This is a genomic window from Nocardia sp. NPDC052316 (assembly GCF_044547795.1).
GTDB lineage: Bacteria > Actinomycetota > Actinomycetes > Mycobacteriales > Mycobacteriaceae > Nocardia.
On the sequence record NZ_JBIUBB010000002.1, the window covers coordinates 834531 to 1287368 of the forward strand.

The following is a 452838-nucleotide window of genomic DNA, read 5'->3' on the forward strand; positions in this document are numbered from 1 at the left end:
ACCGAAGACGCCACGGCGGTGGTGCTGGCCGGCGGCGCGACCGAAAGCCCACGGCTGTGGTTCAACAGCGGCCTGCCCAACCCCAACGACTGGGTGGGCCGCGGCCACACCGACCACTTCCTCGACTGGGTCGTCGGCGCCTTCGACGAAGACACCGGCAACTCCAAAGGCGCCAACTCCGCCGCCCGCATCGAGTTCCCCGGCCACGGCGGCATCGAGAACGTCGGCTTGACCCCCGCCGTCCAAGCGTTCTCGATGTGCCTGTCCGACAGCGGAGTTCGCGGGGTCTACGACAACGGCCGCGGCCCGACCGGCCCGTGGGACGGGCGCGCGGGCCGCCTGGTCGGCACCGAATTGCTGGACCTGCTCGCCCGCGGCATCGACCATCTGCTCAACTTCCTGGTCATCACCGACGACCACGTCGAACCCGGCAACCGGATCACCCCGTCGCTGTTCCCCGCCGACGAGAACGGCGCCCCCGCCAAGATCGACGTCGCACGACGGCAACGCAAGCCGCGAACCCTGGCCAACCGGGAGTTCATGGCGTGGCGCGCCGCCGAGATCATGCGCGCCGCCGGTGCCGAACAGGTCTACCGAATGGATTGGGCGCCGCTGCTTCTGCACGTGCACTCCTCGATGCGCATGGGCGCCTCCGCCGCGAACTCGGTCCTCGACGCCAACGCCGAAGCCCGCTGGGTCAAACGCCTCTTCATCGCCGACAACTCCGCCCTGCCCAACTCCCTCGGCGGCCCCAACCCCACCCTGTCCACCCAAGCGCTCGCCACCCGCACCGCGGAGAAACTGTTCCAGCTCTACTTCGACGGCGACCCCTGGGTTGCGAGAGAAGACCCCATCATCACCACCGACCCCCGCATCACTACGCGCCTGGCACAACTGGGCTTGTAACCGATCCGCCGGGTGGTCCCACCATCAGCACTGCTCAACCCCTGACGGCAGGCTCGCGCGGTCACCGCCTGAGCCCGAGACTCCGCCGCGCGCAGGTCGACGCCGAAATCGAACTCCAGGACGTTCACCGACACGGTGGCGCCAGACGTGATGACCGACGGGACGCAGCGGCGGACACCTGGGCAGACGTTCGCGACACCGCCGCTCGACGCCGCCCGGTTCGCGAAGTATCCGCCGATGGCATACGGGGCGTGGACCGATCGTTCCGGCACCACGACGCCTGCCGTGCCCGGCCTACCGCACAGCCGGTCACGCGGCGCGAAAGTGCCGACGTGACCAGCTGGCTGTGGATGGGTGAGCCCTACGCCTCCTTGTACTTCCGGAGGTACTGCCCCGTCAGCGAGGTCGGGTGTTCGAGTAGCTCGGCGGGGGTGCCGGTGAACACCACTTCACCACCCGCCTTGCCGCCGTCGGGACCCAGGTCGATCACCCAGTCCGAGTGCGCGACCACATCGAGGTTGTGCTCGATCACGACCACCGTGTTGCCGCGGTCCACCAGGCCGTCGAGCAGCGCGAGCAAAGTGTCCACGTCGGACATGTGCAGTCCGGTGGTCGGCTCGTCGAGGACATAGATCGAGCCGGTGTTCTGCAGCTGGGTGGCGAGTTTGATCCGCTGACGTTCACCACCGGACAGGGTGCTCATGGCTTGGCCGAGACTCAGATAGTCCAGCCCGACCTCGTTCATGGTGCGCAACTTGGCATTCAGTGCCTTCTCCGGGAAGAACACCAGCGCCTCTTCCGCGGTCAGCTCCAGCACGTCGGCGATCGACTTGCCGCGCAAGGTGAGTGCGAGCACGTCCTCGGAGAAGCGGCGGCCGTCGCAGGCATCGCAGTGGGTGGTGACCGGATCCATGTAGGCGATCTCGGTGATGATCACCCCGCGGCCCTCGCACTGCTTGCACGCGCCCGCGGAGTTGAAACTGAACAGCCCCGGCGACTCCCCGGTCGCCTTGGCGAACAGTTTGCGGATCGGATCCATCAACCCCAGGTAGGTCGCGGGCGTCGACCGCGAGGACGCGGCGATGGCCGACTGGTCGACGAAGATCGCCTCGGGCTGCTCGACCACGAACACATCCCGGATCAGGCTGCTCTTGCCCGACCCGGCCACCCCGGTGATCGAGGTGAGAATGCCGGTGGGGATCCCGACGGTCACATCCTTGAGGTTGTGCAGGTCGGCGTGCTCGATCAGCAGCTCGCCGGTGGCCGCACGGAAGGTGTCCTTCACGCTGAACGGCCTGCGCAGCCCGGCACCGGTGGGGGTGTCGGCGGCCCGCAGCTCGGCGAAGCTGCCCTCGAACACCACCTGTCCGCCGTGCAGGCCCGCACGCGGCCCCACATCGACGACATGGTCGGCGATCTGGATGACGTCGGGGTCGTGCTCGACCACCAGCACCGTGTTGCCCTTGTCCCGCAACGCCTTCAGCAGATCGTTCAACCGGCCGACGTCGCGCGGGTGCAGCCCGACGCTCGGTTCGTCGAAGATGTAGGTCATCCCGATCAACGTGCTCGACAGATGCTTGATCATTTTCAGCCGCTGCCCCTCACCGCCGGACAGCGTCGAGGTCGGCCGGTCCAGGCTCAGATAGCCCAATCCGATGTCGGCGACCCGCTGCAGCGAGGTCCGGATCGCGGCGGCCAGCCCGATTGCGGCCGGGTCGGTGATCTCGTCGAGCACCACCATCAGGTCGGTGATCTGCAAGCCGGCCCAGTCGGCGATATTGCGGCCGTTGATCTTCGTGGCCAGCGCCGCCGCGTTGAGCCGGGCACCGTGACAGGTCGGGCAGATGCCCTCGGTGAGGAACTGGCGCATCTGCTCGCGGGTCTTCTCACTCAACGTGGAGGTGTCGCGTTGCAGCCTGGTTCGGGTGAACTTGGTGGCGATGCCCTCGTAGTTGGCCTTCCAGGTGCCCTTGGCGAAGGTCAGCTCGACCTTGCCGCCGGAGCCGTGCAGCAGATCCTCGAACTCCTCGGCGGTGTAGTCGGCGAGTTTCTTGTCCGGATCGAAGCGCCCCGACGTGCCGTAGAGCTGCCACTCCCCGCTGCCGACCCCGTAGCCGGGCAGCAAGATCGCACCCTCGTTGAGCGACTTGGTCCGATCCAGCAGCCGATCCGGATCGGCCCGCACCGTGATGCCGAGGCCGTCGCAGTCCGGGCACATGCCCTGGGGCACGTTGAACGAGTAGTTGTAGACGAAACCCGCTGAGGGCGAACCGAATCGGGCGAACATCGCCCGCACCATCGAGAAGATGTCGGTCATCGTGCCCACCGTCGAGCGCGGGCCACCGCCCACCGGCTGCTGATCGATGATCACCGGCGCGGTCAGGTTCTCCATCGCCTCGGCATGCGGGCGTTCATAGCGGGGCAAGAAGTTGAGGATGAACGCCGGGAAGGTGGCGTAGAGCTGGCGCTGCGACTCCACCGCGATCGTGTCGAACACGATCGAGGACTTGCCGGACCCGGACACTCCGGTGAACACGGTGATCTTGTTCTTGGGGATTTCCAGCGACACGTCGCGCAGATTGTGCTCGCTGGCTCCCACGACCCGGATGACATCGGCGGAAACAGCGGATTCGGCAAAAGGCATACCGATACCTTGCCATCGGATACCGACAATTTGTGCGGGCGATTGTGATGCAGATCACACAAGATTTTTACTTCGGCCCCTACCCTCATGGCGTGCAAGGCGATCCCTACTGGAACCACAACACCCACTACCACCCCTGGCTGCTCGCCCAGATCCCCGGCGACGCCCGCACCGCACTCGACATCGGTTGCGGCGACGGCCTTCTCGCCACCAAGCTCGCCCGCCGCGGCCTCACCGCGCACGGCGTCGATGTCGACCCCGCCATCCTCGCCACGGTGCCACCCACCCCGAACCTCACCCTCGACAAGGCCGACTTCCTCGACCTCCCAGGAACTTTCGACTTCGTCACCGCCGTCGCCAGCCTGCACCACGTCCCACTGAAGGACGGCCTCACCGCACTGCACCGGCTCGTCGCCCCCGGTGGCACCCTCGCCGTCGTCGGCCTCTGGAAGTTCGCTCTGCGCACCGACTTTCCCTACCTGGCGCTGCTCCCGGCCATCCTGGCCGTCGACACCCTGCACCGCCCGAGACTCGCCGACCCCGACGCCGCACTGCGCGACCCGGACGACACCTATCGCGAGATCCGCGCCGCCGCCACCGAGATCCTGCCCGGCGCCCGGATTCGCCGCCGGCCGTTGCTGCGCTACACCCTGCTCTGGCGCAAACCCGCGCAGGTGACCCCTCGCTAGCGATACCGCGCCGCGATACAGTCGTGGTATGCCATCGTCTCGGGAGCCGAAAACGCGAAAGGTCACCGTCACGCTGCCCGAAGAACTCGTCGCGACGCTCGAGAGCTGGCGCGCGGGTGGCCGGATCGAGTCGGTGTCGGCGTTCGTGTCCGAGGCGGTCCAGGGTCGGATCAGCCGAGCGCAGTCGCTGGCCAAACTCGAACAGGTCCTCGGCGGCCGCCCGCCCTTGGATCTGATCAATCGCGCCCGGGCCGTGCAAGGTCTACCGCCGTTATCCGAGGAGGAGGCTGGCAGTCCGCACGCCGGCGCCGCGTGATCTCCGCGGCCCTCGGCGGTGTCGTCTTCGACACCGCCGCCGTCATCGGGTTCGCCAACCAAGCCAACTACGCCCAAGCCGTCGTATGGGCGACCGTGAACGCGGGCAACACCATCGTCGTGCCCGCCACCGTCCTCGGCGTGGCTCGCGCCCACATCCCCGCCGACCGGCTCGACATCCTCGCGGCGCTGCTCGAACTGCCACACACCATCGTCCCGGTCTTCGATCGCGCCGCCGCCGAACTCCTCGGTGCCGCGCTCGCGGGCAGCACCAACGCCGAAGCCCTGCTGCCCGCGGGCCACGCCACCCACGAGGCCATCGCCCGCGACTGGCCATGTCTCACCGCCCGCCCGAAAAAGCTGCGCCAACTCGACTCCCGCGTGATCATCGACCCCCTGCCCTGACCACACGCGCCGGGAGTTGGGGCCGCCGAGGGGGTTGGGAGGGCGGAGCTGGCTCCGGGGGCACCCCTCGCGACCCGATCGCCACGTTATTCGACCGCGCACCGCGCGATCGCCCGCACGCCGCCCGGCAGCAGCGCGCCACCACTGCACCCGTGCTCGGCAACCGCCCGATCCGGCGGGCGCCACATCAAAGGTGTGTCGTGATGAACCGATTCAGCGCAACAGCTCGATCACCGGCGCGAACTGCTCCATGCTGTGCTCGAGCACAGTGATATAGCTGAATCCGTATCGATCACGGTGCGCGCGGACCCGCTCGGCGATCTCCTCGGGCGTACCGATCAACAACGTCGGCAGCTCTTCGGGATGGTCGGCCACATCATCGGGCAACGCGGGACCGAACAACTCCAGCACCGCGGCGCGTTCCTCCGGCGGCACCACCCGCTGAATCAGGATGTTGAACTCCACACTGTCGGCACGCGGACCGAGCAGACCCCGCACATACTCGACCTTCTCGCCCATCTCGCCGATCCCGGCCAGATGCAGCGGCCCGCCGTTCTCCGTCGCCGACGCGCCCGGGAACGCGATGATGTCGGCGTGCTCGGCGGCCAACCGCAACAGCCGATTACCCCAGCCCGCGAGCAACAGCGGCGGCCCGGACGGCTGAGCGGGGCGCGGCTGATATTCGGGATCGGAGAACAGGGTACGCAGCGTGGTCACCGTGCGCGCCAGATGCTCGACGCGTTTGCCGCCGCTCTCGAAAGGGATACCGGCGGCCTCGAATTCGGCCTGCACGTAGCCCGCGCCCAGGCCGATCTCCACCCGTCCGTCGGTCAGCTGGTCGGCGCCGGCGATGTCGCGGGCCAGCAGCACCGGATTGTAGAACGGGGCGTTGAGCACGAAGGTGTTCAACCGCACCCGTTCGGTCGCCTCGGCGGCCAGGATCATCGACGGGAACGGCGCGGGACACCCCAGATGATCGGCCACCCCGATCACGTCGTAGCCCAGTTCCTCGGCCCTGCGGCACTTTTCGATCCAGTAACCCCGGGAGTCCGGCGCCACCATGTTGACACCGAACCGGAATGCACGCTGTGCGGTCACATCGTCCTGTCTACCAGCAGGCGGCGCGGGGCACAGCACGCCTGCCATCCCGGCAGCCGTCCCCGATCTGCCCTACAGTGGACGCCAGAGATTTGCTGCTCTCCCGTCGATGCTCCGCCACCTGATCCGAGAGGGGTAACCAGATGACTGAGCTAGATCCCGCGGTGCAGGAATTCGTGGACGCGCTCAACGCCAACGACCAGGACCGGCTCTTCGCCGCGCTCACCGACGACGCGACCATGTCCGACGACGGCGTGGAACGCAATGTCGGCCAGTGGACCGACTCGGAAGTCTTCGGCAGCAACGGCCGCATGCAGGTCGAGTCCATCGGCGACGGCGGCACCGAACTCGTCGCCGACTACACCAACTCCCGCTGGGGCTCCATGCGCACCAGCTGGCGCTTCACCGTCCGCGCCGGCAAAGTAGCCCGCTTCGAAACCGGCCAAGCGTGACCGTGCGCCGAGATCCGCACCCCTTCCCGGGATCCGCACTGCTCAGGGGTGCCCGTAGGGGGTGCGGATCCCGAGACAGTGCGAAAGGTCCTCGGTGCGGCCTTGCCCGCGCGGCATTGATCTTGACATCCTGAGCCTCGTGTTCGACGCGCCCCGTTACGGAACGGGCTTCCTGGCTGATGTGTTCCCTTCGCTGCTCGCCGGATTCGGTGTTCCCGGCGAGACCGACCGGCTCGGCTTGGGCATTACCGCCGACCGGGTGTGCGTGCTGCTCATCGACGGGCTCGGCGCGCACGCACTGGCTGCCAACTCCGCAGTGGCGCCGTTCCTGTCCGGCCTGGCCTCGACCACGCTGACCGCAGGCTTCCCGAGCACCACCGCGACCAGTCTCAGCTCGCTCGGCGTCGGCGTGCCTCCCGGCGAGCACGGCATCGTCGGCTACCTGCTGCGGGTGCCCGGCCAGGACCGCCTCGTCAACGCACTGCGCTGGCAGCTGCACGGCGACGGCCGGCGAGCCGACCTGCTCAACGAGCTGGTGCCCGAGCAGTTCCAGCCCACCGCAACGGTATTCGAACGCGCCGCGGCCCACGGGATCACCGTCACCCAGGTCGCCCCGAGCTACCAGAACGGTTCCGGACTGACCCGGGCGTCGCTGCGCGGCTGCGAGTTCCGCCCCAACTTCTCCATCGGTGACCTCATCGACGGCATCGGCACCGCGATCCGCGCGGGCGACCGCTCACTGGTCTACGCCTACCACGCCGATCTCGACACCACCGGGCACGTGCGCGGACCGTCCTCGGACGCCTGGCTGCTCGAACTCGCCCACGTCGACCGCCTCGCCAGCGAGATCGCCGAACGGTTGCCGCCCGGTGCCGCGCTGCTGGTCACCGCCGACCACGGCATGGTCGAACTCGACGAACGCATCGACTTCGACCACCGCACCGAACTGCGGGCCGGCGTCGAGCAATTGGGCGGGGAACCCCGCGCACGCCACGTCTACACCGAGCCCGGCGCCTCCCCCGACGTCGCCGCCGCCTGGCACGACATCCTCGGCACCGACTTCGCCGTACTGTCGCGCGCCGAAGCCATCGACCGCGGTTGGTTCGGCCCCGTCGTCACCGCGCACATCGCCGAACGCATCGGTGACCTCGTGGTCGCCGCCCGCGGCACCGGCGGCATCATCCGCAGCGGCGCCGAACCCATCCAATCGATCATGCTCGGCCACCACGGCTCGCTCACCCCTGCCGAACTCGATGTACCGCTGCTCACCTTCCGCTCCTGAACGAGAGGTGACCAGTGCCGGGATCGCGCCGCCGGCCTTTTGCGCCTGAAGTCACGACCGACTGGTGCGGACATGCCGCCGCGGACCTTCCGCCCCCGCACGGCTAGCCACGGGAACCCGGCAGCACCCTGCCTAACCCGCAGCACCCCGCGGAACCGGCCCGCGACCCGCCGGACACCGGCCGGACAGGCAACCGGCTCGTGGAGCTCTAGGCTGGACGCGATCACGCGGACGGCCGCGCGACGAAGCATCCAGGAGGAGCACATGAACGCCACGCTGTCACGGACCGGACGGACCGGGCTCGCGATCGCGGCGGTCGCGCTGATGCTCGCCGGCTGCACCGACGTCCAGCGCGCCCTCAACCGCGGCGGCGACACCCCGTGCAACGAGTACGTCAAGCAGAACCAGGACGAAAAGCGCATGACGATCACCAAATTCGTCAAGCAGCAGACCAACGACGACCGCGAACCCGCAGGCACCGTGGTCGACGCGACCATGGTCTCGGTCGACCTGCTGTGCGGCGGCCAGCGCAACGCCGAAACCCCCATCAAGAACGCCGACGTCGCAGGCATTTTCATCAACAAGTAACCCATCCGGCAGTCGATGCAACCCCGCATCGACCGCCGCGCAAACCGCCGGTGGCGAGATCCGCACTGGTTCTCGGGATTCGCACTGCTCAGGGGCGCCGGTGTTCATGCGAGTTCCGAGAACCAGTGCGAATTCCCAGCGCTCGTGCGGGTACCGGGAACTGGTGCGGATGGCGATCAGGGGGCGGGGTGTGCGGCCAGCCAGTCGTTCGCGCGTTTGCGGGATGCGCGGGACAGCCACGCGTCTTGGATGATCTCGGACAACTCCCCATAGGTGAGTTCACCGATTCGGCTGCCGCGCACCAGCACCGACGGGTGACCGTCGAAATGTGCGGTGGTGAAGAACGGCGACCGCGGATCCTGCACCAGCGCCTGCTTGTCCGACTCCGAGGGCACCCAGAACACGATCACATCGGCGTAGCGCTGCCCGGTCTCAGGATCGACGGCATCCGGACGTGGCGTGCGAAAGAACACGAAGGACTTACTGCCGACCTGATATACGGCGTTGCCACTCGGACCGTCGACCCGGGTCACATACGGCATGCCCGACGCCAGTTCGTGCACGTCGGCGACCCGAGCCCGCCGCGAAACGGTAGCCATTCCAGCAGCATAACGACGCACCCGGCCGGCGCGGCGCGAACCGAGCCGCGCATACTGGCGCGGCACACGCGTCCGCCACGCCGAGCGCGACACGGCCTCAACCAATGGGGACCGTTCGGTTTGCCCTCAATCCCTCCCGTTCCGGTCGTGCGTACGCCAGAATGAGAGAGCGAATGTGAGCTCACACGACGATGGGGTTTCCCAAGGTGGCACAGTTCCGCACCCTGACCCAGCAGCGGGCCGAACTGGAGAAGGAATGGGAGCGCTGGGCTACGGCTCCGAGTATCGCGACGCCCCCGGCCCGAACGACCTTGCTACGCACCGACGTCGCCCGCTCCTGGCAGCGTTCGCTGCACAGCGTCGACCCGTCGGTCACCGTCGCGCCCGGCCTCGACGACATCAGCGACACCTGGGCGCGATCGCCGCTGCGCAACCCGATCACCGAACTGTCGAGTGACCTGCGCGGCATCACCGAGGACGCGGGCTATCTGGCCGTGGTGACCGACGCCGACGGCACCATCATGTGGTCCTGCGGCGACCGCACCCTGCGCAGGCAGGCCGAGAACGTGAACTTCGCCCCCGGCGGCTGCTGGGACGAATCCCATATGGGCACCAACGGACTCTCGCTCGCGCTGCACGACGACCGCGCCTGCTCGGTGTTCTCCGCCGAACACCTCGTCGCCGCCCTGCACGGCTGGGTCTGCTACTCCGCACCCATTCACGCCCCCGACGGCAGCCAGGTGGGCGTGCTGGATCTGTCCAGTTCCTGGGATCGCTCGCACCCTGCGGTGATGACCTCGGTGCGGGCGCTGGTGACCGCCGTGGAAACCATGCTGCGCGTCGCCGAACCCGCGCCGACGCCGGGCGTGCGACTCGAATGTCTCGGCACCGCACGGCTGATCCGCGACGGCCGCCCCGTCCCGCTGCCGCCGCGCCAGCTCGAGATCCTGGCGCTGCTCGCCCTGGAGCCCGACGGCTTCACCCCCGAACAACTGCACGCCGCCGTCTACGGCGACCGCGCCGTGTCCACCAGCACCCTCAAAGCCGATGTCTCACACCTGCGCCGCGCCACCGGCGGCGAGATCACCAACCGCCGCTACCTGTTGACCGGCCCGGTCGCCTGCGATGCGGTGGACTTGCTGGCCGCCGTCGCCGCCGGGGACACCACCTCGGCGGTATGGCTCTACCGCGGCCCGCTGCTGCCCGGCTCGGACACTCCCGGCGTGGTGCAGTGGCGCGCGTATCTCGATGTGGGCGTGCGCAATGCGGTGCTGGCCAGCGACCGCGCCGAACACGCGGTGGCCTTCGGGGAACGCGCGCCCGGCGATATCGAGGTGCACGAGCACGCCCTGCGGCTGCTGCCCCTCGACGACGTGCGCCGCGCCGTGGTCGCTGCGCGGTTGCACACCGCGCTGCACAGCTGAATCCCTCGTGCGCGAGGTTGACCTGCGCACACCAACCTCGTACCAACCTTCACCGGTCATAGTGGCCCTCTCAGAGTGATTCTGTGAGGAGCGAGTGCCATGATCTACGCAAGACCGGGGTCCGACTCCGGCATCGTCAGCTTCGCCACCCGCTATGACAACTTCATCGACGGCGACTGGGCCCCGCCCATCGAGGGCCGCTACTTCGACAACGTCTCCCCGGTGGACGGCGAAACCTTCTGCGCGGTGGCCCGATCCAGCGCCGCCGACATCGACCTGGCCCTCGAGGCCGCGCACGCCGCCACCGACGGATGGACCGCCACCTCGCCCGCCCAGCGGGCCGACATCCTCAACAAGATCGCCGACCGGATCGAGCGCAGTCTCGAGCCGCTCGCCGTCGCCGAAACCTGGGACAACGGCAAGCCGGTCCGCGAATCCCTCGCCGCGGACCTACCTTTGGCCGTCGACCACTTCCGCTACTTCGCCGCGGCCATTCGCGCGCAGGAGGGCAGCGTCGCCGAGATCGACCGCGACACCGTCGCCTACCATTTCCACGAGCCGTTGGGCGTGGTCGGCCAGATCATTCCGTGGAACTTCCCGATCCTGATGGCCGCGTGGAAGATCGCCCCGGCGCTGGCCGCGGGTAACTGTGTGGTGCTCAAGCCCGCCGAGCAGACCCCGGCCTCGATCCTGCTGGTCATCGAGCTCATCGCGGACCTGCTGCCGCCGGGCGTGCTCAACGTGGTCAACGGTTTCGGGTTCGAAGCCGGAAAACCCTTGGCGTGCAGCCCGCGGGTGGCGCAGCTCGGCTTCACCGGCGAGACCACCACCGGGCGGCTGATCATGCAGTACGCCAGCGAGAACATCGTCCCGATCAGTTTGGCGCTGGGCGGCAAGAGCCCCAATATCTTCCTGCCCGACATCATGGCCGCCGACGACGCGTTGCTGGACAAGGCGATCGAGGGTTTCGTGATGTTCGCGTTCAACCAGGGCGAGGTGTACGCGTGCCCGTCGCGCGCGCTGGTCCACTCCTCGATCTACGACGAGTTCCTGGACCGCTGCGTGGCCCGCACCGAGGCCATCACCGGCGGCGATCCGCTCGACGACACCACCATGATCGGCGCCCAGACCACCGCCGAGCAATGCGAGAAGATCCTGTCCTACATCGACATCGGCAGACAGGAGGGCGCCCGCGTGCTCACCGGCGGGGAGGCACGCAAGGTCGACGGACTGCCCGGCGGCTACTACATCCAGCCCACCGTCTTCGAGGGCAACAACACCATGCGGGTGTTCCGGGAGGAGATCTTCGGACCGGTGGTCGCGGTGACCCGGTTCGACACCGTCGAGGAAGCGGTGCGCATCGCCAACGACACCCTCTACGGTCTGAGCGCCGGGGTGTGGACCCGAGACGGCGGCACCGCCTATCGGATGGGCCGGGCCATCAAAGCGGGCCGGGTCTGGACCAACTGCTATCACACCCACCCGGCCCATGCCGCGTTCGGCGGATACAAGAAATCCGGCATCGGCCGCGAGAACCACAAGATAATGCTCGGCCACTATCAGCAGACCAAGAACCTACTGGTCAGCTACTCGCCGACGAAACTGGGGCTCTTCTGATGCAGCAACATCGAATCCACCGGATCGCCATCACCGAACGGGCCAGGACGGTGCTGCGGCAGTTGATCCAACACCACGGGGCCGTGCTGTTCCATCAATCCGACGACGACACCGCACCGATGTGTTTCCCGGTGCGCGAGTTCCGGATCTGCGGAGCCGACGTGCTGCTCGGTCACCTGCCCTGGCACACCGAATTCTGGATGAGCGCCGACCAGTACGAGGTGTGGAAGCACACCCACCTCACCGTGGACGTGGTGGACGGGCGCGGCAGCGGCCTGTCGCTGGAGGCCGCCGACGGTGTGCGCTTCGTCCTCCGATCACGGCTGCTCACCGATCAGGAAGCCGCCCTGCTGCCGCCGCCGCGCACCGGCGCCGATCGGCTGACCTGAGAGACCACCGGGATACTCCGAGCCCGCACTGTCGCACCGGACGATCGCGCGGGGCGGGCCAACCTCCGCACTCGCCGCGCGCGGGCGGACCGGCGCTCCTCGGAGGAGACCGGCGGCGGCGTCTGCCGGGTGGCGCACGACCACCCGGCGGACGTCGACATCAGCGACCGGGCAGGAACCGCAGACTGCGCGCGACGCTCATCAGGAACCGCTGCCACTTGTCCTGCGAAACCAGCGGCGGCGCATCCAGATTCAGGAAGCGGGTGACCACCACGGTCTGCGGTTCGGTGAACTTGAGCAGCCCGTCGGGGCCGTGCCTGCGCCCGACGCCGGAGATTCCCATGCCGCCCATCGGCGCGGCGGTGCTGCCCCATGCGGGGGCGTAGCCTTCGTCGACGCACACGGTGCCCGCGTGCAGTCGCGCGGCGATGCGTTCGCCCTCGGACTTGCTCGCCGCCCACACGCTGGCGTTGAGGCCGTATTCGGTGTCGTTGGCCAGGCGCACCGCCTCGTCGACGGTGTCGACCGGGTAGATCGAGACCAGCGGGCCGAAGGTCTCGTTGCGTCCGCATTCCATCTCGTCGGTCACCTCGGCGAGCACGGTCGGTTCGAAGAACAGCGGGCCCAGATCCGGGCGGGCCTTGCCGCCGGCGAGCACCTTGGCGCCCTTGGAGGTGGCGTCGGCGACGTGCTTGGTGACGGTCTCGAGCTGCGCCTCGGAGATCAGCGAGCCGATATCGGCCGAATAGTCGTAGGACGCACCGAGTTTCGCGGCGTCGACGGCGGCGACGAACTTCTCGGTGAACTCCTCGGCGATCGCGCGTTCGACGTAGAGCCGCTCGATCGAGATGCACAGCTGCCCGGCGTTGGAGAAGCACGCGCGCACCGCGGCTTTGGCCACCTTGTCGAGGTTCGCGCCCTTGGCCACGATCATCGGGTTCTTGCCGCCGAGCTCGGCGGAGAACCCGATCAGCCTGCGCCCGCACTGCTCGGCCAGCGTGCGCCCGGTCGCCGAGGAGCCGGTGAACATCAGGTAGTCACAGCCCTCGACGATGGCGGTGCCGACCACGGTGCCCGGGCCGGGCACGACCGCGAGCAGATCGCGGGGCAGGCCCGCGCGGTAGAGCAGTTCGGCGTTGGCCAGCGAGGAGAACGGGGTCTGGCTGTCGGGCTTGACGAGCACCGCGTTGCCCGCGATCAGCGCCGGGATCGAGTCGCCGATCGAGAGCAGCATCGGGTAGTTCCACGGGGCGACCACACCGACCACGCCCTTGGGCTGGGTGCGCACCGAGGTGCGGTTGAGCACCGGGAACGCGCCGGGCACGCTGTGCGGGCTCAGCAGCTTCGCGGCGTTCTTGGCGAAATAGCGGGCCGCGAAGATCAGGCCCATGATCTCTTCCTGCGCCGCCCAGCGCGCCTTGCCGGTCTCGGCCTGCACCACATCCATCAGGAACTCGCGGTGCTCCACGATCAGCGCCCGATAGCGTTCCAGCACCGCGGCGCGGTCGGCGACCGAGCGCGCCGCCCAGCGGGCCTGTGCGGTCCTGGCCTTCTCGAACGCCGCCGCTACGTCTTCGGCGGTGCCCACCGGCACGCTGCCGAGCGGGTGACCGGTGAAGGTCTCGGCGATGGTCTTACGCGAGCGGTCCTGCGGGCGGTCTATCGCGGCCAGCGCGCTCAGACGGTCGAAGACTGCGGCTTCGGGCGCGGGCATCGGTGCCTCCTACGTCAGTATTTCGATGCGATCTTGTGTAACCGAGAGATACACACAATCTACGCCGAACAGCGCCCGGTCAGAAGCCACTGCCCTGCACATCGTGCCCGATCGTCGCCCATCCGGCCCGAAATGTCGCTTATTCGCGGTCGGCGCGGCAAAGTCAATTCCAGTCCCACTCACCGGGACACAACGGACAGACGGTCCGTTTTGTGGTTTAGGTTGTCCCGATGTTCAGAGCGAGGCTCGGGGTTCGTACGCGGATCCTGGCAATCGCGCTCATTCCGAGCTTGACTCTGCTTGTAGTCGGCGTGGGCGCAGCGGGGTACCTGGTAGCAGAAGGCACAACGGCCCGAGAGTGGGCGGTGCAGAACCAGAAGGCGATCCCGCACACCAGGGAGTTGATGGAGGCGGTCCAGCAGGAACGCCGCCTGGCCCTGGCCCAGCTCGCCGGCGACGACACCGTGCCCCCCGCACTGGCCGCCGCGCGGATCCGCCTCGACGGCGCGATGCGCGGGCTGATCGAGATCTCGGCCGGGCTGCGCGCGGTCGACGACTCCAAGATCGGCGACGACGTCGCGGGCTTCAACACCCTGCTCAGCCAGATGACCCAGGTGCGGATGGCCACCGACGCGGGCCAGCTGCAACCCTCCGACGCCTACCTGTTCTACAACCGGCTGCTCGACGTCATCTCCGTCGGCACCGAGATCGCCGAGCAGACCGCACCCGACACCGAGATCGGCGTGGCGATCGCCGACGGCATGCGCTTCCTCAACGCCGCCGAGGCGATGGCCCGCAGCAACGCCCTGGGCGTCATGCTGGCCACCACCGACGGCCCCGCCGCCATCCCGATCGAGGAGTTCCTGCGCCAGGTCGGCTTCTACCACACCGAAATCGGGTACCTGGCCAGCGAACAAGGCGCCGCCAGCGCCCAGCACGACCGGCTGCAGAAGCTCACCGGCAGCAACGCCTGGCAGCAGCTGTCACTGATGGAAACCGCGCTCGCGCAACGCTATCTGGCCGCGCAGGCCAACGCCGCGAACAGCTCGTCGAGCAGTTCGTCCAGCAGCAACAGCTCCTCCTCGAGCAGTACCAAACAGCAGCCGCTGCCGATGACGACCACCGAGTGGCAGAACGCCGCCGCCGAAGTGAACCGCACCCTGATCGACGTCTGGATCTCGCAGAACAAGCACGCCCAGGAACTGGCCGAGGACAAGGCCAACACCTCCGCGGCGAACTCGCTCTACGCCGGCGGCGGCGTGCTCGTGGTCAGCATCGCCGCCTTCCTGATCGCGCTGGTGCTGGCCAACCGCGTCATCCGCAGGCTCAAGCGGCTGCGCAGGCAGACCTTCGCGATGGCCGACGAGCGACTGCCCGAGACCATGCGCAGGCTCAACGAGGGCGAAATCATCGACCCCGCAGCCGAAACGCCGGTCCTGGACTTCGGCCACGACGAGATCGGCCAGGTCGCCAGGGCGTTCCAGCACGCGCACGCCGCCGCCATCGGCGCCGCGGTCGCCGAGGCCCGTACCCGCGAGGGCGTCAAGGCGGTCTTCCTCAATATCGCCCACCGCAGCCAGATCGTGGTGCACCGCCAGCTCGAGATCCTCGACGAAGCCGAACGGCGCCAAGAGGATCCGGCGCTGCTCGACACCCTGTTCCGGCTCGACCATCTGGCCACCCGGGAACGCCGCAACGCCGAGAACCTCACCATCCTCGGCGGCGGCCAGCCGGGCAGGCAGTGGCGCAACCCGGTCCCGCTGATGGACCTGGTGCGCAGCTCGGTCGGGGAAACCCTGGACTACGCCAGGGTTCGGGTCGCGCGGCTGCCCGAGGTACACGTCGTCGGCACCGTCGTCGCCGACCTCATCCACCTGCTCGCCGAGCTCGTCGACAACGCCACCGCCTTCTCCCCGCCGCAGTCGCGTGTCGAGGTCAGCGGCAACGTGGTCGGCAAGGGCGTGGTCACCGAGATCAGCGACCAGGGCATGGGCATGTCCGAATCCGAGCTCACCCGCCTGAACGACATGCTGCGCACCCCACCGGATTTCGGGGTCGCGGCGCTGTCGGCGGACTCACGCCTCGGGCTGTTCGTGGTCGCCCAGCTCGCCGTGCGCCACGGGGTCACGGTGCGGCTGTCCGAATCCGACTACGGTGGCATCAAAGCGATCGTGCTCATCCCCTCGGCGCTGATCGTCACCGACTCGGTGCCCGCGCAGACCCCGGCCGAACTCACCGACCCCGGCCGGCGCAGGCGCATGACCGCACCCGCGCCCGCGCCCGTCGAATCCGCCGAGCCCGCACCAGGTGCGGTCGCGACACTGGCAATCGAATCCCCGCCGCCCTACGGTCCACGCCCACACCAGCCGCCCGCGCCGCACCCCGACAGCGACGGCCGCCCCGCCCTGCCCCGCCGGAGCAGGCAGACCAATCTGGCACCACAACTGGCCGAACCGGCCCCCGAGCAGCCCGCCGCCCCGGCGCCGCCCGCCCGGTCGGCCGAGCAAGCACGCGATCTGATGTCCGCCATCGAGAACGGGACCAGGCAGGGCCGTCGCGCCGCCGTCGTCCCGGACGAACAGGAAGGTTAGGAGTGTCCGCTTCTCCTACAGGTGATCTCAATTGGTTGCTCGACGATCTCGTCGACCGGCTGGCCGGGGTACGCCACGCGGTGGTGCTGTCCACCGACGGACTGTTACTCGGCCGCTCCAGCGCGATGACCCGCGAAGACGCCGAACACTTCGGCGCGATGTCCTCGGCGCTGTACGGGCTCGCGCGCAGCGCGGGCAACCGATTCGACGGCGGCGGGGTCCGCCAGGCCGTCATCGAACTCGACCGGGCCGTGCTGTTCGTCACCTCCGCCGGTGACAACGCATGCCTTGCGCTGCAAGCGATCGAGTCCGCGAACCTGGGCATGGTGGCCTACGAAATGAACCTCACCGTGCAACGCGTCGGCACCTATCTGTCCACCACGCCACGGCATGATCTCGTCGGACAGGGCGAGTCGAATCTGCCATGACGCACCCGCGTGAGCCCTGGTTCGACGAGGCGGCAGGCCCGCTGGTGCGCCCCTACGCGGTCACCCGCGGGCGCACCAGCGCGGCCGGTCCCGAACTGGACATGCTCACGTCGGTGGTCACCGACGAATCGGCGGGCCCGCTGCGCCGGATGGAACCCGAGTACACCGATATCCTTCGGCTGTGCCGGGTTTCGCAATCGGTGGCCGAAGTGTCGGCACAGTTGCGTTTACCGCTCGCGGTGACGAAGATCCTCGTCGGCGACCTCATCGGCGACGGGCAACTCATATTCCGTGCTCCCGTACCGACGGAAGCCGGGCCCGAAGACCTCAACATATTGCGAGCGGTACTGGATGGAATCCGAAAACTTTGACCCCAGCGGCACGCCGCACCTGGCCGCCTCGGTCAAGATCCTCGTCGCCGGTGGCTTCGGCGTCGGCAAGACGACCATGGTGTCGGCGATCAGCGAGGTCGCGCCGCTGCGCACCGAAGAACTGATCACCGAGGTCAGCACCGGCGTCGACGATCTGTCCGGCGTGGAATCCAAGACGACGACCACGGTCGCCCTGGACTTCGGCAGGCTCACCATCGACCGAGACCTGGTGCTGTATCTGTTCGGCACGCCGGGACAGGACCGCTTCTGGTTCCTCTGGGACGAACTGGCCCGCGGCGCCCTCGGCGCGGTCGTGCTGGCCGATACCCGCCGCCTCGGCAATTCCTTTGCCGCCGTTGACTTCTTCGAACGGCGCAGGCTGCCGTTCATCGTCGGCGTCAACTGCTTCGACGGCGCACCGGTCTACACCATCGACGAGGTGCGCGACGCGCTCGACCTCGACCCGAGCACGCCGGTGCTGCTGTGCGACGCTCGCGACCGCGGCTCGTGCAAACTGGTCCTGATGACGTTGGTGGAGCACCTGATCGAGCGGGTGCAGCCGTCGGCGGTCACCACCTGAGCGCCCGCCCCGGCCGTGGGAGTCGCCGGGGCGCAAGCCTTTTCCCGAGCTGGTCAGACCTGGTTCAGCCAGGCGAGGAACAGCAACACACCCAGTGCGCACAGCACTGTTGTCACCGGAATCGGCCAGCGGGAACCCGCTCGGCCGAGCACCGCGCGAGCCAGTCGCACCTGTAGCGCGCCGAGCGCGGTCAACAGCAGCAAACACACCGGCACCAAGCCCAGGCCCAGCAGGGCGTGCACGACCCACGCACCGGCTAATGTGGGCCCGCCCCAGGAGTTCTCGTAGTCGTCGGCGGCCACCAGGGGGTAGAGCACGCCACGCACCATGGCGAGCACGGCCAGGAACGCCAGGAACCAGGTCACCAATCCCAGTGCGCCACTGAGCACTCGGTGCACCGTGGCACGCACTGCCAAACGGTCACGCGGCGTGATGGGTTCGCCGAGCAGTCGCCGAGGGACGCGTAACCGCGGGGCCACCGGGCCGACCGCCAGCGGAAGCGCCCACAGGGCGTAAGCCGCCCCGCGCAGCCAGGCCGGGAACACACTCATACCGCCGACCGTAGCGGGTTGCGCCCGTGGCTCAGCGCAATCGGCCCGCATCCACCAGATCGTCGAACAGCAACTGATCCACCGGCGGCACCAGCGCGCGATCGGCGTAGCTGAACCACGCCATCTCCTCGATCTCGCTACTGGCGGCCAGGGTGCCGCGATAGTCGGCGGTGTAGCAGCTCATTCGCACCACCCGTCCTTGTGCGGGTGCGTGCACTGCCTCGTAGGTGCCGACGTGCGCGACTGTTTCGGGCAGTAACGCGACGGTGAGTTCTTCCTCGATCTCACGCACGAGGGTCTCCAGATCGGTCTCGGTGCCTTCGCGTTTGCCGCCGGGGATGTAGAACACATCCTTGCCGCGCGGGCGGGCACACAGGATCCGCCCGCCCTCGATCCGCACCCATGCGACCGTGTCGATCAGCTGCCCGTCCACCCCCGCACCCTAACCAGTGACGGACCGGGCACTCAGAGCGACACCAGCGAATCGCGTCAGGCGACACGGGGCCTGGCAGCGATGCGGGTTGCGGCAGTGCACCCCCAAGGCGGCGATGCGCACTCTCGCAGCGGTGCGGAAATTCGGTGTCGCCTCGGGGAGCGCGCCACTATGGTGAGCCGATGGCGTCGGTCAAACAGATCCAAGTCACTTTCGACTGCGCGGAACCCGAGCGCGTCGCGCGCTTCTGGTCCGAGGTGCTGGGGTACGAGCATCAGGGGACGGCAGCCGTCGATCCCACCGGTGTCGGCCCGCGCCTGTACTTCCAGCGCGTCCCCGAAGGCAAGGTGGTCAAGAACCGGGTGCACCTCGATGTGCGGGTCGGTACCGGGCTCGTCGGCCAGGAGCGCGTGGCCGCTCTGGAGGCCGAGTGCGCGCGACTGATCCCGCTCGGCGCGGTACGCCTGCACCTGCTGGAGGCCGATGACGACAACGAGTCCTGCCTGCTGATGCAGGACATCGAAGGCAACGAGTTCTGTCTGGACTGAACGGACCCGAGCGGTAACGGCGCGAACTCCCTATCTGTGTGCGCTGACCGCAGATCCGGCACGTCGGTGCCCGGCAGTGCGAACTGCCGGGCACCAACCGTTTTCTAGGTCAACGGCTCAGCCGCTGGAATCGCCGCACCGCAAGCGGCAGGAACACCGCCGTGAGGATAAACGGCCACACCGCGCCCATCAGCAGCGCGTGCTGCTCGATCCAGGAACCCCCGCTGCCCGACGGTGAGCCGAACAACTCGCGCGTGGCCGCGACCGTCGAGGAGATCGGATTCCACGAGGCGATCGCGCCCAGCCAGCTCGGCATCAGCTGCGGCGCAACGAAGATGCTCGAGATCATCGTCACCGGGAAGGCCACCGCGAACAGCCCGCCCGCCGCCTCCGGGTTCGGCACCATCAGCCCAAGCCACACCCCGACCCAGATCAGCGCGAACCGTAGCCACAGCAACAGCGCGAAAGCCGCAAGCCCGCCGAGGAATCCGCCGTCGGGGCGCCAGCCGATGGCCAGCGCGGTGAGCATCAGGATGGTCAGCTCCGCGCACGCCACGATCAAATCGGTGACACCGCGCCCGGCCACCACCGCCGACGGCGCCATCGGCATCGAACGGAACCGATCGATGACCCCCTTCGTGGCGTCGTGCACCATCACCGTCGCGGTGTTGATGAACCCGAAGGCCATCGTCATGGCGAACATGCCCGGCATCAGGAAGTCCCGGTAGTCACCGCCGCCGGGCACCGTCATCGCGCTGCCGAACACATACCCGTACAACAGCACCGACAGGATCGGGAAGCCGAGCTGCCAGGCGATGTTCACCGGCATCCGCTGATAGTGGGTCAGCCCGCGCCGCACCACATTCCAACTGTCCGCGACCGCCCAGTACGCCCGCGACCGCGACGTCGCCGGGGTGAGATCCATGGTTGTCATCAGGCCGCCGCCTCCGTGCTCGTGCGATGTCCGGTCAGGTGCAAGAAGACGTCATCGAGGCTCGGCCTGCGCAAACCGATGTCCTCGACCGTGATTCGTTCGTCCTGCAAAGTGCGCGCCACCTCGGTGAGCGCGCCGACGCGATCGGCGACGGGCGCGTGCACCCGGCGCAGTACCTCGTCGATATCGGGTTCGCCGTCACAGACCCGCGCCACCAGCTTGGCCACCGCGGGCAAGTCGAGCGTGTCGGCGGCGACCACCTCGATGAGATCGCCGCCGATGGTGTTCTTCAGTCCGTCCGGAGTGTCGTCGGCGATCGCGCGGCCCTGATCGATCACGGTGATCCGAGACGCCAGTTTGTCCGCCTCCTCCAGATACTGGGTGGTGAGCAGCACCGTGGTGCCGTCGGCGACCAACGCGCGCACCGACTCCCACACCTCACCGCGGCTGCGCGGGTCAAGCCCGGTCGTCGGCTCGTCGAGGAACAGCACCTGCGGCGCCAGGATCATCGAGGCCGCCAGATCCAGCCTGCGCCGCATGCCGCCGCTGTAGTCGCCGACCCCCTTGTCGGCCGCGTCGACGAGGCCGAACCGGTCCAGCAGTTCCTCGGCCCGCCGCCGGGCGCGCTTGCCGCCCAAATGGAAGAGCCTGCCGAACATTTCCAGGTTCTGCCGCCCGGTGAGCACCTCGTCCACCGCCGCATACTGACCGGTCAGCCCGATCCGGGCGCGGACCGCACGCGCTTGCCGCGCCACATCCAACCCCGCCACCGTGGCGTGGCCCGCGTCGAGCCGGATCAGCGTGGACAGGATGCGCACCGCCGTGGTCTTGCCCGCGCCGTTCGGCCCGAGTAGCCCGTGCACCGTGCCGCGGCGCACGGTCAGATCGAAACCGTCCAGGGCGCGTTTGTCCCCGTATCTCTTCCCCAGACCCTCGGCGAAGACTGCGTATTCGTTCACTCGATCCCTCCGATTCGTACCGCACCCGCGAAACTGGGTACGTTGTACCCGATTGAGAGTACAACGTACCCAGTTTCTTGCCAAGCCGCTATTGTTGCCACCATGACGAGCACGGAGACCAGCGGAAGCGGTGACCTCGCACGCACTCTCGATCTGCTGTGGGACGCCGGCCCGCGTCCGAGCCGCGGTCCGAAACCCGGTCTCACACTCGAACGGATCGTGGAGGCCGCTATCGAGGTGGCCGACAGCGAGGGGCTCGCCGCGGTGACCATGCGCCGGGTCGCCACCCAGCTCGGCACCGGCACCATGTCGCTGTACCGCTACCTGCCCGGCAAGGCCGAGTTACTCGACGTGATGCTCGACCGCGTCCAGGAGCCCGTCGCCGAGCCCGCCGCGGACGGCGACTGGCGCGCCGCGCTGGAAGCCATGGCGCACCGCGGTCTCGCGCTGTTCCGGAAGCATCCGTGGCTGGTCGAGGTGAACCAGACGCGGCCGGTGCTCGGGCCGAGTGCGGTCCAGGGCATGGAGATGTTCCTGACCGCGATCCGGCCGATGGGCTTGCCGGATCGGGAGCTGATCTCGGTGATCATCCTGATCGACGGCTACGTCGGCAGCGCCGCGCGCACCCAGCTGTTCGCGCAGGAGGCCGAGCGCACGACCGGCCTGACCAATCAGGAGTTCTGGGACGCGCAGGCCCCCCGGTTGGAGGTGGCCATGGCCAGTGGCCGCTATCCCGTCATGAGCTCGCTCGACGACGACGCCTTCGACGCCACCTTCGACCACTTCGACTTCGGCCTGCAACGCATTCTCGACGGGCTCGAACACCATGTGGCGCAACGCAAGAAGGCGCACCGAGGGAAGCATGGAGCGCGATAGGCGAGGTGCGTGCTGCGGACTACCCGGTGCGCACGGTCAGCGCGTCGCGGCCGAGGGCGCCGGCGAGACGCTCGAGCGCCACGTCGAATCCCTTGCCCGGCAGCGGCGCACCGTCGAACATCGCCACGGTCACCGCGTCGTCGGCGAGTTCCCACGTGCCCGCGATGCGGCCGCCGACGACCACGATCGGCGAGATCCAGCCCGCGGTGCGGCTGACCTTCGCGCGATGATCCCCCGGCAGCAGCACGGTGTCGGCGGTGCCCGGCCCGAGGACGTACTGATCGAACCCGCCGAGCAGGTGCACCGACGTCGTCGGCTTCGTCGCGGCGAGCTCATCGAGATGTTCGGTCAGCAGAAAGCCGGAGCGGCCCTCGATCTCGACCTCGGTGACGGTCTCCCCCAGCTCCGAAAACCAGCGGCGCAGCACGGGTTTGCGCACACTACCGCGGCTGAGCCAGGCGTCGAACGCCTCCGGCGTCGCCGGGCCGTGCGCGCCGAGGTAGGCGGTGATCGCCAGCGGCGCGGCGACATCGGGTTCCGGCAGGCCCGGCCACCCACTGATCAACTGAGCCGGATCGGCGAAGGTTATCTTGCTGCCCTGAGCCGGACCGTGGCAGATCGCCCCTTGCCAGGCGAGGGGTTTGAGCAACGCGCCCCAGCCCGAGCGCAGCTGCTCCCCGAGCCGATGGAACGCGGGATCGGCGATCACCGCCTCGACCAGTTCTTCACGGGTGAGCACCGCGCCGTCGAGCACTTGGCGCACCCGCTCGGTCAGGGCCGCGACCTCGGCGGGCGAGGCACCGAAGTTGCGCTGCCACACCGGGCGCTCCCAGGTGCGCGCCGAGGCGAGCAGGGACAGACAGGCCGCGGCGAGATCCGGGGTGAGCGCGTGCAGCGTGCCGCGCATCGCCCACGTTTTGATCAGGGTGCCGTCGTTGAGCGCACCGACCAGCGCGCCCGCCTGCGGGGCCGAACCACGCAGCGCCACCGCCAGTTCCGCGGCCGAGGTGACCTGCGCCTGCACCCCGCACAACCGGCCGACGATCTCCGATACCTCGGCCGCGGGTGCTGCGACGTACTGCCTGCGCAGCCGCCACGCGAAAACCTGATCCCAGGTGAGGCGCACGGGTACTCCTTCGATCTTCAGCCCAACACGGCGCTGCAGAAGGCTACCGTGGCCGCGGCGAACGCCAAGCCGGTCACCGTTGTCGCGATCACGCCGAGCAGCGCGGTGCGGGTGGTCGCGCGCCGAATCGGGCTCACCGGATCGACCAGGCGCTCGGCCCTGGCCAGCACCGCGGTGCCCGCGGCGGCCAGCGCGCCCGAGGGCACCGGCCCGGAGACGCCGAGGATCACCAGCAGCCCGCCGAGCAGCGGTGCCGAACCGTGCGTGCGCGCCGCCTTGTCGTCGGCGCACATCTCCAGCAGCCGGGCGATCTCGGCGGCGCCCGCGGTGACCAGCCGCAGGCCCGGCAGCGTGGTGGCGATCGCACGCAGTACCGCGGTCAGCGGCGCGTGCCTGCCTGCGAGATGCGCGTGTTCGTGGGCCAGGACCGCGGCGAGCTGATCGGGCGCCAATGCCGCGAGCGCGGCGCTGGTGACGACGACGGTGTCGGGCCGGCCAGGCACGCAATAGGCTTGGCGCTCCGGCGAATCCAGCACCAGCGCGGCCACTCCGGGCACCCGGCGCCCGACCAGCCGCAGCGCTTTCGCGTGTTCGCGCGTGCGCTTGCGCATCTCGCGCACCACCGTGACCGCTCGGGCCACCACCGCGATGGTGCAGGCGGCGACCAACGCGCCGACCGCGAACGTGGCGGCCTTGGTCGCGCCGGTGCCGTCCTCGTGGATCGGGGTCCACATGATCGCGAAGCAGGCGCGCAGCGCGTCGTGCGGATGTCCCCAGTAGGTGGCGAACTCGACGGTGAGCATGGTCGCCGCCGCGGCCCACGAGCCGAGCGCGCCCACGATCGCAACGACCCAGGCGATGATGCCCAGCCGCGGCGCGTTGCCGCGCCGGGTCAGCCTGCGCAGCACCGGCGGACCGAGCGTGGCGACCGTGCTGCCGTAGAGCATCAGGGCGATCGCCAAGGTCATGGCGCGGCGCTCTCGGTGCCCGGCGGCGCGTCCGGGGTCTTGCGGGTGGTGAGCCTGCGTAGCGCGGCGCGCAGCCCGGCCGACTCCTCGGCGCTGATCCGGTCCACGAAATGGCTGAGCACCAGATCGGAGCGCCCGCCCGCGCCGAGCGCCTCGAGCATGAGTCGGGCGCTGTGCTCCTCGCGGGTCAGCGTCGGCCAGTACCGGTAGGCCTTGCCCGCGCGCTCGCGCGCCAGCCAGCCCTTGCGGTGCAGGTTGTCCATGGTGGACATGACGGTGGTGTAGGCGATGTCGCGCTGCGCGGACAACTCGTCGAATATCTCGCGCACCGTGGTGTCCTCTGCGTCCCGATCCCAGATACGGTCCATGATCACCGCCTCCAGGTCTCCAAATCCGCGCACCGTACCGACTCCCTCATCCAAAACGTGCCGTGCCGTCGGGCCAGCGTACCGGTTCGTCCGAATTGCTACGTAGTCAAACCGTAGATTGCGCGCGTTCGACTCGAGCAGCCGGGTTCCGGATGTCGGTGGGCTATGCGAACATATGTTCGTGCCCGACGTACCCGCCTCCCGCCCGCGAATAGTGGCGCGGGCCGAGTCGTCGATCCTGCACGCCGATCTCGATTCGTTCTACGCGTCCGTCGAGCAGCGCGATAATCCGCGATTGCGCGGCAAGCCGGTCATCGTCGGCGGCGGGGTGGTGCTCGCGGCCAGCTACGAGGCGAAGGCGTTCGGGGTGCGCACACCGATGAACGGCGGGCAGGCGCGGCGGTTGTGCCCGCACGCGATCGTGGTGCCGCCGCGCATGTCGGCCTACGCGGCGGCGAGCAAGGCGGTGTTCGAGGTCTTCCACGACACCACACCCGTGGTCGAGGGCATCTCGATCGACGAGGCATTTCTCGATGTCGGCGGCCTGCGCCGGATCGCGGGTGCGCCGATCGATATCGCCGAACGGTTACGCGCGCGGGTGCGCGACGAGGTCGGGCTGCCGATCTCGGTGGGTATCGCCCGCACCAAATTCCTGGCCAAGGTCGCCAGCGCCGTCGCCAAACCCGACGGCCTGCGTTTCGTGCCACCCGACGGCGAGCTCGAATTCCTGCACCCGCTGCCGATCGAAAGACTCTGGGGCGTCGGCGAAGTCACCGCCCGCACCCTGCACGAGCACAACATCACCCGGGTCGGCCAGCTCGCCGACCTCGGCGAGAGCCCGCTGCGCGCCATCCTGGGCCCCGCCGCCGCCCGCCACCTCTACGCCCTGTCCTGGGCCCGCGACCCACGCCGCGTCGAGACCGGCGTCCGCCGCCGATCCATCGGCGCCCAGCGGGCCCTCGGCCGCGCACCCCATCCACCCGACGAGATCGAAGCCTATTTGCACGGCCTTACCGACCGCCTCGGCCGCCGTCTGCGCGCCGCGGACCGCATCTGCCGAACCGTGGTGCTACGCATGCGCTTCGACGATTTCGCCCGCGCCACCCGCTCGCACACCCTGCCCGAAGCCACCGACCACACCGACACCCTCTTACAAGCCGCCCGGTCCCTGCTGTCCGCTGCCATGCCGACGATCGAGGAACGCGGCCTCACCCTGATCGGCCTGTCCCTCACCAACCTCACCGACGCCGACCCGTTCCAACTCCCCCTCCCCTTCGACCCCCGCGCCACCAACACCCTCGACGCCACCCTCGACGACCTGCGCCACCGCTTCGGCTCCACCGCCATCACCCGCGCCGCACTGCTGCGCCGCGGCGAAGGGCTGTCGGTCCCCCTGCTGCCCGACTGAGTGGATCCCTACGGCGCACCGGCCGGGCGGTCTCCTCGAGACCGCCCGGCCGGTGCGCCGGCTAGTTCGCGAAGCCGGTCGGCAGCTCCGAGCGGCGATCGCGTATCGCGCCTACGAGGCGGACCGGGCCTGGGTGGCGGCCAGGGCTTCCTCTTGGATGCGGGGGAATTGGGCGGCCATCGCCTCGGCCATGGCCTGCGCGGCCGAGAGCGGGCGGATCATGACGGTGAGGCTGTCGATCAGACCGTCGTCGTCGTAGTGCAGGAAGTCGCAGCCGTTCACGGTTTTGCCGTTGACGGTCGCTTCGAAGAGCAGGGCGTGGTCGCGACCATTGGGGTCGGCGATCTCGCGCACGTAGCGGAAGTCCTCGAAGACGCGCAGCACCCCGCGCAGGATGGCGGCGGTGATCGCCTTACCCGGGTACGGCTTGAACGCCACCGGGCTGGTGAACACCACGTTCTCGGCGAGCGACGCCTCGAGCGCATCGGCATCCCTGGCCTCGACGGCTTCACGGAACGTAGTCATCCCTGCACCTCGCATATGCAACTCGTTGAATAGGGTTGATCGAGGATAACCCAGGACCGGCACCGCGCGACGAATACGGGTCGCGCGACCTACTCCATCTTCACCGGGATCCGCCGCGCGGAACTGGCGGACTCGTTCATCCGGATGCGCACGGTGAGGATCCCGTTGGCATAGGTCGCCGCGATGTCGTCGTCGCGGGCTCCGGCGGGCAGCGCGACGGTGCGCGTGAGTGACCCGTAGCGGAACTCCGAGTACCCACCGACCGAGCGCTCCTCGCTGCGTTCGGCTTTGATCGTCAAACGCCCGTCCTGCACGGTGACGTCGAGGTCGCGGTCCGGATCGATCCCGGGTATCTCGACGCGCACCAGGTGGTAGTTGTCCTTATCCGGTGCCTGTTCTACCCGCAGATCACCGCCCGAGCCGGACCCGACGAACGGCACGATCTTGCGCAGGAAATCGCCGACGCCGGCGAGGGGCGAGCGGGACTGCTGTGACTGAGGAAGCTGACTCATCATTTCCTCCTGAAGTCGGCTGCTGACCCCGCCAATTTTATCGCCGTTCAGCGAGATCGTTTGGGGCGCTTGTCCATCAACCGCAAAATCAACGGCGTGAAGATGAGCTGCATGGCCAGGTCCATCTTCCCGCCGGGCACCACGATGCAGTTCGGGCGCGACATGAACGAGTCGTGCAGCATCGACAGCAGGTAGGGGAAGTCGATCACCTTCGGGTCGGCGAAGCGGATGACGACGAAGCTCTCGTCGGCGGTCGGGATGCTGCGGGCAATGAACGGGTTGGAGGTGTCCACGGTCGGGACGCGCTGGAAGTTGACGTAGGTGTGGGAGAACTGCGGGCAGATGTACTTCACGTAGTCGGGCATGCGGCGCAGGATCGTGTCGATCACCGCCTCGCTGGAGTAACCCCGCTCGGTCTTGTCCCGGATCACCTTCTGGATCCATTCGAGGTTCACGATCGGCACCACACCGACCAGCAGATCCGCGTACTGCGCGACATTCACGGTGTCGGTGACGGCGGCACCGTGCAGCCCCTCGTAGAACAGCAGATCGCTGCCCGGTGCCAGATCCTCCCACGGTGTGAACGTCCCCGCGGGCTGCCCGTACGGCTTGGCCTCGGAATCGTCGTGCAGATACTTGCGGACCGAACCGACCCCGGTCGCACCGTAATCGCGGAACAACCGCTCCAGTTCCTTGAGCAGATTCGCGTCCTCCCCGAAATGCGAGAAGGTGAGATCGCGATGCTGTTCGGCCTCGGCCATCGCCAGCTTCATCTCGTTGCGGTCGTAGCGATGGAACGAATCACCCTCCACGATGACGGCATTGATGCCTTCTCTGCGGAATATCTCCTGAAAGGTTCGCGTGACGCTGGTCGTTCCCGCACCGGATGACCCGGTGATCGCGACGACGGGATGCTTGACCGACATGGCACCTCCTCGATTGCCGGACAACAGATTTCAGTGCGGTGCGGGCCGGAACAGCGAGCGCGTCCCGAACAACGAGCTGTCGAACACGTGCCCCTCGTCGGGCTCGCTGTGATAGCGCTCGATCCGCTCGACCTCGTTGCGCGACCCGAAGATCAGCGGCACCCGGTGATGCACCTGCTCCGGTGGCACCTCGAGCACCCGCTCGCCGCCCGTGGTCGCCCACCCACCGGCCTGTTCGACGATGAACGCGATCGGATTGGCGCCGTAGAGCAACGACACCCGGCCGGGCCGCGCGGGCGGGCGAGTGTCGTACGGGTACAGATAGACCCCGCCCCTGGTCAGAATGTGGAAGGTGTCCGCGACCAGCGACGCCACCCAGCGCATATTGAAATCGCGCCCGCGCGGACCCTCCACACCGTCGAGGCACTCGTGCACATATCGGCGCACCGGCCGCTCCCAGAACCGCTCGTTGGCGGCGTTGATCGCGAACCCGGAGGTGTCCTCGGGGATGCGCATCCGCGGATGGGTGAGCACGAACGCGCCGATCTCCCGGTCCAGGGTGAAACCGTCGACACCGCGCCCGGTGGTGATCACCAGCATGGTCGCGGGCCCGTAGAGCGTGAACCCGGCGCACACCTGGCGCACACCCGGTTGCAGGAAGTCGTCGGCGGTGGGTGCGCCGTTGTCCCGGTCCGGGGACCGCAGCACGCTGAAAATCGTTCCGACGGGCAGATTCACGTCGAGATTGGACGACCCGTCCAGCGGGTCGAAGGCCAGCAGATACTTGCCGCGCCGATGCTCGTCGGGCACCGGATGAATGGCCGGCATCTGTTCGGACAGCAGCGCCGCCAGGTGCCCCGTCCACTGGGTTTCGGCAACCATGATGTCGTTGGCGATGGCATCGAGTTTGCGGTGCGCCGTCGGCGGCAGATCGTCCGGCTCGCCCACCCCGTCGGCTACGCCTTCTGCCGTCCCCCAGTGCTCACCCACCCCGTCGGCTGCACCTCCTGCCGTCCCCCAGCGCGACCCGACAATAGCGCCCCTCGTCACCTGGTTGGCGATGATCTTCGTAGCGGTCGCAACGACATTCACCAACGCGGAGAACTCACCGGAGGAGCCGGGGTGCCGGTGCTCCTCCTCGATCGTGTAGCGGGTGAGCGTCTTCAGTCCCTCTGGCATGGGCGCCTCGATCTCGTCACGCTGGGGCCCGCGCGCTCGGCCCGTCCTGCGGTGCGGTGAACACGCTGCTGCCGTAGACATCCTGGTCGGTCAGCGTGATCAGCTCGGACTTGCGCAGCGGCCTGCGCAGCTCCACCAGCCGTTTGGCCTGGCGCAACCGGCAGCGATCCAGCGCGTTGCGCACGCTGCGGGCGTTCGAGAACCGGGGGCGGGTCATGCGCAGCGCCAGGTACTCGGCGAAGGCGGCGTGCGCGGGCTCGTCGAAGCGGAAGTTCTCCCGCGCCACCATGAGATCGGCGATACCGAGCAGCTCCGCGTGGGTGTAGTCGGCGAACTCCAGATGATGGGCCACCCGCGAGGACAACCCGGGATTGGCGGAGAAGAACCGCTCCATCCGATCCGGGTAGCCCGCGAAGATCACCACCAGGCTGGCGCGCTCGCTCTCCATCTCCTGCAGCAGGATCTCGATGACCTCCTGCCCGTAGTCCCGCTCGTTCTCCGGCCGGAACAGGTAGTAGGCCTCGTCGATGAACAGCACCCCACCTGCCGCCTTGGCCAGCGCCTCCTTCGTCTTCGGCGCGGTGTGGCCGATGAACTGGCCGACCAGGTCGTCGCGGGTGACGGTGTGCACCTTCGGTTTCCGGATATAACCCAGCGCGTGCAGCATCTCGGCCATGCGCAGTGCGACCGTGGTCTTGCCGGTGCCCGGCCCGCCGGTGAAGCTCATGTGCATGGTGGGCCGCGACGAGCTCAGCCCGAACCGCTGCCTGGCCCGCTCGATCAGCAGCAGCGCCGCGATCTCACGCACCCGCCGCTTGACGTTGGCCAGGCCGACGAGCTCGGCGTCGAGCCTGCGCAACGTGTCCTCGACATCGTCGCCCGCGATATCGGTCGACAGATCCAGTACCGCGTCGTCGTCCAGGATCTGCGGCTCGGCCGCCGCCGCGGCGGGTTCGGCCCGCACCGGCCTGCCGTCGCCGGTGCCGGGCCGGTGCAGCCGGAAACCGTTGGCCTCAGCCGCCATACCGCTGTCCCCGGCGCTCGTCGGTGGCGTAGGAGTGCAGGCCGTACTTCTGCTGTCGATCCGGCCCCTCCAGTCGGGTGAGCAGGAAACCCGGTTCGTCGGCCGGGCGCTGCACCAGGAAACTCAGCGCCGTCGTCTGCCTGCCGAAGCGGGCGTCGTAGGCGAGCACCCGGATGTAATGGTGCGGGAAAGTCGCCCGGCAGGCATTGATCTCGGCGAGCACGCCGTCGGGCTCGTCCAGATCGAACAGCGGCAGCCCCCACATCTCCCAGTAGGCATTGCGGGGATGCGGGTCGTCGGTGTATTCGATGGACACCGGCCAACTGTTGAGCAGTGCGTAGCGCACCTGGGCGGAGATCTCCGCGTCGGTGAACTCCGGCAGGTACGAAAACGTTCCGTGACGCAGGTACATGGTGTGGGCTCCAAGGGGTTTCAGCGCGTGGCCGTCGGCACCGCGTCGGGCGCGTCGGTGGAGGTGTAGTCGAAGGTGACATCGCCCCAGGTCGCCAGCGCGACGTCGAGCGGACGGCAGATCTCGGCCGCCTTGCGCAGCACGTCGGGGCCTTCCTTCAGCAGATCGCGACCCTCGTTGCGGGCCTTGACCACCGCCTCCAACGCCACCCGGTTCGCCTCGGCGCCCGCCGCGATACCCAGCGGATGCCCGATCGTGCCGCCACCGAACTGCAGGATCACGTCATCACCGAAGAGGTCGAGCAGCTGGTGCATCTGCCCGGCGTGGATGCCGCCGGAGGCCACCGGCAGCACGCCGGGCAGGCTCGCCCACTCCTGGTCGAAGAAGATCCCGTTGCCAGGGTTGGCCGGAATGTGGTTCTCCCGCAACGTGTCATAGAAACCGCGCGTCGTCGCCGGATCGCCCTCCAGCTTGCCGACCACCGTGCCCGCGTGCAGATGGTCGACGCCGATCAGCCTGCACCACTTGGCCAGCACCCGGAAGCTCACGCCGTGCGTCTTCTGCCGGGTGAAGGTGGAATGCCCGGCCCGGTGCAGGTGCAGCAGCAACCCGTTGCGCCGAGCCCAGTGCGACATCGACTGCATCGCCGTGTATCCGACGGTGAGGTCGATCATGATGACGACGCTGCCGAGGTCCTTGGCGAACTCGGCCCGCTCGTACATGTCCTCCATCGACGCCGCGGTCACATTGAGGTAGTGGCCTTTGAGCTCGCCCGTCTCGGCCATGGCGCGATTGACGCCTTCCATGGCGAACAGGTATCGGTCCCGCCACCGCATGAACGGCTGGGAGTTGATGTTCTCGTCGTCCTTGGTGAAATCCAGGCCGCCTTTGCACGCCTCATAGATCACCCGGCCGTAATTGCGTGCCGACAGACCGAGTTTCGGCTTCACCGTGGCACCGAGCAAGGGCCGACCGTATTTGTTCAGGTACTCCCGTTCCATCACCGTGCCGTGCGGTGGCCCCTGGAAGGTCTTCACATACGCCACCGGGATCCGCATGTCCTCCAGGCGCAGTGCCAGCAGTGGTTTGAAACCGAAGACATTGCCGATCACCGAGGACGTCAGGTTGGTGATCGAGCCTTCCTCGAAGAGGTCGAGATCGTATGCGACATAAGCGAAATACTCGCCAGGCCGCCCCGGCACCTCATCGACCCGGTAGCACTTGGCCTGGTACTTCGAGTGCGCCGTCAACCGGTCGGTCCACACCACCGTCCAAGTCGCCGTGGACGATTCGCCCGCGACCGCGGCGGCGGCCTCGATCGGATCGACCCCCTGCTGCGGTGTCACCCGGAAGACGGCAAGAACATCGGTGTCCGACGGCTGATAGTCCGGCGCGTAATACCCCATCGACGCATACGATTGAACGCCCGGATCCCACCGGTCCCGCTCGGTCGCTTCGGCCATCGTTCCTCCTGGCGGTCGGTACTGCGGGACGCTCGTACCCAGGGATCGGGTTGTGCGCCTTGCGAATTCCAGGATGACGGCCGGGTAGGCAACAAACAATTTGATTGTTCCTGCGAAAGCTCAACGAAATAGTCGGGTTTCGCGCGAACCCGAAAGGGTAAGGGCGACTGCGGACGTCGGAAAACTTCCGGAACCGCCGCGAGTACCCCGGGGCGCGCACCGTCCCGGGGTACTCGAGCGCGACGCGGAAGGGGAGTCACGCGCCACGGTCGGGTTGACCTCGACGACATCGATGTTTCCACACATCACCGCCCCCGCATCGACGTCAATTCCGGTGGCACCAGAGTCACTGCTACCGTCGGCGGATGGGAGCGGTCAGTGCGGCCAGGATGGAAACATTCCTGGTGGTCGCCCGGCTCAGCAGCATCCGCCGCGCCGCGACCCAGCTGCACATCACCGAGGCCGCCGTCTCCGCCGCCGTCGCCCACATCGAGAAGCAGCTCGGCGCCAAGCTGGTCGCCAAATCCGGGCGCGGCATCGCGCTCACCGAAGCGGGCCGCATCTACGCCGAGTACTGCCGCAGCATCCTCGGCCTGATGAAGGAGGCGCACGCCGCGGTCCAGCAGGCCGAGACCGGGCGACTACGCATCGGGGTGGTGGCCACCGCGGGCGAGTACGTCCTGCTGCGCCCCTTGGCGGCGTTCCGCAACCGCTACCCCGACATCGAACTGAGCCTGTCGGTGCACCCGCGCGATGTGCTGTTCCTCGAATTGCAGCACCACGAAACAGATCTCGTCATCGCGGGCCGACCGCCACGCAACACCGGGCTGGTCATCCGCGCCCGCAGGCCGAGCCACCTCATCGTGGTCGGGGCCGCCGATCAGGACCCGCTGCGCGCCACCTGGTTGCTGCGCGGGCGCGGCTCAGGCACCCGCGACGCCACCCTCACCCTGCTCGACCAACTCGACATCGGCCCGCCGACGCTCACCCTCGGCAGCCACGGCGCGGTGCTCGCCGCCGCCCGAGCAGGGTTGGGCGTCACCTTGATCCACAGTGACGCCGTCTCCCAGGACCTCGAATCCGGGGCTCTGCGCATACTGCCCGTCACCGGCACTCCCATGGACCGCCCGTGGCACGCCATCACCACCCGCACCCCCACACCGACCACACGATTGTTCCTCACCCACATCCTGGACCCCGACGAGGTCGGCGCCGACGCCTTCCATCCCGCGTAATAGCCTCTGGCGCAGCACTTCTGGGTCGACTTGCGACGTGATGTGCACCACAAGGCCGACTGGTCGGTGCTGTGTCAAACTGAGCCGCATGGTCGGCGGACAAGCACCAATCTCGAACGTGTCGGACACCGCCCGGTGGGTGGCCGCCTACCGGGCCCGCGAAACGGCACGCCCCGACGCGCTGTTCCACGACCCGCTGGCCGACCGGCTCGCCGGACCCCAGGGCTACGCCATCGCCGACGCCGCACCGAGCATCATGCGCAACGGCTGGCCGGTGATCGCCCGCACCAAACTCATCGACGACCTCATCACCAAGTCCATCGACGAGGGCTGCGACCGCATCCTGAACCTGGCCGCCGGCTTGGACACTCGCCCCTACCGCCTCGACCTGCCCGCCGAGTTCGTCTGGGTCGAAGCCGATCTCCCCGAGATCCTCGAGGAGAAGGAGACCAGTCTCGCCGGGGAAACCCCGCACTGCGTGCTGATCCGGCGGGCCGTCGACCTCGCCGATCCCGAAGCCCGCGAGAAGTTCCTCGACGAGGCGCTCGGCGCGATCGGGCCGGTCACCACCCGCGCGAGCAAGGCGCTGGTGCTCACCGAGGGGTTGCTGTTCTACCTCGATGTCGACACGGTCACCGACCTGGTCCGTGCACTGACCAGGCCGGAGGTCGCGTGGTGGATGGCCGACACCAACCTCGGCACGCTGCGGATGCGCTCGGACTCCCTGCTGGAGAACGCGCCGATGAAGTTCGAGCCGCCGGGCGGGCTCACCTTCTTCGAAGAACTCGGCTGGCAGCCGGTGGAGGTGGAAGAACTGCTGGTGCACGCGCGCAGATACCGCCGCGCCCCGTGGTTCCTGCGCCCGTTCACCTATCTGCCCGCGCCCGATCTGCGCAAGCCGATGCGCCGCCCATGGTCCGGGGTGATCCGGTTCCGCCAGGAGTAGGCGGCTACGCGGGCTTGCTGAACTCTTCGATCAGCACCGGGTACTGCTCGCCACCGTGTCCGGCCGCGATCGCTCGGTCTGCGATGACCTTGAACAGCTTCGGCAGTTCGGCATTGACGCCGAGCGCCTCGCTCTCCTCGATCAGATGGGTCATCGCCCGCACATCGGTCGCCAACGCCGAGGTCTCCGCGGTGAACGAACCCTTGTCGATCTGTTCGGCGTAGCCAGGCAGCCAGCCGGCCACCCCGACGGCCATCTGCTGGGCGAAGGGGGCATAGGTCGCGGCATCGACACCGGCTGTGCGCAGCATCGCCGTGCCCTGCAACCACGCGTTGAGCACACTCCACATCATCGTCAGGCCCGCCACGTCGTACAACGACGCCAGCCCGTGATCGGCACCGAGGTAGGAGAGCGTGCCCAGCGCTTCCAGCGTCGACCGGTGCGCCTCGAAATCCGACTCCGGACCGCTGTGCAGAATCACCGCCTCGGCGGTCCCGATCCCCGGCGGCAGGGACATGATGGCGCCGTCCAGGTAACGGGCACCACGCTTTTCGGCCCACAGCGCCGCTTCCCTGGCCTGGGTCGAGTCACCCGAGGTCAGGTTGACCAGCATCGTGCCGTCGAGGTCGCTGGCGTCTAGCAGCTCGCGCACGGCGTCGTAGTCGGTGAGGCAGATGATCGTCAGATCGCTCGCGAGCGCCGCGTCGACCGTCGGGGCCAGGCGTGCCCCTTCTGCCACCAACTTCTCGGCCTTGGCCGTCGTACGGTTCCACACGGTCGTCCGATGTCCGGCTTTCAGGAACGCCGCCGCGAGCGCCTGCCCCATCAGCCCGAGTCCGACGACTGCCACAGATGTTTCGGTTTTCTTGTCCATGGCAGCATCATCAACGTTGATACCGGTATGAAGGTCAAGTGAGGTCGCGATGCGCATCGGTGAACTGAGTCGTCGAACGGGCGTCAACGCCCACCAACTCCGCTACTACGGTGCCCAAGGCCTCCTCGAAGCCGACCGCAACCCCAACGGCTACCGGGACTACGACGAATCCGCCGTCCTGCGCGTCAAACAGATCCGCCACCTCCTCGGCGCCGGCCTGTCCTCCGAAGACATCGCCTACCTGCTCCCCTGCGCGGTAGGCGAAAACCCCGAACTCCCCGGCTGCCCCGAACTCCTCACCGCCATGCGCGCCCGCCTCCAACGCCTGGACGACCAAATGACCAAGCTCGCCCAAGCTCGCACCGCCCTGGCCGAATACATCACCGCTGCTGAAGAATCCGGCAGCGAAACCTATCCGCCGTTCGACGGGACCGAACTGGAATGCATCCCCGCCTGAACCGTCGGCCATCCAAGCATTCCGCGGCAACCCGATGAGCGCACCGAAAGACCAGTAACGGGCGTCTTGACGCACGGTGCACTCTGATGACGCACGTTGCAGCGTCAGTCAAGAGCACACAACCGACGTCAAGTCGGCGAGGGCCGACCCGCTGGCTGTGGTGGCCAGCGGGTCGGGGGCGACGGGGTGATTACTGGGCGGAGCGGGATTGGAGGGACTTGACGTTGTTGCCGAAGGTCCAATTGCGGGAGCCGTCCCAGTTGATGGACCAGGTCATCAGGCCTTTGAGGGCGTTGCTCGAGCCGGTGCCGTAGTGGTTCCAGGCTTGGGCCACCAGGGATGGGGACATGTAGCCGCCGCCTGCGCCCGGCTGGGCGGGCAGGCCGGGGGCTTGTTTGTCGTAGGGGACGGTGATGGTGGTGCCCTGGACGGTGAGACCTTTGGCCAGGCAGTCGGTTTGGGCGATGAAGCCTTGGACGGTGCCTGCCTGGTAGGAGTCGCCCGCGCAGCCGTACATGCTGCCGTTGTAGTACTGCATGTTGAGCCACCAGAGGCGGCCGTTGTCGGCGTACTTCTTGATGATCGGCAGGTAGGCGCCCCAGATGGAGCCGTAGGTGACGCTGCCGCCGGTGACATACGCGGTTTCCGGTGCCATGGTGAGGCCGAAACCGGCGGGCATCTGGGCGAGCACGCCGTCGATGATGCGGATCAGGTTGGCTTGAGAGGCGGAGAGGGTCTTGATGTTTCCGCTGCCGACCAGACCGGTTTCCAGGTCGATGTCGATGCCGTCGAAGTTGTATCGCTTCAGGATCGGCACGATGGTCGCGATGAACCGGTCGGCGACCGCGCTGGAGCTGAGGTCGATGCCCGCGGCCGCGCCGCCGATCGACATCAGGATGGTGGCGCCCGCGGCCTTGGCTTGGCACATCTCGGCGGGGGTCGCGACCTTGACGGTCGGTTCCATGCCGTCTTCCCAGCGCGCGGTGCCATTGGATTCGATGACCGGGAACGCCGTGTTGATGACGTTGTAGCCGTGCGCGGCGATCCGGGCGTCGGTGATCGGAATCCAGCCCATGCCCGGGTGCACACCGTTGGCCGCGCCGTCCCAGCTCTCCCAATAGCCCTGCAGCACTTTGCCACTCGGCTTCGGCTTGGTCGGACAGGTGTCCGCCGGGGCCGCGGCGGCACCCGGCGCGACCGCGACCACCATGGTGCCGATCACCGCCAATAGCGCCAGCAAATATCTGAGGATTACCGAGCGTTGGCCGAGTCCACGCGAGGCATAGGTGGAGTTCATAACCAAGTAGAAACACACCCCCGCTGATCAACTCCAATGGCGACAACTGGGGAGAGGTTGCCGCATGGCAACTGGTTAGCGGGGCCGCCGGAACGGCCGCCCGAGTTGCTACGCCGGTGCTACCGACGCTGAAGTCGACGCCGCTTCCGAAAAGGCCACTGCCGCCGCCGAGACATCCTGGTGTGCAGCCGCACACTGGCTAGGTTTCCCGCCCTCCGACTCGCCGCACCGACACTCATGCGGATGTCAGAACGCGTGCGGCGATGGAGTGCGCCGACAACGTAACCGACCTCGTCGACGATGCGGGGCTGGTCAGAGCTGACCGTGCTGGGAGTCGAAAGTGGCGACGCGGCCGCCGAGCTGGATCTGGGCGCCAGGGGTCAGCTTGACCGGGTGGCCGGGGATGGCGCGGGTCCAGTCCTGATGGCCGGGCTGGCGGATATGGGTGCCGTTGGTCGAGCCGCCGTCGACGACGGTGACGTCCCAGTCGATGAGGCGAATCTCGGCGTGCGCGCGCGACATACCACCCGAGTGGTCTTCCACACGGACCGGACGGGCACCGCGGGCGACCGCCTCCGCATGCTCGGGTTCGCGGCCGAGCACGCAGTCGTTGTCGAGGACGAACGAGGTCCCGTCGTCGAGCAGCAGCAGACCGAGCGGCGGACGGATCCCGTCGGTGAGAATGCACGTCAGCTGGTCCATCCGGATACCGCAGACCGCGCAGAACGAGACCCGCGGATCGTTGAGATGATCACGCGCGCACTTGAACCCCTTGACCACGACACCGCGCGACTCGGCCACGACGCCACCGCCACGGACGCGGGGCGCCAGCGCCTCACCGGGCACCACGGTCTCTTCCAGATCGGCATCGCGGGCCGCGGGATGGTCCGGAACAAGCGGGGCGCCAAAGGGTTCCGGTCGCACAATGCCGGGCTGCGCGCCGCTGTGTGCGACATCATCCGCCTGTTCCGCGCCAACCGGCTTGGGCAGCCGCGGCGTGCTCGGCCGCGACACCCCGTCGTGCGGCCGAGCCGGGCTGACCGACGGAGAACTTCCGCTCGACTGCTCGGCGATCGGAATCTGCGTGCGCGGTGGCGTCATCGAAGAGGGCGACGCATCAGACTCGCGCGACGCCGCTGACGCGCCGTACTGCTCGGTCGCGGCATCCGCGATATCGTCCCGTTTCCGCAGATCCGGAACCTGTTGCGGCGCAACACTATGTTGCTGCTGGACACCCCTCGGTCCGGAGGCTTCAGCCTCTCGCGACACCGGCGATGTGCTGTAGTACTCCGTGCCAGCATCCGCGACATCGTCCGGCTTCCGCAGATCCGGAACCTGTTGCGGCGCAACACCATGTTCCCGCGCACCACCCGCCGACCCGGAGGCTTCACCCTCTTGTGACACCGGTGAGGTGCTGTAATACTCCGTCCCGGCATCCGCGACATCGTCCCGTTTCCACCGGTCCGGGGCTCGTGGCGGCTCGCCTTCTGGTAGCTCGGCTCGTTGGGACCCGCCGTGTCGCTGTCCAGCCTCGTCCTGCTCCTCGAACCCATGTGGCGCTTGGCGTCCGGTCGGTGTCTCGGCGCTGGGCGGCTGAACCCCGTGCGGCTCCTTGAACCCGGACCGCGGCTGCACACCGAACTGCGCCTCCGCACCGGGCGGCTGTGCAACCTCGTGGTGTTGCTCGATCCCACGTTGCGGATGCCTGCCGGCCTGCGACTCAACCCCGCGCAACGGAACCCCCTGCGCGCCAGTGAAAAGACCGCCCGCACCAAACCACAGCACCACCCCACCTCCAGGTGCCGTACCTTCCCCCAACGCGAAAACCCCTCGCTCAGGCAACCTCTCAGCCACCTGACCAACCTCATCCACGAACAACCCCACCCCGACCCCCGGCGCGGGTGTCACCACCCGGTCGACAGTGAACCCTGCCTCCCGTCCCCGCAAGGTCTCCGACCGCTCCACCCCACTCAGCACCGCCGTCACCCCGCCGTGCAGAAACACCGCGACCCCACCGTCTCCCGGCGTGATCACCCCGAACTCGACCGCTTCCTCATCCCCGTTCTCCAACCCCATCAACCAGTTGGTGGCCAACCGCGCCACCGTCCGCCCGCTGCGCCGCGGCTCGTTGGAGCTCGCCTGCCGCACGATCCCGAGCAAGGCCGTCATCGCCCGCGCCGCCACCGAATCCGCGCGCACCGCACCCGCGTCCCGGTGCGCGACCAGCACGACCACACCCCCGCTACTCGCCACCAGGTGGTGGCCGGGAAGAACCTCGATCTGCCTGCTCACACGAACCTGCCGCCCTGGAATCGCCACCGATGGAACACCACGCGCATCGGCCCGTTCACGATCAGCCAGAACACGATCCAGGTGAGGATGAACTGGATCAGGAACGCGGTCAGCGACGGACGCAGCGACTCGGGCAGCACGATGGTCGTATACCGGACGAGCACCCACATGAGCGCCCCCTCGTTGACCATGGTGAGAAAACCGAACAGCGTCGGCCAGTCCTTTTCCCAGCGGAACTGTTGCAAGAAATGGTAGAGCAACTCCCACAGCACCCCGACCAGAACGGTGCCGAGCAGGATCGATAGCGTCACCCGGTAGGCGTGCCCGAGACTCAGCGATCCGGTAGGCAGTAGCGGGGTGATGATCAGCGCGACGAAAAACCCGATCACGCTCAGCGCGAGCACCCGGGTCTGGATTCGCCCGTTCAACGTCGGCAGCATCAGATCCTCTTGTTCATGACCCAGGCCCACCACTGGCTCGTGGAGCGCAGCGGACCCATTCGCTTGCAGAACCCGAGCGCCGCAAGATCGTCCGCGATCTCCTGCGCGGCGATCTGCAGGCCGAGGAAGGTGTCCACCCCGACGAACGGCCCACCGAGCGTCGCGCTACCGGAGGCATAGATGCGCCCGGTGCCACTGCGGGTGCCGATCAGTTCGAAGGTGGTGTCCACGTCCAGCCGCCCGACTGGATTACGCCCTGCGCCGGCGTGGTCCAGCAGGTCCGCCAGCAACCGATGCTCACGGATATCGGCCTCGAGTCCGGTGCAGTCGATGATGTAATCGACCGTCGTGTCGAACGGCTGCGTCGGCGGCGGCACCGGCAGCTCCGCGGTGGGGTCCGGAATGATCGTGGCGACCACACCCTGCCGTCCGACCGCGGGTCGTGGCGCGCGCATGGTCCCGGCCATCACCTGATACCACCCCTGCTTGCGCCCGCGGCGCAACTGCTCCCGCCACAGGTGCCGGATCGGCGTGTTCGTCCCCGAGATCTCCTGATACGCGGCCGCCCGCTGCTCACCTTGCAGGGTGCGCATCTTCTGCTTGAGCTGCCCGCCCCACACCGACTTCGGATAGTTGAACCCCTGATACGCCCAGCCGTCGGCGCCCTTGCGCCGGTTGAACACATTCTTGCCGTGCGACTTGGCGACATAGGTGCGGAAAAGATGCAGGATCTGCGTGTTCAGCCGCATCCGGTCCCGGTCGTCGATGAGCCGCTGCAACACCCGGCTGGCGACGATCCCGCTACCGCGAATCAGCACGGTCCCCGGCCTGCGCTGCAACGCCTGATAGACGTGCTCGTGCGGCTCGTACGCGTTCACCACCCGGGTCGGGTCGCGATGCGTTTCCCGATACTCCTGCAGATCCGGCAGCAATTTGAGCCCTGGATACCCCACGGCCACATGCACATACGTACTGCGAAACGCCACCCGCTTGGTCGGCGTGGAACCCGCGGCCGGGGTGAGGATCGTGAAGTAACCGCCACCGTGCCGCTTGCGCACCATGCGAACCTGCCCGCGGTGCAACGAGCTCGCATAGCCGATGCGGTGGAACTCCCGCTCCATCCCGACGAACGCCTGCCCCGCCCGCGGCGTGTAGTAGTTCGCGAAGATCGGTTCCACGAACACATTCCACAGCGGTTTGATCGACTTGTCCGCGATCGCCTCGCGCACCGCGTAGGACGGGAAGCCCCACATGTTGTCCGGCTCGGACGCCGAATCACTGCGCAACCGTTCGCCGCGCGGAATCTGCGACACCCGGGTCAGGTACTCATACGACGCCCACGGATGTTCCTGCGGCCCGAGCACCGCCATCGACCGCGCGGGCACCCCGAAGATCCGTAACGTGTCATAGGTGACGAAGGAGCCGATCCCACTGCCGATCGTCACGAACGGCACGTCCACCACCGGAATCCCGGCTCTGTCCAACATTTCATCGGCCCACACGTCGGTCTCGACGAGGTCCTGGGTGAGATCTCCCCGCATTTCGGGCACTCTACCGGCCCGTTCTTACCGATAGCTTGCGATCCACCCACCCCCGGACCGGTGAGTGACACAGCGCGCGAGGCCCGCACACCGGTTGTGCCGTGCACGCGCCGAACTCCGGCGCGCGCGACGCGCGGGATCGGATCTGACCGAACTTGCCACGGCGGCCTGGCTTTCGGAAGTAGCATGCGCTCGTGGCTGACTCACTGCGGGTCCTCGTGTACAGCAACGACGCCGATACCCGGCGCCAGGTGATCCTGGCACTGGGCAAACACCCGCACCCGGAACTACCCGAGTTCGACTACCTCGAAGTGGCCACCGGCCCCGTGGTGATCGAGCACATGGACGCGGGCGGCATCGACCTGGCCATCCTCGACGGGGAATCGGCGCCGACCGGCGGGCTCGGCATCGCCAAGCAACTCAAGGACGAGATCGAGCACTGCCCACCGGTACTCGTGCTCATCGGCCGCGCCGACGACGCCTGGCTGGCCAAGTGGTCGCGCGCGGAGGGCACGGTCGCACATCCCATCGACCCGATCCGGCTCACCGAGGCGGTCGTCGGCGTGCTGCGCAACCGCTCGGCAGCCTGAGCTCGTACCCCCTTTGCCGCAGACATTCATACGGACTGCACATTAATCACCCGCTGATGGACGTGGCCGCCGGAGCCGAGCGAGTTCCGGCGCTCAGACGGCGGTAAACCGGCGCGCATCGGCACGGCAATGTCGCGAAAGCCGACCGCCCGCAAGTGTGCATCGAGTGCCGAAATCCGCACGGGCAACGCCGTTTTCGCAGCACAGACTGACCGGTCAACCAACGTCACGTGACAAGACCCCGGATTACCCCCGTTTCAGTCATAAATCGGCGTCGCGAATTAGATCAAACGCAGCAGTCAAACCTCGAGCACTCAGAGCGATCAGTTGTAGGCTGTGCCCTAGCTCACAGGAGCGCGGGTACCAGCCCTACCCGCCTCGAGCAGGCCATGAGGCGCGTCTGGCCGAGGCGGACAACGACGTCAGCCCGCCTCGGAAGCTGCCGTCCGGCAACGGACGACCCATCCGCGGGCTCCAGCTGGCAAGGAGGGGAAGTGCAGTCGTGAATATCGAGATGCCCACTCTTGTATTAGGCGCGGTCGCTGCGGCGTTCGCGGTGTTCACCATCATCATGGCGGCCCTCGTCGGCCCGAAACGGTACAACCGAGCCAAGCTCGAGGCGTACGAGTGCGGTATCGAACCGACACCGCACGCCATCGCGGGCGGCCCGGGAAACGTGACCGGCCAACGCTTTCCGGTGAAGTACTACCTCACCGCCATGCTGTTCATCATCTTCGACATCGAGATCGTGTTCCTCTACCCGTGGGCAGTCCACTTCGATGCGCTCGGTCTCTTCGGTCTCGCCGCGATGGCGTTGTTCATCTTCAACGTCTCCGTGGCTTACGCCTACGAATGGCGGCGCGGTGGGCTCAGCTGGGAGTGATTGCCGCGCAACGTGTTCGGGCGACGAGTGGAAGTGAAGGTTAGTCGGATATGGGGTTAGAGGAAAAGCTGCCCAGCGGTTTCCTGCTGAGCACGGTAGAGGATTTCGCCGGTTATCTGCGTAAGGGCTCGCTGTGGCCCGCCACCTTCGGTCTGGCCTGCTGCGCCATCGAGATGATGGCCACCGGCGCAGGCCGTTTCGACATCGCCCGCTTCGGCATGGAGGCGTTCCGCGCCTCGCCGCGGCAGGCCGATCTGATGATCGTCGCGGGCCGGGTCAGCAACAAGATGGCGCCGGTGCTGCGCCAGGTCTACGACCAGATGACCGAGCCGAAATGGGTGCTCGCCATGGGTGTGTGCGCGTCCTCGGGCGGCATGTTCAACAACTACGCCATCGTGCAGGGCGTGGACCACGTGGTGCCGGTCGACATCTACCTGCCCGGCTGCCCGCCGCGCCCGGAGATGCTGCTGAACGCGATTCTGGCACTGCACGCCAAGATTCAGGAGATGCCGCTGGGGGTCAATCGCGAAGAGGCCGTGAAAGCCGCCGAGGCAGCCGCGCTCGCCTCCACCCCGACCATCCGGATGGAGGGTCTGCTGCGATGACATTCGACTCCCCCGACAACACCACCACCGCGCACGACGAAATCGACGCGGCGGCGACGGCAGGGCCGGAGGGCACGCTGCCCAGCGAGGACGATCAGCAAGCCGCTGGCGCCGAGGTGATCGGCGTGCGCCGCGGCATGTTCGGCGTCACCGGCACCGGCGACACCTCCGGCTACGGCGGACTGGTCCGCCCGGTCACCCTGCCAGGCAGCACACCGGCGCCCTACGGCGGCTACTTCGACGAGATCGTCGACGCCTTGCGCGGCGCACTCGACGCGGCGGGCACCCGGCTCGAGACCGTGCTGGAGAAGATCGTCGTCTTCCGCGGCGAACTCACCCTGCACGTGCACCGTGAGCACCTGGTGACCGTCGCCCAGGTGTTGCGTGACCATCCCGCACTGCGTTTCGAGCTGTGCCTCGGTGTCAGCGGCGTGCACTACCCCGAGGACGCGGGCCGCGAACTGCACGCGGTGTACCCGCTCATGTCGATCACGCACAACCGCAGGCTGCGCGTCGAGGTGTCCGCCCCCGACGCCGACCCGCACATTCCCTCGCTGTTCGGGGTGTACCCGACCACCGACTGGCACGAGCGGGAAACCTACGACTTCTTCGGCATTCTCTTCGACGGGCACCCCTCGCTCACTCGAATCCTGATGCCCGACGACTGGAACGGCCACCCCCAGCGCAAGGACTACCCGCTCGGCGGGATCCCGGTCGAGTACAAGGGCGCGCGGATACCGCCGCCCGACGAGCGGAGGGCTTACAACTAATGAGTGCATCGCGAAGCGATTCCGTGAGGGGTGGCGGCCGGGCGACGGGTGGGCTGAACGAGACAGACACCCGGCCCGACGTCGCAGGCGACGCTGGGCCGGAACCGACTGTGGTCACCGTCGCCGGCCAGGACTGGGAAGAGGTCGCCGACTCCCTGCGCGGCGCGGGCGAGGAACGCATCGTCGTCAACATGGGCCCGCAGCACCCGTCCACGCACGGCGTGCTGCGGCTCATCCTCGAGATCGAGGGCGAGACCGTCACCGAGGCGCGCTGCGGCATCGGCTACCTGCACACCGGCATCGAGAAGAACCTGGAGTTCCGCAACTGGACCCAGGGCGTCACCTTCGTCACCCGGATGGACTACCTGTCGCCGTTCTTCAACGAGACGGCGTACTGCCTGGCCGTGGAGAAGCTGCTCGACATCACCGACGCGATCCCGGAGCGGGTCAACATCATTCGGGTGATGCTGATGGAGCTGAACCGGATCTCCTCGCACCTGGTGGCGCTGGCCACCGGCGGCATGGAGCTCGGCGCGCTCACTCCGATGCTGTTCGGTTTCCGGGAACGCGAACTGATCCTCGACGTCTTCGAGACCATCACCGGTCTGCGGATGAACCACGCCTACATCCGGCCGGGCGGCCTGGCCCAGGACCTGCCCGACGACGGCGTCAGCAAAGTCCGGGAACTGCTGGATTTGATGCCGAAGCGGTTGCGCGACATGGAGCAGCTGCTCACCTCGAACCCGATCTGGAAGGCCCGCACCCAGGACATCGGCTACCTGAACCTGCAGGGCTGCATGGCCCTCGGGATCACCGGCCCGGTACTGCGCGCCACCGGCCTGCCGCACGACCTGCGCAAGTCGCAGCCGTACTGCGGTTACGAGAACTACGAGTTCGACATCCCCACCACCACGGGCTGTGACTGCTACGGCCGCTACGTGATCCGGGTGGACGAGATGAAGGAGTCGCTCAAGATCGTCGAGCAGTGCTTGGACAAGCTGCGCCCCGGCCCGGTGATGGTCGACGACAAGAAGATCGCCTGGCCCGCCGACCTGCAACTCGGCCCGGACGGACTCGGCAACTCCCCCAAGCACATCGGCAAGATCATGGGCACGTCCATGGAGGGCCTCATCCACCACTTCAAGCTGGTCACCGAGGGTATCCGGGTGCCGGCCGGTCAGGTGTACGCCGCCGTCGAGTCACCGCGCGGCGAGCTCGGCGTGCACATGGTCAGCGACGGCGGCACCCGGCCCTACCGGGTGCACTACCGCGATCCCTCCTTCACCAATCTGCAAGCGGTGGCGGCGACGTGCGAGGGCGGCATGGTCGCCGACGTGATCGCCGCGGTCGCCAGCATCGACCCGGTCATGGGCGGAGTGGACCGATGAGCGAGCGCGCCATCGCCAGCGAGGAGCAGTCATGAGTATCGACCGCATACCGGCGGACACCGGCACCGCAATCCTGCTGCGGCTCACCACCCGGCCCGAGCCGTATCAGCCGTTCGTGCGCGAACGGCTGGAGCTGGATGCCAAGGAGATCATCGCGCGCTACCCGGAGCCGCGGTCGGCGTTGCTGCCGCTGCTGCACCTGGTGCAGGCCGAGGAGGGCTGCGTCACCGGCACCGGCATCGACTTCTGCGCCGACCAACTTGGTTTGACCGGCGCCGAGGTCACTGCGGTGGCCACCTTCTACTCGATGTACCGGCGCACCCCGACCGGCGACTACCACGTCGGCGTGTGCACCAACACGCTGTGCGCGGTGATGGGCGGCGACGCCATCCTCGCCACGCTGGAGCGGCATCTCGGCATCGGCCACGGCGACACCACCGCCGACGGGAAGGTCACCCTCGAGCACATCGAATGCAACGCGGCCTGCGATTTCGCCCCGGTGGTCATGGTCAACTGGGAGTTCTTCGACAACCAGACCCCGGAATCGGCTCGGGCCCTGGTGGATTCGCTGCGCGCGGGTCAGCAGATGACGCCGACCCGCGGTGCGCCGCTGTGCACGTTCAAGGAGACCGCGCGCATCCTCGCCGGCTTCCCCGACGAGCGCCCCGGCGTGCTCGACGGCGCGGCGGGCGAGGCCACCCTGGCCGGACTCCGGGTCGCCAGGGAAAACGCTGAAAGCGCAGCGCCGCAACAGAATTCGGAGGGCGCCTGAGATGACACTGACTCCCGTACTCACCAGGTACTGGGATGACCCGCAGTCGTGGACGATGGACACCTACCGTCGCCACGACGGCTACCAGGCGCTGCGCAAGGCGCTGTCGATGGAGCCGGACCAGGTCATCCAGACCGTCAAGGACGCGGGGCTGCGCGGCCGCGGCGGCGCGGGCTTCCCGACGGGCATGAAGTGGAGCTTCATCCCGCAGGGCGCGGGCCCGGACGGCGTCAGCAAACCGCACTACATGGTGGTCAATGCCGACGAGTCCGAACCCGGTACCTGCAAAGACATTCCGTTGATGTTGTCGAGCCCGCACGCGCTGATCGAGGGCATCATCATCGGCTCCTACGCCATCCGCGCGGCACACGCGTTCATCTACCTGCGCGGTGAAGTGGTGCCGGTGCTGCGCAGGCTGCATGCCGCCGTCGCGCAGGCCTACGAGGCAGGCTTCCTCGGCCGCAACATCCTTGGCTCCGGCTACGACCTCGAACTCATCGTGCACGCAGGCGCGGGCGCCTACATCTGCGGTGAGGAGACCGCGCTGCTCGACTCGCTCGAGGGTCGTCGCGGGCAGCCCCGGCTGCGTCCGCCGTTCCCCGCCGTCGCGGGTCTCTACGCCTGCCCGACCGTGGTGAACAACGTGGAGTCCATCGCCAGCGTGCCGCCGATCATCCTCAACGGCACCGCCTGGTTCCGCTCGATGGGCACCGAGAAGTCCCCCGGCTTCACGCTGTACTCGCTGTCGGGGCACGTCAAGCGGCCCGGCCAGTACGAGGCGCCGCTCGGGGTCACCCTGCGGGAGCTGCTCGGCTACGCCGGCGGCGTTCGCGAGGGGCACACGGTGAAGTTCTGGACGCCCGGTGGCTCGTCCACCCCGCTGTTCACCGACGCCCACCTCGACGTGCCGCTCGACTACGAGGGCGTCGCCGCCGCCGGATCCATGTTGGGCACCAAGGCCTTACAGATCTTCGACGACACCACCTGCGTGGTACGCGCGGTGCTGCGCTGGACCGAGTTCTACATGCACGAATCCTGCGGCAAGTGCACGCCGTGCCGGGAAGGCACGTACTGGCTGGTCCAACTGTTGCAGCGGATCGAATCGGGGCGCGGCACCGAAGCCGACCTGGACAAGCTGCTCGACATCAGCGACACCATCAACGGCAAGTCGTTCTGCGCGCTCGGCGACGGTGCGGCGAGCCCGATTGTCTCGTCGCTGAAGTACTTCCGCGACGAGTACGTCGCTCACCTCGGGCAGGGGTGTCCGTTCGATCCGGCGCGCTGCACCGCGTGGGCCAGAGACGAAGGCGCGGATCTTCGAGAAACGGAAGGAGTGCGATGACCGCCACGGTGAACACGAACGCCAGCGGGGTCGTCCCCGCCGATCTGGTCAGCGTCACCATCGACGACACGACGGTGAGTGTGCCCGCGGGCACGCTGGTGATCCGGGCCGCCGAGCTGATCGGCATCCAGATTCCGCGCTTCTGCGACCACCCGCTGCTCGACCCGGTCGGGGCCTGCCGCCAGTGCATCGTCGAGGTCGAGGGCCAGCGCAAGCCGGTCGCGTCGTGCACCATGACCGTCACCGACGGCATGGTGGTGCGCACCCAGCTCACCTCCGCGGTGGCCGACAAGGCGCAAGAGGGTGTGATGGAGCTGCTGCTCATTAACCACCCGCTCGACTGCCCGGTCTGCGACAAGGGCGGTGAATGCCCGCTGCAGAACCAGGCGATGTCCACCGGCCGCGCCGAGTCCCGTTTCGAGGGCGAAAAGCGCACCTACCCCAAGCCGATTCCGCTGTCCACCGCGGTGCTGCTGGACCGGGAACGCTGCGTGCTGTGCGCGCGCTGCACCCGTTTCTCCCAGCAGGTCGCCGGTGACCCGTTCATCGAACTGCTGGAACGCGGTGCGCTGCAACAGGTCGGCACCGGACAGGCCGAGCCGCTGGATTCCTACTTCTCCGGCAACACCGTGCAGATCTGCCCGGTCGGCGCGCTGACCGGCACCAGCTACCGGTTCCGCGCCCGCCCGTTCGATCTGGTCTCCAGCCCGAATGTGTGTGAGCACTGCGCGTCCGGGTGCGCGCAGCGCACCGACCACCGCCGCGGCAAGGTGCTTCGCCGGTTGGCCGGCGACGATCCGCAGGTCAACGAGGAATGGAACTGCGACAAGGGACGCTGGGCCTTCGCCTACGCGACCGAACGCGACCGCCTCACCACGCCGCTGGTCCGCGGCTGGGACGGCAAGCTGGCGCCCGCCTCCTGGTCCGAGGCGCTCGCCGCGGCCGCGGAGGGGCTGGCGGCCGCGTTCGGCAGCGCGGGCGTGCTGGTGGGTGGGCGGGTCACCGAAGAGGACGCCTACACCTACGCCAAGTTCGCGCGAATCGCGTTGGGCACCAACGACGTCGACTTCCGGGCCAGGGAGCACTCGGCCGAGGAGGCCGACTTCCTCGCCGCGCGTGTCGCGGGCCAGGGCATGACCGTCAGCTACGAGAACCTGGAGACCGCGCCGATCGTCCTGCTCGTCGGGTTCGAGCCGGAGGAAGAGTCACCGATCGTGTATCTGCGGCTGCGCAAGACCGCGCGCAAGCGTCGCATGCCGATCTACTCCCTCGCGCCGTACTCCTCCCGTGGGCTGGATCGGATGTCGGGCAAGCTGATGCAAGCCATGCCGGGTGCCGAGCCGCATCTGCTCGACGCCATCCGCAGCGGCGACACCGCGACGCCCGGCGCCGATCCCACCCAGATCGCCGATGTCGGGCGCCTGCTGCGCGAACCGGGCGCGGTGATCATGGTCGGTGAGCGGATGGCGGGCATCGCCGGTGCGCTCTCGGCCGCGGTCCGGCTCGCCGACGAGACCGGTGCCGCGCTGGCCTGGGTGCCGCGCCGGGCCGGTGAGCGTGGCGCGGTCGAGGCCGGTGCGCTGCCCGGCCTGCTGCCGGGTGGTCGTCCGGTGGTGGATCCCTCGGCCCGCCAACAGGTTCGGACCGTGTGGAACGTGCCGGATCTGCCGGTCACGGCCGGGCGCGATACCGCAGCCATCCTGGAGGCCGCACCCGGTCTCGGCGCACTGGTGATCGGCGGCGTCGACGTCGCCGACCTGCCGGACCCGCGCGGCGCGCTGGCGGCCATCGATGCCGCCCGGTTCGTGGTCAGCCTGGAACAGCGGCACAGCGCGGTCACCGACCGGGCCGACGTCGTGTTCCCGGTCGCCACCGCGATGGAGAAGTCCGGCACCTTCCGCACCTGGGAGGGCAGGCCACGCCCGTTCGCCGCCGCACTCGGCGACGACATGGTGCGCCGCCAGCCCGCCCCGCTGTCGGATCAGCGCGTGCTGCAAGCGATCGCCGACGAGATGAAGGTGCGCCTCGGCCTGCCGAACACCGAAGCGGCCCGCGCCGAACTCGCCGAACTCGGCGCCTGGGACGGCGCCCCCGTCGCGGCGCCCGCGCACCGTCCGCACCCGCTGACCCAGCCGGGACCCGGCACCGCGGTGCTGGCCAGCTGGCGCATGCTGCTCGACCTGGGCCGCCTGCAAGAGGGCGAACCCAATCTGGCGGGCATCGCCCGTACCCCGGTGGCCCGGCTGTCCCCCGCGACGGCCGCCGAAATCGGCGCCGCCACCGACGATCACGTGACCGTCGCCAGCGAGCACGGCACCGTCACGCTGCCGCTGGTGATCACCGACCTGCCCGACCGGGTGGTCTGGCTGCCGCACCACTCACCGGGCAGCTCGATCGCCGAACAGTTGGCCACCCAGCCCGGCGGCATCGTGGCGCTGCGGCGCGCCGACGACAGGATGAAGGAGCACCGGCATGAGTGATCTCTCCTTGTTCGGCCACGACCCACTCTGGCTCGTGATCGGAAAGTCTCTCGCCATCTTCGTGTTCCTGTTGCTCACCCCGATGATCGCGGTGGTCGCGGAGCGAAAGATCGTGGCGCGCATGCAGATGCGCATCGGCCCGAACCGGATCGGCCCGTACGGCATGCTGCAGAGCATCGCCGACGGCGTGAAGATGGCGCTCAAGGAAGACATCATCCCGGCCATCGTGGACAAGCCGGTCTTCATCATGGCGCCGATCATCTCGCTGATCCCGGCCGTAATGGCGTTCGCGGTGATCCCGTTCGGCCCGGAGGTCTCGGTCTTCGGGCACCAGACCGCGTTGCAGCTCACCGATCTGCCGGTGGCGGTGCTCTACATTCTGGCGATCACCTCGATCGGCGTGTACGGGATCGTGCTCGCCGGGTGGTCGTCGGGTTCCACCTACCCGCTGCTCGGCGGACTGCGCTCGACCGCGCAGGTGATCTCCTATGAGATCGCGATGGCACTGTGCTTCGCCACCGTGTTCCTGCTCACCGGCACCATGTCCACCTCGGGCATCGTGGCCGCACAGGACGGCACCTGGTACGTCTTCCTGCTGCTGCCGTCGTTCCTGATCTACTGCGTGTCCATGGTCGGCGAGACCAACCGGGCTCCGTTCGACCTGCCCGAGGCCGAGGGTGAGCTGGTCGGCGGCTTCCACACCGAGTACTCCTCGCTGAAGTTCGCCATGTTCATGATGGCCGAATACATCAACATGGCAACGGTTTCCGCGCTGGCCACCACCCTGTTCCTGGGTGGCTGGCACGCGCCGTGGCCGTTGAACATGTGGGACGGCGCGAACAGCGGCTGGTGGCCGGTGCTGTGGTTCACCGCCAAGGTCTGGATGTTCCTGTTCGTGTTCATCTGGCTGCGCGGCACGCTGCCGCGCCTGCGCTACGACCAGTTCATGAACCTCGGCTGGAAGCTGCTCATTCCGGCTTCGCTGCTCTGGGTGATGCTGGTCGCCACCGCTCGCGTGCTGCAGGCGGAGGGCTACGAGATCCAGACGCCGGCGCTCGTCATCGGCGGCCTGCTGGTCTCCGGGCTGATGGTGTGGATGTTCCTGCGGGCCGGGCGCAAGGGTGGCGCCCCGCCGCCCGCCGAGCCGGTCCCGGCCGCCCCGACCGCGGATTCCGCGGTGTTCCTCGGCTTCCCGACACCGCCGCTGCCCGACCGTCCCCGCGAGGTGGCCAAGTCGGGACTCTTCGACCCGCTGGCCGGGTTCGCGGTGACCGCGGCGACCATGTTCAAGAAGCCGAACACCGAGTTCTATCCGGAGCAGAAGGTGCCGACCGCGCCGCGCTACCACGGGCGCCATCAGCTCAACCGGCACCCGGACGGGCTGGAGAAGTGCATCGGCTGCGAGCTGTGCGCCTGGGCCTGCCCCGCCGACGCGATCTACGTCGAAGGCGCGGACAACACCGAGACCGAACGCTTCTCGCCGGGTGAACGGTACGGGCAGGTCTACCAGATCAATTACCTGCGCTGCATCGGTTGCGGGCTGTGCATCGAGGCGTGCCCGACGCGCGCGTTGACCATGACCAACGACTACGAGATGACCGACGACAACCGCGCGGGCCTGATCTACGAGAAGGACCGGCTGCTGGTGCCGCTGCAGCCGGGCATGTCCGCCCCGCCGCACGCCATGTACCCCGGGGCCGACGAGGGCGACTACTACCGCGGCAATGTGCCCGGTAGTGCGCAGGAAACCAACGGCGGCAACGGATCAGCCGAGCCCGAGAGCCCGAAGGAGCCCGCCGCGGTGGGCGTGGAAGGAGGGTCGCGGTGAACGCACTGATTGTGGCCGCCGAGCCACTCACCCGGACCGGGACCGGCGAGGCGGTGAACTTCTGGGTGCTCGCGCCGCTGGCCGTGGTCGGCGCACTCGGCATGGTGTTCGCCCGCAAGGCCGTGCACTCGGCGATCTGCCTGGCCGCCACCATGATCGTGCTCGCCGTGTTCTACATGGCCCAGGACGCACTGTTTCTCGGCGTCGTGCAGATCGTCGTCTACACCGGCGCGGTCATGATGCTGTTCCTGTTCGTGCTGATGCTGGTCGGTGTCGACTCCGCCGAATCGCTGAAAGAGAACCTGCGCGGGCAGCAGCTCGCCGCGGCGGCGGTCGGCGTCGGCTTCGGCATGCTGTTGATCAGCGGTATCGCCCGCGGCATCCGGGAATCCGAGATCAGCTTCCCGGCAACCGGTTTCGCGGGCCGCGACGTGATCGGCGAACTGGCCGAACTGATCTTCGTGCGCTACGTGTGGGCCTTCGAGCTCACCGGCGCGCTGCTGATCACCGCGACCATCGGCGCGATGGTGCTCGCGCACCGCGAACAGTTCGGGCCGCGGATCGGGCAGCGCGAGATGTCGGTGCGCCGGTTCCGCGAGGCAGGCCACCGGGCCACCCCACTGCCGACGCCGGGCGTCTACGCCAGGCACAACGCGGTCGACATTCCGGCCAGGCTGCCCGACGGCTCCTTCGAGGAACTCTCGGTCAGCACCATCCTGCGGCACCGCCGGACCAGGGCGCTCGCCGAGGCGGCCGTCACGCCGGCCGCGTCGACGACCGCGGCACCCGGCAACGCGGTCGCGTCCGCGACCGAAGCACCCGCTACCTCGGTCGCGACCGAGAACCAGCGCGACGAGGAAGGCAACCGGTGAATCCCCAGAACTACCTGTTCCTGTCCGCCCTGCTGTTCACGATCGGCGCGGCCGGCGTGCTGCTGCGGCGCAACGCCATCGTGGTGTTCATGTGCATCGAGCTGATGCTCAACGCGGTGAACCTCGCGTTCGTCACCTTCGCCAGGTTGCACGCGAACCTGGACGGTCAGGTGTTCGCGTTCTTCACCATGGTGGTCGCTGCGGCCGAAGTCGTTGTCGGGCTTGCCATCATCATGACCATCTTCCGCGCCCGCCGCTCGACCTCGGTCGACGACGCCAACCTGTTGAAGTTCTGATATGGGTACAGCGACGCTCTGGCTCATGCCCGCCCTGCCGCTCGCAGGTGCGATATTCCTTCTGCTCACCGGCCGTTTCAGCGACAAATGGGGCCACCTGCTCGGCACCGCGCTGGCGCTGGCCGCCTTCGTGGTCGCCGGGATCGGCTTCTTCGACATGCTCGGCCGCGACACCGACCAGCGCGGCATCCACACCGACCTGTTCAGCTGGGTGCCGGTGGCCGGGCTGCAAGCCGACTTCAGCCTCCAACTCGACCAGCTGTCCATGTGTTTCGCGCTGCTGATCACCGGCGTCGGCTCGCTGATCCACCTCTACTCCATCGGCTACATGAGCCACGACCCGGGACGGCGCCGATTCTTCGGCTACCTCAACCTGTTCCTGGCGGCCATGCTGCTGCTGGTGCTGGCGAACAACTACCTGGTGCTCTACCTCGGCTGGGAAGGCGTCGGTTTGGCGTCCTACCTGCTGATCGGGTTCTGGCACCACAAGCCATCGGCGGCCACCGCGGCCAAGAAGGCGTTCGTGGTCAACCGGGTCGGTGACATGGGGCTGGCGATCGCCATGTTCGTCATGTTCTCCACGTTCGGGTCGATCAACTTCACCGACGTGTTCGCGGGCGCGCCGCAGGCCGGAGAGGGCACGCTCACCGCAATCGGGTTGCTGCTGCTGCTCGCCGCGTGCGGTAAGTCCGCGCAGGTGCCGCTGCAATCCTGGCTCGGGGACGCGATGGAGGGCCCGACCCCGGTGTCGGCGCTCATCCACGCGGCCACCATGGTCACCGCGGGTGTGTACCTGATCGCGCGGTCGGGTCCGATCTTCGACCTGGCACCGGACGCGCGGCTCGGCGTCGTGCTCGTCGGCGCGGTGACGCTGCTGTTCGGCGCGATCGTCGGCTGCGCCAAGGACGACATCAAGAAGGCCCTCGCCGCCTCGACCATGAGCCAGATCGGTTACATGGTGCTGGCCGCGGGCCTCGGCCCGGCAGGGTACGCCTTCGCCATCATGCATCTGCTCACGCACGGGTTCTTCAAGGCCGGGCTGTTCCTCGGGGCCGGTTCGGTGATGCACGCGATGGACGACGAGACCGACATGCGCCGCTACGGCGGACTGCGCAAACTACTGCCGATCACCTATGTCACCTTCGGGCTCGGCTACCTCGCCATCATCGGTGTGCCGCCGTTCGCCGGGTTCTTCTCCAAGGACAAGATCATCGAGGTGGCGTTCAACCAGGGCGGCGTCAGCGGTCTGGTGCTCGGCACGGTGACGTTGCTCGGTGCCGGGATCACCGCGTTCTACATGACGCGGGTGATGATCATGACGTTCTTCGGTGAACGCCGCTGGAAGCCCGACACCCATCCGCACGAAGCGCCCGCGGTGATGACCGGGCCGATGATCCTGCTCGCCATCGGATCGGTCGCCGCGGGTGCGCTGTTCGCGTTCGGTGCCTCGCTGCAGAACTGGCTCGCGCCGGTTGTCGGCGTGCATCACGGCGAGCATGTCGTGCCGGCGGCTGTCGTGACCGCGCTCGCGCTGACCGTGGTCGCGGTCGGTGTCGGCATCGCCTACTACCAGTACGCGCAGCGCGACATCCCCGAGCGCGCACCGGCCGCCGTCTCCGCATTGACCGTCGCGGCCCGCAAGGACCTCTACGGTGACGCGGTCAACGAGGCGGCCTTCATGCGTCCGGGCAGCTATCTGACCCGTGCGCTGGTGTTCCTCGACAACCGGGGCATCGACGGGATCGTCAACGGGACGGCCGCGCTGATCGGTGGTCTGTCCGCTCGAATCCGGCGGGTACAGACCGGATTCGTGCGGTCGTATGCCCTGTCCATGTTCACCGGCGCGGCCCTGGTGGCTGCCGCCCTGCTGGCGGTGAGGTTGTGGTGAAGGACTTTCCCTGGTTGACCACGTTGTGGTTGGCGCCTGTCATCGGCGCGGTCGTCGTACTGGCGCTGCCCGCCGCGCAACGACTGCTCGCGCGCTGGGTCGCGCTGGTGGTATCGATCGCGGTGCTGGCGTTCGCCGTCGTGCTCGCGGTGCGCTTCGAACCCGGTGGCGAGCAGTACCAGTTCGTCGAGGACCACGAGTGGATACCGGCCTTCGGCGCCGGATACACCGTCGGCGTCGACGGGATCGCGCTGGTGCTGGTGCTGCTCACCACCGCGCTGGTGCCGCTGCTGATGCTGGCGGGCTGGCACGACGAGCGCGAGGTCGGCAGCGGGCGGCGGGTGTCGCACACCTACGTCGCGCTGACGCTGCTGGTCGAGGCGATGGTGCTGATCTCCTTTGTCTCGCTCGACATTCTGCTGTTCTACGTGTTCTTCGAGGCCATGCTGATCCCGATGTACTTCCTCATCGGTGGCTTCGGACCGCGGTCGGCGAATGTGGAGTTGCGCCAGCAGCGCTCGCGCGCGGCGGTGAAGTTCCTGCTGTACAACCTGTTCGGCGGGCTGATCATGCTGGCCGCGGTGATCGGGTTGTACGTGGTCACCGCGCGCAACGGACTCGGCGCGGACTCGGCGGGCACCTTCGACTTCCGCACGGTGGTCGCCGCCGCCAACTCCGGACAGCTCGGCGCCGCACCCGCGGTGCTCAACGCGCTGTTCCTCGGCTTCATGTTCGCCTTCGCGGTGAAGGCGCCGCTGTGGCCGCTGCACACCTGGCTGCCCGACGCCGCCGTCGCCGCGACCCCGTCGAGCGCGGTGCTGATGATGGCGGTGGTCGACAAGGTCGGCACCTTCGGCATGCTGCGCTACTGCCTGATGCTGTTCCCCGACGCGTCGAGTACCTATGCGCCACTGGTGATCACCCTCGCGGTGATCGGCATCATCTACGGTGCGCTGCTTGCCATCGGGCAGACCGACGTGATGCGGTTGATCGCCTACACCTCGATCTCCCACTTCGGGTTCATCATCCTCGGCATCTTCGCGATGACCAGTCAGGGGCAGACCGGTGCGACGCTGTACATGATCAACCACGGCATCTCCACCGCCGCGCTGTTCCTGATCGCCGGATTTCTGGTGTCGCGCCGCGGTACTCGGCTCATCGCCGACTTCGGCGGCGTGCAGAAGGTGGCGCCGGTCATGGCGGGCAGCTTCTTCATCGCGGGTCTTGCCACCCTGTCGCTGCCCGGGCTCGCGCCGTTCATCAGCGAATTCCTGGTGCTGGTCGGCACCTTCAGCCGCTACCAGTTCGCCGCGATCGTCGCGACCGGTGCGCTGGTGCTCGCGGCGCTGTACGTGCTGTGGCTCTACCAGCGGATGATGACCGGCCCGGTCAAGGAGGGCAACGAACACATCCACGATCTGGTGCCCCGCGAACTCGCGGTGGTGGTGCCGTTGATCGCGGCGCTGCTGTTCTTCGGCGTCTATCCGAAACCGATCCTGGACTTCATCAATCCCGCGGTGAGCCAGACTTTGGTCACTATCGGCAAGCACGATCCCGCGCCCGCGGTGCCCACGCTGCCCGAGGCGGGTAAGGCCGAACATTCCGGAGGTGTCCACAAATGAGTCGCATCAGTGTTCGCGTCGCCATCGCTCTCGTCGTCGCGGGTCTGCTCGCCACGATGATCACCTTCTCGAGGACGGCCTAAGTGACTTCCTTGGACTACGGAACAACCCTCGCCGCGACGATTCCGGCTCCGAGCATCGAATACAGCCTGCTTTCACCGATGCTGATCATCCTCGGTGCCGGTGTGATCAGCGTGCTGGTCGAGGCGTTCATGGGTCGGCGGTTCCGGTTCGGCACGCAGCTGCTGCTGAGCCTCGCCGGTCTGGTGGCCGCGCTGGTCGCGGTGGTGCTGCTCGCCGGGCGCGAGGGCACCGCGATGGTCGGCGCGGTCGCCGTCGACGGGGTCACGCTGTTCCTGCAGGGCACCATCCTGGTGGTGGCGATCCTCGGGGTGCTGTTCATGGCCGAGCGCGGCGCCGAACCGCGGGTCGAGGCGCGCAGCGGCCCCGGCACCTGGAGTGTGGCCGCGGCGACGCTCGGACGCGGGGTCGATGCCTTTACCCCGCAGGCGTCTTCGGTGCCGGGGAGCGCGATGGAGCGGACCGCGCTGCGGGCCGGAATCGCGACCACCGAGGTGTTCCCGCTGACGCTGCTCGCGGTCGGCGGGCTGCTGCTGTTCCCCGCGTCGAATGATCTGCTCACCATGTTCGTCGCGCTCGAGGTGCTGTCGCTGCCGCTGTATCTGCTGTGCGGGCTGGCCCGGCGCAAGCGGCTGCTGTCCCAGGAAGCGGCGCTGAAGTACTTCCTGCTCGGCGCGTTCTCGTCGGCGTTCTTCCTCTACGGTGTCGCGCTGCTGTACGGGCAGGCGGGCACGGTGCAGTTGGCCGGGATCGCCGATGCCATCGCCGAGCACCCGGATAACGCGCTGCTCGCGCTGCTCGGCGTGGCGATGCTCGCGGTAGGGCTGCTGTTCAAGATCGGCACGGTGCCGTTCCAGTCGTGGGTGCCCGACGTGTATCAGGGTGCGCCGACACCGATTACCGCGTTCATGGCCGCCGCTACCAAGATCGCGGCAGTCGGTGCGTTGTTGCGGGTGCTGCAGATCGCGGTGCCCGGACTGCGCGACGACTGGCGCCCGGTGCTCGCCGCCATCGCCATCGCCACCATGGCCGTCGGCGCCGTCATGGCGATCACGCAGACCGACGTCAAGCGGATGCTCGCGTATTCGTCGGTGGCTCACGCCGGTTTCATCCTGACCGGTCTGGTCGCCGCCAACGACAAGGGCGTCTCGGCCATCCTGTTCTACCTGGTGGCCTACGGTCTCGGCACCGTCGGCGCGTTCGCCGTCGTCAGCCTCGTCCGGGACGCCGCGGGCGACGAAGCCACCACTCTGTCCCAATGGGCCGGTCTCGGCCGCCGCTCCCCCTGGCTCGCCAGCGTCTTCGCCCTGTTCCTGCTCTCCTTCGCCGGTCTGCCGTTGACCAGTGGATTCGTCAGCAAGTTCGCCGTTTTCGAAGCCGCGGCCGCAGGCGACGCCTCCTTCCTGGTGATCGTCGGCGTCATCTGCAGCGCCATCGCCGCTTTCTTCTACATCCGGGTCATCGTCCTGATGTTCTTCACCGACCCACCCACGGACGCGCCCGTCGTGGTCGCCCCGTTCCTCACCACCACGGTCGTCACCTTCGGTGCCGGCGCAACCGTCGTTCTCGGCATCTTCCCGCAGATGCTGCTCGATCTCGCCGACCGGGCGTCGACCTTCGTCCGCTGAGAGTTGTTCCGCGTCTGCCGCATACCCGTTTGTCGGGTGTGCGGCAGACGCATTCGACGCCACGCGCAGACCTGGACTTCGCTCACTCGATGCGCGCAAGAGCAGACGGACGGGTATGCGAAAACCGCTGCCGTATTTCCTCGCCGCACGGGCGCTGAGCATCCTCGGTGACCGTGTCACCGACGTTGTGCTGCCGCTGGCCGTGCTCGCGGCGTCCGGGTCCGCGGTCACGGCGGGGTTCGTCGGCGCGGCGGCGCAACTGCCGCAAGTCCTGGCCGCGCTGCACGTCGGTGCCGTGGTGGATCGCCGAGAACGCAAGAGCCTGATGGTGTCTGCGGACGTCGTCCGGGCCGTCGCGTTCGTCGCTATCGGTGCCGAGGTGCTGTTCGGCGGGGCTCGGTGGGTGCCGCTGGTGCTGCTCGCGCTGGTCACCGGGGTCGGCGACGCGGTATTCCACGCGGCGGCGAGCAGCTACCTACCCAGCCTTGTCGCAGATCGAGACCTGATGCGCGCCAACGGTTTGGTGGAAGGCTCGGACGCCGCGGCGACACTGACGGGACCGGCCGCGGGTGGCTGGCTGCTGCAGGCGCTCGGGCCGTTGGTGGCGTGCGTGGTCAACGCGGTGAGCTTCGTGGCGTCGGCCCTGCTGCTGGCCCGGTTGCCGAAGAACGTTCCAGGAGAGGAAGACTCCCACGGCGACTCCGTACTCGCCGGGCTGCGGCTGATACGGCGGGACCGGGCGCAAGCTGTGCTGCTGGCGAGCGCGTGCTACCTGCACCTGCTCGCGGCGGCGGCGTTGCTGCCGTTGCTGGTGCGTGCCGACGACGAGCTGCGCCTGACACCGCTCACAACGGGGCTCATCGTGTCAGCGGCGGGCGTCGGCGGTCTGGTGAGCAGCTTGGTGCTTGCGCGATTCTGCGACGCCGCCCCATGGCCGCTTCTGCTGGCAGCGGCGCTGTCGGTCAACGGTGGCGCGGTCGGCGCGCTCGCCCTGTTCGACGCTCCGCTGTGGCTGGCGGCGACGGTACTGGTGCTCGACGGTGCGTCAGCACTCGGATTCATAGTCGTGGCCACGACACGGCAGCGCCGCACCCCAGATGCTGTGCGCGGCCGCGTGATCGCCGCGAGCACGGCGGCGACGGCCACCGTCCGCATGCTCGCCCTCGCCTGCACCGGTGCGTTGATCGGACTGGCAGGCCCGCGTCCGGTGCTGTTCGGCGTGGCGGGCCTCGCACTGCCGTTCGTTGTCCTGCTCGTCCTGTCCGGGTTCGGCGGTCCGCCCGACCGAACCGCCCTCAGCTATGCGCCGCGCTCCAGTGCGCCGACGGCGTGCAGGCGGTGTGGCAAAGCCTCATAGGCGATGCCGAATGTTCGTCACCGTGCCCGTTTATCGGGTGTGCGGCAGCCTGCCACTCGGACATGGTCTGCGACGGGCAGAATGTGCACGGTGAGTGTGGATCTGGATGTCCTGCGCTGGTTGTCCGAGCATCGGACGCCGACGTTGACGTCGCTGGCGCGGTGGGCGATGGATATCGGGGCGAGTCCTGCGGTCATGGTCGCGGTCGGGGTGGTGGGGGTGATCGTGGTAGTCGTGAAACGTTGGTGGTGGCAAGGAGTTACGGTCGCTGTCGCGGGCGTGGGGGCGTTGCTGGTCGCCAGTGTGTTCAAGGAGATGGTGCAGCGAGAGCGCCCGTCCGGGGATCTGGTCGTAGTTCAGGTCGGCGGATTGTCCATGCCGTCGACCATCGCGGCGATGACGGCGGCCGTGGTGGTTGCTTGCTACCTGGTTCTGCCTTGGTCGGCAGGGCATCGGCGTTGGGCTGCCGCGCCGCTCGCGGTGGTTGTCCTGTTCATCGGTGTTGCGATGGTCTATCTCGGAGCGCATTGGCCAACCGATGTTCTGGTCGGATGGGCGGTAGGGGCCGGCGTGGGTTGGGCGGTTGCGCGCCTGACCCTTGCTACCCTCCGCGCGGAGACTGGAGAACTCTCCAGGTAACTGCCGGGCCGTACTCAGGCGTGCAAAGAGCGGCCGCCGTCGATGACGAGGCGCTGGCCGGTGACGAAAGAGGCTGCCAGCGAGGCGAAGAAGCTGACGGCGGCCGCGATGTCATCAGGGATTCCCATGCGGCCGACAGGGACGGTGGCGAGGTAGGCGGCTCGGGTGGCCGCGGCGACTTCGGCGTGGCGTTCGACCGGCACGAAACCGGGGGCGACGGTGTTGACGGTGATGCCGAAGGGGGCGAGTTCGCGGGCCCAGCTGCGGGTGAGGCCGATTTGGGCGTGTTTGGCGGTGACGTAAGCCGAGGCGCCGACGGGTGGGCGGTCGGCTACTTCGGAGTCTATGTGCACGATTCGGCCGTAGCGGCGTTCCTGCATACCCGGGATTATGTGGTGCGCGAGCAGGATCGGGCTTTTCACGAAGAAGTCCAGTTGTGCCAGATGGTCGGCCCAGGCGACGTCGGTCAACGGCGCCTCGGGCTGCGGTCCGGTCGCATTCAAGACCAGTACGTCGATCGGTCCGAGGCGGTCGGTGACCGCGGCGACGAGTTCGCGCACCTGATCTCCGTCGGTGACGTCGGCCGGGAATGCCTCGGCGACACCGCCGTTGTCGCGGATAGTCCGGACAACCGCCTGCGCCTTCTCCTCGCGCATACCGTTGACAGCGACAGCCAACCCGTCCGCGGCCAGCCGCTGCGCAATAGCGCTACCCAGCCCGCGTGAACTCCCGGTCACCAACGCCACCCGACCCGGCACTGTCATGCATGCGATCATTCCACGTCGCAATCCCCTTGGCGACAGGCCGTTTCGGTGTTCGAGCCCCAGGTGGCCCGGTCGGGTCAGTGCAAGTAGGAGGCTCCGTTGACGTTCAGGACGGAGCCGGAGGTCCAGGTGGCTTCGGGGGAGGCGAGATAGCGGACGGCTGAGGCTATTTCGGCGGGGGTGGCTACGCGGCCGAAGGGGCTTTGGGCGCGGACTTCGTCGGTGACGCGGTGGGCGACGCGTTCGGTTGCGACGAAACCGGGGGCGACCGAGGCTACTGCGATGCCGTGTGGGGCCAGTTCTACGGCGAGGGATTGGCCGAGGGCGTGGACAGCGGCTTTGCTGGCGCCGTAGCCGGTGTACTCGGGTTCGCCGCGGAATGCGCCGCGCGAGCCGATGTTCACTATCCGTCCGGCGATACCGTTGTCGATCATGTGCCGGGCTACGCAGTAGGACATGTTGGCCGTCCCGAACACGTTGACGTCCATGGTTTCTCGCCATGTCCGCTGCCACTCGGCATAGTCGGTGTCGGCCACGGGATGTGCGATATTGACGGCCGCATTGTTGACGAGCACATCGACCGTACCCAGTCCTGCGATTGCCGCGTCGACGATCCCGGCAACCGCATCCGGGGAGCCGATGTTCCCGCTGACGAGCACATGCCCCTCCCCTGGCAGACCACGCAAGGTTTCCGCACCATCGGCCTGGCTCGACGAGTAGTGCACTGCCACCCGATCGCCGATCTCCGCGAACGCCAAGGCAACCGCCCGTCCGATCCCCCGCGAGGCCCCGCTCACCAACACACCGCGACTCATCCTTCGATCACCATGCCGCCAGCTTGCCATTACGCCCCCGCGCTCGTCGTCCCATACCCGCCTGAACGGGTAGTGCCGCCTGACCGCCCGAGTACTGCTGCTTGCCGTAGCGGCCTCAGCTGCGCGATCCCGATCGTTGACGCCCAACAGCTTCGCGGCGACGACAACCATATGTAGCCCAAACCTATTCGGTGATCATCGCCCCGGTGTGCAGAGCGATCCCCGACTGGGCGGCAACGTCAGCGTGCAGTGATCCGGCGCCGTCGATCTCGTAGCTCGGCCCCGTGCAGGCTCCTCCCTGAACGGCACCGTGCAGAACGTCGCAGTACGTACCCGCAGGCAGCGAGGTCTGGTAGACACCCGCGTCGGCCAGAAAGTCCTCGCCGTTTAGCACGAGATACCCCGCGCTACCCCGCCCGAAGGCGATCCTGTTGCCACCGTTGTCGGACCAGTTCACCACCGGTTCCCCGTGAACCTGCTGGTGGAAGGCGACCATGCCGCCGATCCCCGGCCACGCGTGCTCACACAACCAATGCCCATCTCCGCACCGCGAATCCAGCGCACGGCCGAGCGGATCGGACGGCGGCGGCTCGTCGTAGCTGCTGAACGCGTATCCGCTGAGCACCTTCGGCCGCCCGTACGGCCAGGCGAGCATGAACGCGTTCGCCATCGTGTACCGCTCGCCGTCCGCGTAGGTCAGTGTGGAGCCGTTGTGTTCGGTGTCGTGGTTGGCCACGAAGACGACGGTGTTGTCGGAGGGCAGGGCCGAGCTGAAGGTGCGCAGCCAGGCCAGCCGCCCGTGCCGGAAGATCTGGCTCAGCGTTCCCGCGTAGCGCAGGTCCATCACGGCACCGGTGGCGAGATACTCCTCGGGTTGCACGCCTTCACCCCACCCATAGATGACCTCCTGGTAGACGTAGGCCGGTCGGCTCAGCCGCTGCTCGATCGCCGCAATGTCTTCGGGCGGAATGTATTTGGCCGAGTCGATCCGGAACCCGTCGACACCGAGGGACAGCAGATCGTTGAGGTAGCCGGCGATCCGATCCCGGACCGCGTCGTCACCGGTCGCCAGGTCTGCCCCGTTGAACGACTGGCAGTTGAACACCTGGGAGCGGTCGGCGAGGTTCTCGACGGCATCATTCGGTGTGCCGCAATGGTGGAAGTCGCGCTCGCTGTAGGGCACCGCCGGGTACCAGTAATGGCAGTACGGGGTGACCGCGCTGCCGATGCCGCAGTCGGTTGTCGCCGACATGTTGTTGATGACCGCGTCGATGTACACCTGTACACCCGCGTCGTGGCAACTGCGCACCATGGCCGCCAGTTCGTCGCGCGTACCGAAGCGACTGTCCAGCTTGTAGGACACCGCGGAGTAGCTCTGCCACCACGGAAACCCCTTGTCCGGCCAGAGGGAATGTTCCTCCGGTGGGGAGGTCTGCACGGCACTGTAACCCAGTTTGCCGAGGGTTGACTGGCATTCGTGACCGATGGATCGCCAGTTCCAGCCGAACATCTGCGCGATCACGTCACGCCCGGCGGGCTCCTCGGCCGTCGACCGGGCGGGCACCGTGACCCACGTCGTTGCCACCGCCGTGATCAGCGCATATATCCATACGCGGCCCATGGGCCGACTGTATCCGAGGGCGCATTCGACCAACCTTTTGTCGTGCCCTGACGCGCCGGATCAATGTCGGACGCGGAGGTAGCTCGCTGAACACGGATGCGTCCGGGACAGCGACAGACGCGCGAAGATCGCGACAGACACCATCGGGAAGATCGCCGTATCGACCACGGATAGCGCTCCGGCAACCGTCGCCGTCCGACGTCGTCGCCCCGCTCGACCAGCCGTTGTCACGGCGGCGAAATGGCCCCTGCCAATACGATTCGTACGGGACCGTCGATATCGACAGGCAGGGGTGGGGCATGAGCGAGCGCGAACCGACCAATTATCAATCCGGTCCCCTGCGACTGCTGTGGTGGCTGGTCGTCTGCCAGCGCGCCCGCGTCGCGACCGGCGCGGCCCTGGGCACGCTGTGGATGGTCGGCCTCGCGTTCCCGCCCTACCTGCTGTCCCGGGCGATCGATGACGGCCTACGCGCACACGACATGCGAGCACTGGCATGGTGGACGCTCGCGATCCTCGGGGCCGGCGTCGCGAACGCGGGACTGGCCGTCGCCCGGCATCGCACGATGACCAAGGTCAGGATGGACGCATCGTTCCGGATCGCCCGCACCACCGCGAACCAGGCCGCACACCTGGGCGCCACGCTGGCGCGGCGCACCACGGCCGGTGAGGTCGCGGCGATCGGCATGGGTGATGTGCGCGCGATCGCCTCCTCGCTGACGATCACCGGCCCGGGTGTCGGCGCGGTGATCGCCTACGTGACCGTGGCCGTGCTCCTGTTCTCGCTGTCGCCGCTGCTCGCCCTGGTGATCCTGACCGGCGTTCCGCTGCTCGTGGTCGCGGTCGGCCCGCTGCTCGGCAGGCTGTATCGGGTCGGCGCGGATTACCGTGAGCTCCAAGGCGTTTCGACCGCGCGACTGGTCGACATCCTCACGGGTCTGCGCATCCTCAACGGTCTCGGCGGCAAGCAGCACTACACCGACCGCTATCAGCGGGACTCACAGTCCTTGCGGCACAAGGGCTATCGGGTCGGCGCGGTGACGAGCTGGCTCGGCGCGCTCGGCACCGGGTTGCCCGCGCTGTTCCTCGCCGCCGTCACCTGGCTCGCGGCACGGATGGCCGTGGCCGGGACGATCTCGATCGGCGACTTGGTCGCCGTGTACGGCTATGTCGCGATGCTGGTGGTCCCGGTGTCGTTCTTCATCGAAGGCGCCAACATGCTGACCCACGGCATCATCGCCGCCCGCCGGGTGATCCGACTGCTCACGGTGACACCCGATCACGCGGATGCGCCGTCCGCGGCGGACGCACCGGAGCAACCCGAAACCCTGCGCGACCCGACATCGGGAGTCGAGGTCCGGCCCGGCTTGCTCACCGCGCTCGCGGGTGGACGCCACGGCGATGCCGTCGCCATCGTCGACCGGCTCGGCCGATTCGCGGAGTCGGCGGTCGAGTGGGGCGGGCGCAGGCTCGACGACATCGCGCTGGACCAAGTCCGCGCACGAATCGTGTTGGCGGACAACGATGCCGCGCTGTTCACCGGCACGGTGCGGGACGTCGTCGCGGGGCGACGCGAACCCGACGACGGGAAAATCACCGCGGCCGTCCATGCCGCCGCGGCGACAGATGTGCTGGAAGCGCTGCCGGCCGGCTTGGACTCGATGATCGCCGCGCAGGGCCGTAACCTCTCCGGCGGTCAGCGGCAACGCCTTCGGCTGGCTCGCGCCTTGTACGCCGAACCGCAGATCCTGCTCGCGGTGGAACCCACCTCGGCCGTCGACACACATACCGAGGCGGTTATCGCCGCCAGGCTGCGGCTCGCTCGCACCGGCCGGACCACCGTCGTCACGACGACCTCCCCGCTCCTGTTGGAGCAGGCCGACGTCGTCGACTACCTCGTCGACGGTCGGGTGGCCGCACGCGGCACGCATCACGAGTTGCTCGCCACCGAGCCGGGCTATCGTGCGCTGGTCTCCCGCGACGCGGACGAGAAGGCGCTGCGATGACCGCGAGCGAGGGCTCAGCCACCCTGCCCGTCGCGGACCGGGCCGCAGTGCGCCGCGCCGCCTGGCACGAGATCCGCGCGGACCGAACAGGTTTCGCCCTGATGCTGCTCCTCAACGCACTCGCCGCCGTGGCCGGGCTCGCGGCGCCGCGACTGCTCGGGGCGATCGTGGACACCGTCAAGGAATCGTCCGGTCCGGGCGCGGTGTCCAGAATCGACGAACTCGCACTGGCGATCGTCGCCTTCACCCTCATCCAGCTGGTGTTGACCAGGTTCGCGCTGTACGCGGGCGCGCGTTTCGGTGAGGGAGCCGCGGCCCGCATCCGCGAACGCTACCTCGACCGCACGCTCGCGCTGCCCGCCTCGACCGTCGAACACGTGCCCACCGGTGACCTCGTCACCCGCGGCACCAGCGACGTCGGCAGCGCCGCCACCGCGCTACGCGACGCCGCCCCAGAGGTTTTGGTGGCCACGGTGCAGGCCGTGTTCATCATCGCGGCGGTCATGGTGTTGCATCCGCTGCTCGGTGTGTGCGCGTTGACCAGCCTGCTCGGCATCGCCGTAGCGCTGCGCTGGTATCTGCGCCGGGCCCGCACCGACTATCTCACCGAGGGCGCCGCCACCGCAGCGCTGGCCGACATCCTCACGACAACCGCCCACGGTGCCCGGACCATCGAGGCGTTCGGGTTGCACCAGTGCCGCCGCACGCACACCGATGCCGCGATAGCGCATTCGCGCCGGACCCGGCTGCGCACCTTGTGGCTCCGGTCGGTGCTGCTGCCCTCGGTCGACGTGTCGCAGGTGGTCGCGCTGGCCGGCGTGCTGTTCCTCGGCGGCATGCTGGAGCGGGCCGGCGCGGTGAGTCTCGGCACCGTCATCGCCGCCACGCTGTACCTGCGGCAACTGTCCGGGCCGCTGGACACCATCATGCTGTGGGTCGAGCAGCTCCAGCAGAGCGGCGCGTCCTACGCCCGGGTCGAAGGGCTGGCGCAGGCGCCCAGCGACAAACCCCGGAGCACCGCCGAGCCCGCCGACGACCGAATCGAAGTCGCCGACTGCCATTTCGCCTACACCGATGAGCGGGACGTACTGCACGGCGTCACCCTCGACATCGCGGCCGGAGAGAAACTCGCGATCGTCGGACCGTCGGGCGCGGGCAAGACCACCCTCGGCAGACTGCTCGCCGGGCTGGCGGAGCCACGGTCGGGAACCGTCTCCGTCGGTGGTGTGCCGATCGCGGACCTCGCCCCGGAGTTGTTGCGGCGCCAGGTCGTTCTCGTGACGCAGGAACATCATGTCTTCCAGGACACCCTGCGCGGGAACCTGCGCATCGCGGACCCCGCCGCAACCGACGAGCGGATGCTCGACGCACTCACCACCGTCGACGCGGCCTGGGCGCTGGAACTTCCCGACGGCCTCGACACCGAACTCGGCGGCGCGGGACACGCACTCAGCGGCGCACAGGCCCAACAGCTCGCTCTGGCACGGGTCGCGCTGGCCGACCCGCACACGCTGATCCTCGACGAGGCGACGGCGCTACTCGATCCCGCCTCCGCCCGCGCCACCGAGCGTGCCCTCGCCGCGGTCCTCGCGGGACGCACGGTGATCGCCATCGCCCACCGGCTGCACACCGCGCACGACGCCGACCGCATCGTCGTGATGACAGACGGAACGATCATCGAGCTCGGCACACACGACGAACTCGTCGCGGCGGCGGGTGTCTACGCCGGACTGTGGCGGTCCTGGCACGGCGATTGAGTCGATAGCGGTGCCGTCGCCACAACCGATCGCCGCGCGCCCGCACAACCGAGGTCATGCGCAAGTCCGCGTCGTTCAGTCGTGTTTCGCCTCGTAGCGCAGCAGGACCGTGCCGCCAGGGAAGGTGCGGTTCTCCAACAGTCGCAGGGAGATCCAGGACGGCAGGGTTGGGAAGAACGGGGTGCCGCCGCCGACGGCGGTGGGCACGACCACTAGCCGGTACTCGTCCACCAGTCCGGCCTGCACGATCGGCGCGGCCAGCGTCGCGCCGGCCACCTCCAGCGTGCCGTCGGTTTCGGCCTTCAGCTTCGTCACCACCTCGACCGGGTCGCCGCGTTCCAGGCGGGAGTTCCAGTCGACGGACTCCAGGGTGCGGGAGAACACGACCTTGGGCATGTCGCGCCAGATGCGGGCGAAGTCGACGGTCAGCGGGGTGGCGTCCGGGGCCTCGTCGGCGGTCGGCCAGTACGCGGACATCAGCTCGTAGAGCCGCCGTCCATAGAACGACAGAGCGGTCTCCCGCTCGAAGTCGTTCCAGTACTGGTGCAGTTCGTCGCTCGGATCGCCCCAGTCGATGTTGCCTTGTGCGTCGGCGATGTAGCCGTCGACCGAGACGTTGAAGCCATAGATGAGTTTGCCCATAGAGATCAGACTGCACCAGCGGGCAAAACTCATCGCGACGCCCCGAACAAGGCGCGAAACGAGGGTGACCAGGCGCGGCGTTCACCGCGCGCCAGCGTGCCTCAGCGGCCTCAATCAGCTCGAATGCCATCGCGCCGGGCGAGACCGGACAGCTCTGTAGCTAATCCTGTTGAGCGACTGCTCAACCCGATGCGGATTCGGTGAACGTGCCACCGCAATTACCCGTGCGGCAGATCGTGGCCACGCAGTCGCGACCGTCTGAGCCGGGACTACCCCCGGCGAAATCGCTCGCCGTTGATCTTGGCGAACTGCATGAACCATCGACCGAACTCCTGACAAATCTCCCAGTGACGTGGGTCTCGGTCCGTGGCAACGTCACTGACCGTGGCAAATGCGGCGCGGCGTCTCGGACGGTCGGTACAGCAGGGTGGGCGGCGCGGCGAGCGCCGAACTGGTTGGGCGGCAACGGCGGTGATGACGGTGGTGGCCGCCGGTCTGGTCCCGCCGGGCCTCGCGGCGGCGGCCGAGGAACCGCCCGTGTCGGTGGCGACGGACCGCCAGGAACAACAGGTCGCCACGCGCGACGGAATCGCGGTGTCCTACGTGAGCTTCCGGCTGCCGCTGCCTGCCGGGGTGCCCCCGCATCCGGAGGCCTGCGATCGCGCGGGCTACCTGCGCTATCGGCCCGTCGACGGTCCGGAGCACTCGCGCGATGCCGACGCGGTGGTCGTGCAGCAGCAGGGATTGGGCGGTGGCGCAGTCAATTCCGAGGGTGTCGCGGGCAATACGGTGCGTTCGGCGAAAACCCTCGGCCGCACTATCGAGTTCTGGTCGCTGGCCCGGCGCGGCGCCTGCTTGGATGAGACAGCCGGCTTCGACTACGCCTTGCAGACCGGCAACTACCTGGACGCGGTCGACTACTACTTCAACGGCAAGCCGATCGACGGGCGCACCTTCCCTGGCTTCAAACACTCGCAGGACCTGGCCATCCTCGACGCGATCGGCGTGGAGCGGGTGATCAGGGACCAGTACGAGATCATGCTGCACGAGGTGCCGGATCAGGCCGAGCGGCAACGGAAATACATCTGCACCGGCATTTCGATGGGCGGGATGGTCACCGGGTTCTTCTCGGACTGGGATTTCGACGGCAACCCGGCCACCCAGGCCGATGCGGGCTACAACCAGTGCGCCGCGTTCGCCGCCCAGGACTCGATGGTCTCCTCGGATCCGGCGGCCATCCAGAACACGCCGTTCTTCAGCGATGTCACCAACGCGCTCATGGGCCCGACCAACACCGTGCTCAAGGCCGGATTCGACAGTGGGGTGCTGCCGATGCGCATCCTCGGCCCCGTCCCGGTGATCGGCACCAAGGCGATGATGCTCTACCGCCTCGCCGGGCTCGCCGCCCACCTCGCACCGGACGAGGAGAGCCAATTGCTGGCCCACCTGCACGATCCGGAGGTGGAGACGACGCTCACCACCATGTTCGGCCAGAGCTGGGCGGCGGTCGCGTCCGGTGGTTCGAACGGTGAGGGCACCATCCGTGACTACCGGTTCACCAATACCGCGCTGCTCGGCACGTTCATCGACAACAACTCCGGCAATTTCGCCCTGCTGCAACAGGGAGTCGGCGCACTCGCGGGCGGTCCGGTGCAGGAGAAGACCTTCCCCAATGGTGGTGGCGCGACCCAGGTTCCGGTGTTGGGCAACTATCTGCGGATGAGCGCGGGTCCGCAGACGCGGGTGGCACCGACCGACCGGAACGTGCTCTACACGTGGCGCAACTACAACGACGTCGTCGGAGTGCCGTGGACCGCGCCGAGCCGAGAGACCTCCGACATCCACGCCGTAGCACGGCAATTGGGCACCGGCGCGCCAACCGCCTACTGGGAGACCTACTTCCCGGCCCGTATGGTCATCGATCTCGGCGCGGGCTTCACCGGCGCCCGCAGCGGCAACATGGTGAATCTGCGCTACCACAACATGAGTCGCACCAAGCCGAACTTCATCGCCTACGCGGGCGACAGCGTCGTCCAGTACGGCGTGGGTACCTGGATCCCGACCGGAGCCACCGCCCAGGTGGAGACCCTGCCCGGCTACACGCACATCGATACGATCGGCGCGGCCGCGGTGCAGAACAACGGAAAGCCCGACTACAGCGGTCAGTACCTCGCCGAGTTCATCAGGGGTCTCACCTAGTAGACAGTGCCCGCGCTCCGGACCGTGCGGGTGGTGACGCCGGACGGCTTCGACCCTCATCAGGTCGTCCGGTGCATGTCCTGGGCGGCGGCGCGGGCAGAGCCGTCGCCCAGGACACCGGCTTCAGCCGAGCACGTCACGCAGGCGAGTGACGAAAGTGGCCGGGTCGTCGACGAATCCGATGTGGCCGCCGGGGAACAGGGTGGGCTCGATACCGATCCGTGCGGCCAGCGCCCGCGTGGTGTGATCACAGAACTGGTCCGTCGAGTCGGCGCCGATCCCGGCGATCAACCGGACCGGCGTCGCGCGCAGTACTTCGAAACCCGGCTCCCACCAGACGGTTCCGCCGATCTCGTGCAGGAACCAGAAGCGCTCGCTGGCCACCTGCGCCGGATCGCGGTCGCCGCCGAACATCTGCTCGAGGACCGGCTCCGGCATCTCCATGTTGGCGTCGACGAAGAACTTGCGCCAGGCGCCCAGTACGTCACCGCTCGCGTAGGTGGCGGCGAGATCTGCTGTGTTCGTCCGCGATTCATTGTCGAGCACGGCGTTCAGCGGCGGCTCGTGCGCGATCGCGGTGCCGACGAGTTCCGGGTGCGCCTGCACCAGCGCCAACGTGGTGACCGCGCCGCCGCTGGAACCGAAGACTACGGCGGGGCCTGCGTCGAGGTGGACGAGGATCCTGGCCAGGTCGTCGGCGCGCAGCGCGGGGGTGGAGTCCTGCTCGGGGTCGGCGAGCACGCTGCCCTTGTGTCCGCGCGGGTCCATGGTGAGCACCGTGTGATCGGTGGCCAGCAGGTCGGCCAGCGGGGCGAAGGCGGCGGCATCCATCGGGGCACCGACCAGTGCGATGAGCGGTCCGCCGCCGCGGACCTCGTAATACAGGCGGGCGCCAGGGACTTCGAGAGTATGGGTGGCGACTGACGAGGTCTGGGTCATGAGTTACTCCTCTACGGGTGCTACGTGCTCACGACTGACGACGGTGCGTGCGCGCGAAACTCATCGGCGACCGGCCGGTGCCCGTGGGCAGTTGCCTAAACTAGCCTCCCTAGGTTATAAACTAGGGGTACTAACTTAAAGGAGGTGCCCACATGATGGCACGAGCCGGGTTGACCGCCGACCGGATCACGCGCGCCGCGGCCGACCTCGCCGATGAGATCGGCTTCGAGAAGGTGACGATGTCGGCGTTGGCCAAACAGTTCGGCGTCAAGGACGCCAGCCTGTACTCCCACGTGAAGAACCTGCAGGAGCTGCGAGCCCGGGTCGCCATGCTCGCCGCGGCCGAGAAGACCGACCTCATCGCGACCGCCGTCGCGGGCCGCGCGGGCCGTGACGCACTCGCCGCCTTCGCACACACCTGGCGGGAGTACGCGCTGCGGTATCCGGGCCGCTACACCGCGACCCAAGCGCCGGTCTCGCCCGGACTGGTCGAGCCGACCCCCGGTGCGGTGCGCGGCATCGAGCTCACCTACGGCATGCTGCGCGCCTACGGCCTGACCGAACCCGACCTCACCGACGCGGTCCGGTTGCTGCGCAGCACTTTTCACGGCTACGCCGCTCTAGAGGCGACCGGCGGTTTCAGCCACTCCCGCGATACCGCCGCCTCCTGGGAACGCATTATCGACGCACTGCACGTCACGCTCGAGCAGTGGCCGTCCAGCGACGACAAGGACGAGAAATGAGAACCGGCACCCTGAAAGTCCCCGACGCCACCCTTTACTACGAGGTGCGCGGCGACGGCCCCGTGCTCCTTCTGCTGCCCGGCAGCGGAGGTGACGCGGCCGTGTTCGACCCGATCGCGGACACACTGGCCGAGCATTTCACGGTCGTCACCCTCGACCCGCGCGGTTACTCACGCAGCGTCCTCGACACCGCCGAGCCCGTCGGCGAGCTGGTCGCGACGCAACGCGACGACGCCTACCTACTCCTCGAAACCCTCACTCCCGCAGGCGAAGACGCCTACGTCTTCGGCGGAAGCGGCGGCGCGGTCATCGCCATGGACCTGCTCGTCCACCATCCCGAACGGCTGCGCCTCGTCATCGCCCACGAACCCCCGTGCTTCGCGGTACTGCCCGACGCCGCCGAACAGCAGGCTTTCATCGACGAGGTCTACGCCTTGTTCCGCACCGAAGGTGTCGCGGCCGCAGGCGCCCGCTTCCTCCAGGGGATCGGCGGCACCATGAAACCCATGCCCGATCCCGCCGACTTGCCGCCCCGCACTGCCGAAATGCTCCACCGCCTGCATGCCAACGCCGCCCCCATGATGGCCAACGAACTCCGCCCCATCACCTCCTACCAACCTGACGAGACTGCCCTCGCCACCCACACCGACCGGCTCATCCTCGCCGCGGGCCGAGAAACCCGAGGCCACCTCCCCCACCGCCCAGCCGCCACACTCGCCGCCCGGCTCAACCTCCCCCTCACCGAATTCCCCGGCGGGCACAGCGGTTTCACCGACGCCCCCCGCGAATTCGCCCACCAACTTCTGGACCTGCTCCTCACCGCCCGAGTGCCCTAGTACTCGTCTGGACTTCATGACCATGGCGTGCAGCGTCATAGATGAGTCGGGGACCGATGAGTTACCACGGCGGAAATGGTCTCTTCTTGCGGTGCCGGATAGCAGGCCGGACGAGGGGCGACCACCGCGTGACCACGTCGTCTTCACGTGTGACACCGTTGAATCAGTGGTGGCCCCCGGCCGCCGCCTTTAGTCCACCGGGTTGCCGTGCTGGTCGAACCATCGGCCGTTCACGACGGTCCAGCCCTCCCACTCGGTACCTTCCAGGTCATCGGAGAAGCGGCCGCCGAATCCCGCCGGTGTGGCCCCCTCCGGTGGCGGGGCCGCCGCTGCCCGCGCGGCACGGAACTGGTCGAGTATCGCCTGGTCGCGGGCGAACTCTTCTGGGGTCGGCAATTTCATTCCGGCCGCTTCGGCTTCTTCGCGGGTATAAAATACTTTCCCGCCAACTTCTCTAGGCATTACAACTCCCTATATTTCCGACATGGTCAAGGCGTTTGCATGCCGCCACCGCACTGGCAAGGTCTTGTCCGAACCGTCCGGGGGCATCCTGCTGCGACTGGGGGCGGGTGAACTAAGGGACGGCCAGGATGCGCCGCCGGATTACGGCCGTCGCACTTGGGTGCACCAAGCGCCTGCGCCGGAATCGATCCCGCCGCAGGCCAGCGACCCTGCCGTGGCCAAGCTTGCTGGGTAGCCGTCACGTTGCGGCTGAACCGTTTCCCTTCTGGCGCTAGCTCGTTTCCTGCTGCGGGTCGTCGCGGTTCTTGCGGGAGCCGTCCGGGTTGCGTGGGTCGTCGTCGTGGTTGTAGTCGTCATCTCCGAAACGGCTCGACAGGTGGATGCGTTTTTCAGGTGGGACGGCGGCGCGTTTGGCGTTGAACTCATCGAACCGCGCTTCTGCGGCATCTATCTGCTCCTGAGTGAGTGGCTCTAAGCCCAGTTCCTCAGGGGTCGCGATCAATCGTCCTTTGTAGTACTCGGCCATGATTCCCCTTTATCGCTCTATCATTTTTATGATCGTCCGACCGGTGGCCGGGTCTACAAAAGTTTTGGTGATCTCGAATGGCGTATTCGGCTTGAACAGCACCTCTAATTCTTCGGATTTTCGCGCGAATTGTTCGATTGATTTTCCGTGTACGGAATCGATCTGGAATTCCACCTGGCGATCGAATGCCGCTTCCGGGGAGCGTGAACTCGAAATGAATTGAGGCTCGACGATAATTTTACCCTGGTTGTTCGTGTAGACGGCGAGGTCTTCGGCGCTGAGGTTCACCCGACGCGTGACTGTGCCCTGATAGTCGGGGAGTTTTTCGAGCGCTCGCACGGTGTCGTCTATACGGAGTTGTTGCGCTCGGTTGATGTTTTCCGGCTCACGCCGCAGCATGTAGTTCAGCGCTTCGGCGTCGGGGCCGGTGTAATTCCAGAGTGCGGCCCGGTCGGTGTCATCGAGTAGTTGCGCCGGTGTCGGGTTGGGCTTGGGTTTGGGTTTCCCGCCGGGGGCGAGTTCTTCGAGTCGTTCGCATTCGCGTTTTGCCCGCGCGAGATCCTGATCGAATTTCACCCCCGCCTTGATGTTGCGTGCCCGCTGCCAGTTCTCGATGAGGGTGCGCATGGGCCGGGCGTAGCGGGCGCAAATAGCCGCAGTGGCGGCCAACCCGACTGCGGCACCAGCTCCGAAGGTGATGAACGAGGACGCGACCGAGATGGCCGCGGTGATGGCGAGCTCTTGAATGAGCGCGTCGCGGACCATCTCGAGTTGCTGGCGGAGCTGGTCGCGCAGTTCATCGAGGGCGGCGCGGTGATCGCGGCAGGACTGGGCCAGATCACCCATAGCCGTGAGCACCTGCTCGGCGGCGGCTTTGAGGGCGCGCAGGTCTTCATCGATGAATGCCGCTTCCGGTGCGATGACGTCTTGGAACGCGACGGCCGCGGCTTCGAGCACGGCCGGGAATGCGGCGGCTCCCTCGGAAGTCCGGGCGCTGTCCCAGGTCAGCCCCGCATTGGAGATGGTGGTGGCGTTGCCGTCCGGGATGGTAAGGCCGATCTTTTTGACCAGGCCGAGCCCCCCATCTACCAGTCCCTGGCCGGGGCCACCGGCCGACGGCAGCGGCTTACGGCAGGCCAGCACCGGCACTACCGGATTCGGCGGTTTGACGGGCGCAGGACCAGCACCGATGGTCGCGCCGTGCTCGTCGAGGGCGCGTTGGTAGCCCATCGCGTTGAGCACGACGGCGTAGGCGTGCGCGGCGTTGGCGACCTTCTCCACCATTTTGAGGAGCTCGGCCGCGCGCTGGTCATAGGACCGCGCCCACGCGAGAGCATCCCCGTAGCTGCCCGCCATGTCGGTCGCTTTTTCCAGTTCCGGCCAGCGCGCGTCGACCGCGGACCACCAGGCCGACGCGCTGGCCGCCACCTTGGCGGCGGTGTCGTAGTAGACCGTGGTGTCGACGTCGAGAACGGTTCCGGTCACTGCGCGACCTGACCGCCGCGGCCCAGCATCGCGAGGTTGGCGGCGGTTCCGCTTTCGTAGGAGTTGCGCGCGGCGGCCGCGGCGGCGCGCATCTTGTCGAGTCCTTCGGTCATGCGGGTCGCGGCGGCGACCCATTCGGCGTGCGCGGTGGCGTGCGCGTCGGCGGCGGCACCGTTCCAGCTCGACTGCACGGTGGCGATGCGTTGGTCCAGTTCGGTCAGGGAGTCGGTGACGAAAGAGGTGAGTGACGCCACCTTGGCTGTGACGGCGTCCAGGTGTGCGAGGTCGACGCGGTATCGGTCGGTCATGGAACGTTGTCCCCCAACGGGTCTCGGTGCGCGGTGACGGCTGTCAGGGCAGGTTGAGCGAACTGATCGTGGCGGCGTTGCCGGTGTCGGCGGCGGCGCTGCGGTCGACGACGACGCCGAGCAGATCGGCCATGTCGGCGAGAGCTTCGAAGACGTCAAGGGCGCCGCGGTGCACCTCGTCCCACGCGGTGGAGTACGCGGTGGCCGCGGTGCCACGCCAGGTCGACTCGAGCGCGTTGACGTCGGCGGAGGCCGAACGCAGACCGTTGATGAGGTTCTGGGCGGTGGTCTGCACGTAACGGCCGGCGTCGCTGACGTGGTCAGGCACCAGGTTGAAGGTGTTCGGTGCCGCGTTGGCGGCGCTCTCGGTCAACGGATGCTCCTAAGGGGTTCGAGGCACTCTATGCAAGCTTGGACGTGCCCGGGTCGCCGACGGTTCCCTCTGAATCTATCGGTTCGGCAATCCGCAGCACGGGCCACCGTTGCGCACCCCTGCGAATACCCCGTTGCTCGCGTTGTCGACGCTGCGTGCGCGCGCTCAACGCCGCGCGCCCGATAACAGCTTCGCCGAAGTGTGCCGCCGCTTCGTCCCGAGGTCGGCCGCCGACGGTGTGTGACACTCGTAGCTATGCGCCTGCAAACTCGAACTGCCGACATCTGGCTGCTTTGTTGCCGCATCAGCGTGGGCCTGATGTTCCTTATCGGTGCGGTCAAAAAGGTCACTGATCTGGACTGGTTCCGCGCCGAGTTCGTCGCGCTCGGCGCACCGTTTCCCGACGTCACCGCCCCGGTCACCGCCTGGATCGAACTCGTCGGCGGCGCCTTGCTGATCATCGGCGCCTGGACCCGACTCGCGGCCGGCGCGCTCGCTGCCACCATGGTCGGTGCGCTGTGGTTATCGGTTATCCCCGCGATAGGCAAGAACTTCCACACGTTCCCCGACCGCGTCAGCAACTTTTTCTACGCCCCCGAATGGCTGCTGCTTCTCGTCCTCGCGCTACTGGTCAGCACCGGCGCAGGGCGTGCTTCCGTCGACAGTCGGCGCCGCCCATAGCGGGACCCATCAATCCGCCTGTGCCGGAACCTGTTCCGGTCGCCGCCGCCATTGCGGAATCGACAGATACGTCGCGGCCCGCAGTACCCACTCCACCGGTCCGTACCGATGATCGCGCAACCACCAGGTGCTGAAGGCCAGTTGCGCGGCATAGGTAACCAAGGCAATCGCGACGACACCGAGCGGTGGAATCTTGTCGACCAACGCGAGCCCGTAACCGGTATAGATCACCATGAGCACGATGGATTGCCCGATGTAGTTGGAGGCCGCCATCCGTCCGGCGGGCGCGAGCCGCCCGATCACGCTCGCAGTGCGCGGCGACTGGGTGAGACAGATAATGCCCGCGATGTACGCGAACGTCATCAGTGGATTCACCAGCTGCTGAATGCCGGGCCACACGCTGGGCATCGTGACCCAGTTCATCGACCCCGCGAAGCTGCCCGCCGACACCGGCAAACCCACCGCCAGGCCGCCGACCAGCACCCGAGGCGCCCAGCGCCGCAACGCTTCCCGGTCGCTGAACAGCTGCCGCTTGCCTGCCGCCATACCGATCAGGAACATGCCGAGGCTGGTGATGCCCTGGGTGAACCAGATCAGGCCGATGAATATGGGCGCGAGCCACATCTGGGTGGCGAAGGTGTCACCGAAGGTGCCGGTATATCCCTCGTGAATCCGCTGCAGATCGAACAGGCCGCCCAGCGCTTCGAGCTTGTTGTCACTGCTCGGCAGGAAACTCCACCCGCACCACACCGCATACAGCACCGCCCCGGTGATCGCCGCGGTGCGCGGCTTCAGCTTCTTGAGCGGGATGAGGATCAGGCACAGGAACGCGTACAAGGTGAGAATCTCACCGATCCACAGGAAGAACACGTGCGCCAGTCCGATCACCATCAACGCAAGACAGCGACGCAACAGTCGCGCGTTGGCCGAGACTCCCGCGCGCTGGGCCGCCGCGATCTGCAGGGTGAACGAGTACCCGAACAAGAACGCGAACAGCAGATAGAACCGACCTGAGAACAGCGCCTCGACCACCGCGTGCACGGTGTGGTCGATCGGACCGTCGAAGCGCGATCGCGGGTTGTCGCGCGTCCCGGCGTACGACCACAGGGCGCTCGCGACGAGGACATTGGTGATGAGGATGCCGAACAGGGCGAATCCCCGGAGAATGTCGACCTCCGCGATCCGTCGACCCGAGACAGCAGCGGGGAGAACCGATTCGGACATATCAGTGAAGTTAGCCGTCCGAACCGCCACGGCGCGTCCGTCAACGGGCTGATACACGCGCCGATCTCCAGGGTGCCGCGACTGCGACCTGCGGCGTATTGACAATAGCCACTCGGCGGTCAGGCCAAATCGGCGACCTCCAGGTAGATCTGCCGTTCGACGGCGATCTCGGCCAGAAATCCTTGTGCGCCACCGGATGCCGCGGTCGCCGGGAACGCCGCCACGGCCAGCTCCCCGGCGCGCAATCGCATGCCGGTGAACTCGCGCTGCCCGAGAATGATCGGCTGTGCCTGCTCGAACGTCTTGCGGACCACCTCATCCGCGAGTGGCTCGCCCAACAGGTCGGTCACGGTTCCCGGCACGATCCAGGCCGAAACGATCTGATCAAAGCTCGGCTGACGGGCGATGTGATGCGCCAAGTACATCCGGCTCGGCCGACCGAAGCACAGATGAGTGAGCAGTCCGCGGCCGCGCTCGCGATCCGGATCGAGTGCGGCGAAGTGGACGACGCGTCGCACGGTGGCGAGTACGTCGCCGACGATCGTGATGCCGTCGCGTTCGCGTCTGCCCCGGATCAGCGTGCCGCGGAACGACTTACGCGGGTGCGCGCGCCCCGGATCGAGCTCCGCGATCGAGAAGTCCTCGGGATCGAAGGTGTGAATGCCGGTGTAGCCGGACCGCCGGTCCGCGCCGAGTGCCCGGCTGCCGCGTTCATCGAGTGCGACCTCGAGCAGCACCTGGTAGTTGTAGGGCGACTGGAACGTCGGACGGTACGACAGGTAGCAGTCGAGGCCGGTGCCGAAGGCGACCATGCCGTGCGTGCCCGCACCGCCTGCCAGTCCGGGCCGATGATGTCCGGAGGTTCGAATATGGATCGCGCTCATGACCCCGCCTCGCTCTCGCTCGTCGCCTCAGCGACTGCGTTGTCGATTCGCTCGCTCATGATCGGCTCCTTTCTCCGCACCTTCAGAGTGCCGCTATCTCGGCCCACTGCCACGAGTGCTCGACTACTCGAATCCGCTGGTAGGGGCTACTCGTTAGGGGTGAACAGGTCGTCCACTGTGCGGTCGCCGGCCACACAGTGGCATGCAGTGCCAGTACGCATGCTGCGCCAACCGGGGAACGAACCAGGCGGCCCGGTAGTCCTCCCGTGGGGCCGCCCTCACTTGGTACGGTCGCGACGTTGCTTTCGGGGGCGGTTCGCCTGGATAGGTTGGTCAGCATGCGGAAAGTGAAAGTCGCGTTACGCCATGTGGTTATCGGCGCTGCGCTGTCCGGACTCATCGTCGGCTGCGGTTCGGATCCGGAGCCACCGTCGAACCCGGGCCAGTCGCCCCGTTCGGAGCAGCCGCGCCGCTTGGAGAAGGTGGTGTTCGAGGACGGCTGGCAATCGGTCTTCGTCATGAATCCCGATGGCACCGACGTTGTTCGGATCGGCGCGGGCAACCACCCGAGCTTTGCCCGCGACGGATCGAAGATCGTGGTCGGCGGCGCCGCCATCTCGACGATGGATCCGGACGGCGGTAACGTGCGGCGACTGACCGACGGCGGCTACCACCCCAAGTTCTCCCCCGACGGCGCTCGGATCGCCTTCGCCCGCGGCGGTGCCATCTATGCGATCAACGCCGACGGCGGCGACCTGAAGCAGCTCACCGCGCTCCCGGATCCGACGGCCCCACCCGGCCCCGGCCAAGCCTCGTCGCAGAATCCCGCGTTCTCGCCGGACGGTTCGAAGATCTTGTTCACCAGGTCCGGTGCCATCTGGGTGATGGCCGCCGACGGCACGCACGCACGGCAGGTGCTGGCGGATCCGTTCTGGAACTCCGACCCGGTGTTCACGCCGGACGCCACGAAGATCGTCTTCACCAGTAACCGGGGTGGGAAGAACCGCTCCGAGATTTACGTGATGCATGCCAACGGCGCCGATGTCCGTCCCCTCACCGACGACGCGACGGTGCACCCGTCGTTCTCACCGGACGGCTCGAAGATCGTCTACACCCGCAACCCAGCACCCGAGCCGGGTGCTCAGATCTGGGTGATGAACAGCGACGGCAGCAACGCCCGCCAGCTCACCGATCCGAAACAAACTGCTCAGCATCCGAGTTGGGGCGCGGGTCACTGATCCCGATGGCTGGCACCGGACGTCGGTCAGTAGGGCGCGGCCATGGCTTTCAGGTCGGGCAGGTTGCCGATCCGCTGACTCGCCGGGCGTCCCGGTGCGCTGGTCTGAGGTGATCCGGTGGTCCGCAGCAGCGCGCGTATCTCGGCGGGAGTTTTGCGGGAGTCGGCGACCGCGCTGATGCCCTGGTAACTCGCGATCGCGCCGGTGACGATCGGCGAGGCACTGGACGTTCCGCTGAACACGTCGGTGTACCAGAGGTCTTCGTCGGATCCGCCCTGCAAATCGCCGTATCCGGTGGTGGTCACCTCCCTGCCCCAGCCCTGGGCGTCGACGCGGGAGCCGAAGTTGGAGAAGGCCAGTCGGGACCGGCCAGGACCGTGGTCGCGGCCGTGGAAGCCTTGCGGCGGCGCACCGGCTCCGACGACGATCGCACCCGAATCGGCCGCACCGCCGCGGAACGGGTTGCGCCACGAGGCGGGAAACTCGGCGGGGCGGCGGTCATAGAGTGCGGCGTCGAGGTCTTCGGCACCGTTTCCCGCCGCTTCCACCACGATGACGCCGCGGGCGCCGGCGTAGCGAATCGCCGCGAGATCGTCGGGCCACCACTCGATCGCGATGTAGCCCGCTTGGTCCGGCCGGCCCGCGTAGTCGAATCGCGGTCCTGGGCGGTGCAGTTCGAGCAAGATGACATCGCCTGCACCGAGTGCGTCGGCGGCGGTGCGGATCGCGGCGGCCGAGCCAGGCCCGAAGATCGACACCGCGCGGATGAGGGCGTCGGGTGCGATACCGGTGATGCCGTAGGCGTTCACGTCCCCGCTGATCTCGCCTGCGACCGCGGTGCCGTGGTCACGCCAGCCTCGGTCCGGCGAGGGGTTGCCGCCGATCACTCCGCCCTGGCCGATCAGCAGGTCTTCGTGGGTGAACCGCCACGCGCCTTCGATGTCGATCACGCGCACACCCTGACCTCGTCCGCCGGGCATGGTCCACGCCCACCGGGCATCGATGCCCTGCGGTGCGGGATCGAGGTAACCCTGGCGCGCTTGGAAATTCGGGGTGACCGGTGGCGCGTCGTCGGCGCGCGCGTCGGGGGCGCCGTCCGGGGCGATCGGCGGCTCGGCGGGCGGTTTGACGTAGGCGCCGTCGACCTCGTCGTCTTCGCGCAGTCGCGCGGCGACCGCGTCGAGATCCTCAATGACGCCGTGCACGGAGAAATACTGGAGATACGCCGCGGCGACGGGCTCGTGCGCGGTTCCGGCGACGCGAGGGGGGAGGCGGTTGACCGGGCCGAAGATCCGCGCGAGCCGACAACCTTCGGGAAGTAGCGCCGCCAACCGCGCCTCGGTGCTCTGACTCTCGCGTAAGACGGCCGAGGTGAGTGCGGTATCCGCACCGTGGGTGACCACGATCAGCTCGGCCGGCGATCGAAGCGGACGTTGCTGGAATGCCATGATATCCAGTCAACCACCATGTCCCGCTTACCGTCCGAGTCCGCGTCGGGCGGGACATGACGGCCCGCGCGTTCGCACTTCTTCGCCATCGTGTCCCCGTGGCGGTCCCGCCCTCTGCCGTGCGGGCACGGTGGCAGGCGAGGAAACTCGCGATCAGGGATCGAGGCGAACCGCGCGCATCCGCGATACTCCGGGCAGGTCCACCACACCGTGGCGTACCGCAGCCACGCTGAGCACCTCCATGGTCCCGATCAGGATGAGGAACAGTCCGACCACCAGGCCGAGCACGTCCACCGAGTCGAAGGGCAGCACGCCGACGACGATGCCGAGCGCCATGGTGGCCAGGCCGAACACTTCCTGCCTGCCGCCGCCGGTCAGATTGGTTGCCCAGACGGCGACCGTCGCATGGCAGATGCCGCGGATCGACCACGCGAGGGCGATCCAGAACGACAGCAGCAGTGCCGAATTGCCGCCGCTGAAGCACAGCACGGCGAGCAACAGCGACACCACTCCGCTGGCGAAGACGAGCACGCGCAGGGCGGGTGCGATTTTCGCACCGAACGCGACGACCATCTGCAGTCCGCCGTTGAGCAGCAGGTAGAGGCCGAAAAGCAGCTCCGCGGTCGGTAGCGATTTGTGCGGCCATATCGCTATGACCACACCCACGATCATCGAGCAGGCACCGGCCACCACTACGGCCTGCCGGGCACCGCCGGCCAGTGGTTCCGTACGCCCTCCGAGCTCGTTTTCGGGCATAGCTACATGATATGGCCGAGCCGTTGCGTTAGCCGCGTGTTTGCTTTCACTCGGTGCGCCGAGTGCCGATCATCGGGCGTAGTCGGCACTCTCGCGGGACCGCTGGACTCCTCGGTCGGTCGACTCGGCGACGATCGGCTGCGGTAGCCAGACTGTTGCCAGGCAAGCTCTTTGCGGCGGTCAGGCCTCTCCACCGCGCCAGCCGTCCCCGCGTCTGATCGCTCCGAGCGCTGCGGACCTACGGGGCCGATCGAGCCGAATCCGCCACCGGCGCGCGATCCAACCACGCCGTGAACGCGTCGAAGCCGAACGGCCGACCGAGGAAGTCGGCCACCAGGTCCGCTGCGTCCCGAGCACCACCGGGCGCGAGAATCCGATCGCGATACCGGTGCGCCACTGCGGGATCGAACAGGTCATCGGCGTCGAAAGCCGAGAACAGATCCTTCGCGATCACCAGACTCCACATATACGTGTAGTACGCGGACGAGTATCCGGCGAGATGGCCGAACGAAGCCTGAAAATGCGTGCCCGGCAACCCGGGGAGCATGCCGTAGCGTTCCATGGCCTGCATAACCGCTGCGGTGTGATCGGCGGGCCGGTCCCGGTGCAGCAGATACGACACGGCGGCGTAGCCCACCTGGGTCTTTATCGAAAGTCCCTTACCGAAGTCCTTCGCCGCCCGCATCCGTGTCACCAGGTCCGCGGGGATGCGCGTGCCGTTCTCATCGATGGCGAAGGTGCCCAGAACGGCCGCGTCCCATGCCCATTCCTCGAGCATCTGCGACGGCGCCTCGACGAAGTCCCACTCGGTGGCGACGCCGGAGAATCGCGCCCACTCCTGCCGTCCACCGAGCACATGATGAATCAGATGCCCGAATTCATGGAACAGCGTGACGACGTCTTGGTGTTCCATCAGCCCGCGAGGGAAGTTGCACACCAGTACGCCCTCGGGCAGCAGCCGGTCGGTGAGACCACCGACGAGATCGAACTGCGCCGCATGCTTGTATTTGCCCGCGCGTGGATGCAGGTCGAGGTAGATCCGGCCGCGCAGTGCACCGTCGGCATAGACGTCGTACGCGGTGACGTCCTCGTGCCAGCGCGGGACGTCGACCGGCCGGTACTCCAGGCCGAACAGCCGCCCGGTCACCTCGAGCAGGCCGGTGCGTACCCGGCTGAAATCGAAGTAGCGGCGTACCTCCCTGGCATCGACGTCGAATTGTTCGCGTTTGATCAGCTCGGTGTAGTAACCGATCTCGGAACGGTCGATCGTGTCGGTGGGGTCGTCCTCTCGTCGGCGCGCGAGCAGTGCGTCGAGGTCGCGTCGGCCCGCGGTATCAGCGGCGGTCGAGATCCGCTCGATGAACTCGGCGATCGCGTGTCCGGTACCGATCATCTTGACGTCGGCGTCGTAATCGGGCCAGCTGTCGTAGCCGAGGAGCCGGGCTTTCTCGTCACGCAGGTCGAACATCTCGTGCAGGACAGCGTCGTTGGCCGGCCAACCGCGGCTCTCGAACTCGATGGTGAGGGTGCGGCGGGCCTCGGCGTCGCGCGCGTAGGTTCGGAACGGGCGATAGTCCGGATAGTCGGTGGTGATCGTGACGAGTCCGTCGTCGGCGGGCGGATGCGCGGCGCGGAAATCGGCGGGCAGACCCTCGAGTTGCTCGGCGGCGAGCCGAACAGATCGCACGTCGTCTCGGATGGTCCGGCCGAAGTCCTGGTCCAGTACGGTGAGCCGCTCGGAGATCTCCCGCAACCTGGTGCGGGTCTGCTCGTCGCGGTCCACACCGCTGCGGCGGAAGTCGCGCAGCACGTGCTCGCGCATGCGCAGGGCTACCCGGTCCAGTCCGGCCGAGTCGGTGGCGGCGACCACGTCGTAGATCGCACGGTCGAGGTTGCGATCGGTCTTGACCCGATCGATCTGCTGCACGAGCTCCTCGGCAAGGGTGCGTACGTCCGACTCGGGGTGGACCTCGAGGAACAGTCCGGCGGCCGACTCGGCACCGCGCAACGCGATGTCCGCGTCGTTCCACAGGCTGAGCACCGTGGCGGTGCCGCGGGAAGTGCCGTCCTTCAGCTGCTTCAGCGTGTCCGACGCGGACTGCAATCGGTCACCGACGTAATCGGCGAGCCAGGAGGACCAGTCAGCGGATGGCAGAGCAAGCGGCTGCGGGTTCATTCCTCGACAGTAATCGCCGTCGTCTCGGTCGGGCAGAGGTGGCCACTGCCAGATCATTGGCGGCAGTCACGACCACCAGGGGTGCGTCGCAGTCGACGAGACGCTCGGCCCAACGCGGTGGGTATAGGGCGCGGCAAACACCCTGCTGGGTCGGTGGACGGCCTTGCGGCCCATCCTCTTTCTGCAGGTTTCGCTAACTCGCCACGTGACCGTCGAAAGACAGGAACACCCCTCGTACCGAAGTACCGTCCGGCAGCTGCCATGCGGCGGTGACGTGACCAGCGCCGGCCCGGTCGGACGACTCGTCACCGGGTTGCAGAACCCGATTCACCCGCACGATCGCGGTGCTGCCGGGTACCTGAGCACCGACCATGATGTCCGTGCGCGCCGATCCGTCTTCCACCACCGGCTCGGATTTCAGTGTGGGAACGGCGATGTCGGGTGTGGTCACCGTGACCGACTCGTCCACGGTAGCGCTGGCATGCTGCGCCTGCGGCCGTGCCGTTCCGCCGAGCAGAGCCAGAATCTGCGCCACCACCACCGGATCACGCGTCCCGTCGTAGAGCCACCGTTGCCCGAGCACACCGTGCATCGACGTGCCGATCAGCGCGTTCTCGGCGCCGTCGCGCGGTCCGCCACGATAGGCGAACGGCACCTGATAGGTGACCGGCTCTGCGCCCGAAGTATCGGTCACCGCCATGAATTCGATCCCGACCTCTCCGTCCGGATCGTCGAGCCGGAAACCCCCGGTCCGCTCCAGCACCGGGCGAGCGCTTCCGCGATACCACGACCTGGTCGGCAACCACGAGGCCAACAATTCGACTTTGGTCGGCACCATCGTGGTCTGGTGGATCACGGCCATGCTTCGAGTCCTCCTGCTCCGCCTCGCGGCGCTGTCGTGTGTCGAGTTTATGGGACCGCGTCGCTTCGACCGCCGTCTATGCCGTTGACTCTGCGACGATTTCAGGCCTCACCCGCGCAGCTTCATGTTGAGTCGTGCGGCTTGACGGGTCAGATGAACGCGCTCCGGGAGGCTGGTGGCCGACCCGGCAGCTTCGGTGTACAGCCGTGCCGCGGTCACCAAGTCACCAGCCTTTTCGTGCAGGTACGCCGCGACCGCGGTATGCCGGGGCAGGCCGGAGTCGAGCTCCGCCAACGCGGCGAGCCCGGCCCGCGGTCCGTCGGCCTCGCCCACCGCGACGGCTCGATTGAGGCGGGCCACCGGATTGTCGGTCAGCCGCACCAGCTCGTCGTACCATTCGACGATCTGCACCCAGTCGGTCTCCTCGGTGGTCTGGGCGTCGGCGTGCAGCGCCGCGATCGCGGCCTGAGCCTGGAACTCCCCCAATCGATCTCGGCTGAGGGCGGCTTGGAGGATGTCGACACCCTCGGCGATCATCCGGGTGTCCCACAGGCTTCGATCCTGTTCCGCGAGCGGCACGAGGTTCCCGTCGGCGGCGGTCCGCGCCAGCCGCCGCGCATGGTGTAGCAGCATGAGGGCGAGCAGTCCCGCCACCTCCTCGTGCTTGGTCACGACCGCCAGCTGGCGGGTAAGCCGGATCGCCTCGGCGGCCAGGTCGACATCGCCGGAGTAGCCCTCGTTGAACACGAGGTAGAGCACGCGCAGCACCGTGGCGACGTCACCGGCGCGGTTCAATCGGACACCCGACACGGTCCGCTTGGCCCGGCTGATGCGCTGGGCCATCGTCGATTCCGGCACGAGGTAGGCCTGTGCGATCTGTTTCGTGGTCAGCCCGCCGACCGCGCGCAGGGTCAGCGCGACGGCCGACGCGGGCGTCAACGACGGGTGCGCGCACAGGAAGTACAGCTGAAGTGTGTCGTCCGCCGTCTCCGCCGGGCCGGGCGCGGGCTCCTCCTCGAGGAGTTCCTCGCGCCGCCGCCGGGAACTGTCGGCGCGGGCGGCGTCGAGGAACTTGCGCCAGGCCACGGTGACCAACCAGCCCTTGGGGTCGCGCGGCGGATCGTCGGGCCACACCCGCACCGCTTCGAGCAGTGCTTCCTGCACCGCGTCCTCGGCCGCCGCGAAGTCCGCGCCGCGGCGGCCGAGGACGCCGATCACCGCGGGCGTCAGTGCCCGCAGCAACGCGCCATCCACTGCGTGTCACTCCGTAATGGTCGGCGGCGGGCTCCAGAACGGGCGCACCTCGAGCCACTCTTGCACCGGCTTACCACCCGCACCCGGCGCCGCGGACAACTGCCCGGCGAGCTCGATCGCCCGCTCGTAGCTGTCGACGTCGACCACCATCCAGCCTGCGATCAGATCCTTCGTCTCCGCGAACGGGCCGTCGGTGATCGGCGGCCGCCCCTCACCGTCGTAGCGGACGAACGTGCCCTCCGGGGCGATCGCCTGCGAGTCCACGTACTCGCCGGTGCCCTGCAGCCGAGCGGCGAAGTCTTCCATGTATTGCACGTGGGCCGTGATCTCGTCCGGTGTCCACTGGTCCATCGGGACGCCGTTGACCGATTCGGGTGCGCCTCGGTAGTGCTTGAGGAACAGGTACTTCATGAGGTCTCCTTGATGTGGTTCGGCCCATTGTGGCCGGTCTGGTTCAGGGACGGAGTCGCGGACGAGTTTTCGACATCGTGCCGCGAGAATTTCCGGCTCAGGCTTGCTGGCGCTGCGCCCGCTGCTCGATCAGCTCCTCGATCGGGCTCGGCAGATTCGTCTCGAAGTCGATCAGCTTCGCCCACGTCGGGGTCACCACGATCCGGACCATGCTGTCGTACAGCGCCCGGACCCCAGCCTCCCATTCGACGCGCTGCTCGGGCGTCATCTGGTAACTGCCGTTCATCTGCAGATACTCCTCGGGGATACCGTCGACCACGTCCAGCTCGACTCGACCTCGGATGAGCAGCAGTTTCGGCGGATGCACCTCGGTGTCGATCGTCAACGCCACCATCGGGTTATGGCGCAGGGCCGCCAGTTTCGGGGCGTTCGTCGAGGTGCACAGGACGATCTCCGAACCGTTCCAGGTGAAGCCGATCGGGATATTGCGGGGCGTGCCGTCCTTGGCCACGTACGCCAGCCGGGTCAAGTCGCGGGCCAACAGCTCTCGGCTGATCGGTCGGTTCAGCACCTCGGTGATCTCGTTCGGTCGCATGGTCGTCCTCTCGGTGTGGTCGGCCTTTCTGGCCGGTGTATCCCTGGGACGGAGCGGGCGACCGGTTCTCGACATCGTGGCGCATGGGAATTTTCCGGAGCTCCCCGCAGAGTGCTGCACATGCCGGACCGCCCCTTGTCCGTAGCTCTGACGCCGGGACTGACGGCTCTCAAGGCTTGGCCGACGAGCGGAGCCGATGGTGGCGATGTGCGTCGAACGTCGCAGGCGTGCCGCTGCGACGCTGCCGTAGCACCTGCCACTCTCCGGTTGCCTTATGGCGTAACAGCTGGCGAAGAGACGGCTTCTCCGCTGGCCAACACCGATGCTGATGGCCGTCGTAGCCGTTCGGTCCTGACCGGTGATCGATTCGGGATCGCCGAGTACGAACTCACGCCCCCGATCGACTGTCCAGCGCCGTGACAGTTCCTGGCTTGCGGCGGGTTTCGGCGAGGAGTTCGTCGAGTTGGGCCTCGGCGCGTTCGGCACGGGCCAGGGTTTGGGTGCGGGCTTCGTCCAGTGCCTCGATGCGATGCGCCGCCTCGGTACGCGCCTTCTCGATGGCGGCCGCTGCTTCGGCGCGGGCCGTGGCGAGGTCGGCGGCGGCGGTCCGGCGGATCTCGGCCAGTTCGGTGCGCGCGGTGTCGAGTTCGGCGCGGACCCTGCGCCATTCCTCGCGGGCCTCGTTGGCGGCTTCGATGCGTTCCATCGCGGCCTGTTCCGCACGCTCGGTGGCCCGTTCGGCATCGGCGGCGCGCTGGACGGCGAGATCGCGTTCCGACTGTGCCGCACTGACCTGAGCCGCCGACTCGCGTTGCGCGTGCGCGATCTCCGTGGCGGCGCGTCGTTCGGCCCGTTCGACCTGCTCGGCGGCTTCCTTGCGAATGCGATCAATCTCCTCGGCCGCCTCGCGCCGCGCGGTGCGGACCTCGGCTTCCGCTTCGCTGCGCGCGGCGAAAACGTCATCGGCGGCCTGCCTGGTGGCGCGCTCGACTTCGCGCAGGGCGTCGTCGCGGGTGCTGTTGGCGTCGGCGACCAACGCTTCGGCCCGTTCGGCCGCGCCCGCTGCGTCGTCGGCGGCGGCCTCGGCGAGCCCGCGCGCCTCCTCCGCCTCACGTCGCGCCTGTTCCGCGGCGACAGTGGCCATTTCGGCCTCGGCGATCCGCCGGGCCGCATCGGCTTGCACTGCCTGGACCTGCGCTTCGGCAATGGACGGGTCGCCCAGCGTGGACAGTTCGGCGACGGCGGCATTGAGAGTGTTGCCCAATTGGTCGGCCAGCCCACGGAACTGGATGAGCAGCTCATCTGCGCGGAGCCGGGCTGCGGTAACCGGCCCCTGCTGCGTCACAGTGACAGAACCGGCTGGTGCATCCGACTCCTCTTGTAGCCGTTGGCGTTCCCGCCACGCGCGCCATCGCGTGTGATCCGGGTGGTCGCAGTATTCGGAGGGACGGCCGGGTCCCCCGCCGCGCGTGATCGGTCGGGAGCAGCCCGGGTAGTTGCAGACGTTGGACACTGGAGAATCGTAGCGTTGGTTTCGTCACTACTGACGTATTCATACGAAACGAAATGTGGCGCGTCGCAAAGAGACCCATTCGGCGACGCCGCCGTTCTGACCGCCGATAAGTGAACATTATCGGTGGTCAGACACGGCCAGTCCTCCGCAGACTCCTCCGAAGTGATTGGTTTTAATACGTTTACGTTTGGTCGCATCCAACGAAACGTAACGGCAACGAAACCCATTGGAAACTGTGCACCCCTGTACGGACGTACCACTTATCAGTTCGGCACCGTCGGTTCGCTACAGGAGTGGCAATTGATCGGTTGGGTGAGGCCGATCCCCGCAACCAGTTCATCGCTCACCTGATCCACTACGCCCAGACCCAATCGGGGCACCCGCAGTGGACGATTGAGCGGTGCCTCGCCGGAGGCAAGCATCGGGCATCAGACGGAAGCGAGCACTCTGACGTGGAATACGACGGTGAAGTCCGCACGGCTGCCGGGATTGTGCGCGGTAAGTGGGAGAACGCTGTGGCGGTCTTCCGGGGTATCCCCTACGCCCAGCCGCCGGTGGGGGCGCTGCGGTTTGCCGCACCTGCTGCGGCGCGGTCCTGGGATGGCATTCGCGATGCGCTGGAGTTCGGACCGTCGGTGCCGCAAGCAAACGCGGTGTCAGGTGGTGACTGCTTGACCCTCAACGTCTGGTCACCCGACCTCGGTGCCGCCGGTCTGCCGGTGCTGGTGTGGATCCATGGCGGCAAATACCTGGAGGGCACCTCCGGCAACCCGCACCACGACGGTACGACTCTTGCCCGGTCCGGTGTGGTCGTGGTCAACATGAACTATCGCGTCGGCGCGGAAGGGTTCGCCCATATCGACGGCGCTCCGGACAATCGCGGGATTCTCGACCAGGTCGCCGCGCTGCGATGGGTGCAGGACAACGTCGCTGCGTTCGGTGGTGACCCGGGGAACGTCACCGTGTTCGGCCAGTCCGCCGGCGCGGGTTGTATCGCGGCGCTGCTGGCTATGCCGGTGGCTGCGGGGCTGTTTCGCCGTGCCATCGCCCAGAGTGTCCCCGGCACTTACTTCACACCGAGGCTCGCTGCCGCGATCTCGACAACGATCGCCGCGGAAGCCGGTGTGCACTCCACCGTGGACGAGCTGGCCCACATTTCACCGCGCGCTTTGATCGACGCGACCGAAGCGGTCATTCAGAAGATGCCAGCGCATGTCGCATCGTGGGGGCCCACGGCGCTGACGCCTACACCGTTTTCACCCGTCGTCGACGGTGATGTCCTGCCTTCAGCGCCATGGCAAGCGCTCGCCGCCGGTGCCGCACGCGGCATCGATCTGCTCGTCGGGCATACCCGTGACGAATACCGACTGTTCAACACCCAGATGGGTAATGAGGTGACCGATGAACAGGTGACGGCGACACTCGAGCTTCTCGCGCCCGCCTCGGACGAGGATTACCGAACCGCTTATCCCGAGGCCGGTCCGGGGCACCTGTATGAACTCGTCAACGCCGACTGGCTGTTTCGCATGCCGAGCCTGCATCTTGCGAACGCGCACCACGCCGGAGGTGGGCGAGCCTGGACCTACGAACTCTGCTGGAGTTTCAACCCCGCGCAGGGCGCCTCGCACAGCCTCGACAACCTCCTCGTGTTCGGCACGCTCAGCCTCGACGAAGTGCGCAGCTACGGCGGACCGACCGCGGTGGACGAGGCCCGCCACGTCGGCCACGAGATGCGCACCGACTGGCTGAACTTCGCGAGCACCGGCCACCCCGGCTGGACCCCTTACGAGCCGGACACTCGATCAACTCGCGTCTACACCGCCGAGCCGAGCATCAAGACTTACCCCGAAGAACTTTCGCACCGTATCTGGCGCACCCATCGATTCGACGTGCAGGACCTGCGTACCGAGTGAGACTCGCGACGCCGACACCCCGACGCGGTCGATAACCGTGAATTCGACTGCGGCGACGGGACAATGACATCGGTCTAGAAACAGGGAGCTGATCGATGGAAGAGCGCGCCGCTGTCATCGCGATGCCGGAGTCGGTGCGTACCGAGCTGCGCCGTGGCGTGCGCAGTGTGCTCGTGGACGCGGCCGCGCTGCGGTTGGTGCGGGAGCGGTTCGACGACGATCAGGCGGGTTCGCTGCGCCGCTATCTCGAAGCCTCACAGTCGGCGAATACGTTGCGCGCCTATCGAACCGACTGGATCGCCTGGTCCGCATGGTGTCTGAACGAAAGTCGACAGGCGATGCCCGCGGACCCACTCGACGTCGCCGTCTACCTCGCGGCCGCGGCCGACGCGCGCCGCGACACCGGGGAGTGGGCGTTCAGCGCGGCGACGCTGGAACGCAAGTCCGCCGCGATCGCCGCCGTGCACGCCGCCAACGGATTGCCCTCCCCCACCCGCTCCGACGTTGTCCGCCTCACGCTGCGCGGCGTCCGCAAGACTCGGCGCACACAGCCGAAACGCAAACGCCCCGTGCTGTTGCACACGCTCGACCAATTGCTGGCCGGGCTACCCGAACCCGGCTGGCCCACCGAGCCCGCGCGGCGCCGCGACGCACTCGTCTTGTTGATCGGGTTCGCCGGCGCGCTGCGACGCAGCGAGCTCGCCGGGCTGCGCATCGCCGACGTCGAGGTGCAACTCGATCACACCACCGGTGAGCCGGTGCTACTGGTACGACTGCCGTCGACGAAGACCGACCCGACCGGTGTCGCCGAACAACGCGTCGCGCTGCCCCGTGGCCAACGCCCGCGCACCTGCCCCGTCTGCGCCTTCGCCGACTGGGTGCGCCTGCTCGAAATACACACCGCCGCAGGCACACCCGGCCTGCGCGCCCACCTCACCAGCGAAACCACCGACCCGGACATCCACCGCTGCCACGGCTTCACCGGAACCGCCCTCGCCGAGCAACCCGACCTTCCCCTGTGCCGCACTATAAATCGTCACGGTACGGTCGGCGACACTCCGATGTCCGGCCGAGCCGTCGCCGAACTGGTCAAACGCTACGCCGCCCGCGCCGGACTGGACCCCGACCTCTTCTCCGGCCACTCGCTACGCGCAGGCTTCGCCACCCAAGCCGCGCTCGGCGGTGCCAGCGATCGCGAAATCATGCGTCAAGGCCGCTGGTCCAATCCGCGCACCGTGCACGGCTACATCCGCACGGCAAACCCATTGGAAGACAACGCCGTAACCAAGCTCGGCCTGTGAGTTGAAAGGCACCGCGCCGGAAACGTACGGCGCCTAGTCGCCACAGACGGCGCTAGGCGCCGTACGTTTCCGGCGGAAGCAACTGCAAAGTGAGAGCATCCATGGCCCAGGACTCCCACTCCTGGCTGGTCCATCCACGTTCGTGGACGAGCAGCCGGTAGGTCTCGGGAGCGAGCACGGTAAGTGCGATATCGGCGGCCCGGTCCTCGGTTATGCCGTGTCGCAGCGGCGTTTTGGCGGCAAGGGCGGTGGCGAGGCGTAGCTGGACCAGGCGCCGTTGGGCGATATTGGTCTGCCAGAGCTCGGCGAGTTCGACGTCGGTCGACGCGGCCGACCGAACGACTTCGAGCAGCGGGCTGACGCGGGCGTAGATCGTGGCCGCCGCGGCGACTTGCAGACGGATCTGCTCGGCGGGCGCGGCCGCCACGGCTGCGGCGAACCACGGACGGTCCATGGTGGCGACCGGTTCCGTGTCGCCGGCGATCTCGACGTCGAGTAGTTCGGACAGGATCGCGCGCTTGGTGGCGAAGGTGAAGTACAGCGTCTGGACCGCCATGCCTGCCGCATCGGCGATGGCCTTGATGGTGGTGGCCGTGTAGCCGCGGGTTGTGAACAGTTCCCTCGCCGCCGCCAGCATTTTGGCTCGGTTTGCGGTCGTCTTGGCCGCCCGCGCGCCGGTGCTCTTCCCTGTCATGTGTCGAATACTACTTGACTAGAGCGCCGCTCTAATGAATTCTCACTGGAGTATCACTACAGTGAGAGGAGTCGCTCATGGCGAGCAACGGTGCACTAGGGGCGCGAGACCGGTTGATCCTGTTGTTGATCACAGTCGTCGAGTTGGTGATCTTCCTGGACACGACCGTGCTGAATGTGGCGCTGCCCAGCATCGGGGCCGACCTCGGGCTCGACGAGGCGGGCCTGGGTTGGGTGACCAACTCCTATCTGCTCACCTTCGGCGGATTCATGCTGCTCGGCGGGCGCGCCGCCGATCTGCTCGGTCCGCGCCGGGTGTTCGCGATCGGCCTCACCGTCTTCACCGTGGCCTCCGCGCTGGCCGGGTTCGCCACGGAGCCAATGATTCTCATCGCCGCGCGGGCATTGCAAGGTCTCGGCGCGGCGGTGGTCATCCCCGCTCAGCTGGCCTTGCTGGCCACCACCTTCACCGACCCCGCCGTGCGCAATCGAGCCTTCGGCGTCTGGAGCGCCATGGGGGCGGCGGGTGCGGCCATCGGCACCGCGGTTGGTGGACCGCTCACCGACCTGTTCGGCTGGCCGTCGATCTTTCTGATCAATCTGCCCGTGGGGGTGCTGGCGCTCGCGTTTGTTCGGGTACTGCCGCCTGACCCGGCTCGGCCGACCGGGGCCGTGGGTCGGCTCGACGTGCCCGGCGCGATCACCGGCACCGCGGCGCTGTTGCTCGTCGGTTACGCCATCGGCGCGGTCGGCGACGAGTCCGCGCGCACGCTCGCCGGGGTCTTGCTCGTCGTAGGGCTCGCGCTGCTGGGGTATTTCGTCTTCCTCGAAGCGCGTAGTCCGCATCCACTGATGCCGTTGCGGCTGTTCAAGATTCGCCAGGTGAGCGGCTCGGCTCTGGTAAACGCGCTGGTCGGCGCGGCACATGTGCCCACCTTCGCGCTGCTGGCGCTATATCTGCAGAACACACAGCGCTACAGTCCGACCGCGTCCGGCCTCGCGGTGCTGCCGGTCGCCGTGGTGAACATCGTCATCTCCCGAACCGTGCTGCCTTACGCGCTGGATCGGCTGGGCGCTCGGCGAGTGCTGACCGCCGGTCTATTGCTGCAGGCCCTGGCTATGGCCTGGTTCGCCCGCCTGCCCGAGCACGGCAGCTACCTCATCGATGTGCTGCCCGGCGCGGTGCTGCTCGGCATCGGTTTGCCCGCCGCCTTCGTCGGCGTCACCGCGCCCGCGGTCACCTCTGTCGACCAGGCCGACGCCGGGATCGCGGCGGGCATCGTCAACACCGCACAGCGCGTCGGCTCGGGGCTCGGGGTCACCGCCGTGCTGCTGATCGCCGAGCTGGCCACCCGGAACTCGACGGCGAGCGACGCCTACCGAGCGGGCCTGAATCTCGCGTTCGCGGCCGCGGCCGCACTCGCCGCGATCGGCGCCTTGCTCGCTGTCGTCCTACTTCGCTCGGGTCCGGCCTCGGCCGCACCGCCGAAATCGGAGACAGCAGCCGCAGTGCACGACTGACCGACGAGCTGAGGTATGCCGCTGACGCGGCTTCGGAGGGGTGGTCCGCTTACTGCGGACAAGAAAAATGGAAAGGATCGCTCCTTCCCACTCTCACTGTATAGCGCACACCCGGGCTTGCGGCAAGGCCCGGGTGATGCTGCACAATTGCCCGCCTAAGCAGAACCCTGCGGGAATGGGAGTCGTGAAGTGCGTGTGTTGTCTTCGACGGATGGGGACGTCGAACCGCTCGAGGGAGCCGTCGCCGATCAGCCGGGAACGGTCGCCGGTGTTCGCATGGACCGTCACGACATCGTCGAACCAGAACAAACAGTGAAGGGGCACATGCCAACCGAGTGGTATGAAGCGGAATTGCAGTCCGAGCGCGGCTATGTGGCCGGGCTCTACGCGCGGCTCGATGCCGAGCGCGCCCGAGTGAAGGGCAGGTACGCGGCGGCGTTGCGCGGGAACGACGGCACCCCGATGGAGCGGGATTTCGAGGTGCGCGCGCTGGCCAAGGAGGCGATGCGGCTGGACGTGGCCGACAACGGGCTGTGTTTCGGTCGCTTGGACACCCTTGCGGGCGAGCGGTCCTACATCGGCCGGATCGGCCTGTTCGACGAGGCGAACGAGTTCGAGCCGCTGCTGCTCGACTGGCGGGCGCCGGCGGCGCGTCCGTTCTATGTGGCTACCGCCGCGACGCCGGAGAACATGCGTCGCCGCCGCCAGTTCCACACCCGCGGACGTCGGCTGGTCGATTTCACCGATGAGGTGCTCGGCAGGCCGGACGGCGCGGAGCGGGGGGACGCGGCGTTGCTCGCGGCGGTCAACGCGCCGCGCGGTGACGGGATGAACGACATCGTGGCGACGATCCAGGCCGAGCAGGACGAGATCATCCGGCTCGAACACCCCGGCGTGCTGGTGATCGAGGGCGGGCCGGGGACCGGAAAAACCGTCGTCGCGTTGCACCGCGTCGCGTATCTCCTTTACACGCAGCGCGAGCGGATGGAGCGTCAGGGTGTGCTCGTCGTCGGCCCCAATCCGGCGTTCCTGAACCACATCAGCCGCGTGCTGCCGTCGCTGGGCGAGACCAACGTGGTGTTCACGACCACCGGCGACCTCGTGCCCGGACTGCGCGTCACCGCCGAAGACACCCCGCGGGCGGCTCGCCTCAAGGGTTCGCTGAAGATCCTGGATGTGCTCGCAGCGGCGGTCGCCGATCGGCAGCGGTTGCCCGACGAGCCGCGCATCATCGAGTTGGCGGACGTCACGGTGCGCATCGACGCCGAGACCGCGGGGTGGGCCCGAGAAGAGGCGCGCACGAGCGGGCGGCCGCACAACGAGGCACGCGAGGTGTTCCAGGAAATCCTCACCTGGGCGCTCACCGAACGTGCGATTGCCCGGATCGGCAAGGGTTGGCTGACCCGCTCGGACACCGAAGCGTGGGAGCAACTGCGCGAGGACCTGATCGCGGAGCTCGCGGACAACGACGCGTTCACCGCCGCACTCGACGAATTCTGGCCGATCCTGACTCCGGAAACGCTGCTCGCCGAGCTTTATACGTCTGCCGAACGACTACGCGCGGCGGGCGGCGACGAGGCCCTGTTGCGCACCGACGGCGCCGCCTGGACGATCTCGGATGTGCCGCTGCTCGACGAACTGGTCGATCTGCTCGGCCGCGACAAGCCCGTCGACCAGACCGCGGAGCGGGAACGCACCGAGCAGGCGCAGTATGCCGCGGGCGTGCTCGACCTGATGGTCGGCCGCGAGGACATGATGGACGACGAGGACCACCTGTTCGCCCAGGACCTGCTCTACGCCGAGGATCTGGCGGATCGTTTCCTCGAGCGCGACACCCGCGAACTCGCCGAACGCGCAGCGGCCGACCGGGACTGGACCTATCGGCACGTCGTCGTCGACGAGGCGCAGGAACTGTCCGAAATGGATTGGCGGGTGCTGATGCGCCGCTGTCCCGGCAAGTCCTTCACGGTGGTCGGCGATCTGGCCCAACGCCGGTCGGCGGCCGGTGCCACCTCCTGGGACGCGATGCTGCAGCCGTACGTGCCCGGCCGGTGGGTCTACCGGTCGTTGACGGTGAACTACCGCACCCCTGCCGAGATCATGGCCGTTGCCGCCGCGGTACTCGCCGAGTTCGCACCCGATGTGCAACCGCCGGAGTCGGTGCGCGCGTGTGGTGTCCAGCCGTGGGCCAAGCGGCTCGGCGCGGACGAAGTATCGACTGCCATCGAGCAATTCGTCCGTGACGAGGCCGGGCGCGAGGGCACCAGCGTGGTGATCGGGCCGCCGGATGTGCCCGGCGCGGTGGCGGCGTCGGAGACGAAGGGTTTGGAGTTCGACGCCGTCCTGGTCGTGGAGCCGGAACGGATCCTCGCCGACGGGCCACGCGGTGCGGCCGAGCTCTACGTCGCGTTGACCCGCGCCACCCAGCGTCTCGGCGTTGTGCACCAGGGACCGTTGCCGCAGGCCCTGACCGGACTCGCCGAGTCCGGGACACCCGCCCAGGTCGGCAGCCGACTGCGGTAGTTATTGGCGCGACCGTCCCATATCTTCCGATTGCTGGATATATGCTGATCTTGTGCGATCAGCGCCGGCGCCGATGCTGGCCGTCTCCGGGCGGCCACCGGCAGACACCGGCCTGTGGGCGATCGAGATGAAGTGGGACGGCATTCGCGCCATCGGCCGATGGAACGGCGAGCAGTGTCGGCTCTACAGTCGGAACAACCGCGATATCAGTGGTTCTTTTCCCGAGTTGACCACCGCTTTCGCCGGTCTGCTCGATGGCATGGACGTGTTGGTCGACGGAGAGATAGTGGCACCCGAGCCGGGCACCGGTGTGCCGTCTTTCCGTCGGCTACAGCGCCGGATGCACGTGGTGCGCCCCACCGCCGAACTGCTGCGTGAAGTGCCCGTGCAATACCTCGTTTTTGATTTGCTCGGTGTCAACGGAGAGTCGATCATGACGCTCCCCTATGCCGAAAGGCGCGCCCGACTAGACGATTTGGCGATCGATCTACCGCTCACTCGCACCCCGCCCTACTACGTCGACGTCACGGCGGCCACCATGCTCGAGGTCGCCAGGGACCACGGGCTGGAGGGGATCATCGCCAAACGCCTCGACTCCAGCTACCAGCCCGGCCGCCGCTCGCCCGCCTGGATCAAAACCCCGCTACGCAAGACCACCGAGGTCGTCATCGCCGGTTGGCTCCCCGGCAGCGGGCGCTACTCCGGCATCTTCGGCTCCCTCGTGATGGGCGCCTACGACGCGGCAGGCCGCCTCGTGCACATCGGCAACGTCGGCACCGGCTGGACGATGCGAGACCGCAAGGTCCTCCAGTTCCGCCTCAACGAAATCACCCGTCCCGACACCCCTTTCGACATCCCACCCCCGCGCTCGGTCACCGCATCGGCACACTGGGTCGAACCCGAACTCGTGGCCGATATCGAATACCGCGAGGCCAGCGCCGACGGACTCCGCCACCCGAGTTGGCGTGGTCTGCGTACCGATAAGGCGCCGCACGAAGCCAAGACGCCGGAGCTCGGCTGATTTCGGTCGCCTGATCTGATCCGATGTACATCCGGATCCCTTTCCCGATAATCGCGACCCGTCGAACAGGGGCCTGCGCTGGGCCGTTGCGGGATGATCGATGCGGTGAGCATCTACGCCGACCTCGTCTGCACCCAGTGCGACGTCCGCCTGTGGCTGGGTAAGGTCATCCACCACGGTGACGCCAACCCGATCTACTTCCACGCCGGACCCGCCGACGAGGCGCCCAACTGGGCGCGCGATGAACTCAACGCGGTGCTGTGGAAGTTGCTCGCCGAGCACGCGCGCCATCCGCTGCGGGTAGTCGTGGAAGGTGACGCGGACGGGCCACCCACCGACGCCTCCGTCGAGCTCGGGGGTGACCGTGGTGTGGATATCAGCTTCGGGGACTATTTGGCAGGGTGGCCGGGTCTGCGCTGAGTCCCTGACGCTTTAACTTCCCCTTGTTTTCGGCCCCCTGCTTCCAGCAGATGACACGCGGTGGCGCACACATTCGGCATTCGCTCCGGGTGTGCCCATGGATTGGCCGGTATCGAACATGGGACACCGAAGGTGCGGAATACGGGGCCGTGTCACCACCCAGGCTTGGACGGTATGGCGGTTGACTCTCCCGCCACGGGAGAGTCAACCATGATGGCAGCGCGGTTTCGTTGCCGTCCAGGCGTGCGGGTGGTGGCCTGCTGGTGCTGGGCGATCGGGGGCGCTGAGAGCAGAGTTGGATGATCCCGGCCACGGAAGGTGCGGCATAAGCATGGTGATCGACGTTGCTGGCCGCAGTATGCGGCATTGCGAGACAACAGCTTTAGGGGTGCTGCTGCGACAACATGGGCTCGATCTGTCCGAGCCCATGCTGTTCGGTCTCGGCTCCGGATTGTCGTTCGTCTACTGGGACAGCAAGAGCATGGGCTTTCCCTTCCTCGGTGGGCGGGTCAAGCCCTTCGACCTCACCAGAAACCTGGCCACCAGGCTCGGGCTGGAACTGCTGGTCCAGGAGACCACCTCTGCCCGCCGCGCCTGGGAGAACGTGGTTGCCCTCCTCGATGCCGGTCATCCGGTCGGACTGCAACTCGACAGCTACTACCTCGACTACTTCACGTCGAAGGTGCACTTCGGCGGTCACGTCGTCGCCATGTACGGCTACGACGAGCACAACGCCTTCCTGGTGGACACCGATCAGCAAGGCGGAACGGTATCCACCAGCCTGACCAGCCTCGCCCAGGCCAGGGCCGCACGCGGTCCGATGACCGCCAAGCACCGGTCCTTCGCCGTCACCGCCGCGCCGAGCCTGTCCTCACCGCAGAGCCGGATCGTTCCCGCCATCACCGCCTGTGCCGATACCTTCCTCAACCCACCCATCGCCAACCTCGGGTACCGGGGCATCGAGAAGGCAGGCAAACTGGTGCCCACCTGGTTTCAGCGGACCGACGACCCGCAACGAGATCTACCGCAGGCCGCGCTGCTGATGGAGCAGGCCGGCACCGGCGGCGCCCTCTTCCGCAACTTCTACCGCGACTTCCTCGCCGAATGCTCCCAGTTCGTCGACAGCCGCCACCTGCGCACCGGTCACAAGCTGTACACCGAGGCAGCTTCCGAATGGACCCGAGTCGCCGCACTGATCGCACAGGCCGGCACCTCAGGTGATGTGCAATGCCTCGCCCAAGCAGGCCGCACCCTCAGCGACCTTTCCCGGATCGAGCGCGAAGCCATGGAGGCGCTCAGCCGTATGGCGTGAAGCAGACGGCCACTCTCCGTCGCCGGTGGCGGTGTGCGCGGGGGAATTGAGGACGGCATCGCCCGAGAGGCGGTGGCATCAATTGCTTCTGATCGCTTGCCCAGCAATGCATTTCGCATGGCCCATGCGATACATGCCCAGTACCGCGCACGAATAGATGCGCGGTACTGGCGAGTTCAGGGTGAGGTTTCCCTGCATCATGGTGGGCGTGACTGATGCGGGACCAGCATCCGACTTGCTGCGCTCCGGCCATTTCGGGAATGACGCGATCAGGGCGGTCGAGTCTTTGCAGGAGACCGGGCGGGTGGCCGAGTGCTCTGCGTTCACCGATCGTCTGGTGTCAGCGCTGCTTGATGGATTGCGGGAGTTGGACGCGCTCCCCCGTGACGATCCGTTCTGGCGGTCCACCAATGGCATTGCCACCTTTGCCAAGGTACGCAAGCATTTCGCAAGGCGGCTTCACACTACTCCCGAGGACAGCGCGGCCCGGTGGGTGCTGGTCGCAGCGGAGCTCGCGGTCGGTAGCAACGACGGTGGGCTGTCGTGGCTCGGTCCGTTGATCACCGCCGACGCGGGCCTCGTCGTCGACGCCGTCACCATCGCTGACATCCTGGAGAGGCTGCTGGGATTGGATGCCGCACAGGCTCTTCGGCGCGCGTGCACCGGTGTCGACCGCGAGCAGCTGAGGCGCATTGCCTGCGCCGAAGGTAATGCGGCGGCTCAGCGAGTGTTGGCTTTGATCGAGGACGATCGCTGACAGCGAGAACATCAATTTCTTCGGCGCGATCGAGGTCGACATCGACGCCGCACTCGGCCCAACCGGATATCGGCCGTTGCGGGTCCGCGACACCCTGTTCTGATCGCCGCCGCGGGCGGGATTCACAGGGCTTGCAGGGTGTAGAGCGCGTCCGTGGTCACGACGGTCGCGCCGAGGGTATAGCGCAGTGTCGGCGTCCATCTCGGGCATCGGCTCCGGATCCGACTGGCGAGCCCGACATATGCAGAAGTCAGGACTTACTGCGTGCGAAAAGAATCGCTTGCTGAGCTTTCGCGTCCGGGTCGAGCAGCATCTGAGCCTCGACCACGAATCCGGCATCGCGCAGCCAGGATGCCACCCGGTCAGGCCGACGGCAGTGGACATGGACCTTCATCGGGTGACCGCCATAGCCGTCGGTCTTCAACCGCGACTCGTCGCCGACGTGAAACAGCAGCTGCAGCGGTCCGCCGGGACGCAATACTCGGTGGAAGTGCCCGAACACGGTCGGCACCTCGTCGTCAGGGATATGGATCAACGACTGCCAGGCGAGCAGGCCGGCCACCGAAGCGACGGGCAGGTCCAGGTCCGTCATCGAGCCCACCTCGAACCGCAGGCCGGGGTGGTCGCGCCGGGCCACGTCGATCATCGCCGGGGAGAGGTCGACACCGAAGGCGTCGACCCCGAGCTCATGCAGGTGGGCGGTGACTTCACCGGGGCCGCAGCCGACGTCCGCGACCGGCCCGCCGCCAGCGACCCGCACGCTGTCGGCGAACAACGCCAGAGCCGCGCGAAGGTACTGGTGTCCGGCGAGGGCGCCGCGCACTTGGTCGGCATAGCTGACCGCGACCGTGTCATAAGAGGCTCGGGTGTCGGCCAACCAGTCATTCGTGGTCATGACCGGCACGATATTCCATGATCACGACCTCGTGGACGGCCGACGCAGAGAGAACCGATCATCGCCCTGAACTCCGCCGCGTTTCCGCGGCCGCAATGCAAGTTCGTTTCGAGCGTGGAGGCCGACCGACGCTGCATTTCCGACATCCGCAAACTACTGTCGGCGGAACGGCGAATCAATGGGCTTGATGTAGTTCGGGGAGTTGGGGTTCGGGGTGGATCCACGGTAGGACGTTGGGTGGGAGGCCGGTTTCGTGGAAGAACGCGGCGATCTCGCGGTCGGAGTGGCGCAGGCTGAAGTGGGTGAGGATGAACTGGATTTCGGGGTGGGATTCGATGACGGGTCGCAGTCGGCTCCAGACGGTGTGGCCGACGGTGTCGGCGCGGTGTAGTTCGGTGTCGTGCAGGAAGGTGCACTCGGTGATGATGACGGGATAGTCGAACAGCCACGGGTTGCGTTCGAAGACGGTGACGGGGGTGTCGCCGAGGAAGGCGAACAAGCGGTGCTGGGTTTCGTGTTCGACCGCGTGCCCTGCCTTGCGCCGGTCCGCCATGAGCTTGCCGAATTCGGCGCCGGAGAGTTGGCGGCGAAGTTCTTCGAGTTCGGGAAGTAGCGCTTTGCGACGTTCGGCGAAGGCGTAGCCCACGCAGGGCACCTTGTGTTCGCACTGGACGACGCGCACGTGATGACCGCGGCGGCCGAAGGTGAACTCGTCGTTTCCGCGTACGCCGTGTAGACGGTGTCCGGTTGCGCGGGACGGGTCGTAGGCCGAGCCGTGGTTGAGTTCGGCGGAGGCGCGCAGGTAGGACTCGGCGTAGGGAACGGACTCGGCCGGCAGGTAGACCTCGGCGGATTCGGCGAGGAAATCGAGATCCTTGGCGTGGTCGTGGTGGGTGTGGGTGAGGAAGACGGTGCGACCCGCTGTCCTTCGCACAGCCCCGCATCGAGGGAGCATCGCAATTCGGGGATGTGGAAGAAGGTTTTGTCGTTGGCGCGGGAGTAACCGGTCAGCGTGAATTCGGTGCCGGGGATCCGGCTGGTCTTCCACTGCCGGAACGGGTGTCCGCGCTCCAGCCGCTCCGGGTGGCCGACTTGCTGGGCGGCGGTGGATGCCATGGGGAACCCTCTCCGATCGAATGTTCCTGCCAAGGATCGGGGGTGCACGGCGGAATTTCCAGCGAATTGTTCGGCGGCAGTGGCGAATTCCGCGAAGGTCGTCGGCCGATTCGGCGAAGACGCCGTCGGGGTATCGCCCGGCGACCGGCCCGGGTATCCCGAGCCGGTCTGCGGCTTCGTCAGGCGGGTTGGTCCTTCTCGGCGGCGAACCAGACTTGCAGGTTCTCCGGGTTGATCGGAATCGAGATGTGTTCGTGGGTGATCAGCCAGCCGCCGTTCGACCGGTGCAGGCACACGGTCTCGCGTACCCAAATCGAGGCTTGCAGACCGCCTTTGCGGGTTCCCGAGTCCAGGTGCAGCATGTTGGCGAACGCGACGTCGCCGCTTGTCCGCACGGTGCGGTCGTGGGTTTGCAGGCTGATGGGACCGTCGTAGCCGTCGAACCAGCGCAGGAAATTTCGGCGTACTTCGTCGTGCCCGGCGAACCGGAGTGGGGGTACGACGTCGTAGTAGACGATGTCGGGGTCGTAGTGCTGCATGAGTCGATCGATGTTCTTCGACTGCTGTGCCTCGGCACGGGCGGCGAAGAACGCCTCGAGTTCGGAATCGTTGGTAGTCATCGCATCCTCTGTTCGGGTTCCGGCCGGCACCGGTTCGCCCGGCGACGGTCGCTGTGGTTCCGCTACTCCGACGACGCCGCGCGCTGGAATGTGAGGCGCCCCGGCAACATCACATTCCGGACCGCTGTTTCGTCGTAACGATGTGAGTGCAAGCACCAGCGGACGATCGGCGACACGATGACCACCGAACCGGGGCCGGACGACCGGCACGAGCAGAGGCTGGACTCGCTCATGAGCGAGCGTCGCCAGCTGATCAATCTCGCGTATCGGCTCCTCGGTTCCCTCGCCGATGCCGAGGACGTGGTGCAGGAAACCTATGCGCGCTGGTATGCCATGTCCCCAAACCAGCAGCAGGCCATCGCCTCCCCGGGTGCGTGGTTGACGAGGGTCGCGGGCCGCGTCTGCTTGGATCTGCTCGGCTCGGCGCGCGTCAGACGGGAACGCTATGTCGGCGAGTGGGTTCCCGAGCCGCTCCCCGACCGTGGCGAGTGGAGCGAGGCCCGCTCCGGTGACCCTGCCGACCGGGTCACCCTCGACGAGTCGGTCAGCATGGCTTTCCTCGTCGTGCTCGAGTCGATGACCCCGGCCGAGCGCGTGGCGTTCATCCTGCACGACGTCTTCGGCTACCCGTTCGCCGACGTGGCCGAGATCGTCGGACGCAGCCCGGCCGCGTGCCGTCAGCTCGCCACCTCAGCGCGCAGGCGCATCGATGCCGCACGGCCGGCCGCGGCGCCTACCGCCGAGCAGGCGCGCGTCGTCCGCGGCTTCAAGCAAGCGTGGGAAGCCCGGGACATCAACGCCCTCATCGGGTTCCTCGACCCTGCCGCCACGGCGATCGCCGACGGCGGCGGTCAGGTCAACGCCGCGCCGCGGCCGATCGAGGGTAGTGAGCAGATCGCCCGGTATCTCGTCGACGTCTCGGGGAGGATTCGCGGCGTGACGATCCTGGAGTGCACGGTCAACGGCCAGCCCGGCCTGGTGACCCAGATGGACCACACCGTCACCGCGGTGGTGGCGTTCGACATCGCGGACAACCGGATCCGACGCGTCTGGGCTGTCCGCAATCCCGACAAGCTCCGTCGATGGACGACCGGTCAGCTCGTTCGGCAATGACCGCCCGGTGCTGCCACACGCGAACTACCGCACCGTCACCTTTCGATCGGCCCGTCGCGGAGTACACCTCGCACCTGGTCCAGCGATACGGTGTCCGGCTCGAACTCTGCCAGCCACCAGGTGGCGCCCGCCTCGGCGTAGGGCGCCGGGTCGGCGTCGGCGGGAAGCGGGACGGCGATGTCGAACGGGGTCGGCGCGTGCTGACGGAGGGCGGCGAGGGTGGTGGCGATCTCGGCGAGCTGGTCCGGGTGTTCGAGGTTGACGGGGAAGAAGCCGTCGTGGCGGGCGGCGCGACGCAGCGGGCGGAGGTTACCGGGGAATCCCGCAGCCCATACCGGCACACCGGGGCGTTGAATCGGGGTGGGCAGGAAGGAGATTCCGTCGACGGTGTAGTGCTCGCTGTGGTGGTGCACCGGCGCACCGGACCAGGCGGCGGTGAGGATCTGCAGTGATGCGTCGAGCATCTGGCCGCGCCGCCGGTCGTCGGGTTCCTCGCCGGTGGCCGAGAATTCTTCGGCGAAGCGATTGCTGCCGAGGCCGACGCCGAGGGTGAGGCGGCCGCCGCTGAGGCGGTCGAGTGTCGCGGTTTCCCTGGCGACTTTGGTGGGTCGGCGGCGGGCAAGGGGTGTGACCATGGGGCCGAACCGGAGGTTTTCGGTGGCGGTGGCGATCGCGGCCAGCGTGATCCACGGGTCGGCCACCTGCTGGACCGGCTCCCGCCAGCGCACGTGGTCCCAGACGAACATGCCGTGCCAGCCTGCCGCCTCCGCCTCGGCGGCCAGCCGTGCGACCACCACCGGGTCGGCGAGATCATCGAATATCGGCAGCCAGAGCGCCGACTGCAACGTGGTCATGCGAGACCGCCTTCGGTGTGCTGGAGCAGGGCCGGGACGAACACGTCCCACAGCGGCTTCGGTAGGTCGTGCCCGGCGCCTTCGAGGATCAGCAGCGTCGCACCGGGAATCGTGTCACGTAGCGAATATCCGTGTGGGAGTGGGAAGACCGGGTCGTGGTCGCCGTGCACCACCAGAGTCGGCGCCTTGATGGCGGCGAAATCGCGGGACGACCCGTCGAAGCTCATCGCGTAGTGGTTGACCAGGGTGGCGCCGATGTCGCGAGCGCGGGCCACGTCGCGCTCGACCAGTGCGCGCACGGCGGTTTCCTCGAAGTAGGGCGAGCCGCCCGAGTACGACTTCGCCGATGCGACAACGTAATCCACTATCGCGCGAGAATCGGTGGGGTCCGGGTCGGCGGGCGTGCTGAGCTCGTCCGACGATGGTGGAAGTCCCTCCGCGCCCGTGGAGGTGGAGACGAAGGTCAGTGACGCCACCCGGTCGGGGTGGTCTACGCCGAGAATGGCGCCGATGCCGCCGGACATCGAACGGCAGACGACGTGTGCGCGCTGGATGTGCAGGGCGTCGAGCAGGCCGAGTGCGTCCGCGGCCAGGTCGAGGTAGGTGTAGCCCGGATGTCCCTGCGGGTAGCTGACGGATCTGCCGGTGTCGCGGTTGTCGTAGCGGATCACGAACCGGCCGCCGCGTGAGATCCGTTCGCACAGCTCGGTTTCCCACCACAGCATCGAGGCGGCCGCGCCATCGATGAGCAGGATCGCCGGGTCGGCGGGGTTTCCGAAGGTCTCGAAGCACAGCTCGACCTTGTTGAGCTCGACGAGTTGCTCGCCGTGCGAAAGGGAATCGGTCATGGAGGCAACGCTAGACCGCGCGGTTCCGCCCCGACAGCGTCAGTTTTCGATCGAGTCGATCGCGATCAGCAGTGTGTGGTTAGCCCGCGACGGATTCGCGTCTGGTGTGGGACTGCGGCAGCTCAATGCCGCCCGGGCCCGACATGAGCTCAGTCGGGCCGGGCGATCGTGACCCGTGGAGTCGCTAGCCGACGAGCGCCGCGACGTCGTAGGCCGGCTGATAACCGAGCTGTCGGCGCGCTTTGCCGGAATCGTAGACGCGGTCGATGGTGGCCGGCAGTGACCAGCCTTGTCGCCGGAACAGGGCGACGATGTCGGGCGCTCGCTGTTCCAGCAGTGGTCTCGCGTCATGCCACAACTGCTGAGTGTCGTTGGGGCGGAACACCATTGGCCCGGCGATGTTGAATGCGCCGGTAACCTCCGGCTGTTCGGCGGCGAGCCGGTGGGCGCGGGCCACATCACGGACGTCGACCCCGCGGTAGAGCCGGTGGGCAGCCTGGATGGCGGGCTCCTCCGGAAAGCAGCGGGCGATGCGCAGCACGATTGTGGTGAGCGCCCGATTGTGTTCGGCGAGAAGCGTTTCCGCGGCGAGTTTGGTTTCGTCATAGATGTCACGCGGCCGCGGTTCCAGCGTTTCGTCGACCCAGACCGCGCGATCGCTCGGCACCAATGCGTGGCCGTACACCGACGTGCTGCTGGTGTAGACCATTCGCCGGACACCGCATTCTGACGCCTGCGCGAGCAGTGCGGCGGTGGCGTCCACATTGACCGCGCGGAACTCGTCGTCGCCGACTCGGCCGACATGCGGCGCGTGCAGCGCGGCCGTGTGCACGACAACCTCCGCCCCGCGCACGGCGCGCGCCAGAATGTGCGGGTCACGCAAATCACCTTGGTGGGTGGTCCACTCACCGGGACGAACATCCCAGCCGCGCACGTGCCACCCCGCGGTGTGCATTTCCCGCGCGACGGCAGCTCCGACCACACCAGACGAACCAGTAACCAAAACTACCGCCGACTCCACGGAGTCCGACATTACCGCCGGGGTTCACGCCCCGTCATACCTGCTGACCGATACACCGCATACCACTGTCAGGGGCTGGATGGTCAGGCGCACAAGGCTCGGGTGGCGGGGATGACGTCGCCGATCCAGCGACGGAGTTGGGTGTCGTCGGCGGATTCGGGCCAGTAGACGAAGGTGTCGAAGCCGGTTTCGTTGGCGAGATCGGCGAGGATGCGGGCCCAGCCTGCGGCGTCGGTGCGGATCGGTGCTTCGCCGCGCAGGGTGACCTGGCCCGGAGTGTCGGTGATCGTGCCGACGAGTTGGGCCATGCGGGTGATGTCGGCCGGGTTACGCCCCGCCTCGGTCGCGGCGGCGGAGATGATGTCTTGTGTCGCTTGCCATTTCTCGTACGGCAGGTAATGCGGGATGGGTGCGGCCCACCCGTCGGCGATCCGTCCGGTGAGGGCGTTGGCCTTGGGGCCGACGCTGCCGAACCAGATGCCGACCGGGTGTGCGGGCGCGGGCCCGGACTGCACGCCGTGCACGGTGTAGTGCGTGCCATTAACTTTCGCCTTGGTCCCCGGCAGCCACATGGCGCGGATGATGGCGGTGGCCTCCTCGAGTGCTTGCAGCGCTTCGGGATTCGAGCGCACCGGGCCGCCCATGGCGCCGATGGCCGGCCAGAACGCTCCCGCGCCCAAGGCGAGGTCGAAGCGGCCGCCGCTGAGCAGATCCAAGGTCGCGGCTTGTTTCCCGAGCATCGCGGGGCCGCGCAACGGCAGGCTCGCCACATCCGGAAACACCCGCAGCCGTTCGGTTTCCGCGAGGATGGTGGCGATCACCGCGAACGTGTCGGCCAGTCCGCCCGAGTACGGATGGTCCTGGATGCCGAGCAAATCCAGGCCTTCCCGGTCCGCCACCTTCGCCATCGCACGCAACCGCGGCAGCTCGGTCACCGTCGGCGCCCACTGAATACCGAATCGTAAATGCACACCGCGATCATGCCAGCCCGCTCAGCGGTGCTTCTTCGCGCCGCCGCGGCCCGTCCTGCCGGACTCGGCACATCGCGGCGACGAGGTAGCCGCCGCCTCCCGCGATAGCCAAGACCCAGTACAGGTGTGCTCCGTCGAGCAGCAGCGCGGCCGAGGACGTCACCGCGAGCCAGGCGCCGAGCGCGTACTGCACGAGATCACGGTAGGCGACCCCGCCTGCGAGATAGATCATTCCGACGACAAGGCCCGACCCGGTCGGCCATAGCAGGGTCTGCACCCGCACCTCGTGCAGCGCCGACTCCAGGGCCGTGATGATCAGAAACAGTGCGCTGAAGCCGATCAGCCACGAGGCGGCCAGCATGATGCCGACGGCTGCCTCAGCACCGCGGGTGCCGCGCTGTGCTCGGACCGCGACCACGGCGGTCACGACCAGGCCGGTCAGCAGTCCGCCGAGTAGCAGCACGGGCCCGACGGCAGCAGGTAGCGGCAGGCCGGGATCGTCGCCGTAAGTCAGCGCGAACGCGGTGTATCCGAGCAGCCAGGCAAGACCGAAACTCAGATATGACGGTCTGTTGTTCGGAACGGCACTCGCGGTGGCCGCTGGGCGTGGATTGTTATGGGACATGGCGGTCCTCCTCTGTGGACATAGAAAGTAGAACCCGCCCCGTCGAGCCACTCCATGAGCGAGAGTCTCGAACACATAGCCCAGCGTCTCGTTAGTGTGCGTTCCTTACCGCCGACCGGACTCGAGATGCTCTAGTGATTTTTCGGCGAGCAGATATCCCGCCACCCTTGCGGTACCAGCGTCCGCGCTCGATGGTGCGGATAGCACAGGTGGGATCGACGCCTCTGTTAGCTTCGGACGCCTGGCTCAACTTCGGATGCCGAGTGTGCCGGCCCAGGCGGCAGTGTCCAGGCCGGCGCGACGGGCCAGTGCGAACATGGCGGCGATGTCCTCGTCGGTGCGTGGCCGGGCATCGTCGCCGGGGTAGTGCTGCTCGGTCAACCGCGTCATCGAGTCGGCGAACGAGCGGAGCAGGTTCTCGGTGACGGTGCCGCGCTCGGCGGCGTCGATCAGCTGGTCGCACAGCTCGGGCATGCCCGCGTCGGTGGCGTCGAACTCCAGCCGCTCAGCGATCTCGCCGACCGCACCCGCCCGGGTGGTCAACGACGAGAGGCCGCAGTCGAGTCCGTCGTCGGCCAGGTCGTCCGGGTACGGCGCCCGATGCCAGGCACCCGCGTCGAACCAGTAGACACAGCCGACCATGTAGTCATCGATCAGGCCTCGCAGGTATCGGCGCGGCAGCCATTCCGGAGCCCCGGCCAGCAGGTCGATCGCGGGCTCGTGCGTTTTGACCTTGCTCGACTCGTCTTCGCCGACGAGTACCGCGCGGCCGTCGCCGTACCACTTGAACACCCACCAGGTGCAGCCGCTGTCGTCCCAGTGCAAGCCGTCGTCATCGATCCAGTATCCGTACCGATGGCGTGCGGGCTCGCGTTCCTGATCACGGTCGTAGGTCGCGACCGCGACGGCCGCCCACCGCGTCCACAGCAGGTGCGCATCCGGCAGATCGTCGGGGCGCCCTGGGCGGTGCAGTTTCGCCAAAATTGTTCTCCTGATCCGTGTTTCGGGTGTCAGCATAGGCGTCCGAGGCAGCGGTGGGCACGCGCAGTACGGTCTCGGCGGCGCTGGTGGTCGGCACCTCCTCGGCGAACCGTGCAGGCCGCCTCGGCATCGTCGGGGACGGCCGAGGCTCGTATGCAGGACAACAGCGGTCAGCGGGAGTTCGGCGGCCGGCTACGGTGCGCCGCTCGGTTCCCGCACGAGGTCACGCTTACGTCCCGAGCGGCCCAGCATCTTGCGGCGCACCCCGGTGCCGGGCGTTCCGGAGGATCGTCGCCCCGGTGCGTTATTGTCGATGCACAGGGACATGCCAGCTGCCCTGAGAGCCTGTCTGCCTGGCGTCCAGTGCTGACCTGAAATGCGTTGTCAGGGAGGAATTGTGGACATTACCGAGCTGATTCTCGACGACCACCGTGAGCAGCGGCGACTGTTCGCGATCCTGGAGCAGATCGATCGCACCGACACCGAGGTGCTCGCCGCGATCTGGGATCGGCTCGCGGCCTTCCTCGAGCTGCATGCGAAGGCCGAGGAAGAGATCTTCTATCCGGAGCTGCTGCAGGTGGGTATCGCCGCCCGGCGCGCGGACCGGGTGGAGGACGAGACGCTCGACGCGATCCACGACCACAACGAGATCAGGGACGCGGTCGCCGAGGTCGCGCAGCATGAGGTGGGCACCGATGACTGGTACGCGGCGGTCGCGGCCGCGAACCTGGCCAACAGCGATCACATGGCCGAGGAGGAACGCGAGGGCCTGACCGATTTCCGCAGGCTCGCCGGGCTGTCGCGCCGCCATCGGCTGGCCGTCGCCTTCGCCGCCTATGAGGCGCGCAACTACGCCGGTGTCGAGGCCGTCGACGAGGACCCCGCCGGCTATATCCGCGAGGTCGAGAACAAACTGCCGATGACGACCACACCGTCCACCGAGGACCAGCCGGCGGCCGCCGAGAACAAACCGACGCCCTCGAACGGATCGCTGAGCGTCGGCAGCCTGAAGCGGAACTGACCCGCCGCACCCGCATTCCGCACACGGGTCAGCCGACCCGCTCCGTGCCCGCATTCGAGCTGTTGGGAATGCCATACCAACCAGGCCCGAACTGTGACCTGTCCCGCATATGGGGACTGTTATCGCGTTCTCGTGTCCACACCGCTTAACGTCGCCAAGGCACAACAGTTGGTAGGGAAGGTGGCGGCGAGCGTGGTTGATACCCAGGCGAAGCTAGATGAACTGGTCAAGATCCTGGCGATCGCTGCGGAACCCGCAGGTGAGAGCGGTATTGCCAAGCGGGAGAAGAAGGGTATTCCGAGTGTCCGACAGCGGGTGCACATGCTGCTCGACCCCGGGACGTTCATCGAGACCAGTGCGCTGGCCCGCCAGCCCGATCAACCGGACGCTCTCTACGGCGATGGCCTGGTCACCGGTCGGGGGTTGATCGGGGGCCGTCCGGTGGTGGTGATCGCGCACGACCAGACCGTGTACGGCGGATCGGTCGGCATCATCTCTGCCCGAAAGTTCATGCGCGCGTTGCAGTTCGCCTTCGACAACGCCTGCCCGGTGGTGACGATCAACGACTCCGGTGGCGCGCGGATCCAGGACGCGGTGGGCTCGATCGCGTCGTTCGGTGACATTTCGCGGGTGTTGGAGAAGCTGTCGGGTTATGTGCCGCAGGTGTCGATCATTCTCGGCAAGTGCGCCGCGGGTTCGGTGTACGGGCCGATCAATACCGACGTGTTGATCGGCACCAAGGATTCCTACATGTTCGTCACCGGGCCGGAGGTGATCAAGGCCGTCAACGGCGAGGACATCTCGGCCGAGGATCTCGGCGGCGCCGCGGTGCAGGCCAAGCGCGGCACCTTGCATCACGTGGCGGCCACCGAGCAGGAAGCCTACGAATGGGCCCGCCAGTACCTGAGCTATTTCCCGACGAGCTGCCTCGAGCAGCCGCCGGTCGTGAATCCCGGCCTGGAGCCGGAGATCACCGCGACCGATCGGGAACTCGACAAGATCATCCCGGACTCCGATCGCGCCGGCTACGACATGCACGAGATCCTGCTGCGGATCTTCGACGACGGTGAATTCCACGAGGTGCGAACCGAATTCGCGCCGAACCTGATCACCGGATTCGCTCGGGTAGACGGTTTCCCGGTCGGTGTGATCGCTAATCAGCCGCTGGTGCTCGGTGGTTCGATCGACGCGGCCTGTTCGGACAAGTCGACCTACTTCATCCGGCTCTGCGACGCGTTCAATATTCCGCTGGTGTTCGTGGTCGATACGCCGGGCGTGCTGCCGGGTCTCGATCAGGAAGCCAATGGGGTGATCATCCGCGGTGGCCGGGTGCCGCGCGCGATCATCGAGGCCACGGTGCCGATCATCAATCTGGTGGTGCGCAAGTCCTATGGCGGCGCCTACGGCATGATGGCGGCCAGGCAGGTGGGTGCCGATATCAGTTTCGCCTGGCCGACGGCCCGGATCGCGGTGATCGGCGCGGAGAGCGCGGTCGATCTCATCGGTAAGCGGCAATTGGCGGCGGTGCCCGCGGAGCAGCGGGCGGCCGCGCGCGAATTCATGGTCAATCATTACAACGAGACCATCGCCACGCCGTGGATCGCCGCCGAACGCGGGTACATCGACGCCGTCATCGAACCGGCACGCACCCGCCTCGAGATTCGGCACGCGCTGCGCTTGTTGCGTGACAAGCCGCCGGTGAAACCGGAGTTCAATCCGCGCAAGCATTCGGTCTATCCGATGTGAACGCACTCGACGCGGCACCGTGAAGGTGGTTTGACTCGGCCCCTGCTGCGGGGAAATATGGGCGCGGCGGGGGTCCGAGAACGAACGCGGAGTGGATCGGCCGGCGATGGACAGTACTGCAGCGGACTTCGCCGCCGCACGTGGCGCTTTCGCCGTGGACTCGATCGGCCCCGGAGCGGTATCGCGCGGCTTCGATCTCTTCCGGCACGGGTGGCAGACACAGGTCGGCGCCGGCTTTCCGCTGCCGACCTTCAGTCCGGTCACCACCGGCGATTTCCGGGTCAGGAGTCGCGTCGCGAAGCTGCGCGACGTAGCGGTCACCGATCTCGACAGCGCCTCGGTGATTCGCACGGCGGGCACCCCGTACGGCTACGACGACCAGGTGCGGATGTATGTAGTGCGCCGCGGCAGTTGGACTTTGGGCGCGTCGGCCGATCACGACGACTACTCCGTCACGGCCGGGCAGTTCCTGTTGCGGCACGGCCCGCCGCTGCATTTCGGGGCGGCGCCGGACACCACGGTCCGGATCCTCACGCTGCCCGCCGCGGTGCTCGCGCCGCGACTGCGCAACCGCAGCCGCACCGAGGCGGCGGACTCGGCCGAGATGCGCCTGCTGATGGCGCACACGACCATGGTGCACGCCACCGTGGCGGATCTCGGCCCGACCGGTGTGCACGCGGCCCACGGTGCCATGCTCGAACTGGCCAAAGCGGTGACTACGGGTCGGTTCGACGATGTGGAGCCGGGGCTGCGGCCCGCGCTCATCCAGGCGGCGAAAGCCTTGGCGGACAGTCGGCTCGCCGATCCCGAGCTGTCGCCACAGATGCTGGCCCGCGAACTCCATGTCTCCGTGCGCACCCTGCAACGGGCGTTCACCACGGCGGGCGAGTCGGTGACCGGCTACATCCGCCACCGCAGGCTGGAGGAGGCGCGGCTCGCCCTGACCGCCCCGTCGCACCGGCCCACCGTCTCCGAACTCGCCGCGCACTGGCAATTCGCCGACAGCAGCCATTTCATCCGCGCGTTCAAGAAACGCTACGGCCGGACGCCCGCCGAGTACGCCCGCTCAGCAGGGACCTGACGACCTGGCGCGCAATTCGCCCCGCGGCCCGATCGCATCGGCCACGCCGAGGCAGGTATCGCCGAGAAATATTCCGAGCTGGTAATGGACGACGTCGGCGTCGAACGAGCCGACCAGAACGCCGATGTCGTAGTCGCCGGGGTAGGTGACCTCGCCGACGTAGTCGATGCGATAGGACGAGGGTGACAGGTCGGGTACCAGCCCGCCGAGGTCGAGTGCCGACGTCGTGAATGCCGCGACCGCCTCGTCGTACCAGGCGGCCAGGGCGAGGTAATTGACATGCTGATTGAGGTCGACGTCGCTTATCCGGGCGCGTAGCGGAGCGAAATACGCGTAGTGGCTGCGTCGGTGGCGTTCCGCATCCGGCCGGGTTGCAACCGTATCGTCCGAATCCGGCCTGGCCAGCGCGGTGAGATCCGCGACCAACTCCTCGGGCAGGGCGAGCGGTCCCGCGACCCCCAACAGCACGACCGTGGCGTCGCCAGCGCCCACCTGGTTACCGCGGGCGAACACCGCATGTCCATAGGTGAACGACGATCGCCCGATCCGACGAATATCGGTGTGCACTTCGATATCGGCGTCCGTGCGACGGACAGGTGCGAGCCGTTCGACGCTCTGGCCGACGAAAATGATTTGGTAGGGGCCGAATTCACCGGCCGCTACGAGTTGTTCGAACTGCGGAAATTCCAGTCGTATCCGAGCGTCTTCCAGCCAGCGGGCCATTCCCACCGTACTCACCGCGCCGTCGCGGCCGAGATCGGCTTGCCGCACCCGGATGCCGGACCGGACCGGAAATACATATTTCATGAACGGGGACCTTAGAAGGAATTCATGAACCAAGGACTCGGTAGCCGTGCCGATGACGTCGATGTTCCATCCGATTGACGCGGTTGTTCAAGTGCGCAGCCCGCTCCGGGAGCCGCGCGGCATCCGGCCTGGATGCCGCGAGCTCATATGCGGTGCTACTCCGGGAGGGCGGCGACGGCGTTGATCTCGATCGCCGAGTCGTAGTGCAATGCGCTGGCGCCCACCACGATACGAGCCGGGCGGTGCTGGCCGAGCCACGCGGCATAGATCGTGTCGAAGGCAGGCCAGGTCGCGAGGTCGGTGACGTACACCGAGATCGACACCAACCGGGTTCTCGCGGTGCCCGCGGCGGCCAGACACCGGTCGAGGTTGTCGAGGGTTTGCCGGGCCTGGACGTCGAAAGGCTTTCCGGCCAAGCTGTCTCCGTCTTCGTCGACCGGGAGCTGCCCGGAGATGTAGGCGAGCCCGCCGTGCATGGCGACGTGTGAGTAGTGCCCGGCTGGTGGGCGCAGATCGGGACTGTTCCGTAGCTGGATATCGGTCATGTGCTGGGCGGTCCTTTGTTACTTGGCGTAGTTGTAGACGCTGGCGCGGGAGACGCCGAGCAGGTCCGCGATGGTTTGCGCGGAGCCGCTGGATTCGAAGTAGCCGTCGTGGCGGAGTTGTTTGACCAGTTGGCGTTTGGCGTCGGCGGGCAGGCTGCGCGGGGTGTGTGAGCGGGCCGCGGCGAACGCCTCGACGGTCTCGCGCAGCTCGCGGGCGGTCCGATCGCGCAGCGTTTCCAGGACCTCGCCGCCGTGCTCGACCTCGGTGGCCACGAGGTTGGCCAGGGTGCGGGTCAGCGGCGACAACGAGGAGACGTCCAGATTCAGGCACAGCGCCGCGACGTAGCGGCCTTGCCTGTTCTTGATGCCGATCGACGTGCTCTTGACCGGTCGCCCGTCGGGGAATCGGTTCGGGTAGTTCTGGATGACGCTCGGGTAGTCGGGGTCGGCGATGCGAGCCAGTCCGAGCTCGGTGGCCGAGTCGCCCACCTGCCTGCCCGACAGGTTGTTCTCGATGGCGCGGACAGCGTGCTGCGGATTGCGCAGATCGTGGAGCACGACCTCGCACAGCCCGGGAAACATCCGCCCGATCGCGCCCGCGATCTTTTCCGCCTCGGCCAGCAGGTGTTCGTCCTCTTCGGCGCAGCCGCTGTCGCGGACGTCCTTGCCGGTTGTACCGTGGTCGGCGTTCATGTTCACCCCGCTCATCCGTGACGGCTCGTGCGTTCCTCGTCGAAGATGCCTGCCATTTTCTCCGACGACTTGGTGCCCGCGCCGGTGAGCACCACCACGGTGGTCTCGTCGGCACCGATGGCGCCCTCGGCGATGAAGTGGTCCAGCGCCGCGACGGCGACGCAGCTGGTGGGTTCGGCGTACAGGCCCCGAGAGGCGAGTTCGCGCACCGCTTTCCGGATCATCGCCTCCGACACCGCGACCGCCCCGCCGCCCGAGCGGCGGATCGCCTCGACCGCCTCGGGCAGGCGAACCGGATCGGCGATAGCGGCGCCCTCGGCGATGGTGGGAAGGCGCGGCCCGCGCTCGGCCGGATCGAGACCGTTGAGCGTGTCGGCAATGGTCGCCCAGTGCTCGGGCTGGCCGATGAACAGCCGCGGCCGGTGCGCGATCTGCCCCGCGCCGAGCAGTTCGCTGAACGCGATGTCGCAGCCGAGGACGTTGCTGCCCGCGCCGGCGACGAGTACGACATTGTCGGGCGCCCGGAATCCGAGGTCCTCCCACATCTCGTAGGCCACGGTCTTGGTGCCCTGCAAGAAGAATGGGTGCCAGTTGTGGCTGGCGTACCTGATCTGTTCGGACTGGCGGATCGCCTCCTGCGACACCTCCTCGCGGGTGCCCGCGACGAGCTCGATCTGGGCACCGTAGGCGCGCACCTGCAGAATTTTCGCGGCCGAGGTCGACTCGGGCACGATGATCTTGGCTCGGATCCCGGCGGCGGCGCTGTAGGCCGCGACCGCGGAGCCGCCGTTGCCGGAGCTGTCCTCGAGCACCGAGTCGGCGCCCTGGCCGAGTAGATGCGAGACCATCACCGCCACCCCGCGGTCCTTGAAACTCGATGTGGGGTTGAACCATTCGAGTTTGAAGTGCACGCGCCGGCCCGCCCAGTCGATCGGCACCATCGGGGTACAGCCCTCGCCGAGACTCACCCGGTGGCGCGCATCGACCGGGAGCGCCGCCTGATAGCGCCACAGCGACCGCTCCGAGGTGACGATCTCGTCGGCCGTGAGGCCCGGCAGCGCGCTCATCGTCAGCGCGGTGCCGTCGGCACCACGCCAGCGTGGGTCCGTGATGTCGTAGCGGTGGCCGGACCGGTCGTATAGGAACGCATCGGCGGTGGGTGTGTCGGTCAGGGGCACAGTCTCGATCCTTCTTGCCGGTCCAGGGATTTCTAGACTAGCAGTCTAGATTTATATTCACAGTCTAAGCGAGGTGCTGACGCCGCCCAGCACGCCGTATCAGCGCCGTGACAGCCGTATGTCAGGTCGTTCCGCGACCGTGGTGAGCACAACAGCCACGAAAGGAAACCCTGATGACTCAACCGGTTTCGATCCCGAACGGTCTCCCCACGGCGCGCGATGCCAGCCCTTTCGATCCGCCCAGCGAGATCAGCCGGCTGCGCGAGACCAACCCGGTCTGCCCACTGATCTTTCCGGACGGGCACCAGGGCTGGTTCGTCACCGGGTACGACGCGGTCCGCCAGCTCATGGCCGACACCCGGTTCAGCTCGCGCCAGGATCTCGGCATCATGCATGTGCCGTACGAGACACCGGGCATGCCCGCCGCCACCGAACCGTCCCCGCAGATTCCGGGCCTGTTCGTCGCGATGGACCCGCCGGACCACACCCGGCTGCGGCGCATGCTCACCGGCACCTTCACGGTCCGGCGGATGAAGCAGCTCGAAGAGCACATCATCGAGATCGCCGAACAGCAGCTGGCGCGGATGGCGACGTTGAGCCCACCGGTCGATCTGGTCAAGGAGTTCGCGCTGCCGCTGCCGTCGCTGGTGATCTGCGAAATGCTCGGCGTCCCTTACGCGGACCGGGAAACCTTCCAGGTCAACTCCGCCAAGTTCCTGGTCAAGGACCAGTCGCTCGACGAGAAGATGGCCGCGTACGGCGCGATGATGGGTTACCTCGCCGAACTGGTCACGGCCAAACGCGCCGAACCCGGCGACGACCTCCTGTCCGACCTGGCCCGCAACGACGAGCTCACCATCGAGGAACTGACCGGCATCGCCTTCCTGCTGCTGCTCGCGGGCCACGAAACCACCGCGAACATGGTGGCGCTGGGCACTTTCGCGCTGCTCGAGCACCCGGACCAGCTGGCCGAACTGCGCGCCGATCCGGAACTGGTGCCCGATGCCGTCGAGGAGCTGCTGCGCTATCTGTCCATCGCCGACATCTTCTATCGCTACGCCACCGAGGACATCGAACTGGGCGGTGAAACGATCCGCGCGGGATCGACCGTGGTCGTCTCGCTGCTGGCCGCCAATCACGACCCGCGCCGGTTCGACAATCCCGACGCCCTGGATATCCGTCGGAAGGCGCGTGGTCACCTGTCCTTCGGACACGGGATTCACACCTGCCTTGGCCAGCAGCTGGCTCGCATCGAAATGCGAGCCGGATTCGCCGGGCTGCTGCGGCACTTCCCGACCCTCGCGCTCGCGATCCCGGCGGACGAGGTGAAACTGCGGACCGACATGAACATCTACGGCGTGCACGAATTGCCGGTCACATGGACACAACCAGCCTCGTAAACTGTTGACCACGAAGGAGATAACGATGACACGGCTTGTGGCGGATCGGGAGCGCTGTATCGGATCGGGCATGTGCGCGCTGATCGCACCGGAGGTGTTCGATCAAGACGAGGACGATGGACGGGTGCGGTTGCTCGATCCGAGCCCGCAGCGCGATCACGCGGCGGTGCGCGACGCGGTGGACGCCTGCCCAGCCAGGGCACTCGACATCGACTCGGATTAGCGGACATCGGAGCACGCCACCGAGCCCGGCCCAGCGCCTCGGTGTCGATCAGCCGGGCGGCGCTTGTCGGGTGCACCGCACACCACCCCGTCGACTCCGGCTTCAGCCGGGCACGTCGTCCGGCGGTGACCCGATCAGGCCGAGGTGCAGCGCTTTTCGGACCGCCGTGACGCGATCGTTGACGCACAGCTTGCGATAGAGGTTTTCCGTGTGTTTCGTCGCCGTCGCCGGACTGATGCCCAGGCGCGTGCCGATGGCGTGGGCGGTCAATCCTTCGCAGAGCAGCCCGAGGACCGCGAGTTCGCGGGGCGTGATCCGGTATTCCGCGGGGTCGGCCACGCCGGGCCGGGCGAAAGCCGCGGCTTCGTGTGCCTCGACGGTGTCGAGCAATGTTCGGGCCAGCTCGGCGTATTCGAGGTCGCGGTCGGCGAAACCGTGCCTGCTGCGGCTCACGATGACGCCGCGAATCCGGCCGGGCGGCGATCGCAGCGGCAGTGCCAGTTGCCGGTCGATGCCGATGGCCGCCTTGCCCGCGTGGTACGCCTCGCTCTGCCACCAGCGGTCGTCGGCTACCTCGTCCATCGCGAGCGACGTTCGGGTGCGGGCCCGCGCATAATGCCGCAGCAGCGGGTGTGCGCGCATATGTGAGTGGATGAGCGCGTCCAACGGCGCCTCGTGCAGCCAGTCGGGCGCTCCGGTGAGGGCGTGGCCGGTGCCTGCCGCCCAGTCCAGATCGATCAGCACTGCCAGGTCGCAGGGTAGGTCGCCGGTCAGGCGTTCCATCAGCAACGGCCAGACCTGGACCGGTTCTTTCTCGGTGAGGATCTGCATCGCCAGATCGCGGATGCGCGCGGCATCTCCCCCATGCAAAGCCGTCATCACCGAATTGTCCCGAAGGACGCGGGCGGAGCGGGTCGGTATGAAGTCCGGTATACGAAGTTCTGCGTATACCGGTGGCCGCGGCCGGATCTTTACCGTCGAAGCAGGACACGATGGTGGAGGAGACGCTGTCCATGAGGAACAAGACATCGGCGATGTCGTTAGCACGTAAGACAATACGGTTCAGACCAGCCGGACGGGCACGCATGGTTGCGGCACTGATCATGCTGGCCGCGACGGTCTCGGTGTCGTCGACTCCGGCGGGCGCCGAACCGGCGGCGCCCCCGGATACGACGAATCTCGAGCGTTGCCAGCAAGATCCTGATCCCGACTACTGGACTCCCGACCTCACCCGTGTCGTCAACGGCGGTGAGGGGTGGTGGGACGGGATCACGACGCTGAGCCCGGGGCAGGCGGTTCGGGTCGCCGCGTTGCCGAGCTCGCAGGTCAAAACCACACGGTGGCCGTGGGATTCGGGCTATGGACCCAATGGCGACGGCACCGCGGCCGGCGCGGACTTCCCCGCACCCGGCGTTTCCCGCTACAGCGTGGTCGGTGGCGTACAAGGAGATCTTCGGCTGATGGGGACGGGCCCCACCTGCTACGTCAATACGACGGGCGTGACGAAGGGATTTCATCTCACGGTGAACGACAGCGAACGTGGCGACAACTCCGAAGGATTCGTCGTCACCCTGCGCACCTATGCCACCGCGAAGCCGGACTGCCCGGTGATCGGCCAGAGCATCGGCGATCAATGCCCGGCCTATTACGAACGCCGCGGCTACGATCCGGCCTACGCGCTGGAGCGGTGTCAGCACAATCAGTACTCCGAGCGCCAGATCACCGAGGATTTCGGTGCGGGCGACGGCTTCGAACCGGTTCGCGTCACGCTGTTTCCCGGCGAGTTCTACCGGGTAGATGCCCAAAGCAGCACCTGGTCGCTGGCTCCGGTACCCGGCTACGGATCACGACCGGGTGACAGCGGAGAAATCCCGCCGAGCATTAAAGTCGGCTCCTGGCCGTGGGATTCGAGCTACGGGCCGGACGGCGCCGGCGCGGCGCACCCGGCGCCGGAGGGTTGGCCCGCGCCGAATCTGCCCAAGTACGGCTTGATCGGCGCGTGGGAGGGGCAGCCGGGCTACCACTGGGTCGGCAGCGGCGGTTGCGTCCAATGGGAAGGGGCGCTTCCGGTGACGCTGGCGTTGACCATGAACGACGAGAACATCGGTGACAACGAGGGCGTGTGGCGGTTGCGAGTCAAGATCTACACCCCCGATCTGCTTCCACCGGCGTAATAGCGTCGGGCGGGAGCGTGGCCCGGCGGTGCCGTACCCCGAGCGGTGCCGCCGGGCTATCGCGTTGTCCGACATTCCGGTACCGGTGGGCCCAGCAGTCACGGTGTGCACGTGGCTGGTCCGGGTCGGGTGGTGGCGACGCCCCTGCGGATTCGGAAGCGGCGCACCTCGACCACTGCCGCCTCGACCACAGCCTTCGTCACAAAATGCCCGACGGCGGTGACCACGAAGGTTGCCACGATGAGGATGGGGGCCCAGGACCAGGTGAGGGCGAGGACCATGCGTTCGAACGTACCGCGGGGTTGCACGACGGGTTCCCAGCTGTTGAGGCGGGTCCAGCGGCCGAGGAAGACGCCTACCGCGCAGAGCAGGTGCAGGCCGACGGTGATCGGGGCGCGCCAACGGGTGTGGCCGATGTGGTCGAGGTAGCGGCCGAGTTCGGCCAGGGCGAGGTAGTAGGCGAGGAAGCCGGAGGCGATGAAGGTGACGTAGACGGGCAGGACCGTGGTGACCACCGGGCCGTCATCGAGGAAACGGATGTCGTCGCGCAGGTGCACCAGATCGGTGACCACATAGGGCGCGTTGGGCAGGAACAGCACGAACAGCACCGCGCCCGCCCACCACAGCGGCGAACGCGAGACCTTGCGATCACTGCGCCGCGACCGAAACACCAACAGCGCCAACACCACTGGCACCCAGGCCAATATGGTGTTCCACACCAGCCAGACGAAATCTCGCCGAACCACATCCAACAGGCCCGGCCCCACCCGATCGAGTACATCCATGGCGCCATCATGCCGCTCGGACCGGCCGCGGCGCGTCCTCCGAGCAGGCGGACACCACATCGCTACAGGTTCACCACACTATCTCCACAGCCGCGGGAGATTTCGTGGTCAGCGAGTCAGGAAGGACTGCAATGCCGCGATCAGCGCGGCCGGATTGTCTTCCTGCACATTGTGTCCCGCGTCCGGGACGACGACGAGCTGCCCGTCCGGGATGCGCTCGACCAGACGTTCGGCGGCGGACTGTGGCAGCACTCTGCTGCGACCGCCGCGCACCAGCAGCACCGGCACGTGGGCCAATTGAGCGGCCAACCGTTCGAGGGCGGCGAGGATGGCCGGGAAGTCGGGTGGGCTCAGGTCACCTTTGGGCACCCAGCCGCCGTCGGCGGTGCGGCGGAACAGTGTGCTCATGCGGTAGGTGACGCCCGCGCGGTCGGCGCGCGGACTGACCCGCATCGCGGAGTCCACCACCGTGTCCAGTTCCCGGACCGGGCCGAGGCCGAAGATGAATTCCCTTACCCGCCGGGTACTTTCGAAGTCGGCGCCGGGCGCGACATCCACGAGCGCGACCCGCTCCACCAGCTCCGGCCGGGTATCGGCGATGTGGGCCGCGACCACACCGCCGAGCGACATGCCGACCAGTCGGACGCGATCGAGACCGAGATGGTCGGCCGTGGCGACGACGTCGGCCGCCATCGTCTCGATCCGGTAGTCGTCGGACCATTCGCTGTCGCCGTGACCGCGCAGATCCAGCGCGACCAGCCGGGCGGCGCCGCGCAGGCCGAGGCAGACGAAATCCCAGGTGTGCGCGGTCAACGCGCCGCCGTGCAGCAGGATGGTCGGCAATCCCGTTCCGCCCCAGTCGAATCCGTGCAAGCGGCAGCCCGCGCGGGAGAAGCGGAAATCGCGGGGTGGTGCCGGATCGTGGATCGGAACACCCAAGGTGGCCGCCCGCTCGATCATCGACGGGATCGTGGTGTGTCCTCGCACGGCGCCACCTTCCTTACCTTGAGTATCCAAGGTAACGGATACTACCTTGGATACTCAAGGTAATATTTGCGGATGGCCACCCGAGTGCGACGCAAACCCGATGACGCCAAACGATTGATCCTCGAGGCCGCGGGCAAGCTACTCGCCGCGGGCGGCCCGTCCGCCGTGCAGGTGCGCGCCGTCGCCGCCGAGATCGGGGTCTCCGACGCCGCGGTGAACCACCACTTCGGTACGCGCAACGGACTATTGGAGGCCCTGCTGCGCTTCGGCGGCGCCAAGCTGAAGGCCGAACTGCACACGGTGCTCGCCACCTGGACCGACGGACCCATCGACCCCGCCGAGCTGGTGCGCGCGCTGGCCGCGCTGTACGCCGACGGTTACGCCGAACTCGCGCTCGCGCTGCACCGCTCCGGGTGGCGCGACGCCGGTACCGGATTGCTCGACGAGGTGGTCGACCGGCTGCACAGTCAAGCCGAGCAGCGCTGCACGGCGACCGGCCGAATTCCGCCGCCGCGCGAAGCGATCCAGTTGACGATCGCCGCGCTACACCAAGCTATGGCGACGGACCCGCTGTTCGGTAACGAATTCCGTCGCAGCGTCGGCCTGGACGCGTCGGCTCGTGAGCGGATGCTCGACTGGTGGACCGAGATCCTGCGCGCGACGGTCGCGGGGACCGAGCGGGCGACCTCGCACACGTCGAGCTAGCGACAGCTGGTTGCCGCTCGGACCGGCGTCTCAGGCCGTCATTTCGGCGCGATGGACGAGTTCGGCGATGTGGCCGGCGAAAGTCGGCCACAGCTCCCTGGGCAGGTGGTGTCCCATGCCCTCGACGATCACCAATTCAGCCCCGGGGATCGCCGCGGCGGTGGCATGCCCGCCGCTGACATCGCACATCAGGTCATCGGCACCGTGCAGCACCAAGGTGGGCACCCGCAGTGAATTCAGTTGTGCGGTGCGGTCTCCGGAGGCCAGCACGGCGACGAACTGCCGCATCATCGCCTCGTGGTCTCGTCCGCGGTCGTAGGCGCGTCCCGCCGTCGCGGCCACGGCGGCCTCGTCGAACGCGAATCCGGGAGAGGCTGTCGCCCGCGAGAACCGGACCTGCCAGTCGAGGTAGCTCTGCCGGTCGTGCGGCTCGGGCCCGAGCGGACCGATCGCGCCGAAATCAGCGTCGCCCACGCCTGGGGCGCCGGTGCGCGAACTGATGGAGGTCAGCGAGCGGACCCGGTCGGGATACTCGATGGCGACGGTCTGCGCGATCATCCCGCCCATGGACAGCCCGACCAGGTGCGCGCTGTCGAAACCGAGTGCGTCGAGTAGACCGACGGTGTCGGCCGCCATGTCCGACAGGTCGTATGCGGCCGTGGCCATGTCCCCCGCCAGCGCTGCGGACATGTCGACCACCGGCGCGTCGGACATGTGCGACGAACGCCCGGCATCGCGACTGTCGAAACGGATCACCTGCAGGCCACGATCTTTCAATTCGGCGCAGAACCCGTCCGGCCAATGGATCAGCTGTGCGCCGCCGCCCATGATCAGCAGCACCGGCGGAGATTCGGGGTCGCCGAGCCGTTCGTAGGTGATGTCGATCCCCGACGGACCGACGTTCAGGATCTTGTCCTCGGTAATTTCATCCTCCATCTCGATACATCCGCGCGCCTACCGGTCGGCCGGAGCAGCGTCCGAATTTCGCGCGGGCCTGCGAGTATGCGGCACCACCGTGGCCTTGCCGCAAGCCCACCCGCGCGATGTATGGTGAAAGGGGAAGAGTTCCGCGCCGACCAAATCACCTCCATTCCGGCATGCGATGCCGATGTGCACGAGCCGCAAATTGGTAGCGACGTAGCCGTTCACTTGGTGACCCTCCCGAAAACCCCGCCGTAGCGATGCCCTACACGGCATGATCGTCGGACTTTCTGCATGCAATGCCGGATTGCGCTCGCTGCCAGCGCCTTCGATACCGATCCGGCCTAGTCGTCGACTCCGAGAATGCTGATCGGATCGGCGTCGGTCGGGAAGTGCTGACCCGCGAAGATGCCAGGCCCGGTGGCACGGGCGACGAGGTTCGCCGACATCGGGCCGATTGTCGCCACAACGCTCAGGATGGCGCTTTGTAGCGGGTGGCGATCGTGGTGGCGCGGTCATGCAGGGCGGTGCGCAACCACGATGGGGACAGGGCTTCGGCGTTGGTGGCGAGCTGCCAGAGTGCCCATTCGGCGTGGCGGCGATCTTGGAAGGTTGCCTCGAGTCGTAGCCAGCCGTTTGCTTCGGTTTCTTCGGCGCGGACGGTCAGTGCGGTGTCGACCAGTTCCTCTCGACGGACCGGATCGAGGCGTAGTAACACGGTGACTTGGTCGCCGCCGGTTCGGAACTGCGTGCTGCGGTCCTGCCAGGCCTTGGAGAGATCGACGCGGTCTGGTCGCTGGGCGGGTTCGGGGAGTTCTTCGGCGGCCAGGATCCGCGATAGTCGGTAGGTGCGGTCCGCGCCGGACTTGGTGGCCAGCAGGTAGCCCTGGCCGCGCACGGTGACCAGGCCGATCGGATCGACCGTGCGCCAGGTCGGGTCCTGGTCCACGGCCGCATAGTGGATGCGCAGTTTGTGTCCGGCGAACACCGCGCGCCGGACCTCGGTCACCACGGAGTGGGGTACTTCCTCGGTGACCAGGCGGCGGGAGAGCAGGTCGGTCTCCGGTTCGATGAGCAAGCGCTGGGCCGCGTCGCTCGCGGTGGCCCGATAGCTGTCGGGAAGCGCGTCGACGACCTTACGCATCGCCGACGCCATTGCCGCGCCGAGGCCGAAGGCCTGTGCGCCGCGCCGTGATCCGGCGACCAGCAGGGCGAGCGCCTCGTCGTGATTGAGCCCGGTGAGCTCGGTCTGGAAACCGGGCAGCAGCGCGAATCCGCCGTGCCTGCCGCGTTCGGCGTAGACCGGAACACCGGCTGCGGACAGCGCCTCGATGTCGCGCAGCACCGTGCGGGTCGACACCTCCAGCTCACGAGCCAGCGCGGTGGCGGAGAGCCGGCCATGCCGGCGCAGCAGCAGCACCATCGAGACCAACCGGTCGGCGCGCATGCGTGAAATTATGCCAGGAATACACGACATAGGATGTCGTGATTCGTTGGGAGGCTTATGCGTATGACAAACAAGAATGTGGCCACCGACCCCAACGACCTGGGCAAGTACTTCATCGAGCGCGCCAACGCGGGCGACGTCGACGGACTGGTGGCGTTGTACGAGCCGAACGCCGTGCTGGCGTTCCCGCCCGGCAACCTCGCGACCGGACATGCGGAGATCCGCAAGGTGTATGAGCAGTTCGTCGCGGCCGCGCCCGTGCTCACGCCGGGTCGGCAGCATCCGGTGCTGATGAGCGATGACCTCGCGCTGACCGCCTCCACGCTGACCACCGGCGAGGTGGCGGTCGAGATCGCCCGTCGACAGCCGGATGGGTCGTGGTTGTGGGCGCTCGACCAGCCGGTACTCATGCCGTAGCGGACGCGGGCGGTGGGCTCGGGCGAGCCCACCGCTGTGCGGGCATGGAGCAGCGGCGTCGAGCTGACCAACTGGTGCTCCGGTGCTGCGATCTGGCCGTGCCGCGTCAAGTGTCAGATAGGGCTGGGCTGTCGGCGCCGATGGCGGCCGCCGCATGCCCACGCTCGGTTCGCAATCCACGCGACGAGCGTTTCGCTATCCCGGCGCGGCTTCGCGCCCCCGAGTTCGGGCAGGTACTGATGAAACGTTTGGCGACGATCGGGGTCTACGGCTTCACGGCGGAAACCTTTATCGAGCAGCTCACCGACGCGGAAGTGGGATTGCTACTCGACCTGCGCCAGCGTCGCGGCGTTCGAGGCGCTGAGTACTCCTGGGCGAACTCGTCGCGGCTTCAGCAAGCGCTCGCCGCCGCGGACATCGGCTACCGGCACGTGCGGGAACTGGCACCGACGACCGAACTGCGCCACCTCCAGTACCGCGAGGACGACCGCCGGGGTGTCGGCAAGCGCAACCGCGTCGCGCTGGCCGCCGAGTACGCCGAGCGCTACACCCGGGAGATCCTCGACCCCTTCGACCTCGGCACGCTCGTGACCGAACTACCGAGCAACGCGATGACCGCGCTTTTCTGTGTCGAACGCGACGCGCAGGCCTGCCATCGATCGCTCGTGGCCGCGCGTCTGCATGCCGAACACGGACTGCCGATCACGCATCTGCACCCGCACTGAGCCTCGCTGTGCTCAGCCCGCCGAGGACAGCACGCGTACCTCCCCGAGCGCGTCGGCGAGCGCGACCAGTGCACTCGAGCAACCGGCGTCGAGGATGCACGTGGCCAGGTCGTCCCCGCGGGTGGTCCCGTGGTTGACGATCACCACGGGCCGACCGGTTTTCGCCGCGTGCCGCACGAACCGCAATCCCGACATCACGGTCAGCGATGACCCCGCGACCAGCAGCGCGTCCGCTTCATCGACGAGTTCGAACGCGGCCGCGACGCGCTGCTTGGGCACGTTCTCCCCGAAGTACACGATGTCGGGCTTGAGCATTCCCCCGCAGCTCGCGCAGTCGACCATCCGGAAACTGTCGGTGTCCGCGACGACCGCGTCTGCATCAGGGGCGACCTCTACCCCGTTCGTCGTCGCTCCCTCGGCGAAACCCGGATTCGCGGTTTCGAGCCGCTCCGCCAGCGCCATCCGCGAGATCAACGCCTCGCACCGCAGGCACCGGACCCGCGCATAAGTGCCGTGCAGGTCGATGACCCGCCGGTGTCCGGCTTTGGTGTGCAGCAGATCGACGTTCTGGGTGATCAGTCCGGTGACCACACCCATCCGCTCCAACCGCGCCAGCGCCCGATGCCCCGGATTCGGCCGCGACGCGTCCATGCGCCGCCAGCCGATGTGATTGCGCGCCCAATACCGCTGCCGGAATACCGGATCGCCGACGAACTGCTGATAGGTCATCGGGTTGCGCGGCGGCGAGGCAGGCCCGCGATAGTCGGGGATGCCGCTGTCGGTGGACACGCCGGCACCGGTGAGCACCACCACCCGGCGCCCGGCGAGTACCTCGACCAGCCGCTCGACACCCGGCTCCGACATGTCCGACATCAGTTCAGCGTACGACCGCCCGGTCAGACGCGGCGCATGACCGAGACCACCTTGCCGAGCACAGCGGCCTGATCACCGTCGATGATCTGGGAGGCGGGGTTGCGCGGCTCCAGATACACGTGCCCGTTGCGCCGTCGGTACACCTTCACCGTGGCCTCGCCGTCGATCATGGCGGCCACGATCTCGCCCGAGTGCGCTTCGTTCTGCTGGCGCACCACCACGATGTCACCGTCGCAGATCGCCGCGTCGATCATCGAGTCGCCGCGCACCCGAAGCCCGAACACCGTGCCGCGGCCGACCAGCTGGCGCGACATGGTCACCATGTCGTCGGTGTGTTCCTCGGCGAGGATGGGCGTGCCCGCGGCGATGTCGCCGACCACCGGCACGGCCACCGAGTCCTCGTTGGTCTCCCGCGGCGCCGACCCTTGCAGGAACATCCGCACATCGATCGGGCGCGACATCGTCTCGCTGCGCCGCAGAAAGCCCTGCTCCTCCAGGCTGTTCAGATGCTTGGACACCGACGACGACGAACGCAACCCCACCGCTTCCCCGAGCTGGCGGGAGTTCGGCGCGTAGCCGTGCCGCACCACCCAGTCCCGAATGGTGGCGAGGATCCGCTGCTGGCGCTCCGGCAGCCGGGAAGTGTCGAGATGCTCGAGGTCGTCGTAGGTCACCGGGGCATCGTAGAGGTCGACGCCGATCGCGCGGCCGCACAGCCCATTCCGGTGGAGTGTCGCGCCCTCAGCCGAGACCGCGTTCGGATGTGCTTCGCTCGACACAGAATTCGTTGCCTTCGGGATCGCGCAGGGTGACCCAGCCCAGACCGTCGGCGCTGCGGTGATCCTCGAACAGTGTCGCGCCCAGCCCGATGACCCGCTCGACTTCCTCGTCACGGGTCCGTTCGGTGGGCACCCAGTCGAAGTGAATCCGGTTCTTCACCGATTTGCCCTCCGGAACCCGGATGAACAGCAAACCCGGCACCGGCTCGGGCGCGACCAGCAAAACCTCGTCATCGTCCGCTGCGTCTGCGTCGGATACGTGCCAGCCGGTGACGTCGCTCCAGAACGAGGCCAGCTTGTACGGATCAGCGCAGTCGATGGTCACATGGCGCAGCAGCATGGCAGCGAGCCTATCGGCGCCCCGAGCGCCGATGCAGCACAATAAAATCGCCGCGCTGTACCGGCCGATGTGCGTCGGCGCGCGCCGTGCATAGCAGGATTGCCGCGTGCATACCTTCGTCCTGGACCGGGTCGGGCTGGTCGTCGATTCGCTGCCGCTGCTCGTCGACCTCGACGTCACCATGCCAGGGGGTCGGTGCACCGCGGTGGTCGGGCCCAGCGGCACCGGCAAGACCACGCTGTTGCGGTTGCTCAACCGCCTGGCCGAACCGAGCAGCGGACGAATCCTGCTCGACGACGTCCCGATCACCGAACTCGAGGTGCCCGCGCTGCGCCGCCGGGTCGGGCTGGTACCGCAGCGCCCGGTGCTGTTGGCCGATGTGGTGGCCGACGAGCTGCGGGTGGGGCGTGCCGACCTTTCGACCACGCAGGTCACCGGACTGTTGGCGCGAGTCGGGCTGCCGGATTCGTTCGCCGGACGCCGGTGCGCGGAGTTGTCCGGTGGTGAGGCGCAACGCGTGTGCCTGGCTCGCGCGCTGGCCGTCGAACCGGACGTGTTGCTGCTGGACGAACCCACCTCGGCGTTGGACGCGGCCGCCGCCACCGCCGTGACCGAGCTGATCCGCGCGCACGTCGACGCGGGCGGCACCGTGGTCCTCGTCAGCCACGACCACGGTTTCGTCCGCACCACCGCCGACGACATCCTGATCCTCGACGACAAACACCTCACCCCAGACGGGCAAGCCGACCAGGTCGATCGGAAACCGTGATGGCGGAAGGGCTTTCGGTACCCGACTGGACCGGCGTCTCGGCTTCGCTGCTGCTGGTCGCGCTGGCCGCCTTCATCGCCTACCGTCAGCGGCTGAACCTGACCCGCGAGCTGGTGGTCGCCGCGATCCGGGCAGGCGTCCAGCTGGTCGCGGTGGGTGCGATCCTGCTGATCGTGTTCCGGCACACCGCATTACCCGGCGCGTTCGCGTGGGTGATCCTGATGGTGATCATCGCGGGGCAGGTCGCGGGGCGTCGAGGTGCGGGGTTACCGGAGGCGCGGCGATCCGCGACGGTCGGCGTTGCGATCGGTGCCACGATCACCCTCGGCGCGCTCGTGCTGCTCGGGGTGATCTCCACCGAACCGCGCGTGGTGGTGCCGGTCGGCGGAATGGTCGTCTCCGGCGCGATGCAGGCCACCGGCATCGCGTTGCGCCGGATCCGGGAGGACGCCAGGCAAGCCAGGCCCGCCATCGAAGCCCGGCTGTGCCTGGGATTGCCCGCACGCCAAGCGTTTCTGCCGCATCGGCAGTCCGCCTTGCGCACCGCCCTGGTACCTGCGATCGATGCCACCAAGGTGGTCGGCTTGATCAGCCTGCCCGGCGCGATGACCGGACTGATCCTGGCCGGGGTCGACCCGCTCACCGCGATCCGCTACCAGATCGTCGTCATGTACATGCTGCTCGCGGCCACCGCACTGGCGGCGCTCACCGCCGCGCGGGTTGCTGAACGCGCGTTGTTCGATGACGCCCAGCGACTAGTGCCGCTCCCCGACTGACCGACCGCCGCTAGACACCACACGTCGGCAGCGTCGCGCCGCCACCTCGCCGCGCATCCTCGCCGCGCATCTGAGGAGCGCGAGCGCGTACAGCCGACCGAGGTAGGCGCTACCCAGTGCCGCACTTGTGAGCTCCGGTCCGAGTCTGGTCAGCCCCAGCCGAACCGCACCGAACGCGTTGCGCCACTTACCGAATCGTGAGCGGCGGACGATCGACAGTCAGCTCCGGCACCGCACCGGTATACCGCTCGATCTCGACCAGCGACAACTGACCGGTGCAGCCCTGGCTCAGCTTCGAGGAGGGTCGGTCCGCGATCAGTACGTTCGGATTGCCGTGGCGGCAGAACGCGGGATCGGCCGGGTCCGGGTCGTACCAGGCGCCGGTGGACAACTGCGCTACCCCCGGCCGGACCGCGTCGTCGACGATCAGCCCGGCCAGGCAACTGCCGCGCTTGCTGACGATGCGGACCACATCACCGTCGTGCAGGTCCCGCGCGGCGGCGTCCTCGGGATGCAACCGAACCGGTTCACGACCGGTGACTTTGCTCGACTGGCTGTACGCGCCGACATCGAGCTGACTGTGCAACTTGGCGTGCGGCTGGTTGGCCACCAACTGCAACGGGAACTCGGCGGCCGCCGCACCACCCAGCCATTCCTCGGGCGCGAGCCACACCGGATGACCGGGGCAGTCCGCGTACCCGAAGCCCTCGATGGTCTCCGAGCAGATCTCGATCTTGCCGCTCGGCGTGCTCAGCGGGAACTGCTCCGGGTCTGCCCGGAAGTCCGCGCCCAGCACCTGATTCGGGTCGGGCACCGGTAATTCGAGATGCTCGCTGGCCCAGAATGTGTCGAAATCCGGGAGGTCGTGCCCGGCGTGGCGCAACCGCCACTGCTCGTACAGGTGCCGCAGCCACTCGGCGACGGTGCGGCCCTCGGTGAATTCCTTGCCGACACCGAGGCGTTCGGCCAGCTCACCGAAGATGGCGTAGTCGTCGCGCGCGGTGCCGTGCGGTGTGGTGAGCGCCTTCATCGCGAAGAACACCCGATCCCCCGCACCGTAGTCGTCGCGCTCGATGGTCATGGTCGCCGGGAGCACGATGTCCGCGTGCCGCGCGGTCGCCGACCAGAACGGGTCGTGCACCACCACGGTCTCGGGCCGGGCGAACGCCTCGCGCAGCCTGGCCAGATTCTGATGGTGATGGAAGGGATTCCCGCCCGCCCAATACACCAGCCGGATATCGGGGTACACCAGCCGCTGACCGTCGTAGTCGTAGGACTCGCCAGGATTGAGCAGCATGTCGGCGATTCGCGCGACCGGAATGAACGTATCGACCCCGTTCGGCCCCTGCGACAGCCGCGGCGGCGCGAACTCCTGGGCAGGCTCGCCCAGGCTGGCCGCCGAGCCATATCCGTGCCCGAACCCGCCACCGGGCAGCCCGATCTGGCCGAGCATCGCCGCGAGCACCACCCCCATCCACAGGGGCTGCTCACCGTACTGTGCACGCTGCAACGACCAGCTCACCGTCACAAAGGTCCGCGCACCCGCCATTTCACGCGCCAGCGCCCGGATACGGTCAGCGCTCAAACCGGTGAGCGACTCGGACCACTCCGGCGTCTTGACGATCCCGTCGGCCTCGCCCCGCACGTAGCCGATGAAGCGCTCGTAGCCGACGGTGTACTTGTCCAGGAATTCCGTGTCCGCCAAACCTTCCGCGTCCAATACCTGCGCCAGCGCGAGCATCAACGCCGTATCGGTGCCCGGCCGCGGCGCCAGCCACTCCGCCTCGGCCTCCGCCGGGATGTCGTCACGCAGCGGCGAGATCGACACGAACCGGCAGCCCCGCGCCCGCGCGGCCCCGATCCACCCCCGAGTGTTGTGCCGCGACACACCACCCGGCGACACCGCCGAGTTCTTCGGCGACAACCCGCCGAACGCCACCACCAGCTCCGCATGTTCGGCGAGCACCGCCTTCGACGTCGCCTTCTCCAGTACGAAACCGAGGTCGCCGAGCACATGCGGCAGCAAGACCTGCGACACCCCGAGGCTGTAACTGTTGACGTGCCGCACATACCCGCCGAGGCAGTTCAGGAACCGGTGCACCTGGCTCTGCGCGTGATGGAACCGTCCCGCACTCGCCCACCCGTAGGACCCGCCGAACACCGACTCCGCACCGTGCTCGCGATACACCCGCCCCAACTCACCGGCGAGCAGATCGAGGACCCGCTCCCACGACACCGGCACGAACGGCTCGTCGCCACGCCCCGCCGCGCCTGGACCGCGCTCCAGCCAGCCCTGCCGCACATACGGTTGATCGATCCGGGTCGGATGGTGCTGCGCGGAGGCCACATTCTCGATCAGCCGCATCGGCTCCGGGTCCTCGCGCCACGGTCGGACGGCCGTCAAGCGTTCACCGTCGCTGTCGGCCTCGAAAGCTCCCCAGTGGGTCAGATGCGTGGTCACCAAGACACCGTAACCCGCCCCTCCGACAAAGTGGCCGCCACGTCTATCGCACCCGAAACAAGCGACTTCCCGGCGCTGCGAACACTTTTCGAGCGACCACCCGCGCGAGTCGAGTCACATGCGGCGCAGTTCGAACATCCGAAACTGGCGACCACCGGAGAGCTCGTACTCCATCTCGTAACCCGGCCAGAACTCCACCGCCAGATCCCAGGCCGGTTTACGGTCGACACCGGTGAGCTCGGTGACGCCGACAGTGAACTGCTCGCCCTTGTGCCGCACGGTCGCGGTATCGGCGGCCCGCAGATTCGCCGACCACACCGGATGCTTGGGACTACCCCAATTCGATCCCAGCACGAGGAAATTCTCCCCGCGCGGCACATACAACAGCGACGTGGTCCGCGGTATCCCCGTCTTGCGCCCCGGCACCGTCACCTCGATCGAAGGCAGACCCACCACATCGAGCACGCCCATCCGCCCGTCGGTCCAGCGCCGAACCGCGCGCTCCACCGGAACGACGACCGGTGCGGTACGCATGACCCAGCGCTGTTGAGCCAGCCGTCGGGCAATCGGAGGCAGCGGGTTCGACACCATCCTCGAATGGTGACACGTCGCCGTCCCACCACAGCATCGGCGGGCCGGACCGAGGGACAGATCACACCGGGACGCCGCAAAGCCGTTCTCGGACAACGCGTCAGCGCCCCGGATGCATACACTCGGCAAAATCCTTGGCCCAGCCGATATTTCCTAGCAAAACTCTCAGGAAGATCGCCGCGCACCGCCGGTACTTTGGAGAGCGCGCACCTCGGGCGCGACCACCGGAAGGATGCAATCTCTTGATGATCGGTGCCCTCAGGCCGCTCTCCGCACCACCGACCTGTCCGCACTTACGAAGAGCCGCCTGATGTTCGCGCACTGGGGAAACTTCGTCTACCGGTTCCGATTCGTCGTCATCGGCCTCATCGGCGCGCCACTGCTCGCACTCGGTGTGTACGGATCGGACCTGTCCGGACACCTCAGCTCCAGCGGCCTGGACGACCCGACCTCCGAATCGGCCGAGGCCGCGCGAGTATCCGACGACGCGTTCGCCCGCGACCACCGCGCCGACGTCCTCGTGCTCTACACCGCACCGCCTGGCGTCTCGCTCGACGACCCCGCGTTCAGCGGCAAGATCGTCGACAATCTCAACAGCCTGCGCCCCGAACACCCCAACGAAATCCTCGCGATCAACGGCTCGTATTGGCGCACCGAGACCGGCCAACAGCAGCGCAGCGCCTTCGGCCGACCCGAACTCAACCGCGCCTTCGCCTCCATCGCCATCAAAGGCGACACCGACACCGAGATGGTGAACAACTTCCGGAAAGTGAAGGACGTCTTCTACATTCCGGGCGTCGACGTGCAGGTCGCCGGCCTGCAACCGGTCGCGGGCACCCTCACCGACTCACTCGACGAGGACATCCACCTCCTGGAAGTCGTCGCCTTCCCTGCGGTCGCGGTACTGCTGTTCTTCATCTTCGGCGGATTGGTCGCCGCCGCACTGCCGCTGGTCGTCGGCGGGCTCACCGTGCTCGGCGCCAACGGCATCGTCCGGTTCATCACCGAGTTCACCGACGTCAACTCCTTCGTCTCCGGCGTCGTCTCGCTGATCGGCGTCGGCCTGGCCATCGACTACGGCCTGTTCATCGTGAGCCGATTCCGCGAAGAACTCGCCGAGGGCTACGACACCCGAACCGCGGTACGCCGCGCGGTCATGACCGCGGGCCGCACCGTCGTGTTCTCGGCGACCATGATCATCGCCAGCCTCGGCGGCATGCTCCTGTTCCCGCAGGGCTTCCTGAAATCGATGGCATACGGCTCCATCGCCACGGTGTCGCTCGCCGCATTGACGGCCCTCACCGTGCTGCCCGCGATGCTGAGCATCCTCGGGCCACGCGTGGACATGTTCGGTATCAAACGTTTCGGCAGAACCAAGACCGCCGAAGAGGTGGAGAACAGTTTCTGGGGCCGATCCACCCGATGGGTGATGCAGCACCCCAAACGCATTGCCGTCCCGATCTTCCTCGGCCTGCTGCTGCTGATCATCCCGGTGAAGAACATCGCCTTCGGCGGCTTCAGCGAAACCTATCTACCCCCGGACAATCCGACCCGGCTCGCCCAAGAAGCGTTCGACGACACCTTCCCACTCCGTAAAGCCGATCCCGTGCAACTCGTGTTCATCTCCGAGGAGAAGAACACCCGCGGCATCAGCGATGTCGTGAAGCAAGCGAATCGGGCGCCGGGCCTCGTCACGCCCCCGGCCGCCTCCGGGCCCTTCGGTACCCCCTCCCCCTCGACCATCCGTCCGGGCGTCTATCGAACAGAGGCGACGCTGTCCGTCGAGAACGCCAACACCACCATCGATTACCTGCGCGCACTCGACATACCCGACAACGTCACCCTCCTCGTCGGCGGCCAGCCCGCCATCCAAAAAGACTCCATCGACGGACTTTTGGGCCGCATCCCGTTCATGATCGCCGTGGTCCTTTTCCTCACGACAATGCTGATGTTCCTCACCTTCGGCTCGCTGATCCTGCCGATCAAGGCCGCACTGATGAGCGCGCTCGGCCTCGGCACCACCCTCGGCATTCTCACGTGGATATTCGTCGACGGGCACGGCGCGCAATTACTCAACTTCACCCCGCAGCCGATCCAAGCGGCCATCCTCGTGCTGATCATCGCCATCATCTACGGCCTGTCCACCGACTACGAGGTATTCCTGCTCTCCCGCATGGTCGAAGCCCGCTCCAAAGGCGCGACCACCACCGAGGCCATTCGCACCGGCACCGCGCACACCGGCCGCATCATCACCGCCGCCGCGCTGATCCTGCTCGTCGTCACCGGCGCGTTCGCGTTCTCCAAACTGGTGATGATGCAGTACATCGCCTACGGCATGATCGCCGCACTCATCATCGACGCCACCATTCTGCGCATGCTCCTGGTGCCCGCGGTGATGAAACTGCTCGGCGACGACTGCTGGTGGGCACCCGCCTGGATGAAACGCGTCCAGCAACGGGTCGGGCTCGGCGAACCGGTCCTCGACGACGAACACCCCGCCACCCGCGACATGACCGACCTCGTCGAAACCACCCCCGTCACCGACCCGGTCACCGCGCGGCTGCCCGTCGTCACCGCGGATCAGTCGCGTCGCTGAACTCGAATTCGCCCTCAGCGGAACCACTTACCGCCGGCGATCGGCGGGATTAGCGTGGGCAGCTCGAAAGGAGGTCGAGCATGAACGCTCCGATCAAGTTCTCCATGACGGCCAATATCATCGACGTAGCGTCCTGGCCGGACTTCGCCAGCGGATGCGAGCAGGAGGGCTTCGACGCGCTGATGGTGCCCGACCATCCCGGCTCGTTCGCCGCCCCGTTCGTTGCTCTCGCCGCTGCCGCGACGGCCACCGAGACGATCCGGCTCGGGACCAACGTGGTGAATGCTGGGATGTGGGAACCGTTTCTGCTCGCCGGCGAGGTCGCCACCCTCGATCTCGTGTCGGGCGGGCGGGCGCTGTTCGGGATCGGCGCGGGACACACCCCCGCCGAATGGACCATGCAGGGCCGCGAGCATCCGTCCGCGGCGGCGCGCGTGGCCAGGATGGTCGAGGTCACCGACACCACGCGGCGGTTGCTCGCCGGTGAGACGGTGACCTTCGCGGGCGAGCACGTCCAGCTCCGGGACGCGGTCCTGGCTCGACCACGGCCGGTGCAGGAGCAGGTGCCGGTTCTCGTGGGTGGCAATGGGACCCGCGTGCTCCGGTATGCCGCCGAAACCGCCGACATCGTGGGCTTCTCCGGGCTCGGGCGGACCCTGGCCGACGGCCGCAACCACGAGACCCGGTGGGGCCTCGATCAGATCGACGCGCAGGTCGATCTCGTGCGGGACACTGCCGCGGCGGCGGGCCGGACACCCGCGTTCGAGGCGCTCGTGCAGCACGTGGAGATCACCGACGATGCCGAGGCGGCCTGCGCGCGGTTCGCCGAGGATGTGCCGACCACCAGTGTGGCGGAGTTGCTCAGCTCGCCGTTCGTGCTGATCGGCACCGTGGACGAGTTGGTCGCCGAGTTGCGTGCACATCAGAAGCGCTGGGGGTTCGAACGATTCGTCATGCGGGCCGCCGCCCGTGCCGCCGGTGCTCAGCTCCTTGCCGCCCTTTCCTCGGCAGAGTCGTAAGAGTCCGTCAGGCATAGCCCGCCCCCTTTCCTTGCTGGTGAGCGGGCTGTGTCGGATGGTTTTGCAATGGTGATTTGTGGTTGGTTCCGAACTGAAGGTTACATATATAGATGCGCATATCTAAGTAACCATATACAATTTCGGGACTTCTGTGCTTTCTTGGAATCAGCCGCCCGGTGCCGATGACGAAATACCCACTGCCCGAGCCGAAGTCGCTACACCGACCACCCCTTCCCTACCTCGACGGAGAGATGGGCCCCGCACCCCCTCCCCTATTCCGCGGCACTTCAGCTCGACGCACCCTCGACAGATCCGCTCGAAACGGACATCCGACCAGTTACGCTGTCCCCCAGGTCCATGGCCCCGGTCACTTCGTTGAACAGGAGCTCGATGCGATCACAGCGCCCCCGCCGCATCTTCGCCGCCCTCGCGGCCGCCACGGCCACGCTTCTCGTCGCAAGCACGGCGGTCGCCGCCGCGCGCCCGGACCCGCCGGACCAGGTCGCACCGCTCGGCGCCGACTTCCTCTGGGGTGTCGCGGCATCGGGGTACCAGGCGGAAGGCCATGCGCCCGACAGCAATTGGTCCCGCTACGTCGCGGCCGGGAAAACCACTGACCCATACGGTGATTCGATCGACTTCGTCCATCGGTACCGCTCGGACATCGCCCTCGCGGCCCAGCTCGGCGTACAGGTCTACCGAATCGGCTTGGAGTGGGCGCGAGTACAACCGCGGCCCGGCGAGTGGGACGAGGCCGGACTCGGCTTCTACGACAATGTGATCGCCGCCATCACCGAGGCGGGCATGCGGCCGATGCTCACGATCGACCACTGGGTGTATCCGGGCTGGGAGGTCGATCGCGGCGGCTGGCGCAACCCCGGGATCGTGGCGGACTGGCTCGCCAACGCGCGCTTGCTCGTCGACCGCTACGCCGCTGAAGACCCGCTCTGGGTCACCTTCAACGAGCCGATGGTCTACATCGTCAACGAACTGCGCAAGGGTGGCCTGTCCCCCACCGACGTGCCGGCCATGCACGACCGAATCGCGCAGGCGCACAACGGCATCTACGACTACATCCACGGCGTGCAGCCGGGCGCGATGGTCACCAGCAATGTCGCCTACATCCCAACGGGCGAGGACGTGATCAACAAGCCGCTCATCGACAAGATCGGCGCGCGCCTCGACTACATCGGCATCGATTACTACTACGGCCTCTCCCCCGAGAGCCTGCTGGCCGGCCCGCCCGACTTCGAAAAGCTCTGGACCCAGCCCCTACAGCCCGAAGGCATCTACTACGCCTTGCAGCACTACGCCCGCCAGTTCCCCGGCAAGCCGCTCTACATCGTGGAGAACGGCATGCCGACGGAGAACGGCGCACCGCGCGCTGACGGTTACACCCGCGCCGACAATCTGCGCGACACCGTCTACTGGCTGCAACGCGCCAAGGCCGACGGCATGAACCTGATCGGCTACAACTACTGGAGCCTCACCGACAACTATGAATGGGGTTCTTACACTCCACGTTTCGGCCTCTATACCGTCGATGTGCTGACCGATCCGACGTTGACCCGCAAGCCCACCGACGCGGTTCCCGCCTACGCCGCCATCACCCGAGCGGGCGGTGTCGCTCCTGACTACCGGCTCACCCGGACACCACAGAACTGCTCGCTCGTCGACGCCGCGGCCAGTTGCCTCGATCCGATCACCGTCCCGCGATGACCGGATCGCACGAAACCTTCGACGCCACAGCGATATTGCGGCGCTGGGAGGCGTCCGGCGCCGTGTGGCGGGTGCTGCGGCGCAGCGCCGATCAGGTAACCATCGGTCTGTACGAGTGCACGGGTGGTCAAGAAGTCGACCGCTTCACCGCGACCGATCCGGCGCTACTGCGATTTCTGGGCGATCGGTCGAGCAGCGAGGACCTTGCCTGATCCGGTGGTGCGGTTAACGGGAAATGAACAGCCCGATCGTCGAATGTCCGAGCCGGACAGCACATCGCATACTCTCCCTCAGCTGACGACCGGTGAACTTCCCATCCGGCGCAGCGCCCGACAGGAAGAGGACGGCCCGCGACTCACATGACCACCACAAGACGCCGTGTACTTACCGGCACGCATGCACCCGACGGGGTCGTGGACCACCGCGTCGTACTCGTCACCTTCGCCGGTCGTCGCGATCGAATGGAATTGCTGACCCGCTACGTGGCGGAGGCGATGCGGCGCAAGCTGATCGACGAGTGGCATGTCTGGAACTTCGCTCGCAACGCGGCCGACGATCGCTGGCTGCGCGAACAGTTCCCGATGATCGGGCGGTCACCGGACAATCAGGTGTACTTCCCCGCCGGCCGGGTGACCGTTGCGGGCAATGCCCGCTGGCGTTGCCGGGTCCGGGCGGGGCACGACGTCCACATCGCCTTCGGACCGCATCGCGGGGACGGTGCCGCCCCGGCCTACGAGTTCGTGATCGGTGGCTGGTCCAATCAGCGGACCGTGCTGCGCCACGTCGACAATCGGGATCTCCTGGTCCTGGACCACGACGACCGCGCGATCCGGCGGCCACCCATCGCAGCGGCCGCGACCCCAGGAATTCTGTCTCCCAACACCTTTCGGGACATCGAGCTGTCGATCGACCCGACCGGGGTGGTTCTCTCGGTCGACGGCGCGGAGATCCTCCGCAGCCGCACGCCGGTCCCGGCCGGAATGTACGACGTTCAGGTGAAGACCGGTTACGGCTCCGACGGCGAGTGGCGTTTTCCGGGCGTCACGGAGTATCTGTACAACACCGATGGGCCGGGGTGGGGGCAGGTTTATGATCTGTACTCCGCCCACGCCCCGTACTACGCGGACGCCGTCTTCCTGAAATGCGACGACGACGTCGTCTATCTGCAGCTCGACAAACTCGCCGACTTCCTCCGGTTCCGGATCGACCAGCAGCGCTACTTCCTGGTGACCGCGAATGTCGTCAACAACAATGTGTGCGCCTACTACCAGCAACAATCGGGAGCGATCCCGGCGGACCTGATGACGCTGGAACTCCCGCCCGGTGGGTTGCGCGGCAGCCTCTGGGAAAGCCCCGAGCTCGCCAGCCGCCTGCACAATCACTTCCTGAACAACCCGGATGTCTTCGAGCAGAACACGACCGCGCCCATTCCCTGGCGCGAACGGCTGAGCATCAATTTCGTCGCGTGGCTGGGCCGGGATCTGTCCTACATGTCGGCGATATCCGGGGACGGGGACGACGAGCGCATACTCTCGGTCGATATCCCGTCCTACCTGCAGCGACCGAACTGCATCTACCCGGGATTCGTGGCCAGTCATCTCTCCTATTTCCCGCAGGAAGCCACGATGGATACGGCCGCTCTCCTGTCGAGGTACTGGCGGCTCGCAGCGGAGCGCGGCCTGCTGACGCCGGAAAGGTCGATGGAGCTGGCCGTTCGCTGACCGAGCCACCGTCGGCCCGCAGGTCAGCACTGGTATTAAGCTGATTAATTCACTGGCGTGCGGCGATAGCCTTGTCGACATGGCACGGGATGAGCGCGGCGTGACCGCTCAGAGCGCGGATTTCGCCACCTGGTACAACGAGCTGGTCATCAAGGCTGGCCTCGTCGATCGTGGGCCGGCCAAGGGCACCATGGTGATTCGACCGTACGGGTACCGGATCTGGGAGCTGCTCCAGGCCGAGCTGGACCGCCGGATCAAGGAGACCGGGCACGAGAACGCATACTTCCCGCTGCTGATCCCGCAGAGCTACCTCGAACGCGAAGCCGACCACGTCGAGGGGTTCGCCCCCGAGCTGGCCGTTGTCACCCACGCGGGCGGTAAGGAACTCGAAGAACCGCTGGTGGTACGGCCCACCTCCGAGACGATCATCGGCGAGATGATGGCGAAGTGGATCTCCTCGCACCGAGACCTGCCGATGCTGCTCAACCAGTGGGCCAATGTCGTCCGCTGGGAGATGCGCCCCCGAATGTTCCTGCGCACCACCGAATTCCTGTGGCAGGAGGGCCACACCGCGCACGCCGACGAGCCGGAGGCGCGCGCGGAAATGGAGCTGGCCCTCGACATCTACACGACCGTCGCGCGGGAGTTCGCGGCCATGCCGGTCGTGCCGGGCCGGAAGACGCCCGGTGAGCGGTTCGCCGGTGCGGTCGAGACGCTCACCATCGAGTCGATGATGCGCGACGGTAAGGCCCTGCAGGCAGGCACTTCTCACTATCTGGGCACCAACTTCGCGCAAGCCTTCGGCATCCGCTACGCCGCCGCCGACGGGCGAGAAGCGCTGTGCCACACCACCTCGTGGGGCATGACCACCCGCATGATCGGCGCCGTCGTGCTGACCCACGGCGATGACCGCGGTCTGGTCTTGCCGCCGAGGCTGGCGCCACACCAGGTCGTGATCGTGCCGATCATGCGCGGTGACAGCGCCGCCGCGGTCCTGGCCGCCGCCGAGGAGCTCGCGCAGAGCTTGCGCGCCAAGGGGATTCGCGTGCACGTCGACGATCGCGACCAAACCCCCGGGTGGAAGTTCAACGAGTGGGAGATGCGCGGCGTGCCGCTTCGTATCGAACTCGGTCCGCGCGACCTCGCCGCGGGGACCGCAGTGCTCGTACGCCGTTTGGGCGACGAAGGAAAGCACACCGCGGACCTGGCCACGCTGCCCGCCACCGTTCCCGCCATCCTCGACGACTTCCAGACCTATCTGCTGACCCGAGCCGCCGACTTCCGCGACGAACACACGCACCAGGTCGATGACTGGCCATCGTTCGAGGCAGCCGTCGCCACGGGATGGGCTTGCGCGCTGCACTGCGGAAACCCCACCTGCGAAGACGAGATCAAAGCCCGCACTGCGGCGACGCCACGCTGCATCCCGCTGAGCGCGGCTCCCGACTCAGGCCCCTGCGTCCGCTGCTCCTCCCCCTCCGCCTACGGTAAGCGCGTAATTTTCTCGCGCGCTTACTGATTCGAGCGTAGGCCGACGCCGTCCGCCACATTTCGGGCCGCTATCCGGGCGCCCGGTACCCGAGCATGTCGAGCAGACCGTCGAGTTGGTGCTCGAAGAGTTCGTCGCGGTCGGCAAAGGTGTCGGTGCCGTACATGTCGAAAACGTCTGCGCTGACGATGCCGAAGAGGCTCGCCCAGAAGGTGATGCCGCGAGCGAGCAGCCAATCGGGGAGGTCGAGGTGGAATTCGTCGCGGATCTGGGCGAAACTCGCTGCGAGAGGCGCGGTTACGCGTGGCTCGGCGGCGGGCGGATGCAGTAGGTCCGCCTGGTAGGCGCGGGCGAAGAGTTTTTGCAGGGTGGTGATCACTCGCGTGCCAGGGGCCATCGTTTGCTCGGCCGGGGCTTGGTAGCCGGGCACGGGGGTGCCGAAAAGCAGTCCGTAGCGGGCGGATTCGGCGTGCGCCCAACCACGGACGGTGCGAGCGAGAACGCGTAGTTGCTCGATCGGGTCGTCGGGGGCGGTGGCGAGGGCGGCGTCGACGGTATCGCCGAGGGCGTTGTAGCCGTCCACCACCAGCAAGGTAAGTAGCTCGTCGCGACTGCTGACGTAACGGTAGACCGCGGACGAGACGACGCCGAGATCGCGGGCGACCGCGCGCAGCGAGAGGGCGGCGGCACCGTCGGTGGCCAGGTGTTCGCGGCCGATGCGGACGATGTCGTTCATGGTCTGAGCCCTGGCACGGGCCCGCGGGGTCGTCGACATGCCTCCACGGTGCAATATTCAGAGAGCATTGTCAACAACAGTGAGCACTGCTCTTGACAAGAGCGGAGTGGGTACCGCATGCTCGTTCACATCAGAGAGCACTGCTCTCCAGAGAGCAAAACGGGCCACCACGGCCCCACGGAAGGGATTCATCAATGTCTGACCTGCACATCGTCACCGGCGCCGGACCGGTCGGCAGCACCATCGCCGAGCAGCTCGCCGCCGCGGGGCACCAGGTACGGGTACTCACCCGCTCCGGCCGCGGTCCCCGGCATCCGCTGATCGAGCTCCGCCGCGTGGATGTCGCCGCGCCGGAGCACCTTTCGCACCAGTTCGACGGTGCCGTCGCGGTCTACCACTGCATCCACGGCTCGAAGTACTCCGCGAAAGTCTGGCGCGCCGAACTGCCCGGCGCCGAGCAAGCGGTCATGGACGAGGCCGGAAAAGCCGGCGCGGTAGTGGTTTTCCCGGAGAGCCTGTACTCCTACCAGCCGACCGAGGGCCCGATCACCGAAACCTCGCCCCGCACCGGGCGTTCCGGCAAGGGCGCGGTGCGCGAAGAACTGCTGCGCGCCCGTGCCGCACACCCCACGGCGACGGTCAGTGTCGTCTCCGCCGACTTCCTCGGGCCGTACGTCCACTCCTCGTTGGCGGGTGACCAGATGGTCGCGCCGATTTTGGCGGGCAAGCGGGTCAGCGCGTTCGGCAACATCGACCTCCCGCACTCGTTCACCTACATCCCGGACCTGGCCGCCGCCATGATCCGTGCGGCAGCCGACCGGTCGGTGCACAACACCGTCCTGCACGCACCCACCGCACCGGCGATCACCCAGCGTCAGCTCATCGACGCCATGGCCGACGCCGCGGGCGCGCCACGTCCGAAGATCTCGGCCATCCCGGTATGGATGATGAAACTGATGGGCGTCGTCAGCCCGCTGATGCGCGAGCTTGCCGAACTCGGCCACCAATTGGAGCGGCCGTTCGTCCTCGACTCCACCGACAGCGAGCAGAAACTCGGCCTGCGCCCCACGCCCCTCGACGAGGCCGTGGCCACCACCGTCGCCTGGTGGAAATCGCAGTCCTGACACCGGGTCAGCGGGTGGCGGCGGCACACCGTCACCCCACCCGCCCTGGTTCTGCGCACAACCTACTCGGTAGTAGTGTTAGCCGAGTCACTGGCGACCCGATCGAGGAGCTTCCTATGGACCAGCGAGCAACGGACTTCGACGTTCTCATTGTCGGTTCTGGGTTCGGTGGCAGCGTCACGGCGCTGCGGTTGGTCGAGAAGGGCTACAAGGTCGGCGTCATCGAGGCAGGCCAGCGGTTCGCCGACGACGAACTGCCCAAGACCAGCTGGGAGCTGAAGAAATTCCTCTGGGCGCCCAAGCTCGGCTGCTACGGCATCCAGCGCATCCACCTGCTGCGCGATGTCCTCATCCTCGGCGGCGCCGGTGTCGGTGGCGGGTCGCTGAACTACGCCAACACCCTGTACGTGCCGCCGGAGCCGTTCTTCCGGGACGCGCAGTGGCGCGACATCACCGACTGGCAAGACGAGCTCGCGCCGTACTACGAGCGCGCGCAGAAAATGCTCGGCGTGGTGCGCAACCCGCACATGACGCCGGCCGACGAAGTGTTCAAACAGGTCGCCGACGATCTCGGGGTCGGCGACACCTTCGTGCAGACCCCAGTTGGCGTGTTCTTCGGTGAACCGGGAAAGACCGTGGCAGACCCGTACTTCGGTGGTGTCGGACCCGAGCGCACCGGCTGCATCGAATGCGGCGACTGCATGGTCGGCTGCAAGTACGGCGCCAAGAACACGCTCGTGAAGAACTATCTCTATCTGGCGGAAAAAGCCGGGGCGCAAGTCATTCCGATGACAACGGTCACCGATCTGCGTCCGCATCCGGACGGTACCTGGGACGTGTCCACCGCGCGCACCGGCGCGTGGGTGCGCAAACACCCCAAGACCTACACCGCGGCGAACGTCGTGCTCGCCGCGGGCACCCGCGGCACCCAGAAATTGCTGTTCGCCATGCGGGACAAGGGCGCGTTGCCGGAGCTGTCGGATCGCCTCGGCCAGCTCACCCGCACCAACTCCGAATCGATCGTCGGCGCGGCGACCAAGAAGGTCACCCCCGGAGTCGATTTCACCAAGGGCGTCGCGATCACCTCGTCCATCCATCCCACCCCCGACACGCACATCGAGCCGGTCCGCTACGGCAAGGGCTCCAACGCCATGGGCCTGCTGCAAACACTCATGGTCGACGGCGGCGGGCGCATCCCGCGCTGGCTGCGCTTCCTCGGCGTCGTGCTGCGCCATCCGATGGACCTGCTCGGCTTCCTCAGCACCAAGGACTGGAGCGAGCGCACCATCATCTCGCTGGTCATGCAGCACTTGGACAATTCGATCACCACCTACACCAAGCGCGGACTCTTCGGCCGCAAGCTGACCAGCAAACAAGGCCACGGCGAACCGAACCCCACCTGGATCCCGATGGGCAACGACGTCACCCGCCGAGTGGCCGCCAAGATCGGCGGCATCGCAGGCGGCAGCTGGGGCGAGATCTTCAACATCCCCCTCACCGCCCACTTCCTCGGCGGCGCGGTGATCGGCGCCGACCCCGAACACGGCGTAATCGACGGCTACCACCGAGTTTTCGGCTACCCCACCCTCAGCGTCGTCGACGGCGCGGCAGTCTCCGCCAACCTCGGCGTCAACCCCTCCCTCACCATCACCGCCCAAGCCGAGCGCGCCGCCGCCTACTGGCCGAACAAAGGCGAGGTGGACACCCGTCCCCCACTCGGCACCACCTACCAGCGCATCGCCCCCATCGCCCCCACCAAACCGGTAGTCCCCGCGAACGCCCCGGCCGCCCTCGTCCTTCCCATCGTGCAGATTCGAGAGACCCCCGCCGCAGGCTGACCTCGACCGCACCAGATCAGACGCCGAGTCCCGTGCGACCCGACCGCGCGGCAACGCGTCTCGGCAGCACGCGCAAGATTTCATGCCGCGCGGTATGAACCGGAACTAGGGCAGTCGCGGCACCGTCCGCGATTCACATCGGGTTCATACTGTGCTGCGTGAAGCCGAACTCCCGCGGATGGCTCGCATTCGGAGCCGCGCTCCTCGTTTCCGCGGTCGCCCTGGTGCTGTCGACCGTACTGAAAGACCACAGCGCAGTCCTGTTGTGGATCAGCATGATCGGTCCGGTCGCGGGCATCGTCGGACTGACCTACGGGATCTATCACACCGAGCCCACCGATCAGCGTGCCGCGGCCGACCCGGCACAACCGGCGGTGGCGGAGTCGACGGCGGCCGCGACGAGCCGAAGCGGCTCGGCCGCCGCCCAATCAGCCTCCATCCGTGCGTTCATCAACCTGGGCGACATTGTGCTGCCCTCCGTTCCTCTTCCCGCCGCGAATCCGCGGGCACGGAAGGCAGTTCCGTTCTGGCCGATCACCGGGATCGTGATCCTGTGTCTCCTGCTTACCGTGCAAGCAATGGCCCTCTGGTCCAGTGCCCGCTCGACCTACACAAACCCACCCGCCGATCTCACTCCGCCACCGATAGCCTTGGATTCGGGGAGGTCGGTGCCACAATCCACCGATGTCACCCAGATCATCGAATCGCTCCCCTGCGTCGGGACTTGCCGCCGGATTCCGCTCGACGTCGGTGTCGAAACCGATGTGGACGGCGATGGCACAGCGGACGTTTTCGTCGTCGACGCGATCAAACTATTGGCGACCAACGGCTCGGGGATCATGCCGGGCGATGTCGGACCGATAGACGCACGGCGCTGTCAACCACACCGAATGCTGTACAGCCCGACTCCGACCGACACTCCCGCGGTGCCGATGTGCCTGAGTACCAGCGCGGGAAAGTTCATGATGTTCGTTCGCTACCAGAACGGCCGGACGGACTACGCGCTGATTTCAGGCGGGTGAGACATCCACGCGGTGCGACACGGGAAGTAGGTAGGCGGCTTCAACACACGGCGGCGGAGTGATGTTGGCGGCGGTGTTGTTCCCAGGGGGCGTGTTGTTGCTCGGGGGTCATGGCGAGGAGCTTTCGTAGTTGTGACCACTGGGTTTCGTTGGTGGGGGTGTAGATCTGGACCCAGGCGCCGGCTACGGCGGGGAGGGACATGCTGGTGATGAACATTTCGAGTTCGCCGATGGCGAGGTTGCGGATTTGTTTGACGCGGTTGGCGGGGACGGCGACATCGTTGCGGGCCCACAGGGCGGCGAAGTCGGTGCTGGCGGTGCACATTTCCTCGATGAACTCTTGCCAGGTCGGGTCGTCGAGGTTCTTCGCGTAGGCGCCGCGCAGGTAGGCGACCATGCGGCGCAGGTCGTCCCAGCTGTGCTTGTAGGTGTTGCAGCACTGGGGGGTGAGGAAGACGCGTCGGGCGATATTGCGTTCGCCGAGCAGGAAACCGGGGCAGAGTGCCGCGTAGGACTCGTTGAACGCCAGCAGGTCGTACTTCGCGCCCAGCACCGCGGCGGGCAGGGGTGTCAGGTGGTCGAGGATGGTCTGCATCTCGGCGGGTAGCGCGGTGTTCGCGTGCGGACTCGGCACGGTCGGCACGCCGGCGAGCCGATAGAGATGACCGCGCTCGGCGTCGTCGAGCGCCAACGTCCTGGCTACCGCGTCGAGCACCTGCACGCTGACATTGATCCGACGCCCCTGCTCCAGCCAGGTGTACCAGGTGACCCCGATGCCGGACAGCTGCGCGACCTCCTCGCGGCGCAGTCCGGGCGTGCGGCGGCGCGGACCGGGCGGCAACCCGACGTCTTCGGGGGATATCTTGGCGCGCCGCGACTTCAGGAAGGTTCCCAGTTCCGCGCGGCGCGCGTTGCGCACCGCCCGCACGTCGAGCACTTCGGTCATCAGCTGATCGTGCCGGATTCCGCTAACGGTATCCAGGTGCTGCTAGTACCCGTTTTACGGAATCCCGCCGGGATTCGTGCGCGACCCGAGACCTCGGGGCGTGCTCGAGCTCGAGTTATTCGGTAAGTTGATCACTTGTGCCCAAGTCCCGCATGCTGGAATTTCCACGCACGGGCCCAACACTTTTCCTACTGGCCGCAAGCGCCGCTCTCGCGGTGATCCTGCTGTTCACCACGGTCGACCCGTGGCTCGAGCGGGCAGGCATCCTGGACGGCGGGCTGGACGTGCACGTATATCGGGACGGCGCCTGGCGCATCCTGCACGGCCTGCCGCTCTATACCGAGCCGACCATCGCTGGGCTCCTGTACACCTACACGCCCTTCTCCACCATCGCCTTCATCCCTATTGTCGCGATCCCGTGGTTGTACGTCGCCAACACCTGGCTGGTGTTGAATCTGCTGGCGCTCTTCGGTTGTGTCGTGATCTGCTGGCGCATCCTCGGCTACCGGATCAACGCCCGGCTCGCCGCGGTCAGTGCCCTGTTGGCGATCACGTGCGTGTTCGTCGAGCCCGTCCGGACCACGCTGTTCTATGGGCAGATCAATCTGATGTTGATGCTGCTGGTGCTGTGGGACTTCTCCCGCGCCGACGGCAGCAAGCTGCGCGGCATCGGGGTCGGACTTGCCGCCGGTATCAAGCTGGTCCCCAGCTATTTCGTCGTGCAGTTCCTCGCGCTGCGCCAGTGGCGTTCGGCGGCGACCGCGGTCGCGGTCTTCGTCGCCTCGGTCGTCCTCGCCTGGATCGTGCTGCCCACCGATTCGCGGCAGTACTGGACCTCGACGTTCTTCCAGTCCAATCGGATTGCGGACGACATGCACCCGTCCAATCAATCCCTGCGCGGCGCCATCGCGCACCTGACCCACCATCCGGCGCCGATCTGGCTCTGGGTTTTGCTCGCCGGGGCCGTCGCGCTGGTGAGCTTGGCGATCACGGCGGGTCTGCACCGGCGCGGCGAACGGCTGCTCGCCGTGACGCTCGCCGGCCTCACCGCCTGCGCGGTGTCCCCGTTCTCCTGGGATCACCACTGGGTGTGGTTCGTTCCCCTGTTCGTCTACCTGGTGCACAAGGCGCAGTCGCAGTGGCGCTGGTGGATCGCGATCGCGGCTCTTTTCGTGTCGATCGGCGCGTGGACGTGGGAGTACGACCCCGACTATGTGGTGGTGGGGCTGTTCCTCTTTCCGCCGTGGTGGCCGGGTGCGCAGCTTTTGATCAACAGCTTTGTCATCGTGTACGCCGTGGTGCTGATCTGCGCCGGAGTGCTACTGCTCCGGCTCCGACGCCGAGGCGTCGAGGTCACCGATGAGGCACGAACAGTGAGATGAGACAGGTATGCGTGTGCCGCCGGAAGCCGAAGCCGTACTCGACGAATTCGCCGCGGCGATCAGGTCCGTGGCGGATATCGTCGCGCTCCAGGTGGGCGGCTCGCTCGCCAGCGGTGACTATCGGCACGGGGTCAGCGATTACGACCTGGTTGCGTTGCTCGAACGGCCGTTGAGCGCCGAGCAGCGGCGCCGCCTCGCACAGTTCCATCGCGGGTTCATCGCCCGCCGTCCCGAGGCCGCGAAACTGCACTGTGTCTACGTTCCGGTGGACGAGCTCGCCGCGGTCGGGGCACCGCATGTGACGTGGGCAGCGCAGATGCTCTTCGACCGACCGCTCACCGGGATTGCCCGAGCGGAGTTGTTGCGCTTCGGATTCGCCGTGTTCGGAGCTGCGCCGGAGGACTCGATCCCGCAGGTCACCGCGGCTGAGTTGGCAGCAGCGGTCCGCGGCGACCTCAGCGGGTACTGGGTTCCCGCGCTCCGTCGCCCGTGGATCTGGTTGCGCGACGAGTACATCGACCTGAGCCTGTTCACCCTCGCGCGCGCCGAGGTCACCTTGGCAACCAACGAGTTGATCACCAAGCGCGAGGCTTTGTCCCGGCTGGCGCGGTTTCATGTCCCCGCCGAGCTGATCGAGCAGATACGACAGCGGCGAGACGGGCATACGGTGCCTATCTCGCCGCTGTCGCGGCTACGCCGGGCCATATCGGTGCACGGCCTGGTCTCCGACGGACTGCGAGTCCTGCTGTCCTACTGAGGTTTCAGAGTAGGTGCAGAAGGCGCAGATCGCTCACGTACTTGTCGATCAGTGCCGAGGACAGATGCGGAATGTCGTGCTCTGGCGTGATATCCGAGGTCTGCACGGCCGCCTGGAACTTCTTGGCAGGCAGCAGCGAGCCCCGAACCGGCGGCCGCTGACGACTGTAGGCGCGCAGCAACGGCAGCACCGAGGCGTTGCGTTGCTTGTCCGGCAGACCCCGGATCGCGGTCTCGAATCGACTGAACCACTCGTCGTAGTCGGTGATCCGCTGGATCGGCAGGCCAGACTCGATGAGCCAGTCGACGAAGGAATCCAGGGAAATTCCGTCGTCATACGGGTTCAGCACGTCGTAGGTCTGGAAGCCGCCGCCCGCTTGGCTACCCAGCGTGGTGATCGACGCCGCGGTGAAATCGGCGGGCAGACCCTCGTAGTGCGCCCGCTGCCGGTTTCCGGCGGCGTCGGTGACGTAGAACGAGTACGGCGCAACGCCGGTGGCGACCAGGCTGAGCACCAAACGGGTGAACATGTCCTGGACATTGAGCTGGCCCGCGTACCGGCTGTGTGCCAGGATCATGTCCGAACGGAACACCGCGACCGGCAGTCCGCACAGATCGTGCACCGCACGCAGCAGGACCTCACCCGCCCACTTGCTGTTGCCGTAACCGTTGGCGTATCCGTCGTTCACGGCGCGCACGGCGCTCATCTCGCGGACATCGCTGTCCTCCTGGAACAACGCCGGATCGACCTGATCTGCCACTCCGACGGTCGACAGGTACGTGACCGGCTTGCGCTGCCCCGTGATCGCCAGTCGAATGATCTCGGCGGTGCCGACGACATTCGGCCCGAACAGCTGGCTGTACGGCAGCACGTGATTGACCAGTGCGGCGGCGTGCACGATCAGGTCGACGGTGTCGGCCAGCCGTTGCCAAGTCTGTTCGTCCAGACCGAGATTCGGGTCACCGATATCGCCGGCCAGTACCTCCAGATGGCCTGCCGCCAGGCGCCGGTAGTGCTCGAGCAGTTCCGGATCGCCGCTGTCGAACGCCGCGTCGAGCCGCTTTCGCGCCGCGGCCGCGTCGCTGCCGCGCACGATGCAGATCAGTGTGCCGCCGGTCTTCTCCAGCCGCTCCAGCCATTCCAGTGCGAGGAATCGACCGAGGTAACCGTTGGCGCCGGTCAGCAGGACCGTCCGCGCGGGAACGGGCGCGGCCGGAATGCTGTTGGCAGCGGCCAGGGTTGGCGCATCGATGAACTTGTCGAGGGTGAGCTCGGCCGCGCTGACTTGCGCGTCGTCGCCGTGCACCGAGCTGAACGTGGGCCGTTTGGCCCCCGAACCACGTTGCGCCTCGATGTATTTCGCGATCTCCGCGAGATTGTTCGCCGGGCTGATGATGACGTCCACCGGCACCGGCACACCGAAGGTCTCGTCGAGCAGATTCGAGAACGACAGCGCCGACAGCGAATCGCCACCCAGGTCGGTGAAGTGCGCGTCGGGGCGCAGCTCGGCGGCGGAGATGTTGAGCATGGCCCGTGCGGCGTGACTCACCGTGTCGAGCACCGGCCGTTCGCCGGCTTCGCGACGCAGCTCGAGTAACTCCGCGGACCGCAGGTCCGCCTGCTCGGAGTAGATCCGTTCGAGGCGAGCGCCGTAGCGTTCCTTGAGCTTGGGGCGCAACAACTTCCCGATTCCGGAGAGCAGACCGTTGGCCGCGGTGAACGGCTCGGTCTCGATCAGGAAATCGCGAGGAATTTCGTAGGACTGCAGGTTCGAGTCCTTCGCCAGCTGCTGTATGGACGCGGCCAGCTCGGTCTTCAAGGCTTCCGGATCGTGGTCGTGCAGCGCGCCCTCGGTGGGCACGATCACCGCGAGCAGATAGGCACGTTCGCTGTTGCCGTAGATGTAGATCTGGCGGATGAGCGGGCTGCTGGCGTACACCGCTTCGAGGTGGGCGACGGTGACGAACTCGCCTTGGGAAAGCTTCAGCACATTGTTGCGCCGATCCACGTACATCAGCTCGTCCGGCCCGAGTTCGGCCACGATGTCACCGGTCTTGTAGAAGCCGTCCTCGTCGAACACCGCAGCGGTAACCTCGGGCCGCTTGTAGTACCCGGGAATCTGGTTCGACGTCTTGACCAGCAACTCACCTCGGGGGTGCGGCCGATCGGTACGGAAATAGCCCAGCTCGGGCACGTCGACCAACTTGTAGTCGAGCACCGGCGGCCGCTGCACCCGGTTGTCCATGAGGACGTTCACGCCGGCCTCGGTCGAGCCGTATCCGTCGTGCAACCGCAGCTCGAGGACGGACTCCATGAAGGCGCGCATCTCCGCGCTGATCGGGGCACTGCCGACGACCACGCCAAGCATGCGGTCGCCCAGGAAGTGCTGCCGCAGATCGGCTTTCACCTCGCGATCGAGCACCTCAGGGTCGACGCCCGCGCCGGAGCGCCGATCCATCTCGCTGCGGTAGCGCTGAAAGATCATGTCGCACACGCGCGGTACGAAGAACACCTCGACGGGGCGCACCAGGGCCATATCCTCGAACAGCGTCGACATGTCGCTCTTGGCGGCGAAGTACGCGGTGCCACCGCGCGCGAGCACGCCGGTCAGCGACAAACGACCGGCGATGTGACTCATCGGCATGTAATTGAGATTGATCGCTACCCCGGTGGCGGCCGGGTGCCACGTCGAACTCAACAACCGCTCGGTGTACATCGCGCCCTTGGGCGTGCCGGTGCTACCAGAGGTGTAGATGAGCAACGACAGCGGGTCCTCGCCGGCGGCGGGCACGAACATCGTCGCGGGTTGTTGCGCGGCGCCCCGTTCACGCACCGCGTCGAGGGTTTCGACGATCACCGAGCTGCCCGCCTCGGTCAGCCGGCGGCGGGCAGTGTCGAAGGCGGCGCGCTGGTTATCGTCTTCGGGGTGGTAGTCGAACACCACCAGGCGCTCCGGCGAGGTGCCTGCCAGCAGGCAATCCACGGCCGCGCCGAGGTGTTCCGGCGTCGAGGCGAGCACCCGAGGCGAGGTCTCGGTGAGGATCGCGGTGAGTTGCGGCACCGCCGCGCCGGCCTGCAACGGGACGGCGACCGCGCCCAGGTAGGTGGTCGCGAGGTCGAGCGTCGCGTAGTCGATGCTGGTGAAGCCGACGGTGGCGATGAAATCGCCTGCGCGCAAGGGCTTCTCGGGATCATGCTGCCACGCGGCCGCGACCGCGCCGACGCGCTGCCACAGCTCGCGATAGGTGATCGTGTCGAACCTGGGCAGCAGCCGTAACGAGGTGCGCCCGGTCGCGGTATCGGTGGCCGGTTCGAACGCGCGCTGCCCGACGGCGGGACGGTCGGCATAGCTGTCCATCACGGTCGCGATGATCTGCCCCAGGCGCAGGCCGGGTTCTCGTATCGCCGCGGACACCGCCTCGTCCGGCCGCGCGGCCTTGACCTGTTCGTCTTCGGCAAACAACTGCGCGATCCGGCGTTGTAGCCGTTCGTCCCGTGCATCAACCGCCATGGCACATCTCCCTCGTTGACAAAGTAGAAACGCCCTGCATCTCTAAACAGGTTAGCTTGTCTAAGTATTTCCGGGAAGACGCTGCTCCGAGGACTGAACAAGTGGCGTGCGCCACAGTTGACCGTAGCCCTCTTTTGCATGAGTGAAAACTCCCGAATGCCCGAATCGGCTATCCGGGTGTTGCCGATACCAGTGTCAACGGGCTCCTGTTACCGGTGCTGCCGAGCCAGCAAGCTCGAGGCATGACGCAGATCTTGTCGCCGGATGCGACAGCCGCCCAGCCGGTTGCCGCTCCCCCGGCCGCTCCACCCGCCGCGTACGGTGCGCGGCGCACCATGGCCATCCTCATCGTGATTCTCACCGGTCAATTCATGGCCGTGCTCGACGCCTCCATCGTCAATGTCGCGATTCCGTCGATTCGCAGTTCCCTGGACACCTCCGGCGCGGCCTTGCAGCTGATCGTGGCCGGTTACGTGATCGCCTACGCCGTGCTGCTGGTGACCGGCGCCCGCCTCGGCGACCGGTTCGGTCAGCGGCGGATGTTCATCGCCGGGCTGGCGCTGTTCACGCTCGCCTCGCTGGTCTGCGGGCTGGCCTGGAACGAGGCATCGCTCATCGTGTTCCGGTTCGCCCAGGGTGTCGGGGCGGCGGCGATGGTGCCGCAGATCATGACGCTCATCCAGCGCACCTTCACCGGTAATGCACGAGCCAAGGCGCTGAGCGTGTACTCCGCGATCATCTCGGGCGGCATGGTCGCCGGGCAGGTGCTCGGCGGGCTCATCGTCAGCGCCGATCTGTGGGGCAGCAGTTGGCGCGGAGTGTTCCTGGTCAATGTGCCGATCGGGGTGGTGCTACTGGTGTCGGCGCCGCGGATTCTGCCGACCGTGACCGAGCGTTTCGACCGCAAGCTCGACCTGGCCGGGCTCACCGTGCTCACCGCCGCCGTGCTCGCGCTCGTGCTGCCGCTGGTGCTCGGCCGCGAGCTGGGCTGGCCGGTGTGGTCCTGGATCTCGTTGGGCGCCTGCGTGCTTGCCTTCGCCGCGTTCGTCGGGATCGAGCGGGCCGTGGCGGCGCGCGACGGTGAGCCGTTGTTCTCGCACCGGGTGCTTGCCGCGCCGGGGCTGCTGCTCGCCGCCGCGACGCTGTTCGTGATCATGGCGACCTTCGGCGGCTGGATGTTCGTGATGGCCATCCACCTGCAGAGCACGCTCGGGTACAGCGCGCTGCACGCCGGGCTGCTGTTCATTCCGATGGGCGTCACGTTCGCCGTCACCGGGCTGAACTGGGAACGCATCCCAGACCGCCTGCACGCCAAGATGATTCCGTTCGGCCTCGTGCTGGCCGCGGCGAGCATGGTGGCGGTGGGCGCGTTACTGCGCAACGGTGCCGACGTAGGACCGCTCGCGCTGACGCTGCTCGGGGTGTGCGGGGTCGGCAACGGTCTCGCGTTCAGCCCGCTGATGACGCGGACGCTGGCCAAGGTGCCGATGAGCCTGGCCGCGGACGCCAGCGGAATTCTGGTGACCAATGTGCAGCTGGGGATCGTGGTCGGCATCGCCTCGTTCGGCACGCTGTTCCTCGCGCTGGCGGGCAGCACGACGCTGTCGGCGGCGCACGCGCTCGGTGGCACGGCCATCGCGGAAGGAGTGACGGTACTGGTGGCGGCCGCACTCTCGGTCCGCGCGGCGCGATAACAAAAGGTGCGCGGACCCCGGCCCGGGGTTCGCGTTATCGACTGCTTGGTAACCCCCGAACGCCAGGAACGCGGGCCTACCCGCACCGACTGTCGGGAGCTGCACCCACTACGGACCCCAACAGCCAGTGCCGATCCTGAGAACCGGTGCGGCTCTTGCGCTCAATGTGGCAGTGCGACGTGCACGCGATGGTCGGCGCCGTAGTGGACGCCGGTGCCTACGGCCAGGAAGCCGAGGCGGGCGGCCAGTTGGAGACTGGGCTTGTTGTCGACATGGACGAGAGCCCAGACCGAGTGCAGGGCGAGATCGGTGAGGGCGTGGTGCAAGAGGGCGGCCGCGGCCTCGGTGGCGAGCCCGCGCCCGCCGTGGGCAGGGCTGAGGTACCAGCCGATCTCAGGCAGGTTGCCGGGTAGTTCCCACGACGGGCGGAGGTGGCCGATGCCGACGACGGTGCCGCAGTGCAGGAAGGCCCAGTGGCCCATGCCCGGCGGCCCGTCGAAGGCGAGCCGCTGCCGCATCATTGCCCGCGCGTTGTCCGGAGCGCTGATGTCGAGGTCGAGGTAGGTGCTCATGCTTTTGTCTGCGAAGATCTCGACGACGGCGTCGGTGTGCTCGGCGCGCAGCGGCACCAGTGTCAGTCTCTCGGTGCCCAAGGTGGTTTGGCCCATGCATCGATCCTGCACGCCCACAACGGGTCACGGCGGTGCGACTCCTGGTAGTCCGGCGAACAGGATTTGGAAGACCTTGGGGGCGTTGACTTTCAGGGTGGTGGAGGGGGCGTAGGGGGTGTTCTCGGCGGTGTCGGTCACGATGTACGGCGCGTGGGAGCCGGGGATGCGGTCGAGGATGCCGGTGCAGCGCGGGCCGCCGGTGGCGTTGACCTTGGGGAGGTCGTCGGGGTAGGCGTAGGGCTCGCCGCCGTACATGAAGCCCGCGTTGAAGACGGCGCCCGGTTGGATGCCACCGACGAACGATTCGGCGGCCGGTAGCGTTTCGGCCAGGCCGAGGACAAGGCAATTCAGTACCGGCTTATACGTGTTCAGCAGACCGGTGGTGGGGCGGAGCAGAACGAGGGTCGCGGCGAGGTGGTGTTCGTTTTCGGTGAGTACGGCGTGGGTGGTGTCGGCCAGCCCGATGACGTTCAGCAGCACCGCATCCAGGTCGGCTGCCTGGCCGATGAGGGTGGCGCCGGTCGTGGTCATGTTGGCCGCGGTGTGCAACAGTTCGTCGACGGTGTCGGCGTAGAGGCCGGTGACCTCGGCTGCGGCGATCGTATCGCGGTGCAGGGCAGGCAGACTGGGATTGATGTCGCGGAGATAGGTGGCGGCGCGGACCAGTAGGTCGCCGAGTATGTCGCCGCGCCCCTGTAGTGCGGTGGACAGGGCGGTGAGGGTGGCGTTGAGCCGCTCCGGCGCGATCTGCTCCAGAATCCGCGTGAGCTGTTCGAACAAGGTGTTGAATTCGACGGTCACCGCGTCCGCGTGCACGGTGGCACCGTCGCGCAACCGGTCGATCGAAGGATGCGGCGGGACAACGAAGTTCACGTACTTCCCGCCGAAGATCGTGGTGGAGCGGATGTCCACCCGCACATTCGCCGGAACTAATTGCAGGGACTCGGGATCGAGCGCGAGCCGCAACCGCACCCGGTCGGCCAGCCGCCCCACCGACTCCACCCGCCCTATCTCCACTCCGCGCAGCTTCACCTTCGCCGCGGGATCGAGCACGAGTCCGCTGCGCGGCGCGTCCACGGTAACGATGGCGGTCGCGACGTACCGGCCGGTGAACATCGAAAGCGCCACACCAACTATGGCGACCAGCACGACGACCATGGCGGCACCGGCCAGTTTCCACCGAATGGCCGACCACAGCGACCATCTTGCCCGGTCACCTGTGTCGTAGTAATGTCCAGACACGTGTCCATGATAGGTTCGGACCGCGATCCCCGGGAGGGTTTCCGATGACTCTGGTTACGCCGCAACGCGTTTCGGGCGCACAGCAGGAACTGGGTCATCTGCCGGAGTTCCGGACCGACCCGATCGGATTGATGCGCAGGGTGCGCGCGGAGTGCGGCAATGTCGGGTCCTTCGACCTGGCGGGACGACAGGTGATCCTGCTGTCCGGCGCGGAAGCCAACGAGTTCTTCTTCCGTTCCGGGGACGAGGATCTCGATCAGGCGGCCGCGTATCCGTTCATGAAGCCGATCTTCGGCGAGGGCGTCGTCTTCGACGCACCGCCAGAACGCCGCAAGGAGATGCTGCACAACCAGGCCCTGCGCGCCGAGCAGATGCGCGGCCACGCGGCGACGATCGCCCGCGAGGTGGACCGGATGCTGGCGCGCTGGAGTGATGCCGGCGAGATCGACCTGCTGGATTTCTTCGCCGAACTGACCATCTACACCTCCTCCGCCTGCCTCATCGGCGTCAAGTTCCGCGACGAGCTGGATGAACGATTCGCCCGGCTCTACCACGATCTGGAGCGCGGCACCGACGCCCTGGCATACGTGGACCCCTACGCCCCCATCGAGAGCTTCCGCCGCCGCGACGCCGCCCGCGCCGAACTCGTCGAGCTGGTCCAGGGCATCATGGACACCCGCGCCGCGAATCCCCCCGCCGACAAGGACGATCGGGACATGCTCGACGTCCTGGTCTCGATCACAGACGAGCACGGCACCCCGCGATTCAGCGCCAGCGAGATCACCGGCATGTTCATCTCGATGATGTTCGCCGGGCACCACACCACCTCGGGTACCGCGGCCTGGACGGTGATCGAACTCCTGCGCCACCCCGACCACCTGCGCCGGGTGGTCGCCGAACTCGACGACCTGTACGCCGACGGCTCCGACATCAGTTTCGGCGCGCTACGCCGGATCCCGAACCTGGAGGCGGTACTCAAGGAGACGCTGCGTTTGCACCCGCCGCTGATCGTGTTGATGCGGGTGGCCCGCGGCGATTTCGAGGTGTGCGGGCATCACATCGCGCCGGGCGACCTGGTGGCCGCCTCCCCCGCGATCTCCAACCGGATCGCCGAGGACTTCCCGGCTCCGGACCTGTTCGACCCCGAGCGCTACGCCGACCCGAGGCAGGAAGACATCGTCAACCGGTGGACCTGGATCCCGTTCGGCGCCGGACGGCACCGCTGCGTCGGCGCGCCGTTCGCCCTGATGCAGTTGAAGGCGATCTTCTCGATCCTGCTGCGGGACTGGGAGTTCGAGATGGCACAGCCCTCGGCGAGCTACCGCAACGACCACAGCAAGATGGTGGTGCAGCTCATGCAACCCTGCACCGTGCGCTACCGCAGACGGCAACGCTGACCCCCGAACATGATTCGAGGCCCGTCCACCTAGACGGGCCTCGAACATGCACTCAGAGCAAAGATTCGATCGATGCGACGAGCGCCGCCGCGTCGGGGGCGACGGTCGGGCGGAACCGCCCCGCCACCTTGCCGTCGCGGTCGATCAGGAACTTCTCGAAGTTCCACTGCACGTCACCGGCCGCACCGTCGGCGTCGGGGGTCTCGACCAGCGTCCGATACAGCGGGTGCTGGTTCTCGCCGTTGACGTCGGCCTTGTCCAGCAACGGGAAATCGACGCCGTAGGTGGTCGAGCAGAATTCCTGGATCTCCTCGGCCGAGCCGGGCTCCTGGCCCATGAACTGGTTGCACGGCACCCCGATCACGCTGAAACCGCGCGGGCCGTAGGACTTCTGCAACTCGACCAGCCCGGAGTACTGCGGCGTGAGACCACACTTGGAGGCCACGTTCACCAGCAGCACCACCTTGTCGCCGACCAGCTCGGACAGTGTCGTGGATTCCCCGCTCAGCGTCTGCAGCGGTACGTCTCGAAGACTCATTCGTATCGGACCTGCCAATTCTTTATTCCGTTGATCCACCCCGACCGCAACCGTACCGGATCTGCCACCTCGGTGATCTTGGGCATGGCCTCGGCGATGGCGTTGAACATCAGGTCGATCTCCAGCCTGGCCAGGCTCGCGCCGACACAGTAATGCGCGCCGGTGCCGCCGAAACCGACATGCGGATTGGGATCGCGCAGCACGTCGAAGGTGAACGGATCAACGAACGCGTCCTCATCGAAGTTGGCGGAGCCGTAGAACAGTCCGACCCGGTCGCCTTCCCTGATCCGGGCGCCGCCGATCTCGGTATCCGCGGTGGCGGTCCGCTGGAACGCGGTCACCGGCGTCGCCCACCGGACGATCTCGTCGGGCGCGGTGCGCGGGCGCTGTTGTTTGTAGAGCTCCCACTGCTCCGGATGATCCACGAACGCTTTCATGCCGTGCGTAATGGCATTGCGTGTTGTTTCATTACCCGCCACCGAAAGCAGAATGACGAAGAAGCCGAATTCGTCGGAGCCGAGCGACTCACCGTCCACATCGGCGTGCACCAGTTCGGACACGATATCCCCGGCCGGATTACCGCGCCGCTCCTCGGCCAGATTCCAGGCGTAACCGAGAATTTCGGCCGAGGCCAGCGCGGGGTCACCGTAGTCCGGATCGTCGTAGCTGAGCATCTGGTTCGACCAGTCGAACAGCTTGCGCCGGTCCGCCTGCGGCACGCCGATCAGCTCGGCGATCGCCTGCAGCGGTAGCTCGCAGGCGACCTGCTCGACGAAGTTCCCGCCGCCGGTCTTTTTCGCCTCGTGCACAATGGCATGCGCGCGTTCGGTCAATGCCGCGCGCAATCCCTCCACCGCGCGCGGGGTGAAACCCTTGGTGATGATCTTGCGGAACTTGGAGTGCTTCGGCGGATCCATGTTCACCAGTAGCACGCTCGACGCCGCCTGCTGCTCCGGCGTGATGTCGTCGGACAACCGGATGATCGAGCCCTTCCGCGCCGAGGAGAACAGCTCGGAATTCCGGGAGATCTCCTTGACGTCGTCGAGTGTGCTCACCACCCAGTAGCCGCCGTCGCGGAAACCGCCGGAGTGGTCGTCGGGTTGCGGATTCCACCAGACCGGCGCGGTCCGGCGCAGCATCGCGAACTCCTCGATGGGCCTTCGCGTCTCCCACAGCGCCGGATCGGTGAAGTCGAATCCGGCCGGCAACGACGGTGTCGCCACGGCTACCTCCTCGGGTGGTACTGCGAACCGCGCCGAATCGTGCTCAGCGCAGCCTGGTTCGGCGCATCAGCCGCAAGGACATCAGCGTCATCTTCAATTGCTTCTCGTAGGGCTGGCCCGAGCGGGCCGACAGCACCTGACGCTTGAGCACGCCGATATTGACCGTGTCGGTGTACTTGAGCAGCCCCTGGTCCCCGTGCCTTGTGCCGACGCCGGACTGCTTGACCCCACCCGACGGCGTTCCCTTGGCGGCGTAGGTCGCCACGAAACCATCGTTGATGTTGATGTTGCCCGCCTGGAGTTGGGCGGCAATGCGGCCGGCGCGGGCCAGGTCTCGGCTCCACACACTCGCGTTCAAGCCGTACTCCGTGTCGTTGGCGAGCCGGATGGCCTCCCGCTCGTCGTCGAACGGGTACACGCTCACCACGGGCCCGAAGGTTTCCAGCGTCGCGTGCGTCATATCCGGGGTGACGCCGGTGAGCACCGTCGCCTCGTAGAAGGCGGGCCCGATGTCCGGACGCGCCTTACCGCCGGTCAGCACGGTGGCGCCCTTGGCACGGGCATCCTCGACGTGGGCGGCGACCCGGTCCCGGTGCTGCTCTGACACCAGCGAACCGAACTCCGGCGTGTAGTCGTATGCGGCGCCGATCTTGCCGTTCAATTCCTCGGCGGCAGCGACCAACCGGCGCACGAACTCGTCGTGCAGACTGCGGTGCACGTAGATCCGTTCGATGTGCATGCACGCCTGGCCGGAGTTGGCGAACACCGAGAAGGCCGCGCCGGGCACCACCTCGTCGAGGTTCGCGTCGTCCAGCACCAGCATCGGGTTCTTGCCACCGAGCTCCAGGCTGCACCCGATCAGGTTGCGCCCGGCCTGTTCGCCGACCACGCGGCCGGTGGCGGTCGAGCCGGTGAACATGACGAAGTCCACGCTGTCGATCAGGGTGGGTCCGATGTCGGGGCCCTCACCGCAGACGACCTGGACGAGGCCGCGCGGCAGCCCGGCCCGGTGCAGCAGCTCGACGCCGTAGAGGACGCACAGCGCGGTCTTGTTGTCCGGCTTGAGGATTACGCCGTTACCCGCCATCAGCGCGGGCATCGCATCGGACAGCGCGATCGCGAACGGGAAGTTCCACGGCGCGATCACCGCGACCAGCCCCTTGGGCCGGTGCTCCTCGGTCGAGGTGGTCACGATCGGCATCGGACCGCCGCGGCGCTTCGAACGCAGCACGCGGCGTGCGGTTTTCAGGTAGTGGCTGATGACCATCGGCACGTCGCACGACTCCTCGACGGCCATCCGCCGGGTCTTGCCGCAGCCGATCTGGATGAGATCGGCGATCGTCTCGACCTCGCCGAGGATCAGTTCGTGCATCCGCCCGAAGACCCGCAGCCTGTCCCGCAGCGGTAGCGCGGACCATTCCTGTTGTGCGGCACGGGCGGTCGCGGCCGCGGCGCGGACGTCCGCCGGGGTGGACTGCGGGAGCTCGCCGACCGAAGCGCCGGTATAGACCTCCGTCATCGAGTACGGTGCGGCGGTACCGTCGGCGACGACCAGCTCGGTCAATCGGTCGATCAGTGGGCCGGTGATCCGTGCGGGCAGCGCGGCGGATGGGCTCTTCTCGGTCTCAGTACTCATCGGGGCTTCTCCATGACATGCGGCATCGCCGCAGGTATCGGGCCGGACCTTGCCACCGAATTAGAACACGTTCCTATTGTGTGGCGTGGGTGTTCGCGCAGGCTCACGATTCAATCCGCGCTGTAGTCCGGGGCGCGCTGCGCCGTGATGTCCTTGGCCCACCGGTAGTCCGGTTTCCCGCTGGGGGCTCGGACCACGCTCTCGGCCACCCAGATCTTCTTGGGCACCTTGTATCCGGCGAGATGCCGGCGCACCTGCTCGGTCAGCGCCGCGAAGTCGACCGGTTCGGCGACGGAGACCACCGCGGCGACCTGCCACCCCCACCGCTCGTGCGGGACACCGACCACCACCGCGTCGTAGATACCGTCGTGCGCCTTCACCACGCCCTCGACCTCTTCGACAAACACCTTCTCGCCGCCGGTATTGATCACCATGTTGCCCCGGCCGAGCAGCGTGACCGACCCGTCCGCCTCGATCCGCGCACGATCGTCGGTGACCACGATGCGCACCCCGTCGACCGTCTTGAACAGCTTGTCGGTCTTCACCGGATCCTTGTAGTAGCCGAGCGGCACGGACCCCGTCTTCGCCAGCCACCCTTCCTCGCCGGGCCCTACCGGACGCCCGTCGTCATCCACGACCACCGAACCGCGCCCCGTCTGCACGCGTGGCCCGCGCCCGGGATTATCGTCCTTCTGCGCGAAACCTATTCCGCCGAAACCGGTTTCCGACGAGCCGATCGAGTCGGTGACGACCAGCGACGGAAACAGTTCCAGCAGTGCGTTCTTCACCGGCTGTGACAGCAACGCGGCCCCCGAGCCGATGGCGATCAACCCCGACGCGTCGACGGGTGCGGCCCGGTAGGCGTCGATCAGCGGACGCGCCATGGCATCACCGGTGATGACCATGACCTGCGGGCGGTGCCGAACGACCGCCTGCCACACGCGATCGGCGTCGAATCGTGGTTCGAACAGCACGGCATTGCCGGACCACAGCGCGGTGAAGGTCGGCATCATAGCGGCGGCGTGGATCAGCGGCGGCAGCACGAACCAGGTGCTCTGCTGCCCCTGCGCGCCGACCCTGGACTGCTCGTACTCGTCGGCCACCGGAACGCCGGTGTAGAAGTCGATGCCGCCGCCGAGCACCCGCCACATGTCTTCCTGGCGCCACATCACGCCCTTCGGCAGACCCGTGGTGCCGCCGGTGTACATCATGAACAGGTCGTCGGCGCTGCGCTCCGGGAAGGCTCGCTCGGCCGAGCCCGCGGCGAGCGCGTCTTCGTAGCGCACGGCATCGACCGGTGCGACGGTGCCGTCCTGCACCACTATCCGGTGCCGCAGCGACGGCAACCCGGCCGCGGCGGCGTGCACCGCCTCGGCGTAGCAGGCGTGATAGACCAGCGCCGCGAGGTCCGCGTTGTCGTAGACATACCGCAGTTCCTCGACGCCGTAGCGGTAGTTGATATTGATGGGCACGGCGCGGATCTTGAAGCAGGCGAGCAAGGTTTCCATTGTTTCGATGCCGTTGTGCATCTGGAACCCGATGTGGGTGCCCGCACCGAGATCGGCCGATAACAGGTGCGCGGCAAGTCGATTGGCGCGCGCGTCGAGCTCCGCGAAGGTCAGGCTGCGGTCACCTTCGCGCAGTGCGACCCGATCGGGCATCGCGTCGACGGAATGTTCGAACAGGTCGGCGAAGTTACGGGCCACGGCGAATCACTTTCTCGATACTGGTCACACCACCGTCAGCGGTAAGGGGATGCCGCGATCGGTGAAGGTAAAGGCGGCGCCGGTGCTGAATCGGGTCAGCGCGACCTCCGGCGACTCGCGAAACTCCTTGTCCGTGCGAGTGATCGCCACGGTCAGCGCACGGTCGCTGGATTCGGTGGTGTGCGCGGCGAATCGGGGGTTCACCGCGCGGGCCATCGCGTCGATGGGCGCCAAGTACTCGGCGTCGATCAGCGCGGGCCAGACTCCGTCCGATACGGCACCGCTGGCACGCGGAATCGTCAGCTGGACGTTGTCCTCGGTCTGCAGCACCCGAACACCCGTATAGGACAACGGGTTCCACGCCGGATGTAGGCGGAGCACGGTGGCCAGCGCAGCCAGGTCGTCGCCGAGACGCAGCTCCTTGCGCAACCGTTCGGCGGTGAGCCCGGCGATGCCCGCGAACTGCTTGCGGCCGATCTCGATCGCCGCGTCCGCCTCGAGCCTGGCTCGCACCGCGATCAGGAAACCCATGGCCAGCAGATGATGTTGCAGGCACACCTCGTCGGCCAGGCGGACCAGCGCCGACTTCGAGAAGTCCGCGAAACGCAGATCGCTCAACAGCGGGCCCGCGTAGTCGGCCTGTCCCTCGTCGTCGGGATCGATCTCGGCCAGCTCCAGCCGCGCGGCGGCGGAGCCTGCCACCAGGTCCGCGTTCGCGGGCACCGGTGGCGGAGCATGCGCGGCATCGATGGTGACCGTCCACGCGCACATGGGTTTCCGGTCGGCCGGGCGGCGCGGCGGCCGATGGATCGGCCGCACCCGCGCGTGCGGGTTGGTGGCCAGCGCGGTGGCGTCGAAGGTCGGGTCCTCGATGTCGTGGCACATGCCGACGACGAAGTCGTCCCCCATCGGCTCCACGTCCAGCAGCGCACCGCAGTGGTCGAGCCAGAACTCGCCATGGTCGCGATCATCGACGCGGAACCGGAAATCCATGAATTGCGGCGGTGCGCCGATGTCGAGCTGTAAGCCCTTGAAGATGGTCACCACGTCGTCGCCGGTGAAGCCGAACGCCCGCTGCATGCGCCGGGTGTAGACCGGGCTGGCGAGCTGCCACTCCTCGATCGCGACGGCGGTCATCTCGGTCCGGCCGAAGGCGGCGATGGTGTGCGCCATGCCGGACCGGTCGATCAGGTGCCCGCACAGCAGCAGTTCGGGCAGCAGCGTCGCGAGGCGCGCCCGCGACAGCTGGTCGAAGTTACTCGCCGACATCTCGGTCACCACAACGACGCCGGGGCCTGACCGATGGGATACCACCCGGGCAGCGGCCCGGCGACCGACCGTTCGATGCGCTGCTGCATGCCCGCGGGCAGCACCTTCCCGGTGATCATCTCCATGAACATGTGCGAGACATTGCCGAAGTCGAAAAAGTCGCGCTGCCAGGACCATTGGAAGTCGCCGCCGTAGCGGAACCAGCTGCCGCCGATGCCCTCGGGTGAATAGTTGCGCCCGTCGGGGCGTTGCACCTCCGAGATCTGCTTCCAGAAGCCGATGACGGTGCCGCTGCGGTCGTCGATGACGAACTCCTGATACGGGTAGGTCCAGCCGTCGAGGCCCTGCATCTCCTGCCCGAGCGCCAGGTCGCGGATCTGCGCGCGGCCGACCGCCATGAACTCTTGGGTCGGCCCGTAGTTCCAGCCGTAGGTGGCGTCCTCGGTGTACATCTCCGCCAGCGGTTTCCAGTCGCCCTTCTCCTCGCAGCGCTGGTTCTCCAGCCGCCACCGCCGGACCATCTCGTCCAGCTCGTCGCGCGCGAAACTCGCCATTACCGTGCACCTTCCGTGGAAACGATCGACAAGGCCCTGGTCGGGCAGTACTCGACCGCGCGCTCGACGTCGGCGCGGGCGGCGGGCTCCGGCGTCGCCGCCAAGATCTCCACCTTGCCGCGCTTGGGCACCCGGAACGCCTGCGGCGCCTCGTCCTGACACACGGCATGGCCCTGACACAAATCCAGATCGGCGATGACTCTCACTTTTGGCTCCCGCCTTGTTCGTTCGACAGTTCCCGCAGCGGCGCCTCCGGCTGCACCTCGACCAGCACGAGGTGGGCACCGCGCGGCGCGGACACGACGGCCACCACCGCGGCGGCCAGATCGCGCGGGCGCAGCATGTTCGGATGCCGCGCGAAACCCCAGTCCTTCCACGCGTTCAGCAACGGGCCGACGACCTCCGGGGTGGAGTCCATGCCCATGCCGGTGAGCGTCGGACCCGGACGCACCACGCAGGCGCGAATACCGGTGCCCTCCAGCTCCATTCGCATCTGCACCGCCATCGCCTCCAGCCCCGCCTTCGCCGCGCTGTAGGCGCCGGTGCGCGGCCGGGGCTCCGGTGCGCAGTCCGAGCCGATCAACACGACGTCGCCGCGGCGCCGCTCGAGCATGCCTGGCAGCACCCGGTGCACCAGCCGGTGCGCGCCGACGAGGTGCACCTGGACCTGCTGCAGGAACCGCTCCGGGTCCATCTCGTGCACCGGGGAGAACTCGATGTCGCCTGCGCTGGACACCAGAATCTCGATGGGGCCCAGCGCGTTCTCCGCCGCCGCCACGAACTCGTCGATCGATGCGGCGGCGGTGACGTCCAGTCGGTGCGCGAAGGCCTCGCCGCCGTCGGCGCGAATCTTGTCCGCCAGTTCCACGCACTGCTCGACCCGGCGCGCGCCGAGCGCGACCGGATGCCCGAGCTCGGCCAGCGCGACCGCGGTGGCGGCACCGATGCCGGAGGACGCGCCCGCCACCAGCACCGGCCTGCGCGCGGGATGGGGTTCGAATCGGGCCACTATCTCGCCTCCACCACGATGGGAAGGTGCGCGAAGCCGCGCACATTCGAAGAATGCACCCGCACGATGCCCGCCTCGGCGACGTCGTAGGACCGCACCCGGGCCGCGAACTCACGCAGCGCGACCGTCGCCTCCAGCCGGGCCAGGTGCGCGCCGAGGCAGTAGTGCACGCCCGCACCGAAACTCGCCAGGCCCGCCTTGTCGGCCCGGTCGATGCGGTAGGTGTCGCCGTCCTCGAAGACGGCGGGATCGCGGTTGGCCGAGCCGATCAGCAGCAGCACCTTGGCGCCCGCCGGGATGGTGTCGCCGTAGTAGTCCAGATCGACGGTGGCCGAGCGCGCGATCACCTGACTGGAGGTGTCGTAGCGCAGCGTCTCCTCCACCCAGTCGGTGACGTGCGCGGGTTCCGCCGCGACCTTGGCGTACTCCCCCGGGTTGCGCGCGCCCCAGTACAGCGCGTTGCCGAGCAGCTTCGTTGTGGTCTCGTTGCCCGCCACCACCATCAGGAACAGAAACCCGATGATCTCCTGGTCGGACAGTGTGTCGCCGTCGATCTCGGCATCGAGCAGCGCCGAGGTGAGGTCGTCGGTCGGCGTGCGCCTGCGCTCGGCCACCATCTCGGTGTAGTAGGTGAGGAGTTCGATCGACGCCGCCACCGCCGCCTGCGGAATGTCGAGCACCCCGTCGTCGCGGTGCACGACAAGGTCGGCGAGCCTGCGGATCTCGACGCGGTCGCTCGCGGGCACGCCCATCAGCTCCGAGATGACGTCCATCGGCAGTTTGCCCGCGACCTCGTCGATCCAGTCGAAAGCACCGGACGCCACCGCGGGTTCCAGGTAGGACAGCGTCAATTCCTTGATCCGGCCCTGCATTTCGGCCACCCGCTTCGGCGTGAAGCCCTTGTAGACCAGCCGCCGCATACGCAGGTGCCGCGGATCGTCCATGGCAAGGAACGACATCACCCGGTGCGCGTGCGGACCCCAGGCAGCCGGATCGAGCGAAACCCCGTTGGCGCTGGACAGCCGGGCGCTGTCGCGGAAACCCGCGGTCACGTCGGCATGCCTGGACAAGGCCCAGAAATCCAGCTCGGCGTTGTGGTAGAGCGGCGCCTCGGTGCGCAGCCGCTGATACGTCGGGTACGGGTCCTCATGAAACCGGTAGTCGTAGGGATCGAACGTCAGGGGTTCCAACGCGGCCGTCACCACAACCACCTTGTCTTCGAGAACAAGTTCTCCCGACCGATATCGGGCCGTCCTGGCGGTCGAGGCAGATAACTGGACATGTGTCTGGACAGTACCACCGGCACACACCTCCGACAACGGTTCCGCTGGTTTACCAACACCATTGCGCATAATTCAGCCGACTCGCCCGGGAACCACGGAGATTCCGCGACCGCTGCGCCACGAATGCATCAGACTGACTGAGTTAGAACGTGTTCTTGCCAGAAATCGTCGCCTGAGACTACATTCCGTACATGTGTCCAGACAGCATCGGAGCAACGCATGAGTAGCCTGCTGCCCGCCGACGGCGCCCGCCTGCTGATCGGCGGGAAGCTGGTCGAAGGCGGCGGCGGAGTCTTCGCCACCGTCGACCCCGCGACCGAGGAGGTGCTCGGGCACGCCGCGAACGCCGACGCCGCCGACCTCGACGCGGCGGTGGCCGCCGCCCGCACCGCGTTCGACGAGAGCGACTGGTCCCGCGACCCCGCCTTCCGTGCGCACTGCCTCGAACAGCTGCGCGCCGCCTTGCAATCCCACGTCGAAGAACTGCGCGAGCTCACCATCGCCGAGGCGGGCGCGCCCGCCATGTTCACCCGCGGCCCACAGTTGGAGAGCCCGATCGCCGACCTCGCCTACTCGGCCTCGCTGGCCGAAACCTACCGCTGGGAAACCGATCTCGGCACCGCGACGCCGATGGGCATCGAGACCCGCCGGGTGCTGCGGCGCGAGCCCGTCGGGGTGGTCGGCGCGATCACCCCGTGGAACTTCCCGCACCAGATCACCTTCGCCAAGCTCGGCCCCGCCCTCGCCGCCGGAAACACCGTGGTGCTCAAGCCGGCGCCGGACACACCCTGGTGCGCGGCGGCGGTCGGCGCGATCCTGGCCGAGGAGACCGACATTCCGGCCGGGGTGGTGAACATCGTGACCGGCGCCGACCACGGGCTCGGCGCGCGCCTCACCGAGGACCCCCGGGTCGATCTGATCAGTTTCACCGGCTCGACGCAGACCGGACGCGCCGTGATGCGCGGCGCCGCAACGACACTCAAGAAGGCGTTTCTGGAACTGGGCGGCAAATCGGCGTTCATCGTGCTCGACGACGCGAATATCGCCGGAGCCTGTGCGGTGGCGGCCTTCTCGGTGTGTGTGCACGCGGGGCAGGGCTGCGCGATCACCACTCGGCTCCTCGTCCCGCGGGCGGCCTACGACGAGGCGGTGCAGGCGGCCGCCGCGACCCTCTCGGGTATCGAGCCGGGCGACCCGGCCGATCCACGGACGGTGTGCGGACCGCTCATCTCGGCGCGCCAACGCGACCGGGTGCAGCGCTACCTCGACATCGCGCGGTCCGAGGGCGGCCGCATCGTGGTCGGCGGCGGTCGGCCCGCGAATCGTGCGCGCGGCTTCTTCATCGAGCCGACCCTGATCGCGGATGTGCCGAACAGCGCGACCGTCGCGCAGGAGGAGATCTTCGGCCCGGTGCTGGTCGTCATCCCCTACGACGGTGACGACGACGCCATCCGGCTGGCCAACGACTCCCCCTACGGACTGTCCGGCTCGGTGTGGGGCACCGATCAGGAGCGGATCCGCCACGTCACCAACGGCGTACGGACCGGGACGTTGAGCGTGAACGGCGGCGTCTGGTACTCCGCCGACGCACCCTTCGGCGGCTACAAGCAGTCCGGCATCGGCCGGGAGATGGGCATCGCCGGGTTCGAGGAATACCTGGAAACCAAGCTGATCGCGACCGCTGGATAAGAGGAGCACACCGTCATGGCCCGTTTCACGGGAAGATCCGCTATCGTCACCGGCGCCGCGCAGGGCATCGGCGCCGCCTACGCCGCCGCGCTGGCCGCCGAGGGCGCCAAAGTCGTTGTCGCCGACAAGAATGCGGAGGGCGGGCAGGCGACGGTGGAGAAGATCACCGCCGACGGCGGCACCGCGCTGTTCGGCATGGTCGACGTGTCCGATCCCGAATCCGCTACCGCCCTGGCCGAATTGACGGTCGCCGAGTTCGGCGGCATCGACCACCTCGTCAACAACGCGGCCATCTACGGCGAGATGAAGCTCAACCTGCTGCTCACCGTGCCGTGGGACTACTACAAGAAGTTCATGAGCGTGAACATGGACGGCGCGCTGAACATGACCCGCGCCGTCTGGCCGCACATGCGCAAGACCGGCGGATCGATCGTCAACCAATCCTCCACCGCCGCATGGACGTACTCCAGCTTCTACGGCTTGGCCAAGGTCGGCGTCAACGGCTTGACCCAGCAGCTCGCCTTCGAGCTCGGCGGCTCGAACATCCGGATCAACGCCATCGCACCGGGCCCCATCGACACCGACGCGACCAAGACGGTGACGCCCGCGGCCATTGTGGAGGACATGGTGAACCGGCTGCCGCTCAAGCGGATGGGCACACCGGCCGACCTGGTCGGCGCCTGCCTCTACCTGCTGTCCGACGAAGCGGGCTGGGTCACCGGGCAGATCTTCAATGTCGATGGCGGACAGGTCTTCCGCGCATGACCGACGCCACGATCGGCTTCATCGGACTCGGCGCCATGGGTGCGCCGATGGCGAAGCGTCTGCTCGAATGGCCGGGTGGACTGGCGGTCTGCGACGTGCGCGCCGACGCCGTGCTGCCGTACACCGAGGCCGGTGCGGTGGCCGCCGCCGCACCCGCCGAGCTCGCCGAGCGAGCCTCGGTCATCTCGATCGCCGTGGTCGACGACGCACAGGTGCGCGACGTCATCACCGGCCCCGAGGGCCTACTGCGCGGCGCCGCCGCGGGCACCGTGGTGGCGGTGCACTCGACGATCAGCGACCGCACCGCCGAGCAGCTGGCCGCCGAATGCGCCGCGCACGATGTCGAATTCGTCGACGCACCGGTCAGCGGCGGCGCACCGGGCGCGAAGAAGGGCACCCTCGCGGTCATGGTCGGCGGCAGCGACGCGGCCTACGAACGCGTCCGCGCGCCCTTCGAGTGCTTCGCCGATCTGATCGTGCACGCGGGCCCGGTGGGCGCCGGTACTCGAATGAAGCTGGCCCGCAATCTAGTGCATTTCATCGCGTTCACCGCCACCACCGAGGCGCAGCGACTGGCCGAGGCCGCGGGACTCGACCTCACGGTGCTCGGCAAGGTGGTGCGGCACTCCGACGCCGTCACCGGCGGCCCCGGCGCGATCATGCTGCGCGACCGCACCGCACCGATCGAGGACGGCGACTTCTGGCTGCCGATCCTGCGGCATGTGCGCGATCTCGGCGAGAAGGACCTCGGTCTCGCGCTCGAACTCGGTAACCGGCTCGACATCCCACTCCCCCTCGCCGAACTCGCGCTCGAACTGCTCGGACCCGGGCTCGGCGTCGGCACCTCCGAAAGGCAATCCACATGAGCGACAACGGTTCCGCTGAGTCGGTGCGCCTGCGCGGCCTGGCCAAGATGGCCGAAGTGTACGGCACCGAGTTCAAGGACTACCCGGGCAGCCACTTCGCGGTGACCGCCGACCACCTCTTCGCCGACATCTGGTCGCGTCCCGCGCTGTCCATCCGGGACCGGCGGCTGCTGCTGCTCGGCGCGCTCACCGCGCAGGGCGCCATCGACACCGCGGGCATCCAGATCGGCGCCGCACTGCGCAACGAGGAGCTCACCGAGGAGCAACTGCACGAGATCGCGGTCTTCCTCTGCCACTACGTCGGTTGGCCGAACGGCACCAAACTGGACCTGTTGGTGGGCACCATTGTGGCGCAACAAAAGAAGGCCGCCCGCAAGCAAGAAGCCGACCGCACCGAGTGAAGGACCCGAAACATGTCTGATGCCAACACCCTTCGGCCGCTGCGCGCGAGCAGCGTCACCGAGTGGGACCTGCACGCCGACGTAGTCGTGGCCGGTTACGGCATCGCCGGGGTCTGCGCCGCGATCGAGGCCGCCCGCGCGGGCGCCGAGGTGCTGATCCTGGAACGCACCGGCGGCTGGGGTGGCGCGGCCGCGATGGCGGGCGGCTTCATCTATCTCGGCGGCGGCACCCCGCTGCAACAGGCCCTCGGCTTCGAGGACACGCCGGAGAACATGGAGACCTTCCTGCTCGCGGCGCTCGGCCCCGGCGTGGACAAGGCCAAGATCGCCGACTACTCGCGCGGCAGCGTCGAGCACTACAACTGGCTCGTCTCGTGCGGTGTGCCGTTCCGCGAAGCCTTCTGGGGTGAGCCGGGATGGGAGCCGCCGCACGACGAGGGCCTGATGTACTCCGGCGGTGAGAACGCCGCCCCGTTCAACGCGATAGCGAAACCGGCGCCGCGCGGCCATGTTCCGCAGTTCGCCGACAAGAAGATCGGCCGCAAGAGCGGCGGCTACATGCTGATGAAGCCGCTGGCCGAGACCGCCGAAGCACTCGGTGTCGCCGTCGAATACGACCTGCGGATCGGCAGGCTGGTGGTGGACGACGCCGATCGCGTGGTCGGGGTGCTCGCCAAACGCTACGGCAAGGACGTCGCCATCCGGGCCGACCGCGGCGTCGTCCTGGCCACCGGCAGTTTCGCCTACCACCAGCAGATGATCGAGGGGTACGCGCCGCGTCTGATCGGCAGGCCCGCCGCCGCGATCGAGGAGCACGACGGCATCGGCATCCGGCTCGCCCAAGCGCTCGGGGCGGAGCTGGCGCACATGGACGCCACCGAGGTCGCCTTCTTCGGCGACCCGCAGCTGATGGCGCGCGGCATCCTGGTGAACGGGCGCGGCCAGCGGTTCATCGCCGAGGACACCTACCCGGGCCGGATCGGCCAGGCGGCGCTGATCCAGCAGGAGAACCAGGCCTTCCTGGTGATCGACGAGGCGTCCTACGAAGCCGGGCTGGCCACCGAGACCGCCACCCCGTTCTTCCGGCAGCCACCGACGTGGGCCGCCGAGACGGTGGCGGAACTCGAGTCCGACATGGGCCTGCCGACCCTGGCGCTGCAAGCCACCGTCGACTGCTACAACCTGCACGCCGCCGACGGCAAGGACCCGCTGCTCGGCAAGAAGCCGGAATGGGTTCGGCCGCTGCGCGGTTCGCTGGCCGCGTTCGACATGCGCGGGTACACGGCGGGTTTCACCCTCGGCGGCCTGCGCACCGATCTGGATTCCCGGGTGCTGCACGTCTCCGGCGAGCCGATCCCCGGGCTGTTCGCCGCAGGGCGCTGCACCTCCGGGCTGTGCGCGGGCGGGTACGTGAGCGGGGCTTCGCTGGGTGACGGTAGTTTCTACGGCCGCAGGGCGGGCATCGCCGCGGCGAAGAACTGACCTGCCCGTAGTAGTATCCAGACACATGTCCGAATCCGATCCCGTCCTGGTCGAGGCGACCCGCCGCAGGCTCTCCGGCAAGCAGGCCGACACCGTCGACAAGCTCACCAGGTCGGCGGTGGAAGTGCTTGCCCGCGAAGGGTTCGCGGGCATGACGATCCGGCTGGTCGCCGCGGCGGCGGGGGTCGGCACGGCCACCGCATACACCTACTTCTCCTCGAAGGAGCACCTGGTCGCCGAGATCTTCTGGCGGCGTTTGGTTTCCGCGCCCTCGCCGGCCAGCGAGGACCCGGACCCGACAGTCCGGGTGGTCGCCGAACTGCGCGATATCGCCATGCTTGTCGCCGACGAGCAGGAGCTGTCCGGCGCGGTCACCAGCGCGCTGCTCGGCCGCGACCCCGATGTGGTGCATCTGCGCGGTCGCATCGGGACCGAGATCCGCAAGCGGATCATGCGGGCGCTCGGCCCGGACGCGGACCCGGATGTCGTCGAATCCCTGGAGTTGCTCTACGCGGGTGCGCTGGTGCGCGCGGGAATGGGCTACGCGTCCTACTCCGAGATCGCCGATCGAATCGAGAAGTCCGCGTTGCTCATCCTGAAGTAACGGCGCCGAGCACCAGGAACAGCGCGATCAGCACGTCGATCACCGCGCAGAACTCCGCGTACCAGCGCGGCACCATGCGGTCGGCCCGATGATGCGCGAAATCCCAGATGCCGTGCGCGAGGAACCCGGCGGCGAGCAGGTAGCTGCCGAGGGTGACGTCGACGAGCAGGATGACCACGGCCAGTCCGACGAAGGCCACGAAGGCGGCGCTCTGCACCAGCAGCACGGTGCGGCCGTGCAGGTGACCGCGGTACAACCCGAAGGCCGGATACGCTACGGCGGCGCCGATCAGGACCGTCACCCCGATCCAGGACACCTCGGGTGCGGCGAAGGCGAGGGCGAGCAGCACCCCGGCCACCGTCGGCCATCGGCGTTTCAGTACTGCGAGGAGGGCGTTGGCGGGTGGTGCGGAAGTCGCGACCGCGGGCGCTGTTTCGAAGACCATGGCGTCACCGTGCCCGCAGGGCCCGCCCCTGCACAATGCACGGAACCCGCGATGTCCGAAAACTTGGGAAGCCTGTCATTCGACGTAGGCTGGCGGCGTGCACGCGCGCGAGGTCGTCATCGTCGGGTATCACCAGAGCGAGCTGGTCGAGATCTCCGGAGTGTCCAGCTGCATGGACGTGGCGAACCGGATCGGCGTCGACCCGCCCTACCGGGTGCGGCTGGCCACCCCGGGCGGTCACGACATCACCAGTCAGTCGGGTCTGGTGTTGCGCGGCGAGTACAGCCTCGAACGCCTCACCGGCCCGCTCGACACCCTCGTCGTCGCAGGCGGATTCGGTAGTCGCGCCGCCGCGAACAACGCCCGGGTCGTCGGGCATGTGCGGCGGCTCGCCGGGGAGAGCGCACGGGTCGCCTCCGTCTGCACCGGGGCCGAGATACTCGCCGCGGCAGGACTACTCGATGGCAAGCGGGTGACCACCCACTGGCTGTTCGCGGACCGGATCGCGGCCACCTACCCGAAGGTCACCATGGACCCGGGGCCGATCTATATCCGCGCACAGAACGTGATCACGGCCGCCGGCGTGACCAGCGCGTTCGACCTCGCACTAGCGTTCATCGAGGACGATCACGGCGCGGAGGCCGCGCGCGAGGTGGCCCGCGCACAGGTCACCTATCTGCACCGCCCGGGCAACCAGGCACAGATGAGCATGTTCATGGCGGCACCACCTGCCGAGCACGACCTCGTCCGGCGCGCGGTGGCCTATGTCAACAGCCACCTGGACCAGGATCTGTCCACCAGCACCGTCGCGGCCGAGATCGGCGTCAGCGAACGACATCTCACCCGATTGTTCGTCACCGAGCTCGGCCACACTCCTGGCCGCTTCGTGCGCCGATCCCGCACCGAGGCGGCGGCCCAGCTGCTGGCGGGCACCCGCCTGCCGGTCGCCGCGATCGCCACCCGGTGCGGTTTCGGCTCGGCCGAGACCCTGCGCCAGGCCTTCGTCGACCGCTACGGCACCTCGCCGTCCCGCTTCCGGGTCGCGTATGCCGACGCGGGCGTTCCGGACGTCACCGTCCGCCCGCGACGTCGATGAACGTGCCGGTGACATACGAGGCCCGCTCGGACAGCAGCCAGACAATGGCTTCGGCGACCTCCTCCGGTCGGCCGCCGCGACGCATCGGCAGGCTCGGCGCGATACGGTCGACGCGGCCCGGTTCGCCGCCATCGGCGTGCATGTCGGTGTGGATGAAACCGGGGCGCACCGCATTCACTCGGATGCCCTCCGCCGCGACTTCGACGGAGAGCCCGCGGGTGAAGGTGTCCAGGGCACCTTTGCTCGCGGCGTAGTCGACGTACTCCCCCGCCGAACCAAGCCGGGCCGCCGCCGAGGACACATTGACGATCGCGCCGCCTTTACCCCCGTGCTCGGTGGACATGCGCTGGACGGCGTATTTCGTGCACAGCATCGGGGCGACGACATTCACCGTCATCACACGGTGCAGCCGTGCGGCGTCGAGTTCGACCACCCGGCACTGGGTTTCGAGCGTCGCCGCGTTGTTGACCAGGCCGCGGAGCGTACCGAGCTCGGCGTCGACGGTGCGGAACAACGCGTCGATGTCGGCGGGGTCGCTCATGTCGACGCGTACCGCGAGCGCGCTGCCGCCTTCTTCGGCGATGTCGGCGACCACCGCCTCCGCCGCGGCACTGTCGGCCCGATAGGTCAGGCAGACGCGGTGGCCGGCCCGCGCCAGCAACCGGGCCGTTGCCGCGCCGATACCCCGGCTACCACCGGTGACGATCACTGTTCCCACGTCCACTGCCGCGGTACCTCCATACTCGAGTGACTTGCGTCCGGTTGTACCGAAAGCGAACCATCGGCACACCTGATCCTCGTATCTTTGCCGTAGGCAGCGCAGATCGGAGTGGGACAGTGCAACCAGGTGGGCTTACCGCGGACTACGTGATCGTCGGCGCCGGATCCGCGGGCGCCGTGCTGGCGAACCGGCTCAGTGCCGATCCGAATACCTCGGTGGTGCTGCTGGAGGCGGGCCCCCAGGACAAGAACAAGTTCGCCCACATTCCGGCCGGCTTCGCGAAACTCTTTCGCACCGAGGTGGATTGGGACTATCTCACCGAGCCGCAGCCCGAGCTGAAGAATCGGCAGATCTATTGGCCGCGCGGCAAGATGCTCGGCGGCTCCTCGTCGATGAACGCGATGATGTGGGTGCGCGGCTTCCGCGCCGACTACGACGAGTGGGGTTTGCTGGCGGGCGAGGAATGGGGCTTCGCGGCCGCGGTCGAGCAGTTCCGCCGGATCGAAAACGTCCAGGACGCACAGTATCCGGACGAGGGCGCCAACGGCCCGTTGCACATCTCCCGGCAACGCAGCCCCCGCGTACTGACCGCTGCGTATCTGACCGCGGTGCGGGAGGCGGGTTTCGAGGTCGAGCCGCCGAATCGGCCGGAGCCGGAGGGCTTCAGCGAGACCATGGTCACCCAGCACGGCGGCAGGCGGTGGAGCACCGCCGACGGGTATCTGCGGCCCGCGATGCGGCGGCCGAACCTGACCGTCCGCACCGAGGCCCCGGCCACCAGGGTGCTGTTCGAGGGAACCCGTGCGGTCGGTGTCGAATACCACCAGGGCGGCGGCCCGCACACGGTCACCGCCCGCCGCGAAGTGGTGCTGTGCGGCGGCGCGATCAACAGTCCGCAGTTGCTGATGCTTTCGGGCATCGGCGATCGAGACGAGTTGGCCCGCCAGGGTATTCGCGCGCTGCGGCACGTGCCCGAGGTGGGCGCCAACCTCCAGGATCACCTCGTGGCCGGCGTCGGCTACGGCGTCGCCGCCGACTCGCTGTTCGGCGCCGAGAAGCCGCGCCAGCTGCTCGACTACCTGCTGCGCCACCGCGGCATGCTCACCTCCAACGTCGGTGAGGCCTACGGATTCATTCGCAGCAACCCAGAACTGGACCTGCCCGACCTGGAGCTGATCTTCGCGCCCGCGCCGTTCTACTACGAGGGCCTGGTGGACCCGACCGAGCACGGCGTCATCCTGGCGACGGTGCTGCTGCGCCCGCACAGCCGCGGCCGGATCACCCTCGCCGCCCCGGACCCGGCCGCCAAGCCGGTGATCGACCCACGCTACCTGTCCGACAGCGCGGGCGCCGACCGCGCCGCCCTCATGTCCGGCCTGCGCACCTGCGCCGAGATCGCCGCCACCCCGGCCATGAAAGCCGTACTCGGCCCGATCATCTACCCGCCGCAGGCCCCTGCCCAGCTCGAAGCCACCCTCGAACTCGCACTGAACGGCTACTCGCACACCCTCTATCACCCGGTCGGCACCTGCCGGATGGGCACCGACCCGGCCAGCGTCGTCACCCCGCACCTGGAAGTGCGTGGCGTACAAGGCCTTCGCGTCGCCGATGCCTCGGTCATGCCGCTGCTCATCCGCGGCCACACGCACGCGCCTGCGGTCTTCATCGGCGAGCAGGCGGCGAAGTTCATCCAGCAGGGGTAGCGCCGGTCAGGCGAGCACGAACAGCACCAGCGACGCCGCAGCCAGTGCCAGATACGGCATGGGGTAACCGAGGTCGCGGTAACCGCGGGCGCGGGCGATGGTGAAGATGGCGCCGAGGAAGTAGAGGACCAGGCAGATGGCTGCGGCCAGCCCCAGCGGCGGAATGGCCAGGCCGACGAGCAGGCCGACGGCGCCCGCCGCCTTGATCAGGGCCAACGGCCGCAACGTCCAGTCCGGGATGCCGTACCTGCGCATGTTGTCGCGCACCCATTGAGCACGAAAGACATCGACGCCGGACGCGATCAGCATGGCGGCCGCGGCGACGATGGTGACGATGACATAAGCGGTGGACATGGGTAACACCCTCCTGATGTGTGCTGCGACCGGTCTGCGATCGTGATGTGACGCCTCGGCGGCGCCGCACCGCGACGACCGGGCGCGGTGGATTCCGTCAACCAGGTGACGGCGGGCGGAACGGAAAGGTGACCGATGCGGGCGCAGGACGTGCTGGCGCAGCGATTCGAGACCCAGCGCGGCAGGCTGCGCGCCGTCGCGTATCGGATGCTCGGGTCGCTGAGCGAGGCCGACGACGCCGTGCAGGAGGCCTGGCTGCGCCTGGCGCGGCAGGACAGCGACGAGGTGGCGAACCTGGCAGGCTGGCTGACCACCGTGGTGTCACGGATCTGCCTCGACATGCTGCGGTCGCGGGCCGCACGGCGCGAGGAACCGGTCGACCTGCTCGCCGAGCTCGGCGACGCCGCCTACGACAGCGACCCGGAACACGAGGCGGTGCTGATCGATGCGGTGGGCCGGGCATTGCTCGTGGTGCTGCATACGCTGGGTCCCGACGAGCGGGTGGCGTTCGTGCTGCACGACCTGTTCGCCGTGCCGTTCGATCAGATCGCGCCGATCGTCGGGCGCAGCACCGCGACCACGAAGAAACTCGCCAGCCGCGCGCGCCAGCGGGCGCATGGCGAAACCACCGCCAGCGCAGCCGAACTCGCCGAGCAGCGTCATGTGGTCGAGGCCTTCCTGACCGCTGCCCGCGGTGGCGATCTCGACGCGCTCCTCGCGGTGCTCGCCCCCGATGTGGTTCGCGTCGCCGACCCGGCCGCGCTGCCCGCGGGCATGTCGGCCGTGGTGCGCGGCGCCCAGGCGGTGGCGAAGGAAACCGTACTGCTGCAACGTCGTTCGCGGGTGGCGACGCCGGCGCTGGTGAACGGCGCGGTCGGCATCCTCGTCGCCCCACGCGGCAGGTTGCTACTCGCCCTTGCCGTTACGGTGCGCGACGATCGGGTTGCGGGTTACGAGGTGATCGCCGATCCGGCTCGCCTGCGCGCACTCGATATAGCGGTACTGGCGTAAACGCGAAAGGTTCGCACACACCGGATGGTATGTGGCATGGCGGGCATCGAAACGCTGTGACGCCGCACAAGGACCGACCGACCAGTCTGCAAGCCGCACACAGAACCTTGCGAATCGATCCCACGCCGGAATACAACGATTAGTGTGAATGCGCCGCACAGTTATATTTCGGGGGCGGAAGGAGTCGTCAATGTCGATCGACAACTCGGCCCGGCAGAGCCTGACGCTCGCCGGCAAGCCGATGTCGTCCCCACTCAAGGACGTTCGCGCGTTGTCGCGCCAAATGGTCGGGCACTTCGTCGAAAATGTCATTCCGTGTGGCACCCTGCCCGCGGACGCGATCTCCGGCGACGTCACCACCATCACCAGGGTCTGCCTCGAGTTCGCGGTGAGCATGCTCGACGGCCAGGACATTCCGGAGAAGTTGCAGCGCCTCCAGGACGCGGCGGCAGGCTGGGCACGCGAGGGCGTGCCCATCGACACCATCCACCACTCCATCCACGAGGGCTTCAAGATGGGACTGGACCTGGTGGTGTCCGACGCGTCCATCAAGGATTTCGACAGCCTGGTCGACGGCGCCAAAATGGTGCTGGAGATGCTGGACATGATCAGTTCGGCGATCTCGGTCGCCTACATCAAGGAACTGCGCTCGGTGGTCAGCGAGCACCACACCGCCGTGCACACGCTCACCTCCGCACTGCTCGGCGGGCACAGCACCTCCACCATGGCGCGCGAATGCGGCATCGCCATCGCGGCCTCGTATGCCGTACTCGCCGTGGCGATTCCGCCGCATCGCGAGGAACACAATCCGATGCTCGACAGCCAGGTCGTCGCGCGCCGCAAGCTCCGCCGGGTGCAGGCCGAACTGGCCACCCGCTGCGGGGACAGCGCGCTGTCGCTGCTCAGCGTCGACGGCGGCACGATCCTCATCCCGTCGCCCACCTTCGACAACGCGGGCTACGACGCCCTGGTGACCCAGCTGTCGCACGCCGCCCAGGTCGGCATCACCGCGACCATGATCGAGGCCGCACCCGAACAGATCCCCAACGCCGCCGACCAGGCCCACGAACTGCTCGACATGGTGCAGCGGCTCGACGCGGTGGCCGGGCTGTACCGGTTCGACGAACTCGCGCTCGAATACCAGCTCACCCGCCCCGGTCCGGGCCGCGAGTACCTCGGCCAGCTGCTGGACCCGCTCGACGAACACCCCGAGCTATTGGAGACCCTCCAGCGCCACATCGCCAACAACCTCAACCGTCAGCGCACGGCCCGGGTCCTGCACGTGCACACCAACACCGTGGACTACCGGCTCAAGCGCATCGGTCAGCTCACCGGCTTCGACCCGTCCCAACCGTCCGGCCTGTGGTATCTGCGCTCGGCGTTGGTCGCCCGCAGCTATCGCACGACATGAGGTCGGCCGCGAAACGCGCTGCGGCATAACGGGTCATGCCGAGCGCGGAGCCGATGACGACGCGCCGGCCCGCCGGACCGGCGTCGCCCGCCACGCACTGCTCGGTGACGAGCGCGTCCACCGACGCGCTCAGCCAGGGCAGCCGCTCCTCCAGCACGGCGGTCGGACGACCGGAGTACACCAGCAGATCGATCGCGCGGGCCGACTCCGCTCGCCACGTGTTGATTCCATCGATCAGCGCACGCAGCGCCGTAGGCCGATCGGTCGGTTCGCCGCCGCAGATCGTGACACCATCGATCCGGTCGCCGGGTAACTCGCGCAGCCAATCGAGTACCGCGCCGACACCGCAGCGGGTCGATTCGTCGAACACCCAGGTGTTGTCCGCGAGGCAGTCGCGGCAGAAGATCCGGCAGCCGGGCAACCATATCTCCGCGCGCATTCCATAACCGATGTCAACCACCGGAAATCGCAGCCGCGAGACCAGCATCGCGGCGCTGTCCGGGTGCCGGCTCGAGTGCACGTCCTTCTCCCTGTGTCATGCCGCCCGGTGGCGTGCGGTCATGCCGCCGGGCGACGGAAGCCTCATCCAGTGAGTCTGGTGGCACCGGTGCCCACTGTCTGTCCGTTGAACACTCGACGCCTATGTCCATGGTCGGGGACCGGACGCGTCACCATTCGCGCCTCGGCGAAGTCAAAATAGATAATTCAGAGCAAATCCGGGAATTAATGCGCGCATCTCGCACACGTCGAGTGATGTCCGATACGCATGTGAAAATGCGTAATTCGAATCAGCATAAGTCGGGTGCCGAAACCCGAGCGACATCAGTGGCGCGGACGATCGCTGATCACTACTGCCACAACCAGTTTCATCGCGTCCGACACCGAACCGACCGGTCGATATCAGATTACGTTGTACGACACGCAATGCCGGACCGGCATTCGCTCCCGCCAATCGATCACCGCCACCAGGGGCGAACACCGAATAGCCGAACGGATTCACTTGGAACTTTCGAGACCGAGTGATTTAATGCCATTCATGGTGCTCCGTCGACTGCTCACAATGGCCGGCGTCGCCGTCACCGATCTGCCGGGTCCCTACGCGACACCGGGAACCGTCCGCCGCATCGGCATCGTCGAAGACCACCAGGCGGTCGCGGTCGGCCTGGCCGCGATCCTGTCCGACCAACCCGATCTGACCGTCGTCGCGATCGCGCCGACGGTGCCCGCGCTGCTGGAGCAGGCCACCGATCTGGACCTGGCCGTGCTCGATCTGCGGCTGCCCGACGGTTCCAGCCCGCGCGCGAATGTCGAACTGCTGCACAGCCTCGACATTCCCTGCCTCGTCTACACCACCGGCGACTGGCGGGACCTGATCCGCTCGGCCGCCCGCGCCGGCGTGCTCGGCGTCGCGCTGAAAAGCGATCCCGCCGAACGCACCACCGCGATGATCCGCGCGGCCGCCTCCGGCAGGCAGGTCGCGACGATGGCCTGGGCCTCGGCCATCGACAGTGACCCGGCGCTGACCAACATCGATCTGCCGCCGCGGCAACGAGACGTGCTCGAGCACTACGCGAACGGCGAGACCGCCGCCTCGGTGGCGCACAAACTCGGCCTCTCCGAACACACGGTCAACGACTACCTGAGCCGGATCCGCCGGCGGTACGCCGAGGCGGGCAGGCCGGTCCGCTCGCGCGTCGATCTCTACCGCGAGGCCAAGCGGGACGGCTTCCTCGGCGGCGATCCCCGGCCCCGATGATCGAAACGGCCGCGCCACGGCGCAGCGCCGAATCCCGACTCGTCCGTGGCGCAAGCCTGTTCGTCGGCGTCGGCGGCCTCTTCTACGCCGCCCTCACCATGCCCACCGCCCTGGACCAATCCGCACTCGCCGCGCCGTGGTGGACACCGTTCGCGCTCACCGCGATCTACCTGCCCACCGTCGGTATCGTCATCGCCGCGGCGCGCTGGCGCTTCGATCTGGTCCGTTACGCGGTCCTGGCTTTCGCGCTCGGCTACCTGCTCGCCGCGCTGAGTTGGCTGGCGGTGCGCGCCGACACCCTGGTGCCCGCCGAGAAATCGTTGTGGATCACCTGGATTCCGGGCCTGCCCGCGCTGGCCCTCTGTATCTTCTGGCGGCTCATGCCATTCGGCTACCTCACCCTTGCCGCCACCCTCGCCCAGATCGCCGCGGCGTACGCCCGAGGACCGGACGCGGGCAACCCGATCGTGCCGGAAATGCTGTTCGCCGTGGCTTATTCGGCGCTGCCCTGCGCCGCGTGCGTGGTGCTGGTGCGGGTCGGGCGCACGCTGGATCAGACCTCGCACGCCGTCCGCGCCAAGGCCACCGCCACCGCCGCGGCCGAAGCGCGCCGATTCGAGCGGCGGCGCTTCGACGCCCTGGCCCACGACTGGGTCATCGCGACACTGCTGGAGGCCTCGCGCGCGCCGAACTCCACCGTCCTGACCCATCACGCGGAGGTGACGCTGCGCGATCTCGAAAGGCTGCGCACCGGCCGGCTCGAGCCGGACACCATCGACCTGGACCGAGTGGTCGCCGGTATCCGCGCGACGGCGGCCGAGGTCGACGACTCCGTGCGGCTGCACGCCGACCGCCGCGCGGACGTCGCACTCGCGGTGCCGAGCGACGTGGCGACCGCGCTGGCCGCGGCGGTGGGTGAGGCGCTGCGCAACTGGCAGCGCCATGCCGGTTCGCACACCCGCGCGGCCGACTGCGAGGTGCGGGTGACGGCGGATGCGAACTCGGTGCGCGTCGACGTCACCGACGACGGCGTCGGATTCGATCCCGCGACCGTCCCGCCGGACCGAATCGGTCTGCGCGCAAGCATCACCGATCGGCTCGCCGAACTGCCGGGCGGCTGGTCCGCCATAGATGCCGCGCCGGGTCGCGGCTGCCGGGTCAGCGCCGGGTGGGTGGCGCAGTGACGAACCGGACGGTCCGCGACGACGTGCGCGACATCCTCGGCATGCGTACCCCGGCGGCCTGGTTGCTGTCGGGCCTGCTCGCCGTCGCGGTCTGTTCGATGGCGCTCGCCGCGAACGACGGCCTCCGCGATATCCGGTTCACCGCCGTTGCGGCGGTGCTCATCCTGGCCGCCGGCGCGACGATGATCCTCGCCCCCGGCGATCCGCTGCCGGTCCGGTTCGCCGCGCCCGCCGCGCTGGCCGCCCCGCTCGCGGCCGCGCTGGCCATCTGGCAGTTGCCGATTCCGATGGACAACTCCACCCAACTCTGGTTTCTCGGTGCGGGTTCGGCGTATCTGAACTTTCTCTGCGTGCGCGGGGCGCCGCTGTGGGCGTGGTCGGGGGTGCTCGGGCAGATCGTCGTCTGCGGCTGGTGGACCGCGCGGACCGGTCAGGGACTGCTCACCGGCGTGGGATTCTCCTTCATCAACCTGACCCCGCTGCTGATGGCAACTTTCTTCGCCAGAGTGGTCCGCCCCCTGGCGCACTCGATTCTCGCGCTGCGCCAGCAAGATACCGACCGCGCCGCCGCCGAAGCCGCGGCGCAGGCCGCCCAGCAGGAGCGCGACGAGCGCGTCGCCCGGCTCGATCGCGCCGCGCGGCCACTACTCGAGGTCATCGCGTCGGGACGCACGCTCACCGCGCACGAACAGGCCGAGTGCAAGCTGGTCGAGGCGGAGTTGCGCGACGACATCCTGGGTGGTCTGATGATCGATGCCTCGGTCGGCACCGCGGCCCGCTACGCGCGTCAGCGCGGCGTGACGGTGGTGCTCGACGACGGCGGTGGGCTGGACGAGGTCGACACCGACCTCCGACAACAGGTGCGCACCGTCTTACGCGACGCGCTCGACTATGCCGACGGCGGCACCGTCACGGCCCGGATACTGCCGCCGGGCCGCGCGACGCTCGCCTCGATCCTGTTGCGCGACAACGGCGAACTGCGCATCGAGGTGCAGGCCGACGGCGCGGTACGGTCCGACCTGGACGACCGCGGACTCGTTCGCGATGCGAAACAAGACCCCAGACCTGAGGGCTGAAAGCTGGGGAATTCCCAGCGACTACCGCAGATCGTATATTCAGTGGGCACATCGGTTATTGGTCTGCAACCTTCGGGGAGGTGCGGCACCGGGGCCGACTTGGTACTGCACGAAGCGGGAAATACAGATGACCTCCATCGTTCCGGATCCCCGATCACACCCGATCTCCAACCCGATCGCCTTGTGGCGCGACCCGCACCTGTCGGCGCGCGAACTCGAAGTGCTGGTCGCCTGGGTCAAGTGTGACTCGAAAACCCAAGTGGGCATGCAGCTCTACCTGTCGATCGGTACGGTCAACACCCACATCACCCGGATCCGCGCCAAGTACGCGGCGGTCGACCGGGCGGCCAACACCAAGGCCGCGCTGGTGGCCCGCGCCCTGCAGGACGGTCTGATCACCTTGGACGAGTTGTAGTCGCATTGCGCCACTGTCTTTCGCTCACTTCGACGCTAACACCGCGATAGTCGAAGCGAAGTCATTCGAACGGTGGATGCGATCCGGCAAAGCCCACTACCCCCGACGGGGGGTGTCGGACATTTGACCGACAGACAACGATGCGAAATCGTGACATCGTCAGGGTTCGCGGACGGAACAGACCACGGCGCTCGGCACGCACCCCGCCGTCGGGTGATCGGTTGCGCCCACGATCTTCTCGGGCATTGCTTGTTCTGGACTCGGTCGCCGGTGCGACACCTCGCGACCACACGCGGAAGGTGTGGGCACCTATCGTGAACCGTCGCTATACCTATGAGGTGACCGTCCCCGCCCCCGCGTTGGACGATCTCATCCTCGCGGTGCACGAGGCCGTCGGGCAGTCCGGCGGGCGGTCGCCGCGCCGCTGGCGCTACGGCAACGTGGTCGGCATCAGCACCCCGCGGGTGCGCGACCTGCCGCTGGCCACCGTGCAGGTCAAGCATTGCGTCCAGCGCCGGGCGATCGCGGCGATCACCGTCACGGTGCACCGCAAGGTGGCCGTCGACGTGATCTTCGCACTGGACTGCAGCGTGGCCTCCGCTCAGTTCCACTGCACCACAAAGAAGTCCGAGATCGCCCTGGCGCAGGAGCTGTCCTGGGCCGAGCATCTCGCGACGAAGACCTCCGCGGCGCTCACCGCGAACTACATCGAGGCCAGACTGTTCCACGCGAGCGCCGCCGAGTCGGCCTCAGAGGTGTCCCCCGCCGCCGATCAGCCACGGGTTGAAGGTGCAGACGAGGTCCGGGTGCTCGGCCGGGTCAAGGGCGCGCAGGGCGATGGACAGGGCGCGGGGTGAGTACATCAGCGTCTGATGGTCGGAGAGGTCCTGTTCGCAACCATCCTGGAGGGTGATGTTCTGGACCGACGCGTCCCGGCCCGGGCGCAGGAAGGTCAGGTGGTACGGGGTCATGATCTCGTCGTAGCGGGTGCCGACGATGGTGTAGTCGATGCCGGGGACGGTGTCGCCGTTGGCATTGAGCTGGTTGACGAAGTCCGAGCCGATGGTCTGCTCGGCGACCGCATGACCGACCACGATCGAGCTGGCACCGACGATGTCGGCACCGATGTTGTTGATGGCCCGCCCGAGCGCCGCGATACCGTCGATGGTGGAACCGTGATGTGTTGCGCCGTAGGTGATCAGGTTCCGCACCTTGGCCGCGCCGCCCTCGAACTTGGTGTACCAGTTAGCCATCGCGCCACCCTGGGAGTAGCCGATGATGTCGACGGCGGGCGCGCCGGTGGCCGCCAGCACCCGGTCGACGAAGGTGGCCAGTTGCTTGGCCGAGATCTCGATGTTGCCCGTGCCCATCACGCCGGGCAGCAGCGGCGGCAGGCCGCCGCCCTGCGTCGGGTCGGCGCGGCCGTAGTTGAACGCGAAGGTGCAGAAGCCCGCGTCCTTGATCGGCTGGCTCATGAACGCGAAGCTGTTGTAGGCGTTCATCCAGGTGCCGTGCAGCAGCACTACGGGGCGCGGGTACGCGGCGGTTGGCTTGCAGTTCCAGTCGTTGGCGCCGGGCGGCGCGGCGTCCGGGTGGGTGAGGCCGTAGCCGAAGGCCGCCAGCCATGCGGGCAGCACCGGGCCGGAACCGACTGTGTCGCTGGCGAATCCGCCGGAGAGACCCGCGCTGAAGCCGTAGTCGGCGACGGCGGCGCCCGGTCCGCTCGCGTCGATCCGGTCGGCGATGCGCTGCTCGATCGACGCGTCCGGTGGTGCGGCGTTCGCGCCCGCGCCCGCGACGCCCATGAGCAGCGCCGAGACGCCGAGCAGCGCCGCCGCCATCGATAATCGGCTGGAGGTCTTTCGTTTCATCGACATGCCTTCCTGCGTCGAGCGCAGTGTTCGGGATACACGGAAACGGCACAGTCCGGCACGGGAGAATCCGGGGCGGCTACCCCGAACAAACCCGTGCCGGACGGTGCGACCTATAGGCAAACAGCGACTCATGGAGCGGATATAACCACGCGACCAATGGCGCGTAAATTTCTTCCAGGTTCACTGAATCTGTTCCAGTTTCGATGAAAAGCACAGTGCCCACCGGGCGGCGCGTGCGGTCGCCATCCGGTGGGCACTTTCGCCACGGCCGACATGCGCTACGGAACAGAGAGGCGGGGTTGAAGATCTGTTCTGTGCGTATCGGTTGCGTGACGATGGCGCATCTGTCGGAACAGGTTCGGAGGGTTGGGGTTCCACCTGTTCGCCGAGATGCACGTCATCGAGGTGCTATAGCTGACCGCCACCGCCGATCAGCCACGGGTTGAAGGTGCACTCCAGGTTCGGGTGGCCGACAGGGTCCAGCGCACGCAGCGCGATGGACAGGGCGCGAGGCGAGTACATGATCGTCAAATGGTCCGAAACGTCCTGTTCGCAGCCGTCCTGCAAGGTGATGTTCTGCACCGACGCCCCCGGTCCCGGCCGCAGGAAGGTCAGGTCGTACGGGTTGGTGATCTCGTCGTAGCGGGTGCCGACAATTGTGTAGTCGACGCCGGGAATGGTGTCGCCGTTGGCATTCAGCTTGTTGACGAAATCCGAACCGATCGTCTGCTGGATACCGGCGTGGCCGACGAAGATCTCGATGAAGCCGAGTATGTCGATGCCGAAGTTGTTGATCGCCCGGCCCAGCGCGCCGATGCCGACCAGGGAGGTGCCGTGATGGGTGGCGCCGTAGGTGATCAGGTTCTGCACCTTGTCCGCGCCGCCCTCGAACTTGGTGTACCAGTTCGCCATCGCGCCACCCTGCGAGTGGGCCATGATGTCGACCTCGTCGGCCCCGGTCGCGGCGAGCACCCGGTCGACGAACGTGGCCAGTTGCTTGGCGGAGTCCTGGATATAACCGGTGCCCATCACGCCGGGCAGCACCGAGCCGAGGCCGCCGCCCTGGATCAGGTTGGACCGGCCGTAGTTGAAGGTGAAGGTGCAGAAGCCGGCGTCCTTGATCGGCTGACCCATGTACGCGTAGCCGTTGTAGGCGTTCATCCAGGTGCCGTGCAGCATCACCACGGGTCGCGGATGCGCCTCGGTGGGCTTGCAGTTCCAGTCGTTGGCACCGGGCGGCGCAACGTCCGGGTTCATCAGGCCGTGGCCGAAAGCGGCCAGCCAGGAGGTCATCGGCGGGCCGTAACCGACTGTGTCACTGGCATATCCACCGGACAATCCGGAGCTGCTGCCCGAGCCGCCGTAACAGTCTCCCGAGCCGTTGCCCGAACCTGCGCCGCTGCCGGAATTGCAGGCGGAGCCCGACGCGCTGCCGGACTCGGCGACCGGCGCGGCCTTTCGGCCTGCGGCGATGTAATCGGCCAGGGTCTGTTCGGTCGGCGCGACCGCCGGATCGGCGCTCGCACCGACGCCGGCGATACCCATGAGCAGCACCGAGACACCCGTCATCGCCGCCGCCGCGAGCGACGATCGGCCGAAGGTACTTCGTTTCATTGCATGCCTTCCTACGTCGAGCAAGAATTGGTGTCACAGTGCCGAGGGGGATGCCGTTCGGCGGCACCGAAACTGCGCCAACGCTAAAACCGGGAAGGCCACCGACCGGCGGGACAGCGCGGTTACTGGACAGCTCACCAAAGCCGCTGTCGCGGTTAGGTATACGGCACAGTCCGACCCGGCAAATGGACCGATGAGGAATGGTCACAGTGCGGCGGCGCCATATTTCCGGTTTCACACAAAAGGCACGTGCTTTTCTCCGAACCGCGACGGCGCCCGACGGTGAGGTCTACAGACAACAAACGAATTGTGCGGCCGATCCGGGCGAATAGCCGAGCATGGGGGAATCTTTCCCCCTGTCCGCAGCCTGCTGATCCTCGGAGCTGCCCATGTTCGCCAATCCCTTTCACGGACCGTTGTGCCCGGCGCGGCGTACCGTACGCACTCTCTTCGGCGCGATCGCCGTCGCCGTCGCGCTCGTCCACCTTCCGGCCGCGCTGGCCGAGGGCACCGGCACCGGCTCGGCCGATCGCGCACTACCTGACGTGCTCCGGGCTTTGGTCCCGCCGGAGCCGGAAACCCTTCCGGCGCTGCACGGTCCGGCGACCGCGATCGTGGTGCTCGGCTACGGCCTGCTGCCCGACGGGTCGATGCGCCCGGAGCTGATCGACCGCCTGCACGCCGGCTTCGTCCAAGCGCTGCTCGCGCCGGCCTCGCCGATCATCGTGACCGGCGGCAATCCGCACAACGGCATCACCGAGGCGCGCGCGATGGCGGATTGGTTTGTCGAACACGGCATCGCGCCCGAGCGGATTCATCTGGAGCCGGAGGCGGCGTCGACAGTCCAGAACGCCGAACACTCCGCGCGGATCATGCGGGTAATCGGCGCGCGCGACGCGGTGGTGGTGACCTCGGCCGACCATATCGACCGGGCCGTCGGCACCTTTACCGATGCGGGCGTCGCGGTGGTAGGCACGGTGACCCCCGATCAGATACCGCCGCTGGCATGGCAATTCGGTCCCGGTTCGTAAGGCAGGAGCAATGATGCGCGACCTTTCCGTCACACCATCCGACCAGGTCGGTGCGCTGGTGAACCACCGGTACCGATCGAGGACCGCCTACGCGGTCGATCGTGCGACGATTCGCGAATTCGCCCGTGCGGTACAGGATTATCACCCGGCGCACTGGAGTGCCGACGCGGCCGCCGAGCTCGGCTTCGCCGGACTGCTCGCGCCGGCCACGCTGTCCTCGATGATCCTGCACCGGGTGCAGCGCGAAATACTGGACACCTTGATCACCGGCTACCCGCCGACCCAGATTCTGCACGCGGACCAGGTCCTCGACCTCGGCAGGCCGCTGGTCGCCGGTGATCGGCTGAGCTGCGACATCTATTTCGAGTCGTTCCGGCAGTTCGCCGACTACGACGTGCTGGCGATCAAGAGCGTGCTGATCGATCAGCACGGCGAGACCGTGCAGACCGGCTCGACCGCGCTGCTCGCCAGGACCGGCCTCGCCGCGTCGGCCCAGGGCTACTCCCCTGTCCGGCCGGGTCCGCGGCCCGGCAACCTCCGGCCGGTAGCCGCGGCCCGGGTAGCTCCGCCGTGTGCGACGCGGATGCCCCACACCACCATCGATTTCGACACGCTCGCCGTCGGCACCGAGCTCCCCGCGCGCACAGTGCATCTCACGCGCGGTGATGTAGTGAACTACGCGAGGGTGGTGGGCGACGCCGACTCGGCGTCCTACGACGAACGGACCGCGACCGGTCTACCGTCGGTGGTCGCCCCCGGCATGCTGAAACTCGGTCTCGCGGCGAGCTTTCTGAGCTCTTGGCTCGGAGATCCCGCCGCTGTCCGCACGTTTCGCGCGCAGTTCGCCCACTTCGCGCACTCTCTGCGGGTACCGACTCGCGCGACGAGCGCCATCGAGTTCAACGGCCGCATCACCGCCATCGATCCGCGCCGTCGCTGGGCCACCATCGCGATCGACGCACGGTCCGACGGTCGCAAGCTGTTCGGCTATGCCGCCGCGGAAGTCCGCTTCCCGCCGGTCGATTGAGCCGGGGGCTACACCGCCGCGGTGGCGGGCGCCGAGCCGAGCAGCCCGGTGAGCCGAGCGAGCCTGCGGTGCGACTCCAACCGGGCCGCCCGATCGTAAGTGCTGGTGTGCACCAGGATTTCGTCGGCACCGGTGCTGAGTACCAGCCGCTCCAACTGATCGGCGACCTCGTCCTCGGTGCCGTGTACATGACCGCGCAGCGAGTCCTCGAAGATGCGCCGCTCCCGCTCGGTCATGGTCATGGCCTCGATCTCGGCGGGCGGGATCAACGTCGGGAATTCGCCGCGGGTCCGCGAATACGCGTTCGACCATGCCTCGGGCAGCAGCAGCCGGTGCGCCTCCTCGGTGGTATCGGCGATGACGACCGACCCCGACACCATCACGTACGGCTGCGTGCCCCAGGCGGTGGCGCGGAACTCGGCCCGGTAGCGCTCGATCGCCTCGACCATCCGGTCCTGTCCGCCCACCGCGGCGATCACCAGCGGCAGCCCGAACCGCGCCGCCCGCTCCGCTCCGGAGCCGGTTGCCAGCAGGAAGGCCGGAATCCGCAAACCCTCGGCGGGCCAGCCGTGCACGCCGTTGCGGCCGTGGTCGAAGTAGTCGAGCAGCTCGGACAGCTGGGCGTCGAAGTCCTCGGCGTCGCGCTTGTCGTGGCCGAGTGCGCGGCGCACCCCGTCGGTGAAGCCGACCGAGCGGCCCAGGCCCATGTCGATCCGGCCCGGATACAGCGATTCCAGCACGCCGAACTGTTCGGCGACGATCAGTGGCTGATGGTTGGGCAGCATCACCCCGCCGGTCCCGATCCGGATGCGCTCGGTCGCCGCCGCGGCCGCCGCGGCGAGCACCGTCGGCGCCGACCCGGCCACACCGGGCACGCTGTGGTGCTCGGACACCCAGAAGCGGTGATAGCCCCATTCCTCGGCGAGCCGCGCGAACTCGACCGTGTCGCGCAATGCCGCGGGATGACGCTGCCCGCGCCGAACGCGCGAACGGTCCAGTATGGAGAACCGGACGGAGGGAAGTGCCGAGGTCATACCTGTATCAACGCAACGACCTGCTGCTGATTCCACCGCCTACCGCACAGCCGCACCCCTGCTCGGGACCCGCACCCACTGCGAGCGGCCCCAAGCAGTGCGGGTCCCGAGAAAAAGTGCGGATCTTCCGGCGGCGGGTCAGTAGAGTGCGGAGGTCAGGGATTGCCAGGCCTTAGGGAGTTGGGCTTCGAAGTCCGGCCAGGTGTGCATGCCCGCGGTGTCGTAGTGGACGGTGGCGGGGATGTTCAGTTCGGTCAGGCGTCCGGCGAAGCGCTCGGTGCACGAGCGGGCGCCGGCTTCGAGCGCCGCGCCGCCGCCCGCCAGCCGGAGCGCCTCGACGAGGGTGGGCGACTGCGCGACGGCCACCAGGTCGGCGCCGGTCGGCACGCCGGTGGCGGCCGAGAGGTAGATCGCGGTGCCGCGCAGCGCCTCGGCGCCGAGCAGGCTGTCGTGGGCTGCCCACTCCGGTGAAGTCGGTGGGCCCCAGAGGTTTTCGACATTGCCGCCGCGCGAGGCGACGGTAATCGTGGTGACGGCGCGCCCCAGTGGATCCGCGGTCGAATAGCATCCGCTCATGCCCGCCACGGCGTGGTAGCGGCCCGGATGCCGTTGTGCCAGCATCATCGCCGCCTGCGCGCCCATCGAGACCCCGGCGATGGCGCGGCGCCCGCTGGACCGCAGCAGCGACTCCACGATCGGCGGCAGTTCGTCGGTGAGGAAGGTTTCCCACCGGTTCAGGCCGAGGGCGGTGTCGTGGCGGACCCAGTCGCTGTACATGCTGCCGGTGCCGCCGCCGGTGAGCACCACGTCCACGGGTTTGTCCGCGAAGAACTCCGCCGCGCCGCCCTTGCTCAGCCAGCCCGAGGTGGCCTCGCCGTCCACGCCGTCGAGCAGGTACAGCGTCGGGCGCGGGGCCGCGCCGGTGCCGCGCAGCACGTCGACCTCGATCACCCGCCGCATGGCCGCGGACGAGATCCGCAGCCGCTCGCGCTGCGGGCCGACGCTGTCGATCGAGAGCAGTCCGGTTCTGGTCATCGCCGGGTCGACGGCCGGCGGCGGGGTGCTCGGCACGCCCGGTGTGTCCGCCACCGCGGGCACAGTGACCGTCGCGGCGATGACCGCCATCGCCGCCGCGCTGATCGGACCACGGAGTCTCATTGTTTCGCGGCGGCTCGTTCTGTCTGTCTGGCCGCCACCCGGTCGCGCTGTTCTTCGAATCGTGCTGCCTTCTCGGCCAATTCGTCGAGGTAGGCGCTGAGCTCGTCGCGGGCTCGCTCGCCGTCGCCGGATAGGTCGGTGCGCTCGAACACATTCCATGCTCGCAGCACCGGACGCACCACCACATCCAGGTGCTGGCGGAGGTCGTAGATGCCGTGTTTGGCGAGCACGACCGCGTTGCGGCGGAAGTTCGGCTGGGTGAGGCCGGGCATCTGGAAGCGCGTGACGACGTCGGTGATGGCGCGCAGCGTCTCGTTGGGCATCAGGTCGAGAGCCGCGGCGCTGATGTTGCGATAAAAGATCATGTGCAGATTTTCGTCGGCGGCAATCCGTTGCAGCATACGCTCGGCGATGGGTTCGTCGCACGCGGTTCCGGTGTTGCGATGACTGATTCTGGTGGCCAATTCCTGCAGCGTGACATAGGCGACCGAACGCAGGAACTGCGGGCCCTGCACGGGTTTCGCGATACCCGTGGTCATATGCGCCATCCTGGCCTGCTCGAGCAGCACCGGATCGACCGCGCGGGTGACCACCAAATAGTCGCGCATGACGATGGCGTGGCGATTCTCCTCGGCGGTCCAGCGACCGACCCAGGTGCCCCATACACCGTCCAGGGAGAAGGTTTCCGAGATCTCCCGGTGATAGGACGGCAGATTGTCCTCGGTGAGCAGGTTGGTCACCATGGCGGTCCTGGCCACCTCGGTCAGCCGCGATTGACCGGGCTCCCAGTCTATTCCGCCGAGGGCGGCGAAATTACGACCGTCGTCCCACGGCACGTAATCGTGCGGATTCCACGCCTTGGCTTTGCGCAGGTGCTCATTGAGCAAACGTTCGGCGACGGGTTCCAGTTCGCACAGAATATCGCGATCGGTCAACGCGGTGGTCACACGGACTCCTTATGCTCGGCGCGGCGGAATTCGACCATAAGGGCGAGATGTCATGCGGAACGGCCGATTTCATGATCGTTGGGCGAGGTGACGACAGGAATCCGGACCGGCTGGGCCGGGTCACAATCGGGCGAATCCTGCGGTTCGGCCACCCGGTAGAGCCCGGGTGCGCGGTCCGCGCCGCGAATACGGTCCAGCAGATCGTGTGTGCGCGCGGCGAGTTCGGGAATGCGCGCGGTGGCGCCCGCGGCCACCACGGCGGTCAGCGGCACCTCGGCGGCGTCGCTCAGCATGGCGAGCACCTCCGCGGTCATCGCGGGCGAGCCGATGCGGGCGGGCCGGACGTCGGTCGGCACCAGCACGGTGCCGCCCGCCGCGGACAGCAGCGACAAGGCCCGCGAACCCAGCGGTTTGGCCAGCGCGGACTGCACTCTGCGCAGTTTGCGCCGGGCCGCGGCGGCACCGAGGCCGGGTCTTCGCTCCTCGGGATGGGCCGGAATGCTCAGCGCCACCACCTGATACGCCGGCGCGACCGCGATCCCGGTCTGCAGCGCGAGGTCGCCGACGGCATGGCCGCCGAGCAGCGCGGACACCAGAGTCTGTGCGGCGGTTTGGTGTTCCCTGGCCACCACCCGATGCTCGTCGACATAGGCGGTCGAGGCCGTGAGCGTCACCATTTCCAGGATTCGCAAGATCAGTTGTGCCCCTGCGACGACGTCGTCACCTTCGGTATCCGCGGCGACGAATTCGAGCCCGGCGCGAATTTCGTCGTGGTAGGCGGCCAGCACCGTTTCCAGCGCTATCCCTTCCCGTGCCCAACGCGTAGCAGTACCGGCGATTTCGGGTGGCTCGGCCACGCGCGACGGTGTCCGCGGCGCAAGCAACCGCACCGCGGCGGCCACACAATCTCTGGTGGTAGCCGTGACCTCGCCCGGCAGGCCGGCACCCGCGTGCCCGGCTAAGTAGTCGAGCAGTTTCGACGCCAAACTCGCGGAACTCGAACTCACCTGCAATGCCGTCATGACTCATGAAGGCTAGCGCCGGATCGTGATCAAATCGGGATACGAGCGCGAAATCGGGGATCTCATCAGTGATCTCGCCACGCATTGGGCGAATTCACAAGCCACCGAGTGAGTTTCGGCACGTCAAACGACCATCCGAGCATGATTTCGGCGGCGACCGGGTATCCGGTCTGCCGGGGGTATTTCACCGCACCGCGGCCGCGCGCCACCAAAGAATGTGTGACGCAGCGCCGACCGCGCATCCCGGCGCTGCGTCGGCGTCACCTTAACGTCACCGGAAGGTCCTCGAACAGACATCCGGGTGAACCTCGGGACCGGTCATCGGCGCGGCCCACGCAGACTGGTAACTTGCACAAACACCGTGCCCCTCCGCAAGCCGTGCGGGGTGTCCCCTACACCGGGAGCCGGCGGACCAAACCTGTGAGCTGTCCCATCGGATGTGACGAAGAACTGTGCAGTAGCTCTCACCACGGATAGCATCGAGCGCTGCGCCCCCGTACGGCGACGCTGCAGAGTTTCGAAGGGCAAAACACTACCTATGACCGGTACGCGAGAGAAGCTGGAAGAGCTGCGGGGGATCCTGGAGCTCGCTGAGGAACCCGCCGGCGAGACCGGCATCGCGAAACGCAAGACCAAGGGCATCCCGAGCGCGCGCGAGCGGGTGCGCGCGCTGCTCGACCCCGGCAGCTTCGTGGAGATCGGCGCGCTCATGCGCCAGACGGCGCAACCGGGCGCCATGTACGGCGACGGCGTGGTGACCGGCCGCGGCCGCATCGACGGCAGGCCCGTCGTGGTGATCGCGCACGACCAGACCGTGCACGGTGGCTCGGTCGGCGAGATGTTCGGCCGCAAGGTCGCCACCGCGATGGAGTTCGCCTACGAGAATGCCTGCCCGGTGGTGGCGATCAACGACTCCGGCGGCGCCCGCATCCAGGACGCGGTGACCTCGCTCGCCTGGTACGCGCTGATGTGCCGTCGCCAGGGCGACATGTCCGGCTATGTGCCGCAGGTGGCCATCATGCTCGGCAAGTGCGCGGCCGGTTCGGTGTACGGCCCGGTGAATATGGACGTGCTGGTCGCCACCGACAAGTCGTACATGTTCGTCACCGGCCCCGAGGTCACCAGGGAGGTGACCGGCGCCGACGTGAGCGCGGACGAACTCGGCGGCGCCGCGGCGCTGGCCCGCAACGGCACGGTGCACCATGTCGCGCCCGACGAGCAGGCCGCCTTCGACTGGGTGCGCAACTACCTGAGCTTCCTGCCGTCGAGCTGCCTGGAGCTGCCGCCGGTGGTGAATCCCGGCCTGGAGCCGGAGCTGACCAGCCATGACCTGGAACTGAACTCGATCATCCCGGACTCGGACAAGGTCGGCTACGACATGCACGAGATCCTCGTCCGGATCTTCGACGACGGCGACTTCCACGAGATGGGCGCGGCCACCGCACAGAACCTCATCACCGGTTTCGCCAGGGTCGACGGCCGCAGCGTCGGCGTCGTCGCCAACCAGCCGCAGGTGCTCGGCGGCGCGCTCGACGCGCAGTGCTCGGACAAGGCCACTCATTTCATCCGGCTCTGCGACGCCTACGGACTGCCCCTCGTCTTCGTGGTCGACACCCCCGGCGTGCTGCCGGGCATCGAAGAGGAGCGCAGTGGCGTGATCAAGCGCGGCGGCCGCTTCTTCCGCGCGGTCATCGAGGCGACCGTGCCGATTGTGACGGTGGTGACCCGCAAGGCCTACGGCGGCGGCTACGCGGTGATGGGCTGCAAGCAGCTCGGCGCCGATATCAGCCTCGCCTGGCCGACCGCCCGGATCGCGGTGATGGGCGCCGAGAGCATGGTCGGCATCGTCGGCCGCAGGCAGCTCGACGCCGCCCCGGTCGATCAGCGCGCGACGGTACGCCAGCAGATGATCGATTTCTACAACGCCACCATGGCCACGCCGTGGATCGCCGCCGAACGCGGCTACATCGACGCGGTCATCGAACCGTCGCAGACGCGCCTGGAGATTCGCAAGGCCCTGCGGTTGCTGCGCGACAAGAACACCGCCAAGGCGAATCCGCGCAAGCACAGCCTCTTGCCGGTCTAGTCGAGCGCGTCCGGTCGCGTTGTGGCACAACGCGACCGGAGGCGTACTCGCCTCAGCTGTGGCTGCCCCAGCGCAGATCCGTTGCCGCCCACTCCATCTCCCACCTCCGCAGCCGCCTGCGGTCGAGGCTGCCGCGCAGCGCGAAGTAGCACCCCGCCGCCACGGCCATGGTGCCGAGCACGGCGCCGGTGGTGAACAGCACCGCCTTGCTCAGCGCCTGGCTCGGCGACGGCGGTTCGACGATCTTGCCCGCGCTGTTGCGCCAAATGGTCACGGCCTGACCGGGTTGCACGACGGTGGTCGATTGGTAATCCTCGTTGTGCACCACGCCGTCGGCATCGGTCCACCGGACCTTGGCAGGCATGATCGGCGCGTACAGCGGCGCCTTGCCGGTCTCGGTCACCGTGGCCTCGATCCGCTGCAACTGCGCCGTTTTCGCCTGCACCACAGCGGTTTCGGTGTGATAGACCCGTGCGCCCACCGACATCACCAGCACCGGAACGAGTATCAGGAACACCAGCGCCAGCGCCACCCCGGCCAGAGTTTGCATGCGGTCTTCTCTGCGGCGCATGGGATTTCGATCCAGTCCGACGCGACGGCACGTCCTGCGATACATATTCACCGACCCTGTGGTCATGATGGTGACTCCTCGGTCCGGAATTCGGTGGTGAGTGCGACGAGTGTGTCGAAATATCCCTCGATGAGGTCGGGTAGTCCGCTCGGATCGTCCCCGGCGGCCCAGGTCTGCAAGGCCGAGATCAGCAGGCCGGCACCCGCGGCCACCGCGGTGGCCGGGCGCAGGTCCCGCTCCGGGTCGACGCCGAGCCGGGCGGCGATGATCCGCACCGATTCTCGCTGACCTTCGATGCGGATGCGCTGATATCCGGCGAAAAGTTCGGGTTCGTCCTCGAAGCGCTGGAACAGCGCCCACCGCCTGGCCAGCAGCGCGGCCCGTTCGCCGCCGTACTCGGCGTCGAACCAATCGTGCACGGCGTTGCGGTAGGCCACCAGCGGTGATTCGTGCGCCGGTCGGCGGCAGAGCGCCTCGTTGAACAGGTGAACGTCTTGGTCGACCTCGCCGAGGATCGCCTCCGCGATGGACGTGAAATGCCGACTGAAGGTGCGCCGGGTGACTCCGGCCCGCGCCGCGATGTCCTCGACGGCCACCGCGCCGAGCCCCCGCTCGGTGAGCAGCTCGAAGGCCGCACGCGACAGCGCTTCCCGGCTGCGTCTGGTCCGCAGCCTGCGGCCATCGAGATCGACACCGGTGTCGCTCATAATGCCACTCTACCACCTTATTGTCCCATTGGGACAATACTTCGCGCCCTGCGAAGACTCGGCTTCGCCGGTCACCCCGGACCGACCCCGGCCGAGCGCGCTACAGAGCGCGAACGTCCAGTCTTTTCGAGTATCGGGTGCCCAATCGAGCCGAGCCGAATCCACTTCGGCCGAGCGGAATCACGTGACAGAATGCCGTCAGACGCGGCGGTTGCCGGCCGGCTGATCGAGGATCGGCGGCTGACGGCGGCGCAGCGCCTCCAGCAGCGAGACGGTGTACTCCGGCGGCGCGGCATGCACCGAGAGTTGGTTGGCCACCGCGCGATACGCGTCCACGTCGGCCTGCTTGTCCAGGTACAGCGCGCTGGTGAGCTGCTGCAGATAGACGATGTCGGGCAGGTCGGCCTCGGCGAAGCGGAGCATGGTGAACGCACCGTCGGCCAGCGCGGGTCCGCCGACATGGTCGGCCAGCACCTGGACGGTGACGTTGCGTTTCTCGACGACCTTCAGCAGATGATTGATCTGGGCGTTCCACACGGCGGAACCGCCGATCGGCCTGCGCAGCGCCGCTTCCTCCACGATCACCCACAGCTGCGGCGGGTGCGGACGGTCCAGAATCTCCTGGCGGCGCATCCGCAGCGCGACGCGGCGTTCGATATCGGGCTGGGGTTCGCCCGAGTGGGCCAGCGACAGCAGCGCGCGGGCGTACTCCGGAGTCTGCAGCAGTTCGGGCACCGCGCGCGGTTCATAGGCGCGGACCAGCGTGGCCGCCTGCTCCAGGCCCAGGTACGTGTCGTACCACCTGGGTAACCAGTCGTTGTCGCGGTGCCACCAGCCCGACTGATTGCCCTGCCGCGCCAGCTCCAGGAATTCCTCGCGCTCGGTCGGGTCGGTGACGCCGTAGAGGTCGAGCAGGTCGGTCAGGTCCCGCACCCGGAACCCGGTGCGGCCGAGCTCCAACCGGCTGATCTTCGAGTGCGAGCCGCGAATGGCTTCGCCCGCGTCTTCGCGGCTCATCCCGCAGGCCTCACGGAGTTTGCGCAGCCTGCTGCCGAGCATCATGCGCAGCACGGTCGGTGCGCCCGCCGGAACTGCCCCGCTGATCAGCGGGGAATCAACCGACTGACGCACCTCCGAAGGACGCATAGATCGAGTCTGCCATGCGAAGCTTGTCTGTTTCTACTGACGAAAGACCCTGTGCCCGGCACCCGGCCCTCGATACAGCGAAGCCGGAGCGCGAGATCAGCGCAGCGCGACGTCCGCCGTCGCGCGACCGAACAGCTTGCGGCCGTCGCAGGTCGCGGTGAGGGCGACGGTCGCGGTCCGCCGCTGCGGGTCGAGCGACTTGATCTTGCCGCGGAACTCGATGGCACTCGCTGTGGTCGCCGCGACCGGCGCGAATCCGGCGAATCGCACGCCGTAGCTGGTGACCGCGGCGGGATCGCCGAGCCACGAGGTCAGATAACCCGCGCCGAGACCCATCGTCAGCAGCCCGTGCGACACCACGTCCGGCAGGCCCGCGCTGCGTGCGACGGTGTCGCTGAAGTGGATCGGATTCGAATCACCGGACACCCCTGCGTAATTCACCAGATCACCGCGCGACAGCGGCATCGACCGCACGGGCAGCTCCATGCCGACGGAGAGTTCGTCGAAACTCGGCACGGTGCGTGGGGTCCGCTCGCGGTCGATCGGGTCGGTGCGCACGGGCTCGTCGAAGCACTCGACCACACCCGCCTCCTCGCCGAGCGTGGCCCGCTGCGCGGCGGCGTCGTGCCGGTCGGCGGTCGACTGGCCGGTCATGATGACGCCGTCGACCGCGGAACGCAGCTCGGTGGCGATCTCCACGCCGGTCTGCGCGACGGCGGTCGAGGTCGCGATCTGCAGCAGCTCCTTGTGCTGATTGGTGAGCACGTTCTTGGTCACCATGAAGTCTTTGTCGCCGAACTGCCGGAACGACTCGATGTAGGAGACGCAGTGCAGCTGGTCGCCGGACAGCACCGGGCGGTGCACCTCGATGGACTGTTCGGTCTGCAGCACCTGGCCGATGTCGTAGGCGGTGAGTACCGACTCGAACATCTTGCGCTGCATCAACATCAGCACGATCGAGGTGAAGGTCAGCGGTGCGATCAGGGCGTCGTAGCCGAGCTCCGCGGCGGCCGCTTCGTGCCAGTGCGCCGGATGCCGCTCGTGCACGGCACGGGCGAATTCCCGGATCTTCTCGCGCCCTACTTCGTAGTGCTCGGTCATCCGGTAGTGCCGCCCCACCAAAGCCATGGCCTGTTCGGACGCGGTGGTCGTGATGTCGTTCATCTGCCTCTTTCGAAAAATCCGGGCGTCGAGCCCGCCCGGACCGGCCCACAATACCGAAACACGACAGAGTCGCATCGCGCGGGAGGCAAGTCCGGGCGTCGCCCGACCGACATCGGGAAGGGGTTCTGATCGGTCATAGATCGCGACAAACGCGGCAAACGCTAACCGCAATAATTCAGTGGGCTTGACGACACGCCGGGGTTCGGCAAATCATCAGCACTCATTCGGTGCGGGCACTCCCTGCAGCCGATCATCGAGCCACAGCATCGCCTCCGGATAACCGAGCCCGCCGGCAATGATGTGCTCGCCGAGCACACTGCGATACACCGAGGGAACGCCGAGCCCGCATTGCTCGAGATAGAGATTGCGCGCGCCTTCGGCCGGGATCCAGAATTCCTGCTCGCCGTTGTAGATATACAGCGGCGTGCCCGACTTCATATCTTCCATCCTGGTCACCCGGTAGATCTCGGACGCGACCTCGGAGTGCAGCGGGTCGGGGATATTGGCGGCGATATCGATCGGCAGCATGAGCACACCGATCGCGCCGAAGGTGCTGCCGCAGAGGTTCTTCACCGGCGAGGTCGCCACCCACTGCGCCAGATTGTTCATGCGCGCGAGGATCTCCGGGCGCTCCCGGCCGATGCCGAACACCGCGCCCATGAAGATCGCCGAGGCCAGGTTGCCGTTCATGCTGCGCGCCAGGATCTCGTAGTCCGCGGGCACGCCGCCCAGCGCCGCGCCGACGATGACGCCCGCCAATTCCGGTGCGTACCCGTCGATCAACTTCACCGCGCCGTGCGTGGCGATGGCGCCGCCGGAGTAGCCCGCCATGCCGAACTTGCTCGCACCGAACTCGTCCGGAAGCAGGCCGCGCACCGCGCGGACGCCGTCGAGCACCGCGTGCCCCGCGACGAACGGCTCGGCGTAGGCCATCCGCGGGCCCTCGTGGTCCGGGATGAGCACCGCGTAGCCGCGCACTGCCGCGACGTAGCTGGTCGGCGGGATGAAATCGGTGATGCTGGTGTCGGGGTGCAAACCGTGCGCCAGCGTGTAGCCGGGCGTGCAACTGCGGCCCAGCGCGTCGATCGGCAGATTGTTGACCACCACCGGTCGAGGACCCTGCCCCGGCCAGGCCGCGCTCGGCACCACCAGGGTCGCGGTGGCGAAGGACGGCGCGCCGTGCGCGTCGGTGGTGCGGTACTTGAGCAGCTGCGCGCGCTGGATCGGCAGCACCATCAGCGGGGCTGCCGTCGCGGTGATGTCCCTGACCTCGATGATCTGTCCCGCGGCCAGCTCCGCCAGGTCAGCGGGCCAGGCATCGAACATCGGATCACCGACGTTCGCGGGCATCGACGCGTCGCGCAGGGCGACCACCGACGGCCCCAAGCTGCTGGCCTGCCAGCCGGGCGTGGACGACTCGGGGGCGGGCGCGATCGGCGGCGGCGGGATGACCTGATCGATCAGCTTCTGCACGCCGGGCAGCAGTGAACCACCGTCCGGCGGTGGCGGGAACAGCCCGGGGAACTCCGGGAGCGGGGGCAACGGCAACGCGGGCAGGCCGGGTGGCACGGGCAACGGCTCGGCCGTCGCCTGCCCCAGTGTGGTCGGGCAGACGAGCAGCAGTGCCACGGCAATGGCGGGTAAGCATCTCATGGCACACGCCTTTGGGTGCGGATGTCGGGTTCACCTGGCGCGCAGGGAGATGCGACGTGCGCCCCCGAAAGGCCCTGTTGTACCAGACAGTCAGGCTAACCCGCCGGACGCGCTGCGCCGCGCCGAAACGACCGAGTTGTCGGTGACACGTGGCCGAACCGCAACAACCGAGGCGAATGCCGCTCGTGGCGAGTCGGGTTCACCCTCGGTGTTGCGCGTGTTTCAGCAGTTGTTGGGTGCGGGCTCCCCTCGGAATCGGGCGTCGAGCCAGTTCAGCGCCGACGGGATGCCGAGCACCGCCGCGGTGAGATGGTCGGGCACCGGGATCTGTTCGGACTGCACCGCCGCCCCGGCGGCACACCAGCGCTTGGCGGTGTTCACCACCGCGTCGATCGGGATCAGCCCGTCGATCGGCGAATGCCACTCGAAGACCGGTGTTTTCGGCACACCGTCGTAGAGCTCGAGGCTGTTCTCCTCCACCACGGCGCGGGCAGCGCTGTCGTTGATCATCGACGTCGACTTCGCGAAGTCCAGCGCGCCCTTGCCCGCGCCCGCGGAGAGGATGTCGTTGGTGCAGCTGTTGGCCATCTTCGCGCGGGCCGCGAGGCCACGCTCGTTCAGTTGCTCGCTGAGCGGGAAGCGCTCGGGATATTCGCGTTCCAGGCCGAGACCGGCGGCCAGCGCGAGCCCGAACACCGGATGCGCGCCGAGACCGAGGCCCTCCAGCATCTTCACCAGGTTCATCGGCACGCCGCCCATCGCCGCACCCGCGATATCCAGGTCGGGCGCGTACTTCGGGGCGAGCGCGGCCGCCCAGGCCGTTGCCATGCCGCCGCCGGAGTAGCCGACCATCGAAACGGGGCTCTGCCGCACCTTCAGTTCGGCCACCTGCTTGACCGCGCGGATGCCGTCGAGGGTGATCTGGCCGCCCAACTTCGCGGCGCCGTAGGCGAAATTCGGGCCGAGGTGATCGGGCAGCGCCACCGTCCAGCCGCGTTGCAACAGCACGTTCCAGCCCGGCGCCTCGCGGACGACCAGGTTCGGGTCGGCGGTGTAGAGGACCTTGGAGACCGAGCATTCGGCGCCGAGTCCGTTGATGATGTGCTGGAACGACAGCAGCGGCCCGTCCTCGACGTGCGCGCGCGGCGTGAGCACGGTGGTGGTCGCCGCGATCGGCTTGCCCTCGGAGCTGGTGGAACGGAACCGCACGACCGTCACCGTGGTGTCCGGGAAGATCAACAGTGGCGGCATCACCCTGGTCGCGAGGACATCGCCGGGCTTCTTGTCCGCGATATCGGCCGGGGTCGAATAGAAGGGGTCGGGGTCGGGTGCGGGATACAACGGGGAGCCGGTGCCCGGTCCGGCCGTCGTGGCGACGAGCGCCAGCCCGACGGCCATCGCGCCGAACGCGCGGATCACTCGGTGACGGGTCGCTCCCCTGCCCATGGAACGTAGGGCCTGACTCATCGATAGATGCCTCTCGAATGGGTCCAACGTTGTGACTCATCCTCGGCAATTTCGCCGACAAGCGGCAGATAGGGCGCAGATCATGTTGAGATCTCACAAGTTTGGAGCGACCGGTCTGTGATGGTTGTCCGCATTCGCTCGTGACACGACCCCACCATCGCGCGGCGGTCCTGTGACATGTCCAGCCAACGAGGCGGAACATGTTCCGGTCCATGGCCTGGCCTTACCTTCACATTACCGGCGCGGTTGCCGCGCCCGGTCCGGAAGGAGACGGTGGCATGGACGGCACTGTGCGCAGACTCGCTTACCGCGAGAACATCGACGAGGCGCCGACCCGACGCGTCACTGTCTACTTCGACGGACCGACCCCCGACGACGCGCTGGTCCTCGAGTACGCGGCCAGCAGCACCGAGGCCTGGGAGTTCACCGCCGCGGCGGTGCACGCGGGACTGACGGTGACGGTGGACGGCATGGTGCGCCCCGGATTACGCCGACTCCCCTGCCGATCGCTCTGGCGCTGAGGGGATTCCGCCGCGCATGCGGCGGAAGCCACCGCGTTTCAGCACATTCCGCAGCCCGGCATCGCACGCCAGTCGGCATCGAGTGCAGTTTCGGACACCGCGGCTAGGCCGGATCCAATACCCGATGCAGGAAGGCCACCGCATCGGGCAGCGCCGCCCGCGCGGCACCCAGATGATCACCGGGATAGAAATGGGTCTCCAGGTCGGTACCCGACAAGCGCAGCTCGGCAAGCAGTTTGGCGGTCAACGGCGGCGGCACCTCCATATCCGTCAGGCCCTGCCCGACGAACAGCGGCAGCGTGTACCCGGCGGTCGGTATCCGCATCATCGCCCGCGCGGCGGCCCACAGCGCCGGATCGTCGAGCGGCTTGGCCAGCATCGCACCGATCGCGACATCGGCCAGCCTGGCATTCGCCTCGGTGATGCACTCCGACTCCACCACGCGCAAGGCCTCCTGGCCGGTCTCGGTCAGGTAGCTGTCGACGTCGAGTTCCGGTGCGCTCGCGCGCAATCCGGCCAGCAGCATGGCGACGTACGCCGGTGTCTTCTCCAGCGGCAACCGCGGAATCCACGGTCCGGCCAGCGGGATGAGCGACTCGAGGTTCGACGGCGGGCCGGTCGCGGCCGCGCCGCGCAGCTGCAGCTCCGGTGCGTCGGCGGGCGCGAGATACGCGGTGAACAAAGCGGCTTGCGCGCCCTGCGATTGACCGAACACCGCCCACTCGGTGCCCAGCGTCGGTGCGACCGCCCGCGCGGCGCGGACACCGTCGATCACGCTGCGGGCCTGTGAGGGTCCGTCCAGGTAAGGGTGGGTGCCTGGGGTGCCGAGGCCGACGTAGTCGGTGACCATCACCGCGTATCCGGCCCGCAGCAGTTCCGGGTACAGCGTATCCAGGTAATACACGCGGGGTTCCAGTGTGAACGCGCAGTGATCGGCGATGCCGGTCGTCCCGTGCGCGTAGGCGACGATCGGCCAGCCGCCCGGTGGCGGCGTGCCTTCGGGCACGTACACCACCCCGGTGCTCTGCATCGCCCCGCGTGGTCCGCGCGACCAATAGGTCAGCCGCTCCGCCGTTGCCGCGCCGTCCACTCGGAAGCGCCCGGTGAGTTCCACCAGATTCGTCACCGTGCCCGGTGCTTCACCCACTGCCGCCACCGCGGGCGTCGCGAACGCGAGGCCCACCGAGATCACGACCCCGGCCGCCCCCGCCATGATCCGTGTACACATCATCGAACGACTATCCCCATCCGGGCATCCAGGAGCAAGCCACCACAATCAGTGGCCTCACCGGGGGAAGCATGCCATTTGCCCGATGGTCACCGGGGTGCGGCCCGGCGGCGTCGCGGTCGACGCAGATGCCCGAGGTACCGGGCGGTCGCTAGGCTCGGAGGGCGGGACCGGATCACCGACGGCCCGAACGCGACGCGGAAGGAGCCGGAGTGGGGCACCCGAATCGGCCGGCTCGCGCGGCGCGGCGGTCCGATATCGCCCGTCAGGCCAGGACGACCGTGCTGCTGTGTGCCGCACTGCTGCCGACAGCCTGCGGGTCGGACGCCCCCGCCGATCGGTCGGCCACCACGCCTTCCGTCACGACCGCCACGTCACTGCCGTCCCGGACGGCCACGGCAGTCCTACCCCCTGCCTCGATGGCACCCGGCACATCCCGGGTATCGACCACACCCACCGTCGACCCCTACGCGGGGCTGCCGCTGATCGATCACGTCGAGTGGACCGAGACCGTCGACGGGTCACGACTGCGCGTCTACCCGACGACGGCCGGCCGGCAGACCACTTTTCCGGGCACCGATGAACGCGCCTGGCAGGAAGTACGCACGGAATCGCCGGACGCGGACACGCCCGGCATGCGTGATCAATTCATCTGCCATTGGATTTGGGCTCGACTGGTCGAGCCGAACAAAACGAGTTGGAATTTGGAACCCTGGCGTCCGGCGGTCGGTTATCAGGCCACCGTCGATGCGCGCTGCAACCCGGGTGGCCCCGAACGCTGAGTCCGGCGCCGCCCCCGATCGGAAGGACCGACCAATGCGCATTGTCATCGCAGGCGGACACGGAAAGATCGCCCTCCTCCTCGCCGACCTGCTCACCCGCCGCGGCGACGAGGTCGTCGCGCTCATCCGCAACCCCGATCACGCGGCCGACGTGACCGCCGTCGGCGCCGAACCCGCCGTGCTCGACCTGGAACAGGCGGCGACGGCACATCTGATGGATACCGTGAAGGGTTCGGACGCAGTGGTTTTCGCGGCGGGCGCGGGACCGGGCAGCAGCGCCGAACGCAAGTACACTGTCGACAGGGACGGCTCTGTCCGGCTGGCCGACACCGCCGAACGGGCAGGCGTACGGCGTTTCGTGCAAATCTCCACGATGGGCGCCGGTCAACCTCCCGCACCCGGGAGCGACGACATCTGGGCCGCCTACATCGATGCCAAGACGCAGGCCGAAAACGACCTGCGCGAGCGCGTTCTGGACTGGACGATCCTACGGCCGGGGCGCCTCGTCGATACCGCGGGTACCGGACTCGTCACCCTGGCCGCACCCCGCGTTCCGCGCGGCGACATCCCCCGGGCCGACGTTGCCGCCGTGCTGGCCGAGCTGCTGCCCGCGACACACACCGCGGGCGCGACACTCGAACTCGTCTCCGGCGACACGGCGATCAGCCGGGCGGTAGCCGAGCTCGCCGACCCCGGCGTGTCGGAAAATGCTGCCCCCCTTGCCGATTGACCATCGCGTTCTCGTTAGGAGAGAGCAAACTTGTTCAGCCGCATCGTGTCCATGAAAATCCGGGAGGGATCGCGCGCCGACTTCCTCGACGCCATCTCCCGCAGCGCGGTGTCGGCCCTGCGCGAGGAGCCGGGTTGTCTGCGCTTCGATGTCTGCGCCGACCGCGTCGATCCGCATCGATTCTTCCTCTACCAGCTATATATCGATGACGAAGCGGCCGAGGCGCACCGCTTCACCGAACATTTTCTGGCCATGCGGGCAGCGGCCGACCGGTATGTAGAACCCGGCACGCAGATTCACTACAGCACAGACGTCCTTTTCGACAACTGATCGTCTTATCGGGACAGCGTGTCAGCAAACTTGCAGACGCCAAATCCCGCACGTGCGCTTGCAAATCGATCGTGCAGATGTACTTGCATATGAAAGGCACAGCGACCTAAACTCAGTCGCGCAACGCTTTACAGGGGACAACCAGGGGAGGCCGCATGGTCGAGCCGAAGGCCGAAGTCGCCATGGGTCCGCTGCCGCCAAACGTCAGGGGCGTTCGAATGAACCAACCACTTTCCGCCGGCGGTCGGCTCGGAATAGCCGCCGCCGCTCTGGTCGACAAGCCAGCGAACGGTACACACATGAGCACACCGTCGGCCCGTAGCGGCCAAAGGAACACCGCGTACTCGCGGGAAACCGCCGTCGCGTTCGTCATCGATGCCGTCGAATCCAAGGGTGCGGCCACCCGACATGATTTCGACATCGACCGGATCGTCAGCACGGCGCACGACGTCGTCGACGACTGGGACTTCCACACACTGCAGCCTGCGACGTTCTGGCGGATTGCCTCCAGCTTCATCAGGCAGTAACACTTCCGGGCAGCTCGATGTCCGGCGGACACCGAATTGCCTTGTGCCGCAAGCGCTGAGCCACCATGCTCCACTGGCGATGATCTACCCTCCGGCGCAGAGCTTGCGGCACAAGGCATTACGGCACAACGCCGATCCGAGCTGCCCACCGGCGCACCCGGCCTCGACGCCGAACCACCGCGCTCCCACGCCGAAGCACCGCGCCGCGCCGCCGAAGTGTCGCACCGCACCGCCGAAGGCCTACGTGCCACCGCCGAGTCACGCGGCACCCCCGCCGAGACACGCAGCGTCCCCGCCCCGTCGATCAGCGCCCGCGCTTCGTCGCCCAGCATCCGCGCCCAGCTACCCCGTGCCCGATTGCCCAGCACCGGACCTGGATTCGCTATCTGCCAAGTCGAGTCGCTCAGCGCCTCTGCCGGACTACCCTGTACCTCCGCTGAATCACGCGGCACCTCCGCCGGATCGCTCAGCACCTCCGCCGGATTACGCGGCACCCCGGCCGGATCGCGCAGCACCTGCGCCGCATTGCGCGGCACCTCCGCCAAATCACGCGGCCTCCGCGACGAGTCGCTCAGCGCTCGCGCTCCGTCACCCCACTGGCCCGCCGCAGCGCCCAGCCTCATCGCCCAGTTGCTTTGCGCCCCTAACGAATTGCACGACAGTCTTTCCCACTGGCTCAAGACCTCCGGCGAATCTCGCGGCGGGCCCGCCGCGATACCGAGCGCCCCTACCGTATTGCCCGGCTCCCGCGGCCGGTTGAGCCCGCACTGCCAGCCTCCCAACGGCTGATGACGCGGCACTCCGGGTCTGGACCTCCACAGAGCCTGCGGCCCGGCACCCGGCGCCTGCGCCCGATCACTCAGCGGCCGACTTTACCGCGTATCTCGCACCCGCATCCGAATATCCAGCGCGCCAGTCGAATTGCGAGGCGGCCAAGCCATGTCGCCCACTGTCCACGCCGAATGACTAGGCCCGCCAGCACAGTCCCAGCCCGCCCAGCCGCCGCCATGACGTCCGGCCACACTCGGATGGCGTTCGCGAACGAGGTATGGCAGCGCACCTACTCGATAAATCGCGCTGCGGTATCCGACTGGCCGCGGACAACCCGCGCGGGCGAGACATGGCGGTGGCCCCACTGGGTGGGTGCGGCCGTTGTGTCCTGTTGGTAGCTGGTGAAATTCACGGGTGCTCGGCATCCGCGGCCAGTTGCTCGGTGTCTGCTTCGGATGGTGCGCTTCCGACGCTGCGTTGCCCGGTGCCGGTGTTGGATCGCCGCGCGTTCGCCTTGGCTTGTTCGCCTTCGGGGAGTTGGCGAGGTGCCGTGACGTCGGCGCGGCAGGTGCTCCTGAATCGAGCTTCGGTGCGCCCAAGGTGGCCTCGCCCCGCGACCGACCGGCGCGGGGCGCGGCCACGGCGACTGGTCTCGAATCATGGGGCATCGCCGACGAATAGCTGTTGTTCGGGTGTGCCCGCATGGTCCCCTCGCCGGGGTGATCAGCGATCGTAGCCTTCGTAGCCCTCGGCGTACTTCGCTAGGATTTCTATCGACTTCTCCGGCCGCTCGGCCTGCACGCTCAGTCGGTCCATCACCGAGAGATACAGTGCGAGGTCTTGTCTGCGGTCCAGGTAAAGGGCACTGGTGAGGTGCTCCAAGTACACGATGTCGGGGAGCTCGCTCTCGGCGAAGCGCAGGATGCTGAACGAGCTACCCGCGGCGGCGTGTTCGCCTGCCGAGTACGGCAACACCTGTACCGTGACGTTAGGGAGGTCCGCCAGTGTGATCAGATGCTCCATCTGCTCGCGGTGCACCCGCGGACCGCCGACCGGCCGATGCAACGCCGCCTCATCGATGACCGCCCACACGATCGGCGGATCGGAGCGGTGCAGAATCTCTTGCCTGCGTTGCCGTACCTGAACCCGCCGATCAGTGTCGGCATCTTCGTAGCCGAGGGCCACTACCGCCCTGGCGTATTCGGGTGTTTGCAGTAGTCCGGGAACAAGATGCGCCTCATAGGTGCGGATCTTGCTCGCCGCCTGTTCGAGACCCAGGTAGGTGCCGAACCATTGGGGCAGCAGGTCGCTGTAGCGGTGCCACCATCCTGGCTCGTTCGCCTGCCTGGCCAGTTCGAGGAACCGCTCCCGCTCTTCGGGGTCGTCGACGCCGTACAGCGACAGCAGGTCCCTGATGTCACGTTCCTTGAAACCGGTGCGGCCCAGTTCGAGACGACTGATCTTCGCGTGCGAACCACGAATGGCGTCGCCTGCTGCTTCTCTGGTGATGCCCTTGGCTTCCCGCAGCTTGCGCAACTGGCCGCCCAGTGCGATACGCAGCACCGTCGGACCACGTTCCGCTACAACGGGTTGCACCAGACCGTCGTCGTCGGGTTCAGCGATCATTGAGTTCGTCTCCGATACTCGAAGTTGACCACGGTGTGTCACAACCACCTGTCGCGAAACACACCGCACCGATCGCCAATGGTACCGCTCAACTCGTCAGATAGTCGAACTCCCCCGCCTTCGCGCCGCGCACGAACGCGTCGATTTCCGGGCGGGTGTAGAACAGCACCCCGCCTTCGGGATCGCGGGAGTTCCGTACGGCGACCTGGCCGTTGGTCGCCTCGGCGACTTCGACGCAGTTTCCGCTCGGATTGCTGTAGGTGCTCTTTCGCCACGAGCCAGTGATCTTGTTGGTGGATGTATCCGACATGTTCCCCACTCCTCGGTTACGCCAATTTTCGGCTGATCAGTTCGTGCAGATGCACGCTCAAACGTTCTTGCATTTGCACCAACAGTTTGGACGATAGCACGAAGTTCGCCGCCGCGCGCCTACTAATTCGGACCATCCGGTCCGGGTTCTGACGTGCCGATGTTTCGCCTCGAGAACGCCCTGCTCAGACAGTTGATCGCGACCATCCAGAGAGTTGAATCTTGTACTGTCGCAGGGCAGATCGGATGTTTCAGTCAATCGCGACACCACCCCGGCGCACACCAGCAACCGGTGCCGCACCGGCGCTTCTGAGGAGCCCAATCCATGCCACACACGGACAACAGCCCCGTGATCCGGACCGACATCCCGCACTCGGCGCGCATCTGGAACTACTGGATGGGTGGCAAGGACTATTACGAAATCGACAGGATCGCCGGCGACGCCGACATCGGCGTCGACCCCGAGATCGTCACCATGGCGGTGCAGTCGCGCCAGTTCCTGATCCGCACGGTCGGCTACCTCACCGGCGCGGCGGGCCTGCGCCAGTTCCTCGACATCGGCACCGGCCTGCCGACCATGCAGAACACCCACGAGGTCGCCCAGGGCATCGCCGCGGCGTCGAAAGTCGTTTACATAGACAACGATCCGATGGTGCTCGTTCAGTCAAGGGCCCTATTGACCAACACGACCCCGGAAGGCGTGACCACCTATATAGAAGCCGACTACAACGATCCCGAGCGCATCGTCGCCGACGCCCGCAACATCTTGAACTTCGACAAGCCGATCGGTGTCATGTTCATGGGCGTGCTCGGCCACGCCGAGTCCTACGCCGACGCGTCTCGCATCGTGCGGACAGTGCTGGCGGCCGTGCCATCGGGCAGCTACCTCGTTCTGTGGGACGGTACCGACGACAGCGCCGATTTCGTGCAGCTCTGCAACAACTACACCAGCACCGGCGGCGCGCCGTACGTGCCGCGCCCCAAGGAACAGCTCCGCCGACTCTTCGACGGACTGGAACTCGTTGAGCCAGGCTTCGTTCCGATCACGCAGTGGCGCCCCGACAGCTCCGAGACGGCTCTGACCAGGCCGATCTCTGCCTACTGCGCGGTAGCCCGCAAACCCTAGCCTTGTCGACGACGATAACGGCGGTCGATAAGGGCCGCCGTTCCGTCCGATTTCGGCTCCTGTTCATCGACGGCGTCCGTGCAAATGTACTTGCATCTGTAAGCGACGCAGGCATAGACTCGTACCCATATCGGGGAGGTACGCAGGGAGTTCGAGCCGGCGGCGCCTACACAGCAACTCCCCACACGCCACACGCGAGGGGCGGTCGAATGAGCCAGCCATTCCGGACTCCCCGCCGGGTTGCCGTCATCGGCACCGGCGTCGAGACTTTGCGGCAATGTCCCGCTCCGGTTCCGGTATCCGACTGCACTGTCGAACCACCCGGCCTCACCTATCGGCAGGCGCGAGATATCTTGGCCGCCCATGAGGTCCACGGCCCGCAGTGCAGGCAGTGGCTGGCCGCGGCCGCCTACCTCTCCGCCGGTCTCGACGACGAGTAGTCGCTCGAATCCTTTGGCACCGATCGATGTTCGAACGCGTCGACTAATCCACCCGGCCGAACATTCCACGGAGCATAACGTCTTTCCGCGTGGATGTTTCGCCAGTAGTGGTATGTCACGAACGGGTCACCGCATAATGCCGTAGGCTCCCAAGGGATCTCGCTGATAACTTCCCACGCGCAGGACCCTTTCGTATAGTGAGCCGAACGATTCGGGCACAGTTCTATTACGCCCGACGTGGCAATGGAGCGACCCGAATGACCTTCTCCGCGCTGCATCTATCCCCCGATTCGCCGGAATCGGCGCTCGAAATCGGTGGCCAGTTGGCTTCGGTGCCACTGCAGAACACCGACCGCGTCGCCTCGCGGATGGTGGGTTACTTCGCCACCTGCATGGCGCCGTGCCGCACGCTACCCGGCGAGCAATTGCGCGGTGACGTCACCAAACTGACCCGATCCTGTTTGGGATTGGTGGCCGAAATGTTCGACCGGCGCACCGTTCCCGGCGATGAACAGTTCGGCGAGGTGCGTGAGGCCGCCGCCCAGTGGGCCCGCGAAGGCGTCCCGCTCAGCACCATTCTGCGCGGCTACCACGAAGGCGTGCGCATCGCGTTCGGCCTGGTCACCGCGCCGGCCAGAGCCGATGACGTCAACGAACTGCTGGTCGCCACCGACCTCATGCTCGAGCTACTCGCCGCCGTCACCGCCGCGGTCGCCGACGCCTACGTCGACGAACAGCATCTGGTCGCCAAGGAACACCAGACCGCCGCCCAGACCCTGGCCTCGGCGCTGCTCAGCGGGCGCGGCAGCTCGGCCCTCGCCAGACAGGCGGGCATCCCGATCGCCGACGCGTATCAGGTAGTGGCGCTGTCGCTTTCGGAACACCCCGACGAACGCGACCCGCGGGTCGACGCGAACGTCGCGGCCCGACGCAAACTACGCAGGCTGCAATCGGCCTTGGCCACCGTGTTCGCCTCCCGGGCGCTGGCGTTGCTCAGCACCAAGGGCGGCACCATGCTCATCCCGGTCGACGACGGCGAAACCCCGCTCACCGCCGAGACTCTCGCGCAACTGGCCGAGGCCGCCGAGGTTCCGCTCACCGCGACCGTCGTCGCCTGCGACACCGACGAGATCCCCGAATCCGCGGACCAGGCGCACGAACTGCTCAATCTGGTTCGGGTGGGTGGCAAGCCCCCTGGCCTTTATCACATGGCCGATCTGGCGGTGGAGTACCAACTCACCCGCGGCGGCCCGGCGACCCGGCGGATCGCCACCATCCTCGACCCGCTGGAAGCGCACGCCGAGCTGTTCGAGACCATGCGCGCCTATCTCGGCAACGATATGAACCGGCAGCTCACCGCACGTCAGCTCTACGTGCACCCCAATACCGTCGACTACCGACTACGCCGCATCGCACAGCTCACCACCATTGATCTCGCCACCTCGGCCGGGATTTCGCAGGCCGCCATCGCGCTGCTCGCCCGCGATCTGGACCGCAGCGTCACCCGCCGCCTGTGACCAGTCCGTGACCCCGTAACTGATTCGTGCTGGTCACCAGCGCCCGAACTTGGGATCCTGAAACTGCCGCAGACATCTGGATGGGTGACAGTATGCGAATAGCCGAGATCTTGCGCAGAAAAGGTAGCGACGTGGCAATGGTCGCACCCGACACGACAATTCGAAGCCTGCTGGCCACGCTGGCCGAGCACAATATCGGTGCGGTTGTCGTGTCACGTGACGGCGAAGGGATCGTCGGGATCATCTCCGAACGCGACGTGGTGCGCAACCTGCACGCGCGCGGCGCGGAGCTGCTCGATACCCCGGTGTCGGAGATCATGACCACCGACGTGCGCAGCTGCGCTCCCGACGACCGCGTCGACGGACTACGAAATACGATGACAGAGCATCGAATTCGGCACCTGCCGGTGATCGACCAGGGCAGACTGGTCGGCATTGTCAGCATCGGTGATGTGGTGAAGAGCGCGATCTCCGAACTGACCACCGAGCGTCAGCACCTGGTCGAGTACCTCCAGGGCAAGTACTGAGCCGACCGGCTCACACGCCGCCGAGGTCGGCGGACAGCCAGTGCTCGGGCCGCAGGTACACCACAACCTGATCGCCGAAGCCCTCCGCCTGCTTCAGGTAGTTGTCGACGGCATCGCCGGTCAGGTAGCGGTGCACCATCTCGAGATGCAGCTCCTCGGTGAGCGGGATGATCTTGGCGACCGGACCCTCCACCGCAACATACCGAGTAGTCGGTTCTATCCGTTGCACCAGCAGTGTGAACCGGCCGGCCTCCTGGATCAGCCGCAATTTCCGCGAATCGGCCCCGGTCATCACCCACGGCTCGCCGCCGGGCTCGTATTGATACCAGATGGGCACCGACAGCGGGCCCCGGTCGGGACCACCTGCCACCGACAGGGCCGCCACGTGCGGCTGTGCGAGGAACTCTTGACGCTCTTTCAAGGTCAAAGCCATGGCTCCACCCTAGTAGGTGAAACCCGTTGCCCATGAGAATCCTTCGAAGACCTACCAAAAGTGCGTATCGTTGGTGGCGTCCAACGCACCTTGTGAAGCGGTTTTGCGGAGGGAGCGTCACGTTGCGATCCCATGCCTCGCGGCCGCATTTCGCGCGGGCAGCGGCCGGGCGACTATCGTCGTCGGCGGCGCAGGCCCCCGCCGACATCCGCAAGCTCTTTCCCGCACTCGCCGACTCCACCGAGATCTATCTGGACAGCGCCGCGACCACGCAGAAGCCGCTGCCGGTCATCGAGACCATTCACCGCTATCACAGCTCACGCACCGCCAACGCCGGGCGCGGCACGTACCCGTGGGCGACCAGCCTCACCACTCGCCTGAGCAGGATCCGGGACCGCACCGCGGCCTTCATCGGCGCCGAGCACCCGGACGAGGTGGTCTTCACCGCCGGCGCCACCGCGGCACTCAACGCCGTCACCCTCTCCTGGGGCCTGGCCGTCTTGGAGGACGGCGACGAAATCCTCTACAGCCCAGCCGATCACGCGTCGAACGTACACCCGTGGCATCACCTGCGCGGGCTGCTCGCACGCTTCGGGCGTCGGATCGAGCTGATCCCGTACCGGGTGACCGCCGGTGGCGAGGCGGACACCGCCGACATCCTGGCCAAGGTCACCCCGCGCACCCGGCTGATCACCACCAGCCACCTGCACCACGTGTACGGCGGGCTGACGACGCTGGCGCCCTTGCGCGGCAAACTGGACCCCGAGATTCTGCTGTGCGTCGACTGCAGCCAGAGCGGCGGGCACGTGCCGGTCGATGTGACCGAGCTGGGGGCGGATTTCGCAATCTTCGCCGCGCACAAGATGTTCGGCGCACCGGGAACCGGAATCCTCTACTGCCACAGGCGAGTCCACGATAAGCTGGTGCCCTTCCTGCCCGGCGGCAATTCGGGGGTGCTGGTGAGCGAGGCCGGGCTTGTCCCAGCGGCGATGCCCGCGCTCCTCGAGGGCGGTACCCACAATATCCCCGGCATTCTCGCGTTCGGCAGCGCGCTCGAGGTGCTGGAATCGTTCGATATCGGCGCCATCGCGGCGCACAATCGCGAGCTGACCGTGCGGCTCATCGACACCCTCCGGCCGATCGAGGGCCTCGAATTCCTGCCGGGGCCTGCCTATACGGCATCCTCGGTCGGCTACGGCATCGTCTCGTTCACCCTCGACGGGATCACCGCGACCGACCTCGGCTTCGTGCTGAGCGAACTGGGTTTCCTGGTGCGCACCGGCCTGCACTGCACGGCCGCCGACGGCGCGCGGTCCGACGACTCGGTGCGAGTCAGCACCCATATCTACAACACCGCCGACGAGATCGACCGATTCACCAAGTGCGTCATGACGATTGCCGAGGAGGTCAGATGACAATGGACACCCCGCGCTACGACCGGCGCGCCGCGTCCCGGGTGCTCGCCGAGCTGGCACAGCCGGGGCTGTTCGCGACGCCGGTGGCCGTCCCCGATCGGCGCAGGTTCGAATTCACCTGCACGGCACTGCATACCGAGCCGAACAGTCACCTGACCTACTCGCAGCGGTTGTACCTGGAGCGGTTCATGCGGCCGTGCCGGCCGTATCAGGTCACCAGCGCCACCCACCGCATCACCTGGACCGACAGCGACGGCATCCCGAACACCGGTCACTACCGCGCCGACGGCCTCGGCCCGCTGGTACCGATCGCCATGCGCGAGACCGTGCTGGCGCTGTGGCACGCGTTGGACGCCAATACCGCGTTCGCCGCACGCGTCTCCGCGCTCGGCCCGCGCGAGCACGCGGTCCTCGACGGCACCACCACCGATCACGAGCCGATGGATATCTTCCGGGTCGGCGTCGAGGCTGCCGGGCGGGCGCTGGCCCAGCATGCCCTCCTGGCCAGGCAGACGCCGTATCGCAGCGCCGTCGAACTCGCCATGGGCATGCGGGAATCCGGCCTCTTCTCGGCCGTCGCCACCCGCTGGTACTGGGAGTTGCAGGCCTCGACCTATCGGCGCGGGATGATCCCGGTGACCCTCATCGCGCAGCCGGACGGCACGGTGCGCTACTCCGCCGAGACCGTCGCGACATTGCGGGCGATGAAGGACGCGACGATCGCCGACGCGCACACCGTCATGCGGCGGGCCACCCACGTCGAGGGGCTCAGCATCCCGGCGGCGCTGGCCAAATACCACGACGACCTCGACCTCATCTCGCGCCAGTACGCGCTGCTGCCCGCGGGAACCCGGCCCGCCTGCCTGGCCGCGATGCCGCATCACCTGGGCGGCGGGCACTACACCGTCCTGCCGGTGGTGGTCGATCAGTTCGTCACGGTATTCAGCAAGGCCGTCGCCCGATGCGAGCTCGTCGAGGTGAGCGCCGCGCTGGACGAGGACACCGCCGATCGCGCCGCCACCGCCGAAGACCAGGTGTTCTATGTGCCGGACATGACCTGTAAGCACTGTGTCCGGACCATCGGCGGGGTGCTGGAGTCGATGGACATCCGGGTGGTCGAGATCGATCTGATCAGCAAGCGGGTGATCGCCGAATTCCGTAGTCCGCGCAACCGGGCCAGGGCCTTCGAGGCCATCCGGGACGGCGGCTACAACCCGGTCGCGGAGAAGCCGGAGCGGGCGGCGGAGGGTGCCAGGGCCGCCGAGCCGTCGGAAACCGCGGTATGACGGCACCGCTACCGGCGCTACCCGCGAAGCTTCATCCGCTGGTGCGCGCCTTCCTCGATACCCCGGACGCGGTGGCGGAGACTCTGATCCGGTTCGGCGCGCCGGTACACCTGGTGTTTCCACAGGTCTACGCGGAGAACGTGCGGCAGTTCCGCGAGGTGCTCGACCGTGCGCTGTCGCGGCATCGAATCTGCTACGCGCACAAGGCCAATCAGTCGCGCGCCTTCGTCCGCACGGCCGAGCACGCCGGGATCTGCATCGATGTCGCCTCCCCGCAGGAGCTGGCGAGCGCGATCGGCGGCGGATTCGGTCCGATGCGGATCGAGGTGACCGGGCCGAAAGGCGAAGTGTTCCTGCGTGATCTGATCGACTGCGGCGTCACGATCAATGTGGATAATCTGTGGGAGCTCCGGCGCATCGCGGAGCTGGCCGGTGACCGCGCCGAAGTGCCGGTGCTGCTGCGGGTTTCCGGCTTCGACGCGGGCCAGGTCAGCCGTTTCGGGGTGCCGCTCGCCCATATCCAGCGCGCGTTCGATGTGCTCTCGGCGCACCGCAGCCGAATCAACCTGCTCGGCTTCGCCTTTCATCTGGACTCCGGCGAGGTCGGCGAACGGGTCCGCGCGATCGACGCGTGCCTGGCGCTGATCGAACGGGCCTACGGTTACGGGCTGTCGCCGACCGTGCTGAATATCGGCGGCGGATTCCGGCAGGTCTTCACCGAGGACGCCGATCGGTTCGACGGCTATGTGCGCGCGCTGCGCGAATCGCTGGTCGGCCGCGGTGCGCCGATGAGCTGGGGCAGCAACACGTTCGGTTACCACGTCGCCAATGGCGCGGTGCACGGAACTCCGGTCTTCCACAAATACGCCAACACCGTTGCGGCCACCACCATGCTCGACGATCTGCTCACCGCCCCGCTGGAGCGCCACGGCGGACGCACCGTCGCCGAGGTCGCCTCGGACAATCTGCTCGAGGTGTGGCTGGAGCCGGGCAAAGCGCTGCTCGACCACGCGGGCGTCACGGTCGCCAGGGTCGACTTCGTCAAGGAGCTCGCCGACGGCAGCGTGCTGGTCAATGTCGATCTCAGTCGCGACGCGGTGACCCCGGCCGACCAGGAGGTGATGGTGGATCCGATCGTCCTGCCGAGCACCGCGCACCGGCCGTCCCCGCCGCTGCCGCCCGACGGCGCGGTGGTGCCGACCCGTGGCGCGGGCGACACCGCGCCCAGCCTGCATCCGGTGACCGAAACCGGGCCTGTCGGTGTGTATTTCGCGGGCCGACTCTGCCTGGAGCGGGACCTGATCACCAATCACAAGGTATGGCTGCCGGAGCGGCCGCGCTCCGGCGATCTGGTGGTGTTCCCCAATACCGCCGCCTACCACATGGACCTGTCCGCGGCGACGGCGTCGATGCGGCCGCCGCCGATCAAACTGGCGGTGGCGCACCGGGCGGGCAGCTTCCAGGTGTACCGCGACGCCGACTACGAACCGCACCGCTCGGTCGCGCCGCCGCAGCGACACACCCCGCCGCGTGCGCCGTGGCGACCGCCGGTGCCGCGACGACCCACCGAGGCGCCCTGATGCGCTACGACCACATCGCCGAACTCATCGGCAACACTCCCCTGCTGCGGCTCGATCCCGCCGTGCACGGACTGCGTAACGTCGAGTTGTACGCGAAGCTGGAGTCGCACAACCCCTTCGGCTCGGTCAAGGATCGGGTGGCCTGGGGCATGATCCGCGACGAGCTCGACGCCATCCGGGCGAGCGGGCAGAGCTTCATCGAGGCGTCGAGTGGCAATACCGCGAAGGCGCTGCGGGTGCTCGGCGCGATGCACGGCATCGGCTTGCGCGCGGTGACCAACCGGATCAAGGTCGCCGAGGTACGAGAACTGTTGCAGCTGTTGGGGACCGAGATCGTCGAGCTGCCCGGCCTGTCCGAGTGCCCCGACCCGACCACACCGAACGATGTGTACTCGGTGATCGAGGCGACGATGGCGCAGCAGCCCGACGCCTACTATCACGCCTCGCAATACACCAACGAGAAGAACATCGAGGCGCACCACCTCGGGACCGGGCGGGAGATCCACGAAGACCTGGCCGCCGACGGCATCAACCGGGTCGACTATCTGATCGGCGGGCTCGGCACGACCGGGTCGACCAGGGGCACCGCGACCTACCTGCGCAAGCACAACCCCGAATTGCGCACCGTGGCAGTGGTTTCCGACCGCGCCGACTTCATTCCCGGGATCCGCTCGGAGAGCGAGATGTGGGATGTCGGCCTGTTCCAGCCCGACTTCTACGACGACATCGTGACCGTGGAGTCCGGCGTCGCGGTGGACGCCGCCCTGCGACTGGCCACCGGCTACGGCATCCTGGCCGGGCCGACCAGCGGCGCGAGTTACGCCGCCGCGCTGGAAGCCCTTGCGGTACCGGACATTTCGGAACAACGGCCGGACGGGCCGATCGTCGCGGTGTTCATCGTCTGCGACCGGCTGGAACCGTACCTGTCCTATATCAAGAAGCGCAGGCCGGAGCTGTTCGACCGCGCCGAGCGCCGACCATCCCCGAGCGCGGCCGAGCAGGCCGCCACGCCGACCTTGACGCCGCACGAGCTGGCCGAGTTGGAGCGCACCGGCAAGCCGACCATCGTGGACACCCGCGGCGCGATGGCCTACCGGATCGGGCATGTGCCCGGCGCGCTCAATATCCGCGACGATCAACTGGACGAGATGTTCGCCCATGGCGTCCCGTTCCCCCGCTCGCGCCCGGTCGTGTTCGTCTGCCCGGTCGGCGAGCTGTCGCTGCGCTTCGCCACCCGAGCCGCCAAGGCCGGATACGACGCGAGCAGCCTGGCCGGCGGCATCGTCGCCTGGCGCGACGCGGGCCTGCCGCTGGAGAGTGGCGGGTGACGCGCGCGAGACATCCGGCCATTACGGGCGTGTCTGTTTCGCGACGCGCGGAGACTACTCGAGAGCGCGGATGCCCGCGCCGTCGCCATTGCACGCCCGAGAGAGAAGATTCCGCATGTACCGGTCGAAGAAATCCGTCGCCGCCGCACTGACCTCCTTCGGTGCCATGACCGCCGCCCTGGTGCTCACCGCACCCGCCGCGCCCGCCGCCGTCACCGCTGTCGGCGTGGCGCCCGGCCTGAGCTTCGGCAGCTCCACCGCGTTCGGCACCAACTGCAGCTATATCGCCACGGCCACCGCGACACCCGGTGACGTCATCGGCTTCTTCGACGCCACCGGCACCTTCGATCCCGGCGGCTGGATCACCGTGCCCGCCTCCGGCACGGTGACCGCGCGGTGGACGCCGCTGGTCCCCGGCAACCACACCGTCTACGCGGTGCACAATTCGGGAGCGTTCGTCTCGACCGCAGCCGCGGTCGGCAACGGGGTGAACCTCGGCCCCGTCTGCGTCGTCCTGCCCTGACCGACGCGCCACCGGCGGGCCCGGCGACCCGCGCGCCGAATCCATTTCGGCTGGGCCCTGTGTCGAAGTCCGGCCGGATCCAGCCCCCGGAGGCGCCGGAGCGGACTTCGACACAGGGCCCAGACCCGAAGTCGGGCGGTGCGGGTCGGCGGGCTCGCCGCCGACCAGGCACTAGTCTGGTGCGGTGCAATCAGGCCAGGAATCAGACGACGACGCGGGCCCGCGGATCTGGGGCGGCACGACCCTCACCGAACGCAGAGAGGCCCGCCGCAGCGCGCTACTCGAGGCCGCGCTCGATCTGATCGGCGAGGCGGGCGCCAGCGGGGTGACCATGCGCGCAGTCTGTCGCCGAGCCAACCTCACCGACCGGTACTTCTACGAGAGCTTCACCAGCCGCGACGAGCTGCTCGATGTGCTCTACCGGCAGGTGGCCGAGGAGTTCCTGGAGCCGATGACCGCGTTCGCGGCGGCCGACGAGCCCTCGCGCGACCGTGAGCTCGCGCGGATCCTGGTGGACAAGGTGCTCGCCGACCCGCGCAAGTCCCGGCTGTTCCTGGTGGAGCCGTACTCCAGCACCGGCCTCGGCCAGACCACCATCTCGGTGATGCCGGTCTTCACCCGGCTCATGCAGGACCACCTGTTCTCCCACATCGACGATCCGGTCAAACGCAGACTCGCGGCGGTGACCATGGCCAGTGGCAACGCGGGCATGTTCTCCGCGTGGCTCAACGGGTCGCTGCGTGCCACCCGCGACGAGATCATCGACCACTGCGTCGCGATGATCACCGCGTACCGCTCGCTGTACCGGTCCTGATTCGGCCTCGGGCGCAAGAGGATTCGTACCGAGGTGCGACCGCGCTCACATCTGGGTTGCCAATGTTTCCATTCGGGTGTTTACTGACCAGCGCAAGGTGCCGATCGTTCGCTGAGGCTCCTTCACGGAAACAGGCCAGCGACCCCGAACGTCGAGAGACGCCCCGGGTCAGGACAGATCTCCCCGGCTTAAGGGGTGATCCCGATTGGCTCCCGTACCCACCGGGTTTACGCCGTGAAGTGCCAAAGGTCTAACGAGGACGGATGCTGACCGGCGTTTTTATCGGTCATTCGTGCTGCGCTCTGCAACGATCAAGTATGCGAAGCCCGGCTTTTGTCGTGCGCTGATGAACAAAGGAGGTGAGCCGGATGCCCGGCGGTAATAGTCCGTATCCCCCGTTAGCCAAATATTCACCCGGTGACACCTCATCAGCCGATTTCGTTTCGGGAAATACCCCGTAACCTGCTGGTCTCGACGGTGCGCTGACGATTGTTCAGGGAGTGCGGTCATGACAACAGTGGAAATGATCCTCCGGCTGCTCGCCGGCGTCGGCCTCGGCGCCGCCATCGGCTTCGAGCGGCAGTACCGGGCCCGGATGGCGGGCCTGCGCACCAACGCGCTCGTCGCCGCGGGCGCCACACTGTTCGTGCTGTTGTCGGCGCACGGCTTCTCCGGCGGCACCGCCGACCCGACCCGGGTGGCCGCCCAGATCGTGTCGGGCATCGGCTTCCTCGGCGCGGGCGTGATCATCCGCGACGGGCTCAATGTGCGCGGCCTCAACACCGCGGCCACGCTGTGGTGCGCGGCGGCGGTCGGCGCCCTCGCCGGTGCGGGCATGTTCAGCACCGCGGCCGCGGGCACGGTCGCGGTGATCGTGGTCAATGTCGCGCTGCGGGCGGCGGGGCGCGCGGTCGACAAGCAGCCCGAAGCCGGACACGAACAGCCCGCGTCCTACGAGTTCGTCGCGGTCACCAACGACGACAACGAAGCCCATGTGCGTGCGCTGCTGGTGCAGGCCTTGACCCGCACCGACTTCCAGCTGATCTCGATCTCCAGCGCGAACACCGGCACGCCGGGCCGCGTCGAGGTGCGGGCCGAACTGTTCGGTGACCAGCGCGACGACCGGCAGATGGAGACGGCGGTGAGCAGGCTCAGCCTGGAGCCGTCGGTGACCAGCGTCGGCTGGCACATCGCGACCTCGGATGTGAAGGGGCCGCAGGCATGACACTGCTTCGTTCCTACCCGGCGGGCACCGCGCTGGATCGGCCACGCAACCGGTTCGCCGATGTCGTGGTGTTCGTCGGCGCCGCGGTGCTGATCTGGCTGGTCGTTCGGGTGTCGGCGAGCGCGAACGCGCCGTTCGACCAGGCCGCCGCGCCCGCCACCGTCTCCACCGATCCCGGACAGCTGCCCTACTACGCGGCGCGCTCGCTGCTGCGGATGTTCGCCGCGCTCGGGCTGTCGATCCTGTTCACCTTCGTCTACGCGACGGCCGCGGCACGGCTGCGGCGGGCCCGCACGGTGCTGCTTCCGCTGCTCGACATTTTGCAGTCGGTGCCGATCCTGGGGTTCCTGTCGATCACCGTCGCCGGGTTCATCGCGCTGTTCCCCGGCTCCGAGCTCGGTCTCGAAAGCGCCGCCATCTTCGCGATTTTCACCTCGCAGGCCTGGAACATGGCGTTCGCGTTCTACCACAGCCTGGCCGCACAGCCGCGCGAGCTCGATGAGGCCTCGCGCAACCTGCGGCTGTCGCGCTGGCAACGGTTCTGGCGGGTCGACGTGCCCAGCGGCATGATCCCGCTGGTCTGGAACGGGATGATGAGCTTCGGCGGCGGCTGGTTCTTCCTGGTCGCGTCCGAGGCGATCAGCGTGAACAACCACGAATACGCGTTGCCCGGCATCGGGTCCTATGTCGCGACGGCCACCGGCGACGGCGATCTGAGTAAGGTGTTCATCGCGATCGGGGTGATGATCGTGATGGTCGTCGGGGTGAACTTCCTGTTCTGGCGACCGCTCACGGCCTGGGCGGAGCGGTTCCGGGTAGAGGACACCGGCGCCGCCGACGCGCCACGCAGCGTCGTGCTGAATCTGCTGCGGCGCTCGCACATTCCGCTGCTGCTCGGCAAGGTGCTCGGCCCACTGGTGGCGCCGCTGGATCGGCTGATGAGCGTGTTCGGGCTCGCCGAGTACCCACTGCACGCCTCGCCGGTGCGGCGCCGGGCAGGCGATGTGGCGTTCGCCGTCGTGGTCGGCGCGGCGGTCGCCTACGGCGGGTATCGCGTGGTCGGGTACATCGAGTCCACCGCGGGCTTCGGCGAAGTGGGGCATGCGTTCGGACTCGGCTTCCTCACCTTGCTCCGGGTCGTGGTGCTGCTCGTGTTCGCCACCGTGATCTGGGTGCCGATCGGCGTGTGGATCGGGTTGAACCCCAGGGTGTCCCGGCTCGCGCAGCCGGTGGTGCAGGTGCTGGCCAGCTTCCCGGCCAACTTCCTGTTCCCGTTCATCACCGCGGTGCTCGTGTGGAGCGGGGCCAGCCTCAACTGGGCGGGCACCATCCTGATGGCCCTCGGGGCGCAGTGGTACATCCTGTTCAACGTCATCGCGGGCGCGAGCGCGGTGCCGACCGATCTGCGGGAGGCCGCCGCCAACCTGCAACTGCCGCGAAAACTGTGGTGGCGCAGGCTGATTCTGCCCGCCATCTTTCCCAGCTATGTGACCGGGGGGATCACCGCGGCCGGCGGCGCGTGGAACGCATCGATCGTCTCGGAGGTCGTCGACTACGGGTCGACCACGCTGGTCGCGGCGGGGCTGGGCTCCTACATCCACGAGGCGACGAAAGTCGGTGACTCGCCACGGATTCTGATCGGCGTGCTGGTCATGAGCATCTACGTGGTCGGCATCAACCGACTGTTCTGGCGGCGCCTCTACGCACTGGCCGAACGGCGGTACTCGCTGTGACCACCGGCTACCGCTGCACTAGTTCGACGGGAGATCGATCATGACCGTGACCACCACCGAGGCCGACCGCGCTGTGCTGCTGGACATCTCGGGCGTCGGCAAACGATTCATCGGCGCCGCCGGCGACGAGTTGCGGGTGCTCGACGGTATCGATCTGCAGTTGCGCAGCGGTGAGATCGTGGCCCTGCTCGGCCGTTCCGGCTCAGGCAAGTCCACGCTGCTGCGTATCATCGCCGGGCTCATCGCGCCGTCCGACGGCGAGGTGACCTACCGTGGCACGCCGCTCAACGGCAGCAATCCCGGTGCCGCGCTGGTGTTCCAGTCGTTCGCGCTGATGCCGTGGCTCACCGTGCAGGACAATGTCGAGCTCGGGCTGGCCGCGCGCAACGTGCCGCCCGCCGAGCGGCGGCAGCGGGCGCTGGCCGCCATCGACATGATCGGCCTGGACGGCTTCGAATCCGCCTACCCCAAGGAGCTTTCCGGCGGGATGCGCCAGCGCGTCGGCTTCGCCCGCGCGCTCGTGCTCGAACCGGATCTGCTGCTGATGGACGAGCCGTTCTCGGCTCTCGACGTGCTCACCGCGGAAAACCTGCGCACCGAGTTGGTGAACCTCTGGGCCACCGAGGGGTTCCCGACCAAGGCCATCTGCGTCGTCACCCACAACATCGAAGAAGCCGTGCAGTTGGCCGACCGCGTGCTGGTCCTCGGATCCAACCCCGGTCGCATCATCGCCGAGATCCACGTGTCGCACCCGCGCCCGCGGGACCGGCGCGCACCGTGGTTCGAGGCCATGGTCGACCAGATCTACGGACTGCTCACCGGACGCGACACCGAACCCGTTGTCGCGGAACCGGATAAGGCGACCCCGACCGCGCAGCCGCTGCCCGACGCCTCCGTCGGTGGCCTGGCCGGTCTGGTCGAGCTCGTCTACGCCAACGGTGGCCGCGCCGACCTGCCCGACATCGCCGACGAACTCAACTTCGAGATCGACGATCTGCTGCCGCTGGTCGACGCCGCCGAAATGCTCGGCCTGATCACCGTCGAGGACGGCGACGTGCTGCTCACCGACATCGGCTCGCGCTTCACCACCGCCGACATCCAGGAGAGCAAGCGCATCTTCGCCGAACAGGCCCGCCACCGTGCGCCTTTGGTCCGCACCATCTGCAAAGGCCTCGCCGGTAGTGCCGACGGCAGCCTCCGCGCCGGGTTCTTCCTCGACCTGCTCCGCCGCGGGTTCGGACCGGAGGACGCGCGGCGCCAACTCGACATCGCCATCGACTGGGGGCGGTACGCCGAGCTGTACGACTACGACACCGATTCCGACAAGATCACCGCAGACCCGGCCGCGCAGGTGTTCGCGGGCGTGCGCGGGAAGTGGACGTCGTAGCGGTCGACCCCGGGGTCGATTACCTCCGAGGTAATCGACCCCGCCTGGTCTTTCGTGGACCCTCGTGTTCATGGCAACGAACACCACGCCGGCTCACTCCCCGTTGGCAGGCCCGCTGCGCGGACTCGCCGTCGGTCGCATCGTCTTGGGCGCGGCGGCTATCGCCCTGCCACGAAAACTGTGCGCGGCTCTCGGCATTCGCTCGACGCCCGAGCTGACCTATATGACGCGAATCTTCGGCGCACGAGCCATCGCCCTCGGCGTCGGCTACCTCACGGCCCCCGCCGAAGAGCGGCCGCGCTGGCAACGCGTAGCCCTCATGGTCGACATCATCGACACCACGCACGGTGCCGCCCACGTCGCCCGCGGCGACGTCCCCCGCCCCACCGCGGTCGCCATGACCGTATTCACCGGAAGTTACATGGCGGTCGGCGCGACCCGGCTTGCGCGGGATCTGCGGTAGCCACGCCGCTCGCGTCGGTAGCACGGCCCCGCCGCCAGAAGCTAATGGCGGTCGGCGTGACCGACTCGCCCGCGGTCTTCGGTAACTACACCGCTCGCATCGGTGGAATGTTCCTGCGCCGAGGACAATATTGTGATGGCGAGCGCACCGACACGGCCGCGATTCAATTCGAGCTGGGCGCCGGGTTGCATTGAGGACTCCTACTCGCGGAGACGCGAGCTCCACTGCGCCAGTTGATCTCGGGTCACCTCGGTGTCCCGATGATCCGCACCCAACACTCGCTCTCGATCGTCGAGCAAGCGCGCGAAATCGGCTACCGCGCCCTCGATATCGCCGGCGTGCGCGCGATACGCGGCGAGGTTGTTGCGGGTGAGCAATGTGTCGGGGTGGTCAGGGCCGAGTATCCGGAGGCGGTCGGCGAGCAGCTGCTCACTGTCGTGCACAGCGCGCTGCACGTCGCCCGCCCGCTCGCGGTACGACACGAGGTTGCTGCGTGTGACCAGTACATCAGGATGGTCTGGGCCCAGGACGCGCAGTTGATCGGCGATGACCTGCTCGGCTTCGGCGATCGCACCGGCCAAGTCGCCGCCGCGTGCCCGCAGAGACGCGAGATTGCCTCTGCTGTAGAGGGTTTCGCGATGATCACCGCCCTGTACTCGAATCCGGTCGGCCACCACGTCTTCCAGCTCGACCACCGCACGCGCCAAGTCGCCGGCTCGTGCGCGATAAGCCGCGAGGTTCGTGCGCGTCGACAGCACGCTCGGGTCGTCAGGTCCGTGCAGGCGAAGTTGTTCGGCCAGTACGGATTCGGTCTCCGCGATCGCTCCCGCGATGTCGCCGTCGCGCGCTCGCGCGGTAGCGAGTTTCGCGCGCGTCAGCCGCACCCGGCTGTCGTCGGGCCCCAGCAGCTCGAGCTGATCGGTGAGCAGCTCCGTCAGCTCCGCTATAGCGCCCGCGGAGTCGCCGCTCTGGCTCAGATAGCCCGCGAGGTTGCTGCGGGTCGCCATGGTGTCGGGGTGATCGGAGCCAAGGATGCGGCGCTGATCGTTCAGCAATTGTCGGGCCGCGGCGATGGCGCCGGACAGGTCACCCCGCAACGCCTGGAGTGAAATGAGCCTGTTCCGCGTCGCCGATGTCGCCTCATGGTCCGCGCCGAGCACTCGACGCCGGTCCGCGAGTACCCGGATCAACTCATCCGTTGCCGCCGCCGTATCGCCGGACTCACCGCGACGTACGGCGAGGTGGTGGCGAGTGGCGAGAGTGTTCGGGTGGTCCGGGCCGAGGACCGAGAGCTGATCCTCGAGCAGGCGCGCGTAGTCGGCGATCGCGCCGGACAGATCGCCGCTCTCCGCCCGCCGCAGTGCCAGAAACCCCCGCGCCTGCAACGCATCAGGATGAACCGCACCGACCGCTGCCTCGATCGATGGCAACCACGCGGCCCACAGATCGCGGTTGTCGGCGGCACGCGGCGTCTCGAGCGTGGTGAGGTAGGCCAGCGCTCGGCCGCTGTCGCCGCATTCGAGATAGTGGCGGGCGGTCGAGCCGCGGGCGTACTCGACGGCTCGGGGGCCGGTGCACCGCGTCGTGGCCGCGATGATCGCGCGGTGGGCGTCTTCGATATCCACGTCGAACCACGCGAACTGCGCTGTCAGCGCGGGCAGCAGTGCGGTGTGGGCGATGCCGAAGGATTCTTGCGCGGTACCGGGATTGCCGCGCGTGATCAGTGCGCCGAGGCTGACCGTGATGTCGTGGATGCGGACCGAGGTGATGTCTTCGCGGAACGACGACATCGCGCTCTCCAGCAACTCGATGGGTAGCACCGGGCCTGCCCCGGCCGCGACGAGGATCGCGAGCATGGGACCGATCGAGCCGGCCGTCGCGGATCCGGCCGTGTACATCGCGGTCCGAACTCGCTCAGCCACAATGGATTCCAGTTCGGTGCCAGCCGAGACCGCGCGCTCGACCAACGAGGGCAGCACTTCGCTTTGCAACCGGGCAAGCAACCAGCCCCCCGCTACCGGCGCTGCCGCCGCGGCGCGGGGGCGGGCCGGACGGCGGTCCACGGCACCCGGCGCACTGGCGGGTTCGTCCATGGACCTGCCCGGCGGCGGCGTACCCCAGACCGGGCCCGGGTCCGACCTGTCGGTCTCGTCGAGCCAGGGCGGGAGCCCTTTGTGGGTGGGCACTGCGCCGCTCGGCGACCTCCTCGGTTCACCGAGTTCGGCGGGCGCGTCGGATTGACCGAACGGACCCGTCGGGGCGACTGGCACGGACTCACGCCACCCCGCACGAACGAGGGCCGCGACGTCAGCGGCGGTCGGCTCGGGCAGCGCGACGCGATGCATGTGGGCCAGGGCCGGGTGCCGTTCGGTGCCGGATCCCTCCCGGATTGCGGCGATCACTCGGACGTGTCGCAGCTCCGCGCGACCGGTGAGTTCGGCTACCGCGGCCACCAACAGCTTTCGGCTGCCCGCTGCCGGTTGATCGAGACCGTCCAGCACGAGCGTGATCCGGCTACCCGGCCTCGACACCTCGGCCAGCGGCCGCCGGACCCAGATATCGAAGACATCGGACTCGGCAGCGTCGGCACCCCCCTGAGCTGTGCGTAGCGCTTCGGCGTACCCCGGTACCCGCGCTGCCAGCTGAACGGATAGTTCCTCAGCGACCGATTCGAGCGAGCTGCTCGCCGTGAGAAATACTGCGGCGGTGACATATTCGGGCGCGATGGCCAGACCATCGACCACGCTGGGCCGGATCAGCAGGGCCATCAGCGTCGATTTGCCGGAGCCCGGCGGGCCGACCACCGCGCGCAACCGTTGGCCACCCGCATCGATCACCTCGGCGAGACATTCGCGCATCGTGTCGGTGAGCAGCACGCGGCGGGTCAATTGATCGACGACACCGGCCGCGGGTCGGCCGGTGAGCGCGTCCCTGCGCCGAGCCGCGTTGGGTACCAGCCACAGTCCGGCATCACCGACCGGACTGGTCGATACCGTGCCCGCGGTGAACGACAAGTGCAACGGCTGCTGCAAGGCACAACCGCGCGCGACCGGATCGACCAGGTCGTACGGCAGCAGATTCTCGCCACGCAGCGGCAGCCCGGCGCCGAAGGTGGAAAGCATTGTGCGCGTGAAACATCCCGCATAGGCGGGTCCGTCTCCCGCCGCCACCAGCAGCTCCATCCGCCCCGCCGACCGCGCCAGCGGCCCGGTCCACAGCCGGGCGGCACCCCGCACCCCCTGCTCGGTCTCGCACGCGTCGACCAGCACGATCAACCCGTCCAGCGCCGAGGTATTGAGCCGCTCCCTGATCCCCTGCGTCAGATGAAACGCGTTGTCCGACCGTGGCACCAACGGCGAATCCCGCGCCATCAGATAGAAGTCACCCGAATTCGTCGCGGTCCCATGCCCGATGAACGCCACCAACAACGTCGCCCGCTGCGCCGAAGCGCGCTCGAACGCCGCGTCGATCGCCGTAACCAATTCCCCCGCAGTCGGGTCGAGCACCGGCGCGTCGACCCCCGTCGCACTCCCCCACCCACCCTCCTCTCGCAGCCGGCCATACAGATCAGTGGCCAGCCGATCCGTGAAGCCCAACTCCCCCAGCGCCGCACACTCCGACCCCATCACCAGCGCCAACCGTCCTCCCATGCAAGGGAACATACTCGTTCACCTGCGCCCGACGGAGGCCGCGGACCCATCAGGTGACGCCCGCCGCGGTCGGCAACGCCTGCTCGCAGTTACGAATTGCCCGGCCCGGCGCCAGAAAGGTCGCCACTTCTCGCGGCCCAGTACGCGAGTCTCGTTTCGGCGGCAAGGGTATCCGGATGACCCGATCCGACGGCCGCAGCGAACAGCGGCGACCATACGGCCCACAGGTCGCGGTTGTCGGCGGCGCGCGCCGTCTCGAGCGTGCCGAGAAACGCCAACGCAGGGGCGGACTCGCCGTACGCGAGATAGTGGCGTACCGCTGAACCGCGGGCGTAATCGTCCGCCCCGACGCCGCCACCCGCCTCGATCGCCGCGATGATCGCCCGGTGCGCGTCCGCGATGTCGATGGCAAGCGCGGCGGTCAGCCCGGGCAACAGTGCTTCATGGGTGATACCGAGCGATTCCTGCGCACTGCCCGGCCGGTCGCGCGTGACGAGGACACCGAGACTTACTGCGATATCACGGATTCGGGCCGTGCCGGTGGGGGTGCCCAACGCGACCATCGCGGCATCCAGTAGTCCGATGGGCAGTACGGGTCCGGCACCCGCCGCGACGAGAACGGCGAGCAGCGGGTCGATCGCGCCCGCCACCTCTGCGATCGGTGTCGCGGTCGCCCGCCGAACACGCCGAGCAACAACATCGTTCAGCGCCGTTTCGCCCACGACGGTGTTGTCGTACAGCGTGGCGTCGATCTCGACGAGGAGCCTGGCCAGCAGCCAGCCGCCCGCGTCGGGCCCGACCCTCGGTCCGTCGCCCGGCCCCATGGTCACCGGTTCCGCATCCCACGGTGCCGGGCCGTACGGCGGCCGCACCCGGCTGGCACGGACGATGGCAGCCAGTGCGCCGTCGGTCGGCGCGGTGAGCGCGATGCGGTACATGTGCGCTAGTTCCGGCGAATGCTCGACGCCGGTGCCTGCTCGGATACCGACGATGACCCGCACGTGTCCGAGGTCGTGGCGGCGCGTGAGATCAGCGATCGCGCCGATCAGCAGCCGCCTCGTCCCTTCCGCCGGCTGGTCGAGTCCGTCGAGCACGATGGTGACGCGCACGCCCGGCCGCCCGACGTTCGCCAGCGGCTGACGGACTTCGACATCGAAGACTTCCGAGTCGAAGCCCTGGCTGTCGGCGAAGTACCTGGCTTCTTCGACAGCGTCTGCGTACCCGGGCAGGCGGTGGCTGAGCTGCGCGGACAGTTCGGCGGCGACGGCTTCGATGGAGCTGTTGACCGTGAGAAAGATTGCCGCGGTGACATACTCGGGCGAGATCGGCAATCCCTCGGCCAGGCTCGGCCGGATGAGCAACGCCAGCAGGGTCGATTTGCCACAACCCGCGGGTCCGACCACGGCACGGAGCCGATGACTCCCGGCGTCGACGACATCGTCCAAATGGCCGCGGATGGCGTCGGTGAGCAGCAACCTGCGGGTGAGCTGATCCACGAACCCCGCCGCCGGTCGCCCCGTCAGCGCGTCGCGCCTGCGTGCGGTGTTCGGCACCAGCCAAAGGCCGGGATCACTACCCGGAGCCGTCGAGATCATGCCCGCGGTGAACGACAAATGCTGCGGAAACTGGTAGCGGCACGAGTGCGCGATCGGCGCGATCAGATCGCCGGGCAACAGATTCTCGCCGCGCAACGGCATCCCCGCGTCGAATGTTTCCAGCATTGTCCGGGTGAAACACCCGCCGTACGCGGCGTCTTCGTCCGCAGCGACGAGCATCTCCATCCGACCGTACGACCGGGCAAGCAGGTCGGCCCAGCGGCGCGCGGCGCCTTGCACACCCTGCCCCGTCTCGCAGGCATCGATCAGCACGATCAAACCGTCCAGCGCCGAGGCGCCGATCCGTTCCCTGATGCCCTGCGCCAGGTGAAAGGCGTTCTGCGAGTTCGGTACCGCGGGTGAGTCGTGGGCCAGCAGGAAGAAGTCGCCGTCGCCGATCGCCGCGCCGTGCCCGACGAACGAGATCAGCAGGGTCGCCTGTTGCGCGGATGCCGCGCCGAAGGCTTCATCGATCACCGAGACGAGTTGCGCGGCAGAGGGATTGAGTACCGGTCCCGCCGCCGCCGTGGCAGGCAACCACCCGCCCGTGTCACGCAGCCGCCCGTACAGCTCGGTGGCCAGCTGATCGGTGAACCCCAACTCCCCCAGCGCCGCACACTCCGACCCCACCACCAGCGCCAACCGTCCTCCCATGCAAGGGAACATACTCGCGTGCGCGGCTACGTCGGCGCGTGCACCGAGTCTCTGGGACCCGCACCGCTACTGGATGCCCCTGACAGTGCGGAGCCCGAGGATCAGTGCGGAGCCGCCGTAATCACCGCTCGAGCTGGTCGCGCCAGTAGGCGAGGGTGGATTGGGTGCGGATGGTGGCGGCGTGGGTGGGGCCCAGGGCGCGGAGTTCGGCTACCAGCAGAACTTCGAGTTCGGCTACGGCGCCGGGGATGTCGCCGTTTCGGGCTTGCCGGTCGGCGAGTTCGTTGCGGGTGGCGAAGGTGTCGGGGTGATCGGGGCCGAGCACTCGGAGGCGATCGGCAAGCAGGCGGGCGAAGTCGGCGATCGCACCGGGGAGGTCGCCTGCGTCGGCCCGGTAGCTTGCCAAGGCGCTTCGGGTGGTGAGGGTGTCGGGGTGGTCGGGGCCGAGCACTCGGAGGCGATCGGCGAGCAGGTGTTTGAACTCGGCGCCCGCGCCGGCCAGGTCGCCGCTGCGGGCGCGGAAGGCGGCCAGGCTGTTGCGGGCGGCCAGGGTGGCGGGGCGGTCGGGGCCGAAGACGCGCTGGCAGTCGTCGAGGATCTGCTCGAAATCGGCTCGGGCTCCTGCGAAGTCGCCGGTCTCGGCGCGCCAATAGGCCAGGCTGTTGCGGGTCTTCAAGGTTTGCGGATGCTCGGGGCCGAGCACGCGGGATCGGTCGGCGCGCAGTTCCTCGAAATCGGCGATGGCGCCTACGAGGTCGCCCAGGTCGGCACGGTTGGACGCCAGGTCGTTTCGGGTGCGCAGCGTGTCCGGATGGTCCGGGCCGAGCAGGCGACGCTGGTCGCTGAACAGCCGCTTGTATTCGGCGCGGGCACCGATGTAGTCGCCGCAGCGGGCCCGGTAGGTGGCCAGGTTCGCGCGGGTGCCAAGGGATTTCGGGTGATCGGGACCGAGGATGCGCAGGCGGTCGTCGAGCAGCAGCTCGAAGGCGGTGATGGCGCCGACCAGGTCGCCGCTTTCGGCGCGGTGGTAGGCCTCACGGCTGCGGGTGGTCAAGGTGTCGGGATGGTCGGGTCCTAGCGTCTCGAGGAAGGCGGGCACCCAGGCGGCCCAGAGATCGCGATTGTCCGCGGAACGCGCGGTCTCCAGCAGTTCCAGGAAGTGCAGTGCGCTGGCGGAGTCCCGATAGGCGAGGCAGTGCCGCACGGCCGAGCCGCGCGCGTAGTCGGCGGCGCGGTCGCTGGTGCTCTCCTTGATGGCGGTCACGATGGCCCGATGCGCGTCCTCGAGGTCGACACCGAGCAGCCTGCACTCGTTGCGCAGTCCGGGCAGCAGGGCACTGTGCGTCACCCCGAGCGACTCGCGCGGGGTGCCCGGCCTGCTGCGCGTCACCAGCGCGCCGAGGACCACCGTCATATCCCGTATCCGGGCGATGTGGAAGTCCACGCCGAGCGCGGTCATCGCGGCATCGAGCAGCTCGATCGGCAGCACCGGCCCGACCCCGGCGGCGACCAGCACACTGAGGAACGTGCCTGCCGCACCGGAGGTTTCGGCGGACATGCCGCGCAGCGCCCCCTCCACCCGCAGGGCGACGATGCGGTCGAACCCGATGCCGGCGGCGACCGCGCCGTCGGTGATGCTCGACGCCACCTCCGCCAGCATCCGTGCGAGCAACCACCCGCCGGAGACGACGTGCGACTCGTCCCCGACGGACGTCGGCGTCTCCGCGAGCAGCGACTGGATCCAGTTCACCCAGTCCGCCGGGTCGGCCGGCGCTCCGCTGCCGCGCGCGGACCCGACCACGGTGGCGATATCGTCGGCGGCCGGTTCCCCCACCTCGATCCGGTGCATGTGCGCCAGCTTCGGCGACCGCTCGACCCCGGTCCCGTCCCGGATGCCGACGATGACCCGCACGTGCCGCAGATCGTCGCGCCTGGTCAGATCGGCGATGGCGGAGACGAGCAGCCGCCGGGTGCCTTCCTGCGGCTGGTTCAATCCGTCCACCACCAGCGTGACCCGCCTGCCCGCGGTCGACAGCCGCGCCAGCGGGTGCCGCACCGACAGGTCGAAGATGTCGAACTCGTCCCTGGCCCGGTGCGCGCGCACCGTCTGCGCCGCCTCCGCGAACCCGGGCAGCCGCGCGCTCAGCTGCGCCGCCAGCTCGGCGGCCACCGCCTCGATCGAGCTGGCGGCCGTGAGAAATACTGCGGCGGTGACGTATTCGGGCGTCACCGCGAGCCCTTCGACCAAGCTCGGTCGAATCAACATGGCAAGCAGGGTTGACTTACCCGCACCAGCGGGACCGATCACCACGCGCAGGCGATGGCTGCCCGCGTCCACGATCGCGTCGAGATGCTCACGAACGTCCGGCGTCACCAGCAGTCCTCGGGTGAGCTGGTCGACGAATCCCGCTGCGGAGCGCCCACTCACGGCGTCTCGATGCCGCGCGGTGTTGGGCACCAGCCAGAGCCCCGGATCCGCGGTGTGCGCCACCGAGACCGAACCGGAGGTGAACGAAAGATACTGCGGCTGTTGATGAACGCAGGAGCCGGCGATCGGGTCGACCAGATCGGCGGGCAGCAGGTTCTCCCCACGCAGCGGCAGCCCGACATCGAACGTGGACAGCATCGTCCGGGTGAAACAGCCGGAGAACGCGGGCCCCTCGCCCGCCGCGACCAGCATCTCCATCCGCCCGGCGGACTGCGCCAGCAGATCGGTCCACCGCCGCGCCGCGCCGATCACGCCCTGCCCCGTCTCGCAGGCATCGACCAGCACGACCAGGCCGTCCAGCGCCGACTGGTTCAGCCGTTCCCTGATCTCCTGGGTTAGGTGAAAGGCGTTGCGCGAGTTGGGCACTGCGGGCGAGTCGTGCGCGAGCAGATAGAAATCCTCGGCGCTGGTCGTCACGCCGTGGCCGATGAACGCGAGCAGCAAGGTCGCCTGCCGCTCCCCGGCCTCCGCGAACGCCGCGTCCATCACCGTCGCCAGTTGCCCCGCAGTCGGATCCAGCACCGGCCCGTCCAGCTCCGTGGCCGATCGCCAACCACCGACCTCGGTCAGACTCGCGTACAACCCCGTGGCGAGTTCGCCGGTGAACCCCAGTTCCCCCAGCGCCACACACTCGGACCCGACAACCAACGCGAGCCGTCCTCCCATGCAAGCAACATACCCGTGGGCTATCGACGCCGATCACACACCCGCAACCTGGGCATTCCGTCGTGACAACGATCGCGTTACGGGCGCCGCCACCGTTCGGATACCGAAACGTGCTGTGCGGGACGTAGTGTGGCGGGTCTGGCGGCCCGCGGGAGGAGATCGGTGCGATGAGCGACCCGGTGGTCGGTTTGACGGGTACGCTCACATCGCCGATCCGGGGTGCGGGCTTGCTCGGCGAGGTGCTGATAGCAATTCGAGGGGGGACAGAGCTGTACATCGCACGCGCCGCCGAGCCGATTCCGGCGGGCGCGACCGTGTTGGTCATCGAGGTGAATCCGGGCCGCATCCTCGATGTGGTGCCCTGGATTCCACTGACACCGGAACCGAACCGACCGTTCTGAAGCAGTTCTGAAACAGTAAGGGAGACAACCGTGCTGGGTTACCACGTACCCAACCCGGACGAGGCGATGCTGATCAGCGGCGCCAAGAGCAAGGACAACGCACCGTTCAAGGTGGTGATCGGCCGCGGCAGCTGGGTGATTCCACTGTTCCGCAAGGTCAGCTACCTTTCGCTGGCCATGTTCGAGGCCGAGATCAAGGAACGCTGCGTCACCAAGCAGGCGATCCAGCTCGAGGTCCGCGCGGTGATCGCGTTCAAGGTCGCCAACGACACCACCTCCATCGTCAATGCGGCACAACGCTTCCTGTCCGAACAGGAAAAGGAGATGTCGGTGCTCACCGGCCGCATCTTCTCCGGTCACCTGCGCTCGATCGTCGGCTCGATGACGGTCGAGGAGATCATCCGGGAGCGCCAGAAACTGGCCGACGAAGTGCTCGTCGCCTCGAAGGTCGAGATGGGCAATATCGGGCTCTGGGTGGATTCCTTCCAGATCCAGTCCATCGATGACGGCAACCTCGGCTACATTCAGGCGCTGGCCGCGCCACACAATGCCTCGGTGCAGCGCGACGCGCAGATCGCCCAATCGCAGGCGGCGCAGCTGTCCGCACAGGCCGAACAGGAGTCGCTGCGCAGGCAGGCGGAGTACCAGCGCGAGACCGCGATTTTGCGCGCGCAGTATCAGCGCGACATCGACAAGGCGAATGCCGAAGCGGCACAGTCGGGTCCGCTCGCCGAGGCGATGGCGATGCAGGAAGTGCTTACCGCACAGGCCATCCAGGCGCGCAAGGAAGCCGAACTCCGCGAGCAGCAGTTGCAGACCGAAGTGGTGAAACCCGCTCAGGCGGAGGCGGAACGGGTGCGCATCCTGGCCGAGGCGGAGGCCGACCGCACCAGGATCCAAGCCGCGGCAGCCGCGTCGAACAACCGGATCGCGTTGGACCAGTTGTTGATCGAACAACTTCCGGAAATCGTCAAGCAGGCCTCGAACGGACTGGCGAACGCGAATCTGACCGTGCTGAACGGGCCGGACGGAGTGAGCGAACTCGTCAACGGAATGGTCGGTCAGGGACTCACCGTTTTCAATTCATTACAAAAGGCGCTTTCAACCAACGACAGCGATAACGCGGGCTAAGGTGGCCGGGTAGCGACGGCGCGGCGAGGAGCGGGTGTTGGTGTCCATCGGGAAATTGGTGTCGTTCGACAGCTCTCGGGGATTCGGTTTCATTCGACCGGAAGATGGCGGGCCGGACGTATTCGTGCACGTCAACGACATCGGTCTGGACGAAGACGAGTTGCGCCAGGGGCGGGTGTTCGAATTCGACATGACAGAGGGTGATCGTGGGCCGAAGGCCGTCAATCTGACCGTGGTGGCAGGTCAGCCGGGCCCGCCGCCGGCACCGCACAAATCCAAACATCGGTCGAACTCGGGACAGCTCAACGCCAGCGAACACAAACGACTGATCACCGAGCTGCTCCTCGACGCGAGCCCCGCGCTCACCGCGGGGGAGATCCTCACCATCCGCGACCGGCTCACCGTCTTCGCCGAACAGCACGGCTGGTTGGACAGCTGAGCGGTGCGCCGCCGCGCGTTCGATGATCTTGTCGGATGCGGCGCATACGATCATCGGCGAGGCCACTACCCGCACCGATGAATTTCGCACGATCGCGGCGTCGGTACGGGTAAGCAACGAACCCGAGGAGGATCGCGTGGACCTGCCGGTCATGCCGCCCGTCAAGCCGATGCTGGCCAAAACCACCTCCGGCGTGCCACGCGAGCCGGGGCTGAGTTACGAGCCCAAATGGGACGGATTCCGTTGCGTCGTGTTCCGCGACGGGGACGAGGTGGAGCTCGGATCCCGCAACGATCGCCCGCTCACCAGGTACTTTCCCGAGGTCGCCGAGCTGCTGAAGCAGGCGCTGCCGGATCGGTGCGTCGTCGACGGCGAGATCGTGGTGGTCACCGAACAGGGCCTCGACTTCGACACGCTGCAGAACCGGCTGCATCCGGCCGCCTCGCGGGTGAACAAGCTGGCGGTGGAGACGCCGGCCAGCTTCGTCGCCTTCGATCTGCTCGCCCTCGGTGACAAGGACCTGACCGAGGAGCCGTTCGCCGAACGCAGGCGGCTGCTGGAAACCATCTTGGATACCGCGCTCGCGCGCGTGCACCTCACCCCCATCACCCAGGATCCCGATGTCGCCGAGGACTGGTTCACGCGGTTCGAGGGCGCGGGTTTCGACGGGGTGATGGTCAAGGGCAACAACCTCACTTACCTGCAGGACAAGCGGGTGATGCTCAAGGTCAAGCACGAGCGCACCGCCGACTGCGTGGTCGCCGGATTCCGCTGGCACAAGGACGGCGAGGGCGTCGGTTCGCTGCTGCTCGGCCTGTTCGACGACGAGGGCAATCTCAACCACGTCGGGGTCGCGAGCAGCTTCACCGCCGCGCGGCGCAAGGAACTGGTCGAGGAACTGGCCCCGCTGCGCGAGAACGCCCTGGAAAACCATCCGTGGCGGGAGTGGGCCGATGCCGCGGCGCAGGCCAGGGCCGACGGCAAGATGCCCGGCGGGGTGAGCCGCTGGACCGGCGGCAAGGACCTGTCCTGGGAGGCGCTGCGCACCGAACTGGTCGCCGAGGTCCGCTACGAACACGTGCAGTCCGGGCGGCTGCGCCACGGCGGCAGGCTGGTCCGCTTCCGCGCCGACCGCACCCCGGAGTCGTGCACCTACGCCCAGCTCGACGAGGCGCCGCCCGCCGAATTGAGCGCGATCTTCACCGAGGCGAAGGTCCCGGCACAGGGGCCCGCGAAAGCCGATAGCGAGGCGAGGTCATGACCGAGTCGGTCGATATCGAGCTGGACGGCCAGACGGTCACCATCAGCAATCCCGACAAGGTGTATTTCACCAAGCGGGGCGAGACGAAACTCGATCTGGTGCATTACTACCAGGCGGTGGCCGAGCCGTTCCTGAATGTGGTCGGCGGGCGCCCGCTGCTGTTGGAGCGTTATCCCGACGGCGCCTCCGGTAAGTCGTGGTTTCAGAAGCGGGTGCCGAAAACCGCGCCGAAGTGGCTGCACACCGTCGAGGTGTCCACGCCGAACGGCACCACCGCCGACGCGCTCGTCGCCCACGATCTCGCGCACATCCTGTGGGCGGTGAACCAGGGCTGCCTGGGTTTTCACGTCTGGCCGAACCGGGCGGACAACCTGAAGATCGCCGACGAACTGCGCATCGACCTCGATCCCTCCCCCGGCATCACCTTCGACGACCTCAAGCACGCCGCCGTGCTCACCCGAGAGTTGTTCGCGGAGTTGGGCATCGAGTCGCGGATCAAGACGTCGGGCTCGCGCGGCCTGCACATTTACGTTGCGCTGGAACCGAATTGGGATGGATACCAGGTGCGGGCCGCCTCCGTCGCGCTGGCCAGGGAGCTGGAGCGTCGTCATCCCGAGCAGATCACCGCGCAGTGGTGGAAAGAGGAGCGCGGCAACCGCGTATTCGTCGACTTCAATCAGAACGCCCCGCACAAGACGGTGTTCGGGGCGTGGTGTGTGCGCCCGAAGGTCGGCGGGCAGGTCTCCACGCCGATCGCCTGGTCCGAATTGGACACGGTGGTTCCGGACGAACTGACCATCGCCACCGTGCCCGCGCGGCTGGCCGAGCAGGGTGATCCGTGGGCGGACCGCGCCCCGCAGTCGATCGCCCCGCTGCTGGAAATGTCGGAGCGCGATATGGCCTCGGGTCTCATGGACGCGCCATGGCCGCCGCAGTATCCGAAGATGCCGAACGAGCCGCCCCGCGTTCAGCCGAGTCGCGCCAAGAAAGAGGAGTGAGGCGCTACTCGGTCCACAGCACCCAGGTGCCGCTGCGGCCGGAGATCTCGCAGACCAGCGCGCGCCCGTCCGCGGTGCGGCCCGTCTTCGCGGTGCTGCCATCGCATTTGCCGCCGGCCTGCTGGATCGCCGTCGACACCACGAACGGGCCCGACCACTTATAGCTGCCCGAGCTGAGCAGGCAGATGAGCGTGCCGCCCTCGGCGCCGCTGCCGATCTGGCCGACCTGGCTCTCCGTGCACGACGCACCCTTCTTCAGGTTGCTCGGCTCGGTCGTGCTCGCACCGGTCGTGGTGGTCGCCGCCGCAGTCGGCGCGACGGAGGTGGTCGGCGGGGGTAGTCGATCGGCGGTCGAGGGCGCGGACAGGCTCGCCGTCGTCGGCAGCCGGTCCGCGCGAGTCAGCGAGTCCGGCAGCATGTTTCCCGACAGCACCACCAGCCCGGCGACGGCGGTCACCTCCGCGACACCGATCAGCAGCGCGAACATCGCCATCACCCGGCCCCGCGGATGCGAGAACGCGATGAACCCGAAAACGATGGCGACCGGAAACAATCCGATCAACGCGGCCACCAGCGCGACGATCGCATAGGGATTCACAATGGGCGGAATCTCCACCCGCAACCGGCCGGTCCTGCGACGCGGCGCCTCCTGCCAGCGCTCCTCCGGCTCCGGCTCGACCCACTGCTCTTCTTCGGCCGCCGGCCACCTGTCGTCCTGCGCTGCCGCAGGCCAACGTTCACTTTCACGGCGATCCGCCCGTGCCATGCCAGGTCCCTCTCCACACCAACCACCGTGCAGGAACCTCGGACTGCCCGGACCCGCCCCGATATCCCGACCCACAATAGGGGCACGGCGGCGCGACATCATCTGAAACGTCCAATTGCTGGCTGTTTTGCCATTCGAGGTTCATGCTGATCGGAAAGTGTCACTGATCTTGCGCTGACTCCCCAGGAGGAACCATGTTCGGTAGCACCACCCCCGACGACGGCGAAAACCGGCCGTGGCACGCCCAGGCCGGCGATCTACTCGGCGACAATTACAACGTTCCCGGCCTCATCCTCTGCGCGCTCGGCATGGTCGCGCTGGCCTGCACCCTCACCGCCGCGGGCTACGGCTTCAGCGAGTGGACCCAGATCGGCGCGATCGCGACGGCCGCGCTGTGGATCCTCGGCATCGGCGCGCTGCTGGTCGAGCATCGGCGCGAGGAGGTGCTCGAACGCAAGTACGGCAGGCTCGGCCACGCGCCGGGACACCGGCGGCCGGTGCGCTACAGCATGGAACAGGCCGCTTCCGGCGAGGCCGCACCGGAGGCGCTCGGCTAACGGATACGGGCCGCCGTGCGCTCAGCGCCGGCGGTCCACCTTCGGCAGCGACTCGGTGACCAGTGTCATCAGCATGTCGGCCAGCAGCTCGTGCACCTGCGGGCGGGTCAGGGTGCCGCGGGTGATCCATTCGCGCCCCGCGACTTTCACCAGCCCGCCGTACGCGCGCACCATCGCGCGCAAAGCCGCACTGCGTGCCGAATCGGCCAGTCCGACCATGAGCAACAGGCGCTCCGCGGCCGCGTCGTCGGCCTGATCGAGGATCTGCTGCACCTCGGGGTCGTCGCCGACGCCCTCGTGGCTGGTCACCTTCACCCAGGTGCTGCCGTGCTCGGCGATGGTATCCAGCAGCCAGTGCACACTTGCCTCGACGCGCTCGCGCTCGGTGCCGGTGGGCACGATCATGTCGTCCAGCTTGGGCAGCGTGACCATGCGACGCACCACCGCGAGATAGAGGTCGCGCTTGTTGCCGAAGTAGTGGTTGATCAGCCCGCGGGCCACCCCGGCGCGCTGGGCCAGCTCGGCGGTGGACACGGCCGCGTACGGCCGCTCGCCGAACATGTCGATCGCGCAGGCCAGGATCTGCGCCCGCCGCTCGTCGGGTTCGAGCCGACGCCGGCGCGGCAGCGCGGCAGCGTCGGTGTCGTCCCGGCGAGCGGTGGGCTCGCTCGTCGTATCAGAGAGACCGGGCAATGAGATCCTTCATCACCTCGTTGCTACCCGCGAGGATGCGCAGGACGCGGGCGCCGGTGTAGAGCTGCGAAATCGGATACTCCGTCATGTAGCCGTAGCCGCCGAACAGTTGCAGGCAGCGGTCAACCACGATACCCAGCTGATCGGTGAGCCAGTACTTCGACATCGCCGCGGTGGGAATGTCGAGTTCGCCGCGCAGATGCTTGACGATGCAGTCGTCGAGGAAGGTGCGGCTGACCTTCGCGATGGTGGCGCACTCGGCGAGCTCGAACTTGGTGTTCTGCATCGCGAACAGCGGCTTGCCGAAGGCCTCGCGGCCCTTGGTGTAGTCGATCGTCAGCTGCACCGCCTGCTCCATCATCACGACCGCGATGATGCCGGTGACCAGGCGTTCCTGGGCCAGCATCTGCATCATCTGATAGAAGCCGAGGCCCTCGGCCTCGCCGAGCAGGTTCGATGCGGGCACCCGCAGTCCGTCGAAGAACAGCTCCGCGGTGTCCTGCGCCTTGCCGCCGATCTTGTTCAGGATGCGGCCGCGCTTGAAGCCAGGGGTGTCGTCGGACACGTCGGCGAAGATCAGCGAGACGCCCGAGGCGCCTTTGGTGGGGTCGGTCTTGGCGGCGATGATGATGCCGTCGCAGAGCCAGCCGTTGGTGATGAAGATCTTCGAGCCGGTGATGACGTACTCGTCGCCCTCGCGGATCGCGCGGGTCTTGATGTTCTGCAGGTCGGAGCCGGTGCCCGGTTCGGTCATGCCGATCGACAGGACCATCTCACCGCTGGCTGCTTTGGGCAGCACGCGCTGCTTGAGTTCCGCGGAGCCGAATTCCTTCAGGTACGGCGCGATGATCGAGGTGTGCACCGGCATGCCCATCGAGCCGTCACCCGCCCTGGACTGCTCCTCGATGATCGCGGCCTCGTGCGCGAAGGTGCCGCCACCACCACCGAATTCGGTGGGAATCGCGGTGCACAGCAGGCCGAGCTCGCCGGCCCGGTTGTACAGCGCGCGGTCGGGGTGGCCCTGTGCGACGAACTTCTCCTCGTGCGGGACGACCTCCTTCTCGAAGAACGCCTTCGCGAGGTCGCGTACCGCCTCGACCTCGTCGTCACTCCATGCGGCGCGTGCCATCATCGGATCCTTTGCTCGCTGATCTCCGGCCTCGGTGCCGGTCGCTCGACACCAGATTCTCGTACTATTGGCAGCGTGTCAACAAAGCGGGCGCGCGTCGGGCCGACCCGGTGCGATGGATGCCGGGAAACGTCAGCTTGCGGGCTGCTGCGCCTGATTCACGGCGGCGAGCGAGGTGAAGATCGGCGTCTCCGGATCGGCGGAGATGCCCTGCCTGCGCAGGAAGCCGTCGATCAGGCCCCAGACGAATTCGGTGGCCTGATCGATGAATTCGGCCGTCCGGTCCGGGTGCGGCACGGCCGAATCGGCCAGCCACAGGTCGGTGATCGCGACGACAACGCCGACCACCGCGCGCGAGAGATAGTCGATGCCCGCGGTGTCGATCGGGATGGACTCGGCGATGTCGCGGGCCTGCCTGGCGAAACGGTCCGAGGCCGCACGGCCGAGATCGAACTGCAGCACCGTGCCGTCGGACTGCTGGGTCACCTGCGCCTGGCCCAGGAAGCGAAAAACGTTGGGATGCTGGAGAATGCTGTCGGCGTATCCGGTGAGCACCCGCCGCAACGCGGTTCGCGGGGGTTGCAGCATGAGCGTCAGATCGTTGCCCGCGGCGGCCGCGGCGGCCTTGGCCATCCGGTTGCCGATCTCAGTGTAGAGATCGGCCTTGTCGGCGAACTGCCGATACAGGCGGGGTTTGGTAATGCCCGCTTCCCTGGCGATGTCGTCCATGCTCGGCCGCGGCCCGTCCCGGTCGATCACCCGGATCGCGGCGTCGACGATCTCCGCGCGGGAGGTCGTCGATGAACGAACGCTGGGACGGGGCACGACCGCAGCATACACGTACCGCCGGTACGGTTATCAGCGTGAGCTACGCCATAGTCTGCGGCTAGGCCTCCCGTTGCCGGGGTTTTCTTCGTACTGTCAGTATCGGAAAACGTACTAGCGGTACGGGACGCCGTTTCCGAGCCACCCGACCGACGAACTGCGTGCACGGCCGGCCGCTCGCACCGAACGAGGCAACAACATGACCAACCTGCTCGACACCGACACCCCCCGCCCGGACCGGCAGTGGACGGTGACCGCCGACGGCACCGAACTCGCGGTCTTCGAGTGGGGTGACCCCGCCGCCTTACCCTTGGTCCTGGTGCACGGCCTCACCGACACCCACCGCGTGTGGGCCACGGTGGCCGCGCTGCTCACCGACGGCTTCCGCGTGATCACCTATGACGTGCGCGGCCACGGCCGCTCGACCAGCCCCGCACTGCTCGCGGACTTCCGGCTCGACCGGCTCGCGGCCGACTTCTACGCGGTGATCGACGCGGCGAGCCCGAAGCGACCGGTGCACACCTGCGGGCACGGCTGGGGTGCGGTGCAGCTGTGGGAGGCGGTGTGCGATCCGCGGGCGAACACCCGAATCGCCTCGTTCACCGCCATTTCCGGCCCGAACCTCGACCATCTCGGCCTGTGGTTGCGTGCGGTCGCACCGCAGGCCAAGCTGCGGGCAGGCGACCTCGGCTGGTGGTTGCGCAGCGCGCGCGGCACGCTCAGCCCGGTTCCGGTGGCGCGCAGGCTCTACCCGCCGCGGGTGCGCACGCTGCTGCTGGAGCGGCTCGGCGGGCTCTCCCCCGTGCCCGCCCGGATCGCGCGCACCTGGCGCACCGATCTGCTTGCGGGCGGGCGGATCGCGCAGGCCAACCTGCTGCATCATCTGCGGCGGCCGCGGGTGCGGCGCACCGCGGTGCCGGTGCAGCTGCTCGTCGACAGCACCGACCCGTTCGTGCCCGCCGCCCTCTACGACACCTCGACCCGTTGGGTCGACCGGCTGTGGCGCTGTGCGGTGCCGGCCGATCACTGGCTGCCGGTCACCGAGCCGCTGCTGGTCGCCGAGGCGATCGCCAATTTCGTGGACGACATGCGCGCCGATCGAGCGGCGATCACCCCGCGCAGCAGCTGACCATTTCGACAACTCGACACCGATACGGAGATCTCATGCCGGACGCTCTCAGCCGCACCCTCGGCGCACCACTGCCCGACGAATTCGACCGGCTCACCGACTCCGACCTCGCCGAACTCGACCGTTTGCTGCGCGACGCGGTGGCCGCCCGCGGCGAGCGCCTCGGCGCGGCGGTCGAGTCCTCGCTCCAGCTCATTCCCCGGCTGATGCGGCCGACCGTCAAGAGAGCGCTCGGCTTATGAGCACCCACCTGATGGCCCGCGCCGAGACCACGAAACTCGCCCGCCTGCTGGATATTTCCGATCCGGCGCAACTCGACTTCCTCAACGGCCTTTCACCGGAGGCCATTCGGGCATTCCGCGAGCGGGCCACCGACCTGCTGTTCGACGGCGACGCCGCCCGGATGAAACGCGTTGCCGCAGCGACGAAGTTGGTACCGACCGCGATCAGCGCCAAGGCCGCAGAGCGCGCGTTCGGCCCGGTGCTGTGCGCGGCCGTCGCGGGCGCGGTGGAACCGTCGCGCGCAGTCGATATCGCCAAGGCGCTGCCCGCGCGGTTTCTCGCCGAGACCGCCATCCAGCTCGATCCCCGGCGCACCGCCGACATCATCGCCTCGGTGCCGCCCCGACTGGTCGTCGAGGTGGCCCGGGAGTTGGTGCGCCGCGCCGACCACGTCACCATGAGCCGGTTCGTCGGCGTGGTGCCGGAGGAGTCGATGCGCGCCGCGGTGCCCGCGCTGGGCGACGCGGATCTGCTGCGCGTCGGCTTCCTGATGGAGGACAAGTCCGCCCTCGACCGGCTGATGGGTCTGGTCACCGACCGGCTCGCCGGCGTCATCCGCGCCGCGCACGAACAGGATCTGTGGGCCGAGGGCCTGGACCTGCTCGACAGCGTCGGCCCGGCGAATCGGGCCGCGCTCGGCGATATCGCGGCCGGGCTCGGCGGCGACGTGCTCGACGGCCTGATCGAGACGGTGCGGGCGCTGGACGCCTGGGAATCGCTGTTGCCGATCACCAGCGCGATGAACACCGACAGCCTGCGCGTCTTCGCCGAACGGCCCGCGGTACAGGAGGAATCGGTGCTCGCCTCGATCATGAATGCCGCACTGAACAAAGGGTTCTGGCTCGATCTGCTGCCGCTCGCCGTGCACTTGCAGCCCGCGCAGCTTGCGGTGCTGGCCGCGCGGCTGACCGACAAATCCGACGAGGAACTCGGCGAGCTTGTCACGCAGGCGGATTCGGCGAAGCTGTGGGATGCCATGCTGCCGATCGCGCTCGCCATGACCGATGCCGATCGCCGCCGGATGGCCGGCCTGCCGATCATGCGTAGCCCCGAGGTGCTGCGCGCGGTAATCGACACCACGGCCGAGCACGAACTCTGGTCGCAGGCACTGCCTTTGGTGGACGCGCTGCCGGAGTCCGCGACCCCGATCCTCGCCTCCTGCCTCGGCGATCTCACCAGGGAACAGCTGCTCGCCGCCGTATGCACCGCCGCGCGCAGCGACAACATCGACACCCTGGTCGATATCGCGCTCGCCCAGGACACCGCGGGTCGTGCTCGCGTGCTCGACCTCATCGCCGGGATGGACGGCCTCGACGAGTTCCTCGCCGCGTTGACGCCGGAGACGCCGGATGTGGTGTGGGCGGGGCTGATCGAGGTGCGCGCGGAGATCCCCGCCGAGTTGCGCACCCGGCTCGCCGACCGCGCGGACAGCTGTGGCCGCGGCGGCGAGGCGGCCGGTCTGCGCGGCGAACAGGGCTGACCCGAACGACCGGCGGCGCCGACGGCGAGGTGATACTTTCGCCCCCATGACGGGACCGGCGGGTCAGGGGCCTCCGCGCCTCAGCAACGCCGGCTGGCTGCATCAACCGTTGGCGCCGATCGGGCCGATGCGGCCGTACCCGGACGGCCGGGTGCCGCCGCAACCGCTCGGGCGCTGGAAACAGCCCGGCGGCAACCGACTACGCGCGCTCGGCGCCGTGGCCGGGGTCGCGACGCTGGTAATCGTCGGCGTGCTCGGCGTTGCCGACAGCGACCACCGTGCCGACCCGGCGCCCGATCTACGGGGTTATCACTACGTCGACAATCTGTGCGCGATCACCGATCCGGCGCCCTACACGAACGCCGGATTCGTTGTGGCGCCGTCGAGTTCGACCGGTCCGAAGTACCCACTCCACCAGACCCTGCTGCACAGCGCCGTCGACTCGATGACCTGCACCATTCGGCTGGCGCCGCCGGGGGCACGCGAACGGTCCAAAGACACCACGCTCGAGGCGAGTGCCGCGGTGCACAAGCAGACCGATCCCGGTCCCGAGTTCACTGCCCGCTTCGAAACCTGGAACAAGTCCGAGCTCACCGAGGACGACGACGTCACGAAGATCGACGGTCTCGGCGACGAGGCCTATGTCGTCCGCAAGGAGTCCGAGTACGCCCCGAACACCGGCGTCACCGTCGCCGTCCGCGATGGCTGGACCACCTACGAGATCAGCTGGCTGCACCCGCCCTCGCTCGACCCGAACACCGACCTCACGGTGGACACCGTCATCGAACTGCTGAAGGAAACCGCCGCCACGACCATGGCGCTGCTGCGCGCGTAGGCCACCGGGCGGTAGCCGGGCGGCGGGGTTTGCGACAATGGTCGGGTCGATTTCCCAGCTCACCGAAGGATGCCTGTACCACCGATGGCCGAAAGCATGATCGATCCGGACGACCTCGCGACCTGTCTGCGGGTGCTGGACCAGGCCGGACGGCTGGAAAAGGAGCATCCCGACTCCGTGGCGGTGCAGCGCGCGGTCGGCCACATGTTCAAAAAGCTCAAGCAGCGGCGCCGGATCGAGGCCAGGACGGCGGTGGCACAAGCCGACCGTGAGGTGATCGCCGCGACGGCCACCGGCTCGCCGCAGCGGATCGACGACGAGACCGCGGGCATCCCGCTGGCCTCCACCGCGCGCGGGGCGAGCGCGGGCACGCTGCTGCGTGCGCGCCCCTGCTACATCTGCAAGCAGTCGTATACGCAGGTCGACGCGTTCTATCACCAGCTGTGCCCGGAGTGCGCGGCGAGCAGCCACGCCAAGCGGGACGCCCGTACCGATCTGACCGGTCGGCGCGCGCTGCTCACCGGCGGGCGCGCCAAGATCGGCATGTACATCGCCTTGCGGCTGCTGCGCGACGGCGCGCACACCACCATCACCACCCGCTTCCCGAACGACGCCATCCGCCGCTTCGCCGCCATGGACGACAGCGCCGACTGGCTGCACCGGCTGCGCGTCGTCGGCATCGACCTGCGCGATCCGGCCCAGGTGGTCGCCCTCGCCGACGACGTCGCGGCGCAGGGCCCGCTCGACATCCTGATCAACAATGCCGCCCAGACCGTGCGCCGCTCCCCCGGCGCCTACAGCGCGCTGGTCGACGCCGAGTCCGCTCCGCTGCCCGCGGGCGCGCTACCCGACGTGGTGACGTTCGGCAAGACGATGCAGGCCCACCCCACCGCGCTCACCGCCTCGCTCACCCCGACGCTGAGCGCCGCCGACGTCGCCGAGCTCGCGCTGGTCGCGGGATCGGCGACGCCCGAACGCATTTCGCGTGGCGTGGCGATCGACGCCGGCGGCCTGGTGCCGGATCTGGCGCACACCAACAGCTGGGTGCAGACCGTCGCCGAGGTGGACCCGACCGAACTGCTCGAAGTGCAGCTGTGCAACTCGGTCGCGCCGTTCATCCTGGTCTCCCGGCTGCGCCCGGCCATGGCCGCGGCACCCGCGCGGCGCAAGTACATCGTCAACGTCTCGGCGATGGAGGGCCAGTTCGCCCGCGCCTACAAGGGGCCGGGCCACCCGCACACCAACATGGCCAAGGCCGCGCTGAACATGTTGACCCGCACCAGCGCGGGCGAGATGCTCGAGGCCGACGGCATTCTGATGACCGCCGTCGACACCGGCTGGATCACCGACGAGCGCCCGCACTACACGAAGGTCCGGCTCGCCGAGGAGGGCTTCCACGCGCCCCTCGACCTCGTCGACGGTGCCGCGCGCGTGTACGACCCGATTGTCCAGGGCGAGAACGGCACCGACCTGTACGGGTGCTTCCTGAAGGATTACCGGCCCTCGCCCTGGTGAACCCGCGCGGATCGCGAGTCGATGGCTAGGCTGGTGGAGTGTTGTACCGGTTGCTGGCCGACGTCACCGCCGCGGCGCATTTCGTGTTCGTGGCGTACGTGGTCGTCGGCGGGTTCCTCGCGTGGCGCTGGCCGCGCAGCATCTTCCTGCATCTGATCGCGTTCGGGTGGGGGTTCAGCACCATCTTGTTCGGACTCGACTGCCCGCTCACCCACGCGGAGAATTGGGCGCGGCATCAGGCAGGCGACGCCGGACTGCCGTCGAGCGGGTTCATCGACCATTACCTCACCGGGGTGATCTATCCGGAGAGTGCGCTGGCGACCGTGCGGGTGCTCGTCGCGGTGTGTGTCGCGGTGTCCTGGGTGGGGTACGGATGGCTGCGGTGGCGGGCCGCCGGGTCGGCAACCCGCCTGCAGGCATCCCACTAGTTACACGCGTGAAACAGTCTGGGCCGGAATAGTTTTCATGCGCGCGTTCGGTCGCGTGCGAGGTGTCGCGTGACCACCTCGGCCACCTCGGCGGGGCGCTCGTCCAGATAGAAGTGGCCGCCGGAAAACGTTGCGCGATCGAAGGTTCCGGTGGTGAAGTCGCGCCACTCGTCGGCCTGCTCGGGCGTCATCGTCGGGTCCTCGGTGCTGACCAGGGCGGCGATATCGGCGGCCAGCGGATCGCCCTCGGTGTATCGGTACGTCTCCACGGCCTGGTAGTCGCCGCGCACCGCGGGCAGCACCAACTCCGCGAGACTCGGCTCGTCGCGCAGCATCTGGATCGGCGCGGGATCGGCGGCCAGCCGCTCCAACTCCGCGATCAGTTCCTCGTCGGAGCCGAGGTGCACGCGCTGGGTCTCCACGAAACTCGGTGCGGGACGGCCGGACACGAACAGCGTCGTCACCGGCTGCCCCTTGCGTTCCAGCCGTCGCGCGGTTTCGAAGGCGACGCTGGCCCCCATGCTGTGGCCGAATAACGCGAGCTGGTCGATGATTCCGTGCCGCAGCACTTCCTCAGCAATCCGGTCGGCGAGCGCCGTGAGTTCGGTGATCGGCGCCTCGCCGAGCCGGTCCTGCCGACCCGGATACTGCACCGCGGCAACGGCGATGCCCGCCCCGAAGTGCTGGGCCAACTCCCGGTACGCCGTCGCCGGGCCGCCGCCCGGTGGGAAACACAGCAGGTGGTGGCGGGGAGTCGCCTCGGATCGCAGGATCCGCAGCCACTCACCGGACTCGATTGTTCGGCCCACGTAAATCTCCTTCTCAGACGGAACTATTACGCTCTTTCGGGTGAACGCGCACACACGGCTGGTCCACGACTACGAAGCCGGAATCGGTGTCACCCCCTCTGTCATTACGCCGTCTCCCGATCCTGGCAGCAATCTGGCTGCGACACTGCCGGTCTGGTCGCTGGCCGCCGGGTCGGTCGCCGCGCTCATCGCCGCGGCGAACCGGATCCGCGTGGTCCGTGGACTCGATCCGGTCGCGCATCGCATCGACCCCGCGCGTATCACCGCCGCGTTCTGCAGCGAACGTTTATTACTGATCAACGGTCGCCCCGCCACCCTATTCGGCGACCTCTCCGGATTCTTCCCCACCTTCGACGGTTGGGTTCGCACCCACGCCAACTATCCACACCACCGTGATCGCTTGCTCACCGCGCTCGGCCTGCCCACCGACGCCCCCTTCGATCTCGCCGTGGCGCACATGGCGATGAGCCGCGCGGCCGATATCGAAGACCACGCCGCCGCGCACGGCGCGATCGCCGTTCGCGTCCGCACCGAACAGGAGTGGCTCGGCAGTGCCGAAGGCTGGGCGGCCGCCACCGGACCCGTGGTGGCCATCGAGCCGCGCGCCGATCGCGGCGAACCCGGATTGCCGATCGGCGCCGCCCCTTTCCAGCCGCTGCGCGGGCTCCGGGTGCTCGACCTGACCCGGGTGATCGCCGGGCCGGTCGCGACGCGGACATTGGCGCTGCTCGGCGCGGACGTCCTGCGCGTCGATCCGCCGCAGCTGCCGGAGATTCCCTGGCAGTACGCCGACACCTGCCAGGGCAAACGCTCCACCCTGGTGGACCTGTGGACGCAGCTTCCGTTGATCAGGGACCTGCTGGCCTCGGCCGACGTGCTGGTCACCGGGTATCGGCCGGGGTCGCTGGAGCGCGCGGGGCTCCTCGCCGCCATGCGACCCGGTCTGGTGCACGGCCGGGTGAGTGCCTGGGGTGAGGAAGGGCCGTGGGGCGGGCGGCGCGGATTCGACAGCATCGTGCAGGCCGCGTCGGGCATATCGATCGCCGAGGGTGCGCCCGCCGTGCCGAGCGCGCTGCCCGCCCAAGCCCTCGACCATGCCTCCGGCTATCTGCTCGCCGCGGGCGTGATCGACGCGCTGGCCGCCCGCGCCGTGGACGGCGTCGGGCGTGATGTGCGAGTTTCCTTGGCGCGCACCGCTTCCTGGCTGCTCGCCGCGCCGGACCGCACGCCACGTCATCCGCAGGCGGCGCTGCCCGATCCGACCGAGGTGACGTCGCACGGGGAGGTGATCACCGCTACGCCCGCCATCGCCGAGTACCCCGCGTACAACTGGCCTGCCCCGGCCTACGGTGGCGATCGGCCCGCCTGGCCGTTGAAGACCCACTAGTCGCTGCCCGCGTGCCGCGCACGGTTCGAGTGCACGGCACGCGGGCGCGACCCGAAAATCGTTTGCGGTTTCTGACCGGTGACCGATGAGATAGACGTGCCGTGTTCGTCTGAACAGGCATGAGCCTCATGGACACCGCGGAAGGACACCGCACCGTGGACAGCACCCTCGACCGGACCTCGGACCCGGTGCAGCCGCGCGCCGGACGGCGGGAGTGGATCGGGCTCGCGGTGCTCGCGCTCGCCTGCCTCGTCTACGCCATGGACCTCACGGTGCTGCACCTGGCCGTGCCGATGCTCAGCGCGGATCTGCATCCGACCAGCGCGCAGCTGCTGTGGATCATCGACGTGTACGGGTTCCTGGTGGCCGGGCTGCTGATCACCATGGGCACCCTCGGCGATCGGATCGGCCGGCGCCGCCTGCTGCTGGCCGGCGCGGCCGCGTTCGCGGTGGTGTCGGTGATCGCGGCGTTCGCCCCCACCGCGGAGCTACTGATCGTCTGTCGGGCGCTGCTCGGCATCGCGGGTGCGACGCTCGCACCGTCGACACTGTCGTTGATCTTCAACATGTTCCGCGACTCCAGGCAGCGCTCGGTCGCCGTCGGCGTGTGGATCGGCGCGTTCTCGGCGGGCGGTGCGGTCGGCCCGCTGTTCGGCGGGGTGCTGCTGGAGCAGTTCTGGTGGGGCTCGGTGTTCCTGCTCGCCGTGCCGGTGATGGCGTTGCTGCTGGTGATCGGGCCGAAGGTGCTGCCGGAGTTTCGCGATCCCGAGGCGGGCAAGCTCGATCCGGTCAGCGCGCTGCTCAGCGTGGCCACCATGATCGCGGTGGTGTTCGGCATGAAGAAGATCGCGCAGGACGGGGTCGGCGGCGCCGCGCTGCTGGCATTGACCGTGGGCACGATCGTCGGCGTGCTGTTCGTGCGCCGCCAACTGACCAGCCCCGATCCGATGCTGGATCTGCGGCTGTTCCGGCTCGGCGCGTTCCGGCTCGCCTTACTGATCAATATCGTCGGCATCTTCGTCGCCTTCGGCTACTTCTTGTTCGTCGCCCAGTACTTCCAGCTGGTGCTCGGGCTTTCGCCGCTGGCCACCGGTGCGGTACTCGCGCCGTCGGGTATCGGGTTCATCGTCGGTTCGCAGGTGTCGCCGCTCATCATTCGGCTGGTTCGGCCCGCCTATGTGATCGGCGTCGGCATGGCGATCACGGCAGGCGGGTTGCTGATGATGACGCGGGTGGGCCTCACCGGCGGCGTCGCACTCACCATCGCCGCCTCGGTGATCATCTCGCTCGGTCTCGCGCCGGTGTACGGCATCACCACCGAGCTCATCGTCGGCGCCGCGCCACCCGAGCAGGCGGGTGCCGCCGCCGGCGTCTCCGAGACGGGCGCGGAACTCGGTGGTGCGCTGGGTATTTCGATTCTGGGCAGCATCAGTATCGCGCTGTATCGCGGCGATCTGGCCGCCACGTTGCCCGAGGGACTACCCGCCGAGGCGAGTCGAGCGGTGCGCGACACGTTGGGTGCGGCGGTGCAGACGAGTGCTGAGCTGCCCGGGCAGCTCGGTGAGGCGGTGTTGCTCGCGGCGCGGGAGGCGTTCCTGCACGGCATGCAGGTCACCGCGGGAATCACCGCCGTTGCGGCGGCCGTTGTTTCGGTGATCGCGGTGGTGCGGTTGCGGCATCTGCCCGCGGGGGTCGGTGGCGAGTTGCACTGACCGGGGTCCGGCAGGCGGGGTTTGCCGCAGTCGCTCGCCGCGAGGCGTTGCCCGCGCTCGGCTCGCCGCGTCGGTGGACCGGCGTCCAGCCTTCGGGCGCGAGGCGAGGCAGCGTTAGTCTCGTGAGGTGCGGCAGAAGATCATCATGGATGTGGACACCGGGGTCGACGATTCCCTTGCGCTGCTCTACCTCCTCGCCTCGCCCGAAGCCGAGATCATCGGGATCGCCTCGACCGCGGGGAACGTGCCCGCGCCGCAGGTGGCGGCGAACAATCTCGCCTGGCTGGACGTGTGCCGCGCGCCCGAGATCGAGGTAGCGCTCGGCGCCGTCGAGCCGTTGGCGATACCGCTGCGCACCACCGAGGACACCCATGGTCCGCAGGGCGTCGGCTATGCCGAGTTGCCGCCGTCGGACCGGGTGCTCTCGTCGCGTTCCGCCGCTCAGATGTGGGTCGATCTGGTGCGCGCGCATCCCGGGGAGATCGTCGGGCTGTGTACCGGGCCGCTGACCAATCTGGCGTTGGCCGTCCGGCTCGAGCCCGCGCTGCCGACGCTGCTGCGCCGACTCGTGATCATGGGCGGTGCGTTCAACCATCCCGGCAACACCACCCCCACCAACGAGTGGAACGTGCACGTCGATCCGGAGGCGGCCAAGGAGGTTTTCGACGCCTTCTCCGCCGCGCCGCCGGACCGCAGGCCGATCGTCTGCGCGCTCGACATCACCGAGACCATCGAGATGCGGCCGAAGCATCTGGCGTTGCTCGCCGAACGGGCGGGCAGCCTTCCCGTGGAGGCGGTTTCGGAGATCGATACGCCCGAAGCGCGTTCGGTGACGAGCAATCCGATCGTCCGGCATGTCACCGACGCGGTGCGCTTCTACTTCGACTTCCATCGGCTCTACGACCTGGGTTACCTCGCGCACATGCACGATCCGTTCGCGGCGGCGGTCGCGTTGGATCCTTCGCTGGCCGTCACCCGGCCGGCGACGGTCGACGTCGAGCTCGCCGGGACCTTGACCCGAGCGACCACGGTGGCCGACTGGGCGGGCATGTGGGGCCGAGAACCCAACGCGGACATCGTAATCGGCACCGATCAAGAGTTGTTCTTCGACCGGCTGATCAGCAGGATCGGCGATTTCGCACGGGCGCTGTACCCGTACCAGGCGGGAGCGCCCGAATGACAGGAGAAGCCGTGACCGGCGAGCAAGACGACCACACCTACCTCGCCGACTTCCGCCACCGGCTCGGCCTGCCCGGAATCATCGACGTACACACGCATTTCATGCCGGAACCGGTCATGCGCAAGGTATGGGCCTACTTCGACTCGGCAGGCCCGCTCACCGCCCGCGCCTGGCCCATCGCCTACCGAGCCGACGAGCAAGTCCGGCTGAAGACGTTGCGCGACTTCGGCGTTCGCGCCTTCAGCGCCCTGGTCTACCCACACAAACCCGAGATGGCCGCCTGGCTCAACGAGTGGACCGCCGAGTTCGCCGAGCGCACCCCCGACTGCCTGCACACCGCGACCTTCTACCCCGAGCCGGGCGCCGAAACCTATGTGGCGGAAGCGATCCGACGCGGTGCGCAGCTGTTCAAGGCGCACATCCAGGTCGGCCGCTTCGATCCCCGCGATCCCCTGCTCGACCCCGTCTGGGCGCTGATCCAGGAAGCGAGCATCCCAGTCGTGATCCATTGCGGATCCGGGCCGGTGCCAGGCGAATTCACCGGGCCCACACCCATCGAAGCCCTGCTACACCGTTTTCCACGCCTGCCCTTGATCATCGCGCACATGGGCGCCCCCGAGTACACCGAATTCTTCGACCTGGCCGACCAGTACCCGGCCCTGCGCTTCGACACCACCATGACCTTCACCGACTTCTTCGAAGAGGTCGACCCCTTCCCCGCCCACGAACGCCCCCGACTCCTCGCCTTCGGCGACCGAATCCTGTTCGGCAGCGACTTCCCCAACATCCCCTACACCTACGGCCACGCCGTCGCCGCACTCGAACGCCTCGACCTAGGCGACGATTGGCTGCGCCGAGTCTGCTACCAGAACGCCGCCGACCTGTTCGGCATCGAGTAGGGGCTCAACGTGGCGTACTGCTCGGGGACGACGTTTGCGGCGGGACGCTCGGGCTGGACGGAGCCGAAGTCCTCGATGGCACCGGAGCTTTCGACGGAGCCGTACCGGTTGCCCCCGATGGCGGGAACGGAATTTCGCGCGCGATCGCATCCTTCATCCGATTGCGCACCTCATCCCGGTTCTCGGGCGGCCGGTTCAGCTTGGCACGGGGAGAGCCGTTGCCCGTGACGGGGATATCGCCAGCCACCGGAATCACCGTGTACCAGTCCTCGTCTGTGCTGAAGCGCGCCGCGATCAGGTACGACTGGCCCAGCACGAGCAGCTCGTCCCCGGATTCAACGACGACTGTCCCGTCTTTGAGTCCACCACGCTGATTGACGGTGACTCTTCCCGCGGCATTGCCCTTCAACCGCTCACTTATCTCGAGGGAGAACTGCGACTCCAACTGCCCGCGCCGTTCGGTCGATCCGATCGACTCGACGACCTGGCCGAAAAAGATGTCGGTAGCCGCCCCGGCGACCGCTGCCGGATTGTTGCGATCGATGACGCTGCTCGAGTTGAGATAGGAGGTCTCCGGCGGCGCGGTGCTCGGCACGATGGGCGAGCCTTCTCCCGGTGAGCACCCCACCATGGCCCCCAGCACCGTGCCCGCCGCCGACACCGACAGCAGTGCACGTGCCATCCGCCGGGCGGATCCCGCAGTCCACTTCTCCGTCATGTCACCATCCCCACCTGTAGCGGTATACAGCCTTATCGAGGTCCTGCAATGTGCTGGCTGTCCGAGTCGAATCAGAGGGGCCCATGATCTGTGAATCGCACGAATGATCCAGTCCTAGTGCATGTCCGAGCTCGTGCACGAACACGACCCGGCGCTGCGTACTGGTGTATGAGTCGGTGTAGGCGCGATTGAGCTTGATCTGGTCCGGCAACGGTCCGAAATTCTGATACTGGCCCGAGTAGGTCTCATCTGGGAGATTCACTTCGTTGACCGTAAGGTCATAGCCGACAGCTCCGGACTGCTTGACGTTGATCGCGTTCATAGTGTTCCACTCCCTGACAGCGTCCCGCCACGCGTCGATCGATCGCTGGTCGGTGAACGCCGCCGAGTACGCAATCTCCCGCCCGTCAACCGAGTTGTACGGAAGTAGGTATCCCTCGATTCCGGTCACGAGGATCCCACCCTGGAACCTTTGAGCATACCGGCCACACCCCACCTGCTGCGTGTCCTCGATCGGGTACCCGTAGACACCATTCTCCCAGTCCGCCGCCGCCCAATACTGCGCGATCGGCGCACGGACCACGCGCGCACCGGTATCCGGATGCCAGTAGATGAGCCCGCCCTCGAATCCCTGTCCACGGCCGTCGTTTTTCGTCACGTATTCATCGGACTTCGGGAATCCCAGCACACCGTTCTCCAATCATTTTCACCCCATTTATCCCGGATCAGTCCCCACGTAGCGTGCACGCCGGTAGAACCGGACCAATGGACCGAACCGCCCTCGAAGTTGTTGAACCTTCCGGGCTTGCGGGTCGGTAACTCGCGAGTTGTCGGATACTTGAGAGCGCCGTTCTCCCAACCGAGTTCGCCCCATTTGTCACGGATCGCGCCGCCGACCTGGTTGGCCCGACCGTTGGAGACCAGTGGGTGCCAGTAGATCGAGCTGCCCCTTTCGAACCCCTGCCACCGCCCACCCCTGGCAGCATCCGATTCAGGGTTGACCGCGTTGCCGAAGAATGGAAAGTCACCTGCCGAGCGGTACTCCGCGAGGATGGCTCCTCCGACACAGTGGCCGTACCACGGGTCGTCATTCGGACATCGTGGATCTGCCAGAGCGGTTGGGGTGATCGCACCCAAGATCCCAAGCATTGCTGTAGCTATCGCCAGTGCAGCCACGCTTCGGGAGCGGTGACGTATGTACGAAGTTCGAATCATTTGTCGCCGAGCGAAAACCATGAGCCCCTCCCGTTTGCGTTCATCGCATGGAACTCATGAGACCAAGGAGAGCTACTTACGCGACAGACTCTGGACTGGAGTACAACAACTGGGGACCGGCGGTTGTCGCTCTGTCGGCCCCGGGAGCGTTCAGGTTGCGCCGACGGTGAATCGGGTGCGGGGGTGGGTGGGGTGTTCGGCCTCGTCGAGGAGGGCGACGGCGAAATCTTCCATGGAGATGGTGGATTGGCCGTTGGGGTCGGTGAGGAGTTCGTCGGTGCCGGTGCGGTAGGTGCCGGTGCGCTGGCCGGGGTGTAGGTCGGCGGGTGGGCTCAGATAGGTCCAGTTCGTGGTTGTTTCGGCTCGGCACAGGGCGAGTTGGTCGGCGCAGGCTTGGGCTATGGGGCGCAATTCCGCTGGGAAGTTGGGGGTTTCGTGCAGGGTGGTGCCGTTGGTGCCGGGGACGAGCAGAGTGGACGCGCCGCCGACGAGGAGGAGGCGGACTCCGGTGTGGCCGAGGGCTTTCAGTAGTACGGCGGTGATTTCGGGGAGTTCGTGTTCTCGGCCCACAGGCGGGCGGGTTGCGGTGATCACGAGATCCTGTCCGAGACTGAGGGATACGACGTCGTCGAGGTCGGCGGCGTTCCCGATGCGGACCTCAGCGGCGGGGGGTACGGCGGCGGCGCGTGCCGGGTCGCGGATGACGGCGAGTACCTCGTGGCCGCGGGCCAAGGCCTCGGTCACCACTCGACTGCCTACCTCACCTGTCGCGCCGAATACCGTGATGCGCATGATTCGTCCTCCTGTCGGACCCGAGCCCGTGTCGATTGCTTAGCACTAAGTAACTTAGCTTAGCGCTGAGCAATTCCCGTAGCGAGGTACCTCACCGCTGAGGTATTCGCTAGAGTGCGGTGGTGACCGATCACGTCGACCAAGTGCTCGCACAATGGCGGGAACAGCGGCCCGACCTGGACGTATCTCCCATGGCGGTACTCGGGCGGCTGTCGAGGCTGACGCAGTTGACCGGTGTCGAGCTGCGCAAGACGTTCGCCGCGCACGGGTTGGACGCCGCATCGTTCGACGTGCTCGCCACCCTGCGGCGCAGCGAACCACCGCACTCGCTGACGCCTACCGAGCTGATGCACTCGGCCATGGTCACCTCCGGCGCCATCACGCAGCGCCTCGATCGACTCGAGGAGCGCGGGCTGGTGCGGCGGACACCCAGCGAATCCGACGGCCGTGGCGTCCGCGTCTTCCTCACCGACGCGGGGCATGACGTCATCGATGAAGCGCTACCCGATCACGTCGCTACCGAGGAGCGCATCCTGGGGCCGCTCACGCCGAAGCAGCGCGATGCACTCGCGGATACGTTACGCGTGCTGCTCGAATCACTGGGCGACACAATCTGATCGGCGCGTCGGCCCATCGCCCATCGCCCATCGCCCATCGCCCATCGCCCATCGCCCATCGCCCATCGAGCATCGAGCATCGAGCATCGAGCATCGAGCATCGAGCATCGGAACAGACGATCCCGCCGCATCTGAACCTCCGGCCGACCTTCGTCGCAATGCATGCCTGATCGCCAGCGTTTCCCCGCACTCGAACCCGGTCCCCTTCGCGGCAATCCGCGCCAGCTCAAGCGGCAGGCAAGGCGGCGACCAATCCGCGGATGTAGTTGACGCGCTGTTCGGTGTCGACGACCTGGGCGCGATCGGTGATCTTGACCTGGGTCGCGTAGTAGAAATCCCCTCCTTGCACGCTGACCTGGACGAATCCCTGGATCTTCTCCTCCTTGACGGCCAGGAACACCAGGCCGAGCAGACAGAAGACCATGAGCAGCACCGCGAGCACGATCGCGTAGGACGGGATGCGCCGGTCGACGGTGGTCTGGTTGGTGACAATCCAGACGGTGCCCGCCAACGGACGCTGCCCGGACGGCGTCAACACCCGCGTCGCCGTGCATCCGATATCGCCGACGGTCACCAAAACCGGCTCCGGTGGGAACGAATTCCACTGCGGTGGTGGTGGTTCCGGGCCGGAGATCCACTGCGGCCGACCCATCTCGGATTCGGGCGGTTGAGCAATCGCGTCTTCGGACATCGCCAGGCACCTCCTTTGCCTGCGAAGGGGACGAACCCCCCGCATCACGTCGGCCGGCGAGTCCTCGTTGCCGCGTCGTCGCCAGCTGAGGAACCTTCCACGCTACTACTCGTCAATGCGGGTCGACAACTAGTAGACGGTCAGCAAATAGGTAGTCCGGACGAGGACTACGCAGGTAGAGCGACCGGCGCGGGCGGTCGAGGCGGCGGTCTGTGCGCCGCCTCGACCGGGCTGGCGACCGATCAGCGCTCGATGCGCTCCCAATGGAACGGGCAGTGCGTGCCGCCCAACCCGATGGTGGTGGCGCGGTCGAAACGGAAACCGTGTTTCAACGGGTCGATGGCGCGGATCCAGTTCGCATCGAACTCACACATCACCGGCGTCAGCTCGGACGCCGAATGCGCAACCAGCACATCGTGATAGAAGCACTGGACGACATCCACGTGATACCGCTGCTGGTCGTCCGCGGGTCGCGCGAAGGTGAATCCGGCGCCGAAGGCGTGCTCCTCGCGCGACTTCGAGACCGCGACCATGGCGGCGAACGGGTCGTCGGCTGCATCGAGCATCGACCGGGTCGCGTCTTGAACGGCCTCGCCGAGCGGTTCGACGAACGCGTCGCGCAGCGCGGCAATGGTGGCGTCGCGTCCGAGCCGAGGGAGCAACGCCCGGTAGGCGACAACCAAAGCGAGGGTCATCCGCAGGTTGTAGCGCGCAGGCTCGTCCACGCATCGATGCGCCTCGGCGGCCGCCAATTCCGCGAGTTCCCGCCGCATATCGGCGAACAGGTCCTCGGTCAGGTCCGCCTCGGGCAAACCTGCCGCGAGGTGGTCGAAAAACGCGTCGACAACGGCTGCCGAGTCGCGCGCCGGATCAGGCACGTAATCATTTCCGGCAAGGTCGAAGGGGTCGGTGTGCATACTGCGTCCTTTCGAGACATCGCCGGTCTCCGAACACAGCACAACCACTAGGCAGGGGTCGGCCGTGCCCGTCACCGACGGGCACGCCAACGCGCTCCACCGACCTACCTGGCGCTGACGATATTCTTGGATTGCCCCGCGGCTGCGAGACATTCGCAGCATCCCATGCGCGACAACCCCTTGTCCAACAGCCCTGGTACCGAACCCTTTTCGCAATTCGGCAGGCCAACGCGGGCAGCAGGTGGCACATCGGATCCCATCGGCCGTACCCCAAGGGTCGACATACCCGATCTGGTCTGTCTAGACTGTCCAGATGGGGACACTTCAGCTAGACCAGGAGGCAGAGACGGTGCAATGGCAAGTTCAGGAGGCCAAGCAACGATTCTCCGAGGTATTGCGCGCGGCGGAATCGGACGGACCACAAACCATCACCCGCCACGGTGACGCGGTGGCTGTAGTTCTGGATATCAACGAGTACCGCAAGCTGACCCGCCCGGACATCAGCTTCGTCGACCATCTCCTGGTGACGTTCTCGGGTCTCGGCGACGATGTGGCCGACGTACTCGACGAAGTCGAGAGCGCGCGACAGCACAGCATGCCGCGCGACGTCGACCTGTTCGACGACGCGGCCGGGTAGTCGTGAGTTACCTCCTCGACACCAATGTGCTGTCGGAAATAATGCGGCCGAAGCCCGCGCCCGCGGTGCTCGACTGGTTGAGCAAGGCCCGCCTCGCCGACCAGTGGCTCAGCGTCGTCACCGTCGGTGAGCTGCGCCGCGGCGTCGCGCTGCTACGACATCGGGGCGGGACAGCGCGGGCGCAGCTGTTCGAGCAGGCGATCGCCGATATCGAAGCCCGGCACGGCGATCGGATCCTGCCCGTCACCACCGAGATCGTCCGCGTGTGGGCCCGCATCAGCATTCACTCGATCGACATGGCGGACGGGCTCATCGCGGCGACCGCGGTGACGCATGGGCTCGCGGTGGTCACCCGGAATGTGAAGCACTTCGAGGAGACGGGGGCGGCGGTGATCAACCCGTTCGGGTGACGGGGGTCAGCGGCTGTCGAAGGCGCGCAGGAGTTCTTCGGCGGCCAGTGCGGCGGTGAGGGTTCCGTCGCGGACCTGCTTCTCGACCTGGGCGCGAATGGCTTTCACCTTCGGGTTGTCGGCGAGGCGGCGCAAAAGCTGATCGTGCACCATGGTCCAGGTCCAGTCGATCTGCTGGCGGCGGCGCTTCTCGTCGAATTCGCCTGCGTCGGTGAGGACCCGGCGGTGTTCGAGGACGGTGTCCCAGAACTTGTCCAGGCCGATACCCTCCAGTCCGCTCATGGTGAGCACCGGCGGGCGCCACAGCGCGTCGTGCGGGTGGATCAGCCGCAGTGCGCCGGATAGTTCGCGGGCAGCGGACTTGGCTTCCATCTCGTGCTTGCCGTCGGCCTTGTTGACCGCGACCAGATCAGCCAGCTCCAGCACACCTTTCTTGATGCCCTGCAGCTGATCACCGGTCCGGGCCAACGTCAGAAAACAGAAGACGTCGACCATATTGGCGACCGTCACCTCGGACTGACCGACCCCGACCGTCTCCACCAGGATCACGTCGTACCCGGCGGCCTCGAGCAACACGATGGTCTCCCGCGTCGCCTTGGCCACGCCGCCGAGGGTGCCCGCGGTCGGCGACGGCCGGATATAGGCGTTGCGCTCCACCGACAACCGCGCCATCCGCGTCTTGTCGCCCAGGATCGAACCGCCGGTCCGAGTGGACGACGGATCGACCGCGAGCACCGCGACCCGATGCCCCTTGCCGATCAGATCCATCCCGAGCGCATCGATGAACGTCGACTTACCGACCCCCGGAACACCGGTGATGCCAACACGATTCGACACCACCGTCGTCTCGGAGCTGTGCTTGTCCGGCGTCAACTTCAGCAGCAACCGCTGCGCTTGATCCCGATGATCCGCCCGGGTCGACTCCACCAGCGTGATCGCCCGAGCCAGCGCGGCCCGCTCCCCCGCCCGCACCGCGTCGGCCATCGCATCGATGTCGATCGCCCGAGCGCGTCGAACGGGTTGAGCGCCCTGCGCGCTCAACCCGCCGGCGACATCGGCCGACCCCTGGCGACCTACACCGGACGAGTCCGACCGAAGGCCGCCATGGACCGGGGTGACCGCGGGATCGCGCTCGCTCATTCGGCCGCGGCGGAATCCTCGGCGCCGCTGCCGCTTTCGGGTGACAACTCCGGGTGGCCGAGCTCGGTGGCGAGCTTCTTCAGCAGATCGATCGCGGCGTCGGCGATGACGGTGCCTGGCGGGAAGATCGCCGCGGCACCGGCTTCGTAGAGCGCGTCGAAGTCACCGGGCGGAATGACGCCGCCGACGATGACCATGATGTCGGGTCGCCCCGCCTCGGCCAGCGCCTGCCGCAGGGCGGGCACCAGCGTGAGGTGGCCCGCCGCGAGCGAGGACACGCCGACAACGTGCACGTCGTTGTCGGCGGCCTGCTGCGCCACCTCTTCCGGGGTCTGGAACAGCGGGCCCACATCGACGTCGAAGCCGAGGTCGGCGAAGGCGGTGGCGATCACCTTCTGGCCGCGGTCGTGCCCGTCCTGCCCCATCTTCGCGACGAGGATGCGCGGGCGACGACCCTCCGCCTCGGCGAAGGCCTCGACCAGATCGCTCGCCTTGGTGATGTTGCTGACCTTGCCTGCCTCGTCGCGGTACACACCGGAGAGCGTACGGATCTCGGCCTGGTGCCTGCCGTATACCTTCTCCAGCGCGTCGGAGATCTCGCCGACGGTGGCCTTGGCGCGCGCGGCGTCGATGGCGAGGGCGAGCAGGTTGTTCGCCATCCCGCCTTCGGAAGAGGCTGCGGCGCGGGTCAACTCGGCCAGCGCGCGCTCGACCGCGTCGGCGTCGCGATCGGCGCGCAGCTGCCGCAGCTTCTCGATCTGCTCGGCGCGCACTCGGGAGTTCTCCACCTTGAGGACCTCGACCTGCTGGTCTTCTTCGGCCTGATACTTGTTGACGCCGATCACCGGCTGCTGCCCGGTGTCGATCCGCGCCTGGGTGCGCGCGGCGGCCTCCTCGATGCGCAGCTTCGGGATGCCCTCGCCGATCGCCTGCGCCATGCCACCGTGCGCCTCGACCTCGGCGATGTGCGCGCGAGCCCGGTTGGCCAGCTGATGGGTGAGCCACTCGACGTAGTACGAGCCGCCCCACGGGTCGACCGGCCGGGTGGTGTTGGACTCCTGCTGGATCAGCAGCTGGGTGTTGCGGGCGATGCGGGCGGAGAAGTCCGTCGGCAGTGCGAGCGCCTCGTCCAGCGCGTTCGTGTGCAGCGATTGGGTGTGCCCCTGGGTCGCGGCCATCGCCTCGATGCAGGTGCGTGCGACGTTGTTGTAGGCGTCCTGCGCGGTCAGCGACCAGCCGGAGGTCTGCGAATGTGTGCGCAGCGACAGCGATTTCGAGCTCTTCGGCTCGAACTTCGCGACCAGCTCGCTCCACAGCAGCCGCCCGGCGCGCAGCTTGGCGACCTCCATGAAGAAGTTCATGCCGATGGCCCAGAAGAACGACAGCCGCGGCGCGAACTTGTCCACCGCCATGCCCGCGTCGATGCCGGCCCGGATGTACTCGACGCCGTCGGCGAGCGTGTAGGCCAACTCCAGGTCGGCGGTCGCGCCTGCTTCCTGAATGTGGTAGCCCGAGATGGAGATCGAGTTGAACTTCGGCATCTTGGCGCTGGTGTAGGCGAAGATGTCGGAGATGATCCGCATCGAGGGCTTCGGCGGGTAGATGTAGGTATTGCGGACCATGAACTCCTTCAGAATGTCGTTCTGAATGGTTCCGGCCAGCTGCTCCGGCGCGACGCCCTGCTCCTCTGCCGCAACGACATACAGCGCGAGGATCGGCAACACCGCGCCGTTCATCGTCATCGACACACTCACCTGGTCCAGCGGGATGTGGTCGAACAGCTGGCGCATGTCGAGAATGGAGTCGATGGCCACACCGGCCATGCCGACGTCACCTTGCACGCGCGGATGATCGGAGTCGTAGCCGCGGTGCGTGGCGAGGTCGAAGGCGACCGAAAGGCCCTTCTGCCCGGCCTGAAGGTTGCGCCGGTAGAAGGCGTTCGAGTCCGCGGCGGTGGAGAAGCCCGCGTACTGGCGGATGGTCCACGGCTGATTGACGTACATCGTCGGGTACGGGCCGCGCACGAACGGCGCGACGCCGGGCACGCTGTCGAGCGGATACCCCTCGGCCGCAACGGCATCCCGGTCGGCTTTGGTGAATACCGGTGGCACGTCGATGCCTTCGGGTGTCGACCACTTCAGCTGCTCGGGCGCGTAATGGTTGGCCGCCGCGGCCTCGCGCACGAAGGTCTCGACCTGTGCGGCGTCGACGGCGGCGGGCTCGGGTGCCCGCTCGGTCAGCGGCACCTCGGCGAAACTGCCGATCAGGTGCTTGATTTCACGAGTAGTCATCAGGCTCCCACCTTCTCCAGCAGGCCGGACAGCGCGGCGACCGCATCGATCTTCGCCGCGAGGAATCCGTCCGGACGCTGTGCGTCATCCAGCTCGGCGATCGCCTTCGCGGCACCCGCGAGCAACACCGTTTCCACGCCGGCGGCGCGCAACTGCCGCACCGCCGCACCGGCTTCCGCGCCGTAGCGCTTGTCCGAACCACACAGCACCGCGATCGGCGCACCGGCTTCGGTTGCCGCCGCACCGATTCCGTCCACCGTCAATGGTCCCGGATTGACCGACTCGATACCACCGGAGGCGAGCAGATTCGCGATGAAGGTCACTCGGACGTTGTGCTCGGCGACCGAACCCAGCGGCACCAGCAGCGCTTTCGGGCGCGCGCCGTGCGCGGCCAGGTAGGCGTCGGACCGGTTGCGCAACGCCTCGAACGTGGCGCCGTAGCGCGCCACCTGATCGGCCTGCCGCGCCGCCTCGGACAGCGGCGGCTCGGCCAGGTTCGGGAATTCGTTCACCCCCGTTACCGACGTCTTCCGGTGGGCCACATCGGTATCCCTGGCCGCCTTGGTCGCGGCGATGCGCTCGGCGATGAATCCGCTGTCCAGCGCGGCGAGATAGCCGCCCGCGGCCTCGATCTCCTGCATGAACTCCCACGCCTTCGCGGCGAGCGCGCCGGTCAGGTCCTCGACATACCAAGAGCCTGCGCCGGGATCCTGCACGAAGCCGAGATGGGACTCCTCGAGCAGCAGCAGCTGGGTGTTGCGAGCCATCCGGTCCGCGAAGGACTTCGAGACGCCGAGCTCACCGGCGGGCAGCGCGGCATCGAACGGCAGCACGGTCACCGTGTCCGCCCCGCCGACCCCGGCGCCGAACGCCGCCAGGGTGGTGCGCAGCAGGTTCACCCACGGGTCGCGCTGGGTCATCATGGCCGCGGAGGTCACCGCGTGCTGGGGGGCGCCACCGAAGTCCGGTGCGCCGCACACGTGCGCCACCCGCGCCCAGAGTTGGCGTGCGGCACGGAATTTGGCGACCGTGGCGAACTGGTCGTCGGTGGCGGCGAAGCGGAAGCTCAGCTGTTCCAGCGCATCCGCGATATCCAGGCCCTCGGTGAGGGCGCGCAGGTAGGCCAGGCCCGCGGCGACGGCGGCGCCGAGCTCCTGGGCGTCGGAGGCGCCCGCATTGTGGAAGACGGTGCCGTCCACCGTGATCGCGCGCACCGTCTCCGCGCGCGCCACCGCCGCTCCGGCCAGCGTCACGGTCTCCGGCAGCCCGATGTCGGCGGTTCCGGCGAACCGGCTGGTGAGTGGCGCCGCGCCGAGCGAGACGTGAATGTCCTTGCGGGAAGCCGTGTCATAGCCGTCGAGCACGGTGTACAGCCGCGTCGCCGCGTCGACCGTGGCGGTGCCCGCATCGAGGGTCACCGGCGCGAGCTCGAACAACACCCCGGCCAGGGCGGCGGGCAGATCGGCCGCCGGTACGCCGCGCTCGCCGACGCCGAGCCAGACGGCGCTGATTCCACTGCCGAGACCGGCCAAGATCTCTCGGTTGACCGCGGCCGCATCGGGCCCGCCGAACTGCGCGCTGACATACCAGCCGCGGTGCACGTCGCGGGTGGCGTCGCTGCCGCGGACGAACGGATATGTGCCGGGCAGCGGCTGCTCGGGCAGTTCGTCCTTGCGCGTGTACAGCGGGGCGATGGTCAGCCCGTCGTAGGTGGTTTCCGCGAGCAGCTGCTCCGGTTCCGCGGGCAGGTCGGCGATGTCGACCCGCCGGACCTTGGCCAGTACCCCGGCCACGCCCTTGCGCCACGCGGCGAACTGCGGAACCGGATCCGCGCCCGTTGGCGCCGCGTCCGGCCCGGGCTCTGAAGCAATCGGCATAGCTTGCTTTCCTCTTCCACTCGACTGCAGGCGCACCCGTGGTGTGTGCCGAAACCGCCGCATTCGCCCAGTTCAGCGACTACTTTGGTTAACGAGCATTCGTCCCGTTTCTTCTGATGCTAGCGGGGCCTCCGCAACACGTTGTCCCCCAGTACCACTACCACCCGGTAACCTGGCCCCGGTGACCAGGCTGATCCGTGACCCGCGCGTGCTCGCGACGATCGTCGGTGTCGCCGCGTTGTTCGTCGCCGCGCTGCTGGTCCCACTGCCGAGTCCACAGCAGATCCAGGACTGGGCGGGCTCGGTCGGCCCGATTTTTCCGCTGGTGTTCTTCGTGGTGCACGCGCTGGTGACGGTGGCGCCGATCCCGCGCACCGTTTTCACGGTGAGCGCCGGGCTGCTGTTCGGTCCGGTGCTCGGCATCGCGCTGGCCGTCGGCGCGACGACGGTCAGTGCCGCGCTCGCCGTCCTGCTCGTACGCGCCCTGGACCGCGAACAGGTGGCCTCGCGCCTCACCCACCCGGCCGTTCGCTCCGTCGACGATCGGCTGCGCCGGCGCGGCTGGCTCGCGGTCGGCTCCCTGCGCCTGATCGCCTTCGTGCCGTTCTCGGTGCTCAACTACTGCTGCGGACTGTCCTCGATCCGCTTCTGGCCGTACATGGTTGCCACGCTGCTCGGCGTGCTGCCCGGCACCGTCGGCACCGTCATCCTCGGCGACGCCCTCACCGGCAACACCCACCCGGCCTTGATCGTGTTCTCCGGGGTACTGATCGCCATCGGCGTGCTCGGGTTGGTCGTCGACGCGCGCTGGAACAGCGGCGAGAGTGTCGTACCGGCCGAGGAACCCACACCAGCCGCAGTCGCCAAGTAGCCCACTGACGCGGGAGCTCGTGCGGATCGGTTGGCGATTCACCGACAGCCCGGCGATCAGTGGCCGGTCGATTCAGTCGACGGTCAACTCGATCGGTACCGCAACCACGTCGACCATGGCACCGTTGCGCAGCACGGTGACCGGTAGCTTGACCCCGATCGCGTCGGCGAACAGCCGGCGCTGAATGCCCTGTGCGTCCCGCACTTCGGCGCGTCCGACGCTGAGGACCAGATCGCCGCGGCGCAGGCCGGCCTGCTCGGCCGGGCCGCCGCGGACCACCTCCATGATGCGGACACCGGCGGCCTGTCCGGTGCGGGCGGCGACGGTGGCGGGTAGCGGCGCGGGCATGCCGACCAGGCCCAGGTACGCGCGGCGCACTCGGCCGTCGGTGTGCAAGGTATCGATGATGCGCCGCGTGGTCGCGTTGATCGGAATCGCCAGGCCGAGCCCGATTCCCGCGACGGCGGTGTTGATGCCGACCACCCGGCCCGCGGAGTCCGACAGCGCGCCACCGGAATTGCCGGGATTGAGGGCCGCGTCGGTTTGGATCACGTCCTCGATGACCCGTCCCGCGCGGCGCGAGGCGACCGGGACGGCGCGGCCCAGCGCGCTCACCACTCCGGCGGTGACCGATCCGGCGAGTCCGAGCGGGCTGCCGACGGCCACCACCAGCTGGCCGACGACGAGTTCGTCCGCGTCGCCGAGGGTCACCGCCGGTGGCGCGCCGTCGGCTGAGTGCAGCACGGCCAGGTCGGACAGCGGGTCGATGCCGACGACGTCGAACTTGGCTTCCACCCCGTCGGCGAAAACCACCTCGCCACCGCCGGCCGACCCGATGACGTGCGCGTTGGTCAACAGGAACCCGTCGTCGGTGAACACCACCGCCGACCCGCTGCCCCGCCGGGTGCGCACGCTGGCCACATGCGGCGTGACCGACGCGGCAACCCTGATCACCGTGCGCGAATAGGCATCCATCGCGGCGTCATCGTCCACGTCGATCACCACCCCTGATTACACGTCTACACCAACCCCTCCAGCATGCCCGCACTCCGGCCGGGGCGCACCGTGTTCACCAGAGCCCCAACCACATCGACCACGCGCGCGGGGGTGTCGGTCAGGCGGCGGGGCTCATGGTGGCGCCTTCGAAGAACTCCGACTCCGTCATGCCGAGGCGGGTGGTGATCAGCTCGAGGGCGAGGCGGAGCACTTCCGGCGCGGTCGGCGCGACGACCTGTGACTGTTCGAGCCGCGTGGTCCCGCATTCGACGCGCACTCGGCAGCGCCAACCGGTGCCGTTGGGATAGGGCTTGGGTCGTCCGATCGCGACGTACACCGGCACGCCGTCGTGCAGGAACTCGTTCGTGGCCAGCAGATCGTCGGCCGGCGTGATCATCACAGCCATGTCAGCCACGACCGATCACAAGCAATGTTGCAGCTACAAGTCGGTTCCGCATCGGATGCTCCCGGTAATACTCATCAGGCAGGGCACTTACGACTATCCGTTTGGGATGAACCTAGCTCGATCCCGGACTCTCCGCAACATTTGAGCAAACATTCAGTCACGGAGGTTGAACCATTCATCTTCGGCGAGACCGCCGCACCCGTCGTGCGACCGATCCGAGCCGAGCATTACCAGACACAACAGGTCAACAGGCACAACGGAATTGCGCCTACCTGCGGCATTCGAAACACCTCTTGCTTCCCCTGTCTGAGACGGTATCGTACTAGTAGTACCGCATACTGACGGTACCGAGCTCAATGAGGTGCGAGATGACCGAGCAAAGTGTGCGAAGCAAGGAACGCACGGGCAGCGGATATCCGAGGGCGCGGCGAATCAGATTCCGTTTCGGCGAGCCGGTGCCCATGTCGAAGTACTACGCGGGCGGCGACATGGTGTTCAGCCACTTCATCGCCGGACTCTCCGCGGGGTTCCCGCCGGGCGAGGAGTCGTTCATCCGATCGGTGCGCCGATTCGCCGACCAGATCACCGACCCGGTGCTCAAGAAGCGAGTCGCCGGGTTCATCGGTCAGGAGGCGATGCACGGCCAGGAACACCGGCGGCTCAACGAGAAACTCATCGAGATGGGCTACCCCATCGAGTGGCTGGACGCACCGGCGGCCATCGAACGGCAGAAACGCCTCGAGCAGCGCATCCCCGCGCGGTTACACCTGGCCGCCACCGCGGCGGCCGAGCACTACACGGCGGTGCTGGCCGAACGCGTGCTGTCCAGTCCCGAGATCCAAGCACTCGCCGGCGATGACGAAGTGCGAAACCTCTTGAACTGGCATGCTTTCGAGGAGCTGGAGCACAAGTCGGTGGCGTTCGACGTGTACCGCGCGGTCGGCGGCACGGAGACGATGCGCATCCTCACCATGGCGACCCTGGTGGCGCTCACCCTCCCACTCACCGCCGTCGGCCTTACCGTCTCCCTCGGTCGGGATCCGGACGCACGGCGTTATCCGTTGAGTTTGGCCAGAGAAGCTCTCACGCTGTTCCGCGGGCCGGTGTTCCGCGGCATCGGCCGCGAACTGGTGTTGTATCTGCGGCCCGGTTTCCATCCCGACGACATCGATTCCCGAGAGTTGTTGCAGCGCTGGCAGAAAGAGCTGTTCGGCACCGACGGCACTCTCGTCGACCACCTCAAGTAGCCCTTTCGAACCCGGAATCAATGGAGATTCACATGACTTCCAGCGTGCAACCCACCGGCGCGGGCAGCTACCCGAAGGTGCGGCGGATGAAATTCCGCTTCGGCGAACCGGAGCCGATGACCAAGTACTACGCGGGCGACGACATCGTGCTCAGCCATCTGTTCGCGCTGCTGTCGGCCGTCTTCCCACCCGGCGAGGAGTCGTTCATCCGATCGGTGCGCCGATTCGCCGACCAGATCACCGACCCGGTGCTCAAGAAGCGAGTCGCCGCCTTCATCGGCCAGGAGGCGGTACACGGCCAGCAGCACGGAAAGTTGAACGAGCAGCTGTTCGCGCTCGGCTATCCCCTGCAAGAGGTCATCAGCCGACAGCACCGACTCGTCGAGCAGGCCGAGCGGCTGGCACCGCGGGCCGCGCACCTCGCGATCACGGCGGCCGCCGAACACTACACCGCCGTACTCGCGGCGCGGGTGCTCTCCAGCAGTGAAATTCAAGCTCTCGCAGCCGATCCCGAGGTGCGTAACCTGCTCAACTGGCACGCCCTCGAGGAGTTGGAACACAAATCGGTGGCCTTCGATGTCTACCGCGCGGTCGACGGGCCGGAGTGGCTGCGGATCGCCGTCATGTCGGTGCTCTACGCCTTCACGATTCCGGTGGTCGGGCTGGGCGTGCTCGCCTCGATCGTGGCCGACCCCGCCGCATGGCGCCCGATCGCCGTCGCCAGGCAGTCCTATAGTTTGGTACGCGGGCCCATCGTGCGCGGGTTGCTCAGCGAGATCCGGGTGTATTTGAAACCGGGCTTCCACCCCGACGACGTCGACACCGCGGCCCTGCTGCGGCAGTGGCAGACCGAATTGTTCGGCGCCGACGGCGCGCTCGTGGATCGTGTCCGATGAGCGCGGCGGCGCCCGACCACGAAGTGATCGTGGTCGGGGCGGGGTTCGGCGGCATCGGCGCCGCCATCGCCCTGCAACGCAAGGGCATTCACGACTTCGTCATCGTGGACAAGTGGGATCGAGTCGGCGGGACCTGGCATGCCAACACCTATCCCGGTGTCGCCGTGGATATCCCGTCTTTCATCTACAGTTTCTCCTATGAGCAGCGCGGCGACTGGTCACGAATCTTCGCGCCCGGCACCGAGTTGCGCGACTACGCCGAGAGCATGGTCGACAAGTACGGACTGCGGCCGAAGCTGCGACTGAACACGACGATCGTCTCGGCGGTGTTCGACGCCGAGGACAGCGTCTGGTTGCTCGGCACCGACGGCGGCCGCACGCTCACCGCCCGCTACGTGGTGATGGCGATCGGCGGGCTGGAACGCCCGAAGATGCCCGACATCGCGGGCCTGCACGACTTCCGCGGCACCCTCATGCACACCGCGCTGTGGGACGACGACGTCGCGCTGGCGGGCAAGCGGGTCGCGGTGATCGGCACCGGCGCGACCGCGCTGCAACTGGTGCCCGCCATCGTCGACGAGGTCGCGCACCTGAGCGTCTTCCAACGGACCCCGATCTGGGTGTTCCCGAAAACCGATGCGGCGGTAGGCCGGATCGGGCGCGCGGTGCTCGAACGGCCCTGGGTGCGTTCCGGTATCCGCCTGGTCGGCACCGTCGCCACCGAGATCGGCATGGGCGGCATGGTGGCGGGCCCGACCTGGCTGTCCGACGCGGGTCGGCGGCTGGCGGAGATCCCGGCGCGGCGGTGGATGCGCAGCCAGGTGCACGATCCGGTGCTGCGCGAGAAGCTGATTCCCGCCTACGGGCTCGGCTGCAAACGGCCGTCGATGTCGAACGACTACCTGTCGACGTTCAATCGGCCGGATGTCAGCCTGGTCACCGAGCCGATCGGGTCCGTCGGCGAGCGCGGGATCACCACTGAGGACGGGGTCGAGCACCCGGTCGACGTGCTGATCTGCGCCACGGGATTCAAACTGTGGGAGAAGGATTCGATACCGCCCTTCCCGGTGACCGGCCGCGACGGCCTCGATCTCGGCGAGTTCTGGGACCGGCATCGATTCCAGGCCTACCACGGCGTCTCGGTGCCCGGATTCCCGAATATGTTCACCATCACCGGCCCCTACGGCTTCGTGCTCGGCTCCTACATCTGGATGATCGAGGCCACCGCAGCGCACCTGAGCCGGGCCATCGCCGAGACCAAGCGCCGCGGCGCGACCGAGTGCGAGATCAGCAGGCAGGCGCACGACGAGTACTTCGCCAAATGCCTACGCCGCCAGCGGAAGAACTTCCTGTTCACCGATACCTGCACAGGATCGAACACCTACTACATCAACAGCCACGGGGATTCACCGTTCCGTCCGTCCACGCATGGCGAGATGTACTGGCAGAACCGGCATTTCGACCTGGACGACTACCACTATCGGAATACCGTTCCCGCACCGCGGACCGGCGCGATCCTCGAGGAATCGGTATGAAACTCACCAACATCGAGCCGAACCTGGTGGTGGTGACCGGCGCGGGCAGCGGCATCGGCCGGGCCATCGCTCTCCGATTCGCCAGGGCAGGCGCGCATGTCGTGGTCTCCGACCTCGACCTGGATTCGGCCCTGGCGACCGAGGCGATGATCCACGCGCGCGGCAGGCGGGCCACCGCGGCCCGCCTCGACGTCACCGATCCGGCCGCGTGGGAGGCGTTCGCCCGGGACGTGCTCGCCGACCACGGCGTGCCGGACGTGCTGGTCAACAATGCGGGAATGCTGGTCAGCGGCAAGTTCGTCGACCTCTCCCCGGCCGCCTGGGACCGTCAGCTGAGCGTGAACCTGCTCGGCGTGGTGCACGGCTGCCGCGTCTTCGGGCAGCAGATGATCGATAACCGTCAGCGCGGGCACATCGTGAACATCGCGTCGGCGGCCGCGTTCACCCCGACGCCGGTGATGTCGGCGTACTCGGTGTCCAAGGCCGGGGTGAAGATGCTCACCGAGTGTCTGCGACTCGAGTTCGGGCCCAAGGGCATCGGGGTCAGCGCGATCTGTCCCGGCGTGATCAATACCGATATCGGCCAGCACGCCGTCACCGTCGGGGTGGATCAGGACCTGATCGAGCGCGGCAGGGAACTGACGCGGCGCGTGCAGGACGCGGCCGCGAAACTGCCGTTCTCGCCGCTGAGTCCGGACCTGGTCGCGCGGGCGGCCCAGCGGGCGGTGCGCTACGACCTCGCCGTCGTGCCGGTGCGCGCCGAGGCGTGGCTTGGGTACTTCATGCTGCGCCTCGCGCCAGGGGTGAATCGGCGGATGACCCGACCGTTCGATGTGCCACGGCTCGAACGGATCGGGCGGCGGGTGCTCCGGCTGATCGATCCGGTCGCGGCGACTCCGGCTGCCCAGCCCATGGCACCGCCGCTCGAGGTGTCGAGGTAGCACGATGAACGCGGACAACGGCGTGCGCGGACATGTATTGAAGGTCGGTGCGGTGATCGAGGAGACGGCCGACGCCCGCACCCTGGTCTTCGAGGTGCCCGACGAGCTCAGCGAACGCTTCCGCTACCGCCCCGGCCAGTTCCTCACCCTGCGGGTGCCCAGCGAGCGGACCGGCTCGGTGGCGCGGTGCTATTCGTTGTGCAGCAGCCCGCACTGTGACGACCGGATCGCGGTGACCGTCAAGCGGATCGCGGGCGGCTATGCCTCGAACCTGCTCTGCGACACCGTCGCCGTGGGTGACCTGATCACGGTGCTCGAGCCGTCCGGTTCGTTCGGACCGCGCGATCTGGATGCCGATGTACTGCTGTGCGCGGCGGGCAGCGGCATCACACCGGTCATCTCGATCGTCAAGTCCATGCTCGCCGGCGGCAGCGGGAATATCGTTGTGCTGTATGCCAATCGGGATCGGCAGTCGGTGATCTTCGCCGACGCGCTCGACGAGTTGGCGGGCCGCTACCCCGGCCGTTTGGCCGTGTTGCACTGGCTGGAATCCGAGCGCGGGTTGCCCTCCGCGGCGGCCGTCGCCGAACTCGTACGGCCGTACTCGGATCGTGACTGGTTTCGTTGCGGGCCCGCTGGATTCATGACCGTGGTCGGGTCGGCGGCCGAGGCGTTGCGCGTGCCCGCGACTCGGTTACATACCGAGGAGTACCGGTCTTTGCAGTCGAATCCGTTCGACGAACCCCGCCGCGCCGGCGAAGCACAGACCGCCGCAACAGATGTCGTCATTGCCGAGGTGGAGATCGACGGCACGACCCACATCCTGAATTGGCCCAAGCGCACTCCCCTGCTGGATGTGCTGCTGGACAACGGGATCGACGCGCCCTACGTCTGCCGCGAATCCGCCTGCGGCACCTGCGTCTGCTCGGTGAAGCAGGGCCGCACCCGAATGCGGCAGTGCGAGGCCCTCATCGACGACGAGATCGCCCTGGGCCTGACCCTGGCCTGCCAAACCCTTCCGGAGTCACCCCGGGTACACATCGCCTTCGACCAATAACGGTTGCCGCCGACGACGATTCAGTCCGGCGCGAACGCGAGGTGAGCCGGCTTGTCCACGTCGATGGACAGGTTGTTGAGTTCGGCGACACCGTCGAGCATGCCGCGGGCGATGGTGCTCACATGCTCGGTGAATCGCTCGGCCGACATCACTTCCGCCCTGGCCCGATTCGCCCCGAGCCACCAATCGGTGGCCGAGCCCACCGCGCCGAAGATGGCGTAGGCGGTCAGCTCCAGGCTGCCGGTGTCGACGTCCTGACCGGCCAGCCGTTCCTCGATCAGTTGCGCCGCCAGCAGCGCCGAGCGCTGCGCCACCTCGATAGCCCGTTCCGGCTGTTCGGCCTGCTGCGCCATTCGGCTGTGCACTAGGAAGCGGAACACCTCGGGCTCTTCCTCCACCACCGCCACGTACTCGGCGATCGCGGTGCGCAGCAATTCGGCCACCGGATCGGTGGTCAGGCTGATCTTGGCGAGCACGCGCTCCCACAGCATGCTCTGCACCCGCTCGAGAATCGCCAGGTACAGGTCGGTCTTGTCCGCGAAATGCCGGTACAGCTTGGGTTTGGCGCACCCCGCGGCCCGCGCGATGTCGTCCATGCTCGCGTCGGGTCCGTGTTCGGCCAAGGCACGGAACGCGGCATCCACGAACTCCCCACGCACCTGTTCCCGATGCGCACGCCATCGTTCGGTCCTGGCATCCAGGCGCGGCGCGGCGGAGCTGCTACCGGCGGCCGTCATGCCAGTCATGATATTGAATGCCGCGCTCGGCCAAGCCGCGCGGGCCGAACGCCGCCGTCAGCGCAGCCAGCCCTTTCGTTTGATGTAGGCGAGCGGGATCACCGCGGCCACCAGGGTCATACAGGTGGTGGCGACGAAGCCGTGTTCCCACTCCAGTTCGGGCATCCAGGTGAAGTTCATGCCGTAGAAGGTGGCGATGAGGGTCGGCGGCAGGAAGACCGCGGTGATGATGGTGAACACCTTGACGATCTGATTCTGTTTGACGTCGAGCCAGGTCATGACCGACTGCTGCAGGTAGCGGACCTTGTCGTGCTCGAAGCCCGCGTGCTGCTTCACTCCGTCGATGTCGGCGATCAGGATGGCGAGCAGGCTCTCCAGTTCGGCGCTGCGCACCGTGCTGTCGGCCATCAGATGCCGTGCGGCGCGGGCCAATTGGAGCTGGGTCTCTTGGGTGCGCGAGACGATCTCCTCGGCCGCGTTCATCCGCGACATGGTGCCGCGCATGTCGGCGACGCCGATCTCGCGACCGCGCTGGTCGTAACCGTTGGTGGCCATCTCGATCTCGTCGTTCATCGCCTCCAGCGCGTCGCTGGCGTAGTAGATGACCCGCTCGGACGCCTCGTTCAGCGCCCATAACAGCGCGTACATCACCCCGTGCGCGGAGCCGGTGAGTGCCGGGTTGCGGCGCATCTTGGCGATCGCCTTGTCGAACGGCACGAAGTGCTCGTCCGGTTGCAGCGTCACCAGGAATTCCGAACCGAGCGCGAAGACGATCGTTTCGCGTTCGATGGCGTCGCCGCGCTTGTAATTGGCGACGACCGGCAGGTACAGAAAGTTGTCCGTCTCCCAGACCCGGTTGCGCGCGGCGGCGAAGTCGACACCGAGCCGCTCACGCAGCACCGCGGCGGTGTCGGCGTCGGCCGCCGCCAGCGGAATCCAATGTTGTTGCAGGACTTCGGTGTCGAACCGGTCGGCGGGCACGGCGCTACTGAGGGCAGGCATCGCTACCGACCGTAGGACGAGTGGGCGGGCGAACCCGACGAGGAACCGACGGGCCCCTGCGGGTGGGCGTAGTGCATGGTCAGCAGTCCCGCACTGATCAACAGGTAGAGGCCGACGGTGAACCAGATCGACTGCCGCTCCAGATTCGGTGCGCGGTGCGATGTTTCGGCCTTCTTGAACATGATCGCCATGGCGGAACTCCCCTACTTCGTTACCTCTGGTGCTGACGGTGCCTGGCTCGCAGGCCGGAGTCCGTGCGCGGACAGATCGCACCGCGCCCGGACGTCGGCGCGCCCCCTGTGCACAGTCGCGCCGGTGAGCGCCCTGTGCGGCCTCCCGCGCTCGCGCTTGCCAGCCGTTTGTCTTCGGCTCGCGTCGACAAGTGCTACGTGGGATGGTCGCGCCGACTGGACAGGCTGACGCCGCATGCGCCGACCCGTCGGATCGAAAAGATCGAATTGGTGCCGCGTCAGGCGATCGACCGGCCGCTCGACACGGCCACCGATCGCGCGGGCAGATCAACGACGAACCGGCACAACCCGTTTCGCTAGGGAGAACCGGCCAGAGACGTCGATACTGTCAACCGGCATCAGCCGCTCACCCCGCTTCGTTGGTGGTTCATTTACGCGGATTCGCGCACTCATTATTAGAAACCCGCTGCCCTACATCCGTCAATCAGTTGCGCAAGTATTCCACTCCGTGCCACGCTACCGGCAGGTTGGAGGCGGACGTGATCGAGCGCGGCGAGCCGGGACCCCTCCCGGCGACTCAACTGCATGACGCGGCAGCGGTTTTCGGTATGCTCGCCGCCACCGCCCGGCTGCAGATCCTCTGGCTGCTTGGCCAAGGCGAACGCGATGTCGGCACGCTGGCCACCGAGATCGGCCAAACGGTGCCGGCGGTGAGCCAACACCTCGCCAAACTCAGACTGGCCGGTCTGGTACGCATGCGCAAAGAGGGCAGGCGCAATGTGTACACGATCGCCGACCCCGGCATCGCCGATATCGTCCGCCTCGCCTTCCGTCACCACCGGCTGCACGGCAGCCGACTGTCCGACGGGGTCGACTGAGACCAAGATCGCCCCTGCTCAGGTCGCATAACGACAGACCGGTCGGTACTGTGGCCTGGTCCGACCCCTTGATGATCCAGAAAGGGAGCGGTGATGACCCCGTTCTCTGCCCGCAAAACCGGATTCGCCGTACTCGCCCTCGCCGGATTGGTGACGGGATGCGGCAGCGCCCCGGACGCCGCCCCGGCAGCACCCACCACCCCGTTCGCCGACTGTGCGCCGGTGACCATCCAGCAGCTCACCGACGCCGTCCACGCCGACAGCCTCACCGCGCACCACACCCCGCAGGCCTGCTTCTGGGAGGCGCAGGTCGGTGCCGGCGACGCGGGCATCAGCTTCACCTACTCCGCGCGAGACTCACTCCAGCAGCTGTGGGACCGCGCCAGAGCCGGCGGCTTCCAGACCGAGCACATGGTGATCACCAAGCACGCCCTCGGTACGGTCACCGCTACCGCGTTCTACGTACGCAACCCGCTCGATCCGGGTGACTGCGCGGTCGTCGCCGCGTCCAACGGCGCGATCACCTGGCGGGTCCAGAACCGTTCGCGCACAACACCGCTCGACCCATGCGCGGCCGCCTTGCAGCTGGCCACGCTGATGGTCGACCTCTCCCCCTAGAACAGGAAATAACGCTGCGCCATCGGAAGTTCGGTGGCGGGCTGCTCGGTCCAGACCTCGCCGTCGATGCGCACGGTGAAGGTATCCGGGTCGACTTCGATGCGCGGCATGGCGTCGTTGTGCGGCATGTCGGTTTTCTTACGATCCCGAACGTTCTTGACCGGAGCCAGCTTTCGGTTGATCCGCAGCCGGTCGGCCAGGCCGTCGTCGATCGCCTGCTCGGCGACGAAGTGCAGCGAGGTCGCGGCAGCGACGAGCGGTGCGGCACCGAACATGGGGCGGGGCAGCACCGGCTGCGGGGTCGGGATGGAGGCGTTGGCATCTCCCATCGCGGCCCAGGCGATGGCGCCGCCCTTGAGCACCGCGTGCGGGCGGACACCGAAGAAGGCGGGCTCCCACAGCACCAGGTCGGCGAGCTTGCCGACCTCCACCGACCCGATCTCGTGGTCGAGACCGTGCGCGACGGCCGGGCAGATGGTGTATTTGGCGATGTAGCGCTGCACCCTGGCATTGTCGGCGGCGCCGTCGCCGGGCAGCGCGCCCCGGCGGCGCTTCATCACGTGCGCGGTCTGCCAGGTGCGCATGACCACCTCGCCGATGCGGCCCATGGCCTGGGAGTCGCTACCGATCATCGAGATCGCGCCGAGGTCGTGCAGCAGATCCTCGGCCGCGATGGTGGACGGGCGGATCCGGCTCTCCGCGAACGCGAGGTCCTCCGGGATGGACGCGCTCAGGTGGTGGCACACCATCAGCATGTCCAGATGCTCGTCGAGGGTGTTCACGGTGTGCGGGCGAGTCGGGTTCGTCGAGCTGGGCAGCACGTTGAGATGCGCTGCGACAGTGATGATGTCGGGCGCGTGGCCGCCGCCGGCGCCCTCGGTGTGATAGGCGTGGATGCCGCGGCCCGCGATGGCGCCGAGGGTGTCCTCGACGAAACCGGCCTCGTTCAACGTGTCCGAGTGCAGGGCTACCTGCACGCCCGCCGCGTCGGCGACGGTGAGGCAGGCGTCGATCGCGGCCGGGGTGGAGCCCCAGTCCTCGTGCAGCTTGAAACCTGCTGCGCCGCCGCGCAACTGCTCCCACATGGCGTCGGCGCTGACGGTGTTGCCCTTGCCAAGCAACACGATGTTCAGCGGCCAGCCGTCGGTGGCCTCCAGCATCCTGGCCAGGTGCCAGGAACCGGGCGTGACGGTGGTCGCCTTGCTGCCCTCGGCCGGGCCGGTGCCGCCGCCGATGAGCGTGGTGATGCCGCCGCCGAGCGCCTCGTCCATCAGCTGCGGGCAGATGAAGTGCACATGGCAGTCGATCGCGCCCGCGGTGAGGATGCGGCCGTTGCCCGCGATGATCTCGGTGGACGGGCCGACGACCAGGTCGGGGTGTATGCCGTCCATGGTGTCGGGGTTGCCCGCCTTGCCGAGTGCGCAGATGCGGCCGTCGCGGATACCGACGTCGGCCTTGATGACGCCCCAGTGGTCGATGATCACCGCGCCGGTGATCACCGTGTCCGGCGCCCCGTCGGCGCGGGTCGCACGGGACTGGCCCATCGACTCGCGCAGCACCTTGCCGCCGCCGAAGACGGCCTCCTCGCCCGCGAGTCCCGGTCCGCCGCTGCGGTCTTCGGTGATCTCGATGAAAAGATCGGTGTCGGCCAGCCGAATTCGGTCGCCGGTGGTCGGCCCGAACAGCTCCGCGTACCGTGCGCGGCTCAACTCGCTCATCGTGCCCTCTCCGGGTCGCTGCGCTTGCTCACCGGGGACCGTCCAGGTGGCCGGGGGCAGGCAGGGTGATGCCGTGGACCTCGCGGGCGCCGCCGATGGGGACCAGCGAAACGCGTTGTCCTAGACCGGGTTCGAAACGAACGGCGGTACCGGCCGGGATGTCGAGCCGGTAGCCGTGCGCGGCGGCGCGGTCGAACCGCAGCGCGGCGTTGGACTGCGGGAAGTGCACGTGGCTGCCGACCTGCACGGGGCGGTCGCCGGTATTGACCACGTCGAGCTCGATCCGGACGGCGCCGGCGTTCAGCTCGATAGTCCCCTCGGCGCAGCGGTATTCGCCGGGAATCATGCCGCGCGCACCCGGCCGTCGGTTTCGCGTCGTTGTCTCATGCGGCGCTCCTAGCCGATCGGATGGTGGACGGTGACCAGCTTGGTGCCGTCGGGGAAGGTGGCCTCGACCTGGACGTCGTGGATCATCTCCGGCACGCCCTCCATCACGTCGGCGCGGGTGAGAACCGTTCGCCCCGAAGACATCAGCTCGGCCACCGAGCGACCGTCCCGCGCGCCTTCGAGCACGTGGTCGCTGATCAGCGCGACGGCTTCGGGATGGTTGAGCTTGAGCCCGCGCGCCTGCCTGCGCCGGGCCAGCTCGGCCGCGTAGCTCAACAGCAGCCGTTCCTGCTCGTGCGGCGACAGTCGCATCCGGGCTCCTCACCGGGTCGGGGTGGTCGGGTGACGGGTCATTCTGGCACGCCCGTCCCGCGAGGCGGGACGAGCGCCTGGTCAGTCCCTGGCAGGCAGGTTCTGCAGCCGCACCTGGCCGCGCGCGACCACCCGCTCCTGCTCGTCGGTGATCACCACCTGCCACAGCTGCTGCAACCGGCCGCGGTGGATCGGGGTCGCCTCGCCGTAGAGGGTGCCGTCGCGGACCGCGCGCAGGAAATCGGTGTTGTTGTTCACCCCGACGACCGTGCCCTTGCCGCCGTACCAGACCCCGCCCGCGACACTGGCGAGCGTCTCGATGACCGTGCAGTAGACGCCGCCGTTCTGGATGCCCGCCGGCTGGTACAGGTGCGGTTTGACGGTCCATTCGCCGCGCACCCGGTCCGGGCTCAGCTCGGTGTACTGCAGGCCGATCAGGTCGCTGAACGTGCCTTCGCTGGCCTCGGTCATCTGCTCCGGCGTGATGGTCGCGAGCCAGTCCGCCGCCGGCTTCTCCTGATCTGTCATGCGGTCCACTTTTGCACAGCGGTTTCGGCCGATTACCGCTGGCTCACCCGCCCGCCAGCGTGACCGGTCGTCCGTTCAGCGGCTGGGTGGGGCGGTTGCTGTGCGGGAACAGCGTTCGGAACCGGTCGACGCCGGCGGTGGCGACCGGCACCGGGTGTTCGAGCACCGTCCACGAGACGCCTTCGCTGCAAGGTGGCGTGGTGAGCGAGCCCTGGTAGCGGAACTGGTCGAGGTCCGCGGGCAGGAGTGCGCGCAAGTCGGTCGGGGTTTCCACGATCGTCTCGGCGTCCACCGTTGTCGGTGCCGTCAACAGTATTTCGTCGAAGGCCGAGGGCGCGTCCACCGCTTCCAGGAGAACGCCCAGCACCGCGAGTTTGCCCGCACTGCTCTTGTGCACCAGATGCAATTCCATGGCCGTGCCGCTGCCGTCGACGGTGTGTTCGCTGGGCAGGTGGAAGTGGAATTGCGTGAGCTCGTACGGCACCGCACCGACGACGAGGCGATTTCCGTTGCCCGCCTGCAGGTTTGCCTGCACGGTATGTCCGTTGTCGACCAGCCGCAGCGTCGGCACCGAGCCGTAGTCGAGGGTGATGTGCTCGGCCGGATCGAGCCTGGTGTGGCTCGGTAGGTCGATCGGCGACTGTTCGTGGCCGCTCTTGCAGGTGAGGTAGTCGTGGTCGAGATCGGCCCAGTGGTCAGGGCCTTCGGCGTCGTAGTCCCAGTGCGGCGCGGCGTGCGCGGCCGCGCTGACCGGATCATGGCTGTGCGATTTCGGCTCGTCGCCACAGGCTGCGGCAAGCAGCAAGGCCGTCGCGGCCGAGGCCGCGGCGACGGAACGGAGACGGGATGGTTCGGCGAGCATCCGGCACACTCCTCGGTACAGGATGAGCGACGGCGAGAACGTCTGCCGGACAAGGCAAACGCCGACGTCGGCGCCTCGGCAGCGGTGCGGCGGCGGTCGCACCTGAGGTCGGCGGCACGGCACCGGACAGCTCGGCCACGCGGCGGTTTCCGACCCGCCGTGCTGTCCGAAATGCGACGAATCACCCAGGGGTTCAGGGGATTTCGCTTTCGTGTCGGCGTCACAGTAGACCCGCGAAATCGCGCCACGCCAGAAAACGAAAAGCGAGATAGGTCACACCTGGGCAAAGCGAAGGGCTCCACCCCTAGGGGTGGAGCCCTTCGCGGCAATGAATCGGGGGTCACCGCAGCCCTCGGGACTCTCGACCAATCCTTACGCCGGTTATGAGTATAGGTCAGGCTTACCTAACTTAGCAAGGCCGTCGCGCGGCGAACCGGTAATCCACGCTGCTCCAAGGCCGCCAAGAGGCCTTGACCACGCCGCGTGCCCACTACGGCATCGGTGCCGGCCAGATCCGGCACGTATGTCGAAGCGCCCGCGATGGATTCACCCACCAGCAACCAGAATCGGCGCGCACTCAGCCCGGAGTAGCGGGCCATGCTCGACTGGATCAGCGTCAGCGAGGGCTCGCAGCGATGCGCGAGCCAGACATACATCGCGCCCTCGCACGGCAGGCTCACCACGCCGGACTCCTCGGCCAGCGGGTCGCCGTCGAGCACGCGAATGGTGGTGTCGCCCAGCCCGGCCCAGTCGATGCCGCCGTCGTTGTCGGTGTGGATCCACAGGTTCTCCAGGCCAGGATCCCAGGCCCGCCCCTCGGCCACCAGCAGCGCGATCACCCGGCCGACCACCGCGTGGATCAGCGCGGTCGCCACCACCTCCGCCGCGACATCGGCGCGGATCATCTCCGCGGCATGCCTGCGATACATCCGCTCGATGCGCCCTTCGCGCACCCCGTCGGCGAGCCGCCACCATCGGCGCTTGCCCTGCTCGACCATCGCCGCCACCGCATACACACGCGGATGCTCAGGCTGCAGCGCGCGCAGCCTGTCACACGTGCGATCGAACGCCAGGTACGTATGGCGCGGCGGGCAGGTGGTCATGAGCTCGGGCATCGAACCTCCTCGAGGATTGGCCGTAGCGGTGCGTACCGCAAGATAGGTTAGGCTTACCAGACCAACCAGTACTCTGCTACAACGAATCTCAGGAGTAGTTCGTCACCGTGACCACGCTTGGCAACGCACGGCGGCGTCGGCTATCCGGCCTGCTCGTCCTGACCGCTCTGCTCCTGCTCACCGTGGTTGCCAGCATCGCGATCGGCACCAGGTCGCTGGCGCCGGGCACCGTCTACGACGCGCTGCACAACGCACTCACCTGCCAGGGCGGACCGTTCAGCTGCCCGGCCGGCTCCACCGCTGAGGAAATCGTACGTGGACTTCGACTCCCTCGCACGGCACTGGCGCTGGTCACCGGACTCGCCCTCGGCATCGCGGGCGCGCTGATCCAGGGCTACACGCGCAACCCGCTCGCCGACGCGGGGCTACTCGGACTCAACTCCGGCGCGGCGTTTCTCGCGGCGCTGAGCATCTACCTGTTCGCGTTCACCGCGCCGGAGCAGTACATCTGGTTCGCCTTCGCCGGAGCGCTGATCGCCGGGGTGGTGGTGTTCAGCGCCTCGGCCATCGGCGGCGGCAAGGCGAGCCCGTTGAGCCTGGTGCTGGCCGGCGCGGCAGTCACCGCATTTTTGCAGGCGATGACGAACGCCATTGTGCTGCTGGATCCCGCGGCGCTGGATACCTACCGGTTCTGGGTCGTCGGCACCGTCGCCGGCCGCGACGCCTCGGTGTTATGGCAGGTGCTGCCATTCCTGTCCCTCGGCCTGGTGCTCGCGCTCATGGCCTCCCCGGGCCTGAATCTGCTCAGCCTCGGCGACGACGTGGCGCGCGGGCTCGGCGTGAACATCGGCCGCAGTCGTGCGCTCGGACTGGCCGCGATCGTGCTGCTGTCCGGCGCGTCGACCGCGGCGGTCGGGCCGATCGCGTTCCTCGGCCTGGTGGTGCCCCACCTGGCCAGGGTGATCACCGGACCGGACTACCGCTGGCTGGTGCCCTACTCCGGATTGTTCGGCGCGCTGCTGCTGCTGATCGCCGACATCGTCGGACGTGTCGTGGCCAAGCCGGGCGAGTTGCAGGTCGGCGTGATGCTGGCCGCGGTCGGCGCGCCGTTCTTCATCGCGTTCGTCCGACGTCGGAAGTTGGTGAGCCTGTGACACTGTCGCTGAAGACCCAGAGCGCACGGCCCGCACTGCGGGTCGGGCCCGCCTCGGTGGTGTTGCGTCCGGTGATGGTGCTCGTCGTCCTCGCGCTGGCCGCGCTGCTGGTGCTGTGCTTCTGCCTGGACATCGCCACCGGCGAATCGCACATCCCGCTCGACCGGGTGATCGACGTGCTCACCGGCGGTGGCACCCGAGCCCAACGGTTCATCGTGCTCGACTCCCGGCTGCCGCGGGCGCTCACCGCCCTGGTGGTCGGGGCCGCGCTCGGGCTCGCGGGGGCGATCACCCAGTCCATCCTGCACAACCCGCTCGCCGCACCCGACATGCTCGGCATCACCAGCGGCGCCAGCCTCGGCGCGGTCGCGGTGGTGGTGATCGGCGGCGGGGGTACCGGGCTACTCGCCACCTTCGGCGCGCCGCTGGCCGCGCTGGGCGGCGGTCTGCTCACCGCCGTGGCCATCTACCTGCTGGCCTGGGGCCGCAGTCCGACCGGCGATCGGGGCGTCACGGGTTTGCGGCTGGTCTTGATCGGCGTCGGCATGAACGCCTTGTTGCTGGCCGGCATCAGCTGGTTGCTCACCCGCGCCACGCTGCAAGACGCGCAGCGAGCCCAGTTGTGGCTCAACGGATCCCTGAACAACGCCGATCGATCCGGTTTGCTCCCAGCGACATTCGCGCTGGCCGTGGTGGTGGTCGTCGCGCTCGGCTCGGCCCGCACCTTGGCCGCGCTGCGGCTCGGCGCCGACACCACCCGGTCGCTCGGGGTGCGCATCCAAACCCAGCAGGCCATCCTGATCGGCGCGGCGGTGGTCGGCGCCTCGGTGGCGACCGCGGCCGTCGGGCCGGTGAGTTTCGTCGCGCTGTCCGCGCCGCAGATCGCACGGCGACTGCTGCGCACCCCCGGCGAACCGCTGATCGGGTCGGCGCTCACCGGTGCGATCCTGGTGGTCGGCGCGGATGTCGCGTCGCGCTCGATCTTCCCGGCCGACCTGCCCGTTGGCATCGTCACCGCGGCCTTCGGCGGACCGTTCCTGCTCTACCTGCTCGTGCGAATGAATCGGAAGGCGACCCTGTCATGACCACAGACGCTGCGACCACCGCGGAATCGGCGCCGACCCGGCTCGCCGCCGACGACGTCACGCTCGCCTACGGCGACCGGGTGATCATCGACGGGCTGACCCTCGATATCGCGCCCGGCGTGATCACCACGGTGATCGGCCCCAACGGCTGCGGCAAGTCAACCCTGCTGCGCTCGCTCGGCCGGCTGCTCCGCCCGCAGATGGGCCGAGTGTTGTTGGACGGCAAGGCCATTTCGACGATGAAGACCAAGGACGTGGCCAGGGTGATCGGCATGCTGCCGCAGTCGCCGGTCGCGCCGGAGGGACTGACCGTCGCCGATCTGGTCGCGCGCGGGCGGCATCCGCACCAGTCGTGGTTCCGGCAGTGGTCGGCCGCCGACGAGGACGAGGTGATGACCGCGCTCGCGCAGACCGGCATCGCCGATCTGGCCGACCGCGCGCTCGACGAGCTCTCCGGCGGACAACGCCAGCGGGCCTGGATCTCGATGGCGCTGGCCCAGGGCACCGACATCCTGTTGCTCGACGAGCCGACCACCTATCTCGACCTCGCGCACGCGGTGGACGTGCTCGACCTGGTCGACCGGTTGCACGCCGAGCTCGGCCGCACCGTGGTGATGGTGCTGCACGATCTCAATCTGGCGATCCGCTACAGCGACGAGCTGATCGTCATGCGCGAGGGCCGCATCGTCGCGCAGGGCAAACCCGCCGACATCATCGACGTCGCGCTGCTGCGCGAGGTTTTCGACCTCGACGCCTCGGTTCTGGAGGATCCGGTGTCGGGCAGGCCGATGGTGGTGCCGATCGGAACACGCCACGTTCTCGGCAAGGCAGGCGGGCCCGTCATGCCCGAATCCACCACCGTATGACAAATACCACACCAGCTATTCCATAGTTACGACACCCTGTAGTACGCATGCGCGTCGTTGAGTCCGTAAAATTGTGGAATGGCAGGACTTGGTGAACTCGAGAAAGCGGTCATGGACCAGTTGTGGTCGACCGATGAACCGCAGACAGTCCGGCAGGTGCACGAGGCATTGGCCGCACGCCGCGAGCTCGCGTACACCACGGTGATGACGGTGCTGCAACGACTCGCGAAGAAGAACCTCGTGGTCCAGCAGCGGGACGACCGTGCGCATCGCTACGCGCCCGTGCACAGCAGGGACGAATTGGTCGCCAGCCTCATGGTGGACGCACTACAACAGGCCGACGCCGCGGGCAGCCGCGCCGCCGCGCTGGTGCACTTCGTGGAACAGGTCGGCAAGGATGAGGCTGCCGCACTTCGCGAAGCACTCGCTAAGCTCGAAGCGAACGAGGACACACCGCCCCCGCAGTAGACTCCTCGCGACCTTGCCCCCAACGCAGTGAGCTGAGTCGATGAACGCAACCGCGCCGGTATTCGCCGGACTCGCATTGCTTCTCGCGGGGCCTGCCCCGGCCTTGCTCAGCCGGGCGACCTGGACATACCGGACGCCCCGTGCCGCGCTCGTGCTCTGGCAGGCCATCGCGCTGGCCGCCGTGCTCAGCGCGTTCGGCTCCGGCCTGGCCATCGCCGCCGAACTGCTGGTGCCCGGACCCGACGGCAGGCCGACCACCGCACCCACCCGCGAGATCGACGCGCTCGGGTTACCGCTGTGGCTGGCCTACGTCTTCGTGTTCGCGCTGACCCTGCTGGTCGGCGCGCGGCTCTGTTACGCGATCGTCCGCGTCGGCGTGCACACGCGGCGCCGACGGGCCAGGCACCGGATGCTCGTCGACCTGCTCGATCAGAGCGGTCCGCGCCGCCGCGCCTCCGATATCCGGGTGCTCGCCGCGACCGAACCGATCGCCTACTGCCTGCCAGGTCTGCGCCAGCGCGTGGTGATCAGCGAAGGCACCCTGACCAACCTGGACGACGCGGAGATCACCGCGATCGTCAGCCACGAACGCTCACACCTGCGCGCCAGGCACGATTTGGTGCTCGAGGCGTTCACCGCGGTGCACGAAGCGTTTCCGCGATTCGTGCGAAGCAAGGCCGCGCTCGGCTCGGTGAAGCTGCTCATCGAACTGCTCGCCGACGACTCCGCGGTGAAGGTGACCGGGCCGAAGCCGCTGGCGCGCGCGCTCGTCGCCTGCTCGAAATCCACCGCGCCCCAGGGCGCGCTCGCCGCGGGCGGGCCGACCACCCTCATTCGCATCCAGCGCCTCACCGGGCGGATCGGTGACGTCCGGGTCGCCACCGCCGCGTATCTCGGCTCGGCCGCCATCCTCGTCGTGCCGACCATGGCCGTCGCGGTGCCCTGGCTGGTGGAGCTCGAACGCCTGTTCCGCGGCTAGCGGTTCGTAGGACGTATCCTGGACACTTGGCCTGCTACTCGGCCGGCCGCATCGTCTCCTCGCGCTGCTGTTCTTCCGCAGCGCGCGGTGCACCCCGCACCGCCCCACCGAACAACGCGTTGTCCGAGCACGAGCGCGTCCTACGAAAGGCACACAGCACCCGTGACCCCCTCGACACCCGTCGCCGCGGCGCCCACCGTGACCTTCATGGACCTGGGCCTGCCCGCCGTGCTCGTGCAGGCACTGCGCAACGACGGCATCGAGGCACCGTTTCCCATCCAGGCCGCGACGGTGCCGGATGCGTTGGCGGGCAAGGATGTGCTCGGCCGCGGCCCGACCGGGTCCGGCAAGACCCTCGCGTTCGGGCTGCCCATGCTGGCCCGGCTCGCCGGCGGCTCGACCAAGCCGGGGCGGCCGCGCGGGCTGGTGCTGGTGCCCACCCGCGAGCTGGCCGCGCAGATCGAACGGGCGCTGGACGGACCCGCGCTCGCGACGGGCCTGCGGGTCGCCTCGGTGGTCGGCGGCGCGCCGATCCGGCGGCAGGCCGAGCGGCTCGCCCGCGGCGTCGATCTGCTCATCGCCACACCGGGACGACTCGCCGATCTGATCGCGCAGGGCTCGGCGGGGCTGTCCGATGTGCGGATCACCGCGCTGGACGAGGCCGATCACATGGCCGATATGGGTTTCCTGCCGCAGGTCACCAAGCTGCTCGATCAAACGCCGAAAGACGGTCAGCGCCTGCTGTTCTCGGCCACGCTGGACGGTGAGGTGGACAAGCTCGTCAAGCGGTACCTGCGCTCCCCCGTCACCCACTCCACCGCGCCCGCGTCGGCGTCGGTCACCACGATGACGCACCACCTGCTCTTCGTGCGCGACAAGCTGGCCAAGCGGTCCGTCGCCGCCGAGATCGCCGCGCGCGACGGGCTCACCATCATGTTCGTGCGCACCAAACACGGCGCCGACCGGCTGGCCAAGCAGCTGCGCGGGGCAGGCGTCGCGGCGGGCGCGCTGCACGGCGGCAAGGCGCAGAACAACCGGACGCGCACGCTGGCGGCGTTCGCGGACGGGTCGGTTCCGGTGCTGGTCACCACCGATGTCGCGGCGCGCGGTATCCACGTCGACAATATTTCCCTGGTGGTGCACGTCGATCCGCCCGCGGAGTCCAAGGCGTATCTGCATCGCGCCGGGCGGACCGCGCGGGCGGGCGAGGACGGGGTGGTCGTCACGCTGGTGATGGACGAGGAACGCCGCGAGGTCGAGGCGATGACTCGCAAAGCGGGTGTCGAGATCGTGGGGATCGATGTCCGGCCCGGCGATCGTCGGCTGATCGAGATCACCGGCGCGCGCCAGCCTTCCGGGATTCCGGTGGCCGCCCCCGCGCCGCCCAAGCAGCCTGTCGCGGAGAGTAATTCGGGAACCGGTCGCCGACGCTCCGGCGCGGGGCGGCGCTCGGGTGAGACGCGCGGCGGGGGTGCGCCGGTGCGGGCGGAGCATGCGGCGGCCGATCGACGTAAGGATGGTTCGGCGAAGGGGTCGTCGCGCGATCAGGGTTCGAAGGGCCGGTCGGGCGCGGATGGCTCGGGCGGTCGCGCTGCCGGTTCATCGACTGGCACCGGTTCGAGCGCGCGTGGGGCCGGTTCGAGCGCGCGTGGGGCCGGGTCGAGCGCGCGTGGGGCCGGGTCGGCCAAAGGCGGGGGCGGACGGAGCCGCAGGACCGGCTCAGGTGGGACCACCGGCGGCGACACGCCCGGGAACGCACGGCGACGCGCCGTGCGCCCGGAGCACTCGCCGGGGACTCGCAACCGTGGGGCAAACTGACGGTCGTGACCAACCATCCGGTGGGTGCGGTGGCTTGCGCACTGCTGGCAGCGCTGTTCTTCGCGGTGGCCGCGGTCGCGCAGCAACAGGCGGCGGCCGCGGTCCCCGAGGGTGATTCGCTCGTCCGGGCACTGCTGCGCAGCCCGCGCTGGTGGGCCGGCATAGCCGGCGATGTCGGCGGATACGCGATGCAGGTCGCCGCGCTCGCGTTGGGCTCGGTCCTGCTGGTGCAACCAATCCTGGTGAGCGCCTTGGTATTCGCGCTACCGCTGGCCGCCACACTCAACGGCCGCCGGATCAGCGCACGCACCTGGGCGACCGCGCTCGCGCTCACCGCGGCCCTGGCCTGTTTCCTCCTCGTCGGCAACCCGTCCGCAGGCAATATCGATGCGCCCCTGCACCATTGGCTGCTGCCGCTCGCTGTCCTGGCCGCGCTCATCGGAGCAACCACGCTCATCGGCGTCCGCAGCGCCGCCCCCAGCCGCCGCGCCCTGCTCCTCGGCGCCGCGAGCGGTTCGCTCTACGGCGTCGCCGCCGCCCTCACCTCCTACGTCACCGCCCTGTTCGAACACGGCCTCACCGATGTACTCGGCAGCTGGCAGACCTGGGCCCTCGCCGCCGCCGGCCTCACCGGCGTCTACCTGCAACAGCGAGCATTCCAAGCCGGCCCCCTCGCGGCGTCCCTGCCCGCGGTCACCATCGCCGAGCCACTCGCCGCAGCCTTCATCGGCGTCACCGTCCTCGACGAACGCTTCCGCACCAACACCTTCGGCCTCGCCATCACCGCCCTCGCCGTGCTCGTCATGTGCGCCACCACAATCCGCCTATCGAGCGCCCAAGCCACCGCCTGACCCCCACTCCATGCCACGGCGGATGGCTCCGGTTCGCTGTGGGCGCGCTCCGACGTTGCGGGCGCCGATGGTGGGCCGGTCGACGGGGCAGGCGACGCCGTCCGCCCTGCCAGCGTGCCCGTCACGCGCTGTGAGGTACGTCTCCGGCGAGTGCTGGAGAATTGCGCGCTACCGGCCGGACTTGGTTATCATCGGTTAAGTGCAGTTTCTCCCTGGCCATCAGCCGCCGTATGACCTGACCTACGACGACCTCTTCCTCGTCCCTAATCGGACGGATGTCGCCTCACGGTTCGATGTCGACCTCTCCACCGTCGACGGGTCCGGCACCACCATTCCCATCGTCGTGGCCAATATGACCGCGGTCGCGGGTCGTCGGATGGCCGAGACGGTGGCCCGCCGCGGCGGCATCGTGGTGCTGCCGCAGGATCTGCCGATCAGCGCGGCCGCCGACACCATCGCGTTCGTCAAGAGCCGCTCGCTCACCGCCGACACCCCGGTCACCCTCGACCCGGAACGTTCGGTGTCCGAGGCCGTCGCCCTGATGCACAAGCGCGCCCACGGCGCCGTCATCGTGGTCGACGCGGGCCGCCCGGTCGGGGTCGTCACCGAGGCGTCCTGCACCGATGTGGACCGGTTCGCCCGGCTGCGCGACGTCGCGATCACCAATTTCGTGCAGGCCCCCGCCAGCACCTCCCCGCGCGACATCTTCGAACTGCTCGAGGCCAAGCATGCCCAGCTCGCGGTGCTCACCGCCGAGGACGGCACGCTGGCCGGCGTGATGACCCGCACCGGCGCGGTCCGCGCCGGGATCTACCAGCCCGCCGTCGACAACCAGAGCCAGCTGCGCGTCGCCGCCGCGGTCGGCATCAACGGTGACGTGGTCGCCAAGGCCAAGTCGCTGGTCGACGCGGGCGCCGACGTGCTGGTGATGGACACCGCGCACGGCCACCAGGCCAAGATGCTCGAATCCCTCAGCGCCGTACGCGATCTCGGCCTCGGCGTGCCGCTGGTGGCGGGCAATGTGGTGTCCGCGCAGGGCACTCGCGATTTGGCCGCCGCCGGCGCCGACATCATCAAGGTCGGTGTCGGCCCCGGCGCCATGTGCACCACCCGGATGATGACCGGCGTCGGCCGCCCGCAGTTCTCCGCGGTCGCCGAATGTGCCGCCGCGGCCAAGGAACTCGGCGTGCACATCTGGGCCGACGGCGGCGTGCGGCACCCGCGCGACGTCGCGCTGGCGCTGGCCGCGGGTGCGTCCAACGTGATGATCGGCTCGTGGTTCGCAGGCACCTACGAATCCCCTGGCGACCTGCGCCTGGACCGGGACGGCAACGCCTACAAGGAAAGCTTCGGCATGGCGTCCAAGCGCGCCGTCGCGGCCCGCACCGCCACCGACAGCGCGTTCGACCGGGCCCGCAAGGCCCTGTTCGAGGAGGGCATCTCCAGCTCGCGCATGCGCCTCGACCCCGAGCGCCCCGGCGTGGAGGACCTCATCGACCACATCTGCTCCGGCGTGCGCAGCGCGTGCACCTACGCGGGCGCCCGCAGCCTGGCCGAGTTGCACGACAAGGCGGTGCTCGGCGTGCAGTCGGCCGCCGGTTTCGCCGAGGGACGCCCGCTGCCCAGCGGTTGGTGAGACACGCCGAGACGGCACGACCACCGGCCCACGCGACTCGACGCGTGGGCCGGTAACATAGGGGTTGCCGGTCTCCGGCAACACATCTTCGGCTTGCGAAAGGATCCAGTTGTCACCCGCGTCCGAGGGCGCAGCACAGGAGGGCTCCTCTACCGAGCCGGGTGACAAACCCGGCGTCCTCCTTCCCCCAGCCCCATTCCGCGCCGTGCGGTTCCCCGTCTCGTTCGGCGGGTGCTGACGATGTCCGTCGCACTCACGGTGCTCAGCCTGCTGGGGTTCATCGCTCTCACGGCAGGCACCGCCCTCTTCGTCGCCGCCGAATTCTCGCTCACCGCGCTGGAACGCAGCACCGTGGAGGCGCACGCGCGCGACGGTGACGTCCGCGCGCGGATGGTCCGCCAAGCCCATCGGACACTGTCGTTCCAGCTGTCCGGCGCGCAGCTCGGCATCACCATCACCACACTGATCACCGGCTATATCGCCGAGCCGGTGCTGGCGCGGCTACTGAACCCGCTGTTCACCGGCGTCGGACTGAGCGACGGCGCCGCCCGCGGCGTCTCCCTGACGCTCGCCCTGGTCCTGGCCACCTCGCTGTCGATGATCTACGGCGAGCTGGTGCCGAAGAACATCGCCATCGCCAAGCCGCTGGCCACCGCGCGCACCACAGCGCCGCCGATGGTCGCCTTCTCCGTCATCTTCAAGTGGCTGATCCATTTCCTCAACAACACCGCGAACTGGGTCGTCCGCAGGCTCGGCGTCGAGCCCGCCGAGGAACTGCGTTCGGCGCGTTCGCCGCAGGAACTCGGCTCGCTGGTGCGCACGTCCGCGCTGCGCGGCTCGCTCGACCAGCGCACCGCCCTGGTGATCGACCGGTCGCTGCAGTTCGGCGAGCGCAGCGCCGAGGAACTGATGACGCCGCGGGTGAAGATCGAGGCGCTGGACAAGCTGGACACCATCGCCGACCTGATCGACGCCGCCCGCCGCACCGGCTACTCCCGCTTCCCGGTGATCGACGGCGACCTGGACAACACCCTCGGCGTCGTGCACATCAAGCAGGCGTTCACCCATCCCGCGAACGTGCGCCGCACCATTCCGCTGCAGATGCTGGCCCACCCGGTCCCGATCGTGCCCGCCAGCTTGGACGGCGACGAGGTGCTCGAACGAATCCGCGCCGACGGCATGCAGGTCGCGCTGGTCGTCGACGAGTACGGCGGCACCGCGGGCATCGTCACGATGGAGGACATCATCGAGGAGATCCTCGGCGACGTGCGCGACGAGCACGACGAGGAAGAACTCGATGTGCGCCGGGTCGCCGACGGCTGGGACTGCTCCGGCCTGCTGCGCATCGACGAGGTCTCCCGCGCCACCGGATACGACGCCCCCGAAGGCGAGTACGAGACCCTCGGCGGGCTCGTGCTCACCAGGCTCGGCCGCATCCCGGAGGCCGGTGACGAGGTCGTGCTGCCGAATCCGCGTTCCCAGCAATGGTCTTCGGGCGACCAGCCGAGCACCGGCGGGTGGATCGCGCGGGTAGAGCGCATGGACGGACGCCGGATAGACCGGGTCCGGTTGCTGCCGGTCGCCCCCGACGACCTCGCGTTCCGGCAGCTACAGGCCGAGCCGGAGCAGGAGCACAGCCATGGGTGACCTGTTCGGTGTCCTGCTCACCGTCGTGCTGCTCGCAGGCAACGGCTTCTTCGTCGCCGCCGAGTTCGCGCTGATCTCCGCGCGCCGCGATCGCCTGGAAGCACTCGCCGCGCAGGGAAAGCGCAACGCCGACATCGTGATTCGGGCGGGCGAGAACCTGTCGATGATGCTCGCCGCCGCGCAGCTCGGCATCACCATCTGCTCGATCCTGCTCGGTCGCGTCGGCGAACCCGCGGTGGCCCACCTGCTGGAGGGTCCGTTCGATTTCCTCGGCATGCCCGAGCAGCTGCTGCATCCGATCGCGTTCGCTATCGCCCTCGCCATCGTGGTGGTGCTGCACATCCTGTTCGGCGAGATGATTCCGAAGAACATCGCGCTCGCCGGGCCGGAACGCAGTGCGCTGCTGCTCGTTCCGGTGCACCTGATGTGGTTGCGCGTGGCCCGCCCCCTGATCGCCTTCTACAACCTCTGTGCGAATCTGACGCTGCGGATGCTGCGGATCGAGCCGAAGGACGAGTTGCAGGCGACCGTCTCCTCGGTGGAACTCGCCGAGATGATCGGCGAGTCGCGCTCGGAGGGCCTGCTCGACGAGGAGGAACACCGCAGGCTCACCCAGGCGCTCGGCACCAGCGAACGGATGGTCGCCGATGTGATGGTGCCGTTGGCGACGACCAGGACGGTCCCGTTGCGCGGCAACGGAACCACCCTCGGCGACATCGAGAGTGCGGTCGCCGAGACCGGGTTCTCCCGCTACCCCGTGCGCGCGAGCGACGGGTCGCTGGTGGGCTACATGCACGTCAAGGATGTGCTGGACAAGGTCGCCGACGAGAACGCGGGGCCGACGACGCCCATTCCGCGCACCGACATTCGGCCGTTGCCGACGCTGAGCATGCACACCCCGCTGTACGAGGCGTTGGCCAGGTTGCGCCGGACGAACAGTCACCTGGGTCGGGTCGTCGATGCCCGCGGCAACACCACGGGCATTGTGGCGCTGGAAGATCTGGTGGAAGAGTTCGTCGGCACCGTCCGCGACGGGACGCACCGGATCATCGAATGACCGGGTCGGAGGTTGTCGTCCTGGCCGAAGCGCAGTGGCGCGCGCAGGCCGCGGCGCACCTGGATCGGGTGGAACGATTGGTTGGCCCGTATGTCGAACGGCGGGCGGCCGGGTCGTCGCATCCGGTGATCGACTTCCTGTTCACCTATTACGGGCACAAGCCCGCCCAGTTGCGGCGCTGGCATCCGGGGTTCGGCGTCGGACTGGCGGGTGCCCGCGAATACGACGGGGCGCGCGGATACCACCGGCTCGATGCGGATTCATCGATTTTCACGGCGGACCCCGGCTATCTCGCGCGTCGTCGCGACACCATCCAGTTCATCGCGAACCTGTTGCGCGCCACCGCGGCCCGGCCCGCGCAGCTGTCCTGCTTCGGATTGCACGAATGGGCGATGGTGTATCGCACCGACGATGTCCGGCATCAGCAGGTGCCGCTGCGGCTGGGCCGGTCCGGCACCGACGAGGTGGTCGAGTCGATGTCGCTGCGCTGCACGCACTTCGACGCGTTCCGGTTCTTCACGCCCGACGCGGTGGGGCGCAATATCGAGCCGCTGACGCGCGCCGATCAGGTCAGCCGGGAACAGCCCGGGTGCCTGCACGCGAATATGGACCTCTATAAGTGGGGGTTCAAGCTGGTCCCACTGGTTTCCTCCGCGCTGATCCTGGACTGCTTTGAACTGGCTTGCGCCGCACGGGAACTGGATATGCGGGCCAGTCCTTACGATCTGGCGGAGTACGGGTATGCGCCGGTGCGTATCGAGACACCTTCCGGGCGTGCGGAATACGTGCGGTCGCAGTCCGTATTGGCGGAGCAGTCGGCGGAGTTGCGGCGGGCGCTGCTCGCGGCCTGCGAAGATCTGCTCGCCTACGACGTGGCGCAGCGGCCCGCAGATTGACCCCTTGCGAGTTGGCCGGGTCAGACCTTTCGCGTATCCGCACCGACCCTTCCATCTTCCGCCCCAGACGGTGCCCCAAGACTGCCCCAACCAGCTAGTTCGTCGAATTTCCGCAAAACCTCCCGCATAAGTTAACGGTAGTTACTACCATTCAGTCAGTTCCCCGAGCTGTCCCAGTCAGCGGAGGGATGACAGAAGCAACACCCGATGAAGGTTGGGGAGTCCGACGATGCGCTCATTGACGAGCCTGCGGCGTTTCAAACCATTGGCCCTGGTCACGGTCGGCCTGGCCGCCGTGTTGACGCTGCCGAGCAGCGCGTCGGCCGACCTACAGTCCGACATCCAGAACGCGGTCCAGGAGTTCCTGGATGTCGGCCGCACCTCGGTCCCCCGGGCCGACTGCGGGCCGGGCTCGCTCCCGGAGAACGGCATGCAGGGCGACGTCACGGCGGCCGACCGGGACAGTGGACGCAGCACCCAGGGCTACCGCTGCAACATGTCGTTCGTTGGCGGCTTCGCCGGGCGCGGCGCGGGCATCACCTCGACCAGCTTCGAGCACTGCTCCTACATGGGTTCCTTCTTCCCCGGCGACCTGATCAGCGAGGGCCGCGGCGTGCAGGTCGTCGACGCGTCCGACCCCGCGAACCCGCGACCCACCGCCAACCTCACCGAACCCGCGATGCTCGCGGGGACCTGGGAGAGCCTGAAGGTCAACACCGCGCGCAAGCTGCTGGTCGGCACCGGCGTTCCGGTCGGCACGGGCGTCGGCTACCTGTCGGTCTACGACATTTCCGACTGCGCGCATCCGCGCCTGCTCAATCCCGGCCCAGGCACGAATATGCTGATGCCACTGCCGATCACGACGCACGAAGGCGGCTTCTCCCCCGACGGCAACACCTACTGGGCCTCCGGAATCGCCCCCGGTTTCGTCAGCGCGATCGATCTGTCCGACCCGGCCAACCCGCACGTCGTCTGGCAGGGCCTGACCGGGATCGAGGCGCACGGCTTCGGCATCAGCGCGGACGGCAACCGGATGTACATCTCCGCGCTCGGCGGCTTCACCGTGCTCGACATCAGCGCGGTGCAGCGCCGCGATCCGAACCCGCAGGTCTTCCATATCGGCCGGGTGTTCTGGACCGACGGCTGGGCGACCCAGCACAGCATTCCGGTGACCTACGACGGCAAGCCCTACCTCTACACCGTCGACGAAGGCGGTTCGGGCGGTGTGAAACTCATCGACATCTCCGACGACACCAAGCCGAAGGTCGCCGCGAAGATCAAGCTGGAGATCAACCTGCCGCAGCACATCGACAGCAATATCGGGTCGTCCATGGGCGGTTCGGCTTTCGCCTACGAATCGCACTACTGCACCGCCGACCGCCGGGACAATCCGACGGCGCTCGCCTGCGGCTGGATCTCCTCCGGTATCCGGGTTTTCGATGTGCGCGACCCGTTCGACATTCGGGAGATCGCCTACTTCAACCCGCCGGCCCGCACCGGCCAGAACCTCAGCCTGTGGAATTCACCGCACGCGCTCGCCTCGATCATCGGGGTGCCGTTGATGAGTGCACCGCCCGCGATTCGCGCAGTGCTGGAAGGGCAGTTCAATCCGTCGGACGCGCTCACCCCGCGCACCGGCAGGCTCGCCTTCGGCGACGTCTCCACCGACTGGTGCCTCTCGCCGCCGGAATGGCGTGGCTCGCAACTGTACGTCACCTGCTCCGACAACGGATTCATGGTGTTGCAGCTGGAGAACGACGTGTATACGCCGCCGGCGGACCAAGAGTCGATCGTCGGGTCGTAGCGATGCCACGCTGGATGCGCGGCGCCGCGCTCGCCTCCCTGGCCTTCGCGCTACTGGTGCTCGGTGCCGCGCTGCGCCCGCTCGTCCTGCCGGAAGCACACACGGCCGCACCGGTTCTCAGTGCCGTCGAGATCGGCTTCGTGCAGGACATGACCGCGCACCATCAGCAGGCGCTGATCATGGCGCAACGCCTCGATCGCGCGGTCGACCCGGCGGTGTCGCGGTTGACCCAGCAGCTCGACGACACCCAGCGGCTCGAGATAGGCACCATGCTCGGCTGGTTGCGGTTGGCCAACGCCTCGCCGGTGCCCGCGCGGCCGATGGCGTGGATGCACACCGATGAGGCTCTGCCGCACCAGCATTCGGCGCCGGTCGCGCAATCCGTGGCGAAGCCGTCGGATAGCGTGATGCCGGGGATGGCGACCATGGCGGAACTCGATGCGCTCGCCGCCGCGCGCGGCCGTGACGCCGAGATCCTGTTCCTGCAGTTGATGTTTCGCCACCATCAAGGCGGGATCCTGATGGCGCAGGCCGCCGACCACCTGCTGCCCTCCGGGCCGGTGAAGGAGAGCGCGCGTTCGATGATCCACGCGCAGGGGCAGGAGGCCGGGCTGATGGGTGTGCTGCTCGCCCAACGAGGTGCCGCACCACTGCCCTGACGCGTTCTACTGGGCGACGTGCAAGCCGAATCCAGTGGAGCCAGGCGTTCCCTGCCGTTCGCCAATCGCAGGCTTCGGTCGTAATCACCGCCGCGGGCGCCGCTAGGTCAGGACTCTTCGGTGAAGCGGTACCAGTTTCCTTGGAAGTGTTCGTAGCCGATTCCGGAGGTGGGGGTGCCGAGGTAGGGCGGGGCATTGTCGGGGAAGTAGGCGAAACCCTTGGCGGAGTTGGATTCTTCGCCTTGGGTGTAGAAGAGGCAGCCGCCGTCTCGGCGGGTGATGTAAGTGATGGTGTAGACGCCCAGGCGGGTTCGGTTGCCGGGGTTGGCGCAGTCGGTGGCTTGGGTTTGCAGGATGTCGCGGGAGAGTTTCCAGCCGGTGGTTTCGGGGAGGTCGTACCAGACGACGGCGGCGAAGACGGCGATCACGAGGGGGGCGATCAGGCTGTAGAAGAAGGAGCGGTAGCGGAACAGGCCGATGAGGCCGAACAGCAGCGCGACCGCGCCGAGTATGCCGATGGCCGACCACAGGACTACCTGGACGGGGAAGGTGCCTTCGGCGGCCAACTGCCAGAACAAGGCTAGGCAGCACACGACGATCAGGGCTGTCAGGAGCCCCATCCAGAGGGCGAACCAACTCGGGGTGCGGCGCGCGGTTCCGGCAGTGCTCACGGTGCTCAACATACGGGGGGTATACCCGGATGGACGGCGAAATCCCTAACCCGGCGGCAATCAGTAACTGCCCAGCAGATTCTCACGCCGCACCAGACCGCGAGGGTATGCCGCAGGCGGAAACGCGAACGCCCCGGTCGAATGACCAGGGCGTTCCCAAACTATCCGTTCAGCGTGCAATCACAGCGGCGGGAACCCCGACGACCCGGTGGCCATCCAATTCCAGAACATCGCCGCACGATTGGCGAGCAACGCGACAACGTCGAGGACAACGCTTCCCATAAATCTTCCTCACATCCGACAATCTCCAGTGCAGCGCCCAGGGTAGCCGATCCAGCCTGCGCCGACCCGGACGCCAACGACCATCCCCCGCCGCACCACATCGGACCAGCGGATTCCCTGCCGTCGAGAGACTCAGCGAGTCAGCGCGACGCGGTGGGCGGCGGCGATCAGGGTGGCCAGTTCCTGCTGCTCGGCCTCGTCGAGCACCTCGAAGTAGGGCTGCGCCAGGACGTCGGTCAAGGCCTCTGCGGCCGACCAGCGATCGCGCTGCTCGGCGGTGATCTCCTCGAACGGTTCCGGCCAGCCGAGCAGACGGGCTTGATCGGGCCCGTCGAGCATGGGCGACCCGGCGATGAGGACCGCTTGCGAGGGCGTCAGCCGGTTCGCGGCGAGCGCCATGAGATGCAGCCCGCCACGCAGTTCGCGAAGGACATGCACCAACTGCAGAACTCTGGCAGAGCCGTTCTGCGGCAACGGCATTGCTCGCCAGCCTGCGAACAATGCCAGCCCGGCAGGCGACCCCGCGGTCACGACCGCCTGCAGTAGTTCCGCCAGCCTGTCCGCGTCCGGGAACGCGGCAAGCTTGCGCTTGCCGAAGTCCTGGCAGGCGGCGAGGTAGCCGGTGGCGGCGTCGGCGGGCGGGATCGATACCGATTCCCAGGCCGACCGAACCCGGTCCGGCGCGAAGAACCCGAACGCCGCGGTGACCACATCGGCATCCACGTCACCGAGCACGCCACCGCGGCCACGGGTGTAAGGGCCATGGAATCCGTCCACCCCGGTTGCCTGTCCGAATTCTCTTGCCTCGCGCGACATCATGAACGCCCCACCGAGCTCCAGGATGTGCTTCTTGACCGTGACCGCTGTTGCCATATCCGTCTTCCCCGCATCCGATTCGCTCGATCTCACAGACTATAGTTAACCATAGTCAGAATGAGCGGTCATCACTCAGCGAACAATGCGCTCCGTGATCGCCGCGCCGCGAGGTTCGGGCGCCACGAGCGAATCGCCGCCTCCCAGTGCCGATTCGGCCGATTGCACCGTGCTCGCGGATCGCCCAGCCCACACCGAGCCGGGACGCGTACACGGAGCGGTCCACCGCGCACGGCGCGCTGCCACCGCAGGTCAGGTCTCGACCGATGTTTTACGGCAACGGTCGACGAGTCGGACTGGCCGTACCGATGCCCCGCCCGCCGAATGCAAATGCAAGCCCCGAATATCGGGGTGCTATTCCTCCTCGACAACGCCACCCTATCCGGATTCATCTAACCCCGAACGCTTCGGTGCATTCATGCTGTACGCATAAATACGCGAACTCGCTACCCGCCGGCGATTCCAGACATCTCGGTTTGTTTCCATTGCGGCGCAACATAATCGACGTCTCACTCTTGACTCGGCTACAGGTGCGGCCGTATGGTCATCGCACGGCCGATCAGGGCCGCACGGGGGGTCGGTGGGGTTACCAACCTCCTCCAGCAGGGGTGCAAACACGTTTCGTTGACAATTGAGTCAACAAATATGAGCACGACGCCGATGCGAGGCCATCACCACGGGTTGGCGCGTGAAGTTCGACGAGGCACGTAAGCACAATTGGACAACCCTTTGGGGGGTAATATGACAGCGTCGATACTCATCGGCCACAATCTTTCGGATATCGTTCAAGAAATCCAGCGCGGCTCCGCCAGATCCATTCATGAGCAGTTCAGTGGAGACGCCGCGGCCGAGTCGGCGAAAATCCTGAGAGCAATCGCCGAGGAGACCGTCGAGCGAGCACGCGAAGGTTCGATCGATGCCGTGACCGATTTGCATCTCGCACTGGAATCCATTCACAGTTCATATTTCTCCAAGCCGCGCCCCAACGAGTCATGGTGCAACCGGAAGGGCATTCTCGATCCGGTGCAGGCCATCCTCGAGGATTTCGTCATCGAGTACGAAGAACAATGGATGGACGAGGGTCACGTTCCGCTCACCGACGACCCGGATAAGTTTGTCCAGCAATTGAAAGAAGCGGTCCGCGCACACCCGGCCAACCGACATCCGTTCTACATCGACTTTCTGCCGTCCGCGGCTGGAGTCGCGGATATCCGATACTATCTCGCCCAGGAAACCGCCCTGGATCCGCGATTCGACGACTTCATCGCGTTGATGCAGTTGGGCTGCGACAACCAGCAGAAGCTGGAGTTGGCCGGCAACTACTGGGACGAGATGGGCAACGGCAACCCCGCCCAGGTGCACACGTCGATGTTCGAGAGCGCGATGCGCGAGGTCGGAGCGGATCCCGAGTTCGTCCGCACGCATCGGCTGGTGGAGACGCTCATCTGCGGGAACCTCTCGGCGACGCTGGCGGTGAATCCCCGGTTCTACTACCGCTCCATCGGCAGCTTCGCGGTGACGGAGTTCCTGTTCCCGCGTCGCTGCGCGCAACTGCTCGAGGCGTGGCGTCGGAACCACCTCTCCGATCGCAACGGCGAATACCACAAGGAGCACATCGGCATCGACGCCAGGCACGCGAGCGGGTTCTTCAGAAATGTCATCAAGCCGGAGATTCGTAAAGACCCGAGCGCCACCGGTGACATCTACTGGGGAGCGATAGCGCGGATGAATACTTCGCAACGCTATCTCGATGCGCTCCTGAACGAGCTCGTCTCATGCTGATCGCCGCCGACGAAACAACGCTGGCGGTCCGGAAGGGCGAGATCAACGTGGAGTCCGCTGCGTTCCATGAATGGTGCCTTTCCATCACTATGCAGACCGCGGAGCTACGTGTTTCGGCCACGACGGCGGATCTCGACGAGAACGAAAGAGATCTCGTCGTCGCCATCACCGAACTCTCGGATGTGTTCGACGTTCCGTGCACCATCACCGTCGCGCCGTCCTGCGCACAACTGATCAACCAACTGCCTTTGGCAGCCGACTTCGTCACCGTGCGTATCGCCGGCTGACCGGGCCAGCCCAACGTCGAGCGGGCTGCACACTGAAAGGAAGACCTGTGTCCGAACTGCAAGAACGTGGCTTCAAGTTCGTCGCCCTGCCACCTATCGGTGCCGACGTACTCGCCAGCTACGAAGAAATCGAACTCGATCCTTATATGGCGCACGGCACCAGGTACAAGCGGTTCTCCCAGTATCGGCTGACATACTCCGGTGACGAGGGATGGCAGTTCGAGCTGCTCCCCCACCGGGCTTACTCGGCTTTCAAGAAATTCAATAACGTCGCGGGCGGCATCCTTCGTGAGTACACGCCGATCGCCGTCGACTTCGTCAGCACGATCAAACACATCGTCGACCAGGAGCGCTTTCTCGACCAGACTGTCGACTGGCAGATCAATGTCCACCAGAACCGGAGCAAGACCACGACCGACAAGTCGGCGGAGCTCACGCCGGAGGGGATACACCAGGACGGTCACGAGTTCGTGATCATCTCGATCCTGAGCAGGAACAATGTGCGGGGCGGCGAAATGCGTCTCTGGCCCGCGAAGGACGCCGACCCGATCTGGCGCGGCACGCTCGCGGCCGGCGACGCCGTCATCCTCGATGACCAGCGCGTCTATCACGACGTGACGCCGATCGAACCGGACGGCTCGACCACCGGTACCCGCGACATCCTCATCGTCTCCTTCTCGCGGTGGGACGAACGCTGGTACGGCGAGGAACACGAACAAGCGGTCCTCTCCGATGTCAGCTGACCCCGGTGGCGTCGCCTCGGTTTCGTCGGCGATAAAGCTGATCCACGGTGCCTGTCCACTGGATTGCCCCGACGGCTGCAGTTGGACGGTCACCGTGGACGGCGACGAGCCGGTGAAGCTGGCCGGGCGCAAGGACCACCCGTTCACCGCGGGTGCGCTGTGCGTCAAGGTCGGCCAGTACCTCGAGCAGGCTCGGTCACCGTCGCGGCTGCTGAACCCGAAACGGCGGGTGGGACCGAAGGGGTCGGGCGAGTTCGAAGAGGTCGACTGGTCCACGGCGATCGACCTGATCACCGACCAGTTCGAAACCGCGATCGAGCGGTGGGGCGGGGAGTCGATCTGGCCCTACCAAGGCACCGGGAATCTCGGCTATATCCAAGGCCTGCAAGGGAAGTCGGGCCGGAGGCTGTGGAACGCGATCGGCGCGTCGCGCCATGACATGACGATCTGCTCGATCGCCGGCCAGGAAGGGCTCGCGCTGTCCACCGGTACCTCGTTGGGTATCGACCCCGAATCGTTGGCGGCGTCCCGGCTGGTGCTGATGTGGGGCGTCAACACCGTGACCTCTGGGCACCATCTCTGGAAATTCGTCCAGCAGGCGCGCAGGCACGGCGCGTGGATAGTCGCGATCGACCCGATCAGGACCCGGACGGCCAAACTCGCCGACGAGCACATCGCGCCTCGCCCCGGCACCGACGCCCACCTCGTTCTCGGTCTGCTCCACGAACTGGTCGCGCACGACGCGGTCGACGCCGACTACCTCGCGACAATGACCAACGGGTGGGCTGATTTCCGCGGCCGCCTGCCCGAATTCACGCCTGCCGCCGTCGAAAAGACAACTGGCGTATTGGCATCGGTGATCACGCAGCTCGCCGCCCGGATCGCGTCGTCGCCCCCGGTCGGCATCCGTGCGGGGATGGGGTTGCAACGCCACGCCGGCGGCGGCAACGTCCTGCGGTTGCTGGCGTGTCTGTCGGCGGTGACCGGCGACTGGGGGCGCTACGGCGGTGGGGTGTCCTATTCGACCGACGGATATTTCGGCCTCAACCGGGCAGCCCTCGACCGCGACGACCTGCGGACCCAACCGGTGCGCGGGCTCTCCATGACCCGGCTCGGTGACACGCTCAACGATCCGAACCTGTCGCCGCCGGTGAAGGTGCTGTTCGTCTACGGCGCCAACCCCGTAGCCAGTGCGCCCGGCCAGGCCAACGTCGTCAGAGGATTGTCGCGGGAAGATCTGTTCACCGTGGTCGTCGACCACTTCCAGACCGACACCTGCGATTACGCCGATATCGTGCTGCCTGCGACGATGCAGACCGAGCATCTCGACATTCACGACGGCTACGGCCATATGTACATCGCGTGGAACGAACCCGCGGTCGCCCCGGCGGGCCAGGCATTGTCGACCACCGAGATATTCCGTCGCATCGCCGCCGGGCTACGTTTGCGGGAACCGTGTCTGTACGACAGCGACTTCGACATAGCGTGCCAGTTGATGGACTCCACGCATCCTTCGCTGGATGGCATCACCGTCCGATCGTTACGCGAGCACGGCTGGCAGCGTCTGAACTACCCCGACAAGTTCATCCCCTTCGCCGACGGTTTCCGCACCGTGAGCGGAAGGTTCGAATTTCCGACGAGCGACTTCAGCGCGGAGGTTGCCGCGGAAACGTCGGGAGCGAACGCCCGATATCCGCTGTCCCTACTGGCAACCGCCTCGCATTACACACTCAACTCGACATTTCTCAACAATGAGCTACTGGCCGGCAAGTCGAGCGGAACCGCGGTCACCCTGAACCCGGCGGATGCCCGCCCGCGCAGCATCCGCGCCGGGTGCCGGGTCCGAGTGTTCAACAGCCGCGGCGAATTCGACACCTGCGCCGACATCAGTGACGCGGTCCCACCAGGTGTGGTCGCGATGACCAAGGGAAGCTGGCCCAAGATCGTCGGCGGTCCCACCGTGAACGCCACGGTCGAGGAACGCGACGCCGATCTGGGTGGCGGAGCCGTCTTCCACGACAACAGTGTCGACGTTGCACTACTCGACCGAGAGGACACCGATGCTTGACTGGAGTTTGTTCTGGCCGTTCATGCTCGCCGCGGTCGTCCTGGTGATCATGCCCGGCCCAGATATGATTTTGATCGTCACGCTCGGCACTCGGCACGGCAAAGCCGCGGGGGTGGCGGCGGCCGCGGGCGTCGCCGCCGGACTCGCGGTCCACATCGTCATCACGGTGTTGGGATTGTCCGCGCTCGTGCATAAGTTCCCCGCCGTCTACCAGGGCTTGAAGTGGCTCGGCGTCATTTACCTTGTCTACCTTGCGATTTCGTCGTTTCGCGCGGACCCCGAGCCGCCGGCCGGCGAGGCTTCCGCCACGAAAATACTGCGCAAGCCGGTGCTGGCATCGTTTCGGAGTGCGGCCATCACCAACATATTGAATCCCAAGGTGATTCTTTTCAATCTCGCATTCCTGCCCCAGTTCACCAATCCAGGCCTTGGACACGTACCACAGCAACTCGCCGTTCTCGGGCTTGTCCTCGTCGTAGTCGACTTCGCCATCGACGGCCCCATCGGTTACCTGTCGGGCATGTTCGGTAACCGCATAGCCGAAACCAGCAACAACTACAGTCGCCGCATCAACAACGTCGCCGGGGCGATATTCCTCTGCCTGGCGGGCTGGCTGGCGACGACGTGAATCCGGAGTAGCGACCAATGGTCCCCTTCACCAAGATGCAGGCACTCGGTAATGATTATCTCGTGGTCGAACCCGACCAGCTAGAGCGTCCGATGGACAGCGACCTCGCCCGGCGCTTGTGCGACCGGCACTTCGGTGTCGGGGCGGACGGAGTCCTCCTCGGCCCGACCAACCGGATCATCGAGCGCGGTGCGGAAACATCAATCAGCTTGCGGATCTTCAACTCCGACGGTTCCGAGTGTGAAAAAAGCGGCAACGGCCTGCGCATGTTCGCCGCATACTTGCGCCGCAACTATCTGCGCTCCGATAAATTCATGCTCGAAGTGCTGGCGGGTGCCTGCCCCGTCGAGATCCTCAGCACGGACCCGTGGGAAGTGTCGGTGGACATGGGAATGGCGAAGTCCCTCGATGAGATGACGTTGGAAACTCCCGAGGGCACGATTGTCACCTTCGATCGCGTCGACATCGGCAATCCGCACGCCGTCGCCTTCGTCCCGGACGCCACCGAGGAGTTGGCGCGCGGTGTCGGCGCCTGGGCGGCCCACCACCGTGCATTCGGTCCGCACGGCACCAACGTTCAACTCTGTACCGCCGTCGACAGGCAGACGTTGAAACTGCGGATTTGGGAACGCGGCGCGGGCTATACGCTGGCATCGGGCAGCAGCAGCTGCGCGGCCGCGTATAGTGCCTTCCGCGCAGGCTACGTCGACCGGTCGGTCACGGTAACCATGCCGGGCGGCGAGGTCACCGTGCTCATCGATAACGACCGTATCCATTTGCAGGGGCGCTGCGAGTTCGTCGCCCACGGCAGCATGTTCGACAGCTAGCGCGCAAGCGATCATCTGGGCGACGGGCAACGTCGCCGTAGCGAAAGGGACGCTCAGATTTCGGATACCGGTGGGGTTTCGGTGGCAAGCGAAATGAAGCTGTATGTCGTGATCAACCGGGTGCTCCGCGAGGACCCCGGACGGGCGATCAACGTCGCCGCCCACGCGATGGCGGGACTCGTCGCCAAAGCCGCATCCAAGGCGCCCGACCTGCTACAGGCGATGGCATTCATCGACTACCCCGACGCGTCGGGCACCTCGCACGACTTCATCTCCGCCCACGGCCTGATCGTCCTGTCGGCCAAAACCGGTCAGCTGAAGACACTTCGGCGCACCTTCACCGAGCAGGACGTCCACTCGATCGACTTCTGCGACGGCATGCTCGACGGATCGACCGAGGAACAACTCGCCCGCGTCGCGGCAACACCCGAGGACGACATCATCCCGCTGTGCGTCGCGGCGTTCGGACCGGTAGAAACCATCGACCCGCACACCCGCCGATTGTCTCTGTGGCGGTAGCACAGTCCCTGTTGCGCAATTAGCTACGGCCGCAACATCCGTCAGCGAGCTCGGAGGCATATGCCTGTGCTTCTCGTGTTGCTGCCGGAAAGTCGGGCGGTTCATCCTGCGCGTTTTCGCACCGGCTGAGGGCGTCGACAAGAACAAGACTGTTTCTTCTCGGATTGCCCCGGCATCCTGGCACAGCGGAGCCAGCGACAGGAGAACCAGCGATGACGACCACGCCCAAACCCGACCTCCCCCTGCACCTTTCGGGGAACAACGCACCGGTCGCCGAAGAGGTGACGACGGAGCAGGCCGAGGTGATCGGAGTGATTCCCGAGGAGTTGACCGGGACCTACTACCGCAACGGTCCCAATCCGCGCGCCGGTTGGTCGCCGCACTACTTCGCAGGCGATGGAATGGTCCACGCGGTCGCCCTGGACGGCGGCCGGGCCCGCTGGTATCGCAACCGATACGTGCGGACCCCCCTGTACGCATGCCCGGGACAGTCGCGCTTTGCCCTGGCGTTCGACCAGACCACGGGACAGGTGGATTACCGGGTCACGACAGCCAACACTCACGTGGTCGCGCATGCGGGTCGGTTGCTCACGCTGGAGGAAGGCGGCTTCCCCTACGAGATCACCCCGGAGTTGGCGACGGTGGGGCCGTTCACCTTCGACGGCGCGCTGCACACCCCGATGACCGCCCACCCGAAGATCTGCCCGCGCACCGGGGAGTTGCTGTTCTTCGGCGTCCGGCTGCGTCCCCCGTACCTCACCTACTATCGCGCCGCGCCGACCGGTGAGCTGCTCCATGCCCAGGTGGTGCGGATTCCCCGTGCGACGATGATGCACGATTTCGCGATCACCGAAACGTCCGTGGTCTTCATGGACCTTCCCGTGGTCTTCGACCCGGTTGCTGCCGCGGGCGGTATGCCATGGCGGTGGGACGACGGGCACGGCGCCCGGTTCGGCGTGCTGGGTCGCGAGGGCGGGGACGTGCGGTGGTTCGACGTAGAACCCTGCTACGTGTGGCACACCATGAACGCGTTCGAAGCCGACGGCGTGCTCACGGTAACCGGCACCCGGGTGCCGACACTGTGGCGAGCGGGCTCCGATGACATCGGTGGCGGACTGCCCCGGCTGCACCAATGGCGGCTGAACCTGAGCACGGGCGCGGTCGCCGAACAGCCGCTCGATGACGCGACCGTCGAGTATCCCCGGGTCGCGGATGCCGAGATCGGACAACGCCACCGTTTCGGCTACGTCACCAGCTTTTCCCTCGACGCCGAACCCGAGTACTCGACAATCTACAAATACGATCTCACCGACGGGGCGTCGCGCCGCATGCACCGGCTACCCGCGGGGCACACCTGCGGCGAAGCGGTTTTCGTCCCCCGCCACAACGCCTCGCGCGATGACGACGGCTACCTGATGACCTTCGCGCACGACCGCGCGAACGACACCAGCTATCTGACGATCCTGGACGCCACCGACCTGACAGCCCGGCCCCTAGCGCAGATACACCTACCGGTCCGCGTCCCGGCCGGCTTCCACGGCAACTGGGTGCCCAGCCGCTGATCGAGTCCTCGACGGGGCCGCATGCGCGGGGACTGTTTCGAGTTACGCGACATACGAGATCGTGCACTGGGACAGCGGAGAATCGATCCCATCCGTCGATCGTTTCCAACGAACGCTGTCGGCCAGCCGAGGTCTGCGCCAGGAGACCCATCCGTATTCCCGCTGGGTACGAATCGGATATGTAGTCCATTCTTTTGGATGTCCGACGGAGGGTGCGACACCACGCCGAGGCACGAGGTCGGCCCGCGGGGCGGTTCGGGTCTGGTACTGGTGGCCGACGAAGGAGGAAGTATGAACGCCTCACGTAGCTTCAAAACTGTTGCCTTGGCAGGAGCGTGCGGGGTGGGACTTGCCGTCGTCGTCGGCGCACCGCCGGCGCAAGCAGGCCCGTCGGATGGCTGGTCCCGAGTCGATCCGGACGATGCCCATATACAGGAGTTGGCGAGTCTCGCGCTCGACTATTTCAACATCCACTCCAACGACTCTTCGTACCACAGGCTGATCAAAGTCCTCGACGCCCGATCTCGGGTGGTCAGCGGGGTGCAATACAAAATTGAACTCCTCGAGGGCCGGACCGAGTGCCGCAAGAACAGCACACCCGCAACGGAGAGCCATCGATGCCCGTTGCAGGAGGGTGGAACGACGTACCGATGCACTGCGGAGGTTTGGGAAAAGAGTTGGGAGAACTTCAGGGAGGTGTCATCGTACGACTGCCGGTAAGTCGTGGCGGTGCGTCGGCGTCAACATCCCACCCTCGACGCGACTGAATCACCGACGCCGGATTCGAGGTCACCCGGCGGCGTGAACCTGTGCGGCAGAGTCACTCGGCGACATTCAGTCTTCCTCGTACTCATCCTCGTCGTTGGGCAGGTCCAAATGGAGCATGCTCGCCGCCAGTTCGACGTCGTGGTCGCCGGTTCGTCTGAGGAACCTGTGCAGGCATGCCTCGACCCTCGGATCGCTATCCCGGAACGGGAGCAGCGTTTTCACCATATTTTTATAGGCGTGCGCCCGGTTGCGAGCCGCGAGTGTCGAGGGATTGTCGAGCAGGTGCAAGAAGGCGTCTACGCATTCTGCTCTGCACCGCGCTATAGCGACTTCTATGTCCCAAGAAGACAATTGGGGGCGGGCGAGCACATCGAGAAGTGGGCGGCGTACCGCCTCCGAGTCGAGTCCGCCTGCGATGAATACGAGATTGCCTCGCGCGACCAGTCCGCGCGGATCGGCGTCGTAGGTCGGATCGCGCAACGCGGCGATCACCGGCTCTGTCATGGTGGAGACGGGCAGGTCGTGTTTGCTGCGCGTGCGAGGGTTCACCAGCTCCCGCAGGATCGTCGTGACCAGTTCGCGCCGCGGCATCGGGAGGCTGGAGTCGACGAGCTCCGCCAGCAAGCGGGCCAGGACAGCTTCGGTGCAGGTATCGATGACCACCCACGCCGCCTGGAATCCTTGATCGGGCGGACCGACGAACGAATCCGCATGTCCGAGAACGTATTCGGCGAGCTCATCGGCGATCACGTCGCGTGACGTGCGCTGGATGGTGAGGGCAGTCAACAGGTACCAGCAGGTCGCGGGCGGAGTCGTGCGCAGTGTCTGCCGGAGAGCTACGGCCATATCGGGGTCATCAATTCCCTCGACCACCGCGAGTACCGCAGCGCACGCGGCGGCCCGCGTATCGGTCAAACCGGCGGCGAGAGCTCGGCGGGCCACCGCGGTGTCCGCCTGCCGCAGGAATTCGACGGCGGCACGGTGGATCCGCATGTCCCGATCGGCGATCACCGCCCCGAAGGTCACGTCGAGTTCGGGGGCGCGCAATCGGCTCAATGCCTCGGCGATCACCGGCCGAGCCGGCGCGGTCCGGTCGAGCAGCACGGCAGCCACTCCGGCCGCGTCTCGGGCGCACAATCTGTGGCCTTGGCATGCAGATCGAGCACCCGCTGGGCGAGGTTACGAACGGCGGCGCTGCCGTCGCGCGCGACGATCCCGCCCAGCAGCGCCGTCGTGGTTGGCTCGATCCAGGCACCTGCGGCATGCACGGTTGCGATGCGATCCGGCTCGGGCACAGACTCGTCGAACGACACGAGCAAGGTGGCGATGGTCCCGATATCGCGCAGTGCCGCAAGCGCATTGATGATCGCGTGCCGCACCGCCGGTACCGGGTCGGACAATGCGGCGCGGAGCGGCTCGATGGCGTCGCTGTCGCCGAGTTCGCCCAGTGTTCGCGCCGCGACTTCGCGGACCGCGTCGCTGTCGTCGTCGAGCACCGCGCACAACGCCCGCACCGCGCGGGCGTCCTGCCGCCGCGCCAGTTCCTCGACGTAGCCGAGCCGGAGCTCGCTCTTACGCTCGGTAGGCAGCTGTGTGGCGAACCGCTCGACGACTCCATAGTTGTAGTAGAGACCAGCCAGCGAGTGAAACGCGCTGCGCCGCACCGAAAAATTCGGATCTGTCGCATTGTGGTGCAGATCGTTGTCTATTCCCGAGCCGCCGTAAACCTTGGTGGTATGCATGGTGTGGCCCTCCTCCCGTGCGCCACCGTAGCAACGGGTACCGACACCACCTCCGCCGGGCCGCGACGGCAAAGTCTCACGTGCGCGCCGGGATCGGCGACCTCGGACAGGCCCCCGCTCGCGCAGCGACCGCGCGTTCCGAGCGGATTGTGGCCGACCCGTTCGTAAGGAGCGCTCAGCGTTGGCGCACGACGATCATCGGCACCTCGACCGAGTGCAGCAGCGCGTTACTGGTGGAGCCGAGGACCATGCTGGCGAATCCCCCGCGGCCGTGGCTGCCGACGACAACCAGCTGAGCATTCGATGATTCGTCGAGCAAGGATCGAACCGGCCTGTCGGCCAACACGATTCGACGCACCGCGACATCAGGGTATCGGTCGGCGTAACCGGCCAGGCTCTCCGCCAGCACAGCCTCGGCGGACTGTTGCGCGGCATCCCAGCCCGCGACCGGCAGATCGAAACCACTGGTATCACTCCAGGCATGCAACGCGGTCAGCCCGACCTTACGGCGCGAGGCCTCCTCGAACGCCAGCTCCAGCGCGGGCACACTGTTGTCGGTGCCATCGACCCCGACCAGCACCGGTTGAGTCGCCGAGACGGCATCGATCGCGGCATTCCCGTGGATGACCGCGACCGGACAGTGCGCATGATGGGTGGTAGCGGTACTCACCGAACCGAGCAGCCCACGCTGGAACGCACCGATCCCCCGGCTGCCGACCACCAGCATCCGCGCCTGCGCCGAACGCTCGATCAACATCGGGATGACCAACTCGAACGACACTTCGGTAGTGATGTGCGGAGCCGCACCGGGAGCCGCCGTACGGGCCACCCTGGTGGCCTCGGCCAAAATCCGCTCACCGTCTATCCGCAACCAGTCCAGCTCGGTCTCGCCCAGCGCGAGGCCGGGCCCGAAGCCGGGTTGTACCGCCATCGACGTCAGCACATGCAGTCGGCAGTCGTGCAACACGGCTTCCACCGCCGCCCACGCCGCCGCCTGATACGAGCTCGCGGAGCCGTCGACGGCCACCAGGATCGTCGGGTCTTGCGTTGTGTCCGAAGCACTTTCGGCTGCCATGGTCATTCCTTTCGGCACAGATTCACTGGTGGGACCGGGTACGATTACCCGGTGCGGTCTTGGCGCCGTTCCCATGCCAATACATCATTGCGTGTCCTCTCTGATCGGGCGGCCGAGCTGCCGCCACTCGGTGTTCCACGGGTCGCGGCTCAACGACCAACGGGAGAGCCGAACGGTTCCAGCACGTCCTCGACCGCGCGGCGCGGTGTCACGGGCAGCGGCGCGGCGCCGGTCGGGGCCCAACCGATGCGAATGATGCCCTGGGGGAAGGCATTGTCGTCGAACGCGCCGATGCGGACATCGCGGCGTAGCTCGGGGATTTCGAGCGGTTCGGTGAGAACGCAGGTGGCCAGGCCCACATTGGTGGCGGTCAGCAGGACCGCGCTCAGCGCCTCGCCGGCCCGCAGCCGGGACAACCGATCGTCGCCGGCGGTGCCGAGGACCAACAGCTGCGCGGAATCGGGCTCGTGTGCCGTGTCGATCAGTTGCGGGGCGATGAATGTCCGGGCGGGTAGCTCGTCATCGGCTCGTGGGGTGGGGGTATTTCGGGCGGGCACACCGTCCGCGGAGCTGTGCCTGCCGCTCCAACTCGCCAATTCGAAGCGGTATTCCGCGTCCATGGCATGCCGGAACGCGGCGGCGCGAGTCGCCTCGATCAACCGTTCCCGCGACCGATCGGAGACCCGGCACACGAGCGCACCCAGCGCCGCGGCCCGCTCGGCGGCCAGGCCGAGGTAGCCCGGTGGGACCTCCCACGAGGTGAAGGGCCTGCGGTCGGTGTGCCGATGCGAGATGGCCGCGCTCAGCGCGACCTCCATCGGAGTTGGCCGATGCCGCAACAGTTCCACCGAGGCCAGATGGTTCGGGTCCGCCGGATTCGGCAGCCGATGCACCACCGCCGACCAGCCGAGCGCGGCCAGGGCGATGCGCAGATGATGCAGTGCGGCACCGCAACTCAGCACCAGGTCGCGCTGGTCGGGGTCGGCCGAGGGGAGCGCGCGCTCGGGATCGAGGTAGAGGTGGATGGAGCGGTCGCCGATGCGCCACCGCCACGGTTGGATGTTGTGCACCGACGGCGCCCGCACCGCGAGCGCCAGCGCTGTCTTGACGGTGTTGTCGTCGGGCAGTCCGCGGTCCATGATGTCGTGCCTTCCTTTCGTCTCGATCCACCGTCCCATCGGGTGTCCGACCCGGGTAAGAGCCGGATGGCCTCTGTCAACGGGACTTCGGGGCACCTGGACAGGCCCCGGATCGACCGTCGAGGTCGGACCGGAAGACCCTGCGGATCGAGGACCCGCGGCCGTGGAAAGCAAGGGACTTAAGTCCTCGAAACAGGGTCCAACTCCGTCGGGTCGCGCCGAGTAACTCCGTAGGCTGAGGAGGTCAAGGAGGTGTCCCCATGGTCACAGTGTTCCTGGTCGACGACCACGAGATCGTCCGCCGCGGTATCGGCGACCTCATCGGTCTCGAACCCGACCTCGAGGTAGTCGGTGAGGCAGGCAGCTACGCACAAGCCCTCGCCCGCATCCCCGCGCTACGTCCCGACGTAGCAGTTCTCGACGTGCGACTACCCGACGGGAACGGCATCGAGCTGTGCCGCGAACTTCTCACCACCAACACCGGCCTGCGCTGCCTGATCCTCACCTCCTTCACCGACGAGCAGGCCATGCTCAACGCCATCCTCGCCGGAGCGAGCGGCTACGTCGTCAAAGACATCAAGAGCCTCGAACTGATCGACGCCATCCGCGAGGTCGGCGCGGGCAAATCCCTGCTCGACAACCGTGCCGCCGCCGCACTCATGGCCAAACTTCGCGCCGAAGCCGAGACCAAAACCGGCCCACTGGCCAGCCTGACCGACCAGGAACGCGTACTGCTCGGCCTCCTCGGCGAAGGCCTCACCAACCGCCAAATCGCAAGCCGGATGTTCCTGGCCGAGAAGACCGTCAAGAACTACGTCTCCCGACTACTGACCAAACTCGGCGTCGAACGACGCACCCAGGCCGCCGTCATGGCTTCGAAGCTCGCCCAGCCGAAGACCGCAGAGTAGGTCGACCAGCCCTACCGCGCGAGCGGCAACCGCAGGGATCGGCCATGGAAGAATGCCGCGTATGGATCGAGAGGCGACCGGTGGGCCGTCGAGCGGACGAACACCGGTGACCGAAACGTTGTCGCAGCTGCGGCTACGGGAGTTACTCGGCGAAGTCCAGGACCGTATCGCCCAGATCGTCGACGTCCGCGACCGGATGGATCGCTTGATGGAGGCGATGTTGGTGGTCACGGCGGGGCTGGATCTGGACAATACGTTGCGCACGATCGTGCACACCGCCATCGAACTGGTCGACGCGGGCTACGGCGCACTCGGCGTCCGCGAAACCGACAAGGCGAGCCTGCAACTGGCCGAGTTCGTCTACGAAGGCATCGACGACCGCACCCGCGTGATGATCGGCGACCTCCCGCGCGGGCACGGGGTGCTCGGCTTACTGATCCAACAACCCAAGCCGATCCGGCTCACCAATCTGTCCGATCACCCGTCCTCGGTCGGGTTTCCCCCGCACCATCCGCCGATGAGCACCTTCCTCGGCGTTCCGGTCAAGGTCCGCGACGAGGTGTTCGGCAATCTCTATCTGACCGAGAAGGCGGGTGGACTGGAGTTCACCGAGGACGACGAGGTGGTGGTGCAGGCGCTGGCCGCGGCGGCGGGCATCGCCATCGAGAATGCCAGGCTCTACGAGCAGTCCCGGGTGCGGCAGCAGTGGCTGGAAGCGACCCGTGACGTCGCGACCGAACTGCTGGCCGGCGGTGAGCCCAACGAGGTACTCGAACTCGTCGCCGACCGCGCCTTGGCACTGTCGGAGTCGGCCTGCATCTTCCTCGCCCTGCCCGAAGACCCCGACATCCCATCCGACGAGCTGACCGAGCTGGTGGTGGTCACGGCGAAGGGGCTGGGTGGCCGTGAACTCCCAGGGCAGCGAATCCCCCTCGGGGACACCCAGTTCGGCGAGGCATACCAGCATCGCCGCGCGGTCGCGATCGACAAGCTGGCGCACAGCGAACTGTTCGACTCCGACGCCGAATTCGGTCCTGCGCTGATTCTTCCGTTGCGGGCCGGTCAGTCCGTCATCGGCATTCTGACCACCTTGCGTCCTGCGGGCATGCTCCCGCTGGACGCCGCGGCGCAGTCGATGATGGCCGCGATCGCCGACCAAGCCGCGCTGGCCCTGCAGCTGGCCGACACCCAACGGCGGATGCGCGAACTCGACGTGCTCTCCGACCGGGACCGGATCGCTCGCGGCCTGCACGATCACGTCATCCAGCGGCTGTTCGCGGTGGGACTCTCGCTGCAGGGCACCGTGCAGCGTGCGCGTGCGCCGGAGGTCAAGTCGCGCCTCACCGAGACCATCGACGACATCCAATCGATCGTCCAAGACATCCGCCACTCCATCTTCGACCTGCAGAGCAACACCACCGCCGACTCCTCGAAGTACCGGAAACACTTGCACGGCATCATCGTCGACATGACCGCCGACACCGGCCTGCGCACCACGGTGCGCCTCGCCGGGCCGGTGACGGTGCTCGCACCGCCATTGTCCGACGATGTCGAAGCTGTGCTCCGCGAAGCGGTCAGCAACGTGGTGCGCCACGCGTCCGCGACCACGGTGTCGGTCGAGCTCAAGGTCCGCGACGACGTCACCATCGAGGTCGTCGACGACGGAACCGGCGTACCAGAGGACATCACCCGGCGCAGCGGGCTGGCCAACCTCGCCACCCGCGCCGAACAGGCCGGTGGCAGCTTCAGTGTCGAGAACCGACCTGACGGCGGTGCCGTCCTGCGTTGGTCGGCACCGCTACCGTGAGGCCGCCGGGTTCGGACGGACTGTAGCCCCGCCGAGGTCGCCAGCAGCGCTTGCGGATCGATCAATCCGACCGGTCGGCGACGATGCATCGAATACTCCGTTGCACGGGGCAACACACTCCTGTCGGTGCCCGCTTCGCGCGTGACGGACCGCTGTTCGGCTCGCCCATCGAGCTCACCACCATTGGGTGATGTAGCCGATCAGGCGGGCGAGTTCGGGTGCCAGGGAACGGGCGTAGCTGGCGGTGAGGTGGTGCTCGTCGCGGTAGATCAACACGTTGCCCTCGACGGCCAGGCAGCGGTCGGGGCGGCAGATGGCGTCGGACAGGTCCAGCGGAAAGACGTTGGGATACCGCGAGGCCGGCAGATCGGCGGGGTTGTCCGGGGCGAGGGCGGCCGCCCGGTCCATCCCGCAACTGAAGGGCGTCCCCCGGTCCGCAAGGCAGTCCACGGCCCGGTAGTGCACCTCGCCGCGACGCAGCCAGGGCACATCGCGGATCGCGAGGACGTTGAGTCCGCGGTCGGCCAAAGCGGTCCAGATATCGATGAATTCCAGTGGCACGTGGTCGCCGTCGTCCCAGCGTGGCCGCGTGCCGACGGTGAAGACCCACTCCGGGCGGTGTTCGGCGAGCAGATCCAGCACCTCGATGGACCATTCGCGGCATTCGGGGAATGGCGCAAGGGAGTAGGAGGGCTGGTCGGCCAAGGTGAGCGGACAGCTTTCCTTCAGATAGGTCACGATGCGGAACTCGTGCTCGCGCGCGAGGATTTCCAAGGGCGGCAACCAGTGTTCGGAGTGTGAACCGCCGACCACGGCGATGGTGCGGGCGGCAGCAACATCACCATAGGTGCAGACCCGGACTTCCCGGTTCGGGGTGATGCAGCCGTCGAAGGTCGGGGCAGGCGCGTCGCGCGGGCCTTCGAAGACGGTCGGCCGCATCGGCTCCGGCGCGACGGCTGCTTCCTCGAAAAGCGCTGCCGCGCCGGGATATCGGTTGATGGCCAGCTCGGCCGCCGGGCGAGCGGGGTTCGCCATGCCCACCGCTTGCCAACCCAGCGCGGCCGCCAGCACGACGATGCCGAGTACCGTTACCAGCGCCCCCACCCAGCGCTGGTAAAGCGCGGCAGAACCGGTCCGGATAACGTTCGGGCGCAATCGAAGCGGTGTCTCGATCAGCCGCTGCGTCGCGACCGCGAGGGCGAGCGAGACGGCGATGACGAGAACTCCGCCGTCGATGCCGGGACTGCTCTCGCCGTATTCGGCCAGGTAGAAAATCAGCACCGGCCAATGCCACAGATACAGCGAGTAGGCCAATGCGCCTAGTTGCACGAGCAACGGTGTCGCCAGCAGACGGTTGGTCCACGGGTGCGCCGCGGTTCCGGTGTTCATGCCGGACACGATCAGCGCGGCCGCGCCGAGAACCGGATACAGCGCGGCGGGGCCGGGGAATTCGACGCCACCATCGATGAGCAGCCCGCAGGAGATCACCATGGCCAGACCGAGAACCGCGAGTATCGCGCGCACCGATTGGGGAATCGAAATCCATGGCGCGGCAACGGCCAATGCCGCGCCGACGAGCAATTCCCAGGCACGGGCGCCGCTGTCGTAGTACGTCCACGCCTGATGCTGCGCCGAACCGGCGGCCGCGTACCAGAACGATGCCACACCGAACCCGGCCAGCCAGGCGAGCAAACGCCCACGGAACCGTAGCGTCCACGACCAGATCCCGACGATCAGCAGCATCAGCAGGTAGAACTGTCCCTGCACCGCCATCGACCACACATGTTGCAGCGGGCTGACCGACGGATCCGGCGCGAGGTAGTCCAGTTCGGCCCCTGCCAAATACCAGTTCTGGTAATACAACGCCGAGGCGAGCGTTTGAGCCGAGACGTCGGCCCAGCGCGTGTACGGCTGGGCGATCACCGTGGCGGCCAGCACCGCGGCGAGGACGAGACACAGCGCGGGCAACAGCCTGCGTAAGGTCCGGCGCACGGTGTATCCGAGGCCGATCGCATCCGTGGTCTCGATGCGGCGCAACAACATTGCGGTGAAGAAGAACCCCGACAGGACCAGAAACACGTCCACCCCGCCGGAGACCCGGCCCATCCACACGTGGAACACCACGACCAGCGCTATCGCCAGACCACGCAGACCGTCGAGGTCGTGCCGATACCCGGTGCCGACCGCCACGGACCGGTCCCCCGCACCACCGGATTCGGTCGACCTCAGGCGCGTAGCGCCGTGGACCCAAGTCAACATGCGCCACCACCTCTTACACCGTGCACCGGCTTCGCCGCCGACCTCAGCGTGAGCACCGTCCGACTCCCACCATCGCTATGACCGACCCGCCGACCGGGCCGGGTTGCCGGCCAGACCTCCCGGCACTCCGCCCGCAAACCATGCCGCAGCGGGCACCGTCGAATCAAACCGGCAGCAACACCCGGTGCCGAATGCTGCGGATCGGTTGCCTTGGCGCCGAGGATGTTCAGGATTCTCGATACCTGACGGAGATTCCATCGCAGCCCTCGTGTTCGATGATGACGCGATAAACCTGATTACGGAACCGCAGCACCACGGTGGTCGCCAGCGCGACGGCACTGCAGCCGACCGATCTGAAACATCACCTATCTGGCCAGGCGAGCCGCCGCGCCGGTAACGAGCCGCGTTCCCGCGCCGAACGGATGCGGGCCCTGCACGCCCAACCGGTTTCCGCCACATCGACCGCCGCGATCACCATCCAGTCGTCACCGACGTCGCTACTGCTCCCCGCGCTCACGACGTGGTACGGGCTTACCCGCAGGGAACGCTCGATCACCGAACACGCTGCCCAAGGGCTGTCGTCCACCCGGATCGCCTTGCCCCGCGCCGCAGGTCAATTTCGCGGCGCGACAACAGTTCCGAGAGTCACATGCTCATCGCGGGTTCCCGCATCAGCGGTTCCGGCAGGTCCTCGGCGTGAATGATGCGCAGGTTACTGACGGCTCGGGTGAGGGCCACGTAAAGCCGTTGCAGGCCACGTTCTTCCGATTCGGCGATGCGGGACGGTTCGACGACTACGACGGTGTCGAACTCCAGGCCTTTGGCCAGGGTGACCGGAACCAGGCCGAGGCGCACCGAGTCGATGCTCGTTTCGTCGGTGCCCAGAACTGCGTGCGGTAGATCTTTTTCGGCAAGGCCGCGATGTAGCTCCGGGATATCGCGGTCGACGGCGATCAGTCCGATCGATCCTGCCGCGGTCAGTGCGCCGGCGCATGCCGCGAGGACAGCCTCGGTCAGATTCTCTGCCGTGACCCTGGTGATCTGAAGCGCGTCGGCCGACTGCCGATAGGAGGCCGGGCCGCGCAGTTCCGGGGCAATATGCGGGAGTAAGCGGGCGGCGTAGTCGATGACCTGGGCCGGGACTCGGTAACCGCGGGTCAGTTCCTCGACCTGTCCGTCTGGTCGGCCGAGGTGGGTGAGCACGGTGGTCCAGTCTTCGGCGGCGGCGGGGCTGGTGGCCTGGGCCAGATCACCGAGCACGGTGCAGGCACCGGCGACGCGACGGCCGATCGCCCGGATCTGCATCGGACTGAGATCCTGGGCTTCGTCGACCACGATATGGCCGAGCTTCGCCGGGCGCTCGATGAGGGCCGAAGCCTCATCGATCAGCGCCAGATCAGCACTGCTCCAGCGCATCCCCTTGAGGCCGCGTGGGCGCGGTGTGCAGAGGATGGCAGCCTGCTCCTCGGCGGACAGGATGCCGTCGGCCGCACGCGCTAGTAGGTCCGGATCGGTGAGGAGCTCGAAAACCACACGTCGAGAATCGGTCTCGGGCCACATCTGCTGGACGGCCCGCACGATGCCCCTGTTCCGGCGGAGTTGCCCCGGCGTGCTCGTCGCGACAGTTTCGCCGCGCCGCTCCATCTGGCGCACCACGAGCAGGGCCAGGCGCTGGGCGAGCAACTCGATACCGCTGCGGTAGTCGGTGCCGCGGTCGCGGACCTCGTCGAGTTCGTCGGCGATCTGGTCGGGATACAGGTGCCAGGTGCGTTGCAGATACTTGACCTGCACCACCTCTTCGATCGGCCGGATTCGTGAAAACAGGTGCCGCCGAACGACTTCGGCCATCCGTGCACCGCCCTTGATCCGCTCCGCCTGCGCTTCCTCGGCCCGTGCGACGGTGACATCCGCGTCGATGAGCTCGTCGATCGTGGTCTGCAAGACCTCGACCTCGCCGAGGGCAGGTAGCACGTTACGGACATAGGCAAGAAAGGAACGGTTCGGCCCGATGACAGCGACTCCACCCTCCCGCTGCAATCTTTCCCGTTCGGTGAACAACAGATAAGCCAGCCGATGCAGCCCTACCGCGGTTTTCCCGGTACCGGGCGCACCCTGCACACACAGCGTGCGCTGCATCGGCGAACGCACCAGACCCATCTGCTCGGGCTGGATCGTGGCCACGATGTCGCGCATCGGCCCCTTGCGCGGCCGTTCGATCTCCGCGGCCAACAAATCATTACCCGCGCCCCGCGCTGACCGAGAGTCCAGCGATTCATCCTCGAAGGCGGTCAGCACACCGTTGTGGTCGAAACCGAAGCGGCGGCGCACCCGGACCTTCATGGGCTCCTGGTGGCCGGCTTCATAGAACGCGCGGGCAAGTGGGGCCCGCCAGTCGACGATCATGAGCTCGCCGGCCTCGTCGCTGACACCGCGACGACCGATATAGACACGATCACTGTCCGGTGCGGCCGAAGGTGAACCGAGATCGCGGATTTCGTCGTAGACATCGCCCAGCGGGAAGTCCAGCCGACCGAAGAACAACGGCACATCGTCGAGGCCGGACAGCTCCTCGATCTGCTTCTTGTGGAACTGTCGCGCCGCGTAGTTCTGCATTTTGTCGAAGACATCCCCCTCGCCCTTGCCGACGGCAAGTGCGGTGACGGACTCCTCGCGCATGCGAGCAAGCGCCGCGCGGCAGGCGCCCAGATAGTCGCGTTCGACGCGGATCTCGGGCTCGACTCGGTCGTTCTCGGCATGGTGCATGGTCACGGCAACTCCCCCACCTCGAAACGGATTTAGCTTAACTCGGTAAAGTATATAACTGAGGAAATTTGTAGACCAAATCAGACTTGGCTAGTCTGGAGCGATGGAGGCACCCGGGCTGCGTGAACGCAAGAAGCGCCGCACGCGCGAAGCGATTGCGGAGGCCGCCTTCGCCCTATTCCGGGAATCGGGGTTCGACGGCGTTTCGGTCGCCGACATCGCCGCCGCCGCCGAGGTGTCCAAACCCACCCTGTTCGCCTACTTCCCCACCAAGGAAGATCTCGTCCTGCGCCGGTTCGTCGACGGCGGCAGGGGATCCGCACTCGTCGTCCGGGAGCGCCCGCCCGGCACCGCTGCCCTCGACGCCCTGCGCAGGCACTTTCTCGACCTACTCGCCGAGCGCAATCCCCTCACCGGGCTCAACGACGGCGCCGAAGCCATGACGTTCCACCACCTGCTGTACTCGACGCCCGCCCTGATGGCTCATTTGGCGGGCTACATGGTCGACCAGGAACGCGATCTCGCCGACGCGTTGCTCGCGTCGGGCGAACCGAGCGACGAATTCACCGCGCATCTTGTTGCGGCACAAGTCTTCAGCGCACAGCGAATCCTTACCTACCACAACGCCCAGGAGATTCGCGGCGGCCGCAGCGCCGACGACGTCTACCCCGCGGCGGTCGCCCGCACCGAAACCGCCTTCGAACTCCTACGGAGCGGTTCGGCGACGAGTTCTCGAAAATCCTGAGCCGCGCGACGGTTGTGGATCGCTACTTCACGATCGGTGCGATGTCCAACGCTGACGGGGAAGCAGGTCAACCGGCGTCGACCGCCTCGCGTAGCGCGCGGAACTCCGCGGCGAGAGCGTCGAGGGTGTAGTGGGCGTTGAGCCCGCTGGGGTTGGGCAGCACCCATATCGCGGTATCACCGATCCGCTCGGGTTGCGGCCCGACTGTGGTGCGCGGGCGACCGAAGGCTGTGCGGTAAGCGCCGATACCGAGCACGGCCAGCACCCGGGGCTGATACTGTTCGACCCGATCGACCAGGGCGAGGCCACCGGCGCGCAGTTCCTCAGCGGTCAGTTGCTCGGCTTTGGCGGTCGTGCGTGCGGCCACATTCGTGATCCCCAAACCCAGCCCCAGCAGTTCCTCCCGTTCGTCGGGCCGCAGCAGACGCGGCGTGAAGCCGGACCGATGCAGGGCAGGCCAGAACCGATTCCCCGGACGAGCGAAGTGATATCCGGTGGCCCCCGACCACAGCCCCGGATTGATTCCGCAGAACAGCACACGCAAGCCGGGCCCGATCACATCGGGAACAGTCTTGTCCAGCGCCGCGGCCAGGTCCGCGGGCGACGGTCGAGCTGACGATCCAGAACCCATTCCCCCACCCTCACACACCCTCCGCCGCCGAGTTTCGGCCCCCTCGGCAAGCCGATTGACGGTTGTCGCGACCCGATGCCTTACCCACACGCTCGCGTCTGCGAGGACCGCGTCCTGAACTGCCGGGTAAGACTGGCCATGGCCGGTGTCAACACTCGCGCGCGGGCCACCCTTGATGAATTTCCCGCTGCCCTCGAGCGCGTTTACCTGATGGTGGTGGGTGACGCCCAGAGTGGTGGCGCCTGCGACGGCACCCACGCGGTATCAGCACCGACCCTCGTGTGCCCGATCTTCTGCTCGAGCATGTCGTGCAACAGACGCCGGTATCACTTACCCCGACTCGTGTGCGAAATCGGTGATTACCCCGATGCGGACGCCGCCCTGGTGGCCTAGAGTCTCCTCGCGGGGCCCGAAACATCAACGGGCCGATACTTTTCGAACAGTCCGGGGGGGTCGAGGTGACAGGTAATCGTCGGTGGGCGACGACCGCTGCCGCGCTGTACACCGCGTGGGGTGTGCTGCACATGGGGCTCGGCGTCTCCATGGTGATCGGCGACCTCGCCGACGGCGCGCCCGACACCGAGTCGGCGGCCGAAAGCCTGCTCTACTTCCTTTGCGTGACCACGCTGGGGGCGCAGGCCATCTTCGTCGCGGTGACCATGAACAGGGTCAACAGTCGCCTGGGTTTCTGGCTCAACGCCGTCGTGCTCGGCGTGGTCGATCTGGCCTTCCTCGTGCTGCTCGCAGCGCCTGGTTACGTCGATCTGATCGGCGCGATCGTGGGACCGGTCGTCTGGCTGCTGGCCACCGTGTGCGCGGCCGTCGCATTGCGACACCCGTCCACCTGATATCCGCGCAGCCCTGCACGGATACGACGAAACGTGCATCAGCACCGAGCAATTCGAACGCCGAGTCGTCCGCCGCCGACGTGTTCTGCTCCAGTCCGAGATAGTGCGTGGTGGCGGCGTCCCCGACACATATGCCGGGGACGCCGCCGCATACTCAGCCGAGGGTGAACGTCGCGCGGCCCGCGATGTGCTCCAGATCCACATTCTGCGGATAGACCTGGGAGTACGTGTCGATCCACGCCTCCACCCTGCCGGCGCCCGGCCCCATGCCCATGCCGGTGATCACATTGTCCGGCAGGCCGACCACCGACTCGCCTTCGACACGCTGCGACTGTCCGCTGGTCCGGCCGGTGTCGAGGTTGCGCCAACGCACGGTGACGAAGTAGGCCCCGCAGAACTCCCCGGTCTGCGTGATCTTCACCCGAACACCGAACACACCGGACTGCGGCTGCGGCACCGTCTCGGCATTGATGATCGCCGCACAATTGGGCCCAGGCACCCGCGTGAGAGTCGAGGTGAACTGCGCAACCGGATCGTCGGGGTTGGCACCGGCCGACCCGGCGAACCCACTCGCCGCGGCCACCATCGCCGTCGCGACAACACCTGTACGGAACATGAACCGTTGTAGGAAAACGTTTTTCAGTCTCATACTCCCTCTGTCGCCCGGCACGGCGGCGGCGTTATCGCTGCCCCGAGCCCTCAAACTCGGGGGCTGGACAATGCCCGCCACTCGGTGGCGAACGGGACGAAGCGTTCGCTTCCTCGAAGGTTCGGTGAATCCGATCGGTCGCGCCGGACCAGGCGAACTCCGCGGGCGGCGGCCGCCGAGGATGCGGATTACCGCGGCACACAACCGACTACGGCACCGCAGAGCAGCTTGCCGTGGTGGACCAGGGGGTCCGAACCGATGAGCCGACTTGGGAGCTACTGAAAGTGGCCTGCGATCGCGCGCCGTCCCAGGTCGAGCAGCGTGCCGGGCTGAGCAGCGTGCCGGGCTGAGTCGAGTCTGCAATGAGTCCCCATCACCCGATTAATGATTCGTTCGTGTTGTGCCGGAATGCGCTGTGCTGCGTGCCATTCGACGTGCGCCCGCCGGAACTGACGAAAGTCACTGCGCCGGAGTAACTGTGGACTACACACACAGCAACGGCGAACCGCAGCAAGAAGAATGATCATCTTGGCATTCAGCAGAATTGGCGGTCACGAATACCCGACAATGGGGAACACCGGAGTTTCGTTACCGGTCAGTGGCCGACAGGAGAGCCCGATGACTCAGCTCGAATCCCCTTCCACCGCACCTGATTCCCCCGAACCCGACAAGCCCGTGGCAACCAGCGTGTTCGTCAATGGATACCTGCCGCGGCGGCGCGGGTTGGTCCTTCTGCTCGGTGTGCTCGCCGGGTTCCTGCTGACCGTGGTGTGGTCGGCGCCGTTCGTGGACACCACGATCGGCGGCACGGTGGCCGACGGGCTGCTCGGCCACGACGCCAAGGAGACCGCGATCACCGGCATCGGCGCGGGCATCGTCTTCGCGTTCGTCTCCGGCCTGGCGGGCACGTTCACCGCGTGCAATATCGCCGTCTTCGGCGCGGTGGCGCCGCTGGCGGGCAGCGCGGGCGGCTGGTGGAACCGGGTGCAGGCGGTGCTCCGGCCGCTGCTGTGGATGGCGGTCGGCATGGTCGTCGTGTCCGCCGCCTACGGCGTCGTGGTCGGCATCTTCGGGACCGACATGCCGCAATTCGACACCGCGCCGAGCCGGGCCGGGCAGATCTCGCCACGCCTGATCCAGTCCATGGTGGTGTTCGGCGTGATCGGGGTGATCATGACCTACCTCGGACTCGCCGTGCTCGGTCTGGTGCGCGACCCGTTCGCCCGCATTGCCGCCCGCTTCCCGAACGCACCGTTGGTCGTTTTCGGCGGCCTGATCGGCGCCTTCCTCATCGGACGCCCGTTCCCGTTGTTCCGCAAGCTGTTTCGCGACGCCGCCGAAGAGGGCAACATCCTTTACGCCGCGAGCGCCTTCGTCCTGCAGTCCATCGGCAACATCGTCATCCTCGCCGCCCTACTGATCCTGACCGTCCTCGTCGGCGGGCGCCTGCAACGCTGGTTCCAACCCGACCCACGCCGCGTCAGCATCCTCAGCGCCACCGCCCTACTCACCGTCGGCGTCTTCACCTTCCTCTACTGGGATGTGCGCCTGCTCGCCATGCGCGACATCATCCCGTGGTACCCGGTGGCACCCTGGGTGTAGTTCGCGACCGCAAAGCCCTTACTTGCTGTGGCACAACGATTCTCAGCCCGGAGATTCGGGGTTACCGCCACCGACCATCGTCGCTTTACATTTCTGCCAGCCTTCGGAGGTTCCGAGGCCGAAAGGAACAGATGCGACACACCATCCGAACAGCTTTGCGCGTCGGCACCGGCACAGCGGTGGCCGCCGTGGCCATAGCGGCCGGGCCGGGCTCCGCCGCCGCCCAAATCCCGCTGGAAGCGCCCGGTGCGGCCGAGCCCGGGCCCGTTGCGGGGCCCCAATACTGCCTCGACACCGACCCCAGAAACTTCGGCATCAACATCGCGGCCTGTTTGGCGAGTATCTCGGCATCGCTTTCCAGTTCCAAGGGTTAGTACGCGAGGAATCTCTGGCCACCTGCCTGCAAGGTCGCCTGCGACCGAGAGCGCCTGGACGAGGGTGCTGCCGGAAAACAGTTCGACATAGCCCTTTTCGACGTCGATGATTCCGCTATGCCCGACGGACCGAGTTCACCATTGGTTTCCGACGATTCAGCCGAGGCACTCGACAAGACCGCCGACCCGTGGGCGGCATACGATGAGACGGTTGCCGCGACCGGCTTCTGGACAATGGCCCGCCAGTTACCGGCCACCTTCGGCCGGGTCCTTCGGGAGTGCTGGCAGGTAAGCCGGCGCGACACCGCCATGTTGGTGCTGTGCACACTCATCGCCGAGATCGGTACGGCGGTCGGATTGTTGGCGACGACATCGATACTCGATCATCTCTTGACGGGCGGCCCGACGCCGGATCGGATCCGCGCGGCGGCACCCGCGCTGCTCCTGGTGACGGCGATGCTGGTCGGTCGTGGCGTCATGCGAGAGGTCGCGAACTGGACCAGATCGCGACTCACCCCGCAGCTGCGCCGTAGCCTGCAGACCCGATTACTGAGGCTGACAACCAGTGTCGAGCTGGTGGCCTTCGACGACGACACCTTCCAGAACACGCTGCACCGAATCCGCCTGCGCGCGCCTCACGCGGTGGAGGCCCTGCTCGACGGTGTCCTTCGGCTGCTGTCCGCCGCCATCGGCCTGGCCATGATCGCCGGCGTCCTGGGCGTCCTGCATCCGGTACTGGTGCCGTTGTTGCTGCTCGCTCTCGTCCCGACCTGGTGGGCGGCGGTACGGTCGGCACGAATGAGCTATGAGGTCTACGCGGCGACCAGCGGCGCCGAGCGCAGAATGGAGACCCTCACCGACCTCATGGCCGACCGAGTGCCCGCCGCCGAGATCCGCGCCTACACCATGCGCTCCTTCCTGCTCGGCGAGTTCGATCGGCTGTCCGCCCTGGTCCAGCGACGCGCCTTGCGCCTGGAGCGCAGGCAAGCCGAGACCCGCGCCATCGGCGGGGCGCTCGCGAGCCTCGGTGTCGGACTGGTCTATGCGGCACTCGGGCTGCTGTTGTTCACCGCCGCAATGCCGTTGGCCGTGGCGGGAACCGCGGTCGTCGCCATCCGCACCGCCATGAACTCCCTGCGGGAACTCGTGGACAGCATGAACTGGAGTTATGAGAACGCGCTGTTCTTCCGGGACTACCTCGAATTCCGCGACCATGCCGCACAGCGACAGGAACGCAGCGGCGGCACGACCGCACCCGCGGACGTGGACAGAATCGCCGCACGCGATGTCACATTCACTTATCCGAGTGCGGACCGGCCCGCGTTGAACGGTCTCAGCATCGACATCGAACCCGGGGAGATCATCGCCATTGTCGGCGAGAACGGCTCCGGGAAAACGACTCTCGCCAAAATACTCAGCGGCCTCTACCAGCCCGACAGCGGATCGGTCACCTACGGCGGTGTGCCATTGCGCGAGATCGATCTGGCGTCGCTGCGCGACCGGATCGCCGTGGTGGCCCAGAATTTCACCCACTGGCCGTTCTCGGCACGACAGAACGTCACCATCGGCCGCCACGACCATCCGGAAGCCGACGCCGGATTTGCCGCAGCAACCAGCGCACCCGGCGCCGACGAGGTTTTCGCCGGACTGCCCGAAGGCGCCGATACCCTGCTCGACCCGACCTATCGGGGCGGCGTCGAGCTATCGGGCGGGCAATGGCAGCGCATCGCCGTCGCGCGTGGCCTCTATCGCGATGCCCCGCTGCTGATCTGCGACGAACCGACGGCCGCCCTCGATGCGCGCACCGAGCACGCCATCTTCGAGACGATTCGCAAGCACGCCGCTCAGCGCACCGTCGTTCTGATCACCCACCGCCTGGCCACGGTCCGCTACGCCGACCGAATCTTCGTGCTCGAACAAGGCCGTGTCGTCGAACAGGGCAGCCACGACGAGCTGATGTCCCACGACGGCATCTACCGCGAGTTCTATTCCCTGCAAGCGCAGGCATACCAGGACACCTCCGCCTGAGTTGGCACAGACCCCGCGCCGGCTGTCACCGTCGCGGCGCTACATGGCCACGCGTACGGGCTCGCACACACCAGCGAGGTCGCAGCCTCGCACGCCTCCCTTGTCTCGCAACCGGTCGCCGTCACGACGTTCATCGAGCAAGCCGCTCAATGCGGAGTTTCGCCATGACACACCCTCGAAGATCGGTCAGCACACGCTCGATCAGATCGTCACTGCCAACGAAAGTGGCCGAACACCAGTAGTTTTCGTACACGGACTGTGGCTGCTCGCCCGCAGCCGGGTCCGCTGGGCCGAGCTGTTCTAACGCATCGACCGGGTTCAGCGTCTGCGGCGTCAGCTGTGGCCCTTCTAAGTGAGGGAGTCCCAGCCGCCGGACCAGACCACCAGCACACCCAACCAGCAAGCGGACCCGCAGCCGTCCACCGACGAACCTCTGATCGAGGACGGCAAACCGTCTACCTGGCAGGACTTCATCGACGATTCTCGCAAAGGCAGTTCGCACAACGGTCCTCCCGCAGATCTCGGTCCTGCCACGACCGGCACGGGCTCGACCGCGGAACGAACCAACGAATAGCCGGAACCTACGGAGCCGACCATCGGCGACTCTTCGACCCCGCAGAGACACAATTCGGTGCCGACCGCCCTATGGATGGGTTGAGCTCACATCCACGACGAGCCGGAAGCGATCCGAATACGATGTGGCTGGCGGTCATGGGAGTTCTCGCGGCGGTGGGGTTTTGCGAGACGGCGTCTGCGCCCGATCAGTGTCCCCGCTGGTCGGTGAGGCTCAGTCCCTCTTTGGCTTTGATGCGCCGGTGCTCGAGCAGTAGCCATAGGACCCCGGCGCCGGCCAGTGCTGCTGCCGCGATGCCGCCGATAAGCGCCCAGCCCGCGAATCCATAGCCAGCCGCGGTCAAGCACAGCGCCAGTGCGACGATCCCCAGCGCACAGAGGACGATACCTGGAACGTTGTATCCGTCTTCGATTCCCTCACCCGCATGGCTTCTGGTCGTGCGGGCATGGTCGGGGACCTCGTCGCTCCGAGCGAACGCCGGGAGCGGTTGGTTGGAGACGGTCATCAGAGCTCCTTCCAGGGTCAAATCCTGTCTTCGCCTTCGTTGGCCGAAGGGTTGCCGGTCGATAGGTCTGTGCGGTGCGGTTTGTTCGACCGCTTGCGGTACAGCACGACCGCGGCGACGAGCGCCACAAGCACGACGATCACGAGAATCTCCATACTCGGACCGATACCCAGCACACCGGCAGTTATTCATAGGAATTCTGCGCCGAAGATGCGGCGGTAGCTCCGTGTGGCGTTGTGCGCCTGCCCTGCCAAGACGATCTGCAGGCGCGGCTATCGCTCGAGCCGCCCGCCGATGCGCGTGGTGTCAGTCGGCGAAGCGAGTCGCGCTATCGGCGGCCCACCGTTTTCCTGCCCGCCGTCTGGCACCAACGCCCCCGAAACCATCAGTGCGCAATGTTGCGGCGGCCCTTGCCCCGCCGTCGATCGGACGATATTCAAGGTCAGGCCGCGGAAATGGATGTTATGCCGGGCTGGTCGCCGGTGACACCAGGCCGAGAATCCCGGTGAGGTCGCGCAGGCATTCTTCGAAGACCGGTTCGAGGTCGGAGTACGCGAAGTCGAGCTGGTGCAGGACTTCCATGCACAGCAGGCCGTAGAGCCGAATCCAACAGGACAAGAAGACATGCGCGGCCGCGGGTGGCAGTTGGTCGCCGATGCTTGCCGAGTAGGCGATCAGCTGCTCGTGTAAGGACGCGGGCAGATCCGTCAGCGCGGGGACCGGGAACGGGCGCGTCTGCCAGAGTTCGATCGTCAGATCCAGCAGGACCCGTTCGAATCGTTGCCCGGCCTGGTGACGTTCGGAATCCGGTTTCTGGTTCAGTGGGGTGATGGGGGCGGCAAAGATCCAGCCGAACTCGGCCGGGTGAGCGATCGCCCAGGTGCGCATGGCGCGGCAGACCGTCAGGATGCGTTCGCCGACAGGCGCTTCGGCACGGGTATCGCGGGCTTGTTCCATCGCAGTGGCCAGCTCATCGAAGAAATCCGCTGTCACCGCGCCGACCAGCGCCTCGTGGCCGGCGTAGTAGTGATACAGCGACGGACCGCTCATCCCGACCGCCCGGGCTACCGCGTTGATCGTCACCGCGGCGGCCCCCTGCTCCACCAGTAGTGTGCGCGCTGCCTCGTGGATTTCCTGCAAGGTCGCCTTGCGTAGCCGCTCGCGTCGCCCACCGGTCTTCGTCGTCATCGTCGCCTTTCCGCTGTACCACCGTCGTTGACATCCTAGAGCATCTATGGTGTTTTAATATCCCTAAATTATCTAGATCTTCTAGGGAGCGGTATGAGACGTTGGTGGCGGCTGGTTCTGGCAGCCGCGCTGGTCGTGACGGCGGAGTGGTGGCGGCAGTCCCGCGCTGCTCGGCTACGCGGTGGCCGGCCGGTCCGTGATCGCAGGAGTCGGCGATGAAGGCGCTCGTCGTGGGTGGGGGTATCGGCGGGCTGGCCGCTGCATTGGCGTTCCACCAGCGGGGCTGGACGGTAGAGGTGCTCGAACGCGCACCGGAAATCACTGAAATCGGTGCGGGGCTCTCGATTCAACCCAACGGGCTGCGCGCCCTGGACGCGCTCGGCCTCGGCGACCGACTTCGCGCCGGCGGGCCGGCCGGGCCGCCGCAGGGTATCCGAAATTCCAACGGCACCTGGCTGATTCGCAACGACACCGAGAACTCGAACAACGTTTCGGTCCGTGGGCGATCATTCACCGAGCCGCACTGGTCGACATCCTGCGCGCGGCCCTGCCCGCGTCTGCACTGCGACCGGGAACCACCGTGCGAGAGGTGTTGCCCGACGGCACAGTCCGTTACGACGGTGGCACCGCCACGGCGGACCTCGTGATCGGCGCCGACGGCGTGCACAGTGTGACCCGGCGCTCGATCTGGCCCGACGCCGCCGGTCCGCGTTACCTGGGTTACACAACCTGGCGCCTGCTCACCGCGCCTTATGAGGTGGCGGGCAGTATCGAAATATGGGGTAAGGGTGCACGATTCGGCTATATTCCGATGCCGGACGGCCGTGTCTACTGCTATCTGATGGCCAACGCCCCGGCCGGAACCCGTACGGGGCTGGAACAACTGCGCGACCGTTTCGCGAGCTGGCACGACCCGGTCCCGGCACTCCTCGCGGCCGCTTGCCTCGACGAGGTCCTGCAGCACGACACCTACGAGCTACCGAATCTGCGCACCTACGCCCGCGGAAACGTCGCGATACTCGGGGACGCCGCCCACGCCATGGCACCCAACCTCGGTCAGGGCGCCTGCCAGGCACTCGAGGACGCCGTCACACTCGCGGCAACCGTGGGCACTCGCGGCATCGACGCGGGATTGGCGGAGTACGACCGCCTGCGCAGACCACGCACCCAGATGATCGCCCAGCTCTCGCGCCGCGTCGGCACACCCGCACACTGGGATTCGACTCTGGCCATCGGCCTGCGCAACACCACCCTGCCCCTGCTGCCCAGCGCGTTCCTCGGTCGTTCGATCACCCCCGCCTACTCCTGGACGCTCTGAACACCCACCCGGAAGACGAAACAATGCCCTTGCCTCGAACCGTGATCGCCGCTGTCGCGGTGATCACGATGGTCAGCCCCGTCCTCGCCGACCTGGTCATCCCCGACCTGGCCGCACAGCACGCCTTCAACCCGAACTGGCCGCCGCACGCGAAGTTTCACGACGCCCAATACATGGTGATGACAGTGCTGCTCGGCCTCATCGGCCTGGCGCTCATCCTGCGGCCAGGCCGGGACGCACACCGCTCGACACTGTGCGCGGCAGCCGTCGTGGCCACCCCATGGCTCGGCATGGCCGGCGCGCTACTGTTCCCCGAGACCGCCACCCACGACCCGGAATTCGCCGACAGAACCGTCTTCGTTCTCGGTCTGCACGGACAACTATTCCTGGCGCTGATCCTTCTAGCAGCCCTGCTCGGCGCGCTCGCAGGGTCATCGCGGCGCGCTATTCGACCGGTCACCTACCAGCCGCCCAGCTGAGGTCGCAGCGGCATCCAAGCAGAGGATGGGTACGTGACATCACCCGATATCTGGTGTGGGCTTCGAGCTGATCCCCAGTAATGAGAGAGGCCCCGCACCGAGCGCTCCGGTGCGGGGCCTTCAAGTCAAAAGTGCTGCTAGGAGCTACCTTTCAAGCACTGAACGTCACCTACTTGCAGGCCTCCTTGGCCTCCCGCCGCCGCCGATGCAAATCGGCTCGGCGTAGCACCCCAAGCCGATCACTTTCTCTGACTTGCGTTTTCACATGCGATCTCGCAGCGTGTGGCTGTTTGTGCAAAGCGTCCGCACAGCAGACCACTCCATCGGACACGAACACCTCGTATGCCACGCATTGCGCCGGTATTCATCGGGTGAGCCGCTCCAGTAGGTAGATGAACGACTCGTAGGTGGCGCCGGTCCCGCGGGACAGGCCGATTTCGCACGGCCCAGCCGCGGCGCACGTCGACGAGAATGCCGTCGCCGACCGCCTGCCCGCTCGGACTCGTCCCGGCGGCACGGAACGTGACGGTCAGACCGCTGGTCCGCGCATACCGGAGCACGGCCGCGACCTCTTCGACGGTGCGCGGGTTCACCACGACCTTGGGGATGAGCCGATATGGACTGCCCATTGCCGGCATATCGCACCAGATCGATGGCGCGCGAGTACACCTTGTCCTTGCCCGGGGCGAGGGTGTCGGGGGTGAAGGAGGGAACGAATTTCTGCTCGAAGGATTCGGCCACGTGCAGCGCGTCGGAGTTGTCGGCGCCGCTTTCCACGGCATTGCCCAATGTCATGCCCGGCCCGGTGGCCAGGATCCGCAGCCAGCGCCCAGGGTGATCGGAACCTGCCGAAATTGTCCGTATCACCCCAAGGGTAGAGCTGAAACCACAGCGGGCCAGCTGATTCCATCGCGATACGGGTGACCGAATAGCTCGACGGTGTGCAGACGGTGAACAGGGTTCCGGCCTCGCGCGCGGCCCGCACGGCCGCGAGTTCGGCATCCGGGTGCTGGATGCCGGGCATGCCGGTGGGGCCCAGGATAATTGGCAGCTCGATCTTGCGGCCGAGCACGGCGACCGATTTGTCGCGGGAGGTGACGTCGCATCACGTCTCGAGCCAGCGGGCCGGCCAGCGACCCGAGCCCTCCGAATGCGTTGCCTCCCATGATCACTCCCTCCTCGGACTGGTGTGCGTAGATGCGCTCAATCGAACATTCCGCTTGCCACGGCGGTGACCTTCGCCTGGATCAGATGCGGACCAGGGGTGGACAGGGCCTTGTCGAGCGCCATAGCGAACGTATCCGCCTCGTCAATAGCGGTGCCGGGGATGCCGTAACCCTGAGCGAGAGCGACGAAGTCGAGGCCTGGCAGGTCGAGACCGGGCAGTTTCGGTGCGTCCAGCCACTCGCCGAATTCCTGGAGCGCCCGGTAGGCGCCGTTGTCGATGATGACGTAGGTGATGTCGAGGCGGTGCTGAGCGGCGGTCCATAAACCACTGATGCTGTAGTTCGCCGACCCGTCTCCGATCAACGCGATCACCGGCCGATCCGGTTGCGCCAGTGCGCATCCCACCGCGGCAGGCAGCCCGTAACCCAGACCGGCCGCCGCCGGATAGAGATAGCTGCGGGGTCGAGTGATCGGCAAGTCGTCCCAGATGGCACTCAGCGACGGGGTCTCGTTGATATAGACCGCGTCGCGCGGGGCGTGCGCCGCGAGCACCTCCACCACCCGCTTCTGGGTGAATTCCGCTGTCTCGATAGATGTTCGATGCGATCGATCGGCCAGCGGCCGGGTGCGGGCGCTGGCGTAGTCGGCCAACCGGGACAGCGCATCTGCGGGGTCACCGACGAGCGCACCGCCGAGCGGGCTGCGGGCCGCCTGATCGGCGTCGGCGGTCACCAGCACCAGTTCGGTACCACCGGACACGTAGGGCCCGGGCGTCCAAGCGTGGTAGGGCAGCACTGCTCCCCCGACCCAGAGGACGAAATCATAGGCAGCCAGCTGCTCACGCGCCTGATCCACCCGAACACCCAGCGTGCCTTGATAGCGAGGGTGACCGGTCGGGAACCCGAGGCGATGGTATTCGGCGGTGCCGATCATGACCGGCAGACCGGCCTTGTCGGCCAGCGCGACCGCGGCCTTCCATCCGGCGTCGGTATCCAGTTGCGGGCCGACCACCAGAACTGGGTTGCGAGCGTGGTCCAGTCGCGCGGCCAGTTGGCGCAGCGTGGTGCTGTCGACGATCGGCCGTCCGGCGACGGCACGACCGACCGCGAATCCCAGATTGTCGGTGTCCGCGGGCTCGTTCCAATCCTCCAGCGGGACCGACACATAGACCGGGCCGGTGGGCGCGGTGGTCGCGCACACGATGGCCCGAGCCAGCACCGCGGGCACCGACTGAGCCGAGGGCGCCTCGAAACTCCACTTCACCAACGGCTTCGGCAACGTCGTCGCATCCACGTTGGCCAGCACACCCTGCAACGTCAGCAACTCCCGCCGCTGCTGACCGCTCAACAACACCAACGGCGTCCCGGATGCGGCGGAATTGACCAGGTTTCCCATGGCCTGTCCCACCCCGGCCGCCGAATGCAGACTCACCAGCACCGGCTCCCCGATGGCTTGGGAATACCCGTCCGCCATACCCAGCGCAGCACCCTCGTGCAACGCGAGCACATAACGGAAATCGTCCGGAAAGTCTTGCAGGAACGGCAGTTCATTCGATCCGGGATTACCGAACATCGTCGTCATCCCCGCCGCCCGCAACACCTCGAACGAGGCCGCACGCACCGTCTTCACAGCACACCTCCACATCCGCCAGTTGTGTACCGGCCACCGACGTGATCGCGCGGGTTCGCGCATTTCTCGTTCGTGTTCGGTCGAGAAGTCACCGCCGTGGTCCTTTCCACAGCTCTACTTCACTCTCCAAGATCGAAAATCCGTGTCACGCGGACGGGTCGTTGGCGACGGAGCCGAAATGTTGCCTCCAGTCAATTAAGCGATCATAACCCGCACGACGTGGTGAAAAGCCGACACATCCAGGTGAAAATGGCTCACACAGCGTGGCGATCATTTCGTCGGCGTATGCGGCGCGAATTTCGTCGTCGCTGTACTCGGTGACATCGACCGGTAATAGCCGAATACCGCGTGCTACATCCGTACCGGGTGGTTGCTGTCGCTACTAATCCTTTCGGGTGAGTCGGGTGATCGCGTCCAGGAGGTCGTCGACGTCGTCGGTGGCGGTGGCGAAGGAGGTGACGAAGCGGGCGATGCCGGACCCCCAGCGGTCGGCGTGGAAACCGAAGCCGCGGCCGTACAGACCGTCGATGATCGGTTGTGGCAGTTGGCAGAACAGGATGTTGGCCTGTGGGTTGCCCAGTACGCTCACCGCGGGAATCTCGCGCAGGCCGGTGCGCAGGCGGGTGGCCACAGCGTTGGCGTGGCGGGCATTGCGCAGCCAGAGGTCGTCGTCGAGGTAGGCGTGGATCTGCGCGGCTTGGAAACGCATCTTGGCGGTGAGCTGTCCGGCGCGTTCGCTGCGATAGGTGAGTTCGAGCGCGAGGGCGCGGTCGAACAGCACGATCGCCTCGGCGGTCAGGGTGCCGTTCTTGGTGGTGCCGAACGACAGCAGATCGATGCCCGCCTTCCAGGTCATCTCCGCGGGAGTGCAATCGAGAGCCACCAGCGCGTTGGTGAACCGTGCGCCGTCCATGTGCACCCGCAGGCCCGCATCCTTGGCGATCTCGGTGAGGTGGCGGATCTGGGGCACGGTGTAGACGTTGCCCGTCTCGGTGGCCTGGGTGATGCTGAGCGCGGCGGGCTGCACCTTGTGCGGATCTCCCGCCCCGCGACCGACCGCGGCCGCCAGCTGCTCGGGATCGATCGTCGTGTCGCGGCCACCGATCGGGACGAGTCGGCCTGCGCCCGTCGCCAATTCGAGTGCGGTGGACTCGTCGTTGATCAGATGGCTGTCGCTATGGTATCGGCGCCGTACGGCGGCGCCGTTCCGGTCGCCGCGGCGGCGACGGCGTCGAGGATCTGCGGCAGCGCGCCCGCGGAGTTGTCGCTGCCGAACTCGCGGTTGATCCCGATCGGCGGCTTGGTGTCGGTCATCGAAAGCCCTTTCCTACAGCAGGATCAGGATCAGGATCAGGATGCGGTGGCGGCGGCCACAGTGTCCGCGCCGAGTGTGTTCTTGTAGATCCGGCCGTCTTTCATGATCACCGACAGGCTGGTCTCGGGGCTGGCGAGCAGGTCGAGGTTCTGTAGCGGGTTGCCGCGGACCAAGAGCAGGTCGGCCAGAGCGCCGGGGCGGATGACGCCGAGTGCGCCAGGGTAGGGATTGCGGGGTCCGCACATGGCGACGGTTTCGGCGTTGGCGGAGGTCACGGTGCGCAGCACGGTGGCCGGGGTCTGCCAGCGCCCGGTGGCCGCGAGCATCGCACCCTGCTGGGCGGTGGCCTCGGCGTCGAACAGGATGTCGGTGCCCCAGGCCAGCTTCAGGCCGTATTTCTCGGCGAATCCGTAGGCGCGTTCGGTTCCTTGGGACACCTCCGAGTACCTGGCGCGCTGTCTGGGAGTGAGGGCGGCCAGTTGCGCGGTATTGGTTCCGAATGGTTGCAGGCTCCAGCGGATGTCGTGTTCGGCCATCATGGCGACGGTTGCCTCGCTGAGCAGGTGCCCGTGTTCCACGCACCGCACGCCCGCCCGAATCGCTTGCTGCACAGCACGGTCGGTGTAGGCGTGCACGGTGACGTAGGTGCCCCAGTTCTCGGCCACCGCGACCGCGGCCCGCAGTTCGTCCTCGGTGTATTCGGTGACATCGAGCGGGTCGTACTCCGACCCCGCACCGCCACCGGCCATCACCTTGATCTGCGTGGCGCCGCGCATCAACTGCTCGCGCGCCGCGCGTAAGACCTCGCCGACACCGTCGGCAATCGCGGCGACACCGCTGATTTCGGCCCGCGCGTAGTGATTGCACACCCCGCGTGGGAGTTCGTAACGCATGCGGGAGTCGCCGTGTCCGGAGGTCTGGGAGATGAACGCCCCGGAGGGATAGATCCTCGGCCCTTCGATCAGCCCGTTGTCGATGGCTGTTTTGATTCCGAATACCGGCCCGCCGGTGTCCCTGATGGTGGTGAAACCTCGCATCAGTGTCTGTCGGGCCGCGAGGACGCCACGGATCCCGATGTCGTCCAGTCCGCCGGTCAGCATCTCCTGCTGGGGCACGGTCGCCAGCGACAGGTGGTAGTGGGCGTCGATCAGGCCGGGCATCAAGGTGTGTCCGGTGCCGTCGATGACGGTTATCGTCTCCCCCGCTCCGTTCGGTGTTCCCGTATCCCGGTCGCCGACGCGGGCAATCATGTTGTCGCGCACCAGGACAGCGCAGGCCGGGCCGAGAGTGTCGGTGGCACCGTCGAAGACCCGGACATTGCGGAACAGCGTCGATGTGCCGACTTGTGCATCGTTCACCGTGGGTCCTTTCGATAGGGATGGCTATTGTGGCTTGCCTCGAACAGGATGTGAGACCTGCTGATCCGGCGCGTACAGCGGCGAACGGTTCGCTGCCAGCGCTCCGGCACGTGGTTGTGTAGACGCGAAATATGCTGGGACCACACGGGACTGGTGAACAGTCCGGAGCCGACCTGAATGCCGAGAGCGATCGCGATCATGGTCAGTAGCGTGGTCGCGAGGACATGGATGCCGAGGCTGGTTTCGTGACCCGCCAGATCCGACAGGCCGGTGAGCCCCAGGCTGCCGGGGACGAGCATCCGAAAGCCGAGTAGGAACGAAGCCTGCACGGCGGGCGCGTCACGGTGGCTCGCGATGAGCATCGCCGCGGGCGCGAGCGTGAGACCGCCGAGGAATACCCCGAACAGGCTGCCTGCCCGGCTACCGAGCGCCTGCGCCGCGTACGTCAGGTACAGCACGAACAACATCCATGGGATCGATCCCGTGGGAGCGCTGTACTGCCACGACATTCCGAGCCCGATCAGCGCGACGCCGACCACGGGAGCCCACCAGCCCAGAGCAGGGTATGGTGCCGGGTCGGCGATGGAGGCCTTCCCGATGATCTCCAGGCCGACCAGAATGCCGAAACCCAAGAGCAGCAACACATTGACGCCGGAGGCGACGCGAGCCGCACCGGAGATCATCGCGCCCTCGGCGAGCTCGCGCACACCGGTAGTGAGCACACTTCCTGGCAGCAGTGCGGCGACCGGCGGCACCAGCAGCTCGGCAGGATGCCCACCCGACAGCGGCCCCGACAGTCCGAACGCCAGCATCGTCACCGTCGCGGTCGCCAACACCGGAAGGGCAAAACTCAACCTCGGTAGCTGACCGACCGCACTGATCAACACCTGCACCACGAGTCCGAGCACCACATAGCCGGGCAACGCCCGCGGCGACGGATTCAGCGTCATGCCCATGCCGACGGTCAGCACCACGTTGCCGAGCAGCAACTGCCACATCGGCGTCGGTTGCGCGGAATCGAGCACCCGGCTCAGTTCCGCAACGGCTATTGCCGGCGCGGGCAGCTTCCGCTTCACCCGGTCGATTAGCCGGTACAACGTGTCGATCTGATCCAACCTCAGCATCGACGCGTCGGTGTCGAGCAGATCGACATGCACGACACCGCCTCCGTCGACCACCCGCACGACCACGCTGGTGGGCACGACGATCACCCGCACATCGTCGTAGCCGTAGCGATGTGCCAGATGGGTGACGATCTCGGTGACTCGCGAGGTCGTCTCGACCGACCGGATCAGCGCCACCGCGACCCGGCGCAGCAGATCGAGGACATCGGCGGGTGCGGGCGGCACCGTCGTCACACCACACCTCCCTATCCACTGGCCTTTGATGGCCTCGCGCGGTTCTGTAGTCGTTCGAGAGCACGGTGTCGGTTGGTTCGCACGACGCGGTAGACGGTGCTGCGGTCGGCGGCGAGCTGATCGCGGGGTGGGGTGATGCCGGGTGGCAGGCGCAGTGGGTCGAAGTCGAGATCTTCGTCGTCGGTTGGGGTTTCGAGCCGGAGCTCGCCCAGGCGCACCAGCTGTGGTGGGTCGGCCCAGAGTGCGGTCGGGTCGTGGAGCGGGTCACCCGCAGCGGGCAGGCGCGCATACAGCGTCATGGTCGCGGGCAGGCGGCGGGCCAGGTCGGTGGTGAGGTAGTCCGGCGGGAGCTTGCCTGCTTCGTGCGGGTCCAGTGACGGCAGCGTCGCGGTGGGGTGCCATTCGAGCCGGGCCCACGTGATGTGCCCGGCCGCGTTGGTGAGGCCGAAGGCGTGGATGGCGTAGTACTGCTGGCCGAGGTAGCTGGCGGGGGCGCGGTCGGTGGCTGCCGCCAATGCGGCGGCGGATTCGGGGTGGCGGCGCCGAAACTCGGCGAGGGCGGCCGGGTTCGGTTGTCCAGTAGCGGGTTCGGGTGAGCTGGCGGTGATGAAGTCGAACATGTCCGCACCGGTGCGGACGAAGAACACCGGCAGCGTGAACGTGATCAGGTCCGAAGGCGGGCCGTCGGCTGGGGTGAAGCGGACGGACAGGCCTTGATCACCGGTGTAGGCGTCGTGCCCATCCGTGCCGCCGCGCGTGCCGGAGAACCGCAGACGAACCGGGGCCGGTTCGGCGAACAGTGCGGCCGTGCTGAGCGTCGCGGCGGCCGGGTCGGGATGAAATACGCCGACAGCGCAGGCACCGCGGCGGTGCTGTAGGCGTTCACCCGGCGCGGCCGGGAGTACTTCGGCCAGGTGTTCGCCCACTTCGGTCGGGGTGAGGGGCGTTTCGGTCACGGTGGGGGCTCCTTGTCCTCGGGCGGCGGGCCGGATGCGACCGGACGTGCGCGAGCCGGGTCGGCTCCTGACAGTGCCAGCACAGATCATCGGTAGGTTGCGTCTTGCATCGTTGCGAGCACGCCGTCTATTGGGAGTCACAGTTCGGCCGCGATGTGTTCGGCGGCCATGATGACCGTGGCGTTGATCGCGACGCAGACGGCGTCGGGGAAGATCGACGCGTCCACTACCCGCAGGCCCTCGACTCCGCGGACGGCGCCGACCCGGTCCACGACGGCGGCCGGATCATCCTCGGCGCCCATCGGCGCCGTCGAGGTCGGGTGATGGTAGGTGTCAAGGGTGGTCAGCACCGACGCCTCGATCCCGGCGTCGGTATCGACATCGTCGCCGGGAGTCAGTTCATGGTCGATCAGCTTTGAAAGTGGTGCGGTTCTGGCGATTCGGCGACTCAGTGCGATCCCTTCCAGCAGACGTCGGCGGTCAGCGGCATCGGCCAGGAAGTTCAGATCGATGCGGGGCGCGACGTTCGGATCACGGCTGGCCAGCCGCAGCGATCCCACCGACCGGGGACGGGTGAGCGCCACCGGGAGCACGAATGCGGCACCGGTCGGGCTGAGGCTCTGGTCGATCAGATGGGTGGCGGCGACGTGCAGGTCAAGCTCGCCTTCCGCGGCTTCCGTGCTGGCCGTCCACAGTTCCACCCCGATCACCGGATGGCCGTCGCCCATCCGCTCGGGGTGAGCGGCGTAGGCGTTGTAATAGAAGGGGTGGTCATAGAGGGTGCTGCCCACCGGAAGGTTCGCCACGACCGGAATCCCCAGTGCGCCAAGGTGTTCAGCAGGGCCGACGCCAGAGCGCAACAGCAGCGCCGCGCTGCCGTAGGTACCGGCGCTCAGGATCACCTGACCGGCGTGCAGCCGCTCACCGTCGGCGAGCAGCACACCGATGGCCCGATTTACGTTGCGGTCGAACAGGACTCGGTCCACCAGCTCGTCGCCGCGGATAAGCAGGTTCGGCCGGGCACGAACGGCGTCGGTGAGATATGCCATGCCGGTGTTGATCCGGACACCGTCGACCACGTTCATCGCCTCCGCCGCGACGCCGACCGGGTTCGGGCCGTTGAAATCGTCGGTCGCCGGAACGCCGGCCGCCAGTGCCGCGTCGTAGAACGCGCGCTGCACGGTGCTGAGATCGTCACGGGTGAGCTGGCGCACCGGTAGCGGACCGTTGCGCCCGTGCCACTCGTCGCTGCCGGCTGTGGTGTTCTCGAGTTTGCGGAAACTGGGGAGCACCTCTGCGAAGGACCAGCCCTTCAGCCCGCGGGCGGTCCACCGCGCGAAGTCGGCGGGCAGCGCGCGAGCGATCACTGCGCCGTTGACCCCGGAGCTACCGCCGAGGATCTTGCCGCGGGGTGTCTGCACCGGATGGCCGATAAAGCCGGGCTCGGCCGAATAGCCCCAGTCGTAGCCGGTGTCCGCGCCCAGCAGGCTGCTCGATGCCACCGACTCCGGATAACCCTCAGCGGGAAACAGCGGCCCCGCCTCCAGCAACAGCACGCGGCGGTCGGGATTCTCGCTCAGCCGCGCGGCCAGCACGGCCCCTGCGGAACCGCCACCGACGATCACGACATCAGGTTCGAAGTTCGACATGCGCACTCCTAGGGATCCGCAGACACTCGCGGACGCGGGCGGTGCCGCCCAACCTTTCGCATCGCCGAGCGGTCACCGCCACCGCGTCCATCTGTCCGGACACGAGGTAGCCGAAATGTCCAATTGCCGTGGCGCAGAGGCACTTCAGCTCTGCAGGTCCATTGCTCACCGGTGTTGCTCGCGGCCGACTCGACGGTCGCTTCGCCGAGGACAAAGGCATGGACGCCACCACCGCTACCGGACTGCCGGGGTGGCGTTGTGGGTGAACGACTGTCCCTCTTCGGCATTCAGCGACGGTGTCGGCGGGTGGGCGCCCAGGTGGTCCAGGGCCCGGCGAATGTCGTCGGCCAGCAGATCGGCGGTGTCGTGACTGAAACCGTGCCGTAGTACCGCGCGCATGATGACTTCGTCGTGCCGACCGGCGGGGAGTGGATAGGCCGCGATGAGCCAGCCTCTGGTGCGCAGCCGGTCCGACAGATCGAACAGGTTGAACGATTGTCCCGGCTTCAGCCGCCAGCACACGGCGGTGATGCCCTTGTGTGGGTCGCCGTCGTGCAGCAGCTCGAAGACTCCCATCTTGTCGATCTGTTCGGCCAGATGGCGGCTGGCCTCATAGATCGCCGACTGCACCCTGGTGTATCCCTCGCGGCCGAGCCGGATGAACTCGTAGTACTGGGTGATGGCCTGGCCACCCGGGCGGGAGAAGTTCAGGTTGAAGGTGGCGATGTCACCGCCGAGGTAGTCGACGTTGAAGATCAACTCGCGCGGCAGGTCGGCGCGCTCGCGCCAGATCGCCCACCCGGTGCCCAGCGGGGCCAGGCCGGTCTTGTGGCCGGAGGCGTTGATCGACTTCACCCGCGGTAACCGGAAGTCCCACACCACATCCGGTGCGGTGAACGGGGCGAGGAAGCCGCCGCTGGCCGCGTCGACGTGCAGCGGGATATCCAGTCCGTGCTCGGCTTCGAAACGATCGAGCGCGTCGCTGATCTCGCCCACCGGCTCGAACAATCCGGTGAAGGTGACACCGAAGGTCGCCACCACCATGATGGTGTTCTCATCGCAGTGCGGCGCGATGTCCTCGGCGGTCAGACCCAGTTTCCCGGGACTCAATGGCACCTGCCGGATCTCCACGTCGAAGTACCGGGCGAACTTCTCCCAGCACACCTGCACCGGCCCGCAGACGAAGTTCGGCTTGCCCGGGGTGCGCCCGGCCGCTTTCTCTCTGGCGAGCCAGCGGAACTTCGCCGCCAGCCCGCCCAGCATGGCCGCTTCGCTCGACCCGGTGGTGGAGGTGCCCCAGGTCGTCGCCGGGTCCGGGGCGTGCCACAGGTCGGCGACCATCCGCACGGCCCGTCGTTCCAGCTCCGCGGTCTGCGGATACTCGTCCTTGTCGATGATGTTCTTGTCCAGCGTCTCGGCCATCAGCATGCGCGCGGGCTCGTCGACCCAGGTGGTGCAGAACGTCGCCAAGTTCATTCTGGACACGCCGTCGAGCATCAGCTCGTCGTGCACCAGCTGAAACGCCGCCTGTGGGAGCATTTCCCGTTGCGGGAAGCCCTCTTTCGGTGCGCCGTGCGCGAGTTCGGGGGTGGCGAAGATGTCGTCACGGAATTCGTTGTCGCTCATGGCCGCTCCTTGGGCAGCAGGGCCAGGAAGTTCTCCTTGGCGATCTGGTTTGCGGTGCCCGCGTCGAGTTCGTCGAGCAGCAGGTCGTAGCGGGACATGGTCTGGACGTAATTGCTGGTGTCGCCGACGGTGTCGGACCCGATCATGAACCGCGTCGGGTAATCAGCAAGCAGCGCAACCCATTTCGGATTCGGCCGCCCGTCACGCACCAGCTGGATGTCATAGAGCACCCAGGACAGATCGACGCACAGGTTCGGGTACTCCTCGAGCATGTCGCGCACGATGGTGGTCAGCGCGGGCGGATCCAGCCGTCGGCTCATGCCCGCATGGCACCAGATGAACTTCGTGGCCGGGTGCGCGGCCACCGCCTCACGCAGCTCGTGCAGATAGATCGATCCGCTGCTGTGCCATACCGAGGTGATGTCACTGTGCACCGAGACCGGCAGGTCATATTCGGCGGCCAGGTCATACACCGGCCCCAATCCGACGTGGTTCGCGCGCCCGGGTTCACCCTCCTGCATCAGGGCGGTCAAATCGTCATGGCGGGCGAAGATTTCACCGATCCCCTGCCAGAAATTCGGGAACAGCTCGATCATGCGCCGGACGTGATCGACGGCGTTGCGGTCGGTGGAATTGAACCCGCAGATGAACGGGTGGAACCGGGACTGCGCCTCGGCGGGCAGTGAGGTGACCCGGTCGTGCACCAAAACGTCTGTGGCCGAATAGGTGTAGACCTTCGAATCATCGGACAGGTAGTAGGTCGGCTCGACCGGATCCCATTCCGACCATTTCTTGCACACCCCCATCCCGTTCACCATGATGCTGTCCACCCCGGCCTGGTCCATCCGGGCCAGCGTCTGCTGCGGCCCGTCGTCGACCTGGATGAAATTGAACATATGGAAGTGGGCGTCGGTCTTGCGATATTTCGTCTGCACGAGTTCAGCAGTCATCGTCGTCCCTTTCCGGGTTGTTCGCCGTAATGGCGGATAGTGGTGCTCGGCGACGTTGCCGATCGTGGCAGTTCGGGTAATGACTCAGGCGAAGAGTCGTGCCATGAACGGAATGCTGTCGGGCAGCGAAGCATTCACGTCGCGAGGTGGTCGCGGCCTGGATAGGCCAAAGGATTGGTGTCGGTCGGTCCGGTCACCCGGTCAGGTCAGTTCGGTGAGCAGGTCGATGATCCGGGTGGTCAGTTGGTGCTGGCGGGCCACCGAAATTCCCTCGGCGGGCTGCACTACATCGATGGTCAGTCGCCCGCGGTAGGTGTACACGGCATACATGGCCGCGTTGGTCGGCCGGCCGGGGCCACCGAAGCGGATGTCGGTAATGACAAGCTCCGCAGGCGTTTCGAACTCCGGGATCCGTCCGACATTGCTGATGTAGGAGACCGGTGCCGCCTCGGCTGCCATCTGCGGTGTCGGAAAGTACCCGATGCTGGAATACATGGCTCGGCCGTCGGCGATGCGGGCCTTGATGTCTTCGACGACGGTTTCACCCAGAGCCAACGGTGTGTCGCGGCTCCCGACGAACTGGCCGGTGCAGACGACGCCGACGCCGTTGGTGATATCGAGCACGTCGATCGGGGCGGGCAGCAAAGCACGAAAGTCCACCGACGATCGGACCACCATCGGCACCGGCCCCGCGGTGTCGATCAAGCTGCGTTCCGCCGCGATCACCGCACCGGCAACGGCGGCGTGCATCGTGGTACCGCGTGCGCGCACGGCGGCGAGGATCGCCGAGGTCGTTTCCGCGGAGAGCACGATGGTCTCCACCCGGGGCGAGCTCGCCGCGCCGTTCAGATGTGTTGCGGGGCTGATGAATTCCGGCGGCGGGGCAGGAACGGTTGGCGCGTCGGCCGGGTCGAGGAGCTGATGCGGCCCGAACGGGATCGGCCGCGGCGGGCTCGCGACGAGCTCGCCGGTCTCGACGAGTGCGGTGTAATTCGCCCAGAACTCGTGCAACAGCGCGCCGGCGGCGTTGCCGTCGACAACCGAGTGATGGAACGTGATACCCACGGCCGCAACGTCTTCGCGTTGCACCACTTGGAGCCGGGCGACGTGCTCGGACTGGTCGAGCGGGTCGGCGGGGGCGGCGAGGAATTCCTCCGGATCGCCGCGGCGCACCTCGAACGGCACCATATACGGGGCCCTGGGCTCCAGGTAATATTGGTCCCCGTCCTGCCCGATTCGGGCGTACAGCACCGGGTTACGGTCGGTCAGCGCGGCGAATGCCGTACGGAGCCGATCGATGTCGAGTTCACCCACGGCGAGAACGCCGTATTTCAAGGCCATTCGGCGGCCGGCGAAGTATTTCTCGAACGCACCGAGCGGGCGATGCGGCCCGGCCATCTTCAATATGACAGTCATTCCAGTCCCACCTTCGACTATCAGAGCTGCGGTAGTTCCCCCAGAACGAACGATTTTCGTTGCGCACGGGCCACGCCCCATCCGGGTTGCCCACCGCCGGGCAACGTTGGTGCGATGGGCAACACGAATGTGACGTGGCCCGCGTCTTCCCGGACCCAGCGAGCTACGGTGTCGCGATTTGCGTCTGCAGGTGTGCCGGGTCGGGAAGTTTGTGGGTGCCGTAGAGACGTTGGGCGTTTCTACCGAGAATGTTGTTGCGTGCTGTCTCGGAGAGCCCTTCGATGGTCATGATGCGGGCCGGTGGGTCGAAGTCCCAGTGCGGCCAGTCCGAGGAGTACAGCAGCGTGTGTTCGGCATCCATCATCTCCAGGGTCTGCGCCAAGGCTTTCGGGTGCAGGACCTCGAGCGGCTGGGAGGTGTAGAACATCTCACGCATGTACTCGCTGGGGAACTTTGTCAGCAACGGCGCGTCGGAGCTACGCAGCAGGAATTCGTGATCCAGTCGCTGCATCATGAACGGTATCCACGCAAGGCCGCTTTCGATCCAGATCACCTTCAGCTTCGGGAACCGTTCCGGCAGACCGTTGAACAGCCAGTTGCTGAGATGGGTCATATTGCAGGTGACAAACGACATCGCGTGCACGCTGGTGAAGCGGTTCATCGTTTTCGTCCACGAATCACCCCAGTTCGGGCCCGCGTGAAAGCCCAGTGGCATGCCGAGCCGCTCCAGTTCGGCGAACACCGGCATGTTCTGGTTGTCGTGGACGCTGAAGAACCGCTGGCTGGTGATCAGGAACCCCAGGACATCGGGGTGATCGTGGTAGAGCTTGATGGTCTCCAGTGCCGCGTCCGGGTCGGTAATCGGCAGGGCCAGCATGGATTTGACGCGCGGGTCCTTACCGAGCACGGTCTTGACGAACCATTTGTTGTAGGCCATCGTCAAAGCCACCGCGATGCGCTGGTTCGGGTGCATGCCGACATCGAGCATCGTCTGCGGGAACACCACCTGATAGTCGATGCCGAAGGTCTCGATCGCCCGTTCGGTGACGGTGAGGGTGTGTTCGGCCCCGGCCGGCACCGGTTCGTTGCGTTCGCCGCCATGCGGGATCCGTCCGCCGACCTCCTGAAAGTGCAGACCCGGCACATGGCTGGTGAGCGCGAACTGGGCGCCGCCGGGAAACGCTGTGGCGATTCCTTTGCCGTACTCGCGAAGGACCTCGTCATCGAGGTTATCGAGGACCTCGCTCCACTCCAGGGTTTCCTCGTGGTGGGAGTCGACGTCGACGATCAGGCGACTGCGCAGATCGAAGGTGTCCACATCGCGTGCGGCGTTGGCCAGCATGTCGCGGGTATCGGACTGCGGGGTCAACTCCTGCACCGGATTCACGCGGGTGCGCGGCCGTTCGGGGGCTGCGGTCATCACGAGGCTCCCTTCGTTTCGCGGTCCAGTTGATGCATCCACAACGCCAGGTCGAAGGTGTTCAGGTTCTGCGCGCGCATCAGGGCCGCGATCAACATCACGGCCTCGGTCGCCGTGATCGACCCGGGATCGATGTCGAGCTCGTGCCCGGCCGCTGTAGACGACGCCGCGTAGAGGCGTGCGGTGTCGGCCACCAGCCCCGACAGCGCCGTCGAGGTCAGCTCGGCCGAGCCACCGTCCCACAGGTGCTGCACGCACTCACGCAGATCGGCGGTCACCTCGAGCAGCTTGTTGTTCGCGGTAGTCTCAGGCGCTGACATAGATCTCACCGCCTCGCTCCTCGACCTCGATGGTCGTGAGCCGGACGTCGGGAGCAACGGCGTGCACGCCAGTGGTGATGACGTATTCGGCGCCGTGCCACGGGCAGACGATATGCATTTCGGAACGGTCGAAAACCATTCCGCGCGCCTTCTTGTCCGCGTCGATTTTTTCGCGCACTTTCGGCATGATCTTGCCTTGACATACCGGTCCGCCTTGATGCGGGCACGTATTCTCATAGGCATAGAGACGCCCCTGCACCCGGAAGATGCCGATGGTGCGGTCGCCTACATCGACGACCAATCGCCCGAGCTCGGCGATATCTTCTGACTTACCGACCAAAATTGCGGTCTTTCCGATAGCAGTCACCGTGAATCCTCCTCCAGTTGATGGGAGACACTCATAGCGTGGAACCGGTCGCTGTAGTCAATCTATGCGATCATGAAGCGCATGACAGGGTGCATAGCGGACGGATCGAGGTAAAAATGGGTCACGACGCGCTCCGCAGGATCCCTGCACCCGTGGACATCGAGGTCCTCACAATCGCCGCACTTCGTGACAGGACCCCTCCAGGAAATTTTTCCATCCCCTCCATCGTCGGATTCGACGTACTGATGCGGATCGAGCACGGCCGCGCCGAGAACATGCTGGATTTCAACGAATACGTACTCGAAGTCGGCGACATTTGCTGGGTACATCCCGGACAAGTCCATCGATGGGGAAACGTCAACGATATCGAGGGAACCATGGTTCTCTGCGACCCAGGCGCCATGGACGAGCGAACCAAGAAGATCATCGACACCACCACAGCCACCACACACAACTTCTGGCCAGCGCTCGGAAAATCCGAGCAGGCGGCCGGGCGGATCCTCGACTTATTGCGCGCCACCGAATGCGAAGCAAACCAAGTCGAGCCGCGGGCTCAGGCTGCGGCAAGGACGCATCTGGTCGCCACCCTGATGCTCCTACTCGCAGGTTCAACGCCCGCCGGAGCCCCGGCGACTCGACCCGAAGACGAAGTATTCCGCTGGTTTCGTATCGAGGTCGACAAGCAGTTCGCTACCGAGCATTCGGTCAACGGCTACGCCGCCAAACTCGGTTACTCCCCCAGGACGCTCAACCGCGTCAGCCGATCCAACGCAGGTCTCTCGGCCAAACAATTCATCGACCAACGCGTCATCCTCGAAGCCAAACGGCTACTCACCCATGGCGACCTGCCGATCCACCGCATCGCCGACATCCTCGGCTTCAGCGACGTAGCCAATTTCAACAAATACTTCCTTCAACGCGCGGGCGTTACCCCGGCCGCGTTCCGGCACAGCATTCTCCATCTGAACTGATCGCGTCAGGCCTTTCGCATGGCTGATAGATCAGGTTTGCCCTGCTCGGTCAACGGGATGTGGTCGACGACAACGACGGTGACGGTCACCCCGAGGCCGGTTTGCAACTCGGTCATCAATGCGCCGGGATCAAGCTCGGCGCCGGGCTGAGCAACCACGAGCGCGCGGAACTGGTTGGTATCGGCGAAGACTGAGGCCAGACGCACGCCGGGCTGCTGGTAGAGTAGGTCTTCGACCTGGGGTGGAAAGACGTTGTCGACGATGTCGGCGCGACGACCCAGAATATGTAAATCGCCGTGGTCGTCGACGAATCCGACGTCACCGGTGCTGATCCAGCCGTCGGCAATGGCGGCGTCGAGGTCGGGCCGACCCCAATAACCGCTGGCGATATAGGGACCGGTGACCGCGATATCGCAGGGCTCACCGGGAGCGCCCGGGGAACCGTCGGGGCCAGTGAACCGCACCCGAGTCTCAGGCAGTATCGGGCCTGCGGTGTCGAGCCGATCGGCGGTGTACTGGTCGGGATCGAGCACGGAGGCCAGGCCGATTTCGCTACTGCCGTAACCGTGACAGAGGACCGGACCCAGTAGCCGCAGGGCTGTTCTGCGGGCTGCGGGAGGCGCGGCAGCACCGAGGTGCAGCAGCCTGCGCAGGCTCGATACGTCATAGCGGGACAGCTCCGGATGGGTAGCCAAGGCGAACAGCTGCGGCTCGACCAGGAACAGATTGGTGATGCGGTGCCGTTCTATCGCGGCGAGCACGAGGCCGGGGTCGAACTCCGGGGACGACTCCAGCAGGACAACCAGGCCCTCCGCGGTCAGCGCGGCGTCGACCAGGTTTTGGGCCAGGTAGGCCAGTGGCGTCACAACGAGCAGCCGTGGGCGTGGATCGCTGATCGCAGCGGCGAAGGTTTTCTGGACGGTGTGGGTGTGGCAGGTCGCTTTCGGATGGCCAGTGGTTCCGCCGCTGAGCGTCAGGTAGGACACGTCGTCACCGGAGGCCGGGCAACGGATCGGGGTAGCAGGCATGTCACCCGCCATGGCCAGTAGATCGACGCATCCGGCAGACTCACCGAGGGTGTAAGCGCCGGTTATGGGCGAACTCGGCTCGGTCACAAGGACATCGGGCGCCAACTTGGTAATCAGCTCATCATTCGAATGGGCTGGCACGATCATGGCACACCCACCGCTGAGCTGGGTCGCCAACCGCAGCGCAATGACCTCGGGGCTGTTCTGCGCGCGCACCACCACGAGCCGACCGCCGCTGACCCCGATCTCCCGCAACGCCGCAGCCATGCGATAGACCAGATCAACCAGGTCGGCCCCCGTCACGTGCCGCTCGCCATGGATCATGGCAACATCGTCTCGACGCCTGGCACATGAGTCGATCACTTGCTCAACCATCAATGTTGCCGTGTCCATCGATCACTCCTGTCCAAGCCTGGTCTACTGATCTATTGCGGCGACCGCTCATCGGAATAGCGGAAGCAACACCCATTGATCTCCGGTCAGACCGTACGGTCTCGTAGATCGGCGCTCAGGGAATAACTCGCCGTGGCGAGATGCCGCACAGTAGCAGTTAATTCATTCCGCACTTCGGCGTCCTCCCACGGTCGCTGGACGGCGAATCGCTGCGCGATGCGGCCGAAGTGTAGTCCCGCCTCTTCGACGACATGACCGCCTGCGATACCGACCGCTCTGACCGCGTCCTGGTAGGCCCATTGGCCCGCGTGCGCACTGATCGACGCGCTGACTATGGCTACCGGCTTGCCTTGGATAGCGCTGGTACCGTACGGCCGGGAAATCCAGTCGATGGCGTTGCGCAGGACCGCGGGTGCCCCGCCGTTGTATTCCGGGGTGAAAAGCAAGAGACCGTCGGAACCAGCGACAGCGGCACGAAGCTCTCGAGCCGGCGCACGGTCCGCCAGGCATGGCACATCGAGATCCTCATCGTAGAAGGGCACGCGGCGCAGGGCTTCGTAAATGCGCACCTGAATACCGTCGGGGGCGACCTGTACGGCGGTCTCGGCCAGCTGATGATTGAACGAGGCGGCCCGCAGACTTCCCACAAGCGCGAGAATCTGATATCCAGCCACGATTGTTCTCCTTCCAGCCAGGATCGAAATGCCCGAGTACGGAGGACGTCTCCTTCAATTCCGCCGGCAATAGAGCGGGCGCGGCGTAGACGCTGGCCCCCGTTCAGGGACATCCTGGATCGAATTCCTTGTGTTCCAGCAGCCGCGCGGCTATGGCAGGATCACCAACTTGCCTCGGGTGTGTCCGGCACGGCTGACGTCGAGCGCCTCGCCCACCTCGTCCAGCGAAAAGGTTTGGGCCACTTCGACTGTCAGCACTCCCTGCTCGGCCAAAGTGCCCAGCTCCGCGAGCTTCGCGCCACTGGGGCGCACCGAAAGCAGATGCCCGCCATGCTCTTCGACCGCCGGGTCCGCCGAAGACACATGCCGTCCACCCGGTGCGAGCACCGCGAGCGTGGTGGCCAACTGATCGCCGACCAAGTCGGCCACTGCGGTCACCCCGCCCGAAGCGAGCGCGAGAATCCGCTGGTGCTGACCCTCTCCGTAGGCGACCGGTTCGACACCGAGCGAGCGCAGATAGTCGTGGTTGCGCTCGGCGGCGGTGCCGATCACGCGAGCGCCCCGATATCGGGCGATCCGCACGACCATGCCACCGACACCGCCAGCCGCGTTGTACACCACCAGCGTGTCTGCCGAGCCGATCTGCAACCGGTCCAGCACCCGCAACGCGGTCAGTCCGGCCACCGGTAGCCCACCGGCCTGCGCCCAGTCCAGCACCTTCGGTTTACGCGCGACCGACTCGGCCGATACCGCCACATATTCGGCGAAGGTGCCCGCGTGCTCGACATCCTTGCGAACAAGGGCCATCACCTCATCGCCGACGGCGAACTCCGGGGTATCGATACCCAGCGCCACCACCTCTCCGGCGACGTCCCAGCCGGGGATCACCGGAAAGACCGCCATGGTCACCGAGTCGAGGTAGCCCGCCAGCACCTTCCAGTCGATCGGGTTCACACCGGCGGCACGCACCTTGATCAGTACCTGACCGGTACCGAGGCGTGGGACGGGCACCTCACCCACCTTCAACGTGGAATTGTCCGGGGCATAGGCATCGTAGACAGCGGCGCGCATCGACTCAGTCATGCTCATCCTTTCTATCGCACAATGGAATTCACGAGCCGGACGTGACGGAATCCGGTTCTATCCGACTAGCGAAGAACGGCGATATTTCCAATAGAGCCACAGCCTCTCCCCGCCGACGGGGCGGAGACATCGACAAGGTGAATCCTGCCGGGCCGTTGAGGTCAACCTATGCGATCGCGGCCGATACAACATGGTGTAAAGCCGACGGATCGAGGTCAAAATGAGCCAGCGGCATACACACCAATCATGCTCATGTCCCGCCGCCTCGCCCGCAGTCGGAAATGGGCAGTCCCGGAGCAGGTATCGACTGCGCATCGTCCGGTACACGGGCGGCCAGCGCTACTGCTCTTTTGACTGCGAACGTGATCCACACGTCGCCCCTGGCTGAACTCCACGGTGAAGCCGTCCGAATCCCGCACCTGCATCTGGCGCTCTCACGGCAGATTTTCGGTCGGCGCACCGGCAGCCCACTGGACTTCGATCCCGGCGGAACACATTAGGAATGTGGATGTGATCCTGCCGTGGCCGCATGGCGGTTTGCGCGCCGCACGACGAAATTTGGTTCGCTCCGATTGCGCTTTTAGTCCCACTTTCACCTCGATTCGTCGGCTTTACACCAAGTCAGGCAATTGATGATTACTTAGATTGACTACAGCAGTCCCTGGAACGTCGATGCACCGCAGTCAAGGAGGTAAGACCGATGACGGAAACGATAAAAGATGTCGAGCGCACCAACGGCAGTGCAGTCCCTGAGACCGGAGCCCCGATGGGCTGGGCCACCGCCGCGGGGGTGGTCGCGCTGCCACCGGCCGTGGTCGGCGAGCCCCGTGACGCGCTGGACCGGCTGATGATCGCCGATCGGATCGCCCGCTACGGGTGGGCCTTCGACGAAGGCGACCGTGAGGCACTCGCCGATTGTTTGACCAGCGATGTCGTCTACGGATGTGTCTACGCCGGACAGTTCCGCGGCGGAAAAGAGCTGCCCTCGATCCAGGGCGTGTCCGCGGTTGTGGACGGACTGACGAGCGTGTGGCCGACGTTCCCCCGCCAACCACGCCACATCTACACCAACGTGGTGGTGGGCGACCTGGCCGATGACCGGGCCATCGCCTACGCCTACATGCCGTCGATCATCGCCGACGACACCGCGCCCCTGCTCGCCCACTGCGAGTTCCTCCGGTTCGGCTTCCAGCGAACCAGCGACGGCCTCTGGCGCATCTCGAACCTCATGTACGGCATGGATGTCGACACCCTGGTGCTCCCGCCCGGGCTCGAACTGTAACCGTCCCGGACGACCATCAGCGGAGGCGCCCGATCCGGGTTGACACAGATCGGGCGCCTTCGGACCAGTGCGGAAGCCTGGCCATAGCCGCCTCAGGTCCTCCCCGTCGGACACCATCGGAGTAATCACCCGCTACGCCCGCGCGGGCGGCTCGCAGCAGTGGCGGCAACCTGAGCCAACTCCTCGGCAGCAGCGGAGGTCACCTCGAGGACAGGATTCGCTCCTTCGACTCTGCCGCCGCAACCAGACCCGACAAGTCCAATCCGAACAAGAAGCCGCTGCCGCACAACTCATCGCGATCGAAGCTTCGGCCAAAGCACGTCCCACATTGAACAGCAAACGAGATTCGTCAACTCGTCAAGTCCTTCGGTGGACTGATGAAGATTCCGCGAGCCACCGTTCCCGCAGACAAGCTCGAGGTCTCAAGCGCACCGGCGGTCGGCGCCGCGTCGACCAGCCGATCCAATTCTGGTGTGCTCACTTCGAGTTCACGCAGCAGTGCGTGAAATTCGGTCATCCGTGTGCCCAGCGCCCGTGCATCTCTGGCCGTGAGATCGCGTAGTGCGAGCTCAACGATGTTCACCGGACTATCGAGGCGTGCGCGTGCGGCGTTTGGATCCCAACGTAGCGTTTTTCGCCACCGATTCAACTGCTTTTTCGCGTCGACCCCATCACGCCGGTGTCAGCGAGAACTGCCACCGCGTCGATGGGGTGACCGTGCAGTCCCGGATCGGAACCGGATGGGCCCCGCAGCAGTCACTGTCGCAGCGTCTATGCCGCTGGCGCGGCCGTGCTCTCGCTGCTCGCCGCATCATTGCACCAGTTCGAACAAGAACTCGGGTCCAGAGGTGCGCCGACTGCGTCGGCCACGGCCCGGAACGCCGCTGCCGTACACGCCGCGCTGGCCCCAGACCCCGGGCCGAAGGAATATCACCATAGACCCGCACCTCGACCAATGCACGGCCCAATCCCCACCGCTGCAACGCGGCCGCGACCGCTACAGCTGCGCCAGCCCGGTTAATTTCGGGGGCTTTCGGTGAAGAGAGCATCCGCATTATGCAATATGCGGTTCTCGCGCATCCTGTACTTGGCAGTTTGACAGACTTCTAGATGACGGGACTGCATCTCAGCGGTCTATTTGACTGCCCGGTATCGAGGGGAATGTTGATGCCAGTCCAGGTTTCCGCGGTTCCACGCTTCCATCGCCTCGACGAATCGATCAATGATTGCGCGTTCGCCGGGGAGTGTGTGACGGTAGAAGTCAGACATTTTGAGCGCGCGTGTGGTCTGCTGGCAATGTGTGAGCGTGTCTGCGATCATGCCCTCGACAGTGTGCGCCGCTTCGGTCCACGAACAATTGTTCTTATTGGCTAGAACGTGGACTATATTATCTGTATTTCCTTCGTCCCACTCTTTACGAGCGGAGAACAAGTCGTTGGTGAACATTACGATATCTACCCGACCTTGTCGCAGCGTCATCAGGTATGGATCCTGGTGTGCCTGTGGCGACAGCTCGTAGTCGCTGGTGGCCTCCACCCAGTCCAGGGCGATATCGATCCCTGCAGTGCCGCGGCGCATCTCGAGATACTCGTCGAGCGGAGGGATGCGTTGGGCGGCGTTGTTCGTGGCTTCCTGGAGGAATCCACTGAAAGCGTTCTCCCAGTGAACTTCATGGCGGTGTCTCCAGTGTTCGGTAGTCCGATCGTTGAATTGTAGACAGAGTTCCCGGAAAGTCGCGACCAACGGGATCTCTGCTGTACTCGGTGGCCGGCCGTAAAGGGCCTCGCGGTAGGCGTCCAAGATACGTCTCGCCCATTTGGGTGACGCCTGACCAGGGCCGGGTTTGTCGATCGAGTCATCCCACAGCCAGCTCCAGCATATTGCATTGATGTAGAGATCGAGGTCCTCGCCGGTCGCCACGGGGTGAGTCAGCGCACAAATTAACGGTTGGTCGACAATTCGGTAGGTGGCCTCCGCCGCTGCGGACTTCCATAGGCCGCGTTCAGCGACCCATGCCATGTGCTGAGACCTGCTTCGTTCGATATCTGGGCTGATCCTATAGGGGAACGGCATCGACAGGTCGAAACTCTCAGGCAATACCTGGGAGGGCAATACGAGTTGCGCGGTATCTACAACGGGGCCGTTACCGGTCGCGCTTGGACTCCGAAAATCGTCCGTCGTCATGCGAGGCACCTGCTCTTCTAATCTGTCAGTCATTCGCCGAAGGAGTCGGCGGGACAGTGGGCGCAGCCACTGCCCTTTGGGAATATGGTTTTTAAAGTTCGATTCGGTGATGGACCTGGCGAGGTAGAGGCACCGAGCAGCGATCAATTAATAATCGTGCATCGTCGTGTGTTCAATGATAAATGTGGCCACGATCGCCGGATATACACCACGCGCATGGCGAACATGCGCGCCGAGACCACCGGAGGCATCAACCGATGACAAGCATGCGCGTAACGCCCTGAATCGCGTCACGGGGAACGCCGCCCTTACCTGTGGACTAGTTATCCGGGTGGGTGCGCGGAAGCGACTCAGCGAGTGGAACCGAGGGAACGCAGACCTACCAGGGCAGTGACCTGTCGTGCATAGATCGAGCGACCGACGGCTGCCTGACCGAAACCCGGACTGACTCTGACCAACAATCATGATCAATGCAAGGTCGGTAACAGATCAGCGGAGGCGTGAGTATGCGTCGCGCGTTTGGCCTTCATACACCACATGGGCTTCCGCCAGCCCGCTGGTCGTTCGATGCTGGGGTCAGTGGACGCCCCGGTTCTTCCCCTGTTCAACCCCCAGCGCCACATCGCTACCACTGCAGAAGTGCCGGAAGACCGGCCGCCCGTGACCTATTTCGAGTCCATACCGAGCATCGGGGAAACTTATGGTGGCAATTCCGCTGGCAACCGGTGATTCCGGAATTCCCACACGGTTCGGGCCTGGTCGAAACGACCCCCGGTCGCTCAGGTTCTCGACGAGATGCGACTACTGGTGGAACCGGCCCTCCAGGCGACAATCGATGGTTTGCCAACGGCCTCGGCCCGTGTCGCCCATTACCACATCGATTGGTCGGATACCGACGGCAATCCGACACAATACCGCGGCAAGACGATACGACCGGCGTTGGCGGTGCGATCAGCGCGCGGCCGGCGATGACGCCGCGGACTTAGTTGGGCTAGCCGCTCACCTCGCCGAACGGACTAGTTGACATGGCAATGAAGAGACGTACGGCGGACGCCGATGCCAACGGCTCGACCGGAGTCCCCCATGGCGAGGCCCGGCGGTCGATGCTCACACGCTGGTATCCGTGGAAACCAACACAACATCACCGGCCCGCCCAAATCGAGCGCCGGTCCGCTCGTGACGTGAACACCGCATCCGACCTCGTCAGAAAGAGCAGGTGGGCAGTCATGTCGCCAGCGCGACGCCTTACCGAGTCATGGCGCGAAGCGGGAGTACACGGCGGTCCGCCTCGTTCGCTGCCCGACTGCGACGTGCGGCTGCCGTACCCCAACAGCTGGTACAGCGTCTGCCTGTCCACCGAGTTGCTGCCGGGGCGGTTGGTGCGCCAGCGGCTGGCTGGTGAAGACCTCGTGGTGTATCGGACTCGGTCAGGGCGGGTGTGTGCGGTGCGCCCGTTCTGCCCGCATCTAGGGACACACCTGGGTTACGGCGGGCGGGTGGACGGTGAGGATATCGTCTGCCCGTTCCACCATTTCGCTTATGACCCGTCGGGTGCGTGCGTGCGTACTGGCTACGGCACCGCGCCGCCGACGGCGCTGTCCCTGACACTTGTGCCGGTGCGTGAGGTGGACGGCATCGTTGTAGTGTGGTATCACGCGCAGAACGAACTGCCGGACTGGACAATCCCGGACGCGCTCCCGCCCGACCTCCGCCCTACAGTTGTCCGAACGGATATACTTGTCGACCATCCCCAGGAGTTCATGGAAAACGCATTCGACATTGGGCATTTCCAGCCCGTCCATCATGCCGAAGTGGCATACTCCGAGTTTGATTTCAACAATCAATTCTGCAATATATCGATTGGGTTTCAAGGTCGAGGAATAACATTCTCTACGATAGCGCCAGTACATTTGAAGGCGACGGTCTACGGCCTGGGAATTGTTGCGGTCAAAGCTGAGATCCCAGCGTTTCGTACTGTGTTCCGATTTTGGGGTATGTCTACCCCGGTAGACCCATTTCATATCGAAATCAGGTGGGCGCTGCGGTTTGAAAGGCTGTTCGGGTTTCGTGCGCGCATCTCGTTGCGATGGCTCGAACGAATCATTCTCCATATGCTCCGCTCGGATGCCAAGCGCGATTATCCCATCTGGCAGAACAAGAGGTATCTGGCGCGACCGCGCCTCGCTAAGGGGGATGGCCCGATCATGAAATACCGTCGATGGGCGCGACAATTCTACAGCATCGAACAGGAATGACATGCCTTCCTCGGCATCGAAGGGGGAAACTCGGCAGCAGGCGGTCTACGGCGACGAGTGCCGCGCGGACTGGCCGGGCTCGAGGCCGGCGTATTCACCGGCGAGGAACAGCTTGCCCGGGCCCGCCGAGTGATCATCGAGCGATCACCCCGATCACCGCCACGCCGGGACTCGAATGAGCGATCCGGACCGCGAGCAATTCCTCGACTTCGCGCAGCGCCGCCACCACTCGTTGCTCGTACCCTCTGGCGCAGCCGGACCGCGACGTTCGGTCCGGCATCGATGGTGCTGTATGCGGGGATTCCGGTAGCTCGCAGTCGCTCGATATGGTCGAGCACACGCCGCGAGACCGGCGACAGGTAGCGGATCGAGGGTCGCGCGGCCAGCAGCGCACCGCATGTAGACCGAGCGCGTCGTGTTCGGCGATCTGCCCGGCCCGCACCAGATCTCGCAGCGCGATCGCCTCACGCATCGCGATCAGATGCGGTCGCGTGGCGCACGCCCACGGCAGATACGAGGGCGAGGTTGTCATCGACTGCCGCATCGCGGTACGACTGGACACCTGCTTGGGTCCGGCATCGACGATCGCGTTCACCAGCGCGGCATCCGGCCCGCTCGGCAACGGTTCGCCATAGCCGCTGTCATCGTCCGCAACACCGAAACCGGTTCCGGCATGCCGGATCACGAAACCGCCGTAGACCGGCACGCAGATCCCGATCCGCGCCGCGCCAGCGCCCGCGTGTCCCAAGCAGTCCATAGGCGGCCGACGCTGCCGCGGCGAGGGCCGCGAAGCCGCTGGCCGAGGACGCCAACTCGGCGCCGGTCGGGACGGTGTTGGTGTTGTCCACCCGCGCACGCTCCGGACGTCCGGCCAGCGCCCGCACCGCGTCGAGGAAACCTTCGACCAGGATCCGGGTGTGCGGCTGCGCGGGGCGAACGTTGAGCACGATGTGATCGGTGGTGGCCCGTGGTAGCAGTGTCACTCGGGTGGTCGTCGGGAAAATATCGAGTGTCATCGACAGGTTGCCGGTTACTGGCAGGATCAGCGGGTCGTCGCGTTTGCCCCAGTACTTGACCAACGCCGTGTCGGGGTACGCGACCGCCGTGGCCGAGCAGATACGGATGGCAGCGGGTGTCGCTGCGCGAGTGGCGGTTTCGGTGATTCTCGGTGGGCCGGGTGAGTGCGAGCATACATCCACCGAGCCCGCCCCCTGTGAGTTTGGCCCCCAAGCGCACCGCGGCGTGCGCGGCTGCCACCAGTCGATCCAATGCGGTTGTACTGACTCCGAACTCACCCGACAAGGCATGGAAGTGACTCATCCGCGCACCCAGCGCGCGGGCGTCTCCAGTTGGAAGTCGGCCAGCGCGCAATCGATGATGTGCAGTGCGCTGTCGAGTAGGGCTCTCGCCCGCAACGGATCTCGATGCAGCATCGCCTCGACCGACCGGACTGCCTGACGGGTCGAGCCTGGCCAGCCCGTGTCGGCGAGAACCGAAATCGCACGTCGATGAGTCCGCCGATGTCGGTTCGTCGGACAGCCCGGCCGTCGAATGGCAACGCACCCGACGACCAGCGCGCGGTCGCCGTCACCGGCACCGGAATCGCCACGGCAGACGAGCCGTAGACGACAGTGTTCTCTCCGATCAAATTCGCTTTGCCTCTCGCGCTGCCGATGCCGCTCCTGCCCTCGACTTCGGTTGACGCGGTGGTGTTCTCGCCGGTCGTCGCACTCCCGAGGGTCGAGCTGCCACCGAATTCCATGCCGATCACCTCCGTGGCTTCGTACGGGTCATCGAAGTCAACACCGCGAACTTCGTCGCGACGGAGGAGGTACTCGCACGAATGCCGGGCATTCCTGCGGCGCATACGGATCGATGACCGAATGTGCACCGGGGACATGTCCGACACGGGTATGCATGCACGACATCGTGGCCATGCGGGGGCAATGACGTTCAACCGCAACCCTATTCACCGATCCTGGGGGGAGACTCTCGATTCGGTGGCCGATGCGCAGCAATGCGAGAAAGGACGGGCCCCATGACCGACACGTTGAGCGTGACGTTCTCCGGTCGCGGCGCTGCGTTGTTGTCCCAGGCGCGTCGATTCTGCGAGCCTGGTCTACGCGAGGCCGTCACAGCACTGCCCGATCCGATCGACCGAATGGCCAACTACCACTTCGGCTGGTGCGACCGGTCGGGCAAACCGACGCGGTCGGGATGGGGCAAAGGTCTACGCGCCGCACTGGTATTCGGGGCGGCCAAGGCGTGCGCGGCCGATCCCGCAAATGTCGCCGCGGCCGCCGTCGCGGTGGAGTTGATGCACAACTTCACCCTCGTCCACGACGACGTCATGGATTGTGACCGGTTACGTCGAGGGCGGACGACGGTGTGGGCCGTGTGGGGAACAGCGCAGGCGATCTGTCTCGGCGACGCGCTACATGCGCTCGCGGTGCGGGTTCTCGCCACCACGTTTCCGGGCCGCCTCGGCAGCGAGGCAGTGGCGCGGTTGGAGTCTGCGGCAGTGGAATTGTGCCGAGGTCAGATGCAGGACTGCGCATTCGAGACCCGGCCGATCGTCGGGATCGAGGACTACCTCACGATGGCCGCGGGCAAAACCGGTGCGCTTTTCGGATGTGCGACGGCCCTGGGCGCTCTGTGTGCGGGTGCGGACTCGTCGACGACCGCCGGGCTCGCGAGCTTCGGCCGCGAACTCGGTTTGGCGTTCCAACTCGTCGACGACGTCCTGGGAATCTGGGGTGATCCGGCAACGACCGGTAAACCCGCCGGTGGCGACCTGATACGGCGCAAGCAGTCATATCCCGTCGTCGCGGCTCTGGCATCGGAAACGCCTGCGGCAGAAGAGCTGTCACAGTTGTACCGGTCGAGAAGACCGATCACCCAGACCGAGGCAACACATGCCGCCACCCTGGTACAAGCCGCAGGAGGCCGTCGATCGGCCGCCCGCCAAGTCGAGCAACGAATTACGGCCGCGATCACCGCACTGCCCCACCCCATGACCGCGCGGGACCTGATCGACTTGGCCCACCTTGTCGGCCATAGAGATCGCTGAGGCAATCCGAAGAACCTGGATCGAGATTCACAGACTAGAAAGTCGAGTACCTATGACACAAACCCAAATCGATACCCGCTACCCAGGGGGTGCTGCTGGTACCGTGCCACGAGCAAATATCTCCACCCGAGACTCATCGCCTGTGTCTCCGGATGGGGCCGATCTCGTTGATAGTGTTGTTCATTGGATTCGTGCCCTTGGCGGGCTCGTGCCGAATCCTGGCCGCGACTGGTCGGCTGAGCGACCTGTGCGATGGCTTTTCCGGCCACCATGTCGAATTCTAGCTCGGATGCATCTTCACGATCGTGTCCGCAGCGCTCTTCTGCGTCGTGGGCAGCTGCATACACGATCTGGATGCGGTATACCGAGGAAGTATGCGCCGACTGGTTCTCGGTAGAGGTGATGGTCCTTTTCGAGCGCGGGGCAAAGGTTTCCTTGTGGGGCATACTTTTATGGAGCACCGGCGGGCGGCACCAATGCTGCGCATTGCCTACGCGGGTTGGTTGTTCAGCGACCTACGTGATCATCATCGTTCTCGGAATCGTGAACTATTGAACCGAAACCGTTCAGCTATGCGAGAGTATTCCGCAGGATGATCCGCAGGTGCGCGGCGTGGTCGTGTGCGCCGCTGGCGTGCAGTTCCCGCATAACCCGGTACAGCTCGAGTTCGGTTCGAGTCGAGCGTGTCTCCGCGACGATCTGCAGGGCGTGCTGGGCGACGTCGAGAGCTTGGTCGGGTTGTCGGATTCGGGCGAAGGCAAGTGCGAGCAGCGCCAGGCCGCGGCCGAGGTCGCGTCGGTTTTCTTGGTGCCAGCAGGAAAGTTGGGGTTCCAAGGCGAGGATGGCCTGTTCCGGACGGCCGAGTTCGATGAGACAGTGTGCGGCTTCCATGGCGATGTATTCGACCGTGCAGTAGCCGGTGAGGTCGTCGTCGTCATTGTCGTCGGAACGTGCCGCCTGTTCCTTGGCGAGTTCGATGGCGCGCACGGTGTCGGCGCTGTGGCCGAGCCGGGCGTGGCCGTAGGCCAGTTGACGCAGCGCCATCGCTCGTTGGCGCGGGGGGAGATCGGGAGCGGCCTGCAACGCCGCTCGGGCAAGAGTGATGGTGGTGCGCGGGTCGCCGGCATCGGTGGCGAGGTTGCTTTGCCGCATCAGAATGTAGGACAGCAAGCGGTCGTTTCCCGTTTCGCGGGCCACGCGAGCAGCGGTGGAGGTCCATGCGGCGGCTTCGGGAAGGTTCCCGCTGTCTTGGTGCAACCAGCCCAGGAACTCGGCGAATCGGGCATGCATGAGGCGTAGCCGTGGCTGGGCGAGGCCGCGGCTGGTGCGCGCGAGGCGAGCGGCGAACTTCACCTGCTGGGTGACGATCGGCAGCAGCGGCTGTGGACCGGCGACATTGTCTGTGCGCACGTACTCCTTCAGCGTCCCTTGGAGCGAGTCGATCAGCATCGGTTCCAGGGGTGCTGGCGCGAGGACTGCCCCGTTGCGCAACCGCAACGCGTGTGGCGTAGGCGGCGATGCCGGTGCGGGATCGTCTGTGTCGAACCACAGTAGTTCCGCCGGAACGGCCAGCATCCGGGCGTATCGGATGAGCTTGTCCAGATCACGTACTCTGTTGCGGCCGTTCTCGATTCGACTGAGCTGGCCTTGGGTGATGCCGAGCCAGCGAGCCAATTCCGTCTGCGGAACGGGGCGGGGTCCGTGGGCCCGATGATGTCGCCACGCGTGAAGCACGCTGCCGATATCCTTGCTGTGCAAGGCTTTGCGCATATCCTCGGCCCGCCAGTCCGTCGCACGCAGTCGCGGGACCCGCTCCCGTGTCCTGTTGCAGGGGCGGCAGAGTATGCCGCGGTTGTCGCGTGCCAATTCCGCGTCGCATCGTGCGCAGCGTCGTGAACTGTTGTCCGGCGCGCTTCGGGCGAGCTCGGATTGCGCTCGCCCGGCGTCGCGGTTGTCGGGTAACGATATCATGTTCACGGGCAGCCCTGCCGACGTTCTTGCACACGTGGTGAGAGGGTGAAGCGCTTGGCACACAATCGGTTTCGCAACACTGCGACCGTAAGTATCCCTCGATGATAGGCAGGCGCGTCACGATCGCAGTCGGAAATCGTGGCCGCGCATGGGCGATATGCCGCCGGTGCATAATTCGATCGACCGGGCACGTCAGCGGTCTATAGTGCAAAAAGCGGCTCGCTTTTTCGAGCTGGTATCTACAGCCCTGGCAGAGTTGATCGTTTGGGAGTGGTGGCTGTGTGCTCTTTTTTCCTACGACGACGTCGGCCGACGAGGTTCGTTCCATGCGTAAGGCATCCTGTTGGAGCACGCTTTTACCGTTCGGAGTGAGCCGGTAATACCGGCGCGGGCCGCCCGTCCACTATCTCCTCGTGTTCGGTGGCCACCAGCCCGGGCCTCTCCATTCGCTCCGTACAACGTGCTCACCGCAAGCCTGAGCCTGCCATCGGCCGCACGGTCGGTAGCCTTGATGATTCCGTATCCGTGCCGCGCGCACTCCAGTAACGCGGCAAGGATGAAGCACTGCGGTTCGGTCAACGCCTGCGGTCGCTTTCGCACACCAAGAACACACATCGGCGATCGAAGTATGTATATCCGCGCTCGAAGTACGCGGGCCTCGCCAGCCCGCTACATCTGTTCGGCCAACCTGATCGTCCACGCAATCGAAAACCGTTCCGATGCCGGGTGTTCCAACTCCCCGGTCCGCAGAGTTAGTGGAGGTAGCGTGCGGAAATGTTGTGTGTGCGGGCAATCTTTTCCGCGCCGAGTTCCGCCGCGAGTTCCTCAGCGGCGGCGGTCATCTGAGCTATGGGTCCAGCGACCAAGGGGTGCAGTGGGCTGCGCCGCGGTGGGGCCAGTGCGGCACGGATTCGGTCGACGGGCAGCCCGAGCCTATCCAGCGGGATCATCGTCGGGGTGGCTCCGCGGCCACGCCAGTGGAGTTCATCGGGGCAGTCGATATACATCCTGAACAATCTGCCCGGGATGTTGACCCATTGATGACCGGCATGGTCTAGCAGCGAGGTGTTCATTTCCTGCAGGGTCAGCGCGAGCAGCGGAGTCGGTGAGCCCCGAATCTGTTTCGCCGTGCGCCGAAAGCCGGAGGCGCAATTGCGAACGATGTTGACCAGCCCGAAACTCCAAGCGTCGAAGCGTGCCTCGACCGCGCCGCTATCCGGGGTGTGGGTCATGTAGGACGGCGCTGAGGCCTCGCGGACGAACGCGGCGACCGCTTCGGCTCGGTCCTGGGGATCGAGTCGGCCGGTATCGAGAACGACTGCCATCCCGTCTTCCTGGCACAACCCGGTTCCGCGGAGGTCAAGGGTCGTGCACGCACAGCCAATTGTGCAGCGATCGTGCACCGTATGGTGCGTATTGGGTGGATTGACCGCCGTACAGCATTGAGCCGCCGCGCGACGGCAATCCGCCTGCCCGGCCCCCCACTCCGGGCAGACCTTTCGGTCGGCAGCGGCGCTCCGCGCGGCTGGCAACGAAGCCACCAGTGCAGCGCCGCTGCGTTCATGATGGCGCCAGACCGGCGGGATAGCCCCGCCAGCCACCCGCGCGATAACGCTCCGATCGAGCAGCTCCGTCAGCCGGCAGGAAGTCATTCGGCAGATCCCGCAGAAGCATCGGGTCGCCACCTGGCCCGCCGGCTGGTTCAAGATGGTGAAACGGTGATCGACGTGCCACGAATCTGTCGGCACAGGTGCCTGTGTTCAGAAAGCATGACCTGGCGGCCAGCCTCGGCCGACGCGTTTACTGGACCGATTGTCGCCATCGGCTCGGGGAGATGCCGTAAGTGTCGCGGAAGCGCCTGGTGAAATGCGAGGGGTCCTTGAATCCGCATTCGCGGGCGATCGCGGCGATGGTGCGGTGCCGGGTGTCGGGTCGGGCGAGTTCGTCGCGCGCTCGCTCCAGGCGTTGGGTGATGATGTGTTGTTCGAGGCTGAAACCTGTCTGGGCACAGAGTTTGTAGAGGTAGCGTTCGGAAATGTGGTGGGCGCGAGCGATCTGTTCCGGAGACAGGTCGGGGTTGAACAGTTCGCGCTGGACGTAGTCCCGAATCCGCGCGAGCAGGATCTCCCGGGGAAGCATTGCCCCGTCGGTGCTACCGCCGCTGGCCGATATGACCAGTGCGCGGGCCATCTCCGTACACGCGTGGCCCAGTTGTCCTGCTGCCGGGTCCGTCGCGAGTGCGTCGGCCGTGGCGGCCATCTGTGCGATCTGCTGGGCGATCATGGGTTGCAGCGGGCTGTGCTGTGGCCAGGTCACGGCGGCGTGGATCCGGTCGACGGACAGGTTGAGCCGGTCCAGCGGAATAAACATCGAGGTCGCGCCGCCGCCGCCCCAGTCGAGTTGATAGGGGCTGTCGATGTGCATCATGAACAACTTGCCGGGGGTGGTGCGCCACTGGTGGCCGACATGCTCCAGTAGGCAGGTGCTCACCTCCTGCAAGGTGAGTGCCAGCAGCGACGCCGGCGCGATCCGGATCTGTTTCGCGGTGCGGGTCAGCCGGAAGCCGGAGGCTCGATTGCGCACCAGATCGACGGGCCCGAATGTCCAGGCGTCAAAACGCGCACCGATTCTGCCGTCGGACGGTGTAGGTGTCATATAGGACGGCGCGGAAACCTCTTGGATGAACGTGGCGACCGCGTCCTCGCGGTCGCCGGGATCGAGTTGCTCGGTATCCAGAATGAGCACCATATCGCTGTCCCTCCCGAATCCCTCATCGACCAGCCTGCGCAGCCTGGGCTGAGATGTGTGCACGCACAGTCAATTGTGCGGGGCCAGAGCGTCGTACGGTGCCCATCGGGCGAATTCCTCGAGCGATTTGCAAGGTCGGCCCTTAGGTTGGGATCCCGGCAGCGAGGACGTATGTAACTGACCGCCTGTGACCGTTTTGAGCGTACGGACCGGTATTTGAGCTGATCTCCAGTAATGAAGAGGCCCCGCCTCCGGGTGTCTCCGGTGCGGGGCCTCCGAGCAGGAAAGAGCTGCTAGACGCTACTTTTCAGGCACTGAACGGCACGCTATTTGCAGGCCTCCTTGGCCTCCCGCCGCCGCCGATGCAAAATCGGCTCGGTGTACCCGTTGGGCTGCTTGGTGCCTTCCAGGATCAACTCCTTGGCCGCCTGGAAGGCGATGCTGCCTGCGAAGTCCGGCGCGAGTGGCCGGTAGTTCGCGTCGCCGGTGTTCTGCCGATCCACCACCGGTGCCATCCGTTCCAGGCTGGCCACCACCTCGTCGGCGGTGACGATGCCGTGGCGCAGCCAGTTCGCCATGAGCTGGCTCGAAATGCGCAGGGTGGCACGGTCTTCCATGAGGGCGACGTCTTCGATGTCGGGAACCTTGGAGCAGCCGACGCCCTGGTCGATCCAGCGCACCACGTAGCCGAGGATGGACTGGGAGTTGTTGTCGAGTTCCTGCTGCTTCTCCTCGGCGGACCAGTTCGGTGCCGCGGCCAGGGGGATCTCCAGGATCTGGTCGACGTTCGCGCGCGGGCCGCCCTTGATGATTTCCTGCTGCCGCTCGAGCACGTTCACCTGGTGGTAGTGGGTGACGTGCAGGGTGGCGGCGGTGGGCGAGGGCACCCACGCGGTGTTCGCGCCCGCCTTCGGGTGTCCGATCTTCTGCTCGAGCATGTCGTGCATCAGGTCCGGCATCGCCCACATGCCCTTGCCGATCTGTGCCTTGCCGGGCAGTCCGGTGGCCAGGCCGGTGTCGACGTTCCAGTCCTCGTAGGACTTGATCCACTGCTGGGCCTTCATGTCGGCCTTGCGGACCATCGGCCCGGCCTCCATGGAGGTGTGGATCTCGTCGCCGGTGCGGTCGAGGAAGCCGGTGTTGATGAACACGACGCGGTCGGCGGCGGCCTGGATGCAGGCCTTGAGGTTCACCGTGGTGCGGCGCTCCTCGTCCATGATGCCGACCTTGAGGGTGTTGCGCGGCAGGCCGAGCACGTCCTCGATCCGGCCGAACAGTTCGGTGGTGAACGCGACCTCGTCGGGGCCGTGCATCTTCGGCTTCACGATGTAGACCGAGCCGGTGCGGCTGTTCTTCAGCTCGGTGTCGCCGCGCAGCGAGTGGGTGGCGATGAGCGAGGTGACCAGGCCGTCCATGATGCCTTCCGGCACCTCGTTGCCTTCGGCGTCGAGGATCGCATCGCTGGTCATCAGGTGACCCACGTTGCGCACGAACAGCAGCGAACGACCGTGCAGCACAAGGTCACTGCCGTCGAGCGCGGTGTAGACGCGGTCGGGGTTCATGGTGCGGGTGAAGGTCTCGCCGCCCTTGCTGACCTGCTCGCTGAGATCACCCTTCATCAGGCCCAGCCAGTTGCGGTAGCAGAGGACCTTGTCCTCGGCGTCCACCGCGGCCACCGAGTCCTCGAAGTCCATGATCGTGGTGATCGCGGACTCCAGCACCAGGTCCTTGACGCCCGCGGTGTCGGTGCTGCCGATCGGCGACTCGGGATCGATCTGGATCTCGATGTGCAAACCGTTGTGCTTCAACAACACCGCGGTCGGCGCGGCCGGGTCGCCGAGGTAGCCGACGAGCTGCGACGGATCGGCGAGGCCGATCTCGGTGCCGTCTTCCAGGCCGACCTCGAGCTCACCGTCGACGATCTTGTAGGAGGTCGAGCCGACGTGCGAGCCGGTGATCAGGGTCGCGGAGTCGTCGAGGAAGTTGCGGGCCCACTCGATGACCTTGTCGCCGCGAACCTTGTTGTAGCCCTTGCCCTTCTCCGCACCGTTGGCCTCGGAGATGGCGTCGGTGCCGTAGAGCGCGTCGTAGAGCGAGCCCCAGCGGGCGTTGGCGGCGTTGATCGCGAAGCGGGCGTTCATCACCGGCACCACGAGCTGCGGGCCCGCGGTGGCGGCGATCTCGGTATCCACATTCTGGGTGGCGATCTGGAAATCGGCGGGTTCGGGGCGCAGGTAGCCGATTTCGCTCAGGAAGCTCTTGTAAGCAGCCTTGTCGTAGTTCGCGCCGGGGTGCTCGGCGTGCCAGGCGTCGACCTTGCCCTGGATCTCGTCGCGTTCGGCGAGCAGCGCACGATTGCGCGGTGCGAGATCGTTGATGACCTGCTCGGCTCCGGCCCAGAACGCGGCGGAATCTACGCCGGTTCCGGGGAGCGCCTGGTTCTCGATGAACTCGTGGAGAACGCTGGCCACCTGAAGCCCGCCGACCTGAATCCGCTCTGTCATCTACTGCCTCACTTCTGAGAAAGCCGGGTGGGAAAGACGCATCCATGTTACCCGTGGGTAGTGATAACACCCCGTAGCGGGTCGAACGCGGCCTCTCGCCGTTGCAATTTCGGCACGCCGATCGTGAGGGGATCGATCAGTCGGCGCGTCGCGGGGTGTCGGCGGTCGGCCGGACAACCCCTTGATTGTATCGCCGCCGCGATTTAATGTACTGATCGGAACATTTTCTGATCTGGCGGGAGTATGCGTGTCGCTCAGGGACAAGGTCGTCGTGGTGACCGGCGGGAGTCGGGGCCTCGGCAAAGAGATGGTGCTCGCGTTCGCCGCGGCCGGTGCGGACGTGGTGATCGCCAGCCGCAAACTCGACAGTTGTGTGGCGTTGGCGGATGAGGTGCGCGGCACCCACGGCCGCCGCGCCCTGCCGGTGGCCTGCAATGTCAGCGACTGGGCGCAGTGCGACGCGCTGGTGGAGACCGTGTACGCCGAGTTCGGCCGGGTCGACGTGCTGGTGAACAACGCGGGCCTCTCACCCCTGTACCCGAGCCTGGACCAGGTCTCCGAGGCACTGTTCGACAAGGTGATCGGCGTGAACCTCAAAGGGCCGTTCCGGCTCTCCTCGCTCATCGGCACCAGAATGGCGGCCGACGGCGGTGGTTCGATCATCAACATCTCCTCGATCGAGGCGGTCCGGCCCGGACCGTTCGCCCTCCCCTACGCCGCGGCGAAGGCCGGATTGAACACGCTCACCGCGGGTCTCGCGCAAAGCTTCGGACCGACGGTGCGGGTCAACACGATTCAGTGCGGAGCATTCGCCACCGACATCTCGAAGGCCTGGCCCGACGAGATGCGCACACACCTCGACACCCTCAACGCCCAGCAGCGAGTCGGCCTGCCGCACGAGATCGTGGGCGCCGCAATATTCTTCGCCACGGACGCCGCTGCCTTCTGCACCGGCGCCACCCTCGCACTGGACGGCGGTTGGCGATGAAAGCACTGACTTACCAAGGCCCGCGGCAGATCTCGTACTCCGACGTGCCCGACCCCACCCTCACCGCGCCGGACAGCGCGATCATCCGGGTCACCGCGACCGGCATCTGCGGCAGCGACCTGCACATCTACGGCGGGCACGGCTTCACCGACAAGACCGGTTACAGCGTCGGCCACGAAGCCGTCGGCGCGATCGTCGAGATCGGGCCCGAGGTGCGTCGGCTCGCGGTCGGCGACCGAGTGCTGGTGGCCGCCTCGGCCGGGTGCGACCGCTGCGCCCAATGCCGGGTCGGCATCGTGGCCGCCTGCGAGCGCACACCGCTGGCGATCGACGCCTGCTACGGGCTCGGCGGCGCATTGCCCGGCGGGCAGGCCGAACTGCTGGCCGTCCCGCACGCCGACGGAAACCTGGTGCGGCTGCCGGACGAAGTCAGCGACGCCGCCGCGGTGGTGCTCACCGACAACGCGCCGACCGCCTGGTACGGCGCCCGGCGCGCGCGGATCGCGCCCGGCGAGACCGTCGTGGTGATCGGACTCGGTCCGGTCGGGCTGATGGCGATCCAGTCGGCGTTCGCGATGGGTGCCGCGCGGGTGCTCGGCGTCGACCTGATCCCCGAGCGCCGCAAGCAGGCCGCCGAACTCGGCGCCGAGCCGATCGAGGCCGAGGACCCGAAGCTCGCGATTCGCGAGCTGCTCGGCGGCGGCGCCGATGTCGCGATCGAAGCCGTCGGCGCCGACGCCACCATCAAGCTGGCCATCAGCGCGGTCGGCCATCGCGGCCGGGTGAGCGTCATCGGCGTCAGCCAGAACCGGGCGTATCCGTTCCATATGCCGCTGGCACAGGTCAAGGAGCTCGAATTCCATATCGGCCTGTGCTCGATCCAGTACGAGCTGCCCACCTTGCTGAGGCTCACCGCGGCGGGCAGGCTTCGCCCCGAAGCCGTTGTCACCCATCCGTTCCCGATGTCCGACGGCGCGGACGCCTACCGGTTGTTCGCCGAACGCGCCGACGGGGTGAGCAAGGTCGTGCTGGATCCGGCCCGATGAGTGCCCGGGTGCCCGATGTCGCACCGACCCGCCGCCGCGGCCGCCCGCCTGCCGCCGAGTCGACGGCGGGCGACACCCGGCAACGCATCGTGCGCGCCGCCGTGGAACTGTTCGCGGAGAAGGGATTCCACGGCACCGGGGTCGCCGAGATCGGCGACCGCGCCGACGTGCAGCGCGGCGCGCTGTACTACCACATCGGCTCCAAAGAAGAGCTGCTCTGGCAGATCCTGCACGACTACATTCAACTGATGCTGGTCGACGCCGAGCGCATCACCGCGAGCAGCGACGACCCGATCACCAAGCTGCGCAAGCTGATCCACAGCCACGTCGGCCTGATCATCGATCACCGCCGCGAGGTCGCGATCCAGCTGCGCGATGTCGGCGCGCTCAGCGGTGCGCGCGGTGCGGAGTTGCAGGAACTCCGCGACCGGGTGCAGCACTGCTGGCAGCGGGTGATCGACGCGGGCCACGCCGCCGGGCTGCTCCGCACCGACGACCATGTGGTGACCAACAGCGTGCTCGGCATGCTGAACATGGTGACCTTCTGGTATCGGCCGCACGGCGAGCACTCCCCCGCCGAGATCGCCGACATCCTCGCGACCACCTTCCTCGACGGCGTGGTGCGCACGTCCGACAATCACACGAAAGGCTGACCATGGCTTGGGATTTCGAGACCGACCCGGACTTCCAGCAGAAGCTGGACTGGGCGGCGGAATTCGTCCGCACCGAGGTGGAGCCGCTCGACCTGCTCTACCCGAACCCCTACGACCGCACCGACAAAGAGGCGATGGCGCTCATGCGCCCGCTCAAGGAGCAGGTCAAGCAGCAGGGACTGTGGGCCTGCCACCTCGGCCCGGAACTCGGCGGGCAGGGCTACGGGCAGATGAAGCTCGCGCTGCTCAACGAGGTGCTCGGCACGTCGTTCTGGGCGCCGTCGGTATTCGGTTGCCAGGCACCGGATTCCGGCAACGCCGAGATTCTCGCGCACTACGGCACCGCGGAGCAGAAGGCGAAATACCTGGAGCCGCTGCTGGCCGGGGAGATCGGCTCCTGTTACGTGATGACCGAGCCCACCGGCGGGTCGGATCCGACGACATTCAAGACGCGCGCGGTGCGCGACGGCGACCACTGGGTGATCAACGGCGAGAAGTGGTTCAACTCCAACGCCCAGTTCGCCAGCTTCCACATCGTCATGGTGGTCACCAACACCGAAGTCAGCCCGTACCAGGGCATGTCGATGTTCATCGTGCCCGCCGAAACGCCCGGCCTGGAGATCGTCAAGAACTTCCACGTGCAGGGATTCAGCGAGCACGAGGGCCACCTGCGTTTCACCGACGTCCGGGTGCCCGCCGACCATCTGCTCGGCGCCGAAGGCCAAGGCTTCATCGTCGCGCAGACCCGCCTCGGCGGCGGCCGGGTGCACCACGCCATGCGCACGGTCGCGTTGGTGCGCAAGGCCTTCGACATGATGGCCGAGCGCGCCGTCTCCCGCCCGATGCGCAAGGGCCCGCTGGCCGGCCTGCAGATGACCCAGGAACGCATCGCGGACAGCTGGATCGAGATGGAGCAGTTCCGCCTGCTCGTGCTGCGCACCGCGTGGCGCATCGACAAGGAACAGGACTACCTGAAGGTGCGCAAGGACATCGCCGCCATCAAGGTGGCCATGCCCAAGGTGATGCACGACATCGCCCAGCGCGCACTGCATCTGCACGGCGCGATCGGCGTCAGCACCGACCTGCCTTTCGTGGACATGATGAACTACGCCGAGGTGATGGCGATCGCCGACGGCCCCACCGAGGTGCACAAGATCACCCTCGCCAAGGAGGTCCTCAAGGACTACGCCCCGGGCGATCCCGTCTACCCCAGCGGCTACCGCCCGGCTCTGCGTGAAAAGGCCCGCGAGCTCGTCGCCCAGCGCCTCGAACACATCGTCGGCAACCTGTAAACGTGCGACCGGACCTCGACGCACACCGTCGAGGTCCGGACCGCCCTAGCCGTTGACCAGGCACTCCAGCGCACCGGGCAGCGCCGCCGTCAGCACTTCGATCACGTCGGTCTCGGTGACCGAGCCCCCACTGAACGCCTTACCCGCCGCCTTGTCGATCGCTTCCTCGACCTCCGCCGGGAAATCGGACTTCTTGTCATACAGGGCGCTGCCGATCGCGACGGCATCGCTGTCGTTGAGCTTGTCGATGGCGAGGAGCAGGTTGCCGAGACCCCGCGCCACGTGGCCTGCCCCGATGTCCTGGAAGACCTGCTCCTGCACGTCCGTCGACAGTGCCTCCGAGGCGCTCAACGACTCCTTGATCGCCGAAGCCTGCTTCTCGCAGGAGGACTGATCCTGCTGTGCCTCGGCATGCGCGCCGACCGCGACAGCGCCGCCGAGTAGCAGCGCGACCACGGCAGTCAATACGCCGATCAGCACAGTCGGCTTGGAATGGAACCTGGCAATCCTGCTCATGCTCGTCGTAACCTCCGTGTCAACGGAACTCGCGAATAGGGTCGGATACCTGATGCCATGGCTTGCTGCGACGACCCAGCCTATGAGATGCGCAAGGCCAAGTCCCCTACCCCGCCATTACGGCGGGGTGTCGCCAGGCCCGTGAACCATACACAGACCGTCCAGGCCACCAACATCGACAGGCGAGGGTGAGCTGACACTTATCCATCGCGTAACGCGGTTCGCCGTACGAGCCTGCTCGGGACCCACCTCCGTCGGTTAACGAATCCCCTGTCGGCCCCCATGACCGGATAGGGGCGAAAAGGTCCTGCGGCGGTGTTGAATGACAGGACGGTCGTTCCGAGGAGGTAACCATGGTGTCCGTACGCAGGATCGCGCGTTCTCCGATCACCTGGACGCTGGCCGTGCTGCTGGTGATCGGGCTCGGTGTGGGGTTGGCGCTGACCCAGCCGTGGCGGCTGTTCACCAACACCACGGTCAACGAGGCCGCGCCCTCGGTGACCGCTCCGGCCGCGCCGGGTGAGCCCGCGCAGCCGCGCACGCTCGCGCGCGGCAGCCTCATCTCGCACGAGCACCAGACCTCGGGCACCGTGCTCGTCCTGCAACTGCCCGACGGCAGCCGGGTGCTCCGGCTCGAAGATCTCGACACCTCCGACGGCCCCGACCTGCACGTCTGGCTCACCGACGCCGAGGTGATCGAGGGGAAAGCGGGCTGGTTCGTCTTCGACGACGGCTCGCACACCGATCTCGGCAGCCTCAAAGGCAACAAGGGCAGCCAGAACTACCCCATCGCCGCCGACACCGATTTGACGGCACTGACCAGTGTCACGATCTGGTGCGAGCGATTCCGGGTCTCCTTCGGCGCTGCCCAGCTCCAGAACGCCTGACCCCCCTGAGTCGGTCATGAAATAAATGACCCGACAGCGGTAGGTCCGTTATGTCACCATGGGATTCGACGATGATCACCAGGTAGCGGTGATCCACGAGCACGTGGAAAGGAGGAGGTGGCGATGATTCCGATGAAGGCGAACGATGCTGCGGCGCACCGGTTGTCGGCCGACAAACCCGCGTTCTGCCGTCAGCTGAGCTGCGGACGTGAAGACGGCCACCTCCCGGCCGGTCGCTGACCGCCCCCACCTCCTCGCCCGCTCGACCTCTCCCGAAACATGGTGATTCCCATGCCATTCCGCCATGCCGCCGACCCTGCGGCACTCACCGCCGACAACTGGATACGCACCGGGGTCCTGGTGCTGAACGCCTCCTACGAGGCGCTCGACATGATCAGCGCCGACCGGGCCGTCGTGCTGCTGATGGCGGGCGCCGCGGAGTCGATCGCCGACCGGGCGCCGCACTTCCCGGTCCGCTCGAAGCACGTCGAGGTACTGCTACCGGAGACCATTCGGCTGCTGCGCTACGTGTACATCGAGCACAGCGCGCGGGTCGACGACGAGAGCCGGGCCACGCTGGCCGGCGTCCTGCGCCGCGACCGCAATCGGTGCGGCTACTGCGCCGCGTGGGCCCGCACCGTCGACCACATCCGGCCGCGCAGCCGGGGCGGCCCGAACACCTGGAGCAACCTCGTCGCCTGCTGCGGACCGTGCAACACGACCAAGGCCGACCGCACCCCCGAGGAAGCGGGCATGCGGCTGCTGTGGCAACCCAAAGCACCCAACCACGACGTCAAGCAGCAACGGCGGATCTGGAAGCAACTCGCCGCCACCTGACCCACCGAGAAAGGAGAGATCGCGATGACCGTTCGCAACCAGACCAGTGCGGTCGTGGAGCTGACCCTGGCCGAGCTGCTCCCACTCTCGGACTCCCGAGAGTGGCATCGGGCGGCCTGCCGCGGTGACCCGCATCACGAGGCGTGGTTCCCGTACCCGTCGCAGGACTTCGACTACGCCCGCGGTGTCTGCGCGGGCTGCCCCATCCGTGCCGCCTGTGCCGAATTCGCCGCCCGCACCGGACAGTCCGGCGTTTGGGGTGGTCACGAGTTCGACCGCGGGCAGCTGATTCGCCCCTGACCACCGCCGCCGTGCCCGCCGCAGGCACGGCGGCGGGCGTTTCGCCGCGGCTCGCCGAGCTCGGCGAGCCCGCAAACCGCAGGTGAACATACACTGTGCAGCGTGGGCACTCATCGCAGCGGAGCCAGATCCCGAGGCATCAGCAAAGGTCCGGTTATCGCAGTGGTCGCCATCGTGCTGCTGGTCGCCGGGGTCTTCGCGTGGCTCCAATTACGGGACAGGGCGGCCGACGAGGACAGCGCCGCCGCGGCGGAGTGCGTATCCGGCCCCTCCACACTGTATGTGACCGCCGATCCGGACATCGCCACGCTGGTCCGCGCCGCCGCGGACCGGTACAACGCGACCAAACCGCGGGTGCGCGACCACTGCGCCCAGGTAGCGGTGACCGCGCAGCCCTCTGCCTCCGTCGCCGCCGCCTTCACCAGCGGCAAGCCGTGGGACCAGGCCCTCGGCCCGCAGCCGGTACTGTGGATCCCTGATTCCTCGCGCTCGATCGAGGCCATGCGCGTGCCAGGGCTGATCGAAGGCACGCCCGCCCCGATCGCGGTGAGCCCGATCGTGCTCGCGGTGCCCGACGAATTACGCGGCGCGCTCGACCAAGCCAAGACCGGCTGGGCGGATCTGCCACGCCTGCAACAGGGTTCACTCGACGACATCGGCTTGTCCGGCTGGGGCGGCCTACGCATGGCGCTGCCGCCCGGCGACGCCTCGCTCGCCGCGGCGGTCGCCGTCGGGTCCGCGATCTCCGGCGCCGAGCCGCTCACCGAGCAGGCCGCGCAGTCCGGTCAGGCGGTGTCCGCCATCTCCGGGCTCGCCGCCGACGCGCCCGACGCACCGCACACCTCGGCGGCATTCGGCATCATCGCCAGTGCTCCGCAGACCGCCACCGTACACGCCGTCGCCACCACCGAGCAGCAGGCGAAAACCCAAGCGGGACTGACCGTCTACCAGCCGACCGGTGCCGCACCGGTCGCCGATCACCCCGCCGCGCTGATGTCCGGCCCGTGGGTGGACAAGACGCAGAATCTCATCGGCGGTCTCTTCGCCGACTACCTACGCGCCCCCGAGCAAGCCCAAACATTCACCGCCGCAGGCTTCACCACCGCGCCGGCGAGCACCCCCGTACCGTCGCGGGCCACGCTCGACAAGGTGCGCGACATCATGGCCAATCCGGTCCTCGGGGTGCAATCCACTGTCCTGGTCGATGTCTCGGCCTCCATGACGACCACCGACGGTTCGATGACCCGGCTCGCGAACGTGCTTGCCGCCCTGAACTCCACGATGACCGTGATGCCGCCCGACTTCGGCCTCGGCTTCTGGACCTTCGGCAAGAACCTCGACGGCACCACGCCGTACAAGGTGCAGGCCGCCACCGCCCCGCTCACCAATGATCAACGCACCAAGCTCAGCACCGCGTTGACTGCCGTGCGGGCCAGCGATCTTCGCGCCGATCAGGCGTACCCGACCCTCATCGCCGCGTACAAGAACGCGATCAAGGGATACACCGCGGGCCGCACGAATTCGGTGCTGCTCATCACCGACGGGCCCGAGGACGACTCGACGGTCACCGGCGCCGAACTCGCCAGCGACATGGCCGCCGCGATCGACCGCGCCCACCCCGTTCGCGTCGACATCATCGTGATCGGCGGGCAAGGCACCCAGACGCTGAAGAGCATCTCCGAGCAGACCGGCGGCACCTACACCCGCGTCGCGACCTCCGACGATCTCAAATTCGCCTCCGCCGTCGTGCAATCCCTCACCACGCCGTAGCTCCCCACGACTCTCGCTCCCCCGCAACGGCTTTCGCATGCAATGCGGTGCACAGGCGAGCCGGTGCGGAACCCACCACGCCGTAGCGCCCACGGCTATTGCTCTCACGCAGGGACTTTGGCGTGCAATGCGGACTGCGGGCGCAGCGAGCCAATGCGGAACGCACCGCTCGGACGACCGAAGGCGCCCTCCGCTGATCTCAGCGGAGGGCGCCTTCGGCGTGCGTTGTTCGAGAGAGACCGTGATCGAGGCCGCCTCTAGTTCACCTGGCTACTCGGCGTACGCCTCCAGCGGCGGGCACGAGCACACCAGATTACGGTCGCCGTAAGCCCCATCGATCCGGCGCACCGGCGGCCACACCTTCGCCCGCGCATGACCGAGACCCCGTGGGTACACCGCGGTTTCGCGGCTGTACGGGTGCTCCCACTCACCGACCAGGCTGGCCGCGGTGTGCGGCGCACCGCGCAACGGGCTGTCGGTGACCGGCCAGACGCCGGCCGCCACCTGATCGATCTCCTTGCGGATCGCGATCATCGCCTCGATGAAATCGTCCAGCTCGGCCAGGTTCTCGCTCTCGGTGGGCTCCACCATCAGCGTGCCCGCCACCGGGAAGCTCATGGTCGGCGCGTGGAACCCGTAGTCCGCCAGGCGCTTTGCCACATCGTCGACGGTGACGCCGGTCTGCTTGGTTATCTCCCGCAGGTCCAGGATGCACTCGTGCGCGACCATGCCGTGCTCGCCGGTGTAGAGCACCGGGTAGTACTCGTCCAGCCTGCGCGCGATGTAGTTGGCCGACGCGATCGCCGTCAAGGTGGCGCTGCGCAGCCCGTCCGCACCCATCATCCGGATGTAGGCCCAGGTGATCGGCAGGATCGAGGCGGAGCCGTAGTTCGCGGCCGACACCGCGTGCGAGTCGGTCACCAGCGGATCGCCCGGGAGGTACTGCGCCAGGTGCGAGCGGACCGCCACCGGGCCGACGCCGGGACCGCCGCCGCCGTGCGGGATGCAGAACGTCTTGTGCAGGTTCAGGTGGCTCACGTCGCCGCCGAACTTGCCCGGACGGGCAAGTCCGACAAGCGCATTCAGGTTCGCGCCGTCGACGTAGACCTGACCGCCCGCGTCGTGCACCAGCTCGCACAGCTCGGCGACCTCGTGCTCGTAGACGCCGTGCGTGGACGGGTAGGTGATCATGATGCAGGCCAGCCGGGCGGCGTGGTCGGCGATCTTGGCGCGCAGGTCGTCCAGGTCAATATCGCCGTTCTCGCGGCACTTGACCACCTCGACGCGCAGTCCGGCCATCGCCGCCGAGGCCGCGTTGGTGCCGTGCGCGCTGGACGGGATCAGGCAGGTATCCCGGTGCGTGTCACCACGATCCAGGTGATAGCGCCGGATCGCCAGCAGGCCGGCGTACTCGCCCTGGCTGCCCGCGTTGGGCTGCAAGCTCACCGAGTCGTAACCGGTGATGGCGCACAGCCACTGCTCCAGATCGGTGATCACCTGCAGCAGGCCGGGGGCGTCCTCGACCGGGGCGTACGGGTGCACGCGGGCGAAGCCTGGCCAGGTGATGGCCTCCATCTCGGCGGTCGCGTTGAGCTTCATGGTGCAGGAACCGAGCGGAATCATGCTGCGGTCCAAGGCAATATCCTTGTCCGACAGCGACCGCAGGTAGCGCAGCATCGCGGTTTCGGTGTGGTACTTGGTGAACGCCGGGTGGTCGAGGAACCCGGAGGTGCGGTTCTCGATCGCGGCGACCGGGGCCGGCCCGCTCTGCTCGGCCGACAGTGTGGTGCCGAAGGACTCGAGCACGGCCGCGACATGCGCCTCGGTGGTCGCCTCGTCGCAGGCGATGCCGACATGATCGGCGTCGACCAGGCGCAGGTTGATCCCGCGCGACTTCGCCTTCGCGACAACGGCTTCCGCACCGCCTGGCACGTGCGCGAGCACGGTGTCGAAGAACGTGTCGTGCACCACCGCGCCGTCGAGCCCGGCCGCGATGGTGGCCGCGTGCCGGTGCACGCGGCGGGCGATCTCGCGCAGCCCGTCGGCACCGTGGTAGCTGGCGTACATCGCCGCGACGATGGCCAGCAGCACCTGCGCGGTACAGATGTTGGAGGTGGCCTTCTCACGCCGGATGTGCTGTTCCCTGGTCTGCAACGCCAGCCGGTAGGCCACGTCGCCGTCGGCGTCCACCGAGACGCCGACCAGCCTGCCCGGCAGCTGCCTGGCATACGCCGTGCGCACTGCCAGATACCCCGCGTGCGGCCCGCCGAAGCCGAGCGGCACACCGAAACGCTGGGTGGTGCCGAAGCACACGTCCGCGCCTTGGTCGCCGGGCGAGGCGATCAGCGTCATCGCCAGCAGATCCGCGCCGACCGCGACCAGCGCGCCGCGCTCGTGCGTCGCGCCGATCAGCGACGTCCAGTCGACTACACGCCCGGACGCGCCGGGAGCCTGCACCAGCACACCGAAGAACTCGCCTTCGGGCAACTCGCCGCCCGCCAGATCCGCCGGAACGAGCTCGATACCCAGCGGCTGGGCCCGGGTGGTCAGCACGGTTTTGGTCTGCGGAAACAGGTCGGTGTCGATGACCAGGCGCGCCGACTTCGACCGGCTCGCCCGGTGCAGCAGGGTCATCGCCTCGGCGGCCGCGGTGGCCTCGTCGAGCATGGACGCGTTGGCCACGTCCATGCCGGTCAGCTCCGACACCATGGTCTGGAAGTTGAGCAGCGCCTCGAGCCTGCCCTGGCTGATCTCCGGCTGGTACGGCGTGTAGGCCGTGTACCAGGCAGGGTTCTCCAGCAGGTTGCGTACCAGCACCGGCGGGGTCAGCGTGTCGTAGTAGCCGAGCCCGATCATCGAGGTGGCCACGGTGTTGGCGTGGGCGAGCCCGGCGAGTTCGGTGAGCACCTCGTGTTCGGTTGCCGCGGGCGGCAATCCGGCGAGTCCGGACCCGTCCAGGATGGTCGCGGGCAAGGCCTTCGTGGCGAGCTCGTCGAGCGAGCCGACGCCTACGACGTCCAGGATCCGGGCGAGTTCGCCCCGGTCGGGTCCGATGTGGCGGTCGGCGAATGAGCGAGTCACGGCAGCTCCCATTGGGTCGGGCGGGTCGACGGGGGTCGACGAGTACCAGCCCTCCCCCTCTGTTTTTGTTGCCTGAGAGATTCGGACGCCGCGGCCTACGAGTAGGCCGAGCCCCTTTCCCCATCGGCGGGCAGCCCGAAGCCACCGCTTTCCAGAGGCGCCCAAGCCCGCACGGTCCCTGTTGCCTGAGAGATTGACGGGGAGGTGCTGCTCCTTCGGCGCCCGGACTCTGACGAACCCGGGACTCTCCCGCACGGCGTTGGCGCGCCACCAGTTTAAGCCGATGACACGCCGGAACGTGGCACTGGTCCCGTCCCGGCGGTGTCGCGCTCGTCACGTGCAGGTCAGGACGGTTTCAACAAAGACATAGCTAGATGCGCATATCTACTTAACAACATGTTTTATGTGGTGCCATAACCCTAGGCGGGCATCCCTCCCCTCTGCACCAAAAATCAAGTGCCACACAGCACAACACCCCGCTACCCTCGATTCGTCGGGGAGGCGGGGTGTTGTTTCGGTTGGCTATTCTTATCCGGTCTTGCGACTCATCCGTGCCTTGCGCCGGTAGGACAGCTCGTCCTCCGGGCGCTCGGTCACCGCGGACGCGCGTTCCGCAGGGAAGTTGGCGATGGCGCCGGTGAGTTCATGCATGGCTCCGCTGATGGCGATTCCGAAGACGCCTTGCCCGCCCTGCAGTAAATCGACTACCTCCTCGGCCGAGGTGCACTCGTACACCGAGGTACCGTCGGAGAACAGGGTGATGCCGGCGAGGTCCTGCACTCCCCTGCTGCGTAGGTGGTCGACCGCTATCCGAATGTTCTGTAGCGAGATGCCCGCGTCGAGCAGCCGCTTCACGATCTTGAGGACGAGGATGTCCTTGAACGAGTACAGCCGCTGGCTCCCCGAGCCCGCGGCGCTGCGGATGGAGGGCACCACCAATCCGGTGCGCGCCCAGTAGTCGAGCTGCCGGTAGGTGATCCCGGCCACCTGGCATGCACTGGGTACCCGGTAGCCGACCAGATCGTCGGGAACCGAGTCGTCCGGGAACAGGCCTGGCTGTACCACATCCTGCGATTGCTCTGCCACTGACCACTCCCTTGCTTCGCCGACGGCTAGCCTCATCGATGACCCGGCTCCGTTTCGACCACTGCGTGTACTGACGATCTGGCCAAAACGGACGTGGCCCAACTATCGAGATTACTCCCCTTGATTGTCCAGGGAGCACCATCGTGGAGCCAAACGCGACGCGCGGTTAAAGTCTCGACCTCTGGTTCAGCTCCGCGCGTCGTCGGCGTGGCGGCACCGGGGCGGCGGATGGGCCGCTCAGCTGTCGGTGGCCTTGAAGTCGTCCGGTGAGACGGACTCGAGAAATTCCTTGAACTTCTCCACCTCGTCCTCGCGCTCGTCCGGCATCACCAGCCCCGCTTCCTCGAGCACCGGCTCCTCGGCGTAGATCGGGCAACCGACCCGCAAGGCGATCGCTACCGAATCCGACGGCCTGGCCGAGATGTGCAGATCATTCTCGAACACCAGGTCCGCGTAGAAGGTGCCTTCCTGCAGGTCGACGATGCGCACCTCTTTGAGGGTGTGCCCGAGCTCGGTGATCAGGATCTTGATCAGATCGTGGGTCAGCGGGCGGATCGGGGTCACCCCCTCCTGCTCCAGCACGATCGCGGTCGCCTCCGCCTGCCCGATCCAAATCGGTAGGTACCGATCCCCCGACACCTCACGAAGCAACAGCACGGGTTGGTTCTGTGGCTGCTCGACACGAATGCCGATAACGCGCATCTCACTCATGCCTGCACCTCGCTGACGACAATCAGCCCCGGCACGCGCGACACACGCTGTGACATGATTCGTTCGCTACGCTCACTCATCGCACTGCCTCCCAATACTCGCCGGCCGCCCGGCACGACCACCGCCCAGCTCGCCGTACCAACGAGTCTAGGCGAACCCGCGCGGGTGCAGTGATCGGTGTGCACAGCCGAAATCGGCGTGTTGGATGACCGAAACATGACACCGATCGCGCATCGCCGGTCGAACGGGATGTTCAGCCGCCCAGCGACGTCCGCACCGACGACTTCACCAGACAGGTGTGCAGCGTCAGCGACAGCGCCGCGAGTTCGCGCACTGTTTCCTCGGCACGGGCGCGGGCACCGGCGTCCCGGCTCTTCGCGATGGGGGCGGCGATCTGCGCGACCAGCGCGGCCTCCCGATCGGCGGCCAGCTTGAACGCACGCAAATGCCGTGCCTCCAAACCGAATTCGGCCATTGCCTTGGCCGTCTTGGCGAGCGTCACCGCATCGCCGTCGAAGAATCCGGCCGGGCCCGGCGTGATGAGGTTCGCGCGAACCAGGTCGTTGAGGAAGGTCTCGTCGATGTCGGCCTGCGCGAGCAGATCCGCGCGGGTGAGCCGTATTTCATGATCGAAACGCAGATCGTCGGGGGAAATCTCGCTGGGCACCACGCCGAGCCTCCTCGGCGCCGCGGCACCGTTCCGATTCCCGCCGGATGTATCCGAGTGCTCGGAGTCGGACGCTGCCGACTCCGACGCACCCGTGCGACCGGAGTGCGCCCGGGCGCGGGCTTCCCGCACGCCGAGCGTCGCCGCACCGCTGTCGATCGCCTCGAGCTGTTCCTTGATCACCTTCAGCGGCAGGTACTGATCGCGTTGCGCGGTCAGTACGAACCGGAGCCGTTCACAATCGGCGACGGAGAATCTGCGGTAGCCCGAGGGCGTGCGCTCCGGCCGGATCAGGCCCTCCGCTTCGAGGAAGCGGATCTTGGAGATGGTGACGTCCGGAAAATCGGGGCGCAGCAGGTCGAGCACGGAGCCGATCGACATGCCTCCGCGGGCCCACTGCGCCGCGCCCGTCACTGCGCCGAATCCGTCACGACACTCATAGGCTGCCTGCACCCGCAGACGGCTCGTTCACCTGGGCCCGCGGTCCGGTGAGGAACACGAGACGGAACTTGCCGATCTGTACCTCGTCGCCGTTCTGGAGTTCCGAGGAGTCCACCGGCTCCCGATTCACATAGGTGCCGTTCAGGCTGCCCACATCGACAACCTGGAACGAATCGTCGTCCTGGCGGAACTCGGCATGCCGACGGCTGACGGTGACGTCGTCGAGAAAGATGTCACTGTCGGGGTGGCGGCCCGCCGACGTCGTCGGCTGATCCAGCAGGAACCGCGAGCCCGCGTTCGGGCCGCGCTTGACGACCAGGAGGGCCGCGCCAACGGGCAGACCCTCGACCCCTTGGACCGGCTGTTCACCGGTCGGCTCTCCGGAGCGCGACGCGTCGACCTCGTTCAGGAAATCCGCGCGGAAGACCGACGTCGTCTCGGCCGCGGTCTCCCCGTAACCCGGGTCTTTGTTCTCGCTCACCGTTTCTCTCCTCCTCGAACCTGATTATCCATGCAAGCAGGTGATACCTGTGGCACCACGACCTGCCGTCGAGTCCCTAGATTCCCGACCATGACTGTCGGCGCATCTGTTGGCATTGACCGTACCCTGCCAGGGCGTGCCCGTGCAGGTAGAACCGGGAAGGCTGATTCAGCCCCCGATAACTCCTTGATAACCTGCCGCATCCAGCAGTTCACCGAGGGTGGTGTCGAGGCCGGCGGCGTCCGCGACCTCGAGTTCGAACAGCCATCCGTCGCCGTACGGATCGGTGTTCAGCGTTTCCGGCTGCTGCACCAGATCCTCGTTCACCGCAACGACTTTCGCGGCGATCGGGGCGTAGATGTCGGACACGCTCTTGGTCGACTCGACCTCGGCGATGCTGTCCGCGACGGCGACGTCCTTGTCCGTCTCGGGCAGCTGCACGAACACAACGTCACCGAGTTGAGACTGTGCATAGTCGGTGATGCCTACCCGAACCCGGGTCGGGCTGATCCGCTGCACCCACTCGTGCTCCTCGGTGTAGCGCAGATCTTCGGGGGTCTGGGTCACAGGCCGTCCGTCCTTTCCGTTGTGATCGTGTGGGCGCAACTCTATGCGAGGGTCGAGACAATGTTCGACTCGACGCCGTCGGTCAGGTCGAGCGGTGTGGCACAGCCGGTATCGCGCGGGCGACGGCGATCGCCTTACCGGTGTAGAGCAAGCCGGTCCATACATACACCGCCGTGCCCCAGACCAGTAATGCCCCACCGAAGGCGCGTCCGAAACCGTCCAGCGCCCAATCCATCTCCCCGGCCAGCAACCAGGGCAACGCCGACATCAACGCGAAGGTGGCCGCCTTGCCCAGATAGATGACCTCGGGCGGGGGTAGATCGCGGCGTTTGTAGACCGAGAGTGTCAGGGTCAGCACCAGATCGCGGCCGACCAGGATGACCGCGACCCACCAGGGCAGCAGCCCACGGATCACGAACGCCGCCAGGGTCGTCACCAGGTACAACCGGTCCACGAATGGATCGAGCAGTGCGCCGAGGCGCGAGGACTGATCGAGCAGCCTGGCCAGCTTGCCGTCCAGGAAGTCGGTGACCCCGCTGGCGATCAGCAGCACGAACGCCCAGCCGTCGGCGTGCTCGACCAGCAGCAGCCACAGGAACAGCGGAACACCGAGCAGCCGCACCACACTCAGGACATTCGGGACGGTGAGGATGCGGTCGTCGAACACACCGCCTGCCGCGCCGTCGGTGTCGGCGCGCTCCCCCGGTTCCGTGGTGCCCGATTCGGTTGTCACGCCCCGTGCTTACCGCACCGACCCCGATCGACGCCATCCGGGCACGCCGGTTTCCGCGATATCGCCGGGTAAGGATGGTTTCCGCCACAGCCCGCGCGGTGACAGAATGAGTATGAAATCGTCTCATCTGCCGGTACGGTGAATGACCGGCCCCGATGGGCCGGTGAACGAGAGGAAGTCATGCCCGCATTCGACTACGACGTGGTGGTGATCGGCTCCGGATTCGGCGGCAGCGTGAGCGCGCTCCGGCTGACCGAGAAGGGGTATCGGGTCGGCGTGCTCGAGGCGGGCAGACGCTGGCCCGCCGAGGAAATCCCGAAGTCGAATTGGAATGTGCGCAAATCGATTTGGGCACCGCGACTCGGTCTGACCGGACCGCAGCGGATCAGCGTGCTCGGCAAGTGCGCGGTGTTCTCCGGCGCTGGCGTCGGCGGCGGCTCCCTCATCTACGGCAATACTCTTTACGAGCCCTTGTCGAACTTCTACACCGACAAACAGTGGGCCCACATCACCGACTGGCGGGCCGAGCTGGCGCCGTATTACGACCAGGCCCAGCGAATGCTCGGCGTCGCGCCGAACCCGCGGCTGACCCCGGCCGACGAGGTGATCCGCGAGATCGCCGAGGACCTCGGCGTCCCCGAGACCTTCCATCCGACCAATGTGGGTGTGTTCTTCAACGAGAGCGACCCGGGCACCGAGGTGGACGACCCCTATTTCGGCGGCGTCGGCCCCCGCAGGCGCGGCTGCGTGCACTGCGCGCAATGTTTCACCGGCTGCCCGCACAACGCCAAGAACACCACCACCACGAACTACCTCTACCTGGCCGAACAGGCCGGCGCCGAGGTGCATCCGCTGACCACCGCCACCGAGGTCCGGCCGCTGCCCGAGGGCGGCTACGCCGTGCGGACCGAGCGTTCGGACCGCTGGGTGCGCAAGGAGCGCAAGACCTTCACCGCCGAGCAGGTGGTCTTCGCAGGCGCCGCGCTGGGCACCCAGAAGCTGCTGCACAAGATGCGCGACGAGGCGGTGCTGCCGCATCTCTCACCGCGGCTCGGCGAGCTGACCCGCAGCAACTCCGAGGCGATCCTCAACGTGGTGAGCCGCACGCGCCGCGACTTCGCCGAGGGCATCGCGATCACGTCGTCGATCCATCCGGCCGAGGACACCCACATCGAGGTCTGCCACTACGGCAAGGGCCAGAACGCGCTGTTCCCGATGTCGGTGCCGATCGTGGACGGTGGCGCGTTCCGGTTCCTGCGCTTCCTGCTGGCCATCCTGGTGCATCCGCTGGTGTTCCTGCGCAGTCTCAATGCCAGGCGGGCCTCGGAGAAGTCGGTGATCCTGCTGGTCATGCAGTCGCTGGACAATTCGCTGACCTCCTTCCGTAAACGCGGGCTGCTCAAGACGAAGCAGGGCACCGGCGAACCCAACCCCACCTGGATCCCGATGGCGCACGACATCGGCCGCCGCTTCGGCGAGAAGGTGCACGGCGATACGCACGGGCTGGTGATGGACGTGTTCAACATCCCGGCGACCGCGCACTACATCGGCGGCTGCGTCATCGGCGACACCCCGGAGACCGGCGTCGTCGACCCGTATCAGCGGGTGTACGGCCACCCCGGCCTGCACGTCGCGGACGGCTCCGCGGTGACCGCCAACCTCGGCGTCAACCCGTCGCTCACCATCACCGCGCAGGCGGAGCGGGCGATGGCGTTCTGGCCCAACAAGAACGAGGCCGACCCGCGCCCGGAACTCGGGGCGGCATATCAGCGGATCGCCCCGGTGGCGCCGAAGCGGCCGGTGGTGCCCGAGTCCGCCCCCGGCGCGTTGCGGCTGCCGATCACTCCGGTCGAGCGGACCGTGCCCGCCACCTGAGACCGCTGGTGTCGCAGCCGACAGCTGGGGTTATAGGCGGCCGAACGTGGTGAAACCGACACCATCGCAGGCCCCGGCAACCGCTAGCGTCAGCAGCGTGTCAGACAGTCGTATCGATCTACGCTCCTACGTTCCTGCGGCGCAGGTGCGCGCTCGCGGCCAGGCGGTGCGCGAGCGCGTGCCCGTCGACGCCAGGGATCGGGCCGCCGAGGGCGCGCGGCGGCCCGATGTGCTGGAGTTCATCGCCGCCAGCAATGCGGGCAGGCTCACCCACCTGGTGCCGCTGCGGATCGGCCGGATGATGGCGTCGCCGTTCACCTTCTACCGCGGCGCGGCCGGGTTGATGGCCGCCGATCTCGCGGACGGGCCCGACACGGGGCTCACCGCCCAGCTGTGCGGCGACGCGCACGCCGCGAACTTCGGCCTGTACGGCACACCGCGCGGCGAGATCATCATGGACATCAATGATTTCGACGAAACCATCGTCGGCCCGTGGGAGTGGGATCTGGATCGCCTCGCGGCCAGCCTGGTGCTGGCGGGCCGGGAAAGCGGTGCGGGCGAGGACGACTGCCGCACGGCCGCCCATGACGCGGCCCGCGCCTACCGCCTCGTGGTGGCCCAGCTGGCCGAGCAGCCGTTCCTGGAATCATGGAGCGCGCTGCCCGACGAATCGGTGCTGGATCAAGCCGCGGCGCACGACCTGATCGACGACTTCAAGAAGGCCGCCAAGAAGGCGCGCAAGAACACCAGCGCGAAGGTGGTTGCCAAGTGGACCGAACACCTCGATGATCACCGGACCGGCATCAAGAAGCACCGATTCATCAGCGACCCACCGATTCTCACCGCGGTCGACGATCGGGTCGCGGCCGCCGTCACCGACGGCCTGGAGCGCTACGCAGGCACCCTGCGCGAGTCCCGGCGCAACCTGCTCGCCCGATTCGCGGTGTCCGACATCGCCTTCCGCATCGTCGGCACCGGCAGCGTCGGCCTGCACACCTATGTCGCGCTGCTGCACGGCAACGAGGGTGAAGACCTGGTGTTGCAGCTCAAGCAGGCGAATCCGTCCTCGCTCGCGCCGTTCCTGCCCGCGCCCCGTCCCAAGCACGAGGGCAAGCGAATCGTGCAGGGCGCCAGGCTGGTTCAGTCCGAAACCGACATCCTGCTCGGCTGGACCAGCGTCGACCCGACCGGCGACGGCACCGAAATACCGTTCATCGTGCGCCAATTCCGGAATCTGAAGGGCAGCATCGACCCAGCCGGGCTGTCCGCGTCGGACCTCGACGACTACGGCAGGCTGGCCGGCGCGCTGCTGGCCCGCGCCCATGCGCGCTCGCTCGATCCGCGGCTGCTGGCGGGCTACCTCGGCGACGACGAGCGGTTCGAGAACGCGGTGGCGAATTTCGCGGTCCGCTACGCCGACCGCACCGAATCCGACCATGCCGCACTGGTCGAGGCGGTAAAAGCGGGCAAGTTCGCGGCCGAACTGCCGCAGGGTTAGCGGCACCAACACGCCGACTGTTGCCATCAGGGCGGCGAACTCGCCCGCGCACCTCGTATCCTGTGCACTGTCGAGTGTCGACGTGAAGGGCGGTCGTCAATGCTGGTGCGAGTGCAGAACGCGGCGGGCACCAATGCCGAGCGGGCGCTGATCGATTGGCTGCGCACCTGGAAGGATCCGGGTAGCCCGCACGGTGTCGCCACCATCAACTGCAGTCTGTTCCACCGGGATCGGCTGCACCAGTTCGACGCGGTGGTGTGGACACCGACCAGCTGTGTGGTGATCGAGGCCGAGGCGCTGGTCGCCAGGCAGGACGGCGTGCTGGAGATCCCGCTCAACGGTCAGTGGACGATCAACGGCGACCCGGCCGCCATGGAGGGCAGGGACCGGCGCACGCCGCTGGAGAAGTCGCGCGAGCACACCTTCGCGTTGCAGAGCTGGCTGGCCGACCGCGGCCTCGGTCAGCGCGCGGTGCACGGCCTCGCGCTGGTGGTCCCGCTGCGCGGGGCCGAGCTGACGATCAAGCAGGCCTGGAGCGACCCGAGCTTCGACGCCATCCTCGGCGACGACCCCGGCAGGCTGCGGCATTATTTCGACTCGCTCGCCGAGCAGGAGAAGCACCTGTGGACGGCCAACGATGTCGCCATCGCCTTCCGCGGTCTCGGCATCCTGCCCTACCTGCCCGCCCCGCAGGAGCTGCTGAACGAGGGCTTCCTCGGCCCGATCGACATCACGCTGTGGCACGGCGGGCCGAATCAGGCGCAGGCCGAGGCGTATGCGGAGGAGCTGGCGCAGGCCGAGCGGGAGGCGCACAAGCCGGTGTACGCGGTCGCGGCGCCGTGGTACAGCCCGTGGAAGTTGTATCCGCGCGAGACGCGCGACATGGATTTCGGCCGGGCTTTCATGCGGATCACGCTGGCGGTGGGCATGCTGATCGCCTTCGCGTGGGTGCTGTGGTTCGTGATCAGCGTGGTGCTGACCTACGGGCCGTGATCCGGCTCGTGGTTATGTCTTGCGTGCCACTGTGATTCGCGGCAGCTCGCCCGTCTGCTCGTAGACCGCGGGTTCGCCGCGTCCCGCACTCTCCCCGGGTTGGGAATCTCGCTCCACCACCAGCGCGACGTGCAGCCGTGACGGACAGTCCAGCTTGAGCATCACCTGACGCACGTGATTGACGACGGTCCACTCCGAAATCCCCAGCTGAGTGGCGATCATCCGGTTGGTCAGGCCGGTGGCGACCAATCGGGCGATCTCGCGCTGCCGGTTGGTCAGCGCGGCAAGCGGCGATCCGTCCGGGTTTGGCAGCGTCGGGCTCGCCCCGGCGTAGGCCACCGCGTCCGCCAGGGTCATCTCCCCTGCTTTACGCATGATCTCCCGGAACCTGATCTCGCCCAGGGCGTTTCGGTGCTCCGCTTCCCTGGGCGCCGGATCGCCCGCGCCCAGTTGCGGAATGCCGTGGGTGGCCCGCAAGTGCCTGGCCGCGAGCATCAGCGTCACCGCCGGTTCGGCGTACTCGACACCGGCCGCGTCGTAGGCCATGGCGCAGCCCTCCAGCGCGACGATCGCTTGCAGCGCATGAGTTTCCAGATCGCCGTCGGCCAGATTCTCGCGATAGAGCGACTGGGCCCGATCCGCGGTCAGCGGGCCGATCTGCGTGCGCGCCAGCGTGTTCAGTCCGATCAGCCGCGCCGTGCTGTCCAGACGGCGGGCCCGGCCGCACAAACCGGCCAAGACCTCGGAGTCGCGGGTGGGCGGGTCCGGAATACGCAGCAGCATGGCCGAGCCACGCAGCCGCGACGGCCACGGACCATCGAGTTCGTCGGCATACTGCGACACCACGGCCAGTTGGGCTTCGGCCGCCGCCCGCTCCCCGAGCCCGATCAACACCGCGATCAGCACCACGGTGACCCGGGCCGCGTCGACGTGGGCGTCGACGCGGCGGTACGCGGCAGCCGAATCCGTCAGCAGCTCGACCGCCCGCCGCAACCGCCCGGAGCGGCCCGCCCAGGTGCCGAGCACTTCGAGGCACAGCGGCGCGGTCACGCCGGGGTCCAGCGTGCTGCGGTCGCTCATCTCCAGCGCTTTGGCCAGCACCGACTCCAACTCGGATTGGTAGCCGTGCTGGATCCACGCCGACTCCAGCCGGGCCGCCAGGTGCGCGGCACGTTCCGGGCGCCCGGTGTCGATCAGATAGTGCACCGCCGAGAGAAAGTCCACGATCTGTTTGCCCGCGGCGTCCAACGCGTCCGCCCGGTGCCGGCGCTGGTCGAAGCGGGGCCCGATGAGCTCGGCGAGCCGGCACAGCCGGTCCACATGGTCCTCGCGGATCGCGTTGGCACGCAACGGATCAGCGGCGAGCACCTGCCTGCAGTAGGCCCGCACGGTGGCGAAGAGCCGGTAACCGTGCCCGTGCGGCCCGCTGGACAGATGGTCGAGCAAGCTGCGCTGGACCAGGTCCGCCATCGCGATGGTGGTCTCCTCCTCCGGCTTGCCCGCCACCAGGCAGGCCATGTCGGTCTCGATCACCGACTGATACAGCGACAGGCGCAGCAGCAGGTCCAGCACCTCCGGGGCGACACCGCCCAAGCCCCACTCGACCGCGCCGTGCAGCGTCCGGTGCCGTTCGGGCACGTCGACGAAGGACGGCGACCGCAGGTCCGCGCCCGCCTCGATGCGGTGCAGGGTGCGTACCGGGCCGATCCGGGCGATCGAGCCCGCGGCGAGTTCGATGGCCAGCGGCACGCCGTCCAGCTCGCGCACGATCTCGTCGATCACCAGCCGATCGGCCACCGCGGCCGTGCCCCGGTAATGGCTGTCGATGCTGTCGAGCAACAGCTGGGCGGCGGGCGCGGAGCCCGGGTAGTAGTCGACGGTGTCGCAGCCGGTGCGCAACGGGCGCACGCACAGCACGCACTCGCGGTACAGATTGAACGGGACGCGGCTGGTCGCCACGAGGACCAGGTTCGGGCAGTGCTCCAGCAGCCGCGCCACATCGGTGGAGATCTGCTCGACCACCCGGTCGCAGTTGTCCAGCAACAGGATTGCCCGGCAGGTGCCGATCCTGGAGGCCAGCACCGCCAGCGCCGTGTCCGGGTCGAGGTCTTGCGGTGCACAGCCCAGCGACCGGTGGCTCGCCTTCTCCAGCACCGCATTCCAGGCACTCGCCCGATCGGCACACTCGCTCAGATCGGCGATCGTGTCGAGGCAGCCGTGGAACTCGCTGTCGGAGAGCGCATCCCGAGCCAGCCGGGACTTGCCGACACCGGCGGTCCCGGTGAGGGTGAGCAGCCGGACCCGGCGATCGATGAGCAGTCGACCGACCTCGGCGAGCTCAGCCGCCCGCCCGACGATGGTCGGAAGCCGATATGTGCCGGCCAGCGTAGGCCGGACCTCATCGCCCACCATGGGTACCTCTCAGTCACCTGCCACGGACCGGACGACCGCACGAAATACGCCCGAGCCACGTTGCATCCAGGCCGACCGAGCCGAGATATCGATCGGCGAACCGGAATGTTCACTGATCGAATACGACCATACCAAGACCTCGCAGCGTCGCGAGGTGTTAACACACATCTCCGAGTTGACCTGGGGCTGCGGAGGTTTCGACGGCCAACCGAGTTCGGTCGAATGACCATGGACTTCTCGCACGGCCCTCGGTCGGGCAGCAAGAAACTGTCAGTAGTTATGGTCGACCGGTGTTCGGACTACGGCAAGACGTCAGCACCGGGGGCGCGCTCCGGCTCGGCGGCATCGCGTTGGGCGCCGCCGTCGCCGCCGTCCTGCCCGCGACCTTCCCGCCGGACGGCGGCTCGACGTCGCTCGATCGCGATCTCGCGGCCCCGATCCACTCGGCGCTCGATACCCGGCCTGGCCTCTATCAGGCGTTGGTGATTCCCAGCAACGCCTACATCCTCTTGCCGCTGCTGCTGCTCGCCGCCGCCTGGTTCGGTTACCGCGGCCGATGGCGGCACGCCGCGATCATGGTGGTGGTGCCCGAAGTCGCACTCGCGGTGAATACCTGGCTCTGGAAACCGCTCTGGGACCGGCATTTACACGACTATCTCGCCTATCCCAGCGGGCACACCGTGCATCTGGTCGCGATCGCGACAACGTTCATCGTGCTGATCGATTCGATCCGTGCCCGGCTCATCACGCTCGCGGTGGCGGTGGTGGCGCTGCTCGCGGTGGCCGTCGGCATGATCGGGCTCGGCTACCACCTGCCGACCGACATCATCGGCGGCATGGCGGCGGCCATCGCCATGGCGCTCGCGCTGTGCCTGCTTGCGCAAACCCTTGGTGCCGATCGAGAAAGATGGTAGAACTTGTTCTAATTCAGCCGATGGGAGCGTGTGCGGTGCGGTACGGAATTGTGTTGTTCACCAGCGATCGGGGCATAACGCCCTCGGCAGCGGCGGCGGCCGCCGAGGATTCCGGTTTCGACACGTTCTACGTGCCGGAGCACACGCATATCCCGGTGGTGCGGGCCGCGGCGCACCCGCAGACGGGCGACGCCAGCCTGCCGGACGACCGGTATCTGCGCACCCTCGATCCGTGGGTGGCACTGGCTACCGCTGCCGCCGTCACCAGCCGGATCGGCCTGTCCACGGCGGTGGCGCTCCCCGCCGAGCACCACCCGATCACGCTGGCCAAAACCATCGCCTCGCTCGACCACCTGTCCGGCGGCCGGGTCAGCCTCGGGGTCGGATTCGGTTGGAACACCGACGAACTGGCCCACCACGGGGTGCCCGCGGGCAAGCGCAGGACGGTGCTGCGCGAGCACTTGGACGCGATGCGCACCATCTGGACCGAGGAAGAGGCCAGCTTCGCAGGCGATTTCGTGAACTTCGGCGCGAGCTGGTCATGGCCGAAGCCGATCCAGAAGCGGATACCGGTGCACCTCGGCGCTGCGGGCACCGAGAAGTCGTTCACCTGGCTGGCCAAGCACGCCGACGGGTGGATCACCACGCCCACCGAAGACGGGGTGGACACCAAGATTGCGTTGCTGCACCGGATCTGGCGCGAACACGACCGGGCCGGCACGCCGGAGGTCATCGCGCTGGCCGGTCGGCCGGACCCGGCGCAGCTGGCGCAGTGGGCCGAGTTCGGCGTCACCGAGGTGGTTTTCGGGGTGCCGGATCGTTCGGCGGATGAGGTACTCGCCTATGTGGGCCGGCTCGCCGGGAAACTCGGCATCGGCTGACGAGCGAGCGCACCTCGTCGCGGTTGGCTGCGCCTATGCTGCGGTCGCCCGTCGCCCCACCTGCCGATGGCCCCCGCAACCCCGACGCCGGCCCGCGCACCCTGTCGAGCGCACGGGCCGGACACCGCGGCATCAGCGCAGATCGCGCCTGCGGAAGGCGACGATGCCGACCGCGAGCAACGCCGCGGCGATGCCGAGCAGCCACAACACCGGGGCCGCCTGGAACTGCGCACCGGGCAACTTCGGCGGGTGAACGAACGGCACGAGATCAACCAGCCACTGCGGCAGCCCGTCCAGCGAGCCGATGAAGAAGATCACGATCAGCACGCTCAGCACACCCCAGGCAATCGGAGTGAAGCGCGGAGCGATGCCGTAGATCGCCACCGCGATACCCGTGAAGACCCACACCGCGGGCACCTGGACGGCCGCGGCACCCATCGCGTCGGTCAACTTGCCCGCCATATCGCCGTCGGTCGCGCCGTAGACCACGCCGATCGCCAGCGCGGCCACCAGCAGGAGCAGCGCGGGCCCCAGTAGCGCGAAACCGATGTGGCTCAGCGCGTATCGTTCCCGGCTCACCGCCCCGGCCAGGGTGGATTCGGCCCGCTGACTGGATTCCTCGTCGTGCAGCCGCAACACGGCCGAGACGGAGTAGGCGGCGGCACCCGCGGCGAGCAGGGTGAGCGCGAGGGTGATGAACGAGTTCTGCAGCATGTCCGACCCGCCCATCCGGGTGACCAGATCCTGCACCGTCGAGTTGTCGTCGACCATGTTCCCGACGCTGCGCACCGCCCCGCCCATCAGCAGCCCGTACAGCAGGAAGCCGATGGTCCAGGCCAGCAGCGAGCCGCGTTGCAGCCGCCAGGCCAGTCCCGTCGGGCCCGCCAGCGCGGGCGCCGCCGCCGGTGGGCCCGGTCGCTCGGCGAGCAGGCCAGAACCGGTATCGCGCCGACTCAGCAGCACGTAGGCGGCCGCGGTGGTGAGTGCGGCCAGCACGAGCAGCGGGATCAGGACCCACCAGCGTTCCTGGGCGAAGGCCCGCAGCTGAATACACCAGCCGACCGGTGAGAACCAGGACAGCACACCGTTGCCCGCATCCCCGATGGCCCGCAGTGCGAAGGCCGCGGCGAGCGCGCCGAGCGCTAGACCGCGTGCGATCCGCGCGCCGGTGCTCACCTGGGCGGCCACCGCCGCCACACCGGCCCAGGCCAGGCCCGAACAGGCCAGCGTCACCGAGAACGCCGCCGACCCGGTGAGCGGCAGGTCGTTGCTGTACAGCATTGCGGTGGACAGGATTGCGACGACCACACAGCCGAACGCGGTCATCAGCAGCACCGCGGTGAGTCCGGCGAAGCGGCCGATGCTGGTGGCGCCGACGAGTTCGGCTCGGCCGGTCTCCTCCTCCACCCTGGTGTGCCGAATGACGGTGAGGATGGTCGCGATCGCGATCATCGCGAAGTACGGCCCCGCCTTCCACAACGCCATCGAGCCGATATCGGTGCTGAACACCGGCCCGTACATGGCGACGAGCGCCGGGCTGTCGGTGATGGTCTTCGCGTAGTTGTCGAGATCGGCTTGGGTGCCGTAGACGCTCTTGGTGCTCGCGACATAGAAGGCGGGCAACAGCCCGAACGCGATCACCCACAGCGGCAACACGATTCGGTCACGGCGCAGGAACAGGCGAAGCAGTTGACCGGTCCCCGCGTAGTCGGCCGAGCCACGCACTTCCGGAGCGGCATAGTGCCTGCCCGCGGTTGCGGTAGTCATGCGCCCACCTTCTCCCCGCTCTTCGTCGCGTGCGCCGAGGCGTCGCCGTCGACGTGGTAGTGCCGCATGAACAGCTCTTCCAGGGTCGGCGGTGCGCTGGTCAGGCTGCGCACGCCGGCGTCGCCGAGTACCCGGATCAGCTCACCGAGGTGCTCTCCGTCCACCTGGCAGCGCAGGGTCGAGCCGTCCCGCTCGATGTCCTCGACGCCCGCGATGCGGCTGAGATCCCCTGGGTCGCCCAGCAATTCGGCGGTGATCGAGGTGCGGGAGAGGTGCCGCAACTCGGTCAGCGAGCCGCTCTCCACGGTGCGTCCGGCGCGAATGATTGTCACCCGATCGCAGAGCACCTCTACTTCGGACAGGATGTGGCTGGACAGCAGCACGGTGGTGCCGCGCTGCTTGGCCTCCTCGACACATTCGCGAAACACCTGCTCCATCAATGGATCCAGGCCCGAGGTCGGTTCGTCGAGCAGCAGCAGCCGCACATCGGACGCGAGCGCGGAGATCAGCGCGACCTTCTGCCGGTTGCCCTTGGAGTAGGTGCGCGCCTTCTTGCGCGGATCCAGGTCGAACCGCTGGATCAGTTCCTCGCGCCGTTCGGCGTTGATGCCGCCGCGCATGCGGGCGAGCAGGTCGATCGTCTCGCCGCCGGACAGCGACGGCCACAGCGTGACATCGCCTGGCACATAGGCCAGTTCGTGGTGCAGCGCGACCGCGTCGGACCACGGGTCGCGCCCGAGCAGTTCGGCGCGGCCGGAGGTGGCGCGCAGGATACCGAGCAGGACGCGGATGGTGGTGGACTTCCCCGCGCCGTTGGGGCCCAGAAAGCCGTGGATCTCGCCCTCGCCGACCGTGAGGTCGAGCCCGTCCAGTGCGGCGACATGACCGAAAGTCTTACGGAGATTGTTGATTTGGATGACCTCGGACATCAATGCTCCTCGATGAAAGTGTCCAATAGCGTGGGGTCGGTCAGGATGCCCTGGGTGTAGAACTCCAGGGCTGGGGGTGTGAGCTCCTCCGTCAGCTCGCGAATCGCCTTGCGGAAATCGAGCTTCTCGCCGGGCTGCTGATGCATCTGCACCCACAGCAGGGTCGCGCCGACGTTGAGCGTCATGAGATATCTGGCACGCGCCGCCGGGTCGCGGCTCGGTTTGAGCGCGCCCGCATCGACGCCTTGTTGGATGTAGATTTCGGCATCGGCGACCATGTGCTCGAAAAGCGACTGAGCCATCGGCCCCCCTGCTTGCAGGCTGCGCACCATGTAGGCAACGAGCGGTCCGTATACCTCGATCTCGGCGAGCGCGGACAGCATGCCCTTCGCCACACTCTGCGCGGTGATCGCCTTGACCTTCTCGTCGCGGATCAGCTGAAGCACCCGCTCGTCACAGGCGGCGCGCAGGCCGTCCTTGGAGCCGAAGTGATGGTTCACCAGGCCGGGCGAGACGCCTGCCGCCTGGGCGATCACGCGCACGCCGACCTGGAAGCCCTGGTCGCCGAAGACCTCGATCGCGGCATCACGTATTCGGGCCGCCGTGGTCAGGTCTGCGGCGGGTCCTTGCGGTAAGGGCTGTTCGTTAAACACATGTTCAATATATTAAACACTCGTTCAATCCGCCACAAGAGCCCCGCCCGGAATGTCGTGTCAACAGTCACGGTTTGCTCGGCGCGGCGCGGGCTAATGTCGAGTTATGACTACCGGCACCGCAACGACGGCGGATCACCTACGCGCAGCACTGGACGGACCGTGGGGCGAGATCCGGGAGCAGGCCCGAATCCAGCTCGCGGACGACAAGTTCGCCGGAGACCCCAACCTCGACTACAAGGCCGCTCGGGCCCGGGTGCTCGAGCAGATGCGCGTCATCGCCACGATGGGCTACGCCGAGCGCGGTTTCCGCCGGGAGAACGGCGGCACCAGCGAACCGGGCGCCGCGGTCACCGGGCTGGAGATGCTGGCCTACACGGATCTGTCGCTGTGGGTCAAAGCAGGCGTGCAGTGGGGGCTGTTCGGCGGGGCGGTGGAGAACCTCGGCACCGAGCGGCACCGCGAGTACATCAAGCGGCTGATCTCGCTCGATCTGCTCGGCTGTTTCGCGATGACCGAGTCCGGGCACGGCAGCGACGTCGCGCACCTGGAGACGACCGCGACCTACGATCCGGACACGCAGGAGTTCGTGATCCACTCGCCGACACCGTCTGCGCGCAAGGACTACATCGGCGGTGCCGCCGAACACGCAAGAATGGCAGCGGTTTTCGCGCAGTTGATCACCCAGGGCGAGGGTCGCGGCGTGCACTGCCTGCTGGTGCCGATCCGCGATGAGAACGGCGCCGACCTGCCGGGCGTGACCACGATCGATGACGGGCTCAAGGGCGGCCTGCCCGGCGTCGACAACGGACGCATCGTGTTCGACCACGTGCGTATTCCGCGGGAGAACCTGCTCAACCGGTACGCCGACGTGGAGCCGGACGGCACCTACACCTCCGAGATCGAGAATCCGAGCCGTCGCTTCTTCACCACGCTGGGCACGCTGGTGCGCGGGCGGGTCAGCGTCGGCGGTGCCGCGGCGGCGGGCACCCGGGTGGCGCTCAGCATCGCGCTGCGTTATGCGTTGAAGCGCAGGCAGTTCTCCGATCCGGACAGCGGTACCGAGACGGTGCTGCTGGATTACCGCAGCCACCAGCGGCGATTGCTGCCGCTGGTCGCCAAGACCTACGCGCTGGCGTTCGCGCAGAACGACCTCGTGCGCCGCATGCACCTGGTGCAGACCGGTCAGGATCTCAACCCGAGCTCGCAGCGGGCGCTGGAGAAGCGGGCCGCCGGTTTGAAGGTCGCGCAGACCAGGCACGCCACCCGCGCCATCCAGGAATGTCGCGAAGCTTGCGGCGGCGCAGGCTATTTGACCGAGAACCGGCTCGTCGGGTTGAAGGCGGACACCGACGTGTTCACCACCTTCGAGGGCGACAATGTGGTGCTCACCCAGCTGGTCGCGAAGGAACTGCTCACCGCGTACTCCGACGAGGTGCGTGACCTGGACGCGCTGGGCTGGGTGAAGTTCGCCGCCACCATGGCCGGTGACGAGGTGCGCAAGGTAACCGGTGTGCGCCAACTGATCCAGCGCCTGCGCGACGGCTCCAACGACTCCATCGACGACGGCGATCTGGCCCGGCGCGCCGTGCAGCTCCAGCTGTTCGCCGACCGCGAGGAATACCTGGTGCGCACCGCGGGCCACCGCCTGCGCGCCCGAGCCAAGGACACCACGCCGTTCGAAGCCTTCAACAACGCCCAGGATCACATCCTCGCCGCGGGCACCGCCCACATCGATCGCCTCGTGCTGGAGGCCTTCATCGAAGGCATCGAGGACATTCAAGACCCGGACGCGCGCGCACTCGCGGAAACGGTCTGCGATCTCTTCGTCTACTCGACCTTGGAAGAGAACCAGGCGTGGTACATCATGCACCGGTTCATGTCCGTCGAGCGGGCCAAGGCAGTCCGCCGGGGCGTCAACGAGCTCGTCGACCGGCTCCGGCCGGAGGCGCTCACCCTCGTCGAGGGCATGGGTGTCCCGGAGTCCATGCTGCACGCCGCGATGCTGGATGACGCGAGCGTGTTCGAGCGGGGCTAGGAACAATCTCGACTACCCGCGCGCAATCACGCACTCTTCTCGCGCGGGTAGTCGATGATCTCGCTGCCGCCGAAGGTCCGGCAGACCTCGAACAGCGCCGGCAACTCGTCGATCGCGTCCTTGATCACGGCTTCGTTGGACAGCAGCGTCTTCACGTCCGACACCGTCTGACTCGAGCCGTTCAGCAGACTGCCGATGGTATCGCCGACCAGCCGGGTGCCCTGGATGGTTCGCCACGTGAGCGGATACTCGAGCAGCGTGTACTGCTGGACGAGCCTGCTCTCCTCGTCCGTGAGCTGCAGCCGGCAGGTCAGGTTGAACTGCATGCCCTTGTGTCCGCCGAGCATCCCCTTGACCGCGGTTTGGCTGCGGTTCACCACAAGTCGCATAACGCACTCCTCGCGTGCTGTATCGAGACGGCACTTGTCCTCCGGTGCCTTCCAGATGAGTGTTGCACCAAGGACTTACGCCGTCTGTCCGCCGAACACCCGACACCGGTTTCAGGAGGCGGAGGGCGAGCGACGCGAGCCGGTCGGCGCACCGGCCTCCCCCGCGATGTCGCGCAGATCGCGCCCGCGCGTCTCGCCGGCCCAGAGGAACGCGGTCGCGGTACAGGCGAGCGTCACACACAGCAGCAGGGTGATGGGCACGGTCGACGGAAAGCGTTGCAGCAGTGCCACACCGATGAGCGGAATCAGCGAGCCGCCGACGATCGTCGCGAGTTGGTAGCCCAATGACGCTCCGGTGTAGCGCACCTCGCTCGGGAACAGCTCCGCGAAGAACGGTGCCTGCGCACCCGTCAGTAGGCCGTGCAGGGTCAATCCGACGGTGATCACCACCGTGATCCGGACCGCACTTCCGCTGTCCACCATGGGCAGTGCGCTCAATGCCCACACCGCGACCAGCGCGGCGAGCAGCACGCTGGTGCCCCGTCGCCCGAACCGATCGCCGAGCGCCCCGCCCAGCACGATCGCGGTCGCTTGAAAGACGGAGGCGATCGTAATCGCAGTCAGTGCAGTGGATTTCGGTGCATGCACCACCTGGGTGAGGTAGGCGAGCAGGAAAATGCTGAAGGTGTAGTACGTCGCCTTCTCGCCGACATCGGCCAGCGCCGCCATCAGCACCTGTTTACGATGACGACCCAGCACGACCCGCAGCGGCGCATGTCCCTGCCGCGTCACCCCGCGCCGCTGTGCCGCCACGAAGATCGGCGACTCCTCCACCGCGTGCCGCAGCCAAAGCCCTACCGCGACAAGCACGATCGAGAGCAGGAACGGAATCCGCCAGCCCCACGCCTCGAACTCGCTGTTGGAGATACCGAGCCCGAGCGCGGCCAGCACCCCGGTGGCCAGCAAGTTCCCCAACGGCCCTCCGGTCTGCGGCCAGCTGCTCCAGAATCCCCGGTGCGCCGCCGACCCGTGCTCGGCCACCAGCAGCACCGCGCCGCCCCATTCCCCGCCGAGCGCCAAGCCCTGCACCAGCCGCAACAGCACCAGCAGAATCGGGGCCACGACCCCGATCGTCGCGTAGGACGGAAGCAGCCCGATCGCCACCGTCGCCCCGCCCATCAGCATCAAGGTGATGGACAGGGTGCGCCGCCGCCCGACCCGGTCGCCGAGATGCCCGAACAGCACCCCACCCAGCGGCCGCGCGAGAAACCCCACCGCATAGGTCCCCATCGCCAGCAAGACTCCGACCAACGGATCACCGGCCGGAAAGAACACCTTGTTGAAGACCAGCGCCGCCGCAAGGCCGTAGAGGAAGAAGTCGTAGAACTCGATCGTCGTGCCCGCCACGCTGGCCGCGACCACCCGCGCGAACCGCACCCCGGAAGTCGCCGCAGGTTCACTCATCATCACAGCCCCTCGCTCGTGCCGAATCGCCCTGTACGACTATGACTTAGCGCGCACCGCCGGAACCGGGATTTCGGCACGGCAACCGCTCACAGCGAGATCGAGGCGAGCTCGATGCCGCGCAGCGGTGTGGCGGTGACCTGGTGTACCCGGGGCGTCCAGACCGCGTGGCCGTGGCCGGACCACAGCGGGGTTACCGGGAGGTCGCGCAGCAGGTGATTTTCGGCGAGACGGTAGCGCTGGCCGCTCTCCTGCGCGGTGGCCGCGGCATCGGCAGCTGCCAGGAGTTGGCTGAATCCGTCGTCTGGGAGGCCTGTGGTTTTCGCGAGGGCGGTGAGGAGTTCATGGGGGCTGGCGGTGCTCGGCGCATAGGTCAGCAGGAAGGGCGCGTCGGACGGTTGGGGTGCCTGGTCGCCACGCGGGCGGGCGGTCACCTCCAGCGCGAAGGCGGTGTGCAACTGCTCGGCGAGCGGCCGGGCCCATTGCTCCTGTGCGGCACCGAAATACAGCGTGACCGGGCCGGTGAAGGTGACCTGACCGAGCAGCGACTTCGCCGCGGGCTGATCGTGCGTGCACGGGCGGCAAGTGGCGGAGCGTTCGCCAGCGGCGATGCCGGGTGGCAGTAGCGCGCGGGCCGGGTCGACCTGGTGCGCGAGCGGGCCCGCCGCCAACGCGGCACGGTCGATCGCCATCGCGAACGCATGGCGCGCGGCGGGATCCTCGAAACGCTTGTCCGACACCGGGAATGCCAGATAGCCTGCCTCCGGCAGCGGCCACATCGCATGCCGGTCGGCGAAATCCTGGTGCATGGCCTCGTGCCGCACGCCGGGCACCTCGGTGGCCAGGTCGAGCGAGCCCGCCTGCACCTGGGCGTACTGCGCGACGGAATCGCCCACCCTGAGCTGGATCTCGCGCACGTTGCCCGCGGCTTCGCCGACCCGCACCAGCCGTCCGCCCGAATTCGGCTGCCACGGCTCGGCCAGCCGGAACGGCCCGTTACCGACCGGGTTGACCGCGAAGCCCGCCCAATCCCGGGAGGCCAGTACCGATGCGGGCAGCGGCAGTAACGCCGGAGCGGCCAGCACGGCGGGCACCTGACCGAACGGCCGGTCGAGCACGATCCGGAGGGTGTGCTCGTCCGGCGCGCTGATCTCGTCGGCGCGCAACACTTCGGTGAGCGCGACCGAGCCGGTCCACCGCTCGGCGGCCACGGTGCGCCAGGTATCCACGTAAGACTGCGCGGTGACCGGCGTCCCGTCGTGGAATTGGTTCCCGTGCCGTAGCTTGACCTCCCAGGTCATTTGATCCGTGCTGGAGACCTCCTCCGCGGCCCGCAGAGTGGTCGTCCCGGTCCCGGCGTCGTAGTCGACCAGCGGGGTCCACAGCGCGCCGACGATCATCCGGCCCGTCTGATCCCGCAGATCCGCGGGCAGCAGGCCGGCCGGTTCGCGGACACCGACCGTGAGCACACCCGGCTCCGGCTGCTCCCCCGATGCGGCGCAGCCGGTTACGCCGAGCAGGAGGGCGACGAGCGCGGCGACAATGCGCGCGGCCCACCGGCTATTTCCGGCACTGCGAGCAGCGACCCGGTTCGGGCATGGATCACCTGGCATACCAACATCATTCACCGAGCAGCGCGCGAAACACACCGCCGGACCGAGCCGCACGCCGACTACCACGTGAAAGTTGCTCCCCAGTTCCCGATCTGGCGATATGGGTATCGATTGTGGCCACGCCGCGACTTACAGTGAGGCATCTCGGCGACCAGGAATCCCCTGGTCACGCCTCGCTGGGAGGTAATTGTGCGCCGCTTGTTCTTCCGGTCGTCCCTGCTGTTGTTCGCCGTGACGGCGACTCTCACCGCCACCGCGCTGCCCGCCGCGGCCTGCGGCGAGGAGGACGGCCCGCCCGCCGCGGCGCCGTCGGCGACCGCGGCGCCTGCCGCGGAGAAGAATGTCAAAGCCGTCGGCAGCGTTCCCGACGCGCAAGGCGCGATCTCGCTGCAATTCCTCCAGTACGGCGCCAGGGACGTCATGGTCGTCGCCGGCGAGTTCGGGGTGAAGACCTACGACCTCACCGCCAACCCGGCGGCCCCGAAACTCATCGGCCAGCTCAATATGCCTGGCATGTGGGAGACCGAGGACACCGAGGTCGACCCGGTGCGCAAGCGCGTCTTCCTCGCCAGGGACCCGCGCGCCTTCGGCGGCAACGTCCGCACCGGCGAGTCCGGTATCTACGTGGTCGACCTCGCCGATCCGGCGAAACCGTCGGTGATGAGCTACGTCAAGGTGCCCGCGGGCCACACCACCACCTGCATCAACGACTGCCAATACCTGTGGACCGGCGGGCCTGCCAAGGCCGACAGCATGCCCGCCGAGTGGGGTGGTCGCCCGATCTGGGTCACCGACATCCGGAATCCCCGTAAGCCGAAGGTCGCCCCCAACCCGATCGAGCTGGCGCGCAACGACGGCAAGACCGATTACGTGCACGACGTCCAGGTCGACCAGACCGGCGTCGCCTGGGCGTCGGGCCGCGGCGGTGTGCGCGGCTACTGGACCGAGGGCATGCACAAGGATCCGGTGACCGGCAAGCTCCGGATGGCCTCGGCGCACGACCCGGTCCCCTACGCGGGCGGCGGCATCAAGGAGACGGCCGCGCCGTCGAAGTTCATGCACAACAGCTACCGCCCGATCGGCAACCGCTCGACAGACGGCGGCGGCACCGGCCCTTGGGGCGACGGAAACCTGATCTACGCCACCGAGGAGAGCTTCGTCGACGGCTGCGCCGGTGACGGCGTGCTGGTGATCGCATCTCTCGAAGGGTCTCACAACGGCGAAGGCTGGCGCTCGACCCCGCAAAAACCGTACCGCCTCAACACCATCGGCACCTGGAGCGTCGCCGGCCAAGAAGGCAGCAACCCCGCCTCCGGCGACTGCTCCGCCCACTACTTCGACGTCAAGGACAAGGTCCTCGTCCAATCCTTCTACGCCCAGGGCACGAGGTTCCTGGACGTCAGCGACCCCACCAACCCCAAACAGATCGCCTACTACCGCCCCAGCGACGCGGCCGCCTGGGCACCCTATTGGCACCGCGGCTACGCCTACGTCGCCGACAACAACCGAGGCGTGGACATCCTCCAACTCACCCGGTGATCGAATCGAGTGTCCGACCAGCTCAGCCTGCGAGCGGGGCCTGGATGCTCAGCACGCGTCCGTCGGGGTCGCGAACCGTCATCTCCTTCTTGCCGTAGTGCGTTTCCTCGAACGGCGTCACCACGTCGATCGAGGCGTCGGGCTGGAATGCGTCCGCGTTCGCGACGGACAGGATGAGCTGCATCTGCGGTTCTTGGTTTTTCGGCACCTCGGCCAGGAACAGATAGGGGCCGTCGCCGCGGCGGAGCATGCCGGAACCGTGGTCGGTCGCGAAGTCCAGCTCGAAGCCGAGGGCCTTGTAGAACTTGGCCGCCCTGCCCCAGTTGTGGGTGGACAGGAAGATGCCTTCGATGCCGTCGATTGCCATGTGGATCTCCTATTCAGCGTTTCGCTTGCCGTGGTGGGCATCGGCGAGGTAGACGCGCAGCGCATCGGCGACCAGAGCGGAGAGCGAGAGCTCGTGCTCGACCGCATGATGCTTGACCTGCCTGATGAGTCCTAACGGCAAGTACACGTTGAACTGCTTCACTTCCTCGTCGCCCACGAGGTCGATGCTAGCATGCTAGCAATCTAGCTGCCACGGTCTACCGCACCATCTACCCGGACAACGGGTGGCCGATGATCATCCACCGCGCCCGACACGCGGTCGGCGGGCCGATGTGCCAGCCCGGATGCGAAGGTCGCCGGAAGGTGACTACGTTCGCGTGCATGGATTCAGACACGCTGCCGGGAGGCGACAGCACGGACACGCGGGTCGATCATCTCGGTCGGCGGCGGCTGTTCCGGCGCGGGCGGCGGATGCCGGTGGTGAGCCAGGCGGTGGGGAAACTGGTCGCCGATCGGCCTGCTACCGCGGACACGATCGTTGCGGCGCCCTCGCCGCTGCAACCGATCGACCTCACCGACGACGCCAGGGTGGCGGAGGTGCTGGATCTCGCGGTGCGCGTCGGCGAGGTGGTGCTGGCCTCCGGGACGGGCGTGATCGACACGACCACCCAGGTCCGCTTCATCGCCGCCACCTATGGGCTGGCGCGCTGCGATGTGGACGTCACCTACGACTCCATCAGGATCTGGGCCGACCGTGGCCCGCGGCTGCCGCCCGCCAGCTCCATGCGGATCGTGACCTACCGATCGCTCGACTTCACCAGGCTGGCCGCGGTCGACCGGCTGACCCGCCGCATCCGCAACGAGGTGGTCGCGCCGGAGGACGCGCGCGCCGCGCTCGACGCGATCACCACGGCGCCGCACCCCTACCACCGCTGGACGGCCACCTTCGGCTGGTCGCTGCTGGCCGCGGCGATCGCCGCGCTGCTCGGTGGCGGAATCGTCGTCGCGGCAGTCAGTTTCGTCACCACGCTGGCCATCGACCGGTCCAACCGCGTGCTCAACCGCTACGGTCTGCCGTTCTTCTTCCAGCACATGGTGGGCGGTGCGATCGCCGCCACCCCCGCCGTCGTGCTCGCCACCCTGGCCGAGCCGCTCGGCATCCAGGTGGATCCGGCGCTGATCATCGCGGCCGGAATCACCGTGCTGCTCAGTGGATTACAACTGGTCGGTGCGGTGCAGGACGGGATAACCGGGGCGCCGATCACCTCGACGGCCCGCATGCTCGAGGTGATGATGATGACCGGCGGCATCATCGCGGGCATCGCACTCACGCTGCGCGTCGGCTGGCTCTTCGGCGCCACGGTGCCGCCGATCCTGACCGCACCGGCGGGCGGCATCATCGATCTGCCGGTGCAGATCGTGGCCGGTGCGGTCGCGTCGCTCGCCTTCGCACTCGCCTGCTACGCCGAGAAGCGCGCGCTCACCGCCGCGGCGGGCAGTGGCGCCGCGGGCACCATCTGCTATCTGGTCGTTCAGGAGATCGGGTTCGGCCCGGTGCTGTCCTCGGGGGTCGCCGCGACCGTGATCGGCATGGCCGGTGGTCTCATGGCGCGCCGCGCGCTGACGCCTCCGCTAGTCGTCGCGATCGCAGGCATTACCCCGTTGCTGCCCGGTCTCAAGCTCTACCGCGGACTGTATGCGGTGCTCAACGACGAGCTGGTGCTCGGCGCGAACCAGCTGCTGCTGGCCTTCGGCGTCGGCTGCGCGCTGGCCGCAGGCGTCACCCTCGGCGAATGGTTCGACCGTACCGTTCGACGGCCGCGCATCCTGCGACGCTTCGGCTCGCTGCGCCGCCCGATCGTGCGCCGGATCCGCCCCCGCGGCCGCCGCAGGCCGCCGCCGATCCAATAGGGCGCCGCCCAGTGAGTGAGGCAGGTACGTGCACCGCGCACGCGAACCCGGTATGGTCAGACGCGGTAGTTAGGGTAGCCATACTAGAAGGTGACCCGCAGGTGCTCTAGTGAGGTGGTTCGGATATGTCAGAGGCAACGCCGTTCTCGAAGCAGATCCGTAGCGCCACCGAGCAGCAGCACGCCGAGGCGGAGAACTCGCGGTTCATGAGCGACATGCTCGGCGGGGCGCTCGGGGTCGACTCGTATCACCGCTACACCGGCCAGCTCTGGTTCATCTATCGCGCACTGGAGAGCCGCTGGGACACCCTGCGCGAGGACCCGATCGCCGGTCCGTTCATCCGGCCCGAGCTGGCCCGCACCGCCGAGCTCGAACGCGACCTCGCCCACCTCATCGGTCCGGATTGGCGCGCCGGACTCGAGCCGCTGCCCGCCACCGCGGCCTACGCCGCGCGCATCGACGAGTGCGCCCGCGACTGGCCGGCCGGCTACATCGCGCACCACTACACCCGTTACCTCGGCGACCTCTCCGGCGGACAGGTCATCCGCGGTACCGCGGAGAAGCTGTGGAACCTGCCGCACCGCGGCGACGGCGTCCGGTTCTACGTTTTCGACGGCGTCGGCAACCCGGCCGCGTTCAAGCGCGAATACCGCAGCCTGCTCGACCAGCTGCCGCTCGACGATCTCGAGCGCCGCCGCGTCCTCGACGAGGGGCAGCGCGCGTTCGCGCTGAACACCGCGCTGTTCCAAGAACTCGCGCAGGAGTTTCCGGCCGCTCAGTAGGCGCCCGCGCCGCGCGTCACCGCACCGATCGTCCTGGCGATGAGCAGCAGGTCGAGCACCATGGACCAGTTCTCCACGTACGAAAGGTCCAGTCGCACCGAGTCTTCCAACGACAGATCCGACCGGCCACTGACCTGCCACAGCCCGGTGACCCCCGGTTTCACCAGCAGCCTGCGCCGCATCTCGCCGTCGTAGCTGTCCACCTCGCGCTGCACCTGCGGGCGCGGCCCGACCACGCTCATCTCGCCGCGCAGCACGTTGAAGAACTGCGGCAGCTCGTCCAGGCTGAACTTGCGAATGATCTTGCCCACCGGCGTGATCCGGGGGTCGTCCTTCATCTTGAAGAAGACCGGGTTGCCCCCGTTGCGCGCGATGAGCGCGTCCACGCCCGCGTCCGCCTCGACGAACATGCTGCGGAACTTGATCATCCGGAACGGCTTGCCGCCCCGCCCTATTCGCTCGGACAGATAGAACACCGGGCCCGGACTGGTCAGCTTCACGGCCAGCGCGATGGCCAGCATGGTCGGCGCGATCAACACCAGCACCGCGGCCGCGAAGCACATGTCGAACACCGCCTTGCCGGTCGACTTGGCGCGATCGTATTGCGGTTTGGCGATGTGCAGCATCGGCACCCCCGCGACGAATCGATTCGTCAGCCGGGTGCCCGCGATGTCGACGACGCCGGGCGCGACGATGAGCTCGACGCCGAGCGGGTCGAGTTCCCAGGCCATGCGCCGTAGTTCGACCGGGCCGAGGTGATCGGTCGCGGTGACCGCGACGGTGTCGGCGCCGCTGCGGCGCACCGCGTCGAGCACCGTGCGGTCGCTGCCGACCACGGAGAACGTGTGCCCCGAAGGATCCCGGATGTACTCGGTGATCTCGTTGAGCCCGTTCGGGATACACACACCGACCACCCGGTATCCGGAGGCCGGGTCGCGGGCGAAGGCGTTCGCCATCGCCTGGGCCGCCTCCGCGCAGCCGACCACCAGGACCGAGGTCCGGTACTCCCCCCTGGCGCGCAGCTGTCGCGCGTGGATGCGCCACAGCAATCTGTTCAGCATCAGTCCGAACAGGCCGAGCGGTAACGCAATCGCCAAATAGCCACGAGCGAACTCGATCTGGAACACCAGCGACACGATCGCGAGCACACCGAACAGTCGCAGCGTCGCGGCGACCAAGCGTCGATACTCCTCGCTGCCGCCGCCGACCACCTGGGGCGACCGGGTGTTGCCCATCGCGAGGAAACCGGCCCAGCTCAGCGCGAGCACGCCGGAGACGACCGTGTACCCCACTTCGTAGGGCAGGTGCCAGGCCAGCGGCGGCGCGGCGGGCCCGCCGAACCGGATGATCTGCGCCAGTGCCACCGCGACCACGATCACGCCGAAATCTGTTGCGCCGATCCGCTTTACATACTCAGCCTGCCAGCGTTCACGCTCGGAGCGTGGCATGCTGCGCGGCGACCGACGATAGTCCAGATCGTCGTCGTCGGCGAGCTCGAAGCTCATGGAAACGCACCTCCCCCTGGGAGAGAAGAAAACTAGCCCCCCGATCTGCGTTGACCGGTCCCCGCGACATCATCCTGACGCCTCGGGTGTCCCGTCCTTCGGCGGCCAGAAGCCGATTGTTACAGAACACAATCCGTTTCACATGTCGAATCATCAGGGTCGCAAAGTATTCCACGCGGTAGCCGACAGAGTAACGGTCGGTTTTCCGCCCTGGTATGTTTCGACTGTTCGACAGCGTAGGACGCCAGGTCGCGAACCTTCGCTATCGGCAAGCGAATTCGTCCGATGGGGGCGTAACCACCAAGCCTTCCGGTAGCCATCCGGAAGCTACTCGTCGGAAACAGGCGAAAATTACCGGAATTTACTTCCAGACCAGCCGATTTCGCCTACGACACGCGGGGCTTTCGTTGTAACGTCTCACTGGATCGGGTCGACTTCAGGGGTGCGCCGGCAATGCGCCGGAGGTACGGCTCTCGGCAGAAGGTGGGCTTCGTTGTTATGTCGATTGTGTGATTCCGGGCGTTTGACGAGCGTGCTCGATTTGGGTGCGACGCCGCCGTGCGAGAAATTTCTCGCGCCGGACGAACTCGACCTTCCGGAACCAACCTACCCGCTGCACCTTCGACTGTGCACGGACTGTCTGCTGTTGCAGATCCCCGCGTTGATCACGCCGGCGGAGACGTTCACCGAGTACGCGTATTTCTCGTCGTACTCCGACAGCTGGGTGCGGCACGCGCAAACCTTTGTCGCACAGGCGATCGAGCGGCTCGGCCTGACTGCGCGATCCTTCGTCGTCGAGGTGGCGAGCAACGACGGCTACCTGCTGCGGCACGCGGTGGCGGCGGGCATCCCCTGCCTCGGCGTGGAGCCCTCGGTGAACGTCGGCGACGCCGCGCGGGCGGCGGGCGTACCCACCGAGACCACCTTCCTGGACGAGGACTCCGCCGCGAAGATCCGGGCGGCACACCGGCCGGCAGACCTGGTGGTCGCCAACAACGTGTACGCGCACGTGCCCGATCTGCGCGGCTTCACCAGGTCGCTGCGCGAGCTGATGGCCGACGACGGCTGGCTCTCCATCGAGGTGCACCACGCGCTGAACCTGTTGCGGCTCGGCCAGTTCGACACCATCTACCACGAGCACTTCCAGTACTACACCGTGCATTCGGCGCAGCGGGCGCTGGCGACGGCCGGCCTGTCGGTCGTCGATGTCGAGCTGCTCGACACCCACGGCGGCTCGCTCCGGCTGTGGGCCCGCCCGACACCGGTCGGCGCCGCACCGACCGGCCGGGTGGCCGAGGTGCTTCGGCTGGAACAGGATGCGGGCCTGCACCAGGTCGACGGCTACACCCAACTGCGCCCGCGCACCGAGGCGGTTCGCCACGACCTGCTGCGGTTCCTGCTCGACCAGCGCGCCGCGGGCAAACGCGTCGTCGGCTACGGCGCACCGGGCAAGGGCAACACGCTGCTCAATTACTGCGGCATCCGTACCGACCTGCTCGAGTACACCGTCGACCGGAACCCGTACAAGCACGGCCGTTTCACCCCGGGCACCCGCATCCCGATCTACGCACCCGACCGAATCGAGCTCGATCGACCCGACGTGGTGCTGGTGCTGCCGTGGAATCTCGAAAACGAGATCACCGCGCAACTGCGCCATATCGCCTCGTGGGGAGCCGAATTGGTCTACCCGCTTCCGGCACTGCACCGTGCCGATCTCACCAGTCACAACGTAGTGAACAGCGCTCGACATTCAGGAAAGACAGGGAGGGGAGCACGATGAAGGTTGTGCTGTTCTGCGGCGGATACGGCATGCGGATGCGTGACGGGACCGATGACATGATTCCGAAACCCATGCAGCTCGTCGGCCCACGACCGCTGCTGTGGCACGTGATGCGCTATTACGCGCACTACGGGCACAAGGAATTCATCCTGTGCCTCGGCTACGGCGGTCTGCATATCAAGAATTTCTTTCTGACCTACCAGGAATCGGTGTCCAACGACTTCGTCATCCGGGACGGCCGGGTGGAAATGCTGCGCTCCGATATCAGCGACTGGCAGATCACCTTCGTCGACACCGGCCTGGAATCGCCCATCGGCGAGCGACTGCGCCGGGTCCGCGAACACGTCGGGGGTGCCGAGACCTTCCTGGCGAACTACGCCGACGTGCTCACCGACGCACCGCTGGACGACATGATCGACAAGTTCACCGAATCCGGCGCGGCGGCCTCGATGATGGTGGTGCCGCCGCAGTCGTCGTTCCACTGCGTGGACATGAAGCCGACCGGCGAGGTCAAGGAGATCATGCCGGTATCGCGAATGCCGTTGTGGGAGAACGGCGGCTACTTCGTGCTCAACCAGGAGATCTTCGATCTGCTCCCGCCGGGCGGCGATCTGGTCGCCGACGCGTGCGGCACGCTGGCCGGGCAGGGACGGCTGTTCGGCTATCAGCATCTCGGATTCTGGAAGCCCGCCGACACGTTCAAGGAGCGGGCCGAGCTCGACGCGGGCTACCGCAGCGGCGCGCGGCCATGGATGGTCTGGGAGCACGCGTGATCCGACTCGGTGTCGGAGCGGTCGCCGAGATCGCGGTGCTCGGTGCGCACTGCGACGACATCGCCATCGGCATGGGCGCAACGCTGCTGACGCTGGCTCGCGCGCACCCTGGTCTGCGGGTGCGCGCCCTGGTCCTGTCCGGCGGCGGGACCGCGCGGGCGGACGAGGAGAGCAGCGCGCTGGCGGCGTTCTGCCCCGGCGCCGAGGTCGACCTCACCGTGCTCGAGCTACCCGATGGCCGCGCCCCGGCACATTGGGACCGAATCAAGGACGCGCTCAGCACCTTTCGGGCAGACACCGAACCCGACCTGGTCTTCGCCACGCAACGCGGCGACGCGCATCAGGATCATCGGCTGCTTGCCGAGTTGGTGCCGACCGAGTTCCGCGATCACCTGGTGCTCGGCTACGAGATCCTCAAGTGGGAGAGCGACACCCCCGCACCAAGCGTGTACCACCGGCTCACCGCGGCGCTCGCCGAGGAGAAGGCTCGGTTGCTGCTGAAGCATTATCCGTCCCAGGCCCACCGGGACTGGTTCGACGAGCAGGCGTTCACCGGCCTGACCCGGCTGCGCGGCGTGCAATGCCACGCCGGGCACGCCGAAGCGTTCGTGCTCGACAAGGCCGTCATCGATTTCGGAGGTTCGTAAAGCCATGCGGGTACTCGTCACCGGACACCAGGGGTATCTCGGCACCGTCATGGTGCCGGTCCTGCGGGCCAACGCGCACGACGTGGTCGGCCTGGACGCCGGCTTCTTCGCCGACTGCGTACTCGGCGACCTGCCGGGCGATCCGCCCGGCCTGGTGGTGGATCTGCGCGATGTGACCGTCGACCAGCTGCGCGGCTTCGACGCGGTCATCCATCTCGCCGCGCTGTCCAATGATCCGCTCGGCGCGCTGGCGCCCGAGATCACCTACGCCATCAACCATCACGCGTCGGTGCGGCTGGCCCGGCTCGCCAAAGAGGCCGGGGTGCGGCGCTTCCTTTACGCCTCAACCTGTTCGGTCTACGGCGCCGCGGGCGCGGACCTGGTCACCGAGGACGCACCGCTGCGTCCGATCACCCCGTACGCAGAGAGCAAGGTGCGGGTCGAGGACGACGTCGCCGCGCTCGCGGACTCCGGCTTCTCCCCCGTATTCCTGCGCAACGCCACGGCATTCGGCTTCTCGCCACGGCTGCGCGCCGACATCGTGCTCAACAACCTGGTCGGATACGCCACGCTGACCGGTGAGGTGAAGGTGCTCTCCGACGGCACACCGTGGCGGCCGCTGGTGCATGCCCGCGATATCGCGTGGGCCTTCGCCAACTGTCTCACCGCGCCGCCTGCGGCAATCCACTGCCGCGCCTTCAACATCGGCACCGAGGCCAACAACCTCACCGTCGCCGAGATCGCCGAGACGGTGGTGGCGGCGGTGCCGGGGTCGCGGCTGAACATCACCGGCGAGAGCGGCGCCGACCCGCGCTCCTATCGCGTCGACTTCTCCGCCGCCCGCGCCGCCATCGGGTTTCGCGCCCTGTGGACCGTGCAGGCCGGGGCGGACGAGCTGTTCGGTGAGTACACCGCGCGTGGACTCACCTACGACGACTTCTTCCAGAAGTTCACCCGGCTGCCGCACCTCGAGAAGCTACGCGAGAGCGGGGTTCTCGATGCATCGATGCGCCGGATACAGCCGGGAACAGTCCGTGTGCCTGCCACGTAGCCGGGTGACACCGGCACAGCGCCGACGGCGCGAGGCCGCCCTTCCCTGCCTGCGCCCCGCGCCGGTGCACAACGCCAGGGGCCGGTGATGGTTCCCCTCGATAGCGGGCGACCCTGCCGGGGTTGCGGGGGCGCCGAACTCACGCCGGTGCTCGATCTGGGCATGGTCCCGGCCGCGGACTATTTTCCGCCGCTGGCCGCTCCGATCGGCCTGGCCGAGACCGCACATCCGCTGCGCATGGATCTGTGTGCCCGCTGCGCGCTCGCGCAGTTGGCCGAGGACGACACTCGCACGCAGGAACCACGCGGCATCGAGCCTGCGGCGTTGCGCGAGCAAGCGGCCGACGCCGTCGCGCGAGTCGCCGCATCCGGTCTGCTGCGCGGGGCCACCGTGCGTGAGTTCGGCAGTCCGCATGGGGGCACCTGGGTGCCGCTGCTGCTCGAGCGCGGCTACACCCCGACCGACGGTGTCGCCGATGTGGTGCTCGACTGCTTCGGCCTCATGCACGAACCCGACCAGCGCGCGGCCTTCGCCGAACGGGCGGCGGCCACCGCTGCCGACGGTCTGCTGCTGATCCAATTCCATTCGCTGGCGACCATTGTCGCGTCGGCGCAGTGGAATGCGTTGCGGCACGGGCACTTCGCCTACTATTCGCTGTCCGCGCTGAGCCGATTGCTGGCCACCGCGGGCATGAGCGTCACCACCGCATGGCGGTTCGACCTGTACGGCGGCACCGTGCTGGTCGCCGCGCGCCACGGCAAGCACCGCCCCGACCCGGCGACCCGCGAGATCCTCACCCAGGAGACCGGTTACACCGAGCTCGCCGCCGTCCGCCGCCTCCAGCAGGCCGCCGACGCGCATGCCGAGGCGTTGCGCCGCTGGCTCACCAGGCATGCCGCACAGGGTGATCGGGTGTTCGCCTACGGCGCGGCCTCGCGGGCGGTGGCGTTGTTCAGCCTGGCCGGCGTCGATCGCGGGCTGATCGCCGCCGTCGCCGACGCGTCGCAGGCCAAGCAGGGTCGGCGGATGCCCGGCACCGACGTGCCCATCATCTCGCCCGACGAGCTGGTGACGGCCCGGCCGGATCTCGTGCTGCTGACGCTGCCCGATCTACTGCCGGAGGTCCGCGCCAGGTACCCGGAGCTCGACGGCTGCTGGATCGTCGACGACCCGGCCCACACGACCGTACAGGGAGGATGAGTTGCTCCGAATTCGCTGTCCCCCAGCGCATTCTCGCCCGCTTGCTCGATGCGCTTGATCTGACATGATTCGAATTACCGAACACCTGATCGCCACAGATGATCGATGAGTTCTTCGCTCCCGCGTGTCGGGGAGCGGGCGTCGAGCGAACGACCACGCTCGGCCAGGTGTGTGTGCAGAGGGGACAAACCTGATGAGGGATATCACGCAACACGGCAGCCGTTGCGTCCGAATGTTCGCGATCGCCACCGTGGTGGCGTCGGGGCTGGCTTTGGGAATAGGCACCGCGGGAGCGGTCGTCGACAGCAGTAACCAGATCATCGATCAGAAGGATCGTTCGATCGAGGCGATCCAATCCGACACGCGGATCGACTTCGTGCCGCCGCTGGACGGAAACGCGTTGACCCGCGAGTGGTTTCACAATGGCGAGGCGGCCTACAAGATCGCCGGGCCGAACGCCGAGGACTGGCGCGGGCACATCACCATCGGCTACCAGGTCGGCTATCCGGCGACGCTGACCGGGCGGTTGAAGTTCAACTACTCCACGCCGGGTCTCGGGGTCGACCTCGGTAGCGACGGCGCGACCTTGAAGCTGGAGGGGCTGATCCCCCGGGCCGGCGTCGAACTCGAAGTCGGCTTCGGCCCCGGCATCCAGACGGTCGAGTGCGCGGGCGGCGACGTCTCCGGCGCCGCGGGCTTCCTGCGCATGTCCGGCTTCCACGGCACCGTCACCGGGGTCGTCGGGCAGACCACGATCCGGCCGTTCGTCAAGGTGGTCAGTTCCAGTGGCGACGCCGTGTACACCTATGGTCGGCTCTGGTCGATCTGAGGCGATCGCGACGAGGTGATCCTCGAACGGAGAAACCGCCCCGCAGTGCGGGGCGGTTTCTCCGTTCCTCGGATGTTCAGACCAGCAGATCCGGCCGGTTCCGCACGGTGGCCACGGTGCGAACCCGCAAGCGGTACAACGCCGCCCGCGCCAGGCGGGTATCCCCCGCCAGCACGTCGCCGCGGCTCACCAGGTGCGGATAGTCGCCCGCGATGCGGTGATGGAACCGGTACATGTCGGTCAGCTTGCTCACCGTCGAGGTGCGGCTGCACAGGTTGAACGACGAATTACGCCAGGCCGCAAGGATTTCCGACATCCCGAAGAACGCGCCGAACGAGGACACCCTGGCGAACAGATCGACGTCCATCGGGAACACCAGGTCCCCGCGCAACCCACCGACCAGGTCGAAATGCTTGCGGTAGAACATCGCCGCCGCGGTCGGCCCGAAATCGGCAGGACCGCGCCGCACGATGACCCTGGCCAGCGCCCGCGCGGTCTGCTTGCCGAGCAGGCCGGCCAGTCCGAGACCGGTCTCCAGCACCGCGCCCGCCTCGTCGATCACCTCGAATCGACTCGACGAGAGGGCGATCGACGCATCCTCGGCCATCACCGCGAGCTGCGCGGCCAGCGCGCCGGGCCGCAGGACATCGTCGGCACAGACCACCTTGATCAGATCCCTGGTCGACGCGGTGATCGCCTTGTTCCAGTTGTCGCCGATCGGTAGCACGGTGTCGTTGCGCAGCACGCGAACTCGCGGGTCGTCGATCGAGTGCGCGATGTCACCCGTCTCGTCGGTGCTGGCGTTGTCCAGCACCAAGAGCTCGAAATCCACGTCCTGGTCGAGCACCGAGCGCAGTGTGGTGGCCAGCGTGCGCCCCGAGTTGTAGGCGGGCACGCAAACCGACAAACTAGCCATGATCTATCCCCCTAGCTGATGGCCCGGCCGCACCGGCCCGCTTTCCACCAGCCGGAAGACCCGTTCGAGCCCGGCCCGGCTGGCGTCGATCTGCTGGACGGCCTTCTGCTGCAACGTGTCCCGCACCGTCGGCGCCTCGGACCACGATTCGGCCACGGCCGCGGTCAGCGTCCGGTCCAGCGCGGGATCGTCGAGGTGCACGATCCGCAGTCCGGTGCCGAACATCTGGCGCAGCCCGTGGAACTTGTCGTCGTAGTACTCCGAGGCGGTGATGCCGACGGCCGGAATGCCTTGGGACAGCGCGAAAACCGCGAGGTGATAGGCGCTGGTGACCAGCACCCGGCAGCCCGCGACCTGACGCGCGACATCCTCGGGCGTGCCGCCACGACCGATGGCAGGCCTGGCGCACTCCGCTCCGGCGAGCAGCGGCAAGGTGGATAGTCGATCCTCGGAGGCGTATTCGGAGATGATCAGCGGCACCACGCCCGCGTCGAGCCGGCCGGCGCAGGCGCGGACCACCCGGCCGAGCGTGGCCTGCGCGGCCGCGCTCACCCGCGAATAATCGGCCACCCGCAGGCACAGTCCGATATCCGTGCCGATCTTGGCCTGTCGCAGGCGGTAGCCGAATTCGATCGCGTCGTCACCGGTGACCAGCACCCGCTCCGGCGCGACGCCGAAGCGCGACAACAGTTCCGGGCCGCGCCTGGCTTCGCGCAGCGCCAGGAAATCGACGCCGGGCAGTACCTCGGCCGCACGCCGGACCAGCGCCGGATCACGCAGCGGCCCGAGGCCCTGGCCGACCAGGGCCGTCGGAATGCCGCGCGACCGCGCGTGTTCGAGCAGGTTCAGCGTCCGGTGCGCCTGATAGCGGTCGACGTCGGTCATGTAGCCACCACCGAGCGCGAGCACCAGCGACGCCTGCTCGACGGCGGCCGGGATCTCGACCGGGAACTCGGTCTGTTCCGGCGTCGCGACGTGTTCGGTGCGGCCGGGGCCGTCGGCGCGGCGCCGGGCGGCCGAGCGCAGCGCCCGCAGCCGGTCCTTCGGCCCGTCGGTCGCGGCCCGCCAGCGCAGCGCGGCCGGACCGACCAATCGTGTTGCCGCCGTACGGGTTAACCGACCCGGCCACCCGTCGCGGCCCCAACTCCAGTCGGGTCCGCACAGCGGTTCCGCCTCGGGCAGCAGCGCCCGCAGGATGCCGGGCTGATGGGTGAGCACGCCGATCCTGGCGCGCGGCCAGCGCGCCCGCAGCCGCTCGACGGTCACCGCCATCATCGCGATGTCGCCGCGGTTGCGCAGCCAGTACTCACCGTTCTCGACCAGCACTCGGATATCGCCCTCGGCGATCGCGGCGCGCTCGGCCTCGGAACCTACGGTCCCCACTGTCCATGTCCTCCCGCCAGTCCCCCGCGGGTCGGTCCGTGCCGAGCACGAACTCGTTGTGAAATCTACCTCACGCTATGCATCGCGGCTACCGGACCGAGGGTTACCCGCCAGCGTCGAGTTACTTACTCCATTGCGCGCGAAGCTGCTTCGTGCCGACCGGATTGTTTGGTTATCCGCCCGGTGTACAGCGCGCCGAGCGACGCACCGGCGAACGCCGTGCAATAGTCCACCAGCTCGTCCATCGGCAGCGTCACCCGCCCGCCCTGCTTCTCGACCAGCACCCGCTCGAGCATTCCGACGACCGAGAGCGCGTAGATGTCGACCAGTTCGGCGGGCGGCCGCGCTTCGGGTCTGGCCTCGATGGCGGTCGCGGCCACCAATCGCGCGAATCGCCACAACGCTTCCCGCATGCGGTGTTCCGCGCCCGCCCCGGTGGGCTCCACGAAGACGATGCGGAGTTTGCGCGGGTCCTCGGCCAGCGCGGTGAGGTAGGTGCCGATGCCCGCGCGCAACTTGCGGGTGCCCTCGGCGGGCGCGGCACTCACCGCGCGGGCGACCGCGTCGAACAGCTCGTCGATGACGCGGTCGAACACCGCGGCGAACAATTCCTTGGTGCCGCCGAATGATTCGTAGAAGTACCGGTCGGTGAGCCCGGCGGCCCGGCACAGGTCCTTCACGCCGGTCGTCGCGTAGCCCCGGGTGCCGAACAATTCCAGGCCGGCGTCGAGCAGTTTGGCGCGCCGGGCGGCGACCCGGTCCGCCGCGTCGACCCCGCCGTAGGGCCGCACCGGTCGCCGCTGTTTGGCGTCGCCGCTCATCGCTGGACCGTTCTCGTCATCTCCGCATTGTCTCCCATGAAGAGCGACCATCTGCTAAATATGACTATCAGGATAGTCAGAATTGTGAACGGGGTCGTGCAGTGACAGCTCACTATCGGGACAGCGCGGTCAGCAGGCGAACGGTGCTGCGTGGCGCGGCGGGTTTAGCAGGCGCGGCCGGGTTGGCGGCGACGGCGGGTCCGGCGGCGGCCCAGGGGGCACGCAGGCGAAACGGCCCGCCGCGCAATACGGTCGCGGTCCTGGGCGCGGGCATCGGCGGACTCACCGCCGCGCACGAGCTCGCCGAGCGCGGCTTCCAGGTGACCGTGTTCGACCGCAAGGAGCTGGGCGGCAAGTCACGCACCATCCCGCTGCCCGGCACCGGCGGCGGCGGTCGCGCGCCCCTCCCCGGTGAGCACGGCGCCCGCGGTTTCACCTCGTTCTATCACCACGTGCACGACACGATGCGCCGCATTCCGCTGCCGGGCACGCGGAACACGGTGCACGACAACCTGATTCCGTTCTCGGTCAACGACCCGCGCTACCCGCGCGCCGGAAATCTGCCGGACGGCTTTCCGCTCATGTTCGGCTTCTACTTCGATCCGCGACAGGCCCTCACCCCGGAAGGATTGCAGCGCATCCTGGTCGAGGTCTTTCTGAAGAACAACCTCATCCCGCTCCCCGAGGCGATCCACATGGCCGGCCGGGTCGTCACCTACCTGACCTCCAGCGAGGAGCGCAGGTTCGGCCAGTGGGAGCACATGAGCTGGTGGGATTTCGTCGACGCCGCAAGCCGGTCGGCCCAGTTCCAGGCCCTCGCCGCAACGGGTTTGACGCGCGCGCTCGTCGCGGCGAAGGAGTACGTCGCCAGCACCAGGACCATGGGCAACATGATGGAGGGGTTCTTCATCGCCCTGCTCCAGGAACTCACCGGCGGCCCCAAGGTGTACGAGGTGCTCAACGGCCCGACCAACGAGGCCTGGCTGGATCCGTGGATCACTCTGCTGCGCGAGATGGGTGTCGAGTTCCGGCCCGGGCACGCCCTCGACGGCTTCGAGGTGGCGGGCGACCAGATAGCCGGCGCGCGAATCCGGCTGCCGGACGGCGCGACTCGACTACACAGTGCCGACTGGTACGTCTGCGCGGTGCCGACGGATCGCGCGCGGCGACTGTGGTCGCCCGAGATCCGCGGCCTGGACCCGGATCTCGCGCGGATGGACGAGCTCACCCTCGACTGGATGACCGGTTTGCAGATGTTCGTCAGCGAAAAGCTGGAACTCGGCGCGGGATACAACATCTACCTCGACGCGCCGTGGCGCCTGACCTCGTACTCCCAGCGCGCGTTCTGGGACGTCGACTACGCCGCGAAGTACGGCGACGGCACCGTCCTCGACGGCCTCACCATCGACATCGCCGACTGGGATACCCCCGGCATCCTGTTCGGCAAAACCGCCAAACACTGCACCCGCGAAGAGATCTACCAGGAGACCTGGGCTCAGCTCACCGCCGCGCTCAACGACGACGGCCGAGTCCAGCTGAAGGACGGCATCGTCCGGGACTGGCTGCTCGATCCAGGCATCAGCTGGCAGAACGGCCGGAACGAGAACGATGAGCCGTTGCTGGTCAACACGATCGGCTCCTGGGCGGCGCGGCCCAACGCGTACACCAGGATCCCCAACCTGTTCCTCGCCGCCGACTATGTGCGGACCAATTTCGACCTGGCGACCATGGAGGGCGCCAACGAGGCGGGCCGCGCCGCGGTGAACGCGCTGCTCGACGCCGCGGGGTCGACCGCGCAACGGGCCACCCTGTTCACCCGCGACTCGATCCCCGCCTTCGAGCCGCTGCGTCAGATGGACGCAGCTCGCTACCGCGCGGGGCAGCCGAATCTGTTCGATCTGGGTTGACTTTTCGGTTGCTCGCGGACTGCCCGCCAGAAAAGGCTCGGTCCCCTAGACTTTTGCGGGAGAGACGGGTTCACCGACAGCGACTCGTCCGCCATCACCGCCAGTAGGGGGCATGGGTGACGGGAAGTACCGAGACCGTCCGGGTGCATATGACGGGATCCGAGTGGTTCGCGTCCGCGCCGGGTGGGCTCAATCGGTACTTCACCGAGCTGTACCACGCGCTCGCCGGGCAACCCGGCGCGCAGGTGTCCGCCGCGGCCTTCGGCGCGCCCGCGCCCGGTGCCCGATCATGGGGCGGGCTGGGCGGTTCCACGGTGCGCAGGGCCCGCACCGCCTTCCTCGACCGCGACCGCCTGCACCCCGGCACGGTGCTGGACCGGCACTTCTGCCTCTACGGCCCGGCCGCCGTCACCCGGCGCGGACGGCTGCCGCTGGTCGTCCATTTCCACGGGCCGTGGGCGGCCGAGAGCCGGCTCACCGGGCAGAGCGCGGCGGCGGCCCGCGCGAAGTATCTGATAGAACGCCTCCGCTACCTCGGCGCGGACCGATTCGTGGTGCTGTCCAACCACTTTCGTGAGGTACTACATACCGACTACCGGGTTTCCCTGGACCGTATCGCGGTCATCCCGCCCGGCGTCGATGTGGCCCGCTTCCACGCCTCCCCGCTCCGCCCCGAGACGCCGACCCGGACCGTGCTGTGTGTGCGCAGGCTCGAACGCCGGATGGGAATAGACACCCTGCTGCGCGCCTGGCCCGGTGTGCTCGCCGAGCATCCGGCGGCGCGCCTGGTGATCGTCGGCACCGGCACGGCCGAGGCCGAACTACGCGCCGCCGCAACACCACTCGGTGACGCGGTCGAGTTTGCCGGACACGTCGACGATCAGCGACTCACCGAACTCTACGAACAGGCGCAGCTGACCGTCGTGCCCACCACCGCACTGGAAGGCTTCGGCCTGATCGCGCTCGAATCGCTGGCGGCCGGGCGCGCGCCGATCGTCACCGACTGTGGCGGACTACCTGATTCGGTGCGCGGGCTCGATCCGTCGCTCATCGTCCCCGCCGGTGACGCCGACGCGCTCGGGGCCCGCCTCGTCGCCGGGTTGCACGGCACCGTACCGACACCCGCACAGTGCCGGGCGCACGCGCAGACCTTCTCCTGGGATGTCACAGCCGAGCGGCATCTCGCGATGTACCGGGCAATCAAGCAATGACCACGGCACTGTTCGTGGCTCACACCGCGGCGCCCTCCGGCGCCGAGCTCGCGACGCTGCGGCTGGTGTCGGCCCTACGCGACCAGGGGCGGCTCGGCGTCGCCATGGTCTACACAGAGGACGGCCCGATGGTCGAACGGATGCGCGCACGCGGGATCGAAACCCGGGTGCTGCGTGGCCGATTCGACAGCCGGGCGATGACCATCGGTTCCGGCCCGCGCCGCCTCGTCGCCGGGTTCGCCGGTCTGCTGCGGCTCGGCTGGTCGCTCGGCGCGACCGTCAGGGAACTCGGCGCGCAGGTGGTGGTGGCACAGAGCAGCAAGGCGCTCGTGATGGGCGCGGTGGCCGCGCGGCGCGCCCGCGTCCCGCTGGTCTGGCAGGTGCACGATCGCCTCGCCGTCGACTACTTCGGGCGACTGCCCACCCTCGTGCTGCGGCTGCTCGGGCGGCTGTTCAGCCAGGGCTATCTCGCCAACAGCCGCACCACGCTGGCCACCCTGCCGGTCGGACGCAAGCAGGCACTGGTGGCCTATCCCGGCGTCGAACTCGGCCCCGATCTCCCCCGTCCGGATCAGCGTCCGCCCGCCGACACCGTGGTCGCCGTGGTCGGCCGCTTGTCCCCGTGGAAGGGCCAGGACGTGCTGTTGCGCGCGGTCGCCGCGACGAAAGTCCCTCCGCGCCAGGTGTTTCTGATCGGCGGCACCTTCTTCGACGAGGAGCCCTACCGCACCGAACTCGAGATCCTCGCCCGCGACCTCGCGTTGCCGGTGACCTTCACCGGCCACGTCGACGACCCGGCCGAATATCTGCGCGACACCGACATCCTGGTGCACAGCTCGGTGCTTCCCGAGCCGTTCGGCCAGGTGGTGGTGGAGGGCATGCACGCGGGCTGCGCCGTGATCGCCAGCACGCCGGGTGGTCCCGCCGAGATCGTCCGGGCCGGGGTCGACGGGCTGCTCGTGCCCGGCGGCGACGAACGACAACTCACCGCCGCACTCGACACCCTCATCGGCGACCCGGCACTGCGCACCACGCTGGCCACGGCGGCCCGCACCCGCGCCACGGACTTCGACATCACCGAAACGGCGCGCACGGTCGCCGCCTTCCTCTACGACATCGCACAACGCAACGGCGCGGCGGGCACCCCCTATTCAGCAGAGAGAGCCCCGCATGGCTGAACACGCGGCCAAGGACGACCCGGACCGTTCGCCAGCCCCATCGGGAGCACACCGACGGAATAACAAGCGCCGCCACGGATTTCTCGGGATCGTTCGCGACATCGGTTATGTCAGCTTCGGCAAGTACGGGCAGTACGTCGTCACCATCGTGACCGTGCCGCTGATCGCCCGGGTGCTCGGCACGCACGGCCTCGGCCTGCTCGCGATCGGCATGTCGGCCTATTTCATCGGCTCGCTGCTGGTCGATCTCGGCATCACCTCGTATCTGGCCGCGCGGGTGCACGACGCGGGCCTCGGCGACGACCGGCTGGCGCACATCAATCAGCTGCGCGGCGACTACCTGGCCATTCGCACAGCTACCCTCGGCGTCCTCGGCGTCGCGTTGCTGCTCAGCTACGCGCTCGACGCGCCGGTTCCGCTGGAGATGATCCTGCTCGGACTGTTCGCGGGCGGCTTCTGGTCGGTATCGGAAGACTGGCTGCTCATCGGACAGGGGCGCTTCGGCGCCTCCACCGCTTATCAGGCCGTCGGCCGCATCGGGTACCTGGTCCTGCTCGTCGCGGTGCTCCCCCGACTACCCAATGCCCAGGTCGCGGTGCTCTGCCTGCTCGTCTCGTCCATTCCGACGGTGCTGTTGACCTGGTGGGATTCGTTGCGCACCTTCGGGCTGCCGTCGCGGCCGCGCGCCGTGCAGGCCGTGTTGCGTACCGGCGCACCGGTTTTCACTTCTCGTCTCTTGGTGACGACCTACGGCCAGGGTGCGGCGGCGGTGTACTCGGGGGTGCTCGACGCCGTGTCGCTCGGGCTCTACTCGGCGAGCGACCGGTTGGTCCGTGCGATCCAATCCACCCTCGACCCCATCGGTTTCGCCCTGCTGCCCCGGATGGCGCGCAAGAGCGCCGACGACAACTTCTGGCGGCACGCGTTCCAGGCGCTGTTCGCCTGCGTCTGCACCGCGACGGTGGCGGCCGCCGCGGTATGGCTGGCCGCGCCGATGCTGATCCACCTGGTGTTCGGCGAAGACTTCACCGCCGCGATCGACCTGCTCCGGGTGGAGACGTTCGTGCTGCCCGCGACGGCGATCACCTCGTTCGTCACCACCGCCGTGCTCCCGGTGCGCCAGGACACCACCGGCGTCCTGATCGGGGCGGTGCTCGGCACCTGCGTGGCGGCCACCGCACTGGCCATCGCGTTCCGCACCCACTCGGTCTGGACGCTGGTCTACGGCACCGTCGTCGTCGAATTCACCGTCGCCGCATGGTATCTGCTCAGGCTCCGCACACTCGTGCGCCGTGAGCGGGTAACACCGGCTCCGGATCCCGCGATTGTGCTGATGCGGGAGGACGGCGGGACATGAGAATTCTCTATCTTGGCGACGATTGGGTCGGCAGCAACGCCCACTCACTGGCCGACGGCTTCCGGCAGGCCGGGCACGACGTGGTAGTCATCGACACCACCCGGGTCACGTTGCCGACCAGACTCTCGCCGCCCTGGGTCTATTCGAAGCTGGCCCGCGGGCGCGCGCCGTGGAACGTGGCCGGGTTGCACGCCGAGATCGACCGGGCCGCCGCCGAGTTCCGGCCGGACATGGTGTTCGCGTTCAAGAGCATTCACCTCGACCAGCGCAGGCTGTTGGACGTCCCCGCGCGGCTGCACGTGCACTACAGCCCCGACGACGTCGCGAACCCCGAGAACGTCAGCGCGGAATACCTTGCGCACGAGTCCGACTGGGACCACATCGTCACCACCAAGCGCCACAATGTCGCCGAACTGCGCGGCCGCGGCGCCCGCGCCGTCACCTTCGTGCGCAGCGCCTACGACCCGGCCTGGCACCACCCGACCGCGCGGCGCGGCACCCGGCAGTTCCTCGTCGGCTTCATCGGCGTGTGCAGGCCGGACCGCCGGGCCGATCTGGTCGCGCTCGCCCGTACGCACGGCTCCCGCATGCTGGTGCGCGGGCCCGGCTGGCGCCGGGTGCCCGAATTGCGTGCCACCGGAGCCGAAGTCGGCGGCGCCGTGTACGGCGAACGCTACTCCGAGGTGGTCGCGAGCGTCACCGCCAACCTGGTCCTGCTCAACTCCGACAACCGCGATACGCACACCTGCCGCACCTTCGAAGTGCCCGCCGCCGGTGGACTTTTCGTCGGCGAACGCACCGACGAGCACGCCGAACTACTCCAGGACACCAGCGAATGCTTCCTGTTCGCCGAGGCCGACGAGCTCAGCTCCATCCTGGACTGGTGCGCCGCGCACCCCGACAAGGCGGCCGCGGTGGCCGAGGCCGGGTATCAGCGGATCGTCGCGGGCAAGCACCGCTATGTCGATCGGGCCCGCGAGATCGTGCATGCGGTCAGTGACCGCCCATGACGGCTACCACCGAGGTCATGCTGATCGCGCTCGCGCTCGCCACGATCGTGCTGGCGGCCACCGCGATTCCCGGTGTCGCACGGGTGTTTCTCATCGCGCAGGCGGCGTTCTGGTCGCTGTCGTATCTGGCGCGCCCGCTCGTGCTGCTGTGGGTGCAGCCCGAACCGCACTTCGGTGACAATGTGGCGGACCCGCGGCTGGCCCAGTTCGGCTACGACCGCGGCATCGCGCTGGTGCTCGAGCACGTCGCCTTCGGGCTGTGGATTTACGCCGGACTCGTTGTCGCCTATGCGTTCTGGGCGCGGCGGCATCCGCCCGTCCGGTTGCCCGCGCTGACCGGTGATCCGAATTTCGTGCCGACCCTGGTCGCCACCTACGGCGTCGGACTGTTCGGCCGGGCCGCCTCCGTCGCCTCCGGTTCGGTCGGCGGCGCGGGTGAGATCGGCAGCGCCAATCCGATTCTGTCCTTCGTCGCCATCCTGGCCACCATCTCCGCCCTCGGGCTGATCATTTTCGTTCGGCCCGTCCGCCCACAGTCGACCGCCCTCATCATCGGCGGGTTGCTCCTGGGTGAGCTGGCCTGGACCGCCGTCGTCGAGTCGAAGACGCCGATCATCGGTGCCGCGCTCGCCATCGCCATCCGCTTCGCGATCCTGGGGTGGACCAAGACCAAGGCGATCTCGGTCGGCGCCATCGCGGTGCTCGGGATCGGCGGGTTCGGCTGGTTGCAGTCGCTGAAGCAGACCGAGTACGCGAAAGCCGAAGCAGCGCTGGTCGATTCGAGCTATCCACCGCTCGTCCAACCTTTCCTGAGCATTTTACGGCGGTTCGATCTGCTCGAGGCCGCGACCGACGCCTACGTCCACCAGCCGGGTCTGTGGCTGACGCCCGTCGAAGTGCTGCGGCACGCCTCGGCCAGTCTCGTCCCCAGCCAACTGCTCGGTACGGCCAAGTTCCAGTCCGGCACCGCGTGGGCACAGGATGTGCGCGGCGCGTCGGTCGACATGACCAAGGTGTCGGTGTCGCTGGCCGAGGGCAATCTCAACGAAGGCTATGTGCTCGGCGGCTACCCGGGCGTGGTGATCTGTGCCGTATTCACCTTCCTGCTGCTGCTGGCCTGGGCCAAGGCGCTGTATTCACGCGTGTTCCCGATCGTGGTGCTCGGGCTAGCGATGACCGGCTCCTCCGCGCTGTTCGAACGCGGGATTCTCGGCAGCATGGAGAACCTCGGCAAGTTCCTGCAGGCCGCCGTGCTCGCCTGGCTCATCTCGCTGCTCGTGCGCGAGTACCGCAGGCGCACGAAGACCGATCCACCCGCCGCGGCGTCTGCACCGGCCGCGGCACCTGTTGTCGTCGGGGCTGTCACTACCGAAAAGAGAGAATCCCCATGGGATTGATCGACTATTGGCATATCGCGCGCCGACGCTGGGCCATCATCGTCGCGGTGCTGGTGCTGTGCTTCGGCGCGTCGGCCGGATACCTCAGCACCCTCCCGACCACCTACACCGCCACCAGCAGCATGTACGTGTCGATGGCGACCGGCACCTCGGTCAACGACTCCTACCAGGGTGGACTGGCCGCCCAGCAGCGAGTTCGCTCGTATCTGGACCTGGCCACCAGCGCCACCGTCGCCAAACGCGTCATCGATGATCTCGGCCTGACGATGTCGGTCAGCGAGGTGCAGGGCAGCATCAAGGCGTTCTCGCCGCCCGCGACGACCAACATCATCCTCACCGTCCAGTCCTCGACCGCCGAGGGCGCACGCGATCTGGCCAACTCGGTGGTGGCCCAATTCCGGCGCCTGGTCGACGAACTGGAGACCATCGAGCGCGACGCGGCACCGGCCGCGCGGGTCACCGTGGTCGACCGCGCCGAGGTGCCCGCCGGACCGAGCGGACCCCAGTCGACCCGCATCCTGGCGCTCGGCCTGCTCGCCGGGGTCGCGCTCGGCTGCGCCGCCGCCTTCGTCCGCGATCGCACCGACCGCACCCTGCGCACCTCCAACGACCTGGCCGCCGTGCTGCCGGTGCCGATCCTCGGCATCATCGACGCGGATCGCCCCGGCGCCCCCGACGAGACGCGCAGGCTACGCACCCGACTGCTGCGCGAAGGCGAGAGCCGAAGCACGCTGCTGACCAGCTTCTCCGCGCGGTCCGAGCCGGAAGTAGCGGTGGCACTGGCGAAGTCGTTCGCCGACACCGGCAGCAAGGTGGTGCTCATCGACGCCGACACCTCGGGCCACGGCGGCTCGCGCGCCCTGCCGACGCAGCCGAGCGCCGGTCTCGCGACGGTGCTGCAGGGCACCGCGCCGATATCGGAGGCACTGACCGCATGGCCCGAAACCGGGCTCACCGTGCTGCCGCTCGGCGCGGCCGATGAGCGGACACCCGATCTGCTCGCCTCGGACCGGTTCGCCGCCGTCGTCGCGAAACTGACCACCGACTACGACCACGTCGTGGTGCAGACCGCTCCCGTGGCGCACGCCGCCGACGCCATCGCCGTGGCACCGCTCTGCGATCACACCATCGCGGTCGTGCTGCTCGGCCACACCAGCGCGCCGGAATTGCGCGGTGCGCTGGCCACATTCGGCGACAACGAGCTCACCGGCGCGGTAGCGTACAGCAAGCCGGGCAACCGGCTGCAGCGACTCAGCGGGAGGCTGCGGCGATGAACGACGATGCGGTCGGCCGACGGAGCATGCTCGCCGCGGCGCTCGGCGCGGCGGGTGCCGTCCCGATGCTCGCGGCCTGTAGCACCGGCTCCAGCACCTCGGGAACTCCACACATCGAGTTCCGTTCCCCGCACGTCACCGACGCCCCCGCGGCCCGCAATGTCCGTGACTTCGGCGCGGTCGGTGACGGCGTCGCCGACGACACGGCCGCGATCGCCGCGGCGGCCGCGGTGCGCGACGTTCCGCTGGTGATGTACCTACCCGCGGGCCACTACCGGGTGACGGCGTGGCCCGAACTCGGCGATTACGCCACCATTCTCGGCGACGGCGCCGACATCACCATCGTGGTCTGCGAAACCGACACCACCCTCGTCGCACTGCGCAGGCGCAGCCGGGTGCGGTTCGCGCGGCTCGGCTTCTATCTGACCGGGCCGAAGGCCACCGCGGTCCTGCTCTCGGAGTGCTTCCGCTGTTCGTTCGACTCGGTGGTGATCCGCGGCAACCACATCGCCGAGAACCATCCGCGCTATCTCGAGCAACGCGGGGTGGTGCTGGAGGGCAATACCGGCGGCACCGCGTTCCTGAACTGCGACATCAACAATTTCGGCTACGGCATCGTCACCTCCTGCATCCAGAACTACGTGACCTCGTCCAAGCTCACCAGCAACTTCATCGGCGTGCTCGGCACCGGCAACGACCACAACGCCGGATTGGCGCTCACCAACGTCGAATTCGTCTCCGACGCCGACCCGCGCACCACCGACAAGCACATCGTCGTCGACGGCGCGGCCAACGACTGGTGGCTCACCAACGTCTGGTTCGAGGGCGCCGATATCGCGCTGTCCATCGGCCGGGCCGATCGCGGCGGGCCAGCACAGTTCGGCATGACCAACTGCAAGGTCGCCGCGCGCACCGTCGCGGTCGACCTGATCTACTGCCGCCAGCCCTATCTCGCCAACGTCCAGTTCGACCGGGACCTGGACCAGCCGCCCATCGAACTGCGCATCGATCCGGCAGGCTGCCCCGAGGGGACCGCGGTGAACCTGATCTCCACCGCGGCCGAGGATCTCAACCCGACCCTGTTTCCGCAGCGATGGCACGTGCTCGGCCGCACCAGCACGCACGCCCCGTCGTTCACCGGCACCATCGTCGCCAAGGCCGGGCGCGGTGACGCCGACGTCTTTCAGGCGCAGTCGCCCGACGGCGCGCTGCGCTCGGCCGTATTGGCCAGCGGGACCTGGCTTTCCGAGCAGGCCGAAGGCGGCATCGTGCTCAAAGACGCTACCGGGACATACTGGCGGCTGTCCGTCTCCACCGAGGGCGTGCTGAAGACGATGTCGCTGGGCAAATCGCGACCGCGCGAGTAGCCGCCATGACGACAACTCCCAGATCGTTGGCGCACATCACGCTCGGCCCGGTGCTGCTGCACGGAAACAGCGTCGTGGTCCGGCCGCCGCGGATCGCGGACTACCCGCACTGGCGGCGCATCCGACTGCGGGATCGGCACTACATCGAGCCGTTCTGGTACAGCTCGACCCTGGACTGGGCGGCGCGGCATTGCGGAACCCATTGGGTGCGTGAGTGTTTGACCAGTCGAGCGGAGGCGCGGACCGGTCGGCGGCTGGCGTCGGTGATCGAGGTCGACGGCCGGTTCGCCGGGCAGGTCGAGCTCGGCTCGATCGACGCCGCCGCCGCGTCGGCCGAACTCGGCATCTGGGTCGACGCCGAGGTCGCCAGGCACGGCATCGGCGGCATGGCGGCGGCCATGCTGATGGACTACGGCGTCGAACACCTCGGCCTCCAGCGGATCACCGCGCCGATCTCACCGGCCAATGTCGCCGCCGCGCGCGGCGCCGCCGGGCTCGGCTTCCGGCGAGAAGCCTTGATGGGTAGGTACTTCGACGTCGGCGGCGCGCGCCGCGACCACGAGTTGTGGGGACTCACCAAGGCCGATGTGCCGCCCGGCGGTTTCGTGCGGCACTGGATCGACCGCTACGACGCCCACCCCACTTCGCCGCCGCCCACCGCGGCCGGGGAGGCGACCGACGCACCGTTGCCGAGAAGCACGGTGCTGGCCGCGACCTCGCGCCACTACGCCGGGCGGGTGCTGCATCTGCTCGACCCATTGCGCACACCCCGGCGGGTCCGGCTCGCCGATCCAGCGCGGCAAGAGGTGGTCATCCGGAACCGGCGGGTGACCGACTGGGGTCGGTGGCGCGCGGCCCGACTGCGCAGCCGTGCGGTGCTCGATCCCGATGCGGCGGCACCGGCGCGCACCTGGGCCCGCGGGCACACCTGGTTCCGGTGGCTACGCGAATTCCTCTATGCCCGCCCGGGTTTGCGCTCCACGCGCGGACTCGTGCTGGCGATCGAGGTCAAGGGCGACTATGCCGGCGAGGCCAGGCTGTTCGATCTCGACATGTTCGACCGCAATGCCCGCATGTTCGTCTGGACCGATCCCGCGCACGGCGACGATATCCGGACGGCCGCCACCCGGCTGCTGCTCACCCACGCGTTCGGCCCGCTCGGCCTGTGCCGGGTCTCGACGGCCGTCGAGCCGGACGACGCCCGCTCCGCCGAGATCGCCGCACGCGTCGGCATGTCCCTCGAGGGGCGCATGCGCGGCTACGTCGGCGCCACCGGCCGCCGCGGCGACCACGACCTGTGGGCCGTCACCATGGGCACGGCCGCCGACGCGCAGCCGCAGACCCCCGCGCCGTCCATCAGACGGCCGCTGGGCCCGGCCGACCCGCAGTGACCACGACCCGACCCTCCAGGAGCCCGACCATGGAGCCGATGTCCGACCATCCGGCGGCACCGCGCCGCTTCACCCGCAGCAACGAGCTGCAAGCCCGGCTGCACGAGCTGATCCCGGGTGGCGCACATACTTATGCCAGGGGCCCCGACCAGTACCCCGAGCACATGGCGCCGATCCTGGTGCGCGGCAAGGGCTGCCACGTCTGGGACGTCGACGGCAACCGATATGTCGAGTACGGCATGGGTCTGCGCTCGGTCACCCTCGGGCACGGCTTCCAACCCGTCCTCGACGCCGTGCACCGCGCCATCGCCGACGGCGTCAGCTTCAGTCGGCCGACCGAACTGGAACTGCTTGCGGCGCAAGACTTCCTGAGCCTCGTGCCGGGCGCCGACATGGTGAAGTTCGCCAAGAACGGCTCCGACGCGACCACCGCCGCGGTCCGGCTGGCCAGAGCCGCCACCGGCCGGACCGCCGTCGCCGTCTGCGATCAGCCGTTCTTCTCGGTGGACGACTGGTTCATCGGCACCACCGCGATGAACAGCGGCATCCCCGCCGAAACCGCCGCGAGCACCGTGCGATTCCGCTACAACGATCTGCCTTCACTGGCGGCCGTGCTCGAGTCCAGGGCGATCGCGGCGGTCGTCCTGGAGGCCGCCACCGCGCTGGCCGAACCCGAACCCGGCTTCCTGGCCGGTGTTCGAGCGCTGTGCGATCGCTACGGCGCACTGCTCGTTTTCGACGAGATGATCACCGGCTTCCGCTGGTCCGCGGGCGGCGCGCAGGCGGTGTACGGCGTGCGGCCCGACCTGTCCTGCTGGGGTAAAGCCATGGGCAACGGGTTCCCGCTCTCGGCCCTGGCAGGCCGGCGCGAGTTCATGGAGCTCGGCGGGCTGCGCACCGATCAGGACCGGGTCTTCCTGTTGTCCACCACGCACGGCCCGGAATCCAGTGCGCTGGCCGCGTTCCGCGCCGTGGTGCACGAGTATCGGACCAGCGATCCCATCGAGCGCATGGAGTGCGCGGGCCGCAGGCTCGCCGACGGGGTCAACGCCGTCGCCGCCGAGCTCGGCATCGCCGACCATCTCCAGGTGCTCGGCCGCCCGTCCTGCCTGATCTTCGTCACCCGCGATCCGGACGGCCGGCCTGCTCAGGAATTCCGCACCTTGTTCCTCCAGGAGCTGCTGCACCGCGGTGTCCTCGGGCAGTCCTTCGTCACCTCGGCCGCGCACACCGACGCCGCTGTCGACGAGACGATCGCGGCCTGCCGGGAGGCGGCGGCCGTCTATCGCAAGGCGATCGAGCAGGGCGGTGTCGGCGGTCTGCTCGAAGGCCGTGCCGTCGCCCCCGCCATCCGCCGCCGCGCGGCGCCGCGGCGCATCTCCGCCGAGCTCGCATGACACCGCCGCGCATCGCCATCGTGCACGAACGGTTCACCGAGTTCGGCGGCTCCGAGGCGGTCGTCGGCGCACTGGCCGAAACCTGGCCGGAGACCGAGGTTTTCGCGCCGATCGTCGATCCCGCGGGCGTCCGCGCCCCGCTCACCACGGTCAACGACACCTGGCTGAGCCGCGCCTACGCCGCCTCGGGTCGCCGCTCGCACGCACCGTTGCTGCCGTTCGTTCCGCGTGCCCTACGCCGTCTCCCGCTCCGGGATCGCTACGACGCCGTCGTCGTCAGCCATCATGCCTTCGCCACGCAAGCCGCCTTCGCCACCGACGCACCGGTCGTCGCCTACGTGCACAGCCCGGCACGGTGGGCCTGGGACAAGGACTTCCGTGCGCAGGAGGCGGGCGGCCGTGCGGGGCAGCTCGCGCTCACGGCGCTGGGTGCGCTGGCCCGCCGGGCCGAGTTACGCGCCGCGCCCAGGCTTTCGCATGTCATCGCGAATTCCCGGGCCGTCGCCGAACGGGTCGACGATTGGTGGGGACTGCCCGCGACGGTCGCTTATCCGCCGGTCCGGATCGACCGCTTCACGCCCGATCCGACGGTCGCGCGCGAGGACTTCTTCCTGTTCGCAGGCAGGCTCGTCCCGTACAAGCGCCCTGACCTAGCCATCCGCGCCGCCCAGCGAGCGGGCTGCCGCCTGGTCGTGCTCGGCGACGGCCGGTTCCGCGCCCACCTCGACACGCTCGCCGGACCGGAGACAACCTTTCTGGGCGCCACCTCCCACGACGTGCTGCTCGACACCTATCGCCGGTGCCGCGCCCTGCTCATGCCCGGCGTGGAGGATTTCGGCATCGTCCCGGTCGAGGCAATGGCCTGTGGCACACCGATTCTCGCGATCGGCCACGGCGGCGCGCTGGACACCGTCGTCCCCGGCGTGACCGGCGAGCACATCCCGCACGGGCCCGACGCGATGGTGGTCGAGCAGCTGGCCGAGGCAATGGTCGAGTTCGATCCCGCCTCTTATGGTCCGACCGCGATCCGCGCCCACGCCGAGACCTTCTCCCCCGCCGCCTTTCGCGCCGACGTGGCCGCCACCGTCGCCCGGTTCGTGCGCTGACCCCGCACCACCCGACGCGGATGGTGCGGGAATAGGTCGGGTCGCCGGCTGGTTGCGGCCGATGGTCGAGTAAGCAGCGTGCGCGAAGGAGGCAGCAGTATGTCGCAGGTCAGGGTCGACACCACCGCCGACGGTTCCGGCGCGGCGAACGATGCCGGGGAGCTGCGCGGGCGCACCGTTGTGCTGATCGGCGGCGGCTCCGGCATCGGGTTGCGGGTCGCGCACCGGGTGGTCGCGGCCGGCGGCCGAGTCGTCCTCGGCGGGCGCACCACCGCCCGGTTGACGGCCGCGGCAGCCGAGCTCGGCGACGCGGCCAGGTGGCAGACCGTCGACACCGGCGATGCCGAGTCGCTCGCCACCTTCTTCGACGGCATCGACCGCGTCGACCATCTCTTCACCACGGCGGCCTCCTACCGGGTCGGGCCGATGCGCGAGCTCAGCGCGGCGGACGCGGCGTCACCGTTCGAATCCAAGTTCTGGGGCCAATACCACGCGATCCGGTTGGCCGCGCCCAAGCTCGCCGCCGATGGATCGGTGGTCTTGATGTCGGGTGCCGCCTCGGCGCGGCCCGCAGGCCTCGCTCCCGCATACGTCGCGTGCAATGCCGCCATCGAAGGGCTGGGCCGTGGGCTCGCGGTCGAACTCGCGCCGGTCCGGGTCAATGTCGTCGCGCCGGGCACGGTGGACGGGCACCTGTGGTCGAACCGGCCCGAGCACGCGCGCGCGGCCGCATTCGACCAATACCGCCGCGAAACACTGCTCGGCCGGCCCGCGACCGAGGACGAAATCGCGCACTCGGTGGTCTACCTGTTCACCAACACCTTCACCACCGGGTCAACCCTCTACCCCGATGGCGGTTACACGTTGCGCTGACGCGCGGGACACAGTGCGGCACACCGTGATTCGAGCTGTCCCGCGCGGCGCGAGACGCAGACCGAGCGAGGACGGGGCGCCAGGGCACCCCCGCGCCTGCCGGTGTGCCGCACTGCGGTGCGACTCACTCGAGCCGATAGGTTGCCAGCACGGCTTTGTGGTCGGTCACCCACTTCGGCGGTGAGGCGATGAAGTTGTCCTGAGTGTCTTCGTCCCGGCGGGCGTTGCGCACGATCGAGCCGCGTGGACCGACGATGCCGGCTCCGGTCAAGGTCAGTGCGGAGCCGGGGCCCGCGAAGATGTAATCGATCCGGTCACGTTCGTCGGCCTCGGGCGTCCAGGTGAGCTGGTCGATCGGCGCGTCCGGGTTGCTGGCAGGCCAGGTGAAGCCGGGGTGGGTCACCGGGTTCGGGTAGGTCGTGCGGTAGGCGTCCACGAAACCGGCCTGTTGCAGGCGCCGCGTGCTCTCCCATGGCAGCACCACACCGTGATGATCGAACAGGTTCGCCGTCGCGGGTGTCCAGTCCAGCGCGGACGGTTCGTTGAAGTCACCGCCCAGCAGTACCGAACTCCCGGCAGCCGCTTCGGCTTTCGCATCGTCGATGAAGGCGCTGAGCACGTCGGGACGGCCCGAAGCCACATTGACCCGCTGTACAGCCGCCGGATCGGTCACCGGCCCGCCCGGCAGTTTGTTCCAGCCGAACTCCGAGTACTCCCCCGGCGCGGGCACGCCGGCACCGTAGCCGCGCGGGAGATAGGTGGCGTACCAACGGTATTCGAGGTGGGCGGCGTAGGCGGTCACCCGCTTTCCGCCGATGTTCAACCGCGCCTTGACCATCCACCGCTGATCGGCGCTGTCCTCGACCGGGAACTCCGAGAGCAGCCCGGTGTCGCCGGAGGACACCGCGGTGAACTTGCGGCCCTTCTTCTCCAGCGCGGCCGCGATGACGTTCGTCGCCTTGTTCGCCTCGGACAGCAGCACGATCGAGGCCTGCGTCTCGATGATCAGATCGGCGACCAGACCTATCCCATGGGAGATCTTGCTACCGCCCAACCAGATGTTGATCGCCAGCACCCGAATCTCCCCCGGCGCCGCCGCGGCCACCGGTAGTCCGGCACCGGCGGCCAGCACACCGCCCGCCACCCCGAACACCTTCATCGCATCGCGTCGCGTCATCGAACTCGTCATGGTGACCTCACTCCGATCGTCTGCACAGCGGGACCTCGTTCCTCCTCGTGCCTAGCCAGCCCATCGGAATACCCGGTGAACTGAGCGAGAGCACCGCGCGAACACCGGCGCGGGCAGGCGGGTGCGGTGGCAGCGACCGGCCGTACATGGGACAGTCGGAGAATGAACGCGCGCCGTCGCCTTGCCGCTGTCTTCTCCGGGTTCGTGAGCCTCGTCTTGATCGCCGGATGCGGCACCGCCGACGACAAAGGCAGTGCGCCGACGACATCGACCGCACCCGGCGCCATCCCCTTGGTCTCGACGAACGATCTGCCCGCGGCGAAATCCGATGAGATCCATCTGTTCGGGTTCAACGACCTGCACGGAAACCTGCAGCCACCGGCCGGTTCGACCGGGAAGATCGCGACCTACGACGCGGGCGGGGCCGCCTACCTGGCGACACATCTGGCGCGATTGAAGGCGGCCTACCCGGCGAGCGCGGTGGTCGCGGCGGGCGACGACATCGGGGCGAGCCCATTGGTGTCCGGGCTCTTCCACGACGAGCCGACCATCACGTTCATGAACAACATCGGCGTCGCCGCCTCCTCGGTCGGCAATCACGAATTCGACGACGGCGTACTGGAATTGGCCCGGCTTCAGCAGGGCGGCTGCGCGCCGGACGGGTGTTCGCCGGGCGAACCGTTCACCGGGGCGAAGTTTCCCTACCTCGCCGCGAACGTCACCGACGCCGAGGGCAAGCTGCCGCCCGCGCTGACGCCGTGGACCATCGTGCAGGTCGGCGGGCACAAGGTCGGCGTGGTCGGCACGGTCACCCCCGATACCGTGAATCTGGTTTTCCCCGAAGGCATTCGGGGGTATCGGTTCGGCGACGGGGTGGACGCGATCAACAAGTACGTGCCGGAGATGCGGGCCGCGGGCGCCGAGACCGTCGTGGCGCTCATGCACGACGGCGGCAGTCAGCGTGCCGCGAAGGACGCGCCGGTCGACTACAACGGATGCGCCGACCTCACCCCGAACGTCGTCGGGCTCGCCCAACGCGTCGACCCCATGGTGCGAGCGCTGTTCACCGCGCACAGCCACCAGTCCTACGTGTGCACGATCGACGGCAAGGTGGTCACCCAAGCGGCTTCCTTCGGCAGGCTGATCACCGATCTCACGCTGCGTTTCGCACCCGAGGGCGTGCAGGCGTCGGCGGTCAACCGAGTCGTCACCCGGGACGTGACGCCGGACGCCGCCACCACCGCGCTGGTCGACTTCTACGCCGAGCAGGCCCGCCCGCGCGCGGCCAGGGTGGTTGGCGCGGCCGCCGAGGTGCTGCCCCGCGAATCGGACGCCTCGGGCGCCTCGCCGCTGGGCAATGTCATTGCGGACTCGATGCTCTCGGCGACCGCGGGCCAGGCAGGCGCCGTCGCGGCGTTCATGAATCCGGGCGGCGTCCGCGCCGATCTGAAGGCCGGCCCGGTCACCTACGGCGACATCTACACCGTCCAGCCGTTCGGCAATCAGGTCGTCACGCTGACGCTCACCGGGCAGCAAATCCTGCGCCTGCTCGAGCAGCAGTGGGACAACACCAGCAAGCCCGCGGTGCTCTCCCTCGCCGGCCTCACCTATGCCTACGCCGACTCGGCGCCCAAGGGCGGCAAGGTGATCGGCGACAGCGTCCGGATCGCGGGACAGCCGCTCAACCCGGCCGCAACCTACCGAATCGCCACCAACAGCTTCCTCGCCGGTGGCGGCGACGGCTTCACGGTCTTCAGCGAGGGCACCGACAAGGTCCCCGGCCCCACCGATCTGGACGCTCTCGAAGCGCTCTTTCGCGACAAGCCCGCCGTCCAGGTGCCGCCCGCCCGGATCGAGAAACGATAGCCACTCGGTAGCTACTCCTAATTGGACGGTTGACCAGTTAAGGGATACCTGGAAATTGTTGTAACACTTACCCTTTGACCTGCGCCGATGGGTGACCAGTCCCACATAGTGATCCGGCCCGGAAGGCTTGCCGGGAATGATCAGGATCATTACTGTTTCCTATAAGTCAGGACGAAGGGGTTCCTACTTTCGGCCCGATCGCTGTTACCGCGTCTCGCGGCCGAACCAAAAAATCTCCGCATTCACCGTTGCATGCCGGATGACTTGTGCGACAACACGGTTCGAATGAACAGCAGGAGAGGGCGATGGCTACCTACATCGTGACGGGCGGTACCGGATTCTTGGGACGGCGGGTCGTTCAGGAGCTCCTGGACAATGACCCCGAGGCCGTCATCCACGTGCTGGTGCGCGAGGAGTCGCTGCAGAAGTTCGCCGACCTCGCCACCGGATGGGACGGCGGCGAGCGGGTGTTCTCGCTGGTCGGCGATCTCACCGCCGAGGGTCTCGGCCTCACCAGGGAGGCGCCCGCGGCGGATCACCTGATCCACCTCGGTGCCGTCTACGACATGACCGCCGACGAGGACACCGCGCACGCGGCCAATGTCGCGGGCACCCGGTCGGTGCTCGACCTGGCCCGCGCGACCGGCGCTGTGCTGCACCATGTTTCATCGGTCGCGGTGGCGGGCGATCACAAGGGCAAGTTCTTCGAGGAGGATTTCGACCTCGGCCAGCGACTCACCTCGCCCTATCACCGGACCAAGTTCGCGGCGGAGAAACTCGTCCGCGAATCGCGAGGGGTGCGCTGGCGGGTGTACCGGCCCGCGATCGTGGTCGGCGACTCGCGGACCGGCGCGATGGACAAGATCGACGGTCCGTACTACTTCTTCTCGGCCATCGCCAAGCTGGCCGCACTGCCCTCGGAACTGCCGCTGCCGCTGCCCGATCTCGGCGCGACCAATATCGTGCCGGTCGACTATGTGGCCGCCGCGATGGCCGCCCTGGTGCGCAAGCCCGGCCTGGACGGGCGCACGTTCCACCTGGTCAATCCCGAGCCGCAGCCGTTCAGCGAGGTCTACAGCGCGCTGGCCGCGGCCGCGGGTGCGCCGTCCGGTATCGGCGTGGTGCCGCTCAGCGCTCGCGCACTGAGCGGGCTCGCCCAGCTGCCCGGCGTGCCCGCGGTACGCGATTTCCTGTTGGAGCAGTTGGGGATTCCGGCCGCCGTCGCGCCGCATACCTCCTTCGCCGCGGAGTTCATCTCCGACTCGACCAGGGCGCAGTTGCGCGGCACCGGGCTGTCCGTGCCGCCCTTCGCCGACTATGCCGACCGGCTCTGGCAGTACTGGCGGGAGAACCTCGATCCGCATCGCGGGCAGCCTGCCGTGGCCAACGAGCCGCTCAACGGCCGGATCGTGCTCATCACCGGTGCGTCGTCGGGCATCGGCCTGGCCACCGCGCACGCGGTCGCGCGCCGCGGCGCCACCGTCCTGATGGTGGCCCGCGGCAAAGACGACCTGGCCGACGCGGCCGACTCCGTGCGCGCGGAAGGCGGTGTGGCCTATGACTATCCGTGCGACATCACCGACGCCGACGCGGTCGCCACGCTGGTGCAGGTCGTGCTCACCGAGCACGGCCACGTCGACTACCTGGTGAACAACGCGGGCCGCTCGATCCGTCGGTCGGTGCTGAACTCCACCGACCGCATGCACGATTTCGAGCGGACGATGGCGGTCAACTACTTCGGCGCGGTCCGGCTGATCCTGGCCCTGCTGCCCTCGATGCGGGCCAGGCGCTTCGGCCACATCGTGAACATCTCCTCGATCGCCGTCCAGACCAAGGTGCCCCGGTTCGCGGCTTACGTCGCGAGCAAGTCGGCGCTGGACAACTTCAGCGAGATCGCCGCCGTCGAGAACCGGGATGCCGGAATCACTTTCACCTCGGTGCGGATGCCGCTGGTGCGCACCCCGATGATCGCCCCCACCGATCTCTACAAATCGCTGCCCGTCCCGGATCCCGACCAGGCGGCCGCCATCGTGGTCCGCGCGCTCGAGGATCGTCCGCACCGCATCGACACCCCGGTCGGCACCTTCGCCCAGGCCGTCGAGCTGCTGATGCCGTCGGTGAAGCAGACCATCCTGCACCAGGGTTTCCGCCTCTTCGGGGAATCCCATGCGGCACAGGGCAAGAAGAAGGCGGCGGCGAAGAAGACCGACGCCGGGCGCAACCCGCTGGAGGTGCTCTCGCCGGTCCTCATGCCCTTCATGGCGCTGCCCGGCCCGGCCGCGCGTGTGGCCAGGGTGGTGCCCGGATTGCAGTGGTAACGAGCCTTCGTTTCCCGATTCGGGTTGCTCGGCCATCGTGCCGTATCTCGCAAATTGGGAGCGATCGGGCCGGAATCGCTCAGATTCGGGCGCGGTTCGGTGGGGTGATATGCGGGTAGCGGTAGTGGATTCGGGCGATGCAGTTGCGCACTGTGTGCAGCTCGGCCTGTAGGTCGCGCAGTCGCTGTGTTTGAAATGTCCTTTCAGCGGTATTGATGGCGCGCGCGAGGGTGCGTGCGTGTGCGGCGAGCAAGTCCAGAAAGACCCGGGCTTGTGCGATGTCGGAATCATCGGACATTCGCTGTTCCTATCACGCATCCGTCGCGCCGCACCACCGGAACTCCCCGCGTTCCATCGGATTTCGCCGCAGCGTGTCCGAATCGAAAAGGACCACCGGTGTTTCAGAGAATTTGCTGCGCACGGGGCGCAAATGGCCGTCGGTGGTACCGACGCACCTGCGGCGAACAGCCGTCAGCGGGGCCGACCCTCGGGTCGGCCCCGCCGCGGATTCCCCGGTGGAGGACTCAGACGCGCGAAGCGGCGAACTCGGCGGCAGGCCACATGGCCCACCCGTAGTTACCGTGCGCCCCGAAATCGAAGCCGGCACCGCACACCGGGTCGCCACCGGTGCAGTAGTTCGCGGTACGCCAGCCATACAGATCCGGCACGTTCCAGCCGACCAGCCGGACCGGATCACCGAAGAGCAGCACCGCCGCCACTCGCCATTCCATGTCGAACGGGAGGGTGTGCATGCCACCGAGCGCGGTCACGATGCCGGTACCGAGCACGCCGTGGGTGACCACCGCGCCCTGCGAGTAGCCGACCAGGATGAACCGCTGATCAGGGCAGATCGAGGACTGCCACATGATGTGCGCGGTCATGTCCTGGGTGCCGCGGCTGATCGAGGTCGGATCCAGCAGGTCCGCAGGATAATTGACGCGGTACGCACTGGAGCTCACCGGAAGCGTCTGCTGCAGCGTCGCATACAGTGGATCGCCGACCCCCGAACCCAGATATCCTGGTTCGTTGGTACCTCGTGCGACCACCACCTCGACCGCTGTACAGGGCGACGCCCACGCACTCGATCCTGTCGTCGTTCCGAATCCCGCGACGAGCAGTAGCACAATGAATGCCTGCACCACCCGCCACTTTTCGAAATGAATTACCTTCCGGTTTGCCATCGTGATCACCCGCTCACGCCGTTGTGAGAAGCCGAGTGACACTTGTCATAGACAAGTGGCACTCGGCTATATCTGCGAAGGTAAGAACGGCGGAGGTGGCCGTCAAGCAAAAGGACCTGAACGATGCTTACTCAGCACCGAATCGTGTCCTGCCCGGCTATTTCTCCGGCACGAGAACCGCTGCGCCGGTGAAACGTCCGTGCGCGAGGTCGGCGAGGGCCTGATTTGCCGCCCCCAAGGAGTACCCACGGGTGGTCACGGCTATCCGGTGTTCGCCTGCCAGCGAGAGAAATTCGCGGGCATCGGCGCGGGTGTTGGCGGTGACCGAGCGAATTTCCCGCTCCTGGAACAGGTGCCGCTGGTAATTCAGCGCCGGGATGTCGCTGAGGTGAATACCGGCGATGGCGAGGATGCCGCCGCGATCCAGCGCTTCGAGGGCGGGCGGCACCAGGGTGCCGACCGGCGCGAACATGATCGCCGAATCCAGTTGCACCGGAGGCGGATCCGCGGCACCCTGCGCGGAGGCGGCGCCTAGCGCCATGGCCAGCTCTTGCGCGGCCGGGTCGCGGGTCATCACGTGCAGCTCCGCGCCGCGGGCCAGCGCCACCTGAGCGGCGATATGCGCACTGCCGCCGAAGCCGTAGAGACCGAGCCTGCCGCCCGGCGGCAGTGCGGCGCGTTCCAGTGCGCGGTAGCCGATGATGCCGGCGCACAGCAGCGGGGCCAGCTCGGCATCGGTGTAGCCGTCCGGTAGTCGCAGCGCGTAATCGGCTGGCACAGTAGCGAATTCGGCGTATCCGCCGTCGGCATCCCAGCCGGTGTAAGTCGAACGGGGGCAGAGGTTCTCGGCGCCGCGCAGACAGTACTTACAGGCGCCACAGGTCCGGCGCAGCCAGGCGATGCCGACCCGATCGCCCACGGCGAAGGCCTGAGTGAACCGCGACTCTTCGGCCACCGCGCCGACCCCCGGTCCGACCGCCACCACCTCCCCGACCACCTCGTGTCCGGGTACCACCCCCACCCGATGCACCGGCAGATCGCCCTCGGCCACGTGCAGGTCGGTCCGGCACACACCGCACGCCAGCACGCGCACGAGTAACTCGTCGGCGGCGGGCTCGGGCACCGGCTCCCGCACCTGCTGCAACGGTGCCTCGTCGATGGGCCCCGGGCGTCGCACGCGCCAGCCGATCATGGATTCGGGCCGGTCGACCTCGTTCATACCGATCTCTCCTTTGTCACCAGGATGCACGGTCGTATCGAGTAGCGATCACCCTACTCGTCTGATTTCACCACGTCACAGCGCCAAATCTGATACGTTTGTGTATTGAATACATTTCTGTATCCGTTCGGCCGGTCACACCGGCTCCGCCCGAGGAGGTGCCCGTTGGCGTCCACCGACGCGAGAACCTCGGCGACCCGCGTCACCCGCCGCCGCGCCGAGACCAGGGAGCGGTTGCTCACCGCCGCCTATGAAGCCTTCGCCGAGGAGGGCTTCGGCAAGGCCACGGTGGAACGCGTCTGCGAGCGCGCCGGCTTCACCCGCGGCGCCTTCTACTCGAACTTCGGCTCGCTCGACGAGTTGTTCCTGGCCATGTGGGAGCAGCGCTCGGCCGCCATGCTCGCCGACGTGCAACGCCTGCTCGACGAGATCCCGGTCGGCGGCACCGATGTACGCACCTCGATCGAGCGGTTGGAGCGGGCGGTACCGATCGACGAGGGCTGGTACCGCATCACCGCGGAGTTCACCACCCATGCGCTGCGCAATCCCGAACTGCGGCAGGTGATGGCAGCGCGCGAAGAGGCGATCGTCGGCGCCCTGATGCCGACCGTCGTCGCGGGCTTGGCCAAGATCGGCCGCTCCGTGCCCGACCCGGAAGCCCTGGGCCAGGCACTCGTCGCGGTGCACGACGGCACCAGCGTGCAGGTGCTGATGGAACCACGCAGCCGCCTCGTCCGACGCAGGCGCACCGACCTCTTCTACCACGTCGTGCTGGCCTACAGCACCGAGACCGAAGGATGAACATGTCCGATTCCGCATTCGCCACCGAGGCAGATGTCCTTGTCGTCGGCGCCGGGCTGGCCGGCCTCGTCGCGACGCACGAGCTGGTCAAGGCGGGCCGCAAGGTGCACGTGCTCGACCAGGAGAACCGCAACAACCTCGGCGGGCAGGCATTCTGGTCGCTCGGCGGCCTGTTCATGGTGGACACCCCGGAGCAGCGGCGACTCGGCATCAAGGACTCCTACGACTTGGCGCTGCAGGATTGGCTCGGCTCGGCCGGTTTCGACCGCGACGACGAGGACCTCTGGGGCAAGCAGTGGGCGCAGGCCTATGTGCGGTTCGCGGCCACCGAGAAGCGCGACTATCTGCACGAGCTCGGGCTGCGGATCACCCCGGTGATCGGGTGGGCCGAGCGTGGCGGGAGTTTCGCCGACGGGCACGGCAATTCGGTGCCGCGCTTCCATCTCACCTGGGGCACCGGGCCGGAGGTGGTGCGGGTCTTCGCCGAGCCGGTCCTGGCGGGCGAGCGAAAAGGGTTGGTCGGCTTCAGTTTCCGGCATCGGGTCGACGAACTCATCATCGAGGACGGTGCCGCGGTCGGCGTGCGCGGCAGCGTGCTGGCCGAGACCGACCTCGAGCGCGGCAAGGCCTCGTCGCGAGAGGTGTTCGGCGAGTTCGAGTTCCGGGCGAAGGCGGTGATCGTCACCTCCGGCGGCATCGGGCACAACCATGAGATGATCCGGCGCAACTGGCCCACCGAGCGGCTCGGCAAGTGCCCCGAGACGATGATCTCCGGCGTGCCCGCGTACGTGGACGGGCGGATGCTCGCCATCACCGAGTCCGCGGGCGCCGCCCTGGTCAACCGGGATCGGATGTGGCACTACACCGAGGGCATCAAGAACTGGGATTCGATCTGGCCCGATCACGGTATCCGGATCATTCCCGGGCCGTCCTCGCTGTGGTTCGACGCGAACGGAACCCGCTTGCCCGCACCGTGTTTCCCCGGTTTCGACACCATCAGCACGATGAAGGCGATTCTGGCCACCGGTTACGACTACTCCTGGTTCGTGCTCACCCAGTCGATCATCGAGAAGGAGTTCGCGCTGTCGGGTTCGGAGCAGAACCCCGACATCACCAGCAAGGACTGGAAATTCACGCTCAAGAGCCGCCTGGCCAAGGGCGCGCCGGGGCCGGTGGAGGCGTTCAAGCAGCACGGTGCCGACTTCGTGGTAGCCGACAACCTGCGCGAGCTGGTCGCCGGGATGAACAAGATCGCGCGTGGCCCCCAGCTCGACTACGCCGCGCTGGAAGGCCAGATCGTCGCCAGGGACCGGGAAGTGGCGAACAAGTACACCAAGGACAGCCAGCTGATGGCGATCACCAACGCGCGCCAGTACCTGGGCGACAAGGTGAGCCGGGTCGCCAAGCCGCACCGGATCCTCGACCCGGCGGCAGGCCCGCTCATCGCGGTCCGGCTCAACATCATCACGCGGAAAACGCTGGGCGGCTTGCAAACCAACCTCGATTCGCAGGTGATGCGCCAGGACGGCACCGCGTTCCCCGGCCTCTACGCGGCGGGCGAGGTGGCCGGGTTCGGCGGCGGCGGCGTGCACGGATACAACGCGCTGGAGGGCACCTTCCTCGGCGGGTGCATCTTCTCCGGGCGCGCGGCGGGTAAGGCGCTTGCCGCGAAACTCGGCTAGGCCTCGGGTCGAAGCAGGGTCTAGGGCCGGCAGGCCGCGGAGACCGGGCTCGACGACGGTTGCGGCGCGGCGGCAGGCGTGGTCGGCGCGGTGACCGGCGGCGGCACGGTCTCGGGGACCGCGACCGGCGGTGTCCCGCTGTAGAGCCGGGTACCGGTCGGATGTACGCCCGGCTCCAGGTCGATGTCGTAGATCTCGGCCTGGTTGCCGTGCACGTCGGTGACGCGCGCGACGAACGGGCCTGCCCCGGCGCCGGAGATGGTCCAGTAGTTGTCCATGCCGCGAGTGAGGGGCTGCCAGTCGCCGCCCAAGACATGGCGAATAGCGATGTCCCGCAACGGATTTCCGGAACCGCTGACCAGCATGGCGAACCACGCGGCGCTGGAGTCCGGTTTCACCTGGTAGGACAGTTCCGGCGGCGGCTCCGGATTGTGCACCACGCGGTAGCGGACCGGCACCACGCCGTCGGACAGGTCGGCGAGCTGAGCGAACGCGGCGACGCTCAGATCCAGTTGTCCCGGAGCACATGCCGGGCAACGGTCGACGATGAGCGCCCGGACGTCGCCGCGCGGCCCCTGGATGTCGAGGTACGCACCGCACGGATCGGCCCTGCCGAACTCCGGCGTCGACATCCCCACATAGAGGCCGTCCAGCGGCAGGCCGGCGAACGAGCACGAGACGCCCTGGCTGAACGAGTAGAACCGCGCCTCACCGGACACCACCGGACGCGGGTCCGTCATGGGGGCGGTGATCGGCGTGAAACCGCTGTTGTCCACCGGCATTCGCGCCGTCGACGACTGGGTGAGCGCGCTCGGCGTCTCACAGTGCAGCGGGTCGGGGCGGGTCAGCCAGACCGCCGCACCCGCGATCGCGACCACACCGATCGCAGACCACAGCCACCCCGAGCGGACGTGTCGTTGGTTGATAGGTATCCGGTGCATCGCTCCCCGACTACGGTTCACCTGCACGTGACGACCTCGCTAGCGCTCGGCTGTGTCACGCGCCGGACGCGCTGCAAGATGGTTCGCTCGCTGCGCTCCTTCACGGACTGTCCATCCTGACGTCCATCAGGAAAGCAGTCGGACGGCCCGCCCATACGGGGAACGTAAATTCTTCGCAGTGAAAGGATCACGCTTCAGCAAGCGCGGGGCAAACGTCCAGCATCCTGCTGGACACTTCGGCAGCCCACCGGAAATCATCCGGTCACGCCGCACCCCCGGCGACGCGAATTTGTCAGGAGGCGCGGCGCTTCGCTTTCGGCACGCCCTTGGTGGGGATCTTGTCGACATCGGCGAGCAGCTCCCGGCCGAATTCGGCCTCGGCCTCGTAATGGCGCACGCACCAGCGCAATACGGCGGCCGGGTACGGCTGGGCCGGATCGTCGCCGGCGCCCACCGCGTCCGCCGCGGCCAGGCCCCGCATCCGGTCGGCGTAACCGATGTGCTCGGTGAGGATCTCGCGCAGCCGATCCGGCTCCGCCAGGTGGCCCAGCCAGGCGCGCAGCATCACGCTGTGCTTGAGCACCGGCGCCTCCACCGGCGCGTGGTTCACCCAATGCGCCGCCGCCGCACGGCCGTTCGCGGTGATGGCGTACATCCGCTTGCCGCGCACCCCGTCCTGCTGCCGTACCGTGCGCGAGCTCGCGTAGCCGTATTTCTCCAGCCGTTTCAGCTCGGCGTAGATCTGACTGAACGACGGACTCCAGTAGAAGAACTGCAGGCTGCCGTCGGCCCATTTCTTCAGGTCGTAACCGGATAGTTCGTCGGCGTGCGAGAGCATTCCGAGCACGGCCCAGCTGGTCGTGGGAAGGTCGGGTACCTCGGCTTTCGCCGAAACAGCCTGCGCGTCGGTCACCAGTAGGACTATATCGCTCAGGCCTATTTCCGGGGTCGGGTGAAAGTGTCCCGACCGCCGCATTCCCACGTCCCCGTTCCGGCCGGCCATCGGGGCAGGGGTAGGGTGCTCGCCATGTCGCGTACGCGCATTATTCGGATCGCTACTCGGTCCAGTCCGATGGCGCTCGCCCAGGCGGAGCAGGTCGCCGGATTACTTGCCGGCCTCGGGGTGGACAGCGAGCTGGTCAAGGTCACCACCGCCGGGGATCGGTGGATGGGTGATCTGTCCAAGCTCGGCGGCAAGGGCGCGTTCGTCAAGGAGATCGACCACGCCCTCTTGGTGGACGAGGCCGACCTCGCCGTGCACTGCCTCAAGGACATCCCCGGCGACATCCCGGTGCCCGAGGGGCTGGCGTTCGCCGGGTATCTGCCGCGCGACGACGTGCACGACGCGGTGATCACCGGCAACGGCGCGCCGCTCGCCGAGCAGCCCGAGGGCACCGTGGTCGGCACCAGCTCGGTGCGCCGGACCGCGCAGCTGCGCCTGCACTATCCGCACCTGACGGTGAAACCGTTGCGCGGCAACGTGAATACCCGGCTGGCCCGGCTCGAAGAGGGTCACGTCGACGTGCTGATCGCGGCCGTCTCCGGGCTGCACCGCGTCGAGCAGGCCCATCGGATCACCGAGACCCTGGACCTGGCGACGATGTGCCCGCCGATCGGCGCGGGCATCATCGCGCTGGAGTGCCGCACCACCGACACCGAACTGCTCGAACTCGGCGCCCGCCTGGACGACCAGGACACGCACCGTCAGGCCGATGCCGAACGTGCCATGCTGCATGCCCTGCAAGGGCACTGCAACTCCCCCATCGCCGGCTACGCCACCACCGAACGCACGGGCCGACTGACCTTGCACGGCAAGGTGTTCAGCCCGGACGGCGCCCAGTGGCTGGACTCCCGCCAGTGGGGTGTCCCGGAAGACCCGCAGGCGCTCGGCTTCTTCGTCGGCGCGGATCTGCTGCGCCAAGGCGCGCGCGCCATCATCGACGCGATCCCGCACTGAGCAAGCGGCCTCAGCGCCAGCGGGCGTGCCGCGGGAAGAGCGAACGGCCCGCCTCGTGCGCGACCTCGACAAGGACCCGAGCCAGCCGAGCGGTGTCCAGAGCTGTTCGCTCACCGCCGATTTGACCGGACAACGACAGGGCGGCCACCGCCGCGCCGCGACCGCGGAGCGGAACGGCCACGCAGGCGATGCCCGCCACCGACTCCTCATTGTCCACCGCGACGCCCTGCCGCTGCCGGACGCGGGCGAGTTCGCGATGCAATTCGGCTCTGTCGCAGATGGTTCGGGCCGTCAGCTGCGGCAGGTGATCCCGGAACGAGGTCTCGACGATGCTCGGTTCGAGCGACGCGAGCAGCGCCTTGCCCAGCGCGGTGCTGTGCGCGGGCATCCGACCGCCGAGGCGCGTCGGGATGCTCGCGGCGAACCGTCCGCCGGCCTTGTCCAGGTAGAGCACCTCGCGACCGTCGAGCACACCGAGGTGCCCGACCATGCCGGTGCGTTGACAGAGATCGTGTAGCAGCGGACTCACCACATCGCGAATCTCGTTGTGGTCAGCGGCGAGTCCGCCCAGCTCCAGGGTGCGCATGCCGAGGCGATAACCGCCGGGGGCGTGCGCGAGCCAGCGCAGCCGGATCATCTGATCGAGGATGCGATGCACCGTCGAGCGGGGCAGCCCGGTGCGTTCGGACAGCCCGAGCAGGGTGAGCGTCGGCGTCGCACCGTCGAAAGCGTCCAGTATCAACGTCATTCGCTCGATCATGGAGACCGGCGGCTGGGCCTGCCGGGCCGGTGGCTGGGCCGATCCCGCCCACAACTCTCCGGATTCGGGAGGGGTCACCGCCTCGACCGCCATGGCTCACCTCCACTGTGTGCTCGCCTAGAGCTTAGAAGTATTTCTAATAGGCATGTATGTTTCCGGCGCACTCCTTTGTGTGCCCCATCACAGTGCCTCGGCGGGCGCGAAGTGGAATCCCGGAAACTACGGAGACCACTACGGATCTTCTCGGTAGCCGGGAGCGAAACTTGACAGCTATACGCGGCTGCTCCGCTTGTCGACCATGGCGGACAACCACTCTCGGGTGTAGCGCTCAGCGAGCAACGGAAGGAAGTTGTCGATGGTGGCGTGGTCGGCGACGTGCTCATAGGCGGAGCGAAGGAACTGTTCAATGGCCGCGTCGTCGATGAGACCGTTGAATTCTTCCTCCAGCCGGAGTGCGGCCGCGTGCAGGGCGACCGCCTGATCGAGGGACGGATCGTGCGGGTTGGGCGTGGTAACAGGGCTGTCGTTCACTGCGGACTCCCGATCGTGACGAGACTTTCGGTGCGGTGAGCACATGCACTGGCTGCGACGTGCCTCGATCAGTCGAGTACCCAACGGTCGGCTCGAGAACACCTGCCCGACGGCCGGGAGCAAAGTAGAACAGGTTATTGTTTACTGAGCGGTGCCGTGCCAGGCTGATCGGATGGATCTCGCCGCCATCGAAGCCGTCCGCCAGCTCAAGTACCGATACTTTCGGACGCTCGACCTCAAACAGTGGGACGCGTTCGGCGACACCCTCGCCGTCGACGCCGCCGGGCGCTACGGCACGCACGCCCTCGGCGAACCGCTCACCCTGGACGGCCGCGACGCCATCACCGCGTTCATGCGCGCGAACCTCGGACCCACGGTGGTCACCGTCCATATCGCGAACCATCCCGAGATCACCGTGGACGGCGACACCGCCACCGGCTCATGGGCTTTCGAGGACACGGTGCTCGCCACCGAGTACAACGTGCTGATTCGTGGCGCGGGGTACTACACCGACAGCTACCGGCTCGACGCCGACGGTAGCTGGCGCATCGCCTCGACCAGCTACCAGCGGATCTACGAATCCATGCAGTCGCTCGCCGACACCCCAAGCCATCAACTGCTGACGAACATGTGGGCCGCACCCACGGCGAAATAGGCGACGCGACGCGGCGATTAAGCTGGGTGCGTGGCGGGAACGCGGCTGATCGGCCGAGAGCACCCGGCGGCACTGCTGCGCGAGGCGTTGCGCCGCACGGTGTCCAGTCACGGTGGGCTGGTGCTGGTGTCCGGCGAGGCGGGCATCGGGAAGACGACGCTGGTCACCGAGGTCGTCGGCGAGTTCGACGATCGCGAGGTGCTGGTGCTCACCGCGACGGCGTGGAGCGGCGACGGCACCCCCGGATTCTGGCCGTGGGTGCAGGTGCTGCGCGGACTCCGGCGCGCCGCCACCCCTGAACAGTGGGCCGCCGTCGACGACGCGGCGGGTAACGCGCTGTCCTTCCTGATCGGCGAGGCCGAACAGCCGGATCCCGCGGCCGGGTCGCTCTTCCGGATCGGCGACGCGGTGACCGAGGCGCTCGTCACCGCCAGTGCGCTGCGGCCGGTGTTCGTGGTCATCGATGATCTGCACCGCGCCGATCCGGCGTCGATCAGAGTGCTGGCTTTCGTCGCACGGCACTCGTGGTTCGAGCGGTTGGCGATCGTCGGCACCGTGCGCGACACGGATATCGACGCACCACTGCGAAAGGTGTTCGGCGAGTTGCTGACCGGTGCACGGACCATCGAGCTGACCGGCCTGCCGGTCGACGGGGTCGCGGCACTGGTCGGTAGCGTGACGGCCGAGCACGCCGACGAGGCGGTCGTGCGGACGCTGCACAGTTTGTCCGGCGGTAATCCGTTCCTCATCGAGCAGGCCGCGCGCCTCTGGCAGGCGGGCAACCCGCTCGACACCCTCGCTCCCGGGGTCCGCGAAACCCTCGACGCGCGCCTGGCGCCGCTGCCCGCCCCCGCGATCGACATCTTGACGACGGCCGCGCTGGTCGGGCGCGCCTTCCCCGCGGCGGTGGTCGCGGAGAGCACCGGTCGCGAAATCGCCGTGGTGCAGGAGCAATTGGCCGCCGCGGTGCGCGCCAGGCTGGTGACCGCGCTGCCCGGCGAGCGGTTCACCTTCGTGCACGATCTGGTCCGCGAGACCCTGCGCGCCCGGATCGGCGAGGCGGAGGCCCGTAAACGCCACGCCGCCATTCTCACCGCGCTCGAACAGCTGCCGCGCGAGGTCTCCGGGGTGACCCCGAGCGATCTCGCGCAACACGCGCACGACGCCGCCGACGCGATCGATGACGAGCGGACGCTGCGGTATCTGCTCGACGCGGCGGCCGACGCGTGCGGGCGGCTGGCGGCCGGCGAGGTCGCCGAGCACTATCGGCACGCGCTCACCCGCATTCCCGAGAACCAGGCCGAGCTGCGCGGCACCGTCGGCCTCGGTTTGGCTGCGGCCCAGAGTGACTCGGGTGAGCTGGCCGCCGCGCGCCACACCTACCAGGCGTTGCTGACCACTGCCAGGGAACGCTCGGCGGCGGAGCTGTTCGCCAAGGCCGCGCTGGGCCTGCACGTACTCGGCATGCCCGATCCGGAACGGGAAGCACGGCGCGAGATCGAGATCATGGACCAGGCGCACCGGATGCTGCTCGCCGAGCGCCCGCCCACCGATCCCCTTGCCGTGCAGGTGCTTGCCGCCGCGACGCGCGTGCGGGTGCATACCGGGCATGCGCTGCGGCACGACGCCGCCGACCGGGCGAGTGTCGAAACACTACGCCTGGCACGGGAATCCGGCGACGACGACGCACTCGCGGCGAGCCTGCTCGCCCGGCACGACGCGATCTGGCGGCCCGGCACGGCCGGCGACCGGCTGCCGCTGGCCGACGAACTCGCCCGCGTCGGGCGCCGCATGCGCCGCGACGAGCTCGAACTGCAGGGTCGCCTGCTGCGATTCGCGGCATTGCTGGAGCTCGGTGACCCGCAGGTGCACACGGAGTTGGCGGCGTTCCGCGCGCTGGCGGACCGGGCCCGGCATCCCCGCTTCCGTTTCATCGCATTGTCGCGAACGGGTGCCCTGGCGATGGTGAGCGGCCGATTCGCCGAGGCGCGCACGGCCATCGATGACGCGTACGCCCTCGCCGAGCGACTCGGCGAGGTCGATCGGGTGCCGCTGTGGCTCGAACAGCGGTGGGCTCTCGCGCTGTTCGCGGGTGACCTCGCGGAGGCCGAGGCCTTCGTCGACCGTTATCGCGAGATGGCGGGCGAGTACACGGCGATCGTGGACGTGATCACGGCGGCCCGGCGTGGCGAGCTCGAGCGGACTCGGCGCGGCGTCGGTGATCTTCCGGCGCTGTACGAGTTCTATCCGCGGCATTTCCACCCCGCCATCGTGATCGCGCAGGTGCACGCCGCACTCGTCCTCGATGATCCGGATCTTCGAGCTACGGTTCGCGCGGCGTTGGCTCCGCTGGCCGGATGGTGGGCGGTGGTCGCCGGTGGCGGCGCGGTCTACGGCCCGTACGCCTACTGGCTCGGCCGGGTGGCGGCGGCCGACGGCGACCTCGACGCCGCGGCCGAACACCTCACGGCCGCAGCCGATTCGGCACACCGCATGCGGGCGCAGCCGTGGGTCGAGGCCGCGCGGCACCACCTCCGGCTGATTTCGCATCGAGAGCCACCACCGGCCCGAGCCACGGCACCACCGCCGGACAACGAGTTCCGGTACGACGGCACGGTATGGACGCTGCGGTTCGCCGAGCGCACCGTCCACCTGCCCGACGCCAAAGGCATCCGGGATCTGCACGTGCTACTCGGGCATCCGGGGCACGACATCCCGTCGCTCGAACTGTTCGGCGCGCCCGAGGCCGGAATCCAGCACGCGGCACAGTCTTTCGGCAGCGACCCGGTGCTCGACGACCGGGCCAAGGCCGAGTATCAGCGGCGGCTCGGCACCCTCGACGCCGAGATCGATCGGGCCGTCGCGACCGGAAACGACGCTCGCGCTGTCGAACTCGACCAGGAACGCGCCGCGCTCCTCGACGAGTTGCGCCGCACCGCGGGCCTGGCCGGACGCACCCGCCACCTCGGCGACGACGCGGAGCGCGCCCGCAAAACCGTCTCCGCCCGGGTCCGCGACTCGTTGCGCCGAATCGACCGGCTGCACCCCGAACTCGCCGAACACCTGCGCGCGGCGGTCTCCCTCGGTCTGCTGTGCCGATACCAGCCGCACCGCGAGGTCCGCTGGCGACTCTGACCTAGCGCCGCGAGATCCGATCTAGCGCCTTCTCGGTAGAGACACCACTCGGAAGGAGCACACCATGCACCAGATCGTCCCCAACCTTTGGGAGACCGAGACCCTCAGCCCGTTCCCCGGCCTGAACACTCATGCCTACCTCTGGACGACCCCCGAGGGAAACGTGCTGTTCTACAACACCACCTTCCCCGAGGAGTTCGACAAGATGGCCGAACTCGGCGGCGTCGCCCACCACTACCTGAGCCATCGCGACGAGATCGCCTCGTCCCTGTCCGTCGTCCGCACGCGCTTCGACGCGAAGCTGCACATCCACAAAGCTGACGCGGTCATGGTCACCGACACCCCCGTCGACGACGCATTCGACACCCGCCACACCGCGATCGCCGGCCTCGAGGTGATCCCGACGCCGGGCCATACCCCGGGCAGCGCCTGCTACCTCGCCACCATCGACGGCAAACGCTACCTCTTCACCGGCGACACCCTCATCCTCGGCGACAACGGTAAGTGGTGGGCCGGATACATCGAGGGCCACAGCGACCGCGACACCCTCCTCGGCACCCTCGACGCCCTCGCCCGACTCACCCCCGACGTCATCGTCTCCAGCGCCTTCATGAGCGACAAGGGTGTCATCGAACTCGGCGACCGCGCATGGTCCGACTGCGTCGCCGAGGCCCGCAGCGGTCTGCTCGCCGATCCGCCGAAGGAGTAGGCGGCCCACTCCCGCGGTGCAGATCGCTGGAGACGCTCGACCCGGCTGGATCGATAGGAGTGGGCGCGCCCGACCACGAATATCGGTCCAGTTTCGGGGTGCTGGCGCTGTACCGGTGCGGCTGGGCGGCGGATGCTCCTACTATGTCCTCCCTTGCGCCCACTGAGTTTTCGACCGACGTCACCTATCTCAATACCGCCTCGTTCGGGCTGCCGTCCGCGCGTTCGCTGGCCGCCGTTCAGGAAGCGAGCCAGCGGTGGGCGTCGGGGCGCGGTGGTCCGATGTCGAACGACGTACTCGTGCCCAGGCTGCGGGAAGGGTTCGCGCGGCTGTTGGCGGGGGCTACCCCGGACGACATCGCACTCGCCGGTGCCGCTTCGCAGTTGATCGGGCCTATCGCGGTCGCGCTCTCGTCGGGTGCCGAGGTGCTGGTCGCCGAGGGTGAGTTCGCCTCGGTCACCATGCCGTTCCTGCACCGGGGTGATCTCGCGGTGCGGGTGGTGCCGCTGGAGCGGCTGGCCGAGGAGGTGCGCCCGGAGACCGCGCTGGTGGCGGTGAGCGTGGTGCAGTCGGCGGACGGGCGGATCACCGATCTGCCGACGCTGCGGGCCGCCACCCGCGCACACGGCGCCCGGCTGCTGGTGGATGCCACGCAGGCGGCGAGCTGGCTGCCGCTGACCTTCGCCGACGCCGACTACTGGGTGTGCGCGACGTTCAAGTGGTTGATCGGCGCGCGCAGCGTGTCGTTCTTCGCCGCGGGACCCGAGGCGCTCGAGTCGATCCGGCCGGTCGGGCCAGGCTGGTACGCGGCGGCGGACCCGTGGGCCGAGCTGTACAACCCGGTCGAGCTGCCGAAGACCACCCGCCGCTTCGACTCCACCCCCGATTGGCTCGGCGTGACCGCGGCGAGCGCGGGGCTCTCGCTGATCGAGGAGCTGACGGTCGAGCAGATCAACGCACACAACCTCGCGCTGGCCGATCGCTTCCGCGCCGGACTGACCGAGCTCGGCGTGCCGTTCGTGCCCACCCGTTCGCCGATCGTCAACCTGCCCGGTGCCGACGACGCGGCAGAGCGCCTGGAGCAGGCCGATGTCATCACCTCCGCGCGCAATGGCGGGCTGCGGTTCGCGTTCCACCTGTACAACACCGCCGAGGAGGTCGACCGGGCGCTGGAGGTCCTCGCCGCCGCGAAGTGACCGAGCGGCCTCAGGCCCGCACCGGAGCCGGTGCTGCCGCGCCCGCCGACACCGCGTCGCGGCAGCGCTGCCTGGCCCGGCCGATCCCCTCGATCTCGACCTCCACCACGTCCCCGTCGCGCAGGTACGGGTAACGTCCGGAAAGTGCCACGCCCGCAGGCGTTCCGGTGTTGATGATGTCGCCGGGTTCGAGCACCGCGTACTGCGACAGATGCCGGACCAGGTAGTCGACGCCGAAGATGAGATCGGCGGTGCTGGAGTCCTGGCGGGGTTCGCCGTTCACGAAAGAACGCAAGCGCAGGTTGCCCGCGTCGAGCTGGTCACGCGGCACCAGCGCCGGGCCGAGCGGATTGAAGGTCTCGCAGCACTTGCCTTTCGACCACTGGCCGCCCGATTGTTCGAGCTGGAACGCACGCTCGGAGACGTCGTTCGAGATGGTGTATCCCGCAATATAGTTCGGCGCGTCTTCGACCGAGTCGAGATAGCGGGCGCGCCGGCCGATCACCACGGCGAGTTCCACCTCCCAGTCGGTCTTGGTGGAGTCGCGCGGGATCAGCACGTCGTCGTAGGGGCCGACGACCGTGTTCGGGGTCTTGAAGAACACGACAGGGGTCTGCGGCGGGGCCGACCCCGACTCGGCGGCGTGCGCGGCGTAGTTCATGCCGACACACCACACCGCCTGTGGCCGCGCGATGGGTGCGCCGATGCGCTGTCCGGCGATATCGATGCGGGGAAGCCGCTGCGCCGCAAGCGCTTCGGCGACGGCCGCCATGCCGCCCGCGGCGAGGAAATCGCCGTCGATGTCGCCGGTGAGCGGGCGCAGGTCGTAGGCGTACTCACCGGCGACGACGATCGGCCGCTCCGCGCCGACTTCGCCGATGCGCTGCAACTTCATTCGAGTTCTCCTTCGGTCATCCAGGTAGGTGCGAGCGGTAGTTGGTAAGTGCGCCACGCGACTTCGGTCAGCACCTGAACGCGGTCGGCGGGAGCGAGGTGGGCGAGGGTGGCCAGCGTGGTCTGCCACACGGTCCGGTACGACGCGGCGGTGAGGGTGAACGGCCAATCGCCGCCGACCATGAGCCGCCCGGGACCGAAGACCGCGAGCGCGTGGTCGACGTAGGGCTGCCATGCCCCGGCGCTGATCTCAGCGCCGGAAACCGTGGCGAGACCGGAGATCTTGGCGACCACGTTCGGCTGCGCGGCCGCTTCGGCGAGCAGGTCGGCCCAGGGCTGCCATTCGCCGGTCGCGATCGGCGGTTTGCCCAGATGGTCGAGGACGATGGTCAGGTCGGGGTGGGCGCGCGCGATCACCGGCACCTGCGCGAGCAGATCCGGCCGTTCGGCGACCGCGTCGAAGACGAGTCCCGCGTCGGCCACTTGAGCGAGGCCCGCCGAAACCTCGGGGCGCAGCAGCCAGTTCGGGTCCGGGTCGCGGTGGATCATGTGCCGGACGCCGACGAACTCGGGGTGGGCGCGAAGCGCGGGCAGTTCGGCGGCGACGACGTCGGGCCGGTGCAGCGGCAACCAGCCGACCACGGCCGCAGGGCGCGGCGTCGCCGTCGCGGCGGCCAGCAGCGCGCGATTCTCGGCCAGCGAATCGGCGGCCTGCACCAGCACCAGCGCGCCAACGCCGTGCGCCGACAGCTCCGGCTCGACATCCGGCAGCGCGTAGTTTCGGTACAAAACATCCGATGTTTCGGTCAGCCAGTCGTACTCGACGCCGAATTCTCCGCCGTCTACCCGCCAAACATGAACATGTGAGTCTACAGTCATCGGAGGCATACGTTCACATCCTCGAGGGCGAAGGAAACTGGTGTCGGTTACCGACGACGCGATAGCGAAGATCAAAGCGATGATCATCTCGGGCGATCTGGAGCCGGGCGCGCGGCTGCCCCGAGAGGCAGACCTCGCCGCGCAGCTCGGCGTTTCGCGCAACTCGCTGCGGGAGGCGGTCCGCGCGCTCTCGCTGGTCCGGATCCTGGACGTGCGGCAGGGCGACGGCACCTATGTGGCCAGCCTGGAGCCGAAGTCGCTGCTCGACGCGATGAGCTTCCTGCTCGAATTCCACCAGGACGACTCGGTTCTCGACATTCTCGCCATCCGGCGCATCCTCGAACCGGCCGCCACCGCACTCGCCGCGCGCGCGATGCCGGAGGCCGAGATCGCGCACCTGCGCACCCTGGTCGAGCCCGCGACGTCGTCGGTGACCGAGCTCGTGACGCTCGACCTCGAGTTCCACGCCGCCATCGCCGCCGCCTCCGGCAACAAAGTGCTTGCCTCCCTGCTGGAGTCGCTGTCGCTGCCGACCATGCGGGCCAGGATCTGGCGGGGCATCACCGAGGAGCGGGCCTTCGAACGCACCGTCGCCGAGCACCGCGGCATCTGCGACGCGATCGCCGCGCACGACCCCGAACTCGCGCACGCCAGGGCCCTGGCCC

General features: G+C 67.5%; 421 protein-coding genes, 2 pseudogenes and 2 riboswitches (2 of these 425 running past the window's edge). Of the genes and pseudogenes, 223 read left to right on the forward strand and 200 right to left on the reverse strand.

The window, feature by feature from the left end; all coding sequences use genetic code 11:
- Positions 1–906 carry the 3' portion of a GMC family oxidoreductase N-terminal domain-containing protein gene (locus tag ACIHA7_RS10545; RefSeq protein WP_397287859.1) on the forward strand. The gene continues 870 nt to the left of window position 1, outside the view, so the window shows 906 of its 1776 coding nt (coding positions 871–1776); the start codon falls outside the window, past its left edge; the stop codon is at positions 904–906.
- A 150-nt stretch (positions 907–1056) separates the two neighbouring features.
- Positions 1057–1242, forward strand: coding sequence for a hypothetical protein (locus tag ACIHA7_RS10550; RefSeq protein WP_397287861.1), 186 nt, complete (start codon positions 1057–1059; stop codon positions 1240–1242).
- A gap of 25 nt (positions 1243–1267) precedes the next feature.
- Here ACIHA7_RS10550 and ACIHA7_RS10555 read toward each other — a convergent pair whose 3' ends face one another.
- On the reverse strand, positions 1268–3550 hold the full coding sequence (locus ACIHA7_RS10555) for an ATP-binding cassette domain-containing protein (RefSeq protein WP_397287864.1): 2283 nt from the start codon (positions 3548–3550) through the stop codon (positions 1268–1270).
- A 92-nt stretch (positions 3551–3642) separates the two neighbouring features.
- Between ACIHA7_RS10555 and ACIHA7_RS10560 the strand changes: the two genes are divergently transcribed.
- The 3 genes from ACIHA7_RS10560 to ACIHA7_RS10570 are packed head-to-tail and all read left to right on the forward strand — an operon-like array spanning position 3643 to position 4959.
- The gene (locus ACIHA7_RS10560; protein WP_397287866.1) at positions 3643–4239 is read left to right on the forward strand and encodes a class I SAM-dependent methyltransferase; all 597 of its coding nucleotides are present in this window, start codon (positions 3643–3645) and stop codon (positions 4237–4239) included.
- A 28-nt stretch (positions 4240–4267) separates the two neighbouring features.
- The gene (locus ACIHA7_RS10565; protein ID WP_397287868.1) at positions 4268–4555 is read left to right on the forward strand and encodes a hypothetical protein; all 288 of its coding nucleotides are present in this window, start codon (positions 4268–4270) and stop codon (positions 4553–4555) included.
- Positions 4552–4959, forward strand: a complete 408-nt coding sequence (locus tag ACIHA7_RS10570; protein WP_397287870.1) for a hypothetical protein — start codon at positions 4552–4554, stop codon at positions 4957–4959. The genes ACIHA7_RS10565 and ACIHA7_RS10570 overlap by 4 nt, the downstream gene beginning before the upstream one ends.
- A 213-nt stretch (positions 4960–5172) precedes the next feature.
- On the opposite strand, the gene ACIHA7_RS10575 is transcribed toward ACIHA7_RS10570, so the two are convergent.
- Positions 5173–6057: an LLM class F420-dependent oxidoreductase gene (locus tag ACIHA7_RS10575; protein ID WP_397287872.1), complete on the reverse strand. Its 885-nt coding sequence runs from the start codon at positions 6055–6057 to the stop codon at positions 5173–5175.
- A 143-nt stretch (positions 6058–6200) separates the two neighbouring features.
- On the opposite strand from ACIHA7_RS10575, the gene ACIHA7_RS10580 reads away from it, so the two are divergent.
- From ACIHA7_RS10580 to ACIHA7_RS10590, 3 genes are all read left to right on the forward strand, one after another.
- Positions 6201–6509, forward strand: coding sequence for a nuclear transport factor 2 family protein (locus tag ACIHA7_RS10580; protein WP_397287874.1), 309 nt, complete (start codon positions 6201–6203; stop codon positions 6507–6509).
- Between the two features lie 139 nt (positions 6510–6648).
- Positions 6649–7791 (forward strand): alkaline phosphatase family protein, encoded by a 1143-nt coding sequence (locus tag ACIHA7_RS10585; protein ID WP_397287876.1) that lies wholly within the window; start codon positions 6649–6651, stop codon positions 7789–7791.
- A gap of 264 nt (positions 7792–8055) precedes the next feature.
- Positions 8056–8379 (forward strand): hypothetical protein, encoded by a 324-nt coding sequence (locus tag ACIHA7_RS10590; RefSeq protein WP_397287878.1) that lies wholly within the window; start codon positions 8056–8058, stop codon positions 8377–8379.
- 176 nt (positions 8380–8555) lie between these two features.
- Here ACIHA7_RS10590 and ACIHA7_RS10595 read toward each other — a convergent pair whose 3' ends face one another.
- Entirely contained in the window at positions 8556–8978 is a 423-nt protein-coding gene (locus ACIHA7_RS10595; RefSeq protein ID WP_397287880.1) for an MmcQ/YjbR family DNA-binding protein, read from the reverse strand.
- A gap of 191 nt (positions 8979–9169) precedes the next feature.
- On the opposite strand from ACIHA7_RS10595, the gene ACIHA7_RS10600 reads away from it, so the two are divergent.
- The 3 genes from ACIHA7_RS10600 (at position 9170) to ACIHA7_RS10610 (ending at position 12408) form a co-directional block, all read left to right on the forward strand.
- The gene (locus ACIHA7_RS10600) at positions 9170–10402 is read left to right on the forward strand and encodes a transcriptional regulator (protein ID WP_397287882.1); all 1233 of its coding nucleotides are present in this window, start codon (positions 9170–9172) and stop codon (positions 10400–10402) included.
- Between the two features lie 99 nt (positions 10403–10501).
- Complete coding sequence (locus tag ACIHA7_RS10605; RefSeq protein ID WP_397287884.1) at positions 10502–12019, forward strand: aldehyde dehydrogenase family protein; 1518 nt, start codon at positions 10502–10504, stop codon at positions 12017–12019.
- Positions 12019–12408, forward strand: coding sequence for a DUF779 domain-containing protein (locus ACIHA7_RS10610; protein ID WP_397287886.1), 390 nt, complete (start codon positions 12019–12021; stop codon positions 12406–12408). The genes ACIHA7_RS10605 and ACIHA7_RS10610 overlap by 1 nt, the downstream gene beginning before the upstream one ends.
- A gap of 160 nt (positions 12409–12568) precedes the next feature.
- Here the strand turns inward: ACIHA7_RS10610 and ACIHA7_RS10615 are convergent, their stop codons facing one another.
- Positions 12569–14122 carry a succinic semialdehyde dehydrogenase gene (locus ACIHA7_RS10615; protein ID WP_397287888.1) on the reverse strand — a complete coding sequence of 518 codons (1554 nt, stop codon included), beginning with the start codon at positions 14120–14122 and terminating at the stop codon, positions 12569–12571.
- Between the two features lie 230 nt (positions 14123–14352).
- Here ACIHA7_RS10615 and ACIHA7_RS10620 point away from each other — a divergent pair, with 230 nt between their 5' ends.
- From ACIHA7_RS10620 to ACIHA7_RS10635, 4 genes are read left to right on the forward strand one after another with little or no spacing between them, the layout of a single operon-like run.
- A complete protein-coding gene (locus ACIHA7_RS10620) occupies positions 14353–16713 on the forward strand; it encodes a nitrate- and nitrite sensing domain-containing protein (RefSeq protein ID WP_397287890.1) in 2361 nt (786 codons plus the stop codon).
- A 2-nt stretch (positions 16714–16715) separates the two neighbouring features.
- On the forward strand, positions 16716–17141 hold the full coding sequence (locus ACIHA7_RS10625; RefSeq protein ID WP_397287892.1) for a roadblock/LC7 domain-containing protein: 426 nt from the start codon (positions 16716–16718) through the stop codon (positions 17139–17141).
- The gene (locus tag ACIHA7_RS10630) at positions 17138–17512 is read left to right on the forward strand and encodes a DUF742 domain-containing protein (RefSeq protein WP_397287894.1); all 375 of its coding nucleotides are present in this window, start codon (positions 17138–17140) and stop codon (positions 17510–17512) included. The genes ACIHA7_RS10625 and ACIHA7_RS10630 overlap by 4 nt, the downstream gene beginning before the upstream one ends.
- Entirely contained in the window at positions 17493–18092 is a 600-nt protein-coding gene (locus ACIHA7_RS10635; RefSeq protein WP_107656668.1) for an ATP/GTP-binding protein, read from the forward strand. Before ACIHA7_RS10630 ends, ACIHA7_RS10635 begins: the two co-directional genes overlap by 20 nt.
- A gap of 53 nt (positions 18093–18145) precedes the next feature.
- Here the strand turns inward: ACIHA7_RS10635 and ACIHA7_RS10640 are convergent, their stop codons facing one another.
- Both ACIHA7_RS10640 and ACIHA7_RS10645 read right to left on the reverse strand, forming a co-directional pair.
- Positions 18146–18643: a hypothetical protein gene (locus ACIHA7_RS10640; RefSeq protein WP_397287896.1), complete on the reverse strand. Its 498-nt coding sequence runs from the start codon at positions 18641–18643 to the stop codon at positions 18146–18148.
- Between the two features lie 31 nt (positions 18644–18674).
- A complete protein-coding gene (locus tag ACIHA7_RS10645; RefSeq protein ID WP_397287898.1) occupies positions 18675–19076 on the reverse strand; it encodes an NUDIX domain-containing protein in 402 nt (133 codons plus the stop codon).
- Between the two features lie 182 nt (positions 19077–19258).
- Here ACIHA7_RS10645 and ACIHA7_RS10650 point away from each other — a divergent pair, with 182 nt between their 5' ends.
- On the forward strand, positions 19259–19624 hold the full coding sequence (locus ACIHA7_RS10650; protein WP_397287900.1) for a VOC family protein: 366 nt from the start codon (positions 19259–19261) through the stop codon (positions 19622–19624).
- A 109-nt stretch (positions 19625–19733) separates the two neighbouring features.
- On the opposite strand, the gene ACIHA7_RS10655 is transcribed toward ACIHA7_RS10650, so the two are convergent.
- Positions 19734–20558, reverse strand: coding sequence for an ABC transporter permease (locus ACIHA7_RS10655; RefSeq protein WP_397287902.1), 825 nt, complete (start codon positions 20556–20558; stop codon positions 19734–19736).
- Positions 20558–21517, reverse strand: a complete 960-nt coding sequence (locus ACIHA7_RS10660) for an ATP-binding cassette domain-containing protein (protein WP_397287904.1) — start codon at positions 21515–21517, stop codon at positions 20558–20560. The genes ACIHA7_RS10655 and ACIHA7_RS10660 overlap by 1 nt, the downstream gene beginning before the upstream one ends.
- 102 nt (positions 21518–21619) lie before the next feature.
- Between ACIHA7_RS10660 and ACIHA7_RS10665 the strand changes: the two genes are divergently transcribed.
- Positions 21620–22393 carry a TetR/AcrR family transcriptional regulator gene (locus tag ACIHA7_RS10665; protein WP_397287906.1) on the forward strand — a complete coding sequence of 258 codons (774 nt, stop codon included), beginning with the start codon at positions 21620–21622 and terminating at the stop codon, positions 22391–22393.
- A 19-nt stretch (positions 22394–22412) separates the two neighbouring features.
- On the opposite strand, the gene ACIHA7_RS10670 is transcribed toward ACIHA7_RS10665, so the two are convergent.
- The 3 genes from ACIHA7_RS10670 to ACIHA7_RS10680 are packed head-to-tail and all read right to left on the reverse strand — an operon-like array spanning position 22413 to position 24888.
- Positions 22413–23519 (reverse strand): winged helix DNA-binding domain-containing protein, encoded by a 1107-nt coding sequence (locus ACIHA7_RS10670; protein ID WP_397287908.1) that lies wholly within the window; start codon positions 23517–23519, stop codon positions 22413–22415.
- 17 nt (positions 23520–23536) lie between these two features.
- Positions 23537–24487, reverse strand: a complete 951-nt coding sequence (locus ACIHA7_RS10675) for a M56 family metallopeptidase (protein ID WP_397287910.1) — start codon at positions 24485–24487, stop codon at positions 23537–23539.
- On the reverse strand, positions 24484–24888 hold the full coding sequence (locus ACIHA7_RS10680; RefSeq protein WP_255508360.1) for a BlaI/MecI/CopY family transcriptional regulator: 405 nt from the start codon (positions 24886–24888) through the stop codon (positions 24484–24486). The genes ACIHA7_RS10675 and ACIHA7_RS10680 overlap by 4 nt, the downstream gene beginning before the upstream one ends.
- 142 nt (positions 24889–25030) lie before the next feature.
- Here ACIHA7_RS10680 and dinB point away from each other — a divergent pair, with 142 nt between their 5' ends.
- Positions 25031–26263 (forward strand): DNA polymerase IV, encoded by a 1233-nt coding sequence (gene dinB / locus ACIHA7_RS10685; RefSeq protein WP_397287913.1) that lies wholly within the window; start codon positions 25031–25033, stop codon positions 26261–26263.
- A gap of 111 nt (positions 26264–26374) precedes the next feature.
- Here dinB and ACIHA7_RS10690 read toward each other — a convergent pair whose 3' ends face one another.
- The 7 genes from ACIHA7_RS10690 to ACIHA7_RS10720 form a co-directional block, all read right to left on the reverse strand.
- Positions 26375–26788, reverse strand: a complete 414-nt coding sequence (locus ACIHA7_RS10690) for a nuclear transport factor 2 family protein (RefSeq protein WP_397287915.1) — start codon at positions 26786–26788, stop codon at positions 26375–26377.
- A gap of 89 nt (positions 26789–26877) precedes the next feature.
- Complete coding sequence (locus tag ACIHA7_RS10695) at positions 26878–27300, reverse strand: Hsp20/alpha crystallin family protein (RefSeq protein WP_397287917.1); 423 nt, start codon at positions 27298–27300, stop codon at positions 26878–26880.
- A 47-nt stretch (positions 27301–27347) separates the two neighbouring features.
- The gene (locus ACIHA7_RS10700; RefSeq protein ID WP_397287919.1) at positions 27348–28226 is read right to left on the reverse strand and encodes a phosphoribulokinase; all 879 of its coding nucleotides are present in this window, start codon (positions 28224–28226) and stop codon (positions 27348–27350) included.
- Between the two features lie 30 nt (positions 28227–28256).
- Complete coding sequence (locus tag ACIHA7_RS10705; RefSeq protein WP_397287921.1) at positions 28257–29405, reverse strand: class 1 fructose-bisphosphatase; 1149 nt, start codon at positions 29403–29405, stop codon at positions 28257–28259.
- Between the two features lie 16 nt (positions 29406–29421).
- Positions 29422–30429, reverse strand: coding sequence for an AAA family ATPase (locus ACIHA7_RS10710; RefSeq protein WP_397287923.1), 1008 nt, complete (start codon positions 30427–30429; stop codon positions 29422–29424).
- Positions 30419–30841, reverse strand: a complete 423-nt coding sequence (locus ACIHA7_RS10715) for a ribulose bisphosphate carboxylase small subunit (protein WP_397287925.1) — start codon at positions 30839–30841, stop codon at positions 30419–30421. Before ACIHA7_RS10715 ends, ACIHA7_RS10710 begins: the two co-directional genes overlap by 11 nt.
- Positions 30842–30861: 20 nt before the next feature.
- Entirely contained in the window at positions 30862–32304 is a 1443-nt protein-coding gene (locus tag ACIHA7_RS10720) for a form I ribulose bisphosphate carboxylase large subunit (protein WP_397287927.1), read from the reverse strand.
- A 365-nt stretch (positions 32305–32669) separates the two neighbouring features.
- On the opposite strand from ACIHA7_RS10720, the gene ACIHA7_RS10725 reads away from it, so the two are divergent.
- Together ACIHA7_RS10725 and ACIHA7_RS10730 are read left to right on the forward strand one after the other, a co-directional pair.
- A complete protein-coding gene (locus ACIHA7_RS10725; protein WP_397287929.1) occupies positions 32670–33539 on the forward strand; it encodes a LysR family transcriptional regulator in 870 nt (289 codons plus the stop codon).
- 88 nt (positions 33540–33627) lie between these two features.
- The gene (locus tag ACIHA7_RS10730) at positions 33628–34485 is read left to right on the forward strand and encodes a class I SAM-dependent methyltransferase (RefSeq protein WP_397287931.1); all 858 of its coding nucleotides are present in this window, start codon (positions 33628–33630) and stop codon (positions 34483–34485) included.
- 4 nt (positions 34486–34489) lie between these two features.
- Here the strand turns inward: ACIHA7_RS10730 and ACIHA7_RS10735 are convergent, their stop codons facing one another.
- On the reverse strand, positions 34490–35359 hold the full coding sequence (locus ACIHA7_RS10735; protein WP_397287933.1) for an NAD(P)-dependent oxidoreductase: 870 nt from the start codon (positions 35357–35359) through the stop codon (positions 34490–34492).
- 49 nt (positions 35360–35408) lie between these two features.
- On the opposite strand from ACIHA7_RS10735, the gene ACIHA7_RS10740 reads away from it, so the two are divergent.
- Positions 35409–35816 (forward strand): MerR family transcriptional regulator, encoded by a 408-nt coding sequence (locus ACIHA7_RS10740; protein ID WP_397287935.1) that lies wholly within the window; start codon positions 35409–35411, stop codon positions 35814–35816.
- A 190-nt stretch (positions 35817–36006) separates the two neighbouring features.
- Here ACIHA7_RS10740 and ACIHA7_RS10745 read toward each other — a convergent pair whose 3' ends face one another.
- From ACIHA7_RS10745 to ACIHA7_RS10760, 4 genes are all read right to left on the reverse strand, one after another.
- Positions 36007–37113, reverse strand: coding sequence for a chitinase (locus tag ACIHA7_RS10745; protein ID WP_397287937.1), 1107 nt, complete (start codon positions 37111–37113; stop codon positions 36007–36009).
- Positions 37114–37425: 312 nt separating this feature from the next.
- Complete coding sequence (locus ACIHA7_RS10750) at positions 37426–39405, reverse strand: FHA domain-containing protein (RefSeq protein ID WP_397287939.1); 1980 nt, start codon at positions 39403–39405, stop codon at positions 37426–37428.
- A complete protein-coding gene (locus ACIHA7_RS10755; protein WP_397287941.1) occupies positions 39402–39845 on the reverse strand; it encodes a hypothetical protein in 444 nt (147 codons plus the stop codon). Before ACIHA7_RS10755 ends, ACIHA7_RS10750 begins: the two co-directional genes overlap by 4 nt.
- Positions 39845–41386: a hypothetical protein gene (locus tag ACIHA7_RS10760; RefSeq protein WP_397287943.1), complete on the reverse strand. Its 1542-nt coding sequence runs from the start codon at positions 41384–41386 to the stop codon at positions 39845–39847. The genes ACIHA7_RS10755 and ACIHA7_RS10760 overlap by 1 nt, the downstream gene beginning before the upstream one ends.
- 194 nt (positions 41387–41580) lie before the next feature.
- On the opposite strand from ACIHA7_RS10760, the gene ACIHA7_RS10765 reads away from it, so the two are divergent.
- The 16 genes from ACIHA7_RS10765 to ACIHA7_RS10840 all read left to right on the forward strand — a co-directional run bounded on the left by ACIHA7_RS10765 (position 41581) and on the right by ACIHA7_RS10840 (position 60427).
- The gene (locus ACIHA7_RS10765) at positions 41581–41976 is read left to right on the forward strand and encodes a hypothetical protein (protein ID WP_397287945.1); all 396 of its coding nucleotides are present in this window, start codon (positions 41581–41583) and stop codon (positions 41974–41976) included.
- Between the two features lie 514 nt (positions 41977–42490).
- Positions 42491–42859, forward strand: coding sequence for an NADH-quinone oxidoreductase subunit A (locus ACIHA7_RS10770; RefSeq protein ID WP_228540775.1), 369 nt, complete (start codon positions 42491–42493; stop codon positions 42857–42859).
- Between the two features lie 50 nt (positions 42860–42909).
- Positions 42910–43464, forward strand: coding sequence for an NADH-quinone oxidoreductase subunit B family protein (locus tag ACIHA7_RS10775; RefSeq protein ID WP_135230999.1), 555 nt, complete (start codon positions 42910–42912; stop codon positions 43462–43464).
- Positions 43461–44234, forward strand: a complete 774-nt coding sequence (locus ACIHA7_RS10780; protein ID WP_397287948.1) for an NADH-quinone oxidoreductase subunit C — start codon at positions 43461–43463, stop codon at positions 44232–44234. The genes ACIHA7_RS10775 and ACIHA7_RS10780 overlap by 4 nt, the downstream gene beginning before the upstream one ends.
- Positions 44234–45622 (forward strand): NADH dehydrogenase (quinone) subunit D, encoded by a 1389-nt coding sequence (gene nuoD, locus ACIHA7_RS10785; RefSeq protein ID WP_397287950.1) that lies wholly within the window; start codon positions 44234–44236, stop codon positions 45620–45622. Before ACIHA7_RS10780 ends, nuoD begins: the two co-directional genes overlap by 1 nt.
- 31 nt (positions 45623–45653) lie before the next feature.
- The gene (gene nuoE, locus ACIHA7_RS10790; protein WP_397287952.1) at positions 45654–46394 is read left to right on the forward strand and encodes an NADH-quinone oxidoreductase subunit NuoE; all 741 of its coding nucleotides are present in this window, start codon (positions 45654–45656) and stop codon (positions 46392–46394) included.
- Position 46395: 1 nt separating this feature from the next.
- On the forward strand, positions 46396–47736 hold the full coding sequence (gene nuoF / locus ACIHA7_RS10795; RefSeq protein WP_397287954.1) for an NADH-quinone oxidoreductase subunit NuoF: 1341 nt from the start codon (positions 46396–46398) through the stop codon (positions 47734–47736).
- Positions 47733–50216 carry an NADH-quinone oxidoreductase subunit G gene (locus ACIHA7_RS10800; RefSeq protein WP_397287957.1) on the forward strand — a complete coding sequence of 828 codons (2484 nt, stop codon included), beginning with the start codon at positions 47733–47735 and terminating at the stop codon, positions 50214–50216. The genes nuoF and ACIHA7_RS10800 overlap by 4 nt, the downstream gene beginning before the upstream one ends.
- Positions 50209–52044: an NADH-quinone oxidoreductase subunit NuoH gene (nuoH, locus tag ACIHA7_RS10805; protein WP_397287959.1), complete on the forward strand. Its 1836-nt coding sequence runs from the start codon at positions 50209–50211 to the stop codon at positions 52042–52044. The genes ACIHA7_RS10800 and nuoH overlap by 8 nt, the downstream gene beginning before the upstream one ends.
- Positions 52041–52916 carry an NADH-quinone oxidoreductase subunit J gene (locus ACIHA7_RS10810; RefSeq protein WP_397287961.1) on the forward strand — a complete coding sequence of 292 codons (876 nt, stop codon included), beginning with the start codon at positions 52041–52043 and terminating at the stop codon, positions 52914–52916. The genes nuoH and ACIHA7_RS10810 overlap by 4 nt, the downstream gene beginning before the upstream one ends.
- Complete coding sequence (nuoK, locus tag ACIHA7_RS10815) at positions 52913–53212, forward strand: NADH-quinone oxidoreductase subunit NuoK (RefSeq protein WP_107656630.1); 300 nt, start codon at positions 52913–52915, stop codon at positions 53210–53212. Before ACIHA7_RS10810 ends, nuoK begins: the two co-directional genes overlap by 4 nt.
- Position 53213: 1 nt before the next feature.
- Entirely contained in the window at positions 53214–55100 is a 1887-nt protein-coding gene (gene nuoL / locus ACIHA7_RS10820) for an NADH-quinone oxidoreductase subunit L (RefSeq protein ID WP_397287964.1), read from the forward strand.
- Positions 55097–56722 carry an NADH-quinone oxidoreductase subunit M gene (locus ACIHA7_RS10825; RefSeq protein WP_397287966.1) on the forward strand — a complete coding sequence of 542 codons (1626 nt, stop codon included), beginning with the start codon at positions 55097–55099 and terminating at the stop codon, positions 56720–56722. The genes nuoL and ACIHA7_RS10825 overlap by 4 nt, the downstream gene beginning before the upstream one ends.
- 83 nt (positions 56723–56805) lie before the next feature.
- The gene (gene nuoN / locus ACIHA7_RS10830) at positions 56806–58431 is read left to right on the forward strand and encodes an NADH-quinone oxidoreductase subunit NuoN (protein WP_397287969.1); all 1626 of its coding nucleotides are present in this window, start codon (positions 56806–56808) and stop codon (positions 58429–58431) included.
- Positions 58432–58546: 115 nt separating this feature from the next.
- Entirely contained in the window at positions 58547–59788 is a 1242-nt protein-coding gene (locus ACIHA7_RS10835) for an MFS transporter (RefSeq protein WP_397287971.1), read from the forward strand.
- Between the two features lie 90 nt (positions 59789–59878).
- Complete coding sequence (locus ACIHA7_RS10840) at positions 59879–60427, forward strand: phosphatase PAP2 family protein (RefSeq protein WP_397287973.1); 549 nt, start codon at positions 59879–59881, stop codon at positions 60425–60427.
- Positions 60428–60441: 14 nt separating this feature from the next.
- Here ACIHA7_RS10840 and ACIHA7_RS10845 read toward each other — a convergent pair whose 3' ends face one another.
- From ACIHA7_RS10845 to ACIHA7_RS10855, 3 genes are all read right to left on the reverse strand, one after another.
- Positions 60442–61191: an SDR family NAD(P)-dependent oxidoreductase gene (locus tag ACIHA7_RS10845; protein ID WP_397287975.1), complete on the reverse strand. Its 750-nt coding sequence runs from the start codon at positions 61189–61191 to the stop codon at positions 60442–60444.
- A gap of 77 nt (positions 61192–61268) precedes the next feature.
- Positions 61269–62006 (reverse strand): SDR family NAD(P)-dependent oxidoreductase, encoded by a 738-nt coding sequence (locus tag ACIHA7_RS10850; RefSeq protein WP_397287977.1) that lies wholly within the window; start codon positions 62004–62006, stop codon positions 61269–61271.
- A gap of 184 nt (positions 62007–62190) precedes the next feature.
- Entirely contained in the window at positions 62191–63627 is a 1437-nt protein-coding gene (locus ACIHA7_RS10855) for an alpha-amylase family protein (protein ID WP_397287979.1), read from the reverse strand.
- Positions 63628–63926: 299 nt separating this feature from the next.
- Between ACIHA7_RS10855 and ACIHA7_RS10860 the strand changes: the two genes are divergently transcribed.
- Together ACIHA7_RS10860 and ACIHA7_RS10865 are read left to right on the forward strand one after the other, a co-directional pair.
- Positions 63927–65633 (forward strand): ABC transporter ATP-binding protein, encoded by a 1707-nt coding sequence (locus tag ACIHA7_RS10860; protein WP_397287981.1) that lies wholly within the window; start codon positions 63927–63929, stop codon positions 65631–65633.
- Complete coding sequence (locus ACIHA7_RS10865) at positions 65630–67390, forward strand: ABC transporter ATP-binding protein (RefSeq protein WP_397287983.1); 1761 nt, start codon at positions 65630–65632, stop codon at positions 67388–67390. The genes ACIHA7_RS10860 and ACIHA7_RS10865 overlap by 4 nt, the downstream gene beginning before the upstream one ends.
- A gap of 75 nt (positions 67391–67465) precedes the next feature.
- On the opposite strand, the gene ACIHA7_RS10870 is transcribed toward ACIHA7_RS10865, so the two are convergent.
- Positions 67466–68032 (reverse strand): dihydrofolate reductase family protein, encoded by a 567-nt coding sequence (locus tag ACIHA7_RS10870; protein ID WP_397287985.1) that lies wholly within the window; start codon positions 68030–68032, stop codon positions 67466–67468.
- Between the two features lie 366 nt (positions 68033–68398).
- Here ACIHA7_RS10870 and ACIHA7_RS10875 point away from each other — a divergent pair, with 366 nt between their 5' ends.
- Positions 68399–70231, forward strand: coding sequence for a hypothetical protein (locus ACIHA7_RS10875; RefSeq protein WP_397287987.1), 1833 nt, complete (start codon positions 68399–68401; stop codon positions 70229–70231).
- A gap of 123 nt (positions 70232–70354) precedes the next feature.
- Here ACIHA7_RS10875 and ACIHA7_RS10880 read toward each other — a convergent pair whose 3' ends face one another.
- Complete coding sequence (locus ACIHA7_RS10880) at positions 70355–71170, reverse strand: alpha/beta fold hydrolase (protein WP_397287989.1); 816 nt, start codon at positions 71168–71170, stop codon at positions 70355–70357.
- 152 nt (positions 71171–71322) lie between these two features.
- On the opposite strand from ACIHA7_RS10880, the gene ACIHA7_RS10885 reads away from it, so the two are divergent.
- Together ACIHA7_RS10885 and ACIHA7_RS10890 are read left to right on the forward strand one after the other, a co-directional pair.
- A complete protein-coding gene (locus tag ACIHA7_RS10885; RefSeq protein ID WP_397287991.1) occupies positions 71323–71913 on the forward strand; it encodes a TetR/AcrR family transcriptional regulator in 591 nt (196 codons plus the stop codon).
- Complete coding sequence (locus ACIHA7_RS10890; RefSeq protein ID WP_397287993.1) at positions 71910–72749, forward strand: alpha/beta fold hydrolase; 840 nt, start codon at positions 71910–71912, stop codon at positions 72747–72749. Before ACIHA7_RS10885 ends, ACIHA7_RS10890 begins: the two co-directional genes overlap by 4 nt.
- Positions 72750–72938: 189 nt before the next feature.
- Here ACIHA7_RS10890 and ACIHA7_RS10895 read toward each other — a convergent pair whose 3' ends face one another.
- The 5 genes from ACIHA7_RS10895 to ACIHA7_RS10915 form a co-directional block, all read right to left on the reverse strand.
- The gene (locus ACIHA7_RS10895; protein ID WP_397287994.1) at positions 72939–73151 is read right to left on the reverse strand and encodes a hypothetical protein; all 213 of its coding nucleotides are present in this window, start codon (positions 73149–73151) and stop codon (positions 72939–72941) included.
- Positions 73152–73482: 331 nt separating this feature from the next.
- Positions 73483–73737, reverse strand: a complete 255-nt coding sequence (locus ACIHA7_RS10900; RefSeq protein WP_397287996.1) for a hypothetical protein — start codon at positions 73735–73737, stop codon at positions 73483–73485.
- Positions 73738–73746: 9 nt separating this feature from the next.
- Positions 73747–75222 carry an ADP-ribosyltransferase gene (locus tag ACIHA7_RS10905; RefSeq protein WP_397287998.1) on the reverse strand — a complete coding sequence of 492 codons (1476 nt, stop codon included), beginning with the start codon at positions 75220–75222 and terminating at the stop codon, positions 73747–73749.
- Positions 75219–75530: a WXG100 family type VII secretion target gene (locus tag ACIHA7_RS10910; RefSeq protein WP_397288000.1), complete on the reverse strand. Its 312-nt coding sequence runs from the start codon at positions 75528–75530 to the stop codon at positions 75219–75221. The genes ACIHA7_RS10905 and ACIHA7_RS10910 overlap by 4 nt, the downstream gene beginning before the upstream one ends.
- Before the next feature lie 43 nt (positions 75531–75573).
- Positions 75574–75903, reverse strand: a complete 330-nt coding sequence (locus ACIHA7_RS10915) for a WXG100 family type VII secretion target (RefSeq protein WP_397288002.1) — start codon at positions 75901–75903, stop codon at positions 75574–75576.
- 255 nt (positions 75904–76158) lie between these two features.
- On the opposite strand from ACIHA7_RS10915, the gene ACIHA7_RS10920 reads away from it, so the two are divergent.
- Entirely contained in the window at positions 76159–76584 is a 426-nt protein-coding gene (locus tag ACIHA7_RS10920; protein ID WP_397288004.1) for a DoxX family protein, read from the forward strand.
- A 9-nt stretch (positions 76585–76593) separates the two neighbouring features.
- Here ACIHA7_RS10920 and ACIHA7_RS10925 read toward each other — a convergent pair whose 3' ends face one another.
- Positions 76594–77808, reverse strand: coding sequence for a DUF418 domain-containing protein (locus ACIHA7_RS10925; protein WP_397288006.1), 1215 nt, complete (start codon positions 77806–77808; stop codon positions 76594–76596).
- A gap of 119 nt (positions 77809–77927) precedes the next feature.
- The gene (locus ACIHA7_RS10930) at positions 77928–78692 is read right to left on the reverse strand and encodes a hypothetical protein (RefSeq protein WP_397288008.1); all 765 of its coding nucleotides are present in this window, start codon (positions 78690–78692) and stop codon (positions 77928–77930) included.
- A gap of 338 nt (positions 78693–79030) precedes the next feature.
- On the opposite strand from ACIHA7_RS10930, the gene ACIHA7_RS10935 reads away from it, so the two are divergent.
- A complete protein-coding gene (locus ACIHA7_RS10935) occupies positions 79031–79930 on the forward strand; it encodes a hypothetical protein (protein WP_397288010.1) in 900 nt (299 codons plus the stop codon).
- Between the two features lie 26 nt (positions 79931–79956).
- Here ACIHA7_RS10935 and ACIHA7_RS10940 read toward each other — a convergent pair whose 3' ends face one another.
- The 8 genes from ACIHA7_RS10940 to ACIHA7_RS10975 all read right to left on the reverse strand — a co-directional run bounded on the left by ACIHA7_RS10940 (position 79957) and on the right by ACIHA7_RS10975 (position 88777).
- Positions 79957–81378 carry a S8 family peptidase gene (locus ACIHA7_RS10940; RefSeq protein ID WP_397288012.1) on the reverse strand — a complete coding sequence of 474 codons (1422 nt, stop codon included), beginning with the start codon at positions 81376–81378 and terminating at the stop codon, positions 79957–79959.
- A gap of 153 nt (positions 81379–81531) precedes the next feature.
- Positions 81532–82134: a DUF308 domain-containing protein gene (locus tag ACIHA7_RS10945; protein ID WP_397288014.1), complete on the reverse strand. Its 603-nt coding sequence runs from the start codon at positions 82132–82134 to the stop codon at positions 81532–81534.
- Between the two features lie 238 nt (positions 82135–82372).
- The gene (locus ACIHA7_RS10950) at positions 82373–84310 is read right to left on the reverse strand and encodes a M3 family metallopeptidase (protein ID WP_397288016.1); all 1938 of its coding nucleotides are present in this window, start codon (positions 84308–84310) and stop codon (positions 82373–82375) included.
- Positions 84311–84503: 193 nt separating this feature from the next.
- Positions 84504–85172 (reverse strand): 1,4-alpha-glucan branching protein, encoded by a 669-nt coding sequence (locus ACIHA7_RS10955; RefSeq protein ID WP_397288018.1) that lies wholly within the window; start codon positions 85170–85172, stop codon positions 84504–84506.
- 108 nt (positions 85173–85280) lie between these two features.
- Entirely contained in the window at positions 85281–86426 is a 1146-nt protein-coding gene (locus ACIHA7_RS10960; RefSeq protein ID WP_397288020.1) for an RNA polymerase sigma factor, read from the reverse strand.
- A gap of 6 nt (positions 86427–86432) precedes the next feature.
- Complete coding sequence (locus ACIHA7_RS10965) at positions 86433–86837, reverse strand: YciI family protein (protein ID WP_397288022.1); 405 nt, start codon at positions 86835–86837, stop codon at positions 86433–86435.
- Positions 86838–86934: 97 nt separating this feature from the next.
- Complete coding sequence (locus ACIHA7_RS10970) at positions 86935–87432, reverse strand: pyridoxamine 5'-phosphate oxidase family protein (protein WP_397288024.1); 498 nt, start codon at positions 87430–87432, stop codon at positions 86935–86937.
- A gap of 388 nt (positions 87433–87820) precedes the next feature.
- Entirely contained in the window at positions 87821–88777 is a 957-nt protein-coding gene (locus ACIHA7_RS10975; protein ID WP_397288026.1) for a hypothetical protein, read from the reverse strand.
- A 461-nt stretch (positions 88778–89238) separates the two neighbouring features.
- On the opposite strand from ACIHA7_RS10975, the gene ACIHA7_RS10980 reads away from it, so the two are divergent.
- A complete protein-coding gene (locus ACIHA7_RS10980) occupies positions 89239–90858 on the forward strand; it encodes a carboxylesterase/lipase family protein (RefSeq protein ID WP_397288028.1) in 1620 nt (539 codons plus the stop codon).
- Positions 90859–90953: 95 nt separating this feature from the next.
- A complete protein-coding gene (locus ACIHA7_RS10985) occupies positions 90954–92159 on the forward strand; it encodes a site-specific integrase (RefSeq protein ID WP_397288030.1) in 1206 nt (401 codons plus the stop codon).
- A 52-nt stretch (positions 92160–92211) separates the two neighbouring features.
- On the opposite strand, the gene ACIHA7_RS10990 is transcribed toward ACIHA7_RS10985, so the two are convergent.
- Positions 92212–92853 carry a TetR/AcrR family transcriptional regulator gene (locus ACIHA7_RS10990; RefSeq protein WP_397288032.1) on the reverse strand — a complete coding sequence of 214 codons (642 nt, stop codon included), beginning with the start codon at positions 92851–92853 and terminating at the stop codon, positions 92212–92214.
- A 77-nt stretch (positions 92854–92930) separates the two neighbouring features.
- On the opposite strand from ACIHA7_RS10990, the gene ACIHA7_RS10995 reads away from it, so the two are divergent.
- The 6 genes from ACIHA7_RS10995 to ACIHA7_RS11020 all read left to right on the forward strand — a co-directional run bounded on the left by ACIHA7_RS10995 (position 92931) and on the right by ACIHA7_RS11020 (position 100406).
- Positions 92931–94373: an MFS transporter gene (locus ACIHA7_RS10995; protein ID WP_397288034.1), complete on the forward strand. Its 1443-nt coding sequence runs from the start codon at positions 92931–92933 to the stop codon at positions 94371–94373.
- Positions 94374–94697: 324 nt separating this feature from the next.
- Positions 94698–96896, forward strand: a complete 2199-nt coding sequence (helR, locus tag ACIHA7_RS11000; RefSeq protein WP_397288036.1) for an RNA polymerase recycling motor ATPase HelR — start codon at positions 94698–94700, stop codon at positions 96894–96896.
- Between the two features lie 73 nt (positions 96897–96969).
- Positions 96970–97917: a non-homologous end-joining DNA ligase gene (ligD, locus tag ACIHA7_RS11005; protein WP_397288714.1), complete on the forward strand. Its 948-nt coding sequence runs from the start codon at positions 96970–96972 to the stop codon at positions 97915–97917.
- Positions 97918–98022: 105 nt separating this feature from the next.
- Positions 98023–98337, forward strand: a complete 315-nt coding sequence (locus tag ACIHA7_RS11010; RefSeq protein ID WP_397288038.1) for a hypothetical protein — start codon at positions 98023–98025, stop codon at positions 98335–98337.
- 331 nt (positions 98338–98668) lie between these two features.
- Positions 98669–99649, forward strand: coding sequence for a BtrH N-terminal domain-containing protein (locus ACIHA7_RS11015; protein ID WP_397288040.1), 981 nt, complete (start codon positions 98669–98671; stop codon positions 99647–99649).
- 208 nt (positions 99650–99857) lie between these two features.
- The gene (locus ACIHA7_RS11020) at positions 99858–100406 is read left to right on the forward strand and encodes a hypothetical protein (protein ID WP_397288042.1); all 549 of its coding nucleotides are present in this window, start codon (positions 99858–99860) and stop codon (positions 100404–100406) included.
- 250 nt (positions 100407–100656) lie between these two features.
- Here the strand turns inward: ACIHA7_RS11020 and ACIHA7_RS11025 are convergent, their stop codons facing one another.
- From ACIHA7_RS11025 to ACIHA7_RS11035, 3 genes are all read right to left on the reverse strand, one after another.
- Entirely contained in the window at positions 100657–101301 is a 645-nt protein-coding gene (locus tag ACIHA7_RS11025) for a class I SAM-dependent methyltransferase (protein ID WP_397288044.1), read from the reverse strand.
- Between the two features lie 175 nt (positions 101302–101476).
- Positions 101477–102235 carry an MBL fold metallo-hydrolase gene (locus tag ACIHA7_RS11030; protein ID WP_397288046.1) on the reverse strand — a complete coding sequence of 253 codons (759 nt, stop codon included), beginning with the start codon at positions 102233–102235 and terminating at the stop codon, positions 101477–101479.
- Positions 102236–102596: 361 nt separating this feature from the next.
- The gene (locus ACIHA7_RS11035) at positions 102597–103037 is read right to left on the reverse strand and encodes a YybH family protein (RefSeq protein ID WP_397288048.1); all 441 of its coding nucleotides are present in this window, start codon (positions 103035–103037) and stop codon (positions 102597–102599) included.
- Between the two features lie 177 nt (positions 103038–103214).
- Between ACIHA7_RS11035 and sigJ the strand changes: the two genes are divergently transcribed.
- Positions 103215–104150, forward strand: a complete 936-nt coding sequence (sigJ, locus tag ACIHA7_RS11040) for an RNA polymerase sigma factor SigJ (RefSeq protein ID WP_397288050.1) — start codon at positions 103215–103217, stop codon at positions 104148–104150.
- Between the two features lie 35 nt (positions 104151–104185).
- Here the strand turns inward: sigJ and ACIHA7_RS11045 are convergent, their stop codons facing one another.
- The 6 genes from ACIHA7_RS11045 to ACIHA7_RS11070 form a co-directional block, all read right to left on the reverse strand.
- The gene (locus ACIHA7_RS11045) at positions 104186–105004 is read right to left on the reverse strand and encodes an LLM class flavin-dependent oxidoreductase (protein WP_397288052.1); all 819 of its coding nucleotides are present in this window, start codon (positions 105002–105004) and stop codon (positions 104186–104188) included.
- Positions 105001–105852 (reverse strand): alpha/beta fold hydrolase, encoded by an 852-nt coding sequence (locus tag ACIHA7_RS11050; RefSeq protein WP_397288054.1) that lies wholly within the window; start codon positions 105850–105852, stop codon positions 105001–105003. The genes ACIHA7_RS11045 and ACIHA7_RS11050 overlap by 4 nt, the downstream gene beginning before the upstream one ends.
- A 184-nt stretch (positions 105853–106036) precedes the next feature.
- On the reverse strand, positions 106037–106885 hold the full coding sequence (locus tag ACIHA7_RS11055) for an NAD-dependent epimerase/dehydratase family protein (protein WP_397288056.1): 849 nt from the start codon (positions 106883–106885) through the stop codon (positions 106037–106039).
- A gap of 71 nt (positions 106886–106956) precedes the next feature.
- Positions 106957–107844, reverse strand: coding sequence for an LLM class flavin-dependent oxidoreductase (locus ACIHA7_RS11060; RefSeq protein ID WP_397288058.1), 888 nt, complete (start codon positions 107842–107844; stop codon positions 106957–106959).
- A gap of 7 nt (positions 107845–107851) precedes the next feature.
- Positions 107852–108469, reverse strand: a complete 618-nt coding sequence (locus tag ACIHA7_RS11065) for an ABC transporter permease (protein ID WP_397288060.1) — start codon at positions 108467–108469, stop codon at positions 107852–107854.
- Between the two features lie 246 nt (positions 108470–108715).
- A complete protein-coding gene (locus ACIHA7_RS11070; RefSeq protein WP_397288062.1) occupies positions 108716–109450 on the reverse strand; it encodes a hypothetical protein in 735 nt (244 codons plus the stop codon).
- Between the two features lie 397 nt (positions 109451–109847).
- Between ACIHA7_RS11070 and ACIHA7_RS11075 the strand changes: the two genes are divergently transcribed.
- The 3 genes from ACIHA7_RS11075 (at position 109848) to ACIHA7_RS11085 (ending at position 113298) form a co-directional block, all read left to right on the forward strand.
- Entirely contained in the window at positions 109848–110471 is a 624-nt protein-coding gene (locus ACIHA7_RS11075) for a hemerythrin domain-containing protein (protein WP_397288064.1), read from the forward strand.
- A 192-nt stretch (positions 110472–110663) separates the two neighbouring features.
- The gene (locus tag ACIHA7_RS11080; protein ID WP_397288716.1) at positions 110664–112217 is read left to right on the forward strand and encodes an acyl-CoA carboxylase subunit beta; all 1554 of its coding nucleotides are present in this window, start codon (positions 110664–110666) and stop codon (positions 112215–112217) included.
- A gap of 106 nt (positions 112218–112323) precedes the next feature.
- Positions 112324–113298, forward strand: a complete 975-nt coding sequence (locus tag ACIHA7_RS11085) for a helix-turn-helix domain-containing protein (protein WP_397288066.1) — start codon at positions 112324–112326, stop codon at positions 113296–113298.
- Here ACIHA7_RS11085 and ACIHA7_RS11090 read toward each other — a convergent pair.
- The 4 genes from ACIHA7_RS11090 to ACIHA7_RS11105 form a co-directional block, all read right to left on the reverse strand.
- Positions 113284–114138 carry a hypothetical protein gene (locus ACIHA7_RS11090; RefSeq protein WP_397288068.1) on the reverse strand — a complete coding sequence of 285 codons (855 nt, stop codon included), beginning with the start codon at positions 114136–114138 and terminating at the stop codon, positions 113284–113286. The two genes, ACIHA7_RS11085 and ACIHA7_RS11090, sit on opposite strands and share 15 nt — an antisense overlap.
- A gap of 122 nt (positions 114139–114260) precedes the next feature.
- Positions 114261–114650, reverse strand: coding sequence for a RidA family protein (locus tag ACIHA7_RS11095; RefSeq protein ID WP_397288070.1), 390 nt, complete (start codon positions 114648–114650; stop codon positions 114261–114263).
- A gap of 18 nt (positions 114651–114668) precedes the next feature.
- A complete protein-coding gene (locus ACIHA7_RS11100; RefSeq protein ID WP_397288072.1) occupies positions 114669–115343 on the reverse strand; it encodes a transcriptional regulator in 675 nt (224 codons plus the stop codon).
- Between the two features lie 11 nt (positions 115344–115354).
- Positions 115355–116521 (reverse strand): pyridoxal-phosphate dependent enzyme, encoded by a 1167-nt coding sequence (locus ACIHA7_RS11105; RefSeq protein ID WP_397288074.1) that lies wholly within the window; start codon positions 116519–116521, stop codon positions 115355–115357.
- A 173-nt stretch (positions 116522–116694) separates the two neighbouring features.
- Here ACIHA7_RS11105 and ACIHA7_RS11110 point away from each other — a divergent pair, with 173 nt between their 5' ends.
- The gene (locus ACIHA7_RS11110; RefSeq protein ID WP_397288076.1) at positions 116695–117921 is read left to right on the forward strand and encodes a cytochrome P450; all 1227 of its coding nucleotides are present in this window, start codon (positions 116695–116697) and stop codon (positions 117919–117921) included.
- 25 nt (positions 117922–117946) lie between these two features.
- A complete protein-coding gene (locus ACIHA7_RS11115; protein WP_397288078.1) occupies positions 117947–118144 on the forward strand; it encodes a ferredoxin in 198 nt (65 codons plus the stop codon).
- Between the two features lie 102 nt (positions 118145–118246).
- Here the strand turns inward: ACIHA7_RS11115 and ACIHA7_RS11120 are convergent, their stop codons facing one another.
- A complete protein-coding gene (locus ACIHA7_RS11120; protein WP_397288080.1) occupies positions 118247–119023 on the reverse strand; it encodes a LuxR C-terminal-related transcriptional regulator in 777 nt (258 codons plus the stop codon).
- A gap of 206 nt (positions 119024–119229) precedes the next feature.
- Between ACIHA7_RS11120 and ACIHA7_RS11125 the strand changes: the two genes are divergently transcribed.
- Positions 119230–120318, forward strand: coding sequence for a hypothetical protein (locus tag ACIHA7_RS11125; RefSeq protein ID WP_397288082.1), 1089 nt, complete (start codon positions 119230–119232; stop codon positions 120316–120318).
- Between the two features lie 98 nt (positions 120319–120416).
- Here ACIHA7_RS11125 and ACIHA7_RS11130 read toward each other — a convergent pair whose 3' ends face one another.
- Positions 120417–121103, reverse strand: a complete 687-nt coding sequence (locus tag ACIHA7_RS11130; RefSeq protein WP_397288084.1) for a DUF1361 domain-containing protein — start codon at positions 121101–121103, stop codon at positions 120417–120419.
- A gap of 108 nt (positions 121104–121211) precedes the next feature.
- Positions 121212–122090, reverse strand: coding sequence for an alpha/beta fold hydrolase (locus tag ACIHA7_RS11135; protein WP_397288086.1), 879 nt, complete (start codon positions 122088–122090; stop codon positions 121212–121214).
- A gap of 72 nt (positions 122091–122162) precedes the next feature.
- Here ACIHA7_RS11135 and ACIHA7_RS11140 point away from each other — a divergent pair, with 72 nt between their 5' ends.
- A complete protein-coding gene (locus tag ACIHA7_RS11140) occupies positions 122163–122795 on the forward strand; it encodes a TetR/AcrR family transcriptional regulator (RefSeq protein ID WP_397288088.1) in 633 nt (210 codons plus the stop codon).
- 30 nt (positions 122796–122825) lie between these two features.
- Here ACIHA7_RS11140 and ACIHA7_RS11145 read toward each other — a convergent pair whose 3' ends face one another.
- A complete protein-coding gene (locus ACIHA7_RS11145; RefSeq protein ID WP_397288090.1) occupies positions 122826–123731 on the reverse strand; it encodes an alpha/beta fold hydrolase in 906 nt (301 codons plus the stop codon).
- A 457-nt stretch (positions 123732–124188) separates the two neighbouring features.
- On the reverse strand, positions 124189–125163 hold the full coding sequence (locus ACIHA7_RS11150) for a helix-turn-helix transcriptional regulator (RefSeq protein ID WP_397288092.1): 975 nt from the start codon (positions 125161–125163) through the stop codon (positions 124189–124191).
- 63 nt (positions 125164–125226) lie between these two features.
- Between ACIHA7_RS11150 and ACIHA7_RS11155 the strand changes: the two genes are divergently transcribed.
- Both ACIHA7_RS11155 and ACIHA7_RS11160 read left to right on the forward strand, forming a co-directional pair.
- Positions 125227–125580 carry a nuclear transport factor 2 family protein gene (locus tag ACIHA7_RS11155; RefSeq protein ID WP_206055141.1) on the forward strand — a complete coding sequence of 118 codons (354 nt, stop codon included), beginning with the start codon at positions 125227–125229 and terminating at the stop codon, positions 125578–125580.
- Positions 125581–125819: 239 nt separating this feature from the next.
- The gene (locus tag ACIHA7_RS11160; protein WP_397288094.1) at positions 125820–126305 is read left to right on the forward strand and encodes a DUF488 domain-containing protein; all 486 of its coding nucleotides are present in this window, start codon (positions 125820–125822) and stop codon (positions 126303–126305) included.
- 12 nt (positions 126306–126317) lie between these two features.
- Here ACIHA7_RS11160 and ACIHA7_RS11165 read toward each other — a convergent pair whose 3' ends face one another.
- The 3 genes from ACIHA7_RS11165 to ACIHA7_RS11175 all read right to left on the reverse strand — a co-directional run bounded on the left by ACIHA7_RS11165 (position 126318) and on the right by ACIHA7_RS11175 (position 128297).
- Positions 126318–127178 carry an NAD-dependent protein deacetylase gene (locus tag ACIHA7_RS11165; protein WP_397288096.1) on the reverse strand — a complete coding sequence of 287 codons (861 nt, stop codon included), beginning with the start codon at positions 127176–127178 and terminating at the stop codon, positions 126318–126320.
- 23 nt (positions 127179–127201) lie between these two features.
- Positions 127202–127852 (reverse strand): transcriptional repressor LexA, encoded by a 651-nt coding sequence (gene lexA, locus ACIHA7_RS11170; RefSeq protein ID WP_397288098.1) that lies wholly within the window; start codon positions 127850–127852, stop codon positions 127202–127204.
- Positions 127853–127919: 67 nt separating this feature from the next.
- A complete protein-coding gene (locus ACIHA7_RS11175; RefSeq protein WP_397288100.1) occupies positions 127920–128297 on the reverse strand; it encodes a VOC family protein in 378 nt (125 codons plus the stop codon).
- A 106-nt stretch (positions 128298–128403) separates the two neighbouring features.
- Here ACIHA7_RS11175 and ACIHA7_RS11180 point away from each other — a divergent pair, with 106 nt between their 5' ends.
- Positions 128404–129066: an ATP-binding cassette domain-containing protein gene (locus ACIHA7_RS11180; protein WP_397288102.1), complete on the forward strand. Its 663-nt coding sequence runs from the start codon at positions 128404–128406 to the stop codon at positions 129064–129066.
- Entirely contained in the window at positions 129066–129842 is a 777-nt protein-coding gene (locus ACIHA7_RS11185; RefSeq protein ID WP_397288104.1) for an ABC transporter permease, read from the forward strand. The genes ACIHA7_RS11180 and ACIHA7_RS11185 overlap by 1 nt, the downstream gene beginning before the upstream one ends.
- Positions 129843–130029: 187 nt before the next feature.
- On the opposite strand, the gene ACIHA7_RS11190 is transcribed toward ACIHA7_RS11185, so the two are convergent.
- A complete protein-coding gene (locus ACIHA7_RS11190) occupies positions 130030–132303 on the reverse strand; it encodes a molybdopterin guanine dinucleotide-containing S/N-oxide reductase (protein WP_397288106.1) in 2274 nt (757 codons plus the stop codon).
- 114 nt (positions 132304–132417) lie between these two features.
- Entirely contained in the window at positions 132418–132837 is a 420-nt protein-coding gene (locus tag ACIHA7_RS11195; protein ID WP_397288108.1) for a nitroreductase family deazaflavin-dependent oxidoreductase, read from the reverse strand.
- A gap of 367 nt (positions 132838–133204) precedes the next feature.
- On the opposite strand from ACIHA7_RS11195, the gene ACIHA7_RS11200 reads away from it, so the two are divergent.
- The 6 genes from ACIHA7_RS11200 (at position 133205) to proS (ending at position 141468) form a co-directional block, all read left to right on the forward strand.
- Complete coding sequence (locus ACIHA7_RS11200) at positions 133205–135490, forward strand: MMPL family transporter (protein WP_397288110.1); 2286 nt, start codon at positions 133205–133207, stop codon at positions 135488–135490.
- Positions 135491–135570: 80 nt separating this feature from the next.
- Entirely contained in the window at positions 135571–136509 is a 939-nt protein-coding gene (locus ACIHA7_RS11205; RefSeq protein ID WP_397288112.1) for a TIGR03621 family F420-dependent LLM class oxidoreductase, read from the forward strand.
- A 390-nt stretch (positions 136510–136899) separates the two neighbouring features.
- Positions 136900–138228, forward strand: coding sequence for a family 1 glycosylhydrolase (locus ACIHA7_RS11210; RefSeq protein ID WP_397288114.1), 1329 nt, complete (start codon positions 136900–136902; stop codon positions 138226–138228).
- Positions 138225–138440 (forward strand): hypothetical protein, encoded by a 216-nt coding sequence (locus ACIHA7_RS11215; RefSeq protein WP_397288117.1) that lies wholly within the window; start codon positions 138225–138227, stop codon positions 138438–138440. The genes ACIHA7_RS11210 and ACIHA7_RS11215 overlap by 4 nt, the downstream gene beginning before the upstream one ends.
- Before the next feature lie 147 nt (positions 138441–138587).
- Positions 138588–139949 (forward strand): hypothetical protein, encoded by a 1362-nt coding sequence (locus ACIHA7_RS11220; RefSeq protein ID WP_397288119.1) that lies wholly within the window; start codon positions 138588–138590, stop codon positions 139947–139949.
- Positions 139950–140028: 79 nt separating this feature from the next.
- A complete protein-coding gene (gene proS, locus ACIHA7_RS11225; protein ID WP_397288122.1) occupies positions 140029–141468 on the forward strand; it encodes a proline--tRNA ligase in 1440 nt (479 codons plus the stop codon).
- A gap of 40 nt (positions 141469–141508) precedes the next feature.
- Here proS and ACIHA7_RS11230 read toward each other — a convergent pair whose 3' ends face one another.
- Positions 141509–142213 (reverse strand): TetR/AcrR family transcriptional regulator, encoded by a 705-nt coding sequence (locus tag ACIHA7_RS11230; RefSeq protein ID WP_397288124.1) that lies wholly within the window; start codon positions 142211–142213, stop codon positions 141509–141511.
- Positions 142214–142368: 155 nt separating this feature from the next.
- Between ACIHA7_RS11230 and ACIHA7_RS11235 the strand changes: the two genes are divergently transcribed.
- The 3 genes from ACIHA7_RS11235 to ACIHA7_RS11245 all read left to right on the forward strand — a co-directional run bounded on the left by ACIHA7_RS11235 (position 142369) and on the right by ACIHA7_RS11245 (position 146158).
- The gene (locus tag ACIHA7_RS11235; RefSeq protein WP_397288126.1) at positions 142369–143298 is read left to right on the forward strand and encodes an NAD-dependent epimerase/dehydratase family protein; all 930 of its coding nucleotides are present in this window, start codon (positions 142369–142371) and stop codon (positions 143296–143298) included.
- A 116-nt stretch (positions 143299–143414) separates the two neighbouring features.
- On the forward strand, positions 143415–145136 hold the full coding sequence (locus ACIHA7_RS11240) for a GMC oxidoreductase (RefSeq protein ID WP_397288128.1): 1722 nt from the start codon (positions 143415–143417) through the stop codon (positions 145134–145136).
- 158 nt (positions 145137–145294) lie between these two features.
- A complete protein-coding gene (locus ACIHA7_RS11245; RefSeq protein ID WP_397288130.1) occupies positions 145295–146158 on the forward strand; it encodes a hypothetical protein in 864 nt (287 codons plus the stop codon).
- A 40-nt stretch (positions 146159–146198) separates the two neighbouring features.
- Here ACIHA7_RS11245 and ACIHA7_RS11250 read toward each other — a convergent pair whose 3' ends face one another.
- On the reverse strand, positions 146199–147104 hold the full coding sequence (locus ACIHA7_RS11250) for a helix-turn-helix transcriptional regulator (protein ID WP_397288131.1): 906 nt from the start codon (positions 147102–147104) through the stop codon (positions 146199–146201).
- 137 nt (positions 147105–147241) lie between these two features.
- On the opposite strand from ACIHA7_RS11250, the gene ACIHA7_RS11255 reads away from it, so the two are divergent.
- Both ACIHA7_RS11255 and ACIHA7_RS11260 read left to right on the forward strand, forming a co-directional pair.
- Positions 147242–148486: a glycosyltransferase 87 family protein gene (locus tag ACIHA7_RS11255; protein WP_397288133.1), complete on the forward strand. Its 1245-nt coding sequence runs from the start codon at positions 147242–147244 to the stop codon at positions 148484–148486.
- 7 nt (positions 148487–148493) lie between these two features.
- A complete protein-coding gene (locus tag ACIHA7_RS11260) occupies positions 148494–149243 on the forward strand; it encodes a hypothetical protein (protein ID WP_397288137.1) in 750 nt (249 codons plus the stop codon).
- A 4-nt stretch (positions 149244–149247) separates the two neighbouring features.
- Here the strand turns inward: ACIHA7_RS11260 and car are convergent, their stop codons facing one another.
- The gene (car, locus tag ACIHA7_RS11265; protein ID WP_397288139.1) at positions 149248–152754 is read right to left on the reverse strand and encodes a carboxylic acid reductase; all 3507 of its coding nucleotides are present in this window, start codon (positions 152752–152754) and stop codon (positions 149248–149250) included.
- A gap of 242 nt (positions 152755–152996) precedes the next feature.
- On the opposite strand from car, the gene ACIHA7_RS11270 reads away from it, so the two are divergent.
- Positions 152997–154448, forward strand: coding sequence for an MFS transporter (locus tag ACIHA7_RS11270; RefSeq protein WP_397288141.1), 1452 nt, complete (start codon positions 152997–152999; stop codon positions 154446–154448).
- Between the two features lie 161 nt (positions 154449–154609).
- Here the strand turns inward: ACIHA7_RS11270 and ACIHA7_RS11275 are convergent, their stop codons facing one another.
- Both ACIHA7_RS11275 and ACIHA7_RS11280 read right to left on the reverse strand, forming a co-directional pair.
- Entirely contained in the window at positions 154610–155116 is a 507-nt protein-coding gene (locus tag ACIHA7_RS11275) for a GNAT family N-acetyltransferase (protein WP_397288143.1), read from the reverse strand.
- Between the two features lie 27 nt (positions 155117–155143).
- Positions 155144–156277: an MCE family protein gene (locus ACIHA7_RS11280; RefSeq protein WP_397288718.1), complete on the reverse strand. Its 1134-nt coding sequence runs from the start codon at positions 156275–156277 to the stop codon at positions 155144–155146.
- Between the two features lie 128 nt (positions 156278–156405).
- On the opposite strand from ACIHA7_RS11280, the gene ACIHA7_RS11285 reads away from it, so the two are divergent.
- A complete protein-coding gene (locus ACIHA7_RS11285; RefSeq protein ID WP_397288145.1) occupies positions 156406–157758 on the forward strand; it encodes a cytochrome P450 in 1353 nt (450 codons plus the stop codon).
- A gap of 52 nt (positions 157759–157810) precedes the next feature.
- Here ACIHA7_RS11285 and ACIHA7_RS11290 read toward each other — a convergent pair whose 3' ends face one another.
- From ACIHA7_RS11290 to ACIHA7_RS11330, 9 genes are all read right to left on the reverse strand, one after another.
- The gene (locus tag ACIHA7_RS11290) at positions 157811–158296 is read right to left on the reverse strand and encodes a glutathione peroxidase (RefSeq protein ID WP_397288147.1); all 486 of its coding nucleotides are present in this window, start codon (positions 158294–158296) and stop codon (positions 157811–157813) included.
- On the reverse strand, positions 158293–159519 hold the full coding sequence (locus ACIHA7_RS11295) for a cytochrome P450 (protein ID WP_397288149.1): 1227 nt from the start codon (positions 159517–159519) through the stop codon (positions 158293–158295). The genes ACIHA7_RS11290 and ACIHA7_RS11295 overlap by 4 nt, the downstream gene beginning before the upstream one ends.
- A gap of 43 nt (positions 159520–159562) precedes the next feature.
- Complete coding sequence (locus ACIHA7_RS11300; protein WP_397288151.1) at positions 159563–161155, reverse strand: succinic semialdehyde dehydrogenase; 1593 nt, start codon at positions 161153–161155, stop codon at positions 159563–159565.
- 110 nt (positions 161156–161265) lie between these two features.
- Positions 161266–162861 (reverse strand): acyl-CoA synthetase, encoded by a 1596-nt coding sequence (locus tag ACIHA7_RS11305; RefSeq protein ID WP_397288153.1) that lies wholly within the window; start codon positions 162859–162861, stop codon positions 161266–161268.
- A 24-nt stretch (positions 162862–162885) separates the two neighbouring features.
- Entirely contained in the window at positions 162886–164130 is a 1245-nt protein-coding gene (locus ACIHA7_RS11310; RefSeq protein ID WP_397288155.1) for a hypothetical protein, read from the reverse strand.
- 5 nt (positions 164131–164135) lie between these two features.
- Complete coding sequence (locus ACIHA7_RS11315) at positions 164136–164684, reverse strand: nuclear transport factor 2 family protein (RefSeq protein ID WP_397288157.1); 549 nt, start codon at positions 164682–164684, stop codon at positions 164136–164138.
- Entirely contained in the window at positions 164684–164890 is a 207-nt protein-coding gene (locus ACIHA7_RS11320) for a ferredoxin (RefSeq protein WP_397288159.1), read from the reverse strand. The genes ACIHA7_RS11315 and ACIHA7_RS11320 overlap by 1 nt, the downstream gene beginning before the upstream one ends.
- Positions 164887–165693 carry an SDR family oxidoreductase gene (locus ACIHA7_RS11325; RefSeq protein WP_397288161.1) on the reverse strand — a complete coding sequence of 269 codons (807 nt, stop codon included), beginning with the start codon at positions 165691–165693 and terminating at the stop codon, positions 164887–164889. The genes ACIHA7_RS11320 and ACIHA7_RS11325 overlap by 4 nt, the downstream gene beginning before the upstream one ends.
- Complete coding sequence (locus ACIHA7_RS11330; RefSeq protein ID WP_397288720.1) at positions 165693–166898, reverse strand: cytochrome P450; 1206 nt, start codon at positions 166896–166898, stop codon at positions 165693–165695. Before ACIHA7_RS11330 ends, ACIHA7_RS11325 begins: the two co-directional genes overlap by 1 nt.
- A gap of 297 nt (positions 166899–167195) precedes the next feature.
- Here ACIHA7_RS11330 and ACIHA7_RS11335 point away from each other — a divergent pair, with 297 nt between their 5' ends.
- The 6 genes from ACIHA7_RS11335 to ACIHA7_RS11360 are packed head-to-tail and all read left to right on the forward strand — an operon-like array spanning position 167196 to position 172783.
- A complete protein-coding gene (locus tag ACIHA7_RS11335; RefSeq protein ID WP_397288163.1) occupies positions 167196–168665 on the forward strand; it encodes an aldehyde dehydrogenase in 1470 nt (489 codons plus the stop codon).
- A 15-nt stretch (positions 168666–168680) separates the two neighbouring features.
- A complete protein-coding gene (locus ACIHA7_RS11340) occupies positions 168681–169430 on the forward strand; it encodes an SDR family oxidoreductase (RefSeq protein WP_397288165.1) in 750 nt (249 codons plus the stop codon).
- On the forward strand, positions 169427–170296 hold the full coding sequence (locus ACIHA7_RS11345) for an NAD(P)-dependent oxidoreductase (protein ID WP_397288168.1): 870 nt from the start codon (positions 169427–169429) through the stop codon (positions 170294–170296). Before ACIHA7_RS11340 ends, ACIHA7_RS11345 begins: the two co-directional genes overlap by 4 nt.
- The gene (locus tag ACIHA7_RS11350) at positions 170293–170697 is read left to right on the forward strand and encodes a carboxymuconolactone decarboxylase family protein (protein WP_397288170.1); all 405 of its coding nucleotides are present in this window, start codon (positions 170293–170295) and stop codon (positions 170695–170697) included. Before ACIHA7_RS11345 ends, ACIHA7_RS11350 begins: the two co-directional genes overlap by 4 nt.
- 12 nt (positions 170698–170709) lie before the next feature.
- Positions 170710–172179 (forward strand): FAD-dependent oxidoreductase, encoded by a 1470-nt coding sequence (locus tag ACIHA7_RS11355; RefSeq protein ID WP_397288172.1) that lies wholly within the window; start codon positions 170710–170712, stop codon positions 172177–172179.
- Between the two features lie 25 nt (positions 172180–172204).
- The gene (locus ACIHA7_RS11360; protein WP_397288174.1) at positions 172205–172783 is read left to right on the forward strand and encodes a TetR/AcrR family transcriptional regulator; all 579 of its coding nucleotides are present in this window, start codon (positions 172205–172207) and stop codon (positions 172781–172783) included.
- Here ACIHA7_RS11360 and ACIHA7_RS11365 read toward each other — a convergent pair.
- Positions 172770–173228: a hypothetical protein gene (locus tag ACIHA7_RS11365; protein ID WP_397288176.1), complete on the reverse strand. Its 459-nt coding sequence runs from the start codon at positions 173226–173228 to the stop codon at positions 172770–172772. The two genes, ACIHA7_RS11360 and ACIHA7_RS11365, sit on opposite strands and share 14 nt — an antisense overlap.
- Positions 173229–173325: 97 nt before the next feature.
- On the opposite strand from ACIHA7_RS11365, the gene ACIHA7_RS11370 reads away from it, so the two are divergent.
- Positions 173326–174324, forward strand: coding sequence for a GlxA family transcriptional regulator (locus tag ACIHA7_RS11370; protein WP_397288178.1), 999 nt, complete (start codon positions 173326–173328; stop codon positions 174322–174324).
- On the opposite strand, the gene ACIHA7_RS11375 is transcribed toward ACIHA7_RS11370, so the two are convergent.
- Positions 174299–175048, reverse strand: coding sequence for an SDR family oxidoreductase (locus ACIHA7_RS11375; RefSeq protein WP_397288180.1), 750 nt, complete (start codon positions 175046–175048; stop codon positions 174299–174301). The two genes, ACIHA7_RS11370 and ACIHA7_RS11375, sit on opposite strands and share 26 nt — an antisense overlap.
- 113 nt (positions 175049–175161) lie before the next feature.
- Between ACIHA7_RS11375 and ACIHA7_RS11380 the strand changes: the two genes are divergently transcribed.
- Entirely contained in the window at positions 175162–176748 is a 1587-nt protein-coding gene (locus tag ACIHA7_RS11380; RefSeq protein WP_397288182.1) for a GMC family oxidoreductase, read from the forward strand.
- A gap of 6 nt (positions 176749–176754) precedes the next feature.
- Here ACIHA7_RS11380 and ACIHA7_RS11385 read toward each other — a convergent pair whose 3' ends face one another.
- The gene (locus ACIHA7_RS11385; protein ID WP_397288184.1) at positions 176755–177102 is read right to left on the reverse strand and encodes a DoxX family protein; all 348 of its coding nucleotides are present in this window, start codon (positions 177100–177102) and stop codon (positions 176755–176757) included.
- Between the two features lie 135 nt (positions 177103–177237).
- Here ACIHA7_RS11385 and ACIHA7_RS11390 point away from each other — a divergent pair, with 135 nt between their 5' ends.
- Together ACIHA7_RS11390 and ACIHA7_RS11395 are read left to right on the forward strand one after the other, a co-directional pair.
- On the forward strand, positions 177238–178113 hold the full coding sequence (locus ACIHA7_RS11390) for a sigma-70 family RNA polymerase sigma factor (protein WP_397288187.1): 876 nt from the start codon (positions 177238–177240) through the stop codon (positions 178111–178113).
- A gap of 190 nt (positions 178114–178303) precedes the next feature.
- Positions 178304–179524, forward strand: a complete 1221-nt coding sequence (locus ACIHA7_RS11395) for a PucR family transcriptional regulator (RefSeq protein ID WP_397288189.1) — start codon at positions 178304–178306, stop codon at positions 179522–179524.
- On the opposite strand, the gene ACIHA7_RS11400 is transcribed toward ACIHA7_RS11395, so the two are convergent.
- Positions 179442–180044 carry a 4Fe-4S cluster-binding domain-containing protein gene (locus ACIHA7_RS11400; protein ID WP_397288192.1) on the reverse strand — a complete coding sequence of 201 codons (603 nt, stop codon included), beginning with the start codon at positions 180042–180044 and terminating at the stop codon, positions 179442–179444. The genes ACIHA7_RS11395 and ACIHA7_RS11400 overlap by 83 nt on opposite strands.
- Positions 180045–180584: 540 nt before the next feature.
- On the opposite strand from ACIHA7_RS11400, the gene ACIHA7_RS11405 reads away from it, so the two are divergent.
- The 5 genes from ACIHA7_RS11405 to ACIHA7_RS11425 all read left to right on the forward strand — a co-directional run bounded on the left by ACIHA7_RS11405 (position 180585) and on the right by ACIHA7_RS11425 (position 184812).
- Positions 180585–181280, forward strand: coding sequence for a response regulator transcription factor (locus tag ACIHA7_RS11405; protein WP_397288722.1), 696 nt, complete (start codon positions 180585–180587; stop codon positions 181278–181280).
- Entirely contained in the window at positions 181277–182464 is a 1188-nt protein-coding gene (locus tag ACIHA7_RS11410) for a sensor histidine kinase (RefSeq protein WP_397288194.1), read from the forward strand. The genes ACIHA7_RS11405 and ACIHA7_RS11410 overlap by 4 nt, the downstream gene beginning before the upstream one ends.
- Positions 182461–183540: a hypothetical protein gene (locus ACIHA7_RS11415; protein ID WP_397288196.1), complete on the forward strand. Its 1080-nt coding sequence runs from the start codon at positions 182461–182463 to the stop codon at positions 183538–183540. The genes ACIHA7_RS11410 and ACIHA7_RS11415 overlap by 4 nt, the downstream gene beginning before the upstream one ends.
- Positions 183541–183667: 127 nt before the next feature.
- Positions 183668–183955 carry a response regulator transcription factor gene (locus ACIHA7_RS11420; protein ID WP_397288198.1) on the forward strand — a complete coding sequence of 96 codons (288 nt, stop codon included), beginning with the start codon at positions 183668–183670 and terminating at the stop codon, positions 183953–183955.
- Positions 183956–184269: 314 nt separating this feature from the next.
- The gene (locus tag ACIHA7_RS11425; RefSeq protein ID WP_397288200.1) at positions 184270–184812 is read left to right on the forward strand and encodes a hypothetical protein; all 543 of its coding nucleotides are present in this window, start codon (positions 184270–184272) and stop codon (positions 184810–184812) included.
- Here the strand turns inward: ACIHA7_RS11425 and ACIHA7_RS11430 are convergent.
- Together ACIHA7_RS11430 and ACIHA7_RS11435 are read right to left on the reverse strand one after the other, a co-directional pair.
- Positions 184705–185826 carry an alpha/beta fold hydrolase gene (locus ACIHA7_RS11430; RefSeq protein WP_397288202.1) on the reverse strand — a complete coding sequence of 374 codons (1122 nt, stop codon included), beginning with the start codon at positions 185824–185826 and terminating at the stop codon, positions 184705–184707. The two genes, ACIHA7_RS11425 and ACIHA7_RS11430, sit on opposite strands and share 108 nt — an antisense overlap.
- 411 nt (positions 185827–186237) lie before the next feature.
- Positions 186238–187443 carry an esterase/lipase family protein gene (locus tag ACIHA7_RS11435; RefSeq protein ID WP_397288204.1) on the reverse strand — a complete coding sequence of 402 codons (1206 nt, stop codon included), beginning with the start codon at positions 187441–187443 and terminating at the stop codon, positions 186238–186240.
- Positions 187444–187832: 389 nt separating this feature from the next.
- Between ACIHA7_RS11435 and ACIHA7_RS11440 the strand changes: the two genes are divergently transcribed.
- Together ACIHA7_RS11440 and ACIHA7_RS11445 are read left to right on the forward strand one after the other, a co-directional pair.
- Complete coding sequence (locus ACIHA7_RS11440) at positions 187833–188474, forward strand: YdcF family protein (protein WP_397288206.1); 642 nt, start codon at positions 187833–187835, stop codon at positions 188472–188474.
- Positions 188475–188487: 13 nt separating this feature from the next.
- The gene (locus tag ACIHA7_RS11445) at positions 188488–189501 is read left to right on the forward strand and encodes a fused (3R)-hydroxyacyl-ACP dehydratase subunits HadA/HadB (RefSeq protein WP_397288208.1); all 1014 of its coding nucleotides are present in this window, start codon (positions 188488–188490) and stop codon (positions 189499–189501) included.
- An 8-nt stretch (positions 189502–189509) separates the two neighbouring features.
- Here the strand turns inward: ACIHA7_RS11445 and ACIHA7_RS11450 are convergent, their stop codons facing one another.
- From ACIHA7_RS11450 to ACIHA7_RS11465, 4 genes are all read right to left on the reverse strand, one after another.
- Positions 189510–190535, reverse strand: coding sequence for an LLM class flavin-dependent oxidoreductase (locus ACIHA7_RS11450; protein ID WP_397288210.1), 1026 nt, complete (start codon positions 190533–190535; stop codon positions 189510–189512).
- A gap of 138 nt (positions 190536–190673) precedes the next feature.
- On the reverse strand, positions 190674–191693 hold the full coding sequence (locus tag ACIHA7_RS11455) for an alpha/beta hydrolase (RefSeq protein WP_397288212.1): 1020 nt from the start codon (positions 191691–191693) through the stop codon (positions 190674–190676).
- Positions 191690–192640, reverse strand: coding sequence for an acyl-ACP desaturase (locus ACIHA7_RS11460; protein ID WP_397288214.1), 951 nt, complete (start codon positions 192638–192640; stop codon positions 191690–191692). Before ACIHA7_RS11460 ends, ACIHA7_RS11455 begins: the two co-directional genes overlap by 4 nt.
- A gap of 50 nt (positions 192641–192690) precedes the next feature.
- A complete protein-coding gene (locus ACIHA7_RS11465) occupies positions 192691–193662 on the reverse strand; it encodes a transcriptional regulator (RefSeq protein WP_397288216.1) in 972 nt (323 codons plus the stop codon).
- A gap of 538 nt (positions 193663–194200) precedes the next feature.
- On the opposite strand from ACIHA7_RS11465, the gene ACIHA7_RS11470 reads away from it, so the two are divergent.
- Positions 194201–195748 carry an acyl-CoA carboxylase subunit beta gene (locus ACIHA7_RS11470; protein ID WP_397288218.1) on the forward strand — a complete coding sequence of 516 codons (1548 nt, stop codon included), beginning with the start codon at positions 194201–194203 and terminating at the stop codon, positions 195746–195748.
- A gap of 52 nt (positions 195749–195800) precedes the next feature.
- Here ACIHA7_RS11470 and ACIHA7_RS11475 read toward each other — a convergent pair whose 3' ends face one another.
- The 6 genes from ACIHA7_RS11475 to ACIHA7_RS11500 form a co-directional block, all read right to left on the reverse strand.
- Complete coding sequence (locus ACIHA7_RS11475; RefSeq protein WP_397288220.1) at positions 195801–196298, reverse strand: hypothetical protein; 498 nt, start codon at positions 196296–196298, stop codon at positions 195801–195803.
- An 83-nt stretch (positions 196299–196381) separates the two neighbouring features.
- Entirely contained in the window at positions 196382–197026 is a 645-nt protein-coding gene (locus ACIHA7_RS11480; RefSeq protein WP_397288222.1) for a TetR/AcrR family transcriptional regulator, read from the reverse strand.
- A 198-nt stretch (positions 197027–197224) separates the two neighbouring features.
- Entirely contained in the window at positions 197225–198172 is a 948-nt protein-coding gene (locus ACIHA7_RS11485; RefSeq protein ID WP_397288224.1) for a helix-turn-helix domain-containing protein, read from the reverse strand.
- 96 nt (positions 198173–198268) lie between these two features.
- The gene (locus tag ACIHA7_RS11490) at positions 198269–199336 is read right to left on the reverse strand and encodes a fused (3R)-hydroxyacyl-ACP dehydratase subunits HadA/HadB (RefSeq protein ID WP_397288226.1); all 1068 of its coding nucleotides are present in this window, start codon (positions 199334–199336) and stop codon (positions 198269–198271) included.
- 213 nt (positions 199337–199549) lie between these two features.
- Positions 199550–200989 carry a lipase family protein gene (locus tag ACIHA7_RS11495; protein ID WP_397288228.1) on the reverse strand — a complete coding sequence of 480 codons (1440 nt, stop codon included), beginning with the start codon at positions 200987–200989 and terminating at the stop codon, positions 199550–199552.
- Positions 200990–201211: 222 nt separating this feature from the next.
- Positions 201212–202387 carry a lipase family protein gene (locus ACIHA7_RS11500; RefSeq protein ID WP_397288724.1) on the reverse strand — a complete coding sequence of 392 codons (1176 nt, stop codon included), beginning with the start codon at positions 202385–202387 and terminating at the stop codon, positions 201212–201214.
- A 347-nt stretch (positions 202388–202734) separates the two neighbouring features.
- Between ACIHA7_RS11500 and ACIHA7_RS11505 the strand changes: the two genes are divergently transcribed.
- Positions 202735–202977 (forward strand): hypothetical protein, encoded by a 243-nt coding sequence (locus ACIHA7_RS11505; RefSeq protein WP_397288230.1) that lies wholly within the window; start codon positions 202735–202737, stop codon positions 202975–202977.
- A gap of 103 nt (positions 202978–203080) precedes the next feature.
- Here ACIHA7_RS11505 and ACIHA7_RS11510 read toward each other — a convergent pair whose 3' ends face one another.
- Complete coding sequence (locus tag ACIHA7_RS11510; RefSeq protein WP_397288232.1) at positions 203081–204208, reverse strand: lipase family protein; 1128 nt, start codon at positions 204206–204208, stop codon at positions 203081–203083.
- Between the two features lie 209 nt (positions 204209–204417).
- Here ACIHA7_RS11510 and ACIHA7_RS11515 point away from each other — a divergent pair, with 209 nt between their 5' ends.
- From ACIHA7_RS11515 to ACIHA7_RS11530, 4 genes are all read left to right on the forward strand, one after another.
- Positions 204418–204987 carry a DUF2599 domain-containing protein gene (locus tag ACIHA7_RS11515; protein ID WP_397288234.1) on the forward strand — a complete coding sequence of 190 codons (570 nt, stop codon included), beginning with the start codon at positions 204418–204420 and terminating at the stop codon, positions 204985–204987.
- 34 nt (positions 204988–205021) lie between these two features.
- Entirely contained in the window at positions 205022–205717 is a 696-nt protein-coding gene (locus ACIHA7_RS11520; protein WP_397288236.1) for an SDR family oxidoreductase, read from the forward strand.
- A 51-nt stretch (positions 205718–205768) separates the two neighbouring features.
- The gene (locus ACIHA7_RS11525) at positions 205769–206047 is read left to right on the forward strand and encodes a putative quinol monooxygenase (protein WP_397288238.1); all 279 of its coding nucleotides are present in this window, start codon (positions 205769–205771) and stop codon (positions 206045–206047) included.
- 155 nt (positions 206048–206202) lie between these two features.
- The gene (locus tag ACIHA7_RS11530; RefSeq protein ID WP_397288240.1) at positions 206203–206574 is read left to right on the forward strand and encodes a hypothetical protein; all 372 of its coding nucleotides are present in this window, start codon (positions 206203–206205) and stop codon (positions 206572–206574) included.
- A 1494-nt stretch (positions 206575–208068) separates the two neighbouring features.
- On the opposite strand, the gene ACIHA7_RS11535 is transcribed toward ACIHA7_RS11530, so the two are convergent.
- Both ACIHA7_RS11535 and ACIHA7_RS11540 read right to left on the reverse strand, forming a co-directional pair.
- Positions 208069–208971, reverse strand: coding sequence for a helix-turn-helix domain-containing protein (locus tag ACIHA7_RS11535; RefSeq protein ID WP_397288242.1), 903 nt, complete (start codon positions 208969–208971; stop codon positions 208069–208071).
- An 88-nt stretch (positions 208972–209059) separates the two neighbouring features.
- Positions 209060–209281, reverse strand: coding sequence for a DUF397 domain-containing protein (locus tag ACIHA7_RS11540; RefSeq protein ID WP_107656514.1), 222 nt, complete (start codon positions 209279–209281; stop codon positions 209060–209062).
- 324 nt (positions 209282–209605) lie between these two features.
- Between ACIHA7_RS11540 and ACIHA7_RS11545 the strand changes: the two genes are divergently transcribed.
- The 4 genes from ACIHA7_RS11545 (at position 209606) to ACIHA7_RS11560 (ending at position 212890) form a co-directional block, all read left to right on the forward strand.
- Positions 209606–210406, forward strand: a complete 801-nt coding sequence (locus ACIHA7_RS11545) for an SAM-dependent methyltransferase (protein WP_397288245.1) — start codon at positions 209606–209608, stop codon at positions 210404–210406.
- Between the two features lie 209 nt (positions 210407–210615).
- Complete coding sequence (locus tag ACIHA7_RS11550) at positions 210616–210846, forward strand: hypothetical protein (RefSeq protein WP_397288247.1); 231 nt, start codon at positions 210616–210618, stop codon at positions 210844–210846.
- A 257-nt stretch (positions 210847–211103) separates the two neighbouring features.
- A complete protein-coding gene (locus tag ACIHA7_RS11555; RefSeq protein ID WP_397288249.1) occupies positions 211104–212363 on the forward strand; it encodes a PucR family transcriptional regulator in 1260 nt (419 codons plus the stop codon).
- Between the two features lie 92 nt (positions 212364–212455).
- Positions 212456–212890, forward strand: coding sequence for a CBS domain-containing protein (locus ACIHA7_RS11560; RefSeq protein WP_397288726.1), 435 nt, complete (start codon positions 212456–212458; stop codon positions 212888–212890).
- 10 nt (positions 212891–212900) lie between these two features.
- Here the strand turns inward: ACIHA7_RS11560 and ACIHA7_RS11565 are convergent, their stop codons facing one another.
- Positions 212901–213323 carry a pyridoxamine 5'-phosphate oxidase family protein gene (locus tag ACIHA7_RS11565; RefSeq protein WP_397288251.1) on the reverse strand — a complete coding sequence of 141 codons (423 nt, stop codon included), beginning with the start codon at positions 213321–213323 and terminating at the stop codon, positions 212901–212903.
- Between the two features lie 122 nt (positions 213324–213445).
- Here ACIHA7_RS11565 and ACIHA7_RS11570 point away from each other — a divergent pair, with 122 nt between their 5' ends.
- The 10 genes from ACIHA7_RS11570 to ACIHA7_RS11615 all read left to right on the forward strand — a co-directional run bounded on the left by ACIHA7_RS11570 (position 213446) and on the right by ACIHA7_RS11615 (position 225077).
- Positions 213446–214738 (forward strand): aminotransferase class V-fold PLP-dependent enzyme, encoded by a 1293-nt coding sequence (locus tag ACIHA7_RS11570; protein WP_397288253.1) that lies wholly within the window; start codon positions 213446–213448, stop codon positions 214736–214738.
- The gene (locus ACIHA7_RS11575; protein WP_397288255.1) at positions 214735–216024 is read left to right on the forward strand and encodes a heavy-metal-associated domain-containing protein; all 1290 of its coding nucleotides are present in this window, start codon (positions 214735–214737) and stop codon (positions 216022–216024) included. Before ACIHA7_RS11570 ends, ACIHA7_RS11575 begins: the two co-directional genes overlap by 4 nt.
- Positions 216021–217604 (forward strand): decarboxylase, encoded by a 1584-nt coding sequence (locus ACIHA7_RS11580; RefSeq protein ID WP_397288257.1) that lies wholly within the window; start codon positions 216021–216023, stop codon positions 217602–217604. Before ACIHA7_RS11575 ends, ACIHA7_RS11580 begins: the two co-directional genes overlap by 4 nt.
- Complete coding sequence (locus ACIHA7_RS11585; RefSeq protein ID WP_397288259.1) at positions 217604–218932, forward strand: pyridoxal-phosphate dependent enzyme; 1329 nt, start codon at positions 217604–217606, stop codon at positions 218930–218932. Before ACIHA7_RS11580 ends, ACIHA7_RS11585 begins: the two co-directional genes overlap by 1 nt.
- A 115-nt stretch (positions 218933–219047) precedes the next feature.
- Positions 219048–219455 carry a hypothetical protein gene (locus ACIHA7_RS11590; RefSeq protein ID WP_397288261.1) on the forward strand — a complete coding sequence of 136 codons (408 nt, stop codon included), beginning with the start codon at positions 219048–219050 and terminating at the stop codon, positions 219453–219455.
- Positions 219456–219639: 184 nt separating this feature from the next.
- Entirely contained in the window at positions 219640–220269 is a 630-nt protein-coding gene (locus ACIHA7_RS11595) for a TetR/AcrR family transcriptional regulator (protein ID WP_397288263.1), read from the forward strand.
- 96 nt (positions 220270–220365) lie between these two features.
- A riboswitch (M-box (ykoK) riboswitch) is annotated at positions 220366–220536 on the forward strand.
- A 241-nt stretch (positions 220537–220777) separates the two neighbouring features.
- Positions 220778–221494 carry an MgtC/SapB family protein gene (locus tag ACIHA7_RS11600; RefSeq protein WP_107656505.1) on the forward strand — a complete coding sequence of 239 codons (717 nt, stop codon included), beginning with the start codon at positions 220778–220780 and terminating at the stop codon, positions 221492–221494.
- Positions 221491–223227: an ABC transporter permease gene (locus ACIHA7_RS11605; RefSeq protein ID WP_397288265.1), complete on the forward strand. Its 1737-nt coding sequence runs from the start codon at positions 221491–221493 to the stop codon at positions 223225–223227. The genes ACIHA7_RS11600 and ACIHA7_RS11605 overlap by 4 nt, the downstream gene beginning before the upstream one ends.
- 40 nt (positions 223228–223267) lie before the next feature.
- Positions 223268–224614: an AAA-associated domain-containing protein gene (locus ACIHA7_RS11610; RefSeq protein WP_397288267.1), complete on the forward strand. Its 1347-nt coding sequence runs from the start codon at positions 223268–223270 to the stop codon at positions 224612–224614.
- Positions 224615–224684: 70 nt separating this feature from the next.
- Positions 224685–225077, forward strand: a complete 393-nt coding sequence (locus tag ACIHA7_RS11615) for a hypothetical protein (RefSeq protein WP_397288269.1) — start codon at positions 224685–224687, stop codon at positions 225075–225077.
- Between the two features lie 200 nt (positions 225078–225277).
- Here the strand turns inward: ACIHA7_RS11615 and ACIHA7_RS11620 are convergent, their stop codons facing one another.
- From ACIHA7_RS11620 to ACIHA7_RS11630, 3 genes are all read right to left on the reverse strand, one after another.
- The gene (locus tag ACIHA7_RS11620; protein WP_397288271.1) at positions 225278–228727 is read right to left on the reverse strand and encodes a tetratricopeptide repeat protein; all 3450 of its coding nucleotides are present in this window, start codon (positions 228725–228727) and stop codon (positions 225278–225280) included.
- 89 nt (positions 228728–228816) lie between these two features.
- Positions 228817–230976, reverse strand: a complete 2160-nt coding sequence (locus tag ACIHA7_RS11625) for a hypothetical protein (RefSeq protein ID WP_397288273.1) — start codon at positions 230974–230976, stop codon at positions 228817–228819.
- 121 nt (positions 230977–231097) lie between these two features.
- Positions 231098–234130, reverse strand: coding sequence for a tetratricopeptide repeat protein (locus ACIHA7_RS11630; RefSeq protein ID WP_397288275.1), 3033 nt, complete (start codon positions 234128–234130; stop codon positions 231098–231100).
- Positions 234131–234297: 167 nt separating this feature from the next.
- On the opposite strand from ACIHA7_RS11630, the gene ACIHA7_RS11635 reads away from it, so the two are divergent.
- From ACIHA7_RS11635 to ligD (ACIHA7_RS11655), 5 genes are all read left to right on the forward strand, one after another.
- Complete coding sequence (locus ACIHA7_RS11635; protein ID WP_397288277.1) at positions 234298–234531, forward strand: hypothetical protein; 234 nt, start codon at positions 234298–234300, stop codon at positions 234529–234531.
- Positions 234532–234561: 30 nt separating this feature from the next.
- Positions 234562–235662, forward strand: coding sequence for an SPFH domain-containing protein (locus tag ACIHA7_RS11640; RefSeq protein WP_397288279.1), 1101 nt, complete (start codon positions 234562–234564; stop codon positions 235660–235662).
- A gap of 40 nt (positions 235663–235702) precedes the next feature.
- Entirely contained in the window at positions 235703–236101 is a 399-nt protein-coding gene (locus tag ACIHA7_RS11645; RefSeq protein ID WP_371865768.1) for a cold-shock protein, read from the forward strand.
- A gap of 136 nt (positions 236102–236237) precedes the next feature.
- Positions 236238–237362 (forward strand): ATP-dependent DNA ligase, encoded by a 1125-nt coding sequence (locus ACIHA7_RS11650; protein WP_397288282.1) that lies wholly within the window; start codon positions 236238–236240, stop codon positions 237360–237362.
- Positions 237359–238360, forward strand: a complete 1002-nt coding sequence (ligD, locus tag ACIHA7_RS11655; protein ID WP_397288284.1) for a non-homologous end-joining DNA ligase — start codon at positions 237359–237361, stop codon at positions 238358–238360. The genes ACIHA7_RS11650 and ligD (ACIHA7_RS11655) overlap by 4 nt, the downstream gene beginning before the upstream one ends.
- 4 nt (positions 238361–238364) lie before the next feature.
- On the opposite strand, the gene ACIHA7_RS11660 is transcribed toward ligD (ACIHA7_RS11655), so the two are convergent.
- Positions 238365–239126, reverse strand: coding sequence for a DUF4190 domain-containing protein (locus tag ACIHA7_RS11660; RefSeq protein WP_397288286.1), 762 nt, complete (start codon positions 239124–239126; stop codon positions 238365–238367).
- 194 nt (positions 239127–239320) lie between these two features.
- Between ACIHA7_RS11660 and ACIHA7_RS11665 the strand changes: the two genes are divergently transcribed.
- A complete protein-coding gene (locus ACIHA7_RS11665; protein ID WP_397288288.1) occupies positions 239321–239683 on the forward strand; it encodes a hypothetical protein in 363 nt (120 codons plus the stop codon).
- A 21-nt stretch (positions 239684–239704) separates the two neighbouring features.
- Here ACIHA7_RS11665 and ACIHA7_RS11670 read toward each other — a convergent pair whose 3' ends face one another.
- The 3 genes from ACIHA7_RS11670 to ACIHA7_RS11680 form a co-directional block, all read right to left on the reverse strand.
- The gene (locus ACIHA7_RS11670; RefSeq protein ID WP_397288290.1) at positions 239705–240376 is read right to left on the reverse strand and encodes a TetR/AcrR family transcriptional regulator; all 672 of its coding nucleotides are present in this window, start codon (positions 240374–240376) and stop codon (positions 239705–239707) included.
- Positions 240360–241505 (reverse strand): acyl-CoA dehydrogenase family protein, encoded by a 1146-nt coding sequence (locus ACIHA7_RS11675; protein ID WP_194833531.1) that lies wholly within the window; start codon positions 241503–241505, stop codon positions 240360–240362. The genes ACIHA7_RS11670 and ACIHA7_RS11675 overlap by 17 nt, the downstream gene beginning before the upstream one ends.
- 132 nt (positions 241506–241637) lie before the next feature.
- The gene (locus ACIHA7_RS11680; protein WP_397288292.1) at positions 241638–242330 is read right to left on the reverse strand and encodes a TetR/AcrR family transcriptional regulator; all 693 of its coding nucleotides are present in this window, start codon (positions 242328–242330) and stop codon (positions 241638–241640) included.
- A gap of 199 nt (positions 242331–242529) precedes the next feature.
- Here ACIHA7_RS11680 and ACIHA7_RS11685 point away from each other — a divergent pair, with 199 nt between their 5' ends.
- The 6 genes from ACIHA7_RS11685 (at position 242530) to ACIHA7_RS11710 (ending at position 247999) form a co-directional block, all read left to right on the forward strand.
- Positions 242530–243459: an alpha/beta fold hydrolase gene (locus ACIHA7_RS11685; protein WP_397288294.1), complete on the forward strand. Its 930-nt coding sequence runs from the start codon at positions 242530–242532 to the stop codon at positions 243457–243459.
- Positions 243460–243494: 35 nt separating this feature from the next.
- Positions 243495–243701 (forward strand): hypothetical protein, encoded by a 207-nt coding sequence (locus tag ACIHA7_RS11690; RefSeq protein ID WP_397288296.1) that lies wholly within the window; start codon positions 243495–243497, stop codon positions 243699–243701.
- Positions 243698–245221, forward strand: a complete 1524-nt coding sequence (locus ACIHA7_RS11695; protein WP_397288298.1) for a hypothetical protein — start codon at positions 243698–243700, stop codon at positions 245219–245221. The genes ACIHA7_RS11690 and ACIHA7_RS11695 overlap by 4 nt, the downstream gene beginning before the upstream one ends.
- Positions 245222–245267: 46 nt before the next feature.
- Positions 245268–246056 carry a hypothetical protein gene (locus tag ACIHA7_RS11700; protein ID WP_397288300.1) on the forward strand — a complete coding sequence of 263 codons (789 nt, stop codon included), beginning with the start codon at positions 245268–245270 and terminating at the stop codon, positions 246054–246056.
- An 84-nt stretch (positions 246057–246140) separates the two neighbouring features.
- Positions 246141–247571: an SDR family NAD(P)-dependent oxidoreductase gene (locus ACIHA7_RS11705; protein ID WP_397288302.1), complete on the forward strand. Its 1431-nt coding sequence runs from the start codon at positions 246141–246143 to the stop codon at positions 247569–247571.
- A gap of 38 nt (positions 247572–247609) precedes the next feature.
- On the forward strand, positions 247610–247999 hold the full coding sequence (locus ACIHA7_RS11710; RefSeq protein WP_397288304.1) for a DUF2784 domain-containing protein: 390 nt from the start codon (positions 247610–247612) through the stop codon (positions 247997–247999).
- Positions 248000–248034: 35 nt separating this feature from the next.
- On the opposite strand, the gene ACIHA7_RS11715 is transcribed toward ACIHA7_RS11710, so the two are convergent.
- On the reverse strand, positions 248035–248808 hold the full coding sequence (locus ACIHA7_RS11715; RefSeq protein ID WP_397288306.1) for a thioesterase II family protein: 774 nt from the start codon (positions 248806–248808) through the stop codon (positions 248035–248037).
- Between the two features lie 40 nt (positions 248809–248848).
- Between ACIHA7_RS11715 and ACIHA7_RS11720 the strand changes: the two genes are divergently transcribed.
- The 4 genes from ACIHA7_RS11720 (at position 248849) to ACIHA7_RS11735 (ending at position 253986) form a co-directional block, all read left to right on the forward strand.
- Complete coding sequence (locus ACIHA7_RS11720; RefSeq protein WP_397288308.1) at positions 248849–250195, forward strand: CoA transferase; 1347 nt, start codon at positions 248849–248851, stop codon at positions 250193–250195.
- Between the two features lie 155 nt (positions 250196–250350).
- A complete protein-coding gene (locus tag ACIHA7_RS11725) occupies positions 250351–251907 on the forward strand; it encodes an MFS transporter (RefSeq protein ID WP_397288728.1) in 1557 nt (518 codons plus the stop codon).
- A gap of 145 nt (positions 251908–252052) precedes the next feature.
- Positions 252053–253087, forward strand: a complete 1035-nt coding sequence (locus ACIHA7_RS11730; RefSeq protein WP_397288730.1) for a nucleoside hydrolase — start codon at positions 252053–252055, stop codon at positions 253085–253087.
- Complete coding sequence (locus ACIHA7_RS11735) at positions 253084–253986, forward strand: amidohydrolase family protein (protein ID WP_397288310.1); 903 nt, start codon at positions 253084–253086, stop codon at positions 253984–253986. Before ACIHA7_RS11730 ends, ACIHA7_RS11735 begins: the two co-directional genes overlap by 4 nt.
- 4 nt (positions 253987–253990) lie before the next feature.
- Here ACIHA7_RS11735 and ACIHA7_RS11740 read toward each other — a convergent pair whose 3' ends face one another.
- The 4 genes from ACIHA7_RS11740 to ACIHA7_RS11755 form a co-directional block, all read right to left on the reverse strand.
- Complete coding sequence (locus ACIHA7_RS11740; RefSeq protein ID WP_397288312.1) at positions 253991–254704, reverse strand: hypothetical protein; 714 nt, start codon at positions 254702–254704, stop codon at positions 253991–253993.
- Between the two features lies 1 nt (position 254705).
- Complete coding sequence (locus tag ACIHA7_RS11745; RefSeq protein WP_397288314.1) at positions 254706–255404, reverse strand: matrixin family metalloprotease; 699 nt, start codon at positions 255402–255404, stop codon at positions 254706–254708.
- Complete coding sequence (locus tag ACIHA7_RS11750) at positions 255359–255940, reverse strand: LGFP repeat-containing protein (RefSeq protein WP_397288316.1); 582 nt, start codon at positions 255938–255940, stop codon at positions 255359–255361. The genes ACIHA7_RS11745 and ACIHA7_RS11750 overlap by 46 nt, the downstream gene beginning before the upstream one ends.
- A gap of 129 nt (positions 255941–256069) precedes the next feature.
- Positions 256070–256711, reverse strand: a complete 642-nt coding sequence (locus tag ACIHA7_RS11755; RefSeq protein ID WP_397288318.1) for an NAD(P)-dependent oxidoreductase — start codon at positions 256709–256711, stop codon at positions 256070–256072.
- A 122-nt stretch (positions 256712–256833) separates the two neighbouring features.
- Between ACIHA7_RS11755 and ACIHA7_RS11760 the strand changes: the two genes are divergently transcribed.
- On the forward strand, positions 256834–257328 hold the full coding sequence (locus tag ACIHA7_RS11760; protein WP_397288320.1) for a MarR family winged helix-turn-helix transcriptional regulator: 495 nt from the start codon (positions 256834–256836) through the stop codon (positions 257326–257328).
- 226 nt (positions 257329–257554) lie between these two features.
- On the opposite strand, the gene ACIHA7_RS11765 is transcribed toward ACIHA7_RS11760, so the two are convergent.
- Positions 257555–258019, reverse strand: a complete 465-nt coding sequence (locus ACIHA7_RS11765) for a hypothetical protein (RefSeq protein WP_397288322.1) — start codon at positions 258017–258019, stop codon at positions 257555–257557.
- 242 nt (positions 258020–258261) lie between these two features.
- Positions 258262–258936, reverse strand: a complete 675-nt coding sequence (locus ACIHA7_RS11770; protein ID WP_397288324.1) for an L-2-amino-thiazoline-4-carboxylic acid hydrolase — start codon at positions 258934–258936, stop codon at positions 258262–258264.
- 313 nt (positions 258937–259249) lie between these two features.
- Here ACIHA7_RS11770 and ACIHA7_RS11775 point away from each other — a divergent pair, with 313 nt between their 5' ends.
- Positions 259250–259573, forward strand: coding sequence for a type II toxin-antitoxin system Phd/YefM family antitoxin (locus ACIHA7_RS11775; RefSeq protein ID WP_234390941.1), 324 nt, complete (start codon positions 259250–259252; stop codon positions 259571–259573).
- 2 nt (positions 259574–259575) lie between these two features.
- Positions 259576–259983, forward strand: a complete 408-nt coding sequence (locus ACIHA7_RS11780; protein ID WP_397288327.1) for a type II toxin-antitoxin system VapC family toxin — start codon at positions 259576–259578, stop codon at positions 259981–259983.
- Between the two features lie 6 nt (positions 259984–259989).
- On the opposite strand, the gene meaB is transcribed toward ACIHA7_RS11780, so the two are convergent.
- Genes meaB through ACIHA7_RS11795 form a run of 3 tightly spaced genes read right to left on the reverse strand, consistent with a single transcriptional unit; the run spans position 259990 to position 265291 of the window.
- Entirely contained in the window at positions 259990–261123 is a 1134-nt protein-coding gene (gene meaB / locus ACIHA7_RS11785; protein ID WP_397288329.1) for a methylmalonyl Co-A mutase-associated GTPase MeaB, read from the reverse strand.
- Positions 261120–263414, reverse strand: a complete 2295-nt coding sequence (gene scpA / locus ACIHA7_RS11790; RefSeq protein WP_397288331.1) for a methylmalonyl-CoA mutase — start codon at positions 263412–263414, stop codon at positions 261120–261122. The genes meaB and scpA overlap by 4 nt, the downstream gene beginning before the upstream one ends.
- Positions 263414–265291 carry a methylmalonyl-CoA mutase family protein gene (locus ACIHA7_RS11795; RefSeq protein WP_397288333.1) on the reverse strand — a complete coding sequence of 626 codons (1878 nt, stop codon included), beginning with the start codon at positions 265289–265291 and terminating at the stop codon, positions 263414–263416. The genes scpA and ACIHA7_RS11795 overlap by 1 nt, the downstream gene beginning before the upstream one ends.
- 181 nt (positions 265292–265472) lie before the next feature.
- Here ACIHA7_RS11795 and ACIHA7_RS11800 point away from each other — a divergent pair, with 181 nt between their 5' ends.
- On the forward strand, positions 265473–266162 hold the full coding sequence (locus tag ACIHA7_RS11800; protein WP_397288335.1) for a TVP38/TMEM64 family protein: 690 nt from the start codon (positions 265473–265475) through the stop codon (positions 266160–266162).
- A gap of 72 nt (positions 266163–266234) precedes the next feature.
- Here ACIHA7_RS11800 and ACIHA7_RS11805 read toward each other — a convergent pair whose 3' ends face one another.
- Together ACIHA7_RS11805 and ACIHA7_RS11810 are read right to left on the reverse strand one after the other, a co-directional pair.
- Positions 266235–267137, reverse strand: a complete 903-nt coding sequence (locus ACIHA7_RS11805; protein ID WP_397288733.1) for a S1C family serine protease — start codon at positions 267135–267137, stop codon at positions 266235–266237.
- 139 nt (positions 267138–267276) lie between these two features.
- Positions 267277–267564 (reverse strand): hypothetical protein, encoded by a 288-nt coding sequence (locus tag ACIHA7_RS11810; RefSeq protein WP_397288735.1) that lies wholly within the window; start codon positions 267562–267564, stop codon positions 267277–267279.
- Positions 267565–267932: 368 nt separating this feature from the next.
- On the opposite strand from ACIHA7_RS11810, the gene ACIHA7_RS11815 reads away from it, so the two are divergent.
- Genes ACIHA7_RS11815 through ACIHA7_RS11835 form a run of 5 tightly spaced genes read left to right on the forward strand, consistent with a single transcriptional unit; the run spans position 267933 to position 273240 of the window.
- Positions 267933–268811: a metal-dependent hydrolase gene (locus ACIHA7_RS11815; protein WP_397288337.1), complete on the forward strand. Its 879-nt coding sequence runs from the start codon at positions 267933–267935 to the stop codon at positions 268809–268811.
- A 32-nt stretch (positions 268812–268843) separates the two neighbouring features.
- Positions 268844–269707, forward strand: a complete 864-nt coding sequence (locus ACIHA7_RS11820) for a metal-dependent hydrolase (RefSeq protein ID WP_397288339.1) — start codon at positions 268844–268846, stop codon at positions 269705–269707.
- The gene (locus ACIHA7_RS11825; protein WP_397288341.1) at positions 269704–271242 is read left to right on the forward strand and encodes a flavin-containing monooxygenase; all 1539 of its coding nucleotides are present in this window, start codon (positions 269704–269706) and stop codon (positions 271240–271242) included. The genes ACIHA7_RS11820 and ACIHA7_RS11825 overlap by 4 nt, the downstream gene beginning before the upstream one ends.
- Positions 271239–272183, forward strand: a complete 945-nt coding sequence (locus tag ACIHA7_RS11830) for an SDR family NAD(P)-dependent oxidoreductase (protein ID WP_397288343.1) — start codon at positions 271239–271241, stop codon at positions 272181–272183. Before ACIHA7_RS11825 ends, ACIHA7_RS11830 begins: the two co-directional genes overlap by 4 nt.
- A gap of 4 nt (positions 272184–272187) precedes the next feature.
- Positions 272188–273240, forward strand: a complete 1053-nt coding sequence (locus ACIHA7_RS11835; RefSeq protein WP_397288345.1) for a 2Fe-2S iron-sulfur cluster-binding protein — start codon at positions 272188–272190, stop codon at positions 273238–273240.
- 20 nt (positions 273241–273260) lie between these two features.
- Here the strand turns inward: ACIHA7_RS11835 and ACIHA7_RS11840 are convergent, their stop codons facing one another.
- From ACIHA7_RS11840 to ACIHA7_RS11850, 3 genes are read right to left on the reverse strand one after another with little or no spacing between them, the layout of a single operon-like run.
- A complete protein-coding gene (locus ACIHA7_RS11840; protein WP_397288347.1) occupies positions 273261–273977 on the reverse strand; it encodes a TetR/AcrR family transcriptional regulator in 717 nt (238 codons plus the stop codon).
- Positions 273978–274034: 57 nt separating this feature from the next.
- A complete protein-coding gene (locus ACIHA7_RS11845; protein WP_397288349.1) occupies positions 274035–274979 on the reverse strand; it encodes a CorA family divalent cation transporter in 945 nt (314 codons plus the stop codon).
- Positions 274980–274981: 2 nt separating this feature from the next.
- Entirely contained in the window at positions 274982–275170 is a 189-nt protein-coding gene (locus tag ACIHA7_RS11850) for a hypothetical protein (protein WP_397288351.1), read from the reverse strand.
- 63 nt (positions 275171–275233) lie between these two features.
- On the opposite strand from ACIHA7_RS11850, the gene ACIHA7_RS11855 reads away from it, so the two are divergent.
- The 3 genes from ACIHA7_RS11855 to ACIHA7_RS11865 all read left to right on the forward strand — a co-directional run bounded on the left by ACIHA7_RS11855 (position 275234) and on the right by ACIHA7_RS11865 (position 276666).
- Positions 275234–275530, forward strand: a complete 297-nt coding sequence (locus ACIHA7_RS11855; RefSeq protein WP_397288353.1) for a hypothetical protein — start codon at positions 275234–275236, stop codon at positions 275528–275530.
- Between the two features lie 179 nt (positions 275531–275709).
- Positions 275710–276048: an ArsR/SmtB family transcription factor gene (locus ACIHA7_RS11860; protein ID WP_397288355.1), complete on the forward strand. Its 339-nt coding sequence runs from the start codon at positions 275710–275712 to the stop codon at positions 276046–276048.
- Positions 276049–276141: 93 nt separating this feature from the next.
- The gene (locus tag ACIHA7_RS11865; RefSeq protein WP_397288357.1) at positions 276142–276666 is read left to right on the forward strand and encodes a DUF3558 family protein; all 525 of its coding nucleotides are present in this window, start codon (positions 276142–276144) and stop codon (positions 276664–276666) included.
- Here ACIHA7_RS11865 and ACIHA7_RS11870 read toward each other — a convergent pair.
- The 6 genes from ACIHA7_RS11870 to ACIHA7_RS11895 form a co-directional block, all read right to left on the reverse strand.
- Positions 276663–278384 (reverse strand): urease subunit alpha, encoded by a 1722-nt coding sequence (locus ACIHA7_RS11870; protein ID WP_397288359.1) that lies wholly within the window; start codon positions 278382–278384, stop codon positions 276663–276665. The two genes, ACIHA7_RS11865 and ACIHA7_RS11870, sit on opposite strands and share 4 nt — an antisense overlap.
- 28 nt (positions 278385–278412) lie before the next feature.
- Positions 278413–278730: an urease subunit beta gene (locus ACIHA7_RS11875; RefSeq protein ID WP_397288362.1), complete on the reverse strand. Its 318-nt coding sequence runs from the start codon at positions 278728–278730 to the stop codon at positions 278413–278415.
- A gap of 50 nt (positions 278731–278780) precedes the next feature.
- Positions 278781–279083 (reverse strand): urease subunit gamma, encoded by a 303-nt coding sequence (locus ACIHA7_RS11880; RefSeq protein WP_107656465.1) that lies wholly within the window; start codon positions 279081–279083, stop codon positions 278781–278783.
- 81 nt (positions 279084–279164) lie between these two features.
- A complete protein-coding gene (locus ACIHA7_RS11885) occupies positions 279165–279554 on the reverse strand; it encodes a PaaI family thioesterase (protein WP_397288737.1) in 390 nt (129 codons plus the stop codon).
- A gap of 100 nt (positions 279555–279654) precedes the next feature.
- Positions 279655–280473, reverse strand: a complete 819-nt coding sequence (locus tag ACIHA7_RS11890; protein ID WP_397288364.1) for a carbonic anhydrase — start codon at positions 280471–280473, stop codon at positions 279655–279657.
- A gap of 404 nt (positions 280474–280877) precedes the next feature.
- Entirely contained in the window at positions 280878–281588 is a 711-nt protein-coding gene (locus tag ACIHA7_RS11895) for a hypothetical protein (protein ID WP_397288366.1), read from the reverse strand.
- Between the two features lie 107 nt (positions 281589–281695).
- Between ACIHA7_RS11895 and ACIHA7_RS11900 the strand changes: the two genes are divergently transcribed.
- From ACIHA7_RS11900 to ACIHA7_RS11960, 13 genes are all read left to right on the forward strand, one after another.
- Positions 281696–282742: a FecCD family ABC transporter permease gene (locus tag ACIHA7_RS11900; protein WP_397288368.1), complete on the forward strand. Its 1047-nt coding sequence runs from the start codon at positions 281696–281698 to the stop codon at positions 282740–282742.
- Positions 282739–283827 (forward strand): FecCD family ABC transporter permease, encoded by a 1089-nt coding sequence (locus ACIHA7_RS11905; protein WP_397288370.1) that lies wholly within the window; start codon positions 282739–282741, stop codon positions 283825–283827. The genes ACIHA7_RS11900 and ACIHA7_RS11905 overlap by 4 nt, the downstream gene beginning before the upstream one ends.
- Entirely contained in the window at positions 283824–284693 is an 870-nt protein-coding gene (locus tag ACIHA7_RS11910; RefSeq protein ID WP_397288372.1) for an ABC transporter ATP-binding protein, read from the forward strand. The genes ACIHA7_RS11905 and ACIHA7_RS11910 overlap by 4 nt, the downstream gene beginning before the upstream one ends.
- 78 nt (positions 284694–284771) lie before the next feature.
- Positions 284772–285161: a BlaI/MecI/CopY family transcriptional regulator gene (locus ACIHA7_RS11915; protein ID WP_107656458.1), complete on the forward strand. Its 390-nt coding sequence runs from the start codon at positions 284772–284774 to the stop codon at positions 285159–285161.
- 40 nt (positions 285162–285201) lie between these two features.
- Positions 285202–286140 (forward strand): M56 family metallopeptidase, encoded by a 939-nt coding sequence (locus ACIHA7_RS11920; RefSeq protein ID WP_107656457.1) that lies wholly within the window; start codon positions 285202–285204, stop codon positions 286138–286140.
- Positions 286141–286347: 207 nt separating this feature from the next.
- A complete protein-coding gene (locus ACIHA7_RS11925; RefSeq protein ID WP_397288739.1) occupies positions 286348–287958 on the forward strand; it encodes a DEAD/DEAH box helicase in 1611 nt (536 codons plus the stop codon).
- A gap of 5 nt (positions 287959–287963) precedes the next feature.
- Positions 287964–288809, forward strand: a complete 846-nt coding sequence (locus ACIHA7_RS11930) for a DMT family transporter (RefSeq protein ID WP_397288375.1) — start codon at positions 287964–287966, stop codon at positions 288807–288809.
- Positions 288810–289008: 199 nt separating this feature from the next.
- Positions 289009–290445, forward strand: a complete 1437-nt coding sequence (locus ACIHA7_RS11935) for a GuaB1 family IMP dehydrogenase-related protein (protein WP_397288377.1) — start codon at positions 289009–289011, stop codon at positions 290443–290445.
- A gap of 240 nt (positions 290446–290685) precedes the next feature.
- Positions 290686–292092, forward strand: a complete 1407-nt coding sequence (locus ACIHA7_RS11940) for a hemolysin family protein (protein WP_397288379.1) — start codon at positions 290686–290688, stop codon at positions 292090–292092.
- The gene (locus ACIHA7_RS11945; RefSeq protein ID WP_397288381.1) at positions 292085–293149 is read left to right on the forward strand and encodes a hemolysin family protein; all 1065 of its coding nucleotides are present in this window, start codon (positions 292085–292087) and stop codon (positions 293147–293149) included. The genes ACIHA7_RS11940 and ACIHA7_RS11945 overlap by 8 nt, the downstream gene beginning before the upstream one ends.
- On the forward strand, positions 293146–294045 hold the full coding sequence (locus ACIHA7_RS11950) for a 3-methyladenine DNA glycosylase (RefSeq protein ID WP_397288383.1): 900 nt from the start codon (positions 293146–293148) through the stop codon (positions 294043–294045). The genes ACIHA7_RS11945 and ACIHA7_RS11950 overlap by 4 nt, the downstream gene beginning before the upstream one ends.
- A gap of 229 nt (positions 294046–294274) precedes the next feature.
- The gene (locus tag ACIHA7_RS11955; RefSeq protein WP_397288385.1) at positions 294275–295849 is read left to right on the forward strand and encodes an LVIVD repeat-containing protein; all 1575 of its coding nucleotides are present in this window, start codon (positions 294275–294277) and stop codon (positions 295847–295849) included.
- A gap of 2 nt (positions 295850–295851) precedes the next feature.
- A complete protein-coding gene (locus ACIHA7_RS11960; RefSeq protein ID WP_397288387.1) occupies positions 295852–296508 on the forward strand; it encodes a DUF305 domain-containing protein in 657 nt (218 codons plus the stop codon).
- 107 nt (positions 296509–296615) lie between these two features.
- Here ACIHA7_RS11960 and ACIHA7_RS11965 read toward each other — a convergent pair whose 3' ends face one another.
- Positions 296616–297179: a hypothetical protein gene (locus ACIHA7_RS11965; RefSeq protein WP_397288389.1), complete on the reverse strand. Its 564-nt coding sequence runs from the start codon at positions 297177–297179 to the stop codon at positions 296616–296618.
- A gap of 414 nt (positions 297180–297593) precedes the next feature.
- Entirely contained in the window at positions 297594–298334 is a 741-nt protein-coding gene (locus ACIHA7_RS11970) for a hypothetical protein (protein WP_397288391.1), read from the reverse strand.
- Positions 298335–299075: 741 nt separating this feature from the next.
- Between ACIHA7_RS11970 and ACIHA7_RS11975 the strand changes: the two genes are divergently transcribed.
- The 9 genes from ACIHA7_RS11975 to ACIHA7_RS12015 all read left to right on the forward strand — a co-directional run bounded on the left by ACIHA7_RS11975 (position 299076) and on the right by ACIHA7_RS12015 (position 307470).
- Positions 299076–300116, forward strand: coding sequence for an iron-containing redox enzyme family protein (locus ACIHA7_RS11975; protein ID WP_397288392.1), 1041 nt, complete (start codon positions 299076–299078; stop codon positions 300114–300116).
- Positions 300110–300403 (forward strand): hypothetical protein, encoded by a 294-nt coding sequence (locus tag ACIHA7_RS11980; protein WP_397288394.1) that lies wholly within the window; start codon positions 300110–300112, stop codon positions 300401–300403. Before ACIHA7_RS11975 ends, ACIHA7_RS11980 begins: the two co-directional genes overlap by 7 nt.
- A 47-nt stretch (positions 300404–300450) precedes the next feature.
- Positions 300451–301146 carry a 2OG-Fe dioxygenase family protein gene (locus ACIHA7_RS11985; protein ID WP_397288397.1) on the forward strand — a complete coding sequence of 232 codons (696 nt, stop codon included), beginning with the start codon at positions 300451–300453 and terminating at the stop codon, positions 301144–301146.
- Entirely contained in the window at positions 301136–303214 is a 2079-nt protein-coding gene (locus tag ACIHA7_RS11990; RefSeq protein ID WP_397288399.1) for a molybdopterin-dependent oxidoreductase, read from the forward strand. The genes ACIHA7_RS11985 and ACIHA7_RS11990 overlap by 11 nt, the downstream gene beginning before the upstream one ends.
- The gene (locus tag ACIHA7_RS11995; RefSeq protein WP_397288401.1) at positions 303207–303842 is read left to right on the forward strand and encodes a LysE family translocator; all 636 of its coding nucleotides are present in this window, start codon (positions 303207–303209) and stop codon (positions 303840–303842) included. The genes ACIHA7_RS11990 and ACIHA7_RS11995 overlap by 8 nt, the downstream gene beginning before the upstream one ends.
- Positions 303843–303859: 17 nt before the next feature.
- The gene (gene dapF, locus ACIHA7_RS12000; RefSeq protein WP_397288403.1) at positions 303860–304669 is read left to right on the forward strand and encodes a diaminopimelate epimerase; all 810 of its coding nucleotides are present in this window, start codon (positions 303860–303862) and stop codon (positions 304667–304669) included.
- Between the two features lie 81 nt (positions 304670–304750).
- A complete protein-coding gene (locus tag ACIHA7_RS12005) occupies positions 304751–305188 on the forward strand; it encodes a DUF2000 domain-containing protein (protein ID WP_397288405.1) in 438 nt (145 codons plus the stop codon).
- Between the two features lie 212 nt (positions 305189–305400).
- Entirely contained in the window at positions 305401–306750 is a 1350-nt protein-coding gene (locus ACIHA7_RS12010; protein ID WP_397288407.1) for a carotenoid oxygenase family protein, read from the forward strand.
- Between the two features lie 291 nt (positions 306751–307041).
- Positions 307042–307470 carry a cystatin domain-containing protein gene (locus ACIHA7_RS12015; RefSeq protein WP_397288410.1) on the forward strand — a complete coding sequence of 143 codons (429 nt, stop codon included), beginning with the start codon at positions 307042–307044 and terminating at the stop codon, positions 307468–307470.
- A 114-nt stretch (positions 307471–307584) separates the two neighbouring features.
- Here ACIHA7_RS12015 and ACIHA7_RS12020 read toward each other — a convergent pair whose 3' ends face one another.
- The 4 genes from ACIHA7_RS12020 to ACIHA7_RS12035 form a co-directional block, all read right to left on the reverse strand.
- Positions 307585–308631 carry a hypothetical protein gene (locus ACIHA7_RS12020; RefSeq protein WP_397288412.1) on the reverse strand — a complete coding sequence of 349 codons (1047 nt, stop codon included), beginning with the start codon at positions 308629–308631 and terminating at the stop codon, positions 307585–307587.
- Positions 308586–309260, reverse strand: a complete 675-nt coding sequence (locus ACIHA7_RS12025) for a HEAT repeat domain-containing protein (protein WP_397288414.1) — start codon at positions 309258–309260, stop codon at positions 308586–308588. The genes ACIHA7_RS12020 and ACIHA7_RS12025 overlap by 46 nt, the downstream gene beginning before the upstream one ends.
- 175 nt (positions 309261–309435) lie before the next feature.
- Positions 309436–310335: a universal stress protein gene (locus ACIHA7_RS12030; RefSeq protein WP_397288416.1), complete on the reverse strand. Its 900-nt coding sequence runs from the start codon at positions 310333–310335 to the stop codon at positions 309436–309438.
- Positions 310336–310484: 149 nt separating this feature from the next.
- A complete protein-coding gene (locus ACIHA7_RS12035) occupies positions 310485–311474 on the reverse strand; it encodes an Acg family FMN-binding oxidoreductase (RefSeq protein WP_397288741.1) in 990 nt (329 codons plus the stop codon).
- Between the two features lie 260 nt (positions 311475–311734).
- Between ACIHA7_RS12035 and ACIHA7_RS12040 the strand changes: the two genes are divergently transcribed.
- Both ACIHA7_RS12040 and ACIHA7_RS12045 read left to right on the forward strand, forming a co-directional pair.
- Positions 311735–312382 carry a response regulator gene (locus ACIHA7_RS12040; protein WP_397288418.1) on the forward strand — a complete coding sequence of 216 codons (648 nt, stop codon included), beginning with the start codon at positions 311735–311737 and terminating at the stop codon, positions 312380–312382.
- 52 nt (positions 312383–312434) lie between these two features.
- Entirely contained in the window at positions 312435–314189 is a 1755-nt protein-coding gene (locus ACIHA7_RS12045) for a GAF domain-containing sensor histidine kinase (protein WP_397288420.1), read from the forward strand.
- 174 nt (positions 314190–314363) lie between these two features.
- Here the strand turns inward: ACIHA7_RS12045 and ACIHA7_RS12050 are convergent, their stop codons facing one another.
- Together ACIHA7_RS12050 and ACIHA7_RS12055 are read right to left on the reverse strand one after the other, a co-directional pair.
- Entirely contained in the window at positions 314364–316448 is a 2085-nt protein-coding gene (locus tag ACIHA7_RS12050) for an acyltransferase family protein (protein WP_397288422.1), read from the reverse strand.
- Between the two features lie 645 nt (positions 316449–317093).
- Positions 317094–319211, reverse strand: coding sequence for a HelD family protein (locus ACIHA7_RS12055; RefSeq protein ID WP_397288743.1), 2118 nt, complete (start codon positions 319209–319211; stop codon positions 317094–317096).
- Positions 319212–319314: 103 nt separating this feature from the next.
- On the opposite strand from ACIHA7_RS12055, the gene ACIHA7_RS12060 reads away from it, so the two are divergent.
- Positions 319315–319956: a TetR/AcrR family transcriptional regulator gene (locus ACIHA7_RS12060; protein ID WP_397288424.1), complete on the forward strand. Its 642-nt coding sequence runs from the start codon at positions 319315–319317 to the stop codon at positions 319954–319956.
- Positions 319957–320023: 67 nt separating this feature from the next.
- On the opposite strand, the gene mug is transcribed toward ACIHA7_RS12060, so the two are convergent.
- Positions 320024–320587, reverse strand: a complete 564-nt coding sequence (gene mug / locus ACIHA7_RS12065; RefSeq protein WP_397288426.1) for a G/U mismatch-specific DNA glycosylase — start codon at positions 320585–320587, stop codon at positions 320024–320026.
- Positions 320588–321045: 458 nt separating this feature from the next.
- Between mug and ACIHA7_RS12070 the strand changes: the two genes are divergently transcribed.
- Entirely contained in the window at positions 321046–321435 is a 390-nt protein-coding gene (locus tag ACIHA7_RS12070; protein WP_397288428.1) for a hypothetical protein, read from the forward strand.
- A gap of 154 nt (positions 321436–321589) precedes the next feature.
- Here the strand turns inward: ACIHA7_RS12070 and ACIHA7_RS12075 are convergent, their stop codons facing one another.
- Positions 321590–322051 (reverse strand): hypothetical protein, encoded by a 462-nt coding sequence (locus tag ACIHA7_RS12075; protein WP_397288430.1) that lies wholly within the window; start codon positions 322049–322051, stop codon positions 321590–321592.
- Positions 322052–322702: 651 nt separating this feature from the next.
- On the opposite strand from ACIHA7_RS12075, the gene ACIHA7_RS12080 reads away from it, so the two are divergent.
- From ACIHA7_RS12080 to ACIHA7_RS12090, 3 genes are all read left to right on the forward strand, one after another.
- Positions 322703–323686 carry a hypothetical protein gene (locus ACIHA7_RS12080; protein ID WP_397288432.1) on the forward strand — a complete coding sequence of 328 codons (984 nt, stop codon included), beginning with the start codon at positions 322703–322705 and terminating at the stop codon, positions 323684–323686.
- 131 nt (positions 323687–323817) lie between these two features.
- Entirely contained in the window at positions 323818–324060 is a 243-nt protein-coding gene (locus ACIHA7_RS12085) for a hypothetical protein (RefSeq protein WP_397288434.1), read from the forward strand.
- A 117-nt stretch (positions 324061–324177) separates the two neighbouring features.
- Positions 324178–326088 carry an ABC transporter ATP-binding protein gene (locus tag ACIHA7_RS12090; protein ID WP_397288436.1) on the forward strand — a complete coding sequence of 637 codons (1911 nt, stop codon included), beginning with the start codon at positions 324178–324180 and terminating at the stop codon, positions 326086–326088.
- 761 nt (positions 326089–326849) lie between these two features.
- Here the strand turns inward: ACIHA7_RS12090 and ACIHA7_RS12095 are convergent.
- From ACIHA7_RS12095 to ACIHA7_RS12105, 3 genes are all read right to left on the reverse strand, one after another.
- The gene (locus ACIHA7_RS12095) at positions 326850–327167 is read right to left on the reverse strand and encodes a hypothetical protein (RefSeq protein ID WP_397288438.1); all 318 of its coding nucleotides are present in this window, start codon (positions 327165–327167) and stop codon (positions 326850–326852) included.
- 17 nt (positions 327168–327184) lie between these two features.
- A complete protein-coding gene (locus tag ACIHA7_RS12100; RefSeq protein ID WP_397288440.1) occupies positions 327185–327322 on the reverse strand; it encodes a hypothetical protein in 138 nt (45 codons plus the stop codon).
- 307 nt (positions 327323–327629) lie between these two features.
- Entirely contained in the window at positions 327630–328355 is a 726-nt protein-coding gene (locus ACIHA7_RS12105) for a TetR/AcrR family transcriptional regulator (RefSeq protein WP_397288442.1), read from the reverse strand.
- Between the two features lie 215 nt (positions 328356–328570).
- Here ACIHA7_RS12105 and ACIHA7_RS12110 point away from each other — a divergent pair, with 215 nt between their 5' ends.
- From ACIHA7_RS12110 to ACIHA7_RS12120, 3 genes are read left to right on the forward strand one after another with little or no spacing between them, the layout of a single operon-like run.
- Complete coding sequence (locus tag ACIHA7_RS12110; RefSeq protein ID WP_397288444.1) at positions 328571–329002, forward strand: FAD-dependent monooxygenase; 432 nt, start codon at positions 328571–328573, stop codon at positions 329000–329002.
- Positions 328936–329673: an FAD-dependent monooxygenase gene (locus ACIHA7_RS12115; RefSeq protein ID WP_397288446.1), complete on the forward strand. Its 738-nt coding sequence runs from the start codon at positions 328936–328938 to the stop codon at positions 329671–329673. Before ACIHA7_RS12110 ends, ACIHA7_RS12115 begins: the two co-directional genes overlap by 67 nt.
- 23 nt (positions 329674–329696) lie before the next feature.
- The gene (locus ACIHA7_RS12120) at positions 329697–330152 is read left to right on the forward strand and encodes a DUF6640 family protein (protein ID WP_397288448.1); all 456 of its coding nucleotides are present in this window, start codon (positions 329697–329699) and stop codon (positions 330150–330152) included.
- A 239-nt stretch (positions 330153–330391) separates the two neighbouring features.
- Here ACIHA7_RS12120 and ACIHA7_RS12125 read toward each other — a convergent pair whose 3' ends face one another.
- The 15 genes and pseudogenes from ACIHA7_RS12125 to ACIHA7_RS12195 all read right to left on the reverse strand — a co-directional run bounded on the left by ACIHA7_RS12125 (position 330392) and on the right by ACIHA7_RS12195 (position 345683).
- Positions 330392–330790 (reverse strand): FAD-binding oxidoreductase, encoded by a 399-nt coding sequence (locus ACIHA7_RS12125; RefSeq protein ID WP_397288450.1) that lies wholly within the window; start codon positions 330788–330790, stop codon positions 330392–330394.
- Positions 330742–331242, reverse strand: a pseudogene (locus ACIHA7_RS12130) (alpha-hydroxy-acid oxidizing protein); the annotation flags it as partial. The pseudogene ACIHA7_RS12130 and the gene ACIHA7_RS12125, both read right to left, overlap by 49 nt.
- 113 nt (positions 331243–331355) lie before the next feature.
- Complete coding sequence (gene mdlC, locus ACIHA7_RS12135) at positions 331356–332948, reverse strand: benzoylformate decarboxylase (RefSeq protein WP_397288452.1); 1593 nt, start codon at positions 332946–332948, stop codon at positions 331356–331358.
- A 382-nt stretch (positions 332949–333330) separates the two neighbouring features.
- Positions 333331–334083: a threonine aldolase family protein gene (locus ACIHA7_RS12140; protein WP_397288454.1), complete on the reverse strand. Its 753-nt coding sequence runs from the start codon at positions 334081–334083 to the stop codon at positions 333331–333333.
- A gap of 26 nt (positions 334084–334109) precedes the next feature.
- Positions 334110–334262 carry a hypothetical protein gene (locus ACIHA7_RS12145; RefSeq protein ID WP_397288456.1) on the reverse strand — a complete coding sequence of 51 codons (153 nt, stop codon included), beginning with the start codon at positions 334260–334262 and terminating at the stop codon, positions 334110–334112.
- Between the two features lie 36 nt (positions 334263–334298).
- On the reverse strand, positions 334299–335621 hold the full coding sequence (locus ACIHA7_RS12150) for an amidohydrolase family protein (protein WP_397288458.1): 1323 nt from the start codon (positions 335619–335621) through the stop codon (positions 334299–334301).
- Entirely contained in the window at positions 335618–336979 is a 1362-nt protein-coding gene (locus tag ACIHA7_RS12155; protein ID WP_397288460.1) for a threonine/serine exporter family protein, read from the reverse strand. Before ACIHA7_RS12155 ends, ACIHA7_RS12150 begins: the two co-directional genes overlap by 4 nt.
- An 11-nt stretch (positions 336980–336990) precedes the next feature.
- Entirely contained in the window at positions 336991–337935 is a 945-nt protein-coding gene (locus tag ACIHA7_RS12160) for a catalase (protein ID WP_397288462.1), read from the reverse strand.
- Positions 337936–338072: 137 nt separating this feature from the next.
- Positions 338073–339584 (reverse strand): GMC family oxidoreductase, encoded by a 1512-nt coding sequence (locus ACIHA7_RS12165; protein WP_397288464.1) that lies wholly within the window; start codon positions 339582–339584, stop codon positions 338073–338075.
- Between the two features lie 234 nt (positions 339585–339818).
- Complete coding sequence (locus tag ACIHA7_RS12170) at positions 339819–341210, reverse strand: glutamate decarboxylase (RefSeq protein ID WP_397288466.1); 1392 nt, start codon at positions 341208–341210, stop codon at positions 339819–339821.
- The gene (locus ACIHA7_RS12175; protein WP_397288468.1) at positions 341207–342160 is read right to left on the reverse strand and encodes an amidohydrolase family protein; all 954 of its coding nucleotides are present in this window, start codon (positions 342158–342160) and stop codon (positions 341207–341209) included. Before ACIHA7_RS12175 ends, ACIHA7_RS12170 begins: the two co-directional genes overlap by 4 nt.
- Before the next feature lie 201 nt (positions 342161–342361).
- Positions 342362–343576 carry a hypothetical protein gene (locus ACIHA7_RS12180; protein ID WP_397288470.1) on the reverse strand — a complete coding sequence of 405 codons (1215 nt, stop codon included), beginning with the start codon at positions 343574–343576 and terminating at the stop codon, positions 342362–342364.
- A gap of 163 nt (positions 343577–343739) precedes the next feature.
- A complete protein-coding gene (locus ACIHA7_RS12185) occupies positions 343740–344996 on the reverse strand; it encodes an amidohydrolase family protein (protein WP_397288472.1) in 1257 nt (418 codons plus the stop codon).
- The gene (locus ACIHA7_RS12190) at positions 344996–345316 is read right to left on the reverse strand and encodes a hypothetical protein (protein ID WP_397288474.1); all 321 of its coding nucleotides are present in this window, start codon (positions 345314–345316) and stop codon (positions 344996–344998) included. The genes ACIHA7_RS12185 and ACIHA7_RS12190 overlap by 1 nt, the downstream gene beginning before the upstream one ends.
- On the reverse strand, positions 345303–345683 hold the full coding sequence (locus ACIHA7_RS12195) for a Rieske (2Fe-2S) protein (RefSeq protein ID WP_397288476.1): 381 nt from the start codon (positions 345681–345683) through the stop codon (positions 345303–345305). The genes ACIHA7_RS12190 and ACIHA7_RS12195 overlap by 14 nt, the downstream gene beginning before the upstream one ends.
- A 152-nt stretch (positions 345684–345835) precedes the next feature.
- Between ACIHA7_RS12195 and ACIHA7_RS12200 the strand changes: the two genes are divergently transcribed.
- A complete protein-coding gene (locus tag ACIHA7_RS12200; protein ID WP_397288478.1) occupies positions 345836–346654 on the forward strand; it encodes an AraC family transcriptional regulator in 819 nt (272 codons plus the stop codon).
- 5 nt (positions 346655–346659) lie between these two features.
- Here ACIHA7_RS12200 and ACIHA7_RS12205 read toward each other — a convergent pair whose 3' ends face one another.
- The 3 genes from ACIHA7_RS12205 to ACIHA7_RS12215 all read right to left on the reverse strand — a co-directional run bounded on the left by ACIHA7_RS12205 (position 346660) and on the right by ACIHA7_RS12215 (position 349832).
- On the reverse strand, positions 346660–348075 hold the full coding sequence (locus ACIHA7_RS12205; protein WP_397288480.1) for a class I adenylate-forming enzyme family protein: 1416 nt from the start codon (positions 348073–348075) through the stop codon (positions 346660–346662).
- A gap of 86 nt (positions 348076–348161) precedes the next feature.
- Entirely contained in the window at positions 348162–348749 is a 588-nt protein-coding gene (locus ACIHA7_RS12210) for an NAD(P)H-dependent oxidoreductase (RefSeq protein WP_397288482.1), read from the reverse strand.
- A 150-nt stretch (positions 348750–348899) separates the two neighbouring features.
- Entirely contained in the window at positions 348900–349832 is a 933-nt protein-coding gene (locus ACIHA7_RS12215) for an NADP-dependent oxidoreductase (protein ID WP_397288484.1), read from the reverse strand.
- 700 nt (positions 349833–350532) lie between these two features.
- On the opposite strand from ACIHA7_RS12215, the gene ACIHA7_RS12220 reads away from it, so the two are divergent.
- Positions 350533–351114, forward strand: a complete 582-nt coding sequence (locus ACIHA7_RS12220; protein ID WP_397288486.1) for a nuclear transport factor 2 family protein — start codon at positions 350533–350535, stop codon at positions 351112–351114.
- 349 nt (positions 351115–351463) lie between these two features.
- Here the strand turns inward: ACIHA7_RS12220 and ACIHA7_RS12225 are convergent, their stop codons facing one another.
- Together ACIHA7_RS12225 and ACIHA7_RS12230 are read right to left on the reverse strand one after the other, a co-directional pair.
- The gene (locus tag ACIHA7_RS12225) at positions 351464–351697 is read right to left on the reverse strand and encodes a hypothetical protein (protein ID WP_397288488.1); all 234 of its coding nucleotides are present in this window, start codon (positions 351695–351697) and stop codon (positions 351464–351466) included.
- A gap of 551 nt (positions 351698–352248) precedes the next feature.
- Entirely contained in the window at positions 352249–353298 is a 1050-nt protein-coding gene (locus tag ACIHA7_RS12230; RefSeq protein WP_397288490.1) for a hypothetical protein, read from the reverse strand.
- A 1181-nt stretch (positions 353299–354479) separates the two neighbouring features.
- Between ACIHA7_RS12230 and ACIHA7_RS12235 the strand changes: the two genes are divergently transcribed.
- Positions 354480–355553: a Rieske 2Fe-2S domain-containing protein gene (locus tag ACIHA7_RS12235; RefSeq protein ID WP_397288492.1), complete on the forward strand. Its 1074-nt coding sequence runs from the start codon at positions 354480–354482 to the stop codon at positions 355551–355553.
- 133 nt (positions 355554–355686) lie between these two features.
- Here the strand turns inward: ACIHA7_RS12235 and ACIHA7_RS12240 are convergent, their stop codons facing one another.
- The 3 genes and pseudogenes from ACIHA7_RS12240 to ACIHA7_RS12250 form a co-directional block, all read right to left on the reverse strand.
- Positions 355687–356238: a hypothetical protein gene (locus ACIHA7_RS12240; protein WP_397288494.1), complete on the reverse strand. Its 552-nt coding sequence runs from the start codon at positions 356236–356238 to the stop codon at positions 355687–355689.
- The gene (locus tag ACIHA7_RS12245) at positions 356195–356752 is read right to left on the reverse strand and encodes a hypothetical protein (RefSeq protein ID WP_397288496.1); all 558 of its coding nucleotides are present in this window, start codon (positions 356750–356752) and stop codon (positions 356195–356197) included. Before ACIHA7_RS12245 ends, ACIHA7_RS12240 begins: the two co-directional genes overlap by 44 nt.
- Positions 356753–356783: 31 nt before the next feature.
- A pseudogene (locus ACIHA7_RS12250) lies at positions 356784–356873 on the reverse strand (hypothetical protein); the annotation flags it as partial.
- 718 nt (positions 356874–357591) lie between these two features.
- Here ACIHA7_RS12250 and ACIHA7_RS12255 point away from each other — a divergent pair.
- Positions 357592–358623 (forward strand): polyprenyl synthetase family protein, encoded by a 1032-nt coding sequence (locus ACIHA7_RS12255; protein WP_397288498.1) that lies wholly within the window; start codon positions 357592–357594, stop codon positions 358621–358623.
- Positions 358624–359193: 570 nt separating this feature from the next.
- On the opposite strand, the gene ACIHA7_RS12260 is transcribed toward ACIHA7_RS12255, so the two are convergent.
- From ACIHA7_RS12260 to ACIHA7_RS12275, 4 genes are all read right to left on the reverse strand, one after another.
- On the reverse strand, positions 359194–360357 hold the full coding sequence (locus ACIHA7_RS12260) for a helix-turn-helix domain-containing protein (RefSeq protein WP_397288500.1): 1164 nt from the start codon (positions 360355–360357) through the stop codon (positions 359194–359196).
- A 989-nt stretch (positions 360358–361346) separates the two neighbouring features.
- Positions 361347–361937: a hypothetical protein gene (locus ACIHA7_RS12265; RefSeq protein WP_397288502.1), complete on the reverse strand. Its 591-nt coding sequence runs from the start codon at positions 361935–361937 to the stop codon at positions 361347–361349.
- A 457-nt stretch (positions 361938–362394) separates the two neighbouring features.
- Positions 362395–363342, reverse strand: a complete 948-nt coding sequence (locus ACIHA7_RS12270; protein WP_397288504.1) for a helix-turn-helix transcriptional regulator — start codon at positions 363340–363342, stop codon at positions 362395–362397.
- Positions 363343–363668: 326 nt separating this feature from the next.
- A complete protein-coding gene (locus tag ACIHA7_RS12275) occupies positions 363669–365846 on the reverse strand; it encodes a malate synthase G (RefSeq protein ID WP_397288506.1) in 2178 nt (725 codons plus the stop codon).
- A 247-nt stretch (positions 365847–366093) separates the two neighbouring features.
- Here ACIHA7_RS12275 and ACIHA7_RS12280 point away from each other — a divergent pair, with 247 nt between their 5' ends.
- From ACIHA7_RS12280 to ACIHA7_RS12295, 4 genes are read left to right on the forward strand one after another with little or no spacing between them, the layout of a single operon-like run.
- Positions 366094–366834, forward strand: a complete 741-nt coding sequence (locus tag ACIHA7_RS12280) for an SDR family NAD(P)-dependent oxidoreductase (protein ID WP_397288509.1) — start codon at positions 366094–366096, stop codon at positions 366832–366834.
- On the forward strand, positions 366831–367880 hold the full coding sequence (locus ACIHA7_RS12285) for a zinc-binding dehydrogenase (RefSeq protein ID WP_397288511.1): 1050 nt from the start codon (positions 366831–366833) through the stop codon (positions 367878–367880). The genes ACIHA7_RS12280 and ACIHA7_RS12285 overlap by 4 nt, the downstream gene beginning before the upstream one ends.
- An 8-nt stretch (positions 367881–367888) precedes the next feature.
- The gene (locus ACIHA7_RS12290) at positions 367889–368533 is read left to right on the forward strand and encodes a TetR/AcrR family transcriptional regulator (RefSeq protein ID WP_397288745.1); all 645 of its coding nucleotides are present in this window, start codon (positions 367889–367891) and stop codon (positions 368531–368533) included.
- A 2-nt stretch (positions 368534–368535) separates the two neighbouring features.
- Entirely contained in the window at positions 368536–369825 is a 1290-nt protein-coding gene (locus tag ACIHA7_RS12295; RefSeq protein WP_397288513.1) for an acyl-CoA dehydrogenase family protein, read from the forward strand.
- A 45-nt stretch (positions 369826–369870) separates the two neighbouring features.
- Here the strand turns inward: ACIHA7_RS12295 and ACIHA7_RS12300 are convergent, their stop codons facing one another.
- Positions 369871–370341: a hypothetical protein gene (locus tag ACIHA7_RS12300; protein WP_397288515.1), complete on the reverse strand. Its 471-nt coding sequence runs from the start codon at positions 370339–370341 to the stop codon at positions 369871–369873.
- A 353-nt stretch (positions 370342–370694) separates the two neighbouring features.
- On the opposite strand from ACIHA7_RS12300, the gene ACIHA7_RS12305 reads away from it, so the two are divergent.
- The 4 genes from ACIHA7_RS12305 (at position 370695) to ACIHA7_RS12320 (ending at position 374135) form a co-directional block, all read left to right on the forward strand.
- Positions 370695–371228, forward strand: a complete 534-nt coding sequence (locus ACIHA7_RS12305; RefSeq protein WP_397288517.1) for a DM13 domain-containing protein — start codon at positions 370695–370697, stop codon at positions 371226–371228.
- Positions 371229–371519: 291 nt separating this feature from the next.
- The gene (locus ACIHA7_RS12310) at positions 371520–372065 is read left to right on the forward strand and encodes an HNH endonuclease (protein WP_397288519.1); all 546 of its coding nucleotides are present in this window, start codon (positions 371520–371522) and stop codon (positions 372063–372065) included.
- Positions 372066–372089: 24 nt separating this feature from the next.
- Complete coding sequence (locus tag ACIHA7_RS12315; RefSeq protein WP_397288521.1) at positions 372090–372365, forward strand: WhiB family transcriptional regulator; 276 nt, start codon at positions 372090–372092, stop codon at positions 372363–372365.
- 102 nt (positions 372366–372467) lie between these two features.
- Positions 372468–374135, forward strand: a complete 1668-nt coding sequence (locus ACIHA7_RS12320; RefSeq protein WP_397288523.1) for a VWA domain-containing protein — start codon at positions 372468–372470, stop codon at positions 374133–374135.
- A 270-nt stretch (positions 374136–374405) separates the two neighbouring features.
- On the opposite strand, the gene gcvP is transcribed toward ACIHA7_RS12320, so the two are convergent.
- The 7 genes from gcvP to ACIHA7_RS12355 form a co-directional block, all read right to left on the reverse strand.
- A complete protein-coding gene (gene gcvP, locus ACIHA7_RS12325) occupies positions 374406–377228 on the reverse strand; it encodes an aminomethyl-transferring glycine dehydrogenase (protein ID WP_397288525.1) in 2823 nt (940 codons plus the stop codon).
- A 150-nt stretch (positions 377229–377378) separates the two neighbouring features.
- Positions 377379–377478: riboswitch (glycine riboswitch) on the reverse strand.
- A 266-nt stretch (positions 377479–377744) separates the two neighbouring features.
- A complete protein-coding gene (locus ACIHA7_RS12330) occupies positions 377745–378338 on the reverse strand; it encodes a MerR family transcriptional regulator (RefSeq protein WP_107656386.1) in 594 nt (197 codons plus the stop codon).
- 201 nt (positions 378339–378539) lie between these two features.
- Positions 378540–379013, reverse strand: a complete 474-nt coding sequence (locus ACIHA7_RS12335) for a bifunctional nuclease family protein (protein WP_069160942.1) — start codon at positions 379011–379013, stop codon at positions 378540–378542.
- A gap of 253 nt (positions 379014–379266) precedes the next feature.
- Positions 379267–380061, reverse strand: coding sequence for a MerR family transcriptional regulator (locus ACIHA7_RS12340; protein WP_397288527.1), 795 nt, complete (start codon positions 380059–380061; stop codon positions 379267–379269).
- 55 nt (positions 380062–380116) lie between these two features.
- Positions 380117–380602: an FHA domain-containing protein gene (locus ACIHA7_RS12345; RefSeq protein WP_040734653.1), complete on the reverse strand. Its 486-nt coding sequence runs from the start codon at positions 380600–380602 to the stop codon at positions 380117–380119.
- A 168-nt stretch (positions 380603–380770) separates the two neighbouring features.
- Positions 380771–381169 carry a glycine cleavage system protein GcvH gene (gene gcvH / locus ACIHA7_RS12350; protein ID WP_135237069.1) on the reverse strand — a complete coding sequence of 133 codons (399 nt, stop codon included), beginning with the start codon at positions 381167–381169 and terminating at the stop codon, positions 380771–380773.
- An 82-nt stretch (positions 381170–381251) separates the two neighbouring features.
- A complete protein-coding gene (locus tag ACIHA7_RS12355; RefSeq protein WP_397288747.1) occupies positions 381252–381836 on the reverse strand; it encodes a CDP-alcohol phosphatidyltransferase family protein in 585 nt (194 codons plus the stop codon).
- 246 nt (positions 381837–382082) lie between these two features.
- Here ACIHA7_RS12355 and ACIHA7_RS12360 point away from each other — a divergent pair, with 246 nt between their 5' ends.
- From ACIHA7_RS12360 to ACIHA7_RS12370, 3 genes are all read left to right on the forward strand, one after another.
- The gene (locus tag ACIHA7_RS12360; RefSeq protein WP_397288531.1) at positions 382083–383777 is read left to right on the forward strand and encodes a GMC oxidoreductase; all 1695 of its coding nucleotides are present in this window, start codon (positions 382083–382085) and stop codon (positions 383775–383777) included.
- 97 nt (positions 383778–383874) lie between these two features.
- Positions 383875–385275 carry a DUF2252 domain-containing protein gene (locus tag ACIHA7_RS12365; protein ID WP_397288533.1) on the forward strand — a complete coding sequence of 467 codons (1401 nt, stop codon included), beginning with the start codon at positions 383875–383877 and terminating at the stop codon, positions 385273–385275.
- A gap of 99 nt (positions 385276–385374) precedes the next feature.
- Positions 385375–386268: a nuclease-related domain-containing protein gene (locus ACIHA7_RS12370; protein WP_397288535.1), complete on the forward strand. Its 894-nt coding sequence runs from the start codon at positions 385375–385377 to the stop codon at positions 386266–386268.
- Positions 386269–386280: 12 nt separating this feature from the next.
- Here the strand turns inward: ACIHA7_RS12370 and ACIHA7_RS12375 are convergent, their stop codons facing one another.
- Positions 386281–388677: an ATP-binding protein gene (locus ACIHA7_RS12375; protein WP_397288537.1), complete on the reverse strand. Its 2397-nt coding sequence runs from the start codon at positions 388675–388677 to the stop codon at positions 386281–386283.
- Positions 388678–388970: 293 nt separating this feature from the next.
- On the opposite strand from ACIHA7_RS12375, the gene ACIHA7_RS12380 reads away from it, so the two are divergent.
- The gene (locus ACIHA7_RS12380) at positions 388971–389594 is read left to right on the forward strand and encodes a phosphatase PAP2 family protein (RefSeq protein WP_397288539.1); all 624 of its coding nucleotides are present in this window, start codon (positions 388971–388973) and stop codon (positions 389592–389594) included.
- Between the two features lie 35 nt (positions 389595–389629).
- Positions 389630–390475 carry a TIGR03619 family F420-dependent LLM class oxidoreductase gene (locus ACIHA7_RS12385; RefSeq protein WP_397288541.1) on the forward strand — a complete coding sequence of 282 codons (846 nt, stop codon included), beginning with the start codon at positions 389630–389632 and terminating at the stop codon, positions 390473–390475.
- Between the two features lie 132 nt (positions 390476–390607).
- Here the strand turns inward: ACIHA7_RS12385 and ACIHA7_RS12390 are convergent, their stop codons facing one another.
- The 3 genes from ACIHA7_RS12390 to ACIHA7_RS12400 are packed head-to-tail and all read right to left on the reverse strand — an operon-like array spanning position 390608 to position 393824.
- Positions 390608–392242, reverse strand: a complete 1635-nt coding sequence (locus ACIHA7_RS12390) for an ABC transporter permease (RefSeq protein WP_397288543.1) — start codon at positions 392240–392242, stop codon at positions 390608–390610.
- Complete coding sequence (locus tag ACIHA7_RS12395; protein ID WP_397288545.1) at positions 392239–393171, reverse strand: ATP-binding cassette domain-containing protein; 933 nt, start codon at positions 393169–393171, stop codon at positions 392239–392241. Before ACIHA7_RS12395 ends, ACIHA7_RS12390 begins: the two co-directional genes overlap by 4 nt.
- The gene (locus ACIHA7_RS12400) at positions 393171–393824 is read right to left on the reverse strand and encodes a TetR family transcriptional regulator (protein ID WP_397288547.1); all 654 of its coding nucleotides are present in this window, start codon (positions 393822–393824) and stop codon (positions 393171–393173) included. Before ACIHA7_RS12400 ends, ACIHA7_RS12395 begins: the two co-directional genes overlap by 1 nt.
- A 106-nt stretch (positions 393825–393930) precedes the next feature.
- Between ACIHA7_RS12400 and ACIHA7_RS12405 the strand changes: the two genes are divergently transcribed.
- Positions 393931–395862, forward strand: coding sequence for an acyl-CoA dehydrogenase (locus ACIHA7_RS12405; protein WP_397288549.1), 1932 nt, complete (start codon positions 393931–393933; stop codon positions 395860–395862).
- A 26-nt stretch (positions 395863–395888) separates the two neighbouring features.
- On the opposite strand, the gene ACIHA7_RS12410 is transcribed toward ACIHA7_RS12405, so the two are convergent.
- From ACIHA7_RS12410 to ACIHA7_RS12420, 3 genes are all read right to left on the reverse strand, one after another.
- Positions 395889–396251: a hypothetical protein gene (locus ACIHA7_RS12410; RefSeq protein WP_397288551.1), complete on the reverse strand. Its 363-nt coding sequence runs from the start codon at positions 396249–396251 to the stop codon at positions 395889–395891.
- 111 nt (positions 396252–396362) lie between these two features.
- Positions 396363–397715, reverse strand: a complete 1353-nt coding sequence (locus tag ACIHA7_RS12415; protein WP_397288553.1) for an MFS transporter — start codon at positions 397713–397715, stop codon at positions 396363–396365.
- Positions 397716–397804: 89 nt separating this feature from the next.
- Positions 397805–399328 carry an ABC transporter substrate-binding protein gene (locus ACIHA7_RS12420; RefSeq protein WP_397288555.1) on the reverse strand — a complete coding sequence of 508 codons (1524 nt, stop codon included), beginning with the start codon at positions 399326–399328 and terminating at the stop codon, positions 397805–397807.
- A 189-nt stretch (positions 399329–399517) separates the two neighbouring features.
- Here ACIHA7_RS12420 and ACIHA7_RS12425 point away from each other — a divergent pair, with 189 nt between their 5' ends.
- A complete protein-coding gene (locus tag ACIHA7_RS12425; protein ID WP_397288557.1) occupies positions 399518–400867 on the forward strand; it encodes an LVIVD repeat-containing protein in 1350 nt (449 codons plus the stop codon).
- Positions 400868–400889: 22 nt separating this feature from the next.
- Here ACIHA7_RS12425 and ACIHA7_RS12430 read toward each other — a convergent pair whose 3' ends face one another.
- Positions 400890–401234, reverse strand: a complete 345-nt coding sequence (locus tag ACIHA7_RS12430; protein WP_397288559.1) for a VOC family protein — start codon at positions 401232–401234, stop codon at positions 400890–400892.
- 9 nt (positions 401235–401243) lie between these two features.
- A complete protein-coding gene (locus tag ACIHA7_RS12435; RefSeq protein ID WP_397288561.1) occupies positions 401244–401411 on the reverse strand; it encodes a CopG family transcriptional regulator in 168 nt (55 codons plus the stop codon).
- A 254-nt stretch (positions 401412–401665) separates the two neighbouring features.
- Here ACIHA7_RS12435 and ACIHA7_RS12440 point away from each other — a divergent pair, with 254 nt between their 5' ends.
- On the forward strand, positions 401666–403105 hold the full coding sequence (locus ACIHA7_RS12440) for a threonine/serine exporter ThrE family protein (protein WP_397288749.1): 1440 nt from the start codon (positions 401666–401668) through the stop codon (positions 403103–403105).
- A 125-nt stretch (positions 403106–403230) separates the two neighbouring features.
- Positions 403231–403887: a heme oxygenase (biliverdin-producing) gene (locus tag ACIHA7_RS12445; RefSeq protein ID WP_397288563.1), complete on the forward strand. Its 657-nt coding sequence runs from the start codon at positions 403231–403233 to the stop codon at positions 403885–403887.
- On the opposite strand, the gene ACIHA7_RS12450 is transcribed toward ACIHA7_RS12445, so the two are convergent.
- Entirely contained in the window at positions 403881–405392 is a 1512-nt protein-coding gene (locus ACIHA7_RS12450; protein WP_397288565.1) for a sugar transferase, read from the reverse strand. The genes ACIHA7_RS12445 and ACIHA7_RS12450 overlap by 7 nt on opposite strands.
- Positions 405393–405885: 493 nt before the next feature.
- On the opposite strand from ACIHA7_RS12450, the gene ACIHA7_RS12455 reads away from it, so the two are divergent.
- The 6 genes from ACIHA7_RS12455 to ACIHA7_RS12480 all read left to right on the forward strand — a co-directional run bounded on the left by ACIHA7_RS12455 (position 405886) and on the right by ACIHA7_RS12480 (position 411672).
- The gene (locus ACIHA7_RS12455) at positions 405886–407172 is read left to right on the forward strand and encodes a class I SAM-dependent methyltransferase (RefSeq protein WP_397288567.1); all 1287 of its coding nucleotides are present in this window, start codon (positions 405886–405888) and stop codon (positions 407170–407172) included.
- Complete coding sequence (locus tag ACIHA7_RS12460) at positions 407169–407945, forward strand: glucose-1-phosphate cytidylyltransferase (RefSeq protein WP_397288569.1); 777 nt, start codon at positions 407169–407171, stop codon at positions 407943–407945. The genes ACIHA7_RS12455 and ACIHA7_RS12460 overlap by 4 nt, the downstream gene beginning before the upstream one ends.
- Positions 407921–408592, forward strand: a complete 672-nt coding sequence (locus ACIHA7_RS12465) for a PIG-L deacetylase family protein (protein WP_397288571.1) — start codon at positions 407921–407923, stop codon at positions 408590–408592. Before ACIHA7_RS12460 ends, ACIHA7_RS12465 begins: the two co-directional genes overlap by 25 nt.
- A 4-nt stretch (positions 408593–408596) precedes the next feature.
- Positions 408597–409643, forward strand: a complete 1047-nt coding sequence (locus tag ACIHA7_RS12470) for an NAD-dependent epimerase/dehydratase family protein (protein WP_397288573.1) — start codon at positions 408597–408599, stop codon at positions 409641–409643.
- A gap of 87 nt (positions 409644–409730) precedes the next feature.
- Positions 409731–410843: a class I SAM-dependent methyltransferase gene (locus tag ACIHA7_RS12475; RefSeq protein ID WP_397288575.1), complete on the forward strand. Its 1113-nt coding sequence runs from the start codon at positions 409731–409733 to the stop codon at positions 410841–410843.
- Positions 410844–411036: 193 nt separating this feature from the next.
- On the forward strand, positions 411037–411672 hold the full coding sequence (locus ACIHA7_RS12480) for an MspA family porin (RefSeq protein ID WP_397288577.1): 636 nt from the start codon (positions 411037–411039) through the stop codon (positions 411670–411672).
- A 76-nt stretch (positions 411673–411748) separates the two neighbouring features.
- On the opposite strand, the gene ACIHA7_RS12485 is transcribed toward ACIHA7_RS12480, so the two are convergent.
- From ACIHA7_RS12485 to ACIHA7_RS12495, 3 genes are all read right to left on the reverse strand, one after another.
- Positions 411749–412588: a glycosyltransferase family 2 protein gene (locus ACIHA7_RS12485; protein ID WP_397288579.1), complete on the reverse strand. Its 840-nt coding sequence runs from the start codon at positions 412586–412588 to the stop codon at positions 411749–411751.
- A gap of 3 nt (positions 412589–412591) precedes the next feature.
- The gene (locus ACIHA7_RS12490; protein WP_397288581.1) at positions 412592–413971 is read right to left on the reverse strand and encodes a polysaccharide pyruvyl transferase family protein; all 1380 of its coding nucleotides are present in this window, start codon (positions 413969–413971) and stop codon (positions 412592–412594) included.
- A 125-nt stretch (positions 413972–414096) separates the two neighbouring features.
- On the reverse strand, positions 414097–414792 hold the full coding sequence (locus ACIHA7_RS12495; protein WP_397288583.1) for a TetR/AcrR family transcriptional regulator: 696 nt from the start codon (positions 414790–414792) through the stop codon (positions 414097–414099).
- Between the two features lie 101 nt (positions 414793–414893).
- On the opposite strand from ACIHA7_RS12495, the gene ACIHA7_RS12500 reads away from it, so the two are divergent.
- From ACIHA7_RS12500 to ACIHA7_RS12555, 12 genes are all read left to right on the forward strand, one after another.
- Positions 414894–416699 carry an FAD-dependent oxidoreductase gene (locus ACIHA7_RS12500; RefSeq protein ID WP_397288585.1) on the forward strand — a complete coding sequence of 602 codons (1806 nt, stop codon included), beginning with the start codon at positions 414894–414896 and terminating at the stop codon, positions 416697–416699.
- Between the two features lie 149 nt (positions 416700–416848).
- Complete coding sequence (locus ACIHA7_RS12505) at positions 416849–417910, forward strand: glycosyltransferase family 4 protein (RefSeq protein ID WP_397288751.1); 1062 nt, start codon at positions 416849–416851, stop codon at positions 417908–417910.
- A complete protein-coding gene (locus ACIHA7_RS12510) occupies positions 417907–419088 on the forward strand; it encodes a glycosyltransferase family 4 protein (protein WP_397288587.1) in 1182 nt (393 codons plus the stop codon). Before ACIHA7_RS12505 ends, ACIHA7_RS12510 begins: the two co-directional genes overlap by 4 nt.
- On the forward strand, positions 419081–420445 hold the full coding sequence (locus tag ACIHA7_RS12515; protein WP_397288589.1) for a lipopolysaccharide biosynthesis protein: 1365 nt from the start codon (positions 419081–419083) through the stop codon (positions 420443–420445). Before ACIHA7_RS12510 ends, ACIHA7_RS12515 begins: the two co-directional genes overlap by 8 nt.
- Positions 420442–421455: a glycosyltransferase gene (locus tag ACIHA7_RS12520; RefSeq protein WP_397288591.1), complete on the forward strand. Its 1014-nt coding sequence runs from the start codon at positions 420442–420444 to the stop codon at positions 421453–421455. Before ACIHA7_RS12515 ends, ACIHA7_RS12520 begins: the two co-directional genes overlap by 4 nt.
- A complete protein-coding gene (locus ACIHA7_RS12525; RefSeq protein ID WP_397288593.1) occupies positions 421452–422852 on the forward strand; it encodes a hypothetical protein in 1401 nt (466 codons plus the stop codon). The genes ACIHA7_RS12520 and ACIHA7_RS12525 overlap by 4 nt, the downstream gene beginning before the upstream one ends.
- Positions 422843–424126, forward strand: coding sequence for a GNVR domain-containing protein (locus ACIHA7_RS12530; RefSeq protein WP_397288595.1), 1284 nt, complete (start codon positions 422843–422845; stop codon positions 424124–424126). The genes ACIHA7_RS12525 and ACIHA7_RS12530 overlap by 10 nt, the downstream gene beginning before the upstream one ends.
- Positions 424123–425493 carry a glycosyl hydrolase family 28-related protein gene (locus tag ACIHA7_RS12535; RefSeq protein WP_397288597.1) on the forward strand — a complete coding sequence of 457 codons (1371 nt, stop codon included), beginning with the start codon at positions 424123–424125 and terminating at the stop codon, positions 425491–425493. Before ACIHA7_RS12530 ends, ACIHA7_RS12535 begins: the two co-directional genes overlap by 4 nt.
- 5 nt (positions 425494–425498) lie before the next feature.
- Positions 425499–426884: a GNAT family N-acetyltransferase gene (locus tag ACIHA7_RS12540; RefSeq protein ID WP_397288599.1), complete on the forward strand. Its 1386-nt coding sequence runs from the start codon at positions 425499–425501 to the stop codon at positions 426882–426884.
- Positions 426885–426913: 29 nt separating this feature from the next.
- Positions 426914–428281 (forward strand): glutamate-1-semialdehyde 2,1-aminomutase, encoded by a 1368-nt coding sequence (locus tag ACIHA7_RS12545; RefSeq protein ID WP_397288601.1) that lies wholly within the window; start codon positions 426914–426916, stop codon positions 428279–428281.
- A complete protein-coding gene (locus ACIHA7_RS12550) occupies positions 428278–429387 on the forward strand; it encodes a glycosyltransferase (protein ID WP_397288603.1) in 1110 nt (369 codons plus the stop codon). The genes ACIHA7_RS12545 and ACIHA7_RS12550 overlap by 4 nt, the downstream gene beginning before the upstream one ends.
- A 99-nt stretch (positions 429388–429486) precedes the next feature.
- Positions 429487–430260: an SDR family oxidoreductase gene (locus ACIHA7_RS12555; RefSeq protein WP_397288605.1), complete on the forward strand. Its 774-nt coding sequence runs from the start codon at positions 429487–429489 to the stop codon at positions 430258–430260.
- A gap of 124 nt (positions 430261–430384) precedes the next feature.
- On the opposite strand, the gene ACIHA7_RS12560 is transcribed toward ACIHA7_RS12555, so the two are convergent.
- Complete coding sequence (locus ACIHA7_RS12560; RefSeq protein ID WP_397288607.1) at positions 430385–431437, reverse strand: endonuclease/exonuclease/phosphatase family protein; 1053 nt, start codon at positions 431435–431437, stop codon at positions 430385–430387.
- Between the two features lie 174 nt (positions 431438–431611).
- On the opposite strand from ACIHA7_RS12560, the gene ACIHA7_RS12565 reads away from it, so the two are divergent.
- Both ACIHA7_RS12565 and ACIHA7_RS12570 read left to right on the forward strand, forming a co-directional pair.
- Positions 431612–433315, forward strand: coding sequence for a bifunctional metallophosphatase/5'-nucleotidase (locus ACIHA7_RS12565; RefSeq protein ID WP_397288610.1), 1704 nt, complete (start codon positions 431612–431614; stop codon positions 433313–433315).
- A 305-nt stretch (positions 433316–433620) separates the two neighbouring features.
- Positions 433621–435633, forward strand: a complete 2013-nt coding sequence (locus ACIHA7_RS12570) for an SDR family oxidoreductase (protein WP_397288612.1) — start codon at positions 433621–433623, stop codon at positions 435631–435633.
- A 79-nt stretch (positions 435634–435712) separates the two neighbouring features.
- On the opposite strand, the gene ACIHA7_RS12575 is transcribed toward ACIHA7_RS12570, so the two are convergent.
- The 3 genes from ACIHA7_RS12575 to ACIHA7_RS12585 all read right to left on the reverse strand — a co-directional run bounded on the left by ACIHA7_RS12575 (position 435713) and on the right by ACIHA7_RS12585 (position 438006).
- Positions 435713–435931: a hypothetical protein gene (locus ACIHA7_RS12575; protein WP_397288615.1), complete on the reverse strand. Its 219-nt coding sequence runs from the start codon at positions 435929–435931 to the stop codon at positions 435713–435715.
- Between the two features lie 226 nt (positions 435932–436157).
- Entirely contained in the window at positions 436158–436814 is a 657-nt protein-coding gene (locus tag ACIHA7_RS12580; protein WP_397288617.1) for a cutinase family protein, read from the reverse strand.
- A 157-nt stretch (positions 436815–436971) separates the two neighbouring features.
- Positions 436972–438006 (reverse strand): zinc-binding alcohol dehydrogenase family protein, encoded by a 1035-nt coding sequence (locus ACIHA7_RS12585; protein WP_397288753.1) that lies wholly within the window; start codon positions 438004–438006, stop codon positions 436972–436974.
- 192 nt (positions 438007–438198) lie between these two features.
- Here ACIHA7_RS12585 and ACIHA7_RS12590 point away from each other — a divergent pair, with 192 nt between their 5' ends.
- Both ACIHA7_RS12590 and ACIHA7_RS12595 read left to right on the forward strand, forming a co-directional pair.
- Entirely contained in the window at positions 438199–438834 is a 636-nt protein-coding gene (locus tag ACIHA7_RS12590; protein WP_397288619.1) for a TetR/AcrR family transcriptional regulator, read from the forward strand.
- A complete protein-coding gene (locus tag ACIHA7_RS12595; RefSeq protein WP_397288621.1) occupies positions 438831–440516 on the forward strand; it encodes an FAD-binding dehydrogenase in 1686 nt (561 codons plus the stop codon). Before ACIHA7_RS12590 ends, ACIHA7_RS12595 begins: the two co-directional genes overlap by 4 nt.
- Before the next feature lie 20 nt (positions 440517–440536).
- On the opposite strand, the gene ACIHA7_RS12600 is transcribed toward ACIHA7_RS12595, so the two are convergent.
- Together ACIHA7_RS12600 and ACIHA7_RS12605 are read right to left on the reverse strand one after the other, a co-directional pair.
- Entirely contained in the window at positions 440537–441457 is a 921-nt protein-coding gene (locus tag ACIHA7_RS12600; protein WP_397288623.1) for an expansin EXLX1 family cellulose-binding protein, read from the reverse strand.
- A gap of 292 nt (positions 441458–441749) precedes the next feature.
- Positions 441750–442370, reverse strand: coding sequence for a PadR family transcriptional regulator (locus ACIHA7_RS12605; RefSeq protein WP_397288625.1), 621 nt, complete (start codon positions 442368–442370; stop codon positions 441750–441752).
- Between the two features lie 114 nt (positions 442371–442484).
- On the opposite strand from ACIHA7_RS12605, the gene hemC reads away from it, so the two are divergent.
- A complete protein-coding gene (hemC, locus tag ACIHA7_RS12610) occupies positions 442485–443414 on the forward strand; it encodes a hydroxymethylbilane synthase (RefSeq protein WP_397288628.1) in 930 nt (309 codons plus the stop codon).
- 10 nt (positions 443415–443424) lie between these two features.
- On the opposite strand, the gene ACIHA7_RS12615 is transcribed toward hemC, so the two are convergent.
- Both ACIHA7_RS12615 and ACIHA7_RS12620 read right to left on the reverse strand, forming a co-directional pair.
- Positions 443425–444267 (reverse strand): IclR family transcriptional regulator, encoded by an 843-nt coding sequence (locus tag ACIHA7_RS12615; RefSeq protein ID WP_397288630.1) that lies wholly within the window; start codon positions 444265–444267, stop codon positions 443425–443427.
- A 177-nt stretch (positions 444268–444444) separates the two neighbouring features.
- Positions 444445–444705, reverse strand: a complete 261-nt coding sequence (locus ACIHA7_RS12620; RefSeq protein WP_397288632.1) for a three-helix bundle dimerization domain-containing protein — start codon at positions 444703–444705, stop codon at positions 444445–444447.
- Between the two features lie 172 nt (positions 444706–444877).
- Here ACIHA7_RS12620 and ACIHA7_RS12625 point away from each other — a divergent pair, with 172 nt between their 5' ends.
- The 4 genes from ACIHA7_RS12625 to ACIHA7_RS12640 all read left to right on the forward strand — a co-directional run bounded on the left by ACIHA7_RS12625 (position 444878) and on the right by ACIHA7_RS12640 (position 450400).
- Positions 444878–445360: a nuclear transport factor 2 family protein gene (locus ACIHA7_RS12625; protein ID WP_397288635.1), complete on the forward strand. Its 483-nt coding sequence runs from the start codon at positions 444878–444880 to the stop codon at positions 445358–445360.
- A 30-nt stretch (positions 445361–445390) separates the two neighbouring features.
- The gene (locus ACIHA7_RS12630; protein ID WP_397288637.1) at positions 445391–448495 is read left to right on the forward strand and encodes an ATP-binding protein; all 3105 of its coding nucleotides are present in this window, start codon (positions 445391–445393) and stop codon (positions 448493–448495) included.
- A 64-nt stretch (positions 448496–448559) separates the two neighbouring features.
- A complete protein-coding gene (locus tag ACIHA7_RS12635; protein ID WP_397288639.1) occupies positions 448560–449204 on the forward strand; it encodes an MBL fold metallo-hydrolase in 645 nt (214 codons plus the stop codon).
- A 143-nt stretch (positions 449205–449347) separates the two neighbouring features.
- Positions 449348–450400, forward strand: a complete 1053-nt coding sequence (locus tag ACIHA7_RS12640) for an aminotransferase class V-fold PLP-dependent enzyme (RefSeq protein ID WP_397288641.1) — start codon at positions 449348–449350, stop codon at positions 450398–450400.
- 10 nt (positions 450401–450410) lie between these two features.
- Here the strand turns inward: ACIHA7_RS12640 and ACIHA7_RS12645 are convergent, their stop codons facing one another.
- Entirely contained in the window at positions 450411–451295 is an 885-nt protein-coding gene (locus ACIHA7_RS12645) for a fumarylacetoacetate hydrolase family protein (RefSeq protein ID WP_397288643.1), read from the reverse strand.
- Positions 451292–452173 carry an amidohydrolase family protein gene (locus ACIHA7_RS12650; RefSeq protein ID WP_397288645.1) on the reverse strand — a complete coding sequence of 294 codons (882 nt, stop codon included), beginning with the start codon at positions 452171–452173 and terminating at the stop codon, positions 451292–451294. The genes ACIHA7_RS12645 and ACIHA7_RS12650 overlap by 4 nt, the downstream gene beginning before the upstream one ends.
- A gap of 40 nt (positions 452174–452213) precedes the next feature.
- Between ACIHA7_RS12650 and ACIHA7_RS12655 the strand changes: the two genes are divergently transcribed.
- Positions 452214–452838 carry the 5' portion of a FadR/GntR family transcriptional regulator gene (locus ACIHA7_RS12655; RefSeq protein ID WP_397288647.1) on the forward strand. 44 nt of this gene lie beyond the right edge of the window, so only the first 625 of its 669 coding nucleotides appear in the window; the start codon lies at positions 452214–452216; the stop codon falls past the right edge of the window.

Excerpts from the sequence above, each read along its gene's own strand:
- ACIHA7_RS10705 (WP_397287921.1), bottom strand. The coding sequence starts at position 29,405 with ATGCCAGAGGGACTGAAGACGCTCACCCGCTACACGATCGAGGAGGAG.
- ACIHA7_RS11130 (WP_397288084.1), bottom strand. The coding sequence starts at position 121,103 with ATGGATGTACTCGATCGGGTGGGGCCGGGCCTGTTGGATGTGGTTCGG.
- ACIHA7_RS11635 (WP_397288277.1), top strand. The coding sequence starts at position 234,298 with ATGAGCGACCCGGTGGTCGGTTTGACGGGTACGCTCACATCGCCGATC.
- ACIHA7_RS11485 (WP_397288224.1), bottom strand. The coding sequence starts at position 198,172 with ATGCGTCCTTCGGAGGTGCGTCAGTCGGTTGATTCCCCGCTGATCAGC.
- ACIHA7_RS12230 (WP_397288490.1), bottom strand. The coding sequence starts at position 353,298 with ATGACGACGGACGATTTTCGGAGTCCAAGCGCGACCGGTAACGGCCCC.
- ACIHA7_RS12415 (WP_397288553.1), bottom strand. The coding sequence starts at position 397,715 with ATGAGTGAACCTGCGGCGACTTCCGGGGTGCGGTTCGCGCGGGTGGTC.
- ACIHA7_RS11115 (WP_397288078.1), top strand. The coding sequence starts at position 117,947 with ATGACACGGCTTGTGGCGGATCGGGAGCGCTGTATCGGATCGGGCATG.
- ACIHA7_RS11230 (WP_397288124.1), bottom strand. The coding sequence starts at position 142,213 with ATGTCGACGACCCCGCGGGCCCGTGCCAGGGCTCAGACCATGAACGAC.
- ACIHA7_RS11310 (WP_397288155.1), bottom strand. The coding sequence starts at position 164,130 with ATGTCGGCGAGTAACTTCGACCAGCTGTCGCGGGCGCGCCTCGCGACG.
- ACIHA7_RS10760 (WP_397287943.1), bottom strand. The coding sequence starts at position 41,386 with ATGCGGGGAGATCTCACCCAGGACCTCGTCGAGACCGACGTGTGGGCC.
- ACIHA7_RS11300 (WP_397288151.1), bottom strand. The coding sequence starts at position 161,155 with ATGAGTACTGAGACCGAGAAGAGCCCATCCGCCGCGCTGCCCGCACGG.
- ACIHA7_RS12635 (WP_397288639.1), top strand. The coding sequence starts at position 448,560 with ATGCACCAGATCGTCCCCAACCTTTGGGAGACCGAGACCCTCAGCCCG.
- ACIHA7_RS11335 (WP_397288163.1), top strand. The coding sequence starts at position 167,196 with ATGAGTAGCCTGCTGCCCGCCGACGGCGCCCGCCTGCTGATCGGCGGG.
- ACIHA7_RS11610 (WP_397288267.1), top strand. The coding sequence starts at position 223,268 with ATGACCGTGACCACCACCGAGGCCGACCGCGCTGTGCTGCTGGACATC.
- ACIHA7_RS10550 (WP_397287861.1), top strand. The coding sequence starts at position 1,057 with ATGACCGACGGGACGCAGCGGCGGACACCTGGGCAGACGTTCGCGACA.
- ACIHA7_RS10855 (WP_397287979.1), bottom strand. The coding sequence starts at position 63,627 with ATGGGCCGCGTATGGATATATGCGCTGATCACGGCGGTGGCAACGACG.
- hemC (WP_397288628.1), top strand. The coding sequence starts at position 442,485 with ATGTCGCGTACGCGCATTATTCGGATCGCTACTCGGTCCAGTCCGATG.
- ACIHA7_RS10860 (WP_397287981.1), top strand. The coding sequence starts at position 63,927 with ATGAGCGAGCGCGAACCGACCAATTATCAATCCGGTCCCCTGCGACTG.
- ACIHA7_RS11690 (WP_397288296.1), top strand. The coding sequence starts at position 243,495 with ATGCCGGACGCTCTCAGCCGCACCCTCGGCGCACCACTGCCCGACGAA.
- ACIHA7_RS11890 (WP_397288364.1), bottom strand. The coding sequence starts at position 280,473 with ATGCTCGCCGAACCATCCCGTCTCCGTTCCGTCGCCGCGGCCTCGGCC.
- ACIHA7_RS12360 (WP_397288531.1), top strand. The coding sequence starts at position 382,083 with ATGCCCGCATTCGACTACGACGTGGTGGTGATCGGCTCCGGATTCGGC.
- ACIHA7_RS11975 (WP_397288392.1), top strand. The coding sequence starts at position 299,076 with ATGACAGCGTCGATACTCATCGGCCACAATCTTTCGGATATCGTTCAA.
- ACIHA7_RS11735 (WP_397288310.1), top strand. The coding sequence starts at position 253,084 with ATGACAGGAGAAGCCGTGACCGGCGAGCAAGACGACCACACCTACCTC.
- ACIHA7_RS10985 (WP_397288030.1), top strand. The coding sequence starts at position 90,954 with ATGGAAGAGCGCGCCGCTGTCATCGCGATGCCGGAGTCGGTGCGTACC.
- scpA (WP_397288331.1), bottom strand. The coding sequence starts at position 263,414 with ATGACTACTCGTGAAATCAAGCACCTGATCGGCAGTTTCGCCGAGGTG.
- ACIHA7_RS12445 (WP_397288563.1), top strand. The coding sequence starts at position 403,231 with ATGTCAGAGGCAACGCCGTTCTCGAAGCAGATCCGTAGCGCCACCGAG.
- ACIHA7_RS11235 (WP_397288126.1), top strand. The coding sequence starts at position 142,369 with ATGTCTGACCTGCACATCGTCACCGGCGCCGGACCGGTCGGCAGCACC.
- ACIHA7_RS12170 (WP_397288466.1), bottom strand. The coding sequence starts at position 341,210 with ATGAGCGACAACGAATTCCGTGACGACATCTTCGCCACCCCCGAACTC.
- ACIHA7_RS11125 (WP_397288082.1), top strand. The coding sequence starts at position 119,230 with ATGGTTGCGGCACTGATCATGCTGGCCGCGACGGTCTCGGTGTCGTCG.
- ACIHA7_RS10715 (WP_397287925.1), bottom strand. The coding sequence starts at position 30,841 with ATGTACCTGCGTCACGGAACGTTTTCGTACCTGCCGGAGTTCACCGAC.
- ACIHA7_RS12515 (WP_397288589.1), top strand. The coding sequence starts at position 419,081 with ATGGCTGAACACGCGGCCAAGGACGACCCGGACCGTTCGCCAGCCCCA.
- ACIHA7_RS11880 (WP_107656465.1), bottom strand. The coding sequence starts at position 279,083 with ATGCGACTGTCGCCGCACGAGCAGGAACGGCTGCTGTTGAGCTACGCG.
- ACIHA7_RS11285 (WP_397288145.1), top strand. The coding sequence starts at position 156,406 with ATGACTCTGGTTACGCCGCAACGCGTTTCGGGCGCACAGCAGGAACTG.
- ACIHA7_RS10600 (WP_397287882.1), top strand. The coding sequence starts at position 9,170 with ATGGGGTTTCCCAAGGTGGCACAGTTCCGCACCCTGACCCAGCAGCGG.
- car (WP_397288139.1), bottom strand. The coding sequence starts at position 152,754 with ATGGCGGTTGATGCACGGGACGAACGGCTACAACGCCGGATCGCGCAG.
- ACIHA7_RS11660 (WP_397288286.1), bottom strand. The coding sequence starts at position 239,126 with ATGGCACGGGCGGATCGCCGTGAAAGTGAACGTTGGCCTGCGGCAGCG.
- ACIHA7_RS11350 (WP_397288170.1), top strand. The coding sequence starts at position 170,293 with ATGAGCGACAACGGTTCCGCTGAGTCGGTGCGCCTGCGCGGCCTGGCC.
- ACIHA7_RS10930 (WP_397288008.1), bottom strand. The coding sequence starts at position 78,692 with ATGAGCGCGATCCATATTCGAACCTCCGGACATCATCGGCCCGGACTG.
- ACIHA7_RS11770 (WP_397288324.1), bottom strand. The coding sequence starts at position 258,936 with ATGCACACCGACCCCTTCGACCTTGCCGGAAATGATTACGTGCCTGAT.
- ACIHA7_RS11600 (WP_107656505.1), top strand. The coding sequence starts at position 220,778 with ATGACAACAGTGGAAATGATCCTCCGGCTGCTCGCCGGCGTCGGCCTC.
- ACIHA7_RS12595 (WP_397288621.1), top strand. The coding sequence starts at position 438,831 with ATGAACATGTCCGATTCCGCATTCGCCACCGAGGCAGATGTCCTTGTC.
- ACIHA7_RS11805 (WP_397288733.1), bottom strand. The coding sequence starts at position 267,137 with ATGGATGCCTATTCGCGCACGGTGATCAGGGTTGCCGCGTCGGTCACG.
- ACIHA7_RS11390 (WP_397288187.1), top strand. The coding sequence starts at position 177,238 with ATGCGGGCGCAGGACGTGCTGGCGCAGCGATTCGAGACCCAGCGCGGC.
- ACIHA7_RS11590 (WP_397288261.1), top strand. The coding sequence starts at position 219,048 with ATGTACCGGTCGAAGAAATCCGTCGCCGCCGCACTGACCTCCTTCGGT.
- ACIHA7_RS11620 (WP_397288271.1), bottom strand. The coding sequence starts at position 228,727 with ATGGGAGGACGGTTGGCGCTGGTGATGGGGTCGGAGTGTGCGGCGCTG.
- ACIHA7_RS11445 (WP_397288208.1), top strand. The coding sequence starts at position 188,488 with ATGCGCGACCTTTCCGTCACACCATCCGACCAGGTCGGTGCGCTGGTG.
- ACIHA7_RS10910 (WP_397288000.1), bottom strand. The coding sequence starts at position 75,530 with ATGACCGACCGATACCGCGTCGACCTCGCACACCTGGACGCCGTCACA.
- ACIHA7_RS11910 (WP_397288372.1), top strand. The coding sequence starts at position 283,824 with ATGACCACAGACGCTGCGACCACCGCGGAATCGGCGCCGACCCGGCTC.
- sigJ (WP_397288050.1), top strand. The coding sequence starts at position 103,215 with ATGACCACCGAACCGGGGCCGGACGACCGGCACGAGCAGAGGCTGGAC.
- ACIHA7_RS10710 (WP_397287923.1), bottom strand. The coding sequence starts at position 30,429 with ATGGCGGCTGAGGCCAACGGTTTCCGGCTGCACCGGCCCGGCACCGGC.
- ACIHA7_RS12505 (WP_397288751.1), top strand. The coding sequence starts at position 416,849 with ATGACGGGATCCGAGTGGTTCGCGTCCGCGCCGGGTGGGCTCAATCGG.
- ACIHA7_RS11195 (WP_397288108.1), bottom strand. The coding sequence starts at position 132,837 with ATGCGTACCGCACCGGTCGTCGTTCCGGTGGAGCGCGCGGTTCGGCGC.
- ACIHA7_RS11160 (WP_397288094.1), top strand. The coding sequence starts at position 125,820 with ATGAAACGTTTGGCGACGATCGGGGTCTACGGCTTCACGGCGGAAACC.
- ACIHA7_RS12440 (WP_397288749.1), top strand. The coding sequence starts at position 401,666 with ATGCCGGTGGTGAGCCAGGCGGTGGGGAAACTGGTCGCCGATCGGCCT.
- ACIHA7_RS11210 (WP_397288114.1), top strand. The coding sequence starts at position 136,900 with ATGCGATCACAGCGCCCCCGCCGCATCTTCGCCGCCCTCGCGGCCGCC.
- ACIHA7_RS12470 (WP_397288573.1), top strand. The coding sequence starts at position 408,597 with ATGCGGGTACTCGTCACCGGACACCAGGGGTATCTCGGCACCGTCATG.
- ACIHA7_RS10770 (WP_228540775.1), top strand. The coding sequence starts at position 42,491 with ATGCCCACTCTTGTATTAGGCGCGGTCGCTGCGGCGTTCGCGGTGTTC.
- ACIHA7_RS10610 (WP_397287886.1), top strand. The coding sequence starts at position 12,019 with ATGCAGCAACATCGAATCCACCGGATCGCCATCACCGAACGGGCCAGG.
- ACIHA7_RS10955 (WP_397288018.1), bottom strand. The coding sequence starts at position 85,172 with ATGGCCGTGATCCACCAGACCACGATGGTGCCGACCAAAGTCGAATTG.
- ACIHA7_RS11290 (WP_397288147.1), bottom strand. The coding sequence starts at position 158,296 with ATGAGTCTTCGAGACGTACCGCTGCAGACGCTGAGCGGGGAATCCACG.
- ACIHA7_RS11470 (WP_397288218.1), top strand. The coding sequence starts at position 194,201 with ATGACCGGTACGCGAGAGAAGCTGGAAGAGCTGCGGGGGATCCTGGAG.
- ACIHA7_RS11945 (WP_397288381.1), top strand. The coding sequence starts at position 292,085 with ATGGGTGACCTGTTCGGTGTCCTGCTCACCGTCGTGCTGCTCGCAGGC.
- ACIHA7_RS11355 (WP_397288172.1), top strand. The coding sequence starts at position 170,710 with ATGTCTGATGCCAACACCCTTCGGCCGCTGCGCGCGAGCAGCGTCACC.
- ACIHA7_RS12300 (WP_397288515.1), bottom strand. The coding sequence starts at position 370,341 with ATGAGCAGGATTGCCAGGTTCCATTCCAAGCCGACTGTGCTGATCGGC.
- ACIHA7_RS12285 (WP_397288511.1), top strand. The coding sequence starts at position 366,831 with ATGAAAGCACTGACTTACCAAGGCCCGCGGCAGATCTCGTACTCCGAC.
- ACIHA7_RS11705 (WP_397288302.1), top strand. The coding sequence starts at position 246,141 with ATGGCCGAAAGCATGATCGATCCGGACGACCTCGCGACCTGTCTGCGG.
- ACIHA7_RS10720 (WP_397287927.1), bottom strand. The coding sequence starts at position 32,304 with ATGGCCGAAGCGACCGAGCGGGACCGGTGGGATCCGGGCGTTCAATCG.
- ACIHA7_RS12550 (WP_397288603.1), top strand. The coding sequence starts at position 428,278 with ATGACACCGCCGCGCATCGCCATCGTGCACGAACGGTTCACCGAGTTC.
- ACIHA7_RS10640 (WP_397287896.1), bottom strand. The coding sequence starts at position 18,643 with ATGAGTGTGTTCCCGGCCTGGCTGCGCGGGGCGGCTTACGCCCTGTGG.
- ACIHA7_RS12535 (WP_397288597.1), top strand. The coding sequence starts at position 424,123 with ATGAACGACGATGCGGTCGGCCGACGGAGCATGCTCGCCGCGGCGCTC.
- ACIHA7_RS11280 (WP_397288718.1), bottom strand. The coding sequence starts at position 156,277 with ATGGTCGTCGTGCTGGTCGCCATAGTTGGTGTGGCGCTTTCGATGTTC.
- ACIHA7_RS12075 (WP_397288430.1), bottom strand. The coding sequence starts at position 322,051 with ATGTTCCGTACAGGTGTTGTCGCGACGGCGATGGTGGCCGCGGCGAGT.
- ACIHA7_RS12205 (WP_397288480.1), bottom strand. The coding sequence starts at position 348,075 with ATGGACACGGCAACATTGATGGTTGAGCAAGTGATCGACTCATGTGCC.
- ACIHA7_RS11700 (WP_397288300.1), top strand. The coding sequence starts at position 245,268 with ATGACGGGACCGGCGGGTCAGGGGCCTCCGCGCCTCAGCAACGCCGGC.
- ACIHA7_RS12310 (WP_397288519.1), top strand. The coding sequence starts at position 371,520 with ATGCCATTCCGCCATGCCGCCGACCCTGCGGCACTCACCGCCGACAAC.
- ACIHA7_RS11495 (WP_397288228.1), bottom strand. The coding sequence starts at position 200,989 with ATGAGATGCTTACCCGCCATTGCCGTGGCACTGCTGCTCGTCTGCCCG.
- ACIHA7_RS10890 (WP_397287993.1), top strand. The coding sequence starts at position 71,910 with ATGAGAACCGGCACCCTGAAAGTCCCCGACGCCACCCTTTACTACGAG.
- ACIHA7_RS11605 (WP_397288265.1), top strand. The coding sequence starts at position 221,491 with ATGACACTGCTTCGTTCCTACCCGGCGGGCACCGCGCTGGATCGGCCA.
- ACIHA7_RS10900 (WP_397287996.1), bottom strand. The coding sequence starts at position 73,737 with ATGGCCGAGTACTACAAAGGACGATTGATCGCGACCCCTGAGGAACTG.
- ACIHA7_RS12110 (WP_397288444.1), top strand. The coding sequence starts at position 328,571 with ATGAAGGCGCTCGTCGTGGGTGGGGGTATCGGCGGGCTGGCCGCTGCA.
- ACIHA7_RS11220 (WP_397288119.1), top strand. The coding sequence starts at position 138,588 with ATGACCACCACAAGACGCCGTGTACTTACCGGCACGCATGCACCCGAC.
- ACIHA7_RS12575 (WP_397288615.1), bottom strand. The coding sequence starts at position 435,931 with ATGTCCGATGATTCCGACATCGCACAAGCCCGGGTCTTTCTGGACTTG.
- ACIHA7_RS11110 (WP_397288076.1), top strand. The coding sequence starts at position 116,695 with ATGACTCAACCGGTTTCGATCCCGAACGGTCTCCCCACGGCGCGCGAT.
- ACIHA7_RS11825 (WP_397288341.1), top strand. The coding sequence starts at position 269,704 with ATGAGCGCGGCGGCGCCCGACCACGAAGTGATCGTGGTCGGGGCGGGG.
- ACIHA7_RS10620 (WP_397287890.1), top strand. The coding sequence starts at position 14,353 with ATGTTCAGAGCGAGGCTCGGGGTTCGTACGCGGATCCTGGCAATCGCG.
- ACIHA7_RS11260 (WP_397288137.1), top strand. The coding sequence starts at position 148,494 with ATGCGTGTGCCGCCGGAAGCCGAAGCCGTACTCGACGAATTCGCCGCG.
- ACIHA7_RS12580 (WP_397288617.1), bottom strand. The coding sequence starts at position 436,814 with ATGGCAAACCGGAAGGTAATTCATTTCGAAAAGTGGCGGGTGGTGCAG.
- ACIHA7_RS11560 (WP_397288726.1), top strand. The coding sequence starts at position 212,456 with ATGCGAATAGCCGAGATCTTGCGCAGAAAAGGTAGCGACGTGGCAATG.
- ACIHA7_RS12640 (WP_397288641.1), top strand. The coding sequence starts at position 449,348 with ATGTCCTCCCTTGCGCCCACTGAGTTTTCGACCGACGTCACCTATCTC.
- dinB (WP_397287913.1), top strand. The coding sequence starts at position 25,031 with ATGTTCGTGCCCGACGTACCCGCCTCCCGCCCGCGAATAGTGGCGCGG.
- ACIHA7_RS11435 (WP_397288204.1), bottom strand. The coding sequence starts at position 187,443 with ATGAAACGAAGTACCTTCGGCCGATCGTCGCTCGCGGCGGCGGCGATG.
- ACIHA7_RS10965 (WP_397288022.1), bottom strand. The coding sequence starts at position 86,837 with ATGAAGTACCTGTTCCTCAAGCACTACCGAGGCGCACCCGAATCGGTC.
- ACIHA7_RS11510 (WP_397288232.1), bottom strand. The coding sequence starts at position 204,208 with ATGATGTGTACACGGATCATGGCGGGGGCGGCCGGGGTCGTGATCTCG.
- ACIHA7_RS12055 (WP_397288743.1), bottom strand. The coding sequence starts at position 319,211 with ATGCACCATGCCGAGAACGACCGAGTCGAGCCCGAGATCCGCGTCGAA.
- ACIHA7_RS11585 (WP_397288259.1), top strand. The coding sequence starts at position 217,604 with ATGCGCTACGACCACATCGCCGAACTCATCGGCAACACTCCCCTGCTG.
- ACIHA7_RS10940 (WP_397288012.1), bottom strand. The coding sequence starts at position 81,378 with ATGGCATTCCAGCAACGTCCGCTTCGATCGCCGGCCGAGCTGATCGTG.
- ACIHA7_RS10630 (WP_397287894.1), top strand. The coding sequence starts at position 17,138 with ATGACGCACCCGCGTGAGCCCTGGTTCGACGAGGCGGCAGGCCCGCTG.
- ACIHA7_RS11015 (WP_397288040.1), top strand. The coding sequence starts at position 98,669 with ATGGTGATCGACGTTGCTGGCCGCAGTATGCGGCATTGCGAGACAACA.
- ACIHA7_RS12030 (WP_397288416.1), bottom strand. The coding sequence starts at position 310,335 with ATGGCAGCCGAAAGTGCTTCGGACACAACGCAAGACCCGACGATCCTG.
- ACIHA7_RS11960 (WP_397288387.1), top strand. The coding sequence starts at position 295,852 with ATGCCACGCTGGATGCGCGGCGCCGCGCTCGCCTCCCTGGCCTTCGCG.
- ACIHA7_RS11365 (WP_397288176.1), bottom strand. The coding sequence starts at position 173,228 with ATGGTCTTCGAAACAGCGCCCGCGGTCGCGACTTCCGCACCACCCGCC.
- ACIHA7_RS11915 (WP_107656458.1), top strand. The coding sequence starts at position 284,772 with ATGGCAGGACTTGGTGAACTCGAGAAAGCGGTCATGGACCAGTTGTGG.
- ACIHA7_RS12215 (WP_397288484.1), bottom strand. The coding sequence starts at position 349,832 with ATGACTGAGTCGATGCGCGCCGCTGTCTACGATGCCTATGCCCCGGAC.
- ACIHA7_RS10690 (WP_397287915.1), bottom strand. The coding sequence starts at position 26,788 with ATGACTACGTTCCGTGAAGCCGTCGAGGCCAGGGATGCCGATGCGCTC.
- ACIHA7_RS11500 (WP_397288724.1), bottom strand. The coding sequence starts at position 202,387 with ATGGCCGTCGGGCTGGCGCTCGTCGCCACGACGGCCGGACCGGGCACC.
- ACIHA7_RS12175 (WP_397288468.1), bottom strand. The coding sequence starts at position 342,160 with ATGACTGCTGAACTCGTGCAGACGAAATATCGCAAGACCGACGCCCAC.
- ACIHA7_RS11820 (WP_397288339.1), top strand. The coding sequence starts at position 268,844 with ATGACTTCCAGCGTGCAACCCACCGGCGCGGGCAGCTACCCGAAGGTG.
- ACIHA7_RS10635 (WP_107656668.1), top strand. The coding sequence starts at position 17,493 with ATGGAATCCGAAAACTTTGACCCCAGCGGCACGCCGCACCTGGCCGCC.
- ACIHA7_RS10700 (WP_397287919.1), bottom strand. The coding sequence starts at position 28,226 with ATGTCGGTCAAGCATCCCGTCGTCGCGATCACCGGGTCATCCGGTGCG.
- ACIHA7_RS12405 (WP_397288549.1), top strand. The coding sequence starts at position 393,931 with ATGACTACCGGCACCGCAACGACGGCGGATCACCTACGCGCAGCACTG.
- ACIHA7_RS11970 (WP_397288391.1), bottom strand. The coding sequence starts at position 298,334 with ATGGCAACAGCGGTCACGGTCAAGAAGCACATCCTGGAGCTCGGTGGG.
- ACIHA7_RS11275 (WP_397288143.1), bottom strand. The coding sequence starts at position 155,116 with ATGGGCCAAACCACCTTGGGCACCGAGAGACTGACACTGGTGCCGCTG.
- ACIHA7_RS11980 (WP_397288394.1), top strand. The coding sequence starts at position 300,110 with ATGCTGATCGCCGCCGACGAAACAACGCTGGCGGTCCGGAAGGGCGAG.
- ACIHA7_RS10920 (WP_397288004.1), top strand. The coding sequence starts at position 76,159 with ATGCGCCTGCAAACTCGAACTGCCGACATCTGGCTGCTTTGTTGCCGC.
- ACIHA7_RS11035 (WP_397288048.1), bottom strand. The coding sequence starts at position 103,037 with ATGACTACCAACGATTCCGAACTCGAGGCGTTCTTCGCCGCCCGTGCC.
- ACIHA7_RS12510 (WP_397288587.1), top strand. The coding sequence starts at position 417,907 with ATGACCACGGCACTGTTCGTGGCTCACACCGCGGCGCCCTCCGGCGCC.
- ACIHA7_RS11065 (WP_397288060.1), bottom strand. The coding sequence starts at position 108,469 with ATGTCCCATAACAATCCACGCCCAGCGGCCACCGCGAGTGCCGTTCCG.
- ACIHA7_RS11045 (WP_397288052.1), bottom strand. The coding sequence starts at position 105,004 with ATGACCACGTTGCAGTCGGCGCTCTGGCTGCCGATATTCGATGATCTC.
- ACIHA7_RS10990 (WP_397288032.1), bottom strand. The coding sequence starts at position 92,853 with ATGACAGGGAAGAGCACCGGCGCGCGGGCGGCCAAGACGACCGCAAAC.
- ACIHA7_RS10950 (WP_397288016.1), bottom strand. The coding sequence starts at position 84,310 with ATGAACCCGCAGCCGCTTGCTCTGCCATCCGCTGACTGGTCCTCCTGG.
- ACIHA7_RS11165 (WP_397288096.1), bottom strand. The coding sequence starts at position 127,178 with ATGTCGGACATGTCGGAGCCGGGTGTCGAGCGGCTGGTCGAGGTACTC.
- ACIHA7_RS11185 (WP_397288104.1), top strand. The coding sequence starts at position 129,066 with ATGGCGGAAGGGCTTTCGGTACCCGACTGGACCGGCGTCTCGGCTTCG.
- ACIHA7_RS11920 (WP_107656457.1), top strand. The coding sequence starts at position 285,202 with ATGAACGCAACCGCGCCGGTATTCGCCGGACTCGCATTGCTTCTCGCG.
- ACIHA7_RS11150 (WP_397288092.1), bottom strand. The coding sequence starts at position 125,163 with ATGCGCGCCGACCGGTTGGTCTCGATGGTGCTGCTGCTGCGCCGGCAT.
- ACIHA7_RS10565 (WP_397287868.1), top strand. The coding sequence starts at position 4,268 with ATGCCATCGTCTCGGGAGCCGAAAACGCGAAAGGTCACCGTCACGCTG.
- ACIHA7_RS12090 (WP_397288436.1), top strand. The coding sequence starts at position 324,178 with ATGCCCGACGGACCGAGTTCACCATTGGTTTCCGACGATTCAGCCGAG.
- ACIHA7_RS11990 (WP_397288399.1), top strand. The coding sequence starts at position 301,136 with ATGTCAGCTGACCCCGGTGGCGTCGCCTCGGTTTCGTCGGCGATAAAG.
- ACIHA7_RS11850 (WP_397288351.1), bottom strand. The coding sequence starts at position 275,170 with ATGGCGATCATGTTCAAGAAGGCCGAAACATCGCACCGCGCACCGAAT.
- ACIHA7_RS11100 (WP_397288072.1), bottom strand. The coding sequence starts at position 115,343 with ATGAACGCCGACCACGGTACAACCGGCAAGGACGTCCGCGACAGCGGC.
- ACIHA7_RS12045 (WP_397288420.1), top strand. The coding sequence starts at position 312,435 with ATGCCGCGTATGGATCGAGAGGCGACCGGTGGGCCGTCGAGCGGACGA.
- ACIHA7_RS11550 (WP_397288247.1), top strand. The coding sequence starts at position 210,616 with ATGAGCCAGCCATTCCGGACTCCCCGCCGGGTTGCCGTCATCGGCACC.
- ACIHA7_RS11875 (WP_397288362.1), bottom strand. The coding sequence starts at position 278,730 with ATGATTCCCGGCGAATACCGCTGCGCCGAGGGGACTATCGAGCTGAAC.
- ACIHA7_RS10730 (WP_397287931.1), top strand. The coding sequence starts at position 33,628 with ATGGTCGGCGGACAAGCACCAATCTCGAACGTGTCGGACACCGCCCGG.
- ACIHA7_RS11830 (WP_397288343.1), top strand. The coding sequence starts at position 271,239 with ATGAAACTCACCAACATCGAGCCGAACCTGGTGGTGGTGACCGGCGCG.
- ACIHA7_RS12080 (WP_397288432.1), top strand. The coding sequence starts at position 322,703 with ATGACTCAGCTCGAATCCCCTTCCACCGCACCTGATTCCCCCGAACCC.
- ACIHA7_RS12050 (WP_397288422.1), bottom strand. The coding sequence starts at position 316,448 with ATGTTGACTTGGGTCCACGGCGCTACGCGCCTGAGGTCGACCGAATCC.
- ACIHA7_RS10665 (WP_397287906.1), top strand. The coding sequence starts at position 21,620 with ATGACGAGCACGGAGACCAGCGGAAGCGGTGACCTCGCACGCACTCTC.
- ACIHA7_RS12525 (WP_397288593.1), top strand. The coding sequence starts at position 421,452 with ATGACGGCTACCACCGAGGTCATGCTGATCGCGCTCGCGCTCGCCACG.
- ACIHA7_RS11555 (WP_397288249.1), top strand. The coding sequence starts at position 211,104 with ATGACCTTCTCCGCGCTGCATCTATCCCCCGATTCGCCGGAATCGGCG.
- ACIHA7_RS11025 (WP_397288044.1), bottom strand. The coding sequence starts at position 101,301 with ATGACCACGAATGACTGGTTGGCCGACACCCGAGCCTCTTATGACACG.
- ACIHA7_RS10740 (WP_397287935.1), top strand. The coding sequence starts at position 35,409 with ATGCGCATCGGTGAACTGAGTCGTCGAACGGGCGTCAACGCCCACCAA.
- ACIHA7_RS10605 (WP_397287884.1), top strand. The coding sequence starts at position 10,502 with ATGATCTACGCAAGACCGGGGTCCGACTCCGGCATCGTCAGCTTCGCC.
- ACIHA7_RS11575 (WP_397288255.1), top strand. The coding sequence starts at position 214,735 with ATGACAATGGACACCCCGCGCTACGACCGGCGCGCCGCGTCCCGGGTG.
- ACIHA7_RS12145 (WP_397288456.1), bottom strand. The coding sequence starts at position 334,262 with ATGACCGACACCAAGCCGCCGATCGGGATCAACCGCGAGTTCGGCAGC.
- ACIHA7_RS11480 (WP_397288222.1), bottom strand. The coding sequence starts at position 197,026 with ATGAGCGACACCGGTGTCGATCTCGATGGCCGCAGGCTGCGGACCAGA.
- ACIHA7_RS11120 (WP_397288080.1), bottom strand. The coding sequence starts at position 119,023 with ATGACGGCTTTGCATGGGGGAGATGCCGCGCGCATCCGCGATCTGGCG.
- ACIHA7_RS11835 (WP_397288345.1), top strand. The coding sequence starts at position 272,188 with ATGAACGCGGACAACGGCGTGCGCGGACATGTATTGAAGGTCGGTGCG.
- proS (WP_397288122.1), top strand. The coding sequence starts at position 140,029 with ATGGCACGGGATGAGCGCGGCGTGACCGCTCAGAGCGCGGATTTCGCC.
- nuoH (WP_397287959.1), top strand. The coding sequence starts at position 50,209 with ATGAGTGATCTCTCCTTGTTCGGCCACGACCCACTCTGGCTCGTGATC.
- ACIHA7_RS11155 (WP_206055141.1), top strand. The coding sequence starts at position 125,227 with ATGACAAACAAGAATGTGGCCACCGACCCCAACGACCTGGGCAAGTAC.
- ACIHA7_RS10780 (WP_397287948.1), top strand. The coding sequence starts at position 43,461 with ATGACATTCGACTCCCCCGACAACACCACCACCGCGCACGACGAAATC.
- ACIHA7_RS10835 (WP_397287971.1), top strand. The coding sequence starts at position 58,547 with ATGCGAAAACCGCTGCCGTATTTCCTCGCCGCACGGGCGCTGAGCATC.
- ACIHA7_RS12545 (WP_397288601.1), top strand. The coding sequence starts at position 426,914 with ATGGAGCCGATGTCCGACCATCCGGCGGCACCGCGCCGCTTCACCCGC.
- ACIHA7_RS12650 (WP_397288645.1), bottom strand. The coding sequence starts at position 452,173 with ATGACTGTAGACTCACATGTTCATGTTTGGCGGGTAGACGGCGGAGAA.
- ACIHA7_RS11055 (WP_397288056.1), bottom strand. The coding sequence starts at position 106,885 with ATGTCGGACTCCGTGGAGTCGGCGGTAGTTTTGGTTACTGGTTCGTCT.
- ACIHA7_RS11530 (WP_397288240.1), top strand. The coding sequence starts at position 206,203 with ATGGTCGAGCCGAAGGCCGAAGTCGCCATGGGTCCGCTGCCGCCAAAC.
- ACIHA7_RS11440 (WP_397288206.1), top strand. The coding sequence starts at position 187,833 with ATGTTCGCCAATCCCTTTCACGGACCGTTGTGCCCGGCGCGGCGTACC.
- ACIHA7_RS12165 (WP_397288464.1), bottom strand. The coding sequence starts at position 339,584 with ATGTCGAACTTCGAACCTGATGTCGTGATCGTCGGTGGCGGTTCCGCA.
- ACIHA7_RS10925 (WP_397288006.1), bottom strand. The coding sequence starts at position 77,808 with ATGTCCGAATCGGTTCTCCCCGCTGCTGTCTCGGGTCGACGGATCGCG.
- ACIHA7_RS10725 (WP_397287929.1), top strand. The coding sequence starts at position 32,670 with ATGGGAGCGGTCAGTGCGGCCAGGATGGAAACATTCCTGGTGGTCGCC.
- ACIHA7_RS11545 (WP_397288245.1), top strand. The coding sequence starts at position 209,606 with ATGCCACACACGGACAACAGCCCCGTGATCCGGACCGACATCCCGCAC.
- ACIHA7_RS12305 (WP_397288517.1), top strand. The coding sequence starts at position 370,695 with ATGGTGTCCGTACGCAGGATCGCGCGTTCTCCGATCACCTGGACGCTG.
- ACIHA7_RS12485 (WP_397288579.1), bottom strand. The coding sequence starts at position 412,588 with ATGGCTAGTTTGTCGGTTTGCGTGCCCGCCTACAACTCGGGGCGCACG.
- ACIHA7_RS11360 (WP_397288174.1), top strand. The coding sequence starts at position 172,205 with ATGTCCGAATCCGATCCCGTCCTGGTCGAGGCGACCCGCCGCAGGCTC.
- ACIHA7_RS12035 (WP_397288741.1), bottom strand. The coding sequence starts at position 311,474 with ATGGACCGCGGACTGCCCGACGACAACACCGTCAAGACAGCGCTGGCG.
- ACIHA7_RS12395 (WP_397288545.1), bottom strand. The coding sequence starts at position 393,171 with ATGTCCGAGGTCATCCAAATCAACAATCTCCGTAAGACTTTCGGTCAT.
- ACIHA7_RS12430 (WP_397288559.1), bottom strand. The coding sequence starts at position 401,234 with ATGGCAATCGACGGCATCGAAGGCATCTTCCTGTCCACCCACAACTGG.
- ACIHA7_RS11995 (WP_397288401.1), top strand. The coding sequence starts at position 303,207 with ATGCTTGACTGGAGTTTGTTCTGGCCGTTCATGCTCGCCGCGGTCGTC.
- ACIHA7_RS12615 (WP_397288630.1), bottom strand. The coding sequence starts at position 444,267 with ATGGCGGTCGAGGCGGTGACCCCTCCCGAATCCGGAGAGTTGTGGGCG.
- ACIHA7_RS11870 (WP_397288359.1), bottom strand. The coding sequence starts at position 278,384 with ATGAGCGAGTTGAGCCGCGCACGGTACGCGGAGCTGTTCGGGCCGACC.
- ACIHA7_RS11630 (WP_397288275.1), bottom strand. The coding sequence starts at position 234,130 with ATGGGAGGACGGCTCGCGTTGGTTGTCGGGTCCGAGTGTGTGGCGCTG.
- ACIHA7_RS12180 (WP_397288470.1), bottom strand. The coding sequence starts at position 343,576 with ATGACTGTCATATTGAAGATGGCCGGGCCGCATCGCCCGCTCGGTGCG.
- ACIHA7_RS12465 (WP_397288571.1), top strand. The coding sequence starts at position 407,921 with ATGGATGGTCTGGGAGCACGCGTGATCCGACTCGGTGTCGGAGCGGTC.
- nuoD (WP_397287950.1), top strand. The coding sequence starts at position 44,234 with ATGAGTGCATCGCGAAGCGATTCCGTGAGGGGTGGCGGCCGGGCGACG.
- ACIHA7_RS11755 (WP_397288318.1), bottom strand. The coding sequence starts at position 256,711 with ATGCGCATCACGGTATTCGGCGCGACAGGTGAGGTAGGCAGTCGAGTG.
- ACIHA7_RS12570 (WP_397288612.1), top strand. The coding sequence starts at position 433,621 with ATGGCTACCTACATCGTGACGGGCGGTACCGGATTCTTGGGACGGCGG.
- ACIHA7_RS11775 (WP_234390941.1), top strand. The coding sequence starts at position 259,250 with ATGGGGACACTTCAGCTAGACCAGGAGGCAGAGACGGTGCAATGGCAA.
- ACIHA7_RS11625 (WP_397288273.1), bottom strand. The coding sequence starts at position 230,976 with ATGGGAGGACGGTTGGCGCTGGTGGTGGGGTCGGAGTGTGCGGCGCTG.
- ACIHA7_RS12475 (WP_397288575.1), top strand. The coding sequence starts at position 409,731 with ATGGTTCCCCTCGATAGCGGGCGACCCTGCCGGGGTTGCGGGGGCGCC.
- ACIHA7_RS12025 (WP_397288414.1), bottom strand. The coding sequence starts at position 309,260 with ATGCATACCACCAAGGTTTACGGCGGCTCGGGAATAGACAACGATCTG.
- ACIHA7_RS11215 (WP_397288117.1), top strand. The coding sequence starts at position 138,225 with ATGACCGGATCGCACGAAACCTTCGACGCCACAGCGATATTGCGGCGC.
- ACIHA7_RS12125 (WP_397288450.1), bottom strand. The coding sequence starts at position 330,790 with ATGCCGGCAATGGGCAGTCCATATCGGCTCATCCCCAAGGTCGTGGTG.
- ACIHA7_RS11695 (WP_397288298.1), top strand. The coding sequence starts at position 243,698 with ATGAGCACCCACCTGATGGCCCGCGCCGAGACCACGAAACTCGCCCGC.
- ACIHA7_RS11730 (WP_397288730.1), top strand. The coding sequence starts at position 252,053 with ATGGATGTGGACACCGGGGTCGACGATTCCCTTGCGCTGCTCTACCTC.
- ACIHA7_RS11675 (WP_194833531.1), bottom strand. The coding sequence starts at position 241,505 with ATGGCACGCGCCGCATGGAGTGACGACGAGGTCGAGGCGGTACGCGAC.
- ACIHA7_RS11895 (WP_397288366.1), bottom strand. The coding sequence starts at position 281,588 with ATGCCCGAGCTCATGACCACCTGCCCGCCGCGCCATACGTACCTGGCG.
- ACIHA7_RS11395 (WP_397288189.1), top strand. The coding sequence starts at position 178,304 with ATGTCGATCGACAACTCGGCCCGGCAGAGCCTGACGCTCGCCGGCAAG.
- ACIHA7_RS11450 (WP_397288210.1), bottom strand. The coding sequence starts at position 190,535 with ATGACCTCGGCACTTCCCTCCGTCCGGTTCTCCATACTGGACCGTTCG.
- ACIHA7_RS11385 (WP_397288184.1), bottom strand. The coding sequence starts at position 177,102 with ATGTCCACCGCTTATGTCATCGTCACCATCGTCGCCGCGGCCGCCATG.
- ACIHA7_RS11140 (WP_397288088.1), top strand. The coding sequence starts at position 122,163 with ATGGCCACCCGAGTGCGACGCAAACCCGATGACGCCAAACGATTGATC.
- ACIHA7_RS10650 (WP_397287900.1), top strand. The coding sequence starts at position 19,259 with ATGGCGTCGGTCAAACAGATCCAAGTCACTTTCGACTGCGCGGAACCC.
- ACIHA7_RS12085 (WP_397288434.1), top strand. The coding sequence starts at position 323,818 with ATGCGACACACCATCCGAACAGCTTTGCGCGTCGGCACCGGCACAGCG.
- ACIHA7_RS11535 (WP_397288242.1), bottom strand. The coding sequence starts at position 208,971 with ATGATCGCTGAACCCGACGACGACGGTCTGGTGCAACCCGTTGTAGCG.
- dapF (WP_397288403.1), top strand. The coding sequence starts at position 303,860 with ATGGTCCCCTTCACCAAGATGCAGGCACTCGGTAATGATTATCTCGTG.
- ACIHA7_RS11925 (WP_397288739.1), top strand. The coding sequence starts at position 286,348 with ATGGACCTGGGCCTGCCCGCCGTGCTCGTGCAGGCACTGCGCAACGAC.
- ACIHA7_RS12370 (WP_397288535.1), top strand. The coding sequence starts at position 385,375 with ATGCTGGTGCGAGTGCAGAACGCGGCGGGCACCAATGCCGAGCGGGCG.
- ACIHA7_RS10555 (WP_397287864.1), bottom strand. The coding sequence starts at position 3,550 with ATGCCTTTTGCCGAATCCGCTGTTTCCGCCGATGTCATCCGGGTCGTG.
- ACIHA7_RS11685 (WP_397288294.1), top strand. The coding sequence starts at position 242,530 with ATGACCAACCTGCTCGACACCGACACCCCCCGCCCGGACCGGCAGTGG.
- ACIHA7_RS11410 (WP_397288194.1), top strand. The coding sequence starts at position 181,277 with ATGATCGAAACGGCCGCGCCACGGCGCAGCGCCGAATCCCGACTCGTC.
- ACIHA7_RS12480 (WP_397288577.1), top strand. The coding sequence starts at position 411,037 with ATGAGGGATATCACGCAACACGGCAGCCGTTGCGTCCGAATGTTCGCG.
- ACIHA7_RS11885 (WP_397288737.1), bottom strand. The coding sequence starts at position 279,554 with ATGACCGAGGCCAGCGAAGGCACGTTCAGCGACCTGATCGGCCTGCAG.
- ACIHA7_RS10745 (WP_397287937.1), bottom strand. The coding sequence starts at position 37,113 with ATGAACTCCACCTATGCCTCGCGTGGACTCGGCCAACGCTCGGTAATC.
- ACIHA7_RS12600 (WP_397288623.1), bottom strand. The coding sequence starts at position 441,457 with ATGCACCGGATACCTATCAACCAACGACACGTCCGCTCGGGGTGGCTG.
- ACIHA7_RS12540 (WP_397288599.1), top strand. The coding sequence starts at position 425,499 with ATGACGACAACTCCCAGATCGTTGGCGCACATCACGCTCGGCCCGGTG.
- ACIHA7_RS11520 (WP_397288236.1), top strand. The coding sequence starts at position 205,022 with ATGCGCATTGTCATCGCAGGCGGACACGGAAAGATCGCCCTCCTCCTC.
- mug (WP_397288426.1), bottom strand. The coding sequence starts at position 320,587 with ATGGGTTCTGGATCGTCAGCTCGACCGTCGCCCGCGGACCTGGCCGCG.
- ACIHA7_RS11840 (WP_397288347.1), bottom strand. The coding sequence starts at position 273,977 with ATGACGGCCGCCGGTAGCAGCTCCGCCGCGCCGCGCCTGGATGCCAGG.
- ACIHA7_RS11145 (WP_397288090.1), bottom strand. The coding sequence starts at position 123,731 with ATGGAGGATGAAATTACCGAGGACAAGATCCTGAACGTCGGTCCGTCG.
- ACIHA7_RS12315 (WP_397288521.1), top strand. The coding sequence starts at position 372,090 with ATGACCGTTCGCAACCAGACCAGTGCGGTCGTGGAGCTGACCCTGGCC.
- ACIHA7_RS12565 (WP_397288610.1), top strand. The coding sequence starts at position 431,612 with ATGAACGCGCGCCGTCGCCTTGCCGCTGTCTTCTCCGGGTTCGTGAGC.
- ACIHA7_RS10870 (WP_397287985.1), bottom strand. The coding sequence starts at position 68,032 with ATGGGCAAACTCATCTATGGCTTCAACGTCTCGGTCGACGGCTACATC.
- ACIHA7_RS10995 (WP_397288034.1), top strand. The coding sequence starts at position 92,931 with ATGGCGAGCAACGGTGCACTAGGGGCGCGAGACCGGTTGATCCTGTTG.
- ACIHA7_RS11095 (WP_397288070.1), bottom strand. The coding sequence starts at position 114,650 with ATGACCGATATCCAGCTACGGAACAGTCCCGATCTGCGCCCACCAGCC.
- ACIHA7_RS10655 (WP_397287902.1), bottom strand. The coding sequence starts at position 20,558 with ATGACAACCATGGATCTCACCCCGGCGACGTCGCGGTCGCGGGCGTAC.
- ACIHA7_RS12645 (WP_397288643.1), bottom strand. The coding sequence starts at position 451,295 with ATGAAGTTGCAGCGCATCGGCGAAGTCGGCGCGGAGCGGCCGATCGTC.
- ACIHA7_RS12410 (WP_397288551.1), bottom strand. The coding sequence starts at position 396,251 with ATGCGACTTGTGGTGAACCGCAGCCAAACCGCGGTCAAGGGGATGCTC.
- ACIHA7_RS12060 (WP_397288424.1), top strand. The coding sequence starts at position 319,315 with ATGGAGGCACCCGGGCTGCGTGAACGCAAGAAGCGCCGCACGCGCGAA.
- ACIHA7_RS12495 (WP_397288583.1), bottom strand. The coding sequence starts at position 414,792 with ATGAGCGGCGACGCCAAACAGCGGCGACCGGTGCGGCCCTACGGCGGG.
- ACIHA7_RS11765 (WP_397288322.1), bottom strand. The coding sequence starts at position 258,019 with ATGTCCGAAGACGCGATTGCTCAACCGCCCGAATCCGAGATGGGTCGG.
- ACIHA7_RS11505 (WP_397288230.1), top strand. The coding sequence starts at position 202,735 with ATGGACGGCACTGTGCGCAGACTCGCTTACCGCGAGAACATCGACGAG.
- ACIHA7_RS12330 (WP_107656386.1), bottom strand. The coding sequence starts at position 378,338 with ATGAGGCTAGCCGTCGGCGAAGCAAGGGAGTGGTCAGTGGCAGAGCAA.
- ACIHA7_RS11665 (WP_397288288.1), top strand. The coding sequence starts at position 239,321 with ATGTTCGGTAGCACCACCCCCGACGACGGCGAAAACCGGCCGTGGCAC.
- ACIHA7_RS11950 (WP_397288383.1), top strand. The coding sequence starts at position 293,146 with ATGACCGGGTCGGAGGTTGTCGTCCTGGCCGAAGCGCAGTGGCGCGCG.
- ACIHA7_RS11815 (WP_397288337.1), top strand. The coding sequence starts at position 267,933 with ATGACCGAGCAAAGTGTGCGAAGCAAGGAACGCACGGGCAGCGGATAT.
- ACIHA7_RS11490 (WP_397288226.1), bottom strand. The coding sequence starts at position 199,336 with ATGAACGACATCACGACCACCGCGTCCGAACAGGCCATGGCTTTGGTG.
- ACIHA7_RS11465 (WP_397288216.1), bottom strand. The coding sequence starts at position 193,662 with ATGACGGCATTGCAGGTGAGTTCGAGTTCCGCGAGTTTGGCGTCGAAA.
- ACIHA7_RS11200 (WP_397288110.1), top strand. The coding sequence starts at position 133,205 with ATGTTCGCGCACTGGGGAAACTTCGTCTACCGGTTCCGATTCGTCGTC.
- ACIHA7_RS11420 (WP_397288198.1), top strand. The coding sequence starts at position 183,668 with ATGACCTCCATCGTTCCGGATCCCCGATCACACCCGATCTCCAACCCG.
- ACIHA7_RS11565 (WP_397288251.1), bottom strand. The coding sequence starts at position 213,323 with ATGGCTTTGACCTTGAAAGAGCGTCAAGAGTTCCTCGCACAGCCGCAC.
- ACIHA7_RS11580 (WP_397288257.1), top strand. The coding sequence starts at position 216,021 with ATGACGGCACCGCTACCGGCGCTACCCGCGAAGCTTCATCCGCTGGTG.
- ACIHA7_RS11865 (WP_397288357.1), top strand. The coding sequence starts at position 276,142 with ATGACCCCGTTCTCTGCCCGCAAAACCGGATTCGCCGTACTCGCCCTC.
- ACIHA7_RS11345 (WP_397288168.1), top strand. The coding sequence starts at position 169,427 with ATGACCGACGCCACGATCGGCTTCATCGGACTCGGCGCCATGGGTGCG.
- gcvP (WP_397288525.1), bottom strand. The coding sequence starts at position 377,228 with ATGGGAGCTGCCGTGACTCGCTCATTCGCCGACCGCCACATCGGACCC.
- ACIHA7_RS12040 (WP_397288418.1), top strand. The coding sequence starts at position 311,735 with ATGGTCACAGTGTTCCTGGTCGACGACCACGAGATCGTCCGCCGCGGT.
- nuoF (WP_397287954.1), top strand. The coding sequence starts at position 46,396 with ATGACACTGACTCCCGTACTCACCAGGTACTGGGATGACCCGCAGTCG.
- ACIHA7_RS11340 (WP_397288165.1), top strand. The coding sequence starts at position 168,681 with ATGGCCCGTTTCACGGGAAGATCCGCTATCGTCACCGGCGCCGCGCAG.
- ACIHA7_RS12270 (WP_397288504.1), bottom strand. The coding sequence starts at position 363,342 with ATGGTGCTCATTCTGGATACCGAGCAACTCGATCCCGGCGACCGCGAG.
- ACIHA7_RS12100 (WP_397288440.1), bottom strand. The coding sequence starts at position 327,322 with ATGGAGATTCTCGTGATCGTCGTGCTTGTGGCGCTCGTCGCCGCGGTC.
- helR (WP_397288036.1), top strand. The coding sequence starts at position 94,698 with ATGCCAACCGAGTGGTATGAAGCGGAATTGCAGTCCGAGCGCGGCTAT.
- ACIHA7_RS10800 (WP_397287957.1), top strand. The coding sequence starts at position 47,733 with ATGACCGCCACGGTGAACACGAACGCCAGCGGGGTCGTCCCCGCCGAT.
- ACIHA7_RS12335 (WP_069160942.1), bottom strand. The coding sequence starts at position 379,013 with ATGAGTGAGATGCGCGTTATCGGCATTCGTGTCGAGCAGCCACAGAAC.
- ACIHA7_RS11740 (WP_397288312.1), bottom strand. The coding sequence starts at position 254,704 with ATGACGGAGAAGTGGACTGCGGGATCCGCCCGGCGGATGGCACGTGCA.
- ACIHA7_RS12560 (WP_397288607.1), bottom strand. The coding sequence starts at position 431,437 with ATGACGCGACGCGATGCGATGAAGGTGTTCGGGGTGGCGGGCGGTGTG.
- ACIHA7_RS12555 (WP_397288605.1), top strand. The coding sequence starts at position 429,487 with ATGTCGCAGGTCAGGGTCGACACCACCGCCGACGGTTCCGGCGCGGCG.
- meaB (WP_397288329.1), bottom strand. The coding sequence starts at position 261,123 with ATGAGCGAGCGCGATCCCGCGGTCACCCCGGTCCATGGCGGCCTTCGG.
- ACIHA7_RS10755 (WP_397287941.1), bottom strand. The coding sequence starts at position 39,845 with ATGCTGCCGACGTTGAACGGGCGAATCCAGACCCGGGTGCTCGCGCTG.
- ACIHA7_RS11455 (WP_397288212.1), bottom strand. The coding sequence starts at position 191,693 with ATGAGACTCCGTGGTCCGATCAGCGCGGCGGCGATGGCGGTCATCGCC.
- ACIHA7_RS12095 (WP_397288438.1), bottom strand. The coding sequence starts at position 327,167 with ATGACCGTCTCCAACCAACCGCTCCCGGCGTTCGCTCGGAGCGACGAG.
- ACIHA7_RS12255 (WP_397288498.1), top strand. The coding sequence starts at position 357,592 with ATGACCGACACGTTGAGCGTGACGTTCTCCGGTCGCGGCGCTGCGTTG.
- ACIHA7_RS12625 (WP_397288635.1), top strand. The coding sequence starts at position 444,878 with ATGGATCTCGCCGCCATCGAAGCCGTCCGCCAGCTCAAGTACCGATAC.
- ACIHA7_RS11050 (WP_397288054.1), bottom strand. The coding sequence starts at position 105,852 with ATGACCGATTCCCTTTCGCACGGCGAGCAACTCGTCGAGCTCAACAAG.
- ACIHA7_RS11250 (WP_397288131.1), bottom strand. The coding sequence starts at position 147,104 with ATGACCGAAGTGCTCGACGTGCGGGCGGTGCGCAACGCGCGCCGCGCG.
- ACIHA7_RS10775 (WP_135230999.1), top strand. The coding sequence starts at position 42,910 with ATGGGGTTAGAGGAAAAGCTGCCCAGCGGTTTCCTGCTGAGCACGGTA.
- ACIHA7_RS11615 (WP_397288269.1), top strand. The coding sequence starts at position 224,685 with ATGGCAACGAACACCACGCCGGCTCACTCCCCGTTGGCAGGCCCGCTG.
- ACIHA7_RS10595 (WP_397287880.1), bottom strand. The coding sequence starts at position 8,978 with ATGGCTACCGTTTCGCGGCGGGCTCGGGTCGCCGACGTGCACGAACTG.
- ligD (WP_397288714.1), top strand. The coding sequence starts at position 96,970 with ATGCTGGCCGTCTCCGGGCGGCCACCGGCAGACACCGGCCTGTGGGCG.
- ACIHA7_RS11475 (WP_397288220.1), bottom strand. The coding sequence starts at position 196,298 with ATGCAAACTCTGGCCGGGGTGGCGCTGGCGCTGGTGTTCCTGATACTC.
- ACIHA7_RS11430 (WP_397288202.1), bottom strand. The coding sequence starts at position 185,826 with ATGAAACGAAAGACCTCCAGCCGATTATCGATGGCGGCGGCGCTGCTC.
- ACIHA7_RS12340 (WP_397288527.1), bottom strand. The coding sequence starts at position 380,061 with ATGTCGATCGGCTCCGTGCTCGACCTGCTGCGCCCCGATTTTCCGGAC.
- ACIHA7_RS12530 (WP_397288595.1), top strand. The coding sequence starts at position 422,843 with ATGGGATTGATCGACTATTGGCATATCGCGCGCCGACGCTGGGCCATC.
- ACIHA7_RS10695 (WP_397287917.1), bottom strand. The coding sequence starts at position 27,300 with ATGAGTCAGCTTCCTCAGTCACAGCAGTCCCGCTCGCCCCTCGCCGGC.
- ACIHA7_RS11405 (WP_397288722.1), top strand. The coding sequence starts at position 180,585 with ATGGCCGGCGTCGCCGTCACCGATCTGCCGGGTCCCTACGCGACACCG.
- nuoE (WP_397287952.1), top strand. The coding sequence starts at position 45,654 with ATGAGTATCGACCGCATACCGGCGGACACCGGCACCGCAATCCTGCTG.
- ACIHA7_RS11175 (WP_397288100.1), bottom strand. The coding sequence starts at position 128,297 with ATGCTGCTGCGCCATGTGACCATCGACTGCGCTGATCCGTACAAGCTG.
- ACIHA7_RS10850 (WP_397287977.1), bottom strand. The coding sequence starts at position 62,006 with ATGAGTCGCGGTGTGTTGGTGAGCGGGGCCTCGCGGGGGATCGGACGG.
- ACIHA7_RS12275 (WP_397288506.1), bottom strand. The coding sequence starts at position 365,846 with ATGACAGAGCGGATTCAGGTCGGCGGGCTTCAGGTGGCCAGCGTTCTC.
- ACIHA7_RS11845 (WP_397288349.1), bottom strand. The coding sequence starts at position 274,979 with ATGCCTGCCCTCAGTAGCGCCGTGCCCGCCGACCGGTTCGACACCGAA.
- ACIHA7_RS11085 (WP_397288066.1), top strand. The coding sequence starts at position 112,324 with ATGGACAGTACTGCAGCGGACTTCGCCGCCGCACGTGGCGCTTTCGCC.
- ACIHA7_RS12220 (WP_397288486.1), top strand. The coding sequence starts at position 350,533 with ATGACGGAAACGATAAAAGATGTCGAGCGCACCAACGGCAGTGCAGTC.
- ACIHA7_RS10935 (WP_397288010.1), top strand. The coding sequence starts at position 79,031 with ATGCGGAAAGTGAAAGTCGCGTTACGCCATGTGGTTATCGGCGCTGCG.
- ACIHA7_RS10970 (WP_397288024.1), bottom strand. The coding sequence starts at position 87,432 with ATGCGACCGAACGAGATCACCGAGGTGCTGAACCGACCGATCAGCCGA.
- ligD (WP_397288284.1), top strand. The coding sequence starts at position 237,359 with ATGACCGAGTCGGTCGATATCGAGCTGGACGGCCAGACGGTCACCATC.
- ACIHA7_RS11795 (WP_397288333.1), bottom strand. The coding sequence starts at position 265,291 with ATGCCGATTGCTTCAGAGCCCGGGCCGGACGCGGCGCCAACGGGCGCG.
- ACIHA7_RS12520 (WP_397288591.1), top strand. The coding sequence starts at position 420,442 with ATGAGAATTCTCTATCTTGGCGACGATTGGGTCGGCAGCAACGCCCAC.
- ACIHA7_RS11270 (WP_397288141.1), top strand. The coding sequence starts at position 152,997 with ATGACGCAGATCTTGTCGCCGGATGCGACAGCCGCCCAGCCGGTTGCC.
- ACIHA7_RS12015 (WP_397288410.1), top strand. The coding sequence starts at position 307,042 with ATGAACGCCTCACGTAGCTTCAAAACTGTTGCCTTGGCAGGAGCGTGC.
- ACIHA7_RS12390 (WP_397288543.1), bottom strand. The coding sequence starts at position 392,242 with ATGACTACCGCAACCGCGGGCAGGCACTATGCCGCTCCGGAAGTGCGT.
- ACIHA7_RS11750 (WP_397288316.1), bottom strand. The coding sequence starts at position 255,940 with ATGGTTTTCGCTCGGCGACAAATGATTCGAACTTCGTACATACGTCAC.
- ACIHA7_RS10845 (WP_397287975.1), bottom strand. The coding sequence starts at position 61,191 with ATGACAGTGCCGGGTCGGGTGGCGTTGGTGACCGGGAGTTCACGCGGG.
- ACIHA7_RS11955 (WP_397288385.1), top strand. The coding sequence starts at position 294,275 with ATGCGCTCATTGACGAGCCTGCGGCGTTTCAAACCATTGGCCCTGGTC.
- ACIHA7_RS12185 (WP_397288472.1), bottom strand. The coding sequence starts at position 344,996 with ATGACCGCAGCCCCCGAACGGCCGCGCACCCGCGTGAATCCGGTGCAG.
- ACIHA7_RS12010 (WP_397288407.1), top strand. The coding sequence starts at position 305,401 with ATGACGACCACGCCCAAACCCGACCTCCCCCTGCACCTTTCGGGGAAC.
- ACIHA7_RS11810 (WP_397288735.1), bottom strand. The coding sequence starts at position 267,564 with ATGGCTGTGATGATCACGCCGGCCGACGATCTGCTGGCCACGAACGAG.
- ACIHA7_RS10580 (WP_397287874.1), top strand. The coding sequence starts at position 6,201 with ATGACTGAGCTAGATCCCGCGGTGCAGGAATTCGTGGACGCGCTCAAC.
- nuoL (WP_397287964.1), top strand. The coding sequence starts at position 53,214 with ATGGGTACAGCGACGCTCTGGCTCATGCCCGCCCTGCCGCTCGCAGGT.
- ACIHA7_RS11240 (WP_397288128.1), top strand. The coding sequence starts at position 143,415 with ATGGACCAGCGAGCAACGGACTTCGACGTTCTCATTGTCGGTTCTGGG.
- ACIHA7_RS12190 (WP_397288474.1), bottom strand. The coding sequence starts at position 345,316 with ATGTCAGCGCCTGAGACTACCGCGAACAACAAGCTGCTCGAGGTGACC.
- ACIHA7_RS10615 (WP_397287888.1), bottom strand. The coding sequence starts at position 14,122 with ATGCCCGCGCCCGAAGCCGCAGTCTTCGACCGTCTGAGCGCGCTGGCC.
- ACIHA7_RS11315 (WP_397288157.1), bottom strand. The coding sequence starts at position 164,684 with ATGGCGAGTTTCGCGCGCGACGAGCTGGACGAGATGGTCCGGCGGTGG.
- ACIHA7_RS10880 (WP_397287989.1), bottom strand. The coding sequence starts at position 71,170 with ATGACCCAGACCTCGTCAGTCGCCACCCATACTCTCGAAGTCCCTGGC.
- ACIHA7_RS10895 (WP_397287994.1), bottom strand. The coding sequence starts at position 73,151 with ATGAAATTGCCGACCCCAGAAGAGTTCGCCCGCGACCAGGCGATACTC.
- ACIHA7_RS11205 (WP_397288112.1), top strand. The coding sequence starts at position 135,571 with ATGAACGCTCCGATCAAGTTCTCCATGACGGCCAATATCATCGACGTA.
- ACIHA7_RS11540 (WP_107656514.1), bottom strand. The coding sequence starts at position 209,281 with ATGTCGGATACATCCACCAACAAGATCACTGGCTCGTGGCGAAAGAGC.
- ACIHA7_RS12120 (WP_397288448.1), top strand. The coding sequence starts at position 329,697 with ATGCCCTTGCCTCGAACCGTGATCGCCGCTGTCGCGGTGATCACGATG.
- ACIHA7_RS12295 (WP_397288513.1), top strand. The coding sequence starts at position 368,536 with ATGGCTTGGGATTTCGAGACCGACCCGGACTTCCAGCAGAAGCTGGAC.
- ACIHA7_RS12460 (WP_397288569.1), top strand. The coding sequence starts at position 407,169 with ATGAAGGTTGTGCTGTTCTGCGGCGGATACGGCATGCGGATGCGTGAC.
- ACIHA7_RS10590 (WP_397287878.1), top strand. The coding sequence starts at position 8,056 with ATGAACGCCACGCTGTCACGGACCGGACGGACCGGGCTCGCGATCGCG.
- ACIHA7_RS12105 (WP_397288442.1), bottom strand. The coding sequence starts at position 328,355 with ATGACGACGAAGACCGGTGGGCGACGCGAGCGGCTACGCAAGGCGACC.
- ACIHA7_RS12420 (WP_397288555.1), bottom strand. The coding sequence starts at position 399,328 with ATGCCAGGTGATCCATGCCCGAACCGGGTCGCTGCTCGCAGTGCCGGA.
- ACIHA7_RS10735 (WP_397287933.1), bottom strand. The coding sequence starts at position 35,359 with ATGGACAAGAAAACCGAAACATCTGTGGCAGTCGTCGGACTCGGGCTG.
- ACIHA7_RS10885 (WP_397287991.1), top strand. The coding sequence starts at position 71,323 with ATGATGGCACGAGCCGGGTTGACCGCCGACCGGATCACGCGCGCCGCG.
- ACIHA7_RS10865 (WP_397287983.1), top strand. The coding sequence starts at position 65,630 with ATGACCGCGAGCGAGGGCTCAGCCACCCTGCCCGTCGCGGACCGGGCC.
- ACIHA7_RS10675 (WP_397287910.1), bottom strand. The coding sequence starts at position 24,487 with ATGACCTTGGCGATCGCCCTGATGCTCTACGGCAGCACGGTCGCCACG.
- ACIHA7_RS12585 (WP_397288753.1), bottom strand. The coding sequence starts at position 438,006 with ATGATCGGCTGGCGCGTGCGACGCCCGGGGCCCATCGACGAGGCACCG.
- ACIHA7_RS10945 (WP_397288014.1), bottom strand. The coding sequence starts at position 82,134 with ATGCCCGAAAACGAGCTCGGAGGGCGTACGGAACCACTGGCCGGCGGT.
- ACIHA7_RS11525 (WP_397288238.1), top strand. The coding sequence starts at position 205,769 with ATGAAAATCCGGGAGGGATCGCGCGCCGACTTCCTCGACGCCATCTCC.
- ACIHA7_RS11940 (WP_397288379.1), top strand. The coding sequence starts at position 290,686 with ATGTCCGTCGCACTCACGGTGCTCAGCCTGCTGGGGTTCATCGCTCTC.
- ACIHA7_RS12450 (WP_397288565.1), bottom strand. The coding sequence starts at position 405,392 with ATGAGCTTCGAGCTCGCCGACGACGACGATCTGGACTATCGTCGGTCG.